We start from the raw sequence: 454,091 nt of genomic DNA, 5'->3' as shown, positions 1-454,091 counted from the left end.
CAGAGCTGGTTCTTCCAACTGTTTTCCTTCCATGCATAAAGATGTGGGAAGGCAATGCTATTGCCATAACACACGCGCTTGAGATAACGCTGCGAGCGATAGTCGCGCAGTTGCGGCGGCGCGGGAACGTCCGTCTCGGCCATATACTCGTAGACGATATGTTGGGCGCTGGCGTCCATGCTTTCGCAAAGCAACCAGGCCCCCACCTGGTCCGGGTTTTGTGTATTGAACCTGCGTGACTCTCGGGTTTTGCCGTAGATATGCAAGCTGCCATCCGACGAATGAACCAGCCAAAATCCGGCGAGATCGCTTGGGGCGGACCAATGCTCGATCAGCGCATGGTCGCCTTCCACCCTGGGCCAGTGGCGCACTATCTGGTATTGCGTGCCGAGGCTTTCACCCCGGTAGCTTGAGGCCTGCCTGGCAATGAGCGCGCCGTCCTCGGACCGCTCAGGCATCCACACATCGCCGCTGGGCCCCATGATCTGATCACTGCCGTCATACCGTGGCGTTCCCTGTGATGTGCGCAGCGAAATCTCATGCTGCGGTAACCCCCAGCCCATGCCGAATGTGCTGTTGCCGCTCTGGCTGGCGTAGGCCAGCCAGAGCTTCGGCGCGTAACCCCGGCCGGGGGAAATGGGTAAGGCAATGCTTTGGCTGGCCTCGCCACGGGTGCCCACAGGTGCCCAACCTTTTCCGATGCTCTGGATTGCACCGCCCATCTTGGGCAGGGCGGGAGGGTCGATGTGCAGGGGGGGTGGCGGGTTCATAAGCCTGCACTCGATCGCGCGGTGTAGCTGAGGTGGATGATGACGTCTTGCAGTGAGTCGATGATCGACTGCGCGGCTTGAGGGTTAGGGATCGTCAGGCTCCAGTGTGAAACCGCACCGGTGTATTCGAAAGGCAGGTAGCGTTCGTCCTGATAGTTGTATTGGAACTGGCCGTCATCGTTGAGCCCGTGGGACAACGCGATCTGCTGTTGCGCCCTTAGATTGACCTTGGTGTTGGCTCCCGATGTCGCGGACATTTCGACCTTGCTGGAAAGTTGGGTCAGCAAAACGCAGAGATCCTGATACGGCCCCAGCAGGGCAGGGAACGATACGCTGACGGTCTTGATCCGGCGCAGATAGTGCTGTTGGCCCGTGTAGTCAGCGTCAAACATCGCCTGCGTCAATTCGAACTCACAGCGCCCTGCCTGCAAAGCCTGCTTGATCTGTTCCCAGGTTTTATTCACGGTGGAGGCGCCATCCTTGGCCTTGAGGTCTCGCAATGACACGGTTTTGCGGATTTCCAGATCACGCCGGTGCTGCTGGACGTATTCGCGGTACATCTGTTGCAGGTTCATGTTAAGCGTTTCGCCGGCGCCCAAGCCACGGTAGCTGCTGTTCCATGCGCCCGGATGTACGAAAGTTTGGTTGAACTGGCCCATTTCATATTGCCAGCAGGCTTCGGCTGACTGACACAAGGATTGCGCGTTGTTAAACGCGGTGTAATAGAAGTTGGAAAACTTGCTGTTGAGCCATTCGTAGGTCTGCGATCGGCTGAACCGATTGTTGCTCAGCAGAAAATCGTGGGTCTGGCGGGCCGAATCCAGCGCGGCTTGTGCCTGGCGAACCTGAAGGCGGGTAGCCGTGTGCTGGGCTTGCAACGCGGCTATTTGCGCCGTGCACTGCTCTGCTTCACGTTTGGCCTGGTCACGTGCATGTGTCCACTCCTGGTAACGTCGCCGGTATTGCTCATGGGTGCTCAGGGTTTCGGCAGCCCCGTGCTGTACGGTTGCAGACGCTTGCAGAAGATACATGGGCGCCTGCACGGTCCCTTCCAGGCGTTGACCGCCGACGACCATGCCGTACATGTTCGGCGGTACTTTGAGCGTTTCGGCGTATAAGCCCAGCATGCTGGCGGCGGCCTCGGCCATGCGTGCGTTGAGATGCAAGGCACTTGCCTTTTTCTCCGCAGCAGTCACACCTTCATGGAGCAACCCTTCGTAATAGTCGATGCGGCCCTGGATGATGGCTTGGGTGGCCAGGAGCGCTTGCTCGTTGGCTTCGTCGGTGCTGACTGCCTGGGCTTGAATATCCAGCGCGATCTTCGCCAGGCCCCAAGCCTGCTGCTGCTGCAGTTCCAGATACTGAGCCTGCTCTTTGCGCTCAATCAGCGACAGCAGCGTCGAACCGAACTGAATCACGCTTTGCACCGCGTTTTGCGCCAAGGCAAACATGAAGCTGAAACGGTAATGAGGAATCTGCGGACTCAGCAAGCGACTCATTCCGTTGCCGGATAGCCCTTGAGCTTGCATGCTCAGCAAGGCACGCGGGTCTGCCGGTGCCGCAAACAACGGCAGGTTCAGTGGGTTACCGGCAATGTCCAGGTTATGTCGCAGGTTGTACAGGCGGTTTTCCGCCTGATTCCAGCGTCGGATGAGTTCGGGGTTGAAAGGCTTGCGCAGGTACGGGTTGTTAATGCTCGACAGTGACGAATCGCGCTTGGAGGGGCGCAGACACAGCAGCGGGGCAACCGGTGAGGAGGGCGGCGGGCCGAGGCGCTGGGGTGGGGAGCGTTCCAACTGCGCCTGGGTGGTAATCAGTCGCTGCTCGAACGCGCGCAGATGGGGATTATTCGTTGTGGTCAGCGTCTCCAGCGTGATGGGCGTCCAGTGATCGGCTTGCCGGACATCCGGGCGCGGGCCCAGCAAGTCGAGCACGTGGGTGTAACGCAACTTGGCCTCCGCCAGGCCGTCCGGGGTTAATTCCTGATACGCCGCATCGCCCTGGTTAAGTTCGATGTCGATGTAGAGCCCGTACAAGGCTTTGCGAAAGTGCACAGGAAAGGCCAGTGCAATTCGGTGTGGATCGTCTGGATACATAACCGCCTGGCTGGGGTCTGACGGCAACGGCCAGATGCTCTCTTCCAGAGGGACTGACTGCCAGTAACCGGGGTGGCCCGACGTGTTGCTTTGCCTGGAGGGGTCGAAGACAAACGCCAGCCAACGCTTGGCTTCGGCGTACTGCTGTTCTTGATTGAGACGGTGGGCCACCAGCCACGGCAAGTACAGAAAGAGCTCCAGGAAGTACAGGTAGTAGCCTCCTGTAAAGTCCATGGGCTCCAGTCCTTGATTGGGTTCAATGGCAGGCTCGGGCAAGTGCTGGGTGTCCCAACTGAGCAGCGCGTCCATACCGTTGTCTGCCAGTTCGATCAGGTGCCTCACGAACGTGGTGTTCATGCGGATCGGCGCCCGGAACGTGCCCGTTGGATGGCGAACGTCACTGAACTGGATGCTTGAACCCGTAAAGTCGATAAATTGCGCTTTGCCCAACGACCGGCTATTGCCCTGGGACGGGTCCAGCAAGCTGTTAATGCTGGGCGCAATTTGTAACTGCGTACCGAGTTCGGCGCCCCACGTGAACGTTGCGGTTTTTAATGCGCCGCCCACCAATGTTGGCTGGATGGGTAAGAGCGATGCGCGGGTCTCATAAATCAACACGCCATAAATAAGCGGGATTTCCAGCTCACTTTGTTCCGATGGCCATTGCACCGGCCATCCATCCGGTTGATAAGTCGACTGGTCGATGGAGAAGGCGTAGCGTGTCACCGAGTCCTTGCTCAGGCGGGACACAATATTGCTCAGATAGAGCGTGCTTATTTGCTCAAATTTCATCGCTGGGGTCGTCGCCTGGACGTCCAAAGGATGACCGATGAACATCCTGTAGCTGAAGGGACCCGAGGTGGTGCGATTAATGTTATTGCTGAACACAAGCTTTCCATTCGGCGAATGACGAACAAAGCCCGCTTGGGCCTTACCCAGCTCTGCGAGCAAATGCAACTTGACTCTTTTGCCTTCCAGCGAGGCGTATTCTCCCGCCGCTGTCGAAGGCACCGAAAATTTGGACGTTCCGGTATGTTCGAGAATCAGTTTCCCAGCCAAATAACTGCCCACGACGACCATTTCATATGTAGCGGCGGGCTGGACGAAAAAATCATTGCCTTTGGGCAGCAACATTGATCCCGGCAATAACGTACAGGCGCCTTTATGCAGACTGCCTAGATCGAAGATCAGTACCAGGGTCAACCGCTCGCGGGTTTTCGCATCGTCTTCATAAAATGAGAGCAGCTCCGTTCGGATGTTGTCGAACCCCTCGCCAAGCGTGAGTGTCAACTCGATGTTGGAACTGTCTCGGTCGTAAACGATATCGAGGTCTTTCTCAAGCGTTTTGATCCGCGATTGCCAGCCGTTGTAGTTCCACATATCCGACGGCGCTGCCGGCGCGCCGTCTACGACGGAGCCAAAAACAGGTACGCTGGACGGCAACCAGAACTGGCAGCGATGCTCATTTTTAAGGTCACTGGCAAACAGGTGACCGATCAGCAACACATGCGCCCGGCTGTCGTTGGAATCTTCCTGCTCTGTACCGGGGGCAATATCGGGAACCACGGCATTGACGGGGAACAGCGAGGTGACCTCGAAATTTTTGTCGATGCGCACGGTTCTTAGGAAGTCGTACTGGTCTTTATCGCCGGTCTCATCGTCGTCTTTTCGGTAGCCGCTGTAGACCATCAAAAACAGTGACTCGGGTGAGGTGGAGTGGTCGTATACAGCGACGGTATGGGTTTGCGCGGCGATCTCGTCCGGCGTCTTCGCCACCAGTGTCTCAGTCTTGCAGTAGTGCTCCACGTAAACTCTTGGGGTGCTCCAACTGCCGTTGTATTTCATATAGCTGGCGTAGAGACGGAATAGAGGATAGGCCTTCACACTGTCCTGTAGACGGGGCGCGCGTTCTTCGGCGGGCAAGGTATTGGTTTCGGAAAATTCCACCTGTGCCCAGACCACGAACAATCGGTTATTGAACCAGCACGGCCGAATGGTATGTTCCAGGATTTTGTCGGAAATGGGCACATTGGCTCTTTGCCAATCTGTCCACGCATGGGGTAACGGCTTGTCGTATTTAGGCGGCATCTTGCCGGGTTGCTCTGCCGGAGCAATCAGCGGCCGCTCACGCATGTCCAGTGTGCGCCAATAGACCGCATTTTCCGCAGGCGACCGTGCGACGAAATGATAGGTGCTGTTGGCGAAGTCCTCGCCGTCGATATAGGCATTGCAAATGCGCAGGTTGGCCACTTCTTCGAACCGGGCCAGGTAGCCCAGTACTGCTGCCTGAATGGTTTGTGGCTCGATGCGCGCCTGTGTGATGTCGTCTTCCAGCTGCGCGAAGTGTTCGGTCTTGGTTAAGCGCAACGTGGGGTCCAGATAGGTATCCGGAAAGTTGTGCAACTGTTGGAGTGCGGTCCAGGTCGAGTAGCGATTCAAGCCTGCCTGCCAGGTATGGAGTTGTTCCGGGCTCAGGCTGTCGTCACTGTAACCGGGCTCCATATTCAGCATGAGGCTGTTGACCAGTTGCTGCACGCTGGCGATGGCGCAGGCGACCGGGCTGGTGGGCACGTTTTGGCTAACCAGAACATCCAGCAACCAGTATTCGTAGAGGTCGGCAGGGGTCTGGATGCGGTCAACCATGTTTTGCTGAATAAGGTACGCATCGTTGGGCACGGCTTCGTGCAAATACAATGCAAGCATCGCGTCTCGCAGGGATTCATTGAGAGGTGCGTCGAAAAAGGTCGTCATCATTGCTCCTCGAAAGCAGGCAAGTGTCGGTTACGCCATGCCGTCGCCGACAACAGCTGCTTCGCCGACGGTCTTCCAATCGGTCAAGCTGCTGCTCGCGTTGAGCGCAGTGGCCTGGAGCAGATTCTGCGCCGACAGCCCGCTGGCCGCGCAGGTCTCCTGGCATCGGCGTATCCAGTCCACTTGCTCCATGGACGTGGCAATGCCATCCGGCAGTAAGGTGGCCAGGTTCTCGATCTCTATGGAGGTCCAGTTCAGCAGCGTTGCCAACTCTGCGTTGGCCGCCGTACTCACGCGTTTGCGCTGGGTTTTGTTTTTACGCTTCGCCGCCGGCGGGTTGGCAAGGCTGAAGTAACTGAGCAGGCTATCCTCGGGTTGGCTTTGCGCCTGCTGCCAGGCGCTGAAACGCTCCAACAGATAGAGGTCTGCGAGTGAGGGTTCGCTATTGGTAATGGGGTACGCCCCCAGCCATTGCGGGTTGAGCACAAACGTGCGCAATGCTCGGTTGCTTAGTCGCAGTTGCACGACGATTTCGGCATGCCGTGAGACCCGCTGGAACTGCTCGATCAGTTCCGGACCATCACCCTGAGCGTCTAGCAGGATGCTGAACACCGAAGTATTGGCCCAATGAGCCACCGCAACGGCGCGATCAACGGGCAGTTGTGTGGTTTCCTGGAGCAGCGTCGCCAACAGGTGGACTTGGTGATCGTGGGTGTCGAGCAGCAGGGCGATAAGTTTCGCCTTGCTGGCCTGCTTGACGCCGGGAGCGAGCTTTTGCGCCGCGAGCAAGTTGTCCAGCGAGCGGCCGAGCCAATTCATGGGCTCATCAGTGAAGGTCATTTGATCAAGCCCGATCAGCAAACCGGTGGCATTCAGCACGTTGAAGCTGGTCAGCAAGGTAAACCAGTCGAGCGGCTGATCGTCATCGTTTGTGGCGGGTAGGTTCAATGTTGAAATCTGGGATTGCGTCACCACTTTGCGCCCGACATCCACCTGAAGCGTGGTCAGCCTGGTACGCAGGTCGTCGCTTAACTGTTCGGCTTCAACCTGGGGGCGGCGTGCGCCGTCATGGGGCTGCATCAGTGGGATATTCGGTCCCAGGCGCCGCTGCAACTGCGCGACCGTTTGTTTGCTTTCGACAAGCCACTGGGCGGCCCAGCACAGTTGCATCAGCACATCGAGAATATCCGCGTTGTTATTTCCCGTCTGCGAACCCAGTTGGCCACTGGCCAACTGGGTTTTGAAATGTTGCCCGCCGAGCAGGTTGGCCAGGGTCAGTAGTTCGGCCACGGTATAGCCAAAAAAACGGGCGATGCGCGCCTGGCGAAATAATGATGAAACGGTATTCAAGTCAAGTTTGAGTGATCCCAGCCACCGTTGGGTTTGCGCGGCGATCAGCCCCAGGGAATCGCCCGTGGGTTGCAAGCCAAGACCTGCGCACAGTTGCATCACAGTCTTGCGGTGAGCGGGATCGGTCAGGTTGAACGCTGCCTGGGTAAGGACCAGTGGGCTGTCGAACACGAGCACCTCGTTGAACACCTTATCGAACAGAGCTTTATCGTCTTTGTTATTGGTGTAGGGCGTGAGGTGGTGCATCAGCGCGGCAAACTCTTCGGGGTCGATGCCATAGCGCTGATCGAGAAAGTGATACACGCCCAACGCGCGCAAGGTGTTGTCGTTGGGCTCGAGGCTCAAGTTGGTTTTGACTTCTGCGCGCATGGCGTTGATGACCAGGGTGTCGAGTTTTGCAAAGGGTATTTTCGTCCAGCGCTGCAAGCGAATCATGCGTTGCAGGCGATCAAGGCGATCAAGGGAGGTCAAGGTCAGGCGCCAGATCTTTTTATCTCCAAATTCGAAGGGCTGCAGGTCCATGGCATTGTCGAATTGTTCATACTGGTGTGGCACGGTGGTTGCCAAGGTGCTGGCAGTGTAGTTGTCACTGCCCACGCCATTGATGTAGCAGGCGCCGTAGTGGTTGGCGTGGGGAAAAGCCCGCCCCAGGTTACCGAGGAGGCCCGCACTTTGCGCGTTTGTGCTGGGGCAGTTGGGCGACAGGCGAACCTCGAATCCCCGGCGTGAGAACAGCATCTCCACTTCTTGGGCATGCAGGCCGGTGTGTTGCATGAAGGTATCCAGGTTCGCCAATAAACCGGTATCCGTCGTGGAGATATCAACCCCAAAGGTGCTTGTGAAGTAGTTTTTTTGCACGTCGCTGAGTTGATATTCCTCGTCCAGCGTGAGGGTCACGCGACGCCTGGCTTTACTCAGTGGATGCGCGACCGTGCCGCTGAGCAGGAGCATATCGAAGGTAGCGTTGTAGCCTGCTGGTGTCAGTGGTGGTAACGCTGAGTGCGTCCTGATGTGGACACACACGGTCGCCCGTGAGGCAGCGTGCAAGTGGTTGAACCGATAAGTAGTGTTATTGACGGCCGCGCCACTGGCAAAGAACATCGGCACAATTTGTTTATCGGAATGCCCGGCCCGTTCAAATGTAATAGGGACTGTATTGGTCCCGCTGGAAGTTGAGACTGGAGCGGTTACGGCTGGAGAGCCGACGCCCACCGCCGCCTGCCCGTCCGGCAGTACATATCCCGTCGGCATAGGCGCATGCGGGCTCAAATGACAGTTCCCCGGGCTTTTCCAGTTCACTGTCAAATCATTGCGATTGAGATAAAAATGACTGAACGGCGCTGCTGCTGTCAGCAAACGCTGCTGCTGCGGGCTCAGCCCTGTCATCAACTGTTGTGCCTGCGCCGCAGGTTGCTGCACCGCGCCGTAGGCGTTGCCGGCATCCTGGGTGATTGGTAACTTCAGGCTGATTCGGTAATTCAACAGCCCCAGGCCGGGTTTGGTGCCGGACAACCCCAGCAGGCATTGGTGGTGATAAAAGTTATAAGGCAACGCGAAAGGGTACTGACGTTCGCTTAGCACCGCAGGTAATGCCTTGCCTTTGTCCGCCGGCACTGTTTGCAGGTACGCGAGCAGATTGCGGGTGAGCACATCGTTGACGATTTCCAGCATGGGCTGCGGGGTAAAGGTGCTCTCGGGGGTAATCAGCAGGGACTTGAGGTCGGGACGACGCCTGTCGAGCAACAGGCGGGCAGGGTCTGTACTGGTACTTTCCAATTGGCCCACGAACACCTTCAAGGCACTCAGGTAAGCGGCAGGCGAATCATCGGCACCCACCGCACCGGGCCGGCAGAAGTTATCCCAATCTTCTGCGAACAGAGCGGAAAAAATTGGGCCTTGCGGGGCCATGGCGCGCACGCCGCTGCGCGCGTCGAGCGCCTGGGACGTCGTGGAGGATGTTTGGTGTTCGCGGTATAGCCGAGCAATCAGGGTGGTATAAGCCACGGCATTGTCGTAGGCCTGTGCGCCATTTGCATCACTGAACCTGGCCAGTTGTCGGACGAAATCAGCCTTGGACATCAGTGCAATGTCGAAGACCGACGACACACCGATTTTTTTCATCGCTGCTTCAAACGTGACACGATTTTTGCGGCGATTGCCGGTCGAGGAGACGAGGGCGTCGAGGAGGGTGTTTTGCTTGACGGTCATCCCGCATTCCCCAGAGTGAGCCATTCAGTGGCGGGCGTACGGCGTCAATCTAGTACGAAAGGGCCATTGCGTAACCTGTCAAAGTTGACAGGTGCGCAGGCTTCGGTCGCGCAAGTCAGAAGAAGATGCCGCTCAGTACTACGAGCTACAGGCAGCGATACGGGCAATTGACCGTTGGTCGTGACTGGTATTTTTCACAGGTGACGCAGAGCCAGGTGCTGAAATATATCTGGCACCGCCGATATTTTTCCTCTGCAGCAGGAACAACCGACGTGAAAAAGAAGAACTCTGGCTTGCATCCGGCGCGTCCTGCCAAAACTGTTCTAAAACGTACCGAGATCATGGCCGTTCATTGGCCTGCGCCTGATATTGAGCACCCGAACGGCAATGCAGCCCTTCCAAGAACGTTCGTATTTCAGGCCTACGCGTTGACGATAAGCTTTCCCATCCACGCGTGGAAAGTCCAAGTCCAGTACACCGATGCTGCGGGTGTGGCGCACATTGTCCAGGTCAAACACCGCTTCAACTCTTGGTGGAGTTTTCCTACGCACAAGTCGCGAATGACCTGTGACGTTACGTTTCCGCCGGGGATCTGGTGGCTCGATTGGGTTCGGGCCGAATATCACGCGGGTGCAACCAGCAAGTGGGGATATGCCTATAACTTGCAGAAAGCACGCATTGAAGCGCCAGTGGTCACTCAGCCGGGCCTGTCATGGACAGCATTCCCGACCTTTCGTGGAACGGGTCTGGAAGGCTCGAAGGTCCTTTTGACCTCCAACTCAACACTTGTGCTTGAAGAGGCAACGGTCAGCAATGGCCGGTGGCAAATCACCCCCGGCTCCCCTTTGCCTATGAGCGAAGAGATAAAAGCATGGGCGTTTCAGGTATACAACGGCGAAGTGTCGCCACCCTCCGTTGTCGTCGGTTTCGCGCTGTTAATACCCCCTCAGATAACCGACATAGCCGTATCGCCGTCGGGGCTTCCTACCATCCGCGGAGCAGGAGGACTCGCAGGGTTTCCCGTACAGGTGGCGCTGTCCGAAGGCGCAGGCGGTGTGATGTCCACCACTGTCGAGGAAAATGGCAGTTGGGCGGCCACCTCCCAACGGGCCTGGCTTGTGGGGACACATACCATCAGGGCGCGGCAACGTGGGAAAGCCCCGCACGAATACTCCGATTGGTCGCAGCCCAGAACCTTTACGGTAGGCCCCCTCAGGCCAGGCCTGGACAACCCTGGCTTCGTCAAGGTTGCTCGTCCGCCACTGAGTGGCAGTGGAGCAAACGGCGCCAGAATTGAAGTGCGGCAGACAGGGTCGAATGCAGTTGTACTGGTCACCACAGCGTCCAAAGACCGCTGGAGTGGTACGCCAACCCGGGACTTGGAATCCGGTGATCCTGTTACGCTCGTTGCGGTTCAAACGGTCAATAGCACCGAATCGCGGTCCGACTCGGTGAGTTTTACGCTGTTGCGGGCACCGCGCATTATCAGGGTCGACGTCAGTGCGGCTAGCGTTCTCACCATTTATGGCGAGGGTCACCCAGGCATCAGGATTGAAGTAGTTGGTCAGAGCAGTGGCACCCCTTCACTAGCCACGGTCGTAGATTGGGATGGCACTTGGGCGGCGATTGCACCCTACGGTTGGTCGATCGGAAAACACGTGATCATAGCCTGTCACCGAGGCCAGAACGTTTATCATCAATCCGATTTCTCCGATCCTTCAGCCTTCCAGATCCCGCCGCCGCCGCCGCTGATCGTGCAGCCGTCGATCCCGACGCCTCCCGCACAGGAGTTGAACATCGCCGGCGTGATCTCCGGCAACACCGCCGTTATTCTGTATGACGCAAACACTGATCAAATCATCCCCGGCACCTTCAGGGGGGGCGCCACGATTCGTTGGTTTTCTCCCGCCCAATACTGGGCTCTAGGCACCCATTCCGTGAAGGCTGTGCAGACGTACAACGGCGTGACATCGGCCGACAGTGCCCCATGCACATTTCACGTAACCCTCGGAAAACTGATAGTTCTGAGTCCGGCGGAAGGGGAAGTCATAGAGCAGGACGGTGTGTTTTCCGGACAACAAGGTTATGCAGGACCTGGCTCAAGCGTGGTGTTGTCGCGATTCCCCGTCGGTGACGTGGTGTCTTCTGCGCTGCCCGATACAAATGGCAATTGGGTCTCGACGCCATTGTCGCTCAAGCCCGGACAGCACACGCTGAGCGTGGCGACCAGCTTGGGAACATTGCTTTCCCCCCCAGTAAAGCGGTCGTTCAAAATCAAGCCCGCCAAACTGTCGATTACCCCTCCGTTGGCGTCCCCGGTTGAACCCCGGCAGGCGTTGACAGTTACCGGTGATTTTCACGAGGGCGCGATTCTGCGCATGAACAACGCAGAGGGCGAGGTGGCAGGGACATTTACTCATGATCGTCTCCACTACACCTTCACGCCCTTGCAGCCCTGGCAAGCAGGTGAGCAGCGGATTTGGGTCACGCAGAAAGTCGCCGGCCTGGAATCCGGCCCGAGCAATGCTTTGGCACTGATCGCCAGGCCTGTTGCGCCGGTAATCCATGAGCCCAGGGAACAGTCGCTGACCGCGGCTGATGCACCAATCAGCGGCGTGTGTCGGTCGGGAGCGGCCGTATCCCTCCTTGACCCTGACGGCAACGTCCTCGCTCAAGCCACGGTGACAGGAAAAAACTGGACAGCGAGCTACCTTTGGCCGACGCCAGGCACGAACAAACTCCAGGCGATCCAAGTGGTGAACCATGTTGATTCATCGCCCACGGCCATTCGTACCTTCACGATCAAGCCCAAAACCCTATCAGTTATCCCGCCTCAGGGTCCGATTACGGCACGACATGTATTGAGTATCACCGAGGTATATCCAGGCAGCGCCACGCTGGAACTGCTCGACGCAGACGGCAAGGTCATCCCGGGTACGTTCACTGGAACCGGTGTTCAGCGACTCTTTACGCCCAGCCAGGATTGGTCAACGGGCAATAACACCGTCTTTGCAGTGCAGACCGTCAGTGGCGCCAGGTCTGATCCGAGTGCCGCCTGTATGTTCAGCATTTTGCCGATGACCCTGAGCATCGTGCCGCTGTCGGGTTTGGCCGAGCCGGCCCAGATGCTGACCCTATTGGGGGTGGACCCGGCGGTGGATAAATTGTTCATATACCAGAGCGACGGCGTAAAAGTCCCTGGAAAATTCAGTGGCAGTGCGGGGATTTACCAGTTCACACCGAGCGACTATTGGCCGCCGGGCGTCGTTACAACCGTGTACGCAACCCAATTGGTGGCTGATGCAGAATCGTTGCCAAGCGCGCCCATCCAGCTCATGGCCAAACCTTATCCTCCCGAATTCGATTTACCCTTGTCCGGGGAGTACTGCGACGCCACTTTCACAATGAGCGGTGCCTGCGCCTTGGGAGCAACGGTGCAGGTGCTGAATTCTGACGGCACGCTGCTGGGTTCATGGCCAGCTGTGGGCACGCGATGGAGCGGTATCTATACGTGGTTGATGCCGGGGGTTAAACACAAACAACTTCGGCAAGTGGTCAATGACGTCGAATCGGACCCTGGCCCTGTACGAACTTTTACGATTATGGTGGAGGCACCGCGTGTCACGTTGCCTGCTCATCCCGCCGAGCCGTATGCGCCCCTTGAACTCACCGGTGTGCATAACGACGCAGACGAACTGACTGTTTTTAATCCCAACAGCAGCGTGCGTGGCACTTTCCATGGAACCGGCACGTTGCGTTATTTCACCCCCGCTGCCCCTTGGGGTCCCAGCAATCAGGTCCGAGCCGCGCAAACCGTAGATGGTTTTCAGTCGGACCCCGGCGCGCGCGTGAGTTTTGTGGCTAAACCGCCATGCCCGACCATCAGTTGCCCGGTCAATGGGGAGAACTACGATGCAACGTTTCAACTGTCGGGAACGGGGCGCTCGGGAGCCACAGTGCAGGTCTTGGACCTTGAAGGCGATCAGCTTGGCTCCTTCCTCGTCAGCGGCGGCTCCTGGAAGGGCCCTTGCAACGCCCTTGCGCCGGGGTTGCATTACATTCGCGCCAAGCAAACCCAGAACGGATTGGAGTCCGAGCTCAGTCCAACGTGCGAGTTCGGGGTCCGGCCCGGCCAATTGAACTTCATTGCTCCCCCGCAGCCGGCAGCGCCCTTTCAGGCGTTGACCCTACATGGTGTGCACTGGGGAACGGCGTCACTGACGCTGATCAGTAATGGTGCTCCGGTGCCGGGCACGTTTATTGGCGATGGTGCCATTCGTCAGTTTATTCCGGATCAAATGTGGTGGGCGGAGTCGCAAGTGTATGCGTCACAAACCGTAGATGGCGTGGAGTCGGCATTGAGCAAACGCTGTGATTTTTCTGTGAAGCTCACCCCGCTGATCATTGATTACCCGCAACCCGATCAAACCCTGACGCTTGGCGATGTGGCTTACGGACGTCTGCCGGTGGCGCTGCCCACTGCGGTCATGGCATTGCTGGACGCCAATACGTCCCAACTCGCTGCCTTCATCGATGTGAATGCCGACGGAACCTGGCGGTCAGGGCCGTTGCGGCTGCAACCTGGCTTTCACGACGTCATTGCAACGCTTTCGGTGGGAGGGCTGACGCCGGTTGAAAGCGACCGTCGATTATTCAAAATAAGGTCCCACGCCCCCGATATCCTGCCGCCTGTCACCCCGGTTGGTTCACGCCAGTCGCTGAAGATCGTTAATCTTCACTCGGCCACTGCCAACGTCAATGTGATTGATGGCGACGGAAATCCGGTCTCAGGCTCGATCACCGTCGGTGGCTATGAGGCGACGTTCCTTCCCGATAAAGGCTGGGCGGTCGGCGAGAATAGGATCAGGGCAACCCAAATCATTGCCGGCGTGGAGTCCGCACCAAGCCCCGAGCGGGTCTTTAACGTTGCAGCGGAGCTGCAGGTCCCGACATTTTTGCTGCCAGTCGCTGATAGCCAGACCCCATCGCGCCCGCCCATCAAGGTCATGGGGCTGCCCGACGCGTTGATGAGCCTGCGCAATGCTCAGGATGGGGCGCTCCTGCACGTGCAACTGGCTGATAGTCAGGGCGTCCTGGCGCTGACACTGGTGAAGGCCTTTGCTCCGGGGGCCATCGCGCTGCAAGTCAAGCAACAGTCAGCGGGTAGGGAATCGCCTTGGAGCACGTCTCACACCTTCACCGTGTCTGCTGCGCCGAAGGAGCCCGTAATAAACCGGCCAACGCAAAACAGTCGGGTGTCGCGCAAACCGCAGATATCGGGTTCTGCAACCACCGGTGGTGAGGTGTTGTTACGTCATGTGGACGACCTCAACAACCTACTTGGGACGGTTCACGGTGTGAACGCCTGGCGCTGGAGTGCGCAGCAAAACTGGTCCTTGGGCCTGCATGGGGTGCAAGCGCAAAAGACCGACGCTGGGGACAGTTCACCATGGTCGCCGGTGCGCACGTTTGAGGTCGTTGCTGCCAAATACGAGATCGCCGAGCTGGGCTCGGTGCTGGCGCAGCCGGTGGTGGCCGATCGTCAGTCGGTATTGTTACGCATGCAGGTAGTTGATCACGATACCGATAAAGGAAAAGAGGGACTGGAGGTACGTTGGACGGACCTTGACCGGATGGGGTTGTGGTCAGTATCGCTCACCGACAAAGACGGTTGGGCCTCTTACCCCTACACCCCATTGACCAGCGGCGTGAAAGAACTCGAAGCTGACGTTTCCGGTGAGAATGGTGGAGTGCTTACCCGCGCCAGCTTTAGCGTGACGGCGCTACCAGAGGATGCCTGGGCGAAGGACTTCGAACTCTTCTTGAATGGTCACCTGGTTGACTTGGCCAAGGACGATCTGCGGTTACGGCGTGGCAGGCTCTATACGTTGACAGTGCGCCTGCGCGAAGGCAGCCCGTTGAAAGACACAGCCGTCACGCTGGAAGATCTGGCGGATGCCCAATCCTTGGGGCTAGAGTTTTCTCCAATACTGGGGGAAGCAAGGACTCTCGAGGGAGGAAGCCTGTCTTGGTCCATCAGCAGCAGTTCAGGCAGCGCAGGGTTATTTGGGCTGAACCTGCTCAACTCAAAACTGCCGGACTGGCATCTACCCTGCCACCTGGAATCCGACGATCTGAGCGATGCCGTCGCCGTCAGGTTTGACAAATTTGAAGGCAAGGTCTTTGGTGAACCGCTGTATGCGTGCCTGGGAACGGAGCACACGTTGACGTTACGGCCTTTGTCTGAAGAAATCATTGGTCAAGATGTGATGCTGGGTTGGGTGCAGCACCTAGTTGAGCACGATGTGATCCTGACCCCGGGCGCGGGCACTGTGCGCAAAATGCCACTCAAAGGGCTCACCTGGACGCTGGACTGTAAAAACAGCACTGCCGCAGCATTGCTTGGGCTTGAACTAAAAATCGTAGCGTGGGACTTCACTTCCAGGGTCTTGCCCATTTCGCTGGCTGATAACAAGGGCATCGTTGCGAATACCTTCGGGCCTCAAGAAATGGGGGGGGCGGCCACCTACAATCGTTATGGCATTCAAGTTGCCTCTGCCTATACAGGCGCAATCCTGACTGGTTTTCCCGGAACAGTGATCATAAACCGCGAGCCGTTTGCTGTTTACACCGACGAGGCAGGCTGGATCTATGTCAACTATAACAAGGGCGAAAGTGCGACCATCGTCGTGGACAGTCCCTACGACCGACAATGAACAGGCGTGAAGGCCTCATCGCCTGAAGCAGTCAACGGCAAGCAAAAAAGCCACGCTATCGGTTACGAACGCGTGGCTTTTATTGGGTGATGCTTACTGCACTTCCACCGCCAGGCTTTCACTGATCTTTTTCTGCCAGATGGCAGGACCGGTGATATGCACGGACTCGCCCTTGCTGTCCACCGCAACGGTGACCGGCATGTCTTTGACGTCGAACTCGTAGATCGCTTCCATGCCCAGCTCGGCAAACGCAACAACGCTCGACTTCTTGATGGCTTGCGCCACCAGGTAAGCGGCGCCGCCGACGGCCATCAGGTACACGGCCTTGTGGTCCTTGATCGCTTCGATCGCAGTCGGGCCGCGTTCGGATTTACCGATCATGCCCAGCAAACCGGTTTGCTCAAGGATCTGACGGGTGAACTTGTCCATCCGTGTCGCGGTGGTCGGGCCGGCCGGGCCAACCACTTCTTCGCGCACCGGATCAACCGGGCCGACGTAGTAGATGAAACGCCCCTTGAGGTCCACCGGCAGGGTTTCGCCCTTGTTCAGCATCTCGACCATGCGCTTGTGCGCGGCGTCGCGACCGGTGAGCATCTTGCCGTTGAGCAACACGGTTTCGCCCGGCTTCCAGCTTTGCACGTCTTCCGGGGTCAGGGTGTCGAGGTTGACGCGACGGGCCGATGGGCCGGCTTCCCAAACGATTTGCGGATAGGCATCCAGCGGTGGTGCCTCCAACGACGCCGGGCCCGAACCGTCGAGCACGAAGTGCGCGTGACGGGTGGCGGCGCAGTTGGGGATCATGCACACCGGCAAGGACGCGGCGTGGGTCGGGTAGTCCATGATCTTCACATCGAGCACGGTGGTCAGGCCGCCCAGGCCCTGGGCGCCGATGCCCAGTTGGTTGACCTTCTCGAACAGCTCCAGGCGCATCTCTTCGATGCGGTTGGAAGGGCCGCGCTTGATCAGCTCGTGGATGTCGATGGATTCCATCAACACTTCCTTGGCCATCACCGCGGCTTTCTCGGCGGTGCCGCCGATGCCGATGCCCAGCATGCCGGGCGGGCACCAGCCGGCGCCCATGGTCGGAACGGTCTTGAGCACCCAGTCGACGATCGAGTCGGACGGGTTGAGCATGGCCATTTTCGACTTGTTTTCGGAACCGCCACCCTTGGCCGCCACGTCCACTTCCACGGTGTTACCCGGGACGATGGAGTAGTGGATGACCGCCGGGGTGTTGTCCTTGGTGTTCCTGCGCGCACCGGCCGGGTCGGCGAGGATGGAGGCACGCAGGACGTTTTCGGGCAGGTTGTAGGCGCGACGCACGCCTTCGTTGATCATGTCGTCCAGGCCCATGGTGGCGCCATCCCAACGTACGTCCATGCCCACGCGCACGAACACGGTGACGATACCGGTGTCCTGGCAGATCGGGCGATGGCCGGTGGCGCACATGCGCGAGTTGATCAGGATCTGAGCCATGGAATCACGGGCCGCCGGCGATTCTTCGCGCAGGTAGGCTTCGTGCATGGCCTGGATGAAATCAACGGGGTGGTAGTAGGAAATGAATTGCAGGGCGTCGGCAACGCTCTGAATCAGGTCGTCTTGCTTGATCACGGTCATGAGTCGCGCTCCTCTATAAGGGAACATTCAATAAAGGTGGGCCCAGTGTTGCATCGGTCGGCTGAGCCCACCTTTCCAAGGCACGCCAAGTGGTGCAGGCGCGACGCTAAAAAGGCGCGGCAGTATAACCCGGCACGGTGGCCGATACATCCGACCATGGTCAAACTGCGTTATCGTTACGGACCATCGCAATGACTGAGACTTTGTATGCCTGAACTGCACGTCGGCGAACGCCACTGGTCGGTAGCTGCCGGCAGCAACCTGCTGGACGTCTTGAACCAGGTGGGCGTGGCCGTGCCCTACAGTTGCCGTGCCGGCAGTTGCCATGCCTGTCTGGTGCGTTGCCAAGGTGATGTCGAGGACAAACAACCGGATGCCCTGAGCCCGGCGCAGCGTCAGGATGGCTGGCGCCTGGCGTGTCAGTGCCAAGTCGCCGGGGACTTGAAGGTTGAAACATTTGATCCGCTGCATGACGGTTTGCCCGCGCAGGTGGTCGGTGCCGACTGGCTGAGCCGCCATGTGCTGCGCTTGCGCCTGCAACCGGAACGCGGCTTGCGTTACCGCGCCGGGCAGCACTTGGTGCTGTGGGCAGGGCAGGTAGCAAGGCCGTATTCGCTGGCGAGCCTGCCTCAGGAAGACCCGTTCCTGGAGTGCCATCTCGATTGCCGCCAGCCGGGCCAATTCAGTAACCTCGCCCGGCAGTTGCAGGTCGGCGACCCTCTGCGCCTGGGCGAGCTGCGTGGCGGTGCGCTGCACTACGATCCCGATTGGCAATTGCGACCGCTGTGGCTGCTGGCGTCCGGCACCGGGTTGGGCCCGCTGTGGGGCGTGTTGCGCGAGGCGCTGCGCCAGGATCACCAAGGCGATATTCGCCTGATTCACCTGGCCCATGACGGCGACGCGCATTACCTGGCCGAGCCCTTGGCAGGGCTGGCCGCACAGCACCCAAACCTGTCGGTGGAGCTTTGGACCGCGGCTGGGTCGGCCCAGGCTTTGGCGCAACTGCGGCTTGTTTCGCGGCAAACGCTGGCTTTACTCTGCGGGCACCCTGCCAGTGTCGAAGCGTTTTCCAAGCGCCTGTTCCTGGCGGGACTGCCGCGCAATCAACTGCTGGCCGACGTGTTTTTGTCCCGTGGTTGAGTGCTGAACGCTACAGCCGCGAGACTCGCCATGACCGACGCCATTTTGCACCGACGCGACCGTGGGCTGCTGATCCTGCAGCTCAACCGCCCCGACAAGAAGAACGCGCTGACGCGTGCCATGTATACGCAACTGGCCGAGGCCCTGGAGCGGGCCGATGCGGATGTGGATATCCGCAGCGTGCTGATCCAGGGCAGCACTGACTGATTCACGGCGGGCAACGACATCGGCGATTTTCTCCAGCAGCCACCGAGCGATCTCGACAGCCCGCCCTTTCACTTCATGAACAGCCTGCTCAACTGCCGCAAGCCGGTGATCGCCGCTGTGGCGGGCGCAGCGGTGGGTATCGGCACGACCCTGCTGCTGCATTGCGACCTGGTGTACGTCAGCCGGGATGCGCGGTTGCGCATGCCGTTCGTCAACCTTGGGCTGTGCCCGGAGTTTGGTTCAAGTCTGATCCTGCCGAGGCTGCTGGGGCATGCGAAAGCGGCTGAGTTATTGCTGCTGGGCGAGGGGTTCAGCGGCGAGCAGGCGGCGGCCTGGGGGATCGCTACCGAGGCGCTGTGCAGTGGCGAGGCGGCGCTGGCCAGGGCGCGGGAAATGGCCGAGCGTTTTGAGAGCCTGGCGCCTGGGGCGGTGCAAGTGACCAAGCAGTTGATGAAGAGTGTTGATCGCGAACAGTTGCGGCAAGTGATCGAGGAGGAGGGGGCACTGTTTACCCAGCGGTTGAGATCGCCGGAGGCGATTGCGGCGATGTCGGCGTTTATCGCTCGGCGTTAATTTGCGTTGGCTGGTTGGGCCTCTTCGCGGGCAAGCCCGCTCCCACAGTTGACGCATTTCCACAGGTGAAATGCGGCCAACTGTGGGAGCCGGGCTTGCCCGCGATGGGGGCTTCACATTCAACACATCAACCCGCCACGAAATGCAAAAAGCCCCGCCATTCACAGGGCGGGGCTTTTGTTTTTCAGCGTGTCACTCAGACCATTGGATCGCCAACGTGCAGGATCTTCATGCCGTTGGTGCCGCCGATGGTGTGGTAGCTGTCGCCCTTGGTCAGGATGACCCAGTCGCCTTTCTCCACGACGCCGCGCTTGATCAACTCGTCGATGGCAGCCTGGCTGACTTCATGGGGCGGCAATGAAGCCGGGTCGAACGGTACGGTGTACACGCCACGGAACATCGCCGCACGCGCCTGGGTTTCGCGATGCGGAGAGAACGCGTAGATCGGCACCGAGGAGCGGATGCGCGACATGATCAACGGCGTGTAGCCGCTTTCGGTCAAGGCGATGATCGCCTTCACGCCCGGGAAGTGGTTCGCGGTGTACATGGCCGCCAGGGCGATACTCTGATCGCAGCTTTCGAACTCTTTGCCGATGCGGTGGCTGGAGGTCTTGCTGGTCGGGTGCTTCTCGGCGCCGATGCAGATACGCGCCATGGCTTGTACCGCTTCCAGTGGGTACGGGCCGGCCGCGCTTTCAGCCGAAAGCATCACGGCGTCGGTGTAGTCGAGCACGGCGTTGGCCACGTCGGACACTTCGGCGCGGGTCGGCATCGGGTTCTGGATCATCGACTCCATCATCTGGGTCGCCACGATCACCGCTTTGTTATGACGGCGTGCGTGCAGGATGATTTTTTTCTGGATACCGATCAGCTCGGCGTCACCGATTTCCACGCCCAGGTCGCCACGGGCAACCATCACCGCGTCGGAAGCCTTGATCAGGCCGTCTAGGGTTTCGTCGTTAGCCACGGCCTCGGCACGTTCGATCTTCGCCACCAGCCAGGCAGTACCACCGGCTTCGTCGCGAAGTTTACGGGCGTATTCCATGTCGGCGGCGTCGCGCGGGAAGGACACGGCGAGGTAGTCCACTTCCATTTCGGCGGCGAGCTTGATGTCGGCCTTGTCTTTTTCCGTCAGGGCCGGTGCCGTCAGGCCACCACCACGACGGTTGATGCCTTTGTGGTCTGACAGCGGGCCGCCGATGATCACGGTGCAATTGAGTTCGGTCGGGGTGGCGGTGTCGACACGCATGACCACGCGACCGTCGTCCAGCAGCAGTTCGTCACCGACGCCGCAGTCCTTGACCAGATCCGGGTAGTCGATACCCACGACGTCCTGGGTGCCTTCGGTCAATGGGTGGCTGGTGGAGAAGGTGAATTTGTCACCGATCTTCAGCTCGATCCGCTTGTTGGTGAATTTGGCGATACGGATTTTCGGGCCTTGCAGGTCACCCAGCAATGCCACGAAGCGGCCGTGCTTGGCAGCCAGGTCACGCACCAGCTTGGCCCGAGCCTTGTGCTCGTCCGGGGTGCCGTGGGAGAAGTTCAGACGGGCAACGTCCAAACCAGCCAGAATCAGCTGTTCGAGGACTTCCGGCGAGTTACTGGCCGGGCCAAGGGTGGCGACGATTTTGGTGCGACGGACGGACATGCACAGACTCCTGAGTTCAAGCGCTGAGGAAGGCTACTATGCTCTTTCGTTGTAGTCATTGTTCGTTTGCACTACTTATCGACGATTGACTTGTTTTCGCGGCGGCTGAATACGAACATCCTTGAAGATTTTCGACGAGGGGTCGATACACTGCACAAGACAGGAGAACCCTCATGCGAATTTTGCTCATTGCTGCCCTGGCCGTCAGTGTTGTCGGCTGCACCCGTTGGTCGATGGACCACCATTTGGACAATGCCTACCGCGCGTACAAGATCGGCGATTGTGAGCGCGTTACCCTTGAATTGTCCCAGGTCGACCGTAAGAGTCGCACCCGGCGTTACGTCCAGCCGGAAGTCTCGATGTTGCGCGGGCAGTGCCTGGAGCGGCAAAAGCTGTTCGTCGATGCGGCGCAGACCTATCAGTTCATCATCAATCAGTACCCGTCGAGTGAGTACGCCTACCGCGCTCGCGCGAGGCTGGACACTTTGCAACAGCTGGGGCATTACCCCGGTGCAAGGGTCGCCCAGCCACGTCCGGCTTCTTTGTGATGCTATTCGTCATCTCATGACTGGCCCCTTGCCAGTCTTGGGCTATTCTTTGAATGTCTGTTTGTACAAGTTTCTACGCAAATGGATGTAGGGCCCGGACTCGGCGTCTGTCTGGCGGCACAACATTGATTGTGCTCGCACCGAGGTCCAGGGAGAGCGAGTATTTTGGCTCGTTCCGAATCACTGGCACGGCCGCTGTCATGGCCATTGGATGGCGATTTCACCATGTTTACCGACCGACGGATCGAGCGGCATCAGCTACCTTGTTTTCTGCAAGTGTTTAACCGCCTGACTGATAAACCTATCGGGTTCCTGGGCAACGTCTCGGAAGACGGGCTGATGTTAATCAGCCAACTGCCCATGATGGTCGATGTGGATTTCGAGCTGCGTGTGAAGATTCCGGCGGCGGATGGCACCTGGAATCCGATTGATCTCACGGCAACCTGTCTATGGAGCCACGAGGACATCAACCCGCAGCATTACGACTCCGGCTTCAGGGTGCTCCAGGCCCCCGAGGAATATGGGCAACTGGTCAACGTCTTGTTGCATTACTTCAGTTTTGACCCTTTGCAGGCTTCGGCTTAGGCGCATGGCGACCCGGTTGCGGTGTGGTCCCCTTGCCGCAACCGTAGAGTCTTCCAGAGCGCTTTGTCAGATAACACCGGCCTTCTTCCAACCCAGATAGCGTGTCACCAGGGCCGGCCCCAGTTCGGACGGCAGGGTATCGAGTATCGACAGGCCATGGGCGCTCAGGCGGTCGTGCAGTTGGTTACGGGTGTTCAAGTAGTCGATGGTGCCGCTGTAGGCCAAGGCTTCGGGCAAGGTTTGCACGGGGGCCTGGCGCAGTTGATCGACTACTTCTTCGCGTAGGCTGGCCACCAGCACCCTGTGTTGGCGGCTGATGCGCTCGACGGCGGTCAGCAATGCCTCGTCGTCCTCGTCCCGCAGGTTCGTGACCACGACCACCAATGCACGCCGCTTCTGCCGCGCCAAGAGCTGGCTTGCCGCAGCCTGATAGTCGGCAGTCCGGCGAGTGGTGTCCAGGTCGTACACCGCGTTGAGCAACAGGTTCAACTGGCTGCTCCCCTTTACCGGTGCCACGTAGCGGGGCTGGTCACCGGCAAAGGTGCACAGCCCCACCGCATCGCCTTCCCGCAAGGCTACGTAGCTGAGCAGCAGGCAGGCGTTGAGGGCGTGGTCAAAGTGGGACAGCTCGTCATCCTGGCTGCGCATGCGGCGCCCGCAATCAAGCATGAACACGATCTGCTGGTCGCGCTCATCCTGGTATTCACGCGCAATGGGCGTGCGCTGCCGGGCGGTAGCCTTCCAATCGATCTGCCGAAGGCTGTCACCCTCGCGAAACTCGCGCAGTTGATGGAACTCCAGCCCCAATCCACGTCGTTGGCGCTGACGCACACCCAGTTGGCTCAGCCAGTTGTCCACGCCCAGCAACTGCGCGCCGTACAGCCGGGCGAAATCCGGGTAGACGCGGGTGGCGTCGTGCACCTCGATAAGGCGCCGCGCTGACCACAAGCCCATTGGGCTGGGCAGGTAGATTTCACACCGGCTGAAACTGAAATGCCCGCGCCGCAGGGGGCGGACGCGATAGCCCAGCTCACTGCGTTCACCGGGGCGCAGGTCGATGGGCTGGGGCATGTTCTCTACCGTCAGCCCATCGGGCACATGGTCGACTACCCGCACTGTCAGCGGCTGCAGGCAATCATGCTCCAAGGCCAGGCGTACTTCGCCCCAACGCCCCAGCGCCAGGCTTCCCGGCATCTGCCGCTGCACTCGGGGGGACGGACGGCGGCGCAGGCGCAGCGCATCCAGCATGGCCAGCAGCAACAGTGCCAGGAGCAGCCCCCAAGCAACTGAGTTCAGGGTGTCTGGCACCTTGAACTGCAACGCAGCGGCAGTGCCCAGCAGGATGTTCAACCCCAGCAATACGCCGAGCCAGTTCAACAGCAGGCGGGTCGGTTTCATGGGCGAGTCATTGCCGCGGTGCCGGAATCTGATCGAGCAGTTGCTTAAGCACCTGGTCGACCTCCAGCCCGTCGATATCCAACTCCGGTGCGATACGCACCCGGTGGCGCAATACCGCCAAGGCGCATCCCTTGATGTCGTCCGGGGTCACGAACTCACCCGCGCGCAGCAAGGCACGGGCCCGCGCGCCACGTACCAGGGCGATGGACGCGCGCGGGCCGGCGCCGATGGCCAGTCCCGGCCAGCTACGGGTGGCACGCGCCAGGCGCACGGCGTAGTCGAGCACTTGTTCGTCCAGTGCCAACTCACTGGCGATCTGCTGCAACTGCAGGACATCCGCCGCCTGTAACACGGTGCGCAAGGGGTGTACATCCAGCATGTCGGCCCGGGATGAGCGCGTTACCTCACGCACCATGTCCAGTTCCTGCTGCGCGTCGGGGTAATCCATGCGCACCTTGAGCATGAAACGATCCAGCTCCGCTTCCGGCAGAGGGTAAGTGCCTTCCTGTTCGATGGGATTCTGGGTCGCCAGCACCATGAACGGTTGGCCAATGGGCAGCGCCTCGCCTTCGAGGGTAACTTGCCGTTCCTGCATGGCTTCAAGCAAGGCCGCCTGGGTCTTGGCCGGAGCGCGGTTGATTTCGTCGGCCAGCAGCAAGTGGGTGAATACCGGACCTTTGCGCAGTTTGAACTGTTCGGTGTGCAGGTCGTATACGGCGTGGCCGGTGACATCGCTGGGCATCAGGTCCGGGGTGAACTGGATGCGCGCGAAATCGCCACCGAAGCAGCGTGCCAGCGCGCGCACCAGCAAGGTTTTGCCCAGCCCAGGCACACCTTCCAGCAGCACATGACCGCCGGCAATCAGTGCGGTCAGCACATCGTCGATGACCTGCTCCTGGCCGATCACCGCCTTGCGCAATTCAGCGCGCAGGGCCTGGGCTTGCCCGCTGGCGCGTTGCAGGGTTTCGCTGGTCAAGGCAGTGGCGCTGGGTAATTCGCTCATAGGGCATTCCTGAGGGTTTGCAGGCGTGCCACCTGCCGGCTGAAATCGGCGCTGGAAAGCCGTTTCGCCGGGAGTGGGCCAAGGGCCTGGCTGATGACGTGAGAAGGTTGGCGCGTCAGGTGCTCGAGCACCCGGCACTGTTCTGCGTTGTCGAGGTGCTCAAAACCGGGGTGACGGCGCCGGGCCGCTCGCTGGATATCGTGCTGCAAGGCTCGCAGCAATGTGCCCTGGCCGCTGCGGCGCAGCAGGAAATCGGCGCTGGCCTTGAGGTGTTCCTGCAATTGGCGGCGTGCTGGGGATGCCGCCGCCCGGATCGGGCCTTGGCGCAGGGCGGCCTGCCAGAGGGCCAAGGCTATCAGGGCAGCGAGTGCTACCAGGGCCTGCGGGAAATAGCGCATCAGCAGGGTGAACAGGCCATCAAAATCGTTGTTGAACAGCAAGGTCACGTCCGTGCCCTGGCTCAGGTACCACAGCAACCAGGCATTGTCATATTCACCGATGTCCGGGGTTTTCCACAGATCGCTGTCGGTGACCACCGTGACGCGGCCTTGCCCAAGGTTGAGTTGCATCAGGTGACTAGACTGTGCGCTGTTGGCGGAAAATTGCGCCAGGTGCTTGGGGTCGGTGAGGTTGAAGTCTGTGTCGAAACTGAAATAAGCCGGTGCGGTTTCATTATCGACATACAGCCTGGTGAGGTCCGGCGCCTTCTTCCCAAGGGGCTTTTTAGTGGAAGGGGCGGGCTCTTCGGGTTCATCACTCAGTGTCTGGTGGATAGGCAGGCGATCGAGCAGCAAGTCGCCGCTTTTGCCTGCCTCTTCATCCCATAGGGCCTCGGCCACCAGCAACAGATGACCGCCGGATCGGGTCCAGGCCAGCAGTTGCTCTACCTGGCGTGGTGAGAGGTGGCTGCGTTCGCCAAGCATCAGCAGGCTGTTACCCTTGGCGGGCAGCGTAGCCAGTCGCTCCACACTATTGGCATGGGCCACGGCCAGGCCTTGTTGGCGCAGAAAGTGCTCGGCCGCCAGGTAAGGATTGGCCAGCGCCTCCGGAGAAGGGCCGCGATCCACCACTTCATCGTAGGGAACCGCTTGGCTCCACGCGTAAAACCCTCCCGCCGCAAGCAGGCATGCCAGCAATAGCCCCACCCACACTAATGGCCGGTTCATTGGCTGCCCCCTGAACTGAACAGGTTGCGCCAATCACTGCACAGTTTTTGCTGGGCTGAGAGAGGCGGGAGGCGATGGCCATAGGCGAGGTTTTGCCAATGTCGGGTCAATTCATCGCTGAACGCCAGCAGTTGCGGTTGCTGCAACTGGTGAATCCGCTCCAAAACCTGGCCTTCGGTGTCAGCGCTTTTCAGCGGCAGATCGAAGTCATGCAGCAAGCGGCTGAGCAGGCCGCGGTACAGCAGGCCGAGGGCTTCCCTTGGTTGGGTGCTCCATAGGTGCTCAGCGGCGCCGGCAACATCGTCGGGCAAGGTCTCGGCGCCCAGTTCGAGGCCGAACAACTGTGTGGGCGAAGGTTTGACGACTTTGGGCTTGCTGGCCCCGCGCCGGCTGACGAAGGTACGTACCCAATCGCGATAACGCCACGCCAGCATGATCAAGGCTCCGATCAGCAGTCCCCACAACAGCACCTCCAAGCCCTGGGCGACAGGCTTGAAGATGTTGCTGTTGAGGTTGCCGAGCAACGCCTTGAGCCAGTCTGGGAGTTTACCGTCGCTGGCAGCTTTGTTTTTAGGCGCGGGCTTTTCTTCGCCAAAGCGATAGCGCGTGACGGTTTCCGGGTTTTTGAAAGGGGGATTGTCCAGCAGCGATTTGATGGATTGGCTCGCGCTCTGTGTGCCCAGCGGTTTGGGGGGGATGGCAGCATCGGCCATGACGGGCGCGCTGAATGGCGACAGTGTCAACGCGATCACCAATAACAACAGCGCAGCCACACTGCTGAGGCGTTGCCGAAGGCGACGGAATACCAGCTCCAGGTCCCAGGCCTCCAACACGGTGCGGCGGTTAAGGTAAAGGCTGAAGCCACAGGCGACATAGATCGGCTCCCAGAACACCAGGATCAAGGCATAGAATGCGTTGCCCAGGTGTTCAAGCCACAGTGCTTCCGAGCTTGCCGCCAATGCCAGGCTTTGCCAGTCCCAGTCCATCTCGACGTTCTGCGGAATAAACAGATAGAACAGCGCCATGCAACCCAACCACAGGCCGATTTCCAGGTGCACGCCGATGATCGTCAGCCAACGCGCCGCGCCGGCGTTACGTTGTTGCAGCACTCCCAGGCGTTTTTGTCGTGCCTGGCCGTCCAGCCCCTCCAGTTGGCTCACCGGCATTACAAAGCTGCGGCTCAGGCTGAGCCGCCGCCAGGTCAGGCTAGCCAGCAACTGGCCTTTGAGCAGGCTTGGCCAAGCGCGCACCGCTTGCTTGATGCCAGGTGTTTCGCCAAACAGGGCCTTGGACAGGATGTACAGCGGCAGGCGGTCAAAGGCCGGTTTGAGCCACCAGAACACAAACATGGCGGTGGAAGGGTACTTCCACAGCAGCGCGCTGAGTAAGGCGAAGACCGGCAGGGACACCAATGCCCAACTGCCCATCAGGAGCAGCCGGTACTTGCGGGCCATCAAGACCCCAAGGTCCATGGCTTCCCACGCAGTACGTGGGCGGATTACCACGCTGGCGTCACTGAGGCGCATGGCGAGTCCTCCCGGCAAGGCTCAGGTAAGCGCCCACCAGCAGCCACAGCACGGCACCCACCAGGTATTTGACCCAAGGCGCTATTGCAGTGGTGGATGACCAATAAGCCTCGATAAAGGCGGCGATCAGCAGGAAGGCCATCGCACCGCACACTATTTGCACGCTTTTGCGCGCCGCCAGCCGCAAAGATTCGCCACGGGTCAACGGCCCGGGAGCGATCAGCGCCCAGCCCAGCTGCAAGCCTGCAGCGCCGGCGAGGGCGATGGCCGTCAGTTCGAACGCACCGTGGCCGATGACGAATGACCAGAAGGTGTGCCCATAGCCGATTTCGGTAAGGTGCCCCGAGACTGCGCCAATGACCAGGCCGTTGAAAACCAGGAAGAACACACTGCCCAGGCCGAACAGCAAGCCTGCGGCAAAGGTCTGGAACGCGATGCCGATGTTGTGCATCACGTAGTAGCCAAACATCATCCAGTCTTCGCTCGATGCACGCTCTGCTGCACGGCCCAGGCGACTGGCATCAGGGTCATACATACCTTGCATCTCGGCCACCTGCTGCGGGCTGACGAGGGCGTAGATGAGGTCGGGAAACAGGTAGACCAGCAGGGCGATACCCACCAGGCTACCGAAGAACAGCAGGTTGGCGGCCAGGACGAAACGCCATTGTTCGCGTACCAGGCGGGGAAAACCGGCCAGTACAAAACTCAGCACATTTGCCGCCAACTGGCTGCGATGGCGGTAGAGCTGTTGATGGCCGCGCAGCGCCAACTGTTCCAGCGGGTCTATCAGGTAGCTGCTATAGCCGCGCTCCTGGGCCAGGGCCAGGTGCTGACACACGCGTCGGTACTGATGGGGGAAGTCGGCTATGTCACTGGCTTTTGCCTGGCCTTGCTCCAACTGGTTCAGGTGCTCGGCAAACAGTTGCCATTGCGGCTGGTGGCGGCTTTCGAAAAGGCTTTGCTTCATGTCGGCCCCAACAGGCCACGGGCCACGCCATTGAGTTGCCCCACGGCGCGGGCCGGGGATACCTGTAAGGGGGTGGCGAGGATCGACGCCAGCTCGTTCACGCGCTCGGTGGACAGTTCCGCCTGGCGTTCGGCGAAGCCAAGGATGGCCCGTTGTTCGTTCAGTTCCAGGGCAAACGGCAGGCGCAAGGCCGCCGCTTGAGGAATCTTGGGACGCACCAAAGGCTGCTCGCGATAGATCACCAGTGTGCCGGCGGCAAGATCGCCGAGACGCTTGAAGTGAGGGTGCTGAAGGCAACTGATCGCGCCTAGGAAGTAGCCGAATGGAAGCATGTCTGCAAACCGCAGCAGGTTACGGATCAAAGATGCGGACCAGCCAATCGGAGTGCCGTCATCCTGTACAACACGCAGTCCCATGACCTGTTTGCCGGGCGAGCAACCTTGATTGAGCACCTCGAACAGCACCATGTACCACCAACTGAACAGGAACAGCAGCAGCGAACCCAGACCGATACCAATGTCGCCAAGCAAGGCCAGTGGCACCAGCAGGACGCCCATGACCACCCCGCGCGCGCCCAGGTCGAAGGCAAATGCCAGCGCGCGTGGCACCAGGCCGGCCGGGCGCAGCGGCAGGTCGATGCCCTCCGGGGTTTCGATCTGGTAGCGGGTGTCCAACGGGGCTGAGGGCATCGCGATCCTTGGCAGTGCAGGTGGCTGGAGACACGGATGCTAGCAGTGTCGGCGATGGAAGCAACCACTCAAGGTTTTGCTGGATGTTTGTACAGATTATTTGGTGCTGGTCGCGGACGCCATTCAGCGCCTAGACTTTGTCGCTCTTCAGTACAGGAACAGCCCGTGACCTCCATTTTCTGGTACGACTATGAAACGACCGGCATCCACCCGCGCAGTGATCGTCCGCTCCAGGTAGCCGGCATTCGGACGGACCTCGAACTCAACGAAATCAGCGCGCCGGTCAATCTCTATTGCCAGCCAGGCGACGATATCCTGCCCCATCCGGTCGCCTGCGCGATTACTGGTATCACGCCCGCGATACTCGCGGAAAAAGGCCTCGCCGAGGCTGATTTCATGACCAGGGTCCACGCCGAACTGGCGGCCCCTGGCACCTGCGGCGCCGGTTATAACACCTTGCGGTTTGACGATGAAATCACACGCTACAGTCTGTATCGCAATTTCTTCGATCCTTACGCCCGAGAATGGCAGGGCGGTAACAGCCGCTGGGATCTGATCGATGTCGTCCGTACCGCCTACGCGCTACGTCCGGAGGGCATTGAATGGCCGCAACAGGACGGGCGCGTCACGCTCAAGCTCGAACGCCTGACCCAAGCCAACGGCATCGACCATGGCCAGGCTCACGATGCGTTGTCCGATGTCCGTGCCACGATTGCCTTGGCCCGATTGGTCCGTGAGAAACAACCCAAATTGTATGAATGGCTGTTCCGACTACGCAGCAAGCAAGGGGTGATGGACCAGGTGCGCTTACTGCAACCGATGGTGCATGTCTCCGGGCGTTTTTCCGCCGAGCGTCATTACCTGGGCGTTGTGCTGCCGCTGGCGTGGCACCCACGCAATCGTAACGCGCTGATCGTCTGCGACCTGGGGCTTGACCCCCAGGGTTTGCTCGACCTTGATGCCGATGCCTTGCGCCAGCGCCTCTATAGGCGGCGTGACGATCTTGCCGAGGGCGAGCTGCCGGTACCGCTCAAGCTGGTGCATATCAACCGCTGCCCGGTGGTTGCTCCCTTGAGTGTGCTGCGCGCAGAGGATCGCGAGCGTCTGCACTTGGACATGAGCATCTATCAGGAACGGGCGCTGCGGCTAACTGACGCACAGGAACTTTGGCGCGATAAGTTGGCGGCCATTTACGCCGAAGAAGATTTCGTGCCGAGTTCGGACCCTGAGCAACAGCTTTACGCTGGCTTTATCGGCGATCGTGATCGACGTTTATGTGAGCAAGTCCGGGTGGCGGAACCTGCGCAATTAGCCAGCCAGCAGTGGCCTTTTGATGATCACCGTTTGCCTGAATTATTGTTTCGCTACCGCGCGCGTAACTTCCCCGATACCTTGAACAGTGAAGAACTACAACGCTGGAAACTTTTCTGTCAGCAACGTTTGTCAAACCCTGAGTGGGGCGCACCGAATACCCTTGCCGCATTTAAGCAGGCGCGACAGGAGTTTGCCGTTACTGCTACACCGTTTCAGGCCGGGGTGCTTGAGCAATGGCAGCAATACGCAGACTCTCTGGCCGCCAGAGTGAACCTGTAATCGTGTTTCACACACTTTGCGGGCAATAAAAAACGCCAGCATGCTGGCGTTTTTAATGTGCTGCGTACCAGGCGTAAGCCTGGCGAGGTTTAGCCCAGCAGGGTAGCCCAGCCTTCAACCACGTCGCCGCCCCACTTGGCTTTCCACTCTTTGAGGGTCTTGTGGTTGCCACCTTTGGTTTCAATCACTTCGCCGTTATGCGGGTTTTTGTATTGCTTGACCTTGCGAGCACGCTTGGTGCCAGTCGTTTTTACAGCGCCGCGCGGTGCTTTAACTTTCGACTCTGGATCCAGCAGCGCGATGATGTCACGCAGGGATTTGGAGTATTCACCCATCAGGGTGCGCAATTTGCCTTCGAATTCCAGCTCGGTTTGCAGTTTGTCGTCTTGGGACAGGTTCTTCAAACGGGCTTGCAGCTCTTTGATAGCTTCTTCGGTGGCACGGTATTCGTTGATCAGAGACATGTGGACTACCTTAATGTAGAGCGCTGATTGACAGGGATAGTGGCCCAATAATAGTCATGCGGTTTGCCCAAGTAAACATTTAAGGTCGCATTTAGGTGAATTACTTTGAATGTTTGTAGCATTGCTGTCCATTCGAGTTAATTACCAGGGCGCAGACCTTAAGATAATTCCTTGGAAGGCACCGAACACCTGCAGGGTGTCGCAGTAAATTCATATACAGAAGGTAAAACCATAGGCTATTAAGGGACAAAGGCCGGGCCGGCGATCAGAATAAACGTTAACGAATACTGCAGTTTTGCTGCGCAATCGCTAGAATGGCGGCCTTTGCGAAGTTCTGGAGTTTCCCCCTAATGCGCACTTTTCGGCTGGTGATTGCTTGCCCGGACCGGGTCGGCATCGTTGCCAAAGTCAGTAACTTTCTGGCCTCCCATAACGGTTGGATCACCGAGGCGAGTCATCACTCGGACAATCTCAGCGGTTGGTTCTTCATGCGTCACGAGATCCGTGCCGATTCGCTGCCCTTCGGCCTCGAGGCGTTCCGCGAGGCCTTCGCGCCGATCGCCGAAGAGTTTTCGATGACCTGGCACATTACCGACACCGAGCAGAAAAAACGCGTGGTGTTGATGGCCAGCCGCGAATCCCATTGCCTGGCGGATTTGCTGCATCGCTGGCACAGCGACGAGCTGGACTGCGAGATTGCCTGCGTGATCTCCAACCATGACGACCTACGCAGCATGGTCGAATGGCACGGCATTCCGTATTACCACGTACCGGTCAACCCCCAGGACAAGCAGCCGGCCTTCGCCGAGGTGTCGCGCCTGGTCAAGCAGCATGACGCCGACGTGGTGGTGCTGGCGCGCTACATGCAAATCCTGCCGCCGGAACTGTGCCGCGAATACGCCGGTAAGGTGATCAACATTCACCACAGTTTCCTGCCGTCGTTCGTGGGCGCCAAGCCTTACCACCAGGCTTCCCTGCGCGGCGTTAAGTTGATCGGCGCGACCTGTCACTACGTCACCGAAGAGCTGGACGCCGGCCCGATCATCGAGCAGGACGTGGTGCGTGTCAGCCACAGCGACAGCATTGAAGACATGGTGCGTTTCGGCCGTGACGTCGAGAAGATGGTCCTGGCACGGGGCCTGCGTTACCACTTGGAAGACCGCGTGCTGGTGCACGGCAACAAGACGGTCGTGTTCTGATCGGCATGTTGTGATTGAAGAAAGAAGGGCCTGGGCGCTAAATCGTTGCAGGCCCTTTTTTATTGACTGCATTTTCAGGACATACCCATGACCGATCCGCTCGATAAAGCCACGTCCAGGGCGCCTGCTACCGTGGGCGAAGGCTGTCTGAGTCGCTATGACCCGGATGCGTTGGGTGCCGAGGATGGCACTGACTTTCCGGGGGCTGCCCGGTTGTGGGAGCAGTTGCACAGCCCTGAGGTGCCACCTGAGCCTTCTGGAAAAGACGCTTGAACAGCGGTTTGCCGACCATCAACAGAAATACCGGCCCCCCGCACAGCAGGTAGAAGTAATACGTCACTGCCCGCCAGATCAGAATGGCTGCCGCTGCGGTTGACTTGCCCACCATGGGGGCCAGCAGCGCTGCCGAGGTCAACTCCGCAGCCCCGGCCCCGCCTGGCAGCAGGCTGAATTGTCCCGCCGTCAACGACAGCATCTGGATCAGGAAGCTCCAGGCCCACGCCAGGTCCGCGCCCAACCCGCGCAACGCCAGGTACAGGACGCTGTAGCGCAATAACCAGTGCAGGCTCGTAAGCAGGAACACGCGGATCAATGTCAGCCACGGCAATTTCAGCGTGTCGCTGAAGGCCGCAAGAAAATGCAGGAGCCTGCGTGCCCATCGTCGGCGCAAACGGGTGCCAACCCGCAGCCCTTTGAGCAGCGCGCCGTTCAGGCGGATGACCTGGCGGTGAAAGCGTACCAGCAACACGCAACAGACGAGCCCGCTCACCATCGACACTGCACTGAGTTCCAGCAGCCATTCCAGCCTTGGGTTCAGGGAGTGGAACAGGGCGTACAGCGCAATGCCGACCAGCGCGCAGAGAAAAAACAGCAAGTCGCTCAACTGGTCCATGGCAAACACCGCGCTGCCCTGGGCCGGCCGTATGCCATGGCGCGCGAGCAAAGCCATCAACGTCAGCGGGCCGCCACTGCCACCAGGGGTGGCACATTGGGCAAACTCGGTGGACATCACCACGCCCAGGCATTTGAGCCGCGTCAATCGCCCGCTATGGTCGCCCAGCAACAGACGCAGGCGCAGGCTGTTGATGACCCAGCACAGCACAATCATTGCGAACATCGCGAGTAACAATTGCCGCGGGAACTGCGCCAGGCGTGTCAGGGTTTCGCCACCGCCCAGCCACACTGGAACGATCAGCGCAACCAGCAATGCCAGCAGCAGCCAAAGCAACCGACTCATGGTCGAGATGCCAGCCAGGCTACCTTGGTTTGCGGCGCGCGGCCGGCGTCCAGCAAACGGTGCAGTGTCTCTAACCAATAGCGGCGGGAAAAATCATGGCGCATGTCCACCGGGTGTAGCCCCAGTCGAATGACCGGGGCGCTGCGCCAGCGTTGTTCGCGGCGGTCGCTGAGCACTTTGGACAGACCTCGGCGCCAGGCACTGCGGGCGCTCCACACCAGGCCCGGAGCGTCGACCCGGGAGAAGTCGGGAAGCCGATACAGGTGCTGCGGGTCGCTGGTATAGCTGAGCGGCAAGTGACGCAAGGCGTCCCGGGTGCCCTGGCTCATCAACCAGGCGGGGGCAACGAAACCATGGAGAGGCCAGTCGTTGCGTCGGAAGACGTCGATGCCGGCGTGCAGACGCGTCAGTGCCTGGGTCTCTGACAATTGATAGAACTCACCCTCGTGGGTATAGACACGACGCATGAACCAGTCTTTTGGCGTACGCGGCGCCGGTTGGTCGTCGCTATGGAAGTAGCCATGCAAGGCCAACTCATCGCCCTTGGCGACGCGGCTGTCCAGCAGCCGCCGGAAAGTCCCTTCGATGGGCAGCGCATCATGATGGTGAAAATCCGGTACCACCAGCCAGGTGATCGGCACATTGCCCAGCTTGTCCACAGCTTCGACAAAGGGCCGATAGTCGGCCCAGTTGTGCGGCGCCACGTCGTGCAATACCAGCAATACCGAGCGCTCAACCATGGGCAAGCATCGGCTTGTGGCTGCCTACGACCGCGTGGTAATGGCCAAGCAGGCTGTCGACAACTGTGTCCCACGCGTAATGGCGCTCCACATGCCGCCGCGCTTGCGCGCCCATGCGTCGGCTGTCGGCGCTGAACAGCTCGCGCACCGCATTCGCCATTGCCTTGGGGTCGTTCGGCGCACACAGCAGGCCGCAGCGTTCATCGACGATCTCAGTGAAGGCCCCGGCGGCCACCGCGACCACCGGTATGCCGCAGGCCATGGCTTCCAGGATCACCAGGCCGAAGGTTTCCTGGTCGCCACCATGCAGCAGCGCATCGGCGCTGGCCATCAATCGCGCGACATGCTCGGCGGGACGGAACTCGTCTATCACGGTCACGTTGTCCGGTACGCTGGCGGGCATGCCGGAGCCCACCAGGAGCAGGTGGTAGCCATTTCCCAGGCGTTTCATGCAGTTGAGCAGCACCGGCAGGTTTTTCTCTTTTGAACCGCGTCCGGCGAAGATCAACAGGCGTGTCTCTTCATCTATACCCAGTTCCGCGCGCAGACCGGGGTCGCGCGCGTGCGGCGTGAAGGTTTGCAGATCGACCCCCAACGGCTGGGCGAAGACGTTTTTCACCCCAAGCCCGGTGAGCTTGTCGGCCATGACCTGGCTGGGCGCCAGTACCCGGTCAAAATTTTTGTAAAGTTTGCTGACATAGGCTTCAACGTTGGGGGTAAACCATGGCCCCATGCGGTTGCTTACCAGCAGCGGCAGGTCGGAGTGATAAAAGCCGATGACCGGCACGTCCCGCTGGCGCCTGGCATCCAGCGCCGCCCAGGCGGTGAGGTAAGGATCGCCCACCTCGATAAGGTCGGGCTGCAATTCGTGCAGGACATTTCGCCATGGCGCCAGGCGCAGCGGGAATCGATAGCCTTTGCCGAACGGCAGCGGCGGGGCTGGCACGGTGTACACCCCGTCCTGTTCGCTCAAGTGGGCGCCGGGTATCAGCAGGCTGTGGCGAATACCGGGCTTGAGCGCCAGCCGCCGGTGCTTGGCGTCCAGATAGGTCCGTACACCACCGCTGGCGGGGGCGTAGAACATGGTTATGTCAGCGATATGCACGATGAACATCCCTCCGATCCATTGCTCTCCTTACGTGGACCTTAGGCAAGGATAGATGTTCGGTTGGGTTGGTGGCGTACCGCGGTGTTCAAGGGCCACTGCAAACAGTGGGAGCAGGCATGCTCCCACACCGTGTTGAGTGTTGGTCAGATCCGGAAGCTACCGACCAACTGCTTCAGGCGCGCGGCCTGTTGCTCCAGATCGGCGCAGGCGCGCAGGGTCGATTGCAGGTTTTCCACGCCTTCCTGGTTGAGGGTGTTGATCTCGGTAATGTCCATGTTGATCGACTCCACCACTGAAGTTTGTTCCTCGGTGGCGGTGGCGACTGACTGGTTCATGCCATCGATCTCGCCGATGCGCTGGGTCACGCTGTTCAGGCGTTCGCCGGCCAGGTTGGCGATTTCCACGCTGTCATGGCTGTGGCGCTGGCTTTCGCTCATGGTGCTCACCGAGTCGCGGGCGCCGACTTGCAGTTCCTCGATCATCTTTTGCACTTGTTGCGCCGACTCCTGGGTGCGATGCGCCAGGTTGCGCACCTCATCCGCGACCACTGCAAACCCGCGTCCGGCTTCCCCGGCACGGGCCGCTTCAATCGCCGCGTTGAGCGCCAGCAGGTTGGTTTGTTGCGAGATGCTGGTGATGACCTCGAGAATCTGGCCGATATTCACGGTTTTGCTGTTAAGTGCTTCGATATTGCTGCTTGATGCACTGATCATCGAGGACAGCTGGGTCATTGCCTTGATATTGCGTTCGACCACCTGTTGACCGTCTTCGGCCAGGTGGCGCGCATCGCTGGCCTGGCTCGACGCCTGCGCCGCATTGCGCGCGATTTCCTGGGCGGCCGCGCCCAGCTCGTTGATCGCCGCAGCGACGCTGTTGGTGCGGTTGGCCTGCTCGTCGGAGTTGAGCATCGACGAATTGGAGGCGCTGACTACGCGCAGGGCCACTTCGTTGACCTGCTCAGTGGCGGATGACACTTCGCGGATAGACGTATGAATGCGCTCCACAAAGCTGTTGAACGCGTCACCCAAGGTGCCGAATTCGTCATGGTTCTGGATGGTCAGGCGGCGCGTGAGGTCGCCCTCGCCGTCGGCGATGTCCTGCATGGCGCGCGTCATCAGGTGCAGCGGTTGCAGGAGTACGCGGATCAGCATGCCGAGCAGCGCGATGATGATCGCCACGGCAATCACGGTGGCAATGACCGCTGAGGTGCGAAATTCACTGAGCATGGCGAAGGCATCGGCCTTATCCACGGAAACGCCGAGGTACCAGTTCACCGAGGGCAGGCCTTTGATCGGTGTGAAGGTGACGATGTTGGTCTTGCCGTTGGCCTCGACCTCGCTGAAGTCGGCGCTGATCTTCGGCGTATTGCCCGGATAAACGTCGGCGAGCGTCTTCATCACCAGGTTCTTGTCCGGGTGCACCAGCACCTTGCCGTCGGCGCTGACCAAAAACGCATAGCCCATGCCGCCGAAATTCAAGGCGCCGATTTTGTCGACCAGCGTCTGCAGGCTGAGGTCGCCGCCCACCACGCCGACAGCCTGGCCGCCCTTGGCGCTGGGGGTGGCGATGGAGATGATCAATTGCCCGGTGGCTGCGTCGACGTAGGGTTCGGTCAGGGTTGAGCCGTTGCTGCTCTGGGCGCCTTTGTACCAGGGCCGCACACGCGGGTCGAAGCCGTCCGGCATCTTGGTGTCGGGGCGAATGGTAAACGCGCCCTGGCTGTCGCCGACGTAGGTCGCCATGAAGGAGGACGTCAGGGTTTTCTGTTCCAGCAGGCTGGCCACCACCCCAGGTTCCGGGTTGATGGCAATGTTCTGCGCGGCGTTTTCCACCAGCACGATGCGCCCGTTCAGCCAGGTCTGAATGCTGCCGGCGGTGACATCGCCCATTTCATGCAGGTAGCTGTTGAGGTCATCGCGAATGGCGTTGCGTTGCAGGTAGTCGTTATAGAGGGTAAACAGCGCGAATGCGGCGATGACGATAAGGGAGGCTGCAAGCAGGATTTTGTGGCTGAAGCGCAGATTTTTATTCATGGCTTGTAGGGTCCGCTAAGGTCTTGATATCCGAAGCGCGTCCTGATGGGGAGGCGCAAAATGGCAACGTCAAAAAAGGTGTGATATTTCTGGTGGTGGCTCTGTGGGTCCCGGTAGGAACCGTCTGACCTGTTTTTCGGTTTTGTGGGTTTCACATAGGCTTGTATCGACCTGGCGACACTAAAGATTAACCATGGGTGACGAAATGCCTGACTCCACGCAACTGTTTATCGGCGCCGACCTTTCCGGACAGCCCATCGCCCAGGCGATGCGCCTGGCTAACCGTCACGGGCTGATCGCCGGCGCCACCGGCACGGGCAAGACCGTCACGTTGCAACGCCTGGCCGAAGCCTTCAGTGATGCCGGCGTGGCGGTGTTTGCCGCCGACATCAAGGGTGACCTGTGCGGCCTGGGCGCGGCGGCAAACCCCCAGGGCAAGGTGGCCGAGCGTATTGCCGGCATGCCTTTGCTCAATTACACGGCCAAGGCTTATCCGGTCACGCTGTGGGATATCCACGGGCAAAGCGGTCATCCGTTGCGCACCACCATCAGCGAAATGGGGCCGTTGCTGCTTGGCAGCTTGTTGGAACTCACCGATAGCCAGCAGTCGGCGCTTTACGCCGCCTTCAAGGTGGCGGATCGCGAAGGCTTGTTGCTGCTCGACCTCAAGGACCTTAAAGCGCTGCTTAACCATCTGCGCTATCACCCGCAGTTGCTGGGCGAAGATGCGGCGTTGATGACCACCGGTTCCAGCCAGGCACTGTTGCGACGCCTGGCAGTGCTGGAACAGCAGGGCGCCGAGGCGTTGTTTGGCGAGCCGGCCCTGCAGTTGGAAGATATCTTGCAGCCCAACGCTGACGGGCGCGGGCGCATCCACCTGTTGGACGCAAGCCGCCTGGTGCACGAGGCGCCGAAGGTGTACGCGACGTTCCTGCTATGGCTGTTGGCGGAATTGTTCGAGCAACTGCCCGAGCGCGGTGACGCCGACAAACCCCTGCTCGCGCTGTTTTTCGATGAGGCACATCTGCTGTTTGCCGATACACCCAAGGCGTTGCAGGAGCGTCTGGAGCAGGTGGTGCGGCTGATTCGTTCCAAGGGCGTTGGCGTGTATTTTGTCACCCAATCGCCAGGCGACCTGCCGGACAGCGTGCTGGCGCAGCTCGGCCTGCGCATCCAGCATGGCCTGCGGGCGTTCACCACCAAAGAACAGAAATCCCTGCGCGCCGTAGCGGACGGTTTTCGGCCCAACCCGGCGTTTGATGCCTTGTCGGTGTTGACAGAGCTGGGCACCGGTGAGGCGTTGGTGGGTACCTTGCAGGAAAAAGGCACACCGGAAGTGGTCCAGCGCGTCCTGGTCGCACCGCCACAATCGCGGATCGGCCCGCTCAGCGCCGCCGAACGCGCTGCCCTGATGGCCAGTTCACCCTTGCAGGGCCGTTACGACAAGCCGATCGACCGTGAATCTGCGTATGAAGTGCTGATGGCACGCAAGGAGCTGGGGCCGACCGAGGCAGGCAAGCCAACCGCCGACGAGCCGAGTTTCACCGATAGAGCCGGGGCGTTCCTCGGCACAACGGCAGGCAAGGCGCTCAAATCGGCAATGCAGCAAGCCGCCAATCAGATGGGGCGGCAATTGGTGCGGGGGTTGCTGGGGTCGTTATTGGGCGGCAGCAAGCGTAAGTAAACGATCAGGACTTGGGCCTGGCGTGGGCCGCCAGGCGTTCAAGCGCCGCGCGCAAGCCTGGATTGCTGATCCCGTCGGCCGTTGCCTGAATGGTTTCGGCCGCATTCATCGACAGATCATGCGTGTGCTCCACCACTCCAGGCAGGGTGGTCGGCGGTTGCACCTTGAACTGGATGCGCGTCAGCCCGGCGAACTCATCAAAGGCCGTCAATTGACGCTGCAAGCGTTTTTGCTGGTAGCGCAAACGCGTTGCCCAATGCCCGTCCGTGACAATCAGTAGCAGGTTGCCTTCACGCCAGGACGCCACGCGGCAATGTTCGCGCGCGGCAGGTTGCAGTTGGCTTTCGAGCAGACGTTGCAGATGGCCCAAGCGTTGCGCATGGCCAAAGATGGCTTTGAGCGGCTTGGCATCGCGAAGCAACACGCTGGGCGCGCGGGCTGTCAGGGGGCGAAATGCCATGATTGGACACCTTCAGTAACAGAGCGGCCATCTTAACAGAAAGCGCTCGGATGCCCCCAGTCACCGCCTTGGTGGAGTTTTCGTCGTGAAATCAATCGGTAACTTCTCGCCTTGATGGGTTGAAGTTCCGGCAAAAGCCCTTATTTTAAACAAGCCCTCTCACAGCGCCATGCCAGCATCGGGGAACAACGCCACTTTCCTCACCCACGATTCCGGGTAGAATGCGCGTTCGCATGCGGCCGTGAGGGCTGCTCGGGCCACTCACGGTGCGCCCTCCATCCCTATGTGTGGAAGAACCTGCCGATATGTTTGCGCCTTTGTTAAAGAAACTTTTTGGAAGCAAGAATGAGCGCGAAGTCAAACGCATGCTCAAGACGGTGCAGCTGGTCAATGCCTTCGAAGAGCAGATGGTTGCCCTTTCGGACGAGCAATTGCGCGCCAAGACCGAAGAGTTCAAGGCCCGCATAGCCAAAGGTGAAACCCTCGACAAGCTGCTTCCCGAAGCCTTCGCGGTTGCCCGTGAAGCCGGCAAGCGCGTCATGGGCATGCGCCACTTCGACGTCCAATTGATCGGCGGCATGACCTTGCACGAAGGCATGATTGCCGAAATGCGCACCGGTGAAGGCAAGACCCTGGTGGCTACCCTGGGCGTTTACCTCAACGCACTGTCCGGTAAGGGCGTGCACGTTGTGACGGTGAACGACTACCTGGCTCGCCGGGACGCCAACTGGATGCGCCCGCTGTATGAATTCCTCGGCCTGACCGTCGGCGTGGTAACGCCGTTCCAGCCGCCGGAAGAAAAACGCGCCGCCTACGCCGCCGACATCACCTACGGCACCAACAACGAATTCGGTTTCGACTACCTGCGCGACAACATGGCGTTCAGCATGGAAGAAAAATTCCAGCGCGAACTCAACTTTGCCGTGATCGACGAAGTCGACTCCATCCTCATCGACGAAGCCCGTACCCCGCTGATCATTTCCGGCCAGGCCGAAGACAGTTCGCGCCTGTACACCGAGATCAACAAGTTGATCCCGCGTCTGGAGCAGCACATCGAAGAAGTGGAAGGCGTGGTGACCAAAGAGGGTCACTTCACCATCGACGAGAAGACCCGCCAGGTCGAGCTCAACGAAGCCGGCCACCAGTTCGTCGAAGACATGCTGACCCAGATCGGCCTGCTGGCCGAGGGCGAAAGCCTGTACTCGGCGCACAACCTGGGCCTGCTGACCCACGTGTATGCCGGCCTGCGCGCTCACAAGCTGTTCCATCGCAACGTCGAATACATCGTGCAGGACGGCCAGGTCGTGCTGGTTGACGAACACACCGGCCGTACCATGCCGGGGCGTCGCTTGTCCGAAGGTCTGCACCAGGCCATCGAAGCCAAGGAAATGCTCAACATCCAGGCCGAAAGCCAGACGTTGGCCTCCACCACCTTCCAGAACTACTTCCGTCTGTACAACAAGCTGTCCGGCATGACCGGTACGGCCGACACCGAAGCGTTCGAATTCCACCAGATCTACGGTCTGTCGGTGGTGGTCATCCCGCCGAACAAACCGCTGGCGCGTAAGGACTACAACGACCTGGTGTTCCTGACCGCCGAAGAGAAGTACGCGGCGATCATCAACGACATCAAGGACGGCATGTCCAAGGGCCGTCCGATCCTGGTGGGTACCGCCACCATCGAGACGTCCGAGCACGTGTCCAACCTGCTCAACAAGGAAGGCATCGAGCACAAGGTGCTCAACGCCAAGTTCCACGAAAAAGAAGCCGAGATCATTGCCCAGGCCGGTCGCCCAGGCGCACTGACCATCGCCACCAACATGGCCGGCCGTGGTACCGACATCCTGTTGGGCGGCAACTGGGAAGTGGAAGTGGCTTCGCTGGACAACCCGACGCCAGAGCAGATCGCCCAGATCAAGGCCGACTGGCAGAAGCGTCACCAGGCCGTGCTGGAATCCGGCGGTTTGCAGGTGATCGCCTCCGAGCGTCACGAATCGCGCCGTATCGACAACCAGCTGCGTGGTCGTGCCGGCCGTCAGGGCGACGCCGGTTCGAGCCGTTTCTACCTGTCCCTGGAAGACAGCCTGATGCGTATCTTCGCCTCGGACCGCGTGAAGAACTTCATGAAGGCCCTGGGCATGCAGTCCGGCGAAGCGATCGAGCACCGCATGGTGACCAACGCCATCGAGAAGGCGCAGCGCAAGGTTGAAGGCCGCAACTTCGACATTCGCAAGCAACTGCTCGAGTTCGATGACGTCAACAACGAACAGCGTAAAGTGATCTATCACATGCGTAACACGTTGCTGGCCGCCGACAACATTGGCGAGACCATTGCTGACTTCCGCCAGGACGTGCTCAACGCCACCGTCAGCGCACACATCCCGCCACAGTCGCTGCCTGAGCAGTGGGACGTGGCCGGTCTGGAAGCGGCGTTGAAGAACGACTTCGGTGTCGAGTTGCCGGTTCAGCAGTGGCTCGACGAAGACGATCACCTGTACGAAGAAACGCTGCGCGAGAAGCTGATGACCGAGCTGCTGGCCGCGTACAACGAGAAAGAAGAGCAGGCGAGTGCCGAAGCACTGCGCACGTTCGAGAAGCAGATCGTTCTGCGCGTGCTGGACGACCTGTGGAAAGACCACCTGTCGACCATGGACCACCTGCGTCACGGCATCCACCTGCGTGGCTACGCCCAGAAGAACCCGAAGCAGGAGTACAAGCGCGAGTCGTTCACGCTGTTCTCCGAGTTGCTGGATTCGATCAAGCGCGATTCGATCCGTGTGCTGTCCCACGTTCAGGTGCGTCGTGAAGACCCGATCGAGGAGGAAGCTCGCCTGCGTCAGGAAGCCGAGGCACTGGCCGCGCGTATGCAATTCCAGCACGACGAAGCGCCGGGCCTGGATGCGCCTGAAGTGTTGGGCGAAGAGGTCGATGTGGCCCTGGCTCAAACCCCGGTGCGCAACGATCAGAAGCTGGGCCGCAACGAGCTGTGCTGGTGCGGCTCGGGCAAGAAGTTCAAACACTGCCACGGCCAGATCGAATAAGATTTCTGCCTGACGCTGTCACACCCTGCGCCGCGACCGGCCTCTGCCGTCGCGGCGTTTTGCCATTAATTCACCGTCGATCACGGCGGCACAGACATCACCCATTTTTAAGGAGCGCATTCATGGCTGTTGGTCTTGGTCCTTTGCCCACGTTGCACCCGGTTGCCGGTTTTGAGCTCGGTATCGCTTCGGCCGGCATCAAACGCCCGGGGCGCAAGGATGTGGTAGTGATGCGTTGCGCCGAAGGCTCGACCGTCGCGGGCGTGTTCACCCTCAATGCATTCTGCGCCGCGCCGGTGATTCTGGCCAAGCAGCGCGTGGCCGGCGCGATTCGTTACCTGCTGACCAACACCGGCAATGCCAACGCCGGCACCGGCGAGCCGGGCCTGGTGGCCGCCGCACGCACCTGCGCCAAGCTGGCCCAGTTGACCGGTGTCGATGCCAGCCAAGTGCTGCCGTACTCCACCGGCGTGATCGGTGAACCGCTGCCTGTGGAAAAAATCGAAGGCGCGCTGCAAGCCGCGCTGGATGACCTGTCTGTGGACAACTGGGCAGCTGCCGCCACCGGCATCATGACCACCGACACCCTGCCCAAAGGCGCGAGCCGCCAGTTCGTGCACGACGGTGTCACGGTGACCGTGACCGGCATCAGCAAGGGCGCGGGCATGATCCGTCCGAACATGGCGACCATGCTCGGCTACATTGCCACCGACGCCAACGTCTCCCGCGATGTGTTGCACAGCCTGATCCTGGACGGTGCCAACAAGTCGTTCAACCGCATCACCATCGATGGCGACACCTCGACCAACGACTGCTGCATGCTGATCGCCACAGGCCAGGCCAACCTGCCGCAAATCACCGAGGCCAGCGGACCGCTGTTTGCTGCATTGAAGCAGGCTGTGTTCGAGGTGTGCATGGACGTGGCCCAGGCCATCGTGCGCGACGGCGAAGGCGCGACCAAGTTCGTCACGGTTGAAGTCAATGGCGGCGCTAACCATCAGGAATGCCTGGATGTCGGCTACACCGTGGCTCACTCGCCGCTGATCAAGACCGCGCTGTTCGCCTCCGACCCGAACTGGGGCCGTATCCTGGCCGCCGTCGGCCGTGCCGGCGTGCCGGACCTGGACGTGAGCAAGATCGACGTGTTCCTTGGTGATGTGTGCATCGCCAGCCGTGGCGCCCGCGCCGAGTCTTACACCGAAGCCCGAGGCTCGGCGGTGATGCAGCGCGAAGAAATCACCATCCGCATCGAACTGGGTCGCGGCGAGTGCAGCGAAACCATCTGGACCACCGACCTGTCCCACGAGTACGTGAAGATCAACGCGGAATACCGTACCTGATAGCCAAGAGGAAAAGCGCGGTGAAACGAGTGCATGTAGCAGCAGCGGTGATCCGCGGTGTCGACGGCAGGGTCCTGCTGGCGCGCCGCGCCGATACGCAGCACCAGGGCGGCCTCTGGGAATTTCCCGGTGGCAAGGTGGAGGCTGACGAGTCGGTCGCCAGCGCGCTGTCGCGCGAATTGCAGGAAGAGCTGGGTATCCAGGTCACCACGGCGCGGCCGCTGATCAAGGTGCAGCATGACTACCCGGACAAGCAGGTGTTGCTGGATGTCTGGGAGGTGTCGGCCTTTACTGGCGAGCCTCACGGCGTCGAAGGGCAACCGCTGGAATGGGTTGCCCCACGGGACCTGCTCAGCTACGCGTTTCCGGCGGCCAATGCGCCGATCGTTGCCGCTGCGCGCTTGCCTGCCGACTACCTGATTACCCCTGGCGAGCTGGAAACCCCGGCATTGTTGCGCGGTCTTCAACAGGCGATTGCTGGCGGCATCAAGCTGGTCCAGTTGCGCGCGCCCAATGGCTACGACCCCAAATACCGCGACCTCGCGGTGGATGCGGTAGGCCTGTGCGCGGGCAAGGCTCAATTGATGCTCAAGGGGCCGTTCGAATGGTTGGGGGATTTTCCTGCCGCCGGCTGGCACATGACCTCGGCGCAACTGCGTAAACACGCGAGCCAGGGGCGGCCGTTGCCAAAGGAACGTTGGTTGGCTGCTTCTTGCCACAACGCAGAGGAATTGGCCCTTGCAGAGTTGATGGGCGTGGATTTCGTCACCCTGTCGCCGGTGCAACCGACTCAGACTCACCCCGACGCACAGCCGTTGGGCTGGGAGCAGGCGGCGCAGTTGATCAGCGGGTTCAGCAAGCCGGTGTTCCTGCTGGGCGGGGTTGGGCCGGCTGAGCGGGAGAAAGCCTGGGAGGCTGGGGCTCAGGGTGTGGCGGGGATTCGCGCGTTCTGGCCGCAGGTTTGATGTTGCTCTGAGGGCCTTATCGCAGCATAGGTATCTACACAACTCTCAACGACTGAAAAGTACCCCGTAGTGAGCGGGCTTGGCGAATCGTCGCACCGCCCGCGCTGGGTGGCGAAGCCGCCCCAATAAAGGCATCGCCGAGCTTCAGGTAGAGTCCGGTCGCCTGGTTTGGGGCTGCTTCGCAGCCCAGCGCGGGACAAGCCCGCTCACTACAAAGGTGTGTAGATACCTATGCTCCAAAATGTGGGAGCTGGCTTGCCTGCGATAGCGTCAGACCAAACACCAGCATAGTCAGTGTGGCTTCGCCGCCGCCTGCCACAACACCTCGGCAACCCCCTGGCGCCTGGCAATCACCCTGGCCGCCACAAACAACAAATCCGACAGCCGATTGATATACGCCAACCCTACGCCGTCCAGCGGTTCCAGCGCATTCAACTGCTGACAGCGCCGCTCCGCACTGCGCGCCAGGCTGCGGCACACATGGGCTTGGGCGATCAACGCCGAACCTCCTGGCAGGATGAAATTCTCCAGCGGCCCGACTTCCTCGTTCCAGCGGTCGATAGCCGCTTCCAGCCGGTCCACTTCGGCCGCGTTCAACGCCTTGTACTCTGGCATCGCCAGCTCGCCGCCCAGGTCAAACAACCGATGCTGGCAAGGTGTCAGCACCTCGATCACGTCGTGCAAACCCGGATGCTGACCGCCTAGTGCTTCAAGATAGGCCAACAGCAATCCGAGTTGACTGTTCAGCGTGTCCACTTCCCCTATCGCCTCCACGCGTGGATGGTCCTTGGGCACGCGGCGGCCGTCGCCCAGGCCGGTTTCGCCTGTGTCGCCGGTGCGGGTGTAGATTTTCGACAGGCGAAAGCCCATGGTCATTGCTCCAGTTGGTTCGATTCGTAAGGCGGCAGTTGGCTGCCGGCCAAGGGCAGGCGCAGGGTGAAGCACGTGCCTTGGCCGAGGATGGAGTGCACTTCCATCTGGCCCTTGTGGTTGTTGGTGATGATGAAATACGACACCGACAGCCCAAGCCCGGTGCCCTGGCCGATTTCCTTGGTGGTGAAGAACGGCTCGAACGTCCGCTTGCGCACGTTCTCGCTCATGCCGATGCCATTGTCCTCCACCTGGATCTCCGCCCACGGCGGGTTGAGGCGGGTGCGCAGGATGATGCGCCCCGGCTCGCTGCCGTCTTCGCGCAAGTGAATGGCCTGGGCGGCGTTTTTCAGCAGGTTGAGCAGCACCTGTTCCAGCTCGTTGGCGGTGCCGGGTACCGGGCCCAGTTGTGGGTCGAACTGGCGGATGATCGCCTGGCCCTTGAAGTCGAAGCCGATGGCCAGGTCGAAGTCGTTTCCGGCGATCTCCACCGCCTGGTCGATCAGTGCCGGTAAGTCGCAGGGCGCCATTTGCCGGTTGCTGCGACGACTGAAGCTGAGCATATGGGTGACGATCTTCGCCGCCCGCGCCCCGGCCTGCTGGATGCCATCGAGCAGTTGCGGTACCTCACGACTTTCGAGGTAACGGTTGACCGTGGCCAGTTCGATGCCCGCTTGTTCGGCGTGCTCCAGGTTCTTGGGCAGTTCAGGCGACAGGCGGCGGCGGATGTTCTGCACGTTGTGCAGGATCGCCCCCAACGGGTTGTTGATCTCATGGGCCATGCCGGCGGCCAGGCCGCCCACGGAGAGCATTTTCTCTGACTGCACCATCATTTCTTCCAGCGACAGACGCTGGGTGATGTCATCGATCCGGATCACCACGCCACGCCCGGCACCGCCCATCAGCGGGTAGAAGGTCAGGGCGTAATGCTTGGGTTCATCGTCCTTGAACCAGGTGACCCGCTCGATTCGCTCCACGGTGTGTTGCTCCACCGCTGCCCTGATCTGCGGCAGGTACGGTTTGAGCGGCTGGAACGCCAGGTAGATCGGCTGGTTCAAGGCTTCGTCCAGGCGCGTACCGGAGAGGGCGCTGGCCTCCTGGTTCCACTGGGTGACGTAGAGCTGTTCATCCAGGGCGATGAGCGCCGAGGGCATTGAGTCGATGATGCTGTTCAGGTAGTTCTGGAAGCCGGTGAGTTTTTTCTCGATCTTGCTGCGCACCTGCACTTCCAGTTCCAGCTTGCGGTTGGTGTGGCGCGTCTCTTCAGCCAAACCCTGTGCCTGATCATACGCGGCCTGGGAGTCGTCCCGCGCACGCTTGAGTTGCTGCTCGCGGGCTTCGATGCGCGACAGCATGGTGTTGAAGGCTTCGGCCAGGCTGCCGATTTCATCGCGGTTGCCACGCCCGGCGCGCAGGGCGTAGTTCTCTTCGCGGGTGACCTGACGCGACAATTCTTCAAGCTCATAGATCGGCCGGGTGATCAGCCGTTTGATCTGGCGGGCGATGATCAGCCACAACAACACGCTGAAAATCAGGATGCCCAGGCTGGCGGTCAGCGTGCCGGTATAAAACGCCACCGGCAATTCACTGCTGGCCACCAGCAGCAAATGCCCGGGCGGCTGGCCTGCGCGGGGCAGGGTGATGATCTGGTTGTTGCGAAACTCGGTGACGCGCCAGGCTTCGATATGCCGATAGTTGTCCGGCAGGTGCAGGCGGTCGCCGGATTGCATCTGCGCCAGGCGATCGCCCTGGCCGTCGTACAGGGCAGCGGCGCGCAGGGGTGAGTAGCTGGTCAGCTCATTGAGCAGGGCGTTGGCCTTGGCGGGCGATTCGAGGGCCTCGGCGGCCAGGCCAGGGTTGGACACCAGGCGACCGATGGCCTGCAGGGCCTGGGGGGCCATGCTTTCCTGGGAGATCCAATAGGCGGCGCTGATAAAGGTCAGGTTGGCCACCAGCAATACGGTGGTCAACAGCACCAGCAGGGCAGCTAGCAGTTTCTGCCCGACCGGTAGGTTTTCAAGACGCTGGCGCAGCGGCATCAGGGTTTTCCCAGGTAATAGACAGCGGGCAGGGTAGCGCGTGGTTCAGTCGCGGGGCAATCCGCGGGCAAGCAACTGTTCGACCAGGCGCACTTGCAGCTGTTGCAGGTGCGGCAGGTTCAACCGGTGGCGACCGGCCGCCTGGCAAGCATAGCCCAACAGGTAGCTGATCTCGGTGCGGCGCCCGGCGGCCACGTCCTGGTACATGGAGGAGTAATTGGCGGCCGTAGCCTGGATCACCCGTTCCACTTCGTGTTGCAGGTTTAGCGCAGCGGCGGGCTGGCCGCAGCACTCCAGCAGTTCAGCGAGTTCCGCGCAGAGGGTGGCGACTTCGCACTGATGGGCCTGCAGTTCGCCGTTGCGGCACTGATACAACACGGTCAACGGGTTGATGGCGCAATTGAGCGCCAGTTTGCGCCATAACCGCGTGAGGATATCGGTGCTCCAATCGTGGGGGATGCCAGCGGCGTGCAGGTCATCCAGCCACAGCGGCGGGGCAGGGTGGCTTGCATCTCCCAGCCAGGTGTAGCCATGACCGGCAAACACCACGCGCCAGTCCCCGTCGCGAAAGGCGCCTTCGGTGCTGGAGGCAAAGATGCAGCGAGCCCGGGGCAATTGCGCGGCGACAGCCTCCTGGCTGCCGAGGCCGTTCTGCAACAGGACCAGTTCGGCATGGGGTGCCAGCCGGTGCTGCAGCTGTGCGACGGCGCCCTGGGCGTCGTAGGCTTTGCACGCCACCAGCAGGCGATGAATCGGCTCGGGGTTGTCGGGTGTTTCGCCGATCACCGTGTAGGTGCTCGCGATGCCCTGTTCCACCAGCGTCAGCCCCTTGGCTGCCTGATAGCTGGCCAAGCGCGCTTTATCGCGCAGGATCAACCGCACGGGCACGCCGGCGCGCGCCAGGCGAGTGGCCCAGAGTGTGCCCAGGCTGCCGGCGCCGAGAATATGCCAGGTGGTCGACATCAGTTTGTGCTCCGTAGGGTCGCTCACAGTGAACGGGGCGAAAGAACCGCTATAATGCCCCGGCATTTTAGCTCGGGCGCGCTCCATCTCTACTGAGCCCGCCCCTTATATTGGAGAAATGACATGCCTTCGTTCGACGTGGTATCCGAACTGGACAAACACGAAGTCACCAACGCCGTCGAGAACGCCGTCAAGGAACTGGACCGCCGTTATGATTTGAAAGGCAAGGGCAGCTTCGAATTCAAGGAAAAGGAACTGACCGTCAACCTGACCGCTGAAGCCGATTTCCAGCTGGAAGCGATGATCGAGATCCTCAAGCTGGCGCTGGTCAAGCGCAAGATCGACGCGCAGTGCCTTGAAATCAAGGACGCCTACGCCTCCGGCAAGCTGATGAAGCAGGAAGCCGTGCTCAAGGAAGGCATCGACAAGGAGCTGGCGAAGAAAATCGTCGCTCACATCAAGGATGCCAAGCTCAAAGTCCAGGCCGCCATCCAGGGCGAGCAGGTGCGTATCACCGGCAAGAAGCGTGACGACCTGCAAGAGGCCATCGCGGCCCTGCGCGCCAAGACGTTCGACATGCCGCTGCAGTTCAATAACTTCCGCGACTGATGGCACGTTGCGGAACCTGGGGGCGTGTTTGACGTCCGACGCCCCAGGATCCGCGTCTGCACTTGAGCCCTACGGGGCTCATTTGCGTTTTCAGGCAGTCAATAAAGCTGCACATCCGCTACAGGAGAAGCTACATGGATTTGAACGCTGAAATGGATCACTTGATCAAGACCTCACAGTCGTGGATCCCGATGATCATGGAATACGGCAGCCGGGTATTGCTCGCTGTGGTCACCCTGGCCATTGGCTGGTGGCTGATCAACGTCTTCACCCATCGAGTGGGACGCTTGCTGGCCTTGCGTAACGCGGACCTGGCGCTGCAGCACTTCATCACCAGCCTGGCGAACATTGCGCTCAAAGTGATGCTGATCGTCAGCGTGGCCTCGATGATTGGCGTGGCAACCACCTCGTTCGTTGCCGCGATTGGCGCCGCGACCCTGGCCATCGGCCTGGCCTTGCAAGGCAGCCTGGCCAACTTCGCCGGCGGCGTGCTGATTCTGCTGTTCCGCCCGTTCCGCATTGGCGACTGGATCGAAGCCCAGGGCACTTCGGGTACCGTCGACAGCATCCAGATTTTCCACACCGTGCTGCGTACCGGCGACAACAAGACCGTGATCGTGCCTAACGGCATCCTGTCCAACGGCATCATCACCAACACCAACCGCCAGCCGACCCGCAAGGTGGTGTTTGATGTGGGTGTGGATTACGAGGCTGATTTGCAGAAAGCGCGCGAGGTGCTGCTGGAACTGGCGAAGGATCCGCGCGTGCTGGCTGACCCGGAAGCCGTGGCGGTGGTTTCGACCCTGGGTGACAGTTCGATCACGGTGTCCCTGCGTTGCTGGACCAAAACGTCGGATTATTGGGATGTGGTGTTCATGTTCAATGAACTGGCGCGCGATCGTTTAAAAGCGGCAGGGATCGATATTCCATTTCCGCAGCGGGTTATTCGAGTCATGCAGGAAACAGTGGCCAAGTAAGCGCAAATCTCGTTAGTTAGCTAGCTAGTTATCCGTGCTGAAACAATACAGCTATAAAAAAGCCGCTCCCTTGTTAAACAAAGGAGCGGCTTTTTGTTTAAGGCCGAAGCCTTAAGTCATCGTTGTAATCAAACCGTCAATTACAAGATGTTCAGCGGGTATTGTGCGATCAGACGCAGTTCGTCGATGGACGAAGAACCGTAGTAGACACCATCAGACGAACGATAAGTCGCTTGACGTACACGCAGGCTCAGGTCTTTGGCTGGCCCGCTCTGGATCACGTACTTGGCTTCGATGTCGCGTTCCCACTCTTTACCGTTGGAGGTAGTGGCGGTGTTGGCGCCGCTACCGGTCACGTAACGAGTCATGAAGCTCAGGCCAGGAATGCCAAAGGTCGCCATGTTGATGTCGTAACGAGCCTGGTAGGACTTCTCGCCTTCGGCGTTGAAGTCGGAACGGGCAACGGAGTTGGCCAGGAATACCGAGCCGCCGCCGTCTACGCCGTAGCCGTAGTCGCCGTCGCCGGTGACTTTCTGGGCTGCCAGGGTGAAGGTGTGAGCGCCGACAGTGTAGGCGCCCTGCAAGCTGAACGCGCGGTTGTCGAGCTTGGTGGTGCCGTCATTGTAAGCGCGTTGCCGGCCTTGGCCTTCGCTCTTGGTGTCATAGATGTTGAAGTCCAGCGCGAAGGATTGGTCGTCGCTCAGCGCGTGGGTCCAGTTCAGGTTGCTGTAGTACTTGCGGAAGAAGTCTTCGGTTTTCGCGTAGTACAAGCTGCCGGTGAACTCTGGAGTGAAGGAGTACACACCGCCGACAAAGTCGGTCTTGGTCAGGCCCAGGCTGTCATGGAACGTCTGGCTCTGCGAGACGCTGGAAGTGAAATGACCGCCTTCCAGCTTCAGGCCCTTGATCTCGTTACTGGTAATGGAGATACCTTGTGGCAGCTCTGGCAGCAAACGGCTGTCATCGGAAGCAAATACAGGGGCTGTGGTGTATTGGTCACCGATTTTCAGGACCGTATCGGAGATACGGAACTTAACGGCGCCGCCGCCTTTGGAGTACTCGTCTTGCGAACGACCGTCGGAGCCGGTCGGGAACAGGCCGGTGCCGGCGCGGCCCTTGCCACTGTCGAGCTTGACGCCCAGCAGACCGATCACGTCAACACCGACACCGATAGTGCCTTGGGTGAAGCCCGAGGAGTAGAGACCGTGGAAACCCAGGCCAGACTCTTCGACGCGGCTTTGGGAGCCAGGGCCCGACGGGTTATTACGAAAATCGCGGCTGAAATACAAAGCGCGAGTATTGATGCTGAACGTGCTGTCTTCAACAAAGCCTTTGGAATCGCTTTGGGAGGACGCCATTGCGAACTGCGAGGTGCCTGCTGCCGAAACAGCCAGGGCGATCATGCTCCACTTCATCACGCGCATCGTGATTTGCTCCTTTGGTTTTAGGAAGAGTACTGCCGTCCCACCTGTATTTTTGTCTGGGCGGCTCTTTCTTTTTTGTGTCGGCGCAAAGTTATATCACGCTGACAATTATGGCGATACTTGCCCAACTTTCCTTTCAGCTTCTTTACGAGCTTGTCGTAGATTGCTAGATCCCTGTCGCAAATTCACAGCCTCATGGTGGCGAGGCTGACAACTTCAATACTGTTTCTAACACGTAAAAAGAACGCAAAATACGTGACTTTTAAAGTTTGAAATCTTCCTTGGTGCGTATTGAACCGCTGCTGTTTTTCTCGCGAAACACCTGCTTCCCGCCGGTGCCGTTGCCGACGCTGGAGAGATGAATGCAGCAAGCGTGCCCAAAGCGCGAACTGAATGTCATTTTTTCGTGAAATTCGTCGTGGATTCGTGAAAATCGCATAAGCACGGGGTTTTTACGCCGATTGGTTTGGGTTTCATGAGCGCTTCCCTCATTCGTCTGGTGGTACCTGAATCCGTGAAGCCGGAAAAACGTTACCGGTCCACCCCGGCCAGTGGGTAGTAACGGATCCATAAGAGGCGCATATGGGTCATTTTGGTGCAGTGCCCTGGTTGCTCCAGGCTGGCGTAGATGGCCCAATGCCTCATTTCGTGAGGCCTCTGTATCGCGGGTTTCGTCCTGATGGTTTTGATCAGCCTGCGGCTCAGTGCCCTAGGTCTGCTGATTGAGCGTAGCCGAACTATTCGTTTGTCTCGAAATGGTGCGTTTTTTTGCCGCGCCTTGCCCAAGTGGCGATCGGCCTGCGTGAAGCCTCTGCCAATCGCAGGTATGCTGCAGGCTTGAACCTGACCTGCCGAACGGAGTGCCCGCGGTGTTCGCTTTAGATCAACGCCTTCAACAAGACACGCTGGCGATTGGGGACTTCCCCCTGTCCCGCCTGCTGCTGTCCAACGACTCGAACTACCCCTGGTTCATCCTGGTGCCGCGTATCAACGGTATCAGCGAAGTGTTTCAGCTGGATGTCACCGACCAGCAGCGCTTGTGGCAGGAAACCACTGCCTTGGCTCAGTTGCTCAATGAAGGCTGGGGCGCCGACAAGATGAACATTGGCGCCCTGGGCAATGTGGTCAGCCAGTTGCACGTGCATGTGATTGTGCGCAAGCGCGACGATGCCGCTTGGTCGGCGCCGGTATGGGGCAAGCATCCGGCGCAGCCTTATACGGATGAACAAGTGGCCGCTATTCGCGCCCGTCTGCGTGAGCTGTTGCCCGTCGATTTCATTTTTACCCAGGGTTGAATCATGGACCTGCAAGACCGCGTCACCGACCTGGAAAGCCGCCTGGCCTTCCAGGACGACACTATCGAGACCCTCAATGACATCCTCGTCACGCAGCAGCGTGCGGTAGAGCGCCTGCAATTGCAGATGACTGCGCTGCTCAAGCGCCAGGAAGAAATGGGCGGTCAATTCGAAACGGCTGAAGAAGAAGCCCCGCCGCCTCACTATTGACTATTTATAGCCGCGCATAAAAAACCGCGACCCAGCAGCGCTGGATCGCGGTTTTTTTATGCAGCGAGCGCGGGTATCAGCGACGCGGCAGTGCAGCGATCACGTCTTCGGCTTGCAGGCCTTTGTCGCGATTCATGACGGAGAATTCCACGCGCTGGCCTTCCACCAGGACACGATGGCCTTCGCCGCGGATGGCCCGGAAGTGGACGAAGATATCGTCGCCCGAATCGCGGGAAATAAAGCCGAAGCCCTTGGACGTGTTGAACCACTTGACGGTACCGGTATCCCGGTTGGTCATGTCGTAGCTTTGCGACGAAGCCGCAGGTGACGAACGGTAGAAGCTGATGGCCAGGTGAAGAACGATGGCGACCACAGCAATCACCAGGCTGAGCAGGATGGCCGGGTGGCCGCCGACTTCAGGCATGGGTGCCAGGAGGGTGAGGGTTTGAACAACGACAGTCAGCACCAGCAGCGCGCTGACCAGGTTTTGCAGTTGATGACGTGTGCCTTTGTTCCAGTAAGGGATCACCGGTGCCAGCGTCAGGTTAAGAAGGCCGAACAAGGCCAGGTACAGAGCGTCGTGTTGTTCCAGGTAGGGAGGGCTTCCCTGTTGCAGGCTCGGTATAAAGGACAGCAGCAACGCTGCAACGCCCGTTAGCAGGTGGACGATTTTCAACATTTTGATTAACTCACGTTAAGATGGATCACCAGGAAGAGCTGACTGGCACGGTTCGCTTCTGAACAATGGGAGGCGTTGGGCACGTGCGCGGGGTATCAGCCTATGCCGCTGCCGCAGAACGTAACGGCGACGACACGCCGCCTATTTAACAGCAAAGGCTGTGCCTACTCAAATCAAGCATTTCGGGGCGTTGCAAGGCCCGCGGCATTTCTGCGTAAAACGCTTGTCCTAGACAGGTGCAGGCTTTTCAAGCGGTGTGCAGTGTGATTGCCTGCTTGGCCAGAAGCGGCCGCGGCGGGACGATTTGCCGCGCCGGGCTGCGCATCGGCGGTACTCTTGCTAGAGTGGCCTGCGCTTGATCAATGCATACATGTCAATTGAAGGGGATAACCATGGCAATCGATATCGGTATCAGTGAAGAAGATCGTAAATCCATCGTCGACGGGCTTTCACGACTGCTCTCCGATACCTACGTACTGTATCTGAAGACCCACAACTTCCATTGGAACGTTACGGGCCCCATGTTCCGCACGCTGCACCTGATGTTCGAGGAGCAATACAACGAGCTGGCCCTGGCGGTGGACTCCATCGCCGAGCGTATCCGTGCCCTGGGTTTCCCTGCGCCCGGTGCCTATTCGATCTATGCTCGCCTTTCCTCGATCAAGGAAGAACCAGGCGTGCCGAGCGCTGAAGACATGATCAAGCAATTGGTCGAAGGCCAGGAAGCGGTCACTCGCACCGCGCGCGGCATCTTCCCGCTGCTTGACAAGGTCAGCGATGAGCCAACGGCCGATCTGCTGACCCAGCGTATGCAGGTCCACGAGAAAACCGCGTGGATGCTGCGTTCGCTGCTCGAAAACCAGTAAACGTGCGCACCGAGTGGCGCCGTCCTGGCGCCGCTCGCTTGTTTCCGCGCATTTCCTGGCGTTGTCCTACGCCTTTCAACTCCACGTCTTCTGGCTGCCTGCTTCCTGCTGCTGTCTCATAGGGCCATTGGTCCCTGGGATGACCCATGGGCGGTTGTTTGGCAATGGAGTGTCAGGTGTATGTCACGCGGAGTGGGTAATGGAGTGATGGAAACCGTTGGTTTTCATAAGGTGAAGGACGACCCCTTTGCAAAAGGGTTCGATATGGGGCTGGCCAAGCCATTGTCCCGGTCGGTGAGGCTCAACGGGTTTTCCACGTGCCTGCGCCTGGAACAGATCTATTGGAATATCCTCACGGAAATAGCCAGGATCAATGCCTGTTCAGTCAGTGCGTTGTTGTCGTACGTCGATCGGGAAGTGCACTTGCGTTATGGCGGCGTGAAGAACTTCAGTGGCCTGGTCAGGGTGGTCTGCGTGGTTCATGCCTTGAAAGGGCGTATCGAGCCTTCATGTTCACCGGGACTGTCACTGGGATAGTCAGCGCGCTTCGGGGCCGCCCACCAGGGTGGGTCGGGCTCCGGGCAGAAAGCCGGCTGCGCTGCCTCGATTTACCAGATATAATCCCGCGCTTTGCTACGCATGCTGCGCACCCGTCGGGCAGGCGTGGCGCACGCAGTTACGATCTGATCGCCGAGACATCGCCATGCCCATGTACGACTATCAATGCGCTTCCTGTGGTCATCAATTGGAAGCCATCCAGAAGATCAGCGCAGCGCCGCTGGTCGATTGCCCAGCCTGCCAGGCACCGCAGCTCAAGAAGATGCTGTCCATGCCGGGCTTCCGCCTGAGCGGCAGCGGCTGGTACGAGACCGACTTCAAGACCGGCTCGAAGAAGAACCTGGCGGGCGGCGACAAAGCAGACTGAGTTGAACTCTACGCGCAGGCTCCTGCATTATCCGTCCCCTGCTTTAATGTACGGTGACGCGGCAGGCCTGCCACCGAATTTCGAATTACGAGAAGTGAAACCACGACCATGATGCGCAGCCACTATTGCGGCCAACTGAACGAGACCCTGGAAGGTCAGGAAATCACCCTTTGCGGATGGGTTCACCGTCGCCGCGACCACGGCGGGGTGATCTTCCTCGATATCCGTGATCGTGATGGTCTGGCCCAGGTAGTGTTCGATCCGGACCGCGCCGAAAGCTTCGCCGCCGCCGACCGCGTGCGCAGCGAATACGTGGTGAAAATCACCGGCAAGGTACGCCTGCGTCCGGCCGGCGCCGTGAACAAGAACATGGCGTCCGGCGGCATCGAAGTACTGGGCTATGAGCTGGAAGTGCTGAACGAGTCGGAAACCCCGCCGTTCCCGCTCAACGAATACTCCGACGTGGGCGAAGAAACCCGCCTGCGCTATCGCTTCCTGGACCTGCGTCGTCCGGAAATGGCCGAGAAGCTGCGCCTGCGTTCGCGCATGACCACCAGCATCCGCCGCTTCCTCGACGAGAACGGCTTCCTCGACGTTGAAACCCCGATCCTGACCCGAGCCACTCCGGAAGGCGCGCGTGACTACCTCGTGCCTAGCCGTACCCACCCAGGCAGTTTCTTCGCCTTGCCGCAATCGCCGCAGCTGTTCAAGCAACTGCTGATGGTGGCCGGTTTCGACCGTTACTACCAGATCGCCAAGTGCTTCCGTGACGAAGACCTGCGCGCCGACCGCCAGCCGGAATTCACCCAGATCGACATCGAGACCAGCTTCCTCGATGAAAAAGAGATCATGGGCCTCACCGAGAAAATGATCCGCAACCTGTTCAAGGAAGTGCTGGACCTGGAGTTCGGCGACTTCCCGCACATGACCTTCGAAGAAGCCATGCGCCGCTACGGTTCCGACAAACCAGACCTGCGTAACCCGCTGGAACTGGTGGACGTGGCCGACCAGCTCAAGGACGTCGACTTCAAGGTGTTCAGTGGCCCGGCCAACGACCCGAAATGCCGCATCGCCGCCCTGCGCGTGCCTGGCGGCGCGAGCATGCCGCGCAAGCAGATCGACGACTACACCAAGTTCGTCGGCATCTACGGCGCCAAGGGCCTGGCGTACATCAAGGTCAACGAGCGCGCCAATGGCGTTGATGGCCTGCAATCGCCGATCGTGAAAAACATCCCCGAAGCCAACCTGAACACGATCCTCGATCGCGTCGGTGCGGTTGATGGCGACATCGTGTTCTTCGGCGCCGACAAAGCCAAGATTGTCAGCGAAGCCCTGGGCGCGCTGCGTATCAAGCTCGGTCACGACCTGAACCTGCTGACCTGCGAGTGGGCGCCGATGTGGGTCGTCGACTTCCCGATGTTCGAAGAGAACGACGACGGCAGCTTCAGCGCCTTGCACCACCCGTTCACGGCGCCGAAGTGCTCGCCGGCCGAGCTCGAAGCCAACCCGGCAGGCGCGCTGTCCCGTGCCTACGACATGGTGCTCAACGGCACCGAGCTGGGTGGCGGTTCGATCCGTATCCACCGCAAAGAGATGCAGCAAGCGGTGTTCCGCCTGTTAGGCATCAACGAAGCGGAACAGGAAGAGAAATTCGGCTTCCTGCTCGACGCCCTTAAATACGGCGCGCCGCCTCACGGTGGCCTGGCGTTCGGTCTGGACCGCCTGGTGATGCTGATGACCGGCGCCCAGTCGATCCGTGAAGTGATTGCCTTCCCGAAAACCCAGAGCGCTGCGGACGTCATGACCCAGGCGCCAGGTGTGGTGGATGCCAAGGCCTTGCGCGAACTGCACATCCGCCTGCGCGAAACGCCGAAGGCTGAGTAAGGCTGCGGCGTGAAAGCGCGATAAGGTTGTACGCAGTCAACAAGGCGCATCTTCGGATGCGCCTTTGCGTTTAAAAGAGGGAAATCCCGCTCGGCGGGATTGATACGGTTTCTACAGAATTCGGAGTTGTGTAATGGCTGGCCATTCCAAGTGGGCGAACATCAAGCACCGCAAAGAGCGTCAGGATGCCAAGAAAGGCAAGATCTTCACCAAGTGGATCCGCGAGCTGACCGTGGCAGCCCGCCAGGGCGGTGGTGACCCGGGTTCCAACCCGCGTCTGCGTCTGGCGCTGGACAAGGCCCTCGGGGCCAACATGAGCCGCGACATCATCGATCGCGCCGTGGCCCGTGGTGCCGGCGCGGCCGACACCGACGACATGGTCGAGCTGACCTACGAAGGCTACGGCCCGGGCGGCGTGGCGGTAATGGTCGAATGCATGACCGACAACCGCAACCGCACCGCAGCAGCCGTTCGCCATGCGTTCAGCAAGTGTGGCGGCAACCTCGGCACCGATGGTTCGGTGGCCTATCTGTTCGAGCGCAAGGGGCAGATCTCCTTCGCGCCGGGCACCGATGAAGACGCGCTGATGGAAGCGGCGATGGAGGCCGATGCCGACGACGTGGTGACCAACGAAGACGGCTCCATCGATGTGTTTACCTCGTTCGCCAGCTTCTATGCCGTGCGTAACGCACTGGAGGCTGCTGGTTTCAAGGGCACCGATGCGGAAATCGTGATGCTGCCGACCACCAGCGCCGAATTGGACCTGGACGGTGCGCAGAAGGTGCTGAAGCTGCTGGATATGCTTGAAGACCTGGATGATGTGCAAAACGTTTATTCGAACGCCGATATCCCGGAATCCGTAGCCGAACAACTCTCTTAAGCGCGATAGAGATCCAATGTGGGAGCTGGCTTGCCTGCGATAGCGGTGTATCAGAAATAGATGTTTTCACTGACACACCACTATCGCAGGCAAGCCAGCTCCCACAGGCTTTTATGTGTCCCCACCATCTTGCAGGCGTTATGACTTTAATCCTAGGTATCGACCCCGGCTCGCGCATCACCGGTTTTGGCGTGGTGCAACAGACCCCGCGCGGCTGCATCTATGTCGCCTCGGGTTGCATTCGCACCGGCGCGGGCGAATTGTCCGAGCGCCTGCAGATCGTTTATCGCGGCGTGCGTGAAGTGATCCAGACCTATGGGCCAATCACCATGGGCATCGAAAAAGTGTTCATGGCCAAGAATGCCGACTCCGCCTTGAAGCTGGGCCAGGCCCGTGGCGCCGCCATCGTTGCCGGCGCGGAGGAGGGCATGGAGATCGCCGAATATACCGCGACCCAGGTCAAGCAGGCCGTGGTCGGTACCGGGGCGGCGAATAAAGAGCAGGTGCAGATGATGGTCATGCACATGCTCAAGCTCACGTCAAAACCGCAGATCGACGCCTCCGACGCCCTGGCCATCGCCATTTGCCATGCGCACACCCGTTCCAGCCTGCTGCCCCATGGCCTCGGCACGGCACGCAGTCGTGGCGGGCGCCTGCGTCTCTGATAGCATCAGCGCAATCGTTATTTCCGGTCAGGCATGCTCTGGCCCCAAGCTTTAAGGATCTGAACCGTGATTGGACGCTTGCGCGGCACCCTGGCTGAAAAACAGCCGCCGCACCTGATTCTGGATGTAAATGGGTTGGGGTATGAGCTGGAAGTGCCCATGACGACGCTGTATCGGCTACCGTCGGTCGGCGAGCCGATCACGCTGCACACCCACTTGGTGGTGCGTGAAGACGCTCAGTTACTCTATGGCTTCATTGGCAAGCGCGACCGCGATTTCTTCCGCGAATTGATCCGCCTCAATGGCGTGGGGCCGAAACTGGCCCTGGCGTTGATGTCGAGCCTGGAAGTGGATGAGCTGGTGCGTGCCGTGTCGGCCCAGGACACCTCGGCGTTGACCAAGGTGCCGGGCGTGGGCAAGAAGACCGCCGAACGCCTGCTGGTGGAGCTCAAAGACCGCTTCAAGGCCTGGGAAGTGGTGCCGAGCATGTTTGCCCTGGTGCCGAACCAGCCGGATATGCCGGCGGGCCAGGTCGCCAGCGCCGAAAGCGATGCGGTCAGCGCGTTGATCTCCCTGGGCTACAAGCCGCAGGAAGCCAGCAAGGCCGTATCCGCCATCAAAGACAAGAACCTGAGCAGTGAAGACATGATCCGCCGCGCCCTGAAGGGAATGATTTAAGTGATTGAAGCAGATCGTCTGATCGCGGCCACCGGCCCGCGCGACCGTGAAGAAGTCCAGGACCGCGCCATCCGGCCCCTGAGCCTGGCCGACTACATCGGCCAGCCCACCGTGCGTGAGCAGATGGAGTTGTTCATCCAGGCCGCGCGCGGGCGCAGCGAGTCCCTGGATCACACGCTGATCTTCGGCCCGCCGGGCTTGGGCAAGACTACCCTGGCCAACATCATCGCCCAGGAAATGGGCGTGTCGATCAAGTCCACCTCCGGGCCGGTGCTGGAGCGCCCCGGCGACTTGGCGGCGTTGCTGACCAACCTTGAACCCCACGACGTGCTGTTCATCGATGAGATCCACCGGCTCTCGCCGATCGTCGAGGAAGTGCTGTACCCGGCGATGGAAGACTTCCAGCTCGACATCATGATCGGCGAAGGCCCGGCGGCCCGCTCGATCAAGCTCGACCTGCCGCCGTTCACGTTGGTGGGCGCCACGACCCGCGCGGGCATGTTGACCAACCCGCTGCGAGACCGTTTCGGCATTGTTCAACGTCTGGAGTTCTATAGCACGGCAGACCTTGCGACCATCGTCAGTCGTTCGGCGGGCATTCTCGGCTTGCCCCTGGACCCGGAAGGCGCGTTTGAAATTGCCCGTCGCGCCCGCGGTACGCCTCGGATCGCCAACCGCTTGCTGCGGCGCGTGCGCGACTTCGCCGAAGTGCGGGCCAAGGGGCATATCACCAAGGCCGTGGCCGACCTGGCCTTGAACCTGCTGGATGTGGACGAGCATGGCTTCGATCACCAGGATCGGCGCCTGCTCTTGACCATGATCGAGAAGTTCGACGGCGGCCCTGTGGGCGTCGACAGCCTGGCGGCGGCCATCAGCGAAGAACGCCATACCATCGAGGATGTGCTGGAGCCGTACCTGATCCAGCAGGGCTACATCATGCGTACCCCCAGGGGCCGGGTGGTCACGCGCCATGCCTACCTGCACTTCGGGTTAAATATCCCGTCACGATTGGGCGAGATGCCCGTGGTAGACGAATTCCTCGATGCAGTGGACGATTAATAGCTTCACGCAAGACGATTTATTCGATGTTTGTGCTGTCCTAGTGCCTGGTGTCGTCATTCAGTCACTGAATTTGTTTCAGACAATGAAAAAACAGTTGCCCAGCCGGATTGGCAACCTGAGGAGTAAGCACTAGAGTATGCGCGCGCAAAACGGGGATCAGTCGTTCGCACATCGCTGTCGCGTTTATTACGAGGACACCGATGCCGGCGGCATCGTGTATTACGTCAATTACCTCAAGTTCATGGAGCGGGCTCGAACCGAGCGGCTACGGGAACTGGGCTTTGCCCAATCCGAGCTTGCAGGGGAGGACCTGTTATTCGTCGTGCACTCCAGCGAGGCGCGGTATCACGCGCCGGCGCGGCTGGACGACGAACTGTTGGTCAGCGCTGAAGTAATCGAATTGAACCGTGTCAGCCTGCGTTTCAAGCAGCAGGTCAGGCGGGCAACGGATGCAACGCTGCTCTGTGAGGGGCAGTTCCTGGTGGCCTGTGTGCGCGCCAATAGTTTGAAGCCCCGGGCCATTCCCGAAGCTTTACGTGCGGCCTTTGCCGACGTAAGCGGCGCGGGTAAACAATCAAAGCAGGAGATTTAGCGTGGAACCTACCGTCGTCGACCATTCCTCCATGTGGAGCCTGGTCAGCAATGCCAGTATCGTGGTTCAACTGGTGATGCTGACCCTGGTAGCCGCATCGGTTACCTCTTGGGTCATGATTTTTCAGCGCAGCAACCTGCTGCGTGCCGGTCGACGTGCCCTGGAGAGCTTTGAAGAGCGCTTCTGGTCGGGTATCGACCTGTCTAAGCTGTATCGCCAGGCCGGCAGCAACCCCGACCCGGATTCGGGCGTCGAGCAGATCTTCCGTGCCGGCTTCAAGGAGTTCTCCCGTCTGCGTCAGCAGCCAGGCGTTGATCCGGAAGCGGTGATGGAAGGTGTGGCCCGTGCCATGCGCGTCGCCATTTCCCGCGAAGAAGAGAAGCTTGAGCAAAGCTTGCCGTTCCTCGCCACCGTTGGTTCCGTGAGCCCGTACATCGGCCTGTTCGGTACCGTGTGGGGGATCATGAACTCCTTCCGTGGCCTGGCCCAGGCCCAGCAAGCCACCCTGGCCACCGTGGCCCCGGGTATTGCCGAAGCCCTTATCGCCACCGCGATCGGCTTGTTCGCTGCTATCCCCGCAGTAATTGCCTACAACCGTTTTGCCGCAACCAGCGAAACGTTGATCAGCCGTTACTACACCTTCGCCGACGAATTCCAGGCGATCCTGCACCGTAAAGTGCACACCAGCGAAGAATAAGCAGGTAATTCCCAATGGCTTTAATCGCTCGAGCTCGCAAAAAGCGCAAGCCGGTCGCCGAGATGAACGTAGTGCCCTACATCGACGTGATGTTGGTGCTGCTTGTCATCTTCATGGTGACCGCGCCGATGCTCAATCAGGGCGTGAAAGTTGATCTGCCCAAGGTTTCCAGCGAAGCCTTGCCGCAGGACAACAACACCCAGGTCCTGACCATTTCGATCAAGGCTGACAAGACCTATTACTGGAACCTTGGCAGCGAAGTCGATACCCAGAAACAGCAGGACAAGGCCATGACCTTGCCGCAGATGACCGATGCGGTGACCAAGATCATCCGCTCCGGCAATGAAGGCGGCAAGCACACCCAGGTGTTCATTCGCGGCGACAAAGTGGTCGACTACGGTTCCGTCATGGGCGCCATGGGCGGACTGCAGAAGGCCGGCGTGGGTAACGTTGGCCTGATTACCGAGGCGCCCTGATGCAGCAACAGCGAGAGCCGTCCGCCTCGGAAAGCTTCTTCTGGCCTAGCGTCTGGGCAATTGCCCTGCACGTCCTGGTGTTTGGCATGCTGTTCGTCAGCTTTGCCATGACCCCGGACCTGCCGCCAGCCAAGCCGATCGTGCAGGCGACCCTGTATCAGCTGAAATCGAAAAGTCAGGCCACCACCCAGACCAATCAGAAGATTGCGGGTGAGGCCCAGAAGTCGGCTGCGCGCCAGACTGAAGTCGAACAGATGGAACAGAAGAAGGTCGAGCAGGAAGCGGTGAAGGCTGCTGCGGAACAAAAGAAAGAAGAGGCGGCTCAAAAGGCCGAGGAATCGAAAAAGGCAGACGAAGCCAAGAAGGCCGACGAGGCGAAAAAGGCTGATGAAGCCAAGAAGTCCGAGAAGGCTGCCGAAGCCAAAAAAGCCGAAGAGAAACAATTGGCGGATATAGCCAAGAAGAAATCTGAAGAAGAAGCCAAGAAAGCTGCCGAAGAAGAGGCCAAGAAAAAGGCCGCTGAAGACGCCAAGAAGAAAATAGTCGAAGACGCGAAGAAGAAAGCCGCCGAAGACGCCAAGAAAAAAGCTGAAGCAGACGAGGCGAAGAAGAAAATCGCCGACGACGCGAAGAAGAAAGCTGCCGCCGACGCCTCCAAGAAAAAGGCCCAGGAAGCAGCGCGCAAATCCGCCGAAGAGAAAAAGGCCCAGGCCTTGGCTGATTTGCTTTCCGACACGCCGCAGCGTCAGCAAGCCTTGGCCGATGAGCAGGGTGATGAAGTCGCGGGCAGTTTCGACGACCTTATTCGGGCGCGGGCAGCGGAAGGTTGGACACGTCCACCTTCGGCACGCAAAGGCATGACAGTAGTGCTGCAGATCGGCATGTTGCCGGACGGTACGGTGACTTCGGTCAGCGTGGCCAAGTCCAGTGGTGACGGTTCGTTCGACAGTTCGGCGGTTGCAGCGGTCAAGAACATTGGCCGGTTGACCGAGATGCAGGGAATGAAACCAAGCGACTTCGCTCCCTATCGTTCATTCAAGATGACATTCACACCTGAGGATCTAGCCTTGTGAGAAACCTTCTTCGAGGAATGCTTGTCGTTATTTGCTGTATGGCAGGGATAGCGGCGGCGGATGAAAAGAACATCCTGGTCACCAGCGGCAGCGATCGGGCCACCCCGATCGCGGTAGTGCCGTTCGGCTGGCAGGGCGGCAGCGTGCTGCCGGACGACATGGCGCAGATCGTCAGCGACGACCTGCGCAACTCCGGTTACTACGCACCGATTCCGAAAGGCAACATGATCAGCCAGCCGAACCAGGCCAGCGAAGTCGTGTTCCGTGACTGGAAAGCGGTGGGCGCGCAGTACCTGATGGTCGGCAACATCACGCCGGCCGGCGGTCGCCTGCAGATCACCTACACTTTGTTCAACGTGGCCACCGAACAGCAGGTCTTGACCGGCAGTGTCTCCGGCACCGCCGAACAACTGCGGGACATGGCTCACTATATTTCGGACCAGTCGTTTGAAAAGCTCACCGGTATCAAGGGTGCTTTCTCGACGCGTCTGCTGTATGTGACGGCTGAGCGTTTCTCGGTAGACAACACCCGCTACACGCTGCAGCGCTCGGATTACGACGGTGCGCGTGCGGTGACGTTGCTGCAATCGCGTGAGCCCATCCTGTCGCCGCGCTTTGCGCCGGACGGCAAGCGTATCGCCTACGTGTCGTTCGAGCAGCGTCGTCCGCGCATCTTCGTCCAGCACATCGATACGGGCCGTCGTGAGCAGATCACCAACTTCGAAGGCCTCAACGGCGCGCCTGCCTGGTCGCCGGATGGTTCGCGCCTGGCATTCGTGCTGTCCAAGGACGGCAACCCGGACATCTACGTGATGAACATGGCTTCGCGCCAGATCAGCCGCGTCACCAGCGGCCCGGGCATCAATACCGAACCGTTCTGGGGTAAAGACGGTTCGACCATCTACTTCACGTCCGACCGTGGCGGCAAGCCACAGGTCTATAAGGCGAACGTAGGCGGTGGTGGTGCAGAACGCGTGACGTTTATTGGCAACTACAACGCCAATCCGAAGCTTTCGGCTGATGAAAAGACGTTGGTGATGATTCACCGTCAGGATGGTTTCACTAATTTCCGGGTTGCGGCCCAGGATTTGCAGCGCGGAACCGTAAAAATCCTTACAGATACCAACCTTGATGAGTCAGCTACTGTTGCGCCCAACGGCACCATGGTAATCTACGCCACCCGCCAGCAGGGCCGGGGAGTCTTGATGCTCGTGTCCATCAATGGACGCGTAAGGCTCCCACTTCCTACCGCACAAGGCGAAGTCAGAGAACCATCCTGGTCCCCTTACCTGAACTGACGCGGCGCTACAAAAAGAAGTACTTAACACACTGGGGTTCATTAGGAGTTTCACGATGGAAATGCTGAAGTTTGGTAAGTTTGCTGCTCTGGCTCTGGCTCTGTCCGTAGCCGTTGGTTGCTCGTCTAAAGGCGGCGACAATGCCGGTGAAGGCGCAGCTGTTGATCCAAACGCTGGTTACGGCGCTAACACTGGTGCGGTTGACGGCTCCCTGAGCGAAGAAGCTGCTCTGCGCGCTATCACCACTTTCTACTTCGAATACGACAGTTCGGACCTGAAACCAGAAGCCATGCGCGCTCTGGACGTTCACGCGAAGGACCTGAAAGCTAACGGCGCTCGCGTTGTTCTGGAAGGTAACACCGACGAACGTGGTACTCGTGAGTACAACATGGCACTGGGCGAGCGTCGTGCGAAAGCCGTTCAGCGCTACCTGGTACTGCAAGGTGTTGCTCCAGGCCAACTGGAACTGGTTTCCTACGGTAAAGAGCGTCCAGTTGCTACTGGCCACGACGAGCAGTCCTGGGCTCAAAACCGTCGCGTCGAACTGCGTAAGTAATTCGTCATGCGAACGTGCCGTCGTGCTCTGACTGTATTGGCTCTCAGCCTCGCACCGCTTGCGGTGTGGGCTGCGGTTCCTGTAACGGATAGCAACTCGGGCTATAACAATAGCGGGAGCAGCTATCCGCCAGCAGGTTATGGCACGAACGGCGCCTATGCGGGGGGAGCGGCTACGTCCGCTCCCTCGGCACAGGGCGAACTGTTCAACCAGCTGCAACGCATGCAGGATCAATTGGCGCAGCAACAGGGCGCAATTGAAGTACTGCAGAACCAAGTGAACCAGCTGAAGCAAGAAGGCCTGGAGCGATACCAGGATCTTGATCGACGTATTGGAGCCGGCGTAACACCTGCCGCAACTCCTGATAATTCTTCTGCCGGTGGCGCGCCCAGCGCCGCTGCCGGTGCAGCAGCGGGGGCGGCTGCCAGCCAAGCCCCTGCCGCAAGCAGTGAACCGGGTGATCCGGCCAAGGAAAAGCTGTATTACGATGCAGCGTTCGACCTGATCAAGGCCAAGGATTTCGATAAGGCCAGCCAGGCCTTTACCGCTTTCCTGCGCAAGTACCCGAACAGCCAGTATGCGGGCAACGCCCAATACTGGTTGGGCGAAGTCAACCTGGCAAAGGGTGACCTGCAGGGGGCGGGCCAGGCGTTCGCCAAGGTCAGCCAGCTGTACCCCAAGCACGCCAAGGTGCCGGATTCGCTGTACAAACTCGCTGATGTAGAACGCCGCCTGGGTCATACCGACAAGGTCAAAGGCATTTTGCAGCAAGTGGTGGCCCAATATCCGGGTACTTCCGCTGCCCAGTTGGCGCAACGGGACCTGCAGCGCTTGTAAGCGATGCAATCCGTTTAGAAGAAACCCGCGCCTGGCGCGGGTTTTTTCGTTAGAATCCACGCCCTTTTATGAAACACGCTTTTTGGGGCCCGCGCGTTGGCGGGGTCTCTTGAAGTGCCTGACGGAGGCGGACAGCCTGTTTAGCTGTTACGCCCGTGGCGACTATGCAAGACACATTACGTATTACCGAAGTTTTTTACTCATTGCAGGGTGAAACGCGGACCGCTGGGCTGCCCACCGTTTTTGTGCGCCTGACCGGTTGCCCCCTGCGTTGCCAATACTGTGACAGCGCCTACGCCTTCAGTGGCGGCACCGTGCGCACCCTTGATGACATCCTGGAGCAGGTCGCCGGCTACAAGCCGCGCTACGTCTGTGTGACCGGCGGTGAGCCGCTGGCCCAGCCCAATGCCATCCCTTTGCTCACGCAGCTGTGCGACGCCGGCTACGAAGTATCGCTGGAGACCAGCGGCGCCCTGGATATCTCGGCGGTTGACCCACGTGTAAGCCGCGTGGTCGACCTCAAGACTCCGGGCTCCAAAGAGGCGCACCGCAACCGCTACGAGAACATCGAACTGCTGACGGCCAACGACCAGGTCAAGTTCGTCATCTGTTCCCGTGACGACTACGACTGGGCAAATTCCAAGCTGATCCAATACGGCCTGGACCGTCGCGCGGGGGAGGTGCTTTTTTCTCCGAGCCACCATGACTTGAACGCCCGTGACCTCGCCGATTGGGTGGTCGCGGACAATCTACCGGTGCGCCTGCAATTGCAGCTGCATAAATACCTTTGGAACGACGAGCCAGGGCGCTGATATGACTGAACACACGATGGACCAGAAACGTGCGGTAATCCTGCTGTCCGGTGGCCTCGACTCCGCCACGGTGGTCGCTATGGCGCAGGCTGAAGGCTACAGCTGCTACACCATGAGTTTCGACTATGGCCAACGGCATCGTGCCGAGTTGAACGCCGCCGCCCGTGTTGCCCGTGACATGGGTGTGGTCGAGCACAAGGTGATCGGCCTGAACCTCAATGGCATCGGCGGCTCCGCGCTGACCGACAGCAGCATCGATGTACCAGAAGCGCCCGGCGAAGGGATCCCGGTGACCTACGTGCCTGCACGCAACACCGTATTCCTGTCCCTGGCCCTGGGTTGGGCGGAAGTGCTCAACGCTCGCGACATTTTTATCGGTGTGAACGCGGTGGACTATTCCGGCTACCCGGACTGCCGTCCGGAGTTCGTCGAGTCGTTCGAGCGCATGGCCAACCTCGCGACAAAGGCCGGCGTAGAGGGGCAAGGCTTCCGCATCCTGGCGCCGCTGCAAAACCTGAGCAAAGCCGATATCGTCAAGGCTGGTGTAGGACTTGGCGTAGATTATTCGCTGACTGTTTCCTGCTACCAGGCAGACGATGACGGCCGTGCTTGTGGGAAATGCGACAGCTGCCGACTGCGTGCAGAAGGCTTCCAAGCGGCCGGAATCACCGACCCAACGCGTTATTTCTGATTTATTTCAAATAAGGTGTTGAATAATCCTTAGAAATCAGTATTATACGCGCCACCACACAGCGGGTCGTTAGCTCAGTTGGTAGAGCAGTTGGCTTTTAACCAATTGGTCGTAGGTTCGAATCCCACACGACCCACCATTTTTGGCGGTTTAGAAAATCCGGAAGGCCCACGCAAGTGAGGATTTCCGGGTTTTTTTTTGCCTGGGATTTGGAGGGGGCACGGCGTGATGCGCAACAACTCTGCGGCACATCCATTGCCTCAAGTCACGGTTCGCTGATCGTGTTCACGCTGGACAGATGGCCATTCCAGACCATTTCGTAGTGGGCCGTCTGGATGATCGAAGAGACCGGTCTTGGGGTCATCAGCGCCCAGCAATGATTGCCAGTCAAACGTACCGAGTTGTACCGAAGGCCGGGGCATCCGGCGTCCTTCACTGCTCGCCCCAGCGCACGGGCGTGAGCGTAATCGTCCGGGTCATACAGAGGATCGCTCAGCGACAGCGAGGTCACGTCTTTCATCAGGTGGTCAGCAAAAGTGCAGGACAGGCCTCGAAAAACGAAGCGCTCATAATTGAGCCCGCGGACCTTCGACCAGTACTTGTCTTGATGATGGTGTACCTCCGCAAGCGCGGTCTCCATCGTGGCGGCCAGGTACAGTACGCCGAAGCTGCCATCACTGAAGCGTGAACCCTCGGGGTTGATGTGGGTGAAGGGCGCCGTTGCATAAGAGCAGCCCGAAATTCCAAACGGAATCTCTTGGCGGGGTATCAGCTCGATGCGACCCACTTCATTTTCCAGCCTGGGGTTGGTCAGGGCCTGAATGCGGTAGAGGGTTTCGAATTCGTCCGCATCGGCAACGTCATCGAACAAGGCGATGGGCGGAAACTTGGAGTTGACCAGGCGATAGGCGTGCACCTGTTCGCCCGGCAGATCAGCCAAGCGCGTCAGCATTACCATTGCGCTCCACGCAAGACATCGATGCGGCGATACGTTTCGTACAGGGAAATCATGTCCCCCTGCGACATGACTTCAAGCGGCGTGCGGCCATTGAAGAAACTGTTGTCGTTGGCCATTGAGGCAAATCCGTAGACGTTCTCGGGATTATCAAATACCAGGCGCAGTGCCGCGTGGATGTTGAGTACGAAGCTGATGCGCTGCATCTGATCCGCGTCCAGGCTCACGGACCAGCGTGTATCGCCCTGTTTGGCTCGGGTGAAGGTGCTACGGGAAATGCGCAGGACACGGCAAGCCTGATCACTCGATGCCTGCCATTTTTCGAGGATGCCCACAGCTGCGCGAAGACCGGTCACGCATTGATCTTTGGTGAAAGCCTGCGCTTGGGAAACGGCTGTCATTGCTTGACTCCTCCGATATGCGTCTGTGGAATCAAATATAGATCAATTGCGTCTATGGATCAAATCCGACCGGCGCGGCCAGAAAGCCATTTTCCACATGGCTTTTTGCTACTTATGTGCTGTCAATTGATCGAAGTCTTGGTTAGATTAAGCCTTGTTCAGCTCAAGACAGGGATCGTCATGACCACGCTTTCGCCTATAGGCGCCACCCCGCCACTTATCTTCCGTGCGACTGAGGCGCCTGCCATCGCCCAGGCGCCCAATGCCGACGCCAGCATGACGCGGCCTTCTTCGGTTGTCAGCCTGGGCAACGATGTATCCGATACGCTCGCCAATACCTATTCCCGCCATGGGCAATTCCCAGGTCAGGAAGCTGTGCGTGCCTGGGAGAGCGACAGCCAGACTGCGCTGAGCAAGACCCTCGACGCCAATTTCAACTCATTGTCCACGGCCAAGCGTTTCAATGGCATCGGCACCGGCTTGATCGCGCAATTCGTCAAGGGTGGCGGGGCGGGGTTTTCGCAGTCGGTGATGTACGCGAGTGCCGACCGGGCGCAAAACGCCGGTGAGATCAAGGCCGATCAAAGCTTGCTGCACAGCAAGGCCGACAACCTGGTGAGCCTCAGCATCAAGACCGCCAGTGGCAAGACCGTCACGTTCAGCCTTTCCAGCCAAGCCGAGGGTCTGGGCGTACAGGCAACCGTGGAGGGCGGCACGTTGAGCGACGCCGAACTCGAAGCGTTCGGCAAACTGGGGAGCGCCTTCCAGGCGAGCGTGGATGGGTTGACTGCAGCGCCACCCAAGCTCGACCTGAGCCAGCTGACGCAGTTTGATTCCAGGCTTCTGGCCTCGGTGGACCTCAGCGTCAAGCTCAAGACACTGGATGGTCAAGGCTTGAGCCTGGCCTTCCACGCCGACAGTCAAAGCCGCAGCACGCGCCTGAGTGGCGCGCTTGGCCAGCTGGACCTGGCCGTCGATCTGAAAAACAGCGCGATCCTGGGTGACGCCAAGCAACAGGCCAATGCACTGAAAAGCTACCTGGCTCAATTCGAGCGGGCACAAGCGCGCGGCAACGCCAAGCCGGAGCTGATGGCGATGTTCAAAGACGCCTTCAGCGCCCTGAACGCCCACTATCCACAGGGCGCGTCTGCGCCGCAAGCGCTGACGCGCAACCCCACGGACCAGGGTTTGCTGACCGGCCTGGCGGACTTCAAGGCGTCGCTCAAGCAGGCCACTGAGTCGACCAACCCGATGCGACCGTCCGAAGTCGACGGCTTTGCTTATGAGGTGTCGCAAACGACGCGCGTCGGCGGCACCAGCACCTTGGACCGCAGCATCAGCCAAGAACAGCAGTCGAGCCTCTCCGCCAGTTTCCATAAAGGCCTCAGGGGGGAAAAGGCGCCGGCCCTGGATGGCAGCGCCGAGTCACAGAACTACCTCTATGTGCAGGTGCAGGACAAAGCCAGCAGTTTGGCCACGCTGGGGTACAAGGACGGCATGCTGGCCGACGCCTCCGTATCGCAAGAGGCCAGCCAGAACACCCGTACGCAAAAGTACGTGATGGGCAAGCGGGTGGACGAAACCTTCGTGCCAGAGCAGGCCTCGGTCAAGCGTGATTATCTGATCCTGCTCGAATACGCGGCCAAGGAAAGCGAGAAGTCCGAGGACGCGCTGGAGATGTCCAGTCTGAAAGACGCCCTGGCCAACCTGCACGCTTCGGTGATATTGCAGGAAGATCCTTCCGCGCTGTTGCGCTGACGCGGGATGTAAGAATGGGGAACCCCAGTCGTGGGGCTCCCCGTTTTTTCTGCGCGACAGGCGCACCGGCGATACCAGATTAGGCTTTTGAAACCATTGGATATTCTGTAGCCTTGCGCAGCTTCATCGCTAACCGTGCTTGATGAACACAACCCCTTCATCCGGCGGCGCCCGAAAGGCTCCAGAGCCGGTGGTACACTCGACTTTCGCGCTTACTGCGCCTGCAGGTCTTGCGAACATGACGCAAATTTCCGAACGCCTTCTGGTTCAAGCCCACCTCGACGCCAAACAGCCCAAGGTCCTCAGTGCCGACGAAGAGGCTGGCCTGCGCGCCGCCATCGCCGCCGAGCTCAAAGCTCAGGACGCGGTGCTGGTTGCCCACTTCTACTGTGACCCGGTGATTCAGGCCCTGGCCGAAGAGACCGGTGGCTGTGTCTCCGACTCCCTGGAAATGGCTCGTTTCGGCGCCGCCCACCCGGCCAAGACCGTGTTGGTCGCCGGCGTGCGTTTCATGGGCGAGACCGCCAAGATCCTCACGCCCGACAAACGCATCCTTATGCCCACCCTTGAAGCCACGTGCTCCCTGGACCTGGGTTGCCCGGTGGATGAGTTCTCGGCGTTCTGCGATCAGCATCCCGAGCGCACCGTGGTGGTCTATGCCAACACGTCGGCTGCGGTCAAGGCGCGGGCGGACTGGGTGGTGACCTCCAGCTGCGCCCTGGAAATCGTCGAAAGCCTGATGGACAACGGCGAGACGATCATCTGGGGGCCGGACAAGCACTTGGGGACTTACATCCAGCGCCAGACCGGCGCCGACATGCTGCTGTGGGACGGTGCCTGCATCGTCCACGAAGAGTTCAAGTCCAAGCAGCTCGAAGACATGAAGGCGTTGTACCCGGACGCAGCCATCCTGGTGCACCCGGAGTCGCCGACAGCGGTGATCGAACTGGCCGACGCCGTGGGGTCGACCAGCCAACTGATTGCGGCTGCCCAGCGCTTGCCGAACAAGACCTTCATCGTCGCCACCGACCGTGGCATTTTCTACAAGATGCAGCAGTTGTGCCCCGACAAAGTCTTTGTCGAGGCGCCTACCGCCGGCAACGGCGCGGCGTGTCGCAGTTGCGCGCATTGCCCGTGGATGGCAATGAATACACTGGAGCGTACGCTGCAGTGCCTGCGCGAGGGCAGCAACGAGATCTTCGTCGAGCCGTCGGTGATCCCCCACGCGGTGCGCCCGCTCAAGCGCATGCTCGACTTTACCCAGGCAGCGCGCCTCAAGCTGGCCGGCAACGCCTGACCCGAGCCAAACACTGATCAAAATGTGGGAGCTGGCTTGCCTGCTCCCACAAGGGTTCTCCAGTGTTCTGGGTTATTTCTTCTGCTTCGGAATCCGCACCAGCTGCGTATCCGAATAGATGTCATGCCAGCTGCGTTTGCGCTTATCAAACAGCGACCAGATAAACCCCAGCCCCACGCACAACCAGGAGGCAATCGACACCACAAAGCGCAACAGCGCCTGCCACAGGCTGATCCGCGAGCCGTCGGCGTTCTGTACGCGCACGCCCCACACCTGCATGCCCAGGGTCTGCCCGGAATGGGTCCAGAACTTGGCGAAGAAGCCAAACAGTACAAACAGCAGGATCGTTGACAGCAACGGATCGCCGTCCAGCGCGCCGGATTCGGTGAGGGTGCGCATCCTGGCTTCGCCCACGAACGCGATCCAGATCAGCTTGTAGATGAACGCGGTGACGATCAGCAGGGCGGTGCACAACAGGAAGTCATAGAACATCGCTGCCAGGCGACGGCCCAGGCCAACGGCGGGGAATTCGCCTTGGGGGCTCAACAGGGGGTTCGACATGGCAGGGCTCTCTTGTGAAAAAAGCCATTTTACGAGCAATCGCACATAAAAAAGCCCCTGATGTCACCATCAGGGGCTTTTTGTCGCAGTGGGATCAGCCTTCTGCTTGAACTTCGTCAGCCTGCATGCCTTTTTGTCCTTGCACTGCTTTGAAAGTGACCTTCTGGCCTTCTTTCAGGCTCTTGAAGCCATTGCCTTGAATAGCGCGGAAATGCACGAACAGATCCGGACCGCTTTCTGGCGTGATAAAACCAAACCCTTTTTCGTCGTTAAACCACTTGACGGTACCGCTCTGACGATCAGACATTTTCTTCTTTCCTTTGACGCTAAAAATTAATGACAGCCCCTTTCACATGAAAGAGTACTGGGCTGGGTTGCAGGAAAGTAAGAGACGTCGAACGGGTTGTAGCACTACTACTTCAGCTACTGCCCAGGTCCAGGTTCCAAGCGACCCATGCAAACACAGTGGGCAAACTCTACGCCAACTAATAGAGAAAAAACAAGCCCCGGAAAGGCACTGGTTTTACTGGGGAATATGGCAGTTTGGTGAACAACTGTAGGGTCGGCTTATTCGATAGAGTCGATCACTTGTTATAGGCAAGTTCTTAAACATAGACTATCGCGAGTGCACTCTTTTATGGCGGTTGCGTTACAGATTAGTGCACGTTAGCGCAACCGCGTTACTTATAGAAACAGCCAATCAGCCGCGGTAGTAACGTTGCGGTACAAATGGCATTTTACTTACACGTAGTGGCACCTTTTTCCCACGCACCAGCGCAGAAACTTCAGTGTCCAGCGCGATAAATGCACTGTCCAGGTAACCCATGGCCAGCGGGGCGCCCAGGGACGGACCGAAACCACCGCTGCAGACGCTGCCGATCACGGTGCCATCTGCGTCGACAATCTCCGCGCCCTCACGCACAGGCGTGCGTTCCTGTGGCAACAGGCCGACGCGTTTGCGGCTCACACCGGTTTGCTGCTGGGTGAAGATCTTGTCGGCGCCGGGGAAGCCACCGGCACGCGCACCGTCGGCACGGCGGGCCTTGGAGATCGCCCACAACAGGCTGGCTTCGATGGGCGTGGTGTCGGTGTTCATGTCATGGCCGTACAGGCACAGGCCGGCTTCCAGGCGCAGCGAGTCGCGGGCACCCAGGCCGATGGCCTGCACTTCGGTCTCGGCGAGCAGGCTGCGGGCCAGGCTTTCGGCGTTGGCGGCGGGCACGGAAATTTCAAAGCCGTCTTCACCGGTGTAGCCGGAACGGCTGACGTAGCAGTCCACGCCCAGCAAGCGCAGGGGGGTGAACTGCATGAACGTCATCCTGGTGACTTCCGGAGCCAGGCGTGCCAGCACCTTTACCGCCGCCGGGCCTTGCAACGCCAGCAGCGCACGTTCTTCGAACAGCGGCTCAATGCTGCACTGGTCGCCGATATGCTGGCGCAGGTGCGCCAGGTCCTGGTCCTTGCAGGCGGCGTTGACCACCAGGAACAGTTCGTCGTTACCCAGGTTGGCCACCATCAGGTCATCGAGGATACCGCCCTGGTCATTGGTGAACATCGCATAGCGCTGCATGCCCACCGGCAGGTCGATGATGTCGACCGGCACCAGGGTTTCCAGGGCCTTGGCGGCATTGGCGCCGGTGAGGCGGATCTGGCCCATGTGGGATACGTCGAACAAGCCGGCCTGATCACGGGTGTGTTGGTGTTCTTTCATCACGCCCAACGGGTATTGCACCGGCATGTCGTAGCCGGCGAACGGCACCATGCGCGCACCGAGCTCAAGGTGCAGGGCGTGCAGTGGGGTTTTCAACAGGGTTTCGGTGGACATATTCAGCTCCTGAAAAACGTGCTGGCGCGCCGTTGGGCCTCAGCACTCGATAATGTTGACCGCCAAACCGCCACGGGCGGTTTCCTTGTATTTGCTTTTCATGTCGGCGCCCGTCTGGCGCATGGTGCGGATGACCTTGTCGAGGGACACGAAGTGTTGCCCATCGCCACGCAAGGCCATGCGCACCGCGTTGATCGCCTTGACCGAGCCCATGGCATTGCGCTCGATGCAGGGCACCTGCACCAGCCCGCCAATCGGGTCGCAGGTCAGGCCGAGGTTGTGCTCCATGCCGATTTCGGCGGCGTTTTCCACCTGGGAAACCGTCCCGCCCAAGACTTCGCACAGCGCACCGGCGGCCATGGAACAGGCCACGCCGACTTCGCCCTGGCAGCCGACTTCGGCGCCGGAAATCGACGCGTTTTCCTTGTACAGAATGCCGATGGCGGCGGCGGTGAGCAGAAAGCGCACCACGCCGTCTTCGTTCGCGCCGGGGATAAAGCGCATGTAGTAATGCAGCACGGCCGGGATGATCCCGGCCGCGCCGTTGGTGGGCGCCGTGACCACGCGCCCGCCGTTGGCGTTTTCTTCGTTGACCGCCAGGGCGTAGAGGTTGACCCAGTCGAGCACCGACAACGGATCGCGCAGCGCCGACTCCGGGTGCTTGCACAGCTGGCGATGCAAGGCGGCTGCGCGCCGCTTGACCTTCAGGCCGCCAGGCAAAATCCCTTCATTACGGCAACCGGCATCCACACAATCCTGCATCACCTGCCAGATGTTCAGCAGCCCGGCACGGGTTTGCGCTTCCGGGCGCCAGGCGCTTTCATTGGTCAGCATCACTTGGCTGATGGACAGCCCGTAAGTGGTGCAATGGCCGAGCAAGTCCTTGGCATGCTTGAACGGGAAGGTCAGCGGCGTGGCGTCTTCGACGATTCGGTCGGCGCCGGCGGCGTCTTCATCCACCACAAACCCGCCGCCGACCGAATAGTACTCGCGGCTGCGGACCTGGATGTGGGCGGCGTCGAAGGCACGAAAGATCATGCCGTTGGGGTGATAGGCGAGGGGTTTGCGAATCATCGCCAGGTGTTCTTTCTCGTTGAACGCGATGCGGTGTTCGCCGAGCAGGTTCAAGCAAGCGTCCTTGCGCATCTGCGCCAGGCGCGAGGCCACGGTTTCGGTGTTGACGGTGTCCGGGTGTTCGCCTTCCAGGCCCAGCAGCACGGCTTTGTCGCTGCCGTGGCCTTTGCCGGTGGCGCCGAGCGAACCGTAGAGTTCTACCTTGATGCTACAGGTGGCGCCGAGCAGGTTGTCACGCTTGAGCCCTTCGACAAAACGGGCGGCGGCGCGCATCGGGCCGACGGTGTGGGAACTGGAGGGGCCGATGCCAATCTTGAACAGGTCGAACACGCTTAACGACATGAGTGGTTCTCCGGTTTCTTATTATGTTTCGGGTGTACTCGGTACACCTGAAAGAGGTTTATGTGGAAGCTGGCTTGCCTGCGATAGCATCACCTTGGTCTACCTGTCAGACCGAGGTGTTTGTATCGCAGGCAAGCCAGCTCCCACACAAGCCAGCTCCCACAGACCGAGTTTCGTCAGTCAGATCAGGCGTAACTCTCGATCGACGGGCACGCACACACCAGGTTGCGATCGCCAAACACGTTGTCGACCCGGCCAACCGGCGGCCAGTACTTGCCTTCGATCAACGAGGCCACCGGGTACACCGCCTGTTCGCGGCTGTACGGGTGCGTCCATTCGCCCACCAGCTCCGCCGCGGTGTGCGGCGCGTTCTTGAGCGGGTTGTCGTCCTTGTCCAGCGTGCCGTTTTCCACCGCGCGGATCTCTTCGCGGATGGCGATCATGGCGTCGCAGAAGCGGTCCAGTTCTTCCTTGGATTCGCTTTCGGTCGGCTCGATCATCAAGGTGCCGGCCACCGGGAACGACATGGTCGGCGCATGGAAGCCGAAGTCGATCAGGCGCTTGGCCACGTCATCCACGCTGATGCCGCTGCTGTCTTTGAGCGGGCGCAGATCCAGGATACATTCATGCGCCACCAGGCCATTGCTGCCGGTGTAGAGCACCGGGTAGTGCTCTTCCAGGCGACGGGAGATGTAGTTGGCGTTCAGGATCGCCAGTTGCGAGGCGCGCTTGAGACCCGCGCCGCCCATCATGCTGATATACATCCAGGTGATCGGCAGAATGCTCGCGCTGCCGAACGGTGCCGCGCACACCGCGCCTTCCTTGCGCGCCATGGCCGCGTGGCCCGGCAGGAACGGCGTGAGGTGCGATTTGACGCCGATCGGGCCAACGCCCGGGCCGCCACCGCCGTGAGGAATGCAGAAGGTTTTGTGCAGGTTCAGGTGGGACACGTCGCCGCCGAACTTGCCCGGTGCGCACAGGCCGACCATGGCGTTCATGTTGGCGCCGTCGATGTAGACCTGGCCGCCGTTGTCGTGGATGACCGCGCAGATGTCGCGGATGCCTTCTTCGAACACGCCGTGGGTGGACGGGTAGGTGATCATCAGCGCGGCGAGGTGATCGCGGTGCTCGATGGCCTTGACGCGCAGGTCTTCGATGTCGACGTTGCCGCGGGCATCGCAAGCGGTGACGACCACACGCATGCCCGCCATGTTGGCGGTGGCCGGGTTGGTGCCGTGGGCCGACGAGGGGATCAGGCAGATGTCGCGACGCTCATCGCCACGGCTCTGGTGGTACGCGCGGATCGCCAACAGGCCGGCGTATTCGCCCTGGGAGCCGGCGTTCGGCTGCAAGGAGATCGCGTCGTAACCGGTGGCCGCGCAGAGCATGGCTTCCAGGTCGGACGTCAGCTCCAGGTAGCCGGCGCTCTGCTCGGCCGGGGCGAACGGGTGCAGGGCGCCGAACTCGGCCCAGGTCACCGGGATCATTTCGCTGGCGGCATTGAGCTTCATGGTGCACGAGCCCAGCGGGATCATGGTGCGGTCCAGCGCCAGGTCCTTGTCGGCCAGCTTGCGCAGGTAGCGCATCAGCTCGGTTTCCGAGTGATAGCGGTTGAACACCGGGTGGCTGAGGATCGGCGACTGGCGCAGCAGCGCGGCCGGCAGGGTGCTTTCAGTCGCGGCGAAGGCGGGCAGCGCCTTGCCGTCGGCGAAGATCGCCCACAAGGCTTCGATGTCAGCCTGGGTAGTGGTTTCGTCGACCGACAGGCCAACGCGCTCAGCGTCCACCGCACGCAGGTTGATGCGCTGGGCGCGGGCCTTGTCGTGCAGGGCGGCGGTGCTGGCGCCGGTGTTGAGGGTCAGGGTGTCGAAGAAGTGGTGTTGCTCGACCTTCATGCCCAGGGCAACCAGGCCCTTGGCCAGGATCGCGGTCAACTGGTGCACGCGCTGGGCGATCTGGGTCAGGCCCTTGGGTCCATGGTACACGGCGTACATGCTGGCGATGTTGGCCAGCAGCACCTGCGCGGTGCAGATGTTACTGGTGGCTTTCTCGCGGCGGATATGTTGCTCGCGGGTCTGCATGGCCAGGCGCAGGGCCGGCTTGCCGAAACGGTCCACGGACACACCAACCAGGCGGCCCGGCATGTCGCGCTTGAACGCGTCCTTGGTGGAGAAGTACGCCGCGTGCGGGCCACCAAAGCCCAGCGGCACGCCGAAGCGTTGCGCGCTGCCGATGGCCACGTCGGCGCCGAACTCGCCCGGCGGCGTCAGCAGGGTCAGGGCGAGCAAGTCGGCGGCCACAGCGACCAGCGCATTGGCGGCGTGGAAACGTTCGGTCAGTTCGCGGTAATCAAATACGTCACCGTTGCTGGCCGGGTATTGCAGCAGGGCGCCGAAGAATGCGCTGACGTCGGTCAGTTCGCGCTCATCGCCCACGACTACTTCGATACCCAGGGGTTCGGCACGGGTGCGCAATACATCAAGGGTCTGCGGGTGGCTGTGGATCGAGGCGAAGAAGGCGTTGCTGCCCTTGTTCTTGCTCAGGCGCTTGCAGAAGGTCATGGCTTCGGCGGCGGCGGTGGCTTCGTCGAGCAGGGAGGCGTTGGCGATCGGCAAGCCGGTGAGGTCGCTGATCAGCGTCTGGAAATTCAGCAGCGCTTCCAGGCGGCCCTGGGAAATTTCCGGCTGGTACGGGGTGTAGGCGGTGTACCAGGCGGGGTTTTCCAGCAGGTTGCGCAGGATCGGCGACGGCGTATGGCAGTTGTAGTAGCCCTGGCCGATGTAAGTCTTGAACAGTTGGTTCCTGGCGGCGATGGCCTTGATCTTGGCCAGGGCCTGGGCTTCGCTCAGGCCGTCTTCCAGGCCGAGCACGCTGGTGCCCTTGATGCTTTCCGGGATCACGCTGGCGCTCAGCGCTTCCAGGGAGTCGAAACCCAGGCTGGCAAGCATGTGCTGCTCATCTGCCTGGCGCGGGCCGATGTGGCGGGCGATGAATTCGTTGGCAGTGCTCAAGTTAATCGTCATGGCGCGCTCCTCAGGCTTCGGCGTTGGCTTTGATCAGGCGGTCGTACGCGTCCTGATCCAACAGTTTAGCGACCGCTGCGGCATCGGCCGGTTTAAAGCGGAAGAACCAACCTTCGCCCATCGGGTCTTCGTTGACCAGTTCCGGGCTGCCATCGAGCTTGTCGTTCACTTCAAGGACTTCACCGTCCAGAGGCATGTACACGCCGCTGGCGGCCTTGACCGATTCCACGGTGGACGCTTCAGCGCCCTTGGCGTAGGCCTGCAGCTCGGGCAGTTGCACGAACACCACATCACCCAGCGCGTTCTGCGCAAACGCGGTGATACCCACGGTGACGCTGCCGTCAGCTTCGGCGCGCAGCCATTCGTGATCTTCAGTGAAACGCAACTCGCTCATGCAAACTCCTCAGGGCCAGACTGATCTGGTGGACGGGATTGGAATGGGAGTTGCTTAGCAATATCGCGGCCAATACGAATAAGTTGTTTTAAAACAATAGGTTATGAAAATCCGGCATAGACTTGCTGGATTTGGCTGTAGCGATTTCGCTACAGCTGGGCGCGCGAAAAAAAGCCTATGTGGATCAAAGCCTTGCATGGCGCGTAAAAAGCAGCGCTGTAGCGATATCGTTACGCTGTAGCGCTTTCAGTACACTGGATGTCGTTCCCAGACCAAAATTTGGAGTGCGCTCATGTGGGAGCTGGCTTGCCTGCGATAGCGGTGGATCAGTCAGCCCACTTGTGCCTGATAGACCGCTATCGCAGGCAAGCCAGCTCCCACATTTTTGCATTGCGTTCGGTCAGGGTTTGTTGGGGATACCGTATTTGCGCAGGCGGTGGGCGATGGCGGTGTGGGAGGTTTGCAAACGGCTCGCCAGTTGGCGCGTCGAGGGATAACTGGCGTAGAGTTTTTCCAGCAGGCTGCGCTCGAAATCTTCCATGGCCTGTTCGAGGCTGTCGACGTCGCCGTCGCCCTGGCGCGCCACCGACGTACCGGCGATGTCCAGGTCACCAATGTCCACCAGGCTGCTTTCACAAATGGCAGCGGCGCGGAAAATCACGTTTTGCAGCTGGCGTACGTTGCCCGGCCAACGGTTGCCCAGCAGCGCCGGATAGGTGCCCGGCGCCAGGCGGCAGACGGGGCGCTGGATCTGCGCGCAGGCCTGCTGCATGAAGTAGCGCGCCAGCAACAGGATGTCCTGGCCGCGTTCGCGCAGCGGCGGCACTTCGACGTTGAGCACGTTGAGGCGGTAGAACAGGTCTTCGCGAAAGGTGCCCTCGCTGACCATTTTTTCCAGGTCGCGGTGCGTGGCGCTGAGGATGCGCACGTTGACCTTCACTTCACGGTCGCCACCGACCCGACGGAAGCTGCCGTCATTGAGAAAACGCAGCAGCTTGGCCTGCAGGTACGGCGACATTTCACCGATCTCATCGAGAAACACCGTGCCCTGGTTGGCCAGTTCCATCAGCCCTGGCTTGCCCCCGCGTTGCGCACCGGTAAAGGCGCCCGGCGCATAACCGAACAACTCGCTCTCGGCGAGGTTTTCCGGCAGCGCCGCGCAGTTCAAGGCCAGGAACGGTGCGCTGTGGCGTGCGCTGATCGCGTGGCAGGCACGCGCCACCAACTCCTTGCCGGTGCCGGTCTCGCCCTGGATCAGCAGCGGCGCATCCAAGGCCGCCACGCGTTGCGCGCGCGCCTTGAGGGTGCGGATGGCCGGGGATTCGCCAAGCAGCGCATCAAAGCCTTCGGCATGGTCGTGGTGCAGCGCCGACAGCTGCTCGCCGATACGGTTGGGTGGGTAGAGGGTCAGCAGGGCGCCGGCGTCGGTGATTGGCGTGGCTCCCAGCAGCAAGGTCTGGCCGTTGACGTTGATCTCGCGCAACGGCAGGCGAAAGCCGTGTTCGAGCAAGGTGTCCAGCAGCGCCGGGTCGTTGAACAGTGCGCTGATGCTCTCTCCGGCCGGTTCGCGACCGTAGAGGGCGATCAATGCGGGGTTGGCCAACAGGATCGTGCCCGCGCTGTCCAGCGCCAGCACCGGGTCGGTCATGGCGGCCAGCAGGGCGTCGAGTTGCAGGTGGCGGCGTTGGCCGGGGAGGATGTCCACCACGGTCACCGCCTGCACGCCGTGCACGCTGAACAGCGCATCGCGCAGCTCTTCCAGCACCTCGGCGCTTAGCGTCGGGGCATCGATATAGACGTTGGGCGGCACCATCTCCACGGCATCCAGGTTGAGATTGCGCCCACCGAGCAAGGCCAGGACTTCCTGGGTAATGCCGACGCGGTCGATGAAGCTGACGTGGATACGCATGGAGACGATTCTGGAAAACGAGGCGGCAAGTATGCCTTGGAGACGATGCAGATCAAAATGTGGGAGCTGGCTTGCCTGCGATGGCGGTGGATCAGCCAGCTTATGTGTGGCTGCCACACCGCCATCGCAGGCAAGCCAGCTCCCACAGGGGTATGCGGTATGGCTACTCCAGGTGCTCGGGCTTGACCGGGTCGCCCGATTTCACATCCAGCTGATGCCGCACATCCTCGAACATCAGGTCGTACTGCTTGTGCATCGAGCCATTCAACACGGCCATCTTCGGCATGCCGTATTTCTGCGCGATGTTCATCGCATGCCGCGCAAAGTCGAACGCCTGGTCCTTGGGCAGGAAGAACTCTTCCTTGAGGTCCTTGCCCTGCACCGAACCGTGCAGTTTGAACAACATGCCCTTGCCTTCCTTGGGGTCCTGGCTGACTTCGTAGTCGATGTGCAGGTTGTAGCTGTAGTCATGCTCGTTGAGCGCGTGACGCTCGACGTGCAGGTGCCCCGGTTCAAACGTGGCCATAGGCGTATCTCCTCTACTTCACAGATAGGTGATGCCAGGTTTGGCCGTGCTGATGCGCGTACCGGCACTGCCCTGGACGATGGCTTCGATGTCCGAGAGTGAACCGATGACGGCAGTTTTACCAGTCTGGCGGGCGAACTCGCAGGCCGCTTGCACCTTGGGTCCCATGGAGCCGGCGGCGAAGCCGAGCTTTTCGATTTCGTCAGGATGGGCCTGGCCGATGGCTTTCTGGGTGGGCTTGCCGTAGTCGATGAAGGCGGCGTTGACGTCGGTGGCGATCACCAGCAAATCGGCGTCCAGTTGCGCGGCCAGCAAGGACGAGCACAGGTCTTTGTCGATCACCGCTTCGATGCCCTGCAGCTTGCCGTCTTCGCCATACATCGTTGGAATACCGCCGCCGCCGGCGCAGATCACAATGCTGCCTTTTTCCAGCAACCATTGGATCGGGCGAATTTCAAAGATGCGCTTGGGACGCGGGCTGGCGACCACGCGGCGGTATTTGTCGCCGTCCGGCGCAATGGCCCAGCCCTTTTCGGCGGCGAGTTTTTCGGCTTCGGCCTTGGCGTATACCGGGCCGATGGGCTTGGTGGGGTTCTGGAACGCCGGGTCCTTGGCGTCCACTTCAACCTGGGTCAGCAAGGTCGCGAAGGGCACCTCGAAGTCCAGCAGGTTGCCCAGTTCTTGTTCGATGATGTAGCCAATCATGCCCTCGGTTTCGGCGCCCAGCACGTCCAGCGGATAGGGCGAAACGCTGGTGTAGGCCGCCGCCTGCAACGACAGCAGGCCGACCTGCGGGCCATTGCCGTGGGCGATCACCAGTTCGTTGCCGGCATGGATCTTGGCGATCTGTTCGGTGGCGATGCGGATATTGGCGCGTTGGTTGTCCGCCGTCATGGGTTCACCACGACGGAGCAGGGCGTTGCCGCCCAGGGCTACGACGATGCGCATAAAGAAATCCTTCTGAAAAGCCTGATGAGGGAACGCGGTCAATGTGGGAGCTGGCTTGCCTGCGATGGCATCGCCTCGGTGTACCTGATAAACCGAGGCGCCTGCATCGCGGGCAAGCCCGACTCCCACAGTGATCGCATTGCCAAGGTGAACGCTTAGATATCCGCCAACGCCGACACCAGAATCGCCTTGATCGTATGCATGCGGTTTTCCGCCTGCTCGAAGGCGATGTTGGCCGGCGACTCGAACACCTCCTCGGTCACTTCCACGCCATTGGCCAGGTTCGGATAACGCGCGGCGATGTCCTTGCCTACCTTGGTTTCGCTGTTATGGAACGCCGGCAGGCAGTGCATGAACTTCACCCGTGGGTTGCCCGAGGCTTTCATCATCTTGGCGTTGACCTGGTACGGCAGCAGTTGCTCGATGCGCTCGTCCCACGCTTCCACCGGCTCACCCATCGACACCCAGATATCGGTGTGGATGAAGTCGACCCCCTTGACCGCCTCGGCCGGGTCCTCGGTGATGGTGATGCGCGCGCCGCTCTCTTGCGCGAAGGCCTGGCATTGCTGGATGAAGTCCTCGTGGGGCCACAGGGCTTTCGGTGCGCCGATGCGCACGTCCATGCCGAGTTTGGCGCCGATCATCAGCAACGAGTTGCCCATGTTGTAGCGTGCGTCGCCAAGGTAGGCGTAGCTGATGTCATGCAGCGGCTTGTCGCTGTGTTCGCGCATGGTCAGGGTGTCGGCGATCATTTGCGTCGGGTGGAATTCGGCGGTCAGGCCGTTGAACACCGGCACACCGGCAAACTTGGCCAGCTCTTCGACGATCTCCTGCTCGAAGCCACGGTACTCGATGGCATCGAACATACGCCCGAGTACGCGGGCGGTGTCTTTCATACTTTCCTTGTGGCCGATCTGCGACGACACCGGGTCGATGTAGGTGACGTGGGCGCCTTGGTCATGGGCGGCGACTTCGAAGGCGCAACGGGTGCGGGTCGAGGTTTTTTCGAAGATCAGCGCGATGTTTTTGCCCTGCAGGTGCGGACGCTCGGTGCCGGTGTACTTGGCGCGCTTGAGGTCGCGGGACAGGTCCAGCAGGTAGTGCAGCTCGCGGGTGGTGTGGTGCATCAGCGACAGCAGGCTGCGGTTGCGCATATTGAAAGCCATGGGGGAATCTCCTTAATAGTCGATAGGGTCGCGGATGATCGGGCAGGTCATGCAGTGGCCGCCGCCACGCCCACGGCCGAGTTCACCGGCGCTGATGGTGATGACTTCCACGCCGGCCTTGCGCAGCAAGGTGTTGGTGTAGGTGTTGCGGTCGTAACCGATCACCACGCCGGGCTCCACGGCCACCACGTTGTTGCCGTCATCCCATTGCTCGCGCTCGGCGGCGAAGCTGTTGCCGCCGGTTTCGACGACACGTAGCGCCTTGAGGTTGAGCGCGGCGGCGACGGTGTCGAGGAAGTGGGTGGTTTCGCGCTGGATATCGATACCGTGCGGCTTGCTCTCGTCAGGACGCAGGGTGAAGGGCACGATCTGGTTGACCACTTCGGGGAAGATCGTGACCAGATCGCGGTCGCAAAAGCTGAACACGGTGTCCAGGTGCATCGCCGCACGGGATTTGGGCAGGCCGGCCACGATCACGCGTTCCACCGCCTTGTTCTTGAACAGGTTGCGCGCCAGTTGGCCGATGGCCTGATGGGACGAGCGTTCGCCCATGCCGATCAACACCACGCCATTACCGATCGGCATCACGTCACCGCCTTCCAGCGTGGCGGCACCGTGTTCCTGGTCGGGGTCGCCATACCAGATCTGGAAGTCTGCGTTGGTGAACTCCGGGTGGAACTTATAGATGGCGCTGGCCAGCAGGGTTTCCTGGCGTCGCGCCGGCCAGTACATCGGGTTGAGCGTCACGCCGCCGTAGATCCAGCAGGTGGTGTCGCGGGTGAACTGGGTGTTGGGCAGCGGCGGCAGGATGAAGCTGGAATGGCCGAGAAACTCGCGGAACATTTCGATGGTGCGGCCACCGAAGCTGCTCGGCAGGTCATCGGCCGACACGCCACCGATCAGAAACTCGGTGATCTTGCGCGGCTCCAGACTGCGCAGCCACGAGCTGACTTCATCGGCGAGGCCCACGCCCACCGTATTGGCGGTGATCTTGCGCGCCAGGATCCAGTCCAGGGCTTCGGGGATGGCGACGATATCGGTCAGCAGGTTGTGCATTTCCAGCACATCAATGTCCCGCTCGCGCATCTTGGTCACAAAGTCGAAATGGTCGCGCTTGGCCTGGGCCACCCAGAGCACGTCATCGAACAGCAGTTCGTCGCAGTTGTTAGGGGTCAGCCGCTGATGGGCCAAGCCTGGGGAGCACACCATGACTTTGCGCAGTTTGCCGGCTTCGGAATGGACGCCGTACTTCACTTTTTCCGTGGTCATTACAGATTCTCCAGTCAGAATTACAGGGTCAGGAAGCCGTCGTAGAGCCCATAGGCCGCCACCAGGGCGCCTACGACCACTGCGGCGAAAATCAGCTTCTCGACGTTGGTGAAGATGGGTTTGCCCAGTTCACGCTTGGCCTTGGCGAACAGGATCGCGCCGGGGGCGTAGAGCAGGGCGGAGAGCAGCAGGTATTTGGTGCCGCCGGCATACAGCAGCCAGATCGCATAGATCAGTGCGACAGCGCCGATGAACAGGTCTTTCTTGCGCTCGGCCAGGGCGGCCTCGTAGGTTTCGCCGCGCACCGCCAGCAGCAGGGCGTAGGCCGCCGACCACAGGTAAGGCACCAGGATCATCGAGGTGGCAAGGTAGATTAGCGACAGGTAGGTGCTGGCGGAAAACAGGGTGATCACCAGGAACAGTTGCACCATCGCGTTGGTCAGCCACAGCGCGTTGACCGGCACGTGGTTGGCGTTTTCCTTGCGCAGGAACGCCGGCATGGTGTGGTCCTTGGCGGCGGCGAACATGATCTCCGCACACAGCAGCACCCATGACAGCAATGCACCGAGCAGTGAGATGATCAGGCCGACGCTGATCAGCACCGCGCCCCAGTGGCCCACCACATGTTCCAGCACGGCGGCCATCGACGGGTTCTGCAGCTTGGCCAATTCCGGTTGGGTCATGATCCCCAGGGACAGCACGTTCACCAGCATCAGAAACAGCAGCACCGTGATAAAACCGATCACCGTGGCCTTGCCGACGTCGGAGCGTTTTTCCGCACGGGATGAGAAGATGCTCGCGCCTTCGATGCCAATGAACACCCACACGGTGACCAGCATCATGTTGCGTACCTGGTTCATTACGCTGCCCAGGTCCGGGTTTTTCACACCCCAGATATCCGCGGTGAAGATCTCAAGCTTGAATGCGAACAGCGCGATCAACACGAACAGTACCAGCGGCACCACCTTGGCGACGGTGGTCACCAGGTTGATGAACGCCGCTTCCTTGATGCCGCGCAGCACCAGGAAATGCACGGCCCACAGCAGCACCGACGCGCCGATCACCGCCGCGGGCGTGTTGCCTTCGCCGAAGATCGGAAAGAAATAACCGAGGGTGCTGAACAGCAACACGAAGTAACCGACGTTGCCCAGCCAGGCACTGATCCAGTAACCCCAGGCGGATGAAAAGCCCATGTAGTCGCCGAAGCCGGCCTTGGCGTAGGCATAGACGCCGCCGTCGAGGTCGGGTTTGCGGTTGGCGAGGGTCTGGAACACAAACGCGAGGGTCAACATGCCGATGGCGGTAATCACCCAGCCGATCAATACCGCACCGACATCGGCGCTGGCGGCCATGTTTTGCGGCAGTGAGAAGATCCCGCCGCCAATCATCGAGCCCACGACAAGTGCAACCAGTGCGCCTAATCGAAGTTTTCCGGGAGAATCAGACATCGCATAACTCCAATGCAGGAGAACAGAGACCACAGAATAATTCCGTGCGCTAATCAAACAGCTGACTCAGATCACTTCATTGGCACATTCCATTGTGAATTAATGACTTGGAGTGGGAAGTACGGGCGATAAAATCCTCGGAAAAGGCGCTTTGCAGAGCCGTTTCGCTTATTGATTAATCATTTAGTCAGTGCCGTGGACGTTTGACGCTAGCCCCTTTTCCAAGATGCGCAAACTTTTTTGAAAGCCGTTTTTGGCAAAACGCCATAAAACCTTAAGGCACCTGCAGTATTTAAAATCTAAATAGGCCTAAACTTGTATAACGGTCATGTCATTGGGTTATGAGCCTATCTCTTTTATTGCCATCTCTAATAAACGCTACATTTACCAAGTTATTTAAAGTGAGTGCGCGAATGTTTGCTCACAGTATTATTTTTCAGGAGTGTCCATGTCCCAACCGGCCCAAAAACTTCGACTCAGTGCCCTGATCGCCCTGGTAGTGGGCTCGATGATCGGCGGCGGGATTTTTTCCTTGCCGCAAAATATGGCCGCCCGCGCCGAGGTGGGGGCGGTGTTGATCGGCTGGGGGATTACTGCCGTGGGCATGCTGACCCTGGCGTTTGTGTTCCAGACCCTGGCCAACCGCAAACCCGCGTTGGATTCTGGGGTGTACGCCTACGCCAAGGCGGGTTTCGGCGACTACATGGGGTTCTCGTCCGCCTGGGGTTATTGGATCAGTGCGTGGATGGGCAACGTCGGTTACTTCGTGTTGCTGTTCAGCACCCTCGGTTACTTTTTCCCGGTGTTTGGCCAGGGCAATACGCCGGTGGCCATCGGTTGCGCCTCGTTGTTGCTGTGGGCGGTGCATTTCCTGGTACTGCGCGGGATCAAGGAGGCGGCGTTCATCAACCAGGTCACCACCGTGGCCAAGATCGTGCCGCTGCTGATGTTTATCGCGATCGCGGCCGTGGCGTTCAAGGCGGATATTTTTACCCGGGATATCTGGGGCCTGGGCAACCCGCAGATCGGCAGCGTGGTGGATCAGGTGCGCAACATGATGCTGGTCACTGTGTTTGTGTTTATCGGGATCGAGGGCGCCAGCGTTTACTCGGCGCGGGCCGAGAAACGTGCGGACGTCGGCCGCGCCACGGTCATCGGTTTTCTCGGCGTGCTGGCGCTGTTGGTGCTGGTGAATGTGTTGTCGCTGGGAATCATGAGCCAGCCGGAACTTGCGCAATTGCAGAACCCGTCCCTGGCCGGTGTGCTGGAACATATTGTCGGGCCCTGGGGCGCGATGGCGATCAGCATTGGCCTGGCGGTCTCGTTGCTCGGCGCCTTGCTGTCCTGGGCGCTGCTCTGTGCGGAAATTCTCTACGCCACCGCCCAAGACAAGACCATGCCGGCGTTCCTGAAAAAGGAAAACGCCAACCAGGTGCCGGTCAACGCGCTCTGGCTGACCAATGTGATGATCCAGGTCTTCCTGGTGATCACGCTGTTTTCCCACAGCACCTACACCACGCTGATCTACCTGGCGTCCTCGATGATCCTGGTGCCCTACCTGTGGTCGGCGGCCTATGCCGTGTTGTTGAGCGGGCGCGGTGAAACCTACGAAAATGCTCACGGCCAGCGCATGAAAGACTTGCTGGTGGGCCTCATTGCCCTCGGTTACGCGGTGTGGCTGCTCTACGCCGGGGGCTTGAAGTACCTGCTGCTGTCGGCGTTGTTGTATGCGCCGGGCGTGATCCTGTTTGCCCTCGCCAAACGTGAACAGGGCCAACCGTTGTTTACCCACATGGAAAAGGGCATTTTCAGTTGCGTGATTGTCGGCGCAGGATTGGCGGCCTATGGGCTGTATAGCGGGGTGTTGTCGCTTTGATTGGGGTGGCTGTGACTGGCGTCATCACGGCATAGGTATCTTTACAACTCTCAACGACTGAAAAGTATCCCTGTAGTGAGCGGGCTTGTCCCGCGCTGGGTGGCGAAGCCGCCCCAATAAAGGCATCGCCGAGCTTCAGGTAGAATCCGGTCGCCTGGTTTGGGGCGGCTTCGCCACCCAGCGCGGGACAAGCCCGCTCACTACAAAGTAATTACCTGTGGTCACCACTGCGGCCGGTGTGAACCCAATTCCCCAGCCGGCAGATTCCACTGCAACGGCGTGCCGCTGATGGTCAGCGGCGCCAGCAGCCGATGCGCCTGGCCCCAGGCGGTCTGCTCCACCACCAGGCCTTGATCACCCGCGTCTTCGGCCCGCAACGCCGGCTGCTGCGGCACTTGCCCCGCATCCACCAATAACTTCGCCGTACGCGCCAGCGACAACCGCGCCGAACCACCCCGCCCGGACGTCAACCGTTCGCTCAACGCTTGAATCGCACTGGCCGCCATCAAATACCCGGTGGCGTGATCCAGCGCCTGCACCGGCAGCGGCACCGGCTGATCCGCCTGTTTCCAGGCCCTGCCCGCGTCGGCGATCCCGCTGCTCATCTGCACCAGGCTGTCGAAACCCCGGCGGTTGCGCCACGGGCCGCTCCATCCATAGGCATTGAGGCTCACGTCGATCAGGCCGGGGGCGAGTGTTTGCAGCTCGCTGGCGGTATAGCCCAGTTGTTCCAGGGCATCGGCGCGGTAGCCGTGGAACAGGATGTCGGCGTCCTTGAGCAGACGTTCGAAAACCTGACGGCTTTCAGGGCTTTTCAGGTCCAGGCGGGCGCAGCGTTTGCCCAGGGTCATTTCCGGTACCACGCCCGGTTCGTTCCAGGTGGGCGAGTCGATGCGCAACACGTCTGCGCCCAAGCCTGCGAGAAAGCGACTGGCCACGGGCCCGGCCAGGACGCGGGTCAAGTCCAGCACCTTGATGGCCGCCAGCGGTCGGGCGCTGGAGCCGAGCCAGGGTTTGTCAGCGATGGTTGCAAAGGTCTCACGCTGCACCAGCGCTTCAGCATTCACCGCCAGCCCTTGCGGATGAGTTCGCCAGGCTTGCCATGAACGCATCTGCGCTGCGCAACCACCCTCGTCGACAATCGCCTGCTCCAGTTCAGCGGCGTTCCATGGGGCGACCTTGGCTGCCATTTCAGCGCGGTCGGCGGCCTTGCCCAACACCCGTTCGGCGGCGGCACGGTGATGGGGCGCGTTGGTATGCAGACGAATCCAGCCATCGGCGCTGGCATAGTCACCGGCCACCGGGTCCCAAAGGGGCGGTACGTGCCAGCCGACCGGGCGAATCGAGGAAGAGAACCAGAAGGACGCCAGACGCCGGTCCACGCTGACGCTGGGCAGGCGCCCGGTCTGTTGCTGGATCAGCTCGGCCACCGCCTGGCCGGCCGCACCGATGCTGGCGCTGGCCAGGTCGGTGACGGCGAATGCCGAGGGCAGGGCGCCGGCTTGGTTAAAGGTCAGCGGCGTTTGCGGTAGCTCCAGTGCGGCTTGGATGGGAGTCAGCAGGTCGGTCATCGAAGGCCCTCCGTAAGAGAACGGCCACTATAAGAGATGATCAGGCCGGTGTGGCAACCCCAGGTTCCAGTGGCAGGTCGATGCTGGCGATAAACCCGCCCTGCGCATGGTTGGCCAGGATCAGGCTGCCGCCGTGGCGTTCGGCGGCGCGGCGCGCAATCGCCAGGCCCAGGCCATGGCCTTGGGCGCTCTGGCCGGGGGCGCGGTAGAACGGTTCGCCCAATTGGGCCAGGTGCTCGGCTTCTACGCCGGGGCCGTGGTCGCGCACACTGATCAGGATGCGTTCGCCCAGGCGCTGGGCCTTGAGTTCAATCGCCTGGCCCTGCGGGTTGAAGCGTTGAGCATTGCGCAGCAAGTTATCCACCGCCCGCTCGATCATGGTCGGCCAGCCTTTGAGGTATAGGCCAGGGTCGGCAACCAATTGCACTACTTGGTCCGGCGCGCCGAGCTGCGCGTCCTTTTGCAAGGTCTTGAGCAAGGGGGTGAGGTCGATTTCTTCGGCGCTGGCGTTGTCGGCATCGACGCGGGCCAGCACCAGGATTTCGCTGATCAGCGCTTCCAGGCGATCACATTCGCGGGTCAGGCGCGGCCAGAGTTTTTCCCGCTCTTCGGGGCTGGCGCGTTCGGCCAGGGCCAGTGCGATGCGCAGGCGCGCCAGGGGCGAGCGCAGCTCGTGGGACACATCGCGCAGCAACTGGCGCTGACTGGCGATCAGGCTTTGCAGGCGCGCACCCATGCGGTTGAAATCGGTGGCGAGTACGCCGAACTCATCGCGACGGTTGGCCAGGCGCGCCAGGCTGTTTTGCTGGTAAGTGGCCTGGCCGAGGTCATGCACGGCGCCACGCAGGCGGCTCAACGGGCGCGTGATCGACAAGGTGACGATCAGGCTGAACAGGGTCAGCACCACCAGCGCAATCGCCAGGGCGCTCAGCGGCCAGGTCAGGCTGCTGCGGTGCCATTCGTCGAGCTCAGGGTGCGGGATGCGGTAGATCAGCAGGTACGTGTCGCCGGTCTTCTCGCTGGTGTACTCGGCGGTCAGGCGGCGCCAGGGCAAGTGGCCGTCCTTGCTGTCGTTCTGCCTGGCTTCAAAGGCCGCGGCGCGGCGCGGGAAGGTGCCGCGCACCACCGGATCGCCGCTTTCGTTGAGCACTTGCACGTCGATGTGGTACTGGCGCTTGCGCTGTTGCAGCAAATCCTGGGCGGCGTCTTCACCCTGGGCTTCGTAGAGCTGGGTCCACTCCTGCGCCAGGTGGTTGAGGCCGGGGTGACGGCTGAGAATCCAGGCATCTTGATTGAGCATGTGCCCAAGCAGGATCGACAGCCCGGCAACCAAGGCGATGGCCAGCCAGAAGCTGGCCAGGATGCGCCAGAACAATGAACGCACAGGAAACCCTCAAACAGGAAAAGCCCAGCGGCGGGAGCCACTGGGCTGGGAGTGTCAACGCGAGGGCATTATTGCGCTTTTTGCGGCTGTTGCGCCTTCCAGGCCTGGAATTCCTTCCATTCGGCACGGCGTTGCTCTTGCTTCTTGACGATCTCGTCGAACTGCTTCTGTTGGTCAGGCTTGAGCACGGCGCGAATGTCGGCCTGGGTTTTCTTGCGGCTGGCGTCCCTTTCATCTTGCATGGCTTTCTGATCGGCGGCCGGCAGTTTGTCCAGGTACTTCTTGACCAGCTCTTTGCGCCCTTGCATCTGCTCGCGCATCAGGCGGTCGATCTGCAGATGCTGTTCGCGGGTCAGGTCCAGGTCACGGAACGGACCGCCTTTGCCACGCGGACCGTGTTCGCCGCCGTGGCCCGGGCCACCCGTCATGTGACCTTCCGGGCCGCCCATCGGGCCTGGGCCTTCAGGCATTGCCGCCATGGCAACGGTGGGCAGGGCGGCGGCGAACATCAAAGCGATAAGGGTCTTGCGCATGGTGAATCTCCTGTCTCTGTTCCGGTGAGTCCGGATGTGAGTAGATTACCCAGATCAAGGTCAGCGGCGGTCAGGGGAGCGTAAAGCTTGGGTAAAGAGGGTTTTAATTGAGGCTGACAAAACTGTTGGAGCCGACGAGATCAAGTGTGGGAGCTGGCTTGCCTGCGATGCAGACAACTCGGTACACCAGGCACACCCAGTTGCTGCCATCGCAGGCAAGCCAGCTCCCACACAAGCCAGCTTTCACGGGAAACAGTATGGCGTTCAGGGAGCGTAGTAATAACCACGGCTGCGCAACGCCACGATCCGTGGCCGGCCATCCGGGTGCGGGCCGATCTTTTTGCGCAGGTTGCTGACGTGCATGTCCAGGCTGCGGTCGTACAGGGTCAGCTTGCGGCCCAGGGCGATCTGCGCCAGTTCCTGTTTGTCCAGCGGCTCGCCGGGCTGGCGCAGCAACGCTTCGAGCAGGCGGCTTTCGGAGACGGTGAGGGCGAATTCCTGTTCGTTGATGCTGACCACGCCGCGCACCGGGCTGAAGCACAGGTCGCCTAGCTCCAGCTGGGTGGACACGGCGGCGGGGTGGCTGCGGCGCAGCACGGCGCGCAAGCGGGCGGTGAGCTCGCGTGGGTCGCAGGGCTTGGCCAGGTAATCGTCGGCGCCCAGTTCCAGGCCGAGGATGCGGTCCAGCGGTTCGCCGCGGGCCGAGAGCATCAGCACCGGCAGCTCCGGATGGTCGTTGCGCAACTGCTTGAGCAGCTCAAGGCCGCTGCCGTCGGGCAGCATCACGTCGAGCACCACCGCTGCCGGGGCGCTGTCGGCCAAGGCTTTGCGAGCGCTCAAGCCGTCATGGCAGGCACGTACCTGGAAGCCTTCCTGGCTCAACCAACTGGTCAGCAGCTCGCAGAGCTCCTGGTCATCATCTATCAGTAACAGCTCACTCATGACTCACTCAATTTAGCCATTGTCGACGGCGACGGTGCCCACCGCTGGCGAAGATTCCGCACAGCAGGGCGATCAGTGCGACGGCCCCGCCGGTGACGAACCATTGCTGTTGCTCGGTCAGCCATCGGGTCAGGACACCGCCTTGGGTATCTTTGAGTTGCTGGGCCAGGCGTTGGTTCTCTTGGCGAAGGCGACTCAACTGGGTGCTTTCGCGTGCAGCGTCCGCACTTTGCAGTTGTTGGCTCAACGCTTCACGCTGGCGTTCGCTTTCCTTCAAGCGTTGCTGCAACTCGGTGATCTGGGCGCCGACACTCAAGGACAGGGGCGTGGAACTGCCGGTGTTCGAGGTTTCTTCAGCGTGGGCCGTAGCCCCGATCATTACCACTGCCAACAGACACAACTGACGTAAGCGCATCGGAACTCCTGATTCCACACGAATATTCAGAACGTTGTCGGCAGGTTACCCAGAATAATGAGCAATTAGGAGCGCGCCGAACCGAAACGGTTCGGCGCGGCCCGAGTCACGGCAGGACTTGCTTGAACGGCTTGATCACGACGTCAGCGTAAACGCCGGCCGCCACGTAGGGGTCAGCCTTGGCCCAGGCCTGGGCATCGGCCAGGGAAGCGAACTCGGCCACGATCAGGCTACCGGTGAAACCCGCATCGCCCGGCTCGTTGCTGTCCACCGCAGGATGCGGGCCCGCCAGCACGATACGGCCTTCGGCTTGCAGCTGTTTCAGGCGCTCGACGTGAGCCGGGCGCACGGAGAGGCGTTTTTCCAGTGAGTCGGCGACGTCGGTGGCAATGATGGCGTAGAGCATGTCAGTCCTCGGTTTTAGGCGATGCGGGATCGGTGTCATGCAGGTGGCGCGACAGGTAGATACCCTGGGCAACCAGGAACAGCACGGTCATGCCCAGGCTGCCGAAGACTTTGAAGTCGACCCAGTAATCCTGGAAGGTGAACGCGACGAACAGGTTGGCGGCACCGCAGAACAGGAAAAACACGATCCAGGCCAGGTTCAAACGCACCCAGACCGGTTCCGGCAGGGTCAGCGCATGCCCCATGATCCGCTTGATCAGCAGGCGGTCGCCAATAAAGTGGCTGCCGATGAAGGCCAGGGCGAACAGCCAGTTCACCACCGGGGCTTTCCATTTAAGGAAGGTTTCGCTGTGGAAGGCCAGGGTGAGGCTGCCGAAGACCAGGCACGCGATGAGCGTCAACCATTGGCTTTTTTCCAGCTTGCGCTGGGAGATGAAGATCGCGCCGTAGACCACCAAGGAGCTGATGATAAGCACGGCGGTGGCGCTGTAGATGCCGCCGAACGTCAGCTCGTGGCCGGCCAGATCGATGGCCCTGGGGTCGAGTTTGTAAACGATGAAAAACAGCAACAGCGGGATGAAGTCGATGAATTGTTTCACAGTAAGAGCCAGAAGCTGGATGTGGCGGCATAATAACAAACATCCTTGGTAGCGAAAGCGCCAGCTGACTTGAGGTTACACACTTCCGTGAATGTTGATTTGCACTGCCACAGCACGGCCTCCGACGGTGCCCTGGCGCCCGCGGTACTGGTTGCGCGTGCGTTTGAAAAAGGCGTGCGAGTCCTGGCGTTGACCGACCACGACACCCTCGAAGGCCTCGATGAAGCCCGCGAAGCCGCGCAGGCGCTGGGCATGCAGCTGGTCAATGGGGTGGAATTGTCCTGCACCTGGGGCGGTGCCACCATTCATGTGCTCGGCTACGGTTTCGACCAGACCGCCCCGTCGCTGGTGCAGGCCATTGCCCAATTGCACGATGGCCGCTGGCTGCGGTCCGAAGAAATAAGCCGCAAACTCAGTCTCAAAGGCATGCCTGGCGCCCTCGACGGTGCCCGCGCCATCCAGCAGGAACTGGGCGACAGCGGCAATGCTCCGGCCCGGCCGCACTTTGCCGACTGGATGGTGCGTGAAGGTTTTGTCAAAGACCGTGCCGAAGCCTTCCGCAAATGGCTGGGCGCGGGCAAGTTGGGGGATGTGAAGCAGCACTGGCCGACCCTGGAAGACACCGTCGCAACCCTGCGCGCCGCCGGGGCCTGGGTCAGCCTGGCACACCCCTGGCATTACGATTTCACCCGCAGCAAGCGTCGCAAGCTGATCGGCGACTATATTGGAGCGGGTGGCCACGCGATTGAAGTGGTCAACGGGCATCAACCCGCCGAGCAGGTCGGCAGCCTGGCGATTCTTGCCCGCGAATTTGGTCTGCTGGTCAGTGCCGGCAGTGATTTTCATGGCCCGGGCGGCTGGTCCGAGATCGGCGAGTATCGCCCGGTCCCGGAAGATTTGCCGCTGTTGTGGGGGCGATTCAAGCATGACCCCATTATTGCCACCGTCTGAACAGGTAGAGCACGTGAGTCAATTCTTCCAGATTCATCCGGAAAACCCCCAGGCACGCCTGATCAAACAGGCGGTCGAGATCATTCGCGCCGGTGGCGTGGTGATCTACCCAACGGATTCGTCCTACGCCATCGGTTGCCAGATCGGCGACAAAAGCGCGGTCGAGCGGGTCAGACGCCTGCGTGAGCTGGACAAGAATCACAACTTCGCACTGATCTGCAGCGACTTGTCGCAGTTGGGGCTGTTCGCCAAGGTCGACACCGGCACCTTCCGCCTGCTCAAGGCCCATACGCCTGGGCCCTACACCTTCATTCTCAACGCCACCCGCGAAGTGCCGCGCCTGCTGCTGCACCCGAAGAAGCGCACCATCGGCCTGCGGGTGCCGGAGCATCCCATCGCCTTGGCGCTGCTGGCCGAGCTGGGTGAGCCGCTGATGAGTGTGTCGCTGATCATGCCGGGCGATACCGAGCCGCTGGAAGACCCGTACGAAATGCGCCAGTTGCTGGAAAAACAAGTCGACCTGATCATCGACGGCGGCTTCGGCGGCGGCAAAGCCTCTACCGTGATCAACCTGGCCGACGGCGAACCCGAAGTGATCCGCGTGGGTTGCGGTGACCCGGCGCCGTTCATGGTCGAGGCCTGAATGTCCGCCGTGGAAACCGTCGACAGCCAGGCAGGCGCCCAGCAGGAACTGCCGTTTGCCATGGTGTATGGCCAGGCCGTGCTGGAAATGCCCCTGGACCTGTACATTCCGCCGGACGCGCTGGAAGTCTTTCTTGAAGCCTTCGAAGGCCCGCTGGACTTGCTGCTGTACCTGATCCGCAAACAGAACATTAATATCCTCGACATCCCGGTGGCGGAAATCACCCGTCAGTACATGGGTTATGTCGAGCTGATGCAGTCAGTGCGCCTGGAGCTGGCCGCCGAGTACTTGGTGATGGCCGCCATGCTCGCCGAGATCAAGTCGCGCATGCTGTTGCCGCGCTCGGAAACGGTCGAGGCCGAGGAAGACGACCCGCGCGCCGAGCTGATCCGCCGCCTGCAAGAGTACGAGCGCTTCAAGGCTGCCGCCGAGGGCATCGACGGCTTGAGCCGGGTGGGTCGTGACGTGGTGGTGCCCAAGCTCGATGCGCCCGAAGCTCGCGCGCGCAAATTGCTGCCGGATGTGAGCCTGGAAGAATTGCTGATGTCCATGGCCGAGGTGCTGCGCCGTGGCGACATGTTTGAACACCATCAGGTCAGCCGCGAGGCGCTATCTACCCGCGAGCGCATGAGCGACGTGCTGGAGCGTCTCAAGGGCGGCGGGTTTGTGCCGTTTGTCGAGCTGTTCACCGCCGAAGAAGGGCGCCTGGGAGTGGTGGTTACGTTTATGGCGATCCTTGAGTTGGTGAAGGAGTCCTTGGTCGAGCTGGTGCAGAATGAGCCCTTTGCGGCTATCCACGTGCGGGCGCGAGCCGAATAACGAGCTGAATCGATGAATCTGACTGAACCCCGCGAACTGGCCCCCCTGCTGGAGGCCTTTCTCCTGGCCTCGGGCAAACCGCAATCCCTGGAGCGCCTGTTCGAACTCTTTGAAGAAGCCGAGCGCCCTGAGCCGCCGGTATTCAAGAAAGCGCTGGAGATCCTGCGCAAGTCCTGTGAGGGTCGAGCCTTCGAATTGCGCGAAGTGGCGTCAGGTTATCGCCTGCAGATCCGTGAGAAATTTTCCCCGTGGGTCGGCCGTTTGTGGGAAGAGCGCCCGCAGCGTTATTCGCGGGCAATGCTGGAGACCATGGCGCTGATCGCCTATCGCCAGCCGATCACCCGGGGCGAGATCGAGGATGTACGCGGCGTGGCGGTCAACAGCCATATCGTCAAGACCTTGCTGGAACGCGAGTGGATTCGCATCGTCGGCTACCGTGATGTGCCCGGCAAACCGGCTATGTTTGCCACCACCAAGGTGTTCCTCGACCACTTCAACCTGAAGAACCTCGACGACCTGCCGCCGCTGGCCGAACTGCGTGAAATGGAAGCCGAGCCGGTGCTGGATTTCGACGACGCGCCAGTCCCGGCGGGCTTGCAGGAATTGGCCGACGCCAGCGCCGAGCCGGAAGCGCCCAAGGACGAGACCAGTTTTCACACGCTGTTGCTGGAACTGGACGACATGGAGCAGGGCATCAAGACTGACTTTGATGATTTGCTGCGTGATGGCGCGGCTGAGCCGCAGGCCCAGGTGAACGTTGAGCCCGAGCCTGAAGTCGAAGAAGACATCCTCGGTGTCGCCGATGCCCGCGAGAAACTCCTGGCCGCCGTCGCCGCCCTCGAACAGCCGCCGCTGAACGACGTAGAAGACGAAGCCCGCGCCCTGGCTGAAGCGATCGAAAACGAACGCCGCCAGTTCGAAGACTGACTCTATTTACCAGCCACTGCAAAACCATGTGGGAGCTGGCTTGCCTGCGATTGCATCACCTCGGTATACCTGAAACATCGAGTTGCCTGCATCGCAGGCAAGCCAGCTCCCACATGTTCTGGCCGAAGCCGAACTGCGCTTGCTGGCCTTCGGCGCCACCGGTCGGCGGAAAAGCAACTGACTTGGGTGTTATCGACTAGTCTCTGATGCGCAACGCGCGCCATGCGCGTATGATTCGCGACCCTTTGCCGAGCTATTCGGCCAAAGCCCCGCTTTCAACACTCTTCAGGCCAGGCCTGAATCGACCCACCGGGAGGTGCTTAAGATGAACGACAAAGACCAGAACGACAGCCAGGAAATCGGCCCAGCAGGCGAAAAACTGCAAAAGGTGCTGGCGCGTATCGGCGTGGGCTCGCGCCGCGACGTCGAAGCCTGGATCACCCAGAAGCGCATCAAGGTCAACGGCGTCGAGGCCACCCTCGGCCAGCGCGTCGACCTGCACGATGCAATCACCATTGATGGCAAGGTCATCAAGCGTGAAGAGGCCGCCGAATCGGTGCGCCGCGTGATCATGTACAACAAGCCCGATGGCGAGATCTGCACCCGTGACGACCCGGAAGGCCGTCCGACCGTGTTCGACAAGATGCCCAAGCCCAAAGAAGGCCGCTGGATCAACATCGGTCGTCTCGACATCAACACCACGGGCTTGCTGATGTTCACCACCGACGGTGAGCTGGCCAACCGCCTGATGCACCCGTCCTACGAGATGGACCGCGAATACGCCGTGCGTGTGCGTGGCGAAGTCGATGACGAGATGATCGAGCGCTTGAAAGCCGGTGTCGTCCTTGAAGACGGCCCGGCCAAGTTCACCGACATCAAGCAGGCCCCGGGTGGCGAAGGTTTCAACCACTGGTACCACTGCGTGGTGATGGAAGGTCGCAACCGTGAAGTGCGTCGCCTGTGGGAGTCCCAGGGCCTGGTGGTCAGCCGCTTGAAGCGCGTGCGTTTCGGTCCGGTGTTCCTGAACTCCGATTTGCCGATGGGCCGCTGGCGCGAAATGAGCCAGTACGAAGTCGACATCCTCAGCGCCGAAGTTGGCTTGGCGCCGGTGGCGATGCCGCAGATGAACGCCAAGAGCAAAGACAAGCTTGAGCGTATGCAGCGTAAATCGTCGCGTCCGGTGCCGCGCACCGAACGTGTTGCCCGCACCGTGCGCCCGGCGCTGAATGCACCGGCAACCGGTGGTCGTATCTCCCGCGAGCCGCAGATCGAAGGCGAGCGCCGCCCTACCGCGCCATCGCGTCAGGAAGGCGAACGTGCTCCTCGCACCCCGCGTCCAGCCCCGACGGGTGGTCGCAGCAACCGTGGCGAAGCGGATCGCCCCGCCGACAGCGCCAGCACCAAGCGCCCAGCCAAGCCGGCGGCGAACAAGCGCCCTGGCCCGAAACTGGTCGCCGACGAGCCGTCGGGCAAGCGCCGTGGCGCGCCGGCCGGTTCCGGTCAGCGTCCGGGGTTTGGTCGCAAGAAGCCGCAGTGAGGCTTTAGGCACTGCACAAAAACGCCAACCTCAGGGTTGGCGTTTTTTTTGATCTGAAATACGGTAAAAAATGTGGGAGCGGGCTTGCTCGCGAAAGCGGTGGATCAGCTCATGCATCTGTGTCTGAAACACCGCTTTCGCGAGCAAGCCCGCTCCCACAGGGGATCTTCAATGGTTTAAACACAGTGGTCAAAACGCAAAAGTCCCATCAAACACCGGCTTGTCGTCCAGCGCCAACACCCCACTGGCAAAGATCAGGTCCAGGTGATGGCTGCCTTTCTGCCCGCCACCCAAACCCAGATGCAATCCGCAATGGCGCTCCTCAAACCCGGCATTGCGCGCATACAAATCCTTCACCCCTTCATTGGTGCCGATCCCCAATTCTTCCACGCGTCGGTTGGACGGGTTGGCATTCAAGTACTTGTTGAAATCATCCGCCAGCCCCGGCACATCGCTGGCCACGCTGCAGACGGTCGAGTTCTCGATCCACAGCTCCAGCGGTGATTGCAGCACGCCGTATTTGCGCGCGAACGGAATGGTGCTCAAAAAGGTGCCGACAAACCGCACCTGGCCATTGATGGCTTCGCTGTGGGTCGCGATTTCGCCGGGCGCCAGGTCATGGTTGCCGACGCCGTTGATATTGGTCCACTTCTTGATGCTGCTCATCGGCGCTTCCAGCCGCGACCCGTGCTTGTCGGTAAAGCTCAGCACATTGGCTTGGGACATGCGTCGTATCAGCGTGGCGTTGAGGTCGGCGATGCGCTGCGGTTCGACGCTGAAGGTGTCGTAGAAATAGTCGCCGTAATCCTTGAACAGCAGGGACTTTTTCCAGTGCTCGGCCATCACGCCTTGCAGGGCGCGGATAAAGTCCGGGCCTTCGGCGCGTGGGTTGGGCAAGGTCGAGGAGTCGTAGAGAAACAGGTACAGGTCGCAGGCTTCGATGGCGTGGGCCAGGGTGTCGCTGGCGGCCAGGTCCAGGCGCTGTACCTGGAAATTGAATCGGGCGACGCTGCTGTGGGTGATCGCCTGGGCGATGGCGTCATAGCGCTCGGTATGGCCCAGCAACACCGTGGGACGGTTCAGGCCGCTGAGGGCCGGGTGGTGCGCAAGGTAGTAGAGAAAGTGTTCGACGGCGCGGGCCTTGTCCATGACGTAATTCCTTGTGTGCCTTGGGTAAGGGGGCAGGTGCCGTGCACAGCACCTGCCGAATGCGTGCCGGTTTTTAGAATGGCCACATCGCGGTGCCGAACGGCACAACGGCGTCGGCTTGCATCATTTCAACGGCGGCCTCATGGGTCGGCGCTTCAAACCAATCGTCGAGTTGCAGTTCGGTTTCCAGGTCGTTTTCCAGTGCTTGCATGGTGTATCTCCTAGAGGACGTTGTTTGAGAACGGCTTGCCTACGGGCTTCGTAGGCAAGTGGGAAGAACCTAGAAGAGAGTGTTTCAAAATGCAAAAATTATATTGACACGGTCTCATTTGGATTTTTTGTTCTGTTTTTCAAGTTCTATTTTTTCTCGTTTAAAAACAGAGCACTGGTGCGGCGGGTGGATAAGGGAATCGACGACCGTCAATTTTTATCCAGATCACGGCTGTAACGTTAATTTTCCGTGTTGTAACGATTAGTTTACGCGTGGATGGCGACAATACGGCTCTATCGCGCCGCGTAAGGATTTGCTGACAGATCGTCGCAGGCGCCGTGCGGGCTCGGCCGCAAGCTGTCGAGCGGTGTACAATGCGCCGCGTTTTACTGTGACCGCCGTGCGTAACCACGCAAAAGGCCAAGACCTCAGGGTTTACCCACTCTGATCACTCCGCCTGGCCACAAGCCGGACGGGTTCGATTTCGTCACAGATAAAAACAAACAGGTGACGCATGACCGTTAAAAAGACGCTGTACTCCTGGTGCCTGCGCTGGGGTTTGAGCGGCGCTGCTTGAGTCGGTAAATCAAGGCAGCAACCTGCATTCAACCTCTTCAAACCTTGCGTGAGACCTTTTCATGAGTGGACCCCATTGCTCTTCAGGCGAGCTGAAACGCGGCCTGAAAAACCGACACATCCAGTTGATCGCCCTCGGTGGCGCCATCGGCACCGGCCTGTTCCTCGGCTCCGCCGGGGTGCTCAAATCGGCCGGCCCATCGATGATCCTGGGCTACGCCATCTGCGGCTTCATCGCCTTCATGATCATGCGCCAGCTCGGCGAAATGATCGTCGAAGAGCCGGTCGCCGGCTCCTTCAGCCACTTTGCCCACAAGTATTGGGGCGGTTTCGCCGGCTTCCTGTCGGGGTGGAACTGCTGGATCCTGTACATTCTCGTCGGCATGTCGGAGCTGACGGCCGTCGGCAAATACGTGCACTACTGGTGGCCGGAAATCCCGACCTGGGTCTCTGCCGCGGCGTTCTTCGTGCTGATCAACCTGATCAACCTGGCCAACGTCAAAGTCTTCGGTGAAGCCGAGTTCTGGTTTGCCATTATCAAGGTGGTGGCGATTGTCGGCATGATCGCCCTGGGCAGCTACATGCTGGTCAGCGGCAGCGGCGGGCCACAGGCTTCGGTGAGCAACCTGTGGGAACACGGCGGTTTCTTTCCCCACGGCGTCGGCGGTCTGGTGATGGCCATGGCGATCATCATGTTCTCTTTTGGCGGCTTGGAAATGCTCGGCTTCACAGCTGCCGAAGCCGACCAGCCTCGCACCGTGATCCCGAAGGCGATCAACCAGGTGATCTACCGCATCCTGATCTTCTACATCGGTGCGCTGGTGGTGCTGTTGTCGCTGACGCCCTGGGACAGTTTGCTGGCAACCCTCAACGCCTCCGGCGATGCCTACAGCGGCAGCCCGTTCGTGCAGGTGTTCTCGATGCTGGGCAGCAACACCGCCGCGCATATCCTCAACTTCGTGGTGCTCACGGCGGCACTGTCGGTGTACAACAGCGGCACCTACTGCAACAGCCGCATGCTGCTGGGCATGGCCGAACAGGGCGATGCGCCCGAAGCCCTGGCGAAGATCGACAAGCGCGGCGTGCCGGTGCGCGCCATCCTGGCCTCGGCGGCAGTCACCCTGGTGGCCGTGCTGATGAACTACCTGATCCCGCAACACGCGCTGGAATTGCTGATGTCCCTGGTAGTGGCCACGCTGGTGATCAACTGGGCGATGATCAGCTTTTCCCACTTCAAGTTCCGCCAACACATGAACAGCATCGGCCAGGTGCCGTTGTTCAAGGCACTCTGGTATCCGTATGGCAACTACGTGTGCCTGGCGTTTGTGGTGTTTATCCTGGTGATCATGCTGATGATTCCGGGGATTCAGGTGTCGGTGTATGCGATTCCGGTGTGGGTGGCGTTTATGGCGGTTTGTTACTGGATCAAGAACAAGCGCAAGGCGCTTAATCCGGTGACGGCTGCGACTTTAGCTGCAAAGTAAAAGCCCGCATCACGCGTTGATTTGTGGGAGCGGGCTTGCTCGCGATATAGGTGTGTCAGTCACCGAAGATGTCGACTGAACCACCGCTTTCGCGAGCAAGCCCGCTCCCACAATTGAAGCGCGTTCGACTTAAAGGCGCGTATCCTTCAACGCCCACTCTGCCAAGGCCCACGCTCTCCATGCTGGTGATTTCCAACAACGTGCACCTGCCCGACGCCGAGATCGAGCTGACCGCCATTCGCGCCCAGGGCGCCGGTGGGCAGAACGTCAACAAGGTGTCGAGCGCGGTGCACCTGCGTTTCGACATTCCTGCGTCATCGCTGCCGGACTTCTACAAGGAGCGGCTGCTGGCGCTGCGTGACAGCCGGATCACCAGCGAAGGCGTGCTGGTGCTCAAGGCCCAGCAATACCGGACCCAGGAACAGAACCGCGCCGATGCACTGGAGCGCCTGGTGGAGTTGATCCTCAGCGCGACCAAGGTGGAAAAGAAGCGCCGTCCGACCAAGCCGACCCTGGGCTCGAAAAAGCGTCGCCTCGAATCCAAGACCAAGCGTGGCAGCATCAAGGCCGGACGCGGCAAGGTCGACTTCTAGGCGTCGCGTGCTTCGCGGGCCTTGGGCGCCTGGCGGTACAGGTACACACTCAGCAGCAAACCGCACAGGGCGGCGAGGGCGGCGAACAGGAAGATCGAGGCAAAGCCGAAGCCTGCCGCCACGGCACCGGCGAGCGGGCCGGTGATGCCCAGCGACAGGTCGATAAACAGCGAGTAAGCCCCCACCGCAGAACCGCGGCTGGAGGCGGGCACCAAGTTCACCGCTTCCACCCCCAGCGCCGGAAACACCAGGGAAAATCCGAATCCGCTCAACGCCGCGCCGGCCAGGGCCAAGTTGGCATCCGGCGCCAGCCACAACAGCAGCAGCCCGAGGATTTCCACCGACAGGCAGGCAATCGCCACGCGAAACCCGCCGATACGGTTGATCAGGTTGCCAAACAGCAGGCGCGCGCCGATAAAGCTGGCACCGAACAGGCTCAGCGCCCACACCGCATTGTCCCAGTGCTGGGTGGTGTAATACAGGGTGATAAAGGTGGCGATGGTGCCAAAGCCGATGGAGCCCAAGGCCAGCGCGCAGCCGTGGGGCAACACCCGGCCCAGCACATTCATGAACGGCAGGCGCACGCCGGCCACGATCGGCGCGGCGACCTTGTTCCAGGCCAGCGACAGGCCCACGATTGCCAGCAGGATGATGCTGACGCCCATGCTCCACAGCCCGAAGTTTCTCACCATCAGCACGCCCAAGGGGGCGCCGATCGCCAAGGCCCCGTAGCTGGCGATGCCGTTCCAGGAGATGACCTTGGCCGTATTTTGCGCACCGACCCGGCCGATGCCCCAGCCGATGGCACCCGAACCCACCAGGCTTTCAGCGCTGCCCAGGACCAGGCGTCCGATCAGCAGGCTGGTCAGGCTCAAGGCCGGCAGGCTGGAAAACCAGGCCGCGAGCAGCATGAATACGCCACTCAGGCCGCAGCCCGCCAAACCGATGAGCACCGCGCGCTTGCTGCCCAGGGTATCGATGAGCTTGCCGGCATAGGGGCGGCTCAGCAGGGTGGCCAGGTATTGCACGCTGATCACCAGGCCTGCAATCACCGCGCCGAAGCCCAGCTCACTGTGGACATAGCCTGGCAATACGGCCAGGGGGATGCCGATATTCAGGTAGCCGATAAAGGTGAACAGCACGATGGAAACAACTTGCAGCGTGACCGCCACGGGGCGCTGGGTATCTGGCATGGGGAGAGGTCCACTGTCGCAGCAGGTAAAGATAGGCTGCTAATGATACCGCTGCTTTAGCCTGAGCAGGGCGGGTAAAACGCAAAACCTCAGGTGTCAGGACTTGGCAGGGGCCAGCAATTGGGTGGTGACCAGGGCGGCCAGAGCGTTTTCCTGGGTACCGAAGCGCTTGAGCAACACGGCTTGCTTGTCCGCGCTTAAGCGGTTCCAGACCTCGACCATCTGCAGGGCAGCGTCGAGTACGGCGGTATCCGGGGTGTCGGTCATTGCAGGGGTCTCGAATGATTCAGGCAGTGTGGAAAGCGCTCAAAGCTGCGCTTTCCACACGGTCTGGTACGGCGTCAGTCCTGGCTTTCGCTGTCGACTGGTTTTGCTTCTTTGGCCTCAGGCTGCATGTCGCTGGCCTGCTGCGGTGCTGGCTGCTCTGTAGGGTGCAGGCTTGGGAAGGGGAGATTAGGTATCTCGTGCATCGTGGTCGCTCCTCGCAAGGTCTGTTTTCAATCGCAGGTGAATGCGCGCTCTCAAAAAGCCTTGGCAGGATACAGCACTGTAAATGACAAATAGACTTTTATATCGACCAGGACTAGAACGGCACCTTGCCCAGAATCATGTCGCGGTACATCACAAAATCCCCCAGCAAGCTGTAGAACGGGTGCTTGAACGTCGCCGGGCGGTTCTTTTCGAAGAAGAAGTGGCCGATCCAGGCAAAGCTGTAGCCGGCGATCGGCACGGCAATCAGTAAAGCCACTGAACCCCTGCCGATGGCATACGCCAAGATGCCGATCACCAGCGTGGTGCCGATGAAGTGCAGGCGCCGGCAGGTGCTGTTGCCGTGCTCGCGCAGGTAATACGGGTAAAACTCGGCAAAGCTGTTGAATTGCTTGACGTTTTCCACGTTGGCAGGCCCTTTGATTATTATGCCGCTCGAACAGATGTCCAGCGAGGAGCTTATTTGAGTCTAGAGTGATCAGTGGTAACAGCCAGTGACAATAGATGCCACTTTAATATCCTTGGCCTCCTGGCTGCCGTTAAGCCTGCATTATTTAAGAAGACGCCATGAGCGAACGAACAACGTCTGCCAGCTGGGCGATGGGAATAGTCAAGGCATTGGAAATGGACGGCCTGGATTGCCGCGCCTTGTTCAAGCAACTGGGCCTGGACTACGCCGCCCTCAACGATCCCGACGCGCGGTTCCCGCAAGACGCCATGACCCGCCTGTGGCAGCGGGCGGTGGAGCTTTCGGGCAACCCGGCGATCGGCCTGAACATGGGCAAAGTGGTGCGCCCGGCATCGTTTCATGTGGCCGGCTATGCACTGATGTCCAGCAATACCCTCGCCGAGGGCTTTATGCGCCTGGTGCGCTACCAGCGCATCATCGCCGAAAGTGCCGACTTGAGTTTCAGACTGGTCCCCGAAGGTTATGCGTTGATCCTGACGGTACACGGTGACCACCTGCCGCCCACCAGGCAAAGCGCCGAAGCCTCGCTGGCCTGTGCCCTGGCGCTCTGCGGCTGGCTGACCGGCCGCACGCTGCAGCCGCGCAAGGTGGTGCTGCAAGGCGATCAACCGACGGACCTGTCGCCCTACAAACAAGCCTTCCACGCGCCCCTGGAGTTCAACGGGCCCTACGACGCGCTGATTTTCGAACGGGCCGACATGGACGCGCCGCTGCCCACGGCGAACGAGGCGATGGCGCTGCTGCATGACCGATTTGCCGGTGAGTACCTGGCTCGCTTCTCGGAAAGCCGTGTGACCCACAAGGCGCGACAAGTGCTCTGCCGTCTGTTGCCCCAGGGCGAGCCCAAGCGTGAAGTGGTGGCCCGCACGTTGCACCTGTCCCAGCGCACCCTGCAGCGGCGTCTGCAGGAAGAAGGCACCAGCTTCCAGGCCTTGCTCGACGACACCCGCCGCGAACTGGCCGAGCAGTACCTGGCGCAACCCAGCATGACCCTGCTGGAGATTGCCTACCTGTTGGGGTTTGCCGACCCGAGCAATTTCTTCCGCGCGTTTCGTCGCTGGTTCGATACCACGCCCGGCGAATACCGGGTGCGGTTGCTGCAAGCGTTGACGCTCAGTGGCGCCAAAACGCCGGAATGCACAGCACAAAGACCGTAATGATTTCCAACCGGCCCAGTAGCATGCCCAGCGACAGAATCCACTTGGCCGCATCCGGCAGGCTGGCGAAGTTGCCAGCAGGGCCAATGGTTTCACCCAGCCCCGGGCCCACGCCGGACACGGTACTGGCGGCGCCGGTCAACGCGGTCATCCAGTCCAGGCCCAGCAGCGACAGGGCCAGGGCGATGGCGCAGATGGTGATGGCAAAGAAGAACGAAAAGGTCAGGATCGAGCGCACGATCTCTTCGTCGAGGCGGTGGCCGTTGTACTTTTGCTTGATCACCGCGCGCGGGTGAATCAGCTGGTTCAAGTTGGCCTTGAGCAGGATGTAGGCGACCTGGAAGCGGAAGATCTTGATTCCGCCCGCCGTAGAGCCCGAACAGCCGCCGATAAAGCCCAGGTAAAAGAACAGCATCAGCGAGAAATTGCCCCACAGGCTGTAGTCCCCCAGAGCAAAGCCGGTGGTGGTGACCACCGAGGTGACGTTCAAGGCCACATGCCGCAGGGCGTCCAGCCAATGCAGGTTGGTGGTCCACCAGTACCAGGTGCCGAGGACCAGCCAGGTCACCAGCAACAAGCCGAGCAAGCCCTGCACCTGTTGGTCCTTGATCAAGGCCCTGCGGTTGCCGCGCAACGTGGCCACATACAAGGTAAACGGCAAGCTGCCAAGGATCATCACCACCACCGCGACCCAGTGCACCGCCGGCTGCTTCCAGTGCGCCAGGGATTCATCGGAGGTGGAAAAACCACCGGTGGAAATGGCCGACATCGCATGGTTGATCGCATCGAACAGGCCCATCCCGGCCCACCAGAACGCCAGGCTGCCGAGTATGGTGATGCCCACATAAGCCGCCACGATCAGCCGCGCCACCATGTGCGAGCGGGGCATGACCTTTTCCGAGCGGTCCGACGATTCGGTCTGGAACAGGCGCATGCCACCGATGCGCAGCAGCGGCAGGATCGCCACCGCCATGCCGATAAAGCCGATGCCACCCAGCCAGTGCAGCAGCGAACGCCACATCAGGATGCCGGGCGACATGGCATCCAGGCCGCTCAACACGGTGGAACCGGTGGCGGTGATGCCGGACATGCTTTCAAAAAACGAATCGGTGTAGCTGATGTGCTGGGTCAGCAGAAACGGCAGCGCGGCAAAGATGCACACCACTACCCAGCTTGTAACGGTGAGCAGGTACATGTCCCGCGGGCGCAAATGCACATGCTCGGGGCGACCGGGGATCACCAGGGCCAGGCCTGCGATAAAGGTGATCATGCTGGCCCACAGGAAAGAGGGCAGGTCACTGGTGCGTTCGAAGATCACCAGGGTCGCCATGGGCACGACCATGGCGATCGCGAGAGTGATCAGAAAGATGCCGATGATGAAACCGATGATGCGTAGGGTCGGCAACGCCATGAAGTGAGCTCGGGTGTGGGCAGAGGCGCCATTCTACCTGGGGTTCAGGGCTTGTAAACCGGGGCGTCCGAAGCGACGCAGTTCAAATGTGGGAGCTGGCTTGCCTGCGATAGCGGTGGGTCAGTAGATGAGGATGTGACTGACACACCGCTATCGCAGGCAAGCCAGCTCCCACAGGGTTAAGGGGTGGTAGATGGACCGCACAAAAAAGGCGACCCGAAGGCCGCCTTGTTCAGCACCGCTCGGATCAGAACTCGTGATCAGCGCTGTCCGGGTTCAGGTCGCTGATGCCCAGCTTGCCCGCAGCCGCTTCGATCGAGCCGGTCTGCTTGACCAGCGCAGCGATGGCGTCACGCACGATCTGGTTGCCGGCGTCGTTACCGGCAGCGATCAGTTGGTCGTAGTGCTCGCCCTTGTTGGCGTGGTCAACCATGACCTGGATCTTCGCTTCGGTCGCTGCCAGGTCCGCTTTCAACGCGGTATCGGCCGCCGGATCGGCCTTGGCCACCAGGGACGACAGGCTGGCGCCGGTCATTTTGGTGCCGTCGACACGGGTGTACTCGCCCAGGTAGACGTTGCGGATGCCCTTGGCGTCGTAGAAATGCGAGTAGTGAGTGTTGTCACTGAAGCAGTCCTGTTCGTCTTCCGGCGAGTTGGCCTCCAGGGAAACCTTCATGCGCTCACCGGCCAGTTCGCCCAGGGACAGGCTGCCCATGCCGAACAGCATTTTGCGCAGGCCGTCGGTGGCGGGTTCTGCCTCCAAAGTGGCGCGGTAGTTGTCTTCGACGTTGGGTTTCCAGTTGCCGACCATTTCTTCCAGGTCGCTGACCAGCAGTTGGGTCACGGCGCGCAGGTAGGTGCGGCGGCGTTCGTTGTGGCCGCCAGTGGCGCCGTCGCCGGTCAGGTAGTCCGCCGCCGGGCGGTTGCCGGCGCCCGGGCCGGTACCGTTGAGGTCCTGGCCCCAGAGCAGGAATTCGATGGCGTGGTAGCCGGTGGCGACGTTCGCCTCGGAACCGCCCAGCTCATTGAGGCTGGCGAGTTTTTCTGGGGTGATCTCCTTCACGTCGACCTTGTCTTCGCCGACCTGGATCTGGGTATTGGCGATGATATTGGCGGTGGCGCCTGGGTTACCCAAGGCGTGCTCGTAGGATTTGTCGGTGTAGTCGATCAGGCCTTCGTCCAGCGGCCAGGCGTTCACCTGGCCTTCCCAGTCGTCGATGATGGTGTTGCCGAAGCGGAACACTTCACTCTGCAGGTACGGCACGCGGGCGGCGATCCAGGCGGTACGCGCGGCTTTGAGCGTCTGGTCGTTCGGGTTCGCGAGGAAGGTGTCGATGGCGGTCTGCAGGGTTTTTGCGGTGGACTCCGCGTCGCTGTAGACCGCGAACACCATGTCTGCGTAATGCGCAACCACGGCCTTGGCGGCCGCTTCGTCGACCTGGCCGGCAGGGGCGGCAGCCGCTGGAGCAGTAGTGCTGGCAGCCGGGGTCGGCGCCTGGTTGGCTGCGGGCTTGTCTTTACCTTCGCCGCAGCCGGCGAGAGAAATGGCAATGGCCAGCAGACTGGCGGTGGCCAGGGGCATACGAATCATGGCGGACATCCTGCTTCGGTTGTTGATGGGCGCGCGGGGAGCGCAAAAAACTGCAACATAATGCGAAAGATTTGCATTTTGTGTAAAGGGTTATACGCGGGAAATATTCAGTATCGTCTTGCCGGGTCAGAGAATCGCAGCGTTATTGCGCTCCGACTGCTTCAGAAAAGCCGCCAACTCCCGCGCCTGCAAGGGTTTGCTGTAGTGGTAACCCTGACCTTCATGGCAGCCTTCGCAGATAATGTAGGCCTCCTGCTCTGCGGTTTCCACGCCTTCGGCGATCACCTGCATGCCCAGGCTTTTGCCCAGTTGGATGATGGCGCGCACGATGGTCGCATCGTCGTCGTCATCCTGCAGGTCCTGGACGAAGCTCTTGTCGATCTTGATCTTGTCCAGGGGTAGGCTTTTCAGGTAGCTGAGGGATGAATAGCCGGTGCCGAAGTCGTCAATCGCAATCAGCGCCCCGGAGCGGCGCAGGCTCAGCAGGTGCTGGGCGGCGGTGCTGATGTCTTCCATCAGGCCGGTCTCGGTGACTTCCAATTCCAGGCTGCGCGGCGGCAGGCGGTAGATCTGCATCAGGTTATTGACCACCCGTGGCAACTCGGTGTGGTGCAACTGCACGGTGGACAGGTTGACTGCCATGCGCAGGTCGGTAAAGCCCTGGTCGTGCCATTCACGCAATTGCCGGCAGGCCTGGTCGAGCACCCATTCGCCAATCGGGATAATAGTGCCGTTCTGCTCGGCCAACGGGATAAAAAGGTCCGGTGGCACCAAACCGTGCTCGGGGTGCTGCCAGCGAATCAGCGCTTCTACGCCGACCACGCTGTGGTCGCGGTAGCTGATCTGCGGTTGGTAGACCAAGTGGAACTGGTCGCGGCTCAGCGCCTCGCGCAGGTCTTTTTCCAGTTCGCGGCGGCGGCGCATTTCGCTGTCGACACTGGCGATGTAGAACTGATAGCGGTTGCGCGAACGGGTCTTGGCCAGGGTCATGGTCTGTTCGGCTTTTTGCAGCAGTTTTTCAGTGCTGTCGCCGTCTTCCGGGAACAAGGTGATACCGATGGTGGCGCGCAGGCGTATGCCTTCGTGGTCGAGGGCAAACTCCGCTTCCAGGTCGTCAAGGATGCTTTGTGCCAGCTCGGCAGCTTCGTAGGGCTGCTCGATATCGGCCTGCACCAGGGCGAACTGATCGCCGCCCAGTCGGGCCAGGGCGCCGAGGCGGCCACTGTGCGCACGCAGGCGGTCGGCCAGGGCCAGCAGCAGTTTGTCGCCCGCCTGGTAGGTGAACTGTTCGTTGACGCTCTTGAAGTCATCCAACCCCACGCACAACACCGCCACACGGCGTTGCCGGCGGCCGGCGTCGATGAGGATTTTATCCAGTTGTTCCTGCAGTTTCTGGCGGTTCGGTAGACCGGTGAGAAAATCGTACTGAGCCATGCGCAGCAGGCTGCTTTCGGCTTCGTGGCGCAGGTGGGTATTGCGCTCGATGGATTCGAGCAACTGGTTGGCGGTATTGATCCACAGGCCCAACTCATTGCGCTCATGGCCTTTGAGTTGCGGAATTTTGTGTTCGCTGGGCCGGTCCGGGTTGATCGACGTCAGGTGCTCGATGATCCGTGACAGCGGCTTGGTCAGCAGCCAGTGATAGACCAGGTACAACACCAGGGCCAGGGCCAGGGCGCGTAGCACGCCGGAGACAAAGATGATCACCGAATTGACGATAAAGCCCTGGCCATAGGTGGCCGTGTCGAGGGTGATGCTCAGGTCGCCGTAGTACTCGCTGTAGGGGCCTTTGCCGACCAGCGGGGTGGTAAAGGTGCGCTCCCGGCCAAGAATCAGGTCGGTCAGCCAGCGGCTGGGGGCGTGCTGCAAGGCGCGGCTTTTTTCGGCCAGCATGGTTTCGGCGGGATGGCCGATGGACGCCATGCGCACGGCGTCATCCTGGAACAACCCTTCGATGACTTGCATGCCCATCTCGCGGTCCAGGCTGTAGACGGCCTGGGTCGAAGGGTCGCGAAACATATCGAGGATGCGCTGGGCATCATCGGCCACCGCCTGGCGCGTCTTGTACGCATCGAAAACGATCTGCGCCACGCTCAGCGCTACGCCCACGATCAATGCCGAAAGCAGCACAACCCGTAGCAACTTCACCGACAAGCTGTGTTTGAGTTCCAGCTTCAAAGGGGCATTCCTTGTCTCATGCGGGTGGCCTTCAATATGCCATGAGTATTGGCAATCTGAAGGTGGCAGTCAAAGGAACATTGGGGTATCCACGGGTTTGACGAATTACTTGAGGGAGGACGCGGGGGGCAGGGCGCAGGTGAGTCCGCCTGCCTGAAACAATGCCATGAGCGCACGAGGTTCGTTCGCTCATGGCACTGCCGTTTTCACGAGACGCTGATGTTCACGTTTTTGCTTGCCGAGTTAGCGCTGGAAAAATCCACAGGCTTGTCGTGACAGTGGGTATTTTCCTGGGCGATCTTGTTCTGATCCGCGCCGCTTTGTTGCGTGGCGGCGAGCGAGTCGACTGCGTTACCCGCTAATTTGAACAGTTCGGTGGCCGCCTTAGCCACTTCGCCCACCACAGGAAGAGCGGTTTTGGCCAGTTCGCCCACCAAAGGGAGTGCTGCTAGTGCGCCAATGGACATTGTAATTTCTCCGACAGGTACGTGAGGCGAATTCCTCACGCTGACTGTGTGGCGACATTCCTCGATCCAGTTCCGATCATCGGATGGCGTATCCAGAGCCCAAAAAAACCCGGCATTCGCCGGGTTTTTTTACTGCAAGCAGTGCTTACGCAGTGAAGGTCTTGCCTTCGAACTGCTCAGCCACGAACTTCCAGTTGACCAGGTTCCAGAACGCTTCCACATACTTTGGACGCACGTTGCGGTAGTCGATGTAGTAGGCATGTTCCCACACGTCGCAGGTCAGCAGCGGGGTGTCGCCGCTGGTCAGCGGGTTGCCGGCGCCGATGGTGCTGGCCAGGGCCAGGGAACCGTCAGCCTTTTTCACCAGCCAGCCCCAGCCGGAACCGAAGGTGCCGACGGACGTCTTGGTGAACTCTTCCTTGAACTTGTCGAACGAACCGAACGCAGCGTTGATGGCCTCGGCCAGTGCGCCGGTAGGTTGGCCGCCAGCGTTTGGCGCCAGGCAGTTCCAGTAGAAGGTGTGGTTCCAGACCTGAGCGGCGTTGTTGAAGATGCCGCCCGAAGAGGATTTGACGATCTCTTCCAGGGTCTTGCCTTCGAACTCGGTGCCAGGCACCAGGTTGTTCAGGTTCACGACATAGGTGTTGTGGTGCTTGTCGTGGTGGTATTCCAAGGTTTCCTTGGAGATGTGCGGCTGCAGGGCATCGTGTGCGTAGGGCAGCGGCGGCAATTCGAAAGCCATGATGATTCTCCTAATCAGGTCAGTTGCGGTGAGCGCAAGGCCGATCACGGGCGGCCAAACAAGCGCCGGGGAGTTTGTACTCTTTGCGGCGCAGGGTCCGGATCATAGCACCGGGGGTGCGGCAAAACCACGCAACAACTGTGTGGGATAGAGGTTCCAGAGCGTTTTGGAATATCGCTCAGGTGCTGATCAATTGGTAGGCCACGCTGAACATCATCACTGCCACCAGCAGGTCCAGCAGGCGCCAGGTCGCCGGGCGTGCCAGCCACGGCGCCAGCCATGCAGCGCCCAGTGCCAGGGTCATGAACCAGAGGAACGAAGCACTGGCGGCCCCCGCCACATAGGCGCCGGGTTCGGTTTGCTGGGCGCCCAGCGAACCGATCAGCAGCACCGTGTCCAGGTACACATGAGGGTTGAGCAAGGTGACCGCCAAGGCGCTGAGCAGCACGGCGCGCAGCGAGCGCATCTTGACGTTGTCGCCCTGGCCCAGGCTCTGTTTCGAACAGGCTCGGCGCAAGGCCGACACGCCATACCACAGCAAAAATGCAGCACCGCCCCAGCGCGCTATCCCCAGCAGGATTGGGCTGTGAGCCAGCACCGTGGCCAGCCCGAACACACCAGCAGCCACCAGCATCGCATCGCAGATCACGCACAGTGCCGCCACGGGCAAGTGATGTTCACGGCGCAGGCTCTGCGCCAGCACGAACGCATTTTGCGTGCCGATGGCCATGATCAGGCCGAGGGCCACCAGCAGTCCGTTCATATAGCTTTGCCACATAATTGAAGATCCTCTCTACGATGCTGGTCATTCTCCGGGCCGACGCTGTATAAGAAAAACCAATATTGCTGATCGCCCATTAGAGAAACTGATGTTCGACTATAAATTGCTTTCTGCCCTGGCGGCGGTGGTGGAACAGGCAGGTTTCGAGCGCGCCGCCCAGGTGCTGGGGCTCTCGCAATCGGCGGTTTCACAGCGCATCAAGCTGCTGGAGGCGCGTATCGGCCAACCGGTGCTGGTGCGGGCCACGCCGCCGACGCCAACCGACATCGGCCGGCGCCTGCTCAACCATGTGCAACAGGTGCGCCTGCTGGAGCGCGACCTGCAAAGCCAGGTGCCGGCGCTGGACGAGGAAGGCATGCCCGAGCGCCTGCGCATCGCGCTGAACGCCGACAGCCTGGCCACCTGGTGGGCCGAGGCGGTCAGCGGCTTTTGCGCCGAGCAGCATCTGCTGCTGGATCTGGTGGTAGAGGACCAGACCGTAGGCCTCAAACGCATGCGCGCCGGCGAAGTGGCGGCGTGTATCTGCGCCAGCGAACGCCCGGTAGCCGGCGCGCGCAGCCTGTTGCTGGGCGCCATGCGCTATCGCGCACTGGCCAGCCCGGCGTTTATCGCACGGCACTTTCCACAGGGCGTGCGCGCCGACCAATTGGCGCGCACCCCGGCATTGGTCTTCGGCCCGGATGATTTCCTGCAACACCGTTACCTGGCATCCCTCGGCGTGGACGGCGGCTTCGAGCACCATTTATGCCCATCGTCTGAAGGCTTCATCCGCCTGGCGGAAGCGGGCCTGGGCTGGGGCCTGGTGCCGCAATTGCAGGTGCGCGAGCAGCTGGAAAAGGGCGTATTGGTGGAGTTATTGCCAGATAAGCCCATCGATGTGCCGTTGTACTGGCATCATTGGCGCAGTGGCGGGCAACTGCTGGGCCTGTTGACCGAGCATCTGGCGCAGGCATGTGGCCAATGGTTGGTGCCGTTGGAGTGATGGCGCGCGTCAAGGCAACAGCGATGAAAAAACGACAGTACACGGGGTAATACATGAAGATTCTGGTCACCGGCGCAAGCGGCTTCATTGGCGGGCGCTTTGCGCGTTTCGCCCTGGAGCAGGGCCTGGACGTGCGGGTCAACGGGCGACGTGCCGAAGGTGTGGAGCACCTGGTCAGGCGCGGTGCCGAGTTTATCCAGGGTGACCTGAATGACGCAGACCTGGTGCGCGACCTGTGCCGCGACGTCGAAGCCGTGGTGCATTGCGCTGGCGCCGTCGGGCTGTGGGGGCGCTACCAGGACTTCCACCAGGGCAACGTGCTGGTCACCGAAAATGTCGTCGAAGCCTGCCTCAAGCAGCGTGTCGGCCGATTGGTGCACCTGTCCTCGCCCTCAATCTACTTCGACGGCCGCGACCACCTGGGGCTGACCGAAGCGCAAGTGCCCAAGCGCTTCAAGCACCCCTATGCCGCCACCAAATACCTGGCCGAGCAAAAAGTGTTCGGTGCCCAGGAATTTGGTCTCGAAGTGCTGGCCCTGCGCCCACGCTTCGTTACGGGCGCCGGCGACATGAGCATTTTCCCGCGTCTGCTGAAGATGCAGCGCAAGAACCGCCTGGCGATCGTCGGCGACGGCCTCAACAAGGTGGATTTCACCAGTGTGCACAACCTCAACGAAGCGCTGCTGAGCAGCTTGCTCGCCACCGGTTCGGCACTGGGCAAAGCCTACAACATCAGCAACGGCGCACCGGTGCCCGTGTGGGATGTGGTGAACTACGTGATGCGCCAAATGCAACTGCCTCAGGTCATGCGGTACCGTTCCTACGGCTTGTCCTACAGCGTGGCGGCCCTCAACGAAGCCTTTTGCGCGATGTGGCCCGGTCGTCCGGAGCCGGCGTTGTCGCGCTTGGGCATGCAAGTGATGAGCAAAGATTTCACCCTCGATATCAGCCGGGCCAGGCATTATCTGGACTACGAGCCCAAGGTCAGCCTGTGGACCGCCCTCGACGAGTTCTGCAGTTGGTGGAAGGCCCAGGACCCTGGCTTCAAGTAAGCACACAACAGGCAACACTTCGGGAACCGATTTCGGCGTTCCGGGTCGATCAGTGCGCCGGGAACGCGGTTTATACTCCGGTCGCTCGCCACTTCACCGATTCAGGGTTGATTCATGCGCAACGATGCTAAAGACGAATTCGACAACGTTCCCAGCCTGCGGGCGGATGTCGGGGATGACGATGATTTCGAACTGAGCCCGGCCACCTCGGTGCGTTCGCGCGCGCCCAAGGTGGTCAAGGTCAAGAGTGCCAGTACCGGGCCATTGTGGGCCTTGGTCGGCGCACTGCTGATCGCCTTTGCAGGCCTGGCCTGGTGGAGCTTCCAGCAGATCTCCCTGATGGGCCAGCAACTGGTCGCCACTCAGGAGAGCTTTGCGCGCATCAGCGAAGAGGCGGCGGGGCGCCTGCAGGACATTTCGGGCAAGGTGGTGGCCAGCGAGGCCAACGTCAATAATGGCAGCGAAGCGCTGAAGCAACAGATCAAGCAACTGGAAGACCAGTTGCTGGAGCAGGGTAAACAGCAGGTCGGCGTGGCCGGCCAGGCCACCGAGCTGGACAAGCGCCTGGCCCAGATGACGGCCAGTACCACCGAGCTGTCCAGCGCCAACAGCAAGCTGCAAGGTCAGGTCCAGGCGCTGACCGACGCCGTGGCGACGCTTAAGGCGGCGCAAGGCGATGCGGGCAAGCGCGACGCCGAAATCAAGGAGCTGTCCGCTGACGTGGCCGCCTTGAAGAAACAAGGCAACCCGAGCGCGGCCATTGCACGCATCGAGCAGGACTTGGTGGTGCTCAAGAGCGCGCAGGACAACCAGCCGGCCAACAGCGATGCGCCGACCAACAAAGAGTTCGACGTGTTTCGCATCCAGACCACACGCAATATCACCACGTTGCAGAGCCAGGTGCAGTACCTGAACCAGCGGCTCAATGCGCCGGCGAATGGGCAGCAGTAATCGTTAGGGCGAGCGAGGTTCATCAGGTATAAACCGATTAAAACTGTGGGAGCTGGCTTGCCTGCGATAGCGGTGAGTCAGTTGACAGTGATGCAACCGAAAGACCGCTATCGCAGGCAAGCCAGCTCCCACAGTTTGATAGGGGTCAGGCGCTGGATTGTGTTGCCTGTGTGAATGTCACCACTTCGTGACATTTCCCTTCCCCTTCGTTACTTGCCCCCGGCGCACCCTTGTTTAGACTCCGGTCATCCCATAAAAAACAAAAAGGGCCACTCATGACTATGCACCCACTGCCTGCCAGCAGTTGGCTGAACGCGCCTGCCCATCACGCCTGGCTTGCCGCGGAAGGTCAGCGCCTGCTGGCCTTTGCCAAGGCATCTCGACTGCCGGACGGCTTTGGCAACCTGAACGACAAAGGTCAACTGCCTGCCGACGCCCAGGCCGAAACCATGAACACCGCCCGCATGACCCACAGCTTCGCCATGGCCCACGCCTTGGGCTTGCCGGGGTATGCCGAGCGGGTGGCGCACGGTGTCGCCGCCCTCAGTGGCCCACTGCGTGACAGTGAGCACGGTGGCTGGTTTGCCGCGCCCCAGGCCATCGATGGCAACCGTGGCAAGGCCGCCTACCTGCACGCTTTTGTCGCCCTGGCCGCCAGCTCGGCGGTCGTAGCCGGGGCGCCCGGTGCGCAAGACCTGCTGAACGACGCAATCCATATCATCGACCAGTTTTTCTGGAACGAGGAAGAGGGCGTGATGCTCGAGTCGTTCGCCCAGGATTGGAGCGGCGTCGAAGCCTATCGCGGTGCCAACAGCAACATGCACGCCACCGAAGCCTTTCTCGCCCTGGCCGATGTGACCGGCGACACACGCTGGCTGGACCGCGCGCTGCGTATCGTCGAGCGGGTGATCCACACGCACGCCGCCGGCAACCAGTTCATGGTGATCGAGCATTTCGACGCGCACTGGAAGCCCTTGCCCGGTTACAACGAAGACAACCCCGCCGACGGCTTTCGCCCTTACGGCATCACTCCCGGCCACGGTTTCGAATGGGCGCGGCTACTGCTGCACCTGGAAGCGGCGCGCCTGCAAGCCGGGCTGAGTACGCCCGACTGGTTGGTGATCGATGCCAAGGGCCTGTTTGCCAGCGCCTGCGAATACGCCTGGTCCGTGGACGGCGCCCCCGGCATCGTCTACACCCTGGACTGGAACCACCGCCCGGTGGTGCGCGAGCGCCTGCACTGGACCCACGCCGAAGCCAGCGCCGCGGCCCAGGCCTTGCTCAAACGCACTGGCGAACTGCACTACGAAACCTGGTACCGGCGCATCTGGGAGTTTTGCGAAACCCACTTCATCGACCGAGTCCACGGCAGTTGGCACCACGAACTCAGCCCGCAAAACAGGCCCAGCAGCAACATCTGGGGCGGCAAGCCCGACCTCTACCATGCCTGGCAAGCGGTATTGCTGCCTGCGCTGCCGTTGGCGCCAAGCCTGGCCAGTGCAATCGGAGCAGGGCGCTATGTCACCAGTTGGTGACATTTGAGCATCCCTTTGTTACCTGCGCCAAAAAAACCATGTTTAAACTCCGTGCAGCGCAAGCCTAAGACTTGCATGCATAACAACAAGAAAAGGTATTCAGATGAACGCGATTAATCGCCTCGCCGTAGCTATTTCCGTTGCCTCGTTGTTGCCTCTCAGTGCATTTGCCGCCGACTCCAAAGGTACGGTTGAAGTTGTGCATTGGTGGACCTCGGGCGGCGAAAAAGCGGCTGTAGATGTCCTGAAGGCCCAAGTTGAAAAAGACGGTTTCACCTGGAAAGACGGCGCCGTCGCAGGTGGCGGTGGCGCCACCGCCATGACCGTGCTCAAAAGCCGCGCGGTCGCCGGCAACCCCCCCGGCGTTGCCCAGATCAAAGGCCCCGACATCCAGGAATGGGCGTCCACCGGTCTGCTCGACACTGACGTGCTGAAGTCTGTCGCCAAAGACGAAAAATGGGACTCCCTGCTCGACAAGAAAGTCTCCGACACCGTGAAGTACGAAGGTGATTACGTCGCCGTACCGGTCAACATCCACCGCGTGAACTGGCTGTGGATCAACCCGGAGGTCTTCAAGAAAGCCGGTATCACCAAGAACCCGACCACCCTCGAAGAATTCTACGCAGCGGGCGACAAGCTCAAGGCCGCCGGTTTCATTGCGCTCGCCCACGGTGGCCAGCCTTGGCAGGACAGCACCGTCTTCGAAGCCGTTGTACTGTCGGTGATGGGTGCCGAGGGCTACAAGAAAGCCCTGGTCGACCTGGATAACGCTGCGCTGACCGGCCCTGAAATGGTCAAGTCCCTGACCGAACTGAAGAAAGTCGCGACCTACATGGACGTCGATGGCAAAGGCCAGGACTGGAACCTGGAAGCCGGTAAAGTCATCAATGGCAAGGCCGGCATGCAGATCATGGGTGACTGGGCCAAGTCCGAATGGACCGCCGCCAAGAAAGTCGCCGGCAAGGACTACGAGTGTGTAGCCTTCCCGGGCACCGACAAGGCCTTCACCTACAACATCGACTCCCTGGCGGTGTTCAAGCAGAAAGACAAAGGCACGGCGGCCGGTCAGCAGGACATCGCCAAAGTCGTGTTGGGTGAAAACTTCCAGAAGGTGTTCAGCATCAACAAGGGCTCGATCCCTGTTCGTACCGACATGCTCAATGAAATGGACAAGCTCGGTTTCGACTCCTGCGCCCAGACCGCCGCCAAGGACTTCCTGGCAGATGCCAAGACCGGTGGCCTGCAGCCAAGCATGGCGCACAACATGGCCACGACCCTGGCGGTGCAAGGTGCATTCTTTGATGTGGTGACCAACTTCATCAACGACCCGAAAGCCGACCCGGCCGACACCGCCAAGAAGCTTGGTGCTGCGATCAAGTCTGCCAAGTAACCGTTGGTTGGATTGTGCTTATGTGGGAGCCGGGCTTGCCCGCGATGCAGGCACCTCGGTGTAGCTGTTTCATCGAGGTGATGCCATCGCAGGCAAGCCAGCTCCCACACAAGCCTCGCTCGGCAAGAGACTTACCCTGTAGTCCTTTTTCCCTGTACTGGATTTTCCCATGAGTTCTGTTGCTGTGTTCAGCAAAGCCTCGCCGTTCGATGCACTGCAGCGCTGGCTACCCAAACTGGTGCTGGCGCCCAGCATGTTCATCGTGTTGGTGGGCTTCTACGGCTACATCCTGTGGACGTTTGTTCTGTCGTTCACCAATTCCACGTTCCTGCCCACTTACAAATGGGCGGGCCTTGCGCAATACGCGCGCTTGTTCGACAACGACCGCTGGTGGGTAGCGAGCAAGAACCTGGCTGTTTTCGGCGGGATGTTCATCGGCATCACCCTGGTCATCGGCGTGATACTGGCGATCTTCCTCGACCAGAAAATCCGTCGTGAAGGCTTTATCCGCACCATTTACCTGTACCCGATGGCGCTCTCGATGATCGTCACCGGTACCGCCTGGAAATGGCTGCTCAACCCGGGCATGGGCCTGGACAAACTCCTGCGTGACTGGGGCTGGGAGGGCTTCCGTCTCGACTGGCTGATCGACCCCGACCGCGTGGTCTACTGCCTGGTGATCGCTGCCGTATGGCAAGCTTCCGGCTTTATCATGGCCATGTTCCTCGCCGGCCTGCGTGGCGTTGACCAATCGATCATCCGCGCCGCGCAAATCGACGGCGCGAGTCTGCCGCGCATCTACTGGAGCGTGGTGCTGCCAAGCCTGCGTCCGGTGTTCTTCAGTGCGGTGATGATTTTGGCGCACATTGCGATCAAGAGCTTCGACCTGGTGGCGGCAATGACGGCCGGCGGCCCGGGCTATTCGTCCGACCTGCCTGCCATGTTCATGTACTCGTTCACCTTCAGCCGTGGCCAGATGGGCATGGGCTCGGCCAGTGCAATCCTGATGCTCGGTGCGATCCTCGCGATCATCGTGCCTTACCTCTACTCCGAGCTGAGGACCAAACGTAATGACTAGTCTCGCCTCCAAACCTGCCATCAGCCTGAGTCGCATCGCGATCTACGCGGTGCTGATCTTCGCGGTGCTGCTGTACCTGGTGCCACTGGTGGTGATGCTGCTCACCAGCTTCAAGACCCCGGAAGACATCAGCACCGGCAACCTGCTGAGCTGGCCGACCGTGGTCACCGGCATTGGCTGGGTCAAGGCGTGGGCCACCGTGGACGGCTACTTCTGGAACTCGATCAAGATCACCGTTCCGGCCGTGCTGATCTCCACCGCCATCGGGGCGTTGAACGGCTACGTGCTGTCGTTCTGGCGCTTCCGCGGTTCGCAGTTGTTTTTCGGCTTGTTGCTGTTCGGCTGCTTCCTGCCGTTCCAGACCGTGTTGCTGCCCGCGTCGTTCACCTTGGGCAAGATGGGCCTGGCCAGCACCACCACCGGCCTGGTATTTGTCCATGTGGTCTACGGCCTGGCGTTCACCACGCTGTTCTTCCGTAACTACTACGTGAGCATTCCGGATGCGCTGATCAAGGCGGCTCGCCTGGACGGTGCCGGTTTCTTCACCATCTTCCGTCAGATCATTCTGCCGATGTCGACGCCGATCATCATGGTCTGCCTGATCTGGCAGTTCACCCAGATCTGGAACGACTTCCTGTTCGGCGTGGTGTTCTCCAGCGGCGACTCCCAGCCCATCACGGTGGCGCTGAACAACCTGGTCAACACCAGCACCGGGGCCAAGGAATATAACGTGGATATGGCGGCGGCGATGATCGCCGGGCTGCCGACCCTGCTGGTCTATGTGATCGCAGGCAAGTATTTCGTGCGCGGCCTCACGGCCGGCGCGGTCAAGGGGTAATCATGGCTACGCTTGAACTTCGCAATGTAAACAAGACCTATGGCGCCGGCCTGCCCGACACCTTGAAGAACATCGAACTGTCGATCAAGGAAGGCGAATTCCTGATCCTGGTCGGCCCTTCGGGTTGCGGCAAATCCACGCTGATGAACTGCATCGCCGGCCTTGAGACCATCACCGGCGGCGCGATCATGATCGGTGACCAGGATGTGAGCGGCATGAGCCCCAAGGACCGCGACATCGCCATGGTGTTCCAGTCCTACGCGCTGTACCCGACCATGAGCGTGCGCGAGAACATCGAGTTCGGCCTCAAGATCCGCAAAATGCCCCAGGCCGACATCGATGCCGAAGTGGCGCGCGTCGCCAAGCTGCTGCAGATCGAGCACCTGCTCAACCGCAAGCCGGGCCAGCTCTCCGGCGGCCAGCAACAGCGTGTCGCGATGGGCCGTGCCCTGGCGCGTCGCCCCAAGATCTACCTGTTTGACGAACCGCTGTCCAACCTCGACGCCAAGCTGCGCGTCGAGATGCGCACCGAAATGAAACTGATGCACCAGCGTCTCAAGACCACCACGGTCTACGTGACCCACGACCAGATCGAAGCGATGACCCTGGGCGATAAAGTCGCGGTGATGAAGGACGGCATCATCCAGCAGTTCGGCACGCCGAAAGAGATCTACAACAACCCGGCCAACCAGTTCGTGGCGAGCTTTATCGGCTCGCCGCCAATGAACTTCGTGCCCCTGCGCCTGCAACGCAAGGACGGTCGCCTGGTGGCCCTGCTCGACAGCGGCCAGGCCCGTTGCGAGCTGGTGCTGAACATGAGCGACGCCGGGCTCGAAGACCGTGACGTGATCCTGGGCCTGCGTCCGGAGCAAATCATGCTGGCGACGGGCGAGGGCAACAGTGCCTCGGCCATTCGCGCCGAAGTCCAGGTCACCGAGCCGACCGGCCCGGACACCCTGGTGTTCGTGCAGCTCAATGACACCAAGGTATGCTGCCGTCTGGCCCCCGACGTGGCGCCGCAAGTGGGCGAGACGTTGACGTTGCAATTTGATCCTTCCAAGGTACTGCTGTTCGACGCCAACACAGGCGAGCGACTGGGCACTGCTTCCTCATTGCCCGCACAGGGGCATGCCGATAACGTGGCCCAATTCAAAGGCCGCTGAAGCAGATAAGTTGTTGTTTCAGATAAAAAATGTAAACCACGTTAGATAAAAACAGTTTAATAACAATAAAGACGAGGATGTAGGGATGAAAAAGCAACACAACAACACTCGGCTGATCTGCCAAATGACAGCTGCAGCAGCCCTGGTTCTGTCCGCCAATGCGATGGCGGCCGATGCATTCAGTGCTGATTCGAAGTGGATGACCGGCGATTGGGGCGGTGAGCGTACCAAGCTGATCGAGCAGGGTATCGACATCAAGGCCGATTACGTCGGGGAAATGGGCTACAACGCCCACGGCGGTTACAACGACGACAAGACCGGTCGCTACGCTGACCAGTTCGGTCTGGGCGTCGCGCTTGACCTGCAAAAACTCTGGGGCTGGGACAACACCCAGGCCAAGATCCAGTTCACCAACCGTAATGGCCAGAACATCTCCAACGACCGCATTGGCGACCCACGTGCCGGCACGCTGAGTTCGTCCATGGAAGTCTATGGCCGTGGCCACATGGTGCGTCTGACCCAGTTCTGGATCCAGCACCAGATGTTCGACAACAAGCTGGATGTGAAACTGGGTTACTTCGGTGAGGGCGAAGACTTCAACACCTTCCCGTGCGACTTCCAGAACCTGTCGTTCTGCGGCTCGCAGGTCGGTAACTACGTGAACACCTGGTACAACTGGCCGGTCAGCCAGGCAGCCATCCGCGTGAAGTACAACATCACGCCTGAGCTGTATGCGCAAATCGGTGCGTACAACCAGAACCCATCGCAGTTGGAGCACGGCAACGGCTTCAAACTCAGCGGCAGTGGCACCAAGGGCACCGTGATTCCGGTGGAATTGGTCTGGTCGCCGAAGGTGAATAACCTGCCGGGCGAATACCGCGTGGGTTACTACAAGAGCGCAGCCGATGCTTCCGATGTCCGTGAAGACATCAACGGCAACGATGCGGCCACCACTGGCGCGGCTTACCGCACCCGCAGCAGCAAGAAAGGCTACTGGTTCGTTGCGCAGCAGCAACTCACCACGCACAACGGCGACGCTACGCGTGGCCTGAACATCGCTGCCAACGCCACCTTCCACGACAAGGAAACCAACCTGGTCGACAACTATCAATCGATCATGCTGGTGTACAAAGGCCCATTCGATGCGCGTCCAAAAGATGACGTCGGCATTGGTGCCGCGCGCCTGCACGTCAACAAGGACGTGAAGGAAGACTCGGAACTGCGCAACGCCGCCAACGGTGTCAGCGACTACGACAACCCGCTGTACACGCCGATCCGCGAAACCGAGTACAACTTCGAAATCAACTACGGCTTCCACGTCACCAACTGGCTGACCGTGCGTCCCAACCTGCAATACGTCGTGCAACCTGGCGGCGTGGACAAAGTCGACAACGCGCTGGTGGCTGGCCTGAAAATCCAGTCTACGTTCTAACGCTGTTGCGATAAGCTCCTTCTCTCTGTGCGCATTTTGCGGATAGCCCTGGCTATCCGCTTTTTTTTGGGTCGAGGGCACCTCCCTGTAGGAGCGAGCTTGCTCGCGAAATCGTCAACGATGACGCGTGAATCCAGGAAGTACGCGGTGTCTTGGCGTTATTCGCGAGCAAGCTCGCTCCTACAGTGGGGCGCATTTGAGCGACATGACTTTCAGGACTGTGGCACATGCATGAGCAACCGCTGCAACGCTTTTTCAAATCCCTGCGCGAGCGTCCGGTGTACGCCTGGGAGCGCTTTCAGTTGCGTGATGTGTTGGTGATTGACCATCCGCTGTGCCAAGCGGTGTTCAGTCGCCAAGGCGCGCAGCTCTTGCACTTCCAGCCCCGTGGTCAGAAACCCTGGCTGTGGTGTGCAGCCAAATGGCCACAAGTCGGCGCCATCCGTGGCGGCGTGCCGGTGTGCTGGCCGTGGTATGGCCGCCACCCGAGCGAAAATGCATGGCCTTCCCATGGCTGGGCACGGCTGATCGATTGGAAACTGCTGGACAGCAGCACTGACGACGACGGTGTGCGCCTGCACTGGCAGTTGCAGTTGTGCGACTGGCAGGTGGACTTGCATGCGCATCTGGGTGAAGCCCTTGAACTGCGCCTGAGCACCGAGCATCAAGACGAGTTGCCATGCCAGCTGAGCCATGCTTTGCACGCGTATTGGCGTATTGGTCACGTCGATGAGGTAGCGCTGTCTGGGCTCGACGGTGCGCAGGGTTACGATCAGCTCAATCGCCAGGTTTGCCAGCAGGAAGGCGAATTGCGGGTAGATGGCGGCTGCCAGCGGGTGTTCCAGCATGACGGCGAATTGCAGCTCAAGGACCATGCCTGGCAGCGGGAACTGTGCATCGATACGGGCGAGACTGCCGACACGGTGGTATGGCACCCCGGCAGCCGGCCGTTGTTGGGGGTGAGCTTCAACGAGGCGTCGGGGTTTGTGTGCGTGGAGGCGGCGATGGCGGGGGCGAGCCTGGCGCCGGGGGAGCGGGCGCACCTGAGTCTGCAGGCTCGGGCTGGGGCTTAACGCTGTGGCACTTTGCTTGTAGTGAGCGGGCTTGCCCCGCGCTGGGGGGCGAAGCCGCCCTAAAACCTGCCACTGTGTTCTAACTGATACGGCGCGGCGGACTTATTGGGGCGGCTTCGCCCCCCAGCGCGGGCGGTGCGACGATTCGACAAGCCCGCTCACTACAAGGCGATCTCAGGTTTAGTTGAACTCATCTCCAACCGGATACCGGCTGTCATTCAAGCTCTCTTTGATCTTGCGCAGATGCGGCTGGAAATCCACCCCGCGGCGCAAGGTCATGCCGGTCGCCAGCACGTCCAGCACCGTCAACTGGATGATCCGCGAGGTCATCGGCATGTAGATGTCGGTGTCTTCCGGCAGCGGAATGTTCAGGCTCACGGTACTGGCCTTGGCCAGCGGCGAATTCTCGGCGGTGACGCCCAGTACCGACGCGCCATTTTCCCGTGCGATACGCGCCACTTCCACCAGCTCACGGGTACGCCCGGTGTAGGAAATGATCACGAACAGCTCGCCCGTATGCGCCACTGACGCGATCATGCGCTGCATCAGCACGTCGGCGTGGGCCGTCACCGCCAGGTTGAAACGGAAAAACTTGTGCAGCGCATCCATCGCCACCGGCGCCGAAGCGCCCAGGCCGAAGAAGTGGATCTGCCGCGCCTGGATCAACAAATCCACGGCCTTGCTGATCAGGGCCGGGTCCAGCGCCTGGCAGGCGCTGTCCAGTGAGGCGATGGCGCTGCCGAAGATCTTCTGGGTGTAGGCCTCGGGGTTATCGTCGGCCTCCACCGCGCGGCTGACATACGCCGCACCGCTGGCCAGGCTTTGCGCCAACTGCAATTTAAGTTCAGGGTAACCACTGACGCCGAACGAACGGCAGAAGCGGTTGACCGTCGGCTCACTGACCGACGCGGCCTGGGCGAGGGCGGCGATGGAGAAGCGGGTTGCCTGCTGCGGATTGAGCAGGATGACCTCGGCGACTTTCTTCTCGGCCTTGTTCAATTCTTCGAGGCGGTTCCGGATCTGTTCCAGAAGATTTCGCACGCGGTCCATTCAGTCTTTCCTTCGGGCGACGATGCAAATAAAAAGGTGGCAACCAATCGATGAATGGTCTTTTGCGGTGGCCTATCCTACTGAGGGTAGCTGAACACCACCACTCGGAATGCGTATTTCGGGAAAATGTTGTGGTTATTACTACATTTTTCCTTGAGTGATGCCTTGAAAAAAGGTATTTGTAGCTTAACTTGATAAAAGAACAAACATCATGCCTTCGATAACCGTCGAACCCTGCACCTTTGCCCTCTTTGGCGCCTTGGGTGATCTGGCGCTGCGCAAGTTATTTCCTGCCCTCTATCACCTCGATGGCGCCGCGCTCCTGCACGACGACACGCGCATCCTGGCCCTGGCCCGTGAAGCCGGTTCCGAGCAGCAGCACCTGGCCCACATTGAGCAAGCCCTGCGCACCTACGTAGGCAAGGAACTGGACGAAGCCATCGCCCAGCGGTTCCTGGCGCGCCTGACCTATGTTCACGTCGATTTCATGAAAACCGACGACTACGTGGCCCTGGCGGAAATCGCCGGCACCGAGCAATGCCTGATTGCCTATTTCGCCACGCCTGCGGCCGTCTATGGCGCTATCTGCGAGAACCTGTCCAAGGTCGGCCTGGCCGAAAACACCCGCGTGGTGCTGGAAAAACCCATCGGTTCGGACCTGGAGTCCTCGCGCAAGGTCAACGACGCCGTTGCGCAGTTTTTCCCGGAGAACCGCACCTACCGCATCGACCATTACCTGGGCAAGGAAACGGTGCAGAACCTGATTGCCTTGCGGTTCGCCAACAGCCTGTTCGAAACCCAGTGGAACCAGAATTACATCTCCCACGTGGAAATCACTGTGGCCGAGCAGGTCGGTATCGAAGGCCGTTGGGGCTACTTCGACAAGGCCGGCCAACTGCGGGACATGATCCAGAATCATCTGCTGCAGCTGCTTTGCCTGATCGCGATGGACCCGCCGGCCGACCTGTCCGCCGACAGCATCCGCGACGAGAAGGTCAAGGTGCTCAAGGCCCTGGCGCCGATCAGCCCGGATGGCCTGACCACCCAGGTCGTGCGCGGCCAGTACATCGCCGGCTACAGCGCCGGCAAGGCGGTGCCGGGTTACCTGGAAGAAGAGAATTCCAACACCCAGAGCGACACCGAAACCTTCGTCGCGCTGCGTGCCGATATCCGTAATTGGCGTTGGGCCGGGGTGCCGTTCTACCTGCGCACCGGCAAGCGCATGCCGCAAAAGCTGTCGCAGATCGTCATCCACTTCAAGGAACCGTCCCACTACATCTTCGCCCCCGAGCAGCGCCTGCAGATCAGCAACAAACTGATCATTCGCCTGCAGCCGGACGAAGGTATTTCCTTGCGGGTGATGACCAAGGAGCAAGGCCTGGACAAGGGCATGCAACTGCGCAGCGGGCCGCTGCAATTGAATTTTTCCGACACCTACCGCAGTGCGCGCATCCCGGATGCCTACGAGCGCTTGCTGCTGGAAGTGATGCACGGCAATCAGAACCTGTTTGTCCGTAAAGATGAAATCGAAGCCGCGTGGAAGTGGTGTGACCAGTTGATCGCCGGGTGGAAAAAATCCGGTGATGCGCCCAAGCCGTATGCGGCCGGGTCCTGGGGGCCGATGAGCTCGATTGCACTGATCACGCGGGATGGGAGGTCGTGGTATGGCGATATCTGAATTGAAACTGCCTCAGGGCGTGACGGCCCATGAGTACCCTACGCCCGCGCTGCTGGCGCAGGGGCTGGCCAATGATGTGGCTGAGCAATTGCGCGGGGCTATCAGCGCCCGTGGCGAGGCCACCCTGGTGGTGTCCGGTGGCCGCAGCCCCGTGGCGTTTTTCCAGCACCTGGCCAAGCAGGGCCTGGACTGGTCCAGGGTCACCATCACCCTGGCCGATGAGCGCTGGGTGCCGGTGGAGCACGCCGACAGCAATGCCGGCCTGTTGAAGCAACACTTGCTGCAAGGTCCGGCGGCCAAGGCGAAATTCTTGAGCCTGTACAGCGCCGCGGCCAACCTCGAAGACGCTGCCGAGCAGGCCGATCGCCTGCTGGCCGAATTGCCAGCCATTGATGTGCTGGTGCTGGGCATGGGCGATGACGGCCACACCGCATCGCTGTTTCCCGACAGCCCGAACCTGGCTGAAGCCTTGCAGGCCGACGGCACCCGCCGTTGCTGGCCGATGCTGGCGCCGACCGTGCCGCACCAGCGCCTGACCATGAGTCGCGCACTGCTGGCTACGGCCACCTACACCGTCCTGTCGATTTCCGGCAGTTCGAAACTGACCACCTTGAACGCCGCGCTGGCGAGTGACGATGTCGCCGCCATGCCGATTCGCGCGTTTTTGCAACCTACATTAGAGATTTACTGGTGCCCATGAGCCAAGGATCAGCCGCTATGAAAAGCCCTCACCCGACCGTGTCCATGGCGGATAAAGTTGCCCTGATCGACAGCCTCTGCGCCAAGGCGCGGATCCTGCCGGTGATCACCATCGCCCGCGAACAGGACATCCTGCCGCTCGCCGACGCCCTGGCAGCCGGTGGCTTGACCGCATTGGAAGTGACCCTGCGTTCCGAGTTCGGCCTCAAGGCCATTCAGGTGCTGCGCGAGCAGCGTCCTGAACTGTGCACCGGTGCCGGCACCGTGCTCGACCGTCACATGCTCGAAGCGGCGGAAGTCGCGGGCTCGCAATTCATCGTGACCCCGGGCATCACCCGCGACCTGCTGGAAGCCTCGGTGCACAGCCCGATTCCGCTGCTGCCGGGCATCAGCAATGCCTCCGGCATCATGGAAGGCTACGGCCTGGGCTATCGCCGCTTCAAGCTGTTCCCGGCTGAAGTCAGCGGCGGCGTCGCCGCCATCAAAGCCTTGGGCGGCCCGTTCGGCGAAGTGAAATTCTGCCCGACCGGCGGCGTTGGCCCGGCCAATATCAAGAGCTACATGGCGTTGAAAAACGTGATGTGCGTGGGCGGTAGCTGGATGCTCGACCCCGAATGGATCAAGAACGGCGACTGGGCACGTATCCAGGAAGTCACCGCCGAGGCGCTGGCGCTGCTGGACTGATCTGATTCACCGAATCGTTGTTGCTGTGCTTAACGGCATTTTTGCGGTGCACTTGGTCGGTGTACCGCTTTTTTTTGCCTGGTGAAAACCTTGAAATCAACACACATCCAACTGTGGGAGCTGGCTTGCCTGCGATAGCGGTGTGTCAGTTGATACATCTTTCACTGATACACCGCTATCGCAGGCAAGCCAGCTCCCACATGTTTAAGCGGTGTTTAACTGGGTAATGGCCGCGACCAGCACATCAATGTCTGCCGCCGAAGTCACCAGCCCCGGCGTGACCCGGATGCAGGTGCCGAATGCCGCCCCCGTGCGTGTCGTGGTAAACAAGCCATGCTCATTCAACAACCGATCCACCATCACCTGCTGATTGCGCCCTGTGAACTTGAACGCCGTAATCCCGCAATAAAGCCTTGGATCATCCGGCGTCAGCACCTCAATCCCCGGCAACGCGCGCACCTGGCTCACCCACCTGTCCCGCAGATAATTGACCCGCGCACCCTTGGCCGCCGCGCCACCCAGTTCCCGATGTTCTTCAAACACCCAGGGCAAGGTCATCAGCGCCGGAAAGTTCGGCGTGCTGTAGGAGGTGCGTGCGCGCACATCGGTGGCGGGGTAGTGGAACTCGCCCATGTCCGGGTCGATATCGCCCAGGCGCTCCGGGGCGATGTACAGAAAGCCCAGGGTCAGCGGTGCGCCGATCCATTTGTGCAGGTTGAAGCCGGCGAACTGAATGCCCAGCTCGGCCAGGTTGAACTCGATCTGGCCGAGCGCGTGGGCGCCGTCGAGGGTCACATCAATGCCCTGCGCGCGCGCGGCCTCGGCAATCGCCGCAATGGGCATCACCAGCCCCGTGCGGTGGGTCACGTGGGTGAGCGCCATCAGCTTTAAGCGTGGGTATTGCGCGAAGGCATCGCGATAGGTCTGCACCAGGCTGTCGAAACTGGCCGGGTGCGTGTGGGACAGTTCGATCACCTCCACGCCGCGATAGCCTGCCAGCCAACGCATCGCGCCTTTGACCGTGTCGTACTCCAGATCGCTGATCAGCACTTGGTCGCCCGGTTGCAGGCGGTTGTAGTTGCGAATCAGCGATTGCAGGGCTTCGGTCGCGTTGCGGGTGAAGGCCACGCACGCCGGGTCGACCGCGATCAACTCCGCCAACTGGCGACGAATCTCGAGGTTTTCACCTTGTTCGAAGCGTTGGCGCACATGCACGGCGTTACTGCGGTTGATAAACGCAACCTGCTCCAGGTACTGGGCCTGTACCGCACGGCTCATGCGCCCGAAGTAACCGTTTTCCAGGTTGATCGGGCCGGGTTCCAGGTCATAGCGCTGGGCGATGGCCTGCCAGTGGGCTTCGTTATCTGCATTCCTTGGCATAGAGCAGCTCTCAATGACGCGGGGCGGGTTTGCCGTGTTTGGCGCGTAGCGGTTCCAGCAATTCAGACAGGCCGTTGCTGTCGATTTCCTGCATCAAGGCCAGCAGACCGCCCAATTCACCGTGGGGGAAGCCTTCACGGGCGAACCAGTTCAGGTAGGGACCGGGCAGGTCAGCGATGATCCGTCCTTTGTATTTGCCGAAGGGCATTTGGCGGGTGATCAGCAATTCGAGCTTTTCGGGGTTCATGGCGTCGGGCAATGGAGGTGAGGTCTTGGAAAATACAGGCATTCTGCATGAAGGCCAAATGACAGATCATGCAAATAACGCACATACAGATGGTTCAATTATTCGTAACTCATTGAAATAAAAGCTTTTTATGATTCTGAAAAAGCTGGCACGAGCGATGCAATCATTAAGGCAACCTTCCTCAAAACCCATAAGGAATTGAAAAATGACTGACATCAACAAAGAATCGATCTCCGTACTGAACGACCTGATCGAGACCAGCATCGATGGCGAGAAAGGTTTCAAAGAGTGCGCTGAAGACATTAAGCACCCTGAACTCAAGGCGCTGTTCGCCAAGCGTTCCGCCGATTGCGCTACCGCTGCCGCCGAGCTGAAAACCGCCGTGCGTGCCTTGGGTGGCGATCCGGAAGATTCCGGCAGCATGGCCGGCGCGCTGCACCGTGGCTGGGTCGACGTGAAGTCGATGGTCACCGGCAAAGACGAAGAAGCGGTGCTCAACGAAGCCGAGCGCGGTGAAGACCACGCACTGAAGGCTTATCGTGAAGCGATCGAGAAGATCAACAAGCACAACCTGCTGGGCATTCGTGACCTGGTCGAGCGTCAGTACCATGGCGTGCAACGCAACCACGACCAAGTGAAAGCCCTGCGTAACCAGGCTCGCGCTCAGTCGTAAGCCCTGTGCTGTAAAAACTGTGGGAGGGGGCTTGCCCCCGATAGCGGTGAATCAGTCGACATCTCAATGACTGACACACTGCAATCGGGGGCGAGCCCCCTCCCACATTGGTATTGCATACTTTTGAAGGCCGGGCTCAGCCGATGCTGATCGGCGGCAATTGAGTCAACGTCACCACCTGCTGTTTACGCGGCGCAAGGATCTCCGCCTCGCCATCCACCACCAGCTCATCCCGCTGGTTGAACACGCGGGTGGCAATGCGCACGCGGAACTTCGGCAGCTTCTCAAGGATTTCCAGGCGCACGGTCAGGGTGTCGCCGATTTTCACCGGCTTCTGGAAACTCATCTGCTGGCCGATATAAATCGTGCCCGGCCCAGGCAACTCGCACGCTACCGCCGCGCTGATCAGCGCACCGCTGAACATGCCGTGAGCAATACGCTCCTTGAACATGGTCGCCTTGGCGTACTCGGCATCCAGGTGCACCGGGTTGTGGTCGCCGGACATTGCGGCGAACAGCTGGATGTCGCGCTCCTCGACGGTCTTGCTGTAGCTGGCGGTCTGGCCGACTTCGAGGGCTTCGTACGGGGTGTTGGTTACCTGGGTCATCTAAAGGTGCATCCTGTGGCTAATCGGTAATTTAAGTAGCTGATTTTAAAGGAATGTTATTCGCAATGGGCCGGCCTGCGCAGGGTCAGCGCCTGGTCGAGCCACATCAGCACGTCCGCGGTGACTTGATCGCGGTTGGTTTCATTGAACACTTCATGGCGCGCCTGCGGGTAGATATTCAGTTGCAGGTGCTGGCAGCCGGCTTCACGCAGTGCATGGGCCAGGCTGGTGAGACGCTTGCCCTCACTCACCGGATCACATTCGCCGCCCATCACCAGGATCGGCAGGCCCGGATCGATCTGGGCGAGATTGGACGCTTTGCTGATTTGCTGCAAGCCGCCGAGCAGGTCGACCCACAGTTGGTTGGTGCAACGGAAACCGCACAGCGGGTCGTCGATGTACCGGTCGACTTCCACCGGGTCGCGGCTGAGCCAGTCAAACGCGGTGCGATTGGGTTTGAACGCCTTGTTGAATGAGCCAAACGACAGGAGCTCGATCAGCGCACTGCGCCCGCGCAACCCCTGGCGCAGCCGTTCGGCCCGCGCAATCAGCCGCGCTGCGCGGTACAACGCCACCGGCTGGAAATTCGAACCGCTGAGAATCGCCCCATTCAGGCTGGCGCTGTGGTGCAGCAGGTAGGCCTGTGCGATATAACTGCCCATGCTGTGGCCCAGAAGAATAATCGGCAGCCCCGGCTGTTGCTGGCCGATATGCTGGTTGAGGCTGGCCAGGTCGCCGACCACTTTGTTCCAGCCATCCTTCTCGGCGTACAGGCCCAGGGTGCCTTCATCGGCAGTGCGGCCATGGCCGCGCTGGTCCGGCGCATACAGGCCGTAGCCGGCGGCGCATAAGGCTGCGGCAAGGCGCGCATAGCGCCCGCTGTGCTCGGCCATGCCATGGCACAGCATCACCACCGCCTTGGCCGGGCCGTCGGGCATCCATTGATTGACGTACAGGCGGCTGCGGTCGTTCGCGGTCAGCCAGAAGGCGCGGTGGTTCATGGCGGTTCCTTTGCTCAAGATCGGCTCGGCGTCGTTGCAGTGTATAGCTCATCCCACGGCAAGCGCCTGATCAGCGCAGGCCCTTGTAGCAAGATTCACGCAATCAATGACGCGCTTTCCTGTATTTGCCTGTTTGGCCATAGCTGCTAACGTCCCCAAAGCTCCGCTTTTTATAGCTGTAGAGGTTTACAGCTGCAGCGGCCGGACACACTCAGGTAAGAGGACAAGAATAATGCAACCTGGTTTCTGGAATGACAAACGCGCAGCGGGCGTTCCCAACGACATCGATCTGGCGGCCTACAAGTCGGTGATCGAAGTCTTCGAGCGCTCCTGCAAGGCCTTTGCCGACCGTCCGGCGTTCAGCAACATGGGAATCACCCTGACCTATGCCGAGCTTGAACGCCAGAGCGCGGCGTTCGCCGGGTACCTGCAGCAGCACACTGACCTCAAGCCGGGCGACCGCATCGCGGTACAGATGCCCAACGTCCTGCATTACCCGATTGCCGTGTTCGGTGCCCTGCGCGCCGGCCTGATCGTGGTCAACACCAACCCGCTCTATACCCCGCGCGAAATGCGTCATCAATTCAAGGACGCCGGCGTGCGCGCGCTGGTCTATCTAAACCTGTTCGGTTCGCGGGTACAGGAAGTCTGCACCGACACCGAGATCGACTACCTGATCGAAGCCAGGATGGGCGACTTCATGTCCGCCGCCAAGGGCTGGCTGGTCAACACCCTGGTCGACAAGGTGAAGAAGATGGTCCCGGCCTACAACCTGCCGCGCGCGGTGTCGTTCAAGCGCGCGCTGCGCATGGGCGCGGGCCTGGGCGTGACCCGCCATCCGGTGACCCTCGACGACATCGCCGTGCTGCAATACACCGGCGGCACCACAGGGTTGGCCAAGGGTGCGATGCTCACCCACGGCAATCTGGTGGCGAACATGCAACAGGTGCGCGCGTGCATGTCCCAGACCGATGAAGACGGCCATCCGCTGATCAAGGAAGGGCAGGAGGTGATGATCGCGCCGCTGCCGCTGTACCATATCTATGCGTTCACGGCGAACTGCATGTGCATGATGGTCTCCGGCAACCACAACGTGCTGATCACTAACCCGCGCGACATCGGCGGGTTCATCAAGGAGTTGAAAAAGTGGCGCTTTACCGGGCTGCTGGGGCTTAACACGCTGTTTGTGGCGTTGATGGACCACCCCGACTTCAAGACCTTGGATTTCTCCCACCTCAAGCTCACCAACTCCGGCGGCACCGCGCTGATCAAGGCCACGGCCGAGCGCTGGGAGCAGATGACCGGCTGCGCGATTGGCGAAGGCTACGGCCTGACGGAAACCTCGCCGGTGGCCAGCACCAACCCGTACGGGAACAAATCCCGGCTCGGCACCGTTGGCATCCCTGTACCGGCCACGGCGATGAAAGTGATTGATGATCAAGGCGTCGAGCTGGCCCTGGGTGAGCGCGGCGAACTGTGCATCAAGGGCCCGCAGGTGATGAAGGGTTACTGGCAGCAGCCCGCCGCCACCGCCGAGGCGCTGGATGCCGAAGGATGGCTGAAGACCGGTGACATCGCGGTGATCGATGACGACGGGTTTGTGCGCATCGTCGATCGCAAGAAAGACCTGATCATCGTCTCGGGTTTCAATGTATACCCCAACGAAATCGAGGACGTGGTGATGGCGCACCCGGCGGTGGCCAACTGCGCGGTGATCGGCGTGCCGGATGAACGTACGGGGGAGGCGGTGAAACTGTTTGTGGTGGCGCGTGCTCAGGGCGTCAGCCTTGAAGAGTTGAAGGCGTACTGCAAAGCCAACTTCACCGGGTACAAGGTGCCCAAGCATATTGTGTTGCGCGATTCGCTGCCGATGACGCCGGTGGGCAAAATCCTGCGGCGGGAGCTGCGCGACATCGCCTGACCCTGAATGGAAATGCAATCAAACTGTGGGAGCGGGCTTGCTCTGTAGTGAGCGGGCTTGCCCCGCGCTGGGTGGCGAAGCCGCCCCAAATCAGGCGACTCAGTTCTACCTGGAGATCGGCGTTGTTTTTATTGGGGCCGCTTCGCCACCCAGCGCGGGGCAAGCCCGCTCACTACATACCGCATTCGCAAGCAAGCCAGCTCCCACATTTGTTTCTATGTCGCCCTGAAAGACTTACTCCAGAGCCTTTTCTGGGGCATTTCGCCTTGATTTTAAAGCGTGACCAAATATTGTAGGACAGTCGTGTTTATGACTGTAGGGCCCTCGTTTGGCTCTAGGCGGCCCTTGGCAAAGCTGCTACTCTCGGCGCGCTTTGTGACGTCTCGGCCTGCTTGAAAGCGCCGGATTCACCTAAAAAAAACATACACCAATAATAATCGCATCAAATGCGATGATGAATTCGCGTCGCTGACGTCGCTGAGGAGTGGGCTTTCCATGAACGAAGACTTTTGGAAGGATAAGTACCCCGCCGGGATTGCTGCACAAATCAATCCAGACGAGTATCCGAATATTCAGGCGGTATTGAAGCAATCCTGCCAGCGCTTCGCCAACAAACCGGCTTTCAGCAACCTGGGCAAGACGCTCACCTACGGTGAGCTGTACGAATTGTCCGGCGCCTTCGCCGCGTACCTGCAACAGCACACCGACTTGCAGCCGGGCGATCGCATCGCGGTGCAACTGCCCAACGTCCTGCAATACCCGGTGGCCGTGTTCGGTGCCATTCGTGCCGGTCTTATCGTGGTCAATACCAACCCGCTGTACACCGCGCGGGAAATGGAACATCAATTCAACGACTCCGGCGCCAAGGCCCTGGTGTGCCTGGCCAACATGGCGCACCTGGCGGAAAAGGTCGTGCCCAAGACCGCCGTCAAGCATGTGATCGTCACCGAAGTCGCCGACCTGTTGCCGCCGCTCAAGCGCCTGCTGATCAACAGCGTCATCAAGTACGTGAAGAAAATGGTCCCGGCGTACCACTTGCCCAAGGCGATCAAGTTCAACGACGTACTCGCCAAGGGCCATGGCCAGGCGGTCAATGAGGTCAGCCCGGCCAGCAGCGATGTGGCCGTGCTGCAATACACCGGCGGCACCACCGGCGTAGCCAAGGGCGCGATGCTCACCCACCGCAACCTGGTCGCCAACATGCTGCAATGCAAGGCGCTGATGGGGTCCAACCTCAACGAAGGGTGCGAGATCCTCATCACGCCGTTGCCGCTGTACCACATCTACGCGTTCACCTTTCACTGCATGGCGATGATGCTGATCGGCAACCACAACATCCTGATCAGCAACCCGCGCGACCTGCCGGCGATGGTCAAGGAACTGTCGAAGTGGAAGTTCAGCGGCTTTGTCGGCTTGAACACCCTGTTCGTGGCGCTGTGCAATAACGAGGCGTTCCGCAAGCTGGACTTCTCCGCGCTCAAAGTCACGCTGTCGGGCGGCATGGCCCTGCAACTGGCGGCGGCCGAGCGCTGGAAAGCCGTGACCGGTTGCGGTATCTGCGAAGGCTACGGCATGACCGAAACCAGCCCGGTGGCCACCGTGAACCCGATCCAGCATATCCAGATCGGCACCATCGGCATTCCGGTGCCGTCCACCGTGTGTAAAGTCATCGCCGACGACGGCACCGAACTGGCGCTGGGAGAAACCGGCGAGCTGTGCGTGAAGGGCCCGCAGGTCATGAAAGGCTACTGGCAGCGCCAGGACGCCACCGACGAGATGCTCGACAGCGAAGGCTGGCTGAAGACCGGCGACATCGCGATCATCCAGCCCGACGGTTACATGCGCATTGTCGACCGCAAGAAAGACATGATCCTGGTCTCGGGCTTCAACGTGTACCCCAACGAACTGGAAGACGTACTGGCAGGCCTGCCTGGCGTGCTGCAGTGCGCCGCGATCGGCGTGCCGGATGAAAAGTCCGGGGAGCACATCAAGCTGTTCATCGTGGTCAAGCCGGGCGCCACCCTGACCAAAGAGCAGGTGATGGAGCATATGCGTGCCAACGTCACGGCCTACAAGGTGCCCAAGTCCGTGGAGTTCCGTGATGCGTTGCCGACCACCAACGTGGGCAAGATACTGCGGCGTGAGTTGCGCGATGAAGAACTGAAGAAGCTTGGTCTTAAAAAGTAATCCAAAAAAAACCCGCGAAACAGACTGTGTGAAAACCTGGCAATCTGCGTCGCGGTTTAAGAGAATGCCCCGTATCGAAAGATACGGGGCATTTTTGTTATGGCTTACATCCAGGGTCAAGCGCGCGATCAGACCAGCCTTTTTCCGGTTTCGCTGGAAGATTTAATCCCTGAGGATCACCTCGTTCGCGTGATTGATGCCTTCGTTGCCAAGCTCGATCTCATACGCTTGGGGTTCGACAAGGCGGTACCCAAAAGCACAGGCCGCCCCTCTTACGATCCGGCAGATCAGCTCAAGCTCTATCTGTACGGCTATTTCCAGCGTATCCGCTCCTCTCGTCGTCTCGAAGCCGAGTGCCAGCGCAACATCGAAGTCATGTGGTTACTCAACCGCCTCAAACCCGATTTCAAGACCATTGCCGACTTTCGCAAGGACAACAAACAAGCGTTCAGTGCAACGTGTCGGGTCTTCGTTCAGTTCTGCCGTACGGTCGGTTTGATTACTGGCGACCTGGTTGCCATTGATGGCAGTAAATTTCAGGCGGTAGCCTCTTCGCGGCGCCATCTGAACGTGAAACAGCTTAAGCGCCAGCAGGAAAAGCTGGATAAGCGCATCGTCCAATATCTGGCCGAACTGGATGAGGCCGATAAAGCCGAAGCGGGTGAAACCATTGACCGTAGCGCCATCAAGACAGCGCTGGAGCAACTTGAAGCCCGGCAACTGAACAACCTGACCTGCCAGGCGCTGATGAAGTCGATGGGGATCGAGCAGTTCAACACCGGCGAAAGCGATGCCCGAATGATGCGCACGCCCAAAGGCCCGCGGGTGGCTTATAACGTACAAACCGCCGTGGACGCTGAACACTGCTTGATCCTGCATCACGACGTGACACAAGACGGCAACGATACGCAGCAACTTGAGCCCATGGCCAAGGCTGCCAAAGAACAGTTGCAGCAGAGCGAACTGAGCGTGACCGCCGATGCGGGCTACTCCAATGGCAAGCAGTTCCAGGCGTGTGAAGAGGCGGGCATTACGGCGTATGTATCGCCCAACCGAGCAGTTAACCCCCGTAGCAAGGAGAAGGAACTCTTCGAGCGAGAAGATTTTACTTACGATGCGCAGCAGGATCAGTACCGATGCCCTGCTGGCAAACTGCTGACGCTCAAACAGCTGAATAAAGGTGAGCGCATTTACCATGCGGCTATCAGCGACTGCAGCAACTGTCCACTGAAAGGGCAATGCACCGACGCTCAGCGCCGATACGTCTCACGCCACGCCCATGAAGAAGCCTTCGAGCGAATGGAGCAGCGCATGCAGGCAAATCCCGAAATGATGGTGAGCCGAAGGTCAATCGTTGAGCACCCCTTCGGCAACCTTAAGCAATGGCTGTTTGGAAACGGCCGCTTCCTGCTGCGACAGTGCGAGGGGGCAAGAGCGGAAATGGCCTTGGCAGTGAGCGCCTACAACCTCAAAAGAGCGATCAATGTGCTGGGTGTACGTCGAATGATGGAGTTGATGGGCTGAAAAGCCTTTTTTCGCCTGTTACCTGCACAAAAGCAAACGCCCCGAACAAGTCGGGGCGTTTGCTTAGGCCGCCTTCAGCGTGTTTTCACACAGTCTGGAAAGCGGGTTTTTTTTTGGCACTGAAGATCGCCTGACTTGAAATGCAATCCACTGTGGGAGCGGGCTTGCCTGCGATAGCGGTGTGTCAGCCAAACCCACACTGACTGACCCACCGCCATCGCAGGCAAGCCAGCTCCCACATTTTGACCGAGTGGTTACTGGGCGAATTGGGCAAAGCTGATTCCCGCACCGGCCGGGCGCACATCCTTGAGGAACGAATCCTTATCGGCGCTCAGCTCCAGGGTGATCTCAGGCTTGCGCTTGCCGGCATTGCGCACCACCAGCCCTTCAACGTTCTCACGCAGGAACACGGTCGGCACCTTCAGGTGCAGTAACTGGTCGGTCTCGGCGTTGTGCATCAACAGATGGACCCACTCGAACTGACCCACGGCGATACGGCCCAGCGGCAGGTCGAACCACCAGATGTTGCGTTTGGGGTCCAGGTCGGTGAAGTGGCAGTTGTTGACGCCGAGTACGGCACCGCCCAGTTCGGTGTTTCTGCGGGCGATGGCCTGTGCTTTATTGAGTTTCATAACCTTCCTACGGGATCTGTTATTCAGCGTTTTAGCCTGAATGTGCCGGGCATTCTCGTGGGTTGGCCGCAAAACATAAAGCCCAAACTGCCGCTGACGATGAAATGCCCGCCTTAAAATAATTGAAACTCTGGCGCTTCGCTTCAGGTCCACCGCTACGTAGTGACCAAAACCATTTGATTGTTATCAGGAGTAATACCATGGGCAGCACTTCCGATAAGGTAAAAGGCATGGCTAACGAAGCCGCCGGCAACGTCAAGCAAGGTGTCGGCAAAGCCACGGATAACGACAAACTGCGTGCCGAAGGCGTGGTCCAGGAAAAGAAAGGCGAAGCGCAGCAAGCAGTAGGCAAGACCAAGGATGCAGTTAAAAAAGCGACCGAATAAGGCGCTTCGGCTGGCTCACCCCAGCAGCCCGACGGCCATCCACGGATGGCCGTTTTTGTCTGCGCTTGTGCAACTAAACTTTCGTAATTGTTTCAAAGTCGCCAAATGGGCTACTTTGATGTAGAAAACGGCCCCTGAGTCGCCCGAACTCAACCTTTTGCGGCGAAAGGAGACGCTATGATTTTCCCCGTACTCGATGGTCTCAAGCTGCACAAAGTACTGGTGCGCACCGTCACCGAATTTTTAGATGACGAAATGCCCACCTACGCCTCGGCGCTGGCCTACCAGATGCTGTTCTCGCTGTTTCCCTTCCTGCTGTTCCTGATTGCCCTGATCGGTTTCCTGCACTTGCCGGACTTCTTCACGTGGCTGCGCCTGCAGTCCGAGCTGGTGTTGCCGCCCCAGGCGCTGGAGCAGGTCAACCCGGTGATCGATCAGTTGCAGCAATCCAAGGGTGGCCTGCTGTCGGTGGGTATCGTAATTGCATTGTGGACGGCGTCTGCCGGCGTGCGCCTGATGATGAGCGCGATGAACGCGGCCTACGATGTGGTCGAGGGCCGGCCAATCTGGAAGCGCTTTCCGCTGTCGATTTTCTACACCGTTGGCATTGCCGGGATGCTGTTGGCCGCCGCTGCGCTGATGGTGCTTGGCCCGCAGGTGATGGAATGGATCGCCGCGCAGATCGGCATGCAGGAATTCATGGTTACCCTGTGGACGATCGTGCGCTGGCCGTTGATCGTGATTCTGCTGATGTTTGCCGTGGCCCTCATGTACTACGTGATGCCGGACGTCGAGCAGGAGTTTCGCTTTATCACCCCTGGCTCGGTGCTGGCGGTGGTGGTCTGGATCGTCGCGTCCCTGGGTTTTGGCTACTACGTCAAAACCTTTGCCGACTACAACGCCATGTATGGCAGTATCGGCGCGATCATTGTGTTGCTCCTGTACTTCTATATTTCGGCCGCCGTGCTATTGCTGGGCGCTGAAATGAATGCCGTCATCGAGCACATGTCGGCCGAGGGCAAGGACGCGGGTGACAAGCACATCGATGAACCTGAACCCATGGAAAAGCAGCACGTCTCCGGCCTGGCCCGAGACCATTCCCTCAAGACCAACCCCTCTGAGCCTGACCGATGATCCGTGAAATCCTGAAAATGGGCGACGAACGCCTGCTGCGTATCGCGCCACCGGTTCCGCCCGAAATGTTCGACAGCCCCGAGCTGTGGCAACTGATCGATGACATGTTCCAGACCATGGAACATGTGGGCGGCGTTGGCCTGGCCGCACCGCAGATCGGTGTTGACCTGCAATTGGTGATCTTCGGTTTCGAGGCCAGTGAACGCTACCCGGACGCGCCGCCGGTGCCGCAGACGATCCTGATCAACCCGCTGATCACGCCACTGAGCCCGGTGCTCGAAGAGGGCTATGAAGGTTGCCTGTCCGTGCCCGGCCTGCGGGGCGCCGTGGACCGTTACCAGCAGATTCGTTACGAAGGCTTCGATCCGAAGGGTGAACCTATCGTGCGTTTCGCCGACGGCTTCCACGCGCGGGTGGTGCAGCACGAGTGCGACCACCTGATCGGCCGGCTCTACCCGTCGCGGATTACCGATTTCAGCAAGTTCGGGTTTATCGACGTGATGTTTCCGGAGCTGGATCCAGCCCTGGACGAATAACCTCTGACAATACGCGGTCAATTGTGGGAGCTGGCTTGCCTGCGATAGCGGTGGTACAGGCAGCCTTGTTGTAGCTGATATACCGCTATCGCAGGCAAGCCAGCTCCCACATTGGTTTTGTGTTCAGCCTGGTCCAAAACCCATCGCAATCATCGGCTTATTACGCCTGTAACGCACCAACCGTTCGCTGAGGGATTGCGGCAACACGGTATCCTGGGAAAACCCCATGCGCTGATACAGGCTCTCCAGGTCAGGATGGCACAGCAACCAGACCGTGCCGTCCACATTGGCCACCGCCTCGCCGATCAACCGCGCCGCCAGCCCCTGGCCGCGATAGGCAGGATCTACAAACACGCCGGTCAGCCACTGCCCGCCCACCACCGGCGTCAGGCATAACCCGGCGACGATTCCGCCGTCGCGCGCCACCCACAAACGCCCGCCCTTGAGCGCCTTCATCGATGAATTATGGCTGCGGTAAAACTTGTTCAGCAGCGGCCACAGGGGCTCTGCGAGCGGTTCGATATTCAATTCAGGCATGGTGCTCAAGTAGGCGTTATCAAGGGCCGGGGATTATAAGCGCCTTGCGCCGGGCAATAGGTGTTATACCCAGTGCTTCATCCCCCGTTAGTGGAGTACGCATCATGGCCAAAGGTATGGATTCAAAGAAAGCCGCGAAGAAAAAACCGGCAAAGACCGCCGATGAAAAACGCGCGGACAAAAAAACCAAGAAATCCGAGGCAGGCCTGTTCGGGCACTAAGACCCTTAACCTTGCAGTTGCAGCCAACACCTTCTGAGTCTGGTAACCCGCTCAATGTGGGCGCTGGCTTGCCTGCGATGGCCAAAGGTATCTACACATCTTGGTAGTGAGCGGGCTTGTCCCGCGCTGGGTGGCGAAGCCGCCCCAATAAAGACGCCGCCGAGTTCCAGATAAATCCAGGTCGCCTGGTTTGGGGCCGCTTCAGCCCAGCGCGGGACAAGCCCGCTCACTACAGATGCTCGCATGCCCTCAAAAAAGATGTGTAGATACCTATGCTGCGATGGCATCACCTCGGTACATCCAACTACCGGGGCGTCTGCATCGCAGCCAAGCCAGCTTCCACACAAGCCAGTGTTCACCTCTGATCAACGCGCGGGCCTAGATCGCAGCCAGGGTTTCTTTCACCGCCTGCGCCTGCGGGTCGGTGGTTTTAGCCGCTACCTGCTGCTCCTGCTGCTGCTTCAACCGTTCAGCCACTTGCTTGGAAATCGCGTCCTGCTGTTGCTGCGACATGTTCTGCACGGCTGCCTCGGTCAAGCCCTGCTCCTTGAGTAACTGCTCACGAATCCGCTCTGCCGGCGTCTTGCTCATGTAGTCGGTAAATTCCGAGCGCGTTCCCGAGGCTGCATTGGTCGCCGGTGTATCAACGCTCGATGCCGTGGTCTGCAACTGTACGCGGGTCTTGGCGAAGGCCTCATCGATACGACCGGTGGCCTTGTCCAAGTCCTTTTGCGCGGTCGGCACGGTCACGCTTTGCTGCACCGCCTGCAGGGCACCGCTGTACAGGGTGCTGGCGGCGGCGTTGGCCGGGTCCATGTCGGGCCGCTTGATCTGTTGCACGGTCGACATGGCTTGGGTGTTGTTGTTAACCAGCATGATCGGTCACCTGGGGAAATGTACGGTGACAGAGCTTGAGCAAATAACATGCCGGTGCCCAAGTGCCAGGCTTTACGGGGGGTGGGCTGGCCGTTGCGGCAAGAACTGTCCCGCCGGCGGCCAACCCTTGCCGTCAATGGGCGATATTTTCCAGCGCCAGGTTACGCGTACGCGGCCCGAACCAACTGATGGTGATCATCACGATCAACATGCTGCTGGCAATGAACGCCAACACGCCCGGTGTGCCCAGGTGTTCGAGGATAAAGCCGATCAACAGGCTGCTGAACACCGTGGACAAGCGGCTGAATGAATAGCAGAAGCCTACCGCCCGTGCGCGGATATTGGTGGGGAACAGTTCACTTTGATACGAGTGATAACTGAAACTCAGCCAGGCGTTGCAGAAGGTGATCATCACCCCGCAGAACACCAGTCCTACCGCCGTGGTTTGCAGGGCAAACAGGCTGCCGAAGATCACCGCGCCCAGGGCCGAGCCGACGATCTGCCATTTGTTTTCAAAGCGATTGGCCACCTTCACAAACAGCAGCGGCCCCAGCGGGTAGGCCAGGGTGATGATGAAGGCGTAGAGCAAGCTGTGGGTCACGCTGACCCCTTGGCCCGACAAGAGCGCCGGCAGCCAGTTGCCGAAGCCGAAAAAGCCAATGGCCTGGAACACATGAAACACGATCAGCATCAGTGCGCGGCGGCGGTAGGGCGGTTGCCAGATATCGGCAAAGCGGCCGCTGCCCTGCACGTTGACAGCTTCGGGTTCGGGGGCATCCAAGGGCTTGCCGTGATCCTTCAGGCAGCGCGCCTCCAGGTTGTCCATGATTGCATCGGCTTGCTCGAAACGGCCCTTTTGCGCGAGCCAGCGCGGTGATTCCGGCAGGCGCGTGCGCAGTTGCCAGATAAAAAGCGCAAACACCGCACTGCTTAGCACCACCCAACGCCAACCAGAGACCCCGAACGGCGCCTGCGGTACCAGCCACCACGACATCAACGCCACCGTCGGCACCGACAGAAACTGGATAAAAAACGCAAAGGCAAACGCCGAGCTGCGCATGCGCTTGGGCACCAGTTCCGAGAGGTAGGCATCGATGGTCACCAGCTCGATGCCCAGCCCGATGCCCACCAGAAAGCGCATGCAGATGATGCCCAGGGCGGACGTCTGAATGCCCATCAACACCGTGGCCACGGTGTACCAGATCAGCGCGAAGGTGAAGATCGCCCGGCGCCCGAAGCGGTCGGCGATGGGGCTGAGCAGGCTTGCGCCGAGAAACAGGCCCAGGAAGGTCGCGGAGGCGAACGCCGCCTGGTCGGAGAAGCCAAATACGCCTTGGCTGCCCGTGTGAAAAATCCCGTCGCTGATCAGGCCAGGGCTGATGTAAGCGGTCTGGAACAGGTCATACAGTTCGAAAAAACCGCCAATCGACAAGAGCGCCACCAGGCGCCAGACCGTAGCGACGGCGGGCAGGCGGTCGATGCGTGCGCTGATATGGGCGGCACGGATCGGGTCGATGCCGTCCGTGGGAGAGGCGGTGAGTATCGACATGGTGGACCTTTGTCAGCGGTAAGTATCAGGTGTTCAGCGCCAAGCTAAACACATTTGCTTACAGCTTAACGCGTGCCGCTATTCTTTTCAGTTGTGACCGTCGAGGGCGAAGGTCTGGAAGCCTTTGTGCTGGCTCAAGCGCTGGTGATACGCCGCAACGGCCGGGTAGGACGGGCGCTGCATGGGAGTCATCTGCCAGCGGTGCACCGAGAGGCCGATCAGGATGTCGGCTAGGGTGAATTCATCGCCGGCCACATAGGCGCCAGTGCGCGCAAGTTGCTGTTCCAGAATGCCCATCTTGTCGTTCCAGACCTGCACGGCGGCGGCTATTTGCGCTGTGTCCAGGCCATCCGGATTGTTGCGCACCAAGGCCGGGAAGGCGTCGCCCCAGGCGCGGTTGAGTTCGGTGGCTTGCCAGTCCATCCATTGCTCGACCTGCGCGCGTGGCGCGGGTTCGGCGGGCAGCAAGTCGTGGCGTTGGTAGAGGCCGACAAGGTAGCGGCAGATGGTATTGGACTCCCACAGCACGCCATGATCGTCGATCAGCACCGGCACCTGGGCATTGGGGTTCAGCGCGAGGAATTCGGCAGACTGGGTGGGCTTGAAGCCGATGCCCCAGTCTTCGCGCACATAGTCGATGCCCAGTTCCTGGCAGGTCCAGAGGACTTTGCGCACGTTGATGGAAGAGGCGCGGCCCAAGATTTTCAGTGAGTGTCCCATGGTGCTTTCCTGGCATTTGAGAGCAGCCAATCTAGCAGGCGCCGTGGTGGTTAAGCGAGCAAAGTCAAAATGTGGGAGCTGGCTTGCCTGCGAAGGCGGTGTGTCAATCAACACATCATTGGCTGTCCCGCTGTCATCGCAGGCAAGCCAGCTCCCACATCTACTGGGGCGGGCGCTAAATGCGCGGTGTGTGTTGGTCCATGGCTTTGCCCACCAGCAAGATGGATAGCTCACTCAACTGATGAATGGCCAAGGCCACATCGCGGTGTTTGCCGGTGAGGTCTTCGGACAGGTCGAGCAACAAAGTACTGACGGAGCAGACGGTTTCGTAGCTGTTGATCAGCAGGGTTTCGGTAGAGGAGCCGGGGATGACAGTGAAGAGGGTATGCGTGGGGATGCTTTGCATTATTGAAGTACCTGATTTGGGCTGATACCTCATCGCTACTAAACGAGGGTGGCAGCTGTACGCAGGTTAGTAGACCGGTATCCCACACAAACCCGGCGCACCCGAAGGCGCCCTGCGCACAGCCACCATCAAGCATCGATAGGCTCATGCATCTTGTGTGGGAAGCCGGGCTACTAAACCCGATCACCGAGAAATTCAGCGACCGGCCAACCTTAGAGACCCACCCCCAGGTGCACAAGCCGGCGGATTCTGACGTAAGCGTAGGCAACCGGGCAAGGCGCTTACCGCAATGTCAGCCGCTTCCTACAGGCTTCCTACGTGCTCTCCCGCACCTGCAACTCAAACCCCATGTCCACCACCGGCTTGGCGATCTTGTTGCCTGCCATGATCATCAACAAGTGCTCCGCCGCACACCGTCCAATCGCCTCACGCGGGGTGCTGATGCTGCTCAGGCGCGGCACCATGAAGGACGAGGCTGGCAGGTCGTTGAAACCGAGCACCGCGACGCGCTCCGGCACTTTGATGCCATGGCGCAGGGCTTCGAGCAAGGCGCCCTGGGCCAGGTCGTCGTTGCCGAAGAAGATTGCATCCACGTCGGGATGGGCTGCCAGCAGTTGCAGGAAGAGTTCACCGCCCAGGCCGACTGAGGAAGGGCGGGGTGTCAGCAGTTCCAGCGCCGGGTCGTACAAGCCGGCGTGTTGCAGCGCTCGACGGAAACCTTCGCCGCGCAGCAACGTGCGTTGGTCCAGTTGCGCGCCGATATACGCCAGGCGTTTGTACCCACGGGACAACAGATGCGCCGCCGCCGTTTCGCCCGCGCTCAGTTGCGAGAAACCCACGCAGTTCACCCCGGCATTGGGGTCCAGGTCCATCATGTAGACGCACGGCACATTGCTCGCCTCGACCATCCGTCGGGCGCTTTCGGTGCGGTCAAACCCGGTCAGCAGCAACCCGCGTGGCTGGTAGGCCATGTAATTGCGCAGCAGGTTTTCTTCTTCATCGCGCGAATAGTGAAAGTTGCCGATCAGTACTTCAAAGCCCTTGGGCCGCAGCACTTGGTGGATCGCTTCGAGGGTTTCGATAAACAGCAGGTTGGACAACGACGGCACCAACACCACCACCGAATGGCTCTGGGCCGAGGCCAGCGCGCGGGCGGCGGGGTTGACCACGTAGTTGAGTTCGGCGGCGGCGAGCTGCACTTTTTCCACAAGCTCGGTGGCCACGGTGCTGATGCCGCGCAAGGCGCGGGAGGCAGTGATGGGACTGACGCCGGCCAGGCGTGCGACTTCATTGAGGGTGGGGCGACCGGTGGTGCGAGTATTTTTATCGTTCTTGGAGGTCATCAGGCGGCTTGCCAAACAAAAATCGAGGCACTAAGGTAGCGCTGTCTCCAAACGGCTGCAAATGCTTGAACGTCGGGTTGCCTGATCCCGTTCAAATGATTGGAGCGGATGCACGCGTCACTCCATAAAAAAAGACAAGACGGCGCGGGAAAAGCCTGTTTTTGCACTAGCCTTACAGTGTGCAAAGGTAGCGCTATCTGCGTCCTGAGGTGTTTATGAGTCAACCTGTTACTGCCCTGGTCATCATGGGTGTTGCCGGCTGTGGCAAAACCAGCGTCAGCGAGGCCTTGTGCCGTCTGAACGGCGCCACCGCCATCGAAGGCGACAGCTTTCACCCCGCCGCGAACATCGAAAAGATGAGCGCCGGCCACCCCCTCAACGACGACGACCGCGCCGGCTGGCTCGACATCCTCTGCGATGAACTGCGCCGTTCGCTCAAGGCGGGCGAGCACCCTGTGCTGACCTGCTCAGCCCTCAAGAAGAAATACCGCGACCACCTGCGCGAAGCCGCGCCAGGCCTGGGCTTTGTCTTTCTGGAGCTGACCCGCGAAGTCGCCGCCGACCGCGTGTCCCATCGCCCCGGTCATTTCATGCCGGCCAGCCTGATCGACAGCCAGTTCGCCACCCTCGAATCGCCCAAAGGCGAACCGCTGACCCTGGCCCTCAACGCCAGCGAAGACAGCGTCGATGAGTTGGCCGAGCAAACCAACGCCTGGTGGCTGCAGCACGGTTTTGAACCAACCCGATAATTTTTTGCCGGAAAGATAGCGCTGTCCCCGGCAGGAAATTCAACACCCGCTTTAATAACAACAACAAACAGGAGAGACCCCCATGTTTGGCATGTCCCACGAGTCCTACCTGCTGCTAGATGCAGTGGTTACCATCATTGGGCTGATCGTTCTGATCACCAAGTTCAAGGTGCACCCGTTCATTGCATTGATCATTGCGGCCGGTTTCCTCGGCCTGACTTCGGGCATGCCCGTGGAAAAAATCATTAAGGCGTTCCAGGACGGCTTCGGCGGGGTGCTCGGCTTTGTCGGCATCATCCTCGCGCTGGGCACCATGCTCGGCAAGATGATGGCCGAATCCGGCGGCGCCGATCAGATTGCCCAGACCCTGATCCGCGCCTTCGGCAAGGAAAAAGTCCAGTGGGCGATGATGTTCGCCGCCTTCCTGGTGGGCATTCCGCTGTTCTTCGAAATCGGCTTCGTGCTGCTGATCCCGCTGGTATTCATCGTCGCGCGCCGCACCGGCGTGTCGCTGATCAAGATCGGCATCCCGTTGCTGGCCGGCCTCTCGGCGGTGCACGGCCTGGTGCCGCCGCACCCGGGCCCGCTGCTGGCCATCGGCGTGTTTGGCGCGGACATCGGCAAGACCATCCTGTACGGCCTGATCGTCGCCCTGCCGACCGCCATCATTGCCGGTCCGATCTTCGGTACCTTCATTGCCAAGTACATCCCGGGCAACCCATCCCAGGAACTGGTCGACCAACTGGCCCGCGAGACTGATAACAAGTCGCTGCCAAGCTTTGGCATCACCCTCGTCACCGTGCTGCTGCCGGTGTTCCTGATGCTGCTCAAGACCTTCGCCGACATCGCGTTTGCCGAAGGCCACGTGGTGCGCAACTGGATGGACATGATCGGTCACCCGATCAGCGCCTTGCTGCTGGCGTTGCTGCTGTCGCTGTACACCTTTGGCCATCGCCAGGGTATCCACTCCAAACAGATCCTGAAGCTGCTCGACGCCAGCCTGGCGCCGACCGCGGCGATCATCTTGATCATCGGTGCCGGTGGTGGCTTCAAGCAGATGCTGGTGACCAGCGGCGTGGGCGACGTGATCGGTCATATGGCGGTGAACGCGCAGATCGATCCGATCCTGCTGGCGTGGCTGGTGGCGGCGGTGATTCGCATTGCAACCGGTTCGGCCACCGTGGCAACCATCACCGGCGCAGGCATCGTCGTGCCGGTGGTGGGCATGATTCCTGGGGTCAACCGTGAATTGCTGGTGCTGGCGACGGGGGCGGGTTCGTTGATTTTGTCCCACGTCAACGATGCCGGGTTCTGGCTGGTGAAGCAGTACTTCAACATGACCGTGGCCGAGACGTTCAAGACGTGGACGGCGATGGAGACGATTCTGTCGATCGTGGCGCTGATCTTCATCATGTTGCTGTCGCTGGTGGTTTAACAGACACACCATGAACCTTGGGTGAAAACCCAATCCAAATGTGGGAGCTGGCTTGCCTGCGATAGCATCACCTCGGTCTAACTGACATACCGAGGTGTTTGCATCGCAGGCAAGCCAGCTCCCACATTGATTGGGTTTCTGCAGGTGGATAGGATCAGGCTTTAGTAACCAACCCATCCGCCCTGAACATCCCGCGAATCCCGCGCACCGCCTGGCGAATCCGGTCCTGGTTTTCGATCAGCGCAAAGCGCACATGGTCATCGCCATACTCCCCAAAGCCGATCCCCGGCGACACACACACCTTGGCTTCCAGCAGCAGTTTCTTGGCGAATTCCAGCGAGCCCATGGCGGCGTACTGCTCGGGGATTTTCGCCCAGACGTACATCGACGCCTTCGGATTCTCGACCATCCAGCCCAGCTCATGCAGACCCTTGACCAGCACATTACGGCGCTGGCGGTATTGCTCGGCAATGTCTTTCACACACTGCTGGTCGCCTTCGAGCGCGGCAATCGCCGCCACCTGCAACGGGGTGAAGGTGCCGTAGTCGTGGTAGCTCTTGATGCGTGCCAGGGCGTTGACCAGTTCCGGGTTGCCCACCATGAAACCGATGCGCCAACCGGCCATGTTGTAGCTCTTGGACAGGGTGAAAAACTCCACCGCGATGTCCTTGGCGCCCGGCACTTGCATGATGGACGGGGCTTTCCAGCCGTCGTAGACGATGTCCGCGTAGGCCAGGTCGTGGATCACCAGCACATCGTATTGCTTGGCCAGCGCGATCACGCGTTCGAAGAAATCCAGTTCCACGCACTGCGCAGTGGGGTTGGACGGGAAACCGAGGATCATCATCTTCGGCTTGGGGATGGAGCCGCGAATCGCGCGTTCCAGTTCGGCGAAGAAATCCACGCCCGGCACCAGCGGCACCGAACGCACCTGGGCGCCGGCAATCACCGCACCGTAGATATGAATCGGGTAGCTCGGGTTGGGCACCAGCACGGTGTCGCCCTGATCCAGGGTGGCCAGCATCAAGTGCGCCAGGCCTTCCTTGGAACCGATGGTCACGATGGCCTCGGTTTCCGGGTCGATATCCACTTCGTAGCGGTCTTTGTACCAGCGCGAAATCGCCCGGCGCAGCCGCGGAATGCCTTTGGAGGTGGAATAGCCGTGGGTGTCCTCACGCTGGGCGACTTGTACGAGCTTTTCCACGATGTGCGGTGGCGTGGGGCCGTCAGGGTTGCCCATGCTCAAGTCGATAATGTCTTCGCCGCGCCGACGCGCAGCCATCTTCAGCTCGGCAGTAATATTGAACACGTAAGGGGGGAGTCGATCGATGCGCGCAAAGCGGCGCGGCGAACCTTGTTCGGCCATTGTTGCCTCGAAGTACGTAAGCGCCCGGAACCGTCCGAGCGACGTCGGCCACTGCGGTGGCCTGCGCGGCAGACAATACGGTCGATGATGGCCAGTTGTCCAGATGCGTAGGAAAATTTTCTGCATGGAGTGCAGTGCGGATATGCCCCTATACTCGATGCGGGTTTGTTCCCTCATAAGAAGGAGACTGTTCGTATGGATCAGCAGACAAAACAAGCGCTGGAGCCACGCATGGAAGCCGGCAAGGCCATGGTGATCGCCGGCGTACAGGGGCGTTATTCAAAGGCTACCGTGGGCGATATCCCTAAACTGTGGGAGTTGTTCGACACGTGCATCAAGGACATCAAGAAGCGCGTTGGCGGTGTGACGTATGGCGTTTGCCATAACCCCAGGCAGGGCGAATTCGACTACATCGCCGGGGTAGAGGTACCCACCAGGGGCGACGTGCCAAGCAACTTCGAGTCTATCGAAATTCCGCCGCTCAACTACGCCGTGTTCCCCCATTACGGGCCGGTGCAGCAGCTTGCGCAGACGTACGAACGCATCATGTTCGAGTGGTTGCCGCATTCGGGCTACAAGGTGATGGGCGCGGATTTCGAGCGCTACAGCGCGGATTTCGATGGGCGCAAGGGCACGGGGACGGTGGAGATCTGGGTGCCGGTTGGGCAAAGAGCCTAAATGCCGGGAACAGGGGGCGATTCAGCCCCCGAAGCTAGTTTGATAACCCTGGGCGGACTGACGTATGGCGTTCGCCACCTCAGGCGCCAACCGGCAATAATCGTCTTCGCGCTTGAGTACCTCTTCGAGGGTTTGCAGCAGTGCCTGGATACGTGTTTCAGGCTGTTCGACTTCGCAGGTCCTGGCAAATTCAAGGATGCCCAGGCGCGAGGCGAATAACGACTTGTTTCCGCTCAGGTCCAATGCCAGTGAGTCCTCGGGGATGTAAGCGGTGGTGTTCACGATGTCGTAGGCGGGCGCCAACCGGGTATCCGATTTCAGCGGATCACTGTAGAGCACGCCGTAGTTTTTCAGATGCGCGTCGCCATTACCCACGATGCAACTCAGCGCTACGCTATCGAACAATTGATCCAGCGAACTGCGCTGGTGTGCCGGGGCGCAGAACAAGCGTACGGCCTTGGCCATGGCGGCGTAACTCTTGGTGTATTTTTGCTCGGTGGACAGGCCCATCAGCGTGGTCATGTCTTCGAAGCCCAGTGGGTTGAGGTGTTCGTCCCGATCAAAACGCCGCATGATGAACAGCTTATGGTTCTGTGAAAGATAAAACGGTGGTACGGGCAGGCCCGCATCCCGGGCAATGGACATGCACAGGTATTCATTGATGGCCAACCCTGGAAACTCATCGCGCCCGCTTTTGATAATCAGGTCGTCGGTTTTCGAGGTGAATTTCTGTTCGGGTGTTTGTGGTTTTTCCGGCACCAGCACTTTGGGTTGCACCCCGGAAATACCCGCTCGCAGGATGTAGCGATCCACCAGTTCGACGAACAGATCTTCCGCGCCGTCCCAGGCAAGAATTTCGTCGAGGTTTTCCCCGGTCGTGTGAGGGCTGTTGCGGTGGATCAGCTCGTTCACTTGTTGCGAAGACACGAAAACTCGACCGATTGGCGCGCTGCTTCCCGAGAGTGCCAGCAGCAACATCGGGTCGACCTTGACCGTTTTGGCGAGGCGATTGCGCAGTTGCTCCAGCACGTAGCCTTCCGGCAAATTCATCTGAAAGATGGGATGCAGGTCCCTGCGCCGGTATTCTTCCGCGCGGACGGGCATCGACAGGCTAATTGCGCTGTCGGCCTTTGCGTTATCGCTATACCGGAACAGATAGTCTTCAGCACCGACCAAGACGCTGCCACTGTCCCCTTGAGGCGTATGAACGCGTAGCGTGGGGCTATTCATTAAACAAGTCCTCCAGCTCCTCCAGGGTCGGCAACGTCACAGGCACCAGTTTGAATTCGCTGCCCAAAGCGGCAGCCACCCGAGCATAGGCATTCATCGAGACCGAGAGGCTGCCTTTTTCGATTTCGATCAGTTTTTGCCGGGTAATCCCGGCCAGCTTTGCCAGATCTGCCTGTTTATAGCCACGATTCAGGCGCATGGTTCGCAGTTGGACAGCGAGTCGTTGGGTAATTACAGAAATGTCCATGTCACGTATTCATTACTTGGTAGTCGTTAAGTTATGTATACGTTACATTTCTATGCTGTCAAGGTCGTGCTGACCAAACAGCCATTTCAATCTGCGCTCATACCCAATCCGTCCCCTGTAAGCCTCGCCGCTATCCACCCATCCAGCTCGCAGATACAAGCCCATCGCCGCCACATTATCCGCATCCACCGACAATTCCAGCGCCTTTATCTGCGGCCACGCTTGCAATGCCGCCGCGGGCAAAGCCTGCAGGCAGGCCTTGCCGAAACCGCGGCCTTGCTGATGCCGGTCCACCTGCAAGGCGTGCAAGGTGGCGCTGTGTTCGTCCGCCCAATGGGGCAGGCACGGCGGGCGTTTGAGCAGCAGGAAGGCCACGGGAAGGTCGTCGGCGAGCAAGGCGAAACCCTTGATAGCGGCGGGATTGGGATTGACCAGCAGGCTGTTCAGCGCGCAATAGATATCACCGGAGTACGGCAGTTGCTCGGGATGCACGTGCAGGGCGTCGAGTTGCTGTTTCTGTACGAGGCTGAGCGTCTCATAGGGAACGAGGCGGGTTTCCATCGGGGGCGTGTCCGAAATCCTACAAAGAGGCCTGGATTCTAGCGGGTTTGCCTGGCGCGAAATTATTTTTCAGCGGCGTGTCGATTTGCCGAAGTGTCATTCGACTAAGGGTGTCTTCCGTGTTTTTCCTATCCGCCAGGAGTATCGCCATGAGCACTGCCATCAACACCCTGATCGAGCAATGGAAACAGGCCGTCACTGCCAAGGATGTCGAGAAAATCGTCAGCTTCTATGCTGATGACATCGTCGCGTTCGATGCGGTCAACGCGCTGCAATTCAAAGGCAAGGCAGCGTACCAGGCGCACTGGAAAGCCTGCATGGCGTTCTGCCCAGGCCCCGGCGTGTTTGATTTTCACCAATTGCACATAGTCGCCGCCGACGGGATTGCCTTCGCCCATTGGCTGGCCCACTGCGGTGGCACCGGGCCGGACGGCGTGCTTAAAACCTGCTGGATGCGCGTCAGCGCCGGCTATCAGCGCATCGATGACCAGTGGAAAGTGGTGCATGAGCATTGGTCCGCACCGTTCGACATGGAAACCGGCGCCGGTCTGTTCGACCTGGAACCTTGAGCGCCGCCAACTATAGTCAGTAGCCCGAAACCGGAGAACGCCATGAAATACCTGTGCCTGGTCTACAGCGCTGAAGCCTTGTTGCACAGCCTGCCCGACAGCCCCAAGGACCCGGAGTGCCACGCCTACGCGCAGACCATCCACGACAGCGGCCGCATGCTTGCCGCCGAAGCGCTGGAGTCGGTGAGCACCGCCACCACCGTGCGCATGCGCAACGGCAAGGTGTCGATCACCGACGGGCCGTTTGCCGAAACCAAGGAACAACTCGCCGGTTTCTACCTGATCGAGGCCCGTGACTTGAATGAAGCAATCCAGGTGGCCGCCGGCATTCCGGCGGCTCGGGTCGGCAGTGTGGAAGTGCGCCCGGTGCGCGTGCTTGGGCAAGAGGGGCGCGCCGATTGACCCTGTCGGTCGAGGCCCTCTACCGCAGCGAATCACGCCGGGTGCTCGCGACGCTGATTCGCGTGCTCGGCGATTTCGACCTGGCTGAAGAAGCCCTGCATGAGGCGTTTTGCGTCGCGCTGCTGCGTTGGCCGCTGGACGGTGTTCCGGACAATCCGTGCGCCTGGCTGGTGTCCACCGGGCGCTTCAAGGCCATCGACCGTTTGCGCCGCCAGGCGCGTTTCACTCCGCTGCTGCAGGAGCAGGCCGACGCGCTGGAAGCGGCTGACTGGAGTGATGAAGACGTGGAAGACGACCGCCTGCGCCTGATATTTACCTGCTGCCATCCGGCGTTGGCGGCCGACGCCCAGGCGGCGCTGACGTTGCGTGAGATCTGCGACCTTACCACCGAGGAAATCGCCCGGGCGTTTCTGGTCACACCGGCCACTATCGCCCAGCGCATCGTGCGGGCCAAGGGCAAGATCCGCGAGGCAAAAATCCCGTATCTAGTGCCGTCCCGTGAAGAACTGCCCGAGCGTCTGGACACCGTGCTGCGGGTGATTTACCTGGTGTTCAACGAAGGCTATTCAGCCTCCATGGGCGCCGACCTGACCCGCGAAGCGTTGACGCGTGAAGCCATTCGCCTGGGGCGTTTGCTGTTGCAACTGTTGCCCGAGCCCGAAGTCATGGGCCTGCTGGCGTTGATGTTGCTGCACCACTCCCGCCGCCCGGCGCGCACTTCGGCCGAAGGAGAACTGGTGCTGCTGAATGAGCAGGACCGTTCGCTGTGGGATGCGTCCTTGATCGCCGAAGGCTGCGCGTTGGTGGAGCAGGCGCTGCGCACACGGCGTTTTGGCCCCTATAGCCTGCAAGCGGCCATTGCTGCGGTGCATGCCGAAGCCACGCGTGCAGACAAGACAGACTGGCCGCAGATAGTCGGGCTCTACGACGCGTTGCTCAGCACAATGCCGTCAGCGGTGATCGAATTGAACCGGGCCGTAGCGGTGGCCATGCGCGATGGACCGCTGGCGGGATTACAGGCAATAGAGGGGATTCTGGCGCGCGGCGAGTTGCTGGATTACCACTTGGCGCATTCGGCACGGGGGGAGTTTTGCCGACAACTGGGGCGCACTGCAGAGGCGCGCGCCGCCTACGAAAAAGCCTTGTCGCTGACCCGGCTAACCCCGGAAAAACGCTTCCTCGAACGCCGCCTCGCCGAACTCGAATCTTCCAAACGATAGAGATCAAACCTGTGGGAGCGGGCTGCTCGCGAGAGCGGTGGATCAGTCATAAGCATGCTGACTGACACCTTGCATTCGCGAGCAAGCCCGCTCCCACAATTTGATCTTCATTGGCCCGAAGAGGCTCACTCCAGCATCGCGCTCAACAACCAGCTCCCCGCCGGCCCGGGTGGATGCTGGCGTGACCACAACGCATCCACCGCCACCGCGCGTGGCCAGCCGCGGGCCTTGAGTTCCACCAGGCGGTCGCCGCCAAACCGTTCGACCAGCCAGCGCGGGATCGGCGCCCAACCGAAGCCCAATTGCGCCATCTCCAGCAGCATCAAATAACTGGGCGCCGACCATACGCGGCCGCTGGCGCGGGTTTCATTCGGGTTGACGATGCTGGCCAGGCGCAGTTCGCGGTGCTGCTGCAAGGCCTGCGCGCTGATGTTGCGCAAACCTGCCAGCGGATGGCCTGGGGCCACGAACAGGGCGATTTCGGTGCGCTCCTCGACGGGCGAGGCGGTCAGGTCCGGCGGGTAAACGGCCTGCTGGTCGATAAATGCGATCTGCGCCCGGCCGCTTTGCACCAGGGCGATCAAGTCTTCGCATTCGGCGATCAGGCATTCGAGTTCAAGGTCCGGGTAGCGCTGTTCAAAGGCGCTGAGGGCGTTTTCGAAACGGTCGGACTGATAAGTATCCGACATGGCGATACTCAGCTTCGGCTCCAACCCGTGGGACAACTGGCTCGCCGCCAACTCAAGGCGGCTGTTGGCCTCCAGCACCTGCTCGGCGCGTTGTAGCAACACATGGCCGGCCGGTGTCAGTGTCGGCTTGCGGCTGCTGCGGTCAAACAACAGCACATCCAGGTCGATCTCCAGGCTTGCCACCGCCGCGCTGACGGTGGATTGGCTCTTGCCCAGCTTGCGCGCCGCCGCGGAAAACGAGCCTTGGGTGGCCGCCTGGACAAACGCGTGCAGCACTTCATGGGAGGCCATGACTATCGCCTTGATCGATGGTTATTGGTTATGAAGTATCGGCGTGCGAAGTAATGATGGCAACCATCATCACTCATGGAGTCCCATCATGACCCCGCTTAAATCAACGACGGAACGCGTGTGCCAAGCCATCGGATTCGAGGCGCTCGCCTTGTTGATCTGCACCCCCATGCTGGCGTGGATCATGGACAAACCCGCGATGGAGATGGGCCTGGTCACCCTGGCGATCAGCCTGCTGGCGCTGACCTGGAACGTGATCTTCAACGGCCTGTTCGACCGTCTCAAGGCGCGCCTGCACCTGGCCACCAACGGCTGGACGCGCACATTGCATGCGCTGCTGTTCGAAGGTGGCCTGATCCTGGTGTGCGTGCCGTTGATTGCGGCGTGGCTGAACATCAGCCTGGTGCAGGCGTTCATCCTCGACATCGGCGTGTTGCTCTTCTTCCTGCCGTACACCTATGTCTACCACTGGGGTTATGACGTGCTGCGTGAACGGCTTTTACAAAAACATGCCGCCCGACGCCTCGATCCGCTGCCCGGTGATCCAATGGCTGCCGTCGGCCAACACGCTGGCGATGGCGCCGCCGATATCGTCCGGTAAGCCGGCGCGGCCCAGGGCGGTGTTGTTGGCGACCAGGCTGTTGAGGGCGGCATTGTCACGTACGGCGCCGCCGCCGAAATCGGTTTCGATGGCGCCGGGTGCAAGGATGTTGACGCTGATCCTGCGCGCGCCCAACTCCTTGGCCTGGTAGCGGGTCAGCACTTCCATCGCGCCTTTCATCGCCGCGTAAGCCGAATAACCGGGCAGGCTGAAGCGCGCCAGGCCGCTGGAAATGTTGAGGATGCGCCCCGCGTCGCGGATCAACGGCAGCAGTGTCTGGGTAAGGAAAAACGGCCCCTTGAAGTGAACCGCCACCAAGTGGTCGAACTGGGCCTCGGTGGTCTCGGCGAAGCTGGCGTGAATACCGATGCCGGCATTGTTGATCAGGAAGTCGAAGTGCTCCTGTGCGAACACGTCCTTGAGCACGCCAGCCACCTCGTGGGCGAAGTCACCGAAAGTCGCGCTCTGGCCCACGTCCAGCTTCAACATCGCGGCGCGGCCACCGAGTTGCTCGATCTGCGCGACGACGGCCTGCGCTTCATCCGCCTTGCTGTGGTAAGTGCCGATGATGTCGACGCCTTGGGCCGCCAGGTGCAGCGCGGCGCTCTTGCCCAGGCCGCGGCTGGCGCCGGTGATCAGTGCGATTTTACGGGTCATGGTGGGTTCCTCAGGTCAGTGGTAGTGAAACGAGTGTATTTGTCCGACACAGACGTGATAAACAGCGCTATACCGGAATCACTGGCCGGATAAGGCGAACAATCCCATGAACAAGCTTGAGCTGTTGCGCACCTTTGTGCGCGTCACCGAACTGTCGAGTTTCACCGCCGCCAGCGACAGCCTGGGCCTGCCGCGCTCCACGGTCTCCGAACATGTGCAGGCGCTGGAAGAACTGCTCGGCGCGCGCCTGTTGCAGCGCACCACGCGCAAGGTGCAGGCGACCCAGGACGGCCGCGTGTTGTATGAGCGCAGCAAGGATTTGCTGGCGCACATGGAAGAACTCGAAGGTCTGTTTCGCCAGGATGAAGCGCAACTGAGCGGACGCATTCGCGTGGATATGCCCAATGTGATGGCGCGCGAACTGATCCTGCCGCGCCTGCCGTCGTTCATGGATACGCACCCGTTGATCGCCCTGGAGATCAGCAGCTCTGACCGCCAGGTGGACCTGATCGCCGAAGGGTTTGACTGCGTCTTGCGGGTCGGCGCGCAGCCTGACCAAACGGTGGTTGCACGCCGGGTATGCAGCATGCCAATGGTTAACTGCGTCAGCGCCGGGTATATCGAGCGCTACGGTCGACCCGAGACGCTGGCCGAGCTGGCGCAGCATCAACTGGTGCACTACGTAAGGCCGTTGGGCGCGCGTTCGGCGGGGTTCGAATACCAGCACGGCAATAAGGTGCAGCGGGTGGCGATGGCGGGGCGTGTCACCGTGAACAGCACCGATGCCTACCAGGCCGCGTGCCTGGGCGGTTTCGGTATTACCCAGGTGCCGTTGCTGGGCATTCGCGCGTTGCTGGCCAGCGGTGAATTGGTCGCCGTACTGCCGGATTACCCGGCACCGCCGTTGGATGTGTCGTTGCTTTACGCCGGTCAACGGCATTTGCCGCTGCGGGTCCGGGTGTTCATGGATTGGCTCGCCGCGACGTTGCAATCCCAGCTCTAGCGCCGCGCCGACAACTGCTGCGGTGTGAGGAAGGCGTCGTGGAAATAATCGCGCACCGCCTGCATCGCCGGGGTGAACGCACGCTCACGGTGCCAGGCCAGCCCTACGCTCATCGGCGTGACCGGGTCGGTGACGGTCAGGGTTTCGATGCGCTTGCCTTCCAGGGACCAGGGGCGGTGCACCAGGTCCGACAGGATCGCCACGCCACTGCCATTGGCGACCATGCTGCGCACGGCTTCCACCGAACTGGTGCGCAACCGCACCTTGGGTGTTTGCCTGGCCTGTTCCCAATAGCGCATGGCGCTGTGTTCGGCTTCGTCGACGGTGAGCAGGATATAGGGTTCCTGGGCCACATCGGCCAGGCTCACCGCGCCGCGCTCGCACAAGGGGTGATGGCTGGGCAGCCACAGGCGGCGTTCGGAATTGAACAGGATTTCCGAGACGATCGCCGGGTGGGTGAGGTTGGCCGTGAGCACGACCGCCATGTCGAGCCGGCCATCGAGCAGACCTTGTTCGATGGCCTGGCGCTCTTGCTCGAACACTTCAATGGTCACATCCGGGTGCCAGTGTTCCAGGCGCTGCAAGTGGTGGGGCAGGAAGTAGCCGAGCACCGTGTAGCTGGCGGCCAGGCGCAATACGCCGCGGGCGCGGTAGTCGGGCAGCGGGCTGTTGAGCGCGTCATCGACGCTGCGCAGGATCACATAGGCACGGTTGAGAAAGTGCCGGCCGGCGTCGGTCAGGTTCATGCCCTGGGCCGAGCGCACAAACAGTTGCACGCCAAGCATGGCTTCCAGCTCCTTGATCGCCGTGGTCACCGCCGACTGGGAGATGTTCAGGTGGATGGCCGCCTGGGAAATCTGGCCGATCTCGGCGGTGGCGACGAAATAACGGATTTGGCGCAAGGTCAGGGACATCTGCCGCTCCGGGCTATCTGATTTTCAGAAGATGGGCCATCTGATAATAGATCTTCCCAAGGGGTCAAGCCGCAGCCTACTTTTCCTGCATCACCCAGGCGGAGCGACTTCAATGCAGGCAGTGGATTTCAACTCGGACATGGGCGAAGGCTTCGGCCCCTGGACCATCGGTGATGGCGTCGACGCAGAGCTGATGGCCTATATCAGCTCGGCCAATATCGCCACCGGCTTCCACGCCGGCGACCCCGGTACCATGCGCCGCACGGTCGAGCGCGCCAAGCAACTGGGCGTGGCCATCGGTGCGCATCCGGGGTTCCGGGATCTGGTCGGCTTTGGCCGTCGCCACCTCAACGCACCTGCCCAGGAACTGGTGGACGACATGCTCTACCAGCTCGGCGCCCTGCGTGAAATCGCCCGTGCCCAAGGCGTGCCCTTGCAACACATCAAGCCCCATGGCGCGCTGTATATGCACTTGGCCCGCGATGAAGAAGCGGCGCGGCTGTTGGTGCAAAACCTGCAGATCATCGAGCCGACGCTGTTGCTGTACTGCATGCCCAACTCGGTGATCTGGCATGTCGCCAAGGAGCTCGGGCAGCCGGTGGTGCGCGAGTTCTATGCCGACCGCGAGTACGACCTGACCGGTTCCATCGTGTTTACCCGCAACGTGCGCGCGCTGGACCCTGCGACGGTGGCGGCGCGCGTCTTGCGCGCGTGTCAGGCCGGGCTTGTGCGTACCGTGGAAGGCGAAGACCTGTTTATCGAATTCGATTCCATCTGCTTGCACAGCGACACGCCCGGTGCTTTGGAATTGGTGGAAGCAACTCGCGAAGCCCTGGACCAGGCGGGAATCGTGGTCAGGACACCCCAATAAGATCGAACCCTCACTTTTTGCCTGCCTTTCTACAATGATTCCAAGAGGAACAGACATGGCTGAAACGTCCCCCATCCGCTACAGCTTCGGCGGTGATGAACACCTGTTTGCCGAGGTCAGCGAGAGCATGTCCCTGGAGGCCTTTTTCAAAGGCATGGCGGTGACTCGCGCCGTGGAGCGCCTGGCGCTGGAGGGCGTGCTGGATGTGTGCCTGGCCAACGCGTCGTTCCAGATCCGCTTCGACCCCGACCGCATCGCGCCCCATGTTCTGCTGGACGCGGTGCAGACCGCCGAAGCCCAGGCCGTGGCCGAACGCACCTTGCACACGCGCATTATCGAAATCCCGGTGCTCTACAACGACCCGTGGACGCACGAAACCCTCATGCGTTTTCGCGACCGTCATCAGGACCCCAGCGGCACCGATCTGGAGTATGCCGCCCGCATCAATGGCCTGGCCGATGTCGACGCGTTTATCGCCGCCCACAGCGGCGCGCCGTGGTTTGTGTCGATGGTCGGCTTTGTCGCGGGCCTGCCGTTCATGTTCCAGATGGTTGAACGCGAGCGCCAATTGCAGGTGCCCAAATACCTTCGCCCGCGCACCGACACACCGAAACTCACCCTTGGCCACGGCGGCTGTTTTGGTTGCATTTATTCGGTGCGCGGTGCCGGCGGTTACCAGATGTTCGGCGTGACCCCGGCGCCGATCTACGACCCGGCGCAGCAACTGGCGTACCTCAAGGAGCACATGGTGTTCTTTCGCCCCGGCGATATCGTGCAGTTCAAACCGATCCAGCGCGACGCCTACGACCTGGCCGTCGCTGAAGTGGACGCAGGACGTTTCGACCTGCGCATCCGCCCGGTGGAATTTTCACTCGATGCCTTTCTCGCCGACCCCGTGGGTTATCCGAAATCCCTGCAGGAGGCGCTGGCATGATCAAGGTCCTCAAACCCGGCCTGGCCACCTCCGTGCAAGACCTTGGCCGCGAAGGCTATTACCACTTGGGCATACCGCCGTCGGGCGCGTTGGACCAGTACGCCTTGAGCGCGGCCAACCACCTGGTGGGCAATCCGCTGGGCGCGGCGGGGCTGGAATGCACATTGATTGGCCCCGAATTGGAGTTTCAACGGGATGCCTTGGTGGCGCTCAGCGGCGCGCTGATGTCGCCGCGCCTGGACGGCGACGTGGTGCATCAGGACACCGCCTTCCAGGTGCGGGCCGGGCAGGTGTTGCGCTTTGAATTTCCCAAGGCCGGCGCGCGGACTTATCTGGCGGTGGCCGGTGGCATCGACGTGCCGCTGGTGCTCGGCAGCCGCTCGACCTACACCCTCGGCGCACTCGGCGGGTTTCACGGTCGGCGCCTGCAGGAGGGCGATCTATTGCCCATCGGTGAGGCCAGCGACACGGGCCGTGCGGGCAACAGTCTGCCGATGGCGTTGCGCCGCTCGGTCGGCGGCGACGTGACCCTGCGCGTGGTGCCGGGGCTGTATTACGAGCGGCTGACGGAGGCGGCCAAGCGCAGCTTTTTTGCCGAGCCCTGGACGGTAGGCTCCGAGGCCGACCGCATTGGCTATCGTTTCAAGGGCGGCAGTGCGCTGAGCTTCCAGCCACGTGAGCAGCCGTTTGGCGCGGGGTCGGATCCATCGAACATCGTCGACAGTTGCTACCCGATTGGTTCGATCCAAGTACCGGCAGGTCTGGAACCGATTGTGCTGCATCGGGACGCGGTCTCGGGTGGCGGCTACGCGATGATCGGCACGGTGATCAGTGCCGACCTGGACCTGATCGGGCAGATGCAGCCGAACCAGCGGGCAGGGTTTGTCGCGGTGACACTGGAAGAGGCGTTGGAGGCGCGGCGGGTGTACAAGAAGCGCCTCAAGGCAATGGCTGGGCTCTTCATCCACTGAATGGATGCAAAACCCATGTGGGAGCTGGCTTGCCTGCGATAGCTATTTGTCAGTCCCCCTTGCAGGGCCTGATACACCGCTATCGCAGCATAGCTATCTACACAACGTTCAAAGGCTGAAAAAACTCCGTGTAGTGAGCGGGCTTGCCCCGCGCTGGGTGGCGAAGCCGCCCCAAACCAGGCGACCTGGTTCTATCTGGACTCTGCGGTGACTTTATTGGGGCCGCTTCAGCCCAGCGCGGGGCTAGCCCGCTCACTACAAAATGTGTAGATACCTATGGCTATCGCACGCAAGCCCGCTCCCACAGTTTGTTCTATGTTGGGTCAGAAGAGTTGGGTGAACAGCCAGTACAGGCTTCCTGATAACAGGATCGCCGCTGGCAATGTCAGCACCCACGCCATCAGCAAATTGCGGATGGTCCGCATCTGCAGCCCTCCGCCATTGGCCACCATCGTCCCTGCCACCCCTGACGACAACACATGCGTGGTCGACACCGGCAACCCATACATATCCGCCGCGCCAATGGTCAGCATCGCGACCATTTCGGCCGAGGCGCCCTGGGCGTAGGTCAGGTGCGTCTTGCCGATTTTTTCACCCACGGTCACCACGATGCGCTTCCAGCCCACCATGGTACCCAGGCCCAGGGCGATCGCCACGGCGATTTTCACCCACAGCGGAATAAAGCGTGTGGCGTCGTCGATCTGCTGCTTGAACAGTTGCAGCTTGCCCTGGGTGTCAGCATCGAAGTTACCCACCTTGCCCTTGTCCATCAGACGGATGGTTTCGCTGGTCAGGTACATGTCGTTACGCACGTTGCCGACGGCTTCGGCGGGCACTTTGGCCAGGGAGCCGTAGCCTTTGACTTCGTCGCCGATATGCCCTGCGAGGGCGGCGAGGGCAGGCACCAGTTCTGCTGTGGGCTCCTTGGTGCGCACGTAGGTCGACAGGATCGGTCGCGGGTCGCCCGCCAGCGGCTGCGGTGCGCTTTTCACCAGGGCCACTTGGGTGACTTCGGCCACAGCGGCAAACTGCAACGACTGCTCGGCCGGCATGGTGCGGTTCAGCGCGTAAGCCATCGGCAGGGTCCCGACCAGGATCAGCATGATCAGGCCCATGCCTTTCTGCCCATCGTTGGAACCGTGGGCGAAAGACACACCGGTGCAGGTGGCGATCAGCATGCCGCGGATCCACCACGGTGGCGGGGCGTCGCCTTTGGGTGCCTTATACAACGCGCGGTTCTTGACGAAGGCCCGCAGCGCCAGCAACAGCATCGCCGCAAAGGCAAAACCGATCAGCGGCGACAGCAGCAACGCGTAGCCAATCTTGATCGCCTGGCTCCAGTCCACGCCGCTGGTACCGTCACGCCCGTGCATCAAGGCATTCGCGACACCTACACCGATGATCGAGCCGATCAGGGTGTGGGACGAGGAGGCCGGCAAACCCAGCCACCAAGTGCCGAGGTTCCACAGGATGGCGGCGATCAGCAGCGCAAAGATCATCGCAAAACCCGCCGATGAACCCACCTGCAGAATCAGTTCGACCGGCAACAAGGCAATGATGCCGAACGCCACCGCACCGCTGGAAAGCAGCACCCCGAGAAAGTTGAAAAAGCCCGACCACACCACCGCAAAATGCGGCGGCAGCGAGTTGGTGTAAATCACCGTCGCCACGGCGTTGGCGGTGTCGTGGAAACCGTTGACGAACTCGAAGCCCAAGGCAATCAACAGCGCCACGCCCAGCAACAGGAACGGCGTCCAAGTGGTGACTTGGGCGCCCATTTCGCGCATGTCATGCATCAGGCTGTAGGCGGTGAACAACAGGCCCATGGCGAGCACCGCGAAGAAGATGATCACCGTCACCAGGCCGGGTTTCTTGTCCAGCCTGGGTTGGGGGCCTGCGGATGAGGTGTGGGGGGAGGCAATCAGGGAGGGGGTGGCCATGCCGGGGCATCCAGTGTGGGGAGGATGTCGTTCATAGTCATTGCAGAATGTTACAGAGATGCTGCGGCAGGTCAGTGTTTGGATAATTGAGGATGCCGCCGGTCCATAAAAGCACCACAAAACGACTGTGGGAGCTGGCTTGCCTGCGATAGCGATTTGTCAGTCCCCCTTGCAGGGCCTGATACACCGCTATCGCAGGCAAGCCAGCTCCCACCGTTGATCATCATTTCAAGTCGAGAACTTGCGGAACGCCCAACGCCCGGCAATCAAGGTAAACGTCGCCACCAACGCCACCAATATCCAGAACCCTTCCGGATCCTGGGAAAGCGGCACGCCGCCCACGTTCATGCCGAAAAAACCGGCGATGATGTTGATCGGCAACGCCAGCACGGTCACCACCGTGAGGGTAAACAGCGTGCGGCTGCTTTGCTCGTTGAGGTTGGCGGCGATCTCTTCCTGCAACAGCTTGATGCGTTCGCCCAGCGCTGTCAGGTCGTTGATCACCAGCGCAAACTCTTCGGTGGACTTGCGCAATTCCTTCACGTCTTCCTTCTGCAGCCACTGCGGCGGGCGGTTAAGCAGGCGCAGCAGCGAGCCTGGCTCCAATGCGAGCAAGCGTTGCAGGCGCACCAGCACCCGGCGTGCCGCGCCCAGTTCGGCGCGGTTGGTGGACAAGCGCGAGGACAGCAGTTGGTCTTCGATATGGTCAACGCTGATGCTGGTCTTGCGCACGATCTGGGTCAGTACTTCACCCTGGTCGCGCAGCAAGTGCACCAGCAAGGCCAGTGGCGAGCGGAAGCTTTCGCCGGCCTTGACCGACGAACGCAGCTTGTCCACCGAATGCAACGGTTGCAGGCGCGCGCTGATCAACAGGCGGCTGCGGGCGCACACCCACAGTGTGGAAATGTCCGACGACACCATGCTGCTGAAGTTGAACACCACATCGTTGACCACCGCCAGCAAGGCCGAGTCGACGTGTTCGATGCGGGTGGAGCGCGACCCTTCATGCAAGGCTTCGAAGAATTCTTCCGGCAGGTCCAGGTGCGCCTGCATCCAGCGTTCGCACGCAGCGTGGGCCAGGTTCAGGTGCAGCCACAAGAACTCTTCCGGATCGCCCGGCTGTTGCAGGGCCTGGAGCGCCGTGGCCGAGTCTATCTGTTCGCCTTTTTCACCTGGGCGAAAACGAAAACCGTAAAGCAAGCCAAACAGGTCGGAGTCCTGATGGCTGTGGTCGATGCTGTGGTTCATGGCGGCTCGCAAAGAAAAGGCCTGTAGGACGTTTCACAGGTCGCGTGGCGAATCTTCGCAGGTGAATTTGACATTTTTATGACGATTTAAAATTTATTTCGGTTAGGTGACAGTTTATTGACCGTTCGTCTGCATGGGATCAAGAAGGCTCTATTCCGGCCGATTCAGAGCATTAACAACCGCTGCGGACAGGCGGTGCCTTTGTCGACAGGGAGTCATGGCGTGCAGACGCCACTTACCTGTATTGAGACTTTTCCGATGAATGTTTTGCGAACCTCTTTGAGAGCACAAATCCTCTCGCTGCTCGGCGGCAGCTTGCTGGCGATACTGTTGATTGCTCTGGCGTGTTTCAACTTCCTCTCCGATGGCGTGCACAGCTATCGCAGCCTGCTTGAAGGGCCCCTTCGCACGTCCCAGCTGATTGACGAAGCCAACCTGCAATTCAAGGTGCAGGTGCAGGAATGGAAAAACGTTCTGTTGCGTGGCAAGCAACCTCAGGATCTGGAGAAATACTGGAGCCAGTTCCAGGATCGGCAACGCGATGTCCAAAGCATCCTCGCGCGTTTGGTGACCCACACCGGCGATGATCCGGCGTTGAGTCGGCGCATCGACACCTTGCGCCAGGAACACCAGCAACTCGGCGCCGCCTACCAGAAGGGCCGCGACGCGTATGTGGCGGCGGGAGGCGATGCGGCGGCCGGCGACGCCGCGGTCAAGGGCGTGGACCGTGCCGCCAGCGAGCAGATGAGCGCGCTGGTCAATGACCTGCGCGCCCAAGGCAATCAACAATCGTTGAGCATCAGCGCCTATGCCGAGCGCACGGTGATGCTGGGCCTGGCAATCATGCTGCTGTCCGGCGTGGTGATCGCCCTGTTCAGCCTGTGGTTGATCAACCGCAACCTGATCCTGCCGATCCGCGGCTTGATCGACTACGTCACACAACTGAGTCACGGCCGCTTCGCTGAACGCGTGGCCAGCCGCCGTCAGGATGAGCTGGGCCATCTGGCCGCTGCCGCCAATACCTTGCGCGACTTCCTGGCCGAGACCTTCAACCGCTTGCAGCGCAGCGCCACCGACCTGGTCAGCGCCAGCGGCGAACTCAACTCGATCGCCGGGCAGATGGCCACCGGTACCCAGGAACAATTCAACCGCACCGACCAGGTGGCCACGGCCATGACCGAAATGTCGGCCACCGCCCAGGAAGTCGCGCGCCATGCCGCCAGTGCCTCGCGCGCTGCCGATGAGGCGGATCATTCAGCCCGCGAAGGCGGTGAAGTGATGCAAGTGACCATCGCCACCATCGGCCAGATGCGCAACGAAATCCTCAACACCGGTACTATCATCCGCCGTTTGGAAACCGACAGCGTGCGCATCGGCAAAGTGCTGGAAGTGATCCGCGGGATCGCCGAACAGACCAACCTGCTGGCGCTCAACGCCGCCATCGAAGCGGCCCGCGCAGGCGAAGCCGGCCGGGGTTTTGCAGTGGTGGCTGATGAAGTGCGCAGCCTGGCGCAACGCACGGCGGCGTCGATCATCGAGATCAACAGTATTATCGAGGCGGTGCAAACCGGTGCGGTGAATGCGGCCGAAGCCATCGTGAGCGGGCAGTCGTGCAGTGACGACAGTGTGCAGAAGGTGACGCAGGCCGGCGCCATGCTGACGCATATCACCCAGGCGGTGGAGGCGATCCGCGACATGAATCGCCAGATCGCCACGGCAGCCGAGGAACAGACGTCGGTGGCCGAGGATATCTCGCGCAACATCACCCAAATCACGACCGTGGCCACGGCCAACCTCGATAACGTCAAGCGCACCGAATCGGCGAGCCAGAATCTGCGCGGGTTGTCGGCCGAGTTGAATGAAGTGACGGCGCGATTGGGCGCCTGACCGTCGTACTTGGGTAAAAAAAAACGCCAACTAAGTTGGCGTTTTTTTTTAGTTCGAATCAAGTGTCCAGTTTGTCTTCCAGCACGGCGCCGGTCTTGGCATCGAGCTTCACTTCATAGTTCTTGCCGGCGGTGTCGGTCAGGTCAACTTCGTAGACCAGCACGCCGCTGTTGTTGTGGTCCAGCTCGGTGTCGTTGATGGTGGCGCCAGCATGTTTGGCCACGGCGGCAGCGTTGAGTTTCTCGAAAGGCATCACGGCGCCGGACTTGATCAAACCTTCAACTTGGTCGGGACGAACATCCGCCTGGGCCAGACCGGCGGTCAGGGTCAGGGCGGTGGCAGCGAACAAAGCGGTCAGGGTTTTCATGGTGTGTGTCCTTCTGGTTGAGCTGTTTAAGTGGCGCCAGATTAACCGGCGCAACTTAACTCATCCTTAATGGCGCACTGACACCAACGCCGACTCACTCAGTATTTATAGTCGTTCAGCAGATCCTGCACGCTGGACGACGGCCAGCGCTTGTAGAACTTCAGCAGTTCGGCGGCGCGGTTGGTGAAGATACCGTCGACGCCAGCCTTCATCACCTTGTCGAAATCGACCGGCTCATCCACGGTGTAGACGTGCACCAGCAGGCCTTTGTCGTGGGTCAGCTTGTTCATTTCAGGCTTCACCAGGTCGGTGTAGCTCTGGTCGCCGTGATCGGTCAGCTCGGCGGATGGGCCGGTGCCGATGGCGCCGAGGCTCTTGGCCTGGTCGACCCATTTTTCGAACTCGGCGGCATCCTTCGGCTCTTGCTTGGCGTAGTAGGCGGCCTTGGTCGGTTCGCCGGATTCGGCGAACGTCACCTTGGACTTGGGTTCGATGCTGCCTTCGCCCACCCATAACAGCAGGATTTTCGGGGTGTTGGGCATTTCTTTCTGCAGCTCTTTAAGGCTGGCCACTTCGAAGGTTTGCAGCACCACGCGGCCCTTGCCCTGGCCCACGCCGGTGTTGCTCTTGCCCAGCTTGGAGCCGGCGGAGCTCAGCCAGCCTTTGTCCAGCAGCTTGTTCTTCAGGTCGGCTTCGATGCCCGGGAATTGCTTGGGCTCTTTGGTTTCGATGTACAGGCCGGGTTTGTGCTGCGGGTTGCCTTCGGCGATCTTGATGATGTCGTCCAGGCTGAGGATTTTCAGGCCGACAAAGCCTGGGCGCGCGCGGTCCGGGTAGGCGGCGTTGAACCAGCTGCCGGCGTCAAGGGTTTGCAGTTCTTTCCAGGTGAACTCGTTGGCCGGGGCGTCCTTGCGATCAGGAAACTTGGTGGCCACGTCGGTGGTGCGCTGCAGGTTGTTGTCGTGCAGGGCGAACAATACGCCGTCCTTGCTGCGCTGCAGGTCCAGTTCCAGGTAGTCGGCGCCCAGGTCGCGCGCGATTTTGTAGGCCGCGGCGGTGGACTCGGGGGCATCGTATGAAGCGCCACGGTGGGCAATCACGGCAGGGTAGGGGATGCCTTCGTTGGTCGCCAATTCGGCCGGGCTGATCGGATCGGCGGCCTGTGCCTGGCCAAGGCCGAGCATCAGGGCCAGCAGCAGGGCGCTCTTGGTAAACGTGGCAGGCATATGCGAAGTCCTTTCATGAAGGTAGCTTTGAGAAGGCCTCCTTTTTAACAATTGATTGCGTAAGGCGCTATCACCAAACCGACATTTAACATGCGCAAAGGCAAAAAAATCGGGTTTCCAGGGGACGCATTGCAGTACTCTTGCGCCTAGCTGCCCCGTCAGAGGGCGGTACTTCGCCACGCGTGTAAACCATCTTTCCAGTCCATGTAGGACTTTTCAGTGAGGTTTACCATGCGCATCACCTCTGAGCTTATCTGCCAGGCCGCCGACCAACTCCACGGTTTTGTCGGCCTCAACCGCAAGACCGGCCAGTATATTGTGCGTTTCAGCGAAGACGCGTTCGGCATGGACGTGGCCGATGACGGCATTATTCCCACTGCGGAATTCGTTTGGTTGCCGGGCCCGGAGCAGAGCATGACCCTGTCCCGCGAGCGCATCCAGCTGTTGCTCGATCAGAACATCGACGACCGCATCAACATCACCGAGCCGCTGCGGGTTTATATGCGGCGGGTGGAGATTGCGCAGATCAGCGCGTTGCGCAGTCTGGTGAGCTAAATGTGGGAGCTGGCTTGCCTGCGATAGCGGTGGTTCAGTCACTGATGGGTTAACTGACAGACCGCCATCGCAGGCAAGCCAGCTCCCACAGAGTTTTGCAGTGTTTTACAGGCAGCTTTTCAGGTTTGGAATGTGTAGGCCCGTTCGACTTTACACACTCGAGTGTGAAAGGCCGAATACCAAGTGGCGCGCCCCTGCTCACGCACCTGCCGATGCTCGACCTGCTGCTTCCAGGCCAATATCGCCGCTTCACTTTCCCAGTACGATACGGTGATCCCCAGGCCGTCTTCCCGTGCCGATTCCACGCCGAGAAACCCCGGTTGTTCGCGCGCCAGTTCCAGCATGCGGTTGGCAGCCTGGCCGTAACCTTGATCGCCCTCGGTGCGCAGTGAGCTGAAAATCACCGCGTAGTAGGGCGGGGCGGGCGTGCGCGCGATCATGCCGACACCGCTTGGCAGGCTTTGAGCAGGGCCAGCGCCAGGGGTGGCGTCACGCCCTGCAACGCGGCGCGTTCGGGCTGGAACAGCGTGGCCACGAAGAACGGATGATTAAGCAGCTCCACCGCACGCAGGTCGCCTGCCGAATCGTGGCCGCTGGGAATCAGGTCGCCTTCCAGCAGGGCATCGAGGAACTCAGGGTTCACGCCGTAGCGGCATCGATAGCCTTCTTGCGCGTCAAGGCGGCCGTAGGCTTCGGCGATGCGGGTGTAGGGCACCAGGCGTAGGGTGTCGATGGCTTCCACCCGCGCGCAACTGAGCGGCGCGATCACTGCGCGCTTGGACGCTGGGGCGAGTTCACCATGTTCGGCATCGACCCAGCCCAGCACGTTGCGGGCATATTCCAGCACCGCGTGTTGAAACCCGCCGCAGGTGCCGAGGAACGGCCTTTGGTGCTCGCGGGCAAAACGTATCGCCCGCAAGGCGCCGTCGATGTCGCGGTAGGGGCTGGCGGGGACGCACCAGAAACCGTCGAAGCCGTGGAGTGCCGCCGGCATGGCATCCGTGTCGAGCCATTGCACGTGAACGGTCAGGCCCAAGGTGTCGGCCGCTTGTTGCAGCGCCACGGGAATTGCCTGGTGGGCGGTCACATCCGGGTTGTAATCGCCGATCAGGGCGAGGTGCAGAGGCGTGGCGTTCATCGTGTACATCCCTTCGCTTGTGGTGTCCTGGGGCGCATTATAGATTGGCGTCTACGCAATCAATATTGGCGTTTGCCCACATGCTCAATGCAGCCACGCACTATTCAATTGACTACCCTGACCTGTCGCTGGTCCTTGCCTTGGTGCGCGGCGGCACCCTGGCGCGGGCTGCGGCATTATTGCGGGTGGATGTGTCCACGGTGTTTCGCGCGGTGCGGCGGCTGGAGGCGGCGCTGGGCCAGACGCTGTTTGAAAAAAGCCGCGCCGGCTACTTGCCCACCAGCCTGGCCAGCAACCTGGCACAACAGGCGGAACGCGCCGAACAGGCCCTGGAAGCGGCGCGTATGGGGGTGGAGCAGGGCGCAGAAGTGATCAGCGGCACGGTGCGCCTGACCTGCACCGATTCGGTACTGCAAGGCGTGTTGCTGCCAGCCCTGGCGCAGTTCATGCCGCACTACCCGGCGCTGACCCTCGAGCTGAGCACGTCGAATGATTTCGCCAACCTCAGCCGTCGCGATGCCGATATCGCCCTGCGCCTGACCCGCACGCCGCCGGAGCATCTGGTTGGCCGTTGCCTCGGGCGTGTGGCCTATCAGGTCTGCGCCAGCCCGGATTTCGCCCGTCAGCACCAGGGACGCGCGTTGGCAGACCTGCCCTGGATCGGCCCGGATGATTTCCTGCCCGACCACCCCACGGTCGTCTGGCGCCGCGAGCACCTGCCCGGCGTGCGCCTCAGTTATCGCTGCAACAGCCTGTTGTCGGTGACTGAACTAGTGCGCGCGGGGCTGGGTGTGGCGGCGTTGCCGGACTTTCTCTTGGAGGCTGGCCTGCAACCGCTGGGCCCCACGTTGGCGGGGCACGACACGGCATTGTGGTTGCTCACGCGCCCCGATTGCCGGGCGTTGCGTTCAGTGGTGACGCTGTTCGATGAATTGGGCCGGCATGTGCACATGAATGTGGGAGCTGGCTTGCCTGCGATAGCGTTGTGTCAGCCACAGAAATAATTGGCTGGTCCAGCGCTATCGCAGGCAAGCCAGCTCCCACAGGTCATCGTGGTGCATTTTCAGTCTGTGCAAGACCGGGTCAGCTGCCGCCCCGCTCGTTGGCAAACGCACTGACCGCCTGCACGGCCTCGCTGGTGCCTTCGCGAATCTGCAGGATCGCTGCGCCCGCACGGTTGGCCAGGTCGACACCCAGCGCCGCACGGTCGCGGGTGCCGTCCATGCTGTGGATGGCCTGACGGGTTTCATCCTGGATCATCGCGATCATGCTGGAAATTTCCGCCGTCGAACCGCTGGTGCGCGCCGCCAGTTGCCGTACTTCGTCCGCCACCACAGCGAACCCGCGGCCTTGTTCGCCGGCACGCGCGGCCTCGATGGCGGCATTGAGTGCCAGCAGGTTGGTCTGGTCGGCAATGCCGCGGATGGTGTTGACGATGGTGGTGATCTGCTGCGAACGCTCGCCCAGCTTGGCGATCAGTTGCGAGGAACCGTCGATGTCGGCGGCAATATCGCGCATGCCGCTGGCCGTTTGCTGGATCACCTCGGCGCCTTTTTCGGCGATGTCCCGGGTGTTCAGAGAAATGTGATACGCCTGGGCGGCACTGGCGGCGTCGGCGCTATGTTGTTGCACCATGGCGGTGACGTCAGAAGCGAACTTGACCACTTTGCACAGGCGCCCGCTGGCGTCGTAGACCGGGTTGTAGTTGGCTTCGAGCCACACGGTCTGGCCGTGTTTATCCACGCGTTCGAACTGGCCGCTGAACAATTCACCCTGGTTCAGGCGCTGCCAGAAATCGCTGTAGGCCGAGCTGTTGGCCACCTCGGCGGTGCAGAACAGGCGGTGATGCTGGCCCTGGATCTGTGCAAGGCTGTAACCCATGCGCTGCAGAAAGTTTGCGTTGGCGGTGATGATGGTGCCGTCGAGGTTGAACTCGATCACCGCCATGGCACGGCCTATGGCTTCCAGTTTGGCATTGGCTTCGCTTTCGGCCTGCAGGCGTGGGGTGACGTCCATCGCGTACTTCACCACCTTGATTACTTGGCCCGTGTCATCACGCACCGGGTTGTAGCTGGCTTCCAGCCACACCGACTGGCCATCGCCGGCCACTCGTTCAAAGGTGCCGGACTGGAACTGGCCATTGCGCAGGTTCGACCACAGTTGACTATACTGCGCGCTGCGGGCGAACGCTGGGGTGCAGAACATCCGATGGGGCTGGCCTTCGACCTGCTCGGCGCGGTAGCCCATGGTCTGGAGGAAGTTGGCGTTGGCCCGCAGCACGGTGCCGGACAAGTCGAATTCGATCACCGCCATGGAGCGCTCGATGGCGTCCAGCAGGCTGGCCTGTTGCGCGACAGTGTGTTGCAGGGTGTTGACGGTTTTTTTATGGGCGGTGAATAGCATATTCGATGCTCGGGCAAGCTGCCTTCTGGGGTTTCCGTGGGTATGCGCCTGCCCCCGTAAGGTATCCGCCATACGGTTGACGTGCTCATTGTCAGCTTCCTTGGACTGACAGAGGGGGGTGGAACAACGGGTTCAGAGTGATCAGCCTGACAAGAAGTTCGCCCAAGAGGCAGGTCCTTTTTTGGATAGGCGACCAGTGGTGGCACTTTGATTTTAATTTGCTGCAGAGTTGGCAATTTTGCCAGGTCGATGGGCGATCGGTGCGGCCGAGGGCGCTGAGCGCGCCTGGGCATTAATGAGCGCGGGCAGGGGTGATTTCGTAGCCGGCCAGGAACAGGTCGATGGCTGACTCGATCACGCTGGCCTGGCTGGCGGCGTCGAGCACCGGCTGGCCCAGGGTAATCTGTGGCCAGAAGGCAAAGGCCTTGAGCAGGCTTTGTATCTGGTGCGCGGCAAAGGCCGGGTCGGCGCAGCTGAGCCGACCGTCTTCCTGCGCGGCGCGGACCCATAGGGTAAAGCCTTCTTCGCGCTGGCTCAGGCGGCTGACCATGTCTTGTGCGCGTTCGGGCGAATGAATGGTGGCGGCGATGGCGACCCGGGCCAGGTCAAGAAAGTTGGCATCCGCCATCATCTGCATCTTCGCTACCAGCAAACCGCGCAGTTGTTCGCGCAGTGGCCGGTCGCTGGCGTAGGTGACGTCGAGTTGCGCTACGCTGCTGGCCCAGAGTTGATGGAGGATTTCGGCGAACAGCTCTTCCTTGCTGGCGAAGTGGTTGTACACCGTGCGCTTGGAAACGCCGGCAGTGGCGGCGATCTTGTCCATGCTGGTGACCTCGAAACCGTTTTCGCGAAACTCGGCGATGGCCGCTGCCACGATGGCTTCGCGTTTGCGGTCGGTGAGGCGTTGAGGGGCAATCATGGATGGCGCTCGGCTCTTCAAGGAAATTACACTCGGTAGTTTACTTGCTGCGGATTTTGTTGCAATCTTGAAACTACACTGTGCAGTGTAATTTATGAGCGATCCGTAGGAGTTACCCGGTAATGGCCACGATCTCGTCCCGTGTTGATGCTTCGCCAGCGGCGCCCAAGCAGGCCCAGGGGCACTTCAACAACGATGCACCCGTGCCGCAGGGTGGCTTCGGCAAGACCTTGCGTATTTTCTGGAACATGCTGTTCAACAAGCCGCGCAGCACGCGACCGGTGGGGCAGATTCCGGTGCAGGCGCTGACCCGCGAGCAGTTACTGGCGGCACCGGATCACAGCGTGTTTCGCCTCGGGCATTCCACCGTCTTGCTGAAAATGCGCGGCAAGTTCTGGCTGACCGACCCGGTGTTCGCCGAGCGTGCGTCACCGTTCAGTTGGGCCGGCCCCAAGCGTTTCCATCAGCCGCCGATCAGTCTTGAGGCGTTGCCACCGTTGGAAGCGGTGATCCTTTCCCACAACCACTACGACCATCTTGACCGTACGGCGGTGGTCCAATTGGCCGAAAAAACCTGCTATTTCCTTGCGCCGCTGGGTGTCGGCGATCTCCTGGTGAAGTGGGGCGTGGCGGCCGACAAAGTGCGCCAGCTGGACTGGTGGCAGGGTACCGAGGTGGAGGGCATTCGCTTTGTCGCCACACCCGCGCAACATTTTTCCGGGCGTGGCCTGTTTGATGCGAACCAGACCCTCTGGTGTTCCTGGGTGATGATCGATGGCGCCCGGCGGATTTTCTTCAGCGGCGATACCGGCTACTTCGACGGCTTCAAGCGCATCGGCGAACAGTACGGTCCGTTTGATCTGACCCTGCTGGAAACAGGTGCTTACAACGTCGATTGGCCCCACGTGCACATGCAACCGGAGCAAACCCTGCAAGCCCATATCGACCTCAAGGGGCGCTGGTTGCTGCCGATTCACAACGGCACCTTCGACCTCGCGTTCCATGCCTGGCATGAGCCGTTCGATCGCATCATGGCCCTGGCCTGGGAGCGCAACGTGTCGATCACCACACCGCCGATGGGGCAGGCGTTCAGTCTGACCCAACCTGAACGCGGGCATGCGTGGTGGCTGGAGGTGGAAACCCAAGGCGCACAGGAACACCTCGCCAACTGACGGAAGCGGCGTCGGAAAAACGGCGTCGGAAAAAGGAGTTTTCAAGCTGTTTCAGAGCTGCGACAGGCGCCAGGCAAGGGTGCGATGATCCCCCGGAAAATCATTTGGCGGGGGCGGGTTTGTATGGAGAGTAAATGCAGTAAATATTGGCAGGCAGGACTGCCTTGTCCCACGGGCGGACCTGCGTCTGTACTTGCCGAACTGTCAGATGCGGCAACCGCGTCCAGCAACCCTGCGAGCGCCATGGCTATCGCGTTTGGCGTTGATCCGCCTGGCAAGCCGGGGGCGAGCGTCCCGATCCCTGGATACGATGCGCCGGGGCTTGCCCTGAAACCCCTGCGCGACCCGTCGCTGTCACTGATTGCCTTGAGTGGTGTCGATCCGTCAGGCCCGGTGATGGTGGAAGTCCCCCTGGTTCAAAACAACACGACCTTTACCGCGACTCACGCGATGCGCGGCAGGCGCGTGGGTTTTGCCGAGCGTTTTGTGGATGCCGAGGAACAGGGGCTGATCGAACATGACCCGTCCTTCCTGAGCGCGCTGGATATCCTGCGCCGAGCCGGGGCCGAGCTGGTACCGGTGCATGCACATCGGTCCAATCACAACTGGCATGCCCGCAATGAAATCGATGAGCTGGTGCGTGCATATCGATTGGACGCCTTGGTGTCCGACAGCCGCAGCGATGCCTTCCATGGGCCTGCGGGCGTGACTATCCGGGAATAGGCGAGCCACTTGAGGAGGGCGCGACGCTGTGGTTCTACGGCGCGCGATGGGCGAAAGATTGGCTGGCAAGCCTGGTGCAGGCCTATCGAAGCGTTCACCGGTTTACCGACCTACAGCAGGAGCCACCCGCTGCGTTGAACTATCCCACACCGTGAATCGCCCGTGTCGCGCAGCCTGACGGGAGAGGAGTTTTTAGACTGGCCCACGGATCGACGTCGGTCCTTCGTCATTTCTGACTCTTCAAGAGGTCTTATGTTAGGTATCGCATACGGAATGGGCTCCCTGGTCCGGCAAGTTGTACAGTCCTTCACTGAAGACTACTCCCCCATTACTTCAAAGCCCGTCCCCGCAGGTACCGAGTACCTCAGTGTCAAAGCGCTGGGTGCGCAAATGTCCAGGCCGGGCGGGCTCACCTCGGCGGACCTGGTCACTTGCCTGCAGGAGCGAATCAGCAGCGTGGACCCGAGACTGGGCTCCGTTATTGAACTGAACCCTGAGGCACTTGAAACGGCCCGTGAGTTGGATCGCGAGCGAGCCAGCGGCAACGTGCGCGGGCCATTGCATGGCATTCCCATCCTGCTCAAGGACACCATTGAAACTACCGGCATGCAGACCAGCGCAGGCGCGTTCGGGCTGATAGGCGCACCTGCCGGCAAGAACGCCCCGTTGGTTGACTACCTGATCCGGCAGGGCGCGGTGATCCTGGGCAAAACCAATATGACCGAACTCGCAGGGTTTCGCGGTGGTCCCGCTGGCTGGAGCAGCCGGGGCGGGCAAACCCTTAACCCGCATCAACCACAGGCCGATGTCGGAGGTTCCAGTTCCGGTTCTGCCGCAGCAGTGGCTGCAGGGCTGGCGCCCCTGGCGGTGGGGGCGGAGACCAGTGGTTCGATCATCGTGCCCGCAGCGCGCAACGGCGTTGTTGGTCTCAAACCCAGCGTCGGCCTGCTGGACCGCAACGGGATGATTCCGGCGAGCCAACGGCAGGACACTCCAGGGCCGATGGCGCGCTCGGTATTCGATGTGGCGCTGATGCTCAATGCCATGTCGGGCAGCGACCCTCAGGATCCGGCGAGCGTGGGGGCGCCCCAAGGCATCGATTACACCGCGTTACTGGTTCCCGGCGCCTTGAAAGGCAAGCGTATTGGCTATCCTGCGACGTTTTCGAAAAACGGCGAATCTCTGTCGGTGGAGAATAGTCCGCAGTTCAGCCGGACACTTGAGGTACTGCGTGAGCAGGGTGCGATTTTGGTGCCGGTCAACTTGCGCATGGCCGATGATTCACGCTACGGCGAGTTGCTGTTCTCGGATGTGAAAGAGGAATTGAATGGTTACCTGGGCAAGCGACCAGGGTTGCCGGTCAAGTCACTGACCGAACTGATCGAGTTCAACGAAGAGCGTGATGGCAACGCGGAGGATCATCAACCGCTACTCAAGGAGATCAGCGCCTCTACACTGACGCCGGAGCAGCGCAAGCCACTTTGGGACACGCTCATCGAGGATTTCCGCAGCTCCATCGATGACCCGATCCAGTCGGAAAACCTTGACGCCATGGTGTCCGATTTCGAGACCAACAGTTACTTTGCCGTCGCAGCGGCGGGTTACCCGGGGATTTCAGTACCTTCCGGGAGGGATGAGGATGGCGTACCGACCAGTGCCTACTTCTTCGGGAGCCGTTGGTCCGAACCCACCTTGCTGGCGGTGGCCCATGGGTATGAAGAGGCAGCCCAGGTAGCGATCAAGCCTGCGCTTTGACGTACGGTTTACACTTAAGCCATGACTTACAGAATCCACATCCTCGGTGCCGCGGGCGCGGGTACGACAACCTTGGGCAAAGCGCTGGCCGAGCGCCTGGACGTCGCCTGTTTCGATTCGGACGACTTCTATTGGCAGCACACTGCAACGCCTTTTACCGTGCCACGCGCCAAGGATGAACGGATTCACTTGCTGCAGGAAAAGACCTCCGGCCGCGAAGGCTGGGTGCTGTCCGGTTCACTGTGTGGTTGGGGTGACCCCATGATCCCGCTTTTCACCCATGCAGTGTTCCTGCGCCTGGACCTTGAAGTACGCCTGCACCGCCTGCGTCTGCGGGAAATTCAGCGTTACGGCGATGAAGTCCTCCCAGGCGGCAACCGGTATGAAAACAGCATTGCCTTTCTGGCCTGGGCTGCGCGCTACGACGGCGGCAACCACAGCCTACGCAGCCTTCGCAGGCACGAAACCTGGTTGAAAACGCTGACCTGCCCGGTGATACGGCTGGACTCTACGCACCATTCGGTTGAGGGGTTGGTGAGTCAGTTGTGGGGGAAAATCAGTGATTAATGCGGGGGAGTTGGTCAAGCAAACAGCACTTCAATACGTCCTTGAACACGACAAGCGGGAGCTGCACTTATAACGATTTGCACATCACGACCTAATAGCGACAAGCACTCAAGCATCTTGGCCTCACTGATGCCTCTGAACTTTCCTCGAAGCATCTCGGAAACCTTGGGTTGCGATAAGCCAAGGATCATCGAAGCCTGAGACTGGGTGAGATTGCGTGTTTTGAGAATTTCACCGATCTTTGCTGCGAGCTGTGCCTTGACCTGCATTTCGCTGGCGTCAGGCTGGCCAATATCCTCATAGACATTGCCGCTGCTTGCTTCGATTTCAATCGCCTTGCGATGCTTTTGCATGATCCTGCGCCGCCTTGAGTCGCTGTTTGATCAGTTGTATATCGTGCTGCGTTGTTGCAATGCCTTTTGTCGACTTCTTCTGAAAGCAGTGAAGGACGTAGACAGCGGAGCCAAACCGAACGGTGTACACCCCTCGATAAGTGCTGCCATCGAAATCCTCCACGATCTCCAAAACCGCATTACCACCAAACCCTTTCAGCGCCTTGGCCTGGGGGTGCCTGCTACCCTCCTGAGCAAGGTGCAGCGCGAAGCCAAATACGTCTTGAACGGAACAGGGCATTAATTGCAGATCTTTTTGCTTGCGCCCACCCACAGGAGTGGCTTCCATGGACTCATCGGAGAATATACCTAAATAGGGATAAGTGTGAACGCAGTTTGAAAATTTACTCTACCGTCTGATACGCCAATTGCGTGGATGACTCGGGCAATGCTCCTTTCACACTCATCCCCCACCCCGGCGCAAACCCCGGGAAAAACACCAGCCCTTCGGCCTCCAACCGAAAGGCCAATGCCAAGCGGGTTTCATCGCCCACGTCGCGTTGGCTTTCAAACTGTTGAACCGCCTCCACCGCCACGCCTGCCTGGATGGCCAGGTCTTCCCGGCTCCAGCCCAGCATCGCGCGGGCTTGCACGCTGTGCTTGGCGGTGAATTGATGCAGGACGATCTGCTGTTCTACGAAAGAGCTCATTGCCAGAGAGGACATGGTTTTCTCCAGGATTCGACGGGAAGGGCTAACTATACTGTGTTTTTGTACAGTTGTTTTGACCGCTCATCAACTGGTTTTTTAAGGGTGGGGCGTTGGCCCGTTTCCCAACGAAGGAGCCGAGAATTCCAAGCCTCCTGCCGCTGACTGACACTATTGCACCCCCGGCACCTCTCGAATGATCAGGTGGTCCAGATTCTCGATATTCGCACTGAATACCCCAAACGTCTGGTCGGGGTTTTTCTTGCTGGGCACCTGTTTCAGCTCCGGCGTCACCCCGTAAAAGAAGCAATACAGCGCCCGCTCACTGTCCACTGCGGCCTTGATCTGCTCCAGGAACGCCTTGCGCTTGCGGTAGTTCTCGATGAGTTTCTTGCTCAGGTAGACGTTGACCGAGTAGGGCTTTTTGTCGAGCCACACCTTTTTTTCGAAATCGATGCGAAAGCTGCTGGTGTAGTCCTTGATCTCTTTGATCTTGCCCCAGTAGATCAGGCCTTTGTTGTCTTGCAGGTATTCGATCTTTTTGAAAAACGTCCAGTAGGTCGCGGTGTGTTCGCCGATCTTCAACGGCATGCGCTTGAGCTTGTCCTTGTCGTCGATGTTGGACACAAAACATTCCACCGGGTGGGCGAAGACGCTGGTTTTGTCTGGCGTGCTGTCGTTGCTGTTGTGGGATGTGGCGGTACGGTTTGAAGGTGCTTTCGCTGGGGCCTGCGGGACGCTTGCGTCGGCGCCGGTCAGTGACGGTTTGCGCGGGTACTGCCGGCGGGTCAATACCCATTCCGATGGGAAATTTTCCTCGCGATCGTCGTCATTTTCACCGGTCGCGGTCTTATGGGTGCTGGCGTAGCGGCAACCGTCGATATGCCGGGTCGTGGTCTTGTTCTTGAAGTGCGGCGTGCGCAGGTAATTGACGTTTTTTGCATTGAACGTGCCCAGCGCGTTGCCTGTATCGAACGCGGCGCGGCATGCATCGTTGGGGCAGAGAAAGCTGTCCTGATCGGAATCGAAATCGACGGTTTCGTCGAAATTCAGCTCGCGTACATCGTAGATCGACAGCTTGTCATCGAGACTCAGGCTGTAGGCCGTGTCGAATTTCATGGGCTCGGGTCCGTGAGATATATAGCTGGATAGTACGCAAATATCAGCAGTTACGAAGCTCCCACATTAGAGCAGTGGTGCTGGTGGGGTTGGGTTCGCAGCCACACGCCGCCCACTCACGAAACACAGGCTACCGCCGATTGCAGTCAACGCCCCCAGTGCATAGAACATGCTGGCCGGTGCCGCATTGATCAGCAAATAACCACAAATCACCGGGCTCAGCGCCCCGCCGAACGCCGCCAGGTTCTGCGCGCCGTAGTAACTGCCGCGCAGCGCGTCCGGGGCGATGGTGTCGATGAACAGGAATTCGCAGGGGTAGATGATCATCTCGCCCAAGGTGAACACGAACATCGCCACGCACCAACCGAGCAGGCTGTCGGCCAGGCTGAAACCGACCAGCCCGGCGATGAACAATAAGGTGCCCAGCACGATCCAGTAGCGCAGTTGCTCACGCTTGAGAAAACGGCCGACCTGGTACTGCATCACAATCACGGTGATGGCGTTGCAGGCCAGCACCGCAGACAGAATCTTCAATGCCTCGGCGGGCTTGTAGGCCACCAGCAGGAACTGTGACAGATAAAGCGTATAGCGCCCATGGACAATGGTGCTCAACAGGCTGCCGCTGGTAAACAGGATCAGCGTGCGGTCGCTGCGCAAGGTGTGCAGGGTCGTGAGGAAACTCAAGGGCTTGTGGCTGTCATCGCGCTGGGTGGGCGGGATGCCGATCATCAGGAACACGCTGGTGAAGGCAATCGCGCTGGCGATCAGAAACGGCGCCAACTGCATATGCCCGGCAATCACCACACCCACCATCGGACCGGTGGCGTAACCGACGTTGGTCAAGGTGTAGCGCAGGGAAAAGACCTTGGCGCGCTCACCCACCGGCAGGTTTTCGCTGATGATGGCCTTGGAACCGATCAGGAACAGCGCCGACGCGGCTTCGGTGATCACCAGGGTCAGGGTGGTGAGGTAAAGGTCGCTGGCAAAGGTCAGCAACAGAAAACCGATGGCGCTGGAGAGCATGGCCAGGATCAGCAGCTTGCGTTTTTCCAGGCGATCAATGATGTAGCCGCCGTACAGGCCGAGTAAGGTCGCGATAAACACCGCGATGCCCATCAGCAGGCCGATGTCCTGCTGGTTGAGGCCCAGGCGAGTGCTCAGCAGCAAGGCCAGCAACGGGCTGGTCATGGCGCGGCTGACCACGATGGTCACCGAGCAAATCATCAGGCGGCGGATTACCAGGGAGTAGGTGGCCACGGTGGGGCGAGCGTCCTTGTCATTTGTCCAGGGCCACACAGATCACATGTGGGCACAGATTAAATGTGAACACAGATCCAATGTGGGAGGGGGCTTGCCCCCGATGAGGGCATGCCAGCAAAAGCATGTGTATCTGACCCACCGCAATCGGAGGCAAGCCCCCTCCCACATTCAGATTGTATTACTGGCCGGCATTGATGCTGATTTTTTCGACGGCACCTTGCTCCAGATCCCATTTCTTCAGGATCTTGCCATAGGTCCCATCCTCAATCATGCCCTGCAACGCCTCACTGATTGCCGTGACCAATTCAGTATTGCTCTTCTCGATCCCAAGCCCGGTGAACTGCTTGGAAATCGCCAACCCCACCGGCCTGTACTTGCCCTTGTCCAGCGACATCAAATAAGGAATCGTCTCGCTGCCCTGCATCGCCGCATCCAGCCGGTTCTGCTGCAACTGCGCCCGCGCATCCGCCGAGCCTTCGGTGCCGATCACCACGATCGCCGGCTTACCCGCCGCTTCGCAGTGTTCTTTACTCCATGCGGTAATTTCCGACGGCCAGGTCGTACGACGGCTGGTGCCGACTTTTTTACCGCACAGGTCAGTCAGTTCCTTGATCTCTTCGCGCTTGGCCAAGGTGTACAACTGCGGGCCGCTGGTGAAGTAGTCGATAAAGGTCACCGACTTCTGGCGCTCGGCGGTGTCGGTCATGCCCGACAGCACAATGTCCACACGCTTGGTGGTCAGGCCGCTGAGCATCTGCTCGAAGCCGGTTTCCTGCCACTTGATCTTCACGCCCAGGCGCTCGGCCAAGGCGTTGCCCAGGTCATAGTCAAAACCGGTGAGCGTGTTGGTGGCCGGGTCCTTGAAATCCATCGGCGGGTAGTTCGGCACGATGGCCGCGCTGATCTCGCCCTTGTCCTTGATGGCTTGCGGCAAGGCGGCGAACACGCAACTGGACGCCATCAGGCCGGCGAGCAAGGTGGGGATAAACAGTGTTTTCATGGGGGCGTTCTCGTTAGTTTTTTAGTTAAGTGCGAACGGCAGAAATAAAGCTTTGGGTACGCGGGTTTTGTGGGCTTATTAGAATGTCTTCGGGGCTGCCGGCTTCCACAATCTGGCCGGCATCCATAAACACCATGCGGTTGGAGACTTCGCGGGCAAAGCCCAACTCATGGGTGACCACGATCATGGTCATGCCGGTGCTGGCCAAATCGCGCATCACCGACAGCACTTCGCCTACCAGCTCCGGGTCGAGGGCTGACGTGGGTTCGTCGAATAACATCAGCTTGGGGCGCATCGCCAACGCGCGGGCAATCGCCACACGCTGCTGCTGGCCGCCAGACAACTCCACCGGGTAGGCATTGCGCTTGTCCGCCAGGCCCACGCGGGCCAGCAGCTCCAGCGCATCTTCGATGGCCTCTTTGGGCGAGCGCTTGAGCACCTGGCACGGGCCTTCGATGATGTTTTGCAGCACGGTCATGTGCGGGAACAAATTGAAACGCTGGAACACCATGCCGGTGGCCAGGCGCTGGCGGGCGATCTGCACTTCATTCATCTCGTGCAGCTTGTTGCCGACCACCCGGTAACCCACCAGTTCGCCGTCGACCCACAGGCCGCCCTTGTCGATTTTTTCCAGCTGGTTGACGCACCGCAGCAGGGTGCTTTTGCCCGAGCCGGACGGGCCGATGATGCACATCACTTCGCCTTGCTCGACCTCGATATTGATGTCGCGCAGCGCGTGATACTGGTCGTAATACTTGTTCAGGTTGACGGCCTTGACGATGCTTCTCATGGGGCAAATCTCCTCAACCCAGACTTACGAACGCTTGCCGGCGCCGCGGGCAAAACGACGCTCGAGGCGGCTTTGACCAAATGAAAGAACCGTCACCACCGCCAGGTACCAGATGCCCGCCACCATCAGCAGCTCCATGACCCGCGCGTTGGCGTAGTAAATGTTTTGCGCGTTGTGCAGCAGCTCCGAGTACTGGATCACGCTGGCCAGGCTGGTCATTTTCACCATGCTGATGAACTCGTTGCCTACCGGCGGAATGATCACGCGCATGGCCTGCGGCAGAATGATCCTACGCAGCGCCTGCAGGCTCGGCATACCGATCGACTTGGCGGCTTCGTACTGGCCGGTGTCCACCGACAACAGCCCGGCGCGCACCACCTCGGCGGTGTACGCGCCCTGGTTGATACTCAGCCCGAGCAGGGCGGCCACGAACGGCGTCATCAGGTCGACGGTGTCGATGCTGAACACGCCCGGAATCGCGATCACCGGGAAGATCAACGCCAGGTTGAACCACAGCAGCAACTGCAAAATCAGCGGCGTGCCGCGAAACAGCCAGGTGTAGGTGATGGCCACATAGCGCAGAATCGGGTTGGCCGACATGCGCATGATCGCCGTGATCACCCCGATCACCACGCCCAGCGCCATCGCCAGGATCGACATGATGATGGTATTGGCCAGACCCCACAGGATCGCCTCGGACGTGAGGAACTGGCCGATGTAGGACCATTCGATCTGGCCATTGGCAAACGCACGCAACAGCGCCGCCAACGCAATCACAATCAACGTGGCAAAGAACATCCGCCCGTAATACCGCCGCGGCACATGCTCGTACTGGGTGATATCGAACTGGTTCTCGGACAGCTTGCGCTCTATCTCCAAGCGCTCGGCCGGGGTTTGGTTCATGGTGATTCTCCGAAACTATTAACGCTCTAACGGGTGTACGCGGTGCAAATGTGGGAGCTGGCTTGCCTGCGAAGAGGCCGGCCCAGACACCACAAAGTCCACAGACTCAAATCCGAAACCCCTGATAGCTGTCAGCCCACTTGCGCTGCTCAGCCAACGCCACCTTCAACCGTCCAATCTGCTCCTTCACCCGCTCCGGCGCCGTCCCACCCCAGCCACTGCGCGCCGCAATCGCCGCCTCCAGGGTCAAGCAATCGCGCACCTGCGGCAGCAACCGCGCATCCACCTCAGCCAACATCGCTGGCGAGGCTTCCCACAACTCAATCTCATGCTTCTCACAGGCCTGCACCAAAGCGCCGGTGATCTCATGGGCTTCCTTGAACGGCACACCTCGGGTTGCCAACCAATCCGCCACCTCGGTCGCCAAGGTAAAGCCCATCGGCGCCTGCCGGCGCAGCTCGTCGACCTGCACCTTCATGGTCGCCACCATCCCGGCCATCGCCGGCAACACCAGCAGCAAGGTGTCCACGCTGTCCAACACGCTGTGCTTGTCTTCACTCAAGTCGCGGTTGTACGACAGCGGCAACGACTTGAGCGTCGACATCAACCCGGTCAAATTACCGATCAAACGCCCAGCCTTGCCCCGCGCCAATTCGGCAATGTCCGGGTTCTTTTTCTGCGGCATGATCGAGCTGCCGGTGGCGTAGGCATCGTCCAGCACCACCCAGCGAAACTGGCGCGACGACCACAGGCAAAATTCCTCCGACAGCCGCGAAATATTCACCCCGAGCATGCCCGCCACAAACAGGAACTCCGCCACATGGTCACGGCTGGCGACCGCGTCGATGGAGTTTTCGCACGGCCCGGTGTAGCCCATTTCCTTGGCCGAATACTCCGGCTGGCGCGCAATCGCCGAACCCGCCATCGCCGCCGCGCCCAAGGGCGACAACGCCGTGCGCGCATCCCAATCCACCAGGCGCTGCACATCGCGCAGCATCGACTGCGCATGGGCCAGCAAGTGGTGGGCGAACACAATCGGCTGCGCTTGCTGCAAATGGGTAAAGCCTGGGCAGATGCTCTCCACGTGCTGTTCAGCCTGCTCGACCAGCGCCTGCTGCAAACCCAACACCTGCGTGGTGATGGTGCGCGCATGGTCACGCAGGAACAGGCGCAGGTCGTTGGCCGTCTGGTCATTGCGTGAACGCCCGGCGCGCAACTTGCCGCCCAGGGCGCCCAGGCGCTCGGTCAATACGCGTTCGATAAAGGTGTGTACGTCTTCGTCATCCAGGGTCGGATGCAGGCGGCCGGCGGCGAAGTCATCACCGATACGGTCCAGCGCTTCCAGCGTGCGCAGGGTCTCCGACTCATCCAGCAAGCCGGCACGCTGCAATTCACGGGCGTGGGCACGCGAGCCGGCGAGATCGTAGGGCGTGAGGCGAAAATACTGCTCAGGGCAGCGGGATAGAGCGGCCAATGCCGCAGACGGACCGGTCTTGAAACGAGCGCCCCAAAGGCGGTCGGTAGGCTGGGACATGGGTGTTCCTCACGCTTGTTTTTAGAAAAGAGTCGGAGGCAGTAACACTAAAAATCATCGAGGTAGAACCAGCGTCTGACGCGCCGTATTCAAGGTTGCCAAGGGCGGATGTTTATGTTCATTATCGCCGCCTGGCTATATTCAAGGATTGGGTTCAAGCCTGTTGAATATGGCACTTGAGGTCAACGCGTATTATGGAAACCCCACTTTCCACTTCTGGAAACCTGCCACCCAAACCCGGCACAAGACCGCCGCTGCAACTGAGCGGGCTGGACTTCAAGTTGCTGCGGGTATTCATGGCCGTGGTCGAGGCCGGCGGTTTCAGTGCCGCGCAAAACGAGCTGAATGTGGGCCTGGCGGCCATCAGCAAACAGATTTCCGACCTCGAGATTCGCATCGGCATGCGCCTGTGCACGCGGGGCCGGGAAGGGTTCGGGCTGACCGAAGAAGGCAAGTTGGTGTATCAAGCGTCCATCGAGTTATTTACCTCGGTGGACAGTTTTCGCGACAAGCTTAGTTCGGCGCAAAATGAACTGATTGGCGACCTTAGTGTGGGCGTTATTGATAACACCGTCTCGGACGTTAATTCCCCGCTAATTGCCGCGCTTGGAAAACTGCACAGTGAATCGCCAAAAATTAGATTGCGCTTGCATGCCTCGCAACTGGACGAAATTGAACGCGGCGTCGTCGAAGGCCGGTTGATCGTCGGCATCGTCCCGGTGTACCAACGCCGCGAGGAATTCGACTATTTCCCCCTGTACGAAGAAAAGGCCCACGCCTACTGCGCCGTAGGACATCCCCTGTTCACCGCGAGCGACATCACCCCGCACGTGCTGCGCCAATACGAAGTGGTCAACCATCGCTACGCCATCCACCGCGACAAGCCCAACTTCGTCCACCACGACAGCCAGTCCGCCTCGGCTTCCCAGGTCGAAGCCGTCGCCATCCTGATCCTCACCGGCCGCTTTCTGGGCTTTCTGCCGCAACACTACGCCGCGCCGTTGATAAGGGAAGGGCGCCTGCGCGCACTGTGCCCTGAGCAGGTTCACCTGAACACCGCGTTCAACCTGATCCTTCGCCACAACGCGCCAAGAAGCCCGATGGTGAAAGCCTTCGCCACGGCGTTGGGCGTAGACCTGAAAGCCCCAATCTAAGCCCCACCCCAATTCAAATATGGGAGCTCTCGAGCCCCAGCGAGGCTGCGAAGGCATCGCCTTGGTTTCCTGTTGAACCCATAAACCCGCATCGAATCTGTAAGCGTCGTTAGCGTTTTCACCGAAAAAAGTGGATTCGTTAACAAATATAAGTGCGCATTAGCGTTTTCGTGAACACCAAATTAACGTTTTCGCCTACTATCCCCCAATCGTTATCGTTTTTTAGCGCTCGTTAGGGGATTCGACAATGCAAGTAGGTTTCAAGGTACTCGCGGACCGCTACCGTATCGCGCTTGCGCAGCCCCTACGCGTCGAATCGGTGATTGGCACTACCCGCATGAGCCACGAGAGCAATGGACGGGTTGAACGCAAGTATCCCGTCAGCTACCAACCGTCAGACGACTTTGCAGGGCATTTCGAGTTTGGCCTCAAGTACGAAGAAATCCACCTCGAATTCCTCGCGCGCCTGTTTGCCGCCGCTGGCCCTGAGCCAGTCGAAGTCTGGTGTCGGAAAACACCCTTTGGTCAATACGCCCGCCGTACCGGATTCCTGTACGAGTGGCTGACCGGAAGGCATCTTGATGTGCCCGATGTCGCCAATGGCGGCTATGTCGATGCTGTTTCGGCCCAGCATTACCTGACCCGCGTTGAGCCACTGCGGATACGGCGCTGGCGCATTAACGATAACCTTCCCGGTGTGCCAGCGTTCTGCCCTCTGGTCCGTCGTACTGAAGCCGTGCAAGAAGCGCTGCAGTTTGATCTCGGCGCGGCACTGCGCGAGCTGAACCAAACCTTTGGCCCCGATATCCTGATGCGTACGGCCAGTTGGCTGACGTTCAAAGAGTCGCGTGCCAGCTTTCTGATCGAGAGAGAAGCAGACAAAGCCGACAGGATCCAGCGGTTTGCCCACGTGATCGCCAAGTACTGTGGCCATATCGAGGATCCGTTGAGCAACGAAACCCTGCACAGGCTGCAAGCCGGCATCCTGGGTGAGGACGCGCTCGGGTTGGGCTTGCGCCGCTCGCCGGTCTTCGTGGGGCAGGCGACGATGCGCGAAGACATCGTGCACTACATTGCGCCGCCATTCGAGGGGCTGACGCAACTGCTCGACGGTTTGAAAGCATTCGAGTTGGCCACGCGGGGAGCCGAGCCGTTGGCGCGGGCAGCGGCAATCGCTTTCGCTTTTGTGTATATCCACCCCATGCGGGACGGCAATGGTCGGATCCATCGCTTTCTGATCAACGATACGTTGATCCGTGATAAGGCGGTGCCGGATGGCGTGATCCTGCCGGTATCCGCCACGATCACCAGTTCGCTTGATTTCCGGGCGCGTTATGATCGGACACTCGAAGTGTTTTCGCGGCCATTCATACAACGCTACGCCGCGTCCTATCGGTTTGGCGAACTTGCCGTCTACGAGGATGGCACCCGCAGCAACCTGGTCTTCGACGATTACGAGGACGCGCAATTCGCGTGGCGCTATCCCGACTTGACCGAGCACGTCCTGTATACGGCACAGGTTGTGGCGCATACGGTTCGTACAGAAATGGCCGATGAAGCGCGTGCGTTGATCATTTTTCAGCGCGCCCAGGAGCGGCTCAAGGAAGTGCTGGAAATGCCGGACCAGGACGCAAACCGCGTCATTCGCTCTCTCAAGGAAAATGGCTGGCAGGTATCGGTGAAATTGAAGAAAGCCTATCCGCAGCTGGACGCCGCTCCCTTGGCCGAACGGGTTGTGGAAGCAGTGCGATCTGCGTTTGAAGAACGAGAGTCGGATAGCGGCGACGAATGATCGGGCCCAGGCCCATTTGACGATTCAACCCAGCCTCACACCGATCAAATGTGGGAGCTGTCGAGCCCCAGCGAGGCTGCGAAGGGATCGACTCGGTGTTTCTCTGAACCTGCCATCCGCATCGATACATTTTCCACCTAGGCAGCAGGCTAACTGACTTGTATCGTCTACAGCCAACTCATAGGAGGGATGCCATGACTCAAACAAAAAACAGCACCCCAGCAGAAAACCCTTGGGACAGCTACTTCCTCAATGGCGAATCAGTTTCTGACGATTTATGTCTGAGGATGACCGATTGGATGATCTGGAATTAAGGCAGGTGATCCAGCAGCGGCTGAAGGCTATAGAAACGCTCGTAAGTCTCGAATTCGATATCGACTGGTACCGTTCGCAGAAGAGCCCAATTTTTTAAGAGTGGGCTTTATCAAAAGGCATTGAGGTAGCCTGGTTTAATCGCTCAACCCCAAGCACCCCATGCTAGTGCGCGACACTCAAGCCTGAATCGCTCAACGGTGGGAGCTCTCGAGCCCCAGCGAGGCAGCGATGGGATCGCCTCGGTGCTCCAGCCGATCCCTATGCCCCACATCACCGCTGCAACCGAGCCCGCCTTTTCTTCTTCGCATGAAAATGCCGAAAATGCGCATCCTGCGCCGCCGCCAGCAACTCCCGATCCCCGCGCGTATCGCCCCAGGCCCGGAGCCGATACTCCCCCAGGTCCCCATACACCGCCTCGAGCCGCAGCACCTTGTTCTCACAGCGGCAATTATTCCCCGTGAGCTTACCGGTCAACACCCCGTCCACCACTTCAAGCTCAGTTCCGATCAAGCGGATCCCGAGCCGATCGGCAAACGGCTGCAACACCAACGCCGGCGACGCCGAACACAGCGTCACCACCGCCCCCGAACCCAACTCCTGCTCCACCGACAACACGCCCGCCGGGCGCATCAACCGCGCCCAATTGCGCTGGCAATATTCCTCGGCCTTCTGCTGCACCCACGCCTTCTCCACCCCGGTCATAAAGGTGCGGATCAACTGCGCCTTCAACTCATCCCGGCTGATCTGCCGCACCAAAAAACGCAGCCCCGGCACCGCCAGCTTCACCATCCGGCCGTAAAACGCGCCAGTGCCAAAGGCAAACTTGAGGAAGGGCACGAAACTGTCGTGGTGGGTGAGGGTGCCGTCGAAGTCAAAGACGGAAAGTACTTTGGCGTCAACGGGGCCGGCTTCGAGCATGTCTGGGTTCACGGGTTGGCCTCGGTCCTATCTAGTATTTTTTGAATATGCATCAGGTGTGACAGCGGGAGTCTACTCCCGTGCCAATCTTCCGATCTTGGCGTAAAGCCCTTCGGTGAAAGCCACCCGATCACTCGACCGGTGACAACGCTGATGGCAATTGGGGCACAAGGCTACAGCATTGGTGATGCGATCCGAACCCTTCTGGGCCAGGTGCTTGACGTGATGTACTTCAAGAAATGGCAAACCGTCGACCTCGAACGGCGCGTTTGAACCGCAGCCTTCGCAGATGCCGTTGGCTTCTTTTAATACCCAGGCGCGTACTTTTGGATCGCGAACGAAAGCTGTGCTGAGAGTGGATACTCTCTGCGGTTGGGCAATGCCGTCCGGTAGTTTTGAGAAGGTTTGCTGCTGCAGTTTGGACGCGCGGCGGATAAGCGTTTGCTCATCGGCGGTTTGGGCGGCGTCTTCGGATTCGAATACGCCTTGTGCGGCGAGGGCGTGGCGGATGCGTTGTTCTACGCCGGGGCCTACGTTCTTGGCGGGCTTATAACCCTCGATGCGGTCCCAGCCCATACGGACCAGCACGGTGGAAATATTTTGCATGCGAAATTCAATGGAGCCCTTCGCACGGCCTGCCACCGGGCCTTCACGCAGAAGTCGGTTTTCGAGGGCTTTGTTGAAAGGTTGGCCGCTCTTTTCCCAGGCCCGCATCTTTAGGTAAGCCTCAACCGCCGCTGCCAGCTCCGCGTCGCTCCAGTCCGTTTTGTCTTTCGTAATGTCCATGCAGCCGCCGAGGATAGAAAACCCTCGGACGATACTGAGTGGTCGTTATTGCGTCTACGAAATTTCCTACGAGTCGGTCGGAGTCGGCGGTCTTCTTCGTCAGCAAATTCGCTGCTTGATTCGGAAAGGTTGCATGAGCTTACGCCACCACGGCGTTTTTGAGAGCCGTAGCCGATGGGTCCGGTTCACCAACAGGTAAGGCATATCCCGCAGCCTAATCCAGCCTTCGTCCTGCCAATGCAGCAAGTTCAAAGACATCTCCGGCCAATCCAGCATGCTCAACAACGGTCTCTCTACCGTTCGTGGCTGGCGCTCATCTCGCAATGTTGGAACCACTTCGTGAGTGAGCCAGCTGCGTAACAGGCGATTCTCCGGTGTGTAGTGATAGACCAGCAGCGCGTACGCGCCGGATTCGCTGATCATCAGCATTTCTTCCGGTTGACCGTGGAACAGCAGGGTTATCGTTCTTCGCTGGTCTTCATCGAGCTTTCGAGTTGTTCGTTCATCTAGATACCAGCCCATCAAGCGCCCAAGATCGCGGGCGCAGAACCAGGGTTGGTTTTCCAGAAGAAGAGTATGTAAATGGAGACTGTGACGAGTGAAGACGACGGCGATAAAAGGTTCAGATGCCGCTGCTTCTTGGGTCGACGGCGAGTTGAATAAATGGTGATTGGACATTCCCTATGACCTCTACGTGATTTTTGAAGGGCCAGACCCAACGTAGAGAGTACGGTTTTAAGAAACTCCAACCGACTAAAGCCTTATTGCAGCATTAATTCCGCATGACTGATGTCGAGCGGGATTTTTGCTGTGTGATTAAGGCTTGCTTCTACGTTGGGCGTTTCTTAGGCACCGGCGGATGAGCCTAAATAACATCGAAACTCGCATCAATCGTTCCATGGATGATCGTCTTGTGGGAAGGGTCCTATTCAATTCAGCGTGCATAAAAAAACCCTGAACAAGTCAGGGCTTTTTAGTGTTACTTGCCGTAGGAATTAATCCCAGCTCAACGCCCCACCCGTCTGATACTCAATCACCCGAGTCTCAAAGAAATTCTTCTCTTTCTTCAAATCCATGATCTCACTCATCCACGGGAACGGGTTAGTCGTCCCTGGATACTCTTCTTTAAGACCAATCTGCGACAACCGACGATTCGCGATGAACTTGAGGTAGTCCTCCATCATCGCCGCATTCATCCCCAGCACCCCACGCGGCATGGTATCGCGAGCATATTCAATCTCCAGCTGCGTCCCCTGCAGAATCATCTGGGTCGCTTCTTCCTTCATCTCGGCATCCCACAAATGCGGGTTTTCGATCTTGATCTGGTTGATCACATCAATCCCGAAGTTCAGGTGCATCGACTCATCGCGCAGGATGTACTGGAACTGCTCGGCCACGCCGGTCATTTTGTTGCGGCGGCCCATGGACAGGATCTGGGTGAAGCCGCAGTAGAAGAAGATGCCTTCCAGCACGCAGTAGTAGGCGACCAGGTTGCGCAGCAGTTCTTTGTCGGTGTCGACGGTGCCGGTTTCGAACTTCGGATCGGAGATCGAGCGGGTGTACTTCAGGCCCCAGGCGGCTTTTTTAGCGACCGACGGAATCTCGTGGTACATGTTGAAGATCTCGCCTTCATCCATGGCCAGGGATTCGATGCAGTACTGATAAGCGTGGGTGTGGATCGCTTCTTCGAAGGCCTGGCGCAGGATGTACTGGCGGCACTCCGGGTTGGTGATAAGGCGATACACGGCCAGCACCAGGTTGTTGGCGACCAGCGAGTCGGCGGTGGAGAAGAAGCCGAGGTTGCGCATGACGATGCGGCGTTCGTCGTCGGTCAGGCCTTCGGGGTCTTTCCACAGGGCGATGTCGGCGGTCATGTTGACCTCCTGCGGCATCCAGTGGTTGGCGCAGCCGTCGAGGTATTTCTGCCAGGCCCAGTCGTATTTGAAGGGTACGAGTTGGTTGAGGTCGGCGCGGCAGTTGATCATGCGCTTTTCGTCAACGGCAACGCGGGCGGAGGCGCCTTCGAGTTCGGCGAGGCCTTCGGCGACGTCGAGTTTGTCCAGCTCGGCCTTGGCGCGCGCGATGGCGGCGGAGTCACTGGCGGTGACGGCGCGCGCTTCGATGGCGGCAGCGGCGCCGGCTCCGTCGAGGCGGTCCATGTTGGCTTCGGTGGCGTGGCCGGCGTTGGCGCCTTTGGTGGCTACTTCGCCTTCTTCTTCTTTGTCGAATTCGTCCCAGCTCAGCATGACGTGTCGTCTCCTGCGTGAGGGCTCAAAGGTGCCCGTGTGAAACCGGATGGTTGGGTGTTCACACGGCCCCAGGGCCGCGGTGGATCTTAAGGAATCGTTTGTTGCAGCAGCTCGCGCAGGCAAATAAACGTAATGGGGTAACGGGTACTGCATGAGGCTTGAGGGGCGGAGCGGGTGGTGCAGGCTCCGGCGGGCCTCAGGTCTGGCTCTTCGTCCCTGTGTAAAGGGATATTGCAGGCCCGATTTACCCGCGCATTATAGGGAAAAATTCGGCTTTGTGTTGTGGCGGATGGTCACGGACCGGAGACAAAAAGGTGCTTTTTGAGCCGGAGTGAGAGTTTACGGGGTGTTGCTGCCGCAGGTTTTTTTAGCAACTGGCACACATGTCCAATCGTCGGCAAATTGCCATATGCCTTGCATAGGTTTCGACGTATCCCTACATTGCATATGTCAGGCATAGGTAGGAGTTGAATCATGCGCACAGTCTCAATTTTTAAAAACGGAAAGAATCAGGCTATTCGATTTCCAAACGACATGGCCTACGAGGGAGTCGGCGAGCTCGAAATCATCCGCAATGGAGATACGATCACATTGCGACCTGTCCGGCCTAGCTGGGGCTCGCTGAGTGAGTTGCCCAAGGCGGACGAAGATTTTCTTCAGGAGCGTCAGGACGTTGTTGGCGATGAAGGCAGGTTCAATCTGTGACGACATACATGCTGGATACCTGCATTTGCTCGTTCATCATGCGTGAGCGGCCCGAGTGTGTGCTTGAGCGACTGGCATCGGAGGTTGCGAGGAGCAATCGAATCGTGATTTCGGCTATTACTTATGCCGAGATGCGATATGGACAGAATGGGAAAAAGGCATCGCCTAAACACAAGACCTTAGTCGATGAGTTTGTGAAGCGACTCGATGAAGTGTTGCCGTGGGGCGTGGCGGCGGTGGACGCGACGGTTGAAGTAAAACGAAGCCTAACCGAGCAAGGGTCGATCATCGGCCAAAATGATACTGCGATTGCAGGGCATGCAATTGCTTCGGGGTGTACGTTGGTGACCAACAACATTCGGGAGTTCAGTCGCGTATCGGGGTTGTCTTACGAGGATTGGGTTCACTAACAGGAGCGAACGGTATGGCTGAAATCGCCTTCGCAGGCAAGCCAGCTCCCACATTTGAATGGCGGGGTGTCAGAAAGTGGTCGACAGGCCAGCTACCCAGTTTGATCCGCGTGGCGGTCGAGTGGGTTCTTGGCCGCAGGAACGATTTCCTGCGGCGACCAAGATCCGGGTTCAAGCTAAATAGCGAAGTTCTTACCCGTTAGAGCAACCATTGCCCATCACATGATAATTAAGAATATGACGCTGACCTTGCGAATCTTCATATTCCATCTTCACTGGTACAACTTCGCACACTTGCGGAATGTCACTCATGGACAGTACTTTGGCGACGTCTAGGTGGGTGCTGTAGGTGTAGTCCTCGACAATCGGCGCGTTGCGGTCGGCCAGTTCGGTCGGGGCCTCGTCGGCCAGGGCGGCGGTGGCGCACAGGCTGCTGAGGGCCAAAACGACTAAAACTTTCATTTCTCTATTTACCTTCTTTTAGGCGAAAGGGGTCACGGGGCCCTTGTGAGGCCACGTGTGTAACTTGAGTTGGGAAGTTCGGATTAACGTTGCCTTCGTGGGGGCTGTTACGGTGTTAATCACAGTGCCTTGGTGGCGGAGTTGATTTTAGGCGCCTGGGTTATATTCATATACCCGTGGTTTTGATAAACACTTTTGGCGGTTTTTGTAACAATCGGCCGATGAAGGTTTTTTCACCCGCCGGCAAAGCGCCACAGGCCGCGGGCCAGAGCGGTGTTCTGGCATGGCAGGGCAATTTGTAGGGTCTTGTTACTACCATCGTCGAATGGTTCTATAGGCCCACCCCGGCTACAACAGGGGCCATACAACAACAACTATTGTCACCGAGGTAAGAAAGATGAGTGCGGCTTCCCTGTACCCCGTCCGCCCCGAAGTAGCAGCCAACACGCTGACCGACGAGGCGACCTACAAGGCGATGTACCAGCAGTCGGTGGTCAACCCCGATGGTTTCTGGCGCGAGCAAGCCAAGCGTCTCGACTGGATCAAGCCTTTCACCACGGTGAAGCAGACCTCGTTCGACGATCACCATGTCGACATCAAGTGGTTCGCCGATGGCACCTTGAACGTTTCCTACAACTGCCTGGACCGTCACCTCGCCGAGCGTGGCGACCAGATAGCGATTATCTGGGAGGGCGATGACCCTGCCGAGAGCCGCAACATCACCTACCGCGAGCTGCATGAACAGGTCTGCAAGTTCGCCAACGCCCTGCGTGGCCAGGATGTGCACCGCGGCGACGTGGTGACTATCTATATGCCGATGATCCCCGAAGCCGTGGTCGCCATGCTGGCCTGTACCCGCATCGGTGCGATTCATTCGGTGGTGTTCGGTGGTTTCTCGCCGGAAGCCCTGGCCGGTCGCATCATCGACTGTAAGTCGAAGGTAGTGATCACTGCCGACGAAGGCATCCGCGCCGGTAAGAAGATTCCGCTCAAGGCCAACGTCGACGACGCGCTGACCAACCCGGAAACCAGCAGCATCCAGAAGGTCATCGTGTGCAAGCGCACCAATGGCCAGATCAAGTGGAACCAGCACCGCGACATCTGGTACGAAGACCTGATGAAAGTGGCGGGCACCGTGTGCGCGCCCAAAGAGATGGGCGCCGAAGAAGCGCTGTTCATCCTCTATACCTCCGGTTCCACCGGCAAGCCTAAAGGCGTGCAGCACACCACTGGCGGCTACCTGCTGTATGCCGCGCTGACCCATGAGCGTGTGTTCGACTACCGCCCGGGCGAGATCTACTGGTGCACCGCCGACGTCGGCTGGGTCACCGGCCACACTTATATCGTCTATGGCCCGCTGGCGAATGGCGCGACCACCCTGCTGTTCGAAGGCGTGCCGAACTACCCGGATATCACCCGGGTGGCGAAGATCGTCGACAAGCACAAGGTCAACGTCCTCTACACCGCGCCGACCGCGATCCGCGCGATGATGGCGTCGGGCACCGCCGCCTGCGAAGGCGCTGACGGCAGCAGCCTGCGCCTGCTGGGTTCGGTGGGCGAGCCGATCAACCCGGAAGCCTGGGATTGGTACTACAAGAACGTCGGCCAATCCCGTTGCCCGATTGTCGACACCTGGTGGCAGACCGAAACCGGCGGCAACATGATGAGCCCGCTGCCGGGCGCCCATGCGCTCAAGCCGGGTTCGGCGGCGCGGCCGTTCTTTGGCGTGGTGCCGGCGCTGGTGGACAACCTGGGCAACCTGATCGAAGGCGCGGCCGAAGGCAACCTGGTGATCCTCGATTCGTGGCCGGGCCAGGCGCGTACGCTGTTTGGCGACCATGACCGTTTTGTGGATACCTACTTTAAGACCTTCCGTGGCATGTACTTCACCGGTGACGGTGCACGGCGTGACGAAGACGGTTACTACTGGATCACCGGGCGCGTGGATGACGTGCTCAACGTGTCCGGCCACCGCATGGGCACCGCCGAGATCGAAAGCGCCATGGTCGCCCACCCGAAAGTCGCCGAGGCGGCGGTGGTGGGTGTACCGCACGACATCAAGGGGCAGGGCATTTATGTCTACGTCACTTTGATCGGCGGCGAAGAGCCCAGCGAACAACTGCGCCTGGAGTTGAAAAACTGGGTGCGTAAGGAGATCGGGCCGATTGCTTCGCCGGACGTGATCCAGTGGGCGCCGGGCTTGCCGAAGACGCGCTCGGGGAAAATCATGCGGCGCATTTTGCGCAAGATCGCCACGGCTGAGTACGACGGGCTGGGGGATATCTCCACCCTGGCCGATCCGGGTGTGGTGGCGCATCTGATTGAGACGCACAAGACCATGAACGTCGCGTAAGGCGGGGTAGGTGGGAAAAAGCCCTATTCGGCGTGAGCCGGGTGGGGCTTTTTTGCGGGATGTCGAAACCGGTGCAGATCAAAATGTGGGAGCTGGCTTGCCTGCGATGGCCAGAGATTTCTACACAATTTTCAGAGGCTGACAAATCTCCTTGTAGTGAGCGGGCTTGTCCCGCGCTGGGTGGCGAAGCCGCCCCAATAAAGACACCGCGCAGTTTCAGATAAACGCAATTCGCCTGGTTTGGGGCCGCTTCATCGCAGCCCGGCGCGGGACAAGCCCGCTCACTACAGAAATGTGTAGATACCTATGCTGCGATGGCGGTGTATCAGTCACAGACCGGCTGACTGACCCGCCGCTATCGCAGGCAAGCCAGCTCCCACAGATTTGGTTGCATTTCATGGCGAGCATCGGTGGAACAACCACCAGCCGAATAAATATCGGTTTCTCTCGCTGGAAGTTTCTGAACGTTACCGCCTTGGCCAAATGTGTAACCCCGCGCCCAAACATGAGGCAATGTGCTACGCCAACGCCGCTAAAAGCTACGTTTCAGACACTCCCGGAAATAAGATTAAACACCCCACTTGCCGTCCCAGAAGGCTTTGCGAATAATAGGCCCGCAATTTGCAGCATCTACAGGTTGAATGTCTTTTGTCTCTGCATAAAATCCAGAGGCTGTCAATGAGCTGGAACGGCTTTCTCGGTGCATCTGTAAATTGTTGTCGCATTGAGGAAATATCGGCTTCCGGCCTGTCGTTAGAATGCCGATCACTCGCTCGTCGTCTCCAGGCTTGATCTGGTGTGGGACGCAGCACTGCTATTCGGTTTCACCTTCGCCGCATCGTGGGCCATGGCTCATACTGCTGTTTTGCCCTATACCGATGGAGTCCCAAGATGAAGAAACTTGTGCTGTTGGGCGCCCTGGCGCTGTCCGTGCTGTCCATGCAGGCTTTTGCCGAAGGCAAGCCGCTGAAAATTGGTATCGAAGCAGCCTACCCTCCGTTTGCCTCGAAGGCGCCGGACGGCAGCATCGTCGGTTTTGACTACGATATCGGCAATGCGCTGTGCGAAGAGATGAAGGTCAAGTGCACCTGGGTCGAGCAGGAATTCGACGGCCTGATCCCGGCGCTCAAAGTGCGCAAGATCGATGCGATCCTGTCGTCCATGTCCATTACCGACGACCGCAAGAAGTCCGTGGACTTCACCAACCGCTACTACCTGACCCCGGCGCGCCTGGTGATGAAGGAAGGCACGACGGTCAGCGACAACCTGGATGAGTTGAAAGGCAAGAAAATCGGCGTGCAGCGCGGTTCGATCCATGACCGTTTCGCCAAGGAAGTCCTGGCCCCCAAAGGCGCCACCGTCGTGCCTTACAGCTCGCAGAACGAAATCTACCTGGACGTGGAAGCAGGTCGCCTCGACGGCACCGTGGCTGACGCCACCCTGCTGCAGGAAGGTTTCCTCGACACCCCGGCCGGCAAAGGCTACGCGTTCACCGGCCCGGCCTTCACCGACGCCAAGTACTTCGGCGACGGCATAGGCATCGCGGTACGCAAGGGCGACAAGGAAAACCTGGAGCGCATCAACGCGGCCATCGCGGCGATCCGTGCCAACGGCAAGTACAAAACGATCCAGGACAAGTACTTCAACTTCGACATTTACGGCGCTGACGCCAAGTAAACCGTCGCAGCTGTCTGTCCGAAATGGCGCAAGCAACAGAACACTCTGAAGTTTGCGCCATTTTTTCATCCCCCTTTTCGAGGACCTGAATCATGTTGAAAGGCTACGGGGCCGTCATCCTCGATGGCGCATGGTTGACGCTTCAGCTCGCCTTGTCGTCCATGGCCTTGGCCATTGTTCTGGGTCTGATCGGGGTCGCGTTGCGCCTGTCGCCGGTGCGCTGGCTGGCCTGGCTGGGTGACTTGTACTCCACGGTGATCCGCGGGATCCCCGACCTGGTGCTGATCCTGCTGATTTTCTACGGCGGTCAGGACCTGCTCAACCGCGTCGCGCCGATGCTTGGCTACGACGACTATATCGACTTGAACCCCTTGGCCGCCGGTATCGGCACCCTGGGTTTCATCTTTGGCGCCTACCTGTCGGAAACCTTCCGCGGCGCCTTCATGGCCATTCCCAAGGGCCAGGCCGAAGCCGGGCTGGCGTATGGCATGAGCGGGTTCCAGGTGTTTTTCCGGGTGATGGTGCCGCAGATGATTCGGCTGGCGATCCCCGGGTTCACCAATAACTGGTTGGTCCTCACCAAGGCCACCGCGCTGATTTCGGTGGTGGGCCTGCAAGACATGATGTTCAAGGCCAAGCAGGCGGCCGACGCCACCCGCGAGCCTTTTACCTTCTTCCTCGCAGTGGCGGCGATGTACCTGGTGATCACCAGCGTGTCGTTGCTGGCGCTGCGCTATCTTGAGAAGCGCTACTCGGTAGGCGTAAGGGCGGCTGATCTATGATCTTCGACTACAACGTCATCTGGGAGGCCATGCCGCTGTACCTCGGCGGTTTGCTGACCACTCTGAAACTGCTCGCCATCTCGTTGTTCTTCGGCCTGCTCGCCGCCTTGCCCCTGGGCTTGATGCGCGTGTCCAAGCAGCCGATCGTCAACGGCGTGGCCTGGCTTTACACCTACGTGATCCGCGGCACACCGATGCTGGTGCAGTTGTTCCTGATCTACTACGGCCTGGCGCAGTTCGAAACCGTCCGCGAAAGCGTCATGTGGCCGCTGCTGTCCAGCGCCACGTTTTGCGCGTGCCTGGCGTTTGCGATCAACACCAGCGCCTACACCGCCGAGATCATCGCCGGCAGCCTCAAGGCCACGCCCAATGGCGAGATCGAAGCGGCCAAGGCCATGGGCATGTCACGCTACAAACTGTACCGCCGCATTCTGCTGCCGTCGGCCCTGCGTCGCGCGCTGCCGCAGTACAGCAACGAAGTGATCATGATGCTGCAGACCACCAGCCTGGCCTCCATCGTCACCTTGATCGACATCACCGGTGCCGCGCGCACGGTGAATGCGCAGTTCTACCTGCCGTTTGAAGCCTATATCACCGCCGGCGCGTTCTACCTGTGCCTGACCTTCATCCTGGTACGCCTGTTCAAGTTGGCCGAGCGCCGCTGGCTGAGCTACCTGGCGCCAAGGAAGCACTGATATGCAACGTATCGATCACCTGCTGCCCTGGGGCCACCTGGGCTGCGAGCGCCAACTGAGCGTGTTCCGTTTCGGCAAGGGCGAGCGCAAGGCGTATATCCAGGCCAGCCTGCACGCCGATGAGTTACCCGGCATGCGCGCGGCGTGGGAGCTGAAAAAGCGCCTCGCCGTACTTGAAGCGCAAGGCGCCCTCAATGGCGTGATCGAGCTGGTGCCGGTGGCCAACCCGATGGGCCTGGGCCAGTTGCTGCAAGGCAGCCACCAGGGACGTTTCGAGGTGGGCAGCGGCAAGAACTTCAACCGCGATTTCGTTGAGCTGAGCGAGCCGGTCGCCGAGTTGCTCACAGGCAAGCTGGGCGATGATCCTCACGCCAACGTGCGCATGATTCGCCAGGCGATGAGCGATGTGCTCAGCGCATTGCCCGCGCCGAGCAGCCAGTTGCAAGGCATGCAGCGCATCTTGCTGAGCCACGCCTGCACGGCCGATATCGTGCTGGACCTGCACTGCGACGCCGAAGCCGCGCTGCACATGTACGCGTTGCCCCAGCACTGGCCGCAGTGGCGTTCGCTGTCGGCGCATTTGAATGTGAAAGTCGGCCTGCTGGCGGAAGACTCCGGCGGCAGCTCGTTCGATGAAGCCTGCTCCTTGCCGTGGCTGCGCCTGTCCCGGGCCTTCCCTGAGGCGCAGGTTCCGCTGGCCTGCCTGGCGACGACGCTGGAGTTGGGTGGCCAGGCCGACACCGGCCGTGACGAGGCCGTCTTCCACGCCGAAGGCATCCTGGCGTTCCTGGCCGAGCAAGGCCTGATCAAGGGTGAATGGCCTGCGCCCCAGCACGAGCCGTGTGAAGGTGTACCGTTTGAAGCCACCGAATTGCTGTTCGCGCCCCACGCCGGGGTGATCAGTTACCTGCGTAAGGCCGGTGACCGGGTCGAGAAGGGCGAGCCGATTTTTGAAGTGATTGACCCCCTGGAAGACCGCGTAAGCACCATCTGCGCGGGCACCTCGGGGGTGCTGTTTGCCGTTGAACGGCTACGTTATGCCCAAGCGGGTTTCTGGCTGGCCAAGGTGGCGGGGCGCGAAGCGCTGCGTCACGGGCGCTTGCTCAACGACTGACCACCTGTTTTTGTGAGAACCGACCGCATGTACAAGCTTGAAGTCCAAGACCTGCATAAACGCTATGGCAGTCATGAAGTGCTCAAAGGCGTATCCCTGGCCGCCGCGGCCGGGGATGTGATCAGCATCATCGGTTCCAGCGGTTCGGGCAAAAGCACCTTTTTGCGCTGCATCAACCTGCTGGAGCAGCCCCACGCCGGCAAGATCCTGCTCAACAACGAAGAGCTCAAGCTAGTGACCAACAAGGACGGTGCCATGAAGGCCGCCGACCCCAAGCAGTTGCAGCGCATGCGTTCGCGCCTGTCCATGGTGTTCCAGCATTTCAACCTGTGGTCGCACATGACCGCGTTGGAAAACGTGATGGAAGCCCCGGTGCACGTGCTGGGCATGCCGAAAAGAGAAGCCCGTGAAAAGGCTGAGCATTACCTGGCCAAGGTCGGCGTGGGCCATCGTAAGGATGCGTTCCCCGGCCACATGTCCGGTGGTGAGCAGCAGCGCGTGGCTATCGCCCGTGCCTTGGCGATGGAACCTGAGGTGATGCTGTTCGACGAGCCGACCTCGGCACTCGACCCGGAACTGGTCGGCGAAGTGCTCAAGGTGATGCAGGACCTGGCCCAGGAAGGCCGCACCATGGTGGTGGTGACCCACGAAATGGGCTTTGCCCGTGAAGTGTCGAACCAGTTGGTGTTTTTGCACAAAGGCATCGTCGAAGAGCGCGGCAACCCGCGTGAAGTGTTGGTGAACCCGCAGTCCGAGCGTTTGCAGCAGTTCTTGTCAGGCAGCCTGAAATAATCAGGACTGCTTTTGTGCACTGATATAGGGCATGCTTCACACGCTTAATGGCTAGCCACAATCCCCTGTGGGAGCTGGCTTGCCTGCGATAGCGCTGCATCAGCAGCAGATGTATTTACTGACCCACCGCTATCGCAGGCAAGCCAGCTCCCACAGTTGATCTCCATCTGTTTTGAGATTTGTGTGGGTTTACCGGCTAGCATTGGCCTTTGTCTTCATTACCGTTCCTCGCTTCGGATAGCACTCCATGACCGCCCACAAAATTGGTTTCCTGATTTGGCCCAGCACAAAAGCACTCACGCTTGCGCTGGCTGAGGAGGCCTTGCGCGTTGCCCAGCGGGTGCATCCGGATGTGGTCTACGAGTTGTCGTTCCTGCAAGCCGAGCCTGTGATTGAAGGTGCCTGGCAACTGCCCGGTGAACCGTGGGCGGGCAAACTCGAAGGTTTCCAGAAGCTGTTCCTGTTGGCGGACGAACCGCCGACCGTCATCGCTTCCCAATTGAGCGCCGCCCTCAAGCAGCTTGTGCGCGCAGGCTGTGTGATCGGCGGCTTGTCGGCCGGTGTGTATCCATTGGCCCAGCTCGGCCTGCTCGACGGCTACCGCGCCGCCGTGCACTGGCGCTGGCAGGACGATTTCGCCGAGCGTTTCCCCAAAGTCATCGCCACCAGCCACCTGTTCGACTGGGACCGTGACCGCCTCACCGCGTGTGGCGGCATGTCGGTGCTCGACCTGCTGCTGGCGGTGCTGGCCCGTGATCACGGCGCAGAGCTGGCCGGGGCAGTCTCCGAAGAGCTGGTGGTCGAACGCATCCGCGAAGGCGGTGAGCGCCAGCGTATCCCGCTGCAGAACCGCCTGGGTTCCAGCCATCCGAAGCTGACCCAGGCCGTGTTGCTGATGGAAGCCAATATCGAAGAGCCGCTGACCACCGACGAGATCGCCCAGCATGTGTGCGTGTCACGACGACAACTCGAACGCATTTTCAAGCAATACCTCAACCGCGTTCCCAGCCAGTACTACCTGGAGCTGCGCCTGAACAAGGCGCGCCAGATGCTTATGCAAACCAGCAAGTCGATCATCCAGATCGGCCTCTCGTGCGGCTTCTCCTCGGGGCCGCACTTCTCCAGTGCCTACCGCAACTTCTTTGGCGCCACGCCCCGTGAAGACCGCAACCAGCGCCGCAGCAGCAGCCCGTTCGAACTGTCTTCGGTGCCGTCCGAGCGCGGTTGAGCCTCTGGCCAGCCAGACCTGTTGCCGGGTTGGCGCGAAATTCCCGCGACACTGCCGCAAATCGCCGTCATCCGTTTAAACTGCGCCATTGCGACGCTATTTGTCGCATTGGCGTAAACCCGCGTAAAACGGGGGTTGGCGCTATAAGAAGTTGTCGCTTGGCGGCAAGGCCGCGCTGAAAACTGTCCTTACAATCCCTGCATCGTCCGCCAGTTCCAGGCGGGCGTTCCTCTTCAGGAGACTCCGATGTCCGTTGAGCAAGCCCCGGTGCAACGTGCCGATTTCGACCAAGTCATGGTGCCTAACTACGCACCTGCCGCGTTCATCCCTGTGCGTGGCGCAGGTTCCCGCGTATGGGACCAGGCCGGTCGCGAGCTGATCGACTTTGCCGGCGGCATCGCGGTTAACGTATTGGGTCACGCCCATCCGGCGCTGGTCGGTGCATTGACCGAGCAGGCCAACAAGCTGTGGCATGTCTCCAACGTTTTCACCAATGAGCCGGCCCTGCGCCTGGCGCATAAGTTGATCGACGCCACGTTTGCCGAGCGCGTGTTCTTCTGCAACTCCGGCGCCGAAGCCAACGAGGCCGCGTTCAAGCTGGCCCGTCGCGTCGCGTTCGACCGTTTCGGCACGGAGAAATACGAGATCATCGCCGCGCTGAACAGCTTCCATGGCCGTACCCTGTTCACCGTCAACGTCGGTGGCCAGTCCAAGTACTCCGATGGTTTCGGCCCGAAAATCACCGGCATCACCCACGTGCCTTATAACGACCTGGCCGCGCTGAAAGCTGCCGTGTCGGACAAGACCTGCGCCGTGGTGCTCGAACCGATCCAGGGCGAGGGCGGCGTGCTGCCGGCCGAGCTGGCTTACCTGCAAGGCGCCCGCGAACTGTGCGACGCGAACAACGCGCTGCTGGTGTTCGACGAAGTGCAGACCGGCATGGGCCGCAGCGGCCATCTGTTTGCCTATCAGCACTACGGCGTGACGCCCGACATCCTCACCAGCGCCAAGAGCCTGGGCGGCGGTTTCCCGATCGCGGCGATGCTCACCCGTGAAGACCTGGCCAAGCACCTGGTGGTCGGCACTCATGGCACCACTTACGGCGGCAACCCGCTGGCGTGCGCGGTGGCCGAGGCGGTCATCGACGTGATCAACACACCTGAAGTCCTGGCCGGCGTGAACGCCAAGCACGACCTGTTCAAGGCGCGCCTGGAACAAATCGGCAAGCAATACGGCATCTTCACCGAAGTGCGTGGCCTGGGCCTGTTGATGGGTTGCGTGCTGAGCGATGCATTCAAAGGCAAGGCCAAGGACGTGTTCAACGCGGCCGAGAAAGAAAACCTGATGATCCTGCAAGCCGGCCCGGACGTGGTGCGTTTCGCCCCAAGCCTGGTGGTGGAAGAGGCGGACATCAACGAAGGCCTGGATCGTTTTGAACGGGCTGTGAAGACGTTGACGCAAGCCTGATAGCGACACATTTATCTGCCGCACTGCAGATCAGAATGTGGGAGCTGGCTTGCCTGCGATTGCATTGGTTCAGTCACCCCGATGTCGACTGAGCGATCGCTATCGCGGGCAAGCCCGCTCCCACACTGGTCTTCGGGTGAACCCGATGTGGTGCATGACATTTTCTCTATGAAGTTTCGAGTTAAGGAGTGACACCATGCTGGTGATGCGCCCCGCGCAAATGGCTGATCTGGGCGAGGTACAGCGTCTGGCTGCGGACAGCCCGATTGGTGTCACCTCCTTGCCGGACGATGTGGAGCGCCTGAGCGACAAGATCGCCGCCAGCGAAGCGTCCTTCGCGGCCGAGGTGAGTTTCAACGGCGAAGAAAGCTATTTCTTCGTGCTCGAAGAAACGGACACCGGCAAACTCGCTGGCTGCTCGGCCATCGTCGCTTCGGCCGGTTATTCGGAGCCGTTCTACAGCTTCCGTAACGAAACCTTCGTGCACGCCTCCCGTGAGCTGAAGATCCACAACAAGATCCACGTGCTTTCCCAGTGCCACGACCTGACCGGCAACAGCTTGCTCACCAGTTTCTACGTGGTGCCCGAGCTGGTCGGTTCGCCGTGGTCGGAACTCAATTCCCGTGGCCGCCTGCTGTTCGTCGCCAGCCATCCCGAGCGCTTTGCCGACTCGGTGGTGACCGAGATTGTCGGCTACAGCGACGAGAACGGTGATTCGCCGTTCTGGGACGCCATCGGCCGCAACTTCTTCGACCTCAACTACGCCGCCGCCGAGCGCCTGTGCGGGCTGAAAAGCCGTACCTTCCTCGCCGAGCTGATGCCGCATTACCCGATCTACGTGCCGCTGCTGCCGGACGCCGCCCAAGAGGCGATGGGCCAGGTGCACCCGCGTGCGCAGATCACGTTCGACATCCTGATGCGCGAAGGCTTCGAGACCGACCATTACATCGATATCTTCGACGGCGGCCCGACGCTGCACGCGCGGGTCTCGGGCATTCGCTCGATCGCCCAGAGCCGCGTGGTGCCGGTGAAGATCGGCGAGATGGTCAAGGGTGTCGGCCGCCAGTACCTGGTGAGCAACGCGCAGTTGCAGGATTACCGTGCGGTGATGCTGGAGTTGGACTACGCGCCCGGCAAACCGGTGACCCTGGACCTCGACGCGGCCGAAGCGCTGGGCGTCGGCGAAGGTGCCAGCGTGCGCCTGGTTGCGGTTTAAGCAGAGTTTTGCGGGTGGCCTGGAGCAGGCGGCCCGTTTGAGGAGATAGCATGATTGTTCGTCCCGTACGCAGCAGCGATTTACCGGCCCTGATCGACCTGGCGCGCAGCACCGGCACCGGCCTCACTACCTTGCCGGCCAACGAGGAACGCCTGACCCACCGCGTGGGCTGGGCCGAAAAAACCTTTCGTGGCGACGCCGGGCGCGGCGATGCCGACTACTTGTTCGTGCTGGAAAACGACGAAGGCCGGGTGGTGGGTATTTCCGCGATTGCGGGCGCGGTCGGCCTGCGCGAGCCGTGGTACAACTTCCGGGTCGGCCTGACCGTCAGCGCCTCCCAGGAGCTGAATATCTACCGCGAGATCCCGACGCTGTTCCTGGCCAACGACCTCACCGGCAACTCCGAACTGTGCTCGTTGTTCCTGCACGCCGATTACCGCACCGGCCTCAACGGCCGCATGCTGGCCAAGGCGCGGATGTTGTTCATCGCCGAATTCCCGCAGTTGTTCGGCAACAAGATCATCGCCGAGATGCGCGGTGTGTCCAACGACGCCGGGCGTTCGCCGTTCTGGGAAAGCCTGGGCCGCCACTTCTTCAAGATGGAATTCAGCCAGGCCGATTACCTCACCGGTGTGGGCAACAAGGCATTTATCGCTGAGCTGATGCCGAAGTTTCCGCTGTACAGCTGCTTCCTCTCCGAAGACGCGCGCAACGTGATCGGCAAGGTGCATCCGGACACCGAACCGGCGCTGAGCATGCTCAAGAGCGAAGGCTTCAGCTACCAGGGTTATGTCGATATTTTCGATGCGGGCCCGGCGGTGGAATGTGAAACCAGCAAGATCCGTGCGGTGCGCGACAGCCAGTCGCTGGTGCTCGCCATCGGCACGCCGGGGGACGACGCCACGCCGTTCCTGATCCATAACCGCAAGCGCGAAGACTGCCGCATCACTGCCGCACCGGCCCGCCTGGCCGCGGGTACCTTGGTGGTCGATCCTCAGACTGCCAAGCGTCTCCAGTTGGTGGTCGGTGATCAAGTGCGCGCCGTACCGTTGTCCGCAGCTCGGGAGTCGAAATAATGAATGCGTTGTACATCGCAGGGAGCTGGCTGGCTGGCCAGGGTGAGTTGTTCGAATCGCGCAACCCGGTGACCCAGCAGGTGTTGTGGGCCGGCAATGGCGCCACCACCGAGCAGGTTGAATCCGCCGTGCAGGCCGCGCGCCAGGCGTTCCCGGCGTGGGCCCGGCGCCCGTTGGAAGAGCGCATCAGCGTGCTGGAAGCCTTCGCCGCCACCCTGAAAAAACGCGCCGATGAAATCGCCCGTTGCATCGGTGAGGAAACCGGCAAGCCGCTGTGGGAGTCGGCCACCGAAGTCACCAGCATGGCCAACAAGATCGCCATCTCGGTGCAAAGCTACCGTGAGCGTACCGGCGAGAAGAGCGGGCCACTGGGCGATGCCACCGCTGTGCTGCGCCACAAGCCACATGGCGTGGTGGCGGTGTTCGGCCCCTACAACTTCCCGGGTCATCTGCCGAACGGGCATATCGTTCCGGCGCTGCTCGCGGGTAACACCGTGCTGTTCAAGCCGAGCGAGCTGACCCCTAAAGTCGCCGAGCTGACCGTGCAGTGCTGGGTCGAAGCCGGTTTGCCGGCCGGCGTGTTGAACCTGCTGCAAGGCGCGCGGGAAACCGGCATCGCCCTGGCTGCCAACCCAGGCATCGACGGTTTGTTCTTCACCGGTTCCAGCCGTACCGGCAACCATCTGCACCAGCAATTTTCCGGGCGGCCGGACAAGATCCTGGCCTTGGAAATGGGCGGCAACAACCCGCTGGTGGTCGACGAAGTCGCCGACGTGGATGCGGCGGTGTACACCATCATCCAGTCGGCGTTTATCTCCGCCGGCCAGCGCTGCACCTGCGCACGCCGCCTGCTGGTGCCGGAAGGCGCCTGGGGCGATGCCTTGCTGGCGCGCCTGGTGGCGGTGAGCGCGACAATTGAAGTCGGCGCGTTCGACCAGCAACCGGCGCCATTCATGGGCTCGGTGATCTCCCTCGGCGCCGCCAAGGCCTTGATGGAGGCCCAGGAACTGATGTTGGCCAATGGCGCCGTCGCGCTGCTGGAAATGACTCAGCCTAGGCACCAGGCCGCGTTGCTGACCCCTGGCATCATCGACGTCACCGCCGTGACCGAGCGCGAAGACGAAGAGCTGTTCGGCCCGCTGCTGCAGGTGATCCGCTACGCGGATTTTGCCGCGGCGATCGCCGAGGCCAACAACACTCAATACGGCTTGGCCGCGGGGCTGCTGTCGGATTCCGAAGCGCGCTACCAGCAGTTCTGGCTGGAAAGCCGCGCCGGTATCGTCAACTGGAACAAACAGCTGACCGGCGCCGCCAGCACCGCGCCGTTTGGTGGGGTAGGGGCCTCGGGCAACCACCGCGCCAGTGCGTATTACGCGGCGGATTATTGTGCGTATCCGGTGGCGTCGCTGGAGACCCCGAGTTTGGTTGTGCCTGCCACGCTTACCCCCGGCATAACACTGGTCTAAGGCGGGAAGGGATCTAATGTGGGAGCGGGCTTGCTCGCGAAAGCGATGGTTCAGTCACCGGATGTATTGACTGACACACCGCTTTCGCGAGCAAGCCCGCTCCCACACAAGCCAGCTCCCACATTGACCCGTGGTGCAGTCAAGTCATTTGAAGCCTATAAAAACAGATGTTCGTGGAGCCTCGCCGATGAAATCCTATGAAGTCAATTTTGACGGTCTAGTGGGGCCGACCCATAACTACGGCGGGTTGTCCTTTGGCAACGTCGCCTCCCAGAGCAACAGCCAGCAGCATTCCAGCCCCAAGGAAGCGGCGTTGCAGGGCCTGCAGAAAATGAAGGCCCTGATGGACATGGGCTTTGTGCAAGGGATTCTCGCGCCCCAGGAACGTCCTGATGTGGCCGCCTTGCGAAGCCTGGGTTTCAGCGGCAGCGACGCCCAGGTGATCGAGCAAGCGGCCAAGCATGCCATGCCGTTGCTGGTTGCCAGCTGCTCCGCCTCGAGCATGTGGGTCGCCAATGCCGCCACCGTCAGCCCCAGCGCCGACACGGCGGACGGCCGCGTGCATTTCACCGCCGCCAACCTCAATTGCAAATACCACCGCAGCATCGAACACCCGACCACCAGCCGCGTGCTGGGGGCGATGTTTGCCGATGGTCAACATTTCGCCCACCACGCCGCGTTACCGGCGGTGGCGCAGTTCGGCGACGAAGGCGCGGCCAACCACACGCGTTTCTGCCGTGAATACGGCGAAGCTGGCGTTGAGTTTTTCGTGTTTGGCCGTAGCGCATTCGACCCCCGTTACCCAGCCCCGCAGAAGTACCCGGCGCGCCAGACCCTTGAGGCGTCCCAGGCCGTTGCGCGCCTGCATGGCTTGAAGGACGACGGCGTGGTCTACGCCCAGCAGAACCCGGCGGTGATCGATGCCGGTGTGTTCCACAACGACGTGATCGCGGTGGGCAACGGCGAGGTGCTGTTCTATCACGAGGATGCGTTCCTCCATACCGAGCAGATGCTCGCCGAACTGCAGGGCAAACTGGGCAAGCTGGGTGGTAACTTCCAGTCCGTCTGTGTGCCGCGCGCCCAGGTCAGCGTTGAGGACGCGGTGCGTTCCTACCTGTTCAACAGCCAGTTGCTGACGCGGCCGGATGGCTCGATGCTGCTGATCGTGCCGGAAGAATGCCGTGCCAACGAACGGGTGTGGCACTACCTGCAAAGCTTGACCACTGCCGGTGGCCTGATTCGCGAAGTGAAAGTCTTCGACCTCAAGCAAAGCATGCAGAACGGCGGCGGGCCGGCGTGCCTGCGCTTGCGCGTGGCGCTGAATGAAACGGAACTGGCGGCGGTAAACCCAGGCGTTATCATGACCGCGCCGCTGTACGACACCCTGACCCAGTGGGTCCACAAGCACTACCGCGACAGCCTGCGCGAAACCGACCTGGCTGACCCGCAATTGCTGCTTGAGTGCCGGACGGCACTGGATGAACTGACGCAAATCCTTAAACTGGGCTCGGTTTATCCTTTCCAGATCAATTAACGCCGCATGGCTGAGATATTTTATTTATGACCGACACCCTGAAGCTGATCCTTGAAGACACCGACGGCACCCAGCTGGAAACCTCCTGCACCCGCGTCGCCGTGGTCTGGCAGGGCAAGGAGATCTGGATCCAGCACGACGGCCGCGGCCAACTGCTGATCGGTGTGGATGTAGAGGAAGGCGACGCCGAGTACGCCAACCTGCTGATGCGCCCGCTGGCCACCAACCTGATGAGCCTGCAACTGGAAATGGAACCGGCCGAGGTTGAAGGTGATGACGACGATCACGTCCACGGCCCAGGCTGCAACCACTAAGGAAGCCTCGTATGCTCGCCCTCGGCAAACTGCTTGAACTGACCCTCGCCGGTCGTGAACCGGCGCAAAAAATTCAACTGACTGTCGACGGCGTGCAGATGCGCTGGCTCAGCGAGGGCGCACTTGAAGTGCGTCCGCCGCAGGCCCGGGACAATGGCAGCGACCTGCTGCTGTCGTCCGGCATCCACGGCAACGAAACGGCGCCAATCGAGCTGCTCGACCGCCTGTTGCATGGCATCGCCCGTGGGGAAATAAAACCCCGCACCCGTATTCTGTTCCTGTTCGGCAACCCCGAGGCCATGCGTCGCGGCGAGCGTTACCTGGAACTGGACGTCAATCGGCTGTTCAATGGCCGTCACGAACAAAACATCGGCCCCGAAGCCATGCGCGCCGCCGAACTTGAGCAGTTGGCGCGCAGCTTCTTCAGCCAGTCTGATCGCTCGCGCCTGCATTACGACCTGCACACGGCCATTCGCGGCTCCAAGATCGAGCAGTTTGCGCTGTACCCCTGGAAGGAGGGGCGCCAGCACTCACGCCGTGAACTGGCGCGCCTGCATGCCGCTGGCATGCAAGCGGTGCTGTTGCAGAACAAGGCGTCCATCACCTTTTCTGCATTTACCTACGAGCAGCTCGACGCTGAAGCCTTCACTCTGGAACTGGGCAAGGCGCGGCCGTTCGGGCACAACGAGGGCGTGGATGTTTCACGCCTGGAGCAGCGCCTCACGCAAATCATCGAAGGCACCGAGCCCGAGACAGACAGCCTCGACGGTATGCAGCTGTTCGCCGTGGCGCGCGAAGTGATCAAGCACAGTGACGCCTTCCTGCTGCACTTGCCTGCAGACGTGGAAAACTTTTCGGAATTGAAAAAAGGCTACCTGCTGGCCGAAGACGTGGCCAAGACGCGCTGGGTGATCGAGGAAGAGGGTGCACGCATCATCTTCCCCAACCCGAAGGTTAAGAACGGTTTGCGCGCGGGGATATTGATCGTGCCAACCACGGAGGCGGGCTTGGCGTAAATCTCAAGTCCTACGGGATTCGAATGTGGGAGCTGGCTTGCCTGCGATGCAGGCACCTCGGTCTATCAGTTACACCGAGGTGATGCTATCGCAGGCAAGCCAGCTCCCACACAAAGCCTGTTCCCATAGTTGGGTGTGCAGTGTTGCTTAGACCGCTACAGCCCGCGGCTCGCTGCGACGGATCGCGCGGACCTTGTGCAGCGTATCGGCGCAGGTGCGTGCCGCTTCCTGGCCCTTGTGCACGAAGTGTTCATAGAAAAAGGTGTGATGCTCGGTGCCGGCATGGAAGTGATGCGGTGTCAGCGATACCGAGAACACTGGCACTTCAGTTTCCAGCTGCACTTGCATCAGGCCGCTGACCACCGACTGGGCGACGAACTCGTGACGGTAGATCCCACCGTCCACCACCAGTGCGGCGGCGACAATACCGGCGTAACGGCCGGTCTTGGCCAGCAGCTTGGCGTGCAGGGGCATTTCAAAGGCGCCGCCGACTTCGAAGAAATCGATGTCCGATTCCTGGTAGCCCTGGGCGATCATTTCGGCGAGGAAGCCTTTACGCGATTGGTCGACAATATCCTTGTGCCAGCAGGCCTGGATAAACGCGACGCGCTCGCCGTGGTGGTTTTTACTCTTGCTGTCGATAGCGGTGGGTTGCATGTTCTGACTCCTGTTTAAGAAAAAAACAGGGCGTTATGAATCGAATGGGATTTAAGGGTACGCAAGCACGCATGGTGCGCGGCCCTTAGGTGCCAATCCCGTTCTCTCTTCATCCGGACTATGACCGTCGGCCCCGGGATCACACCGGGTCTGCTGACCTTGCCGCCGTCCTGCGTGAGCAGTTCGAGGCGCCAAGCGCTCGCGGGCTATACACATTGCGTGTAATTACCGCCGGTGGGGAATTGCACCCCGCCCTGAGAACGTTGCCGCCAGAACCCTGGCGGCGAAGCGTTTTTAACACGGTTTTTCGAAAACTGCACGGCCGCTCTATCGATAAGCTATATCGGTTTGTTTGGTTGGTATTCGATTGAATGCAGCCGGGGCTTGATATTCCGTGGTTTTGCCCGCAGTAATCATCTCTATGAGGCACTTACCCAAATCGTCAGAGGCTTGATTCATGTCCGTGATTGACCTGCGCAGCGACACCGTGACCCAACCCACGCCCGGCATGCGCGAAGCAATGGCCACGGCCGCCAGCGGTGATGACGTGTATGGCGAAGACCCCAGCGTCAATCGCCTGGAAGCCGAACTGGCCAAGCGCCTGGGCTTTGCCGCCGCGCTGTTCGTGCCCACCGGTACCATGAGCAACCTGCTGGCATTGATGGCCCACTGTGAGCGCGGCGAGGAATACATCGTCGGCCAGCAGGCCCATACCTACAAATACGAAGGCGGTGGCGCGGCGGTCCTGGGTTCGATCCAGCCGCAGCCGCTGGAGGTGCAGGCGGACGGTTCCCTGGACCTGGACCAGGTACTGGCGGCGATCAAGCCGGACGATTTTCATTTTGCCCGCAGCCGTTTGCTGGCGCTGGAAAATACCATGCAAGGCAAGGTATTGCCGTTGGATTACCTGGCGCAGGCGCGGGCGTTCACCCGTGAACATGGCCTGGCCCTGCATCTGGATGGCGCACGGCTCTACAACGCAGCGGTCAAGCTGGGCGTGGATGCACGTGAGATTGCCCTGCACTTTGATTCGGTGTCGGTGTGCCTGTCCAAAGGCCTCGGTGCACCGATTGGCTCGGTGTTGTGCGGATCCACGGCGCTGATCGCCAAGGCCCGGCGCCTGCGCAAGATGGTCGGTGGTGGCATGCGCCAGGCCGGCTCCCTCGCGGCGGCGGGGCTGTACGCCCTGGATCACCAGGTCCAGCGCCTGGCCGACGACCACGCCAATGCGCAATGGCTGGGCGATGAGCTGCGCAAGGCCGGCTATGAAGTGGAGCCGGTGCAGACCAACATGGTCTATGTGCAGATCGGTGATCAAGCCGAGGCCTTGAAGGCCTTCGCCGCCGAGCGCGCGATCAAGCTGAGCGTTGCGCCACGCCTGCGCATGGTCACGCACATGGATGTCAGCCGGGCGCAGATCGAGCAAGTGGTGCAGGCATTCGTCGAGTTTTCGCGTAAATGACCGTGCAGACCGTCCAATTGAACGTTTCTATCGTATAAACACGCTGTACCACCGGCAAAGGGCCGATATAATGCGGCCCTTTGCCGTCGCTCCGTCTGATGATGTTGCGCACTGGCCTTTGGCCGCAGCCTCCGTGGAAGAACCTAATGAAAAGCGCAGAAATCCGTGAAGCCTTCCTTCGCTTCTTCGAAGAGCAAGGTCACACCCGTGTCGCCTCCAGCTCCTTGATCCCAGGCAATGACCCCACCCTGCTGTTCACTAACGCGGGGATGAACCAGTTCAAGGACTGCTTCCTGGGCCAGGAAAAGCGCGCCTACACCCGCGCCGTCAGCAGCCAGAAATGCGTACGCGCCGGCGGCAAGCACAACGACTTGGAAAACGTCGGCTACACCGCCCGTCACCACACCTTTTTCGAAATGCTCGGCAACTTCAGTTTTGGCGACTATTTCAAGCAGGACGCGATCAACTTCGCCTGGACCTTCCTGACCGGCGTGCTGAAGCTGCCGAAGGAAAAACTCTGGGTCACCGTCTATGCCAGCGATGACGAGGCCTACGACATCTGGACCCGGCAGGTCGGCGTACCGCCTGAGCGCATGGTGCGCATCGGCGACAACAAAGGCGCGCCGTACGCCTCCGATAACTTCTGGACCATGGGCGATACCGGCCCGTGCGGCCCCTGCACCGAGATCTTCTACGACCACGGCGCCGACATCTGGGGCGGCCCACCGGGCTCGCCGGAAGAAGACGGCGACCGTTACATCGAGATATGGAACAACGTTTTCATGCAGTTCAACCGCACCGCCGACGGCGTGTTGCATCCGTTGCCGGCACCGTCGGTGGATACCGGCATGGGCCTGGAGCGGATCAGCGCGGTGATGCAGCACGTGCATTCCAACTACGAAATCGACCTGTTCCAGAGCCTGCTCGCCGCGGCGGCCAAGGCCATTGGTTGCGCCAATGAAGACCAGGCCTCGCTGAAAGTCGTGGCCGACCACATCCGTTCCTGCGGCTTCCTGATTGCCGACGGCGTGCTGCCGTCCAACGAAGGCCGTGGCTACGTGCTGCGTCGCATCATTCGCCGCGCTTGCCGCCATGGCAACAAGCTGGGCGCCAATGGCAGCTTCTTTTACCAGATCGTCGCGGCGCTGGTCGCCGAGATGGGCGACGCGTTCCCGGAACTCAAGCAGAACCAGGCGCACATCGAGCGCGTGCTCAAAGCCGAAGAAGAGCAGTTCGCCAAGACCCTGGAGCAGGGCCTGAAAATTCTCGAGCAAGACCTCGCCAACCTTTCCGGCACCGTGGTGCCGGGTGATGTGGTGTTCAAACTCTACGACACCTACGGTTTCCCGATGGACCTGACCGGCGACATCGCCCGTGAGCGCAACCTGACCCTCGACGAGGCAGGTTTCGAGCGCGAGATGGAAGCCCAGCGCGTGCGCGCTCGGTCCGCCAGCTCCTTCGGCATGGACTACAACAGCCTGGTCAAGGTTGACGTGGCCACCGAATTCACCGGCTACAAGGCCACCGGCGGTGCGGCCAAAGTGGTTGCCCTCTATAAGGAAGGCCAGTCGGTCGACGTCTTGAATGAAGGCGATGACGGCGTGGTGGTCCTGGACCAGACCCCGTTCTACGCCGAATCCGGCGGCCAGATCGGCGACTGCGGGTTCCTCAAGGCGGCGTCCGGTCGTTTTGATGTGCGTGACACCACCAAGACCGGCGGCGCGTTCCTGCACCACGGCGTCCTGGCGTCGGGCAGCCTGACTGTCGGTACGCCGGTGGACACCCAGGTAGACGCCGACGTGCGCCACGCCACCGCGCTGAACCACTCGGCCACCCACTTGCTGCACGCTGCACTGCGCCAGGTACTGGGCGAGCACGTCCAGCAGAAGGGGTCGTTGGTGGACAGCCAGCGCCTGCGCTTCGACTTCAGCCACTTTGAAGCGATCAAGCCCGAGCAGATCAAGGCGTTGGAAGACATCGTCAACGCAGAGATTCGCAAAAACACCCCGGTGGAAACCGAAGAAACCGATATCGAGACCGCCAAGGCCAAGGGCGCCATGGCGCTGTTCGGCGAGAAGTATGGCGACAACGTGCGCGTACTGAGCATGGGCGGCAGTTTCTCGGTAGAACTGTGTGGCGGTATCCACGCCAACCGTACCGGCGACATCGCCCTGCTCAAAATCATCAGCGAAGGCGGCGTGGCGTCCGGTGTGCGGCGTATCGAGGCGGTGACCGGCGCTGCGGCCCTGGCCTACCTCAATGCGGCCGAAGAACAACTCAAGGAGGCGGCCAGCCTGGTCAAGGGCAGCCGCGACAATCTGATCGACAAGCTGTCCGCCGTGCTGGAGCGCAATCGCGCCCTGGAGAAACAGCTGGAGCAGTTGCAAGCCAAGGCGGCCAGTGCCGCGGGCGACGATCTGTCGTCTGCCGCGGTGGACGTCAAGGACGTGAAGGTCTTGGCCGCGCGCCTGGACGGTCAGGACGGCAAGGCGCTGTTGGCCTTGGTCGATCAGTTGAAGAACAAGCTCGGCCGCGCAGTGATCCTGCTCGGCAGTGTCCATGAGGATAAGGTCGTTCTGGTTGCCGGCGTAACCAAGGACCTGACTGGCCAACTCAAGGCTGGTGATTTGATGAAGCAAGCCGCCGCGGCAGTGGGCGGGAAGGGCGGTGGTCGTCCGGACATGGCGCAAGGCGGTGGTGTAGACGCCGGCAGCCTGGACGCAGCCCTGGCCCTGACCGTGCCGTTTGTCGAGGCAGGTATTTAAGGCACTGTTAATCGGCCCGTGGTCCAGTCGCGGGCAGGTTCGGTGCTGGTTGATTGGTTATCAGGCGCCCCTTTACGGGCTGAGGCGGCTTAGAAATGGCTTTGATCGTACAGAAATTTGGAGGTACCTCGGTCGGCTCTGTTGAAAGAATCGAGCAGGTGGCCGACAAGGTTAAGAAATTCCGCGATGCCGGTGACGACCTGGTGGTGGTGCTGTCGGCCATGAGCGGCGAGACCAATCGTCTGATCGATCTGGCCAAGGCAATCAGTGGCGATCAACAGCCGCTGCCGCGTGAGCTGGATGTGATCGTGTCCACCGGCGAGCAGGTGACCATCGCCTTGCTGGCCATGGCGCTGAACAAGCGCGGTGTGCCGGCGGTGTCCTACACTGGCAGCCAGGTGCGCATCCTCACCGATAGCGCGCATACCAAGGCGCGGATCCTGCAGATCGATGACCAGAAAATTCGTACGGACCTGAAGGCCGGACGCGTGGTAGTTGTAGCGGGCTTCCAGGGCGTGGACGAGCAGGGCAACATCACCACCCTCGGGCGCGGCGGTTCGGACACTACCGGTGTGGCGCTGGCAGCGGCGCTCAAGGCAGATGAATGCCAGATATACACGGATGTGGATGGCGTCTACACCACCGATCCGCGCGTGGTGTCCGTGGCCCAGCGCCTGGATAAAATCACCTTTGAAGAGATGCTGGAAATGGCCAGCCTCGGCTCCAAGGTGTTGCAGATTCGCGCGGTGGAGTTCGCCGGCAAGTACAACGTTCCGCTGCGCGTATTGCACAGCTTCAAAGAGGGTCCGGGCACCCTTATTACTATTGATGAAGAGGAATCCATGGAACAGCCGATCATTTCCGGTATCGCTTTCAACCGTGATGAAGCCAAGCTGACTATCCGTGGCGTGCCAGACACCCCGGGCGTGGCGTTCAAGATCCTGGGCCCTATCAGCGGCGCGAACATCGAAGTCGACATGATCGTGCAGAACGTGTCGCACGATAACACCACCGATTTTACCTTCACTGTGCACCGCAACGAATACGATGCAGCGGAGCGGATCCTGCAGAACACGGCCAGGGAAATCGGTGCCCGTGAAGTGGTGGGCGATACCAAGATTGCCAAGGTGTCGATCGTGGGCGTGGGCATGCGCTCCCATGCCGGCGTTGCCAGCCGCATGTTCGAGGCCCTGGCCAAGGAAAGCATCAATATCCAGATGATCTCTACGTCGGAAATCAAAGTCTCTGTGGTCATCGAAGAGAAATACCTGGAGCTGGCAGTACGCGCGTTGCATACCGCTTTTGAGCTGGACGCTCCGGCCCGACAGGGCGAGTGAGGCAGTGCCAGGAAGGCGCGGTTTACCGCGCCTTTCCTTTTTTTGTAGGGCGCATGTTCTTTTGCGTGCGCTCGACAATACTTAGGCGGGTAGGGCTATAGCCTTTTGGTTGTAGGTCCAAAGCCGTTTTTTTGCAGACTGTTGTTCCTGAACTGAAATGCGTGAGGAGAAAGGTATGCTGATTCTGACTCGTCGGTGCGCAGAAAGCCTGATTATCGGTGATGGCGAAATCACCGTGACCGTGCTCGGCGTCAAAGGCAATCAAGTACGTATCGGGGTTAACGCTCCGAAAGAGGTAGCGGTGCACCGCGAGGAAATTTACCTGCGGATCAAGAAAGAGAAGGACGAAGAACCAAGCCTTTAATTTTTATCGTTTTTTATGTTTGCAAACGGGGATGAACGTGGTTAATATACGCCCCGTGTTGCGGAGAGCTGGCCGAGTGGCCGAAGGCGCTCCCCTGCTAAGGGAGTACACCTCAAAAGGGTGTCGGGGGTTCGAATCCCCCGTTCTCCGCCATTATTTGCTTAGTACGTTGCGATCTGGTTTTTTCGGTAAGTAGTTGAAATTACTCGAAAAAATAGCTTTACATAGAGATTGAACGGCCTATAATGCGCGGCAACAAATGCACTCGTAGCTCAGCTGGATAGAGTACTCGGCTACGAACCGAGCGGTCACAGGTTCGAATCCTGTCGAGTGCACCATTTAAGAGTCAGTTGCAGTGATGCAGGTGATTCGGTTGCAACCAGTTGTGATCTGGTCTAAAAACACAATCTGCACTCGTAGCTCAGCTGGATAGAGTACTCGGCTACGAACCGAGCGGTCACAGGTTCGAATCCTGTCGAGTGCACCATACAAACAAAAAGCCCGCCAAGTGCGGGCTTTTTGCCGTCTGGGGGTTGTGTAGGATTTTCTCTTTTTCATTCGCTCCGGTGTGTTTTCCGTCCCCGCTGCGCCGTCGCAGTTCATAGATGCAGCCATTACTCAGCATTGGCTCGCAAGCGCTTGTTCTTTCCAGTTTTTTGACGTTTAAAGTGGCCGGGCGGTGTATCATTGCGCCCGTCAGCCCCGCCGGGGCTTGTGGAATACCTCCATGGACTTACCCAGTAGTAACTCAGTACCGCGTTTTACCAATCATGAATTGACTGATTGATCCTTCCGGCGTGCCCCGCTGCTGGGAGTGGAGTTCGCCTATGACCGAAGTAGAAGTAAAGAAAACACAGGAAAGCCTGCAGGATCGCCTGGCTCAAGTCATCGAGCTGCTGCAGCGCCAGCGCGTGGTCGAAGACCTGACGCACCGCCAGGAAGGCCCGAATAACAACCTGGTCGAAAACCTGGTTCACCGGCAGAACCTCGTTGAGCTGCAACGCAAGCTCGATGACCTGCACTCCGCCGACGTCGCCTATATTCTCGAAGCCTTGCCGCTGGATGATCGACTGACCCTCTGGCAGTTGGTCAAGGCCGACCGCGACGGCGATATCCTGCTCGAAGTCTCCGACTCGGTCCGTGAAACCCTGATCGCTGACATGGACGATCACGAGCTTCTGGCCGCCGCCAAGGAGATGGACGCCGACGAACTGGCGGACCTGGCGCCTGAGCTGCCCCGTGATGTCGTCCATGAGCTGATGGAAGCGCTGGACACTCAGCAGCGTGAGCGCGTGCGCTCGGCGCTGTCGTATGACGACGATCAGGTCGGCGCCCTGATGGACTTCGAGATGGTCACCATCCGCGAAGATGTCAGCCTGGAAGTGGTCCTGCGTTACCTGCGCCGTCTCAAGGAGCTGCCTGGCCATACCGATAAGCTGTTCGTGGTCGATTACGAAGGCATCCTCAAAGGCGTCCTGCCGATCAAGCGCCTGCTGGTCAATGACCCGGACAAGAAAGTTGCGGACTTGATGGCCAGCGACACCGTGAGCTTCCACCCGGATGAAGACGCCTACGATGCCGCGCAGGCATTCGAGCGGTATGACTTGATCTCGGCGCCGGTGGTGGACAAGAACGGCAAGTTGATTGGCCGTTTGACCATCGATGAGATCGTCGACCTGATTCGTGAAGAAAGTGAGACCGAAGTCCTCAACATGGCGGGTCTGCGTGAAGAGGAAGATATCTTCGCATCCGTCTGGCGTTCGCTGCGTAACCGCTGGGCCTGGCTGGCCGTCAACCTGATTACCGCGTTTATCGCTTCGCGCGTGATCGGCTTGTTTGAAGGCTCGATCGAGAAACTGGTCGCCCTGGCGGCGTTGATGCCGATCGTCGCCGGTATTGGCGGTAACTCCGGCAACCAGACCATTACCATGATTGTGCGCGCCATGGCACTGGATCAGGTGAGTACGGCCAACTCCTCGCGGCTGCTGCGCAAAGAGCTGGCCGTGGGCCTTATCAATGGCCTGGTGTGGGGTGGGGTGATCGGCGTGGTGGCGTACTTGCTGTATGGCAGCTGGTCACTCGGCGTGGTCATGACGGCCGCCATGACCCTCAACCTGCTGCTGGCGGCGCTGATGGGGGTGTTGATCCCGATGACCCTGGCCCGCATTGGTCGCGACCCTGCCATGGGTGCCAGCGTGATGATCACCGCCATGACCGACAGTGGTGGCTTTTTCATCTTCCTGGGCCTGGCAACGATCTTCCTGCTTTGATCCCTCTGGGGGCGAGCTTGCTCGCTCCCACGCAAGCCCACTTCGGGTGACCCCTCAAATTCCACGCAAAAAAAAGCCAGCATTTAGCTGGCTTCGGCTTTCAGTCGCGAATCAATTGGCTTCTGCGGCCGCCTCAACGTCGTGCGCGATAAGCGAGACGAGAGCATTTTGCTGGCGGTGGGAGAGCTGACGAAAACGCTGCAGCAGTTCGCGTTCGTGCAGCGACAGCTCGGGGCTGTCCAGGCGCATGCTCAACTCGTCGCCCAAGGCACCTTCCTGAATGAGGCTTTGTTCCAGGCGCGCGATGATTTCGGAGTTCATGCTGCGGTGATGATTGCGAGCCACCTCGGCAATGCGTTCCCGCATTCCGTCTGGCAGACGTACGACGAACTTGTCAGCCGTACGGCTGGAATAAATTGCCTGTTTCAATGGGCGCATATATTTAACCGGTTAGTTCAGGGGAGCGGTTTTTGGAATTGGCCGCAAGATGAGTGTTAAGACAAGACTCACGACCAAAGTTCAACCCGAATTGCAAAGAGGCCGCATCATGCCTCACATTTGCCAGTTCCTTGGCGTCAATTCTGTGACAAATATTGAACTGACTAAAGGCTTTATGCCAGCACTCATTTGCATTTTTGCGGACTGGTTGGAAAAACCGGGTCATGCGCGGTTTCCCAAGGGAACTTCTCGCAAGTCCAGGCGCCACAGGGTTTCAGGCCGCACATCCTAGCGCAAAGTGGCATTTTGCCCTTGTCTTTAAGACTAGTGGCAATTTGCCGATTAGCGAGGGTGAGGCGACATAAGGTAACGCAGGGGGGTCAGCGCAGGACGGGATCGAACTTGAAGCGACGACCCACGATCAGGGTCAGCAGGAACAGGCTGGCGAATACGCCGCTGGCGATAAAAGCGGTGGTTTGGCCGTCTTGCGATTCAGCACTCAAACCCAGCAGGCCGGTGAATGCGGTCAGGCACATAAACAGCCAGGCAAATTTGCTCATCGCCAACTTCCTCAGAAAACCCAGCGTTCGGATGCAGGTGCAGGTTCAACCTGAGTACCTTGGGCCACGCGCATAGGTGACTGGGCGTTTGGCGTCATCACCGCCAATTGCGGGCGCTGCTGCAAGTGGTGGGGCACCGCCTGGCTGAGCTGCGCAGGGTCGTTATTGCCAGACGATTGAAAGTGAAACGTTACCAATGCAGCCAGGGCTATGGTGTTGAGGGCTAACAGAAAGGCACTGTTCATGGTCATGTTCTCCGCTTAACGCCGTGGCTGATGGGTCTGTAGGAGAAGTATTGCAGTTGTCGTGCCAACCTGTTTTTCTAGTAAATTCAATGGCTTGAGACTGGTTAGAATGGCCGGGAGGTTGCAATTTGCAATGAAGGGATCGTGCAGGAGTGCAAATTGCACGATGACCGCCTGCGCCCGTATCTGCGGGGCTAGACCGTGATCACCCCGCCCAGGGAGCGGCCTACACTCAAAAAGCATAAGGACGACATGACAAAACCCACCTCGGCCGTTAACATGCACGCCGTCCGTCGCCGCGCACTTGGCGCCGCGGCTGTCACATGTCCCAGTAGCTCAATTGGATAGAGCATCCCCCTCCTAAGGGGAAGGTTGGCCGTTCGAACCGGCCCTGGGACACCAGATCCAAAGCCCTGCCCAGACCTTCTGGCAGGGCTTTTTTGTGCGCGCTGTTCGCACTCGGGTCGAACCTTGCCGGTGTTCAGGGTTCACAGCACGTGCGCGGTGTATTTATCGCAATCGATGTACCTTGCAAGTGGCCTGGCAGCGTCTGAGCTGTCAGGCGAAATAATCCCCCGAAACAGCGCAGACCGCCTGTCCGGACTTTTCTACCCCGGACTATCATGCAGATAGCCCTTATTCTCACCGCAAGGAGCCGCTCGGAACGCCGATGCGCCAGATCTGGAAATCTTTTCGAGCCCTTTATTTCGCGTCTTTGATGATGCTGATCGGCTCCGGCCTGCTCAGCACTTACCTGGCTTTGCGCCTGGCAGCCGACAATGTCGACAGCCTGTGGGTGGGTGCGCTGATGGCGGCCAACTATTTTGGCCTGGTGCTGGGTGGCAAGATCGGGCACCGCCTGATTGCCCGGGTCGGGCATATCCGGGCCTACGCCACCTGTGCCGGCATCGTCGGTGCCGCGGTGCTGGGCCACGGCCTGGTCGACTGGCTGCCGGCCTGGATCGTATTGCGGGTGATCGTGGGCCTGGGGATGATGTGCCAGTACATGGTCATCGAGAGCTGGCTCAATGAGCAGGCGGACGCCAAGCAGCGTGGCGTGGTGTTCAGCCTGTATATGATCGCGTCCTACCTGGGGCTGGTGTTGGGGCAATTGATCCTGGTGCTGCATCCCCAGCTTGGCCTCGAACTGTTGATGCTCGTGGCGCTGTGCTTCGCCCTGTGCCTTGTGCCGGTGGCAATGACTCGGCGCATTCACCCGGCCGCACTGCATCCTGCGCCGATGGAACCGCGCTTCTTTATCAAGCGCGTGCCACAGTCGCTGAGTACGGTGCTGGGGGCCGGATTGATCGTTGGCTCGTTCTACGGTCTGGCGCCGCTGTATGCGTCCCAGCAAGGGCTGACGACCGAGCAGGTCGGTTTGTTCATGGGTAGCTGCATTTTTGCCGGTTTGCTGGTGCAGTGGCCGCTGGGCTGGTTATCGGACCGTTATGACCGGGCGCTGTTGATCCGCTGCTTCGCCTTGTGCCTGGCCGTGGCGGCACTGCCCCTGGCGATCATGACCCAGGTGCCGCTGGAAGTGCTGTTTGTGGCGGGCTTCCTGTGTTCGCTGGTGCAATTCTGCCTGTACCCGCTGGCCGTGGCGTTCTCCAACGACCATGTGGAAGGTGATCGCCGGGTTTCGCTGACGGCCATGCTGTTGGTGACCTATGGCATCGGCGCCAGCATCGGGCCGCTGTTGGCGGGGGTGATCATGAAGCTCTTCGGCAACCAGATGCTGTATGCGTTTTTCAGCCTGTGCGCGCTGATTCTGGTGTGGCGAATCCGCCCGAAAGCCGTGACCAACCTGCACCAGGTGGAAGACGCGCCGCTGCATCACGTGGCGATGCCCGACAGCATGTCCAGTTCCCCGCTGGTGGCTGCGCTCGATCCGCGGGTGGATGAGCAGGTTGTGCAGGAGCAGATGCAGGTCAGTGTGCCCGACCCGGAACCGCAAGACGATGCGCAGCCATCGACCGACGAGCCGCCCTTCGAAGGGCCGCCGGAGCCGCTGGGTCCCGAAGAGCATCCGCATGACTTGAGCAGGGCGCGCCCCTGAACGCAAAAACGGGCGGTTCCCTTCAGGAATCGCCCGTTTTTTTATCGCGATTTCAGGTTTAAAAATCGTCGTCTTTGTCGAAGCGCCGCGCTTCGCGTTGCAGCTGGTAGACAAAACGTTCGACTTGGCGCTGCACCAGGCCGCTCATGTTGTGAAAGCGCACGCCGGCGAAGGTAATGTTGATCCTTTCTTCGAAGTGCAGGTACCGCAGTTCGACCGAGGTAGTCATGCTGCCAAAGGGCAGGGCGGCCATGAAGCGGTCGTAGACCTGGCCCAGCTGCAGGCGCTCGGAGATGTCCCCTTCAAAGCGCAGTTTGCAACCGGTGGCGGAAATATCCAGGAGTTTGCCGCGCACAGGTGCCTGGAGCTTCTCGCCATCCAGTTCGATGTTGACCAGTTGCGCCAGCTTCAAGGCGGCGCGGAAGGCATTGCGACGCTGATGGTAGACCACCTCGTCGGGCATGCTGCCGGTGTAGACACGGTGGCCGTCTTTTTCGCTGACGGTAAGAGTGCCATTGCTGTCCCACGCAATACGCACGCCGTCGTGGAAACCTTCGATGCGAAAGGGTTCGCCGTTTTCGAGGTGGCGTTCACCGTCGCGGGGAACCATTTCATCCAGGATCATCGCGCGGCCGTCACGGTCCACGTCCACCAGGTAACTCTGGAAGCGCTGGCTGCGTTCGTGGAAGGTGATGATCAGCGGGTCGTGGCTTTCTTGCAGCATCCGCAAGGTGCCGGCGATTTCCAGAGGCGTGGTGAGGACCTTGGGGGGCTGCGGGGCATCTTCCGCATTAAGGGCGTTGAACACGGTTCTTCCATCTCCAGACAAAATACGACTACACGCGAGAGCAGGCATTCTGCCAGTATGTGGCGCGCCTTGGATAGGCCGAGCTGTAAAACCAGCGTCAGGCTTGGCTGCGGGTGCTTGGCTTGACCAGGCGCGAGGTGGAACCCTGAGCGTTATAGAGCGCTGGAGGCTCGCCGCCGTGAAGTATGCGCAACTGGTTGGCGGTCGTGGCTTGCTGAAGCTGGATCGACTGACCGTTGAGCAGGTTGGCTTCCTGGCACTGGGTGAGCAATTGGTTGAGTTCTTTACTCTGGGCGAGCAGTTGATCGCCGACCGAAGAGTGGCTGGCCAATTGCGCCAGGCCGTCGTGGTCGGCGGGAAGGCCCAGGCTGATAAGGATCTGGCTGCGTTTTTTGCCGTGCTGTTCCAGCAGGACAATCAGCGACTGCTTGCGCGCCAGAATTTCTTCCAGCAGCGGCATGTCCCGGCCGTAGAGGGCCAGGGATTCTTCCTTGAGCAGCTTGAGCAACTGTTGCGTCGGCGCGAGATCATCAAGGATCAGTTGAAGCAGATTTTCGTCGTGATGCATGGCTGGCCTTGGGGTTTAAGCGTCCAAAAGCCCGGCGCAGGCCTTTGCCTAGCGCTCGGCTTCGAAATTGAGCAGCTTGCTGGCTACACGGTTGCTGTCGACTTTATAGCTGCCATCGGCGATTGCCTGTTTCAATTCGGCCACACGGGCTTTATTGACCACCGGTTGATCGCGTAGCGAGTCAGTGACCTTCTGCAACTGTTGAGCCTCATTGCTCAGGTGTACGGACTCCCCGCTCTGGCTGGCGCTCGCCTGTTCCGCCTTGGCGGGCAGTGGCGGGGCCTTGGCTTCTACGTTTTCCTTGCTGGTAGTACGCGTAGTGCCTGACGTCGTCGGGGTGTTATTTAAACGGCTGAAATCGATGACCATGATCAAAAAACCTCTGGGTATTTGGACGCTTGCCATGTTTTCGGCCATACCCAAACAAACTTTAGGCGCGAATGACAATAAATCTCCACACGGGACTTCTCGTGCACAGTGTAGGAAATGCGGGCGTCCCGTACCAGTGGTCTATAAAGCGACCTCCACTTGCCCTGGGGCTGTGACCCGCGCCTTGATCACGCGGTTTGAGTTGAGGTTCTTGACCCGGATCTGCTCGCTCATGCCACCGTTGGCCAGCGCTTCCCCCGGCATTTTTACGTTCAACCCGCCACTGCTGGCGGAAATCACCACCTGGTCACCCTTGCGAATCACCTCGGCCTGCTCAAGATGCACCAGGGTAATCACCTGATCGGTGACCACTGGTCGGGTCAGTTTCTGCCCGACGGCCTGATCGACGGAGGTCAGGTAGCCCTGGCTGATCATGCTGATGTCCCGTTCGCGCAGCACGACGTCCTCAAAACCGATGATGCCGGTGCGCTTGAGCGGGCGGGCAACCACCACCACATCGCGGAACAACTTGACCTGGGCCGGCACGAACACGGTCCAGGGCGAGGCGCCTTCGCAGCGCACCTTGACCGTCACGCGGCCGATGGGCTGGGCCGGACTTTCCAGGGTGGCTGTCAATTCCTTGTCGCACATTGGCATGCGCAGGCGGGGGTCCAACTGGTTGACCTGGATTTCATAACGTCCCGGCGTCTGTGTGGTCGCCAGATAATCTTCTACAGTGAACTCAAGAAAGCCCTGAGTGACGCCGATAAGTACATCAGGCAGTGTGACGTTATCAGCGCGGGCCGTGGCGCCCAGGCCCAAGGCGAGCAGCGCCAGCGGTACGCAGAGGCATCTGCAGAACCGTGTCAGGGTGGGGCGTCGGGAAACCGTCGTTTTAATATCCATGATCAGTAAATAGCAAAGCTCGTGCCGTTTCGTGTTGGGTGCGCGTCGCACCCCCAAAGGTTTTAGCGTAGGAGTCTGGGCATGGCAGGAGTAATGGATTCAGTAAACCAGCGCACACAGCTGGTAGGGCAGAATCGCCTGGAGTTGTTGCTTTTTCGCCTCGATGGCAAGCAGCTATATGGCATCAACGTATTCAAGGTGCGGGAAGTGCTGCAATGCCCCAAGCTGACGATCATGCCCAAGTCCAGTCCGGTGGTGTGTGGCGTTGCCAGTATCCGTGGTGCGACGATCCCGATTCTCGACTTGGCCCTGGCCACCGGTTCGGCGGGTTTGCAGGACCGCGAGAACCCGTTCGTGATCATCACTGAGTACAACACCAAGACCCAGGGTTTCCTGGTGCGCTCGGTGGAGCGCATCGTCAACATGAACTGGGAAGAGATCCATCCGCCGCCCAAGGGCACTGGCCGCGATCACTACCTCACGGCAGTAACGCGGGTGGATAACCAGTTGGTGGAAATCATCGACGTGGAGAAGATTCTCGCCGAAGTGGCACCGACGTCGGAAACGATCTCGGTCGGTGTGGTCGATGCCGACACGGCGCACAAGGCAATTTCCCTGCGCGTACTGACGGTGGACGACTCTTCGGTGGCGCGTAAGCAGGTGACGCGTTGCCTGCAGACGGTCGGCGTAGACGTGGTGGCCCTCAATGATGGTCGCCAGGCGCTGGATTACCTGCGCAAATTGGTCGACGAAGGCAAGAAGCCCGAAGAAGAATTCTTGATGATGATCTCCGACATCGAGATGCCTGAAATGGACGGCTACACCCTCACGGCTGAGATACGCAGCGACCCGCGCATGCAAAAATTGCATATCATCCTGCATACTTCGTTGTCGGGTGTCTTCAACCAGGCGATGGTCAAGAAGGTCGGTGCCGATGACTTTCTGGCCAAATTCCGTCCTGATGACCTGGCATCCCGGGTCGTTGAGCGGATCAAGGCAGCAGATCACAGCTAGGGTTTTTTTCCCTCGCGGTCACACGTTTTTTTAGAGGCGGTATCAGTGTCTACAGGTAATTTGGATTTTGAACAGTTCCGGGTCTTCCTGGAAAAAGCCTGTGGCATATTGCTCGGTGAAAACAAGCAATACCTGGTTTCCAGCCGTCTCAATAAACTGATGGAGCAGCAGGGCATCAAGTCCCTCAGCGAATTGGTTCAGCGGATCCAGGGCCAGCCACGCAGCGGTCTCAAGGAGATGGTGGTCGATGCCATGACCACCAACGAAACCTTATGGTTTCGCGACACCTACCCTTTCGAAGTGCTCAAGAGCAAAGTGCTGCCGGAAGCCATCAAGGCCAGCCCGGGCCAGCGCCTGCGCATCTGGTCGGCGGCCTGCTCCTCGGGGCAGGAACCGTACTCGATTTCCATGTCCATCGATGAGTTCGAGCGGACCAACATGGGCCAGTTGAAGGCCGGCGCGCAAATCGTCGCCACCGACCTGTCCGGCACCATGCTCACCAATTGCAAGACCGGTGAGTACGACAGCCTGGCCCTGGGCCGCGGCTTGTCCCAAGAGCGCCTGCAGCGTTACTTCGACCCGAAAGGGGCGGGGCGCTGGGCGGTCAAGGCACCGATCAAGAGCCGTGTGGAGTTTCGCTCCTTCAACCTGCTCGACAGCTACGCCAGCCTGGGCAAGTTCGACATGGTGTTCTGCCGCAACGTGCTGATCTACTTCTCGGCCGAGGTGAAGAAAGACATCCTGCTGCGCATCCACGGCACGCTCAAGCGCGGCGGTTACCTGTTCCTCGGTGCTTCCGAAGCGCTGAACGGTTTGCCGGACCATTACCAGATGGTGCAGTGCAGCCCTGGGATCATCTACCAGGCCAAGTAATTCGTAGGTCAAGTAATTCGCAGGTCAAAAATGTGGGAGCGGGCTTGTGTGGGAGCTCGCTTGCCTGCGATGCAGACACCTCGGTTTTTCAGTTACACCGAGGTGACACTATCGCAGGCAAGCCAGCTCCCACATAGCTCCGCTCCCACATTTGTTTGCGGCAATCCTTCCTGAAGCGGCAACTCTCAATTGCCGCTTTACTGGCGCCACGCGGAAAGCCCTTGCCGCTTTTCTGGCATCGCCGCCGGCAACCTCCCCGCAAAGCCCCGGAATACGGGCCTCCCGAGAATTGGCATGCGCCTTGCTATACCCCTTGTAACGAATAGCAGGTCAGCCTAAAGGTTTCCGCCATGAGCATCAGCTTCGATAAAGCGCTCGGTATCCACGAACAAGCCCTGGGCTTCCGCGCCCAGCGTGCCGAAGTCCTGGCCAACAACATTGCCAACGCCGACACCCCGAACTACAAGGCTCGGGATCTGGACTTCTCCGCCGTGCTTGCCGCACAGCAGGACAAGACCAAGAACGGCACCTTCGCCTTGAACATGACCAACAACCGTCATATCGAAGCGCAAGGCCTGAGCAATGGTGACGAGTCGCTGCTGTATCGCACGCCGATGCAGCCGTCGATCGACCAGAACACCGTCGACGCCCAGCTGGAGCAATCGGCCTACGCCGAGAACTCGGTGAACTTTCAGGCCAGCTTTACCCTGCTCAACAGCAAATTCAAAGGGCTGATGTCAGCCCTGCGTGGAGAATAAACCATGTCCCTGTCCAGTGTTTTCAATATTGCCGGCAGTGGCATGAGCGCGCAGACCACGCGCTTGAACACCGTCGCCAGTAACATCGCCAACGCCGAGACCGTGTCTTCGAGCATTGACCAGACCTACCGCGCCCGGCACCCGGTGTTCGCCACCATGTTCCAGGGCGGCCAGAACGGCGGCGGCGATTCGCTGTTCCAGGACCAGGGCGCCGCAGGCTCCGGCGTGCAAGTGCTCGGTGTGGTTGAAGACCAGAGCAACCTCGAAGCCCGCTACGAGCCCAACCATCCCGCCGCGAACGAAAAGGGGTACGTCTACTACCCCAACGTCAACGTGGTCGAGGAAATGGCCGACATGATTTCCGCCAGCCGCTCGTTCCAGACCAACGCGGAAATGATGAACACCGCCAAAACCATGATGCAGAAGGTCCTGACCCTGGGTCAGTGATAAGGGGCGCCAAATAATGGCCATCGTTGATACCTCAAACAACACGGCAGTTCAGGACCTCTTTAACAATAAGGTCAAGACTGCAACGGACAACAGCAGTGTCGGCGACGCAGCCAAGACGGCGACGGGCAGCCAGTCGCTGGGCAAGGACGCGTTCCTGCAACTGCTCGTGACCCAACTGAAAAACCAGAACCCGCTCTCGCCGCAAGACAACGGCGCGTTCGTGGCCCAGCTGGCGCAGTTCAGCAGCCTGGAAGGCATCAACACCCTGAACGACTCGGTGAATAACATCTCGAGCAACTTCAGTTCTTCGCAAGCGCTGCAGGCGTCGTCGTTGGTAGGACGTTCGATCATCACCCAGACCGACAAGGCGCTGGTCGATACCAGCAAGAGCATGACCGGCTCGGTAGCCGTCACGGCGGCGACGGGCAACGTGTCCATCAAGATCACCGACAAAGATGGCAACGTGGTGCGCACCATCGATACGGGCGCCCAGAGCGCGGGCACTTCCGACTTTATCTGGGACGGTAAGAACGAAAAGGGCGAGGTCGCTCCCGCGGGCACCTACACCTTCACGGCCACTACCAAGAACGACAAGGGCGACGCCGTTGCCCTGGCCACTTCGCTGCCGGCGACGGTAACGAGCGTGACCCTGAGCAAGACCGGCGGCGAAATGCTGCTGAACCTTGCAGGCGGCATGGGCAGCGTCAAGCTGTCGCAAATTCAGACTATCGGTACATAGAGCCGGCTAACGACGGCAGAGGGAGAGAAACATGTCTTTTAACATCGGCCTTAGCGGCCTCTATGCGGCCAACAAACAACTGGACGTGACCGGCAACAACATTGCCAACGTCGCGACCACTGGCTTCAAGTCGTCCCGCGCGGAATTCGCCGACATCTACGCCGCCTCCAAATTGGGCACCGGCCAGAACAGCATCGGCAACGGTGTGAACCTGGCGGCCGTGTCCCAGCAGTTCACCCAAGGTGACGTGAACGGCAGTGGCGGCGTGTTGGACATGGCGATCCAGGGCGGCGGCTTCTTCGTGCAGAAGGGCAGTGACGGTTCGCTGGAATACACCCGCAGTGGTGCTTTCCGTGCCGACAAGGACGGCTACATCACCAACAACACCGGGACCTCGCGCTTGCAAGGTTATGCGGCGGATGAGAACGGCAAGGTCACCAAGGGCGGCCTCGTCGACCTGCAACTGAATCTGTCGAATCTGCCGCCGAAGGCGTCCAGCAAAGTGGATTCCACCAGCAACCTGAACTCTTCGGAACCGGCGATCAACCAGACCACCAAGCCGTTCGACCCGTCCGACACCAGCACCTTTACCACGCAATACAGCACCACGTTGTACGATACCCAGGGCAACGCGCACTCGATGGTCCAGTACATGGTGAAGACCGATTCCAACAAGTGGATGTCCTACACCACGATCGACGGGCGCAACCCGGATGGATCGACGCTGGCCGCCACGCCGCCTGTAGGAAAGCTGCTGACATTTGATACCGCAGGCACGCTTTCGACGATCACAACGCCGCCGGCTACCGTCTCCAACACCACGCTGACCATCGCTGACTGGAAGCCGGGTGCCATGGTCAACGGGGTTTGGACAGACAACGGCGCTGCTGCCAACCCAGGTGGTATTGCCGTCAACATGTCCAATATCACCCAGTACAATTCGGCCAGCTACCGCAACCCACCGGTCACCGATGGCTACGCCACCGGCCAGATCACCGGCCTGAAAATTGACGGCAGCGGTGTACTGTTCGCAACGTTCAGCAACCAGCAGAGCAAGGCCATCGGCCAGATCTCCCTGGCCAGCTTCAACAACGAGCAAGGCCTGCAGCCATCGGGCGGCACCGCCTGGAGAGAGACCTTCGCCTCGGGCCAGCCGGGTTACGACACCCCGCAAGCCGGGACCCTGGGCTCGATCGTGGCCAACTCCCTGGAGAACTCCAACGTCAACCTGACCAACGAGTTGGTGGACCTGATCAAGGCCCAGAGCAACTACCAGGCGAACGCCAAGACCATCTCCACCCAGAGCACCATCATGCAGACCATCATCCAGATGACGTGATGCATCGGCGCTCCACAAGAAACCCCTCGTAAGAGGGGTTTTTTGTGCGCGTAAGAAAACAACCGGCGACCCATAAGGTTATGCGCTGAATTGCCTGCCAAGGAACGCCCAGCCTCTGTCTTGCCACTGATCGGACCAGAACCTGAGAGGTTCGCCAATCAAGGGGCCAGATATGTCGAGTGTTGGGATGTTCGGATCAGGTGGCGCACGCGCAACGCCTGTGTCAGGTGCGGGACAATGGGCGTCGACACCGGTCACGCCCGTTGCCAAAGCGACCGCGGTCAAAAAGTTGCTCAACGAACTGTTTGATGCGCAGCAAGCAGGCAAGACCCAAACGGTTCAAGACACGCGCGATAAATTGCACGCGCTGCGCGAGCAATTGGGCGACGCAAAATTCAAGGAAATCCTTAACAAGCTGATCGATGAGGCGAATGAAGGGCTTCTTGAGTTCCTCAGGCGCCTGCTGAAGGCATTGTTTCCTGAAGAAGACGAGACGCCACCCGGACCGCCCTCAGTCCCGCCAGGTGGTGGTGGTGGTGGTGGTGGCCCGAGCATGCCGCGCAGTGATTTTGGCCCTCGGGAATCCATGAGCAACAAGCCCATTACGGAGGGGGCCAGGTACTTCAACTACAAACCTGACAACAGCAATCCGGGGAAAAAACCCGACAATATCTGGAGCGGCTTCAGTCAGGGGCCGGATGGCAACTGCGTCACGGTGTCTTCGATAAAGGCCGCGATGATGCATTTTGGCCAGAAACCAACCGACGTCTTCAAGGAAGTCAAGGAGCGCGGGGATGGCTATGACGTGACCATGCGCGATGGCTTCAAGCTGTATCTGTCCAAGGGCGAATTGCAGCTCGCCGCCCGGGAAGCGCGCTTCAAGGGGGATGATCCGCAGATGATGACGGACGCCAACTTCATGTACGCCGCGAGTGCCAAGCGGGCTCAGATAGAGGGTAACTCCGGTGGTCCTCGCGAAAACGATAGCAATGCCCAGAGAAGTTTCATGGATGCATTGAAGAGCTTGAACGACGGGGAGCACACGCGTGAGGGGTTGCATCGATTGGGCTTGAAAAACCACTACCGGCAAGGCAGCCATAGCGACCTGGCGGCGGGGAAGGTGGGCACCGTGGAGTACAGCGGCCATTCCATGGCGGTGATTGGCAATCAGGTGGAGTTGTGGGGTGAGCGCGGTGGCGCTCCAAGGCCGGGTATCGTGACGGTATTTGTTTAAATCGCCGGCAAAAAGAAAACCCCGATAAACCCAACTGTATCCAGGGTCTATCGGGGTTTTCAGCTCCGGGTAATCAAACCCGCAACCGGCTCAGCTTATTGGCAAGCTTCGCAATCCGGCTCATCGATGGCGCAGGCCTTTGGCACGGGGGCCGGGCCGGCTGGAGCAGCGAGTACCGAATCATCACCGTGGTTGCCGCCGCTGGACACCGCATTCAGCTTGCCGGTGTTGATGGTCGACTTCTCGGTGCTGGTCGCGGCCAGGGCACGGAGGTAGTAGGTGGTTTTCAGGCCACGGTACCAGGCCATGCGGTAGGTCACGTCGAGCTTCTTGCCCGAAGCGCCGGCGATGTAGAGGTTCAGCGACTGCGCCTGGTCGATCCACTTCTGACGACGGCTGGCGGCGTCAACGATCCATTTGGTGTCCACTTCGAAGGCGGTCGCGTAGAGCTCCTTGAGCTCTTGCGGGATGCGCTCGATCTGCTGCACCGAACCGTCGTAGTACTTCAGGTCGTTGATCATGACCGAGTCCCACAGGCCGCGGGCCTTGAGGTCGCGAACCAGGTACGGGTTGATCACGGTGAATTCGCCCGACAGGTTCGATTTCACATACAGGTTCTGGTAGGTCGGTTCGATCGACTGCGATACGCCGGTGATGTTGGCGATGGTCGCGGTCGGTGCGATGGCCATGATGTTGGAGTTACGAATACCTTTTTGCACACGGGCACGTACCGGCGCCCAGTCCAGGGACTCGTTCAGGTCAACGTCGATGTACTTCTGGCCACGCTGTTCGATCAGGATCTGTTGCGAGTCCAGCGGCAGGATGCCCTTGGACCACAGCGAGCCCTGGAACGTCTCGTAGGCGCCGCGCTCGTCGGCCAGGTCGCAGGAAGCCTGGATCGCGTAGTAGCTGACCGCTTCCATGGACTTGTCGGCGAACTCGACCGCCGCATCCGAACCGTAAGGAATGTGCTGGAGGTACAACGCGTCCTGGAAGCCCATGATGCCCAGGCCGACCGGGCGGTGCTTGAAGTTGGAGTTCTGCGCCTGTGGCACCGAGTAGTAGTTGATGTCGATGACGTTATCGAGCATGCGCACGGCGGTGTTGACGGTGCGCGCAAGCTTCACGGTGTCCAGCTTGCCGTCGACGATGTGGTTCGGCAGGTTGATCGAGCCCAGGTTGCAGACGGCGATCTCGTCCTTGTTGGTGTTCAAGGTGATCTCGGTGCACAGGTTCGAGCTGTGGACCACGCCCACGTGCTGCTGCGGGCTGCGCAGGTTGCACGGGTCCTTGAAGGTCAGCCATGGGTGGCCGGTTTCGAACAGCATCGACAGCATCTTGCGCCACAGGTCTTTGGCCTGGATGGTCTTGAACAGCTTGATCTTGCCAGGGTACTGGGCCAGGGCTTCGTAGTACTCGTAGCGTTCTTCGAAGGCCTTGCCGGTCAGGTCGTGCAGGTCCGGTACTTCGGACGGCGAGAACAGGGTCCACTGGCCGTCATCGAAGACGCGCTTCATGAACAGGTCAGGGATCCAGTTGGCGGTGTTCATGTCGTGGGTACGACGACGGTCATCACCGGTGTTCTTGCGCAGCTCGATGAACTCTTCAATGTCCATGTGCCAGGTTTCCAGGTAGGCACACACAGCGCCTTTGCGCTTGCCACCCTGGTTCACGGCAACGGCGGTGTCGTTCACCACTTTCAGGAACGGCACAACGCCCTGGGATTTACCATTGGTGCCCTTGATGTACGAACCCAGTGCACGCACCGGGGTCCAGTCGTTGCCCAGGCCGCCGGCGAATTTGGACAACATGGCGTTGTCGTGGATCGCGTGGTAGATGCCCGACAGGTCATCCGGCACGGTGGTCAGGTAGCAGCTCGACAGCTGTGGACGCAGGGTGCCGGCGTTGAACAGGGTGGGGGTCGACGACATGTAGTCGAAGGACGACAACAGGTTGTAGAACTCGATCGCGCGGTCTTCCTTGTGCTTCTCTTCAATCGCCAGGCCCATGGCCACGCGCATGAAGAACACTTGCGGCAGTTCGAAGCGGATACCGTCCTTGTGGATGAAGTAACGGTCGTACAGGGTCTGCAGGCCCAGGTAGGTGAACTGCTGGTCGCGCTCGTGGTTGATCGCCTTGCCGAGTTTTTCCAGGTCGAAGGTGGCCAGGATCGGGTTCAGCAATTCGAATTCGATACCCTTGGCGATGTAGGCCGGCAGGGCCTTGGCGTACAGGTCGGCCATCTCGTGGTGGGTGGCGCTGTCGGCCACGCCCAGGAAGCCCAGGCCTTCGGCACGCAGGGTGTCCATCAGCAGGCGCGCGGTCACGAACGAGTAGTTCGGCTCGCGTTCAACCAGGGTACGGGCGGTCATCACCAGGGCGGTGTTGACGTCGGTCAGGGCCACGCCGTCGTACAGGTTCTTCAGGGTTTCGCGCTGGATCAGGTCGCCGTCGACTTCTTCCAGGCCTTCGCAGGCCTCGGTGATGATGGTGTTCAGACGGCCCAGGTCCAGCGGCGCGAAGCTGCCGTCGGCCAGGGTGATGCGGATCGACGGGTGCGCCTGTACGGCAGCCTCTTCGGCTGGAGTGCGTACGGCACGCTCCTTGGCGCGCGAATCACGGTAGATCACGTAGTCGCGGGCGACTTTCTGTTCGCCGGCACGCATCAGGGCCAGTTCGACCTGGTCCTGGATTTCTTCGATGTGGATGGTGCCGCCCGAAGGCATGCGACGTTTGAAGGTCGCGGTGACCTGTTCGGTCAGGCGCGCGACGGTGTCGTGGATGCGCGACGAAGCGGCAGCGGTGCCGCCTTCAACTGCAAGAAACGCTTTGGTGATAGCGACGGTAATTTTGTCATCGGTGTAAGGAACGACAGTGCCGTTACGCTTGATCACGCGCAGTTGGCCAGGTGCGGTGGCGGCCAGATCCTGGTTCGAATCAGCGGCCTGCGGCACGGAGCCTTGCGGGTTCTCGCGAGTTGTGTCGGTTTGCATGGGGGGTTGTCTCCACGTTCTATATTTGATTGCGAGTGCCAGGCTTTCCTGCAACACCCGTACCGTTTTCCATGTCTTGGATGAAAAACAGCTGCCATCCGCGTGAGCGGTTGGGTCTACTGAAAATCGTTTGGTTCAACGCTGCGCTAGCAATAAAACGCTTGAATTTCGAGCTGCTTGTGTGGTTGGGCGCTTGCATCAAAAACCCTACATGTAGGGTCTCTTGAAGAGCCGAGGTACAAGATAATGCGTTTTCGAGGGGTTAGCAACGCAGTAACCTGTGGATAACGCTGTGGGTAAAATGTGTAAGAAAGGTCGAATGGGCGTGTAGGCCGCATTGCTGCTGGATTGCACCGTTTGTCATTAAATGTTTCGGGCTCAAAACAACCTGGTCATTTTCGAAGGGCGCGAACCCTATCACAAAAAAACGCGTTCACCGAATGCATTTCCCGGCTTGTGTTTGAGGCTTGGAGCATGGCTACAATCAGCCACTGTTATGCCCTCAAAACATGACAATCAGGGTATGGCCGGTGGAGATCTAATGTGGGAGCGGGCTTGCTCGCGAAAGCGGTGTGTCAGTTATAGGTGTGCTAACTGATCCACCGCTTTCGCGAGCAAGCCCGCTCCCACATTTGAAACTGCGCCGGCCTGACCATTTTCCAATAACAATGAGGTAGCGCATGGAGCAAGAAGCCTGGCAAATCCTGATCGTCGAAGATGACGAGCGACTGGCCGAACTGACCCGCGAATACCTGCAAAGCCACGGTCTGCGGGTCTCGGTGGAAGGCGACGGCGCGTTGGCGGCGGCGCGCATCATCGCCGAGCAGCCGGACCTGGTGATCCTCGACCTGATGCTGCCCGGCGAAGACGGCCTGAGCATTTGCCGCAAAGTGCGCAAGCGCTATGACGGTGTGATCCTGATGCTCACCGCGCGCACCGACGACATGGACCAGGTGCTGGGCCTGGACATGGGCGCCGACGACTACGTGTGCAAACCCGTGCGCCCGCGTTTGCTGCTGGCGCGCATCCAGGCCTTGCTGCGACGCAGCGAACCGGTGGAACCGGTAGTCGTGGAAAATCAGCGCCGCCTGCAGTTCGGCCCCTTGGTGGTGGACAACGCCCTGCGCGAAGCCTGGCTGAACGCTGCCGGTATCGAACTGACCAGCGCCGAATTCGACCTGCTGTGGCTGCTGGTGGCGAATGCCGGGCGCATCCTTTCCCGCGAAGAAATCTTCATCGCCCTGCGCGGCATCGGCTACGACGGCCAGGACCGCTCCATCGACGTGCGCATCTCCCGGATTCGCCCGAAAATCGGCGACGATCCTATCCACCCGCGCCTGATCAAGACCATTCGCAGCAAAGGCTACCTGTTCGTGCCCGAAGCCTGCGCCGACATGCCACTGTGAACTCGATTTTCCTGCGCATCTACGGCGGCATGTGCGCCGCGTTGATCCTCGTGGCGCTGCTCGGCGTGCTGGCGTTGCACCTGCTCAACGAAGTGCGCAGCGGCCAATACCGCGAACGCCTGGCCCACGGCACCTTTGCCCTCATGGGCGACAACTTGCAACCCATGAGCGCCATCGAACGCCAACGCGCCCTGGCGGTGTGGGAGCGGTTGCTGGGAATTCCGCTGGCATTGCGCGCCCTCGCCGATACGCCGCTGGACCTGAGCCAGCGCAATCGCCTGCAACGCGGCCAGGTGCTGGTGGAGCAGACCGGCCCTCACGCTGCGCGGGTATTGCGCTGGGTCGGTGGCCAGGAGCAGCTTGTGCTCGAAGGCGAAGTGCAGCAGATCAGCGAGCAACTGGCGCGCGCGACGATCTATTTGCTCGCCGATGAACTGGTGCGCTTCCCGGTGGCCGAGCAGCCACAGCGCCTGGCGGATATAAAAGAAGCCAAGGGGTTTGGCTTCGACATGCACCTGATGACCCTCGACCAGGCCGATATGGACGAAGACCAGCGCCGTCGTGTATCGGAAGGCGATACGGTAATGGCCCTTGGCAAGGGCGGCGATTCGATCCGGGTGTTTGCCGGGATGGTCGGTACGCCGTGGGTGCTGGAAATCGGTCCGCTGTATCAGATGAACCCTTACCCGGCGCACTGGCTGATCCTGATCGCCTTGATCGGGTTGACCCTGATCGGTTTGATCGTCTATCTGTTGGTGCGTCAGCTGGAGCGCCGTTTGAAGGGCCTGGAAGCCGCCGCCACCCGCATCGCCCAGGGCAACCTGGAAGTTCGCGTAGCGGCTCGCGGCGCCGACTCGGTAGGGCGCCTGGCCGCAGCGTTCAATGGCATGGCCGAGCACTTGCAGCAGCTGCTGGCGATCCAGCGCGAACTGGTGCGCGCGGTGTCCCACGAACTGCGCACTCCGGTGGCGCGCCTGCGTTTCGGCCTGGAGATGGTCGGCGATGCCACCACCGCCGAGGCGCGGCGTAAATACCTGGAAGGCATGGACAGCGATATCCAGGACCTCGATGGCCTGGTCGACGAAATGCTCACTTACGCGCGCCTGGAACAAGGCTCGCCGGCGCTGAATTTCCAGCGGGTCGACCTCAATGCCTTGCTTGATCAAGTGATCGGCGAATTATCGCCACTGCGTGCGCAGATCAAGGTGGCCCGTGGTATCTGCCTGTCTTCGGCGCATTGGGATGACGCCTGGGTCGACGCCGAGCCGCGTTACCTGCACCGTGCCCTGCAGAACCTGGTGAGCAATGCCATGCGCCACGCCCAGGGGCAGGTCTTGATCAGTTATCAGGTGGGCCAGGTGCGTTGCCGCATCGATGTGGAAGACGACGGCCCGGGCGTGCCGGAAAGCGCCTGGGAGCGCATCTTCACGCCGTTCCTGCGCCTGGACGACAGCCGCACGCGCGCCTCGGGTGGGCATGGCCTGGGGTTGTCGATCGTGCGGCGGATCATCTACTGGCACGGCGGGCGGGCGCTGATCGGCAAGAGCAATAATCTGGGTGGGGCGTGCTTCAGCCTGAGCTGGCCCAGGGATCAGGGCAAACCCTGATACCGCTTTCGCGAGCAAGCCCGCTCCCACATTTGAAATGCATTCCAATGTGGGAGCTGGCTTGCCTGCGATAGCGATCTATCAGGCGCCGACAGCCACCAGGCTCAACAACTGACCCTCATCCACCGCAAACTGCCCAGCCAGTTCCTTGCCATGGCACCACTCATCCGACAGGTCTGTCAGTAACCGCAGCCTTATATGCCCGGCCTCTGACCACTCCAACACCTCGGCATGCTCAAAGTAAAAGCGCTTGCCCACGATCGGATACAGCGCCTTGAACAGGCTTTCCTTGGCCGAAAACGTCAGCGTCACCAACAAAGCGATCTGCTCGCGGTCCAGCGTGCCCATGCGCTGCAATTCCACGGCCGTCAGAATTTCCCCGGCCAGGCGCTCGGCCCGCTCCAGTGACAGCACATTTTCCAGGTCCATCCCCAGCCCGCGCCATTGCGCCTTGTGCCCGACAATCGCCGCGGCATGCCCGGTGCTGTGGGTGATCGAGCCACTGATAGGCGCAGGCCACACCGGCGCACGGTCTTCGCCGATGGCGGGGATGCAGTCGAGATGATCGAGCTGTTGCAGCGCAGCGCGCGCGCAGAGTCGGCCGGCCAGGAACTCGGCCTGGCGCTTGGCCACCGAACGTTGGATGCTGGCCGGCGGCGGCACCGCACTGCGCTGAAAATCATCCGCCGCTAATAAGGCAGGATCAAAACGCGTGCTGAAAAACACCGTGCCCGGCAAGGGTTCGGGCAGCGGCCATTGGGCGTCAAGCGGGGTGCAGCAAGCGGGTAGGGGATTCATGGGGGTATTTTGCCGAGTTGAGGCGCCTGCGGATAGCCCGCAGCGGTTCGGCGCTTGTTCAGGGGCAGTTCAGGGCTGTTTGCGTAGGCTGATTGCAACAGCCAAAACGCGTATGAGGTAACACACCATGACTGCGATCAAAAAGCTGATACTGGCCTTGACCCTGCTCAGTGCCACCGCCGGAGCTCAGGCTGCGGAGGGTGGGTTCGCCGAGTTCGGCAGGGAGAAAACCAGGAGAACCAGTAGCCTGATCCAGCGTGTGAGCTTTGAGGACGTTGGCAGCCAAGCGACGCCCTGGGGCCAGTCCCTGGGCCTGGCAACCCCGCAGCCGGGTTACCGCGCCGGCTATGAGCGCCTGAGCGGCCGGTTCAATGGCATTAAACTGCGCCCGCAAGCGCTGCAGGGCCGCTATGATATCCCTCTGTCGGACAGTTGATTTGCTTTGGAGAGCCTTATGAAATTGCTGGTGGTGGAAGATGAGGCGCTGCTGCGCCATCACCTGTTTACCCGCCTGACCGACAGCGGGCATGTGGTCGAAGCCGTGGCCAATGCCGAAGAGGCGCTGTACCAGACCGGCCAGTTCAACCACGACCTGGCGATCATCGACCTGGGCCTGCCCGGCATGGGCGGCCTTGACCTGATCCGCCAGCTGCGCACCCAGGCCAAGACTTTCCCGATCCTGATCCTCACGGCGCGGGGCAACTGGCAGGACAAGGTCGAGGGCCTGGCCGCCGGCGCCGACGATTACGTGGTCAAGCCGTTCCAGTTCGAAGAGCTGGAGGCGCGGATGAACGCCTTGCTGCGCCGCTCCAGTGGTTTTACTCAATCAACCATTGTCGCCGGGCCCTTGTTGCTGGACCTCAACCGCAAGCAGGCTTCTCTGGACGAACAGCCGCTGGCGTTGACGGCCTATGAATACCGCATCCTCGAATACCTGATGCGCCATCACCAGCAGGTGGTCCCCAAGGACCGCTTGATGGAACAGCTCTACCCCGATGACGACGAGCGCGATCCGAATGTCATCGAAGTCCTGGTCGGCCGCCTGCGCCGCAAGCTGGAAGGCCCGGCCGGGTTCAAGCCGATCGACACCGTGCGTGGCCTGGGCTACCTGTTCAATGAGCGCTGCCGTTGATTCGCTCGCTACGCGTGCGCTTGATGCTGGCGGCCGCCACCCTGGCCGTGCTGTTCATGCTGGGTTTGTTACCGGCCATGCAGGGAGCGTTCAGCCTGGCGTTGCAGGACTCCATCGAGCAGCGCCTGGCGTCGGACGTCACCACCCTGATTTCCGCCGCACGGGTGGAGAACAACCACCTGCAGATGCCTGCGCAGTTGCCGGACGAACGTTTCAACCTCACCGACAGCCGTCTGCTCGGTTACATCTACGACCGGGAAGGCCACCTGGTATGGCGCTCGCGGGCGACCAAGGAAGAGAACATCAATTACAAGCCGCGCTATGACGGGCGCGGCAATGAGTTTGCGCGGATCCGCGAGGCCGATGGCCAGGAATTCTTCGTGTATGACGTCGAGGTCAGGCTGCTGGGCGGCAAGAGCGCGGCGTTCAGTATCGTGGCCCTGCAACCGGTGCGCGAATACCAGCTGACCCTCGAAGGCCTGCGCGAAAACCTCTACCTGGGCTTCGGCGCAGCGTTGCTGGTATTGCTGACTTTGCTCTGGCTGGGCCTGACCTGGGGCTTGCAAGCCCTGCGCCGGCTGAGCCAGGAACTCGACCAGATCGAAGGCGGCACCCGCGAGAGCCTCTCCGAACAACACCCCCGCGAACTGCTGCGCCTCACCGGCTCCCTCAACCGCCTGCTGCACAGCGAGCGTGAACAGCGCGCGCGTTACCGCGACTCCCTCGACGACCTGGCCCACAGCCTGAAAACCCCGCTGGCGGTATTGCAAGGCGTGAGCGAAGACATGGCCCAGCGCCCGGAAGACCGCGACCAGGCTTGGGTGCTGCAGTCACAGATCGAGCGCATGAGCCAGCAGATCAGCTACCAGTTGCAACGCGCCAGCTTGCGCAAAAGCGGCCTGGTGCGCCACCAGGTGCGTCTGGCCCCGGTGCTGAAAAGCCTGTGCGACACGCTGGACAAGGTCTACCGCGACAAGCGCGTTACGGTGTCCTACGAGCTGCCGGAAGACTGCGACGTGCCCATCGAGAAGGGCGCCTTGCTCGAATTGCTCGGCAACCTGCTGGAGAACGCCTATCGCTTGTGCTTGAGCGAGGTGCGCATCAGCCTGGTGGAGAGCGAGGAGGGCAGCGAGTTGTGTATAGAAGATGATGGTCCGGGTGTGCCGCCGGACCAGCGTGCGCGGATCCTGCAACGCGGCGAACGGCTGGACCGCCAGCATCCGGGGCAGGGGATCGGGTTGGCGGTGGTCAAGGACATCATTGAAAGCTACGGCGCGCGGCTGACCTTGGTGGATTCGCCCTTGGGCGGGGCGGCGTTCAAGATTCATTTTCCGGCCTTGTGATCTCCATTGGCGGTGCAGGCCTCTTCGCGAGCAAGCCCGCTCCCACATTTGACCGGGTTCCCACACTTAAATTGTGAATACATTCCAAATGTGGGAGCGGGCTTGCTCGCGAAAGCGTCAGTAGAAGCGGCACACCTCCCCGATAGGCTCACAAGGCGGATATCCGCCAAATTGTAGGACGGGATCGGACAGTCCGGCGGAAAACCGCCACTTGAATCGGCGCTGGAGAGAGGGCATGAACGGTCCAAGCCCTAATGTCTAAAGGCCTCCAACCTTTTTCAGCAAAGTGGCACGGCGTTTGCGATAAGTACTACAGCGCAGGCCTGGTGCTACAGGTTTCGCAAACAACAAATCCCTCCAGTGCAGGAGGGTTCGCAATTCAAGTGTCGTGGGCAATGGCGGATATTTGCCACACGGGACGATTGAGGAACTTTGCAATGACGACTCGTCAGCCATTCTACAAATCCCTGTACTTCCAGGTGATCGTTGCAATCGTTATCGGTATTTTGCTCGGTCACTTCTACCCGCAGACCGGCGTGGCCCTCAAGCCATTGGGTGACGGGTTCATCAAACTGATCAAAATGGTCATCGCCCCGATCATCTTCTGCACCGTCGTCAGCGGCATCGCTGGCATGCAAAGCATGAAGTCGGTCGGCAAGACCGGCGGCTACGCGCTGCTGTACTTCGAGATCGTTTCCACCATTGCGCTGCTGATCGGCCTGATCGTGGTCAACGTCGTGCAACCGGGCGCCGGCATGCACATCGACGTAGCGACCCTGGACGCTTCCAAAGTGGCGGCCTACGTCACGGCCGGTAAAGACCAGAGCATCGTCGGCTTTATCCTCAACGTCATCCCGAACACCATCGTCGGCGCCTTCGCCAACGGCGACATCCTGCAAGTGCTGATGTTTTCGGTGATCTTCGGTTTCGCCCTGCATCGCCTGGGTGCCTACGGCAAGCCGGTGCTGGACTTCATCGATCGCTTCGCCCACGTGATGTTCAACATCATCAACATGATCATGAAGCTCGCGCCAATCGGTGCCCTGGGTGCCATGGCGTTCACCATCGGTGCCTACGGCGTAGGCTCGCTGGTGCAACTGGGCCAGTTGATGATCTGCTTCTACATCACTTGCCTGCTGTTCGTGCTGGTGGTGCTGGGCGGTATCTGCCGCGCCCACGGCTTCAGCGTGATCAAGCTGATCCGCTACATCCGTGAAGAGCTGCTGATCGTGCTGGGTACTTCGTCTTCCGAGTCGGCACTGCCACGCATGCTGATCAAGATGGAGCGTCTGGGCGCGAAGAAATCCGTGGTTGGCCTGGTGATCCCGACTGGCTACTCGTTCAACCTTGACGGTACGTCGATCTACCTGACCATGGCTGCCGTGTTCATCGCCCAGGCGACCGACACCCACATGGACATCACCCACCAGATTACCCTGCTGCTGGTGCTGCTGCTGTCCTCCAAAGGCGCTGCGGGTGTGACCGGCAGTGGTTTCATCGTACTGGCTGCGACCCTGTCGGCCGTCGGCCACTTGCCGGTTGCCGGCCTGGCGCTGATCCTGGGTATCGACCGCTTCATGTCCGAAGCCCGCGCACTGACCAACCTGGTAGGCAACGCCGTTGCCACTATCGTTGTGGCCAAGTGGGTCAAGGAACTGGACACCGACAAGCTGCAAAGCGAACTGGCGTCCGGCGGTACCGGTATTTCGGAAACCCGCGAAATCGATGACCTGGGCGTGGCCGAAGGCCCGGCACCTGCCGTCAAATAAGCGGCAGACGGCGTGAACTAACGCCGGCAGCAACGCACAAACGCCCCGACTGGTTCGGGGCGTTTGCGTTTCTGGCGCGTCACATCAGTGGCTTTTGTTTTACAGTGAGTGAATCGGTTCAAACGCTTGCGGGAGGTTGTGTGGACAGTGTGGATCTGAATGTCCTGCGTAGCGTGCTTGAATGGCGCCGCGCCGGACATCGCGTGGTGTTGTACAGCGTGGTGCAGACCTGGGGCAGCGCGCCGCGCCCACCGGGGGCAATGCTGGCGTTGCGGGGCGACGGGGTGGTGATTGGCTCGGTGTCGGGTGGTTGCATCGAAGATGACTTGATCGCGCGGCTGCAGGATGGCCGCTTGCCCGAAGACGGGCCGCCGGTGCAGTTGGTGACCTACGGCGTCACCCGTGATGAAGCTGCGCGTTTTGGCCTGCCGTGTGGCGGTACGCTGCGCCTGACCGAAGAGCGCGTGGATGAATGGGCGTGGGTCACGGAGTTGCTGGCGCGTTGTGAAGATCATCAGATCGTCGCGCGTGAGCTGGACCTGGCCAGCGGCCAAGTCACCTTGAGCAGCGCGAGCAAGACCGATGCGGTGACCTTTGATGGCGCGCGGTTGCGCGCGATCTACGGCCCACGCTGGCGCCTGCTGCTGATCGGCGCCGGGCAGTTGTCGCGCTACGTGGCCGAAATGGCGCGCTTGCTGGATTTCGAAGTGCTGATCTGCGACCCACGCGAAGAGTTTGTGTACGGCTGGGAGGAACAGCACGGCCGTTTTGTGCCGGGCATGCCCGATGAAGCCGTGCTGAACATCCAGACCGATGAGCGCACGGCCATTGTCTGCCTCACCCATGATCCGCGCCTGGACGATATGGCACTGCTGACGGCGCTGAATTCCAGCGCTTTCTACATCGGCGCCCTCGGTTCCAGGGTCAACAGCCAGAAACGCCGGGAAAACCTGGCGGAACTGGGGCTGTCGGCGCAGGCGATTGCGCGTCTGCACGGGCCGATCGGTTTGCATATCGGCAGCCACACCCCGTCGGAAATCGCACTGTCGCTGATGGCGGAAATTGTCGCGATCAAGAACGGCGTGGCGCCGATGCAGAAGAAACCGTTGCCGGTGGTGGCCGAGTGACGGTGACGGCGATTGTGCTGGCGGCGGGGCAGGGCAGTCGTTTCCGCGCCGCAGCGGGGGCAGATCGGGATAAATTGTTGGCTGATTGTGCCGGCCTGGATGGCATGATTCGGCCGGTGATCGAGCAGGTGCTGGTGAACCTGCCGGTGCGCATCGCAAGGCGTTGGGTGGTGACATCACCGGAGCGAACGGAAGTCATTCGATTGGCCAAGGCGTATGGCTGCGAAGTGCTGCTGCTGCGCTCGGCCGGTTTGGGCGAGAGTATTGCGGCAGCGGTGGCCGCCAGCGGCTCTGCGGACGGTTGGCTGGTCGTGCTGGGGGATATGCCGTTTATTCAGCCATCGAGCATTGAGCGGGTGATCGATGGGCTGGAGGACGGTGGCATCAGCGTACCGGTGCAGGAGGGTCGGTATGGTCATCCTGTGGCGTTTGGTCGTGCGTTTGGGTCGGGCTTGATGGGGTTGACCGGGGATCGTGGGGCCAGGCCTCTGTTTGCCAAGGCTGCGGTGACGCAGGTGCAGGTGAACGACCCCGGCGTGCTTTGGGATGTCGATTTGCCCCGTTCCTTGAATTTCGCCCCTGTCTAAGTGTGGGAGCTGGCTTGCCTGCGATAGCGGTATGCCAGCCATAACAGTTGGGGCTGATCCACCGCCATCGCAGGCAAGCCAGCTCCCACAGTTGAATGCATTTCAGGCTGGAAGGTCAGTGTGTCTGGCCTAATAAAAAGCCCCGCCTGATCACTCAGGCGGGGCTTTTTTACAGCGGTTGGAGTCAGACGAGCGGTTTGGTCTCGTGCTCTGCTTCCCGTGCCGCCGCTGCAGCAGCAGCTGCCTCAGCTTCCTTGCGACGACGACGCACTTCACGTGGGTCGTTCGGCGCACGGCCGTTTTCGGTCAGGGCGCTGGCCGGTGCGGCCTCAACCACTGGCGCAACCACTTCGGCTTCCACCGGCGCTTCGACAACGGGCGCAGGTTCTACGAACGGAGCGGGCTCAACCACCGGGGCAGGCTCGACAACTTCGACCTCGGCAACCGGTGCCGGCGCTTCCTCTACCACGGGGGCAGGGGCGGGCGCTTCAACCGCAGCGGCAGGTTCGGCAGTCCATTGGAAGGCGGTCTGTTCTTCGCGCTTCTCTTCAAAAGCGTGACGCACTTCTGGAACGGCTTCGACTACCGGTGCTTCAACCACTGGCTCAGGCTCAGCCACGGTGGCGGGCTCTGCAGCGGCCACTTCAACTTCCGGCTGGGCGTGCGGCGTCTGTACAACTTCCACTTCCGGAACGACGGGCGCTTCGATCGGGGTCGTTGCTTCGACAACCGGTGCTTCTACCACTGGCGCTTCAGCGACAGGCGCTTCAACAGCCGGCGTTTCAGCCACTGGGGTGTCGGCAGCAGGTGTTTGCACAACAGCGGTTTCTTCAACAGCGGCGGTAGCGCGTTCAGCCTGCTCGTGAGCCTGGGCTTCAGCCGGTGCGCTGATGACCGTGCTGGCAACGGCAGGCGTAACGGCCAGGCCGGCAGCCAGTTCGGCGCCAGTCGGTTCGTTGTTGGCCGCTTCTGCGTGTTCGCCGGCTTCTTCTGAGCCTTCGATCACGTTGCCATTGGCATCACGCTGGCGCTCACGACGGTTGCTGCGACGACGCTGGCCACGGGAGCGGCGGCGTGGACGATCGCCTTCGGCGTTGTCCTGACCGTCTTCCTGCAGTTGCTCTTCGCCAGTCAACAGCTCTTCTTCTTCGCTGGCCGCGGTGGTTTGTTCGGCACGTGGTTGACGCTCTTCACGCGGAGCGCGAGGTTGACGTTCTTCACGTGGCGCACGTTCTTCACGCGGCTGGCGAGCAGGGCGTTCTTCGGCAGCGACGGCGGCACCGGCAACGGCTGGGGCGGCGTCCAGCGGCTCGCGCAGTTCACGCACGCGCTCTTCACGCTCGCCACGTGGCTTGCGGTCTTCACGCGGAGCACGCGGGGTACGGGGTGCGCGCTCTTCGCGCGGTGCACGTTCTTCACGGGCTACGGCTGGCGTTTCTTCACGGGCTTCGCGAGGTGCACGTTCTTCACGTGGGGCGCGCTCTTCACGCGGCGCACGTTCTTCGCGCGGCTTGCGCTCTTCGTCACGACGGCCGTTGCGGTTGCGGCTCTGCTGGCGACCGTTGCGACGTTCTTCGTTGCGTGCCGGGCGCTCGGAGGCAGGCTTTTCAACCACGACCGGAGCAGCAGGCTCTTCCTTGGTGGCGAACAGGCTGACCAGGGACTTCACCAGGCCTTTGAACAGGCTTGGCTCAGGCATCGCGGCCGGAGCGGCGACCGGAACGGCGGCTTCAACCGGCATCGGCGCGTTGGCACGCGCCGGCGCGGTCTTCACGGCAGCTTCCTGGCGGACCAGGGTGCGGGTCGCGGCGGCTGGCTGCACTTCTTCCACTTCGGCGGCGGCCGCGGCGATTTCGTAGCTGGACTGGCCGCTGTGGGCTTCAGGGCTGTCATCGCGCAGGCGCTGCACTTCGAAGTGCGGCGTTTCGAGGTGATCGTTCGGCAGGATGACGATACGGGCACGGGTGCGCAGTTCGATCTTGGTGATCGAGTTGCGTTTTTCGTTGAGCAGGAACGCGGCAACCGGGATCGGCACTTGCGCGCGGACTTCGGCGGTACGGTCTTTCAGGGCTTCTTCTTCGATCAGACGCAGGATCGCGAGCGACAGCGATTCAACGTCACGGATGATGCCGGTGCCATTGCAACGCGGGCAGACGATGCCGCTGCTCTCGCCCAGGGAAGGACGCAGGCGCTGGCGGGACATTTCCAGCAGGCCGAAGCGCGAGATACGGCCGACTTGCACGCGGGCACGGTCGGCTTCCAGGCATTCGCGGACTTTCTCTTCCACGGCGCGCTGGTTCTTGGCGGGAGTCATGTCGATGAAGTCGATCACGATCAGGCCGCCGATGTCACGCAGGCGCAGCTGGCGGGCGATTTCTTCAGCCGCTTCCAGGTTGGTCTGCAGGGCGGTTTCTTCGATGTCGCTGCCTTTGGTCGCACGCGCCGAGTTGATGTCGATGGACACCAGGGCTTCGGTCGGGTCGATCACAATGGAGCCACCGGAAGGCAGTTCGACCACGCGCTGGAAAGCGGTCTCGATCTGGCTTTCGATCTGGAAACGGTTGAACAGCGGAACGCTGTCTTCGTAGAGCTTGATCTTGCTGGCGTACTGCGGCATCACCTGGCGGATGAAGGTCAGGGCTTCGTCCTGGGCCTCAACGCTGTCGATCAGCACTTCGCCGATGTCCTGGCGCAGGTAATCGCGGATGGCGCGGATGATGACGTTGCTTTCCTGGTAGATCAGGAACGGCGCGGAACGATCCAGGGACGCTTCCTTGATGGCGGTCCACAGTTGCAGCAGGTAGTCGAGGTCCCATTGCATCTCTTCGCTGCTGCGGCCAAGGCCGGCAGTGCGAACGATCAGGCCCATGTCGGCAGGGGCGACCAGGCCGTTCAGCGCTTCACGCAGTTCGTTGCGCTCTTCGCCTTCGATGCGACGGGAAATACCGCCGGCACGTGGGTTGTTCGGCATCAGGACCAGGTAGCGGCCGGCGAGGCTGATGAAGGTGGTCAGGGCCGCGCCCTTGTTGCCACGTTCTTCTTTTTCGACCTGGACGATGACTTCCTGGCCTTCGCTCAGGACGTCCTTGATGTTCACGCGGCCTTCAGGGGCTTTCTTGAAGTACTCGCGGGAGATTTCCTTGAGGGGCAGGAAGCCGTGGCGCTCGGAGCCGAAATCGACAAAGGCAGCCTCAAGGCTTGGTTCGATGCGAGTAATCCGGCCTTTATAGATGTTGGCCTTCTTTTGCTCGCGTGCACCTGATTCGATGTCCAGGTCGTAGAGGCGTTGGCCATCTACCAGTGCAACACGCAACTCTTCGGGTTGGGTTGCGTTAATCAGCATTCTTTTCATGTTGTACCGTCGGTTTCCGGGCTGCCGGAAACGGCGTTCGGCACACACGACTTCTCACGGTCGGTGTCAGGTGCGTCAAGAGTGGTTGGCCACTCCAGTGTCCAGCAATAACAGGCCAATTGGGCCGGTATCGCGACGGACGCGTCCTGCTTGTTAGCGGTGGTGACAAAGGCACCACTTCAACAAAAGCTAAGGTCAGGAGGAGGAATCAACCGGCGACTGTGGACGAGATGAAGCGTCTAAATATAAGCCTAGTGCTACACGGTCCGACGGTTGTGCATCTCCACCCTACACGTATCCCTGATAATTCGGGTGCTGCCGCGCGCAGAATCCGCAGCGGGTTGGCATTTACCGTGTTCTCCAATGGGGAGTCCACGCTCATGGCTAAACAAGACTAGGTGTGGGCGATTGCGCTCTCACTCAGCTCTTAACAGGCGTTGTTTCCGAAGCATTCGCCATGGTCTGGTCCAGGACTGACTGCACTTTGTGAACTGGCCGTAAATATCGGCGCAACACGCGAGTATTCACCCTGCGTGTCGCACTCGCTTCAGGCCTCATGTCACCTGCGCTCGTTACAATCCTGAGCCTTCCAAGGTGGCTAACACCCCGTAGGACGGCCTCGCGTCCTGATGAATTGCGATGGTCAGGGCCGGCAGTTTGCCGCAAGTCCTCTGTCCAGGCCGCTTTTGGCGGCGTTCGCGACTATAGCAGCAATGATTAAGTGCTTCAATTCCATAAAAAATTGTTATCATCGCCGCCATGACCACTACCGCCCCCCAGACCCCCAGCGTCCAGCTGCTCGAGGTCTCGCCGGAATATGCCGGCCAACGCATCGACAATTTTCTCCTGGCCAGGCTCAAAGGCGTGCCCAAGACCTTGATCTACCGCATCTTGCGTAAAGGTGAAGTGCGGGTGAACAAGGGCCGGATCAAGCCTGAGTACAAGCTGCAGGCGGGCGATATCGTCCGTGTGCCGCCGGTTCGCGTGCCTGAGCGCGACGAGCCCGTGCCCTTGGCCCAGGGCCTGCTGCAGCGCCTGGAAGCGTCGATCGTGTTCGAAGATAACAAACTCATCGTGATCAACAAGCCCTGCGGCATTGCCGTCCACGGCGGCAGCGGCCTGACGTTCGGCGTGATCGAAGCGTTTCGGCAGTTGCGCCCCGATGCCAAGGAGCTGGAGCTGGTCCATCGCCTGGATCGCGACACGTCCGGCCTGCTGATGATCGCCAAGAAACGCAGCATGCTGCGCCACCTGCACACCGCCCTGCGCGGCGATGGTGTGGACAAGCGCTACATGGCGCTGGTGCGCGGCAACTGGGCCAGCTCGATCAAAAGCGTCCGCGCGCCGTTGCAGAAGAGCAACCTGCGTTCCGGCGAGCGCATGGTCGAAGTGGACGAGGAGGGCAAGGAAGCGCTGACCTTGTTCAAGGTGCTGCGTCGTTTCGGTGACTTCGCCACGATGGTGGAGGCCAAGCCGGTCACCGGGCGTACCCACCAGATTCGCGTGCATACCCTGCATGCGGGCCACAGCATTGCGGGCGATACCAAATACGGCGACGAGGATTTCTCCAAAGAGATCCGCGACCTGGGCGGCAAGCGCCTGTTCCTGCACGCCTACATGCTCACCGTGCCGCTGCCTGATGGCGGCGAACTGAAGCTGCAGGCACCGGTCGATGATATGTGGGCCAAGACCGTGGAGCGCTTGAGTGTCGCACCTTGATTACAAGCTGCTGATTTTCGACTGGGACGGCACCCTGGCCAATTCCATTGGGCGCATTGTCGAATCGATGCACGTGGCCTCGACCCGCTCGGGTTTCGACCTGTGCAGCGACTTTGCGGTCAAGGGCATCATCGGCCTTGGCCTGCCTGAGGCGATTCGTAGCTTGTATCCCGAGATCAGCGACGCCGAGCTTGTCGCGTTCCGTGAGCACTACGCCGCTCACTACATTGCCCTGGAAGCCGAGCCCTCGCCGCTGTTCGAGGGCGTGGTGCAGTCCCTGGATGCGTTCCGTGCCGAGGGCTATCACCTGGCGATCGCCACCGGCAAGGCCCGCCGCGGGCTGGATCGGGTGCTCAAGGCTCACGGCTGGGACGATTATTTCGACATCACCCGTGCCGCCGATGAAACTGCCAGCAAGCCTCACCCTCTGATGCTGGAGCAGATCGTGGCGCATTGCGGTGTATCGCCGCGTCAGGCCTTGATGGTGGGGGATGCCTCCTTCGACCTGATGATGGCGCGCAACGCGGGCATGGACAGCGTGGCCGTCAGCTATGGCGCCCAGTCTGCCGAGGCCTTGCAGCGCTATGAACCGAGGCTGACGATTGATCATTTTTCCGAATTGCAGGCCTGGCTCAGCCGGGCCCAATAAGTCTTTGCTGGGGTTGATGGCATGAGTGACGAGTGGAAAGCGCCCGAAAAGGCTGAAAGCGGCGATGACAAGAGCTGGAAGCTGCTGGAGAAAACCCTCCTGGCCAGTGTCCAGGAGCAGCGTCGTGCGCGGCGCTGGGGGATCTTCTTCAAGCTGCTGACGTTTACCTGGCTCATCACCCTGCTGGTGCTGTTCAGCCCGCTGATGGACATGGAAAAAAGCGCGACCCGCGGCGCCGGTTACACTGCGCTGATCGAAGTGCGCGGCGTGATCGCCGACAAAGAACCCGCCAGCGCTGACAATATCGTCGGCAGCCTGCGTGCCGCGTTCGAAGACCCCAAGGTCAAAGGCGTGATCCTGCGTATCAACAGTCCGGGCGGCAGTCCGGTGCAGTCGGGCTATGTGTATGACGAAATTCGCCGCCTGCGCGGCCTGCACCCGGATATCAAGCTGTACGCGGTGATTTCCGATCTGGGCGCCTCGGGTGCCTATTACATCGCCAGCGCCGCCGACCAGATCTACGCCGATAAGGCCAGCCTGGTCGGTTCCATCGGCGTGACGGCGGCCGGTTACGGTTTTGTCGGCACCCTGGAGAAACTGGGCGTGGAGCGGCGCATCTACACCTCGGGCGAGCACAAGGCGTTCCTTGACCCGTTCCAGCCGCAGAAAGCCGATGAAACCCAGTTCTGGCAAGGCGTGCTCGACACCACCCATCGTCAGTTCATTGCCAGCGTGAAACAGGGGCGCGGTGATCGGTTGAAGGATAAAGACCATCCGGAACTGTTTTCCGGGCTGGTCTGGACCGGCGAGCAGGCGTTGCCGCTGGGCTTGATCGACGGCCTGGGCAGTGCCAGTTCGGTGGCGCGGGATGTGGTGGGCGAGAAGGAGTTGGTGGACTTTACGGTTGAGGAATCGCCGTTTGATCGCTTCTCCAAGAAGCTCGGCGCCAGCGTGGCCGAGAAGCTGGCGTTGTACATGGGCTTCCAGGGCCCGACCTTGCGCTGATCTAAGAAACGCATCGTTCCAACAGTGGGAGCGGGCTTGCCCGCGATAGCGGTGGATCAGTCGACATGGAGAGTGACTGGTCTACCGCTATCGCAGGCAAGCCAGCTCCCACATTAGTTTTGTTGTGGGCTTAAGGGATGTGTACGCCTTCAGCCAGCAGCATATCCACCAGTCGAATCAGGGGCAGCCCAATCAGGCTGGTCGCATCCGGCCCTTCAGTACCCTGGAACAGGCTCACGCCCAACCCTTCGGCCTTGAAACTGCCCGCGCAGTCATACGGCTGCTCGATCCGCAGGTAACGTTCGATGCGTTCCACATCCAGTTCGCGCATGTGCACGATAAAAGGAACGCAGTCGACCTGGCAGTGCCCCGTCTCGCTGTTCAGCAGCGCCAACCCGGTGAGGAAGCTCACGCGCTTGCCACTCGCGGCCAGCAGTTGTTCACGGGCGTTCTCGAAGGTGTGGGGCTTGCCGATAATGCGGCCTTCCAGCGCGGCGACCTGATCCGAACCGATGATCAGGTGCCCAGGATGACTGGCAGCCAATGCCCGCGCCTTCTGTTCGGCCAGGCGCTTGACCAGCTCCACGGCGGATTCATGTTCGCGATGGCTTTCGTCGATATCCGGCGAGCTGCAGATGAACGGCAAGTGCAGGCGGCTGAGCAATTCCCGGCGATAAACCGAGCTGGATGCGAGTAATAAAGGCAGCATGGGCGTCTCCTCTGGGCGGCCACGGATTCTAGCGGGGCGACCGGCTGACGCACAGGGCTGAATTTCCTTTGACATGGCCGGGTGCATCCCTATAATGCTGCGCCTATGTTGAATGACCCGATTCCACCTCACGTTGACCCGCGCAAATTGGCTGACCGTGGCACTTCCCTTCAAGGTGAATTGCCGCTGGCCGATTTGGAGAGACTCTGCGACTCGCTTTCCGACACTGTCGGTGCGGTCCAGGCCAAATTCGTTTTTGAACGAGATGAACGTAAATCTGTGGTGATCCACAGCCTTATCGACACCGAAGTCAAAATGGTTTGCCAGCGTTGTCTTGAGCTGGTCACCCTGCCGATCCACAGCGAGTGCAGTTATGCCGTGGTGAAGGAGGGTGCGAATACCCAGTCGTTGCCGAAAGGTTATGACGTGCTGGAACTGGGCGAAGATCCTTTGGATCTGCATGCACTGATCGAGGAGGAGCTTCTGCTCGCCTTGCCCATTGTGCCTGCTCATCATCCGGAAGAATGCCAGCAGCCGGCGGGCCTCGATGACGAGCCCGAACCGAGCGAGGACGAGGTAACGCGGTCCAACCCGTTCAGTGTATTGGCGCAGTTAAAGCGTGACCCAAACGTTTAGGAGTTAATCAATTATGGCTGTTCAGCAGAACAAAAAATCCCGCTCCGCCCGTGACATGCGCCGTTCGCACGACGCTCTCGAGGCTAGCACCCTGTCCGTGGAAAAGACCACCGGTGAAGTTCACCTGCGTCACCACGTATCGCCAGAAGGCGTATACCGTGGCCGTAAAGTGATCGACAAGGGCGCTGACGAGTAATCACTTGTCTGCTCTAGTCATCGCGATAGACGCAATGGGCGGGGACTTCGGTCCCCGCAGCATTGTTCAGGCCTGCATTGCCAGCCTGGCTGCAACACCCTCGCTGCACCTGACCCTTGTCGGTCAACCCTCCTTACTTGAAGCATTGATTGCCAGCCATCCGGCGGTGGATCGCGCGCGCCTGACGATTACGCCGGCCAGCGAAACCATCACCATGGATGAAAAGCCGGCGACCGCCCTGCGTGGCAAGCCTGATTCTTCGATGCGGGTGGCCCTGGAGCTGTTGCGCGACGGCAAGGCGCAGGCCTGTGTCAGCGCCGGCAATACCGGGGCCTTGATGGCATTGTCGCGGTTTGTGCTCAAGACCTTGCCCGGCATTGACCGGCCGGCGATGGTGGCGGCGATTCCGACGCAGAGCGGCTATTGCCAGTTGCTGGACCTCGGGGCGAACGTCGATTGCAGTGCCGAGCACCTGTATCAGTTCGCCGTGATGGGCTCGGTGGCCGCCGAAGCACTGGGCGTGGCCCGCCCCAGGGTGGCCTTGCTGAACATCGGCACCGAAGACATCAAGGGTAATCAGCAGGTCAAGCTTGCCGCTGCGTTGTTACAGGGCGCGCGGGGCTTGAACTACATCGGTTTTGTCGAAGGTGACGGTTTGTACCGGGGCGAAGCCGATGTGGTGGTGTGCGATGGGTTTGTCGGCAATATCCTGCTCAAGTCCAGCGAAGGCCTGGCGACCATGATTGCCACGCGTATCGAAGCCTTGTTCAAGCAGAACCTGGCGTCGCGCCTGGTCGGCGCCCTGGCGCTGCCGTTGATGCGCCGCCTGCAGGCCGACCTGGCGCCGGCGCGGCACAATGGCGCGAGTTTCCTGGGGTTGCAGGGCATCGTCGTAAAAAGCCATGGCTCGGCAGGCGTCGAGGGCTTTCAAAGCGCGATTGCACGGGCCGTGATCGAGATCCAGGAAAACCTGCCGCAACGCTTGCGCGGCCGTCTCGAGGACCTGTTGCCTTAGGCGAATCGGCCCGGGAGTGCTTAAATGTGACCGGCCAGTTCAATTGACCATCCAATCTGTCAGTTTCGTGCGCGCCCACCGTAGGCGTGCGCATTTTTGACGACCAGATCATTAGGGGCTTGTTACATGTCTACATCCCTCGCATTCGTCTTTCCAGGGCAGGGTTCGCAGTCCCTCGGCATGTTGGCCGAGCTGGGCGCGCAATATCCGCTGATCCTGGATACCTTCAAGGAAGCTTCCGACGCTTTGGGTTACGACCTGTGGGCGCTGACCCAGAACGGGCCGGAAGAGCAGCTCAATCAAACCGATAAAACCCAGCCGGCCATCCTGACCGCCTCGATCGCCCTGTGGCGCTTGTGGCTGGCCGAAGGCGGCGCGCGCCCGGCATTCGTGGCCGGTCACAGCCTGGGCGAGTACAGCGCCCTGGTGGCGGCGGGCAGCCTGACCCTCGGCGAGGCGGTCAAGCTGGTCGAGCGTCGTGGCCAATTGATGCAGGAAGCCGTTCCGGCCGGGCAGGGCGGCATGGCCGCGATCCTGGGCCTGGACGACGCGGTGGTCATCCAAGCCTGTGCCGAGGCCGCGCAGGGCGAAGTGGTCAGCGCGGTGAATTTCAATTCCCCTGGCCAAGTGGTCATCGCGGGTGCCAAGGCGGCGGTCGAGCGCGCCATCGAAGGTTGCAAGGCGCGTGGCGCCAAGCGTGCGCTGCCGTTGCCGGTAAGCGTGCCATCGCACTGCGAGCTGATGCGCCCGGCGGCCGAGCGTTTTGCCGAGTCCATCGCCGCCATCAACTGGCAGTCGCCGCAGATCCCGCTGGTGCAGAACGTCAGCGCCGCCGTGGCTGCCGACCTCGACACCCTCAAGCGCGACCTGCTGGAGCAGCTCTACAAGCCGGTACGCTGGGTTGAATCGGTGCAGACCCTGGCCGCCAATGGCGCCACCGATCTGGTCGAGTGCGGCCCAGGCAAAGTCCTGGCCGGCCTGAACAAGCGCTGCGCCGACGGCGTGTCGACGGCCAACCTCAATACACCTGACGCCTTTGCTGCCGCTCGTGCAGCCTTGGCCTGAGCCTTTATTTCCGAACTTAGGAGAAGCCTGCATGAGTCTGCAAGGTAAAGTTGCACTGGTTACCGGCGCCAGCCGTGGCATTGGCCAGGCGATCGCCCTGGAGCTGGGCCGTCAGGGCGCTGTGGTGATCGGCACCGCCACCTCCGCCTCGGGCGCCGAGCGTATCGCCGCGACCCTGAAGGAAAACGGCGTACAAGGCACCGGCCTTGAGCTGAACGTGACCAGCGATGAATCCGTGGCTGCCGTACTGGCCGCGATCACCGCGCAGTTCGGCGCACCGGCGATTCTGGTCAATAATGCCGGTATCACCCGCGATAACCTGATGATGCGCATGAAAGACGACGAGTGGTACGACGTGGTCGATACCAACCTGAACAGTCTGTTTCGCCTGTCCAAGGGCGTTTTGCGTGGCATGACCAAGGCGCGTTGGGGTCGAATTATCAATATTGGCTCCGTAGTGGGTGCCATGGGCAACGCAGGCCAAGTAAACTACGCTTCCGCCAAGGCCGGTCTGGAGGGTTTCAGCCGTGCATTGGCGCGTGAAGTCGGTTCGCGGGCGATTACGGTCAATTCGGTGGCCCCTGGGTTCATCGACACCGATATGACCCGTGAACTGCCGACAGCACAGCGTGAAGCCTTGCTGACGCAGATTCCGCTGGGCCGCCTGGGCCAGGCTCAAGAGATTGCGAATGTGGTCACTTTCCTGGCATCCGACGGTGCGGCATACGTGACTGGGGCTACAATCCCGGTGAACGGCGGGATGTACATGAGTTAAATTGTGACGGATCGCTTCAAAAAAATGTCATACGAGCTGTCTAAAATCCGTTATAAAGCTGCAACTTAATTTATAGGCAGGTGGCCGACCGGGTACAGGGTGAAGCTTTCAGTTGAAAAGCTGAAATGGCTTTCTATACACTTACCCACTGGCCAGCTGCCTGAATTTGTCCATTAGGAGTTAAACAAGGTATGAGCACCATCGAAGAGCGCGTCAAGAAAATCGTCGCCGAGCAATTGGGCGTTAAGGAAGAAGAAGTGGTCAACACGGCTTCCTTCGTAGAAGACCTGGGTGCCGATTCCCTTGACACCGTTGAGCTGGTGATGGCTCTGGAAGAGGAATTCGAGACCGAAATCCCGGACGAAGAAGCTGAAAAAATCACTACTGTTCAAGCTGCTATCGACTACGTTACTAGCCACCAGGCGTAATAGTTTGTAGTCGTCGCTTGCTGTCAGGGAAAAACCGCACTGCTGTAACGGCGTGCGGTTTTTTCTTTAAGCACTGATGAAAAGTCGGTTCTGATGCACAGTGTCGTCATCAAGAAAAAGGAGAGTGCTGTGTCGCGTAGACGCGTCGTAGTCACCGGTATGGGTATGTTGTCGCCACTGGGCACGGATGTGCCGAGCAGTTGGCAGGGCATTCTGGCTGGCCGCAGTGGTATTGGTCTGATCGAACACACGGACCTTTCTGCCTATTCCACCCGTTTTGGCGGCTCGGTAAAGGGCTTCAATGTCGAGGAATATCTCTCGATCAAAGAGTCCCGCAAACTCGACCTGTTCATTCAATACGGCCTGGCAGCCGGTTTTCAGGCGGTGCGTAACGCCGGCCTGGAAGTGACCGAAGCCAACCGTGAGCGCATCGGCGTGGCCATGGGGTCGGGTATTGGCGGTTTGACCAATATCGAAGAAACCAGCCGCACGCTGCACGATTCCGGCCCCCGTCGAATTTCACCGTTCTTCGTGCCGGGCTCGATCATCAACATGATTTCCGGTTTCCTGTCCATCCACTTGGGCGCACAGGGGCCCAACTACGCGATTGCCACGGCCTGCACCACCGGCACGCACTGCATCGGCATGGCGGCGCGTAACATCGCCTATGACGAAGCCGACGTGATGATCGCCGGCGGGGCCGAAATGGCGGCTTGCGGGCTCGGCATGGGCGGCTTCGGCGCTTCCCGTGCACTGTCGACCCGCAATGACGAACCGACCCGTGCCAGCCGTCCCTGGGACAAGGGCCGTGACGGCTTCGTACTGTCCGACGGCGCCGGTGCCCTGGTGCTGGAAGAGTTGGAACACGCCAAGGCGCGTGGTGCCACCATCTACGCCGAGCTGATCGGCTTTGGCATGAGCGGCGACGCTTACCACATGACCTCGCCACCGTCCGACGGTGCCGGTGCCGCGCGTTGCATCACCAATGCCTTGCGTGACGCGAAGGTCAATGCGGACCAGGTGCAGTACATCAACGCCCATGGCACATCGACCCCAACGGGCGATCTGGCGGAAGCCGAAGCCATCAAGTCGGTGTTCGGCGAGCATGCGTACAACCTGGCGGTCAGCTCCACCAAGTCCATGACCGGCCACTTGCTGGGTGCCGCAGGCGCGGTCGAGGCGATCTTCAGTGTCATGGCCATCAAGGATCAGGTCGCTCCGCCGACCATCAACCTCGATGAGCCGGACGAAGGCTGCGACCTGAACTTCGTGCCCCACGAAGCGCAGCCGATGCCGATCGACGTGGTGATCTCCAATTCGTTCGGTTTTGGCGGTACCAACGGTTCCCTGGTGTTCCGCCGGTTCGCCGAGTGATGGAGAGCTGGGTCAACGGTCAGCCAGCGGACAGCGTGCCCCTGAAAGACCGTGGCCTGGCGTACGGCGATGGACTGTTCGAGACCTTCGCCGTCAAGGCCGGGCAGCCGCTGCTGCTCGACCGTCACCTGCAGCGCCTCGAAGAGGGTTGCGGGCGGCTCGCCCTGGTGGTGGATCAAGTAGTGGTCCGCAGCGAGGTGCTGGCCTATGCCGCCGCCCTTGGCGACGGTGTTCTCAAGTTGATCCTCACCCGCGGCGACAGCCTGCGCGGGTATGGCGTCAACCCCGGCGCGCCGGTGCGCCGTATCTTGCAGGGCAGTCCGCCCGCTACTTATCCCAACGCCCATGGAACCGACGGCATCCGCCTGTTTCCATGCGCTACCCGTTTGGCCGAGCAGCCGCTGCTGGCCGGTCTCAAGCACCTCAATCGCCTGGAGCAGGTGATCGCCCGCGCTGAGTGGCAGGACACCGAGCATGCTGAAGGCTTGATGCTGGATCTGTCCGGACGCGTCATCGAAGGCGTATTCAGCAATCTGTTCCTGGTAAGCAATGGCTTGTTACTAACCGCTGATCTGACCCGTTGCGGCGTTGCCGGGGTGATGCGTGCCGAGATTCTGGGCCAGGCCGAAACGCTGGGCCTCCCGGTGGCCGTGGCCGACATCAGTCTTGAGCAACTGCGGCAGGCCGACGAAGTCTTCGTCTGCAACAGTGTGTATGGCATTTGGCCGGTGCGCGGGTACGCTGCGATGAGCTGGCCGGTTGGCCCGCTCACCCGTAAACTGCAGGGTATTGTTCGCGCGCTATTGGATATTTGAGTTGATACGAAAACTGGTTGTACTGCTGCTGATCGGTCTGTTCTCGGCGGCGTTGCTGTTGGGCTATGGCGCCTGGAAGTTCGATTCTGCCTTGAAGCAGCCTTTGAACCTGGCCCAGGAGCAGTTGCTCGATGTACCGGCCGGGGCGACCCCGACTGGCACCTTCAATCGCCTGGAAGCAGACGGCGTGCTGGAAGGCGCCTTCTGGTTGCGCCTGTACTGGCGCTTCAACCTCGACGGCCAGCCCTTGCACAGCGGTGAATACCGCATGACCCCCGGCATGACCGCGCAGGGTCTGATCGGCCTGTGGCAGCGTGGCGAAGTGGTGCAGTACAGCCTGACCTTGGTCGAAGGCTGGAACTTTCGACAGGTGCGCTCAGCACTGGCCAAACATGAAAAGATCGTGCAGACCCTCTCGGGCCTGAGCGACAGCGAAGTGATGGACAAGCTCGGTCACACCGGCGTGTTTCCCGAGGGTCGGTTCTTTCCCGATACCTACCGCTTTGTACGTGGCATGACCGATGTCGAATTCCTGAAAAAAGCCTACAGTCGTCTGGACGATGTACTTGCCCAGGAGTGGAGCAAGCGCGCCGCCGATGTGCCATACACCGACCCCTATCAAGCATTGATCATGGCCTCCCTGGTGGAGAAAGAGACGGGCGTGCCCGAAGAGCGCGGGCAGATCGCCGGGGTATTCGTGCGTCGCTTGAAGCTTGGCATGCTGTTGCAGACCGACCCGACCGTCATCTACGGCCTGGGCGAGCGCTACAACGGCAAGTTGACCCGTGCCCACCTCAAGGAAGCCAACCCCTACAACACCTACATGGTTGCAGGGCTGCCGCCGACACCCATCGCCATGGTCGGCCGCGAGGCCATCCACGCCGCGTTGAACCCGGTCGCGGGCAGCAGCCTGTATTTTGTTGCCCGGGGCGACGGCAGCCATATTTTCTCCGACGACCTGGATGCGCATAATGCCGCCGTGCGCGAGTTCCAGCTCAAGCGCCGTGCCGATTACCGCTCCAGCCCGGCACCGGTGGTGAAACCCTTGGAAGAATCCACGGCACCGGCCGATGCGCCTGCTGATACCCAGGCCGAACCGGTGCCGGACACCGCCGCGCCGCAAAGCCCGCAATAATTGACTAAGGACTGCCTGTGACTGGCTTGTTTATCACCCTGGAAGGCCCCGAAGGCGCCGGCAAAAGCACCAACCGCGATTACCTGGCCGAGCGCTTGCGCACCCAAGGCATCGAAGTGGTGTTGACCCGCGAGCCCGGTGGCACGCCGCTGGCCGAGCGTATTCGCGAAGTGCTGCTGGCGCCGGGGGAAGAGCAGATGAACCCGGACACCGAATTGCTGTTGGTGTTCGCCGCCCGTGCCCAGCACCTGGCCGAGGTGATTCGCCCGGCACTGGCGCGCGGTGCCGTGGTGATCTGCGACCGGTTTACCGACTCTACCTATGCCTATCAGGGCGGTGGTCGGGGCCTGTCCCTGGCGCGCATCGCTACCCTGGAAACCTTCGTCCAGGGCGACCTGCGTCCTGACCTGACATTGGTATTCGACCTGCCGGTGGAAGTGGGCCTCGCCCGTGCCAGTGCCCGTGGTCGTCTCGACCGTTTCGAACTGGAAGGCCAAGCCTTCTTCGACGCCGTACGCACGGCGTTCCTCAAGCGTGCCGCAGCCGAGCCTGCGCGTTATTACCTGCTGGACGCCGCCCAACCGCTGGCCCAGGTGCAGCGCGCCATCGATGCGCTGTTGCCGGACCTGCTGGAGCGCGCCCGTGGCTGAAGCCTATCCATGGCAAGACAGCCTGTGGCAACAACTGGCCGGGCGTGCCCAACACGCCCACGCCTATTTGTTGCATGGCCCGATCGGCATCGGCAAGCGCGCGCTCGCCGAGCGCTTGATGGCCAGCCTGTTGTGCCGGCACCCTGTCAATCTGGAGGCCTGCGGCGAATGCAAATCCTGCCTGTTGCTCAAGGCCGGCAGCCACCCGGATAACTACCTGCTCGAACCCGAGGAAGCCGACAAGGCGATCAAGGTCGACCAAGTGCGTGACCTTGTCAGCTTCGTGGTGCAGACCGCGCAGATGGGCGGGCGCAAGGTGGTGCTGATCGAGCCGGTGGAGGCGATGAACATCAACGCCGCCAACGCCTTGCTTAAAAGCCTGGAGGAACCTTCCGGAGATACGGTGTTGTTGCTGGTCAGCCACCAGTCCAGCCGTCTGTTGCCGACCATCCGCAGCCGTTGCGTGCAGCAGGCGTGCCCGTTGCCGAGTGAGGCCATGAGCCTTGATTGGTTGGCGCAGGCGTTGCCCGACTGCGGCCAGGAAGAACGGGTCGAGTTGCTGACACTGGCAGCGGGCTCGCCGTTGGCGGCGGTCAAGCTGCACGCTCAGGGCGTGCGCGAGCAGCGGGCCCTGGTGGTGGAAGGCGTAAAGAAATTGATCAAGCAGGAAGTCTCCGCCACCCAGTTGGCTGAAAGCGCCTGGAAGGACATTCCGCTGTTGCTGCTGTTCGATTGGTTCTGTGACTGGTCGAGCCTGATCCTGCGTTATCAGCTGACCCAGGACGAAAACGGCCTGGGCCTGCCGGACATGCGCAAAGTGGTGCAGTATCTCGCGCAAAAAAGCGCCCAGGACAAGGTGCTGACTCTCCAGGACTGGATCCTCGCCCAACGCCAGAAGGTGCTCGGTAAAGCCAACCTTAACCGCGTGCTGTTGCTCGAAGCGCTGCTGGTGCAGTGGGTCGGCTTGCTCGGCCGGCGTTAAATTCCGTGGCCGACGGGTGTATCGTTGGCCAGACACTTTGTGACTGAAATTGTAGATCCCCTATGCTCGTAGATTCCCATTGCCACCTTGATCGCCTCGACCTTGCCCAGCACGGCGGCTCCCTGGACGCTGCCCTCGACGCGGCGCGTCAACGCGGGGTAGGGCACTTCCTGTGCATCGGCGTCAGCGCTGAAAACGCGGCCGACGTCAAAGCCCTGGCTGATCGCTATGCCGATGTGGATTGTTCGGTGGGCATCCACCCGCTGGACCTCAAGCCCGGCGAAGCCCCGGCCCTCGACTGGCTGTTGGGCGAACTCAATCACCCACGCGTGGTGGCTATCGGCGAAACCGGCCTGGATTACCACTACGAACCCGAAGCCGCCGAGCTGCAGCAGGCTTCCTTCCGCCTGCACCTGCAAGCCGCCCGGCAGACCGGCAAACCGGTGATCGTCCACACCCGTGGCGCCCGTGCCGACACGTTGACCCTGCTGCGCGAAGCCGCATTGCCCCAGGCCGGCGTGTTGCACTGTTTCACCGAGGATTGGGACATGGCCAAGGCAGCCCTGGACCTCGGGTTCTACATTTCCTTGTCGGGCATCGTCACCTTCCGTAATGCCGACGCCCTGCGCGACGTCGCGCGCCAAGTGCCGGCCGACCGCCTGCTGGTGGAAACCGATTCGCCGTACCTGGCGCCCATTCCTCATCGCGGCAAGCCGAACCTGCCGGAGTATGTGCGCGATGTGGCGGATTACCTGGCGATGCTGCGCGGCGAATCCTACGAACGCTTTGCCGAGCAGACCACGCAGAACTTCAAGCGCCTGTTCCCGCTGGCGCATGTAGCCTGCTGACATAACGTTCAAACGCTCAAAGATCTTTGTAGTGAGCGGGCTTGCCCCGCGCTGGGGGGCGAAGCCGCCCCAAACCAGGCGACCCGGTTATGCCCAAAATACTGCGGTGTCTTTCATTGGGGCGGCTTCGCCCCCCAGCGCGGGGCAAGCCCGCTCACTACAAGTGTGCAGGCATCTATGCTGTTGACGCAGCCAAATCGCAGGCAAAAAAAACCCGGGTTCTGGGGGGTGAATCCGGGTTAAGACCATTAGGAGTAAAACAAGGGTACTCGGTCCGTTGGTACCCAAGTCGGCGCTTCACTTGGGGGAGATGTCACGCCGACAGTTCAAGTATTGATCAGGATCCGATTCAGTCCAGTCGCGATTGGTCGTTTTTTAAACAGATTTGGAATACCGGTACTTCGCTTGAGTTCTCATCAGGCAGGTACACAGGTGCGGTTGTTGCGTGTTATTTCTGACTGACATCGACGAAAACGTTGGCGTGTTGAAAGTAAAGTGCGTTGCGGGTTCACATAGACATTGCCCAACGACCGTTCAGTCGGGATAATCCCTCACACCGGGTAAATCGTATCGCCACGTATCCGTGGCCTGCGCAACCCTCCCTATTTCGACCTCTGCAGACTTCTTCCTCATGCACAAAGAACCCCGTAAGGTCCGTGAGTTTCGCCGCCGTGAGCAGGAAATCCTCGACACCGCGCTCAAGCTGTTTCTCGAACAAGGTGAAGACAGCGTCACCGTCGAGATGATCGCGGATGCCGTGGGTATCGGCAAAGGCACGATCTACAAGCACTTCAAGTCCAAGGCCGAGATCTACCTGCGCCTGATGCTCGACTACGAGCGCGACTTGAACGAACTGCTGCATTCGGCCGATGTGGACAAGGACAAGGAAGCCCTGTCCCGCGCCTACTTCGAGTTCCGCATGCGTGACCCGCAGCGCTACCGCCTGTTCGACCGCCTGGAAGAAAAGGTGGTCAAGGGCCATCAAGTGCCGGAAATGGTCGAGGAGCTGCACAAGATCCGTGCCTCGAACTTCGAACGCCTGACCTTGTTGATCAAGGGCCGCATCAGCGAAGGCAAGCTGGAAGACGTGCCGCCGTATTTTCACTATTGCGCGGCCTGGGCCTTGGTACACGGCGCCGTGGCGCTATACCACTCGCCGTTCTGGAGCAATGTGCTGGAAGATCAGGAAGGTTTCTTCCAGTTCCTGATGGATATTGGCGTGCGCATGGGCAACAAGCGCAAGCACAGCTCCGAGCCGCCGGCCGTCGAATCGCCCTCCACGTAATGATTTGCTGCCACGTGTAGGAGCGAGCTTGCTCGCGAAGAACTCACAGGCACCGCGTTTATCCAAGATGCATGCGTTACCGTTGACGTTTTTCGCGAGTAAACTCGCTCCTACAGTATCGGACTCAGTCAGCTTTTAGCGCGTCCCGATTTATCCTCTGCCGGAGTGATCCATGATCGTTGATCGTCAAGGCAGGCGTTTTCGCAATTTGCGGATCAGCCTGACCTCAGCCTGCAACTACGCCTGTACCTACTGCGTGCCTAATGGCAAGCGGCTGGTGGCTGCCCAGGACGAACTCTCGGCCGAGGCCATGGCGCGTGGCGTGGCGTACCTGATTGAGGCCGCAGGCATAGACCGCCTGCGCATCACCGGCGGTGAGCCGCTGGTCAGCCCCAAGCTGGAAGCCTTCATGGGCGCCGTGGGGCAGATGGGCCTCAGTGACATCAGCCTGACCACCAACGGCCAACTGCTGGTGCGCAAACTGCCGCTGCTGGTGGATGCCGGCATCAAGCGCATCAACGTCTCCCTCGACACCCTGGACGCCGACGCCTTCCGCAGCATCGCCCGTGGCGGCGACTTGGCGACGGTGCTCAATGGCATGGACCAGGCCCGCGCCGCCGGGATCAAGATCAAGGTCAACATGGTGCCGCTGCGCGGCCAGAATCTCGATCAGGTGATGCCGCTGCTCGATTACTGCCTGGAACGTGGCTACGAGTTGCGCTTTATCGAGCTGATGCGCATGGGCCACCTGGCCAAGGACTCCAATGCGTTCCTGCAGCAATTCGTCAGCCTGCAGCAACTGCTGGGCCTGATCGGCGAGCAGCATGAATACCTGCAAGCCAATGCCCCCGTGGACGCCACCGCCGTACGCTACGAAGTGCCGGGCAAGGGCTTCTTCGGCGTGATCGCCAACGAGAGCGTACCTTTCTGCCGCACCTGCTCGCGGTTGCGCTTGTCGTCCACCGGCTGGTTACATGGCTGCCTGTCGTCGAGCAACCGCCACTATGTCGGCGACCTGCTGGACAAACCGCGCCACCAGGCACTGCCGGCGCTGCAAGGCCTGTTGATGAAAGCCTTGGGCGACAAGCAGGAAGTGGCGTTCTCGGGTGGCGCCACCATCATGAAGATCATTGGCGGCTGACACCACTCCCCCGACCCAACACAATCCCCCTGTGGGAGCGGGCTTGCTCGCGAAAGCGGTGTATCAGTGCAAGATGTGTTGCCTGACACTCCGCTTTCGCGAGCAAGCCCGCTCCCACATTTGATTGGCGGCGTCGCTGAATGGCGCGGATTCTGCATCTCACGCCCATTCGCCGGTTTTCCGTCACCGGCCTCTGGAGGATTAGGATGCGTAGTCTGGTTTTGTTGCTGGCGTCGTTGGCGCTGGGTGGTTGCATGACCGTCAGCGATATGGCCGAAGGCACCCGCTATCAGATGAGCGATGCCGGGCTGCTGGACCACAGCGATACCCGTCGTACCGCCTCGATTCGCGTACAGCCGGACTCCTTTATCTTCATTTCTCAGGGCGCCTTTGTGCCACCGGGCAGCGCCTATCCGCGCCCGAACGTGGTGGCTGAAGAGGCCTTCAACGGCTTCGTCGAATATTTCCCCATGGTACGCCGCGCCCGTCAGCCGCAAAGCCTGGAACAGGCGATGTCCGAGGCGCGCGCAGCCGGTGCCCACTACTTGCTGTACTGCCGCTTCGCAAAGGCCGATGACCGTATCGGCAACGCCGATGAATGGGCCGACCAGGAGGCGCTGGACCGCCTTGGTCTGGACAACGGTGTTATTCAGATCATGTTGATCGAGACCAGCACCCAGTATTTAATTGATACGGCACGTATTCGCAGTCGTGGCGGTTTACTGACGTTCCACGACAACAAGCCAGAAGACCTGATTGCTCGTCCCCTCGCCCAGTACGCCCGAGGCTTGCTGGGCATGAGCAATCAGTAAAAACGGAGAAGCCCATGACCGATTCCGCCAAGGCTAACGACCTGCTGGCCCAACTGCCCAAAGGCAAGGGACCGGCGCCGGTGCACCTGTGGAATCCGGATTTCTGCGGCGACATCGACATGCGCATCGCCCGCGACGGCACTTGGTTCTATCAAGGCACGCCTATCGGGCGCAAGCCGATGGTCAAGCTGTTCTCCAACATCATCCGCCGCGATGGCGATGATTATTTCCTGGTCACGCCGGTGGAAAAGGTCGGCATTCGCGTCGATGACGCGCCGTTCGTGGCGATCACCCTGGAGGTCCAAGGGCAGGGCGAAAGCCAGGTGCTGCGCTTTACCACCAACGTCGACGAACAGATCGACGCCGACATCGAACACCCGCTACGGGTGGTGATCGATCCCGTCACTCAGGAACCGTCGCCTTATCTGCGGGTGCGCACCAACCTTGAAGCCCTGGTCCATCGCAACGTGTTCTACCAGTTGGTGGAGCTGGCGGTGAGCCGTCCGATCAACGGTCAGAACTGGCTGGGCGTCTGGAGCGCCGGAGAGTTTTTCCGTATCGGCCTGGAACCCTGAGGTCGGTTTTTCCATTCGATTGAAATAATTCGCTTGCCGTGATCGAGCCCTTTCGGTTATCAATTTGTACATGATTAGACATGTCCGATTTGATAAGAAAAAACGCGTCGTCGACGAACTCATCCGGCGTATCGAGGGTGGGGTGATGGCCGACGGCTTCCTGCTGCCGGGCGAGCACCAGTTGGCCGAAGAGTTCGCGGTCAGCCGCGGCACCCTGCGTGAGGCCCTGGCTGAACTCAAGCGACGCCACTACATCGCGACCCAGAGCGGCGTCGGTTCCATCGTTACCTTTGACGGCATGATCCTCGACCAGCGCAGCGGCTGGGCCCAGGCCCTGGCCGACACGGGCGCACGGGTGCACACCGATATCCTGCGCCTGGAGGCGGTCACTCGCCCGGACCTGTTCAGCCGTTTCGGCAGCGACCAATTCATCGCTCTCGACCGCCGTCGCAGCACTACCGATGGCACCGCCGTGTCCCTTGAACGCTCGCTGATGCCGGCCTCCGGCGGGCTGGACAGCTTGCCGAAAGTGGGCCTGATCGATAACTCCCTGACCATCACCCTGGCGGCCTACGGTTACGTCGGCGCCGAAGGCGACCAATGGATCGGCGCGGAGCCCCTCAGCGATGAAGACGCCGAGTTGCTGGGGCGCCCGGCGGGCACGGTGTTTCTCAAAGCATCGCGCACCACCTACGACCGTCGCGAGCGTTTCATGGAATACGTCGAAAGCTTGCTCGACCCGCTGCATTTTCGCCTGCACCTTCAGTTTGGACATTCGAAATGACCTCTCACGATCGCGCCCTCGGCGCCTTCTACGGCCTGGCCCTGGGCGATGCCCTGGGCATGCCCACCCAATCCTTGAGCCGCGAGCAGGTACGGGCACGTTTCGGTGCCATCACCGGCCTGGAAGCTGCCGATGCCGACCAGCCCATTGCGCCGAACATGCCCGCCGGTTCCATCACCGATGACACCGAGCAGGCGATCCTGGTGGGCGAATTGCTGGTCGAAGGCCGGGGCAAGATCGAACCCGCGGTGCTGGCCCAGCGCCTGATCGACTGGGAAGCGGTGATGCGCGCCAAGGGCTCGCAGGATTTGCTCGGCCCATCCACCAAGCGTGCGATCGACATGATCCTCGCCGGCCACACGCCGGAAGAGTCCGGCCGCTATGGCACCACCAATGGCGCGGCGATGCGCATCACGCCGGTAGGGATAGCGGCCGATGTCAGCGACCTGGTGCCCTTTATCCAGGCGGTGATCCAGGCCTGCCAGGTCACTCACAACACCACATTGGGCATCGCCAGCGCAGCGGCGGTGGCGGCGGTGGTGTCGGCGGGCATTAACGGCGTGGATCTGGGCGAAGCGCTGAACATTGGCACCCAGGTGGCCCAGCAGGCAGAACACCACGGCCACTGGATTGCAGGTGGACGTATTTCCACACGCATCAGTTGGGCGCGCACCTTGAGCGTCGGCAGCGGCGACAAAGCCCTGTTCGCTGACCTGCTGTATGAATTGATCGGCACCTCCGTGGCTTCCCAGGAGTCGGTGGTGGCGTCGTTTGCCCTGGCCCAGCAAGTGGCGGTGGGCGAAATGGATGCCTTTGAGGCGCTCTGCGTGGCCGCCAGTCTGGGTGGCGACACCGACACCATCGCCGCCATTCTCGGCGCGATGCTGGGTGCGTGCCTGGGCACGCAGTGCTGGCCGCAGGGGATGATCGAACAGGTCAAGCACGTCAATGGCCTGGACCTTGAGCCGTTGGTTCAGGGCCTGCTCACACTTCGATAAGCGTCACAGCTCTAAATGTGGGAGCTGGCTTGCCTGCCCCACACGAAGTATTTGCCACAACCATAACAATACAGGCACCAGGAGCACCCCTCATGAGCAGCACTTCTTCCGGCCAAAGCGCCGGGCAATTGGAAACACGCGGCATCGAACCGGTTCCGGAAGGCGAGTGCAACGGGCATCCGCTGCAACTGTTCTGGGTGTGGTTCGCCGCCAATATCAGCATCCTCGGCTTGCCGCTCGGGGCGACATTGGTCGCGTTTCGCGGACTGGCGATCTGGCAGGCGGTAATCGTGGCGATCCTTGGCGCGGCCGGTTCCTTTGCGGTGGTGGGCATCATCTCCATTGCCGGCCGTCGCGGCCGCGCGCCGAGCCTGACGTTGTCGCGCGCTATCTTCGGCGTACGCGGCAATATCGGGCCCACGCTGGTGTCGTTGATGTCGCGCCTGGGTTGGGAAACCGTCAACACCACCACGGCGGCCTTTGTGCTGCTGTCGCTGTGTTCGATCCTGTTCGGTACGGCGGTAGAGGCCAAAAGCGCACCGGGGCTCACGCTGCTGTTCATCGCCATCTTTGTGCTGCTGACCCTGGCCGTCTCGGGCCTGGGCCATGCCACCTTGCTGGTGATCCAGAAGTGGGCCACCTACGTGTTCGGCGCGTTGAATATCCTGGTCGGCGGCTTTCTCTGCGCCACCATCGACTGGAGCGCCGTGTTCAACGCCACGCCGGCACCGCTCAGTGCAATGATTATCGGCGTCGGCACCATGGCCGCCGGCACCGGTATCGGCTGGGCCAACGCCGGCGCCGACATGTCGCGCTACCAGCACCGCAGCGTCAAGGCGGCGCGCCTGGTGGCGTCCGCTGCGTTTGGCGCGGGCATTCCGCTGGTGCTGCTGATCACCCTCGGCGGCCTGCTGTCGGTGGGCAATGACGACCTGGCCTCGGCCACCGACCCGATCATCGCGATCCGCGACATGCTGCCGACCTGGATGGCCGTGCCGTACCTGATCACCGCCTTTGGTGGGTTGCTGTTGTCCAACAACCTGTCGGTGTATTCGGCCGGCCTCACCACCTTGACCCTCGGCTTGAAGGTCAAGCGCGTGCATGCGGTGATCGTCGACATCGTGGCGATCTTCGCCGGCTCGATTTATTTCATGCTGATCGCCGACAGTTTCTACGGTCCGTTCATCACCTTCATCTCCTTGCTGGCGGTGCCGATTACGGCGTGGGTCGGCATCTTTGTGGTCGACCTGATGCACCGTCACTACTACAGCCCCAAGGACTTGCTGGACGTAAGCCCGAGCAGCGCCTATTGGTATCGCGGTGGCGTGGAGTGGCGTGCATTCGGCGCCTGGGCGCTGGCGATCGTGCTGGGGTTCAGCTTCACCACCATCGGCACCACCGCCGAGAACATCTGGTTCGCCGGGCCATTGTCCGACTCCTGGCTGGGCCACAATGGCCTGGGCTGGATTGTCACGTTCCTGGTGGCCGGCGGGATTTATGCAGTGCTGGGCGGCGCTTCGGACCGTCGCCCGGCCTTGGTTGAGCGCGCTAATGTCTAGATTGCTGCACACCGGCCAGGTCATCGTCGACCTGGTCATGGCCCTCGATACCTTGCCCGCGACGGGCGGCGACGTGCTGGCGCGATCGGCCAGCTTCGAAACCGGCGGGGGCTTCAATGTGATGGCGGCCGCGCGACGCAACGGCCTGCCGGCGGTCTACCTGGGCCGTCACGGCAACGGCCGCTTCGGCGATCTGGCGCGTACCGCGATGCAGGCCGAGGGCATCGAAATGGCACTGGCGGCGAGCGATGGCAAGGACACCGGGTTGTGTGTGTCGCTGACCGAAGCCAGCACCGAGCGCACCTTCATTTCCCACATCGGTGCCGAAGGCGAGTTGAGTGCCGAGGACTTGGCCATCGTGTCGCCCCAAGTTGACGACTACGTGTATGTCAGCGGCTACAGCTTGCTGCTGGAGGGCAAGGCGCAGCCGCTGATCGACTGGTTGCTCGCGCTGCCGCGGGAGATCGCGGTGGTGTTCGACCCGGGCCCGCTGGTGAAGGCACCGGACTCGGCCTTGATGCGCGCGTTATTGCCGCGCATCGACATCTGGACCAGCAATGGCCCCGAAGCCCTGGCATTTACTGGCGCTGTGGATATCGCCAGCGCGCTGCCCGAACTGGGCCGACATCTGGCCGCCGAGGCCTTGCGGGTGGTTCGCGACGGGCCCAATGGTTGCTGGGTAGGGCGTGCGAGTGCGGTTGAGCATGTGCCCGGCTTCAAGGTAAAGGCGGTGGACAGCAATGGCGCGGGGGATGCGCATGCGGGGGTGTTCTTGGCGGGCTTGGCCAATGGCCTGAGCCCGGTTGCCGCAGCACGCCGAGCGAATGCGGCGGCAGCCTTGGCGGTGACGCGTTGGGGGCCTGCAACTTCACCTGGCACTGTAGAAGTCGACGCCCTTGTGGGTGATTAAACCCAATCAAAATGTGGGAGCGGGCTTGCCCGCGATAGCGGTGGGTCACTACCGGGTAAGGTGGCTGATACTCCGCCATCGCGGGCAAGCCCGCTCCCACAGGGTTATCTGATTATCCGGCTTTTTTCAGCGCTTCGATGAGCTCGTCTTTGCGCATCGTCGAGCGCCCCGGAATATCCTTGGCCCGCGCTTCCTTAAGTAGACTCTCCTTGGTTTGAGTCTCCAAGGAAGCACGGCTGCTGCGTGGTTTCCCCTCGCGACTGACGGCGGCGCGCCTGGCCGACTCATGCCGGTCCGTGGCTTTGCTGGCAGGCGCCTTGCGCTGGCCCGACCCCCCGGCCTTTTCGCCACCGCCGGACTGTTTGTTGACGGTGGCCCAGGCGCGGGCTTCGGCTTCATCCTTGGGTAGGCCTTTATGCTCGTAACTTTCTTCGATATGAGCAGCCTTGTGCTTCTGTTCTTCGGTGTATTTGGCTTTGCTTCCACGAGGCATCACGATACTCCTTCCGGCCCCATGCAACGGGGCCAGAGCAGACACATGGATTAATGAGCGCTTTGGCCCTCGAGCTTGCGCGCCTCATCCACGCCAGACGCCGTCAGCTTGATCGGCAGGTTCAACGCGTATTCACCGGCATCATCAGTGGCCACATTCCCGTCCCTGATCAGCCCGCGGTCCTGCAGGAACGCCAAGACACTGGCGACCTCTTTTTCGCCGCGGTAGTTGTCCAGCACCTCCTTGCCCAAGCCCTGTGGGTGGGCGTGCAGCAGGCGACTGAGGACTTCTTTTTCAAGGTTTCTATCGACGTTCATGCGTACCTCTTCATTGGTAAATGATCGGGTGTGCGTCTTGCGTCCGATGGTTCAAGGCGCAGGCTGTTTTGGCGCACCCGGGATGTTGGAGTCGTCACCTTTGTTGACGCCGGGCTGGTTGACGCCTGGGCCCATCTTGCCGTTGCCGACAGCGGAGGGCGCCTGGCGCTGGGTGTCTTGGCCACGGGTGCGTGGGTCGGCGCCGTTATCGATGATGGCGCCACCATTGGTGTCCAGGCCGGTGCCCATCGAATCCTGGGATTCCTGGGTGGCCGGGCTTGGCGGACTGCCGACCGGATCGGTCTTGCCGGTGGAAGAGTCGGCGGCAAAGGCGCTCAGCGACGCGGCGGACAACAGACCCGTGAGGGCGAGGGCGGCAAACTTGGAATTTTTCATGAGGGTGTCTCCATATGATTAATGTCCTTACCCTCTATTGGTCAGCCTCGATTTGCCGTTTGTGCCTGGGTGGCGACGAACGGTCCTATGGCAGCTGTAAGATTTTATGTGGCGACGCCCGTCGCCAGATCAGCCGTGCAAGGGTGATCAACCAGTTGAACAATGCCACCGCCACCAGGCTCAGCAGCAGTGACGGCAGGCCATAGGTCACGATGATGTGCCCCGCCAGCAGCGGGAAGCCGAACACGCCGACGAAATACGCCAAGCTGAACAGCAACAACGCCTGGGACGTAGTGCCGGCCGGCGCTTCATTGGCCACCAGCCCGTTGATCACCGAGTACGTCAGGCCGTAGCCCACGCCCAGGGTGATCGCCGCGAGCAGATAACTGAAGGTTCCCGACACCGTGAAGGCAAACATCAGCACCGAGACCAGCATCAGGCCCGACAACACACAGGCGGTCACATAGGCATCACGCTTGACCACAAACCCGGCAATCAATAAACGACTGGTAATCGCCGCGCTCAGGAAGCCCAGGAAGAACAAGGAATAGTCCAAGGACTGCGCCGCCGCATAGCTGGTCTGGAACGATGACAATCCGCCGAATACACAGCCACCCAGGCCCACCATCAGGATCGCGAACGCGGCTTTGGAAGACAGTACCCGGCGGGCAGCCACCCACGAGATCTTCGCCACCGGCGCAGTGCCTTGCTGCTTGAGACGGGTGCCCAGGCGCCAAAACATCAGCACGCCGACCAGGCTCGCACAGGCGGCAATGTGGAAGGCGGTCGTCAGCGGCAAGCCCAGCGCGCTCGCCGCCCGCCCCAGCAGTGGTCCGGCACCGATGCCACTCATCATGCTGCCAGACAGCAGCGCAAAGTACCTGGCGCGGTGCTGCGGTGCCACCAACAGGGTCACGATGATGGGCCCCAAGGTGTAGAACACGCCCCAACCCAGGCCCAGGGCCAGGCCGAACACCCTCAAGCCCTGGCCAAACCCGGGGGTCAGCGCAAAGCCCAGGCACGCCACCACCAATAACAGGCCCATTCCGGCAACCGCTCGCGCCGCGCCCAGCGCATCGGATAAGTGGCCGGAGATCACCACGGCCACAAAGGTGCTCAGCATCGCCGTGGAAATCACACTGCCCGCGTCGTGCTCATTGCCACCGCGCGTATGAATCAGCAGCGACAATAGAAAGGTCGAGCCATAAGACAGCGACAGCAGAAAACTGGCAAGGCAAAACAGGCCGAACAGGCGACTGCTCACCGGGGATTTGGATTGCATGAAGCATCCTGGAAGTCATTGATGGCATGCCTGGCTTTTTAGCATGCGTGCCGCTGCCGATTGTTGCGTGGTTGGTGGTGCCAGCGTTACTCGCTGACGGAGTAATGCGCCAGGCCTGGGCATAATGAAATTGCGCTGCAATCAGTCACAAAAGCGCCTTAATATGTGGGCTTTGAAATTGCCCAAGGTTCGCCCATGACCATCGAGATTCGCCCCGCCGTGCCCAGCGATGCTGCGCAGATCCTGACGTTCATCACCGAATTGGCCGAGTACGAAAAGGCGCGGCATGAAGTGATCGCCAGCGTGGTGGACATCGAGCGCAGCCTGTTCGGCGAAGGCGCTACCGCCCATGGCCTGATCTGTTCGCGAGACGGTGTACCGATTGGGTTCGCGGTGTTCTTTTTCAGTTATTCCACCTGGCTGGGCAGCAACTGCCTGTACCTGGAAGACCTCTACATCAACCCGGAGCAGCGCGGCGGCGGGGCCGGCAAGAAGCTGCTGCGCCACTTGGCGAAGATCGCCTTCGACAACGGTTGCGGGCGCTTTGAATGGAGCGTGCTCGACTGGAACGAGCCGGCGATTGCCTTCTACAAATCCATCGGCGCCCAGCCGCAGGAGGAGTGGGTGCGTTATCGCATGGAAGGCGATGCGCTGCGGGATTTTGCCCTCGGCTGAAGCACATTCCGCCCTTGGCACCTATACGTTGTAGTGAGCGGGCTTGTCGAATCGTCGCACCGCCCGCGCTGGGCGGCGAAGCCGCCCCAAACCAAGCGACTGGGTTGTATCTGGAACTGCGCAGTGTTCGTATCGGGGCGGCTTCGCCGCCCAGCGCGGGGCAAGCCCGCTCACTACAAGGATCGCTATCGCAGGCAAGCTTCCAAACAAAGCCTGATCCGCATTACTTTTTGAAATGATCACAATATGGGATGCAAATTTATATATTGAGATATTTCAAATGATGGGTTTATAGTCGGCTGCATCAGCACTCACTGCCAAAAATAAAACAGGTGAAGCGATGCAGGCACAACCGTTGTCACTCCCCGCCGTGCCCGAGCCCACTTACGGTGAACGGCTCAAAGGCAAGGTCGTGATCATCACCGGCGCCGCCCAGGGCATTGGCGAGGCCATCGTCGCGTGTTTCCAGGCCCAGCAGGCGCGGTTGGTCATTGCCGATATCCAGGCCGAGAAGGTCGAGCGCGTCGCCGCCCATTGGCGCGAACGCGGTGCCGAGATCCACGCGCAGTCCGTTGACATCACGTCCAAAGAGCAATGGCAGGCGTTGGTCAATCTGGCCATCGAGCGCTTCGGCCGCGTGGATGTGCTGGTCAACTGCGCCGGCGTCAACGTGTTCCGCGACCCGCTGCAAATGAGCGACGAAGACTGGCGCCGCTGCTTCGCCATCGACCTCGACGGCGCCTGGTTCGGCTGCCGCACGGTGCTGCCGCACATGATCGCGCAGGGCATCGGCAACATCATCAACATCGCCTCCACCCATTCCAGCCACATCATTCCCGGCTGTTTTCCTTACCCCGTCGCCAAGCACGGCCTGCTCGGCCTCACCCGTGCGCTGGGCGTCGAGTATGCCTCCAAGGGCGTGCGCGTAAATGCCATTGCGCCGGGCTATATCGAAACCCAGCTCAACGTCGACTACTGGAACGGTTTCCCTGACCCCCACGCCGAACGCCAACGCGCGTTTGACCTGCACCCGCCCAAGCGCATCGGCCAGCCGATCGAAGTGGCGATGACCGCGCTGTTCCTGGCGACCGACGAGGCGCCCTTTATCAATGCCACCTGCCTGATGATCGATGGCGGGCGGTCTGTGATGTACCACGATTAGGACTTGCCGCTCGCCACTCACCACCACCAATAACAACAAGAGGTGCCGTTCATGAAAAAAGCTCTACGCGTTCTCGCTGCCGCTGTTGCACTCAGCAGCCTCAGTGCCGTCGCATCCGCCGAAGAAGTGAAGATCGGTTTTCTGGTCAAACAGGCTGAAGAACCCTGGTTCCAGACCGAATGGGCCTTCGCCGAAAAAGCCGGCAAGGAACACGGCTTCACCGTGATCAAGATCGCCGTGCCGGATGGCGAGAAGACCCTCTCGGCCATCGACAGCCTCGCCGCCAACGGCGCCAAGGGCTTCGTGATCTGCCCGCCGGATGTGTCCCTGGGCCCGGCGATCGTTGCCAAGGCCAAGGTCAACGGCTTGAAAGTCATGGCGGTGGATGATCGCTTTGTCGATGCCAAGGGCAACTTCATGGAAGACGTGCCGTACCTGGGCATGGCCGCGTTTGAAGTGGGCCAGAAGCAGGGCGCCGCGATGGCCGCCGAAGCGAAGAAACGCGGCTGGGACTGGAAAGACACCTACGCGGTGATCAATACCTATAATGAACTTGATACCGGCAAAAAGCGCACCGACGGTTCGATCAAATCCCTGGAAGAAGCCGGTATTCCCAAGGACCACATCCTTACCGCCGCGCTCAAGACCCTTGATGTTCCTGGCAGCATGGACGCCACCAACTCGGCCCTGGTCAAGCTGCCCAGCGGCGCGAAAAACCTGATCATCGGCGGCATGAACGACAACACCGTGCTCGGCGGCGTACGTGCCACTGAAAGCGCCGGCTTCAAGGCCGCCAACGTGATTGGTATCGGCATCAATGGCACCGACGCCATTGGCGAACTGAAAAAAGCCGACAGTGGGTTCTTTGGCTCGATGCTGCCCAGCCCGCACATCGAGGGCTACAACACGGCGCTGGCGATGTACGAGTGGGTCACCACCGGTAAGGAACCGGCCAAATACACCGCCATGGATGAAGTGACCCTGATCACCCGTGCCAACTTTCAGGAAGAACTGACCAAAATCGGGCTCTGGAAATGACCGGCGCGGCCTTGCGTTTCAACGGCATCGGCAAGGAGTTTCCCGGTGTGAAAGCCCTGGCGCAGATCAGCTTTGAAGCGCGGCCGCGCGAGGTGCACGCGCTGATGGGCGAGAACGGCGCGGGCAAGTCGACCCTGCTGAAGATCCTCGGCGGGGCCTACACCCCGAGCAGTGGCTCGCTGCAGATCGGCGAGCAGACCATGGCGTTCAAGTGCGCTGCTGACAGCATCGCCAGCGGCGTCGCGGTGATCCACCAGGAACTTCACCTGGTGCCGGAAATGACCGTGGCCGAGAACCTGTTCCTCGGGCATTTGCCGACGCGGTTCGGTGTGGTCAATCGCAGCCAGTTGCGCAAGCAGGCGCTGGCTTGCCTCAAGGGCCTGGCCGATGAAATCGATCCCGACGAAAAGCTCGGTCGGCTTTCCCTCGGCCAGCGCCAGTTGGTGGAAATTGCCAAAGCGCTGTCCCGTGGCGCCCGTGTGATCGCCTTCGACGAACCCACCAGCAGCCTCTCGGCGCGCGAGATCGACCGCTTGATGGCGATCATCACGCGCCTGCGTGACGAGGGCAAAGTGGTGCTCTATGTGTCGCACCGCATGGAAGAAGTGTTCCGCATCTGCAACGCCGTCACGGTGTTCAAGGACGGGCGCTACGTGCGCACGTTCGAGGACATAAGCGCGCTGACCCATGACCAACTGGTGACGTGCATGGTCGGCCGCGATATTCAGGACATCTACGACTATCGCCCGCGTGAGCATGGCGAGGTGGCGCTCAAGGTCGAGGGCTTGCTTGGCCCGGGCTTGCGTGAGCCGGTCAGTTTTGACGTGCGCAAAGGCGAGATTCTCGGCCTCTTCGGGTTGGTGGGCGCGGGGCGAACCGAACTGTTTCGGCTGCTGAGCGGATTGACGCGCACCACGGCGGGACAGCTGGAACTGTGCGGTGAAAGCCTGCAGCTGCGCTCACCGCGCGATGCCATCGCCGCCGGTGTGCTGCTGTGCCCTGAAGACCGCAAGAAGGAGGGCATCATCCCGTTGTCCAGCGTGGCCGAGAACATCAACATCAGCGCACGCGGCGCGCATTCCACGTTTGGCTGGTTGCTGCGCGACGGCTGGGAAAAGCGCAACGCCGACCAGCAAATCAACGCGATGAAAGTCAAAACGCCGAATGCCGAACAGAAAATCATGTACCTCTCAGGCGGCAATCAGCAGAAGGCCATTCTGGGTCGCTGGCTCTCAATGCCGATGAAAGTGCTGCTGCTGGACGAGCCGACTCGTGGCATCGATATCGGCGCCAAGTCGGAGATCTACCAGATCATCCATAACCTGGCGGCCAGTGGCATCGCGGTGATCGTGGTGTCCAGCGACCTGATGGAAGTCATGGGCATTTCCGACCGTATCCTGGTAATGAGCGAGGGCGCCCTGACCGGCGAAGTGACGCGCGACCAGGCGGATGAAGCACGGCTGTTGCAACTGGCTCTCCCGCGTTCGCGGGCTTGAAGAATTCGAGGTGAATGATGTCTGAGGTAAAAACTGCAAAGGGCTTCTGGCCGGCGTTCAACCAGCGCAAGTTCCTCGATGATTGGGTGATGCTGTTGGCTGCCCTGGGGATTTTTGCGCTCAGTGCGCTGTTTATCGACAACTTCCTCTCGCCGTTGAACATGCGCGGGCTGGGTCTGGCGATTTCCACGGTGGGCATTGCCGCGTGCACCATGCTGTTCTGCCTGGCTTCGGGGCACTTCGACCTGTCGGTAGGTTCGGTGATTGCTTGTGCCGGCGTGGTGGCGGGCATCGTGATTCGCGACACCGACAGCGTAGTCCTCGGCGTTTCGGCCGCGTTGGCCATGGGCCTGGTGGTGGGGCTGATCAACGGCATCGTGATCGCCAAGCTGCGCATCAACGCGCTGATTGCAACCTTGGCGACCATGCAAATCGTGCGCGGCCTGGCCTACATCTTCTCCAACGGCAAGGCGGTGGGGGTGATGAACGAGGACTTCTTCGTCTTCGGCAACGGCCAACTGTTGGGCGTGCCGGTGCCGATCATCATCACCGTGCTGTGCTTTGTGTTTTTCGGCTGGTTGCTCAACTACACCACGTACGGGCGCAACACCATGGCCATCGGCGGCAACCAGGAAGCGGCGTTGCTGGCCGGGGTGAACGTTGATCGCACCAAGATCATCATCTTTGCCGTGCACGGGTTGATCGGCGCCCTGGCCGGGGTGATCCTCGCCTCGCGCATGACTTCGGGCCAGCCGATGATCGGCCAGGGCTTCGAGCTGACGGTGATCTCGGCCTGCGTGCTGGGCGGGGTGTCGTTGAGTGGCGGCATCGGCATGATTCGCCATGTGATTGCCGGGGTGTTGATTCTGGCAATCATCGAGAATGCGATGAACCTGAAGAACATCGATACCTTTTACCAGTATGTGATCCGGGGTTCGATCCTGTTGCTGGCGGTGATCATTGACCGCATGAAGCAACGCTGAATCCTGCCATGTGAAGGTGTGTGCTGGCTTTTTTGTGGGAGCTGGCTTGCCTGCGATAGCCATAGGTATCTACACAACCCTCAAGGGCTGACAAATCTCTCTGTAGTGAGCGGGCTTGTCCCGCGCTGGGTGGCGAAGCCGCCCCAATAAAGGCATCGCCGAGCTTCAGGGAGAATCCGATCGCCTGGTTTGGGGCTGCTTCGCAGCCCAGCGCGGGACAAGCCCGCTCACTACAAAGATGTGTAGATACCTATGCTGCGATAGCATCACCTCGGTCTGACTGAGAGACCGAGGCGTCTGTATCGCAGGCAAGCCAGCTCCCATAGAAAGCCTGTCCCGCAGTTTGGATCTCCTCAGTATTCAGGTTGACCTTTTGCCATAATGGCGCCGTTTTCGTACTTCCCAATAGGCCCGATATGCAGGAAACCCCCCACATCCCCGTCAAAGAAGCCGCCCCCACCGGCACCCAGACCTTGCTGCGTGGCCTGGGCGTGGTGCAGGCGGTGGCGGCCGGTGCGCGGGATCTCAAAGAGATCGCCAAGCGCATCGGCACCACCCGCAGCACCACCCATCGCCTGGCCAGCTGCCTGGTGGACGAGCGTTACCTGCGCGTGGTGCCGCAGGTTGGTTACCTGTTGGGGCCCAAGTTGATCGAGCTGGGTTTCCAGGCGCGCGAAGAGCTGCCGTTGGTGACCCTGGCCATCCCGTATCTGGATGAATTGTCGGCGCTGACCGGCGACACCATCCACCTGGCCATTCGCGAATACGACGACGTGCTTTACCTGCACAAGAACCCTGGCCGCTACGGCCCGGAAATGCGTTCGCGGGTCGGTCATCGCATGCCCCTGGCACGCACCGGGGTGGGCAAAGCGATGTTGCTGGATGATTCGGCCGAAGAATGGCGGCGCCTCTACGAAACCAGCTTGCCGGAGGGTGGCAAAAACCTGCAGTGGCCGCAGCACCCGGAGCAATCCTGGGCACAGTTCGAGCAGCGCATGCGTGAATACGTGGGGGGCGGCTATGCGTTCGACCTGGAAGACAACGAACCGTCGATCCGCTGCGTGGCGGCACCGGTGCGCGATGCCAGCCGGCGTATCGTCGCCGGCATCAGCATCGCCAGTACCGTGCCCTACATGCCGCTGGAGAAAATGGCCGAGCTGATCCCCGTGATCAAACGGGTCGCAGCACGGCTCTCGGCAGAGTTGGGCGCGAAGGCCTGATCAGGCCTTGAGGGTCGCCATGTCGATGACAAAACGGTACTTCACATCACCGGCGATCATGCGGGCGTAGGCCTCGTTGATCTGGCGGATGTCGAGCATTTCGATATCGCAGGTGATGCCGTGCTCGGCGCAGAAATCCAGGACTTCCTGGGTTTCGGCAATGCCGCCGATCAGCGAGCCGGCCAGGACTTTACGGCCCAGCACCAGCTTGGCCGCGTTGACGGGCGGGTCCACCGGCTCGATCAGGCCGACCAGGATGTGCACGCCGTCAAAGCGCAATACGTCGAGGTAGGGGTTCAGGTCGTGCTGCACCGGAATGGTGTCCAGCAGGAAGTCGAAGTGCCCGGCAGCGGCTTTCATCTGTTCGGCGTCGGTGGACACGATCACATGGTCGGCGCCCTGGCGACGGCCTTCCTCGGCTTTGCTCGCCGAGCGCGTGAACAGGGTCACTTCGGCGCCCATGGCCTTGGCGAACTTGATGCCCATGTGGCCCAGGCCGCCCATGCCCAGCACCCCGACCTTATCGCCGGCCTTCACGCCGTAATGCTTGAGCGGCGAGTAGGTGGTGATGCCGGCGCACAGGATCGGCGCGGCGCTGGCCAGGTCGAGCGTGGCCGGGATCTTCACCACGAAGTGTTCGCTGACCACGATGCTGTCGGAATAACCGCCCATGGTGTTGCTGCCGTCTACCCGGTCCGGGGTGGCGTAGGTCATGGTCGGCCCTTCGAGGCAGTATTGCTCCAGGTCCGATTTGCACGCGTCGCAATGACGGCACGAATCGACCATGCAGCCGACGCCCACCAGATCGCCGACCTTGTGGGCGGTGACGTTGGCGCCGACGGCGGTGACCTTGCCGACAATCTCGTGGCCCGGCATCAGTGGGTACACGGCAATGCCCCATTCGTTGCGCGCCTGGTGGATATCGGAGTGGCACACGCCGCAGTAGAGGATCTCGATTGCCACGTCGTCGACGCGCGGGCTGCGGCGCTGGAACGACAGGGGGGCGAGGGGAGTGGTGGCCGACTGGGCGGCGTAACCGATGGCGGTATACATGGAGAAACCTCGCAAAAGCAGTGAACAGTGAGGTGGGCCATTTTCCGTGCCGCCTCTGGGTGCGGCCATAGTGATTGCTCCGAGTCTCATGCCTATTCGTCCGGGAGTGCCCCGTGTTTGGATTTTTGTGTCCCGGACCTGCGATGATGCTCTCATCCCTTTTCAGCGAAGTTTTTTGCCATGATGTTGACCCGCCATCTCGACGCCAACGCCACGCTGGTTGCCTTGATAGAAGGGCTTACGCCCCGCGACGGCTTTTCGCCCACCCACCTTCCCGGCGTGCAGGTGCTGCGCGCCAGTTGCGACGTGGCGCGCGGCCCGCAGATCTACGAACCCAGCCTGATGTTCGTGGCCCAGGGCAGCAAAGTTGCCTACCTGGGCCCGCGTACGCTGGAGTATGGCGCCGGGCATTACCTGATCCAGGCGATGCCGGTGCCGTTCGAGTGCGAGACCTTTGCCATGGCCCCCGATGCACCCCTGCTGGGCGTGACGGTGGGGATTGATCGCGTGATGCTGGGCGAGTTGGTGATGGCCATGGGCATTCAGGCCGGGCCACCGCCGACGGCGCAGACCCTGGCGTCGATGAGTTCGGTGGTGCTCGATGATGCCATGCGCGGTTGTGTCGAGCGGCTGTTGCAGTGCCTGCACGATCCGCTGGAAAGCCGGATCCTGGGCCCGGCGCGCGTGCGCGAATTACTCTTCACCGCGTTGCGCGGGCCGCAGGCCGATGTGCTGCGCGCATTGGTGGAGCAGCAGGGGCAGTTTTCGCGGATTGCCACCTCGTTGAATCACCTGCATGCCCATTACGCCGAGCCGCTGAATATCGAGACGTTGGCGGGTTATGCGCATATGAGTGCATCGACGTTTCACGAGCACTTCAAGCGTTGCACGCTGTTGTCGCCGGTGCAGTACCTCAAGCGTCTGCGCCTGCTCAAGGCCCAGCAGTTGCTGCTGGTGGAAGGCATGGGCGTGGCGCAGGCGGCGCACAGTGTGGGGTACCAAAGTACTTCGCAGTTCAGCCGTGAATACAAGCGTTACTTCGAGCGCAACCCCGGCGAAGAGCGGGTGGCATAAATCTTATTGTTTTAACCCGTTCAATGTGGGAGCTGGCTTGCCTGCGATGGCGGTCTATCAGCTGCCTTATGCATGGCTGACCCACCGCTATCGCAGGCAAGCCAGCTCCCACATTTGATTTGTGTTGACCATAAAAAAGGCTCCCGGTCTGGGAGCCTTTTCGTTCAAGCAACCGCCTTACATATTCGGGTAAGTCGGCCCACCCGCGCCTTCCGGCGTCACCCAAGTAATGTTCTGCGAAGGGTCCTTAATGTCACAGGTCTTGCAGTGCACGCAGTTCTGGGCGTTGATCTGGAAGCGCTTCTCGCCGTCTTCCTGGGTGATGACTTCGTACACGCCGGCCGGGCAGTAGCGTTGCGCCGGTTCATCGTAGAGCGGCAGGTTGGTGCCGATCGGGATGCTCGGGTCCTTGAGTTTCAAGTGGCACGGCTGCTCTTCTTCATGGTTGGTACCGGAGATGAACACCGAGCTCAGCTTGTCGAAACTCAGCTTGCCGTCGGGTTTGGGGTAGTCGATCTTCTGGCTGTCCTTGGCCAGCTTCAGGCAAGCGTAGTCCGGCTTGGTGTCGTGCAGGGTGAACGGCATCTTGCCGCCCAGGATGTTCTGGTCGAACCAGTTGAAGCCGGCGCCGAGGATCGGACCGAACTTGTGCATCGCCGCGCCGAAGTTACGGCTGGCGAACAGCTCTTCGTAGAGCCAGCTGGCTTTGAAACCTTCAACGTAGTTGGTCAACTCGTCGCCGCCTTCAGACTCGGCAAACAGGCGCTCGGCCACGGCATCGGCCGCGAGCATGCCTGACTTCATGGCGGTGTGGCTGCCTTTAATCTTGGCCACGTTCATCGTGCCCAGGTCGCAGCCGATCAACGCGCCGCCCTTGAACACCATCTTCGGCAGCGAATTGATGCCGCCCTTGGCCAAGGCGCGGGCGCCGTAGCTGATGCGCTTGCCGCCTTCCAGGTATTGGGCCAGCACCGGGTGATGCTTGAGGCGCTGGAACTCGTCGAACGGCGACAGGAAGGTGTTGCTGTAGGACAGGTCGACGATCAGGCCCACGACCACCTGGTTGTTTTCCAGGTGGTAAAGGAACGAACCGCCGGTGTTCTCGTTGCCCATGATGTCCAGCGGCCAGCCGGCGGTGTGCACCACCAGGCCTGGCTGATGCTTGGCGGGGTCGATTTCCCAGATTTCCTTGAGGCCGATACCGTAATGCTGGGTGTCGGCGTCGCTGTCCAGGTTGAAGCGCTTGATCAGCTGCTTGCCGATATGGCCACGGCAACCTTCGGCAAACAGCGTGTATTTGCCGCGCAGTTCCATGCCAGGGGTGTAGACGCCTTCTTTGGGCTTGCCTTCACGGTCGACGCCGAGGTCGCCGGTGATGATCCCGCGCACTACGCCGTTCTCGTCGAACAGCGCTTCCTGGGCGGCGAAGCCTGGGTAGACTTCCACACCCAGGTTCTCGGCCTGCTGGGCCAGCCAGCGGCACAGGTTACCCAGGGAGATGATGTAGTTGCCTTCGTTGTGCATGGTCTTGGGCACAAAGAAGTCAGGCACCTTGGTGGACGCTTCTGAGCTGCGCAGTACATAGATGTCATCGCGCACCACGGGCGTGTTGAGCGGGGCGCCGAGGGCTTTCCAGTCCGGGAACAGTTCGTTCAGGGCGCGTGGTTCGAACACGGCACCGGACAGGATATGCGCGCCGACTTCGGAGCCTTTCTCGACCACGCAGACGCTGATTTCCTTACCGGCTTCGGCGGCCTTCTGCTTCAGTCGGCAGGCGGCGGACAGGCCCGCCGGGCCGGCGCCGACGATGACCACGTCGAATTCCATGTATTCGCGTTCCACAGGCTATCTCCTACTCAAGGCTCAACAGGCTTTTTCTAATGGATGGAGGTTCGGTGTCGTGTCCATCATCACTGTGCCAAATAGCAGGGGATGACTCACCTTTCTCTCTAGGTGGCGCATTATATCTACACCACTGTCAGCGTCCAATACAAACGTTTGTTTGAATTGCCCGCAGGCTAGGTAAATCAAAGTGGTGCGGCTTATGACGGGCTATTTTGCTGTATTGACCAGAATAGGCGTTCCGGTCAATATACGGTCGGTTTTGCGCTTACCGTAGGCAGACTGCTGGTTTCAAGAGCACGTCCAAAAGCAATGCAGGTGACGCGCGCCTCACGATGGCGCGCAGTTTACACGCTGCGATAAAGAATGACTTCTCGGTCACCCCTGACGAACGGTCATTACTTGCTCATCGCTGCGTCACTCGCCGACGTTTTTGGAGGTGCCCTTGTGTGCCGATGAGCATCAACCGCCAGGTTCGCCTAGGCGACTTTCTTTTCACCGGAGAGTAACGAGGAATCCATGAAGGTTCTTGTAGCTGTCAAACGCGTTGTCGATTACAACGTGAAAGTTCGCGTCAAGGCGGACAATTCCGGCGTCGACCTTGCTAACGTCAAGATGTCGATGAACCCTTTCTGCGAGATCGCCGTGGAAGAAGCCGTACGCCTGAAAGAGAAAGGCGTGGCGACCGAAATCGTCGTGGTGTCCATTGGTCCGACCACTGCTCAAGAGCAGTTGCGTACCGCCCTGGCATTGGGCGCCGACCGCGCCATCCTGGTTGAATCCGCTGAAGACCTGACCTCCCTGGCCGTGGCCAAGTTGCTCAAGGCTGTCGTCGACAAGGAACAGCCGCAGCTGGTGATCCTTGGCAAACAGGCCATCGACAGCGACAACAACCAGACCGGCCAGATGCTGGCTGCGTTGACCGGTTACGGCCAGGGCACCTTCGCTTCGAAAGTCGAAGTGAGCGGCGACACCGTTGCGGTCACCCGCGAAATCGACGGCGGCGCGCAAACCGTTTCGTTGAAACTGCCGGCCATCGTCACTACCGACCTGCGTTTGAACGAGCCGCGCTATGCGTCGCTGCCCAACATCATGAAAGCCAAGAAGAAGCCGCTTGAGTCGCTGACTCCAGAAGCTTTGGGCGTTTCCACCGCCTCCACCAACAAGACCGTCAAGGTTGAAGCGCCGGCTGCTCGCAGCGCAGGCATCAAGGTCAAGTCGGTGGCTGAACTGGTCGAGAAACTTAAAAACGAAGCGAAGGTGCTTTGAATTGGAGAGCCGGATCATGACTATCCTCGTAATCGCAGAGCACGACAACAAGGTGCTGGCCCCGGCCACCCTGAATACCGTGGCCGCTGCCGCTAAAATCGGTGGCGACATCCACGTGCTGGTTGCAGGCCTTGGCGCTGGCCCGGTGGCTGAAGCCGCCGCGAAAATCGCCGGTGTCAGCAAAGTCCTGAACGCTGACCATGCCGCCTACGCGCATCAGTTGCCGGAAAACGTTGCACCGCTGGTAGCCGAGCTGGGCAAGGGCTACAGCCACATCCTGGCCGCCGCCACCTCCAACGGCAAAAACATCCTGCCACGCGTTGCCGCGCAGCTGGACGTTGACCAGATCTCCGAGATCATCTCGGTTGAAAGCGCCGACACCTTCAAGCGCCCGATCTACGCCGGTAACGCCATCGCGACCGTACAGTCCAATGCTGCGGTCAAAGTCATCACCGTACGCGCCACCGGTTTCGACCCGGTTGCCGCCGAAGGGGGCTCGGCTACCGTTGAAGCCGTCGCTGCTGCCCATGACGCTGGCACCTCCAGCTTTGTTGGCGAAGAGCTGGCCAAGTCGGATCGCCCAGAGCTGACCGCTGCCAAGATCGTCGTTTCCGGCGGCCGTGGCATGCAGAACGGTGACAACTTCAAGCACCTGTACGCCCTGGCCGACAAGCTGGGTGCCGCGGTCGGCGCTTCCCGCGCGGCGGTCGACGCAGGTTTTGTGCCCAACGACATGCAGGTCGGTCAGACCGGCAAGATCGTCGCGCCTCAGCTGTATATCGCGGTCGGTATCTCCGGCGCGATCCAGCATTTGGCCGGCATGAAAGACTCCAAAGTGATCGTTGCGATCAACAAGGACGAAGAAGCACCGATCTTCCAGGTGGCCGATTACGGCCTGGTGGCGGACTTGTTCGAAGCCGTACCCGAGTTGGAGAAGGTGGTCTAATCCAGTCGCTTCACTTATAAAGAGCCCGGTCCTTGTGACCGGGCTTTTTTTTGACTTTGTTGGAGCATCTTGCCATGGAACTGCGCCGCTTGACCCTGCTGCTGGGCCTTACGCTACTGCCGACGCTGTCGCTGGCCGCCGGCAAATGCGATCGCCTGGTGATCACCGGCAGCCCGGACGCACCGCCGTTACTCTGGCGTGACCCGCAAGACCCCACGCATTTGATCGGCGCCACCGCCGATGTGTTACAGCAGGTGGCCAAGGATCTGGGGTTGAAAATCGACCTGCTCTACGGCGGCAGGCGTTCCCTGGCCCTGGAAGAAGTGCGCACTGGGCGCATGGATATCCTCGCCGATGCACCGCTGGCCATCGGCGAGCTGGAAACCCTCGACTACATCCACCCGGCGCTGGTGCAAACCGATTATCTGGTCTGGACACGCAAGGATTCGACGCTGGTCTACGCCACGGCTGCCGATCTGCATGGCCTCAAGGGTGCCCTGTCGGAGCGCGCCCGCCTGACCCGCGAATTTGAAATCTTCGCCGGCCAGCAACTGACGCTGCAGCGCTTTCCCAGCTTGACTCCGGCGTTTCAGAAACTGTTGCTGGGGGAGGTGGACTACGTGTTGGCCGGGCGGTATTCCGGCATGGCCATGGCGCAGACCTTGGGCATGAGCAATGACCTGATCGCCCGCGACGTGCCGATCGATCAGCCGGGCCTGTACCTGGCGATTTCCCACAACTCGGCTTGCAATGATCCGTGGTTGCGCGGACAGCTTGCCAAAAAGATGACAGAATTGCAGACGTCCGGTGTGGCGCAAACCGCGCTGCAGCGCAATCTGGAGCGCTGGAAAGCACAATTGCAGCAGCCCGTCGGCACCCAAACAAAGTAGGAATTTTCAGTGACTCTTCGACCTCTTTTCGCGGCCCTCGCCGTTGTCGCTCTGGCGGGATGTGCAGCCGACCCTGCGCCGAATGAACAAATGCGTCTCACCCAGCAAGCCTTGGAGCAAGCCAGCGCGGTGGGCGCCAGCAAGGACGATTCACCCGAACTGAAACTGGCCGAGGACAAATTCGCCCAGGCCAAGGCCGACATGGCTGACCAGTCCTACAAGGACGCGCGCATGCAGGCCGAACAAGCCGAGCTGGACGCGCGCCTGGCCGAAGCCCGGGTGCTGACCCGCAAGAGCCAGGAACAACTCAACGTGCTCAATACCCGCATCACACGCCTGCGCAAGCAATTGCAATTGGGAGAAGCACAATGAGCCCGATGATCCGTGGTTTGGGTTGTGCCGTGCTGCTGGGCAGTGCCGTGCTGGGTGGTTGCGCCAGCCATCCCAGTGGCGAGCAGGCCTTGCAGCAGGCGGGCAGCGACTTTCAGAAGGTCAAGGAAGACGCCAATGTGTTGCGCATTGCACCCAAGGATGTCATCCGCGCGGGTGAATCCCTGGCTCGCGCCGACCGCTTGTCCAGCTACTGGGGCAGCGGCGCGGACGTGGTGCATTACGCCTACCTGAGCCAGCGCTACAGCGCCATCGCCCGTGAGCACACCGAGCAGGCGCTTAACGAAGAGCGCGGCGCCAAGCTCGAACTGGAACGTCAGCGCCTGCAACTGGCCCTGCGTGAAAGCAAGCTGATCAGTGTGCAGCAGCAGGGCAAGTGGCTCGAAGAACAGATCGCCAGCCTGACCACCACCCAGACCGATCGCGGCTTGGTGACGACCCTGGGCGACGTGCTGTTCGATACGGGCGAAGCGGAGCTGAAAAACTCGGCCAACCGCACCGTGCTGAAAATCGTCCAGTTCCTGCAGCTCAACCCCAAGCGCGTGGTGCGCATCGAGGGCTATGCCGACAACACCGGCGGTGAGCGCGAAAACCTCAAGCTGTCCCGCGACCGCGCGCAGTCGGTGGCGGATGTGCTGGAGGACCTGGGGATCGACGAAAAACGCATTCAGGTCGAAGGTTATGGCGACCAGTACCCGGTGGAGGCCAATGCGTCCGAACGGGGCAGGGCACAGAACCGCCGCGTGGAAATCGTGTTCTCTGACGAAAAAGGCCAACTGGGCGCCGCCCGCTGACAGACTGGCCCAAATCTAACTTGTGGGAGCTGGCTTGCCTGCGAAAGCGGCGTGTCAGTCACCGGATTATTCACTGGCCCACCGCCATCGCGGGCAAGCCCGCTCCCACAGTTTTCAGTGCCAGACACAAGAAGGTTGAACACCTGCCATCCCTGTGGGAGCTGGCTTGCCTGCGAAAGCGGCGTGTCAGTCACCGGATTATTCACTGACCCACCGCCATCGCGGGCAAGCCCGCTCCCACAGTTTTCAGCGCCAGACACAAGAAGGTTGAACACCTGCCATCCCTGTGGGAGCTGGCTTGCCTGCGAAAGCGGCGTGTCAGTCACCGGATTATTCACTGACCTACCGCCATCGCGGGCAAGCCCGCTCCCACAGTTTTCAGCGCCAGACACAAGAAGGTTGAACACCTGCCATCCCTGTGGGAGCTGGCTTGCCTGCGAAAGCGGCGTGTCAGTCACCGGATTATTCACTGACCCACCGCCTTCGCGAGCAAGCCCGCTCCCACAGTTTTCAGCGCCAGACACAAGAAGGTTGAACACCTGCCATCCCTGTGGGAGCTGGCTTGCCTGCGAAAGCGGCGTGCCAGTCACCGGATTATTCACTGGCCCACCGCCTTCGCGAGCAAGCCCGCTCCCACAGTTTTCAGTGCCAGACACAAGAAGGTTGAACACCTGCCATCCCTGTGGGAGCTGGCTTGCCTGCGAAAGCGGCGTGCCAGTCACCGGATTATTCACTGACCCACCGCCATCGCGGGCAAGCCCGCTCCCACAGTTTTCAGCGCCAGACACAAGAAGGTTGAACACCTGCCATCCCTGTGGGAGCTGGCTTGCCTGCGAAAGCGGCGTGTCAGTCACCGGATTATTCACTGACCCGCCGCCTTCGCGAGCAAGCCCGCTCCCACAGTTTTCAGTGCCAGACACAAGAAGGTTGAACACCTGCCATCCCTGTGGGAGCTGGCTTGCCTGCGAAAGCGGCGTGTCAGTCACCGGATTATTCACTGACCCACCGCCATCGCGGGCAAGCCCGCTCCCACATTTGCTCTGCGCCAGTCTTACAGTTTTTGCTGTCACTCCCGCCTGCGCTCGACTATTGTGGCAACTGTCCCCGTACACTTCTAAACTGTGCCGGTATGTTTCACACAAAAATAAAATACCCGTGAAATCGAGTGCTGCGTCATGACCAATCTGTTGCTTTACCAACGTATCGCCCAGCAACTGGCTGAGGATATCCGGCGCGGTGTCTATCAACCAGGCGAGCGCGTGCCTTCGGTGCGCAAGATGAGCTCCCAGTTGAACGTGAGCCATGCCACGGTGCTGCAGGCGTACGCCAACCTCGAAGACCAGGGGCTGATCCGGGCACGGCCGCAGTCCGGCTACTACGTGCACCAGACGCCCGCGCTCACCGCGCCGACGCCGGACATAGCACGGGTCGAGCGCCCTGGGTTGGTCACCCGCAGCAGCATTATCCAGCAGGTGTTGGGCGAGTCGCGCCGCGAAGGTGTATTCCCGTTGGGCGCCGCCGTGCCCAGCGTGGACTACCTGCCGGTGCGTGCGCTGCACCAGCAGTTGGCCAAGGTCACACGGTTCCAGAGCCCACGGGCGTTCAGCTACATGTTCAGTCCCGGTTTCGAACCGCTGCGCCGCCAAGTGGCGATCCGCATGCGTGACGCCGGCGTGGTGGTGGACCCTTCCGAAGTAGTGATCACCCACGGTTGCGTCGACGCGCTGCAGATGTCGCTGCGGGTGTTGACGCGGCCCGGCGACCTGATTGCCGCAGAGTCGCCCACCTATTACGGCTTGCTGCAGTTGGCCGACCTGCTGGGCCTCAAGGTCATCGAGATCCCCAGCGACCCGTCGACCGGCATGAGCCTGGAAGCCCTGCAACTGGCGGCCAACCAATGGTCGATCAAGGCGCTGGTGCTGACCACGCGCCTGAGCAACCCCCTGGGCGGCACCATGCCCGAGGAGCGGCAGAAACAGTTGCTGCGCCTGGCCTCGGATTTCGATATCCAGATTGTCGAGGACGATATCTACGGCGAGCTGATGTTCGAACTCGGCCGCACCAAGGCGCTGAAAGCCTATGACCGCCTGGACCGGGTCATCTATTGCTCGAGCTTTTCCAAGACACTGTCGCCGGGCGTGCGCATCGGCTGGATGATTGCCGGCAAGTACCAGCAGGAAATCCAGCGCCTGCAGATGTTCAGCACCCATTCCGCGTGCAGCGTGACCCAGATGGGCGTTGCGGCTTACCTGGAAAACGGCGGCTACGACCGCCACTTGCGCTACATCCGCCAGGAATACCGCAAGAACCTCAGCGCTTTCCAGCTGGCGGTGCAGCAATATTTCCCGGAAGGCACGCAGATGACCCGTCCGACCGGCGGCTTTATCCTGTGGGTCAGTTTGCCCGGACGGGTCAATACCCAGGAACTGCACGTACGTGCACTGCAACAGGGCATCAGCATTGCGCCGGGGTTGATCTTCAGCAACACCGAGCAGTTCAACCACTGCATTCGCCTCAATTGCGGCACGCCCTGGAACCGCGAGGCAGAGCGCGCGCTGATGACCCTGGGGATGCTTGCCAGCCAACTCTGCCAGGAAACGGCGGCGGCTGCGCTTGAGGCGTAAGTAGGGCGTCAAAGGGAAAAATCCTATAGCACGCTGATCACTGCGCTTGTCATGGCGTGCACAACAAGCGAGCATATGGGCATCTGCCGTAAATGCTGTAGGCAATATGACCTCTATTTTTCGCGCTGTTTTGGTGATTGGCTTGTTAGGCCTGTGCAACGTCAGCTCAGCGCTGGCGGCAGCACCTGTGAGCGATTCCAAGCCCGCCGCTGAACAGACCGCCGCGAAAAAGACGGCCCCTGCCATCAAAGCGCCTGCCGTGAAGAAGCAAACCGCCAAAGCCAAGAAACGTGCGGCCCGTAAGTCCAAGTCGTCCCGTGAAGTGGCGCAGACACAATTGCCACCGGCACAGTTGGATCTGTCACTGCCGTCGGACATGGTCAGGCATCTGGAACCTGTTGGCACCCTGCCTAAGCCCAAGAGCGTGCCTCTGCTGCCGCCCATGTTTGGCGAGAAGCCCACTGACAACAGCGCGTTCCAGATCAACGGCCGTCTGCTCAGTAATGAGATGAAGCTGCAGTTGCGCAACGAAGAGCGGCGTGATGTGGAAGGTGCGGCGTTGGAATTCGAGTTCAAACAGTAACCGTTTCAAACAATGGCGGCGCGGGGCCGACGACCATGTGTCGGAGACTGGCCGGTCACTTTTGATTTCGGCGAAAAACCCCTGTTAGACCATTTTAAAACGGCTGTTTAAGGGCGTACTCTAGCCCGGCCATCCCATTGAGTCGTCGAGAACCTGTTGATCATGAATTGCCGTGAAGGCTGTGGTGCCTGCTGCATCGCCCCCTCCATCAGCTCGCCTTTGCCGGGAATGCCACAGGGCAAACCGGCTGGCGTGCGCTGCCTGCACCTGTCGGTCGAACAGCTGTGCCTGCTGTTCGGGCAGCCCGAGCGACCGACGGTGTGCGGCGAGTTCAAGGCGGATATCGATGTCTGCGGGACCGACCAGGCCGATGCGATCCGGTTGATCGGCTGGTGGGAGCAGATAACGGCGGCTTGATGGGCTTACTACCCGACCTTCAACAATAAGGAATACACCCATGGGTTCGCTGAAACAAATGGCTGTGCTGTGCGGTTTTACGCTGGTGTTTGCGGCTGCTGCCCAGGCAGAAGATTGGCAAGTGGCCAAGGACGAAGACGGCATCAAGGTGTCCCTGAGCGAAGTGGCCGGTTCCAAGTACAAGGCGTATCGCGGTGTGGCCCTGATCAAGGCGCCTGTGGCCAGGATCATTGCCTTGCAGGAAGACGTGGCGGGTGCCTGCGCCTGGATTCACGAGTGCAAATCCCAGAAGCTGGTCGACAGGAAAGGCGACGAGGCCTGGACCTACACGCAGTTCAAGGCGCCGTTCCCGGTGACCGATCGTGACTCGTATATCCATGTCACAACCACCAGGAACGCCGACGGCAGCGTCACCCGCACCTTGCAGGGCGTACCGACCTACAAGCCTGAAGAAAAAGGCTATGTGCGTGTCGCTCAGGTGGAGGGGTTCTGGAAGCTGGTCCCCAAGGGCGCCGACCAGACTGAAGTGACCTATCAGGTGCACACCGAGCCAGGCGGCAGCGTGCCGTCATGGCTGGCCAACAAGTTCGTGGTGGAGGCGCCGTTCAACACCTTGAAGGCCTTGAAAGATCACGCTGAAAAATAACCGGCGTTTGATCCGGTGCCTTCGGCCTTGAGTGGAACGTTTGTCGAGCCCTCAAGGTCCAGATAGAGGTGAGCCCACACATGGGTTTTATCGAGGAGGCACCGATGCCGAAGTGGAATATTTCTTTCATCAATGACCGTGGTGAGCCGGTAGTCGAGCAATTCGACTGCGCGCATGAGCCGACGCTGGAAGAAGCCGCACAATTGGTGCGCGTGCGTGTGTCACCGGTGTTGGAAAAGCTGGACCTCAACGATCTTGCCGATCGTGTGCCCGATCCCACGGTCAAAAGCCTGCATGATCAAAATGGTATCAAAGACCTCAAGGTCGAACCCGCCGCCTGAACATTTGCTGTACACCCTTCAAGCGCCTCTGGTGGAGGTGATAGCTTCGCGCTACTCTGCAAGTGAGATCAGCGAATGAATCGCTAAAGGTCTGGTCTTGTCAGCTACATGCTTGTTTTCCAGCGGTGCTTGTATCGCCGTAGCACCCGCGCCAGTAAGGCGCGGGCCAGGAGAGCACGGAAAGTCTATCCATCATTTAGGAGCACTTTTCATGAGCACAGCCTATCAAGAAGACATCAGCACCAACGTTCTGCGCCGCATGAAAGAAGGCGGCTTCGACTTTTCGCGTTTTCACCCCATTGAGTTTTACGCCATTTTCCCGGATGAGGAACGGGCGCGCAGGGCTGCGGGTGAGTTTCGTGGGGAATCGCTGAATGCCCAGGTCAGTGCGCGCGACGATGGTGCCTGGTACCTGGAGCTGAGCAAAATCATGTCTGCAACCTACGACGGCATAGGAGACTTCGAGCAAGACTTTGAGGCGGTGGTCGAGCCGCTGGGCGGGATCATCGAAGGGTGGGGCGTGAAGCAGGAGGTGCGTGGGTTACCCATGTAGCAGTCAGTAGTATGAGAAACACAGCGTATCGGCTGACCTTTGGGTCGGCCGATTTTGTTTGTGGCGCCAGAAAGTTTACGGAACTAGCGTCGCCCTTTTCTGCACCAAAAAAAAAGGCCACCCGAGCAGGGTGGCCGAAAGGGAAGACCGGGAGGTCGGTCGGTACACGAAGCACGACGTTACCGATGGCACAAAGGGTTTAGCTGTAGGACGCGTCCTGTTCAGCAGAGTGTGGTGATTATCCGCGGGCTTCGCCGGGCAGTGAAATCAACTCTGGCTATGCGGTTGATAGCCAAAGCCCGCATGGTGATGAAGCGCGAGGCATTACACCGGGCATTCTGCGCACCAGGACGGTGCGAGCAGATTCCGGTTGTTATTCAACTCACTGATTTTTTAAGTGTTTATGCCGCTGGCACGGGCCTTGCGATGGTTCTTGAGTCCGGGTGACAAGGAGTACGGCATGATCCGCACTTATTACGATGAAATGTACGACGGGGCAGGGCAGGTCAGGCCTCATTACCGCGCGTTCGCCCGTTGGTTGGCCGACACCCCCGCCGAGCTGCTGGCCCAGCGCCGGCGCGAGGCCGATTTGCTGTTTCACCGCGCCGGCATCACCTTCACCCTCTACGGCGACGAGCAGGGCACCGAGCGCCTGATTCCCTTCGACACCATCCCGCGCAGCATCCCGGCCAGCGAATGGCGAGTGGTCGAGCGCGGCTGCATCCAACGGGTCAAGGCGCTGAACATGTTTCTCGCCGACCTCTATCACGGACAACGCATCATCAAGGCGGGGATAATTCCTGCAGAACAAGTGCTGGCCAACGACCAATACCAACTGGCGATGCAGGGCTTAAAGCTGCACCGCGATCTGTATTCCCAAGTTTCCGGAGTAGACCTCGTACGCGATGGCGACGGCACGTACTACGTGCTCGAAGACAACCTGCGTACACCCAGCGGCGTCAGCTACATGCTCGAAGACCGCAAGATGATGATGCGCCTGTTCCCCGAACTGTTCGCCGCCCAGCGCATTGCGCCCATCGACCACTACCCCAACCTGCTGCTCGACACCCTGAAAAGCTCCAGCCCGCTGGATAACCCCAGCGTGGTCGTATTGACCCCGGGTCGCTTCAACAGCGCGTTTTTCGAACATGCGTTTCTCGCCCGGGAAATGGGCGTGGAACTGGTGGAAGGCGCTGACCTGTTCGTGCGCGATGACCGCGTGTTCATGCGCACCACCGACGGCCCGCAGGCCGTGGACGTGATCTACCGGCGCCTCGACGATGCGTTCCTCGACCCGCTGGCCTTCAACCCGGACTCCATGCTCGGCGTGCCCGGCCTGCTCGCCGCCTATCGCTGCGGCAATGTGGTGCTGGCCAACGCCATCGGCACCGGGGTGGCGGATGACAAGTCGGTGTATCCGTTCGTCACCGAGATGATCCGCTTTTACCTGGATGAAGAGCCTATCTTGAAGAACGTTCCGACCTTTCAATGCCGCAAGCCTGACGAACTTTCCCACGTCCTGGCCAACCTGCCGGACCTGGTGGTGAAAGAAACCCAAGGCTCCGGCGGCTACGGCATGCTCGTAGGGCCGGCGTCCACGGCGGCGCAAATCGAAGCGTTCCGCGCACGGATCAAGGCCAAGCCCCACGCCTATATCGCCCAGCCGACCCTGTGTTTATCCACTTGCCCGACCTTTGTCGAGAACGGCATTGCGCCGCGCCATATCGACCTGCGCCCGTTTGTGCTGTCCGGCAAGGACACCCGTGTGGTCCCGGGCGGCCTGACCCGCGTGGCGTTGCGCGAGGGTTCACTGGTGGTTAACTCATCCCAGGGCGGCGGCACCAAAGACACCTGGGTGGTCGAGGACTGATGCCATGTTGAGTAGAACTGCCTCGGATCTGTACTGGATGTCGCGCTACCTGGAACGCGCGGAAAACCTCGCACGCATGCTCGATGTCAGTTATTCGCTGTCGCTGATGCCCCAGGATGGGCGGGGCGATGGCCTGCATGAACTGGCCATGCCGCTGTTGATCACCGGCACCCTGGAGGATTACCACGAGCGCCACGGCGAGTTGCACGCCGAACGCCTGTTGCATTTCTTCGCCCTGGATGCCGCCAACCCCGCCAGCATTTACAGCTGTCTGGGCGCCGCGCGGTCCAGCGCCCATGCGGTGCGTGGGCGGATTACCGCCGACATGTGGGAAAACATCAACGCGACCTGGCTGGATATTCGTGACATCGCCCAGCAGGGGCTTAGCCGCTACGGCATGAGCCGGTTTTGTGAATGGGTCAAGGAGCGTTCCCATCTGTTTCGTGGCGCGACCTACGGCACCATCATGCGCAACGACGCGTTCCGGTTTATTCGCCTGGGCACCTTTATCGAACGCGCCGACAACACCTTGCGCCTGCTGGATGCGCGTTACGAAATGGCCGGCGATCGTGCCGAAGCCGTCACCGATGGCACCGCCCACGCCTACTACCAATGGAGCGCCTTGCTGCGCGCATTGTCGTCGTTCGAGGCCTACACCGAGATCTACCGCGATGCCCCCGGCGCCCGGCAGGTGGCGGAGTTGCTGCTGTTGCGCGCCGACGTACCGCGCTCATTGCGCGCCTGCAGTGAAGAGATCGACCAGATTCTCGCCAGCCTGCCTGGCCTTAACGGCCGACCAGCCCAGCGCCTGGCCGCCGAAATGGACGCGCGCCTGCGCTTTACCGCCATCGATGAAATCCTCGAGGAAGGCCTGCACGCCTGGCTGACCGACTTTATCCCCTTGGTCCGCCAGTTGGGCGACGCCATTTACGCATCCTACCTGGAGGCCGCATGAGACTCTCCATCAGCCACGAAACCACCTACCACTATGAAGACCAGGTGCGCGCCAGCATCCAGTACCTGCGCCTGACGCCCCACGACAGCGAGCGCCAGCATGTACTCAGCTGGCAGCTTGATTTGCCACGCCCGGTGCGCGCCCAAGTGGATCCGTTCGGGAATATCCTGCATGTACTGACCCTGGACGAGCCCCACGACGCCATCGTCATCGGCGCCCGTGGCCAGGTGGACATCGATGAATTGCGCGAGGCCGAACACGAGAGCCAATCGGCGTTTCCGTTCCTGCGTTGCACCCGCTTGACCGAGCCCGACGACGCCCTGCGCGGTTTTGCCGCCCAGAATTGTCATCAGCGTCGCGACCGCAGCGCATTGATCGACTTGATGCATGCGCTCAACCAGGTAATGGTCTACACGCCCGGCGCAACCGAAGTCGACACCTGCGCCGCCCAGGCCTTCGCCGGCCGTGCGGGCGTGTGCCAGGACCACACCCATGCGTTCCTGGCTTGCGCGCGCAGCCTGGGCATTCCGGCGCGGTATGTGTCGGGTTATCTGTACACCGAGGACAGCACGCACCTGGCCAGTCACGCCTGGGCCGAAGCCTGGCTGGATGACGCCTGGTACAGCTTTGACGTGACCAACCAGCTTGCGCGGCCGGAGCGGCATCTGAAACTGGCGGTGGGGTTGGATTACCTCGATGCCTGCCCGGTACGCGGCATGCGCCGTGGTGGTGGGCATGAGCAAATGCATGCCAAGGTGTCTGTGGCGCCGACGCCGGTGGTTTCAGTGCAACAGCAATAGACAACACCTGTACCAATGTGGGAGCTGGCTTGCCTGCGATTGCGGTGGGGCAGCTACCGGTACGTCGACTGACAGTCCGCTATCGCAGGCAAGCCAGCTCCCACAGGGGATTTGTGGTGGGTTCAGGGTTGTTGTTTACGCCCGGCCATGTGCTTCAGATATCCCACCAGCAACTCCAGTTCGTCGTCCGGCAACACACTGGCGGCGAACGCGGGCATCTTGGCCTGTGGCCAATGCCGCATACTTTGTGGGTCACGGATATAACGCTTGAGGAAGTCACCGCCGAAATACTCGGTGGGGCTGTAGGGAATATTCAAATCCGGACCTACCTGCGCATCACCGGCGCCATTGAGGCGATGACAGGCCAGGCAGTTTTTTTGAAACAGCGCGAACCCCCGGTTGATCGGGTCATCGGCCGGCAGTTTCGGGTCGGGCAACAACGCTGGAAAGCGTTCCGCCACTGTCTTCAATTGTTTGATACGGGCGATCTGGAATGGCCACTGCTCAGGGCTGATATGTCCCGCTTGCGGGTCGGTCCACACCAGGTAGAACGGCCCGGCACTCGGTTTGCCGGCCGCCAGAGCAGGCCATGGCTGAGCGGGATCTTCCACCGCCAGCCAGGCGCGTGCGCCGTGCTGTTCGAGCAGCGGCGCCGCCGTGAGTTCGGCGGCGAAACCATCAAGGGCAACGGCTTGCAGGTGGCTCTCAGCGTTTAGTCCCGGTAATAACACGGCCAGCGGCACCGCCCGATAGGTCATGGTGCGCTTGTAGGAAACGTCATCAACGATTTGCACCGTTTGCGCTTGTGGATGTTTGAGCAGGTCCTCGGTTTGCCAGGTCTTGCTGGCGTGGTCGAGTTCGAGGGTTAACTGCGCCGCCGATACGGGCAGGGCGATCAGCAAGCCGAGAAGAACGAGAAAGCATTTCAAGAGGGAGGCCCGGTGTCAGTGGCGATGGCGCTCACGATAGCCGAAATCGGCGCATAAAAAGACAGCCCCTGCAGGACCGCTATGCGCAATGTCCGGGCAGGTGCTGCCAAAAGCTGCAAACCTGGTGCTGTTCAGGCACGGAATGTAGGAGGTGAGACGTCACCCAATGACCTTGGGCAAATTGGGCAAGATCAGAATCAGTGTGGTGGCGAACAGAATAAGTCCCGCCTGACGTACTTTCGAATGTTTGAACATGGCTGACTGCCTTTTGTTGTTATTCCTGAGCGTCAAATACGTGCCGGTGTTATTTCAGTATGGCGAGATGACGTGTCGCTTTTCTTACCGTTGCTCCAGCAAAACCCGGCAGCAACTTCCTACTGATTGAACCTTAGAGCCCTCGTTCTTTGTGGCTTAGACTCATTTCATATCAGCTAAGCTGAATTTCAGCTTAAAAAGGCATGAGGCATATCGCCATATTGGCGCCAATGCCTTGGCTAGACAGCTAAAACGATTAACCCGGGAATTAGCTTAGGTGGCTACCGTTCGTCCGAGCGTGGGGGGCAAACGCAATGAGCGCATCCGTGATTGAAACCGTGTCAATCGGGCTTAAGGAGCGCGGGGCTTGCCTTGGAGGGGTATTTCAAGGCAGGCTCTTTGGTGTGCAATATTCCCATCACCGTGTCAGGTATTTTTTATGTCGTTACGCGTCTGTATCCTGGAAACCGATATCCTGCGTCCAGGCTTGATCGATCAATACCAAGGGTACGGGCAGATGTTCAAGCGCCTGTTCGCCAAGCAGCCGATTGCCGCCGAGTTTGTCGTCTACAACGTGGTGCAGGGTGAATATCCACCGGACGATGAGGTGTTTGACGCCTACCTGGTCACGGGCAGCAAGGCCGACTCCTTTGGTACCGATCCCTGGATCCAGACCCTCAAGACCTATCTGCTCGAGCGTTATGAGCGCGGCGACAAGTTGTTGGGCATTTGCTTCGGCCATCAGTTGTTGGCGTTGCTGCTCGGCGGCAAGGCCGAACGCGCGAGCAAGGGCTGGGGCATGGGCATCCACGATTACAAGCTTGATGCCAAGGCGCCGTGGATGAGCCCTGAAGTGCCGCAGCTGACGCTACTGATCAGCCATCAGGACCAGGTGACCACGCTGCCGGCAAACGCCACGGTTGTTGCGTCCAGCGAATTTTGCCCGTTCGCCGCGTACCACATCGGCGATCAGGTGCTGTGCTTTCAGGGCCACCCGGAATTTGTCCACGACTATTCCCGCGAACTGCTGGAGATTCTTCAGACAACCCTGGGCGAAAAGGTCTACACAAACGGCGTGGCCAGCCTTGAGCGCGACCACCACGGCGCAACCGTGGCGGAATGGATGATGCGTTTTGTGGCCCATAAACCCGAGGCCCGGGTTTAAAGCCAACCCGAACGCTTGAAACTGCCCCATAGGGCGGTGCAGCCGGTCGCGATAAACCCGAGCACCGCAAAATAGCCGTAATGCCATTGCAGCTCGGGCATGTTCTGGAAGTTCATCCCATAAATTCCCGCCACGGCGGTGGGGAATGCAAGGATCGCCGCCCACGCGGCGAACTTGCGCTGCACCACGCTCTGGCGCGAAGCCTCCAGTAACACACCGATCTCGATGGTCTGGCTGGCGATATCGCGCAGGGTGGTGAGGTCTTCCATCTGTCGCGTTACGTGGATCTGCACGTCACGGAAGTACGGGCGCATGTTCTTGTCGATAAACGGGAAGCTCAGCTTCTGCAGCTCCTGGCTGATCTCCACCATCGGCGCCACATAACGCTTGAGTCGCAGTACGTCGCGACGCAGGCCGTGGATCTTCTGGATGTCGCGTTCGCTCAGCGAACTGCACAGCACGTTACGCTCCAGCTCATCGATCTCGGCATGGATCGCTTCGCTCACCGGCTGGTAGTTCTCGGTGACGAAATCCAGCAGCGCATAGAGTACGAAATCTTCCCCATGCTCCAGCAACAGCGGCCGCGCCTCACAGCGCTGGCGCACAAAACCGTAGGACGCTGAGTGACCGTTGCGCGCGGTGATGATGTAGCCGTTACCGGCAAAGATATGGGTTTCGATAAATTCCAGCTTGCCGTTCTCGCGCACCGGTGAGTAGGTGACGATAAACAGCGCATCGCCGAAGGTTTCGAGCTTCGGGCGGCTGTGCTTTTCCATTGCGTCTTCAATGGCCAGTTCGTGCAGGTTGAACTGGCGTTGCAGGTTGGTCAGCTCCTGGGCGTCGGGCTCTTCCAGGCCGATCCACACAAAGTGGCCGGGTTTGGCGGCCCAGGCCGCGCCCTCGTCGAGGGTGATATCCGTGACTTTCTTACCGGCGCTGTAGACGGCGGCCGCAACAACTCTACCCATGGTGCTGATCGCTTCTGAGGGGGAGGACAGGTGTTGGGCAGCTTAGCGTGATTGGCGTTCCGTTGTAGCTGAAGAACATTGCCGACTGTAGGAGCGAGCTTGCTCGCGAAGGTCGTTAACGATAACGCAGCGCTCCAGGTGGTCAGCGTCACCTTGCGTTTTTCGCGAGCAAGCTCGCTCCTACAAGTTCGTAGTCCATCTCGACGATGCACGCTTTCATCTGCGCCTCGCAAGTCTGCATTAGCTGAGGAATGTCATCCGTCGTCAGGCCGGTAGTAGGAATCGGCGGCAACGAGCGTATGAGCACATCACCGCTGTTCCAGCGATTGAGCTGCATGTGGGTCACGTAATTGCTCACACATACCTGTACGATCGGCACACCCGCCGCAATCGCCATATGGAACGCGCCTTTCTTGAACGGCAGCAAACCCTTGCCGAGGTTGCGCGTGCCCTCGGGGAACACCCAGATCGACGTGTCCTTGTTTTGCAACGTGTGGGTGGTGGTGAGCATCGCACGGCGTGCCTTATGCGCATTGCCTCGGTCGATCAGCACATTACCCGCCAGCCAGAACAGTTGGCCGAACAGCGGTACCCATTTCAGGCTTTTCTTGGCGATGCACACGGTGCGATGGGGCACCACGTTGCCGAGCACAAACAGATCGTAGTTGGACTGATGATTCGCGATGACCACGCAGGTACTTGGTTTGTTGCGTAGCGAGTCCACTTCGGCCTTCACATTAAGCCCCAACAGCCGCATCGCCGGCAGCGCGTAGAGGCGGGCACACAGACGGCTATTATCCGGGTTGAACGGTCGGCAGAGGCCGATCAGCACGCCCAGTACACCGGTGATCATAAAGTGCAGGCCCATCAACGACATACGCAACAGAAAAAGCATCGACACGGCCTATCCGGACAAAAGGTGGCGCAGTGTACGGACGTGCACTGAATTCGGCAATTGCCCCTGAAGAGGTAGGAGATAGGCGATGTTTAAGCACATGTTTCAACAAGTCTCCACACGAGCGGGCTAGAGCGGCTAAAGATATTTCTGGTTTTATTGTAAGAAAAAGCCCGACTCAAGGTCGGGCTCTGGCGCAGCATGGGTAGGCAACTCAGATCAGGCTATGGCTCTGGTCCTGGATGATCGCTTCGTCCAAGGCTTCCAGCAACGCCTTACGCACCTTCAACTTGGTGTGCTTGTGAGCGTTCATATTCAGCTTCTTCAACTGACGCGCTGCTTCGAGCGCCGCCGCGTGCAATTCCTCGGGCGCCACCACCTTGTCGAGGAAGCCGGCTTGCAGCGCACCTTGCGGGTCAAACATTTCGGCGTTGATCACCGAGCGATGAAACGCCGACTTGCGCAAGCGATCCCGCGCCAGTTCAATACCGGCGTGGTGCATGGTCATGCCAATCGCCACCTCATTGAGCCCAATGCTGAACGGGCCTTCCACGCCAATCCGATAATCGGCCGACAACAGCAGGAACGCGCCCTTGGCTACCGCATGCCCAGGGCACGCCACAATCACCGGGAATGGGTGCGATAACAGTCGACGCGCCAACGTCGAACCCGACGTCACCAGGCCGATGGCTTCCTTGGGCCCGGCGGTCATCACCTTCAAGTCATAACCACCCGACAGAATCCCCGGCGTGCCGGTGATCACCACCACCGCCCGGTCCTTCTCCGCCTGATCCAGCGCTTCATTAAACGCGCTGACCACCGCCGGAGAAATGGCGTTCACCTTGCCGTTGCTCAAGGTCAGGGTCGCAATACCGTCTTCGAGGTGGTAGGCAATCAGCTCACTCATGACGCGGTTCCTTGTAGGATTTGTTATAGAAGGCTTTTTATAAATAGAGGTGCATGCAGCAGACGTTACCCACCGCGCCCGTTCTGGTAAAGCGCTGTGACTGACTGGCCAGTCAGGCTTTTGCCCCGTGCAGCCTGTGCAAATGCCTGGGACAGGGCGCAACCGCTGGCCCAGACGCGCATAGTCGATGCCTGAGAATGGCGCAATCACCGCCCCTCCCCGGGCGCCGAACGGTTTAATCGGCTAACCGCATGAATATTCTGAAAAAAACCTTTGCCATCAGAAAGGCTTTCGACTACATTAGCGCGCCTCGACAGACTGAACTGGTTTGACGAGATACGGTGAAGTGTCCGAGTGGCTTAAGGAGCACGCCTGGAAAGTGTGTATACAAGAAATTGTATCGAGAGTTCGAATCTCTCCTTCACCGCCAAATTATGAAAACGCAAACCCCTGATTTTCCTAGAGAAAGTCGGGGGTTTGTGGTTTTTGGCGTCCAAAAAATAGCCCCATGGGACCACCATGGGACTGGTGCCCTGTCTTGGTGCGAAAAACGTTGTTGCCTAGCAGCCCGCCGAGACGTGGAATGCGGTGCCGACTGAGCTTCCGCAAGGAAGCTGGCGCTTACCAGTTTTGGAAGAAGTTCAAGGCGTCGGAATGGCGGTGTCGGTTAGGCGAAACAGACGAGCATGAACGGGGCAGCGAAGCCTGTGGCGCTGATGTCGGTTGCTGAGCAGCTATTCGACATCTTGGGTGGAGAGTTAGGGGTGGCGGTGGCGTGAGCCAATAAATCGCTTGTTTGAATTTTGTGCTCTTTTTTTTTGAAAAACTGTAGAGATCTCGCGGTCAATCTTTCTCTATAAACGCATTCAGGGAGGAAACGGTATGTGCCGTAAATTAGCATGTCGTATATGTTTGGCATGCAACCTCCCTTACCTTGCTAACGCGAACGAAACCGAGTTCATGGAGCGGGTGACCGACGACATGCTTTGTCGGGCGTGCAGGCGTGGTCCTCCAAACGTTGGGTTGAACGAAGCACTTCAAAGAAACGTACAGAAATTATGCTGGTTAGTGGAGGGAAGAAAGAAGAGAACGCTTACAACCAATTGCACTAAACATATCCTGATATCGCCGCTTAGGTTCGAATCCCGCAATACGCGTGGCGAACAATGAATCGTCTCAGGCCATCCTGGTGCGAATGAAACGTAAACCCGGAGTAGGGCAATTACAATGCAGTTTGATCCTGAAATGAGCTATGAGCTTTATTACGACGTCGACCTGCTGGGTGTCGTCCGTAAAGGTGTGTATTACGAGGGGCCCGACGCCTGGGAAGCAGGAGAGATTCGCGACGGGGCGTTTTATTACAACGGCCGAGCGGCAGGCACTGTTGAGGGGCTGATCGTGACCAGAACCGACCCTAAACCTGTTACCGCGCTGAAGCTCGTTCCGCTCGCTGGGTGAACCAGCATTACCAATAGGTACTGCTTATAGTGCTGGCGTTATAATGTCATTTAAGCGCTTTTTTAAACTCACCCAGTTAATTTCTTGAAAACTTGCGGATTTGGTGAAATGTTCTATCCCTGAATTCAAAGGATGGAACGGAAATGACGTTTGAGCAAACCAACTGCATTTGTGAAAAGTGCAAAAAACCGTTTGAGCCCACTGAGGAGCCCGTTGAAGCGCGTTCCACCACATCTGGAACGTTATGCCCTACATGTAAAGAGAAATACTCAGTTCAAATCATGCTCCAGGCGCTTCAGGGGAACGTTGAAAAAATGGTTACCTTAGCGAGTAATCGGAAAAGATAATGGATGCTGACGCCCATACGGCATTGCTCGTATGGGCTTATTCCGTCGAGTAATTTCCGGGTGGTGGCGGGGCGTAGGGCCTCGGGGCGAATGGCACGCTGCCGGAGGGGCGCCACCGCACGTTTTCCAGACCATAACGCTCGGCGAGCGGTTTGCTTATTCGCCTGATTTTGTCGTTGCGCGACTTCGGGATGACGCCTATACCCGCATCGCAGCACGCCCAATGCCAAGCCTCCGCGTTGCTCATAAACTCGCATCTAATGATAAAAGACTTGGGCGACTGATGAAGTTCGTACTCAATGATATACAAAAGTTTTGTCATTTTAGCTCCCTCTTGTTTTTTTGTTATTTGGCTAGAAGGAAGGTTCAAAAAGTTTTCTTGTACACGATATGCCGATTCGTATAAGTTTTTGATGAGTTGTTTCTTTTACCGTTCTTCGAGTGGAAGGCTCAACGGTTCTTCCAATAACGCCGCTTATGTTCAATGGCCCCCATATCAAGGCCCGCTTCGGCGGGCTTTTTTGCGCCCGGTGGTAACCAGACTTCGGCAGGCTGGTCTACCATTACCGCTGCGCTTGGTTTGAGCGTGCTTGCGAAGGAATAGAGACGTGTCGCTACCCATCACCGCGCGGCAGATGAATGCGCTAAAGGCGCTTCAGCGGGAGGACCCGGACCTGGGCGAACTGGCCATCGCCATCGCACAGGTCTTCGACGCCACGAGGGTCGAAAACCCGGAGTTGGCCGCGTTGATCCTGGACAAGACCTGCCGGCGCATGGTCGCCCGTGAACCCGGCAGTCAGGAAGCAATGATCCAGCACCTCGCGACCTTCGGTAAGTTGAATTGCCTGACGCCCACGCAGGTCAGAGACTTTACCAATCGGGTCAGGAGGCACGGTTAATCATAAACAACGGAATTCACGAAGAAGCACTGCGCGCCCTGGCGGAGGGCGGCGCGGTACGCGATACGCTGGTCAGCCGGCAAGATGAGAAGTGGACGCCGGCTATCCGCCTAGGCGGCTCTGGCAGTCGCTGGTTGGCGGTACGCTCGCGCCGCGAGGCGCTGCGCACTTGGACCAGCCTGACGGCCGTAGGGCGCTTTGCCGATGGGATTGGGTTACGCGGCTTTAATGTTGAGCTGTGAGGGGCGAAAGCTTCAAGGCCAGTTGTAGCATCCCTACCACGTCCGGCCCGTCCTCGTTGATCCATGTCCCATAGTGCTGACGGATCATGTTTCCGTTGGTGTGTCCCATTTGTTCGGCGATCCAATCGATTGAGGCAATGCCCGTGGTCAGCAATTGACTGGCATATGTGTGCCGGCACTGGCCAGGACCACGATAGCGAACCCCAGCTGCAAGCAAATGCGCTTTAAAGAACCGGTCGCGCACCACAAAATCGTTGGCGTGCGGCAGTCCACTCTTTGTGTTTAAAAACACGAAGTGCAGGGTGTGCTTACGTACCGTTTTATTGTCCCGCTCAACGATCTCCACGGTTTCCGCTTTTCGCGTTCGCGTCAGCGCATCGAGCTTACGTAGTGCGTCCCAAGCTGGAGCCAGCAGGCGAACCTTGCGCATTGAGCGTCGGGTTTTGGTGACGCGGTAGGCGCCGCGCACCTTCGATCGGCGAAAGGTCGCAGTGCCTTGCACCAGGTCGACATCCTCCCAGGCCAAGGCGATGGTTTCAGAAACCCGGGGCCCGGCCCACAGCATGAATTGCACCATCAACAGTTCATAGGTGCGCGTGGTCGGCGTGTCCAGGATCTGTTTGATTTCCGCCCGGGTGAACGGGTCCGGTGCTTCTGGATCGGGGAGGCGCACCATCAAGCCTTCGGTGGGGTCGTGAGCGACTTTCATCCGGGTGCGGTAGAGCCGGAACACCTGGCGCACGTTGCTGATGATGTCGCGGATGGTCTTGTTTTTTAGGGTTTTGGATAGGGTGCCCTGAATCCACTCCTGCAGGTCCAGATGATCGATCGCGTTGATCTGTACCTTGCCCCAGCGTGGCCGCACGTGCACCTCGGCCTTGTTGGCGTAGCCGCGATAACTCGACGCCGCCACACTGTTGGCCTTGATCCGCAACCACAGGTCCAAGTAGTGGCCAAAGGTGTTTTCCACCAATCTAGCGGAGTTGGGAAAGTGGCGTGCGTAATCAAAGGTACCGGAATCGATCTCGTATTCAATGATGGCGAGCAGGCGCTTTGCCTGGGCCACCGTGGCCGGTTTGTTACCTCCTGGTATCGATTCGCGGCATTTTTCGCCGTTGTATTGAAAATAGATTCTCACGGAATTACCGCGAGCTTCGACCCCACTCATGTAAACCCCTAACGCTGTGCTCGTGTAACGACAGTCTGACGATCGGAAACAAAAAGGCCCGTTTCCGGGCCAAGTATCTGGTAGTGCATCTTCTGGTGGACGCGGCTTACCGTTTAGGCTTTTGGTTGCGTAGATGAGCGTTCTGCAGCTGGCGTTGCCGGCTGCATTTCACGTGGCTGCCCTGAGCGCGCCATTTGCCGCATTGATCGCAAACGCTGGTGTAATCGATGTTCCAGGGAAAGCGCCGCGCGGGTGTTGCTGCAGGACGCTTAGACATTGCGTGATAGGTCCCGTGGCTTGGCGAGCAGTTGGGCGACCACAGCCGCATCCGTTTCGCTCAGTTCGCCCAGGGTATCGGCCATTTGGCTGAGGCTTTCTAGACGGGTTCTTGATTCGGGAGTTTTGTGTACCAGGTAGCCGATGACGGCCGCGCCGATAATCGCGGTGGCCACCAGGTGCCGTGCCGGTGTGGTAGCCTGCGTGCCGCTGCTGCTTTGGGTCTGTGCTTGCATGGTTTAGTCCTCGGTGGTGGTTGGGTGTCGGGGAGCTGCAACTCCTCGACACTGCTTTTTTAAATGGTCAGTCCTTGCGGGCCAGGTGGATTACCAGGCCGTCAAAACGTGGCTCATGCTCAAGACATGATTGCCACTCCAATACCCTTAAAATCTGCTGCCTACTGCAATCGTCCACCAGGATTTCGCGCTGGCCACCGGCTGCTCGAACTTCCAGGATCTGCAGCAAACCATCCTCGCCATACGCACCTGCCTGGATGATCGGCGCGCTTTCACCCACGAAGTCCAGGCGGTCCTGCACGGCCTGTAGCTTGCCGGTTGCGCCGTCGCCGGCGTTGCCCATAAAAATTTGTATCTGCATCGGTCTTGCTCTCCTTTACGCCTTGAATGTCCAGCATTTCACTGTGGTCGGCCGGGGTTGTGAACACGGGTTGCGGCTGTTAAATGCGGCGCGTACGGCGCTGTGAACGGCCTTGTTGCTGTCCAAAAACTTATGTGAACGAGATTCCTTAAGCAGGTCGCGCAACGTGGCCACGTCGGCCAACTTCTGTTTGTGTTCGGCGGCACGCTCGCAAAACTCGTTGAGGTTTATGGCGATCACTGCGGGATCAGTGCTGTGGTCGACCACCGGGTCCTCGCTCAAGGATTCGAGGTAGTCGTAAACCTCCCAAAACTCGGCGACGACCGCATGGTCGGAGCTGATCGAGGCCTGGCGCTCGATGGCCATCCTCACGATCTGGCGCTGGGTCGCGGCGACTTGAGGGTCACTCAATTTCAAGACCAGGCGAATACCGTCGAGCAGCGACAGCATTTGCGCGTGGTTTTTGCTGATGCGCTCCACGCGGATGTAGCCGCGTAGGTCATAGCCGCAACTGGGACAATTGCCCTGGTCACTGGTATAGGCCTTACTGCAGGCGAAGCAATGGGTGTGCAAGCGACGCAGTTTCGATTCGTGTTCGGGCATACGCTGGGCGAACAGCTCAAGCACTGCGGATTCTTTACTCACAGCCCGCAACAGGAAGTGGCTGAGGATGCCGCCGTCCAGGGCATTGAGTTGATCCGCTGCAGCGCGGCTTTCCGGTGTGACAGTTGGGCGTACAAAATGCAGCTTCACAATGCGCGTCATGATCGCTTCGTGGGCGACCACGGCCGCGTTCTGGCTGATAGCGATCGTGCCCCGGAACGGCGGCTCGTACGTTTCGTTACCCGCCGTCTTGACGCCTTTGGTGGCCAAGGTGCCGCCGCCGTAGAAGTCTTTCAGCTCGTCCCATTCAAAGGTCTTGGCATGGGCCCGATCATCCCCGTGGCGATCGGCTTCCAGGAACACCACCGGCATGCCGGAAACCTGGCCCATGAGGCGAGAGCGCCCAGCTTTGGTGGATTTCATTGGGTCGAAGCCTTCGTAGCCTTCGCGGCCGAGTAGTTTCCAAAGCAGGTTTAGCAGGGTGGTCTTGCCCGCGCCGGCCTCACCGGTGGCTTCTAGGAACGGGAACGACTGATAGCGAGCGCGGATCTGTTCGCAGAACAATGAACCGAAAAAGAACACCAGTGCGACGAAGCCCTGGGCGCCGAAGCAGGTCCACAACAGTTGCACCCATTTTTCGTCAAAGCCCTTTGCTTCGCGCTGCAGCTTGATAGGGACGCCTTTTTGCAGCGTTTTCAGGCGCAGCTTGCCGAACTCGAAATAGTCTTCGCTGTTGACCTTGTAGGTGGTGCCGTCCTTGATTGCGATATCGCCGTAGACGTAGCAGGCGTATTCCTTGCTGTAGCCCACGTAGTCGATCGTCGAAACGGTTTTGATGCCGAACAGCTGATCTTTCATGAGCTTGTCGAGCTGCTGGCCGCTGCCCGTAAACATGGCACCGGCCGCCATACCGAGCAGGCGTTTTTTGAATTCGCTTGCGGCTGACAGTTGGCCACTGGTGAAGGTGTTCTTCACACTTTCGGAGTCGTGGGGGAAGTCCACGCGCATGTAATACCAGGACTCGTCTGTTACCTCGTTGCGCTGGAAATACAACGCCTGGGGGTAGCAGTTGGCAATCTCCACGACGCTGCCAGATTGCTGCAGCGCTTTTTCGCGTTGCTGCGCCTGGTTAAGCAGTTGGTCGTCGTGGTTCTCGCTGTCCTCGATGTCGGACATGGCTCGATTGAATTTCTCCATGTCCAATTTGAACCAATACAGGCGGTTCCCAAATCCCAGGTGAAATTCCCCGCGCTTGTTCCAGTCGTACATGAGCAACGCCTTTTCCGCTGCACTCTCGGCTAGCAGTAGGGCACCCTGGTGACGCGCTTGCTTGAGGTCCGTGGCGATCTGGTCGGCACGTTTGGCTTCGTCCTGAATGAAATTCCAGCGCTGATGTAGATCGTTCCAGTCAGATTTGCGACCGTCGCGTTGCGGGATCTGTGCTGACTCGCAGACGAAGCCCAGGGCGCGTGCTTCACGCACCCAGCGCCGGGTGTAGGCGTTAGCGCTCGGCTCGTTGTCCAACGCCCAAACCAATTTGGGCAGCTTCCCGCCTTCCCGGGTTTTAACGAGTGCCTTGAGCGAGTCACCGGGAAACGCGTTCGACGACATTGCCGATACGGCCGCGATGTCGTTGTGCACCAGAGCGATGGCGTCAAAGATCCCTTCGACAATCCAAATTTCCTTGGCTTCAAGCAGGTCGACGCAGGGCGGGCACCACCACACACCGCGGTAGCTGTCCTTTGACTTGAAGCGGGCTTTCATTTTGCCGAAGCGGTGCGGCTGATCGATCAAGCGTTCCCACCAACCGCCTTTTTCCAGGGCGAAGCGAACAGTTGCGCTGCCGGCGTTGTGTTCAACGGAATAGAACGTTTCCTGGGTGAACCATCCCTGGATCAGCTCGAACCGAAAGCCTCGGGCGAACTCCAGGTAAGCGCGTGCGGTGGCGTTGGGATGTTGGTCTGTCGCCGGCGCACGTTTGCTCCAATCTTCAAACAGATCGTCGTATAGCTCTTTGACGTGCAGGGTATGGCCACATTTTTCGGGTCGGCCACAAATCACCATCCATGGCGTATCAAACCGGGAGTACAGCTCTTTCTTTCTGCACTTGGGACAGGTACCGCCGCGCATGTAGTCAGTGCCCGCGCGGTGCTTGAGCCCGAAGTCGGACTGGAGGCGCTGCAGCACGTCGTGACGAAGATCTTCTTTCATGGGGTTACTTCACTGCTTTGAGGCTATGGGACAGAGCTGCCATGAGGCGTTTTTGTGCAGCCATGATCGGAACGTGGGCGAGAATGGCACCGTGGCGCAGTTCGTCCGCCACAAGGCGGAACTGGTCGGCGTACCAGTGTTCATTGAGGCTCAAGCGATACTGTTCACGCAGGTTGGCCAGCAACGCTTCGGCCTCGGCCGGTGGCAGTTGGGTGGTGACAATTACGGCGCTTGCCATCGTTAAACCTCGTTTTCGGGCGCAGCTCACCCAAACCCACGGAAGTGGGGCCGGCGATAGGTTGGATTGGGTGTTACGAGTTAGCGGAGCGCAAACGCACGTTGTCTGGGGCGTTTAAGATGCGTTCATAGATCAGGCTGACAGGAACGGACCAGTAAAATCCCTTAATGGGATCCTTGATGACCACAACAGTGTCGCTGCTGTAGTCCAGATCGAGGCGCTGGCGGAAGGCGATCTCCACCAACTCGATGTGGGCGAGGGACGCCAGTTTGACCGCAACTGATTCCGTTACGTCGAGGCAGGCCACCAGGTGGTTGATGGTTCGGTTGAGAAGCGTCGACAGATCGCCCAGGTGTTCGGCTTGATGACGTTCAAGAAACACCAGCGCGGCGTTTTGCATGTATTCCTGATAATCCAAGGTGTTGGTCTGAGCTTTCATTTGGCTTTCCCCGATTTAGCGCGGTAGAGATCAATCGCGGCGTAGACTTCAGCAGTCCGGGCAGCCATGTGCAGTACATGGGCACTCTGGATCAACTCTGCCTCGATGTCGGTGATCACCCCGTCCTCGAGTGCCTGGGCAATTGCTTGATCGACTGTTCCGTGCTTGGCCGAACTTTGGATAGCCCGCGCATACATCTCTACGTTGTCCAGGTTCTCTGGATGGACCACCGGAACGAACATACCGCCGTACATTGCCGCGACGTAGTTCGGTAGATGTTGGGTGCCTGTGACTTGCTCCAGCTGGAAAATCTGCGCATCGGTCAAGGGGCGGCAATTGTTGTTTTCATAGGCGTGGTTATCAAATTTCTTGAGTGGCAGACCTATACGAGCAGCGGCGCATTCGCGGCCACCGTCGAAGGTGCAAATAATTGCGCTGACAACTTCCCGGCGTGTTTTTAGAACTTGGCTTTCCATCTTCTGCTGTTCCCTCAGTGCGCTGGCCATTACTGTCCAATCACGCCGTCTTTGATACCGAGTAACACGGCGGCGCGATGTGCCTCCCCCCGGCGACCTTTGATCCGACCGTTCAATAGGTCGCTGACTAAATTTTTATTCAAGCCGTGCTTGCGGCTGAACTCCGCGATGCTCACTCCCTTGTGATCAAGAGCGGCCCGGGCTTGCTCGGGTGTAATGGTGGCGGGCATCATGTCTACTCTGTTTGTTTGTGGTTGTTTCTGTTTGTCTGTGGCAATTCTTGGTCAAAAAATTGATCAGGTCAAGCGTGGTGAATAAAAAAATGCTCATAGCTGACGGAGTAGGTGATCGCCTAAGGGAAGAGCGCGAGCGCTTAGGTTTGAATCAAACTGATTTTGGAATGTTGTTGGGAGTAAGCCGTGGGACCCAAAAAAACTATGAGCTAGGTGCTAATTCGCTGGACCTGCGCTATGTGTCAGCCTTGACGGAACACAAGGTGGATGCGGCTTATGTACTTTCGGGGCATAGGTCTCCATCACCTGGGCAGGGACTTGCTCCTGAAGAAGCGGAACTGGTCGAGCAGTTCAGGAGATTGCCCCCGGATGATCAAAAAACTGTGCGGCGAATTGTCAGGTCTATGGCAGCTGAGGCCGATGGGAAGTCCGATTGACTCGTAATAATTTGTGTACCTCCGATGAAATAGCTGCGCCGGTGGGCCATTCACGGCCCAATACCGTCAAGTCAGCAAATGCAATAACGGAGCAGTACGCATGTTGGATCGCAAGAATTTGGAAAGCAGGAACCGTGATTCTATTGGTTGTGAATGCTTGGAGCTTACGGATCTAGAAGTCCGTCTTATCAAGCTGTACCGGCAGATATCGGATAAAGACCGCCAGCAGGTACGACGCATAGCTGGCTATCTGGCTGAACCTTTCGACATCGAATAATCGACTTGATTAACACTTAAAGCATGCGCCGGTCCTTAATGCCGGCGCTCTTCAGCCGCATCAAGCTGCGCCAAGTTGATCGAATAGCTCCCGCTGTTTTGCCTTGGGCATCTCCCTTAAGCGGTCGAACAGCATCCGTTCGTATGACTGGGCGGAGGGGCTGAGCGTGTGCGAAAACGTCAAATTCGCCACCCATGTGTGTCCGCATGTTGCGTCGAGGCACTGGCAGTAGAGCTTGGCAAAATCCCGCGATAGCTCCTCCCTTGAAGCAATTCGGCCCTTATTTCCGCACTTGCATACAACTCTCATGTGTCCCTCCCCAGGGCAGCCAGTAGCCACTATTTTGCCACAATTTGTAGTGGCAATTGCTGCTTTACGACGTTTGCCCAGTGTTATCGACTGGTGTTTTGGTTTCTTGCCAGGATATTTTCCTGTCACACCTGAGCGTGTCGTTCAGCTGGCTGAACAGCTGGCAAATCGGCTTGATCTCATTGCTGGTGTACACACGATCGATCTTCTCGATATCCCCAAACCCCCCGCTATTTTCCGGAATGATCCCGGCCAGGGCAGGGTTCATGCGCCAGGCGGCGATCACGTCGTTGCGGGTGATGTTCTTCACCTTCTCCAGCTCGTCCTTGGCCTGAAAGTCCCCCACTGGGATGATCTGGATCGCGTTTTCCTTGCCGTTGGGGATGTTGACGAACATCGAGCGGAAGTTGCCCACGCCCTTGCTCGCGCTGATCTGCGCGCGCAGATTCTCCTCGTCGTCCTCGGTCAAGTCTGGGTCGTTGGTGTAGAAGATGTATCCCGCGTGCGCGCCGTTGCTGTAGTAGCGCCGGCGGAACAGGGTCGCGGCCTCGTTGAGCAACAGCGCCTGCAAACCGCCCAGGTAGTCAGGCACGCCGTAGATGTTCTGTTCCACGTCGTAGTCCAGGACGTGTTCAATTTCGTCCTGGTCAAAGTCCATGAATTTGCTATCGGGCAGCAGCATCCGGAACCCGCCGTCGACCTTCACCCGCATGTTGATGGCCGGCAGGTGCTGCATCTCCAGCACTTCGCCGAAGGCGTTGGTATCGCGGTAGAAATACGCCTCCCCGAAGACCATGTAATCCAGGCTCGCCCGGCCCATGGTTTGCGTGCTGCAGCCCTCGGACGGGATGAATTCACGCAGCAGCAAGTTGCGCTTGAACTTGGGAATGGCGCCGTGGTGCGCGTTGGCGCGCAGAAGCTTGGCCAGACCCGCCCGCGACACTGGCGGTTTGTAGATCTCGCCGTCGTCGCTGAGAAACACCCCCAGGTACTCGCCGATGTTGCCGGACAGCACCTGTTCGGGTTCCCCGAAGGTGAACGCCCGCATGGGCTGCGGCTGTCGCGCCTGTTGGCTGGTTTGGGGCTTTTTGTGTCGTGGCTTGGGCATTGGTTCCGCTCGTGACGTAGCGGCTACGGCGCCGCTTGTTGGTGTTGAGGGGTTCATTGAACAGGGCGTGCATGATCGACCAGGCGATATCAGCATGGCCGGTGGCGTCGGTGCGCGAAGCGCTGTAGGTCACTTGGCCGCTGGTAGTGGTGCCGCGCTTGATGGTCAGGAACGCCTGGGCGATGTCGGTCCAGCCGGCGTCCCATTCGATGCGACTGCCCTGGATCGTGTCTTGGGCCTTGAGTACCAGCAGGTTCTTGGTCTCGAGGCTGTAATGGATCGGCGTGGCTTTCGGGTAGAAGTCGCGCACCAGGTCGAACACGCCATAACCGACACCGGTGATGTCGATACCGATGTGTTGGACGTTGAAACGCTCGGTCAGCTTTTTGACCTGGGCTGCCTGGTAGTTGAACGAATGGCCCCGCCAGCTGTGCTTTTCCAGGATGCGGAATTTCGCCCCGGGTTCCAGCGGCGGGGCCACCACCACGCACGTGGCGTCGTCGCGGGTGCGGCTCGGATCGTAGCCAAGCCACACCGGACTGTTGCCGAAAGGTCGATCCAGCTCCGGGTCGTAGTCCTCCCATAACGACAGGTCGGAGTAGCACCGCTCCAGATCCTTGAGACCGAACGCGCTTTGGCTGCTGTCGATGAACTTGCAGTAAAACAGCTGCTGGAATTTGTCTTCGTCGTACTCCAGCTGCAGCTGCTCCAGGTCGAACAGATCGCAGCCGCCATCTATCGCATCCTGGATGGTAATGGTCTTGCGCCATTGGCCGTCAGGGCACAGCGCGCCCTGGGTGTAGGACGCCTCGGTGGGCCAGGTGCCGCCGGCTTTCTTGCCGCGTTTGCTGTTGCGGAACTCCTCCCCGGACCAGAACGGATATGCCTGGTGTGACACTGCGCTGGGCGTCGAGAAGTAGGTTTTGCGCCACTTCTTGTGGGTACCCATGGCGCTGGCTACGGTGCTGAGCTTTTCGAAGTCGCGGATCCAGAAGTACTCGTCCACGTACACATGGCCGTGGTAGCCCTGGGCGGTGCTGCTGTTGGTCGACAGGAAGCGCAGCTCGGCGCCGTTGCTGAGCGTGATCGGGTTGCCGGTCAGCTCGATATCGAACCACTGTTTGGCAAACTGGATGATGTAGCTGCGGAAGATCTCCGATTGCGAGCGGCTGGCTGACAGGAACACCTGGTTGTCGCCCGTTAGTACCGCGTCCATGAACGCTTCGCCGGCGAAGTAGTAGGTCAGACCGACCTGGCGGCTTTTGAGAATGTTGCGGATCCGGCTCGTCAGTGGGTTTTGCTTGGCCGCGAACAATTCCTGCTGATAGCGGTACATCTTGCTGATGAACTTATCCAGGAAGTCGACTTCGGTCAGACCGCTGATGTCGTTCTTGGCCTTCTTTTCCTTTTTCCTATCACCGCCCTCGCCACGGCTGGAGCGTTCGCCACGCGACCGCCTGCGCGGTTCCTGGGGCTCGCCCATGTTGTCGCCGTTCGATGCCGCCAGAGGTGCGGGCTTGGCCGCTTGTTTCAGCAGGCGTTCGCGAACGATGGTCAGTCGGTCCAGTTCGTTGAGGTCGTCTTTGGACAGGCTGCCAACCTTGTCCAGGAGGAGGGTGATCCGCCGGCCGACGGCAGTCAGCGGCTCTTCGTCCGACAGCATGTCCTCCCAACCGCCCTGGCGGATCCAGTAGTAGACGATCCGGATGTTGGGCAGGTTGAGCTGCGCCTGAATTTCCTTGGCCTTACAGCGGCGCAGAAACAGGCGTTTGGCGGCTTCTTTAACTTCGGTCGAGTAGTACATGGGCCGCAGTCTATGCGGCGAAAACGCCGGAAACGCGGGGTTAAATTCCGAGATCCGCCTATATCGTGAATATAGGAGAAACGCGCATTTGAACCGTTTGTTTGAGGGCTGACGGCTCCCTATCTTGGCGGCTCATTCAACCGATTGAGCGCAGTCAACGCCCATGCCCCGTTCCCTTGTTTCGTTCTGGAAACGTGTCGCCACCAGCGGCATCACCGCCGATGGTCGCGAGATCCTTCCCCAGGAACTGCGCGATATCGCTGAAACCTACAAGCCGTCGAAATACACGGCTGTTATCTGGTGTGAGCACCAACGTTCGGAAGGTTCTTTCGGCACCGTATACGCGGTCCGTCTGGTTGAGGAGGGCGACGACCTGGAGGAGGGGCAAATTGCCCTGGAGGCCCAGCTCAAGCCCAACGACCGGCTGCTGTACCTGAATGACCAAGGGCAGAAGCTGTTCACCAGCATTGAGATTTGGCCGAATTTTGCGGGTAGCGGCAAATCCTACCTGACCGGCCTTGCTGTCACCGACACCCCTTCGAGCCTGGGCACCCAGGAACTCTATTTCTCCCGCCGAACCAACAAAGCCACGTATTACGCCGCTTCCGTTGAACTGGGCACCTTTGAGGAGGAGCCCCAAGGCGAAGTGGGCAAGCTAATCGGTTTGCTCACTGGCTTTTTCAAGCGCTTCGCGGCGGACGCTGAGCCCGCCGAACCCACCACCCCAACCGAGACCGAACCCCCTATGGATGAAGCTACCGCAACGGCCTTAAAAGCTCTGCTGGCTCAGTTGCTGATTGTTGCTGCAGGCATTCAGGCAGTAATCGAGCCTGTCGCCGAAGATGCTCCCGAGCCAGAGCCTGAGCCGATCGATGACGTGCAAACCGCTGTCGATGGCATCGTCACCGTCGCCGAAGAAGAGCGCGAATTTAGCCGCAAAGGCGGTGCCACGAATAAGGCATTGCTGGCGAGCATGGCTGCGCTGCAGAAGCAGTTCACCGCGCTCAAGGACACCTCGGCCGGTCGCCAGTTGCCACGCAACCCAGGCCCGGTAATTACCACACGACGCAAGGTGCTTTGATATGGCCCAGCCATTAAGCGCCCGTGGCGCCAAACAATATGCCGAGCTGCAGGAAACGCTCGCCGAAACATACGGTGTCGAAAGTTCGGCCCGGATGTTCAGTGTCGACCCGACGATTGCCCAGGAACTGAACGACGCGATCACCGCAAAAGCCGACTTCCTGGAGCGCATCAACGTCACCCCGGTTAGCGAGATCAAGGGTGAGAAGGTGTTCATCGGCGTTAACGGTCCGGTCACCGGCCGTACTAACACCAAGACCACCGACCGCGAAGCCAAGGACGCCTCGGCGCTGGACAACACCACCTACGAACTGGCTGATACCCAGTCGGACGTGGGCCTGCCATACGCCAAGATCGATGCCTGGGCGAAGTTTCCCGACTTCAAAGAGCGCTATTCCGCTGCAGTGCAAAAGCGCATTGCCCAGGACCGAATCGTTATCGGCTTCCATGGCACCCGCGCCGCGCCTCAGACCGACCTGGCGGCGAATCCCAAGCTGCAGGACGTGAACAAAGGCTGGCTGCAGCAACTGCGCGAACAGGCCCCACAGCAGGTGCTGAAAGAGGGCGCCGCCGCTGGCAAGGTTACGTTGGGCGCCGGTGGCGACTACGCCAACCTTGATGCTCTGGTGCACGACACCAAGCAAATGGTGGACGAGATCCTGCGCGAGGACGGCGACCTGGTCGCGATCATCGGCACCGACTTGCTCGCCTCTGACAAGGCCAAGCTGTACACCAAACAAGGCGATACGCCGACCGAAAAAGAGCGCATCGAAAACGCCCAGGTTATTGCGACCTACGGTGGCCTGCCGGCGTTCAGCGTGCCGAACTTCCCGGTCAACGCGGTGCTGGTCACCAGTTGGGACAACCTGTCGATCTACTACCAGGACACCAGCTGGCGCAAACAGACGATCGAGAACCCGAAACGCTCCCGCGTCGAGGACTACAACAGCCGCAACGAAGGTTATGTGATCGAGCAGTTGGAAAAGATCGCCCTGACCGAAAACGTGGAGCTGTTGGCGTGAGTCTGGCCCTGGCGCACAAGCGCCGCACCCTGGCTATGGGCAGCACTGCAGTGGCGGCGCTCGCCGCTTCTGCAGGCTTGGCCTACACCCCTGGCGATGCCCTGAGCAGTCCCGCCAATGCGCGCAAACACTTGCTGCTGCAGGAGGCGGCGTTGGACCAGGACCTGGCGCGCATCAGTGCGATCAATGGCCTGGCCGGACGCCAGGCACTCAAGCGCGAAGAGCTGCTGCCCAAGTACCAGGAATACGTGCAGCGCTACTGCGAGTCGGGGCTGAACTTCCCGAATCGCGTTGCAGTGCAGGTATTGGTCTGGCTGTTCGATACCGCCCAGTTCGATGACGCCTTGGAACTGGCTGACTTCCTGATCGAGCAGGGCCAGCAGATGCCGGAGCGCTTCAAGCGCCGCGACATCCAGACCTTTGTCGCTGACGCCGTGTGTGAGTGGGCCTACGCCGAATACAAAGCCAACCGCAGCCCTGAGCCATACCTCTCCGACCTGCTGCCCCTGGTCGACGGTGAATGGCAACTGACGGAGCAGATCCCGAGCAAGTACCACAAGTTGATTGGTATGCGCGCGATGGAGGCCGGGAATTTTGAGGTCGCACTCAAGCACCTGGAGCGCTCAACGGAGCTGTACGCCCAAGCCGGCAATGACACCCGTATCGAAAAGGTCCGCAGGGCCCTGGCAAAACAAGCGGCCGCTAACCCGGCCACCGAATAACCGACTACCCCCCCCCAGCGGGGACCTGTGGAAGTGAGCCGCCCATTTATGGACCGTCCCACTGAAAACAGGCTCCCCGCCCTATTTGAGCGGCCAGCAATGAGCTTTTCCGGGAAAACAACCACCTTTGTGGAGCAGACGATCGAGAACGACGGCTTTTGGCCTGACCTCTCTGTGTCGGAATTCCAGAAGGAACAACGCCTGCCGGCGGAGTACCTGGTAGAGCTGCTGGTCGACGCGTTGAACACTGCAATGGTCGAGGTCAACGCTGACCTGGCCAAGTGCAAAGCACGCTGGCAAGCCAATGGCGTTACGCGTGTCGAGTCCGCGGATTCCACGCTGCTGCCAGAACGTAGCTTTCAGGTGAAGCTTTACAAGCGCGCCGTGTACTGCCGCGCCAAAGGCAACGCGTTGCCGCAGTTTCCGACAGTCACCCGTCGCGAAAGCGCCGAGAACACCGGTAAGGAAGCGCCCGAGCGTGCGGAAACCTTCTTGGCCTTCAGCCAGCAGGCCGTGCGCGCCCTGCAGGGCCGTGGCCGCATCACGGCGGCACTGCTGTGATCCAGCTGCAGGCGCTTACCGCCTTCCTGATGGCGCGCAACCTGGTGGCGCCGGAGCAGTTCGATAGCTGGACGGAACAGGTCAGTCTTGAACTGATTTGGAAGCCCGACCGCGACGGCCTGCACATGTCCGATATGCGCTACCGCGCTGTGTTCTCCCTGGAGCGATTCGCCGGCAACCCGGCCAGGCTGATGGCTTTGGTGGGCAGTTGGCTGGAAAACCATGATCCCGATCGGGACCGCCACGAACTGCCTGCGCCGCTGTTCGCAGTTGAACCGCTCGACCAGGACAGCTTCGACGTGGACCTGTCCCTGGAATTCGTCGAGCCGCAGTACCTGGCCGAAGACCCTGATGGCGAGATCGAGGCGTTCGGCAAGACCTGGGCGTTCGTCCCGTTCGATCTGTGGGTTGCCGAGCATGGCGAGGTGGGCAGCAATGGCCGCTAACCCGCTCGACCTCGATGTCAGGGGCTTGCTCGATGTCGATGCCCAGTTGGCGTTGCTTGAGCTACCGCCCCAACTGCGCCGGCGGTTGCTGAACAGAGTGACCACACGTGTGCGGACGATGAGCCGCAAGCGCGTACGTGAGCAGCGGAACACCGACGGCACCCCATTTGCTGAGCGCAAGGGCACTGCCAAGGGCAAAAAGAAGATGGAAGCCGGCCTGGCCAAGCTGCTGCAGGTCACCCGCGTCAGCTCCGACGAAGCCGAGCTGGGCTGGAAAAACGCCTTGACCCGTTGGGTCGCGGCGCAGCAGCACAACGGCGTCAGCGAGCGACGTACCGCCGCGCAGATGCGCCGCTGGAACAAAGTCCCCCCAGGCATCGCCTGCACCGACAAACAGGCCAAGCGCCTGCGCCGGCTGGGCTTTCGTGTTCGCCAGAAGGGCAAAAAGGCGCTGGCCAGGCCGTCAGTGGCATGGATTCAAGAGCATGTGAACTACGCCAAGGCCGGCTTGCTGATCCGCATTTTGAACGACGAACGAACCGAGTCCACCGGCGCGCAAAGCTGGGATATCACCCTGCCCAAACGCCAGTTCCTCGGTGTGGAGAGCGGAAGCGAAACCCGCGACCTGGTTAACCAGGTGTTCCAACAAATCCTTAATTCACCCCGCTAACGAGGCACAGCATGGCACTTGGCAAAGTCAGCGTTAACAATCTCAATCTGGGCCAAGGCGCCGTGACTGAGATCGAGCGCTATTTTCTGTTCATCGGCCCCGGTCCGAAAAACACCGGCAAATTGATCGCCCTCAACACCGATAGCGATCTGGACACCCAACTGGGCCTACCGGCCAGTGACCTGAAAACCCAGGTCACTGCCGCACGCCTGAACGGTGGCGATCGCTGGGCGTGCCTGGCAGCGCCGATCGCGCCGGACGGCGACTGGACCAAAGCCCTGGAGATGTCCCAGCAGCAGGGCTTTTCCGTCGAGGCGGTGGTGATCACCAAGCCGGTGGCCACCGGCGCCGAGCTGTCGGCCATGCACGACGCGGCCGTGTCGATGAATGATACCTACGGCCGTCGCGCCTTTGTGATGGCGGCCACGGCCGGCCTGTCGCTGAGCCCGTATCAAAGCTGGGCCGAGTACCTGGTGGCCCAAAAAGCGATCACCGCCGGCGTATCAGCACCGCGTGTCCTGGTAGTGCCGCAGTTGCACGGTAACGACCTGGGCGTGTTGGCCGGCAGGCTGGCCAACGCGGCCGTCAGCATTGCTGACAGCCCGATGCGCGTGGCCACCGGCGCAGTGCTGGGGCTTGGCGCCGTACCTGTCGACTCCGAAGGCGTGCCATTGCCGTCCTCGATCCGCGCGGAACTCGACAAGGCGCGTTTCTCCGTCTCCCAGACCTATTCCGATTACCCGGGCGTGTACTGGGGCGACGGCAACATGCTCGATTCGCCAGGTAGCGACTACCAGGTCGTGGAGTACCTGCGCCTTGCGGACAAGGCCGCGCGCCAAGTCCGGCCGCTGTTGATTCGCCGCGTAGCCGATCGCCGCTTGAACAACACCCCCAACAGCATGGCCGTGAACGTCACCGCCCTGATGGCGCCGCTGCGCCGCATGGCCAAGTCGGTCAAGTTCGCCGGCGAGGTGTTCCCGGGTGAGATCGAGTCGCCGAAAGACGGCGACATCGTGCTGACCTGGAAGAGCAAAACCGCCGTTGAGGTGTACATCAAGCTCAAGCCTCACAACTGCCCGAAAGACCTCACGGCGAACATCGCCCTGGACCTTTCCAACGACGATTCGGAGTAACCCCTCATGTCACGTATTGGCGGCAAGAACTTCGACGTGAACCTGGGCGATCTGCTGGTACACGTCGAAAGCTGCACCCTGGATATCACCGACAACAGCAAGACCGCACAAACCCGTGGCGTGCCTGACGGCTACGTCGACGGCGATGTGGCGGCGTCCGGCGAACTGGAGCTGGATTCCACCAACTTCAACCTGCTGATCGAAGCGGCACGCACTGCCGGCAGTTTTCGCAAGCTCGATGCCTTCGACACGGTGTTCTTTGCCAAGGCCGGCGACGACGAGCTGCGCGTTGAGGCCTTCGGCTGCAAGTTGAAGGTGTCCAGCCTGCTGAGCATCGATCCCAAGGGCGGCGAGAAGACCAAGCACAAGGTGCCTTTTGAGGTCACCAGCCCCGACTTTATCCGTATCAACGGCGTGCCGTACCTGGATGCCACCGAGATCGAGGGTATTAGCTGATGGTCTGCCCGTTCGATCGCGCCCAAGCCCTGGAACAACGTCAGCGGGACCAGGCTATCAACGCCCAGTTGGCCCAGGCCCGGCGTGAGTCAGCGGGCCCAAGCCTTACTCACTGCCTGGACTGTGATAACGAGATTCCTGCAGCGCGCCAGGCGCTCGGCGGCAAGACCCGCTGCGTCCCGTGCCAGTCCTTTTTCGAAAAAGGAGTGCAGCGATGAGCACGAATCAGGCGGCCCAGGACACCGCCATCGCACTGGCGAAGGCGTCACCTGCGATCGGTGTAGCCGCCACCGGGGCGACAGGGGCCATCGATTGGTCGGCTGTCGCCTACATGCTGACTGCCGTTTACATGGTGCTGCAGATCCTGCTGTTGGTTCCCAAGTATCGCCAGATGCTGCGCGACTGGAAGGTGAAGCCATGAGCCTGCGCGGCAAGATCGCCGCCGGCGCTATCGCGCTCTGCAGCTCCACGCTGGTGCTGTTTTTGGGCACATGGGAAGGCAACGGCCAGAACACCGTCTACGCCGACAAGCTGGCCCGTGGCCTACCAACCGTGTGCAAGGGCATCACCCGCCACACCAGCCCTTACCCGGTGGTTGTGGGGGATTACTGGTCGGACGCTCGCTGCAACGAGGTGGAGCAGCTGGTGATCAGCAAAGGCCAACTGGAGCTGGCCGACTGCATCACCAATCAGGACGTGGGTCAGAACACTTTCGACGCCCTGAGCAGCCATGGCCACAACTTCGGCACGGCCAGCACGTGCGCCAGTCGCGCAGTCGGCCTGATCAATGCCGGCCGCATCAAAGAAGGCTGCCAGGCGCTGGCCTGGGCGTCTGACGGTAGGACGCCGGTGTGGGCCTTTGTCACCACCGTCCAGGGCAAGAAAGTGTTTATCCCGGGCCTGCATGCGCGCCGACTGGCGGAAGCTGCTTTGTGTCAGGCGGGCTTGTGATGCGCGAAGGCTTTTTCATCCTGGTGGTGTGCCTGGTGGCCTGGTTCGGCTTCGACCTGCTGGAAGGCCAGCGCGACACGGCCCGTAGTGAGCGTGACGCCGCGCTGTTCGAAGCCAGCGGCCTGCGCGAAGCGACGCGGATCAGCGGCGAGATGCTGGCCGAGCGTGACGCCATAGACCTTCAACGTACCCAGGAACTCAACGATGAACGCATTGAAAACGACGGCTTGCGCCGCGCTGTTGACGCTGGCGATAAGCGGTTGCTCCTCAACGCCACCTGCAGCGCCCCAGCCACCCCAGCGGCCGGCGCCGGCGGCTTGGCTAATGCAGGCACCGCCGAACTCACAGCAAACGCTCGACAGGATTATTTCACCCTCAGAGATCAGCTTGCCCTCAGTCGGCAAATGATTCTGGGCCTGCAGGACCATGTGCGCCGGGTTTGCCTGCGCTGATTCAACACTTTCTAAATCTGAACGGAGCAACACCATGACCGATACACGCGATATCACCCTGGAAGTCGGCGACAAGGAATTTACCTTCGCCCTGACCCCGCAAGACGTGACCAAGTACTTCAACGCCGTGACCCAGACCAACAAGGTTTCGCCGGCCAACAACCTGCTGGTGACCACCGTTAAGCAGGAACAGCGCGCCACCCTCAAGGCCCAGCTGGGCAACCCGGTACTGGTCATGCAGCTGGCCGGCGCGCTCCTCGAGGAGTACGGCCCAGACGTTGAAATTACCGTAAAAAAGCCCTCGACCACGCCGAACGACTGACCGAGAACGGCCTTGGCCAACTGGTGGCCCTGGCCGGCCGCTGGCTACCTGGTGCCGAACCCACCGCCGAGGTGATGGGGACGGCCAAGTGGCTGGAGGATGAGCACTGGCGCCGGATGGAGATCGCCATTGCCAACGGCATTGCCCACGCACTCAACGGATAAACACTGATGGCTGACAAAAGCGCCCGCCTGGCCTTCATTTTGAGCCTGACCGATAAGGTCACCGCCCCGCTGGGGAAGGTCAAGATGGGCTTTTCTGATTTGGCTGAACAGAGCGAAAAGCACATCAAGACGATGGGGTTTGGTCTGGCGGGCATTACGGGCGCGTATGTCGGTATTACCCAATCCATGGAACCAGCCCTTGAGATGAATCGCGCCCTAGGCGAAGTTCGATCGTTGAACGTGGCCGAGGATGCGTTGAATGCGCTGAATCGCAAGTCTTTGGAGTTTTCCGTGGCGTATGGCGAAAACGCCAGGGATTTTGTCGCCTCGGCGTATCACATTGAAGGCGCCATCAAGGGACTAGTGGGCAACCAGTTGGCGACTTTTACCAACGCCAGCGACGTGTTGGCCAAGGCTACCAAGGCCGACGCCGACACCATGGGCACGTACGTCGGCACGATGTACAACCTGTTCAAAGGCCAAGCTGACGCAATGGGGAAAGGGCAGTGGGTTGAAACCCTGGCTGGCCAAACCGCCACGGCGGTGCAGCTGTTTCGCACCAGCGGCGAGCAGATCGGCGAAGCCTTCAAAGCCGCCGGCGGCCTGGCCAGCACTGCAGGCGTGAGCCTGGCCGAGCAAATGGCGGTGCTGGGCACGTTGGGCAGCACCATGGATGGCGGGGAGGCCGGTGGTCTCTACAAGTCTTTCTTTGAGAACGTCAGCGGCGCATCGGAAAAGCTCGGCATGTCCTTTGTTGACCAGCAGGGCAAGTTGTTGCCGATGATGGACATCCTGGACAAGCTCAAGGGCAAGTTCGGGGATCTGTCGATTGAGGCCAACGGCAAGCAGCTGCGCGACGCCTTTGGTGGTGAAGCGGCACGTCTGATTACCACACTGATGGGCGACACCGGCCGCTTGAAAAACGGCATGGAGCAACTGGGCAATGTGCGTGGCCTGGAGAATGCCGAGCGTATGGCCAAAAACATGGTGGACCCGTGGCAGCAGTTCGGCGCCGCCGTGCAAGCGCTACGCATCGCTTTTGGCCAGTCATTGATTCCGATCCTGACACCGTTGATGGATCGCCTGGTGGGCATTGCAAGCACGCTGACTCGTTGGACCCAGTTGTTCCCCAACATTACCCGGCTGATTGGGATAGTCACGCTGTCGTTCCTGGCGATCACCGCCGCCATGTCGCTGCTGACCCTGACCGTGGGGCTGTCGAAAATGGCTTGGCTGGGAGCGACTGTGGTGTGGAACGCTCTCACCTGGTCGGGCTACCGCAGCATCGCAATGTTCCTGTACCACACCGTGATGGTGATCGGTTTTGTGGCTGGCTTGGTGCTGATGGTCGCCTGGATGGGCTTGGTCAAGGGCGCGATGCTGCTGTGGCAGGGCGCGATCTGGCTGGTCAATACCGCGTTGTTGGCCAACCCGGTGACCTGGATCGTGATCGGCATTGTTGCCCTGGTCGCGGCTGTTGCGGCGGCGATCGTCTATTGGGACGAGTGGACCAGTGCGCTGCTTAACAGCGAGGCGTTCCAGTGGGTCAGCGGCCAACTGACCGCGCTGTCTGAGTGGTTCGATTCGATGGGCGGCTGGTCAGCCATGGCCAGCGCGGCCTGGGACGGCATCGTCAACATTTTTAAAAGCGCGATCAACGGCCTGATCGAGATGTTGAACAAGATCCCCGGCGTGAACATCGAGGCGGCGTTTGGCGACATGCCAGCCGCGCCGGACTTGCCGACCATCAGCGCGCCCCAGGTCGAGGCACCGTTGCTGCCGCAATTGGTGAGCGCTCCCCAGCAACCCATCCAGGCGCCGCCCCTGGTGATGGCTGCCACGTCAAAAGCACCGGCACCGGCCCTGCCAGCCCTCAACGCTCTGCAGCCGCGGACCCAAGCGCCGGCCCTGGTGCTGGCACCTGTGCCGAAAACCCCGGCGCCGATCGCGCAGCCACTGACCGCTCCCGAAGCCCCGCGTACGGCGCCGGCCCTGGTGGCAGCGCCGGCATTAAAAACGCCGGCGCCGATCGGGCCGCAACTACACGTTACGCAGCCAACGCAACCGCCGGCTCTGGTCACGGCGTCCAAGCCGACCGAGAAGGCCGAGCAGAGCCAGCAGCGGATCAACAACGCCGTGACCAGCCTGTCACCGAAACGGCCCGACGCCGTGCCCCGGGGCGGCTTGCTGGCCAGCATCCAGAACAACAACCAAACCCAAAACAAGGGCACCCACGTGGAGAACGTCAACATTCACACCGGCAAACCGATGAACCCGCTGGAGCTGGAAGGCATGTTGGCCATGGCGGTGGGCGGATGAGCGAATACATCGACCTGCTGATCGCAGACAACGACCTGGTCCTGGACCCATCGCGTCAGCCGCTGCTGATCGAGGACCGGGCCAGCATCGCCCAGGACATCGCGCACATGATTCGCGAGAGCGGCTTGCTGGTCACCTTGGTGGCCGAGCGCAGCCGCCTGCGTCAGCGCGATTGCATCCAGCAGTTGGAATTGCTGGTGGAGGCCGACGAGCGCCTGGTACCGGGCACAGCCCTGATTAAACAAGTGGAGTCTGGCCAGTACCTGGTCACGGCGAAAACGCTGAAATTTGGCGACATCGAGGTGACCCTGTGAGCGACGTAGATTTTAAGCAGGCTCTGGCAGACGGCGGCATCCCAGTCACCGAGGAAGGCTTGCGCCAGGCGTGGGAAAAGGAAGTCGCGGCCCAGGGCAGCAAGATGAGCAATACCAGCGCCTATTCGCCGTTCTGGCGGGTAATCACCGCGCTGGTGACTAAGCCGGTGCTGTGGCTGATCAACTTCGTCAGCGGCACGATCCTGCCGAACTTCTTTGTCAAAACCGCACGCGATAAATGGCTGGATATGCTGGCCTGGGCGGTAAACGTCGAGCGCAAAGGCGCGACCAAGGCCAAAGGCGTGCTGCTGTTCACCCGCGATGTGCCGGGTGGTGCGTTGGAATTGCCCGCCGGCGTGAGAGTGCAGTCCGCAGCGATCAACGGGCATATCTATCAATTGATCACTAGCCAGGCCGTCACCTTCGCGGACGGCGTGCTGCAGCTGGAAGTCCCGGTAGAGGCCCAGGAAGTGGGCAGCGGCTACAACCTGGCCCCGGGTTACTACGCCATCCTGCCGGTGCCCATTGCCGGCATCGTCCAAGTGGTGAACGCGGACGGCTGGCTGATCGCACCAGGTGCGGATCCAGAGCCGGACGATCAACTGCGTTTGCGCGTGCGCAACCAATTCTCGGCGGTCAACCAATGGCACACCGACTCTGTGTATCGCGCCATGATCTCAGCCTTCCCGGGCGTGCGACCGGACGGCGTGTATTTCTTGCACGGTGCACCGCGTGGGCCAGGCAGTGCCAATGCCTACGTGCTGTTTGATGCAGACGTGCCGGCGGCGACTTACCTGGAGCAAATCAACGCGCATATCCGCGATCAAGGAAACCATGGCCACGGTGATGACCTGCTGGTGATGGTCATGCCAGAAACCCAGCACGCGCTGAGCCTGACCCTGTGGGCACGGCCGCTGCTGACCGTCGAGCAGCGCACCAAGCTGCGCGCCGAGGTGGAACAGTTCATTCGTGCGGCGTTCCGCGAGAGCGGTACCGGTGACTATCAGCCGACGCTGACCTATCCCCAGTCGCGGTTTTCATTCAGCCGCCTGGGCGAAGAACTTCACCAGCAGTTCCCTGGCATTGAGTCGCTGCATTTTGACAATGCCGACATCGTGTCAGAGCTGAGCATTCCCAGGATCAAAAGCCTGCAGGTGGTGCCGGCATGATCAAGCTGAATTTGCCGTTTTGGCTCGATGGTCCGCAGCTGGCCAAGCTGAAAGCAGCCGCCCAGTCCTGGTGGGAGAAGGTCGAAAGCTGGCTGCAATGGCCTCTGCTGCAGATGGATGCCGAAACTTGCCACTTGACCGTGCTGGACCTGCTGGCCTGGCAACGGGATATCAGCCGCTTCAAGGATGAGCCCGAAAGCCTGTATCGCCTGCGGATCAAGTTCGCCTTTATCAACGCGGTAGACGCCGGCAGCACGGCTGGGCTCAAACGCATCCTGCAGCGGTTGGGCGTGGGTTACGTCGAGATTGACGAACGCATGCCCGATCGGGACTGGGACGTGGTGATGCTGCGTCTTTCCGACTCCCAACTGTCGCAGAACCCGGAGCTGCTGCGCGTGCTGATTCAGCAGTACGGCCGCACCTGCCGGCGCTACGACTTCGTGACCCTCACCCCCGTATCGCTGCGCATCGTCGCGGCTGACTTTAACGACGATCAGCAAACGCTGATTGCCAGCCTGTAGGAGCCTCCTGTGGGAGCCAGTATTACCCTTGCAGGCGAAAGCCTGATTGCTCAAAAACTCGGCGCGCAGCAGCGCCTAGAAGTCGTTCGCTTTGTCTATGCCAACGTACCTGGGCTGAACCCAAACAGCCCGGTCGACCGCGCCGCGCCGAAGCCGCCGGCGGCGCAGATCGTCCACACCTACACGATCCCGCCGCAAAATATCGGCTTCGTAAACCCCAATCAGGTGGTCTACAGCTCGATGTTGGGCAGCGATATCGGGGACTTTGATTGGAACTGGATCGGCCTGGAAACCGCCGAGAACGTGTTGCTGGCCGTGGCTTACGTGCCGGTGCAGCAGAAGCGCAAGAACATCCCGCCGCAACAGCTGGGCAACAACGTCACCCGCAATATCCTGGTGGTGTTTGATGGGGCCCAGGCGCTGACCGGCATCACGATTGATGCCAGCACCTGGCAGCATGACTTCACCGTGCGCCTCAAAGGGATTGATGAGCGCGAGCGGCAGAGTAACCGCGACGTGTTTGGCCGAGCGTGCTTCTACCGCAACGGTCTGCAGGTGGAAAAGGTCGCGGCCGGGTACCGGCTGAAGCCTGGCCTGGCTTATATCGAAGGTATCCGCGTCGAGCTGGCCAGCGCCTTGCCGATCGCGCCGCCTGCATTGCCGGCACCGGTGTGGCTGCGCGTGTCCCTGCGCCGAGAGCTGAACGACGTGGTGGCCAGTTGGAAGGTGGTGTTTGACCCCGACCAGGCCGACTACCTGGACACTGACGGCAGTTGGCATTACTGCATCCCGCTGGCGCACCTGGTGAGCGCCAACCAGATCAACGATCTGCGCGTGGTCGCGCCCATCGATGGCCCGCTGGTCGATCACTTCGCCGCCAAGGTGGGTCACTACCCTGACTTGCGTTCGGGCTCCGCCACGCGGTTGGCCAACCCGCGCGCGATCAATGGCGTGGCCTTTGACGGGACCCAGGACATCACGGTGCAGGACGCCACCAAGCTGCCGTTGACCGGCGGCACGATGGTCGGTGATGTGGTCTATGCGGCTGGCAACTATTTTGGCAGCGCCTGGGCGCGTGGGATGACGTTCACGTCCGGCGATAGCGTCGTTGGCAGCATCGGCGGGTATGGCTCCGCCACCGGCTTCAAAACTTTATTCATGGGGTTGGGGGCTGATGGATACCTGACCGGCAACGGTGTGCGGGTGTCTGTCGACGGTGTGGCGATCACCGGGCTGCTGACCGGTAACGGCGGGGGGTTGGTCAATCTCAACGCCAGCGCCCTAGCTGCCGGCACCGTGCCCCGGACCAGACTGTACGGGGCTTACGATATTCAGGTGACGGGCAACGCCGGTACCGCTACCCGTCTGGAGACGGCACGGCTGATCAACGGCGTAGCATTCGACGGTACCCAAAATGTCGCGATCGTTGATGATTCCAAACTGCCGCTTGCCGGCGGAACATTGACCGGCAGCGTGCGATTCAATGCGCCGACGATTGGTGGCTCGTTCGTCAGTTGGCAGGAGCGCCAAGCCGCAATTCAGATCGACTGCCCGGCCAATACTGCCTCCTATTCTGTATGGAAAGGCACCAACTGGAGCGAGCGCCACCTGGCCGCCATGGAGGTCTACGCCGGTGGAACGGCCGTCTCGTTGCCCTCGGTGGTCATGCACGTGGGCGGAACCATTGCGGCGTTCATCCTAGACGGTGCCGGGCACTTGACCATCAAGGGTTCGTATTTTGGCGATGGTGGGCAGTTGACCGGCTTGAACGCCAACGCGCTGACCCTTGGCACGCTGCCCAAGGCCCGATTGAGCGGCACCTACGATATTGCTGTATCAGGTAATGCCGCTACCGCGACCAAGCTGGCCACGCCTCGACTAATCAACGGTGTAGCGTTCGACGGCACCGCCAATATCGCGATCGGGGACAACTCGAAACTGCCTCTTAGCGGCGGAAATCTGACTGGAACGGCGCGGTTTGACTTCCGCGCCATGGCAGGCGCGTTTGTTGACTGGCGATCGCGATTCCCTGCGGTTCAGGTCGACTGCCCTGACAACGGCAATGCTTACTTGATGTGGAAGGCAACCAACTGGGCAGAACGTCATCTGGCGTCCATGGAGGTTTACGCCGGCGGCGGCTCCACCACTCCGCCAAGCGTCGTCATGCATGTAGGCGGTACCAACAACGCTCTCACGCTCACCGAAGGCGGCAACCTGCGCGTCACCGGCGTTTATAGCGGCGATGCAAGCGGGCTGACCAATCTGCCCCAGGCGACTCCCGATGTGCCCGGTGCCGTGTTGAAGAACACTGCATCCTTGAGCCCCAACGGGTGGTGGAAGTGCGCGCAAACCGGCCTCATTCGGCAGTGGGGGTTCACGCTGGGCGCATCTGACAACGTGACCCACCGTAGTTTTCCAATCGCCTTCCCGAACCGGTGCGTGTCTCTGGTCGCAAGCCGGACCAGCCTTTTCTATTCCGACGTCGCCACCGGTACCAACACGCTGATCGTCAGCAATGCGCAGTTTTCGGTCATTTCTGGCCCGTTCAATTCGCCTGATGAAATCTACTGGGAGGCCACTGGGTACTAACCATGAGCATTTATTTTCACGAAAAAACCGCAGGCTTTTACGATACCCGCGCTCACGGTGAGCGCACCATTCTGGTGGCTGACCCGAAGTGGAAGCACCCGATGATCAGCATCCCGGATCCCAGCTGGATGGCGGTGGAGGGCCCAATGCTCAAACCCCCGATGATCAGGGTCAAAGACCCCAAGGCCGCGCCGCCGTCGATTGAAGTATCCAACCCTGCCTGCAGCCTGCCACCAGCCAGCGAGATGCTGGAAATATCCCTGGGCGAATACCAGGCGCTATTTGCCGCGCAGGCCCTGGGCAAAGTCATTCAGGCGGTAAAGGGCCGCCCCGTGGCGATCGATCCGCCGCCGTTGACCTGGGAGCAACGCAAAGCCGAGTACATGGCCGGCGTACAAGCGTTCCTCGATAAGACCGCAAAGGCCGCCGGGTACAACGACCTCAAGGACGTGATCACCTACGCGGATGAGCCCTCGGTACCAAAATTTCAAGCTGATGGTGTGGCCTTCCGTACTTGGCGGTCGCTGTGCTGGGCGTACTGCTACGACCAGTTGGCGGTGATCGAGCAGGGCAAGCGCAAGACACCTACCAGCGCCGAGCTGGTGGCCGAGCTGCCTGTCCTGGTGCTGCCAAATGCCTGACATGACCTGGTCGCCGGTGACAATGCGCTGGCCTGCCCAAGCTACCGAATGGATGGGTCAGCTGTCAGCCGCCCAGGGCTTGGCTGGCGGCGAGCTGGCCAGCACGGCCAAGCGCCTGGCGGACCTCAATGGTAAAACCAGCACCAGCCCAGGCCCGGTGGGTGGTGCGGCAGGGGGCGCAATCGCTGCAGGCCGTGCGGCGCTCGCTGACCAAATGGGCGAGGCACCGGCGTGCCTGGTGGTGACGCCGTTTCAAAGCGGCATTGGCCAGGGCCGCGGCTACCAGCGTTTCCTGTCAGCCCCGAACTTGCTGCAGCAGATGGCCGGCAAACTCGTGGATGTAAGCGACACCGGCCGGCCCGATGGCCCCCAGTTCGCCTTGTGCCTGATGTTCCTGGCCACACGCTTTGATCAGTTGGCCAACAGCCTGGCGCGCTTCAATGCCCTGTTGCCCATGCCCGACCTGGTGCGAACCGAGCGCCGCGCACGGCACCTGTCGAAGCTGGAGACGGAAAAGTGGGAGATCCCCGCCGCCGGCACCTTGCCGCGTTGGCAGGCGCTACCCCTGGAGCGCTGCACTGTGGTCAAGGCCGCACAGCAATCCATGGCTGGCCAGCTCGCCGTCCTGGAGAGCTACGCCGCGGACAGCTCGCCCATGGCTGACCTTGCCGCGCTGGCCGGGCGCAAGGCCGCGCAACAGCAGGGCCGGGATCAGCAGTTGGCCGATCTGAAAGCTTTGCTGGCCGATGGCAACCCGGACAGCAGCATGCGCGCTCGCTTGATCGGCCCAGGTAACGCCACCGAGCTGCGCCAGGCGCTGTTAGCCGGTGATGCGCCGGGCCATGAGTGGGTGCTGTGTGCCGGCGCGCTGCTGGTGGGATCTGAGAAGGGCTTGAGTTTCGTGCGTGAGTTGGTGGGCCTATGACGCTGCTACTCGACGGGCAAGAGGTACGTGGGAAGAACCTCAAGGTCACCGGCAATCTGCGCATCGAGAGCGACGATCTGTCGGGCCAGACCAGCAACACCGACAAGGGGCATAAAGGCTTTAAGCCTAAGACCCTGACGGTCAGCCTGATGATTCCTTTCGTTGACCAGGTGCAACTGCGCGACCTGATGCGCCTGGTGGAAGCGACCGAAGGCGGTGGTCAGCTCAAGACTTACCGGATCGTCAACGACACCGCCGCCGCGTTTGGTATGCGCCAAGTGACGTTCACCGAAGGCGTGAGCGCCCGGGAAGACGACAACCTGCGCGGCTGGCTGATCCAGTTCACCCTGACTGAAAAGCTGTCGAACCCGGAGAAAGTTGAAGGGCGGCGATCGGGCAACGCGGTCACCGCGCAGTCCGGCTCGGGCGGGGCAGTGGGCGGCACTGGCGGCACCGGTGGCGACTCCAGCAGCGGACCGGAAGAACTGACCGGCTTTGAAGCCACGCTGAAAAAGGTCGACGGCTGGTTGGGCGGCGCTAACACATGAAACTGCACAAGGAATTGGCCATCAATGGCGTGCCCTATGTCCTCGTCAAAAACGAAGTCCGACTGGACGCGAAAAGCCCCGGCCGGGCGACGTTTACCATTCAAGCTAAAGCGCCGGTCAAGGGGCTGGTAACGCTCGATATCGGCTACAACGGGAACACGCTGCAGCGACACTTCATTGGCTACGTCGAGCGCTCTACCACGGCCAGCAGCACCCAGCAGGTGCTGTTCTGCCGCGAGCTTGCCGCGATCCTGGCCAACCCACTGCCGCTAAACCTGCGCCACGTCGACCTGCGCGCCGTCCTGGTCGAGATCAGCCAGCACACCGGTTTGCGCTTTCGCGTCCCGAACCGGCCATACGCCGGCGTCAAAGCGCCGTTCTTCTACAGCCTGGCCGCTGGCTACCAAGCCATGGACAGCCTGGCCCGGGTTTTCAATATCCCCGACTTCATCTGGCAGCAGCAGGGTGACGGGGAAGTGTTCGTGGGCAGTTGGGCCGACAGCTTCTTTGGCGTTCGCTCGCCGCTGCAGCTGCCGGTGGAACTGTTCGATGACTACCAGGGCAATCAAAGCGCGATGATTGCAGCCCTTCCCGGGTTGCGACCAGGTGCAACAATCAACCACGGCGAGCGCATCACCAGTGTGGCGCTCATCGACAACCAGATGGCCATCCGATGGACGACGCAATTCGCCGCAGCGTAGAACGACAATTTCCTGAACTTACCGGCGGTTACCACCTGCCACGCTTTGCCCGGGTTGTCGCAGTGGCCGACGCCCCGGCTGGCGCCGGGATCTGCGACGACTTCCGGCCCCGCTATGCGGTCGACATCGAGGTCATGGGGCCGGACGGCGAGCCAGATACCAAGCTGCCGATCCTGGCGGGCGTGCCCTTGCCGCTGCCCACCGGTGGCGAAGAGATGGGCATCTATGCCTTCCCGGAAGAGGGCACCCAGGTTGTGGTGTGCTTTGCCTATGGATTGCCGCATAAGCCCTATATCCAAACCATCCTGCCCCACGGCCTGAGCATGCCCAGCGTGCCGAAGGGTGACCAGGTGTGGCAGCACAGCGAAGCCTGTCAGCAGCGTGTCGATGCCGACGGCAATTGGCTGCGCCAAACGGACGGCAAGATCCGGGACAAGGCGATCGAGCGGGAAGTGGAGGCTATGGGCAACAAGGAAATGTTCCAGAACCACACCAGGACGGTGGACGACCACTCAACTGAGTCTGTAGGAGGGATCAAGACGATCGAGGCGCTGGGCGCGCTCAAGCTGCTGTCGGGCGGATCCGCGAGCCTGGCGGCGGTGGATGATTTGCATCAGGCAACCGGACGGGATCTGAACCTGGTAGTGGGGCAGAAGCACAACGCTGCGGTGGGAGGCGATATGGAGGAAAAGATTGAGGGGCTGCGGAAGAGCGTGGCGGGAGTCAGTCAGCGGCTGGTGGCACCTAAGACGTGGCTGGGCTCTGAAGGGGTAAACGTGCTCCAAGTGCTTTGTGATTTGCTCGACTTGGTAGAGCAGCTGAATAAGCAATTGGCTACTCATACGCATCTACCTGGGCCTGTGCCTAACCCTGGTGACGCGGCTGCTTTCGTTTCATTAGGCTCGAATGCCGCCTTGCTCGCAATCGGACTCAAAAAAATAACTACCTGACTTCATGAAGCTCCAGGTTTCTGGACAGAACTGTGCAAACTCGTTTGCAGACATCCAAGGGTATCTGAAAGATATCCAAAAGATATACTGATAGTCTAAAGGCGATCAACTTAGGCCAAGTGTCGTTTATATAATACAGTTCGACTTCCGTTCGTCGGATTTATTCTTTAGCAATGTCATTACATGTAATGACTTCGCTTAGCCGAGTACGGCTATCAAATTTGGTCAATGCTCCAGTGAAACCCTTATGTTTCAGGAGGCGGTGCGCGCTGACGTGTTTTGGCACCGCACCGGATACGAGAAAGCCCGGCTAAGGCCGGGCTTCTCAGGCTGAATTTCGTGGTTGCTCTGATTCAAAAAAAACCTGATGATTCGTTCAACCACCGGCTTCAGCCATTCCGCTTTGTACTCGCACCACAAAGATTATGGGCTGCAGAAGCCTCAGTCAACCTGGTTTGGCTTGTGTTAGTCGGTTAAGCATTTAAGAAATTTTTGCTTATACGCTTCTAAGTTCTCGTCAGGCCTAACGAAAGTTGATAGAGGTCAAATGGTGGGAGGTAAGTTTCGTTTAACGGAACTTGTTCACTAATCCCTACGGAGAATGCAAACGGTGAGACATACATTCCGTTTTATTCCTGAAGAGTTGATCCGGGCGCTGCAGGCAGCGTATTGGTCGATTCGCCTCATTCGCATCCTGCTGTAACCACCCAATAGAAAACAGGAGCTTCGGCTCCTGTTTTTTTAAATTGATTTACGGCCTTTCTATCCAAGCCGGCACCACCAGGACTGAGCGTAAGCGCATCCGTCGATGTATTCGATCCCACTCAATACAAACCCTGTGGGAGCCATCCCTGAAAGCGTCGCGTCTAGCAGGTTAGGTAAGGGATTGGGCTCAAGCGGCATCCCCTTGTGCAATATTGCCACATTGGAGCTGCGCCCAAGTTCAGTGCAAACCTGTGCGTTGACACGGACGTCCCCCGTGATAGGGGCATAGCGCCGTCTTTCTTGCGGGCTTAAAGGCACGCCCTTACACCGCATAGGAGTTACCAGCATATGCATGATGACTCGCCCCTAAAGGTTCCCTGACTCGTCCAACCGGGTTTCAACTGCATAAGCCAAAGCACCGTCGGCCAGCTCAAGTAGATCGCATAGGTCGTCTCGCTCAATCACCTGCGCTCTGTACAGCTCATGCGCCTGCAGCAAGAGGGTTTTATGGTGGGCACCTGGATGCTGGAGCAGTGCTGACTGATCCCGCAGGAATGACATCCATGTCTCGACAGTCCACGCTTTGGAGAGGTTGCCAATGGTCATAAATACATCCGAAACAATACTGTATATGCAGACAGTATATGGTTTCGTTTGATCATCAGCCTGTGGATCCGACGAAGGGCAGGGATGAAGTGCGGAAGTTACGCGGCGAAGAAAAAAACGGATGAAAAAAGCACTTATCCCCCTCCCGCCGACGGGGTTTGTGTCATTTTTTTGTGCAAACCCAGATGTAGTGCAAACGCGCCGGCAGCCCAGGCGGGCTGGGGCACTCTAGGGGCGAGCGGCAGTTTCACAGATTGCAAAATTTTGAAGAGAAGTGCAGCGCGGTTGCAGGGCGGTGCAGCAGAGGGCCACGGACGGGGCAGGGCTGGAGGCCCCGGTTTCATTGATGGGCAGAGGGAAAAATATAGGAATACGGGTCTTTTCCAAAACGAGACAGATCTTTTTTCTCGTCGTCCGTCACCGCCTTTGATGAGCTCGAAAGCTGCCGTAAGCCACGAAACGTGTGGGTTTCGTCGATATTCGGGTATTTCACAATTCGTCTCGACTCCTTAACCGGCTTCTGACTTTCTCAGGCGGGCCAAACCTTGCTTGATATGCCCCGCGTTCTCACCGATCGCTTCTAAGGCGCCACGCACGTTTTCACCGACTTCTACTGAGCCTTGTTGTTCCAGGCGCAGCGTGAGTTCCATCACAGCTGCTTCCAGTGCCAACTGATTTTCATACATCTTTTCGAGCAAGTTTGAGAGCGAATATTCATGCGCCATATGAAGGTTCCTATCGTGAACGTTCAGACTAGCCCAAGCTGCAGGACTCGCCACACAGATGGCTATTTTGGAACCAGGGCTGGGAAAAAGGTAATTTTGGTTAGAGACGGTATGAAACCCTCTACAGGCCGCGTGTTTCGTGGGTTTGACGCATTACCCTAAGGGGTAATATTTGGTAATGGCAAAGGTAATATTTGCCCAAGTGCCCGGTTTTACTGGGGATTGAGCCCGTCAGGAATTACCCGATGAAAAGGTAATGACCTAACCCATAAATTACCAAATTATTACCTTTCTGAATATCTATCAAGCTGTTGAAATTAAAGGGTTTTATTCCGTTTCAGCGAGCGTATTACCAATATTACCTTTTTCCCATGCCTCAACATAAATCGGGCGGGATGCCGTTTTTCACCCCCTTCCAACCGTCGCGCACTAACTTGGTGCAAAACCCATGGGACCGCCATGGGACTGAGAATGGCGATTTTTTGGAGACCCAGCATCGCTGCAGGCCGCGTAATCCGGACACTTGCATAATGAAAGTCACTTTGCGGGTAGTTTCGAATCTCTCCTTCACCGCCAAATTTGAAACGACAAAACCCCTGAAAACGTTGAAGTTTTCGGGGGTTTTGTGTTTTTAAGATATCAAAAAGGTCGGAATGGTCAGCCGGCGAACGCACTTAACCCCACATACAAAAACACCGGTCAATGCCCGGTGTTTTTTTAATGCATGCCGCTTTTTTACTGCGCAGTTTTCAACTTAACCACGTCACCTGAAATCTTTGTGGTGTAACCGCTCAGCACCCAGGCCCAGAACCATTTTTCCTGGATCTGGGTGTTGATCAGTGCGTCGCCGCCTTTGGCCTTGATGGCCTCGTTCTGGGCGCGGACGAAACGGCTGTTCTGGCCGATCGGGATAACGCCGAAAAGCATGATGCCGGTGGCGCTGGCTTCGCTGTGACCCAGCACGGTGTATTGGCTGCTGTCGTATTGTGGGGATTTGATGGCGGTGCCGGTACAGCCTGCAAGGGTGAAACCGAGAACTGCTGCCGCGACTGTTTTACTGACGTACTTCACTGAATTACTCCATGGAATAAAGCCCGAGATTCAATTCTTGGGGGCTGCACTTTAATCGCTCTTGTAACAGATTGAAAATAATCGGCGCGGTACGGTTCAGTCCAGGTTGTCGCTAGAGCGGGGTGATGGCAAAGCGCATATAAATGCTGGCGATGAATTCCAGGGCTTGTTAAGGTCGCCGCCTTTCCAATACGCCATTCAGAGGGATCTAAATGCATCCGGTGCTTCGCAAGACGTTCGGCGGGCTTTCTGCCCAGTACTACATTCGCAATTTTCTGTTCGGGCTGATTTTTCCCGTATTGATCTATACGGCGTTGACCCAGTCGAAGACCGGCGGGTTCGCGCTGGGCACCCTTTTCTTTTGTGTGGTCAGCAGTTTGCTTTACCCCTACGCGCGCTTCGTTTATGAAAGCATCATGGGGTACATTTTTGGCAATAACGTGTTCTTTGTGAACGCGATCATGATGCTGACCGTCAAGCTGTTCACCATGGCATTGTGTTGGAGCATGGCGATTTTCATTGCGCCGGTCGGGTTGGCTTATTTGTACTTTCATCATAGCCGGGCGGCGAATCAGGCCTGAGTCAGCTGAAGTCTTTTTGTAGTGAGCGGGCTTGTCCCGCGCTGGGCTGAAGCGGCCCCAAACCAGGCGAATTACGTTATCTGAAACTGCGCGGTGTCTTTATTGGGGCGGCTTCGCAGCCCAGCGCGGGGCAAGCCCGCTCACTACAGGTTGCCCGGGTCAGATGTGCAGCCAGGCCAGGCTGCCCAGTAGCACCGCAGCGCCCGCTGCCGTATAGGACAGGCGCTTGAGCCACTCCCTTCTGGTCAACAGCGTAATCGCTGCCAACGATATCGCGATTTGAATTGCGGTCATCGCCTGGGCCCAGCGATGGTGCTGATGCAAGGCCTGCTCCGACTGTTCATCCCATTGCTTTGATGTGGCTTCAAGCTTCTCGGCCTGCTTGCGCACGTCTTCCTTTTGGCTCTTGTAGCGCTCAATCTCATCCTTGTAGTGCGCGGCGTCCACGCCAGGGATGTGTGTGGCCAGTTCCGCGAGGTTTTGCCGGCTGGATTTGGCCTGGTAATAGTTCCATTGGTTGGCGGCTTCGGTCTTGAAGATGGCGGCGTTGTTCTTGTCCATCGCCGCTTCGCTTTCGCTGGAGCCGGCCTGGTAGCTGAGCATGGCGCCGAGGGTGGCCATGAGGGCGGTCATCACGGCGATGCGGCTGGCGAAATTGTCGCCGCGGCCGTGGGCATGTTCGTTGGTGTGTTCGAGGTGTTTTTCGTGGGGGCTGGGGACTTCGAAGGCTTCGGACATGGGGGCGTCTATGAAGGGACTGAGGGCGTCTGATTCTTCACCAGCAAAGCTGTCTCAAGCCTGTACGTAACGTCGGATCAGCCCGTCTTACAACTCCAATTGCCTGACGTCGATACCAAACGCCTTGGCGATCCTTGCCCGGGTCGCTCGGCGGGGCTTCTTCACCGACTCTTGCTGGGCAAATGCCGACTGCGAAATGCCCAGTCGTTCGGCTGCCGCTCGCTGCGTCAGGTTCAGGTATTCGCGCCAGGCTCGAATGGGCGTCAGACCCTCGATAATCAAGTCGACTACCCCGCCCGGAATAAGGTGGCCTTTGCTTTGCTGTGAGAGGTATTGCCGATAAGGAATCACCACGAACACAGGCTTGCCTGCGGCGTCGTTGATGACCTGTATACGGGGGGATGCATCGACCATGTTTTTTCCTATATAGGCTTATTGCAGACTTATATTTTTATTAGGCTTTTAAAAGGATTTTCCGGCTTTTCAGGAATACCTTAACCGGGGGGCTGTGGCCCAATTCTAGCGGGCCGCTTCGGCCCCATCTGGTGGAGGTGTTGCCACGTGTAAGCGTCAATGCTTGCGCGCAGGTTGCTTGCACCTGACCTGGCCCGTTATTGTGCTGAATCCTTTTAGTCCTTCTCCCAGGGTTTTGTAGTGATGAATGCACCATCGCGTACTGCAGTCGGTCCGATCAAGGCCGTGATTTTCGATATGGACGGGTTGCTGCTGGATACGGAAGGCATCTACACCGAAGTCACGCAAATCATCGCCGAACGTTACGGCCGTACCTACGACTGGAGCATCAAGCAGCACATCATCGGGCGTGGTGCCCAGGATCTGGCCGACTACGTGGTCAAGGCGCTGGACCTGCCGATCACCCCGGCCGAGTTTCTCGAGATCCGCGAACCGCTGATGAGCGAACGCTTCCCCAAGGCCCTGGGCATGCCCGGTGCCGAAGCGTTGGTGCGGCACTTGAAGGCGCACCATATTCCGATTGCCGTGGGCACCAGTTCGTCGCGTAACTCTTTTGCTCACAAGACCACTTTGCACCGCGAATGGTTTGGCCTGTTCGATACCATCGTCACCGCTGACGACCCGGAAGTCGGCGCCGCCAAACCTGCGCCGGACATCTTCCTCACCGCCGCGCGCCGCCTGGGCGTTGCTCCCGAGGATTGCCTGGTGCTCGAAGACTCGCCCTTCGGCGTCACCGCCGCCAAAGCGGCGCACATGACCGCCATCGCCGTACCCGATGAAGCCATGGCCGACAGCAAATACCACCACGCAGACCAGATCATCCGCAAACTCGCCGACCTGGACCTGTCCGCCTACGGCCTACCCCCGGTTCCCTGACTGAACACGGTCAAATGTGGGAGCTGGCTTGCCTGCGAATGCGGTGTATCAGTCGCCATATCCAATGACTGACACTCCGCCATCACAGACCTGCTCCCACCGTGGCTCCCGCAGTGCCCCAGAAACCTCAGGCGCTAAACCCACCATCAATAGTCAAACTCGCCCCAGTGATATACCCAGCCTCCGGCCCCGCCAGGTAAGCCACAAAACTCGCAATTTCCTCCACGTGCCCATACCGTCCCACCGCCATCAACCCCATCAGACTCTCGGCAAAATCACTGTTCGCCGGGTTCATATCGGTATCCACCGGCCCCGGCTGCACATTATTGATAGTGATGCCCCGAGGTCCCAGGTCCCGCGCCAAGCCTTTGGTCAACCCCACCAGCGCCGCCTTGCTCATCGCATACGGCCCGCCGCCCCCAAACGGCATGCGCTCGGCATTGGTGCTGCCGATGTTGATCACCCGGCCACCGTCACCCATATGCTTGGCCGCTTCTTGGGTCGCGATAAACACGCTGCGCACGTTGATCGCCAGGGTCTGGTCGAAATCCTCCAGCTTGAAATCCTCCAGTGGCGCGATCGCCAGCACGCCGGCGTTGTTCACCAGGATATCCAGGCGCCCGAAAGCTTCGACGGTGACATTGACCGCGTGGCGGATTGCGTCGGCATTGGCGCTGTCGGCTTGAATCGCCAGGGCTTTGCCGCCTTCGCTGATCACGCTGTCCTGCAATGCTTCAGCCTTGGTGGCCGAGCTCACGTAGGTAAAGGCAACCGCTGCACCCTGTGCTGCGAGGCGCTTGACGATGGCGGCGCCGATGCCGCGGGAGCCACCTTGAATCAAGGCAACTTTGCCGCTGAGGTTTTGTGTGGTCATGTCGATCTCCAAGTGGTTCAAGGCAGGTTGCCTTGTTGTTGGAACCGAGTATCAACCTCACAAGCCGCGCCAGGTAGGCCGTGATTGCTATAGTCTGTGTAAACCAAAAGTTTAGAGTGGGATGGCATGGAAAGCTTTGGCAGTATCGAATGCTTTGTTCGCAGCGCCGAAGGGGGCAGCTTTGCCGAGGCGGCGCGGCACTTGAGCCTCACTCCGGCAGCGGTAGGAAAAAGCGTCGCCAAGCTGGAAGCGCGCCTGGGTGTACGCCTGTTCCAGCGCAGCACTCGGCGACTCACCCTGACCGAAGCCGGCAAACTGTTTCTTGAAGAGGTCAGCGCCAGCCTCACCACCATCCAGAACGCCGTCGCCAACCTGGCCAGCGCCGAAGGGCGGCCGGTGGGCACGCTCAGGGTCAGCATGGGCACGGTGTTTGGCAATCGGTACGTGGTGCCGCTGCTGGGGGAATTCATGCGGCGTTTCCCGGATATCAGCCCGGACTGGCATTTCGATAACCGCCAGGTCGACCTGATCGGGCAAGGCTTCGATGCGGCCATCGGCGGTGGCTTTGAGCTGCCTCAGGGCGTCGTGGCCCGTAAGCTCACGCCGGCGCACCGAGTGTTGGTGGCCTCGCCGGATTATCTGGCGCAGAGCCCGCCGGTATTGGTTCCCGAGGATCTGGCGCGCTGCCTGGGTATCCTGATCCGCTCGCCACAAACCGGGCGCATACGCTCCTGGCAATTGACCAGTGCCGCGCGTGAACACAGACCCTTGGTGCTCAAACCGCGCATGACCATGAGCGACTCCGAAGCCGCCTGCTGCGCCAGTGCCCAGGGCCTGGGCATTGCCCTGGTAAGCATGCCCATGGCCGTGCCGTTCCTCGACAGCGGCGCGGTGGTGCGGGTGCTGCCCGACTGGTACGTCGACGACGGCAACATTTCCATTTACTACGCCGAACACAAACTGCTGCCCGGCAAGACCCGGGCGTTTGTGGATTTCATCATCGAGCAGTTTGCCGAGCATCAGTTGAGCCAGCGCTTCAGTGCAATCTAAAATGTGGGAGGGGGCTTGCTCCCGAAGGCGTCGTGTCAGTCAGCCTATTTATTACTGCGCCGCCACCTTCGGGAGCAAGCCCCCTCCCACATTTGTTCTCAGTGGCCGAACTTACTCGGCCAGCCAATCACCTTTTTCGGCCTTGGCGTCGCATAAGTCCTGATCTTCGAGGTCGACAACCCCAGCCGCACCAGCGCTTCAGCAATCGTCACCGCCGCCGTCACCCCGTCCACCACCGGTACCCCGGTGCGCCGACGAATCTGCTCATCCAGCCCGGCCATGCCGCCACAACCCAGGCAGATCACCTCGGCCTTGTCCTCGCTGATGGCCAGTTCCGCCTGGCGCACGATGGCCTCCATCGCGGCCAGCGGATTGTGTTCCAACTCAAGCACCGTCATCCCACTGGCGCGCACCGACGCGCAGCGCTGGTACAGGCCGGCGAGTTTCAGGCGGTCTTCAATCAACGGCACCGTGCGGTCCAGGGTGGTCACCACCGAATAGGCGTGCCCCAGGAACATCGCGGTGCTGGCGGCCGCCTCGGTGATGTCCACCACCGGCACGTTCAATAATTCCTGCAGGCCCTCACGGCCGTGCTCGCCGTAGCCGGCCTGGATCACCGCATCAAACGGCTGGTCGTAAGCCATCACCCGGTCCATCACCGCGATGGCCGCCAGATAGCTTTCAAAATTGCCTTCCACCGACTCCGCGCCGAAGTAAGGCGTGAGCCCGACGATCTCGGTGCCCGGCGCGGCCACGGCCCGTGCCTGCTGGGCGATGGTTTCTGTGATGGATTCGGTGGTGTTGACGTTGACCACGAGGATACGCATGGAGTGTCCCTTGATTAATGACTGACGTTATCGACTGCAATGCTTTCGCCGCTGACATCGGCGTAGAACGGCTGGCGCTTGGCAATCAGCCCGTACAGCAGTCCTGCAATACCGGCGCCAAACAACCAGGAAAACGGCGAGACGCTGGCGAACCCAGGCAACAGGGCCAGCAGGATGGCGATCAGCGCCGCAGGAATGAAGGCCGCCACCGCACGCAGATTGACCCCACGGCTGTAGTAATAAATGCCGTTCGGGTCTTCGCTGTATAACTGCGGCACATCGATCTGGCTTTTACGAATCAACCAGTAATCGACCATGATCACCCCGTACAGCGGCCCCAGCAGCGCGCCCAGGCCGGACAGGAAATACACGATCACCAGCGGGCTGTTATAGAGGTTCCACGGCAGGATCAGCACGGCCACGGCGGCGCTGATCAAACCGGCGCGGCGGAAGTTCAGGTACTTGGGCGCCAGGTTGCTCAGCACAAAGGCCGGTGCGACGAAGTTGGCCATGATGTTCACCGCTACGGTGACAATCAGGAACGCCAGGCAGCCCAGTACCAGGAAGAACGTGTTGGGGATGGCGGCAATGATCTCGGTCGGGCTTTCGATCACCCGGCCATTGAGTTGGAATTGCCCACCGCACAGCAGCACGGTGATCGCGGCGAACACCAGGATATTCACCGGCAGGCCCCAGAAGTTACCGACCTGAATGGTCTTGCGGCACGGCGACGACCGTGCGAAGTCGCAGAAATTGAGGATCAGCGTGCCGTAGATCGACAACCACAGCGCGCCGCCGGCAAAGATATTGCGCCACATCTCGCCACCGCTGAGGGGGGCGCGGATCGACCAGGCGATGTTGCCGCCGGCCTGGAAGTACATCCAACCGGCCAACGACGCCACGGTGAGCAGGATAACCGGGCCGGCGAAGCCTTCGTAGCGCCGCACCATCTCCATGCCGTAGGCCAGGATCACCAGTTGCACCAGCCAGATCACCACAAAACAGACCCAGCCGAGGGACGACAGGCCGAGGATCGAGTTGTGGTCATAGTCGGCAAAGCCTGGATGAATCGCCGTCAGTAACACGCGGAAAACCACCGAGGCCAGGTAGGTCTGGATACCGAACCAGGCAATCGCGATGACCGCACGGATCAGCGCCGGAATCTGTGCGCCATGGATGCCGAAACTGATGCGGCTGATCACCGGGAACGGCACACCGGTCTTTTGCCCCATATAGCCCGACAGGTTCATGAAGAAGTACACCAGCGCCGCGCCGATCCCGAGGGACAACAGGATCTGCCAGCCGCCCAGGCCCAATGCATACAGGCCGATTGCAAACGAGTAGTTGGCGATGTTGTGCACGTCATTGGTCCACAACGCAAAGATGCTGTAGCGCCCCCAGCGTCGGCCTTCGACCTTGGTGGGCGCCAGGTCCTTGTTGTGCAGGCGCGGACTTAGCACCAACGGGCCGTGACTGACGGCCTGGGGGCTCAGGACGGAGGAGGGCAGATCCAGTGCGACGTCATTCGAGAGGGTTGTACGCATTCCGGCAGGCTCCAGCACATCTGCAGACAGGCCGCGGATGGCAAAGTGTATGTAGGTTTTGTATTTATTGTATACAAAGCGTATTCCACCTTAAGCCACATGCGTGCCAGCTTTAGATCTATGAAAACCCTGGCTAATTTCGTTTTTACTGGTGATTCAAATAACTGACTGAATTAAAAGCGATATAAATTGACCGTTCGAACAGCTATTTATTTTTCGCAGGAAAAGGGGAGATTCAGAAGAGCAAAAAATGCAAGGAGGGAAGTGTTACGTTTTGGTGCGTTTCAAACAGAATTGCACACATAAATGGCACCGATGGTTACATCTGTGTGTACATTTTAAAGGTGAACACAAAACAAATGTGGGAGCGGGCTTGCCCGCGATGGCGGAGTGTCAGTCACGAAAACGTCGACTGACCCGCCGCCATCGCGGGCAAGCCCGGCTCCCATATTGTTTTCACATTTTTTACCGCATCAACCCTCAAGCCTTACTGATGATATTCCCCGCATGCAACCCGCACTCCTTCTGCGTAGCCTCTTCCCACCACCACCGCCCCTCACGCTCATGCTGGTTCGGCAACACCGGTCGCGTGCACGGTTCGCAACCAATGCTGATAAACCCACGCTCATGCAGGCTGTTATACGGCAGCTCCAGCATGCGGATGTAACCCCAGACTTCCTCGCTGGTCATCTGCGCCAACGGGTTGAACTTGTACAAGGTGCGTTCCGGCGTAGAGAAAGCCGTGTCGATTTCCAGCACGGCAACCTGGCTGCGGGTACCGGGGCTCTGGTCGCGGCGCTGGCCGGTAGCCCAGGCTGTCACGCCGGAGAGTTTGCGGCGCAACGGCTCGATCTTGCGGATGCCGCAGCATTCGCCGTGGCCGTCGCGGTAGAAACTGAACAGGCCTTTCTCCTTGACGAAAGGTTCCAGCTTGCTCTGGTCCGGCGAGATCAGTTCGATGTCGATCTTGTAGAAGTCGCGCACCTGCTCGATGAACCGGTAAGTCTCCGGGTGCAGGCGGCCGGTGTCGAGGCTGAATACCTTGACGTTCTTGTTCAGCTTCCAGGCCATGTCCACCAGCACCACGTCCTCGGCACCGCTGAAGGAAATCCACAGGTCATCACCGAACTGGCTGAACGCCAGCTTGAGAATATCCTGGGCGGATTTGTTGGCGTAAGTCGTGGCGAGTTCAACGACGTCGAAGGCTTGGTTCATCAGGACGGTTCCTACAGGTCAGTGGCGCTGAGCGCTCTCTAGGGGGGTGATGGTATCAAAAACCGCCCTGCGTTGCGGCGCCGAGCTTGAATCGCTAGAGTTCGGCAGTCCTTTTGCTCGCTCAACCAAACAACATCTAAATGGGAGTGTCTCGTGGAAATTGCCTGTCTCGACCTGGAAGGGGTGCTGGTTCCGGAAATCTGGATCGCCTTCGCCGAAAAAACCGGTATTGAATCCCTGCGCGCCACCACCCGGGATATTCCCGACTACGACGTGTTGATGCAGCAGCGCCTGCGCATCCTCGACGAGCATGGACTCAAGCTCGCCGACATCCAGGCAGTGATCGCCACCCTCAAGCCGCTGGACGGCGCCATCGAGTTCGTCAACTGGCTGCGCGAGCGCTTCCAGGTGGTGATCCTGTCAGACACCTTTTATGAATTCTCCCAGCCGCTGATGCGCCAATTGGGTTTCCCCACCTTGCTGTGTCACCGTTTGATCACCGACGAAAGCGACCGCGTGGTGAGTTACCAACTGCGCCAGAAAGACCCCAAACGCCAATCGGTGCTGGCCTTCAAGAGCCTGTATTACCGCGTGATCGCCGCCGGCGATTCCTACAACGACACCACCATGCTGGGCGAGGCCGACCGTGGAATCCTGTTTCACGCGCCCGAGAATGTGATGCGTGAGTTCCCGCAGTTTCCGGCGGTGCATACCTTCGAGGATTTGAAGAAAGAGTTCATCAAGGCGTCGAACCGGCAGTTGAGCCTGTAGGTCATTCCGCGCGGCTGATGGCCTCTTCGCAGGCAAGCCAGCTCCCACATTTAACGGTGTTCACCCATCAAAATGTGGGAGCGGGCTTGCTCGAGAAGGGGCACGCACAGACACTGCACAGCTTCCCGCTACACCCCTGCCAGCAAGCTCTCGTAAGGAATGCGCAAGCCTTCATGCAGACGCTTGATCATCGATAGACTCAACTTGCGCTTATGGTTCAGCACTTCTGACACCCTCCCACTGGTGCCTATGAAAGGCTCCAGATCACGGGCGGTCATGCCCAGTTGTTCCATCCGAAATTTAATCGCCTCCACGGGATCAGAAGGTGGCATTGGATAATGCTCGGCCTCGTACTTCTCGATGAGAATGACGAGGATCTCCAGCTCGTCCCCCTCGGGTGAGCCGATTTGGGCCCCCCATAGCTGTTCCACACGCGCAAGCGCCGCGGCTAGATCCTCATGGGAGTGTATAGGTTTGATGTTCATCACACGGTCTCCGCGTTGATCTGGTCATACTGCGCATGAGTTCCCACAAAACGTATGAACCCAAGCTGTCGCTGATAATCGATCGCCATGATTACTCGATATTTATTGCCGCCCACGTTGAACACAACCCGGCCTCCTTTGAGAACGCTCGCCGTTCTCAGCTCTGCCTTGAGCAATTGTGGTGTCTGGTAATCAGCCTTTTCCATGTGGCGATACAGCTCGACCAGCGGCGCTTTGGCGTCGAAACAATCCGGATGGCTTTCCCAGAATATTCGTAAGGTAGACAGGGCGATTATTCGCATCGTCGCGACCTCCCAATTTGGGAGATGATAGGTGTGCTTGGAGTGAGATGCAATCTCGGAAATAATTTCTGACAAGTAAGCAGACGCTTCATGTGATCCCTCACAAACGGCTGGTGGGCGGTCGGAGTTGGACGCTATCGCCCGGGTCGTGCTCCGTCCACAGTCGTACTGATTCAGATCTTGTCCTGCTGCGTCGTACTACGTCCAAGCCCAAGGCTGGCTGAACGCTACAGACTTTCCAAAGTTTGTAACAACACCCGCACCTTCGTCAGCGACTCCTGATACTCCGCCTCCCACTGTGAATCCGCGACAATCCCGCCGCCGCCCCAGCAGCACACCTGCCCATCCTTCACCAGTAAGCTGCGAATGGCGATGGAACTGTCCATCTCTCCGCGCACATCCAGGTACAGCAGCGAACCGCAGTACAAGCCACGCCGGGTCGGCTCCAGCTCGTCGATGATCTGCATCGCGCGGATCTTCGGCGCGCCGGTGATGGAGCCGCCGGGGAAGCTGCCGGCGATCAGGTCGAGGGCGTCTTTGCCGTCGGCCAATTCGCCGATGACGCTGCTCACCAGGTGGTGCACGTTGGGGTAGCTTTCCAGGCTGAACAGTTCCGGCACGCTCACCGAGCCGATGCGGCAGGTGCGGCCGAGGTCGTTGCGCAGCAGGTCGACGATCATCAGGTTTTCGGCGCGGTCCTTGGGGCTGGCCAGCAGTTCGGCGGCGTTGGCCGCATCTTCTGCGGGCGTCAAGCCACGGGGGCGCGTGCCTTTGATGGGGCGGGTTTCGACGCGGCGTTCGCTGACGTGGACGAAACGCTCGGGCGACAGGCTCAGCACCGCGCTGTCGTCGGGCAGGCTCTGGAAGCCGGAAAAGGGCGTCGGGCACGCTTCGCGCAACGCGCAATAAGCCGCCCATGGATCACCGCTGCACGACGCGCGAAAGCGCTGAGCAAAGTTGACTTGGTAGCAGTCGCCGGCCTGGATGTAGGCCTGGATGCGCACGATGGCTTGGCGGTAGGCCTCGGCGGTGAGGTCCGGGGCCATGGGGCCGTGGAGTGTGAAGGACGCGGCTGTTTTGAGGGGAGCAGCGCTGAACACGGCGATCAAGCGTTGCCGCTCGCTGTCGGCCAGCGCTGGGTGGAACACCAGTTGGCTGGTCTGCGCCTGGTGGTCGCTGATCAACGCCCAGGCATACAGTCCAAAGCGCGCATCCGGCAGGTGCAGGTCGTCTGCGGCCAACTGCGGCATCTGTTCCAGATGACGGCCAAAGTCATAGCTCAAATAGCCGATCAGGCCCCCGGCAAAGGGTAATTCATACCCGGCGGGCAAACGAGCTTCACCCAACTGAGTGAGGTTTTGCCGTAAACGTTGCAGGAAATCATGACCGCTTTCGCCAGGCGAAACCGTCAACGTCGCCTGCGGCCAGGCGCTGAGCAGGTCATACCGCCCGCGTTCGGCCACCGGCCACCCGCTGTCCAGCAACACCGCGCCGGGTGCATGGCGAATCGCCGCAAAATACTCGGCGGGGTTGGCCCGGTAGGGCAGCGGGTGTACGGAGCAGGTCGACATGCGGGGTGGATCAGCTGTTGGCTCGGGGGAGGGGATTGTAGTCCGCCGTAGCATTTGGTCCTAGGGGGATGTCGGGTATAAGCAGATAGAGGGTCTGGCTTGATCACTGTGTTGTCTGTCACACAGCTATCGCAGGCAAGCCAGCTCCCACAGGTTGACCGCATTCCAATGTGGGAGCTGGCTTGCCTGCGATGCGGTCAACGCAGTGTTCAGCCTTCCACCGGCGGAATATGCCCAAACATTTCCTGCACGAACTCCACCCGCTCTTCCGGCGTTTCCGTCACACCGGCTGCCTTCAGCGCTTCCAGCCGCGCCTCAACCGCATGGGTACGCAGTGTCAAACCGCAGTCGTTGGCAATCTGGATATTCAGCCCCGGCCGCGCATTCAGCTCCAGGATCAGCGGGCCTTTCTCCTGGTCCAGCACCATGTCCACGCCGATATAGCCCAACCCGCACAGCTCATAGCAACCGGCCGCGAGTTTCATGAAACCGTCCCAGTTGGGCAACTGCACACCGTCAACCGCATTGGTGGTGTCGGGGTGTTTGGTGATGATGTTGTTCAGCCAGGTGCCACGCAGGGTCAGGCCGGTGGCGAGGTCGACGCCTACGCCGATAGCGCCCTGGTGCAGGTTGGCCTTGCCGCCGGACTGACGGGTGGGCAACCGCAGCATTGCCATCACCGGGTAGCCCATCAACACGATGATGCGGATATCCGGTACGCCTTCGTAGCTGATGCTCTTGAAGATCTGGTCGGGCACCACGCGGTACTCGATCAGCGCGCGGTCGCGGTGGCCGCCCAGGGAATACAGGCCGGTGAGGATGCTGGAGATCTGATGCTCGATCTCTTCATGGCTGATGATCTTGCCGGACACCGTGCGATAGCGCCCCTCGAAACGATCCGCCACCACCAGGATGCCGTCGCCGCCGGCGCCCTGGGCCGGCTTGATCACGAAGTCGCTGCGCCCGCCGATGATCGCGTCGAGCTTGTCGATTTCCTTCTCGGTGGAGATCACCCCGTACAGCTCCGGCACGTGGATGCCGGCGGCAATCGCCCGTTCCTTGGTGATGATCTTGTCATCCACGATCGGGTACAGGCTGCGCTTGTTGTACTTGAGCACGTAGTCGGCATTACGCCGGTTGATGCCCATGATCCCGCGCGCTTCCAGGGCTTTCCAGGTCTTCCAGAGGCCGAACATTACTGGTCAGCCTTCAAGAAGGCCTTGAAACGCACCAGCTCGGTCAGGCGGTAACCGCGATAGCGACCCATGGCCAGCATGAAGCCCACCAGGATCAACAGGATCGCCGGGAAGGTAAACACGAAGTAGACCAGCTCCGGCACGCTCATGATCAGGTGCGCCAGGGACGCGGCAAACAGCGTACCCACCGCCACCTTCAGCGCATGGTTGGCGCCGCGTTCTTCCCAGGTGATCGACAAGCGTTCGATGGTCATGGTCAGGATCACCATCGGGAACAGCGCCACCGACAAGCCGCGCTCCAGGCCCAGCTTGTGGCTGAACAGGCTGATCGCCGCGATCAGCACCACCACGAACGTCAGCACCACCGACAGCCTTGGCAGCATCTGCAGTTTCAGATGCTCCAGGTAGGAGCGCAACGACAGCCCCAGCGCCGTAATAATGGTGAACAACGCGATGCCGAAGCCCAATTGGGTCTCGCGGAACGCCAGGGCCACCAGCACCGGCGTGAACGTGCCCAACGTTTGCAGACCGATCAGGTTGCGCAGGATCAGGATCACCAGCACGCCGATCGGGATCATCACCATGATCATGAACGTTTGCTGGGTTTGCAGCGGCAGGTTGTACAGCGAGTAGCCGAGGAAGTTGGAGTCGGTGCTCTCGTCCGTCAGCTTGGCCAGGCGCAGGGCATTCATCCGGCTGTTGTCGAGGCTGAAGGTGACAGTGGCTTTCTTGCCGCCATCGACGGTGATCAGGTTTTCATCGCCGATCCACCACAGCAGGCGGTCGGCGGGCAGGCCTTGCTCTCCGGTTTCCGGGTTGAAATACAGCCAGTCATTGCCATTGAAGCTGCGCAGCCAGAGTTCCGGGGTTTGCGGCTGGTTCGCCTCCAGGCGCAGAGTGTGCACGCGTTCCACCGGGACATGGCCGATGGACAGCACCAGCTCGATGATCTTGGCCTTGTGCGCGGTGGACGTGTCGCCGGCCAGCAGCAGCTTGACGTTGTCGTCGTTGAGGTTGTTGGTGCGCTTGATGGCTTCGCTGACAAAGGTCTCGACATCGGCCGAGTGCTGGCGAATCGGCGCGAGCAAGGCTTCGGCGGCGATTTTCTCCGGGCCTTCCACGGCGATGCTGTCGCGGAAGATCGGGCCCTTGACCTTGCTCTTCTCGCCCTCGCGCTTGGTCAGCACCAGGCGGTAATACAGGGTTTGCGTGCCCTTGGCGCGGCGTGCCGACCAAGTGACCTTGCGATTGCCGTCGAGGCGGTTGACGCTTACCCCGTAGTTGTTGGAAATGAAACTTTCATTGAGGCTGACGTAGTCGCGGTTCAACGGCGGCACGAACATCTGCACCTTGACCGGGTCCTTGGCGTTGGCGACGAACTCGACTTTGGCGTCGATGTTCCACAGGTCTTCCATCGCGTCTTCGGTGACCGGGATGCCCAGCGCGAGAATCTGATAGGCCGTGATCGAAATGCCCAGTGCCACCAGAACGGCGATCAGGATTTTCAGGTGCATAGTGAGAGAGCGCATGGGAGTTACTCGGCGGTATGAGCGTCGGCGACACAGGCAGGTTTGCCTGCTGCGTATTTAAGACTGGGGTCGACCAGCGCATCAAAGCGTTTCAACGCTTCGGAGCCGATCAGCAGCGGGTATTGGAAGGCGCTGCGGTCAGTCAAGTTCACTTCGATGCTGCGTAAAGCAGTGCCCATGCAGATATCCAGGGCAATCACCGGACGGGCGGTGTAGTTCTTGTCCTCATCGGGGTCGTAGTCGCCGGCGCGGCGCTTGATCTTGCTCACGCGCGCCAGGGGGCGTTCGATGGGGTGGGAATGGGCGGTGTCAATGGCCAGGTAGAAGCGCACCCAGGACTCGCCGTTGCGCTTGAAGCGCTTGATATCGCGGGCGCTGAGGGACGCGGTCTTGGCGCCGGTGTCCAGCTTGGCGGCGACTTCCAGGTCAATGCCGGCCAACTGGGCATATTCGTTGAGGCCATACACGGTCTTCTCGGCGGCAGCGCCGAGGCCAGGCAGTAATAGTAGGCAAAACAGGGGGAGGGGCTTGAGTGTCATAAATCCTGATGCGGTGCAGTGCGATGTTTGATTCAAGGCGACCGGCATTACTGCGCAAGCTCCTTCGTGCGCCGTTTCATCTACTGATGTCAGGCAAATGCGGCGGGCATTCTAACATGATGCTTTTTTGGCGCCAGCGCTGGCAGGCGGCCATGCCGTTGAAGCCTGCAGGCGCGGTTATTAGACGATTGTCGACAATATGGATTTATTCTTTGACTAATAGGGGTTGATTGGCTAGTTTTTGCCACATTGATTTTAAAGGTGTCGACAATATGCTGGATCAGCTGGAATCTCCAGTGGTGGCGCAAGACGATTCCCAGACCATGTCCGAGAACGTCTTCAGGCGTATCCAGGCCGCGATCGTCAAGGGCGAGATCGCCCCCGGCAGCAAGATTTCCGAACCGGAGCTGGCGCGCACCTATGGCATCAGTCGCGGCCCGCTGCGCGAAGCGATCCACCGCCTGGAGGGCCAGCGCCTGTTGGTCCGCGTGCCTCACGTCGGTGCGCGGGTGGTTTCGTTGAGCCACGCCGAGCTGGTCGAACTCTACGAAATCCGCGAATCCCTCGAAGGCATGGCCTGCCGCCTGGCCGCCGAACGCATGACCGAGGCGGAAATCGAAGAACTGCGCCAGGTACTGCACACCCACGAGCGCGACGAAGCGTTCCAGGCCGGCCTCGGTTATTACCAGCAGGAAGGCGACTTCGACTTTCATTACCGGATCATCCAGGGCGCCGGCAACCGCACCCTGACCCAGATGCTCTGCGGCGAGCTGTATCAACTGGTGCGCATGTACCGCATCCAGTTTTCCGCCACGCCCAATCGTCCACGCCAGGCCTTTGCCGAGCATCACCGCATTCTCGACGCGATTGCCGATCGCGACGGTGAACTGGCCGAACTGTTGATGCGCCGGCATATCGGCGCTTCCAAACGCAACATTGCCCGTCACTTCCCAGGCGGCGCTCCTTCATCACGAGGTGAGTCATGAGTCATCACAACAACAGCACCCCAGGCCAGCGTTTCCGTGACGCGGTCGCCAGCGAGCAGCCCCTGCAGGTCGTCGGCGCGATCAACGCCAACCACGCCTTGCTGGCCAAGCGCGCCGGCTTCAAGGCGATCTACCTGTCCGGTGGCGGGGTGGCCGCCGGCTCCCTGGGCGTGCCGGACCTGGGCATCACCGGCCTGGATGACGTATTGACTGACGTACGCCGCATCACCGACGTGTGCGACCTGCCGCTGCTGGTGGACGTCGACACCGGCTTCGGTTCCTCGGCGTTCAACGTGGCGCGTACCGTCAAGTCGATGATCAAGTTCGGCGCGGCGGCCATCCACATTGAAGACCAGGTCGGCGCCAAGCGCTGCGGTCATCGCCCGAACAAGGAAATCGTGTCGCAGCAGGAAATGGTCGACCGCATCAAGGCCGCCGTGGACGCGCGCACCGATGACAGCTTCGTGATCATGGCACGCACCGATGCTCTGGCCGTCGAAGGCCTGGAATCGGCACTGGAACGGGCCGCCGCGTGCATCGAGGCCGGCGCCGACATGGTGTTCCCGGAGGCGATTACTGAACTGGAGATGTACAAGCTGTTCGCCTCACGCGTGAAAGCGCCGATCCTGGCCAACATTACTGAATTCGGCGCCACGCCGCTGTTCACCACCGAACAGTTGAAATCTGCCGATGTTTCCATCGTGCTGTACCCGCTCTCGGCCTTCCGCGCCATGAACAAGGCGGCCGAAAACGTCTACACCGCGATCCGTCGCGACGGCACCCAGCAAAACGTGATCGACACCATGCAAACGCGTATGGAGCTTTACGATCGCATCGACTACCACACCTTCGAGCAGAAGCTCGACGCATTGTTCGCTGCGAAGAAGTAAACCCCCTGTGGGAGCGGGCTTGCCCGCGATAGCGGTGTGTCAGTCGATAGCGAAGTTGGCTGGCAGTCAGTCATCGCGGGCAAGCCCGCTCCCACAAGTGGCCTCCTGAATAAATATAAGTTTGGAGAACGAACATGGCTGAAGCAAAAGTATTGAGTGGCGCCGGCCTGCGTGGCCAGGTCGCCGGGCAGACCGCACTCTCCACCGTGGGCCAGGCCGGTGCCGGCCTGACCTATCGCGGCTACGACGTGCGCGAACTGGCCGCCGATGCGCAATTCGAAGAAGTCGCCTACCTGCTGCTGTACGGCGAGTTGCCGACTCAGGCGGAGCTTGCGGACTACAGCAAGAAGCTGGGCAAGCTGCGCGACCTGCCACAGGCGCTCAAAGAAGTGCTGGAACGCATCCCCGCCGACGCCCACCCGATGGACGTGATGCGCACCGGTTGCTCGTTCCTGGGCAATATCGAACCCGAGAAAGACTTCAGCGTGCAGCGCGATGTCACCGACCGGCTGCTCGCCGCGTTCCCGGCGATCATGTGCTACTGGTACCGCTTCAGCCACGACGGCCAGCGTATCGATTGCGTGACCGACGAACCTTCCATCGGCGCTCACTTCCTGCACCTGCTGCACGGCAAAAAGCCGAGCGAGCTGCATGAGAAGGTCATGAACGTGTCGCTGATCCTCTACGCCGAGCACGAATTCAACGCCTCCACCTTCACGGCGCGGGTGTGTGCGTCGACCCTGTCGGACCTGTATTCCTGCGTCACCGCCGCCATCGGCTCCCTGCGCGGCCCGCTGCACGGCGGCGCCAACGAAGCGGCGATGGAAATGATCGAGCGTTTCGGTTCGGCTGAAGAAGCCGTCGAAGGCACCCTCGGCATGCTCGCGCGCAAGGACAAGATCATGGGCTTCGGCCACGCGATCTACAAAGACAGCGACCCGCGCAATGAGGTGATCAAGGGCTGGTCGAAAAAACTCGCCGATGAAGTGGGCGATAAGGTGTTGTTCGCGGTTTCCGAAGCCATCGACAAGACCATGTGGGAGCAGAAGAAGCTGTTCCCCAACGCCGATTTCTACCATGCCTCGGCGTACCACTTCATGGGCATCCCGACCAAGCTGTTCACCCCGATCTTCGTGTGCTCGCGCCTCACTGGCTGGGCCGCGCACGTGTTCGAACAGCGCGCCAACAACCGCATCATCCGCCCAAGCGCCGAGTACACCGGCGTCGAACAGCGCAAGTTCGTGCCAATCGAACGTCGCTGAATGGGATGAACCTGAGGCACCGGATTTCATGGTTGGAGCCGGATCTCTGTGGGAGCCGGGCTTGCCCGCGATGACTGACTGACATTCAACACATCTGTCGGCAGTTACATCGCTATCGCGGGCAAGCCCGGCTCCCACAGGGACTGCGCTCATCCAGCCGAGTGCCACAGGTTCGTGCCGTCTAACCACCGTGACCGAGTCCCGACGATGAACACTGAATTTCGCAAACCGCTCCCCGGCAGCCGCCTGGATTACTTCGACGCCCGCGCGGCGGTCGAAGCCATCACCCCAGGCGCCTACGCCACCTTGCCCTACACCTCCCGCGTACTCGCCGAAAACCTGGTGCGTCGCTGCGACCCGGCCACCCTCAACGCTTCCTTGAGCCAACTGATCGAACGCAAGCGCGACCTCGATTTTCCCTGGTTCCCGGCGCGCGTGGTTTGTCACGACATCCTCGGCCAGACCGCCCTGGTCGACCTCGCCGGCCTGCGCGATGCCATCGCCTTGCAAGGCGGCGACCCGGCGCAGGTCAACCCGGTGGTGCCCACCCAACTGATCGTCGACCACTCCCTGGCCGTCGAAGCCGGTGGTTTCGACCCGGACGCGTTCGAAAAAAACCGCGCCATTGAAGATCGTCGCAACGAAGACCGTTTCCACTTTATCGAGTGGACCAAGAAGGCGTTCAAGAACGTCGATGTGATCCCGCCAGGCAACGGCATCATGCACCAGATCAACCTGGAGAAAATGTCCCCGGTGATTCAGGTGCGCGACGGCGTAGCATTCCCGGATACCTGCGTCGGCACCGATAGCCATACCCCGCACGTGGATGCCCTGGGCGTAATCGCCATCGGCGTCGGCGGCCTGGAAGCCGAGAGCGTCATGCTCGGCCGCGCCTCGTGGATGCGCCTGCCGGAAAGCGTCGGCGTCGAGCTCACCGGCAAGCTGCAGCCGGGCATCACCGCCACGGATATGGTGCTGGCGCTGACCGAGTTCTTGCGCCAGCAGAAAGTGGTCGGCGCGTGGCTGGAGTTCTTTGGCGAGGGCGCCTCGAACCTGACCCTCGGCGACCGCGCGACCATCTCCAACATGGCCCCGGAATACGGCGCTACGGCGGCGATGTTCTACATCGATCAGCAAACCATCGCCTACCTCAAGCTCACCGGCCGTGAAGACGAACAAGTCGCCCTGGTCGAACAATTCGCACGCCACACCGGGCTGTGGGCCGATGACCTCAAGGGCGCGCAATACGAGCGCGGCCTTACCTTCGACCTGTCCAGCGTCGTGCGCAACATGGCAGGCCCGAGCAACCCGCACGCCCGCGTCGCCACCCGTGACCTGGCGTCCAAAGGCATCAGCGGCCAGTGGGATGACGTGCCGGGGCAAATGCCCGACGGCGCGGTGATCATCGCGGCCATCACCAGCTGCACCAACACCAGCAACCCACGCAACGTGATTGCCGCAGGGCTGCTGGCGCGCAACGCGAACAAACTGGGGCTGACGCGCAAGCCGTGGGTCAAATCGTCGCTGGCGCCCGGCTCGAAAACCGTGGCGATGTACCTGGAAGAAGCCGGCCTGGGCCATGAGCTGGAAAAACTCGGCTTTGGCGTAGTCGCGTTTGCCTGCACCACCTGCAACGGCATGTCCGGCGCGCTGGACCCGGTGATCCAGCAGGAAATCATCGACCGCGACCTGTACGCTACCGCCGTGCTCTCGGGCAACCGCAACTTCGACGGGCGGATTCACCCGTACGCCAAGCAAGCGTTCCTCGCGTCGCCGCCGTTGGTGGTGGCCTACGCGATTGCCGGCACCATCCGTTTCGACATCGAAAAGGACGTGCTGGGCCTCGACGCCGACGGCAAGGAGATCCGCCTGCAGGACATCTGGCCAAGCGACGAAGAGATCGACGCCGTGGTCAAAACCTCGGTCAAGCCGGAGCAGTTCCGCGCGGTGTACATCCCGATGTTCGCGATCCACGAAGACACCGGCCCCAAAGTCGCGCCGCTGTACGACTGGCGCCCGCAAAGCACCTACATCCGTCGCCCGCCGTACTGGGAGGGCGCACTGGCCGGTGCGCGCCCGCTCAAGGGCATGCGCCCGCTGGCGGTGCTGCCGGACAACATCACCACTGACCACCTGTCCCCGTCCAACGCGATCATGCTCGACAGCGCCGCCGGCGAATACCTGGCGAAAATGGGCTTGCCGGAGGTGGATTTCAATTCCTATGCGACTCATAGGGGCGATCACTTGACCGCGCAACGCGCGACCTTTGCCAACCCGAAACTGTTCAACGAAATGGTGGTGGAAAACGGCAAGGTCAAGCAGGGCTCCCTGGCGCGCATCGAGCCGGAAGGCCAGGTCACGCGTATGTGGGAGGCCATCGAAACCTATATGGAGCGCAAGCAGCCGCTGATCATCATCGCCGGCGCCGACTACGGCCAGGGCTCGTCCCGCGACTGGGCCGCCAAGGGCGTGCGCCTGGCCGGTGTCGAAGCGATTGCCGCCGAAGGCTTCGAGCGTATCCATCGCACCAACCTGGTAGGCATGGGCGTGTTACCGCTGGAGTTCCTGCCGGGCACTGATCGCAAGACGTTGCAGATCGACGGCAGCGAGACCTATGACGTGATCGGCGAGCGCACCCCGCGTGCCACCCTGACATTGGTGATCAACCGCAAGAATGGCGAACGTGTCGAAGTGCCGGTGACCTGCCGCCTGGACACCGCTGAAGAAGTGTCGATCTACGAGGCGGGCGGCGTGTTGCAGCGTTTTGCCCAGGACTTCCTGGAATCGGCGGCGACCGCCTGAGAGGTAACCATGGCACACGTAGCGCAAATCAAGATCCCCGCCACCTATATGCGTGGCGGCACCAGCAAGGGCGTATTTTTCAGCCTCAAGGACCTGCCCGAATCGGCGCAGGTACCGGGCGCCGCGCGCGACGCCCTGTTGCTGCGGGTGATCGGCAGCCCCGATCCTTACGACAAGCAGATCGACGGCATGGGCGGCGCCACGTCGAGCACCAGCAAAACCGTGATTCTCGCCAAGAGCACCCGCGCCGGCCACGACGTGGATTACCTGTTTGGCCAGGTCTCCATCGACAAGCCCTTCGTGGACTGGAGCGGCAACTGCGGCAACCTGTCGGCGGCGGTCGGCGCGTTCGCGATCAGCGCGGGGCTGGTCGACGCCGCGCGCGTGCCCCATGACGGCGTGGCCGTGGTGCGGGTGTGGCAGGCCAACATCGGCAAGACCATCATCGCCCATGTGCCGATCACCGACGGCGCGGTGCAGGAAACCGGCGATTTCGAGCTGGACGGCGTGACCTTCCCGGCCGCCGAAGTGCAGCTTGAATTCATGGACCCGGCGGCGGAAGAAGAGGGCGGCGGTGGCTCGATGTTTCCCACCGGCAACCTGATCGATGAACTGGAGGTACCGGGTGTCGGCACCTTCAAGGCGACGCTGATCAATGCCGGTATCCCGACGATCTTCATCAATGCCCAGGACCTCGGCTACACCGGTACCGAGCTGCAAGGCGCGATCAACAGCGACCCCAAGGCCCTGGCGATGTTCGAAACCGTGCGGGCCCATGGCGCGTTGCGCATGGGCCTGATCAAGCACCTCGACGAAGCGGCCCAGCGCCAGCACACGCCGAAAGTGGCGTTTGTGGCCAAGCCTGCCGATTACGTAGCGTCCAGCGGCAAGCCGATCAAGGCCGCCGATGTGGACCTGTTGGTGCGCGCGCTGTCCATGGGCAAGCTGCACCACGCCATGATGGGCACGGCAGCAGTGGCAATTGGCACGGCGGCAGCCATTTCCGGGACCTTGGTCAACCTGGCGGCCGGTGGTGTGGAGCGTAACGCCGTACGTTTCGGGCATCCGTCCGGCACGTTGCGCGTCGGCGCCGAAGCCAGCCAGGTGAACGGCGAGTGGGTGGTGAAAAAAGCCATCATGAGCCGCAGTGCACGGGTATTGATGGAAGGTTTCGTACGCATCCCCGGCGACGCCTTCTAACGGACTTGCAACAAACCCCTGTGGGAGCGGGCTTGCCCGCGATGGCGGCGTGTCAGTCGACAGATGTATCAACTGACAAATTGCTATCGCGGGCAAGCCCGCTCCCACAGGGGGACCTCATTCCAAGGCCGGCAACCAGACCAGCCATAACTTGATCAACCGTGAGCCCGAGGACTGACCCCAACCCCTTTTTTGGAGTACCGCCATGAGCGCCAACGTCGACCTCAACAACCGTCCCGACTACGACCAGGTCCTGCAGGACATCGCCGACTACGTCCTCAATTTCCGGATTGATTCCCCGACCGCATTGGACACCGCCCGCAACTGCCTGATGGATACCCTGGGCTGCGGCCTGCTTGCCCTGCGCTTCCCCGAGTGCACCAAGCACCTCGGTCCGATTGTCGAAGGCACGGTGGTGCCGTTCGGTGCGCGGGTGCCGGGTACCTCCTTTCGCTTGGACCCGGTCAAGGCGGCGTGGGACATCGGCTGCATCGTGCGTTGGCTCGACTACAACGACACCTGGCTCGCCGCCGAATGGGGCCATCCTTCGGATAACCTCGGCGGCATCCTCGCGGTGGCGGACCACTTGTCGCAAAAGCGCATCGCCCAAGGCGAAGCGCCGCTGACGGTACGCGCGGTGCTGGACGCGATGATCATGGCCCACGAAATCCAGGGTGTGCTTGCCCTGGAAAATTCGTTCAACCGCGTCGGCCTCGACCATGTGTTGCTGGTCAAAGTCGCCTCCACGGCCGTTACCGCCAAGCTGATGGGCGCCAACCGTGAACAGCTGCTCGCGGCCTTGTCCCATGCGTTTGTCGATGGGCAGGCGTTGCGCACTTATCGGCATGCGCCGAACGCCGGCTCGCGCAAATCCTGGGCGGCGGGGGATGCGTCGAGCCGGGGCGTGCGCCTGGCGGATATCGCGTTGCGCGGCGAAATGGGGATCCCCGGCGTACTGAGCGCGCCGCAGTGGGGCTTCTATGACGTGCTGTTCAGCCACACCAACAAAGATCTGGCCCTCAAGCCCGAGGACAAGCGCGCGTTCAGCCTGTCCCAGCCCTACGGCACTTATGTGATGGAAAACGTGCTGTTCAAGATCAGCTTCCCCGCCGAGTTCCACGCGCAGACCGCCTGCGAAGCGGCGGTGACCTTGCACCCGCTGGTGAAAGATCGCCTGCATGAAATCGAGCGCATCGTCATCACCACCCATGAATCGGCGATTCGCATCATTTCCAAGGTCGGCCCACTGGCCAATGCCGCCGACCGCGATCACTGCCTGCAATACATGACCGCCGTGCCGCTGGCATTTGGCAACCTGGTTGCCGAGCAGTACGAAGATGAATTCCACGCCGCACACCCGATCATCGATCAGTTGCGCGACAAAATGGTTATCGTCGAAGACCCACGCTACAGCCGCGAATACCTGGAAGCCGACAAGCGTTCCATCGCCAACGCGGTGCAGGTGTTCTTCGCGGACGGCACCCGTACCGAGCAGGTAGCGGTGGAATACCCGATTGGCCATCGCCGCCGCCGAGTGGAAGGCATTGCGCTGCTCGAAGATAAGTTCAAGGCCAACCTGGCAACGCGGTTTACTGCGCAGCGCAGTGAGCAGGTTTTTGCGTTGTGTAAGGACCAGGCACGGCTTGAGGCCACGCCCGTGAACCGGTTCATGGACCTGTTCGTGATCTGAGCGCGTGTGCCGAAGGTGATCTCGACACACTTTGAGAATCATGCTTCCTACATAGGGGGAACCGTTTTCAGATAGTGACCAATCAGATAGTCAGACGGCCTGCTAACCGGGCCGTCGTGAATACAACACCTGACCTGAGAGGCGCTCCATGACCAGCGTAAACCATCAGCAGTACGCTCCCTATCACGCCAACTATGAGATGCCCCCCAAGCCGGCGTCCAATCCGAGCGAAGGCAGTGCAGAGGCATGCCCTCATGCCAAGGGCCAGAATGACTCAAGGCCACCCCGCACGCCGATGACCTCACAGCAGCGTGGCCAGCTGTCAGCCCATAACAGGTTGATGAATGACTCTCTGCAGGCGTTGACTGCTCCTCAGCCATCCCTCTTGGAGCAAATGCGCCCGGCCTTTGAGGGGGCGCAGGTCCTGGGTGTGCAGAAGCGGATCGAGGATGAAGTCAGCAAGTGGGCAACACCTCAGCCATCCTGTCAGCCAATGTCCACGCAGCAGCGCGGGCAGTTTTCAACCCATCGCGACCTGGCCAACGCGCCAGCGTCCACCGCGCAAACAGACACCGGTCGTTTGGCACAGCTTTCCAAGGAAAACGGTCAACTGCGTGACCAGCTCACCCAAATGGCTGACCATTTCAACTCAGTAATCGGGCAACTTCGTCAGAAAGTGGCGGACCTTACGCAAAAGATCAGTCAGCCAGCGGAGCCTGCAAAAGAGGGCTTGCCGTCGACTCCAGACGTTAGCAATGATGCTGAGCGCAGCTCAGCGCATGACGCGAACGCGTCGAACAAAAACGCACCAGTGTCAGCGCAGAAGGAGCCGCAGACCCTTGAGGAACTGACGACCGTCAATAAGCAGCTTCGCGAAACAATTGATCAGATACAAATCCACTTCAATGAGCTCTTCAAACAGCTTCAAGAACAAATACAAACGTTGAATAAAAAGCTGGACGAGCGGGGTGCACCCCCAACTCAGCCGGCTCCCCAGGACTCTGGCACTGGCGCCAATCCCCCCGCTGGCTCTCCATCGGTTGCACCGACGCCCGACACCCGTGAAGCCATTTCGCCCCCTCAGGCCAGCGAGACCACTTCACCACAAACCCGCACAGTTGATGATCTGCTACTTGATAACGGCAAGCTGCGGGACCGTATAAAAGAAATGGTCGAACAGTGCACAAAGGTCATCTTGGAACTGAAGCTGCAAATTGAGCAGATAAGTGCCCGGCTTGAAGCCAAAGCCGCGCAGGGTTAAAGGTGACATCCAGGTCAATATGGACAAGGCACCCCTGTTCCATATTGGCCGCTACCTGCTTGCCGTCTCATTCAAACCGCAAAATCACCCGGCGGTTATGCTTGCTCTTCTTCTCGATTTTCTCGCAGAACACCCGGCCGATTTCCTCCGTATTGATCACATGGGTGCCGCCACACGGCTGGATATCAATGCCGGCGATTTCAATCACCCGCACCGAGCCTTGAACCACCGGCGGCGCCACCGCCTGGGTGCGGGTGATCTGCAGCAAGGTGGCGTACTCCGACGCTGGCATCGACAAGGTTTTCACCGCGTGCGCCTGTTCGATCAGCGCGTTGAGGTCGCGGGTAATACTGTCTTTATCCAGGGTCATTTCCGGCAGGTCGAAATCCAGGCGGCCTTTGTCGGCGCTGATGCTGCATCCCGTGACCGGCGCGTCGATGATCGAGCACAGCAGGTGCAGGCAGGTGTGCATTTTCATGTGTTGATAGCGCCGGTCCCAGTCGAGGCCGGCGTCCACTTGCACGCCCGCTGTCAACTGCTCGGGGCAGTGTTCCACCTGGTGCCAGATGATCGAGCGCAGCACCGGGTCGCGCACCGTGCCGGTCACGTCGACCCGCGTACCGTCGGCCAGTGTGAGGTGCCCGGTATCGCCCGGTTGCCCGCCGCCGGTGGGATAGAACAGCGTGTGCTCCAGGGCAACGCCGTGTTCGCTCACGGCAATCACCCGCGCGTTGAAGGCATTCTGGTAGGGCGCGCTGTCGAACAGCGCCAGGGTTTCCATGGTATGCACAGACATGTTCAACCTCCGACGATCAGTGGGCTGGCTTGCAGCAGGGACCGCACCATTGCGCTCAAGCCAGGGGGGGAGAGCAGGGTGATTTCAAATTCCGGGCCGCAGACCTTCAGGTTCAGCGGCAGGCGCGGCAAGTGGTGACCCGACTCGACACGGTGCAGGCGAAATTGCAGGTGGTGACGCTCTTTCGCCGTCGGCTCCAGCATCAGCCCTTGCAGAGGGTGGAAGTCGGCGTCCAGCACTGTGACTTTGTGGCTTGCATTGATCTCGCCGACCACGTGCAGCCGCTCGTCCAGGGCGAAGGCACCGAGGTAATTGCTGCTGTCCGACTCGTCATTTTTTTGCAGCTGGATCTGGTTCACCACCTTCACCTTGGTGCCGGCGGGGACGTCCTGGGTAATCACGCACGAGGGGCTGATAAACACGTTGTCGCCAATCAGCACATAGCCCAGCACGCGGGCACCGGAGCCGACCTCGACGTTGTTGCCCAGGCGCGGGTGGCGCTTGCCATCGGGGTTGTTGGCGATGCCGCGGGCGCCCAGGGTGACGCCGCAGAGGATGTAGCAGTCGTTGCCGATCTCGCAGGTTTCGCCGATCACCGTGCCGTAGCCGTGATCGAGCACGAAGCGTCGACCGATACGCGCCGCCGGGTGGATCTCGGCGCCGGACAGCACCTTGCCCTGGTTGCTGAGCTTGAGGGCGATGCGGGAAAACACGCCGTTGGTCTGGTCCGGAAAATGCCATACCTGATGCGCCAGGCGGTAATACAGCACCGCCTTGAACGAGGCGTAGGACTCCAGGATCAGTTCGCCGCGCCCGCGGGAGGCTGGATCGCGGTAGGCATAGGCGATCAGGTCCTCGGCCACTGCCTGGGCGGCATTCTGGATCAGCGATGCCAGGTGCGGTTCCAGCTGTTTCATTTGTTCGGGCGTGAGGGTCTTGATGAGGTGGGTCAGCAACTCATCGTGCAGCTGTTGCATGTCGATAAAGCCGCCCATGGAGGCCCCCCTGCGTTCTGGATGGTTGGAAAACCGGTTATTCGAAACTGGGCAGGTAGCTGTCGGCATTGTCGTAAACCAGGGTCAGTACCACCGTTTCGGGCGGCAGTTCGGGGGCAAGTTGGGCGATGGCCGCCATGTTGGCGGCGGAAGACAGACCCAGGCTGATGGCGTCGGTGCGCATGATACGTTTCATCATGTCGATGCAGTCCTGGCGTGAGACCTTGAGCATGCCGTCGATCACCGCCAGATTGAGGATGCTCGGGATCAGGCCGATCGACAGGCCCTGGATATGATGCGGCGCGTGCTGGTCTTTGAGCAGGTCGCATTCTTCCGGCTCCACGCCCAGCACGCGCAGTTGCGGCCAGGCGGCCTTGAGGGTTTCGCCGATGCCGGTGATATGCCCGCCGGTGCCGATGCCGCTGACGAAGTAGTCAGCACGCAAATCACCGAAATCGCGCAGGATTTCCGGCGCGGTGGTGTCGCGATGGGTCTGTGGGTTGGCGCCGTTGCGCTGTTGGTTGAGCATCACGTAGCTGGGGTTTTCCAACTGCAGTTCCATGCACTTTTCGCCGTGGGAATTATTGCCCAGGCGGCTGTCCGACAGCACCACCTTGGCGCCGTACAGGCGCAGCAACTTCTGTTTTTCCGGGCTGTAGTTGTCGGGGATTACCAGCACGACCTTGTAGCCCAGCACATTGCCAGCCATCACCAGGCCAATGCCGGTGTTGCCGCCGCTGGGCTCGATGATGGTTTGCCCGGAATCGCGGATCAGCACGCCGCGGCGCTCGGCATCGAGGATCATGCCCAAGGCGATGCGCGCCTTGTGGCTGCCGCCGGGGTTGAGTGATTCCAGCTTGGCGTAGACCTCGATGCCGAGGTCTTCGGAAAACTGTGCCAGGCGCACGATGGGGGTGTGGCCGATCACGTCGAGAATGGAGTTATGCAACATCACTTAAATCCTCTGCTCAATACAACGGCATGTCGGGTTCGACGTCGCGAACCCAATGTTTCATGCCGCCCTGCAGGACTTTGGTGTTGGCGAAGCCGGCGGCCAGCAAGGTGCTGGCGGCTTGCTCGGCGCGGGTCCCGGCGTAGCAGATCAGGTAGTGAGTATTGTCCCGGCTGAGGCGGTCGAGTTGCCCGTCCAATTCAGCCAGGGGGATATGCACCACGCCCGGCAACTGGCACACCTCCAGTTCGCTGGCGTCGCGCACGTCCAGCAGCACATCGGCACTGCTTGGGTGTTCGAGCAGTTGCTTGAGGACCCGAGGCTTGATGTAGCGTTCTGCGGCCAGGGACGGTTGGGCCGGTACGGCATCCGCGCAGACGGCGGGCGCCTGGGGTTGGGTGTGGCGTGACGGCGAACAGCATGGGCAATCGGCGCGACGCTTGAAGCGGATCTCGCTGAACTTCATGGCCAGCGCATCAAAACGCATCAAGCGGCCGGACAACGGTTCGCCGATGCCGATCAATAGCTTGATGGCCTCGGTCGCCTGGATCATCCCGACCACACCGGGCAACACGCCGATCACGCCTCCGGCGCTGCAGTTGGGTGCCAGTTCGGCGGGCGGCGCGCTGGGAAACAGGCAGCGGTAGCACGGCCCACCTTTATGGTTGAGCACGCTGATCTGCCCGTCGAAGCGGTAGATGGCGCCGTACACCAAGGGCTTGCCCAGCTGCACACAGGCATCGTTGACGAGGTAGCGGGTGTCGAAATTGTCGGTACCGTCGATCACCAGGTCGTAGGCGCCCACCAGCTCCAGGGCGTTGTCGGCCGTCAGGGCGGTGTCGTGGGCGTTGATCCGGATATGGCGGTTGAGGTCCTGCAGGCGCTGCTTGGCGGATTCGACCTTGGGCATGCCCAACGTACTGTTGCCATGCACGATCTGGCGTTGCAGGTTGCTGCTTTCCACCACGTCGAAGTCCACCAGGCCCAGGGTGCCGATGCCGGCTGCGGCCAGGTACAGGCTGATGGGCGAACCCAGGCCGCCGGTGCCGATGATCAGTACCTTGGCTTTCTTCAGGTTCAGTTGGCCTGCGCGACCGACGCCCGGCAGGGTGATGTGGCGCACATAACGTTGTACTTCTTCATTGCTCAGGCTATCGACATCCATGCCGCCGGACGTGGCCAGCAGCACTTCGATCCGGGCGTTTTCCGGCAATGGTTCATCGGCATTGACCAGCTCTTCGCCAGCGGTAAACAGGAAGTGTTCCTTGAGCTGGTTGTTGTTTTCGTGGAACAGATGCGGGCGCAGTTGCGGGTGGCCGGTGCAGAGGTTTTCAATGACTTCGCGCAATGTCGATCCGGTGCCCTCGAGGGTCGATTCCGGCAGCTTGGCCACACGAACCAGAATGTCGGGGAAAGAAACAGCGTTCATGGACAACTCCGTGTGCAGGTCGTTGAAAGGTTTAAGGGCGAAATGCTTGCCATCCCAGGCAAACAGCTTGGCGCCGAGGGCCTGGCCCTGGCGGACGTCGACGACCAGGTAGCTGACGGGGTAGATCGGTTCGCCCATGAACAGCGCCTTGTCCTGGTCTTCGTCGCTGAAGTAGGCACCGACATCCGGATGGGAGTGGTAGATCACCACCACCGGGTTGTCGCTGCGAAACGCCTTGTTCAGCAGCAGGGTATCGGCCACCGAGAAGGTGTAGCCGTTGGCCGCGCTGCGCGGGTACATCTGCGGGTTCTTGCGGTGCAGCTCATTCTGGATGTTGCTGCCCAGGTACACACTGCCGTCGGCGAAGACGAAACCACAGCATTCCTCGGGATAGCTGCGGCTGGCGTGGGCGTAGATCTGTTCCAGGGCGGTAGGGCGGAGCACGTCCATGTTTCTCTCGCGTTGCTGTTGGATAGTCGGAAGGGTCAATTTTTCTTGGCCAGGAGTTTTTCAACCGGCAACTTGGTGATGGCAAAACCGGCCAGCAGGATGGCCGAGTACAGCATCAGGTCGCGGGAAATTGATAGGCCTTCGTACCAGGCGCCGATGATCACCGCGAACACCGGGAAGATGATGAACACGAACGACAGGATGATCGGGCTCAAGCGCTTGAGCAGCATGAAATACACGATGAACCCGCCCACCGAGGCCACCAGCCCCAGGTAGAACAGCGCGCTCCAGGAACGCAGGGTGATGTCTGCGAAGGCGGGCGCTTCGAACCACAGGCCGGCGACGAACAGCATCAGGCCGGCAATGCCGATGGGCAGGGTGTTGTAGGTAATCACGCTGATGGCGCTGCCTTTCTGCTTGGTGATCACGTAGCACAAGGCATGCATGATCGCGGCCGTCAGGATCGCCAGTACGCCGAAGAACTCGGCATGGTCCAGGTGCAGGCCCTGGCTCTTGATGATCATGTAGAGACTGCCGAAACCGATGCCGATACCGACCACTTGGGAAAGGTAGATGCGCTCGCGCAGGAACAGCGCGGAAAAAATCAGGATGAATACCGGCATGCAGCTGAACAGCAGGGCGGTGAGGCCGGACGAGACATGCATCTCGCCATAGTTGAGCAGGTAATAGGGAACGCTGAAATAGGACAGGGTCACGAACACGAAGAACCAGCGACTTTCACGCGGGAACAGGATCGGCTCGCGACGCACCATCGCAAAACACAGGAACAGCGGGAAGGCGATCAGGAAGCGCAGACCGGCGGAGGTCAGGGGTGGAACGCTCTCCACTGCGATCTTGATGCCGAGCCAGGTGGTGCCCCAGCTCAGGCACACGATCAGGAACATCAGGCTGGTGACCAGCCCGGCCAACCACTGTTTTTGGGACTTTGTCTTGGCTGGATTTTCGATAACGGCGGACATTGGCATCGTTTATTGCTTCCCTGGGCCGAAATTGAACTCTATATTGAGCTTGTAATGAGTTGTAAAATTCGGCGATTGAACCCGTAAAAGCACACTATTAGGGCGAAAGATGACTGTCAAAACAAATATTGACATGGTGTCAATTATGCGTGAGGGGTTGTCCAGCGGGCAGGGCGTGAAGTACAAGCGCCTGTCCGATGTCATGGAACGGGGCATCCTTGAAGGCTTGATTGAACCGGGACGAAAACTGCCGCCCCATCGGGTGCTTTCCGACAATCTTGGCGTCACCATCGGCACTATCAGTCGGGCCTACGGAGAGCTGGAACGCTTGGGGCTGGTTGTGGCTCGGGTGGGTGACGGCACGTTCGTGCGCAAGCGTGGGATGGAGCGTCAGCGCGATGAAGGCTTTCGCAACTTCAGCGAGGAGCCGCGTCAGTACTTCGACATGAGCCGCAACATGCACATTCCGGGGCAGGAGACGGCGTTTCTGGCCCAGAGCTTCCAAACCCTGTCGAGCAACGCCAAGTTCCTGCAGGACATCAGCGCCTACACCCCGGACGCCGGCCTGCCGCGCTACCGTGAAGCCGGCGCGCAATGGCTGGTGCAGCGTGATTTTCATCCGATCCCCGAGCAAGTCATCTGCGTCAATGGCGGACAGCACGGTTTGCTGTGCTCGATGATGGCGCTGTTGCGGGCTGGCGATACCGTAGTCACCGAACAGCTGACGTATCCCGGTTTGATTACCGCGGCGCGCATGCTGGGCATCCGGCTGATCGGCCTGGAAATGGACGAGGAAGGTGTGCTGCCGGGTGCGTTGGACGAAGTCTGTCGCAATCACCGCATTTCAGCGCTGTATTGCACGCCGACCATCCAGAACCCGACGACGGCGGTGCTTTCGGTGGCGCGTCGCGAAGCGTTGGCCAAAGTGTGCCGCGAACATAACCTGCTGATTCTCGAAGACGAAGCCCACGGTGTGCTGGTCGAAGACCGACCGCCGCCCCTCAGCCATTTCGCTCCCGAGCGTACGATTTTGATCAGCAGCCTGAGCAAGGCCGTGTCGGCCGGGCTGCGTGTGGGCTATGTGCATGCGCCACCGGCGCTGGTCAGCCGCATATCGGCGGCCTTGCGTTCGACCTGCTGGATGGCCACGCCGGTCACCCTTGAACTGGCCACCCAATGGATCGAAAACGGCACGGCGCAATACCTGCTGCGCCAGCAGATCAACGAGATCAGCCGGCGCAAAGACCTGGTGCGCGACCTGCTGGCCGGCCTGGCATACCGCACCCATCCCAACAGCCCGCATTTCTGGATTGAAGTGCCGGAACCGTGGCGCGCGTCGGAAATCGAGGCGGAACTCAAACAGAATAACTACCTGATCGCCACCGCCGAGGCGTTTGCCGTGGGGCAGACGGCGGTGCCGCAGTTTATTCGGGCAAGTATCTGCAATACATCCGGGGATGATCAGCTATTGCGGGCGGGTTTTGATGCATTGGCGACGGCGCTGGGGCAGGGCGGGGGGCGGTTTCAACTGTGAGACCGCGTTATCGTTCATCGCAGGCAAGCCAGCTCCCACATTTGATTTGTGAACACCCTCAAGTGTGGGAGCTGGCTTGCCTGCGATGGGGCCCGTTCAAGCAACACACTACTTGAATCTACGCTCCACGCCTTTCTCCACCAAAATCTTCGCCGAAATCTCTTCCACCGAAAAATGCGTGGAATTGATGTGCGCAATATTCTCGCGACGGAATAGGTTTTCCACTTCGCGCACTTCGAACTCACACTGCGCGTAGCTGGAATAGCGGCTGTTGGGCTTGCGTTCGTTGCGGATCGCGGTCAGCCGGTCCGGGTCGATGGTCAGGCCGAACAGCTTGTTGGAGTGCGCGCGCAGGGCGGCGGGCAGCGTCAGGTGCTCCATGTCGTCTTCGGTCAGCGGGTAGTTGGCCGCACGGATGCCGAATTGCATGGCCATGTACAGGCACGTCGGGGTCTTGCCGCAGCGGGACACGCCCACCAGGATCAGGTCGGCCTTGTCGTAGTAATGGGTGCGGGCGCCGTCGTCATTGTCGAGGGCGAAGTTCACCGCCTCGATACGCTCCATATAGTTGGAGTTGTGGCCGATGGAATGGGACTTTCCGACCGAATACGAGGAGTGCTCGCTCAACTCTTGCTCCAGCGGTGCCAGGAAGGTCGAGAAGATATCAATCATGAAACCATTCGACGTTGCGAGAATCTCACGAATGTCCTGGTTGACGATGGTGTCGAAAATGATCGGCCGAAAGCCGTCTTTTTCGGCCGCCAGATTGATTTGTTGTACCATGGCCCGCGCTTTATCCACGCTGTCGATATAGGGCCGCGTGAATTTGGCGAAGGTAATGTTTTCGAACTGCGCGAGCAGGCTTTGACCCAGTGTTTCGGCCGTGATGCCGGTGCCGTCGGAGATAAAGAAAGCAGATCGTTTCATTTGAGCCCTGGGCCTTAAGCTGATGGCGAATCTTGGATATGATAGGCGCGATTTTGCCGTCCCGCAGTGGGCCGCATTCTCACTTATTTTCCAGGTCCAGGCCACAAGCGCTGGCGTAAGCTCCTACTGAGCAGCCGGCGTCCTGAGCTTTTCCAACACAGAAAGTGGAGAGATCACCTTGGTAGAGTACGTAGTTTCCCTCGATAAGCTCGGCGTCCATGATGTAGAGCACGTAGGGGGCAAGAACGCATCCCTCGGCGAGATGATCAGTAATCTTGCAGGCGCTGGTGTGTCGGTGCCCGGTGGTTTCGCCACCACGGCCCAGGCTTACCGTGACTTCCTCGAGCTGAGCGGCCTCAACAACCAGATCCACGCTGCGCTGGATGCCCTGGACGTCGATGACGTCAATGCCCTGGCCAAGACCGGCGCCCAGATCCGTCAATGGATCATGGAAGCCGAGTTCCCCGAAAAGCTCAACGAAGAAATCCGTACCGCCTTCGCTACCCTGTCGGCGGGCAACCCGGACATGGCGGTCGCCGTACGCTCCTCGGCCACCGCCGAAGACCTGCCCGACGCCTCCTTCGCCGGCCAGCAGGAAACCTTCCTGAACATCCGCGGCGTGGAAAACGTGATCCGCGCGGCCAAGGAAGTGTTCGCCTCGCTGTTCAACGACCGCGCCATTTCCTACCGCGTACACCAAGGTTTCGACCACAAGCTGGTGGCCCTGTCTGCCGGCGTGCAGCGCATGGTGCGTTCGGAAACCGGCACCGCCGGCGTGATGTTCACCCTCGACACCGAATCGGGCTTCCGTGACGTGGTGTTCATCACCGGCGCCTACGGCCTGGGCGAAACCGTCGTACAAGGCGCGGTCAACCCGGACGAATTCTACGTCCACAAGCACACCCTCGAAGCCGGGCGCCCGGCCATCCTGCGCCGCAACCTGGGCAGCAAGGCGATCAAGATGATCTACGGCGACGAGGCCAAGGCCGGTCGTTCGGTCAAGACCGTTGAAGTCGACAAAGCCGAGCGCGCGCGTTTCTGCCTGAGCGACGCGGAAGTCAGCGAACTGGCCAAGCAAGCGATGATCATCGAAAAGCACTACCAGTGCCCGATGGACATCGAATGGGCCAAGGACGGCGACGACGGCAAGCTGTACATCGTGCAGGCCCGTCCCGAGACGGTTAAGAGCCGCACCTCGGCCAACGTCATGGAACGCTACCTGCTCAAGGAAACCGGTACCGTGCTGGTGGAAGGCCGTGCCATCGGCCAGCGCATCGGCGCCGGCAAGGTGCGGATCATCAAGGACGTGTCGGAAATGGACAAAGTCCAGCCAGGCGACGTCCTGGTGTCCGACATGACCGACCCGGACTGGGAGCCGGTGATGAAACGCGCCAGCGCCATCGTCACCAACCGTGGCGGGCGTACCTGCCACGCGGCGATCATCGCCCGTGAACTGGGGATTCCCGCGGTAGTGGGCTGCGGCAACGCCACCCAGTTGCTCAAGGATGGCCAGGGCGTGACGGTGTCCTGCGCCGAAGGCGACACCGGTTTCATCTTTGAGGGTGAGCTGGGCTTCGATATCAAGCAAAACTCCATCGACGCCATGCCCGACCTGCCGTTCAAGATCATGATGAACGTCGGCAACCCGGACCGCGCCTTTGACTTCGCACAGTTGCCGAACGCCGGCGTGGGCCTGGCCCGCCTGGAGTTCATCATCAACCGCATGATCGGCGTGCACCCCAAAGCCCTGTTGAACTACGACGGCCTGCCGCCGGACATCAAGGAAAGCGTCGACAAGCGCATCGCCGGCTACAACGACCCGGTGGGCTTCTATGTCGAGAAGCTGGTGGAAGGCATCAGCACCCTGGCGGCGGCGTTCTACCCGAAAAAGGTCATCGTGCGCCTGTCGGACTTCAAGTCCAACGAATACGCCAACCTGATCGGCGGCAAGCTCTACGAGCCGGAAGAAGAAAACCCGATGCTGGGCTTCCGTGGCGCCTCGCGCTACATCAGCGAAGCGTTCCGTGACTGCTTCGAGCTCGAGTGCCGCGCCCTCAAGCGCGTGCGCAACGAGATGGGCCTGACCAACGTCGAGATCATGGTGCCGTTCGTGCGCACCCTGGGCGAAGCGAGCCAGGTCGTCGACCTGCTGGCGGAAAACGGCCTGTCCCGTGGCGAAAACGGCCTGCGCGTCATCATGATGTGCGAATTGCCGTCCAACGCGATCCTGGCCGAAGAATTCCTGGAGTTCTTCGACGGTTTCTCCATCGGCTCCAACGACCTGACCCAGCTGACCCTGGGCCTGGACCGTGATTCGGGGATCATCGCGCACCTGTTCGATGAGCGAAATCCTGCGGTCAAGAAGCTCCTGGCCAACGCGATCCAGGCCTGTAACAAGGCCGGCAAGTACATCGGTATCTGCGGCCAAGGCCCTTCCGATCACCCGGACCTGGCCAAATGGCTGATGGAACAGGGCATCGAAAGCGTCTCGCTGAACCCCGATTCCGTGCTGGAAACCTGGTTCTTCCTGGCGGAAGGCCAAGCGTCCGCCTAACGCCGCTACGTCAAAAGTGCCGGCCACCTATTGAGGGTGGCCGGCATTCTTATCTGTACAGGGCGGGAATCCTTGCGGACGCCGCCCTTTTTTGTGCAAGAGCATTATGCAAAGCAGCAGCAACCTGTTCCCCGTCGCCCTGATCAGCGCTGAACGTCGTGGCGACCTGAGTGAAGATGTGTACCGCCTCAAACCCGGTAACAGCCCCGACGGCACCGTCGAGCTGGCGGTTACCCGTCTGGGCTTGGCCGACGTTCCGGAAAACCGGGGCATCCCGGTTATTCTGTTGCACGGCAGTTTTTCCAATCGGCGCTTCTGGTACTCACCCAAGGGCATTGGCCTGGGGGCCTTCCTGGCGCGCTTGGGGTTTGATGTATGGATCCCGGAAATGCGCGGTCATGGCCTGTCCAAGCGCAATCATGACTACGTTCGCAACCGTGTCGCCGACTACGCCCGTTACGATTTGCCGGCCATTGGCGCGTTTGTGCGCGAACAAAGTGCGCAGGTTCCCCACTGGATCGGCCATTCCCTGGGCGGCATAAGCTTGGCCGCAGCCTTGGGTGGGCGCCATCTTGGCGCGCCGGCGGTGGCTTCCGTGGCGCTGTTTGGCTGCCAGGTCAGCCGCACCCATTGGCCGTTGAAACTGCCACCGGTGGAATGGACGGGGCGCTTGCTGTTGAAACGTTTCGGCGAGCTGTCCGGCTCGCGTTTCAAGCGCGGGCCCGAAGACGAACCGGCGGGCGTGTTGATCGAAGCGATGCGCTGGAATGGCCTGTTTGGCCGCTTTGGCGAAGGTAAGCACGATTGGTGGAAGGGCTTGGCCGAAGTCGAGGTACCGCTGCTGGCCGTCAGTGCCGCCGGCGATCATCAAGACCCGGACTGGGCGTGCCGCAAGTTGTTCGAACAGGTGGGTTCCGAGCATCGCCAATACCTGTGCCTGGGCCGTCAACAGGGTTTCACCGGGGATTTCGGGCACGTGGAAATGCTGGTCAGCAAAGCCGCCCAGGCCGAGGTGTGGCCATTGGTGGCGAATTGGCTGAACGATCCGCTCACACCGCTGTTCGGCACGCGAGAAGAGGTGTTGGCCACGGTTTGAGGCAGCGCTCTACCAAGGGCGTTTCGCTCCGGTGTGGTTGCGGCTAAGCTATGACGCGTTAAACGCTTCTGGTCATATTCAGTCGCTTCGTCGCTCTTGCGTTGCGGCGCAGCGGATGGGATGTTTCGCACCTGCCCTGGCGGGCGCTTCTTTCGAAAGACACCTCTTTGACAGAAAGGAATTTTTCAATGAACCATTACGTGACCCCCGACCTGTGCGACGCCTACCCGGATCTTGTGCAGGTGCTGGAGCCGATGTTCAGCAATTTCGGCGGCCGAGATTCCTTCGGTGGCGAAATAGTCACCATTAAATGCTTCGAAGATAATTCCCTGGTCAAGGAACAGGCCGACCAGCCTGGCGCCGGCAAAGTGCTGGTGGTGGACGGCGGTGGCTCCCTGCGCCGCGCGTTGCTCGGTGACATGATCGCCGAGAAAGCCGCGAAAAACGGTTGGGAAGGGCTGGTGATCTACGGTTGCGTGCGTGACGTCGACGTGATCGCCCAGACCGATCTGGGGGTGCAGGCCTTGGCCAGTCACCCGATGAAGACCGACAAACGGGGTATTGGCGACCTGAACGTAGTGGTCACTTTTGCCGGCGTGACGTTCCGACCGGGTGAGTACATCTACGCCGACAACAATGGTGTGATCGTCTCGCCAAGCCCGCTGAAAATGCCTGAATAAACCGCAATAGCCGACAGGGGTGAGGATGTTCGAGGAAGAAAACGCGCAATGGGGGCTGGTGCATGCCCTCGTGCTGGACGGTAAAGGCGGTGCGCGTTCGATTGCCCGGACTGAACTTGACGAACTGCAACTGCAGCCCCAGGAAAGCCTGTGGCTGCATTGGGATCGCAGCCACCCGCAAACCCAGACCTGGCTGCGCAAATCCAGCGGGCTGAGCGAGTTTGCCTGCGACCTGTTGCTGGAGGAGAACACCCGGCCGCGTCTGTTGCCGTTGCCGGAGTCGCAATTGCTGCTGTTTCTGCGCGGGATCAACCTCAACCCGGGGGCTGAACCGGAAGATATGGTTTCCGTGCGCATCTTCGCCGCAGCCAGCCGTGTGATCTCCCTGCGGCTGCGCCCGTTGCGCGCCACCGATGAGTTGCTGGTGCAACTGGCGGACGGCAAGGGGCCCAGAACCGCGTCTGAACTCATCCTTTATATGGCGCAATACCTGACCAATAAAGTGCAGGATCTGGTCTCCGACCTGTCCGAAATCGTCGATACCGAAGAAGAAAAACTCGATACCGACGAACGGTATACCCCGGAACACGGCAGCATTCTACAGATCCGTCGACGAGCGGCCGGGCTGAAGCGATTCCTCGCCCCGCAGCGCGATATTTTTGCCCAGCTGACGCGCATCAAGTTGCCGTGGTTCTGTGACGACGATGCCGATTACTGGAACGAATTGAACAACAGCCTGACCCGCTACCTGGAAGAGCTCGAATTGACCCGAGAGCGCGTGGGGCTTGTGCTGGAGGCCGAAGACCGGCGCTTGAGCGTGCGCATGAACCGCACCATGTACCGCTTCGGGATCATCACCGGGATCTTTCTGCCGATGAGCTTTCTCACCGGCCTGTTGGGTATAAATGTGGGCGGTATTCCGTTCTCCGACAGCCCCTATGGATTCATGGTTGCGTGCCTGTTGATGGCCTCGGTGGCGCTCGGACAATGGTGGCTGTTTCGACGTTTGCGCTGGGTTTGAGCTGAATATGAGCTGAACGTAGGAAGGGTCTTATGTGACCCCAAGAATTTTACCCTCGTCTTTTAAATCACTTGCGAGAGGTCTTTATGCACGATCCGTTCGAACAGTCTTTGCGTGACATGCTCAATGCCTCGCCGTCCAACCGCGACGACGATGCCTGCCTGGGCCGCGTATTGAAAACCGCCAACCGTCAGGTGGGGGCGGGAGATCTGTTCGGTCTGCTCGGCCGCTGGTTGCCGGCGTTGATGATGGCCTTGAACAACGGTTCAGCCCACGTATCGCCTGTTTCCCGCCGTAAACCTCTTGCTCGCACTGCTGATAAGGCTGATTGAATATGGAACTTGATCTCTGGACCCAGAGCCTGGTCACCGCGATGACCGCATTGTGGACCAAGGTGGCGAATTTCATTCCCAACCTGTTTGGTGCCCTGGTACTGGTGCTGTTGGGCTTTGTCGTGGCCAAGCTGCTCGACACCCTGTTGTCCAAATTGCTGGCCAAACTGGGCCTTGACCGCTTGATGGCAGGCACTGGCCTGACCAAGCTGCTCGGTCGCGCCGGGCTGCAAGTGCCGATCTCCACATTGATCGGCAAGATCGTTTATTGGTTTGTTTTGCTGATTTTCCTGGTTTCCGCGGCTCAGTCCCTTGGACTTGAGCGAGTTTCAGCTACGCTCGACATGCTGGCGCTGTATTTGCCGAAGGTTTTCGGCGGCGCGCTGGTACTGCTGGTAGGCGTTTTGCTGGCGCAACTGGCCAATGGGCTGGTGCGCGGCGCGGCCGAAGGCGTTGGGTTGGACTACGCAGCGGGCTTGGGACGCATTGCCCAGGGGCTGGTCATTATCATCAGTATTTCGGTCGCGATCAGCCAGTTGGAGGTCAAGACTGACCTGCTCAACCATGTGATCGTGATCGTTTTGATTACCGTTGGTCTGGCAGTTGCGCTGGCCATGGGCTTGGGGAGCCGGCAAATTGCCGGTCAGATCCTTGCGGGAATCTATGTGCGTGAGTTGTACCAAGTGGGCCAGCAGGTGCGTGTGGGCGAGGTCGAAGGGCAAATCGAGGAGATCGGCACAGTCAAGACGACGGTGCTGACCGATGATGGCGAACTGGTGTCGCTGTCCAATCGGGTTCTCCTTGAACAGCAGGTCAGTAGCCGCTGACCCGGCACCCTGCTAATGTACGCCGCCGCGAGCCCGGCTGACCGGGCTGTGGCGGACATTGACCTGACTGTCGGCACGACTTGTTTTGAATAAAGCCCAAACGCTGTCCACGCGCTATGACCCCCGTGAGCTCTCTGATGAGGAGTTGGTCGCGCGCGCGCACACTGAGCTGTTTCACATCACTCGCGCGTACGAAGAATTGATGCGCAGGTATCAACGCACTCTGTTCAACGTTTGTTCAAGGTATTTAGGGAACGATAGAGATGCGGACGATGTCTGTCAGGAAGTGATGCTCAAGGTGTTGTACGGCCTGAAGAACTTCGAGGGCAAATCGAAGTTCAAGACCTGGCTCTACAGCATCACGTACAACGAGTGCATCACGCAGTATCGCAAGGAACGGCGAAAGCGTCGCTTGATGGACGCCTTGAGTCTGGACCCCCTTGAGGAGGCGTCTGAAGAAAAGGCGCCGGCACCCGAGGACAAGGGCGGACTTGATCGCTGGCTGGTGTATGTGAACCCGATTGACCGCGAGATTCTGGTGCTACGTTTTGTCGCAGAGCTGGAATTTCAGGAAATCGCTGACATCATGCACATGGGTTTGAGTGCTACAAAAATGCGCTACAAGCGTGCTCTAGATAAATTACGTGAGAAATTTGCGTGCGAGACTGAAACTTAGTGCGTGGCAAATATCTCTTACGTGTAGGCAAGTTCTGTTAGACTTGTCGCCGAGTTGTCCCCCGGTTTGTGGGACTGCTTTACAATCACCAGATGGGGATTTAACGGATGAAACTGAAAAACACCTTGGGCTTGGCCATTGGTTCTCTTATTGCCGCTACTTCTTTCGGCGTTCTGGCACAAGGCCAAGGCGCAGTTGAAGGCGAGCTGTTCTACAAGAAGCAGTACAACGATAGCGTCAAGCACATCGAAGACGGCTTCAATCCTGGCGCTCGCATCGGTTACTTCCTGACCGACGACCTGTCCTTGAACCTGTCCTACGACAAAACCAACCACACCCGTTCGAACGACGGTACTGGTAACCAGAAGATCAAAGGCGATACCGGCAGCCTCGTTGCCCAGTATCACTTCGGTCAAGCTGGCGTAGACAGCCTGCGTCCATACGTAGAAGGCGGTTTCGGTCACCAGAGCCGTACCAACGTGCTGGCTGACGGCCACAGCGGTCGCGACCACACTACCTTCGCTACCGTCGGTACTGGCGTGAAGTACTACTTCACCAACAACCTGTACGCTCGTGCCGGTGTTGAAGCTGACTACGGTCTGGACAACGGCAAGTGGGACTACTCCGCACTGGTCGGCCTGGGCGTGAACTTCGGCGGTAACGCTGGCGCAGCTGCTCCAGCTCCTACCCCAGCACCAGCTCCAGAGCCAACTCCAGAGCCAGAAGCTCCAGTTGCTCAGGTTGTACGTGTTGAGCTGGACGTTAAGTTCGACTTCGACAAGGCCGTTGTTAAGCCTAACAGCTACGGCGACGTGAAAAACCTGGCCGACTTCATGGCTCAGTACCCAGCTACCAACGTAGAAGTTGCTGGTCACACTGACTCCGTAGGTCCAGACGCTTACAACCAGAAGCTGTCCCAGCGTCGTGCTGACGCTGTTAAGCAAGTCCTGGTTAAAGACGGCGTCGCTCCTAGCCGTGTAACTGCTGTAGGTTACGGCGAATCCCGCCCAGTTGCTGACAACGCAACTGAAGCTGGCCGTGCTGTTAACCGTCGCGTAGAAGCGTCGGTTGAAGCTCAAGCTCAGTAATTACTGAGTAGTAGAAAAAAGCCCGGCTCAGGCCGGGCTTTTTTTCGTCTGCAATTTGCCTCAGGTGCATGCATTGATCGGTGTGGCATTGCGCCGATCGGCTTATCTGCCGGCGCTGGCTTGCCTGCGATGCAGGAGCATTTGTAGTGAGCGGGCTTGTCGAATCGTCGCACCGCCCGCGCTGGGTGGCGAAGCCGCCCCAAACCAGGCGACTCGGTTTTATCTGGAACTCGGCGGTGTCTTTACTGGGGCGGCTTCGCCACCCAGCGCGGGGCAAGCCCGCTCACTACAGAGTTGTGTAGATATTTGTGCCTCAGGCGCTGGCGGCTTGCGCCAGGCAGGCGACTTGTCCAGGCGCGGCGACGCGGCCGATCACCAGGATGGCCGGGCTTTTCAAGGCAAACGCCTGCGCATCTTCGTACAGGCGCGACAGTTCGCTACGGCATTCCCTCTGCTGGGGCAACGACGCATTTTCGATCATGGCTACCGGCATGTCCGCCGCCATCCCGCCGTCCAGCAATTGCTGGCGAATTTCCTCCAGTTTCGCCACGCCCATGTACACCACCAGGGTCGTCCCGCCCTCTGCCAAGGCGCGCCAATTCAGGCTGCTATCGTCCTGGGTATGCGCCGTGACCAGCGTCACGCCACGACTTACCCCGCGCAGGGTCAGTGGCACAGCGCAATTAGTAGCCCCCGCCAGCCCTGCGGTAATCCCGTTGACCAACTCCACCTCGACGCCGCGTTCACGCAACCACAGGGCTTCTTCGCCACCGCGTCCGAAAATGCACGGGTCCCCGCCTTTGAGGCGCACCACGCACTTGCCCTGGCGCGCATACCGCAGCATCAAGCGGTGGATAAAATCCTGCGGGGTCGAGCGACAGCCGCCGCGTTTTCCCACGGTGATCACCCGCGCTTCAACGCAGTGTTCCAGCACAGCCGGGTTGACCAGGTCGTCGATCAGCACCACGTCGGCTTCGCGCAGGGCGCGTACAGCCTTGAGGGTCAGCAGCTCCGGGTCGCCAGGACCTGCACCTACCAGCCAGACTTTTGCGTTCATGGGTTTTTCCTTGTCCAGGGATGACGTCAGCTGTGAAAAAGTGAATACAACAGCACCAGGTTGATCAGCATCGAGATCAACCCCAGCGCGCGCCAGACCTTCAGGGGTTCACGCTCCAGCAGCGGCCTGGGGCGCACGCTCAGCTCCTGCCGGTCAGCCTGTTCAAGCACAAGCAGCCATTCTTCGGCGGTCTCATAGCGATGCCCAGGCTGCGCGGCCACGGCGCGCTCCAGGCTGAGGGGCAGCCAGTCTGGCAGATCGGGGCGGTAACGGCTGGCGCTGACGGGCTGGGTGAACCTTGGCCGTTGGAAGGCTTCGATTTCACCGTAGGGGTAATGGCCGGTCAGCAGGTAATACAGGGTGACGCCGACGCTATATAAATCCTGTTGGGCCGTAGGTCGGTCGCCATTGAATGCCTCAGGTGCGATAAAGCTTGGCGTGCCCGGCAGCTCATGATCGTGGTCCTGCGACAGGCCTGGGCAGTACGCCAGGCCGAAATCCAGCACCCGCAATTCGCCATCGTCGCCCAGCAACAGGTTTTCCGGCTTGATATCGCGGTGCAGGATCTGCCGCCGGTGCAGCATGCCCACCGCCCTTAGCAAGCGTTCGGCCACCGACTGCCATTGCGCCAGGGACAACGGGCCTTCGCGCTCGAACAGTTCGGCCAGGGTCTGGCCGGCATACTCACGCATCACGTAGTACAAATGCTGGCGACCGCTGCCGACATGCACTTCAGGAAACGCCCGCCCGGCAACCCGGCGTAGAAACCATTCCTCCGACAGCAATGCCTGGCCGGCTTCGCGGTCGTCGTCGTGGCTCAACGGCAGGGTTTTCAGCAGCCAAGGCTGCTGCTGGGCATCCCGCACCCGGTACAGCAACGACTGCCGGCTTTGCGCCAGAACGCTTTCCACCTGCCAGCCTTCAAAGTGTTGCCCGGCTTTGAGCAGCGGTGGCAACGGCCATTGTTGCAGCTGCACCAAGGCATCGCCGAGCGTGGCGGCGCCAAGCATGTCGACGCGTATGAGCAGGGCGCTGGCATTGTCCTGGCTGCCGGCCAGGTGTGCGGCGCTTACCAGCGTGTTGACCGCCAGCGCCAAGTCCGTTTGTTCGCGCAAAATCCCACGGATGCTGTGGTCGCCAAGGGTCGCCCACACACCGTCACTGAGCAGCAGGAAACATTCGCCTTCGCGTAATTGGCCATCAAGAAAATCCACCACCAAGTGCTGATCCAGGCCGAGGGCGCGCTTGAGCACATGCTGCATGCCCGGTTGCTCCCACACGTGGTCTTCACTGATGCGCTGCAATTGGTCGTCGAACCAGCGATAGGCACGGCAATCGCCGACATGCGCCAGGGTAAAACGCTGGCCACGAAACACCAGCGCGCTAAGGGTAGTGAGCAACGGTTGGCCACCGCCATTGGCCTGCAGCCAGCGATTTTGTGCCAGCAGCAAACGTTCCAGGGCCTGGGCCACGCCCCAGGTTTGCGGCGTGGCGTAGTAATCCAGGGCCAGGGCCTGCAAGGTCGAGCGCGCAGCCAGGCCACCGTCGGCGCACTGGCTCACGCCGTCCGCCATGGCGCACAGATAACCTTTGCTCGCCGCCAGTTCGGCCACGGGTGTGACGACCCGCAGCGCGTCCTGGTTTTCCGTGCGCGGCCCGATGGCGCTGGCCTGGGCGGCGCTCAGTTGCAGGCTCATCAGACCCGCGCAGCCGTCACGGCAGCCGAGCCCCAGGTGGTTCTCCAGCGGCGCTTCACGCCATGCAGGCCGAACCAGGCCAGCACACAAAGGCTGGCAAACAGCCAGAGCGCCATTTGATAGCTGCCGGTGCTTTGCTTGATCGCACCCATGCCCGCCGCCAGGGCGAAGCCGCCAATACCGCCGGCCATGCCGATCAGGCCGGTCATCACGCCGATTTCGCGACGGAAACGCTGGGGCACCAGTTGGAATACCGCGCCATTCCCGGCCCCCAGGCCTAGCATGGTGCAGACGAACAAGGCCAGCGCGGCGTATGAACTCGGCAAGTTGAAACCCACCGCCGCGATGCAGATCGCTGCCACGCTGTACATGCCCAGCAAGGTACGGATTCCACCAAAGCGGTCCGCCAGCGCGCCGCCCAAGGGACGCATCAGGCTGCCGCCGAACACACAGGCGGCGGTGTAATAACCGGCGGTCACCGGGCTCAGGCCGTACTGGTCGTTGAAGTAACCGGGCAGGGCGCTCGCCAGGCCGATGAAGCCGCCGAAGGTCACGCTGTAGAAGAGCATGAACCACCAGCTGTCACGGTCGCCCAAGGCTTTGAAATAGTCGGCCATGGATTTGGCTTTTGGCCGTTCAGGGGCATTGCGCGCCAGCCAGGCAAACACGATCAGGGTCAGCACCAGTGGGATCAGCGCAAAGCCGAACACGTTGCTCCAACCGAATGCGGCCGCCAATACAGGCGCCAGCAACGCGGCGAACACGGTGCCGGAGTTCCCCGCGCCGGCGATGCCCATCGCCTTGCCCTGGTGTTCGGCCGGGTACCACTGGGATGCCAGCGGCAGCGCGACGGCGAACGATGCGCCGGCCATGCCGAGGAACAGGCCCAGCAGCAAGGCTTGCTCGTAAGTGTGAATCCCCAGTTTCCAGGCGCCGAACAGCGCACAAATCACGATCACCTGGCCGATCAGCCCAGCGGTCTTGGGCGACAGCTTGTCGGCCAGCATGCCCATCAGGAAGCGCAATATCGCACCGGCGAGGATGGGCGTCGCGACCATCAACCCGCGCTGCTGGGTGGTCAAGTGCAGATCGGCGGCGATTTGAATCGCCAGCGGCCCCAGCAGGTACCAGACCATGAAGCTCAGGTCGAAATACAGGAACGCGGCAAACAGGGTCGGGGTGTGCCCGGATTTCCAGAAGCTTGATTTCATCACGCACCTCAACGGTTGGGGTCTTGTAAGAAAGCCTTGGGGCCCCACTGACTGGGGCCAAAACGAAAAAACGCCGCCACCGGGTTCGCGAGGGCAAACCGGGTGTGCGACGTCTTTGTCGTGGAGGGCAACCGCCGTTGGCTACCTGTGAGGTTTACTTAGCAAAAGCTACGCCACATCAGCCAAGCAGTTCGCTCATGGCGATAATCTGCTCCGCCACCTGAATCAGTTTCTGCTGGCGGCTCATGGCCTGGCGGCGCATCAGGGTGTAGGCCTCTTCTTCATTGCAGGCTTTCATTTTCATCAGCATGCCCTTGGCCAACTCGATGCGCTTGCGCTCGGCCAATTGCTGGTCTCGCGCCTGAAGCTGGGCGCGCAGGGCCTGGTCGCTTTCGAAGCGGGCCATGGCCACATCCAGGATCGGTTGCAGGCGCTGGGCCTGGATGCCTTCGACGATGTAGGCGCTGACTCCGGATTTGATCGCTTGGCGCATCACGTCCGGGTCATGCTCATCGGTGAACATTACGATGGGCCGGGGTCGGTCACGGCTGACCAGGACCACTTGCTCCATCACATCGCGCCCCGGTGACTCGGTATCGATCAGGATCACGTCCGGGCGCACCGTTTCGACGCGTGCCGGCAGGTCGATGATCAAGCCGGACTCATCGATCACGTCAAAGCCCGCTTCGACCAGCGCCGTGCGCAGGCGCCCGACCTTGCGCGGGGTATCATTGATCAGCAGGATTCGCAGCATGGAAGTCCTCCTGTCAGCGCGAAGCTTGGCGGTGGGTAGTTGCGGCCAGGGCGTGCAGGCGGAAGCTGCGGGCATAACCGGCAGGGTCGGAACCGTCCCAGGTCTTGCCGTCGATCAACTGGCTGCTGCGCATATCCTGATCTGTGGCTGGGATACCCAGCGCATCGGCTGCCTGGCGATACAGCGCCAATTGCTGCACCTGGCGCGCAACGGCAAGATAGTCCGGGTCTTCGCGCAAAAGCCCCCAGCGCCGGAATTGGGTCATGAACCACATGCCGTCAGACAAGTAGGGCAGGTTCACCTTGCCATCGGCGAAAAAACGCAGGGCGTGAGGGTCCTGCCACTGATTGCCCAGCCCATCGTCGTAGGCGCCCAGCAGGCGCGGCTCGATGCAGTCGAGCGGCGCGTCGAGGTACTCACGGCCACTGAGCAACTGCGCGGTGGAGCGGCGGTTTTCGGTGCTTTGCTCGATAAACCGACTGGCTTCCAGAATGGCCATCACCAGTATCCGCGCGGTGTTGGGGTACTGGTCCACGAACGCCTGGGTGCAGCCGAGTACCTTCTCTGGATGGTTCGGCCAGATCGCCTGGGTCGTCGCCAAGGTAAACCCCTGGTTTTGCTGCACTGCGCTGGCGCTCCAGGGTTCGCCGACGCAAAACCCGTCGATGCGTCCGGCTTGCAGGTGCGCAACCATTTGCGGCGGCGGGACCACCACGCTGTCCACATCCTGCAACGGGTGGATACCTTGGCTTGCCAGCCAGTAATACAGCCACATGGCGTGGGTACCTGTGGGAAAGGTCTGGGCGAAGGTCAGTTTTGTTCGGCTTTGGTGCACGTGGCGGTCCAGTGCCTCAGGAGTGACCACCCCTTGTTGTTGCAAACCGTGGGACAGGTTGATGCTCTGGCCATTCTGGTTGAGCCCCATCAGGACGGCCATGTCGATGGGCGCGACGCCGCCGATGCCCAGGTGCACGGCATAGATCAGCCCATACAGGCTGTGGGCGGCGTCCAGTTCACCACTGACCAGTTTATCGCGCAGGTTGGCCCAGGACGATTGGCGCTTGAGGTTCAAGGTCAGTCCGTAGGGCTGCGCGAAGCCCTGGGTGGCGGCCACCACCATCGAGGCGCAATCGCTCAAGGCCATGAAGCCAAGGTCCAGGCCGCTCTTTTCCGGGGCATCACTGCCGTTGACCCAAGCCAGCGGGTCGTTCATCGGGCTGCTGCCAACCGAATCGTTCATCAACACCTACCTTTTCTTTCCAAAAAAAAGCGTCGTTTCCTCAGATGGCGCTATAGGCCAATGCGGGTAACGACGCCTTTGTCCGTAGCTCGCGCCGCCGTTGGCACGTGCTCTGATACAGAGTCCATAGCAAGGCACATGCCACGCACGGGTAGGCCGCGTTGCCGTCAACTTTCCATCAAGATTGAAACCGAACGGCCTTTCAGTATGGCCGCACTCTCAACGCCCAACCGCCCAGGAAACTCCACGGTGTATGCCGACTTGCTTGCAACGATGCGCTGCCTCAGGCTTTTCTTTGCCGCACTGTTTGCCGCGTTGGTGTCGCAAAGTGCGCTTGGCGAGGGCAACCTCTACCAGGCACGGGAGGAAAGCCTGCACACCGTGTTTACCGCCCTCTCGCAACCCTTGGGCTTGGCCATCGTTGTCAGTCGCGAAGTGGCACGCAAGCGACTCACCGCAGCGCTCGACTTCGATACGCCGCAACTGGCCCTCGAGACGCTCGCTCTGCAACAAGGGTTGATCTGGTACAGCGACGGTCAAGCGCTTTATGTGTATGACGCGAGCGAGGCGAAAAGCTCGGCGGTGACCTTGCGGCATATATCTGTCGACAGGCTGCGCGCCCTCATGCGCCGCTCGGGCCTCGATGAGTCACGCTATCCGCTGCGTGAAAGTGCAGGGCGAACATTCTACGTGTCCGGCCCGCCGAACTATGTCGACCAGGTGCTGCGCCTGGCCCAGTTGATGGACCGGCAGAGGGCCGACTTGCGGCTGGGGGCGCAGGCATTCGGTGTCGTCCAGGTGCTCAACACCGACGTGGCGGACCGTCAGTACGGCACACGCGACAGCCCGGTGACCGTCCCCGGGATGGCCTCGATGATCGAAACTCTGCTGGCCAGTGAGCACAAGGGGTTGCTGACCGACAAAAACCTTGGCGTGATCGCCTACCCGGATAGCAACAGCCTGCTGATCAAGGGCAGGCCGGCCCAGGTGAGTTTCATCCAGAAACTGGTGGCGGAACTCGACATACCCAAACGCGCAATCGAGGTTTCGTTGTGGTTGGTGGATGTAGAGCGCGACGAACTGAAAAAACTCGGCCTGGACGGGGATACGCAGGTGTCGACTACGCGAGTCCTTGCCCCGCTGGATGACAGCCACCTGATGGCCAGAATCGGCGCTTTGGAACGCCGTCGACGCGCACGAGTGACGACCTTGCCGGTGATTCTCACCCAAGAAAATGTGCCGGCGGTTTTTCAGGATAACCACACGTTCTATCTTCCACCGCCCGGAGGCGACCAGACCGACTGGAAACCGCTGCGTTATGGCACCCAGGTCAGCGTACTGCCGCGTTTTGTCGAGGCTAACCAGGTCGAGATGCGCCTTGAGGTTGAAGAAGGTCGCCAACTGACTGAGGCGAGGCGCCGCGAAAAAAATGCGGCGGTGGGACGAGTCGGCGTCAACAGCGTGGTACGTGTACCTCAGGGTAGACGCCTATGGCTGGGCGCGTTTCCACGGGGGCCTGACGTGCGGGGGGCTGGACCTGCGCCTCAGGTGCGTCTGTTTGTGATTCAGGCCAGAGCCGTGGGCAGCGAGTTGAAGGGGCAGGGCACAGAGCCGCCTCCCTTGACGGCTACGCAATATGAACAAGTGCAACGTGCGTTTGTACGCCCGAAACGCGATCTCCCACCGTAAATAAGGCGTTACCCATGCATCTGGAAATTCTTCTACAGGAACAACTGATCAGCCGCAGGCGCCTGGCAGCCTTCGCGCCCGGAAAGGTGTTGCCGTTGACGCCGCAGGTCATTCATTGCGTGGAAGTTCGGGTGAACGGGAAATTATTGGCCTTGGGCGAACTGGTGCAGTTGGAGGACCGGTTGGGGGTTGAGCTGCATGAGGTGTATCAGGCGTGGCTGCCGGGGGGAGGCGAATAGCGAAATACCTGACGGCGCTGAGTCGGAAGTCGCTGGATGTATCAGATTTTTCCTAGCGTGAGGCATGAGGCAGCTTTCTTATAGTGGTGCGCATGAACCACGCGATGCGAATGAGGATTTTAATGTCAGTAGGCGGGTACCGAGGTAATGATGGCCGTCATGGATGATGGAGGGACGACGACTTCCCTCTTTTTTGGGCATTGGATCCTGCACGACGATGGCCGCCTGATCGGCGAGGATTCGGATGTTCAGTTACCGCCTAAGGAACGGCAGGTGCTGCGGCAGCTGCTGCTTTGCGGTGGAACGTTGATGACCAAGGATCGCTTGCTGGAGTTGGCGTGGCCGCAAGGAGAGGTCGCCGAAGAGTCGTTGACGCGCTGTATTTACTCGCTGCGCAAGTACCTTGGCGTCGACAAGGGGTTTATCAAGACGATTTACGGCCAAGGGTACCGCTTCACCTGTGCGGTCAGGGCAGGGGGCCATGCCTCGGCATTCAGGGGCAACGTGTGTTCGGCCTGCGGTCAAGTCAGTCCGGGAGCCGTAAATCGTGGCTAGTTTCTGGAGTAAGGGCCTGGCGTTAAGCCTGCTGATGGCCAGTAACCAGGCGCTGGCCTATTGCTGGGAGGACGCTGCGAGCCGCTTCAACATCGAGCCGGAGTTGCTGCAAGCAATTGCCGTCGTTGAGTCCGGTCATCGTGCGCCAGCGATGAATCACGCCAACCGCAACGGCAGCCGTGATATCGGCCTGATGCAGATCAACAGCATTCACCTGCCGCGGCTGCTCAAACAGGGTATTACCGAAGATCGGTTGCTCAATGAGCCATGCCTGTCGGTTGAGGTGGGGGCTTCGATCCTCGCCGAGTTCATCAAGCGTTTTGGCTATAACTGGACGGCGGTAGGTTCCTACAACGTAGGGATGGGCTCCGGGCCCGAACGTGAGGCGTTGCGGCTGCAGTATGCGCAAAAAATCTGGGCGGTTTATGAGCAATTGGTTGCGCATCGCAACTGACGATTGAGGTTCACGCCTCGCGCGCTCCCTGTCACCCCGGCTATAATCGCCGCCACCTTTCGCCGCCATCCGAGTCTAGCCCGCCCATGTATACCCTGGCCCGCCAGCTGTTGTTCAAACTCTCCCCGGAAACCTCACACGACCTGTCCCTGGACCTGATCGGCGCGGGTGGCCGCTTGGGGCTCAATGGCCTGGTATGCAAGGCGCCGGCGAAAATGCCGGTATCCGTCATGGGGCTCGACTTCCCCAACCCGGTCGGGCTGGCGGCCGGCCTGGACAAGAACGGTGCAGCCATTGATGGTTTTGCACAGCTGGGGTTCGGTTTTGTCGAAATCGGCACCGTGACCCCGCGTCCACAACCGGGCAACCCCAAGCCGCGCATCTTCCGTCTGCCCGAAGCCTGGGCGATCATCAACCGCATGGGCTTTAATAACCTGGGTGTTGACCATCTGTTATCGCGGGTACAGGCAGCGAAGTACAAGGGCATCCTGGGCATCAATATCGGCAAGAACTTCGACACGCCGGTCGAGCGTGCGGTGGATGACTACCTGATCTGCCTGGACAAGGTCTACGCCCACGCCAGTTACGTGACGGTCAACGTCAGCTCGCCCAACACGCCGGGCCTGCGCAGCCTGCAGTTCGGCGACTCCCTCAAGCAACTGCTCGAAGCCTTGCGCCAGCGTCAGGAAGACTTGGCGGTGCGCCATGGCAAACGCGTGCCCTTGGCGATCAAGATTGCCCCGGACATGAGCGACGAAGAAACCGTGCTGGTCGCCCAGGCCCTGCTGGATTCGGGAATGGATGCGGTGATCGCCACCAACACCACGCTCAGTCGCGTGGGTGTCGAAGGCCTGGCCAATGGTGACGAGGCGGGCGGTCTGTCGGGTGCGCCGGTGCGTGAGCAGAGCACCCATATCGTCAAGGTGCTGGCCGCCGAGCTGGCCGGGCGTTTGCCAATCATCGCCGCAGGCGGCATCACCGAAGGCAAGCATGCGGCGGAAAAAATCGCCGCCGGCGCCAGCCTGGTGCAGTTGTACTCCGGCTTTATCTACAAGGGGCCGGCGCTGATTCGCCAGTCGGTGGATGCGATCGCTGCCTTGCGCTGATGCTCCTACAAAGGGCCCTTTTGCTCCGCCCAATAAAAAGGGCTCCTTAAAGGAGCCCCTGGGCCGAAGCCCGCCGCCCGGATGGGGCGTGCATGGTGAGTCGTTACATATTCAAAGGTAGTGATGTCGGAATTGTTTGCCCTTGATTAGCCGACGGCGCGAAGTTCGTTGAGTCTGTGGATTCCCGCAGTGCCAGTCATACCGTCCCAGTTGTCGCCGCGTCCTTCTCGCCAGCCGTTGATCCAGGCTTGGCGCACCGACGGTAGAGTAAATGGGCAAAGCTCACGGGATTTGCCATGAACGCCATATTGATATCCGCGTAAAAACGCTCTTTCCAACGGATCACGCTTAAGTCTTCTCATAGGGTGTTGCCCTCACTTGTTGACTGTCTTGATATCCTTCGGCCCCGTGTGGGGCCGGGCAGAGTTTTTCTGCCGTTGGTGGGCTCGCTGCCGGCGTGGCGAGCCTATGTGTCGGAACCGTAACGGCGCCGACCTGTGTTGATTTCTAACCAATAGGTCACATGGATTCAATGATCGTTTTGTCATAAGCACGTAACGATAACGATGCTATAGCCATAAGCTGGGATGGCTTTTCGTCCCTTTTATCGGGCAAAGCCAGCTATGATGCAGCCTTCACAGCGAATGGCTTTGATCCTTTAGTGAGAATTCCCGCCTGTTGCAGTCGGTTATTATTCGACGAAGGGTCGGAATATTTCTTTTTGTTGCGAGTTTTGTTGTTAAAAGTTCTTTCTGCCCCGTCAATAAAGGCCCGGTGCCTGGCAGACGGGGTGGGACGGCACATTCGTGCCACGCGAGCACTCTTCAAGAAAAGTGCTTGATTGAAAACCGAACCGGCGATGCGTCGCCCGTTCATTTATTGCTGAAAAGCCTGGAATGCCCCATGTCGGACCGTTTTGAACTCTTCCTCACTTGCCCCAAGGGCCTCGAAGGCCTGCTGATCGAGGAAGCCGTCGGGCTTGGCCTTGAGGACGCCCGCGAGCACACCTCGGCCGTGCGCGGCATGGCCGACATGGAAACCGCCTACCGCCTGTGCCTCTGGTCGCGCCTGGCCAACCGCGTGCTGCTGGTGCTCAAGCGCTTCCCGATGAAGGACGCCGAAGACCTCTACCACGGTGTACTGGATATCGAATGGGCCGACCACATGGTCAGCGACGGCAGCCTGGCGGTTGAGTTCAGCGGCCACGGCTCGGGCATCGACAACACCCACTTCGGCGCGCTGAAGGTCAAGGATGCGATTGTCGACAAGCTGCGCACGCCGACCGGCGAACGTCCGTCCATCGACAAGATCAACCCGGACCTGCGCATCCACCTGCGCCTGGACCGTGGCGAAGCCATCCTGTCCCTCGACCTCTCCGGTCACAGCCTGCACCAGCGCGGATACCGCCTGCAGCAGGGCGCGGCACCGTTGAAGGAAAACCTCGCCGCCGCGATCCTGATCCGCGCCGGCTGGCCGCGCATCGCTGCCGAAGGCGGCGCGCTGAGTGACCCGATGTGCGGCGTGGGCACCTTCCTGGTGGAAGGCGCGATGATCGCCGCCGACATGGCGCCCAACCTGAACCGCGAACTGTGGGGTTTCACCACTTGGCTCGGTCACGTCCCGGCCCTGTGGAAGAAACTGCACGCCGAAGCCACCGAACGTGCCGCCATTGGCATGAACAAGCCGCCGCTGTGGATTCGCGGCTACGAAGCCGACCCCCGTCTTATCCAGCCCGCGCGCAACAACATCGAGCGCGCCGGCCTGAGCCACTGGATCAAGGTGTACCAGGGCGAAGTCGGCACCTTCGAGCCGCGCCCGGACCAGAACCAGAAAGGCCTGGTCATCTGCAACCCGCCGTACGGCGAGCGCCTGGGTGACGAAGCCAGCCTGTTGTACCTGTACCAGAACCTCGGCGAGCGTCTGCGCCAGGCGTGCATGGGCTGGGAAGCGGCGGTGTTCACCGGCGCGCCGGACCTGGGCAAGCGCATGGGCATTCGCAGCCACAAGCAGTATTCGTTCTGGAACGGCGCGTTGCCGTGCAAACTGCTGCTGATCAAGGTCAACCCGGATCAGTTCGTCACCGGCGAGCGCCGCACCCCGGAGCAACGCCAGGCCGAACGCGAGCAAGCCGCTTACGATCAGGCGCCGGCCGAGCCGCAGGAACGCCAGTACAACAAGAACGGCAACCCGATCAAACCCGCCCCAGCCCCGGTGATCGAGCAGGCGCGCCTGAGTGAAGGCGGGCAGATGTTCGCCAACCGCCTGCAAAAGAACCTCAAGCTGCTGGGCAAATGGGCCAAGCGCGAAGGCGTGGATTGCTACCGCGTGTACGACGCCGACATGCCGGAATACTCCATGGCCATCGACCTGTACCACGATTGGGTCCACGTGCAGGAATACGTCGCGCCCAAGTCCATCGACCCGGAAAAAGCTTCCGCGCGCATGTTCGATGCCCTGGCCGCGATTCCCCAAGCGTTGAACATCGACAAGAGCCGCGTGGTGGTCAAGCGTCGCGAGCGTCAGAGCGGCACCAAGCAGTACGAGCGCCAGAGCGCCCAGGGCAAGTTCACCGAAGTCAGCGAAGGCGGCGTCAAGCTGCTGGTCAACCTCACCGACTACCTGGACACCGGCCTGTTCCTCGACCATCGGCCGATGCGCATGCGCATCCAGAAAGAAGCGGCCGGCAAGCGCTTCCTCAATCTCTATTGCTACACCGCCACCGCCAGTGTGCATGCGGCCAAGGGCGGCGCGCGCAGCACCACCAGTGTCGACCTGTCCAAGACTTACCTGGACTGGGCGCGTCGCAACTTTTCCCTCAACGGTTTCTCCGACAAGAACCGCCTGGAGCAGGGTGACGTGATGGCCTGGCTGGAGGCCAGCCGCGATGAGTTCGACATGATTTTCATCGACCCGCCGACCTTCTCCAACTCCAAGCGCATGGAAGGCATCTTCGACGTACAACGCGACCACGTGCAGTTGCTCGACCTGGCCATGGCGCGCCTGGCACCGGGCGGCGTGCTGTACTTCTCGAACAACTTCCGCAAGTTCGCGCTGGAGGACAACCTCAGCGAACGCTACGCAGTCGAGGAAATCAGCGACAAGACCATCGACCCGGATTTCGCGCGTAACGCGAAGATCCATCGGGCGTGGAAAATCACGGCTCGCTGATTACCGCACCTTGTAGGAGCGAGCTTGCTCGCGAAAACCCCGAGAGCGCCGCGTTTATCCCGAAGAAACGTGGCGCTCCTTAGTTTTCGCGAGCAAGCTCGCTCCTACAGTAGTTTTGCGCTGGTCAAACCTTGGGTCGATGGCTATAACTTAAGGCCTGGCCAACGTGACACCCCCGCAGGCTGGCGTCTTGAGTGTTGCCTATGCCGTTACAAGCTGTTCGCCCCAAGATCCTAGGCTTTATCAGTGAGCAGGCGTCGGCTTGGCTGGTGGCATTGGTGGTGTTGCTGGCAGGTTGCGCACTGACGGCGATCGTCGCGTGGGCGGCCGCCGACCTCTATCAGCAACAGGTGCGCCAGCGCTTCCAACTGCTGGTCAATGAGCGCTACACCCGTCTGCAGGAACGTTTCGAAGACCAGGAGCAGCGGCTGAACAGCCTGCGGCGTTTCTTCGTCAATTCCGATGACGTGTCCCGCGAAGAGTTCGACGGCTTCGCCGAGCCCTTGTTGTTGCGCGCCCGCGCCTACTCCTGGGCGCCTCGGGTGTCTCGCGGGCAGCGCAGCCAGTTTGAACAGCACGAGTCCGACCAGCGCGGCACGCCCTTTGTTATCCGTGAGCTGAATTCGGCAGGCCAGTTGGTCCCTGCGGCCGAGCGCGATGAATATATCCCGGTGCTGTACAGCCAGACCCAAAGCCTGCTGGGCACGCCGCTCGGCTTTGACCTGCTGGCCCAGCCGCTGCGACGTTCGGCCCTTGAGCGTGCGCGCTTGACCGGCAAGCCGGCGGTGTCTCAGCCGATGCAATTGGTCGGTTTGGAACCGGCTTATGCCACCGGGGTTTTACTGGTCGCGCCGGTGAGCCACGCGCCCACTGCCGGACAGCCCCAGAGCGAGCCCTACGGCTACGTGATGGCGGTGATCAGCATGCGCCAGTTGGTGGCCGAAGGGCTGCCCAAGCCGGACCGGGACAACCTGGTGATGCAGCTGGTCGATACGTCCGACGTGCAAAAACGTGTGCTCTTCGAGTCCGGTACGGTCGCGTCCGACCGTGACCTTGTCGGTGCGCGCCGCCTGTCCCTGGGCGACCATGTGTACGCCCTTGACCTGCGCCCGAGCCAGGTGTTCGACCAGGCCAACCATTCCTCGCTGAGCACCATCCTGACCATGGGCGGCCTGCTCAGCCTGCTGCTCAGCGCCTTGCTCTATGTGCTCGTGAGCCAACGCCAGCGCGCGTTGAAGCTGGTGGAGCAACGTACCGTGCAACTGCGTATGCGCGAACAGGAGTTGCGCGGCGCCCATGGTCAATTGCGCAGCGTGCTCAACGCAGCCACCCAGGTCGCCATCATTGCCACCGACCTGCGCGGTGTCATCAACACCTTCAACGCCGGCGCCGAACGAATGCTGGGCTTCAAGGCCGAGCAAGTGGTGGGCGCCCACACCCTGGAAAGCCTGCACTTGGCGTCGGAACTGGAAGCGCGCTCCACCAGCCTGAGTGTCGCCTTGGGCAAGCGGATCCCCGCGAGCCAGGCGATGCTGGTGGAAAGCCCGGACAACCTGCACGAAGCCCGCGAATGGAGCCTGATCCGCCAGGACGGCAGCCAACTGACCGTGAACATGCTGGCCACGGTATTGCTCGACGACCATGGTTTGTGGATCGGCCACCTGGCGATCTACCTGGACATCACCGAGCAAAAGCGTGCTTATGAGGCCTTGGCTGCCAGGGACCGCCTGCTCAAGAAACTCAGCGCCCATGTGCCCGGCGGCATCTTCCAGTTCACCCTGGAACCCAGGGACAACTGGAAATTCATCTATGCCAGCGATGGCATGCGTGACATTTATGAAATCGATCCCGGCCTATTGCAGCAGGATGCGAAGAAGGTTTTCGAGCGTATTCATCCGCTGGATGCGGAACGGGTGCGTGCGTCTATTCGCTTGTCGGCGCTGCAGTTGAGCCATTGGCGTGAAGAGTACCGGGTGCTGTTGCCGCAACGGGGCCTGCGCTGGATTCGCGGCGAAGCGACCCCGGAAGAATTACCCGCAGGCGGTACGTTGTGGCATGGCTATGTGTCGGATATTTCCGATCTCAAACGGGTGGAAGAAGAGCTGCGCGCGCTCTCCATTACCGACTCCCTGACCGGGATTCACAACCGCCGCTATTTCCAGGATCGGCTCAAGATCGAGATGGTGCGGCTCAACCGCACGTCGGGGGCCTTGTCGGTGATCATGCTGGATATCGATCACTTCAAGCGCATCAACGACAGGCATGGGCATGCCGTCGGCGACGGGGTCTTGCAGGAGCTGTGCAAGCGCATCAGCCAGCGCCTGCGCCGCACCGATGTGTTCTGCCGCCTGGGCGGCGAGGAATTCATGGTGCTGTGCCCGCAAACCGATGGCGCGCAGGCTTACATCTTGGCAATGGAGTTGTGGTCATCGCTGCGCAACGCACCGATGGAGACGGTCGGCATTGTTACCGCCAGCTTTGGCGTGGCCAGCCGGCGAGTGGACGAAGGTGTCGATGGGCTGTTGCTGCGCGCCGACTCAGCGGTGTACGTGGCCAAGCAGGCGGGTAGGGACCGAGTTGAAACCTGCGGGAGCGGGCTTGCCCGCGATGGCGGTATATCAACCAATTGACCTGCGATGCATTAAATGTGTGTATCGAGCCCCGGCGAGGCTGCGAAGGCGGCGGCACTGCTGGCATTTTCATCGCCTGACCCACCGCTATCGCAGCCTCGCTAAAGCTCGGGAGCTCCCACAGGGGATCGGCTGTGTCGGCTGAATCTCGGTTGTGCCTGCGGACGTAATCTGTGCAGCAGCGCAGCTCAACTGTGGGAGCTGTCGAGCCCCGGCGAGGCTGCGAAGGCGGCGGCACTGCTGGCATTTTCATCGCCTGACCCGCCGCTATCGCAGCCTCGCTAAAGCTCGGGAGCTCCCACAGGGGATCGGCTGTGTCGGCTGAATCTCGGTTGTGCCTGCCAACACGATCCTTGCAGCAGCGCAGCTCAACTGTGGGAGCTGTCGAGCCCCAGCGAGGCTTCGAAGGCGGCGGCACTGCAGGCATTTTTATCGCCTGACCCGCCGCTATCGCGGCCTCGCTAAAGCTCGGGAGCACCCACAGGGGATCGGCTGTGTCGGCTGAATCTCGGTTGTGCCTGCGGACGTAATCTGTGCAGCAGCGCAGCTCAACTGTGGGAGCTGTCGAGCCCCGGCGAGGCTGCGAAGGCGGCGGCACTGCTGGCATTTTCATCGCCTGACCCGCCGCAGCCTCGCTGAAGCTCGGCAGCTCCCACAGGTAGACTTGTCAGCTTCTGAAAACCGTGTAGCTATCTATGGCCATCGCAGGCAAGCCAGCTCCCACACAAAGCAGATCGGTGAGCGCACTCGATCTGCTCATCAAGGACATGGGGCCTTAAAGCACCGGGGCAACCGCCGCCAATTTCGGCTGCCGATACAGGTCCAGCAGCACTTGATCCAGCACCGACGAAGCGCCCCATGGCTTCGGATCGTTGAGGATCGCCACCACCGCCCAAGTGTTGCCGTTGTTATCGCGGCTGAACCCGGCGATGGCGCGCACGGTGTTCAAGGTACCAGTCTTGACGTGGGCTTCGCCGCGCATGGCGGTGGTTTTCAAGCGTTTGCGCATGGTGCCGTCGGTGCCTGCGATCGGCATGGAACTGATGTACTCGGCCGCGTAGGGGCTTTTCCAGGCGGCTTGCAGCATGGCCGCCATCTCGCGGGCGCTGACGCGTTCGGCGCGGGACAGGCCGGAGCCGTTTTCCATCACCAGGTGCGGCGCGGTAATGCCTTTCTTAGCCAGCCACTGGCGCACCACGCGTTGCGCCGCCTTGGCATCGTCGCCGTCGGCATCGTTGCGAAACTGCGCGCCCAGGCTCAGGAACAGCTGCTGGGCCATGGTGTTGTTACTGTATTTATTGATGTCGCGGATGATCTCCGCCAGGTCCGGCGAGAACGCCCGGGCGAGCACCTTCGCATCTTTTGGCACCGCAGCCTGCAGGTTTCGGCCCTGGATGGTACCGCCCAGCTCCTGCCAGATCGCCCGGACGGCGCCGGCGGTGTAGGTGGCGTGGTCGAGCAACGACAGGTAAGTCTGCGAGCTGCAGCCTTCGGCCAATTGGCCGCTGACGGTTACCGTCACGCTGCCATCAGCGGCAGTGACGGGGTTATAGCGCACGTCACCGGTGCACTGCTTGGCGTTGGAGACCTTGACCTGGTTGTCGATGCGGATACTGGCAATCGGCGGCTCAACTGATACCAGCACCCGGCCCGAATCATTGCGCGTCACGAAACGCAGCGCCTTGAGGTTGACCAGCAGCGCGTCCGGCTTGACCAGGAACGGCTTGTTCTCGTCGTTGCCATCGTCATTGAATTCGGGCAGTTGCGGTTGCAGGAAGAAGCCGCGGTCGAGCACCAGGTCGCCGGTCACTTGCTGCACGCCGTTGGCGCGCAGGTCGCGCATCAGCAGCCAGAGTTTTTCCATGTTCAGCTTGGGGTCGCCGCCACCCTTGAGGTACAGGTTGCCGTGCAACACGCCACCGCTGAGGGTGCCGTCGGTGTAGAACTCGGTCTTCCACTGGTGGTTGGGACCGAGCATTTCCAGGGCCGCGTACGTGGTGACCAGCTTCATGGTGGACGCCGGGTTCACCGAGACGTCGGCATTGAATACGGTAGGCGTGCCCGGGCCGTTCAGCGGGATCATCACCAGGGACAGCGCCGTGTTCTGCAGTTTGGCTTTTGAGAGTGCCTGCTGCACGTTCGGTGGCAGGGTGGTGTTGACGGGGGCAGCGGTGGCGGAAAAGGCCAGTGGCCAAATAAGACCGGCGAAAAATACTGAACGCAAAGATTTGATCATAAGAAGTAAAACCCTACTGCTGAGGAGGGTGAAAAAGGCGAGGGGTAAATAAGAAAAATCCCTCAATGGTCATGAAAGTGTCGGCATTATGCCCCAAGGTGAGCCCACTTGTAGCTGAACCATCGCTGCTAATCGGCGTTTTTTTTGCAGGCAATATGCCGCCTGTCCCAGAGAGTCGGGCAATCGCCGCCTTAAACTGCTAAAGTGCCGCCCGTTATTACTTATGAGGATTGTTCCAATGGCGACTAACCGTTCCCAGCGTCTGCGCAAAAAACTGTGCGTTGATGAATTTCAAGAGCTGGGTTTCGAACTGAACCTGGACTTCAAAGAAGGCCTGAGTGAAGAAGCGACCGACGCTTTCCTCGAAGCATTCATTAAAGAAGCCATGGAAGCCAACGGTCTGGGCTATGTCGGCGGCGATGACTACGGTCTGGTTTGCCTGCAGAAGCGTGGCTCGGTTTCCGAAGAGCAGCGCGCTGCTGTCGAAGCCTGGCTGAAAACCCGTTCCGAGCTGACCAAGGCTGAAGTCAGCCCGTTGCTGGACGTGTGGTATCCGGAAAAGCCGATCAACGCGGCCAAGTGATACTGAAAAAAACGGCGACCTGAACAGGGTCGCCGTTTTTTTATGCCTTGCGTCCATTCAGAATCAACAGTGTCAACACCCCCGCCACAATCCCCCAGAACGCCGACCCAATGGAAAACAGCGTCAAGCCAGACGCAGTGACCATAAAGGTGATCAGCGCCGCTTCCCGTTCCTTTGGTTCATTCATGGCGATACTCAAGCCATTGATGATCGAGCCAAACAACGCCAGGGCTGCAATCGACAGCACCAGTTCCTTGGGCAAGGCTGCGAACAAGGCCGCCAATGTCGCGCCGAATACCCCGGCAATTCCGTAGAACACCCCGCACCATACCGCGGCGGTATAACGCTTGTTCCGATCCTCATGGGCGTGGGGCCCGGTGCAGATCGCTGCGCTGATCGCGGCCAGGTTGATGCCGTGGGAGCCAAACGGCGACAGCACCAGCGAGGCCAGGCCGGTGGCGGTGATCAGGGGCGAGGCGGGCACGCTGTAGCCGTCGGCCCGCAGCACCGCGATGCCGGGCATGTTCTGCGAGGTCATCGCCACCACGAACAACGGGATACCGATGCTGATGGTCGCCGCCAATGAGAAATGCGGCGTGGTCCAGACCGGCGTCGCCAGTTCCAGGTGAAAACCGCTGAAGTCCAGCAGCCCCATCAACCCGGACAGCGCGGTGCCGATCACCAATGCGGCCAGCACCGCATAACGCGGCGACAACCGTTTAATGATCAGGTAGGTGAAGAACATGCCCAGCACCAGGGCGGTACGGTGTTGCGCGGCGACGAAGATCTCGCTGCCGATCTTGAACAGAATCCCCGCGAGCAAGGCGGCCGCCAGTGATGCCGGGATGCGCTTGACGAGTTTTTCAAAGCTGCCGGTCAACCCGCAAATCGTCACCAGCACCGCACAGGTGATGTAGGCTCCGATGGCCTCGCCATAGCTCACACCGCCAAGGCTGGTGATCAGCAGCGCGGCGCCCGGCGTCGACCAGGCAATGGTTATCGGCGTGCGATAGCGCAATGACAGGCCGATGCTGCACACCGCCATGCCGATGGACAATGCCCAGATCCACGACGAAATCTGCGCCGTGGTCAACCCCGCCGCCTGGCCTGCCTGGAACATCAGCACCAGGGAGCTGGTGTAGCCGGTCATCATGGCGATAAAACCGGCGACAACCGCCGAGAACGAAGTGTCGGCCAACGGACGCAACGGCGTTTGGGTGGCGTGGGTCATGCAAAGGTGTTCCTTTTACCTGAGGCGTTTACCGATGAAGGCGCGGATTCAAGCCTAAACTCAAACCGGATGACCCGTTGCAATACAGCCGTCGGCGCAAACAGCCGTACAGTGTGTTGGCGCATCCGGTTGTGTACAATGTGCCGTGTTTTCAGGTGATACTTGCCAGCGACCCGCTGTTGCCGTATTACCGTAAAGTCACTGTATTACCGTTAATTCGCCGCCGTTCTCCAAACCCGAGTGCCCATGAACGAACAGTTGCAACCTCTCAAGAAACAACCGCGAGCCGGCAAGGCCGCTCGCAGCGGAACCCAGGACGATATCGTCTACGCGCATATCTTCGAGGCGATCCTCGAACAACGCCTGGCACCCGGTACCAAATTGAGTGAAGAGGCCCTGGGCGAAATTTTCGGCGTCAGCCGCACCATCATCCGCCGCGCGCTGTCGCGCCTGGCCCATGAAGGTGTGGTGCTGCTGCGGCCCAATCGCGGCGCGGTAGTGGCCAGCCCGAGTGTCGAAGAAGCACGCCAGGTGTTCCTCGCACGGCGTCTGGTGGAGCGGGCGATTACCGAGCTGGCGGTGCAACACGCCACGGCCGAGCAACTGGCCGAGCTGCGCCAGATGGTCAACGACGAACGCGACAGTTTTTCCCGTGGCGATCGCGGTGCCGGCATCCGCCTCTCCGGCGAATTCCACCTCAAGCTGGCCGAAGCGGCGAAGAATGCGCCGCTGATCAGCTTCCAGCGCAGCCTGGTGTCCCAGACCTCCTTGATCATCGCCCAGTACGAAAGCGGCAACCGCTCGCACTGTTCCTACGATGAGCACACCCAGCTGATCGATGCGATCGAAGCACGGGACGTGGCGTTGGCGGTGAATTTGATGATGCATCACATGGATCACATCGACAGCAAGCTCAACCTCGATGAAGAGAGCGCATCGGATGATTTGCATGCGGTGTTCTCGCATTTGCTGCAGACCAAGAAGCCGGGGCGCTCCTCCGTCAAACTGTAATTTCCCTGGCACACCTGGGATTAAAAATGTGGGGCTTGTGTGGGAGCTGGCTTGCCTGCGATGCGGGCACTGAGGTGTATCAGTTACACCGCAGTGATGCTATCGCAGGCAAGCCAGCTCCCACATAAACCCAGCTTTCACATTTGCTTTTTTGGTGTATCTGGAATCAGCGCTGGTGCACCAGATTACCCGCCGCATACGTCTGCAACACCGTCCGATCATCCCCCAGCGTCATCAACACAAATAACGTCTCGGCAATATCCTTGGCCTGCTTCAAGCGATAGCTCAGCAGCGGCGTGGCGTTGTAATCCAGCACCAAAAAGTCCGCATCCGTGCCCGGCTGCAACGTACCGATCTTGTCCTCCAGCCGCAGCGCCCGTGCGCCGCCCAGTGTTGCCAGGTACAGCGACTTGAACGGGCTCAACCGCGCGCCCTGCAACTGCATGACCTTGTAGGCTTCGTTCAGGGTTTGCAGCAGCGAGAAACTGGTGCCGCCGCCCACGTCGGTGCCCAGGCCCACATTCAATTTGTGCTTCTCGGCCATCGGCAGGTTGAACAATCCACTGCCCAGGAACAGGTTCGACGTGGGACAGAACGCGACCGCCGAACCGGTTTGCGCCAGCCGCGCGCACTCTTCCTCACACAGATGCACGCCGTGGGCAAACACCGAGCGCTCGCCGAGCAATTGGTAGTGGTCGTATACATCCAGGTAACCGTTGCGCTCCGGGAACAGCGCTTTTACCCACTCGATTTCCTGCTTGTTCTCGCTGATGTGGGTCTGCAGGTACAAATCTGGATACTCGCCCAGCAGTTGCCCGGCCAGTGCCAATTGCTCCGGCGTGCTGGTCGGTGCAAAACGCGGCGTGACCGCATAGTGCAGGCGGCCCTTGCCGTGCCAGCGCTCGATCAGCGCCTTGCTCTCCTGGTAGCCGGATTCGGCGGTGTCGGTCAGGTAGTCCGGCGCGTTGCGGTCCATCATCACTTTGCCGGCGATCATGCGCAGGTCGCGCTTCTCGGCCGCTTCAAAAAACGCGTTCACCGATTGCGGGTGCACACTGCCGAACACCAGTGCGGTGGTGGTGCCGTTGCGCAGCAGTTCCTTGATGAAAATATCCGCGACTTCCTCGGCATGGGCTTTGTCGGCGAACTGGCTCTCGCAGGGGAAGGTGTAGGTGTTGAGCCAGTCCAGCAACTGCTCGCCATAGGCGCCGACCATGCCGGTCTGCGGCAGGTGAATGTGGGTGTCGATCAGGCCGGGCGTGATCAGCGCGTCCTGATAATGGGTGATGTCGATATCGGCGGGCAGGGTCGGCAGCAAATCCCCGGCATGGCCGACAGCGCTGATCTGGCCGTTCTCGATCACCAGCAAACCATCTGCGAAATACGCATAGGACGCTTCGATACCCACTTCAGCGGGGTCGGCGATGCTGTGCAGAATGGCGGCACGGTAGGCTTTGCGAGTCAAAGGCATGGTTTTCTCAATTCAGATGGCTTGGCTGCGACGCGAAGCCGGCAGCAGTTTGGCAATAGGTTCGGCGCCCGCAGCGTGCTGGCCGAAATGGGCGTTATAGGTGGCGATGATTTCGCCGGCGATGGAGATGGCGATCTCCACCGGCAATTTGCCCTTCACCTCAGTGAGGCCCATCGGGCAGCGCATGCGTTGCAACTGCGCGGCATCAAAGCCGCGATCCCGCAGGCGATGTTCGAACTTGACCCGTTTGGTTTTCGAGCCGATCAGGCCGAAGTAGGCGAAGTCATTGCGTTTGAGCAAGGCCGCGCTGAGTTCCAGGTCCAGCGCGTGATTGTGGGTCATCACGATGCAGTAACTGCCCGCCGGCAGGTCGGCAATTTCGTCGACCGGCTCTTCGCTGACGATTTTACGCACGCCCTGTGGGATATGTTCCGGAAACTCCTGTTCGCGCGAATCGATCCAGCGCACCCGGCACGGCAGGCTCGCCAGCAACGGCACCAGCGCTCGGCCGACATGGCCGGCGCCAAACACCGCGATCTGCGCCTGCACCTGGCCCATGGGTTCGAACAGCAATACGGTGACGCCACCGCAGCACTGGCCCAGGCTGGCGCCGAGGCTGAAGCGTTCCAGATGGGTGGTCTGCTGGCCACAGGCGAGCATGTCGCGGGCGATCTGCATCGCCTTGTATTCCAGGTGGCCGCCGCCGATGGTATCGAAGGTTTGCGCGGCGCTGATCACCATCTTGGAGCCGGCGTTGCGCGGCGTAGAGCCGAGCTCTTCGATGATGGTGACGAGTACGCAGGGTTCGCCGCTGTCTTGCAGGTGGGCGAGGGCACTGATCCAGTTGTTCATGTCTACCTCAACATCTCTGTTGTCAGTTTGACCGCTATCGCAGGCAAGCCAGCTCCCACACTTGAATGTGTTCACAAATCCAATGTGGGAGCTGGCTTGCCTGCGATGGCAGCGCCTCGGTCTAGAGCGAAGCCATCTCGGTTTCAGCCGCTTTCACCGTCTGCAACTGGCGCATCTGCTCACACCCCCACAACACCCGCTCCGGCGTCGCCGGCGCGTCGATCCTGGGCTGATGCCGATAGTCACCCAAACTCGCCACCGCATCCTTGATCGCGCACCACGACGCAATCCCGAGCATGAACGGCGGCTCGCCCACGGCCTTGGAATGGAACACCGTGTCTTCCGGGTTCTTGCGGTTCTCCACCAGCTTCACCCGCAGGTCCAGCGGCATGTCGGCCACGGCCGGGATCTTGTAACTGGCCGGGCCATTGGTCATCAGCTTGCCTTTGTTATTCCACACCAATTCTTCCATGGTCAGCCAGCCCATGCCCTGGATAAACCCGCCTTCCACCTGGCCAATGTCGATGGCCGGGTTCAACGAGGCACCCACGTCGTGGAGGATATCGGTGCGCAGCATCTTGTATTCGCCGGTCAAGGTGTCGACGATCACTTCGCAGCAGGCCGCGCCGAACGCGAAGTAGTAGAACGGCCGGCCACGCGACTGGCTGCGGTCGTAGAAGATCTTCGGGGTTTTGTAGAACCCGGTGCTCGACAGCGAAACCTGAGCGAAATACGCCTGCTGGATCAACGCCTCAAAGGTCAGGATCTGCTCACGCACGCGCACATGGCCGTTGCGGAACTGCACATCCGCTTCACTCACTTCGTACTTGCGCGCGGCGAATTCCACCAGGCGCTGCTTGATGGTTTCGGCGGCGTTCTGCGCGGCCTTGCCATTAAGGTCGGCGCCGCTGGAGGCGGCGGTCGGTGAGGTGTTCGGGACTTTGTCGGTGTTGGTCGCCGTGATCTGTACGCGGTCGATCTCCACCTGGAACACTTCGGCCACCACTTGCGCCACCTTGGTGTTCAAACCCTGGCCCATCTCGGTGCCGCCGTGGTTGAGGTGGATGCTGCCGTCGGTGTAGATGTGGATCAGCGCCCCGGCCTGGTTGAGAAAGCTGGCGGTAAACGAAATGCCGAATTTAACCGGCGTCAGCGCCAGGCCTTTTTTCAGGATCGGGCTGTGGGCGTTGTACCGGCGAATGGCTTCGCGGCGCTCGGCGTATTGGCTGCTGGCCTCAAGCTCGGCGGTCATCTCTTCGAGCAGGTTGTGCTCGACGGTCTGGTAGTAATGAGTGACGTTGCGCTCGGTCTTGCCATAGTAATTGGCCTTGCGCACGGCCAGCGGGTCCAGCGCCAGGTGGCGGGCGATGGCGTCCATCACTTCCTCGATGGCGACCATGCCTTGCGGGCCGCCGAAGCCGCGGTAGGCCGTGTTGGACGCGGTGTTGGTCTTGCAGCGATGGCCGTTCACCGTGGCATCGCCCAGGTAATACGAATTGTCGGCGTGGAACATCGCACGGTCGACAATCGAGTTGGACAGGTCCGGCGAACAGCCGCAGTTACCCGCCAGTTCCAGATTGATCCCGTGCAGGCGCCCGCTGTCGTCGAAACCCACGTCGTATTCGATATAGAAGGGGTGGCGCTTGCCGGTCATCAGCATGTCTTCCACACGCGGCAGGCGCATCTTGGTCGGCTGGCCAGTGAGGCGCGCGACTACGGCGCACAGGCACGCCGGGCTGGCGGCCTGGGTTTCCTTGCCGCCGAAACCGCCGCCCATGCGGCGCATGTCCACGACAATCTTGTTCATCGATACGTCGAGCACTTCGGCCACCAGTTTCTGGATTTCGGTGGGGTTCTGCGTGGAGCAGTAGACGATCATGCCGCCGTCTTCGGTGGGCATCACCGAGGAGATCTGGGTCTCCAGGTAGAAGTGTTCCTGGCCGCCAATGTGCAGGGTGCCCTGGATGCGATGTTTCGCCGTGGCCAACGCGCCGGCCGAATCACCGCGCTGGTGGGTGTGGCTGTCGAGCACGAAATGCTTGTTGCGGTAGGCCTCGACCACGTCGAGCACCGGTTCCAGGTCTTCGTATTCGATGATCGCCGCCATCGCCGCCTTGCGCGCGATTTCCAGGTCGCACGCAGCCACCGCCAGCACCACTTGGCCGACGAACTGCACGGTATCGATGGCCAGCAACGGATCGCCGGGCAGCAGCGGTCCGATGTCTTTCAGACCCGGCACGTCTTCGTGGGTAATCACGATGCGCACGCCGTCGAAGGCGTAGCAGGGCGCGGTATCGATGCTGAGGATTTTTGCGTGGGCGCGGTCGGACAGGCGCGCATACAGGTGCAGTTGGTTGGGAAATTCGAGGCGGTCGTCGATGTACTGCGCCTCACCGCTGACGTGCTTGGCGGCACTGTCATGCTTGACGCTGCGGCCGACCCCGGAGGTCAGGTCCTGGGCGAACAGCTCGGCCAGTTCGGCCTGGGTTTTTACCACGGCGTGATGGTTAGACATAAGCGGTCACCCGAGTCTCGATGTGCGGCGTTTGCAGTTCGATGAAGTATTTGCGCAGCAGGTTCTGCGCGCTGAGCAGGCGGTATTCCTTGCTCGCGCGAAAGTCCGAGAGCGGGGTGAAGTCCTCGGCCAGCGCGGCGCAGGCTTGCTCGACGGTAGCGGCATTCCAGGTGGCGCCGATCAATACCGTTTCGCAGTGTTTGGCGCGTTTTGGCGTGGCGGCCATGCCGCCGAAGGCGACGCGCGCGTCACGGATCACACCGTTGTCGAGTTTCAGGTTAAAGGCGGCGCAAACGGCGGAAATATCGTCGTCCAGGCGCTTGGAAACCTTGTAGGCGCGAAACAGCGCGTGGCCCTTCGGCACGATGATTTTCTCGATGAATTCGCTGCCCTGGCGCGCGGTGACGCGGTAGTCGATGAAGTAGTCTTCCAGGGCCAGGGTACGGCGGGTTTCGCCCTTGCACAGCACAATCTGCGCACCGAGGGCGATCAGCAGCGGCGGCGAATCGCCGATCGGCGAGGCGTTGCCGATATTGCCGCCGAGTGTGCCCTGGTTGCGGATCTGCAGGGAGGCAAAACGCTGCAGCAGCTCGCCGAAGTCCGGGTAAGCCTGGTGCAGCGCGGTATAGCAGTCGGAGAGGGCGGTGGCGGCGCCGATTTCCAGGCGATCGTCAAAATCGTCGATGCGCTTCATGTCTGCAATGTTGCCGACATAAATCATCACCGGCAGCGTGCGGTGGAACTGGGTAACTTCCAGCGCCAGGTCGGTGCCGCCTGCCAGCAGCCGGGCCTGCGGGTAAGCATCATAGAGGTCGGCCAGGTCGGCGACGGTCAAGGGCACCAGGCAGCGTTTGTCGCCGCTGTTGAGTTCACCGGTTTGCGTCGGCGCGATGGCTTTGAGGCGGGCGATGGTGTCGGCCTGGCGGCTGTCGAACTGGTCCTGCGGCTTGTTGCAGCAGGCCTGTTCGGCAGCGGCGAGGATCGGACGATAACCGGTGCAACGGCACAGGTTGCCGGCCAGGGCTTCATGGGCTTTCTGGCTGTCGGGGGCGTCGCTGTTCTTTTGCAGGGCGAACAGCGACATCACAAAGCCTGGGGTACAAAAGCCGCATTGCGAGCCGTGGCACTCGACCATGGCCTGTTGCACGCTGTGCAGTTGGCCCTGGTGCTTGAGGTCTTCGACGCTGATCAGTTGTTTGCCGTGCAACGAGGAGACGAAGGTCAGGCACGAATTGAGGCTGCGATAGCGGATCTGCTCGGCGCCCTGGTCATTGGTGTGCAGCTCGCCGACCACCACGGTGCACGCGCCGCAGTCGCCGCTGGCGCAGCCTTCTTTGGTACCGGGCTTGCCCAGGTGCTCGCGCAGATAGTTGAGCACGGTCAGGTTGGGGTCCAGGGCGTGCTCGCTACGGAGTTCCTGGTTGAGTAAAAACTGGATCACGGAAGGCCTCGCAGACTCATTATTGTTGTTAACCGCTTTGCGCCGAATCTAGTCATGTCTGACTTTTCGGTCAACGATTTTCTGACCAGAAGGTCAAGAAAACCCAGTTACAACACTTTCAATTATGGTCCAGTCTTCTGAAACCGGTGTTTTTGCAGGCTGATACACGGCAGGCGCTGCTTATTCCGTGCCAAATTCGCCACCGTGGGCGTAGCGCCATCAGCGGGCCAATGCGCTACACTGCCGCGCTTGTACCGATAGAAGATTTTGAAGGGAAAACATGACGTTCAAGGCGCCGGACAGTCTCGCCGAGCAAATCGCTCACCACCTCGCCGAACGCATCATTCGCGGCGATCTCAAGCCTGGGGAGCGGATCCAGGAGCAGAAGGTCACGCTGGCACTCAATGTCAGCCGTGGTTCCGTGCGCGAAGCCTTGCTGATCCTCGAACGTCGTCACCTGATCGCGATCCTGCCGCGCCGGGGCGCCCACGTTACCGAGCTGACGGCGCACAAAGTGCAAAGCCTGTGTACGCTGATGGGCGAAATGTACATCCTGCTCGGCAATGCGGTCGCCGAAGGCTGGCAGAGCCAGGCCGACATGGCGCCGTTCCTGCAGATCCAGCAGCGCCTGCAGGTCAGCTATGAGCGCGAGGACATTCGCGCCTTCGTTGAAGAAAGCTTCAACGTGATGCGCGCCGCGTACCCCTTCGCCAACAACCCGTATCTGCAGGAGACCGTCGAGAACCTGCAGCCGGCGATGAACCGCGCCTATTACCTGGCCCTGGATCAACGCAAGGCGTCGATGAGCGAATACCTGGCGCTGTTCGAACAACTGCTCGCCGCCGTATTGGCCCGTGACCTGGTACAGATTCGCAACGTGCTGTCGGCCTACTGCCAGCGCAGCAGCTCGCTGGTCATCGCCGCGTTGGCGGACGCCTAAACGTGCGGCTCAAGTGCATCAAACTGGCGGGGTTCAAATCCTTCGTCGACCCGACCACGGTGAACTTCCCCAGTAACATGGCGGCCGTGGTCGGGCCCAATGGTTGCGGCAAGTCGAATATCATCGACGCCGTCCGTTGGGTGATGGGCGAGAGCTCGGCAAAAAACCTGCGCGGCGAGTCGATGACCGACGTCATCTTCAACGGCTCCACCAGCCGCAAGCCGGTGAGCCAGGCCAGCATCGAATTGGTGTTCGACAACTCTGACGGCACCCTGGTCGGCGAATACGCCGCCTACGCGGAAATCTCCATTCGCCGCAAAGTCACGCGCGACAGCCAGAACAGTTACTTCCTCAACGGCACCAAGTGCCGGCGTCGCGACATCACCGACATTTTCCTCGGCACAGGCCTGGGCCCGCGCAGCTATTCGATCATCGAGCAGGGCATGATCTCCAAGCTGATCGAAGCCAAGCCCGAAGACCTGCGCAACTTTATCGAAGAAGCCGCCGGCATCTCCAAATACAAGGAGCGCCGTCGCGAGACCGAAAACCGCATCCGCCGCACCCACGAGAACCTCGCCCGCCTGACCGACCTGCGCGAAGAGCTGGAGCGCCAGTTGGAGCGCCTGCACCGCCAGGCCCAGGCCGCCGAGAAGTACCAGGAATACAAGGGCGAAGAACGTCAGCTCAAGGCGCAATTGTCGGCCCTGCGCTGGCAGGCGCTCAATGATCAGGTCGGCCAGCGCGAAGCGATCATCGGCACCCAGGAAATCAGCTTTGAAGCGCTGGTGGCCGAACAGCGCAACGCCGACGCCAGCATCGAGCGCTTGCGTGACGGGCACCACGATTTGTCAGAGCGCTTCAATCTGGTGCAGGGCCGGTTCTATTCGGTGGGCGGCGATATTGCCCGCGTGGAACAGAGCATCCAGCACGGCCAGCAGCGTCTGCGCCAGTTGCAGGATGACTTGAAGGAAGCCGAACGCGCGCGCCTGGAAACCGAATCGCACCTGGGCCATGATCGCACCTTGCTGCTGACCCTCGGCGAAGAGCTGGACATGCTCACCCCCGAGCAGGAAGTCACCAGCGCCGCCGCCGAAGAGGCCGCCGCCGCCCTGGAAGAAGCCGAAACTACCATGCACGCGTGGCAGGAACAGTGGGACACCTTCAACCTGCAATCCGCCGAGCCACGTCGCCAGGCGGAGGTACAGCAGTCGCGTATTCAGCAGTTGGAAACCAGCATGGAGCGCCTGGCCGAGCGCCAGCGCCGTCTGCAGGAAGAGCGCGTATTGCTCGCCGCCGACCCGGAAGACGCGGCGATCATGGCATTGAGCGAGCAACTGGCTGAAAGCGAAATGACGCTTGAAGAGCTGGAAGCCAGCGAAGACCAGCAAGTGGAGCGCCTGGAGCAACTGCGTCAGCACCTGCAACAGGCGACCCAGGCGCAGCAGCAGGCGCAGGGCGATTTGCAGCGGCTCAACGGTCGCCTGGCCTCCCTTGAAGCCTTGCAGCAAGCCGCGCTCGACCCCGGCACTGGCACGGCCGCATGGCTGCGCGATCAGCACCTGGCCGAGCGCCCGCGCCTGGCCGAAGGCTTGAAGGTGGAGGCAGGCTGGGAACTGGCGGTCGAAACCGTACTGGGCGCCGACCTGCAAGCGGTGCTGGTGGATGATTTCGGCGGCTTCGACCTGGCCGGTTTTGCCCAGGGCGACTTGCGTTTGCTCAGCCCCGCCGCCGATGGCGCGCGTGTGCCGGGCAGCCTGCTGGACAAGGTCGAGGCGGCGATTGACCTGGCGCCGTGGCTGGGCCAGGTCAAGCCGGTCGAGTCACTTGAGCAGGCCCTGGCCCTGCGCGGTCAACTGGGCGCCGGTGAGAGCCTGATCAGCCGCGACGGCTTCTGGGTCGGCCGCCACTTCCTGCGCGTTCGCCGTGCCAGTGAAGCCGAAAGCGGCGTATTGGCCCGTGGCCAGGAAATCGTCAACCTCAGCGCCGAACGTGAAGAGCGCGAGGCGACCCTCGACAGCCTGGAAACCGAACTGCAAACCCTGCGCGCCACCCAGCGCCAGCAAGAGACCGGCCGCGAACACCTGCGCCGCCTGTTGCAGGACGAAGCGCGCCAGCAAGGCGAATTGAAGGCTCAGCTCTCGGCGAGCAAAGCCAAGGCCGAACAACTGACCCTGCGCCGCACCCGTCTCGACGAAGAAGTCGCCGAAATGGGCGAGCAGCGTGCGCTGGAACACGAACAGATCGGCGAAGCGCGCCTGCAACTGCAGGAAGCCCTCGACAGCATGGCCCTCGACACCGAGCAACGCGAACTGCTGCTGGCCCAGCGCGACAGCCTGCGTGAACGCCTCGACCGCGTGCGCCAGGAGGCCCGCCAGCACAAGGATCATGCACACCAGCTCGCGGTGCGCCTCGGCTCCCTGCGCGCCCAACACAATTCCACGGCCCAGGCCCTTGAACGCCTGGAGATGCAATCCGAACGCCTCACCGAAAAACGCGAGCAACTGAGCCTCAACCTGGAAGAGGGCGAAGCGCCACTGGAAGAGTTGCGCCTCAAGCTCGAAGAGTTGCTCGACAAACGCATGACCGTCGACGAAGAACTCAAGACCGCGCAGATCGCCCTGGAAGACGCCGACCGTGAATTGCGTGACGCCGAAAAACGTCGGACCCAGGCCGAGCAGCAGTCCCAATTGATTCGCGGCCAGCTCGAGCAACAACGCATGGAATGGCAAGCCCTGACCGTGCGCCGCAAGACCCTGCAAGACCAGTTGCTGGAAGATGGCTACGACCTGCACGGCGTGCTCAATACCTTGACCGCCGAGGCCAACGAGAAAGACGCCGAAGAAGAACTCGAACGCATTGCCGCGCGTATCCAGCGACTTGGCGCGATCAACTTGGCGGCCATCGACGAATACCAGCAGCAGTCCGAACGCAAACGTTACCTGGATGCCCAGAACGCCGACCTGGTGGAGGCCCTGGACACCCTGGAAAACGTGATCCGCAAGATCGACAAGGAAACCCGCAACCGCTTCAAGGATACCTTTGATCAGATTAATGGCGGTTTACAGGCCTTATTCCCAAAAGTTTTCGGCGGTGGCAGCGCTTACTTGGAACTGACGGGCGAAGATCTACTCGATACAGGGGTGACGATCATGGCGCGGCCTCCGGGCAAGAAGAACAGCACCATCCATTTGTTGTCCGGCGGCGAAAAAGCCCTGACCGCATTGGCCCTGGTATTTGCCATCTTCAAGTTGAACCCGGCGCCGTTCTGCATGCTCGATGAAGTTGACGCACCGCTGGATGACGCTAACGTTGGGCGCTATGCGCGCCTGGTCAAGGAGATGTCCCAGACTGTGCAGTTCATCTATATCACCCACAACAAGATCGCCATGGAAATGGCTGATCAGTTGATGGGGGTCACGATGCATGAACCGGGCTGTTCGCGTTTGGTGGCGGTGGATGTGGAAGAAGCGATGGCGATGGTGGAGTCTTGAACCCTGCCCGCAGCGAATTTTCATAGCGCGCGGTAAGAGGCTTTACCGCTCTGGTGAAAGTGGCAAATGGACATATTTGTTCAAGGCATTTTGACAGACGGTGTAAAGTTATCTTTGGTCGTGCTAGTTTAATGTCAAATTTTCGTATGCGTGGGCAAAACGTCAGTCAGAACATAGAGTTGGCGCCACGTTTTAAAGCGGTTTGCACGGTGCTAAGCCCCTTATTTTTCAGCATTTTTTATTAGAGGCACGGGATTACATGGAAATCGGTCTGCGCGAGTGGCTGATCGTCATCGGCATTATTGTCATTGCCGGTATTCTTTTTGATGGCTGGCGCCGCATGCGCGGTGGCAAGGGCAAGCTCAAATTCCGTCTGGACCGCAACCTGTCCAACTTGCCCGACGACGACGGCAGCGCCGAGCTGCTGGGGCCGCCCCGTGTGCTGGATACCCATAAAGAACCGCAGTTGGACGAGCACGACCTGCCGTCGATGAGCGCGCCGCTGCGTGAAGCCCGCGAGCCGTCGTCCAAGCGTGGCAAGCGCGGCAGCGCCGCTGGCGCCGAGCCGCATCAGGGCGACTTGAACCTCGACGTCGACGAAGGCCCGAGCTTCAGCAGCCGCGACGATGATTTCCCGGATGAAAACGCCGGCAAGAACGCGCCGCGCCAGTCGGTCAACGATCAGCCTGCCGCCGAAGAAGTACTGGTGATCAGCGTGATCTGTCGCGACGCCGCCGGGTTCAAGGGCCCGGCGCTGTTGCAGAACATTCTGGAAAGCGGCCTGCGCTTTGGCGAGATGGACATCTTCCACCGCCACGAAAGCATGGCCGGTAATGGCGAAGTGCTGTTCTCGATGGCCAATGCGGTCAAGCCGGGCACCTTCGACCTGGACGATATCGACCTGTTCAGCACGCCGGCCGTGAGTTTCTTCCTGGGTCTGCCAGGCCCGCGTCATCCCAAGCAAGCATTCGACGTGATGGTGGCCGCAGCGCGCAAGCTGTCCCAGGAACTCAACGGCGAGCTCAAGGACGATCAGCGCAGCGTCCTGACCGCGCAAACCATCGAACACTACCGTCAGCGCATCGTCGAGTTCGAGCGTCGCGCCCTGACACAAAAACGCTGAGGATTGCGCCTCGGCGTTGTCGGATAGAATAAGCGCACTACCATTTGAGCAGCTTCGGCTGCTCTTTTGCTTTTGAGAGAACACCATGACCGCTGCCCACACCCGCATCCTCGAACTGCGCGCTGAACTGGATCAGCACAACTACCGTTACCACGTCCTCGACGAGCCGAGCATTCCGGACGCCGAGTACGACCGGCTGTTCCACGAGCTCAAGGCCCTGGAGGCCGAGCACCCGCAACTGGTCACACGGGATTCGCCGACGCAGCGGGTCGGCAGCGCGGCGTTGTCGGCGTTTACGCAAGTCAGGCACGAAATCCCCATGCTCAGCCTGGGCAACGCCTTTGATGAAACCACCATGCTCGAGTTTGATCGCCGGGTCACCGAAGGCCTCGATCTGCCGGTGGGCGATCTGTTTGGCACGGGCGCGGCGGTGGAATACAGCTGCGAACCGAAGCTGGACGGTCTGGCGGTCAGCCTGCTATATCAGGACGGCGAACTGGTGCGTGGCGCCACCCGCGGCGACGGTACCACCGGCGAAGACATCAGCGTCAACGTGCGCACCGTGCGCAACATCCCACTGAAGCTGCACGGCAGCGGCTGGCCGGCGACGCTCGAAGTGCGCGGCGAAGTGTTCATGTCCAAGGCCGGTTTCGAACGGCTCAACGCCTCGCAACTGGAAGTCGGCGGCAAGACCTTCGCCAACCCGCGCAACGCCGCCGCTGGCAGCCTGCGGCAGTTGGACTCGAAGATCACCGCCAGCCGCCCGCTGGAATTTTGCTGCTATGGCATCGGCCAAGTGACGGCGGATATCAGCGACACCCACATCGGCAACCTGAAGCAGTTGCAGCAGTGGGGCATGCCCATCAGTCATGAATTGAAGCTGGCCAAGGGCATTCAGGAGTGCCTGGACTACTACCGCGATATCGGCGAGCGGCGTAACAGCCTGGGCTATGAAATCGACGGCGTGGTGTTCAAGGTCAACAGCATTGCCTCGCAGCGCGAACTGGGCTTTCGTGCCCGCGAACCGCGCTGGGCTATTGCGCATAAATTCCCGGCCATGGAGGAGCTGACCGAGCTGCTCGACGTCGAATTCCAGGTCGGCCGCACCGGTGCCGTCACCCCGGTGGCGCGCCTCAAGCCGGTCAAGGTCGCGGGTGTGACGGTGTCCAACGCCACCTTGCACAACATGGACGAAGTCGCGCGCCTGGGCCTGATGATCGGCGACACGGTGATCATTCGTCGCGCCGGTGATGTGATCCCGCAAGTGGTCTCGGTGGTGCCCGAGCGCCGCCCGGAGAACGCCCGTGCGGTGCAGGTTCCCGAGTGTTGCCCGGTGTGCGGTTCCCATGTGGAACGCACGCAGCTGGTCAAGCGCAGCAAGGGCAAGGAAACGGTCAGCGAAGGCGCGGTGTACCGGTGCGTCGGCCGCCTGGCCTGTGGCGCCCAGCTCAAGCAGGCGATCATCCACTTTGTCTCGCGCCGCGCCATGGACATCGACGGCCTGGGCGACAAGACCATCGAGCAACTGGTGGATGAAAAACTGATCGGTTCGCCGGCCGATCTCTACAAACTCAAGTATGAGCAGATCATTGATCTGGAAGGCTTTGCCGATATCTCCAGCAAGAAGCTGATTACCGCCATCGAAAACAGCAAGACGCCGACCCTGGCGCGCTTTATCTATGCGCTGGGCATCCCCGATGTGGGCGAGGAGACCGCCAAGGTGCTGGCGCGCTCCCTGGCTTCCCTGGAGCGGGTGCAGAAGGCTTTGCCGGAAGTGCTGACCTACTTGCCGGACGTGGGCCTGGAAGTGGCGCACGAGATCCATAGTTTCTTTGAAGACAGCCATAACCAGGACGTGATCGGTGCGCTGCTGGCACCGGATGAATGCGGTCTGCAGTTGCAGGATCAGGGCGACCTGAGCGCCGAGTTTGCCGCCAGCACCACCTTGGGCGGTCTGCTCGATAAATTGCATGTGCCGAGCATCGGCCCGGGCGCTGCGCAGAAACTGGCGGACAAATTCGTCACCCTTGAAGGCGTGATAGCGGCCGACTGGCTGGACATGCGCCAGGCGCTGCCCGAGAAGCAAGCCAAGGCCGTACGCGAGTTCTTCGATAACGAAGGCAATGCCAATCGTGCACGGGCCATCGAGCAGCAACTCAAGGCCTTCGGCATGCACTGGCAGAGCGAGAAGAAGGTCGTCGAAGGCTTGCCCGAGGCGGGGCACACCTGGGTACTCACCGGCTCCCTGGAGCTGATGAGCCGCGACGTGGCCAAGGACAAGCTCGAAAGCCTGGGGGCCAAGGTGGCCGGGTCCGTCTCGGCGAAAACCCACTGTGTCGTTGCCGGGCCGGGTGCGGGTTCGAAACTGGCCAAGGCCAGCGAGTTGGGCGTGAAGGTGCTGGGCGAAGAGGCCTTCGTGGCGTTCCTGGCCAAGCACAATATCCCCATCTGATTATCCACATGTAGTGAGCGGGCTTGCCCCGCGCTGGGTGGCGAAGCCGCCCCAGAACCAGGCCGCCTGGTTTTACCTGACACACTGCGGCGTTCCGGTTGGGGCGGCTTCGCCACCCAGCGCGGGGCAAGCCCGCTCACTACAAGTGCTCGGTCCCTATGTGCGAAGCGTGGGAACGATCCTGTCAGGCAAATGATCTAGTCTCAGTCACCCAGGGAGAGATCGCCATGTTCCGCTACTTCGAGCAACTCAGTTCGCGCATCGCTGCACCTTTCGTAGCCGGCACGTCGCGCGACAGCAAGGTGTGGCAGTGCCGTTGCGGGCAGTCCCTGTTCTTTCGCAACAGCCAGTGCCTGGCCTGCCAGGCGTTGCTGGGTTACCTGCCGCAACAAAGCCGCCTGTCCTCCCTGCAGCCCGGCCCGGTCGAAGGCACTTGGCTGCAGGACGACAACCTCGACGCCGGCGCCTTCCGCCGCTGCGCCAACCTTGACACCCCGGCTGCCTGCAACTGGCTGATACCGGCCCACAGCACGGCACCGCTGTGCGCCGCCTGCAGCCTGAACCGCACCATTCCCGATCTGTCGATCGCGGAAAACCACGAACGCTGGCGTAAGGTCGAAACCGCCAAGCGCCGCCTGGTCGCGCAACTGATCAGCCTGGGCCTGCACGTGGTGCCCAAGAGCGTCGACGAGCATAACGGGCTGGCCTTTGACTTCGTCGGCATCGACCTGCAAGGCAACGCGCCCATGACTGGCCACGCCAATGGCCTGATCACCCTCGACATCAAGGAAGCCGACGACGCCCACCGCGAGAAGGTCCGCGCACAGATGCGCGAACCCTATCGCACCCTGCTCGGCCATTTCCGCCATGAAGTCGGCCACTACTACTGGGACCGCCTCATTGCCAATACCCACTGGCTCGAACCGTTTCGCAGCCTGTTCGGCGACGAACGCGCCAGCTACGCCGAGGCCCTCGACCAGTACTACCAGAACGGCCCACGCCCCGACTGGCAGCAAACCTGCGTCAGCGCCTACGCCACCATGCACCCCTGGGAGGACTGGGCCGAAACCTGGGCCCATTACCTGCACATGATGGACGCCGTCGACACCGCCCTGGGCTTCGGCATGAGCGCCCGCGCGATGGACCTGGACTACCCGCCATTCCCGCTGAGCACGCTCTATGACCCGGAGCACCCCGGCGGCGTCGCATTCCTTTCGTTCGTCAACGCCTGGATCGAACTGGCCGGCATGCTCAACGAACTGTCGCGCAGCATGGGCCAGCCGGACTTCTACCCCTTCGTGCTGCCACCGGCGGTCGTCGCCAAGCTGCACTTCATTCACCTGGTGATTCAGGAGGAGGGCGGCCGCGCGGATGAAGTGATACAAGCGCAGTGACCCGTACCCGGCGATCGACTGTAGTGAGCGGGCTTGCCCCGCGCTGGGTGGCGAAGCCGCCCCAGAACCAGGCGCCTGGTTTTATCTGACACACTGCGGCGTTCCGGTTGGGGCGGCTTCGCCACCCAGCGCGGGGCAAGCCCGCTCACTACAGAGCCTCAACAAGTGCTTGAGCCCCTTCATATTTTTTATCCGGCGCCAACGGTTGTAACTTCCGATGAGATCGGTACAATGGCCCCGCTTGCCGAGAGGCAGGCGTCGTTATGGTGACCCCATCGGTCCCCCCGCAACGATTACCCGTGAACCTGGTCAGAGCCGGAAGGCAGCAGCCACAGCGGGAACATTGTGTGCCGGGGTGTGGCTGGTGGGGTTGCCTCCATAACGCTCTTCCTTGCAACACCTCCTTCAAATTCAATTCAAAAAATGCTTTCACGCCATCTGCCATCGGGCGGTTCATGGCGGCATACTCCAGTGCCCGGCATTCGGAGACAGTACCCGTGGAAAAAGTGGACGACCTCACCCGCGAAAAGCTGCGCGAGTGGCAGATGCGGCGCCTGCAGATCAAGGACCGTATTCAATCGCACCCCGAGCAGACCCTGGAGTTGTCGAAGGTGCTGGACCTCATGGACGACGAGCATGCTGAGATCCTCAGCCAGGCTGAGATGATCCGTGCAGCTGACGTGAACGATGACCCCGTGCCAGGCGCAGAGCAGGCGGCGCCACCGCTTACGGGCGCCTGCACGCTGCAATTGAACGTGGCGGCGCAGAGTGTCGAAGACTTGCGCAGGCTGCTCGACATGGCCGTCTTCGAACTCCAGCAACAGATCAACGCAATGGTGCCTTTGGCCCAAGCGAGTCGCGGCGGTATGTCGGGCTCGCTGGGCGAATATCGATTCGAGCTGAACGGCCACGACAATGCCTGACTTTTGCGACGTACGTCGGCCCCTGGCTGCGAGGAACTATGCAACCGGAACACTTTGATTTAACCAGCCCCGTCTTCCTGCCCGTCACGGATGAAACCTGCACGGCCCTGCTCGGCGCGGACGGCGCCAAGGCCCTTGTCGGCCTGACAGACCCGGAACTGGCTGCAGTACTGGTCATCCAGAACCTGGCCCAGACCGCAGAAAAAGACCTGACTTGCGCGGGCGCCGAGCGCGTCCTGACCAAGCTGATCGATTGGGCGGTGGACGCTTCGCCATCAGGCGCTGCGACGTTGCTGTCCGAAGCCCGGCGGCTGTTTGATCCGCGCAAGTTGTACTTCGGTTTTAATGCACTCAAAAATGTGAACCTGCGCCTGCTGTCGGCTGAAGAAGTCGCGGCGCGGGATTACCTGCTGCCTACAGGCAAATGGGATATCGGCTACAAGGTCCGCCACCTGCGCAGCAATGACCCGTTCAGCCAGCAGATGGTTACGCCCCGGCACCGTGAACGCTGGCTAAGCCCGGCCCAGGACAAGCTGGTGCGCACCTTTCGCGCCAACCTCATCGAAGACCTGCATGTGCAAGGCTATGCCGGCATCGGCAAAAGCCACTTGCTCGGCGCCTTGATGGAGTGCCTGCGGCCTGAAAAGACCCTGGTACTGGCACGCACCGGGGCCAAACTGGCGACTCTTCGCGAGCGCATGGGCCTGCCCAAGGCCGGCTCGACGTTTGCCGCCTTCGCCAAGGCCCTGTTGCAGGGGCCGCGCCCCGTCACGCAGGGCGTCCCGCCCCGATTGCCCGGCAAACATGTAGTGGCGCAGACCCTGGATATCCACGGTTGGCGCGGTCACGATGGCCAGGCAACATTCGATGTCTGCCTCAAGGTGCTCGAACGCTATTGCCACTCCGGCCATCACGCGCTGTCGGCCCGGCACTTGCCGCATTTCAAACAGCCGTTATCCAGCGTGGATGCCCAGGCGCTGCTGGAGTATTCCAGCCGCGTGTGGACGTACCTCGACGCGAACCCGCATTGGGCCGCCCAGACCGGTTTCGCGGCATTGTGGCTGATCAAGCGCGCCAGCCTCGAAGGGTGCGTGGTGCCGCCCCGGTATACGCATGTATTGATCGATGAAAGCCAGGACATCCCGCCGTCGTTGTTGCAGATCATCGAGCGCGGCCGCCAGGTGCTGATTACCCTCGGCGATGAGTACCAACTGGCCAGTGGGACGATGGTCAGGCGAAAGCGCGAAGTCCGGCATACCGACATCAGTTATTCCGTGCGCTCGGGACGCAACGTCGAGCGCCTGGTCAACCCACTGATCAGCGTGCACTCGCAAAAGTGCAAGACCCCCTTCGAAGGCGCCCGGGATGCCGACGTCGGCATCGAACATTACCCCCAGGGTTTTGTGCCGCCGGAAGGCTGCGTGGTGCTGACCGCCTCGCATTGGGACACGATGAAATGGGCCATCCAGTTGCAGCGGGCCAACTGCCCGTTCGGTTTCGTCGACAACCCGGCGCAGCAGGATCTCGAACGCTTCATGACCAGCGTCATTGCGTTGTTCAAACCCGACTTCTACAGCAACGAGTACTTTGATACCGGCGCGCATGCCTATTTCAGCGACATGGACGACTGGCACCAGGTGCGCGAGGCCAGCCAGTTCGATGAGTCGTTCCTGTGGGTCGAGAGTGAGCTGGAGAAAGGCTTCAACGTTGCCGATATCACACGCTTGAACCGGCTGAGCGGTGCCCCCGGCAAGCGCTGTCTGCTGATGCAGGCGCAAGAGGCGGGCGGCATGGAATTCGATCGGGTGCTGCTCACGCCTGAGCTGCTGACCAACGTCAAGTTCAAGGACGCCTACGCGTTCGACCAGCGACTTTGCGCGGTGTACATCGCCATTTCCCGGGCCCGGGTGCAGCTTTACCTGCCGTACGATGTGGTCGAGTGGATTGATTTTCACAAGTATCAGAAAACCCGTGAATCCCACGGTTACTGATTTTTATTGATGTGGCTGTTTCACAACTTTCACCGGTCGTTCTGGACAACCTAAATCCACCTTGTTAGTTTCCGCCAGCCGCTTGTTTCAGAGTATGACAAGGGCGTCAGGTTGATATCGAAGTGCTATCACTTTATTAACTAACAAGGATGTCTGTGATGAAAAGCCTGCAAGGGTTGCCCCGTCTTATCAGTGCTTCGGTAGGCGCACCTGGGAAAGCCCGCAACTTGCCCGCCGATGTGCAGTGCATCCAGTATCTGTTCAATCTGATCATCCCCAAGCTGGGGTTTCCGCTGGCCGAAAACGGTAAATGCGATGGCCAGTTGGTGCAGTGCATCAGCCAGTACCAGTTCCGTCATCTTAAATATGCCCACCCCGATGGAGTGATTGACCCCACCGGCCGCACGTTCAACAGCCTGATTGAAGAGGCCGTGAAGGTGCCGGTAAAGGCTTTCCCAAACACGCGTATCCCAAGCTTTCTGAATACGTTCGGCAACAACTCGGGGGACGCCGTGCAGGCCACTGTCAATGTGTACCTGGACCGCATGCGCGCAATGATCGAGGCCGAGCGCCGCAATCGCCAATTGATGCTCCAGGCCACGTGCGATGGGGGCATGACCCTCAGCGAGACGGACTTTCAAAACGCTGCCACGCAGCTGGGTGGGGGAATTGCGGTGAATATCATCAAGGCCTTCGCCACCGTGGAATCCGGCGGCCGTTCGGGCTTCGGCCCGGCCAGGCTGCCGGTGATTGCGTTTGAAGGGCACGTGTTTCGCAAGTACACCAAGAACATCTACGACCAGGCGCACCCGCTGCTGTCTTACCCCTACAAGAAAAAGGCCGGGCCGCAGTGGCAAGTCAACAACAAGGACCAGATCAAGGCCTGGGAAACCATGGCTACTGCCTTTGCCTTGGACCAGGAAGCTGCGCTGATGTCGGCATCCTGGGGCATGTTCCAGGTCATGGGGTTCAACTACGGGTCATGCGGTTACAAGACGGTGTTCGAGTTGGTCGCGGCCTTGAAAGTGAATGCCGGCAGTCAACTAAAGGCATTCCTAGGCTTTTGCAGCAAGAGCCCGGCGCTGATGAAGGCCATGAAAGCCAAGGACTTCACTTCCATGGCGTTCAATTATAACGGCGAGGACTACGGCAACTATGACGTCCTTATGCAAAAAGCCTACGAGAAACTTGAAGGGAAAAAATGAAATGATGCGTTTTCTAGCGATGGGCGTGTTGTCGTTGTGCGCCGTAGCGCCTGCCTTTGCCGGTTCGCCCGCGCTGCATTCAGGCAAGTACGAAGGGCTGATGCTGGCGGTGACACCGCAGCGCCAGGTCGAAGGCTACTACTCGCAAACCATGGGCGAGGGCGTGACGCGCGGTTGCACGTTCTACCTGCAAGGCAAGCCCGCCGCGTTGACCACGTGGCAGGACGAAACCTACCCCGGCAGCGTGGCACCTTCGTCGGACGGCGTGACCCTGACGGTGGAGCAGGGTCGTCAACACCCCGGTTGCCTCAATGTGCTGATGCCGGAGATCGCCACGGGCCTGGACCTGACCCAGACGGCCAGCAAGCAGTGGATCGGCTTGGTGAAAGTCTCCGCCGATAAGGCTTACCTGCTGAAGAACCCAAGTGCCAAGGCTGGCAAGCGTCCATATATCGTCAAGAATGACGTTGTCGGTGTGCTGGCTTTCAAGGACGGCTGGGCGCAGGTTGAGTTTATCAATGCTGAGGACCGTTCGTTTACCGGCTGGATCAGCCAGGATCAGTACGGCCGTTTGGTGGTGCCCGGAAGCTGATCTTAATAGCGGTTGCTGCTGTGGCGGCCTTTGGGCCGGCCGGGTTGTTGTTGTTGTTGTTGTTGACGGTGTACATATCCGTTATTTGGGTAACGGCGGCTGGCGGTTCCGCTCTTACAGCGGGTCACTTTTTGAAGGACCAAAAAGTAACCAAAAAGTCCTCGCCCCACCACTCGGCACCTCGCTTAGGCTCGGTGTGCCCGTAATTCGACACTGATTTGGGGGGCCGCCGCCCACGCGCCATCCTTGGCGCGGGGGCGGCTAAACCGGCATCCTTGCCGGTTTACCCCCCAAATCACTGTCGAATTCCGGCCAGCGTGGTTGACGGGGCGATTGCAGATCAAAAGCCAGAGCGCGGCGGCCTTAGAGCCGACCGATAATGTGAGTCGATCCCGGTTCAATGTGGGAGCTGGCTTGCCTGCGATAGCATCAACTGGGTGTACCTGATGTACCGAGTTGTCTGCATCGCAGGCAAGCCAGCTCCCACAGAAAAGCAGATCGGTGGAGTGCCACCTAGCCTGCTCTGGCTCTGGCTCTGGCTGTGCTTTAGCTTTGATCTGGCTTTTGATTTTGATCTCAGGCGCCCCGTCAACCACGCTGGCCGAACGCAGGCTTGAATCCGTGGGTAACCCGGCAGGACGCCGGGTTAGCCGTCCTGGGCCAAGGATGGCCCATGACGGCGGCCCACGGATTCAAGCCGGAGTGAGGGCGGAACCAATAGCCGCCGCTACCCAAATAACGGATATGTACCCGCTCAACTCCAACAGCCTGGTCGACCCAAAGGCCGCCACGGCAACAAGCTCTCTAGCCACAACCCTCTATTGGTATGCCCGCCAAGATATGTTCACTGACCGATAACTATCGCAGGCAGCCCCACATTTTCCTGGACAGACATCAGCCGAAGGTCTCGCGCAACAACCCGGCAAACGCATCCCGCGCCAGATGCCGTCGGGTGTCTGAATGCCAGAACAGCAGGTTGTCCACCGCCTTCAGTTCGTCAAACCGGTAAGACACCAGCTGATTGGTCTGCTCATAGCGGGCCAGGATGCCTTCAGGCGCCAACGCCACGCCGATGCCTGCGCTGACGCAACCGATGATGGTGCCCCAGCTGGCATAGCTGGCAACGGCCGGCTGGAAAGTATGCGGCTTGAGCCAGTTCTCCAGCGCCGCACGGTAAGGGCAGCCAGGCGGCCATACCAGCAGCGTGCGGCCCGCAAGGTCTGCGGCGCTGTGGATCGGTTCGCTGCAGGCGCTGGCGATCAGCACCAGGCGTTCGCTGTAGACCACGCTGTGTTCGAGCTTCGCGCGTTTGTTGCCGGCGGCCACCAACGCCACATCCAGGCGGTGGTGTTGCAGATCGTCGAGCAGCTCGCTCCAGGCGCCGGTCACCAGTTCCAGGCTGACATCCGGGTAACGCCGGTGATATTCCGCCAACAGTGGCGGCAGACGGCCGCTGGCGCTGGACTCCACCGCGCCGATACGCAGGGTACCCCGGGGAATGGCCGTAGCGTCGACGGCGCGTTTGGACTCCTCCACCAGCGCCAGGATGCGTTCGCAATACTCCAGGAAAATCTCGCCCGCCGCACTGATCGCCAGCCCACGCCCGGCGCGGATGAACAGCGGTGTGCCCAACTCGGCTTCCAGTTGCTTGATCCGCATGGTGATGTTGGACGGCACACAGTGCAACCGCAGGGCGGCCTGGGCCACGCTGCCGGTTTGCGCCACGGCTCGCACCATGTTCAGTTGGGCCAGTTCCATTGCTCAGTTCCAATGATTTCAGAAGTCAGAAACGCTTAATTGTCCTACGCGTTGGGCGGGCCAAGACTGACGGCATTCCTTCTCAGTTTCCGGATGCCTTCGATGAATACCCCGTCACGCCTGAAGCTTACGCTAGTCATCGCCGGCGTCATCCTCTGTTGGGCCTATTCGCCGATTGGTGTGCACCTGGGGTTGCGCAGCTACAGCCCTGGCCACGTCGCGCTGCTGCGGTTCCTGATTGCCTCGCTGTTCATGACCGGTGTGGCGCTGGCGATGGGCATTGGTCGGCCGCGTCTTGGGGATGTGCCGTGGTTGCTGGTGTTGAGTTTTTTCGGGGTGTTCCTGCATCACAGCAGCCTTAACTACGGGCAGCAGTTCGTGACGGCGGCGGCGTCCAGCGTACTGGCACAATCGGCGCCGTTGTTCAGTGTGTTGATCGCGTTTTTCTGCTTGAAGGAGCGGGTCAGCTTCTGGCGCTGGAGCTGCGTGCTGCTCGGTTTGCTTGGCGTGATGGTGGTGATCTGGGGCGACCAGGGCGTGGGCGATATCGACCCGCGTGGCTTGCTGATCCTGCTGGCGGCGGTGTCGTGGAGCCTCTACTTCGCCATCCAGAAACACTATGCCCATCGTTACAGCCCGCTGACGATGGCCTGCTACATGGTGTGGGCGGGCACCTTGATGCTCTGCGTGAACCTGCCAGGCTTGCCCGCTGCCGTGGCGCAGGCGCCGTGGGCGGACAACCTGGCGATGCTGGTGCTCGGCATTTTCCCCAGTGCCTTGGCGTACCTGGCCTGGGGCTATGTGTTAAAGCATGTCGAAGTCAGCCGCGCGTCGGTGGCGATGTACCTGATCCCGCCCGTGGCCATGGCCCTGGCGGCGACGCTGCTGGGTGAGCACATCGCTCTGCAGGTGGTGCTGGGCGGTGGGATCGTGCTGGCCAGCGTGGCCGCGATCAGCCTGGAGAGGCGCTATACAGGCTGTTAATCCGGGCAATCTGCCCGTCTTTTCAGGACAAACCAGAAGCGCTTGATCAGATTAGGCGAGCGTGCCGGATGCAATTTCCCCCTTGCTCCGCTAGCATTACCGGCTTCCGCTTCCCAGTTGCGACGGTTTTCGATGAGTTATCAGGTTCTTGCACGTAAATGGCGCCCGCGCTCGTTCCGCGAAATGGTCGGCCAGACCCATGTGCTCAAGGCTCTGATCAATGCCTTGGACAGCCAGCGGCTGCACCACGCCTACCTGTTTACCGGTACGCGGGGCGTGGGCAAGACCACCATTGCGCGCATCATCGCCAAATGCCTGAACTGTGAAACCGGCATCACGTCGACGCCGTGCGGCACCTGTTCGGTGTGCAAGGAAATCGACGAAGGGCGTTTCGTCGACTTGATCGAGATCGACGCCGCGAGCCGCACCAAGGTCGAAGACACCCGCGAGTTGCTCGACAACGTGCAGTACGCGCCCAGCCGCGGCCGCTTCAAGGTCTACCTGATCGACGAAGTGCACATGCTGTCCAGCCATTCCTTCAACGCGCTGTTGAAAACCCTGGAAGAGCCGCCGCCCTACGTCAAATTCATCCTGGCCACCACCGACCCGCAGAAACTTCCTGCAACGATTCTGTCGCGGTGCCTGCAGTTCTCCCTGAAAAACATGACGCCTGAGCGGGTGGTCGAGCATTTGACCCACGTGCTGGGCGTCGAGAACGTACCGTTCGAAGACGACGCGCTCTGGCTGCTCGGCCGCGCCGCCGATGGTTCGATGCGTGACGCCATGAGCCTCACCGACCAGGCCATCGCCTTTGGTGAAGGCAAGGTCATGGCCGCCGATGTGCGCGCCATGCTCGGCACCCTGGACCACGGCCAGGTGTTCGACGTACTGCATGCGCTGATCGAAGGTGACGCCAAGGCGTTGCTTGAAGCGGTGCGGCACCTGTCGGAGCAGGGCCCGGACTGGAACGGCGTGCTCTCGGAAATCCTCAATGTGCTGCACCGCGTCGCCATCGCCCAGGCCCTGCCTGAAGGGGTCGATAATGGCCATGGCGACCGTGACCGCGTGTTGGCACTGGCCCAGGCGTTGCCGGCCGAAGATGTGCAGTTCTACTACCAGATGGGCCTGATCGGCCGCCGCGACTTGCCGCTGGCGCCGGACCCGCGCGGCGGCTTTGAAATGGTGCTGCTGCGGATGCTGGCCTTCCGGCCCGCCGATTCAACGGACGCGCCGAGACAACCGCTAAAGCCAGTGGGGATCAGCCAGGCCACAGTTGATTCCGCCAAACCAGTGGCTGGCGCGGCGGTGACTGCACCAGTGGTGGCTGCACCTGCGCCAGTGGTGACTGCGCAGGTGCAGCCGGTGCCGGAGCCTGTGGCCGCTGCGCCCGTGGTCGAGCCCGAGCCGGTCAATGAGCCTGAGCCGGTCGTTGACCTGCCATGGAACGATCCGGCAGACGCGCAAGCCGAAGTCGAGCAGGCGCCTGCCGTCGAGCCGATGCTGGAAACCAGCGGCGAGCAGCCCGAGCTGACGCCGATGCCCACGCCGACCCCGGACAGCGTGGTGCCCGACGCCCCGGAATGGGCCTCTGCGCCTGTCCCGGAGCCCACCGTGGCCCAGGTGGAGGCCGCCACCCCAGGCATCGACCTCGACGACGAGCCGCCGCTGGACGAAGACTACATCGAGCCGGACATGGATTCGGCCTACAGCTATCTGGATGATCTGGCCAGCGAACACACCGCCGAGCCGGCCCCCGAGCCCGAGGTGGAACCCGCGGCGGCCCCGGCCACCGGCCTGGCTCTGCAATGGCTGGAATTGTTCCCGAAACTGCCGATTTCCGGCATGACCGGCAGCATCGCCGCCAACTGCACCTTGATTTCCATCGAAGGCGACCATTGGCTGCTGCACCTGGACCCGGCCCATAGCGCCCTGTTCAACGCCACCCAGCAACGCCGCCTGAACGATGCGCTGAACCAGTACCATGGGCGCACGCTGACCATCACCATCGAGCTGATCAAGCCCGAGCAGGAAACCCCGGCCCAGGCCGCGACGCGCCGGCGTATCAACCGCCAGCGCGAGGCCGAGGACTCGATCCAGGGTGATCCGCTCATCCAGCAAATGATGCAACAGTTCGGTGCGGTCGTCCGTCACGATACTATTGAACCTGTCGACGTCCCGGTGCCCAAGCGTCATGAACCGGGCTACTAACTAATTGATCCACGTACTTTTGAGGTGATTCCCATGATGAAAGGTGGCATGGCCGGCCTGATGAAGCAGGCGCAGCAGATGCAGGAAAAGATGGCCAAGATGCAGGAAGAACTGGCCAACGCCGAAGTCACCGGTAAAGCCGGTGGCGATATGGTCAGTGTGGTGATGACCGGTCGTCACGACATCAAGCGTGTGAGCATCGATCCAAGCCTGCTTGAGGGCGTCAGCGATGACGACCGTGAAGTGCTGGAAGACTTGTTCGCCGCCGCGGTCAACGACGCGGTGCGCAAGATCGAAGCCAGCAGCCAGGAAAAAATGGGTGGCGTGACCGCCGGCATGCAACTGCCACCGGGCATGAAGCTGCCGTTCTGATCGTTGGACGCACCTAGACTCAAATGCCAGGCTTGATGCCTGGCATTTTTTTTGGGCGTAACGGAGCAACTGTGGGAGCTGGTTTGCCTGCGATGCGGACAACTCGGTGTTGACCGTTCCCACGCTATCGATCTGAACCCCAACCGCCCGCTGATGGTCTGCACCCTATACCGATGCATTCGTTAAAGGAGCCCTTCATGCCTCAAGAACCGACACTGAACCAGCGCATCGTCCTGGTCTCACGCCCCCAAGGCGCACCGACGCCGGAAAACTTCCGCCTGGAACGTGTGAATCTGCCGGAATTGGCCGACGGCCAGGTCCTGCTCAAGACGCTCTACCTGTCCCTCGACCCCTACATGCGCGGACGCATGAGCGACGCACCGTCCTACGCCGCGCCGGTGGAAATCGACGATGTGATGACCGGTGGCGCTGTCAGCCGTATTGAACAGTCGCGTAATCCGAAATTTGAAGTGGGCGACCTGGTGGTCGGCTCGACCGGCTGGCAGAGCCACAGCATTTCAGATGGGCGCAACTTGATGCCAGTGCCCAAGGGTTTGGCCAGTCCGTCGATGGCGTTGGGTGTGCTGGGCATGCCGGGCATGACCGCCTATATGGGCTTGATGGACATCGGCCAGCCCAAGACCGGCGAAACCCTGGTGGTCGCGGCCGCGTCCGGTGCAGTGGGCTCGGTGGTGGGGCAAGTGGCCAAGCTCAAAGGCCTGCGGGTGATCGGTATTGCGGGTGGCGCCGACAAGTGCCGCTACGTGGTGGACGAATTGGGCTTTGATGCCTGTATCGACCACAAGAGCGCCGAGTTTGCCGATGAGTTGGCCCAGGCGTGCTCCGAGGGCATAGACATCTATTTCGAAAACGTCGGCGGCAAAGTGTTCGACGCCGTGGTGCCCTTGCTCAACCCCAAGGCGCGCATCCCGCTGTGCGGGCTGATCGCCGGCTACAACGCCCATGAAGCGCCCACGGGGCCTGACCGCCTGCCGGCGCTGCAGCGGACCTTGCTGACCAAGCGCGTGCGCATCCAGGGCTTTATCGTGTTCGATGACTATGGTGACCGCCAGCCTGAGTTCCTCAGTGCCATGGCGCCGTGGGTGCGCGACGGCAAGATCAAGTTCCGCGAGGATGTGGTCGATGGCCTGGAGCAGGCGCCCGAAGCCTTTATCGGTTTGCTGGAAGGACGCAACTTCGGCAAGTTGGTGGTGCGGGTCGCACAGGATTGAGCATTTGACGCTAATCCGAGGCGCGGGTATAAACCGCGTCTCGTTGTTTTGTCGGACCCTTCGCCCATGAGCTTTAGCCCCCTGATTCGCCAACTGATCGACGCCCTGCGCACGTTGCCGGGCGTGGGTCAGAAAACCGCCCAGCGCATGGCGCTGCAGCTGCTCGAGCGTGATCGCAGCGGCGGCACCCGTTTGGCCCAGGCTTTGAGCCAGGCCATGAGCGGGGTAGGCCACTGTCGCCAGTGCCGCACCCTTACCGAGGAAGAACTCTGCCCGCAATGCGCCGACCCGCGCCGCGACGACACGCTGCTGTGCGTCGTGGAAGGGCCGATGGATGTGTACGCGGTGGAGCAGACCGGCTATCGCGGCCGCTACTTCGTGCTCAAGGGCCACCTGTCGCCGCTGGACGGCCTGGGCCCGGAAGCGATCGGTATCCCGCAACTGGTGGCGCGCATCGAAGCGCAGGGCACCTTTACTGAAGTGATCCTGGCCACCAACCCGACGGTGGAAGGTGAGGCGACCGCGCACTACATTGCGCAGTTGCTGATCAACAAAGGCCTGATCACCTCGCGTATCGCCCATGGCGTGCCGTTGGGCGGCGAGTTGGAGTTGGTCGACGGCGGGACGCTGGCGCATTCGTTCGCCGGTCGCAAGCCGATCGCGCTCTAGAGACCTGCGCAACAATACATGTGGGAGCTGGCTTGCCTGCGATGCAGACACTGAGGTGTATCAGTCACACCATGGTGATGCTATCGCAGGCAAGCCAGCTCCCACATTTGGAATGCACTCCCTGTGGGAGCCGGGCTTGCCCGCGATGACGTCGCTTCGGTTAGCCGTTAACGTTCGGTCAACGCAAACTGCGTCAGGCAAAACGTGGGAATCCCCATATCTTGCAACCGCTGCGACCCACCCAGCTCCGGCAAATCAATGATCGCCGCCGCTTCGAAAATCTTCGCACCCATGCGCCTTACCAGGTTAGCCGCCGCAATCAACGTACCTCCCGTGGCGATCAAGTCATCGAACATCAACACCGAGTCGCCCTCGCAGAGGCTGTCCGCGTGCACTTCCAGCAAGGCCTCGCCGTACTCGGTCTGGTAACCCTCGGCCAGCACGTCCGCTGGCAGCTTGCCTTGCTTGCGGAACAGGACCAGCGGCTTGTTCAGTTGATAGGCAATGATTGAACCGATCAGGAAGCCGCGCGCATCCATCGCGCCGATATGGGTGAAATCGGCTTCGACATAACGATGGGCGAAGCTGTCCGCCACCAGGCGCAGGGCGCGGGGCGATTGGAACAGGGGGGTAATGTCGCGAAAGATCACCCCAGGCTTGGGGAAGTCGATGACGGGGCGGATCAGGGATTTGATGTCGAACGAATCAAAGGTCATCGTCGAGGAGTCCTGGGCTGGAAACGGACGCCAAGTATACCTGCGGCCTCGCCGATTGGCGCGGCCGCGCGTGTCTGCGTCAGCCCTCCAGCGAGCCACCCGCCAGCGCGCACAGTTGGATCGGGTCGAGGATATGCACTTCCTTGCCTTCGGCGGCAATCAGCTCGTTTTGCTGGAAACGGGTGAATACACGGGACACGGTTTCCACCGCCAGGCCCAAGTAGTTGCCGATTTCATTGCGCGACATGCTCAGGCGGAACTGGTTGGCCGAGAAGCCGCGGGCACGGAAGCGAGCCGACAGGTTGACCAAGAAGGTGGCAATGCGCTCGTCGGCGGTTTTCTTCGACAGCAGCAGCATCATTTGCTGGTCGTCACGAATCTCGCGGCTCATCACGCGCATCAATTGACGGCGCAGTTGCGGCAATTGTACGGCCAGTTCATCCAGGCGTTCGAAGGGGATTTCGCACACCGACGTCGTCTCCAGGGCCTGGGCCGACACGGGGTGCATCTCGGTGTCCATGCCCGACAACCCCACCAGTTCACTGGGCAGGTGGAAACCGGTGATCTGCTCTTCGCCGCCGTCGCTCAGGCTGAAGGTTTTCAGTGCGCCCGAACGTACTGCATAAACGGAATCGAACTTGTCGCCCTGGCGAAACAGAAACTCGCCTTTTTTCAGCGGGCGACCGCGTTTAACGATGTCGTCCAGCGCATCCATGTCTTCCAAATTCAACGAAAGTGGCAAGCAGAGGGGAGCCAGGCTGCAATCCTTGCAATGGGCCTGGCTGTGAGCGCGCAGTTTGACTGGCTCGGACATTTCTTAAATCCTTGTGGGAAAACACACATAAGACGTAAGGGTAACTTACTGGGGGGCAGTGAGGCCAGCGTGTACAAAAAAACCACTTCGGTATAAAGATTTTTGTATCGGGGCCGATACAGCAGGCACATCTATTAGTCGGAGCTGGATCATGTCTGTTATAGCGGCCTACAACCCCTCCATCCGTATTCCGACTGTGCCGAACGCAAACCCGATTGCCAAGGTCAAGGAAGAGGCACCCGCCGAGGAAACGAGCGCGGCGCCCAAGGTGGTTGAAGGGGTATCGGTGACTATTTCCGCTGAAGCCTTCAAGTCCGCAGGTGCGGCCAAGAGTTCCAATGCGGATATTGATGACAGCGGGCTGGATGACAACGTCAAGCAGGTGCTGAAAATGATCCGCCAGTTGAAACAGCAGATCGCCGAAAAACAGGCTGAACTGGCGGCGATTGCGGCGGCCAATAACCTGTCACCCGAAGAGGCACGTGCCAGGACCAGCGCCTTGCAGAGCGAGATCAGCTCCCTGCAGGCGGGCCTGATGTCGGCCCAGACTTCACTGGCCAAGTCGATGAAAGGCATGAGTGCCGAGGACTCGATGAAGGCCGCCTCACTGTCGATGTAATCAGATCACCCGTGAAAATCGTTGCCTGTTCTGGTGTTCCAGATAGGCATCGAACACCATGCACACCGAACGCACCAGCAGGCGCCCGGCAGGCAATACACGAATGCCCTGGGCGTCGAGTTCGATCAGGCCGTCCGCGGCCATGGCCTCAAGCTGCGGCCAGATGTCGTCGAAGTAGCTGCGAAAATCCAGATTGAAGGCCTGTTCGATCCCCTCGAACGCCAGGCTGAAATTACAGATCAACTGCTGGATCACCTCCCGCCGCAACCGATCATCCGTGGTGCACACCAGTCCACGGCTGGTGGCCAGTTGCGCGCCGGCCAAGGTGTTTTGGTAGCCGTTGAGATCGCTGCTGTTCTGGCAGTACAGGTCGCCGATCTGGCTGATCGCCGACACCCCGAGCCCGATCAAGTCGCAATGGCCGTGGGTGGTGTAGCCCTGGAAGTTGCGTTGCAGGGTGCCTTCTTCCTGGGCGATGGCCAGTTCATCGTCGGGCAGGGCGAAGTGGTCCATACCGATGTAGCGGTAGCCGGCCTGTGTCAGTTGCTCGATGGTGGTTTGCAGCATCAGCAGTTTTGACGCCGGGGAGGGCAGGTCGGCGGTGTCGATGCGCCGCTGCGGCATGAAACGTTCCGGCAGGTGGGCGTAGTTGAACACCGACAGGCGGTCGGGTTGCAGCTTGATCACTTCCTCCACGGTGCGCGCGAAGTTGATCGGCGTTTGCTTGGGCAAACCGTAGATCAGGTCGATATTGATCGAGCGAAATTGCAGGGTGCGCGCTGCCTCGATCACTGCGCGGGTTTCTTCCAGGCTTTGCAGGCGGTTGACTGCGCGTTGCACCTCGGGGTCGAGGTCCTGCAGGCCGATGCTGACGCGGTTGAAACCCAGTTCACGCAGCAGGCCCATGGTGGCCCAGTCGGCTTCGCGAGGGTCGATCTCGATGCCGTAATCGCCGGAGTCATCGTCCAGCAGGTTGAAATGCTGGCGCAGGCAGGTCATGACCTGGCGCAGTTCATCGTGGCTGAGAAAGGTCGGAGTGCCACCGCCGAAATGCAGTTGCTCCACCGGTTGTTTCGGGTCGAGGTGGCAGGCCACCAGTTGAATTTCCTGCTTCAGGCGTTGCAGGTAGGCCTGGGCGCGGCCACGGTCCTTGGTGATGACTTTGTTGCAGGCGCAGTAGTAGCAGATGTTCGCGCAGAACGGCACATGCACGTACAGCGACAACGGACGCGCGGCCTTGCGGCTCTCGCGCAGGGCGTGGAGCAGGTCGAATGTGCCGACCTGGCTGTCGAATTGTACGGCGGTGGGGTAGGACGTGTAGCGCGGTCCCGCCAGGTCGTAGCGGTGAATCAGATTGGCGTCCCAACGAATGGCGTCGAGCATGCGGGCGGTCCCCCGGATTGGCTGGTGGGCCGAGTCTAGGGGCTGGCGGACGCGGCCACCTTGATTTGCATCAACAGGGAGCGGCGCTATGCCACATCGCCAGTCAGTGCCCCATCAGCCAGTGCTGGTGGGGCCCCGGCAATGTCCATAGGCCAAACAGGATCACCAGCACGCCACCCGCCATACGCACGCTGCGTTTGCGCAGCAGCGCGGTGACCCGCTCGGCCGCAAGCCCGGTGGCCAACAGCACCGGCCAGGTACCCAGGCCGAACGCCAGCATCAGCAAGCCGCTGTCCAGCGCATTACCCTGGCTGGCGGCCCACAGCAGGGTGCTGTAGACCAACCCGCACGGCAACCAACCCCACAGCGCGCCCAGCAGCAACGCGCGCGGCAGGCTCGACACCGGCAGCAGGCGGTTGGCGACGGGCTGGATAAAGCGCCACAGGCCGCGACCGAGGCTTTCAATGCGGGTGAGGCCGCTCCACCAGCCGGCCAGGTACAGGCCCATGCTGATCAACAGCAGCCCGGCAAGCACACGCATGAACATCGCCGCCGGGCTGTTCGCCACGGCCCAGCCGGCGAGGCCGATTAATACCCCGGCGACGGCATAGCTGAGCACCCTGCCCAGGTTGTATGCCAGCAGCAGTCGAAACCTGCGGCCGCGCTGCTCCCTGGGAATCGCCAGGGTCAGCGCGCCCATCAGCCCGCCGCACATGCCCAGGCAATGGCCGCCGCCCAGCAGGCCGAGAATCAGCGCGGAGACCAGCAGCGGCGCCAATTCAAGCATGGGGCGGCTCTTTGGGCGCGCGCGGTTGCTCGGGGCCGTTGGCTTCGTCGATGGCGGCGAGGTGGTTCGGGTCCTGATCGTCGAACAAGACGCTGTGGGCCGGGCCGTCGAGGTCGTCGTACTGGCCGCTGTCCACCGCCCAGAAAAAGATGTAGATGGCCACGCCCACTAACAGCAGCGCCGCCGGAATCATCACGTATAAAGCTGGCATCTGCACTCCATGCCCGCGCGGCTCAAGCCGGCAGCGGACGGGTTACTGAGGGGGCTCGTGCCACCGGCGCGCTCGGCAGGCGAGTCAGGCGCAGGGCATTGAGCACCACGGTCAACGAACTGAGGGACATGCCGACCGCGGCCCAGATGGGCGTGATCCAACCCAGGGCGGCAAACGGCAGCATCAGGCCATTGTATAGGCCTGCCCACAGCAGGTTTTCAACAATCACCCGACGGGTGCGCCGTGCCAGGGTAAAGGCGTGTACCAGGGCGTCCAGGCGGTTGGAGAGCAACACGGCATCGGCGCTGGTCTTGGCCAGGTCCGTTGCGGTGCCCATGGCCACGCTGATATCCGCGGCGGCGAGCACCGGCACATCATTGACGCCATCGCCGAGCATCAGCACCTTGCGGCCTTCCTTGTGCAGCCGTTGCAGCACGTGCAGCTTGTCATCGGGGCGCAGGCCGCCGTGGGCCTCGTCGATACCCAACTCAAGCGCGACGCTGGCGACCATCGGCGAACTGTCCCCCGACAACAGCAGCGTGCGCCAGCCACGTGCCTGGCAGGCCGCCAACAGCGCAGGCGCATCACTGCGCAGGCGGTCGTCGAGCACGAACCAGGCCAGCGCGCCTTCGCGGTCACCCAGCAGCAGCCATTGGCCGCCATCCTGCGGCGCGGCCGGAACCTGGCAACCGCTGAGTTCACAGACAAAGCCCGGTTGGCCGATGCGCAGCTGGCGCGCGCCCACGCGGCCTTCAAGGCCAAGCCCGGGCGAACTGACGACCTCGTCGGCGGCCAGCGTCGCGCGCCCGAAGGCACGGGCGATCGGGTGTTCGGAGCGGTTTTCCAGGGCGGCGGCGAGGCTCAGGCACAGGTCCGTGCTCAAGGTGCTCAGTGGCCGGATGGCACTCAATACCAGGCGTCCTTCGGTCAGGGTGCCGGTCTTGTCGAAAATCACCGTATCGATCTGGTTCAACCCTTCCAGCACATGGCCGCGTGTCAGCAGCAGGCCGAGTGTGTGCAAGGTGCCGGTGGCAGCGGTGAGGGCGGTGGGCGTGGCCAGGGACAGCGCGCAGGGGCAGGTCGCCACCAGCATGGCCAGCACAATCCAGAACGCTCGCGATGAATCCAGTTGCCACCATAACAACCCGATCAGGGCGGCGGCGATCAGCGAACACAGCAGGAACCACTGCGCGGCGCGGTCGGCGATCCGGGCCAGGCGCGGTTTCTCGGCCTGGGCTCTTTCCAGCAGGCGCACGATGGCGGACAGGCGTGTGTCATGGCCCAACGCGCGTACTTCGACGATCAATGCCCCCTCGACATTCAGGGTGCCCGCCGTGACCGCATCCCCGGCTTGTCGGGGTTGCGGCAGGTATTCACCGGTGAGCAGGGATTCATCGATACTGGATTGGCCGTCGAGGATCAGGCCATCCGCCGGCAGCACGGCGCCGGGATGCACCAGCACGCGATCGCCCAGCGCCAGCTCGGGGAGCAGGATGCGTTCGCTCTGGCCGTCCGCCTTGAGCCGCAGGCACGAAGCGGGCAGCAGGTTGACCAACTGCGCGGTCGCAGCAGCCGTACGCTCGCGGGCACGGCGCTCGAGGTAACGTCCGGCCAGCAGGAACAGCGCAAACATGCCCACTGCGTCGAAGTACAACTCACCGGTGCCGGTGATCGCGGTCCAGATGCCCGCCAGGTACGCACCGCCGATGGCCAATGAAACCGATACATCCATGGTCAGGTGGCGCGTGCGCAGGTCACGCAGGGCCCCCTTGAAAAACGGTGCGCAGCTGTAGAACACGATAGGTGTTGTAAGAAACATCGCCACCCAACGCAGGATTACGTGCAGCTCCGGGCTCAGGTCGACATTGAATTCCGGCCAGGTCGCCATGGTTGCCATCATTGCCTGGAACCACAGCAGGCCGGCCACGCCCAATTGGCGCAGGGCCAGGCGATTTTCGCTGGCCAGTTGTTCGGCGGCGCGGTCGGCCTGGTAAGGGTGGGCGGCGTAACCGATATGCCGCAGTTCGCTCAGCACTTGGCTCAACGGCAGTTGCCCGTCAGCCCAGCGCACCTGCAAACGATGGTTGGACAGGTTCAGTCGCGCCTCGGCCACCGCGGGCAGGCTGCGCAGGTGTTTCTCGATCAGCCAGCCACAGGCGGCGCAACTGATGCCTTCCATCAGCAAGGTGGCTTCGGCGAGTTCGCCATCGTGGCGCACAAAGGGTTTTTGCACGTCGGCGCGGTCATACAGCGCCAGCTCGTCCACCAGTTGCACCGGCAACGCTTCAGGGTTGGCCGAGGCTTCGCTGCGGTGCTGGTAGTAGCTTTCCAGGCCGCCGGCCACAATCGCTTCGGCCACCGCCTGGCAGCCTGGGCAGCAGAGTTCACGGCGTTCGCCGAGGATCACCGCCGTGAAGCGGCTGCCCGGCGGGACGGGTAGGGCGCAGTGGTAGCAGGGGACGGGAGCGGTCATGGCTGGGAATCTTTGGTGGCTGGGAGGACCTCATCGCGGGCAAGTCGAATCGTCGCACCGCCGCTCCCACAGGGGAATGCAATCCAAATGTGGGGTGGGGTTGCCCGCGATGCGCGAAGCGCAATGTTTTACTTCTTCAGGTCTTCGGCGCCCTGCAACGGCTCATCACCCAGGAGCAGGTCCTTGTCGTGGCTCACCTCTTCCTCCTCGAACAGGCGCCAGGTCTTGTCGCCTTCCACGCCCAATAGCTCCACGAAACGGCGGCCTTCGACCTTGTCGGTGACCTGGCCGATGTAGCGGCCAGGCTCACTGTCGCTGCGCGCCAGGCTGATCTTGCGGTCCTTCTCCGGCTGGGTCGGGGAGATCAGGTTCAACTCCAGGGTATTCGGGTTGCTGTAGCCGGTCAGGTTCAGCTCGACTTCGCCGGTCAACTCATCCAGGTGCAGCCTGGCGCGCAGTTGCAGGGTCTGGGCCAGCCGCTCGCGGTCCAGGGCGCGGTTGATGCCTTTGCCGGCCTCGTAGTAGTTGTCATTGACCAGGTTGTCCGGGTTATTCACCGCGATGGTCACCATGGACAAGGTCAAGGTCACCGAGCAGGCCAGGATCGCGATGATGATCCAGGGCCAGAGGTGCTTGTACCAAGGGCTTGCGGCGGTGGGTGCGGACATTGTCGGGTTCCTGTTCAACGAACGTGTGGGCCGATGAATCGGCTCTTGGCTTCAATCTGGACGCTGGTGTCGTCGGCATCCTTGAGGATGAACGTCACCTCGTTGGTGCTCGACGGCAATTGCTCCGGCGCACTCGAGAGTTCCACCGGCAGGCTGACGATGTCGCCGGCGGCCACTTTGATTTCGCGTCGGCCCTGCAGCTTGAGGTCCGGCAGGCCCGCAGCATCAAGCACATAGGTATGGTCGCGCTGGTCCTTGTTCATGATCTTCAGGCTGTAGACGTTTTCGATACGGCCTTCGGCGTTTTCGCGGTACAGCACACGGTCCTTGCTGACGTCGAAACCCACCAGTGAGCGCATGAAAAATGCCGCCACCAACAGGCTGATCATCGCCAGCAACACCAAGGCATAGCCGATCAGGCGCGGGCGCAGTTTATGGGTTTTCTGCCCGGAGAGGTTATGTTCGGTGGTGTAGCTGATCAGGCCGCGCGGGTAGTCCATCTTGTCCATGATGGTGTCGCAGGCATCGATACAGGCGGCGCAGCCGATGCACTCGATTTGCAGGCCGTCGCGGATGTCGATACCGGTCGGGCACACCTGCACGCACATCGTGCAATCGATGCAATCGCCCAGGCCCTGGGCCTTGTAGTCGACGCCTTTTTTACGTGGGCCGCGCACTTCGCCACGGCGTGGATCGTAGGAGACGATCAGGGTGTCTTTGTCGAACATCACGCTCTGGAACCGCGCGTACGGGCACATGTAGATGCACACCTGCTCGCGCAGCCAGCCGGCGTTACCATAGGTGGCGAGGGTAAAGAATCCGACCCAGAAATACGACCAGCCATCGGCCTGCCCGGTGAAGAACTCGAACACCAGCTCGCGGATCGGCGAGAAGTACCCGACAAAGGTCAGCCCGGTGACAAAACCGATCAATAGCCACAGCGTGTGCTTGCTGAATTTGCGCAGGAATTTGTTGGCGCTCATCGGCGCCTTGTCGAGCTTGATGCGCTGGTTGCGGTCACCCTCGGTGACTTTTTCGCACCACATGAAGATCCACGTCCACACGCTTTGCGGGCAGGTATAGCCGCACCACACGCGCCCGGCGTACACAGTGATAAAGAACAGGCCAAAGGCCGCAACGATAAGAATGCCCGAAAGCAGGATGAAGTCCTGGGGCCAGAAGGTCGCGCCGAAAATGAAGAACTTACGCTCCGGCAGGTTCCACCACACGGCCTGGTGGCCACCCCAGTTCAGCCACACGGTGCCGAAGTAGAGCAGGAACAATCCGGCGCCACCGAGCATGCGCAAATTGCGGAACAGGCCGGTGAAGGCGCGGGTATAGATCTTCTCTCGCGAAGCGTAGAGGTCTACGGTTTTGGCAGGCGAGGTAACGTCATGTACCGGTATCTGGTCGCTCATCATTGCATCCCACGGCGGTGGAGATTTGCCTCGGCCAGTACGTGCCAACCGGGGTCAAATTAAGGGTGTTGCAGTGGCCCAATGATACGCCCCCGACGGTGCGCAAGGGGTGCGACCTTTGGTCGCGTTGGGTGATGTCAATTGATGGTGTAAGTGATCTGGATCAATTGACTTGGCAAGTATGGACGGTTTTCACCGGCAAACCGGTCATTCGTCCCATGGATTAATCAGTGGAACACCGCTGGATCTGAAATCGCTGACATTGCGCGTAACAACGGTGAGCCCATGAACCAGAGCAGTCGCAGCGATCAGCGAATCACTTTCATTGACTCGATCCGGTACATGCAGGTGTGCGCATCGTAATGCGACTGCAGCATCCACGGGCAGGATTCTGGCATCAAAGGCGGGTAGCACATGGCGCTTGAGCCAGGTCCGCAATACGTTCCCCTGGGCCGGGTCACGACGCTCAATGCGCAACACTCCGGTTTCCAGTTCCTTGAGCGTAATCGCTGAGATGAACATGCGCGGCGCCATGACACTTTTGGCCCAAGCGACCACATTTGCATCGGCCTGGGGTTTACGAAGTTCAGAGATAACGTTGGTGTCGAGTAGATACATCAAGAGAGGTCCACGGGTCGATGAGTGATCACGGCGCGTTCGGTTTGGAAGTCGATCTCGGCCGCTTCTGGCATCACCAGCAGGTCAACGATGTCAGCATTGAGACCTGTCAATTTCTGGTAATCCTCAATGCTTAGCAGTACATGGGCAGGCTTGCCGCGATCAGTGATGAAAACCGGGCCGTGGCGCGCGGCTTTTTTGGCACCACTTGTGTCTTGGTTGAATTCGCGGCTGGAAATGGTAGTGATGGTCATGGGGTGATTCCCCCTTCGTAGAATATATGTAGACACGTTACTACTTGGTGCCTGTGCGCGACAAGTCCAAGGTTACAAGCGGTAGCGCATCGAAGCGCCCGAAACCGGAAACAATAAAGCCCCGTCAGTTCATGCTGCGCGGGGCTTTATTGTTTTGACGACCTTGCTATTGCGCAGCCTTCTTCTCCCCATGGGACAAGCTGTACACATACGCCGCGAGCAAATGCACCTTGTCATTGCCCTGCAGCTGTTCCTGCGCCGGCATCTGGCCCTGGCGGCCCCAGCGAATGGTCTGTTGCAGTTGGGCGAAGCTCGAACCGTAGATGAAGGCAGCCGGGTGGGTCAGATCGGGCGCGCCCATGGCCGGGGTGCCTTTGCCGGCGGGGCCGTGGCAGGCCACGCAGTTGGCGGCGAAGAGTTTTTCGCCGTTGGCGACATCAGCCTTGACGCCTTCCGGCAGTTTGCGACCGTCGAGGTTGGTCAGCACGAAGGCGGCTACGTCGCTGACGCCCTGTTCCTTCAGGATATCCAGCCAGCCCGGCATCACCGCGTGGCGGCCCTTCATGATGGTTTCCTTGATGGTGGCCGGCTCGCCACCCCAGCGCCAGTCGGCGTCGGTCAGGTTGGGGAAACCATAGGCGCCCTTGGCGTCGGAACCATGGCACACCGAGCAGTTGGAAGCGAACAGCCGGCCACCCATCTTCAAGGCTTGCGGGTCCTTGGCGACTTCTTCAATCGGCATCGAGGCGAACTTGGCGAAGATCGGCCCGAACTTGGCCTCCGACCTGGCCATTTCCTTTTCCCATTCATGCACGCCGGTCCAGCCGGTCTGGCCGTTGGCGAAAGGGGTTTGCTTGTCGTTGTCGAGGTAGTTGTAGCCCGGCAGCAGGCCCTTCCAATTGCCCAGGCCCGGGTACAGCACCAGGTAGCCGAGGGCGAAAATGATGGTGCCGACGAACAGCATGAACCACCACTTGGGCAGCGGGTTGTCGTACTCCTCGATGCCGTCGAACGAGTGGCCGACAGTCTCGTCGGTCTGCTCGGCGCGCTGGCCCTTGCGGGTCGACAGCAGCAGCCAGGTCAGGGCGAAGATGGTACCCAGGCTCAGGACTGTGACGTACAGACTCCAGAACGTAGTCATTCTTTATTACTCCTAGAAGCTTGCTCGACGTGCTTGATGGCTTCGGGATCATCCGCAAAGGGCAGCAAGGTCGCGTCTTCAAACTCCGACTTGCGCTTGGGGCTGAACACCCACAGCGCCAGGCCGATAAAGGCCACCATCACCACAACGGTGCCCAGCCCACGAATCATCCCGATATCCATGAAGAATCACCGTTTGCTTTTGATGATGGTGCCCAGGCCCTGCAGGTAGGCCACCAATGCGTCCATTTCGGTCTTGCCCTTCACGGCGGCGGCCGCACCGGCGATGTCTTCGTCGGTGTAGGGCACGCCCAGGGTGCGCAGCACTTCCATCTTCTTGGCGGTGTCCTTGCCGTCGAGCTTGTTTTCCACGAGGAACGGGTACGCCGGCATTTTCGATTCAGGCACGACGTTGCGTGGGTTGTACAAGTGCGCGCGTTGCCAGTCGTCGGAGTAACGACCGCCGACACGGGCCAGGTCCGGGCCGGTGCGTTTGGAACCCCACAGGAATGGGTGGTCCCACACGCTTTCACCGGCGACCGAGTAATGGCCGTAGCGTTCGGTTTCGGCACGGAACGGGCGGATCATCTGCGAATGGCAGCCGACGCAACCGTTGGCGATGTAGACGTCGCGCCCTTCCAGTTCAAGGGCGGTGCGGGGCTTCATGCCTTCGACCGGTTTATTGGTCACGTCCTGGAAAAACAGCGGCACGATCTGGGTCAAGCCACCGATACTCACGGCAATAACCATGAAGAAGGCCAGCAGACCGATATTCTTCTCGACGACTTCATGCTTCATCAGTGGGCTCCCACAACGGCAATCTTGGCGGCGGCTTCAGCCTGCGCAGGGTCGGAAGCACGCACCGTGCGCCAGACGTTGTAGGCCATGAACAGCATGCCGGTGGCAAAGAACGCACCGCCCAGGGCGCGGACGATAAAGCCCGGGTGGCTGGCTTGCAGTGCTTCGACGAAGGAGTAGGTGAGGGTGCCGTCATCGTTGATCGCACGCCACATCAGGCCCTGGGTGATGCCGTTGACCCACATCGAGGCTATGTAGAGCACGGTGCCGATGGTGGCCAGCCAGAAGTGCGTGTTGATCAGCGCGACGCTGTGCATCTGCGCACGGCCGAACAGTTTGGGGATCATGTGGTACAGCGCGCCGATTGAGATCATGGCGACCCAGCCGAGCGCGCCGGCGTGTACGTGGCCGATGGTCCAGTCGGTGTAGTGGGACAGCGAGTTGACGGTCTTGATGGCCATCATCGGCCCTTCGAAGGTCGACATGCCATAGAACGCCAGCGAGACCACGAGGAAGCGCAGGATCGGGTCGGTGCGCAGCTTATGCCAGGCGCCCGACAGGGTCATCATGCCGTTGATCATGCCGCCCCAGCTTGGCGCCAGCAGGATGATCGACATCGCCATGCCCAGGGACTGCGCCCAATCCGGCAGCGCGGTGTAGTGCAGGTGATGCGGGCCTGCCCAGATATACAGAGTGATCAGCGCCCAGAAATGCACGATGGACAGGCGATACGAGTAAATAGGACGTTCGGCCTGCTTGGGCACGAAGTAGTACATCATCCCGAGGAAACCGGTGGTCAGGAAAAAACCTACAGCGTTATGCCCGTACCACCACTGGATCATCGCATCCGTCGCACCGGAATAAGCCGAGTAGGACTTGAACAGGCTGACCGGCAACGAGGCGTGGTTGACGATGTGCAGCATCGCCGTGACCAAAATAAAAGCGCCGTAGAACCAGTTGCCCACATAGATGTGCTTGGTCTTGCGCTTGACAATGGTGCCGAAGAACACCACCGCGTAGGTCACCCAGACAATGGCGAGCAAAATGGCGATGGGCCATTCGAGCTCGGCGTATTCCTTGGTGGTGGTGTAACCCAGCGGCAGGGTGACGATGGCGCCGAGGATGACGGCTTGCCAGCCCCAGAAGGTGAAGGCCGCAAGGCTGTCGGAGATCAGTCGCGTCTGGCAGGTTCGCTGCACGACATAGTAGGAGGTGGCAAACAATGCACATCCGCCGAAGGCGAAGATCACCAGGTTGGTGTGCAGCGGGCGCAGGCGACCGAAGGTCGTCCATGGCAAGCCGAAATTCAATTCCGGCCAGACCAGTTGCGAGGCGATGAACACCCCGAGCCCCATGCCAAGGATCCCCCAGACCACCGTCATGATGGCGAACTGGCGGACTACCTTATAGTTATAAGCAGTCGGACTGATTGCTGTGCTCATTCTAAGGTTCCACGGTTTAGTTTTTTTATAGGTAAAAATCGGCCGCAAGTATGTAGAAAGCGAGGGGCCAATGCAACGCAACGCTGACGTGCGTCAAGGCGTTCCACGCCAGATTCTGCGCCCTTTCCATGTTTGATGTAAGGACAAATCACAAAATCGAAAGCTGATCGAGTGGACAGGAATTTTTTCGGGTCGCAACGGCGCTTGTCGCGCACGCCGGAACCGCTCCGCTTGCAGGGAAGCGTAGACCCGAATGGCGCAGGGGGAAAGGTGTGCTTTGGAAGGGTGCGACACTGGGTCGCGCAGTATCAACCCACTGTAGGAGCGAGCTTGCTCGCGAAGAGCTCAAGAGCGCCGCGTTCATTCTGGATGAACGCGGCATCCTCAGGTTCTTCGCGAGCAAGCTCGCTCCTACAGAAAGGCCGGTTGCCTCCCCTGATCAGGCGAGGCAATCGGAGGTTATTGGGCTTGGCTTTCCGGCGTTGCGCCATCTGCGTTGTGGGACAGGCTGTAAACATAGGCCGCCAGCAGGTGCACCTTGTCATTGCCTTGCAGCACTTCCTGCGCGGGCATCTGGCCTTGGCGGCCGTGACGGATGGTCTGCTGCAGCTGCGCCAGGCTGGTGCCGTAGATATAACCGCCCGGTTTGGTCAGGTCGGGTGCACCCATGGCTTGCATGCCGTGGCCTTCAGCGCCATGGCAGGCGACGCAGGTGGTGGTGAATGCCGCTTGGCCTGCCGCCAGGTCGGCGCGGCTGTCGGCCGGCAATGGCAGCTTGGCCAGGTCATGACGCACATAGGCGGCGACGTTTTTCACACCCTCGTCGCCGAGCATGTCACCCCAGGCCGGCATTGCCGCGTGACGGCCGTTGAGGATGGTGGTCTTGATCGCTTCGGCCGAACCGCCCCAGCGCCAGATGTTGTCCGCCAGGTTCGGGAAACCAAACGCGCCCTTGGCGTCCGAGCCGTGGCACACCGCGCAGTTGGAGGCAAACAGGCGGCCGCCCATTTTCAAGGCTTGCGGGTCTTTGGCAACCTCTTCCACCGGCATGGCCGAGAACTTGGCAAAGATCGGTCCGAACCTGGTGTCGGCCTTGGCCATCTCCTTGTCCCACTCCTTGGCCGAGGTCCAGCCGTCTTCATAGCCTGGCAACACGCCCTTCCAGTTGCCCAGGCCCGGGTAGAGGATCAGGTAGCCGACCGCAAACACCAGGGTGCCGGCGAACAGCATGAACCACCACTGGGGCAGCGGGTTGTCGTATTCCTCGATCCCGTCGAAGGCGTGGCCCATGGTCTGGTCGACGCTGCCCTTGGTCTCGCCCTTGCGGGTGCCGATCAAGAGCCAGGTCAGGCCGATCAGGCTGCCGAGGGTCAGTACGCAGATCCATGTACTCCAAAAAGTGGTCATGGCCGATTGCTCCTTGTTGCAGGCTCTTGGTGGGCGTCGGATGGCGCAGGTTCGTCGGCGAAGGGCAGCAGGCGCGCTTCCTCGAATTCCGCATTGCGCCGGTTGTTGAATACCCACAGCGACAGGCCGATAAAGGCGATGGCGACCACCAGCGTGCCGAGGCCGCGGATAGTGCCCGCATCGAATTCAAATCCCATGGCTCACCTCTTGCTTTTGATGGCGGTGCCGAGCACTTGCAGGTACGCGACCAGCGCGTCCATCTCGGTCTTGCCCTTGAGGCTGGCGACGGCGCCCGTGATGTCGTCGTCGGTGTAGGGCACGCCAAGGGTGCGCATCACTTTCAACTTGGTCTCGGTGTGGCTGTTGTCGACGGCGGCGGTGACCAGCCAGGGGTAGGCCGGCATTTTCGACTCGGGCACCACGTTGCGCGGGTTGTACAAGTGCGCGCGGTGCCAGTCGTCCGAGTAACGCGCGCCGACGCGCGCCAGGTCCGGCCCGGTACGCTTGGAGCCCCACAGAAAGGGGTGGTCCCACACGCTTTCACCGGCGACCGAGTAATGGCCATAGCGCTCGGTTTCGGCGCGGAACGGACGGATCATCTGCGAGTGGCACTGCACGCAGCCTTCGCGGATGTAGATATCACGGCCTTCCAGTTGCAGCGCGGTGTAGGGCTTCATGCCTTCCACCGGCTTGTTGGTCACGTCCTGGAAGAACAGCGGGACGATCTGGGTCAGGCCGCCGATGCTCACGGCAAGCACCATGAGCAGCATCAGCAGGCCGACGTTCTTTTCAATCGTTTCGTGTTTCATCACAGACTCCTCAGGCCAGCTGCGCGACAGGGACGGCTTCGACGGGCTGTGCCGAACGCACGGTGCGCCACGTGTTGTAAGCCATCAGGAACATGCCGCTGAGGAAGATCGCACCGCCCACCAGCCGCACGATGAAGCCAGGGTGACTGGCCACCAGGGTTTCGACGAAGGAGTAGGTCAAGGTGCCGTCTTCGTTGATCGCACGCCACATCAGGCCCTGGGCGATGCCGTTGACCCACATCGAGGCGATGTAGAGCACGGTGCCGATGGTCGCCAGCCAGAAGTGCGCGTTGATCAGGCCGAGGCTGTGCATCTGCTCGCGGCCGAAAACTTTGGGGATCATGTGGTACAGCGCGCCGATGGAGATCATCGCCACCCAACCGAGGGCGCCGGCGTGTACGTGGCCGATGGTCCAGTCGGTGTAGTGGGACAGCGAGTTGACGGTCTTGATCGCCATCATCGGGCCTTCGAAGGTCGACATGCCGTAGAACGCCAGCGAGACCACGAGGAAGCGCAGGATCGGGTCGCTGCGCAATTTATGCCAGGCGCCCGACAGCGTCATCATGCCGTTGATCATGCCGCCCCAGCTCGGTGCCAGCAGGACCAGTGACATCACCATGCCCAGGGACTGCGCCCAGTCCGGCAGCGCGGTGTAATGCAGGTGATGCGGGCCTGCCCAGATGTACAGGGTGATCAATGCCCAGAAATGCACGATGGACAAGCGATAGGAATACACCGGACGCTCGGCCTGCTTCGGCACGAAGTAATACATCATGCCGAGGAAACCGGCGGTGAGGAAAAAGCCTACCGCGTTGTGCCCATACCACCACTGCACCATGGCATCCGTCGCACCGCCGTAGAGGGAGTAGGACTTGGTCAGGCTGACCGGGATTTCCAGGTTGTTGACGATATGCAGGATCGCCACGGTGAGGATGAACCCGCCGAAGAACCAGTTGCCGACATAGATGTGCTTGGTATTGCGCTTGGCCACAGTGCCGAAGAACACGATGGCGTAGGCCACCCAGACAATGGTGATCAGAATGTCGATCGGCCATTCCAGCTCTGCGTACTCCTTGGAACTGGTGTAGCCCAGCGGCAGGCTGATCGCGGCCAGCAGGATCACCAGCTGCCAGCCCCAGAAGCAGAACGCCGCCAGTTTGGGCGCGAACAGCTGGGTCTGGCAGGTGCGTTGCACCGAGTAGAAGGAGCTGGCAAACAGTGCGCAGCCGCCGAAGGCGAAGATCACCGCGTTGGTGTGCAGCGGCCGCAGGCGCCCGAAGCTGGTCCAGGGCAAATCGAAATTGAGTGCAGGCCAGACCAATTGGGCGGCGAGAAAAACCCCGAGCCCCATGCCGACGATGCCCCACACCACCGTCATAATGGCGAATTGGCGGACCACCTTGTAGTTATAGGCGGTACTTAAAGTAGTGTTCATGGTTCCCCATCCACGGTTCAACCCAAGCAGATGCGGCACTTGGGCTGGAGTTATAGGCAGACTAAAAAGCGAGGCAAGCATGGGCAAAGAGCACAAGGCCAGTATTGACGGGGATCAATGGGCGCAGCGTGCGCGGGAACACGGGTGGCTGTGGGATGTCGCGTCGGGCAAGCGAGCGGGCGAAGCCGTCACGCTGATCCTGGCCCACGGCGCCGGTGCACCGATGGATTCAGTCTTCATGAATGACATGGCTGCACGCCTTGCCGGGCATGGCGTGAACGTGTTGCGCTTCGAGTTTCCGTACATGGCCCAACGCCGCGCAGACGGCGGCAAGCGCCCGCCCAACCCGGCGCCGAAACTGCTGCAAGCGTGGCGCGAGGTGTATGCCGAAGTGCGACGTCATGTCGCGGGCAAGCTGGCCGTTGGTGGCAAGTCGATGGGCGGGCGCATGGCCAGTTTGCTCGCCGACGAGCTACATGCCGATGGGCTGGTGTGCCTGGGGTATCCGTTCTATGCCGTGGGCAAGCCGGAAAAACAACGGGTCGAACATCTCGCCGGGTTGCAGACGCCGACGTTGATTGTGCAAGGCGAGCGTGATGCGCTGGGCAATCGCGCGGCGGTGCAGGCGTATGCGCTGTCGCCGAGCATCGAAGTGATGTGGCTGGTGGCGGGGGATCATGACTTGAAGCCGTTGCAGGCTTCAGGGTTCAGTCATGAGCAGCATCTTGAGGCGGCGGCGGTGAAAGTGGCTGGGTTTATTGCAAGCCTTTAGGGCCCCATCGCAGCATAGGTATCTACACAATTTTCAGAGGCTGACAAATCTCCGTGTAGTGAGCGGGCTTGTCCCGCGCTGGGTGGCGAAGCGGCCCCAAACCAGGCGGATTGAGTTTGTCTGAAACTGCGCGGTGTCTTTATTGGGGCGGCTTCGCCACCCAGCGCGGGACAAGCCCGCTCACTACAAAAATGTGTAGATACCTATGCCCATCGCAGGCAAGCCAGCTCCCACATTCGAGTGGGTTCACACGTCAAAATGTGGGGGCGGCGGTGCGACGATTCGACTTGCTCGCGAAAGCGGTCTACCGGTTAAACCGCTCCACCAGCGAATACTGGGTATTGGCGGTATGCGTCAGCTCTTCACTCAACTGCGCCGAGCTCATTGCCTGTTCCGACGTCTGGTCCGCCAACAGCGCAATGGTGCTGATGTTACGGCTGATTTCTTCGGCCACCGAGCTTTGCTCTTCGGTTGCCGCCGCGATCTGGGTGGTCATGTCGGTGATGTGCGCCACCGCTTCGCTGATGCCCACCAGCGCCTGGTCCGCCTCCATCACCCGTGCCACGCCTTCTTCGGCCTGGCGATGCCCGGCGTCCATGGTTTGTACGGCAGCGGCAGCCGTCTGCTGCAGCTTGGCGATCAGGGCATGGATCTGCCCGGTCGATTCGGCAGTGCGTTGCGCCAGTTGACGCACTTCGTCAGCGACCACGGCAAAGCCGCGGCCCATCTCGCCGGCACGCGCCGCCTCAATCGCGGCGTTGAGCGCCAGCAGGTTGGTCTGGTCGGCGATGCCTTTGATCACGTCGACCACGCCGCCGATTTCATCGCTGTCCTTGGCCAGTTGGGTCACGGTCACGCCGGTTTCACCCACCGCAACGGACAAACGCTGGATCGCCTCGCGGGTTTCCCCGGCGATATCGCGGCCGCGACCCGTCAGGCGGTTGGCCTCCTGGGTCGCATCGGCGGTGCGCTGCACGTGGCTGGCGACTTCCTGGGTGGTGGCCGCCATCTGGTTGACCGCGGTGGCCACCTGCTCGGTTTCCACGCGCTGGCGTTCCAGGCCGCTGGAGCTGTTATGCGCCAGGGTGTTGGACTGCGCGGCCTGGGCGTTGAGGTGTTCGGCGGTGTCCTGCAAGCGCGTGAGGCAGGTCTTCAGGCGGGCTTCCTGGCTGAGGATCGACATCTCCAGCCGCGCCTGGGCACCACGGCTGTCGGTGTACATCTGCGCGATCAGCGGGTCGGAGGTGGTCTGCTCGGCCAGGCGCAACAGGCGCTTGAGGCCGCGCTGCTGCCAGCTCAGGCCCAGCAGGCCGAGCGGTACCGACAGCCCCGCCGCCAGGGCAAAGCCCCATTGCGAGGTCAGCGTGGCGCCGATCATGAAGCTCAACTGGCTGATCAGGATAAACGGCAGCCAGTCCTGCAACACCGGCAACCATTTGTCCCGCTGGGGAATCGCCGACTTGCCCTGGTTGATGCGTCGGTAGAGCGCTTCGGCACGACGGATCTGCTCGGCGGAGGGCTTGATGCGCACCGATTCGTAGCCGACCACCTGGTTGCCTTCGAAGACCGGGGTCACATAGGCGTTAACCCAGTAGTGATCACCGGTCTTGCAGCGATTCTTGACAATGCCCATCCATGGCAAGCCTTGTTTGAGCGTGGACCACATGTGCGCGAACACCGCCGCCGGAACATCCGGGTGCCGCACCAGGTTGTGCGGGGCACGGACCAGTTCGTCGCGGGTGTACCCACTGATCTCGACAAACGCGTCGTTACAGTAGGTGATCACGCCCTTGGCATCTGTGGTGGAGATCAACCGTTGCTGAGCGGGGAAGGTACGTTCGCGCTGGGTAACGGGCTGGTTATTACGCATGATTGTTCAATCCGCAAGGCTTTCAGGGGTTGTCGGCCGGAATACGCTTTTATTTAACTTATTTTTGCAACAATCGGCCGGTCAATGAGCACTCACAGCCATCATGGACAGACCTTGGAAAAAATCCGCGCGGCATTATAGCGACCAGCCCTGCAGGGCCCACATGAAAACGCGTCCACGCACAGCGCGTGGGTTAAGTGTTTGCAAAACGTACCAACGGCTGGTTATAGTCCAGACCTCTTCATCCTTCACACAAGATCAGCCCATGCCAGCTTTCCAGCGCATAGCGGTAGTCGATTCAGCGTCCAACGCTGTGGTCGTGCCGTGCGGGAACCGGCAGCCTGCGCAGATCAGTCACTACCCCCCACCTGTCAGTAGCACGCCGGTGTACGCAGTCGTATCACCGCCGGGTGTTGGCTTTTCGGGCTGATCAGCTGATTGCTGTGCCCGTCTGCCCGCCTGAAAAAAACCTACTGAGTTTCAGCAACTGCTGAATCGGCTTTTTTTGCCTGATTACAGGTGGTATCCATGTCTGTTTTTTCGAAACACTCCGTGGCCGCGGCGGCCTCGACGAGCCTGTTTGTCTTGCTGTGGAGCAGCGGGGCGATTTTCTCCAAGTTGGGCCTGGCCCATGCTTCGCCCTTTGCCTTTTTGTTGATTCGTTTTGCCATCGCCCTCGCGGGCCTGGTGGTGCTCGCACCGATCCTCAAGCTGAAACCGCCGCGTCCCGGCAAGCCCATGTTGTATGCAGCGGCGACCGGCTTGGTATTGTTGGGGGCGTATCAGATTTTCTATCTGCTCGCCCTGGACCTCAAAGTCACCCCTGGCATGATGGCAACTATCATGGGCGTCCAGCCGATCCTCACCGTGGTGCTGATGGAGCGTCAGCGCTCGTTCAGCCGTTTGTTCGGCCTGGGCCTTGGGTTGGCGGGGTTGATCATGGTGGTCTATCAGGGCATCGGTTTGTCCGGCATGTCCCTGGCGGGGATGGTATTCGGGCTACTGGCCCTGGCAAGCATGACCTTCGGCTCGATCATGCAGAAGCGCATCACCGACAACCCCTTGGGCACGCTGCCGGTGCAGTACCTGGCCGGGCTGTTGCTGTGTTCGGTGTTTGTGCCGTTCCAGCCGTTCCATTTTGAGCACAGCAGCGGTTTTTACCTGCCGGTGCTGTGGATGGGGCTGGTGGTGTCGGTGCTGGCAACGCTGTTGCTGTACCGCCTGATCGCCCGGGGCAACCTGGTGAATGTCACCAGTCTGTTTTACCTGGTGCCGGCGGTGACGGCGGTGATGGACTACCTGATCTTTGGCAACAAGCTCGCCGTGCTGAGCCTGTTGGGGATGGGGTTAATCATCATCGGATTGGCGTTTGTGTTTGCTGTGAGCGGGCGTGCACCGAGCCGGGCTGCATAGCAGCCTATAAAAAAAACTGCATTTTTTCGGCATGAGGCGGCGCCACACGGTGGCGCCGCCTTGCAAGGGCTCCATACCCTCTGCTTACCCTGAGCCATCCCGAACCCAATGAAGCGTTTTCTGCAGGCCTGGCCCCGGCCCGCCGACGGCTTCTGGCTCGCCAGCATCGTGGCGGATTGGCTGGCGGGAACCCTACTTCACCCCTTAATGAACGGCTCTTCAGTGCTTAAGTCACAAACTTCTTTTCTTGGCTGATGGTTAACGGTTGAGGGGGTTATGGGGAGTACGTGTCAGGTGATAATGCTAACATCCTTGAGATCATAAGTGCCCGCCATAAAGAAGCGTTGAGTTGTATCGTGCTGGTTAACCATCTCGCAATCCTTGAAATCGCCGTGAATGCGCTCCTGTCCGAGTGTGCGATTAGATGTGAGGTTTAAGGTGCCACTTTCTGCATGCCAAGACCTAATGATGTTATTGATGACCAAGGCCCAAGTGACTGTTACATCTCCAAAGTTGCTAACTTGGAGTGGGCCATCGAGGCATTTGTCCTTGAATGTGATCACGATAGCTTGGTAGTTGTAAGTTTGCGAATCTACTCCGACCCTTCGAGCGATCCAGGTTGTCTCAAAAAAATCGTTGCCCATGTGTTTTTCGAAATCATGACGCTTAGGGTCTGGCAGTTGAAGTTGGCCAGTATTTTTGGTGATATCGATCGTGCCGGTGGCAAGCGTGGTTTGTTTGTTACTGCGATGGATGAGTTCATTTAGATCTTTGTTAGACATGTTATTCTCCCGGTGTGAGTGCTGTCTTTACTATTGCTGCCCCTTTATTATTCATCACTGGGAAATGCCGTCTACTGTCATTGTTGACAGGTATTAGAATCATGTTTTAATACTTTCATTTATAAAAATTGTTCTGGAAAGTTGGGCTCGCTACGGTTTTTTCGGCCGCAACACCAGCCACAGCGCCCCAGCAATAAACGCCCCGCCATACACGTGCGCCATGGACAACGGCTCGTCCAGCAGCAACGCGCCCCAGAGTACGCCGAACGGCGGGATCATGAAGGTCACGGTCATCGACCTTACCGGTCCGATGGACGTCAGCAGGCGGAAGTACAGGATGTAGGCAAACGCCGTGCATATCAGTCCCAGCCCCAGCAGCGACAACCACACCTGCCACCCACCCCAACTGGCAGGCGGCTGGCTGATCGCGCTGTAGGCAAAGAACGGCAGCAGGAATAACGTAGCGCCCAGCATACTGCCCAGCGCTGACAGACGGCTGTCCAAGCCTCCGCGCTGATCCAGCCAGCGCCGCGCAAGGAACCCGGCAAAGCCATAGCAGGTGGTCGCCAGCAAACAGGCCAGCGCACCCATCAGCAATGCCAGGTCAAACGCCACCGGCCCCGCGCGGGTCAGCACACCCACACCGAACAGGCCAAGGCACACACCGGCGATTTTTGACGGCGTGAGTCGCTCGCTGAAAAACAGCCCGCCGATCAACACGCCCATCAATGGCGTGGTGGCGTTGAAGATCGCCGAGTAACCTGCCGGCAGCACTTGGGCCGCCACCGAATACATAGTCGCGGGAATCCCGGAGTTAATCACCCCCAGCAGCAATACCGTCTTGAACTTGCCCTGGAAATCCCAGCTCACCCGCATCGCCGCCAGGATCACCAGCAACCCGGCGGCCGCGATCGACACACGGAAAAACGCCGTCGGCAGCGTGCCGATCTCCGGCGCGATAACGCGCATGAACAGGAAGCTCGCGCCCCAGATGGCGGCGAGCCCCAGCAGGTACAGGGTGTCGACAGGTCTCACGGAACACTCCCAGGTCAATAAGGCGGCGAGTGTACAGGGCCGCACAAAAAATGCCCCTTCTCCTTCTCCCCCTATACTGGCTAAGCTCAGGGCTTCCCGATGCCCGTTCGAGGTTTCCCGCATGCCGCAGTCCGCCCTCGCCATTGCCCGGATGATCCTCGAAGGTTTTGATGATTACCGTGAGCACTTCCGCCAGATCACCGATGGCGCCCGCGAGCGTTTTGAAAAAGCTCAGTGGCAACAGGGCCAGGCGGCGTCGGCGGCGCGGATCAACCTCTATGAAGAAAAGGTCGGTGAAGTGACCACGCGCCTGCGTGCGCATTTCGATGCCGCCGCATTGCTTGATATTGATCGCTGGCCGTTGGTGAAAAGCGCCTACATCCGCCTGATCGATCTGCGCTTGGACGATGAATTGTCCGAGACCTGGTACAACTCGATCTTCTGCGGCCTGTTCAGTCATGACCTGATCAGCGATGGCTGCATGTTCATCCACACCACCCGGCCCAGCCTGCGCCGGGCGCGGGCGGCGCAAACCCGCACATATGCCCCGGTCGGCAACATTGCGGACATGCTTGCGCAGGTCTTTGCAGACTTCAGGTTCAGCGAACCCTACGCCGATTTGCCCGCCGACCTGCACCGCCTCGAAGCGCAACTGCGCGAAAACCTGCCGGATTGGGTCCGTAAAGACCCGGATCTTAAAGTCGAGCTGTTCTCCTCGGTGCTTTACCGCAACAAGGGCGCCTACCTGGTGGGGCGCATTTATACCCTCGACGAACAATGGCCGCTGGTCATCCCACTGCTGCACCGCGAAGGGCAGGGCATCCAGATCGACGCGCTGATCACCGATGAAGCCGACGTGTCGATCATCTTCTCGTTCACCCGTTCCTACTTCATGGTGGATGTACCGGTGCCGGCGGAATTTATCGGCTTTCTCAAGCGCATCCTGCCCAGTAAACATATCGCCGAGTTGTACACCTCGATTGGCTTCTACAAGCATGGCAAGTCAGAGTTCTATCGCGCGCTGATCAACCACCTGGCCAGCACCGACGATCAATTCATCATGGCGCCCGGCGTGCGCGGCATGGTCATGAGCGTATTTACCCTGCCGGGCTTCAACACCGTGTTCAAGATCATCAAGGACCGCTTTTCACCCTCCAAGAATGTCAACCGCGCCACGGTGATCGAGAAGTATCGCCTGGTCAAAAGCGTCGACCGGGTCGGGCGCATGGCCGATACCCAGGAGTTCGCCGACTTCCGCTTCCCCCTGAGTAAATTCGAGCCCGAATGCCTGGCCGAACTGCTGGAAGTGGCTGCCGGCACTGTCGAGGTGGAAGGCGATACGGTGCTGATCCGCCATTGCTGGACCGAGCGGCGCATGACGCCGCTCAACCTCTACCTCGAGAACGCCAACCCGGCCCAGGTGCGTGAAGCCCTGGAAGACTACGGCCTGGCGATCAAGCAGTTGGCGGCGGCGAATATATTCCCCGGTGACATGCTGCTGAAAAACTTCGGCGTTACCCGCCATGGCCGTGTGGTGTTCTACGACTACGACGAAATCTGCTACCTCACCGAAGCCAACTTCCGTCATATCCCCGCGCCGCGCACCCCTGAGGATGAAATGGCCTGCGAACCCTGGTACTCCATAGGCCCGCTGGACGTGTTTCCGGAAGAGTTCCCGCCTTTTCTTTTCGCCGACGCCAGCCAGCGCAAGCTGTTTGATGAGCTGCATGGTGAGTTGTACAACGCGGACTACTGGAAAGGCCTGCAAGAGGCGATTCGCGCCGGCAAGGTAATCGATGTGTTCCCCTACCGCAGAAAAGATCCCCTGTAATTGCTCCCACGGTTTGGCCTGCCGGACAGGCTGCTTTTCTGCCACACTTACCGGCCGTGCATAAATAGATGACCGCCAAAGTACCTGATGACTGACCAAGCGCCCACTATCGACCAACTGCTCAACACCCTCGATCACGCCATGCTTGCCGACCGCCAGCGCTTGCGCCGGCAGTTGCTTGAACTGCGCAAGAAACCCGACGAGGGCAAGCTGGCGCAGTGGGTGGCGCGCATGCAGGCATCGTGCGCGCAGGTCACGGCGCGGCGCGCGAGCCTGCCGGTGATTCGTTACGACGACAGCCTGCCGATTGCGGCCAAGCGCGATGAGATCAAAGCGGCGCTGAACAAGCATCAGGTGCTGATCATCGCTGGCGAAACCGGCTCGGGTAAAACCACCCAGTTGCCGAAGATTTGCCTGGAGATCGGCCGCGGCCAGTTCGGCCTGATCGGCCACACCCAGCCGCGCCGGATCGCCGCGCGCAGCGTCGCCAGTCGGGTCGCTGAAGAGTTGGCCACGCCGCTCGGCGCGCTGGTCGGCTATCAAGTGCGCTTCGAAGACCAGAGCGATTCCAACACGCTGATCAAGCTGATGACCGACGGCATCCTGCTGGCGGAAACCCAAAATGATCGCTATCTGGAACGCTACGACACGATCATCGTCGACGAAGCCCACGAACGCAGCCTGAACATCGACTTCCTGCTGGGCTACCTGAAAACCCTGCTGCCGCGTCGTCCGGACCTCAAAGTCATCATCACCTCCGCGACCATCGACCTGGAGCGCTTTTCCAAGCACTTCGACGATGCGCCGATCGTGGAAGTGTCGGGCCGCACCTTCCCGGTCGACACCTGGTACCGCCCGCTGACCCTGGAGCAGGACGAGGAGGGCAACCGCGTCGAGGACGACTTGACGGTGGACCAGGCGATCCTGGCCACCCTGGACGAAATCGCCGCCTATGAGCGCAGCGAGCGGCGTAGCCCTGGCGATGTGCTGGTGTTTTTGCCGGGCGAGCGCGAGATTCGCGACGCGGCCGAGATGCTGCGCAAGGCCCAGCTCAAGCACACCGAAATCCTGCCGTTGTACGCGCGTCTGTCGCCGGCCGAACAGCAGCGTATCTTCCAGTCCCACCCGGGACGGCGTGTGGTGCTGGCGACCAACGTTGCGGAAACCTCGCTGACGGTGCCGGGCATTCGCTATGTGATCGACAGCGGCACCGCGCGCATCAGCCGCTACAGCTACCGCGCCAAGGTGCAGCGCCTGCCGATCGAGGCGATCTCCCAGGCCAGCGCCAACCAGCGTAAAGGCCGTTGCGGCCGGGTCGAGCCGGGCATTTGCATTCGCTTGTACAGCGAAGAAGACTTCATTGGCCGGCCGGAATTTACCGACCCGGAGATCCTGCGCACCAACCTCGCCGCCGTGATCCTGCAGATGCTGCACCTGCGCCTCGGCGAAATCACCGATTTCCCGTTTATCGAACCGCCGGATGGCAAGGCCATCAGCGACGGATTCAACCTGCTGCAAGAACTCTCGGCGGTGGACCGCAACAGCCAGCTCACGCCGCTGGGCCGCCAACTGGCGCGCCTGCCGGTCGACCCGCGCATGGGCCGCATGCTGCTGGAAGCCGCCAAGCTCGGCAGCTTGCAGGAAGTGCTGATCGTCGCCAGCGCCATGTCGATCCAGGACCCGCGCGAACGTCCGCCGGAGCGCCAGCAGGCCGCCGACCAGGCCCACGCCCAGTGGAAAGACGCGGACTCGGACTTCGCCGGGCTGGTCAACCTATGGCGTGGCTTTGAAGAACAGCGCCAGGCGCTTACCGCCAGCCCGCTGCGCAACTGGTGCCGCAAGAACTTCCTCAATTACCTGCGCCTGCGCGAGTGGCGCGATTCCCATCGCCAGTTGAGCCTGATCTGCCGCGACATGCAGTTGACGATCAACAAGGAACCGGCGGATTTCCCGAAATTGCACAAGGCGGTATTGTCCGGCTTGCTCAGCCAGATCGGCCAGAAGACCGAGGACGGCGATTACCTGGGCGCGCGCCAGCGCCGCTTCTGGATTCACCCCTCGTCGGGCATTGGCAAGAAACGCCCGCAATGGCTGATGACCGCCGAACTGGTGGAAACCACCAAGCTGTATGCGCGCATGGTGGCCAAGATCGACGCCGACTGGATCGAGCCGTTGGCCGGGCACCTGATCAAGAAAAACCACTTCGAGCCGCATTGGGAGAAGAAGCGTGGCCAAGTCGTGGCCTTTGAGCAGATCACCCTGTTCGGGCTGATCGTGGTCGGGCGCCGGCCGGTGCATTACGGGCCGATCGACCCGGTGGTGTCGCGCGAGCTGTTTATCCGCGAAGGCCTGGTGCGGGGCGAGATCCAGTCGCGCGCCAAGTGCCTCACGGCCAACCAGCAGTTGCTGGAGCAGCTCGACGAACTCGAAGCCAAGGCGCGCCGCCGCGACATCCTGGCGGACGAGGAGACCCTGTACGCCTTCTACGATGCGCGCCTGCCGGCGGAGATTCACCAGACCGCCACCTTCGACAGCTGGTACAAGGTCAACAGCCAGAAAGACCCGCAACTGCTGATCATGCGCGAAGAAGACGTGCTGGCCCGCGACGCC

At 60.5% G+C, this 454,091-nt stretch carries 426 protein-coding genes, 6 tRNA genes, 1 other RNA gene, 2 pseudogenes and 1 riboswitch (2 of these 436 cut by a window edge); of the genes and pseudogenes, 249 read left to right on the top strand and 186 right to left on the bottom strand.

The genetic code is table 11. The features are described 5' to 3' along the window. The 3 genes in view from KVG91_RS07245 to KVG91_RS07235 are tightly spaced (at most 30 nt apart) and all read right to left on the bottom strand, a layout consistent with a single transcriptional unit that may run on beyond the window. Positions 1-770 carry the beginning of a SpvB/TcaC N-terminal domain-containing protein gene (locus tag KVG91_RS07245; protein WP_169377400.1) on the bottom strand. It extends 3,799 nt beyond the left edge of the window, so only the first 770 of its 4,569 coding nucleotides appear in the window; its start codon is at positions 768-770; its stop codon lies beyond the left edge, outside the window. After that, complete coding sequence (locus KVG91_RS07240) at positions 767-5,617, bottom strand: Tc toxin subunit A-related protein (RefSeq protein WP_169377401.1); 4,851 nt, start codon at positions 5,615-5,617, stop codon at positions 767-769. The genes KVG91_RS07245 and KVG91_RS07240 overlap by 4 nt, the downstream gene beginning before the upstream one ends. Before the next feature lie 30 nt (positions 5,618-5,647). Beyond that, the gene (locus KVG91_RS07235) at positions 5,648-9,175 is read right to left on the bottom strand and encodes a Tc toxin subunit A (RefSeq protein ID WP_169377402.1); all 3,528 of its coding nucleotides are present in this window, start codon (positions 9,173-9,175) and stop codon (positions 5,648-5,650) included. A 167-nt stretch (positions 9,176-9,342) separates the two neighbouring features. Between KVG91_RS07235 and KVG91_RS07230 the strand changes: the two genes are divergently transcribed. Continuing rightward, a complete protein-coding gene (locus KVG91_RS07230; protein ID WP_169377403.1) occupies positions 9,343-15,891 on the top strand; it encodes a hypothetical protein in 6,549 nt (2,182 codons plus the stop codon). 93 nt (positions 15,892-15,984) lie between these two features. Here KVG91_RS07230 and KVG91_RS07225 read toward each other — a convergent pair whose 3' ends face one another. After that, positions 15,985-17,508 carry a fumarate hydratase gene (locus KVG91_RS07225; RefSeq protein ID WP_169377404.1) on the bottom strand — a complete coding sequence of 508 codons (1,524 nt, stop codon included), beginning with the start codon at positions 17,506-17,508 and terminating at the stop codon, positions 15,985-15,987. Positions 17,509-17,715: 207 nt separating this feature from the next. On the opposite strand from KVG91_RS07225, the gene KVG91_RS07220 reads away from it, so the two are divergent. Beyond that, complete coding sequence (locus tag KVG91_RS07220; RefSeq protein WP_169377405.1) at positions 17,716-18,648, top strand: iron-sulfur-binding ferredoxin reductase; 933 nt, start codon at positions 17,716-17,718, stop codon at positions 18,646-18,648. 30 nt (positions 18,649-18,678) lie between these two features. Beyond that, positions 18,679-19,428: pseudogene (locus KVG91_RS07215) on the top strand (enoyl-CoA hydratase-related protein). A 196-nt stretch (positions 19,429-19,624) separates the two neighbouring features. Here KVG91_RS07215 and pyk read toward each other — a convergent pair. Further along, positions 19,625-21,076, bottom strand: a complete 1,452-nt coding sequence (gene pyk, locus KVG91_RS07210; protein WP_169377406.1) for a pyruvate kinase — start codon at positions 21,074-21,076, stop codon at positions 19,625-19,627. 173 nt (positions 21,077-21,249) lie between these two features. Between pyk and KVG91_RS07205 the strand changes: the two genes are divergently transcribed. Next, on the top strand, positions 21,250-21,624 hold the full coding sequence (locus KVG91_RS07205) for a tol-pal system YbgF family protein (protein ID WP_169377407.1): 375 nt from the start codon (positions 21,250-21,252) through the stop codon (positions 21,622-21,624). 225 nt (positions 21,625-21,849) lie between these two features. Then, positions 21,850-22,209 (top strand): PilZ domain-containing protein, encoded by a 360-nt coding sequence (locus KVG91_RS07200; RefSeq protein WP_169377424.1) that lies wholly within the window; start codon positions 21,850-21,852, stop codon positions 22,207-22,209. A 66-nt stretch (positions 22,210-22,275) separates the two neighbouring features. Here the strand turns inward: KVG91_RS07200 and KVG91_RS07195 are convergent, their stop codons facing one another. Genes KVG91_RS07195 through KVG91_RS07170 form a run of 6 tightly spaced genes read right to left on the bottom strand, consistent with a single transcriptional unit; the run spans position 22,276 to position 28,958 of the window. Further along, the gene (locus KVG91_RS07195) at positions 22,276-23,607 is read right to left on the bottom strand and encodes a DUF58 domain-containing protein (protein ID WP_169377408.1); all 1,332 of its coding nucleotides are present in this window, start codon (positions 23,605-23,607) and stop codon (positions 22,276-22,278) included. A 7-nt stretch (positions 23,608-23,614) separates the two neighbouring features. After that, complete coding sequence (locus KVG91_RS07190) at positions 23,615-24,610, bottom strand: AAA family ATPase (protein WP_169377409.1); 996 nt, start codon at positions 24,608-24,610, stop codon at positions 23,615-23,617. After that, positions 24,607-25,776: a DUF4350 domain-containing protein gene (locus tag KVG91_RS07185; RefSeq protein ID WP_169377410.1), complete on the bottom strand. Its 1,170-nt coding sequence runs from the start codon at positions 25,774-25,776 to the stop codon at positions 24,607-24,609. The genes KVG91_RS07190 and KVG91_RS07185 overlap by 4 nt, the downstream gene beginning before the upstream one ends. Further along, positions 25,773-27,302, bottom strand: coding sequence for a DUF4129 domain-containing protein (locus KVG91_RS07180; protein WP_169377411.1), 1,530 nt, complete (start codon positions 27,300-27,302; stop codon positions 25,773-25,775). Before KVG91_RS07180 ends, KVG91_RS07185 begins: the two co-directional genes overlap by 4 nt. Beyond that, complete coding sequence (locus KVG91_RS07175) at positions 27,289-28,269, bottom strand: stage II sporulation protein M (protein ID WP_169377412.1); 981 nt, start codon at positions 28,267-28,269, stop codon at positions 27,289-27,291. The genes KVG91_RS07180 and KVG91_RS07175 overlap by 14 nt, the downstream gene beginning before the upstream one ends. Beyond that, positions 28,266-28,958 (bottom strand): RDD family protein, encoded by a 693-nt coding sequence (locus tag KVG91_RS07170; protein WP_169377413.1) that lies wholly within the window; start codon positions 28,956-28,958, stop codon positions 28,266-28,268. Before KVG91_RS07170 ends, KVG91_RS07175 begins: the two co-directional genes overlap by 4 nt. 165 nt (positions 28,959-29,123) lie before the next feature. On the opposite strand from KVG91_RS07170, the gene sbcB reads away from it, so the two are divergent. Next, on the top strand, positions 29,124-30,551 hold the full coding sequence (sbcB, locus tag KVG91_RS07165) for an exodeoxyribonuclease I (RefSeq protein ID WP_169377414.1): 1,428 nt from the start codon (positions 29,124-29,126) through the stop codon (positions 30,549-30,551). Between the two features lie 89 nt (positions 30,552-30,640). Here sbcB and mvaT read toward each other — a convergent pair whose 3' ends face one another. Then, positions 30,641-31,015, bottom strand: coding sequence for a histone-like nucleoid-structuring protein MvaT (gene mvaT, locus KVG91_RS07160; RefSeq protein WP_005790963.1), 375 nt, complete (start codon positions 31,013-31,015; stop codon positions 30,641-30,643). 350 nt (positions 31,016-31,365) lie between these two features. Here mvaT and purU point away from each other — a divergent pair, with 350 nt between their 5' ends. Continuing rightward, positions 31,366-32,214: a formyltetrahydrofolate deformylase gene (gene purU / locus KVG91_RS07155; RefSeq protein WP_169377415.1), complete on the top strand. Its 849-nt coding sequence runs from the start codon at positions 31,366-31,368 to the stop codon at positions 32,212-32,214. Positions 32,215-32,341: 127 nt separating this feature from the next. Here purU and KVG91_RS07150 read toward each other — a convergent pair whose 3' ends face one another. The 5 genes and pseudogenes from KVG91_RS07150 to KVG91_RS27950 form a co-directional block, all read right to left on the bottom strand. Beyond that, the gene (locus tag KVG91_RS07150) at positions 32,342-33,451 is read right to left on the bottom strand and encodes a lysylphosphatidylglycerol synthase transmembrane domain-containing protein (protein WP_169377416.1); all 1,110 of its coding nucleotides are present in this window, start codon (positions 33,449-33,451) and stop codon (positions 32,342-32,344) included. Further along, entirely contained in the window at positions 33,448-34,191 is a 744-nt protein-coding gene (locus tag KVG91_RS07145; RefSeq protein ID WP_169377417.1) for a DUF2334 domain-containing protein, read from the bottom strand. Before KVG91_RS07145 ends, KVG91_RS07150 begins: the two co-directional genes overlap by 4 nt. Further along, positions 34,184-35,305, bottom strand: coding sequence for a glycosyltransferase family 4 protein (locus KVG91_RS07140; protein ID WP_169377418.1), 1,122 nt, complete (start codon positions 35,303-35,305; stop codon positions 34,184-34,186). The genes KVG91_RS07145 and KVG91_RS07140 overlap by 8 nt, the downstream gene beginning before the upstream one ends. Before the next feature lie 137 nt (positions 35,306-35,442). Continuing rightward, positions 35,443-36,207 carry a methyl-accepting chemotaxis protein gene (locus KVG91_RS27955; RefSeq protein ID WP_404822404.1) on the bottom strand — a complete coding sequence of 255 codons (765 nt, stop codon included), beginning with the start codon at positions 36,205-36,207 and terminating at the stop codon, positions 35,443-35,445. A 93-nt stretch (positions 36,208-36,300) separates the two neighbouring features. Next, positions 36,301-37,332 (bottom strand): annotated as a pseudogene (locus KVG91_RS27950) (cache domain-containing protein); the annotation flags it as partial. A gap of 205 nt (positions 37,333-37,537) precedes the next feature. On the opposite strand from KVG91_RS27950, the gene KVG91_RS07130 reads away from it, so the two are divergent. Continuing rightward, complete coding sequence (locus tag KVG91_RS07130; RefSeq protein WP_169377425.1) at positions 37,538-39,016, top strand: helicase HerA-like domain-containing protein; 1,479 nt, start codon at positions 37,538-37,540, stop codon at positions 39,014-39,016. A 4-nt stretch (positions 39,017-39,020) separates the two neighbouring features. On the opposite strand, the gene KVG91_RS07125 is transcribed toward KVG91_RS07130, so the two are convergent. After that, positions 39,021-39,476 carry a DUF721 domain-containing protein gene (locus tag KVG91_RS07125; RefSeq protein WP_169377420.1) on the bottom strand — a complete coding sequence of 152 codons (456 nt, stop codon included), beginning with the start codon at positions 39,474-39,476 and terminating at the stop codon, positions 39,021-39,023. Between the two features lie 305 nt (positions 39,477-39,781). Here KVG91_RS07125 and secA point away from each other — a divergent pair, with 305 nt between their 5' ends. From secA to KVG91_RS07110, 3 genes are all read left to right on the top strand, one after another. After that, entirely contained in the window at positions 39,782-42,517 is a 2,736-nt protein-coding gene (secA, locus tag KVG91_RS07120) for a preprotein translocase subunit SecA (RefSeq protein WP_169377421.1), read from the top strand. Between the two features lie 122 nt (positions 42,518-42,639). Then, positions 42,640-43,857 carry a bifunctional glutamate N-acetyltransferase/amino-acid acetyltransferase ArgJ gene (gene argJ / locus KVG91_RS07115; RefSeq protein ID WP_169377422.1) on the top strand — a complete coding sequence of 406 codons (1,218 nt, stop codon included), beginning with the start codon at positions 42,640-42,642 and terminating at the stop codon, positions 43,855-43,857. 20 nt (positions 43,858-43,877) lie between these two features. After that, positions 43,878-44,822: a Nudix family hydrolase gene (locus tag KVG91_RS07110; RefSeq protein WP_169377423.1), complete on the top strand. Its 945-nt coding sequence runs from the start codon at positions 43,878-43,880 to the stop codon at positions 44,820-44,822. A 291-nt stretch (positions 44,823-45,113) separates the two neighbouring features. On the opposite strand, the gene KVG91_RS07105 is transcribed toward KVG91_RS07110, so the two are convergent. From KVG91_RS07105 to KVG91_RS07095, 3 genes are read right to left on the bottom strand one after another with little or no spacing between them, the layout of a single operon-like run. Next, entirely contained in the window at positions 45,114-45,692 is a 579-nt protein-coding gene (locus KVG91_RS07105) for a cob(I)yrinic acid a,c-diamide adenosyltransferase (protein WP_169377940.1), read from the bottom strand. Between the two features lie 2 nt (positions 45,693-45,694). Beyond that, positions 45,695-47,731, bottom strand: a complete 2,037-nt coding sequence (locus KVG91_RS07100) for a sensor histidine kinase (RefSeq protein WP_169377939.1) — start codon at positions 47,729-47,731, stop codon at positions 45,695-45,697. A 45-nt stretch (positions 47,732-47,776) separates the two neighbouring features. Then, positions 47,777-48,694: a putative 2-dehydropantoate 2-reductase gene (locus KVG91_RS07095; protein WP_169377938.1), complete on the bottom strand. Its 918-nt coding sequence runs from the start codon at positions 48,692-48,694 to the stop codon at positions 47,777-47,779. A gap of 123 nt (positions 48,695-48,817) precedes the next feature. On the opposite strand from KVG91_RS07095, the gene KVG91_RS07090 reads away from it, so the two are divergent. Both KVG91_RS07090 and KVG91_RS07085 read left to right on the top strand, forming a co-directional pair. Next, on the top strand, positions 48,818-49,303 hold the full coding sequence (locus KVG91_RS07090) for a YajQ family cyclic di-GMP-binding protein (protein WP_169377937.1): 486 nt from the start codon (positions 48,818-48,820) through the stop codon (positions 49,301-49,303). A 134-nt stretch (positions 49,304-49,437) separates the two neighbouring features. Then, complete coding sequence (locus KVG91_RS07085) at positions 49,438-50,280, top strand: mechanosensitive ion channel family protein (RefSeq protein ID WP_169377936.1); 843 nt, start codon at positions 49,438-49,440, stop codon at positions 50,278-50,280. Positions 50,281-50,420: 140 nt separating this feature from the next. Here the strand turns inward: KVG91_RS07085 and KVG91_RS07080 are convergent, their stop codons facing one another. Next, positions 50,421-51,704 carry an OprD family porin gene (locus KVG91_RS07080; RefSeq protein WP_169377935.1) on the bottom strand — a complete coding sequence of 428 codons (1,284 nt, stop codon included), beginning with the start codon at positions 51,702-51,704 and terminating at the stop codon, positions 50,421-50,423. An 869-nt stretch (positions 51,705-52,573) separates the two neighbouring features. Here KVG91_RS07080 and KVG91_RS07075 point away from each other — a divergent pair. Further along, a complete protein-coding gene (locus KVG91_RS07075; RefSeq protein WP_169377934.1) occupies positions 52,574-52,999 on the top strand; it encodes an HIT domain-containing protein in 426 nt (141 codons plus the stop codon). A gap of 3 nt (positions 53,000-53,002) precedes the next feature. After that, a complete protein-coding gene (locus tag KVG91_RS07070; RefSeq protein ID WP_076949754.1) occupies positions 53,003-53,209 on the top strand; it encodes a SlyX family protein in 207 nt (68 codons plus the stop codon). A 76-nt stretch (positions 53,210-53,285) separates the two neighbouring features. Here KVG91_RS07070 and KVG91_RS27880 read toward each other — a convergent pair whose 3' ends face one another. Continuing rightward, a complete protein-coding gene (locus KVG91_RS27880; protein WP_169377933.1) occupies positions 53,286-53,888 on the bottom strand; it encodes a cold-shock protein in 603 nt (200 codons plus the stop codon). Positions 53,889-54,280: 392 nt separating this feature from the next. On the opposite strand from KVG91_RS27880, the gene KVG91_RS07060 reads away from it, so the two are divergent. From KVG91_RS07060 to KVG91_RS06975, 18 genes are all read left to right on the top strand, one after another. Beyond that, the gene (locus KVG91_RS07060; protein WP_076949752.1) at positions 54,281-54,754 is read left to right on the top strand and encodes a Dps family protein; all 474 of its coding nucleotides are present in this window, start codon (positions 54,281-54,283) and stop codon (positions 54,752-54,754) included. Positions 54,755-54,934: 180 nt separating this feature from the next. Then, positions 54,935-55,291 carry a ribbon-helix-helix domain-containing protein gene (locus tag KVG91_RS07055; RefSeq protein WP_169377932.1) on the top strand — a complete coding sequence of 119 codons (357 nt, stop codon included), beginning with the start codon at positions 54,935-54,937 and terminating at the stop codon, positions 55,289-55,291. 166 nt (positions 55,292-55,457) lie between these two features. Further along, positions 55,458-55,679, top strand: a complete 222-nt coding sequence (locus tag KVG91_RS07050; protein ID WP_016975453.1) for an FmdB family zinc ribbon protein — start codon at positions 55,458-55,460, stop codon at positions 55,677-55,679. Between the two features lie 108 nt (positions 55,680-55,787). Continuing rightward, positions 55,788-57,563 carry an aspartate--tRNA ligase gene (gene aspS, locus KVG91_RS07045; RefSeq protein WP_076949750.1) on the top strand — a complete coding sequence of 592 codons (1,776 nt, stop codon included), beginning with the start codon at positions 55,788-55,790 and terminating at the stop codon, positions 57,561-57,563. A 133-nt stretch (positions 57,564-57,696) separates the two neighbouring features. Beyond that, positions 57,697-58,443, top strand: coding sequence for a YebC/PmpR family DNA-binding transcriptional regulator (locus KVG91_RS07040; RefSeq protein ID WP_169377931.1), 747 nt, complete (start codon positions 57,697-57,699; stop codon positions 58,441-58,443). Positions 58,444-58,583: 140 nt separating this feature from the next. Next, positions 58,584-59,108, top strand: coding sequence for a crossover junction endodeoxyribonuclease RuvC (ruvC, locus tag KVG91_RS07035; RefSeq protein WP_169377930.1), 525 nt, complete (start codon positions 58,584-58,586; stop codon positions 59,106-59,108). A gap of 66 nt (positions 59,109-59,174) precedes the next feature. Continuing rightward, a complete protein-coding gene (gene ruvA / locus KVG91_RS07030; protein WP_003175802.1) occupies positions 59,175-59,786 on the top strand; it encodes a Holliday junction branch migration protein RuvA in 612 nt (203 codons plus the stop codon). Then, entirely contained in the window at positions 59,787-60,845 is a 1,059-nt protein-coding gene (gene ruvB / locus KVG91_RS07025; RefSeq protein WP_015885611.1) for a Holliday junction branch migration DNA helicase RuvB, read from the top strand. It begins immediately after the preceding gene. 139 nt (positions 60,846-60,984) lie between these two features. Further along, entirely contained in the window at positions 60,985-61,440 is a 456-nt protein-coding gene (gene ybgC / locus KVG91_RS07020; RefSeq protein WP_076949747.1) for a tol-pal system-associated acyl-CoA thioesterase, read from the top strand. A 1-nt stretch (position 61,441) separates the two neighbouring features. Further along, a complete protein-coding gene (gene tolQ / locus KVG91_RS07015) occupies positions 61,442-62,137 on the top strand; it encodes a protein TolQ (RefSeq protein WP_076949746.1) in 696 nt (231 codons plus the stop codon). 23 nt (positions 62,138-62,160) lie between these two features. Beyond that, positions 62,161-62,613 (top strand): protein TolR, encoded by a 453-nt coding sequence (gene tolR / locus KVG91_RS07010; RefSeq protein WP_161630238.1) that lies wholly within the window; start codon positions 62,161-62,163, stop codon positions 62,611-62,613. Further along, a complete protein-coding gene (tolA, locus tag KVG91_RS07005) occupies positions 62,613-63,686 on the top strand; it encodes a cell envelope integrity protein TolA (RefSeq protein WP_169377929.1) in 1,074 nt (357 codons plus the stop codon). The genes tolR and tolA overlap by 1 nt, the downstream gene beginning before the upstream one ends. 17 nt (positions 63,687-63,703) lie before the next feature. Continuing rightward, the gene (gene tolB, locus KVG91_RS07000) at positions 63,704-64,984 is read left to right on the top strand and encodes a Tol-Pal system beta propeller repeat protein TolB (protein WP_178115237.1); all 1,281 of its coding nucleotides are present in this window, start codon (positions 63,704-63,706) and stop codon (positions 64,982-64,984) included. A gap of 55 nt (positions 64,985-65,039) precedes the next feature. After that, the gene (gene pal / locus KVG91_RS06995; RefSeq protein ID WP_003209827.1) at positions 65,040-65,540 is read left to right on the top strand and encodes a peptidoglycan-associated lipoprotein Pal; all 501 of its coding nucleotides are present in this window, start codon (positions 65,040-65,042) and stop codon (positions 65,538-65,540) included. 6 nt (positions 65,541-65,546) lie between these two features. Then, positions 65,547-66,377, top strand: a complete 831-nt coding sequence (gene ybgF, locus KVG91_RS06990) for a tol-pal system protein YbgF (protein WP_169377928.1) — start codon at positions 65,547-65,549, stop codon at positions 66,375-66,377. A 164-nt stretch (positions 66,378-66,541) separates the two neighbouring features. Further along, positions 66,542-67,189 (top strand): 7-carboxy-7-deazaguanine synthase QueE, encoded by a 648-nt coding sequence (gene queE / locus KVG91_RS06985; RefSeq protein WP_169377927.1) that lies wholly within the window; start codon positions 66,542-66,544, stop codon positions 67,187-67,189. Positions 67,190-67,205: 16 nt separating this feature from the next. Further along, a complete protein-coding gene (queC, locus tag KVG91_RS06980; RefSeq protein WP_169377941.1) occupies positions 67,206-67,880 on the top strand; it encodes a 7-cyano-7-deazaguanine synthase QueC in 675 nt (224 codons plus the stop codon). A 63-nt stretch (positions 67,881-67,943) separates the two neighbouring features. Then, a tRNA-Lys gene (locus tag KVG91_RS06975) sits at positions 67,944-68,019 on the top strand. A gap of 126 nt (positions 68,020-68,145) precedes the next feature. Here KVG91_RS06975 and KVG91_RS06970 read toward each other — a convergent pair. After that, a complete protein-coding gene (locus KVG91_RS06970; RefSeq protein WP_169375978.1) occupies positions 68,146-68,838 on the bottom strand; it encodes an RES family NAD+ phosphorylase in 693 nt (230 codons plus the stop codon). Next, positions 68,832-69,236 carry an antitoxin Xre-like helix-turn-helix domain-containing protein gene (locus KVG91_RS06965; RefSeq protein WP_169375979.1) on the bottom strand — a complete coding sequence of 135 codons (405 nt, stop codon included), beginning with the start codon at positions 69,234-69,236 and terminating at the stop codon, positions 68,832-68,834. The genes KVG91_RS06970 and KVG91_RS06965 overlap by 7 nt, the downstream gene beginning before the upstream one ends. Positions 69,237-69,416: 180 nt before the next feature. On the opposite strand from KVG91_RS06965, the gene KVG91_RS06960 reads away from it, so the two are divergent. Both KVG91_RS06960 and nadA read left to right on the top strand, forming a co-directional pair. Further along, on the top strand, positions 69,417-70,994 hold the full coding sequence (locus KVG91_RS06960) for a lactate dehydrogenase (RefSeq protein ID WP_225926955.1): 1,578 nt from the start codon (positions 69,417-69,419) through the stop codon (positions 70,992-70,994). A gap of 238 nt (positions 70,995-71,232) precedes the next feature. Then, positions 71,233-72,291, top strand: a complete 1,059-nt coding sequence (nadA, locus tag KVG91_RS06955) for a quinolinate synthase NadA (RefSeq protein ID WP_169375980.1) — start codon at positions 71,233-71,235, stop codon at positions 72,289-72,291. A gap of 72 nt (positions 72,292-72,363) precedes the next feature. Here the strand turns inward: nadA and KVG91_RS06950 are convergent, their stop codons facing one another. The 12 genes from KVG91_RS06950 to arcD (KVG91_RS06895) form a co-directional block, all read right to left on the bottom strand. Continuing rightward, positions 72,364-72,852, bottom strand: a complete 489-nt coding sequence (locus KVG91_RS06950; RefSeq protein ID WP_169375981.1) for an RDD family protein — start codon at positions 72,850-72,852, stop codon at positions 72,364-72,366. A gap of 94 nt (positions 72,853-72,946) precedes the next feature. Beyond that, a complete protein-coding gene (locus KVG91_RS06945; RefSeq protein WP_034109143.1) occupies positions 72,947-73,159 on the bottom strand; it encodes a cold-shock protein in 213 nt (70 codons plus the stop codon). Between the two features lie 393 nt (positions 73,160-73,552). Further along, the gene (gene gcvT, locus KVG91_RS06940; protein ID WP_169375982.1) at positions 73,553-74,677 is read right to left on the bottom strand and encodes a glycine cleavage system aminomethyltransferase GcvT; all 1,125 of its coding nucleotides are present in this window, start codon (positions 74,675-74,677) and stop codon (positions 73,553-73,555) included. Between the two features lie 39 nt (positions 74,678-74,716). Then, positions 74,717-76,093 (bottom strand): L-serine ammonia-lyase, encoded by a 1,377-nt coding sequence (locus KVG91_RS06935; RefSeq protein WP_169375983.1) that lies wholly within the window; start codon positions 76,091-76,093, stop codon positions 74,717-74,719. A 185-nt stretch (positions 76,094-76,278) separates the two neighbouring features. Further along, positions 76,279-79,116, bottom strand: a complete 2,838-nt coding sequence (gene gcvP, locus KVG91_RS06930) for an aminomethyl-transferring glycine dehydrogenase (protein ID WP_169375984.1) — start codon at positions 79,114-79,116, stop codon at positions 76,279-76,281. Positions 79,117-79,126: 10 nt separating this feature from the next. Continuing rightward, on the bottom strand, positions 79,127-79,510 hold the full coding sequence (gcvH, locus tag KVG91_RS06925; RefSeq protein ID WP_124371683.1) for a glycine cleavage system protein GcvH: 384 nt from the start codon (positions 79,508-79,510) through the stop codon (positions 79,127-79,129). Between the two features lie 400 nt (positions 79,511-79,910). Beyond that, positions 79,911-81,419: a sigma-54-dependent transcriptional regulator gene (locus KVG91_RS06920; RefSeq protein ID WP_169375985.1), complete on the bottom strand. Its 1,509-nt coding sequence runs from the start codon at positions 81,417-81,419 to the stop codon at positions 79,911-79,913. Positions 81,420-81,582: 163 nt separating this feature from the next. Next, the gene (locus KVG91_RS06915) at positions 81,583-81,945 is read right to left on the bottom strand and encodes a DUF5064 family protein (RefSeq protein ID WP_065887622.1); all 363 of its coding nucleotides are present in this window, start codon (positions 81,943-81,945) and stop codon (positions 81,583-81,585) included. Positions 81,946-81,963: 18 nt separating this feature from the next. Beyond that, positions 81,964-82,893, bottom strand: coding sequence for a carbamate kinase (gene arcC / locus KVG91_RS06910; protein ID WP_169375986.1), 930 nt, complete (start codon positions 82,891-82,893; stop codon positions 81,964-81,966). A gap of 155 nt (positions 82,894-83,048) precedes the next feature. Further along, positions 83,049-84,059, bottom strand: a complete 1,011-nt coding sequence (locus KVG91_RS06905) for an ornithine carbamoyltransferase (RefSeq protein WP_169375987.1) — start codon at positions 84,057-84,059, stop codon at positions 83,049-83,051. Between the two features lie 12 nt (positions 84,060-84,071). Further along, positions 84,072-85,328, bottom strand: coding sequence for an arginine deiminase (gene arcA, locus KVG91_RS06900; RefSeq protein ID WP_169375988.1), 1,257 nt, complete (start codon positions 85,326-85,328; stop codon positions 84,072-84,074). 20 nt (positions 85,329-85,348) lie between these two features. Further along, positions 85,349-86,776, bottom strand: a complete 1,428-nt coding sequence (gene arcD, locus KVG91_RS06895; protein WP_169375989.1) for an arginine-ornithine antiporter — start codon at positions 86,774-86,776, stop codon at positions 85,349-85,351. Positions 86,777-87,224: 448 nt separating this feature from the next. Between arcD (KVG91_RS06895) and arcD (KVG91_RS06890) the strand changes: the two genes are divergently transcribed. Next, positions 87,225-88,652 carry an arginine-ornithine antiporter gene (arcD, locus tag KVG91_RS06890; protein WP_169375990.1) on the top strand — a complete coding sequence of 476 codons (1,428 nt, stop codon included), beginning with the start codon at positions 87,225-87,227 and terminating at the stop codon, positions 88,650-88,652. A gap of 221 nt (positions 88,653-88,873) precedes the next feature. Here arcD (KVG91_RS06890) and KVG91_RS06885 read toward each other — a convergent pair whose 3' ends face one another. The 7 genes from KVG91_RS06885 to KVG91_RS06855 form a co-directional block, all read right to left on the bottom strand. Further along, on the bottom strand, positions 88,874-90,223 hold the full coding sequence (locus KVG91_RS06885; protein ID WP_169376265.1) for a CoA transferase: 1,350 nt from the start codon (positions 90,221-90,223) through the stop codon (positions 88,874-88,876). 40 nt (positions 90,224-90,263) lie between these two features. Beyond that, positions 90,264-91,607 carry a sensor histidine kinase gene (locus tag KVG91_RS06880; protein WP_169376266.1) on the bottom strand — a complete coding sequence of 448 codons (1,344 nt, stop codon included), beginning with the start codon at positions 91,605-91,607 and terminating at the stop codon, positions 90,264-90,266. A 68-nt stretch (positions 91,608-91,675) separates the two neighbouring features. Beyond that, on the bottom strand, positions 91,676-92,140 hold the full coding sequence (locus tag KVG91_RS06875; protein ID WP_169376267.1) for an LTXXQ domain protein: 465 nt from the start codon (positions 92,138-92,140) through the stop codon (positions 91,676-91,678). 264 nt (positions 92,141-92,404) lie between these two features. Then, positions 92,405-93,082, bottom strand: a complete 678-nt coding sequence (locus KVG91_RS06870; protein ID WP_169376268.1) for a response regulator transcription factor — start codon at positions 93,080-93,082, stop codon at positions 92,405-92,407. 7 nt (positions 93,083-93,089) lie between these two features. Then, positions 93,090-93,497: a translation initiation factor 2 gene (locus KVG91_RS06865; protein ID WP_169376269.1), complete on the bottom strand. Its 408-nt coding sequence runs from the start codon at positions 93,495-93,497 to the stop codon at positions 93,090-93,092. A gap of 106 nt (positions 93,498-93,603) precedes the next feature. Continuing rightward, positions 93,604-93,903 carry a YciI family protein gene (locus tag KVG91_RS06860; RefSeq protein ID WP_169376270.1) on the bottom strand — a complete coding sequence of 100 codons (300 nt, stop codon included), beginning with the start codon at positions 93,901-93,903 and terminating at the stop codon, positions 93,604-93,606. A gap of 1 nt (position 93,904) precedes the next feature. Next, the gene (locus tag KVG91_RS06855) at positions 93,905-94,501 is read right to left on the bottom strand and encodes a septation protein A (RefSeq protein WP_169376271.1); all 597 of its coding nucleotides are present in this window, start codon (positions 94,499-94,501) and stop codon (positions 93,905-93,907) included. A gap of 87 nt (positions 94,502-94,588) precedes the next feature. Between KVG91_RS06855 and KVG91_RS06850 the strand changes: the two genes are divergently transcribed. The 5 genes from KVG91_RS06850 to rluB all read left to right on the top strand — a co-directional run bounded on the left by KVG91_RS06850 (position 94,589) and on the right by rluB (position 99,378). Then, positions 94,589-95,452 (top strand): PHP domain-containing protein, encoded by an 864-nt coding sequence (locus tag KVG91_RS06850; protein ID WP_169376272.1) that lies wholly within the window; start codon positions 94,589-94,591, stop codon positions 95,450-95,452. Between the two features lie 13 nt (positions 95,453-95,465). Beyond that, a complete protein-coding gene (locus KVG91_RS06845; protein WP_090220074.1) occupies positions 95,466-96,095 on the top strand; it encodes an L-threonylcarbamoyladenylate synthase in 630 nt (209 codons plus the stop codon). A 120-nt stretch (positions 96,096-96,215) separates the two neighbouring features. Beyond that, positions 96,216-96,914, top strand: coding sequence for a segregation and condensation protein A (locus KVG91_RS06840; RefSeq protein WP_178115112.1), 699 nt, complete (start codon positions 96,216-96,218; stop codon positions 96,912-96,914). Between the two features lie 12 nt (positions 96,915-96,926). After that, positions 96,927-97,841, top strand: coding sequence for an SMC-Scp complex subunit ScpB (scpB, locus tag KVG91_RS06835; RefSeq protein WP_169376274.1), 915 nt, complete (start codon positions 96,927-96,929; stop codon positions 97,839-97,841). Between the two features lie 325 nt (positions 97,842-98,166). Continuing rightward, positions 98,167-99,378, top strand: a complete 1,212-nt coding sequence (gene rluB, locus KVG91_RS06830) for a 23S rRNA pseudouridine(2605) synthase RluB (protein ID WP_169376275.1) — start codon at positions 98,167-98,169, stop codon at positions 99,376-99,378. Positions 99,379-99,567: 189 nt separating this feature from the next. Here the strand turns inward: rluB and KVG91_RS06825 are convergent, their stop codons facing one another. Beyond that, a complete protein-coding gene (locus KVG91_RS06825) occupies positions 99,568-100,527 on the bottom strand; it encodes a M29 family metallopeptidase (protein WP_169376276.1) in 960 nt (319 codons plus the stop codon). A 73-nt stretch (positions 100,528-100,600) separates the two neighbouring features. Next, on the bottom strand, positions 100,601-100,738 hold the full coding sequence (locus tag KVG91_RS06820; protein ID WP_003175756.1) for a hypothetical protein: 138 nt from the start codon (positions 100,736-100,738) through the stop codon (positions 100,601-100,603). Between the two features lie 638 nt (positions 100,739-101,376). On the opposite strand from KVG91_RS06820, the gene KVG91_RS06815 reads away from it, so the two are divergent. Further along, positions 101,377-102,798, top strand: coding sequence for an amino acid permease (locus KVG91_RS06815; protein ID WP_169376277.1), 1,422 nt, complete (start codon positions 101,377-101,379; stop codon positions 102,796-102,798). 179 nt (positions 102,799-102,977) lie between these two features. Then, positions 102,978-103,391, top strand: coding sequence for an alternative ribosome rescue aminoacyl-tRNA hydrolase ArfB (gene arfB / locus KVG91_RS06810; protein ID WP_034109044.1), 414 nt, complete (start codon positions 102,978-102,980; stop codon positions 103,389-103,391). On the opposite strand, the gene KVG91_RS06805 is transcribed toward arfB, so the two are convergent. The 3 genes from KVG91_RS06805 to KVG91_RS06795 form a co-directional block, all read right to left on the bottom strand. After that, positions 103,388-104,584 carry an MFS transporter gene (locus tag KVG91_RS06805; protein WP_169376278.1) on the bottom strand — a complete coding sequence of 399 codons (1,197 nt, stop codon included), beginning with the start codon at positions 104,582-104,584 and terminating at the stop codon, positions 103,388-103,390. The two genes, arfB and KVG91_RS06805, sit on opposite strands and share 4 nt — an antisense overlap. A gap of 96 nt (positions 104,585-104,680) precedes the next feature. Further along, a complete protein-coding gene (locus KVG91_RS06800) occupies positions 104,681-104,851 on the bottom strand; it encodes a hypothetical protein (RefSeq protein ID WP_169376279.1) in 171 nt (56 codons plus the stop codon). A gap of 316 nt (positions 104,852-105,167) precedes the next feature. Further along, entirely contained in the window at positions 105,168-105,479 is a 312-nt protein-coding gene (locus KVG91_RS06795; protein ID WP_169376280.1) for an Mpo1-like protein, read from the bottom strand. A 161-nt stretch (positions 105,480-105,640) separates the two neighbouring features. Here KVG91_RS06795 and KVG91_RS06790 point away from each other — a divergent pair, with 161 nt between their 5' ends. Further along, a complete protein-coding gene (locus tag KVG91_RS06790) occupies positions 105,641-106,699 on the top strand; it encodes an AraC family transcriptional regulator (RefSeq protein WP_169376281.1) in 1,059 nt (352 codons plus the stop codon). Here the strand turns inward: KVG91_RS06790 and KVG91_RS06785 are convergent. The 6 genes from KVG91_RS06785 to KVG91_RS06760 form a co-directional block, all read right to left on the bottom strand. Then, positions 106,656-108,110 (bottom strand): TrkH family potassium uptake protein, encoded by a 1,455-nt coding sequence (locus KVG91_RS06785; protein WP_169376282.1) that lies wholly within the window; start codon positions 108,108-108,110, stop codon positions 106,656-106,658. The genes KVG91_RS06790 and KVG91_RS06785 overlap by 44 nt on opposite strands. Positions 108,111-108,357: 247 nt before the next feature. Further along, positions 108,358-109,701, bottom strand: coding sequence for an imelysin family protein (locus KVG91_RS06780; RefSeq protein ID WP_169376283.1), 1,344 nt, complete (start codon positions 109,699-109,701; stop codon positions 108,358-108,360). A gap of 126 nt (positions 109,702-109,827) precedes the next feature. Continuing rightward, complete coding sequence (locus KVG91_RS06775; protein WP_169376284.1) at positions 109,828-111,879, bottom strand: putative bifunctional diguanylate cyclase/phosphodiesterase; 2,052 nt, start codon at positions 111,877-111,879, stop codon at positions 109,828-109,830. Positions 111,880-112,085: 206 nt separating this feature from the next. Then, positions 112,086-112,346, bottom strand: coding sequence for a hypothetical protein (locus KVG91_RS06770; RefSeq protein WP_225926954.1), 261 nt, complete (start codon positions 112,344-112,346; stop codon positions 112,086-112,088). A 145-nt stretch (positions 112,347-112,491) separates the two neighbouring features. Beyond that, positions 112,492-113,088, bottom strand: a complete 597-nt coding sequence (locus tag KVG91_RS06765) for a superoxide dismutase (protein ID WP_003212997.1) — start codon at positions 113,086-113,088, stop codon at positions 112,492-112,494. 178 nt (positions 113,089-113,266) lie between these two features. Next, positions 113,267-113,866, bottom strand: a complete 600-nt coding sequence (locus tag KVG91_RS06760) for a LysE/ArgO family amino acid transporter (RefSeq protein WP_169376285.1) — start codon at positions 113,864-113,866, stop codon at positions 113,267-113,269. A 91-nt stretch (positions 113,867-113,957) separates the two neighbouring features. On the opposite strand from KVG91_RS06760, the gene KVG91_RS06755 reads away from it, so the two are divergent. From KVG91_RS06755 to KVG91_RS06710, 10 genes are all read left to right on the top strand, one after another. After that, a complete protein-coding gene (locus KVG91_RS06755; protein WP_169376286.1) occupies positions 113,958-114,851 on the top strand; it encodes a LysR family transcriptional regulator ArgP in 894 nt (297 codons plus the stop codon). A 53-nt stretch (positions 114,852-114,904) separates the two neighbouring features. Further along, positions 114,905-115,903: an NAD-dependent epimerase/dehydratase family protein gene (locus tag KVG91_RS06750; protein ID WP_169376287.1), complete on the top strand. Its 999-nt coding sequence runs from the start codon at positions 114,905-114,907 to the stop codon at positions 115,901-115,903. Between the two features lie 114 nt (positions 115,904-116,017). Further along, positions 116,018-116,854, top strand: a complete 837-nt coding sequence (locus KVG91_RS06745; RefSeq protein ID WP_169376288.1) for an ATPase — start codon at positions 116,018-116,020, stop codon at positions 116,852-116,854. Positions 116,855-117,129: 275 nt separating this feature from the next. Beyond that, positions 117,130-118,389 carry a D-mannose isomerase gene (locus KVG91_RS06740; protein WP_169376289.1) on the top strand — a complete coding sequence of 420 codons (1,260 nt, stop codon included), beginning with the start codon at positions 117,130-117,132 and terminating at the stop codon, positions 118,387-118,389. 103 nt (positions 118,390-118,492) lie between these two features. After that, on the top strand, positions 118,493-119,779 hold the full coding sequence (locus tag KVG91_RS06735) for an ABC transporter substrate-binding protein (protein ID WP_169376290.1): 1,287 nt from the start codon (positions 118,493-118,495) through the stop codon (positions 119,777-119,779). A gap of 169 nt (positions 119,780-119,948) precedes the next feature. Then, entirely contained in the window at positions 119,949-120,857 is a 909-nt protein-coding gene (locus tag KVG91_RS06730) for a carbohydrate ABC transporter permease (RefSeq protein WP_169376291.1), read from the top strand. Continuing rightward, on the top strand, positions 120,850-121,695 hold the full coding sequence (locus tag KVG91_RS06725; protein WP_076949696.1) for a carbohydrate ABC transporter permease: 846 nt from the start codon (positions 120,850-120,852) through the stop codon (positions 121,693-121,695). Before KVG91_RS06730 ends, KVG91_RS06725 begins: the two co-directional genes overlap by 8 nt. Before the next feature lie 2 nt (positions 121,696-121,697). Then, positions 121,698-122,858, top strand: a complete 1,161-nt coding sequence (locus tag KVG91_RS06720) for an ABC transporter ATP-binding protein (RefSeq protein ID WP_169376292.1) — start codon at positions 121,698-121,700, stop codon at positions 122,856-122,858. Between the two features lie 85 nt (positions 122,859-122,943). Then, the gene (locus tag KVG91_RS06715; protein WP_169376293.1) at positions 122,944-124,290 is read left to right on the top strand and encodes a carbohydrate porin; all 1,347 of its coding nucleotides are present in this window, start codon (positions 122,944-122,946) and stop codon (positions 124,288-124,290) included. A 227-nt stretch (positions 124,291-124,517) separates the two neighbouring features. Continuing rightward, a complete protein-coding gene (locus KVG91_RS06710; RefSeq protein ID WP_169376294.1) occupies positions 124,518-125,363 on the top strand; it encodes a D-hexose-6-phosphate mutarotase in 846 nt (281 codons plus the stop codon). Between the two features lie 180 nt (positions 125,364-125,543). On the opposite strand, the gene KVG91_RS06705 is transcribed toward KVG91_RS06710, so the two are convergent. Further along, entirely contained in the window at positions 125,544-126,404 is an 861-nt protein-coding gene (locus tag KVG91_RS06705) for a MurR/RpiR family transcriptional regulator (RefSeq protein ID WP_170039859.1), read from the bottom strand. Between the two features lie 220 nt (positions 126,405-126,624). On the opposite strand from KVG91_RS06705, the gene zwf reads away from it, so the two are divergent. The 3 genes from zwf to KVG91_RS06690 are packed head-to-tail and all read left to right on the top strand — an operon-like array spanning position 126,625 to position 129,474. Beyond that, on the top strand, positions 126,625-128,091 hold the full coding sequence (gene zwf / locus KVG91_RS06700) for a glucose-6-phosphate dehydrogenase (protein ID WP_169376295.1): 1,467 nt from the start codon (positions 126,625-126,627) through the stop codon (positions 128,089-128,091). Next, positions 128,078-128,791 carry a 6-phosphogluconolactonase gene (pgl, locus tag KVG91_RS06695; RefSeq protein WP_169376296.1) on the top strand — a complete coding sequence of 238 codons (714 nt, stop codon included), beginning with the start codon at positions 128,078-128,080 and terminating at the stop codon, positions 128,789-128,791. Before zwf ends, pgl begins: the two co-directional genes overlap by 14 nt. Positions 128,792-128,808: 17 nt before the next feature. Beyond that, complete coding sequence (locus KVG91_RS06690) at positions 128,809-129,474, top strand: bifunctional 4-hydroxy-2-oxoglutarate aldolase/2-dehydro-3-deoxy-phosphogluconate aldolase (protein ID WP_169376297.1); 666 nt, start codon at positions 128,809-128,811, stop codon at positions 129,472-129,474. 204 nt (positions 129,475-129,678) lie between these two features. On the opposite strand, the gene KVG91_RS06685 is transcribed toward KVG91_RS06690, so the two are convergent. Both KVG91_RS06685 and KVG91_RS06680 read right to left on the bottom strand, forming a co-directional pair. Then, positions 129,679-130,854, bottom strand: coding sequence for an aminotransferase class V-fold PLP-dependent enzyme (locus KVG91_RS06685; RefSeq protein ID WP_169376298.1), 1,176 nt, complete (start codon positions 130,852-130,854; stop codon positions 129,679-129,681). Between the two features lie 10 nt (positions 130,855-130,864). Continuing rightward, positions 130,865-131,101 carry a DUF3820 family protein gene (locus KVG91_RS06680; protein ID WP_076949988.1) on the bottom strand — a complete coding sequence of 79 codons (237 nt, stop codon included), beginning with the start codon at positions 131,099-131,101 and terminating at the stop codon, positions 130,865-130,867. A gap of 205 nt (positions 131,102-131,306) precedes the next feature. Between KVG91_RS06680 and KVG91_RS06675 the strand changes: the two genes are divergently transcribed. Continuing rightward, the gene (locus tag KVG91_RS06675) at positions 131,307-131,774 is read left to right on the top strand and encodes a ferritin-like domain-containing protein (protein ID WP_169376299.1); all 468 of its coding nucleotides are present in this window, start codon (positions 131,307-131,309) and stop codon (positions 131,772-131,774) included. A gap of 136 nt (positions 131,775-131,910) precedes the next feature. On the opposite strand, the gene KVG91_RS06670 is transcribed toward KVG91_RS06675, so the two are convergent. Further along, the gene (locus KVG91_RS06670) at positions 131,911-132,381 is read right to left on the bottom strand and encodes a MaoC family dehydratase (RefSeq protein WP_169376300.1); all 471 of its coding nucleotides are present in this window, start codon (positions 132,379-132,381) and stop codon (positions 131,911-131,913) included. A 56-nt stretch (positions 132,382-132,437) separates the two neighbouring features. Next, positions 132,438-133,382, bottom strand: coding sequence for an alpha/beta hydrolase (locus KVG91_RS06665; RefSeq protein WP_169376301.1), 945 nt, complete (start codon positions 133,380-133,382; stop codon positions 132,438-132,440). Between the two features lie 232 nt (positions 133,383-133,614). On the opposite strand from KVG91_RS06665, the gene fadD2 reads away from it, so the two are divergent. The 3 genes from fadD2 to KVG91_RS06650 all read left to right on the top strand — a co-directional run bounded on the left by fadD2 (position 133,615) and on the right by KVG91_RS06650 (position 139,014). Continuing rightward, positions 133,615-135,303: a long-chain-fatty-acid--CoA ligase FadD2 gene (gene fadD2 / locus KVG91_RS06660; RefSeq protein WP_169376302.1), complete on the top strand. Its 1,689-nt coding sequence runs from the start codon at positions 133,615-133,617 to the stop codon at positions 135,301-135,303. Between the two features lie 495 nt (positions 135,304-135,798). Then, positions 135,799-137,490 (top strand): long-chain-fatty-acid--CoA ligase FadD1, encoded by a 1,692-nt coding sequence (fadD1, locus tag KVG91_RS06655; protein ID WP_169376303.1) that lies wholly within the window; start codon positions 135,799-135,801, stop codon positions 137,488-137,490. Between the two features lie 99 nt (positions 137,491-137,589). Next, on the top strand, positions 137,590-139,014 hold the full coding sequence (locus tag KVG91_RS06650; protein ID WP_217894880.1) for an IS1182 family transposase: 1,425 nt from the start codon (positions 137,590-137,592) through the stop codon (positions 139,012-139,014). 254 nt (positions 139,015-139,268) lie between these two features. On the opposite strand, the gene KVG91_RS06645 is transcribed toward KVG91_RS06650, so the two are convergent. After that, positions 139,269-139,646, bottom strand: coding sequence for a hypothetical protein (locus tag KVG91_RS06645; RefSeq protein WP_169377868.1), 378 nt, complete (start codon positions 139,644-139,646; stop codon positions 139,269-139,271). A gap of 200 nt (positions 139,647-139,846) precedes the next feature. Between KVG91_RS06645 and KVG91_RS06640 the strand changes: the two genes are divergently transcribed. From KVG91_RS06640 to def, 3 genes are all read left to right on the top strand, one after another. After that, the gene (locus KVG91_RS06640; protein WP_057023849.1) at positions 139,847-140,032 is read left to right on the top strand and encodes a CsbD family protein; all 186 of its coding nucleotides are present in this window, start codon (positions 139,847-139,849) and stop codon (positions 140,030-140,032) included. A 177-nt stretch (positions 140,033-140,209) separates the two neighbouring features. After that, the gene (locus KVG91_RS06635; protein WP_169377869.1) at positions 140,210-141,166 is read left to right on the top strand and encodes a YihY/virulence factor BrkB family protein; all 957 of its coding nucleotides are present in this window, start codon (positions 140,210-140,212) and stop codon (positions 141,164-141,166) included. Next, entirely contained in the window at positions 141,163-141,702 is a 540-nt protein-coding gene (gene def, locus KVG91_RS06630; protein WP_169377870.1) for a peptide deformylase, read from the top strand. The genes KVG91_RS06635 and def overlap by 4 nt, the downstream gene beginning before the upstream one ends. Before the next feature lie 123 nt (positions 141,703-141,825). Here the strand turns inward: def and KVG91_RS06625 are convergent, their stop codons facing one another. The 6 genes from KVG91_RS06625 to KVG91_RS06600 all read right to left on the bottom strand — a co-directional run bounded on the left by KVG91_RS06625 (position 141,826) and on the right by KVG91_RS06600 (position 147,357). After that, entirely contained in the window at positions 141,826-142,239 is a 414-nt protein-coding gene (locus tag KVG91_RS06625) for a GNAT family N-acetyltransferase (RefSeq protein ID WP_169377871.1), read from the bottom strand. Positions 142,240-142,838: 599 nt separating this feature from the next. Then, positions 142,839-143,336 carry a hypothetical protein gene (locus KVG91_RS06620; protein ID WP_169378814.1) on the bottom strand — a complete coding sequence of 166 codons (498 nt, stop codon included), beginning with the start codon at positions 143,334-143,336 and terminating at the stop codon, positions 142,839-142,841. A gap of 133 nt (positions 143,337-143,469) precedes the next feature. Further along, positions 143,470-144,885 (bottom strand): MFS transporter, encoded by a 1,416-nt coding sequence (locus tag KVG91_RS06615; RefSeq protein ID WP_169378815.1) that lies wholly within the window; start codon positions 144,883-144,885, stop codon positions 143,470-143,472. A gap of 87 nt (positions 144,886-144,972) precedes the next feature. After that, complete coding sequence (locus KVG91_RS06610; protein WP_169378816.1) at positions 144,973-145,605, bottom strand: glutathione S-transferase family protein; 633 nt, start codon at positions 145,603-145,605, stop codon at positions 144,973-144,975. A gap of 175 nt (positions 145,606-145,780) precedes the next feature. Continuing rightward, entirely contained in the window at positions 145,781-146,011 is a 231-nt protein-coding gene (locus tag KVG91_RS06605) for a DUF6124 family protein (protein ID WP_169378817.1), read from the bottom strand. A gap of 314 nt (positions 146,012-146,325) precedes the next feature. After that, positions 146,326-147,357 carry an HTH-type transcriptional regulator GntR gene (locus tag KVG91_RS06600; protein WP_169378836.1) on the bottom strand — a complete coding sequence of 344 codons (1,032 nt, stop codon included), beginning with the start codon at positions 147,355-147,357 and terminating at the stop codon, positions 146,326-146,328. A gap of 212 nt (positions 147,358-147,569) precedes the next feature. Between KVG91_RS06600 and KVG91_RS06595 the strand changes: the two genes are divergently transcribed. Together KVG91_RS06595 and KVG91_RS06590 are read left to right on the top strand one after the other, a co-directional pair. Then, complete coding sequence (locus KVG91_RS06595; protein WP_169378818.1) at positions 147,570-148,103, top strand: gluconokinase; 534 nt, start codon at positions 147,570-147,572, stop codon at positions 148,101-148,103. Between the two features lie 82 nt (positions 148,104-148,185). Beyond that, positions 148,186-149,538 carry a GntP family permease gene (locus KVG91_RS06590; protein WP_169378819.1) on the top strand — a complete coding sequence of 451 codons (1,353 nt, stop codon included), beginning with the start codon at positions 148,186-148,188 and terminating at the stop codon, positions 149,536-149,538. A gap of 154 nt (positions 149,539-149,692) precedes the next feature. On the opposite strand, the gene alaC is transcribed toward KVG91_RS06590, so the two are convergent. Continuing rightward, positions 149,693-150,904: an alanine transaminase gene (gene alaC, locus KVG91_RS06585; protein WP_169378820.1), complete on the bottom strand. Its 1,212-nt coding sequence runs from the start codon at positions 150,902-150,904 to the stop codon at positions 149,693-149,695. A gap of 195 nt (positions 150,905-151,099) precedes the next feature. Between alaC and KVG91_RS06580 the strand changes: the two genes are divergently transcribed. After that, on the top strand, positions 151,100-151,582 hold the full coding sequence (locus KVG91_RS06580; RefSeq protein WP_169378821.1) for a GyrI-like domain-containing protein: 483 nt from the start codon (positions 151,100-151,102) through the stop codon (positions 151,580-151,582). A gap of 21 nt (positions 151,583-151,603) precedes the next feature. Here KVG91_RS06580 and KVG91_RS06575 read toward each other — a convergent pair whose 3' ends face one another. The 3 genes from KVG91_RS06575 to KVG91_RS06565 are packed head-to-tail and all read right to left on the bottom strand — an operon-like array spanning position 151,604 to position 153,620. Further along, complete coding sequence (locus KVG91_RS06575; RefSeq protein WP_169378822.1) at positions 151,604-152,812, bottom strand: type II toxin-antitoxin system HipA family toxin; 1,209 nt, start codon at positions 152,810-152,812, stop codon at positions 151,604-151,606. After that, positions 152,805-153,059 carry a helix-turn-helix domain-containing protein gene (locus KVG91_RS06570; protein ID WP_169378823.1) on the bottom strand — a complete coding sequence of 85 codons (255 nt, stop codon included), beginning with the start codon at positions 153,057-153,059 and terminating at the stop codon, positions 152,805-152,807. The genes KVG91_RS06575 and KVG91_RS06570 overlap by 8 nt, the downstream gene beginning before the upstream one ends. A gap of 42 nt (positions 153,060-153,101) precedes the next feature. Next, positions 153,102-153,620, bottom strand: coding sequence for a GNAT family N-acetyltransferase (locus KVG91_RS06565; RefSeq protein WP_169378824.1), 519 nt, complete (start codon positions 153,618-153,620; stop codon positions 153,102-153,104). Positions 153,621-153,769: 149 nt separating this feature from the next. Between KVG91_RS06565 and KVG91_RS06560 the strand changes: the two genes are divergently transcribed. From KVG91_RS06560 to KVG91_RS06550, 3 genes are read left to right on the top strand one after another with little or no spacing between them, the layout of a single operon-like run. Next, on the top strand, positions 153,770-154,189 hold the full coding sequence (locus tag KVG91_RS06560; protein ID WP_169378825.1) for a YybH family protein: 420 nt from the start codon (positions 153,770-153,772) through the stop codon (positions 154,187-154,189). A 42-nt stretch (positions 154,190-154,231) separates the two neighbouring features. Beyond that, positions 154,232-154,591, top strand: a complete 360-nt coding sequence (locus KVG91_RS06555; RefSeq protein WP_169378826.1) for a YciI family protein — start codon at positions 154,232-154,234, stop codon at positions 154,589-154,591. Continuing rightward, on the top strand, positions 154,588-155,811 hold the full coding sequence (locus tag KVG91_RS06550) for an RNA polymerase sigma factor (protein ID WP_169378827.1): 1,224 nt from the start codon (positions 154,588-154,590) through the stop codon (positions 155,809-155,811). Before KVG91_RS06555 ends, KVG91_RS06550 begins: the two co-directional genes overlap by 4 nt. Positions 155,812-155,936: 125 nt before the next feature. Here KVG91_RS06550 and KVG91_RS06545 read toward each other — a convergent pair whose 3' ends face one another. After that, positions 155,937-156,791 carry a LysR family transcriptional regulator gene (locus KVG91_RS06545; RefSeq protein WP_169378828.1) on the bottom strand — a complete coding sequence of 285 codons (855 nt, stop codon included), beginning with the start codon at positions 156,789-156,791 and terminating at the stop codon, positions 155,937-155,939. 88 nt (positions 156,792-156,879) lie between these two features. Between KVG91_RS06545 and KVG91_RS06540 the strand changes: the two genes are divergently transcribed. Then, positions 156,880-157,392: a multidrug/biocide efflux PACE transporter gene (locus KVG91_RS06540; protein ID WP_169378829.1), complete on the top strand. Its 513-nt coding sequence runs from the start codon at positions 156,880-156,882 to the stop codon at positions 157,390-157,392. Here the strand turns inward: KVG91_RS06540 and KVG91_RS06535 are convergent. Further along, positions 157,291-158,049: an SDR family NAD(P)-dependent oxidoreductase gene (locus KVG91_RS06535; protein WP_169378830.1), complete on the bottom strand. Its 759-nt coding sequence runs from the start codon at positions 158,047-158,049 to the stop codon at positions 157,291-157,293. The genes KVG91_RS06540 and KVG91_RS06535 overlap by 102 nt on opposite strands. Positions 158,050-158,155: 106 nt before the next feature. Between KVG91_RS06535 and KVG91_RS06530 the strand changes: the two genes are divergently transcribed. Then, positions 158,156-159,052: a LysR family transcriptional regulator gene (locus KVG91_RS06530; protein ID WP_169378831.1), complete on the top strand. Its 897-nt coding sequence runs from the start codon at positions 158,156-158,158 to the stop codon at positions 159,050-159,052. On the opposite strand, the gene KVG91_RS06525 is transcribed toward KVG91_RS06530, so the two are convergent. Next, entirely contained in the window at positions 159,049-159,966 is a 918-nt protein-coding gene (locus KVG91_RS06525) for a LysR family transcriptional regulator (RefSeq protein WP_169378832.1), read from the bottom strand. The two genes, KVG91_RS06530 and KVG91_RS06525, sit on opposite strands and share 4 nt — an antisense overlap. A 112-nt stretch (positions 159,967-160,078) precedes the next feature. On the opposite strand from KVG91_RS06525, the gene KVG91_RS06520 reads away from it, so the two are divergent. From KVG91_RS06520 to KVG91_RS06510, 3 genes are read left to right on the top strand one after another with little or no spacing between them, the layout of a single operon-like run. Further along, on the top strand, positions 160,079-160,837 hold the full coding sequence (locus KVG91_RS06520; RefSeq protein WP_169378833.1) for a 5-oxoprolinase subunit PxpA: 759 nt from the start codon (positions 160,079-160,081) through the stop codon (positions 160,835-160,837). 55 nt (positions 160,838-160,892) lie between these two features. After that, positions 160,893-161,771: a 5-oxoprolinase subunit B family protein gene (locus KVG91_RS06515; protein WP_169378834.1), complete on the top strand. Its 879-nt coding sequence runs from the start codon at positions 160,893-160,895 to the stop codon at positions 161,769-161,771. Then, on the top strand, positions 161,768-162,742 hold the full coding sequence (locus tag KVG91_RS06510) for a 5-oxoprolinase subunit C family protein (RefSeq protein WP_169378835.1): 975 nt from the start codon (positions 161,768-161,770) through the stop codon (positions 162,740-162,742). The genes KVG91_RS06515 and KVG91_RS06510 overlap by 4 nt, the downstream gene beginning before the upstream one ends. A 323-nt stretch (positions 162,743-163,065) precedes the next feature. Here KVG91_RS06510 and KVG91_RS06505 read toward each other — a convergent pair whose 3' ends face one another. Together KVG91_RS06505 and KVG91_RS06500 are read right to left on the bottom strand one after the other, a co-directional pair. Next, positions 163,066-164,682: an inorganic phosphate transporter gene (locus tag KVG91_RS06505; protein ID WP_169377867.1), complete on the bottom strand. Its 1,617-nt coding sequence runs from the start codon at positions 164,680-164,682 to the stop codon at positions 163,066-163,068. A 228-nt stretch (positions 164,683-164,910) separates the two neighbouring features. After that, on the bottom strand, positions 164,911-165,930 hold the full coding sequence (locus tag KVG91_RS06500) for a transporter (RefSeq protein WP_076949657.1): 1,020 nt from the start codon (positions 165,928-165,930) through the stop codon (positions 164,911-164,913). 258 nt (positions 165,931-166,188) lie between these two features. On the opposite strand from KVG91_RS06500, the gene KVG91_RS06495 reads away from it, so the two are divergent. Continuing rightward, entirely contained in the window at positions 166,189-167,817 is a 1,629-nt protein-coding gene (locus tag KVG91_RS06495; RefSeq protein WP_169377866.1) for a methyl-accepting chemotaxis protein, read from the top strand. 58 nt (positions 167,818-167,875) lie between these two features. Here the strand turns inward: KVG91_RS06495 and KVG91_RS06490 are convergent, their stop codons facing one another. Then, a complete protein-coding gene (locus KVG91_RS06490) occupies positions 167,876-168,184 on the bottom strand; it encodes a PepSY domain-containing protein (protein ID WP_169377865.1) in 309 nt (102 codons plus the stop codon). A gap of 98 nt (positions 168,185-168,282) precedes the next feature. Beyond that, positions 168,283-169,410: a glycerophosphodiester phosphodiesterase family protein gene (locus KVG91_RS06485; protein WP_169377864.1), complete on the bottom strand. Its 1,128-nt coding sequence runs from the start codon at positions 169,408-169,410 to the stop codon at positions 168,283-168,285. A gap of 231 nt (positions 169,411-169,641) precedes the next feature. On the opposite strand from KVG91_RS06485, the gene KVG91_RS06480 reads away from it, so the two are divergent. Beyond that, positions 169,642-169,965, top strand: a complete 324-nt coding sequence (locus KVG91_RS06480) for a DUF2025 family protein (protein WP_169377863.1) — start codon at positions 169,642-169,644, stop codon at positions 169,963-169,965. Positions 169,966-170,084: 119 nt separating this feature from the next. Here KVG91_RS06480 and KVG91_RS06475 read toward each other — a convergent pair whose 3' ends face one another. Both KVG91_RS06475 and KVG91_RS06470 read right to left on the bottom strand, forming a co-directional pair. Next, the gene (locus KVG91_RS06475) at positions 170,085-170,405 is read right to left on the bottom strand and encodes an antibiotic biosynthesis monooxygenase family protein (protein WP_169377862.1); all 321 of its coding nucleotides are present in this window, start codon (positions 170,403-170,405) and stop codon (positions 170,085-170,087) included. Beyond that, entirely contained in the window at positions 170,402-171,103 is a 702-nt protein-coding gene (locus tag KVG91_RS06470; protein WP_169377861.1) for a CTP synthase C-terminal region-related (seleno)protein, read from the bottom strand. Before KVG91_RS06470 ends, KVG91_RS06475 begins: the two co-directional genes overlap by 4 nt. An 80-nt stretch (positions 171,104-171,183) precedes the next feature. Here KVG91_RS06470 and KVG91_RS06465 point away from each other — a divergent pair, with 80 nt between their 5' ends. Continuing rightward, positions 171,184-172,107, top strand: coding sequence for a LysR family transcriptional regulator (locus KVG91_RS06465; RefSeq protein ID WP_169377860.1), 924 nt, complete (start codon positions 171,184-171,186; stop codon positions 172,105-172,107). 79 nt (positions 172,108-172,186) lie between these two features. Here KVG91_RS06465 and KVG91_RS06460 read toward each other — a convergent pair whose 3' ends face one another. Both KVG91_RS06460 and KVG91_RS06455 read right to left on the bottom strand, forming a co-directional pair. Continuing rightward, positions 172,187-173,506: a methyl-accepting chemotaxis protein gene (locus tag KVG91_RS06460; protein ID WP_169377859.1), complete on the bottom strand. Its 1,320-nt coding sequence runs from the start codon at positions 173,504-173,506 to the stop codon at positions 172,187-172,189. Between the two features lie 292 nt (positions 173,507-173,798). Continuing rightward, positions 173,799-174,425 (bottom strand): TetR/AcrR family transcriptional regulator, encoded by a 627-nt coding sequence (locus KVG91_RS06455; RefSeq protein ID WP_169377858.1) that lies wholly within the window; start codon positions 174,423-174,425, stop codon positions 173,799-173,801. A 122-nt stretch (positions 174,426-174,547) separates the two neighbouring features. On the opposite strand from KVG91_RS06455, the gene KVG91_RS06450 reads away from it, so the two are divergent. From KVG91_RS06450 to KVG91_RS06435, 4 genes are all read left to right on the top strand, one after another. Beyond that, positions 174,548-175,597 carry an MBL fold metallo-hydrolase gene (locus KVG91_RS06450; protein ID WP_169377857.1) on the top strand — a complete coding sequence of 350 codons (1,050 nt, stop codon included), beginning with the start codon at positions 174,548-174,550 and terminating at the stop codon, positions 175,595-175,597. 243 nt (positions 175,598-175,840) lie between these two features. Beyond that, complete coding sequence (locus KVG91_RS06445; RefSeq protein WP_225926953.1) at positions 175,841-176,320, top strand: hypothetical protein; 480 nt, start codon at positions 175,841-175,843, stop codon at positions 176,318-176,320. 252 nt (positions 176,321-176,572) lie between these two features. Continuing rightward, positions 176,573-178,075, top strand: coding sequence for an amidase family protein (locus KVG91_RS06440; RefSeq protein WP_169377856.1), 1,503 nt, complete (start codon positions 176,573-176,575; stop codon positions 178,073-178,075). 21 nt (positions 178,076-178,096) lie between these two features. Continuing rightward, complete coding sequence (locus KVG91_RS06435; protein WP_169377855.1) at positions 178,097-178,642, top strand: AAA family ATPase; 546 nt, start codon at positions 178,097-178,099, stop codon at positions 178,640-178,642. Between the two features lie 14 nt (positions 178,643-178,656). Here the strand turns inward: KVG91_RS06435 and KVG91_RS06430 are convergent, their stop codons facing one another. The 9 genes from KVG91_RS06430 to argH all read right to left on the bottom strand — a co-directional run bounded on the left by KVG91_RS06430 (position 178,657) and on the right by argH (position 186,287). Continuing rightward, positions 178,657-178,995, bottom strand: a complete 339-nt coding sequence (locus KVG91_RS06430) for a helix-turn-helix domain-containing protein (RefSeq protein WP_169377854.1) — start codon at positions 178,993-178,995, stop codon at positions 178,657-178,659. Further along, the gene (locus KVG91_RS06425; protein ID WP_169377853.1) at positions 178,970-179,323 is read right to left on the bottom strand and encodes a type II toxin-antitoxin system RelE/ParE family toxin; all 354 of its coding nucleotides are present in this window, start codon (positions 179,321-179,323) and stop codon (positions 178,970-178,972) included. Before KVG91_RS06425 ends, KVG91_RS06430 begins: the two co-directional genes overlap by 26 nt. A 55-nt stretch (positions 179,324-179,378) precedes the next feature. Then, positions 179,379-179,699, bottom strand: coding sequence for a helix-turn-helix domain-containing protein (locus KVG91_RS06420; protein ID WP_169377852.1), 321 nt, complete (start codon positions 179,697-179,699; stop codon positions 179,379-179,381). Positions 179,700-179,852: 153 nt separating this feature from the next. Further along, entirely contained in the window at positions 179,853-180,800 is a 948-nt protein-coding gene (locus KVG91_RS06415; RefSeq protein WP_169377851.1) for a hypothetical protein, read from the bottom strand. Between the two features lie 66 nt (positions 180,801-180,866). Continuing rightward, complete coding sequence (locus KVG91_RS06410) at positions 180,867-182,057, bottom strand: MFS transporter (protein WP_169377850.1); 1,191 nt, start codon at positions 182,055-182,057, stop codon at positions 180,867-180,869. Between the two features lie 181 nt (positions 182,058-182,238). Beyond that, positions 182,239-183,060 (bottom strand): ABC transporter substrate-binding protein, encoded by an 822-nt coding sequence (locus tag KVG91_RS06405; RefSeq protein ID WP_169377849.1) that lies wholly within the window; start codon positions 183,058-183,060, stop codon positions 182,239-182,241. 25 nt (positions 183,061-183,085) lie between these two features. Continuing rightward, positions 183,086-183,850, bottom strand: coding sequence for an amino acid ABC transporter ATP-binding protein (locus tag KVG91_RS06400; protein ID WP_169377848.1), 765 nt, complete (start codon positions 183,848-183,850; stop codon positions 183,086-183,088). A gap of 24 nt (positions 183,851-183,874) precedes the next feature. Further along, the gene (locus tag KVG91_RS06395; RefSeq protein WP_169377847.1) at positions 183,875-184,753 is read right to left on the bottom strand and encodes an amino acid ABC transporter permease; all 879 of its coding nucleotides are present in this window, start codon (positions 184,751-184,753) and stop codon (positions 183,875-183,877) included. Between the two features lie 106 nt (positions 184,754-184,859). Beyond that, positions 184,860-186,287 carry an argininosuccinate lyase gene (gene argH / locus KVG91_RS06390; RefSeq protein ID WP_169377846.1) on the bottom strand — a complete coding sequence of 476 codons (1,428 nt, stop codon included), beginning with the start codon at positions 186,285-186,287 and terminating at the stop codon, positions 184,860-184,862. Positions 186,288-186,481: 194 nt separating this feature from the next. On the opposite strand from argH, the gene KVG91_RS06385 reads away from it, so the two are divergent. Beyond that, positions 186,482-187,441 (top strand): LysR family transcriptional regulator, encoded by a 960-nt coding sequence (locus KVG91_RS06385; protein WP_169377845.1) that lies wholly within the window; start codon positions 186,482-186,484, stop codon positions 187,439-187,441. A 247-nt stretch (positions 187,442-187,688) separates the two neighbouring features. Next, positions 187,689-189,233 carry a Fic family protein gene (locus tag KVG91_RS06380; protein WP_169377844.1) on the top strand — a complete coding sequence of 515 codons (1,545 nt, stop codon included), beginning with the start codon at positions 187,689-187,691 and terminating at the stop codon, positions 189,231-189,233. Between the two features lie 585 nt (positions 189,234-189,818). Here KVG91_RS06380 and KVG91_RS06375 read toward each other — a convergent pair. The 4 genes from KVG91_RS06375 to KVG91_RS06360 form a co-directional block, all read right to left on the bottom strand. Beyond that, positions 189,819-190,466, bottom strand: a complete 648-nt coding sequence (locus KVG91_RS06375; RefSeq protein WP_124360550.1) for an HAD-IB family hydrolase — start codon at positions 190,464-190,466, stop codon at positions 189,819-189,821. Positions 190,467-190,538: 72 nt separating this feature from the next. Beyond that, entirely contained in the window at positions 190,539-191,252 is a 714-nt protein-coding gene (locus tag KVG91_RS06370) for an HNH endonuclease (protein WP_169377843.1), read from the bottom strand. 99 nt (positions 191,253-191,351) lie between these two features. Beyond that, positions 191,352-191,930, bottom strand: a complete 579-nt coding sequence (locus KVG91_RS06365) for a BRO-N domain-containing protein (protein WP_169377842.1) — start codon at positions 191,928-191,930, stop codon at positions 191,352-191,354. 317 nt (positions 191,931-192,247) lie between these two features. Next, positions 192,248-193,498, bottom strand: coding sequence for a ribonucleotide-diphosphate reductase subunit beta (locus tag KVG91_RS06360; protein ID WP_217894879.1), 1,251 nt, complete (start codon positions 193,496-193,498; stop codon positions 192,248-192,250). Between the two features lie 477 nt (positions 193,499-193,975). Between KVG91_RS06360 and vapB the strand changes: the two genes are divergently transcribed. Then, positions 193,976-194,206: a type II toxin-antitoxin system VapB family antitoxin gene (gene vapB, locus KVG91_RS06355; RefSeq protein ID WP_169375317.1), complete on the top strand. Its 231-nt coding sequence runs from the start codon at positions 193,976-193,978 to the stop codon at positions 194,204-194,206. Next, complete coding sequence (locus KVG91_RS06350; protein WP_169375318.1) at positions 194,203-194,616, top strand: type II toxin-antitoxin system VapC family toxin; 414 nt, start codon at positions 194,203-194,205, stop codon at positions 194,614-194,616. Before vapB ends, KVG91_RS06350 begins: the two co-directional genes overlap by 4 nt. Positions 194,617-194,808: 192 nt before the next feature. Here KVG91_RS06350 and KVG91_RS06345 read toward each other — a convergent pair whose 3' ends face one another. Further along, positions 194,809-195,078 carry a DUF2790 domain-containing protein gene (locus KVG91_RS06345; protein WP_169375319.1) on the bottom strand — a complete coding sequence of 90 codons (270 nt, stop codon included), beginning with the start codon at positions 195,076-195,078 and terminating at the stop codon, positions 194,809-194,811. A gap of 397 nt (positions 195,079-195,475) precedes the next feature. Here KVG91_RS06345 and acs point away from each other — a divergent pair, with 397 nt between their 5' ends. From acs to astE, 14 genes are all read left to right on the top strand, one after another. After that, positions 195,476-197,431 (top strand): acetate--CoA ligase, encoded by a 1,956-nt coding sequence (gene acs, locus KVG91_RS06340; RefSeq protein ID WP_169375320.1) that lies wholly within the window; start codon positions 195,476-195,478, stop codon positions 197,429-197,431. An 891-nt stretch (positions 197,432-198,322) separates the two neighbouring features. Continuing rightward, positions 198,323-199,108 carry an ABC transporter substrate-binding protein gene (locus KVG91_RS06335; RefSeq protein WP_169377319.1) on the top strand — a complete coding sequence of 262 codons (786 nt, stop codon included), beginning with the start codon at positions 198,323-198,325 and terminating at the stop codon, positions 199,106-199,108. Between the two features lie 92 nt (positions 199,109-199,200). Beyond that, a complete protein-coding gene (locus KVG91_RS06330) occupies positions 199,201-199,890 on the top strand; it encodes an ABC transporter permease (protein WP_057723729.1) in 690 nt (229 codons plus the stop codon). Then, positions 199,887-200,585: an ABC transporter permease gene (locus tag KVG91_RS06325; protein ID WP_169377318.1), complete on the top strand. Its 699-nt coding sequence runs from the start codon at positions 199,887-199,889 to the stop codon at positions 200,583-200,585. Before KVG91_RS06330 ends, KVG91_RS06325 begins: the two co-directional genes overlap by 4 nt. 1 nt (position 200,586) lies before the next feature. Then, the gene (locus KVG91_RS06320; protein ID WP_169377317.1) at positions 200,587-201,699 is read left to right on the top strand and encodes a succinylglutamate desuccinylase/aspartoacylase family protein; all 1,113 of its coding nucleotides are present in this window, start codon (positions 200,587-200,589) and stop codon (positions 201,697-201,699) included. 27 nt (positions 201,700-201,726) lie between these two features. Then, a complete protein-coding gene (locus tag KVG91_RS06315; protein ID WP_169377316.1) occupies positions 201,727-202,491 on the top strand; it encodes an ABC transporter ATP-binding protein in 765 nt (254 codons plus the stop codon). 247 nt (positions 202,492-202,738) lie between these two features. Beyond that, on the top strand, positions 202,739-203,719 hold the full coding sequence (locus tag KVG91_RS06310) for a GlxA family transcriptional regulator (protein ID WP_169377315.1): 981 nt from the start codon (positions 202,739-202,741) through the stop codon (positions 203,717-203,719). A gap of 246 nt (positions 203,720-203,965) precedes the next feature. Beyond that, a complete protein-coding gene (locus KVG91_RS06305; RefSeq protein ID WP_169377314.1) occupies positions 203,966-205,186 on the top strand; it encodes an aspartate aminotransferase family protein in 1,221 nt (406 codons plus the stop codon). 196 nt (positions 205,187-205,382) lie between these two features. Continuing rightward, the gene (aruF, locus tag KVG91_RS06300; protein ID WP_169377313.1) at positions 205,383-206,402 is read left to right on the top strand and encodes an arginine/ornithine succinyltransferase subunit alpha; all 1,020 of its coding nucleotides are present in this window, start codon (positions 205,383-205,385) and stop codon (positions 206,400-206,402) included. A 50-nt stretch (positions 206,403-206,452) separates the two neighbouring features. After that, a complete protein-coding gene (gene astA, locus KVG91_RS06295) occupies positions 206,453-207,478 on the top strand; it encodes an arginine N-succinyltransferase (protein ID WP_076949620.1) in 1,026 nt (341 codons plus the stop codon). Further along, positions 207,475-208,944 carry a succinylglutamate-semialdehyde dehydrogenase gene (astD, locus tag KVG91_RS06290; RefSeq protein ID WP_169377320.1) on the top strand — a complete coding sequence of 490 codons (1,470 nt, stop codon included), beginning with the start codon at positions 207,475-207,477 and terminating at the stop codon, positions 208,942-208,944. The genes astA and astD overlap by 4 nt, the downstream gene beginning before the upstream one ends. Before the next feature lie 187 nt (positions 208,945-209,131). After that, on the top strand, positions 209,132-210,478 hold the full coding sequence (gene astB, locus KVG91_RS06285) for an N-succinylarginine dihydrolase (protein ID WP_169377312.1): 1,347 nt from the start codon (positions 209,132-209,134) through the stop codon (positions 210,476-210,478). Positions 210,479-210,504: 26 nt separating this feature from the next. Next, a complete protein-coding gene (locus KVG91_RS06280) occupies positions 210,505-210,792 on the top strand; it encodes a topoisomerase II (protein WP_076949617.1) in 288 nt (95 codons plus the stop codon). A gap of 11 nt (positions 210,793-210,803) precedes the next feature. Continuing rightward, on the top strand, positions 210,804-211,808 hold the full coding sequence (astE, locus tag KVG91_RS06275) for a succinylglutamate desuccinylase (RefSeq protein WP_169377311.1): 1,005 nt from the start codon (positions 210,804-210,806) through the stop codon (positions 211,806-211,808). A 147-nt stretch (positions 211,809-211,955) separates the two neighbouring features. Here astE and KVG91_RS06270 read toward each other — a convergent pair whose 3' ends face one another. Continuing rightward, positions 211,956-212,465 carry a 6,7-dimethyl-8-ribityllumazine synthase gene (locus KVG91_RS06270; RefSeq protein ID WP_065874001.1) on the bottom strand — a complete coding sequence of 170 codons (510 nt, stop codon included), beginning with the start codon at positions 212,463-212,465 and terminating at the stop codon, positions 211,956-211,958. 96 nt (positions 212,466-212,561) lie between these two features. Continuing rightward, positions 212,562-212,731: riboswitch (FMN riboswitch) on the bottom strand. 191 nt (positions 212,732-212,922) lie between these two features. On the opposite strand from KVG91_RS06270, the gene ltaE reads away from it, so the two are divergent. The 8 genes from ltaE to mgtE all read left to right on the top strand — a co-directional run bounded on the left by ltaE (position 212,923) and on the right by mgtE (position 220,663). After that, a complete protein-coding gene (ltaE, locus tag KVG91_RS06265; RefSeq protein ID WP_169377310.1) occupies positions 212,923-213,927 on the top strand; it encodes a low-specificity L-threonine aldolase in 1,005 nt (334 codons plus the stop codon). A gap of 146 nt (positions 213,928-214,073) precedes the next feature. Then, on the top strand, positions 214,074-216,692 hold the full coding sequence (gene alaS / locus KVG91_RS06260; RefSeq protein ID WP_169377309.1) for an alanine--tRNA ligase: 2,619 nt from the start codon (positions 214,074-214,076) through the stop codon (positions 216,690-216,692). A 95-nt stretch (positions 216,693-216,787) separates the two neighbouring features. Further along, positions 216,788-218,029: an aspartate kinase gene (locus tag KVG91_RS06255; RefSeq protein ID WP_169377308.1), complete on the top strand. Its 1,242-nt coding sequence runs from the start codon at positions 216,788-216,790 to the stop codon at positions 218,027-218,029. 175 nt (positions 218,030-218,204) lie between these two features. Continuing rightward, on the top strand, positions 218,205-218,393 hold the full coding sequence (gene csrA, locus KVG91_RS06250; RefSeq protein WP_003175645.1) for a carbon storage regulator CsrA: 189 nt from the start codon (positions 218,205-218,207) through the stop codon (positions 218,391-218,393). A gap of 62 nt (positions 218,394-218,455) precedes the next feature. Continuing rightward, positions 218,456-218,546 (top strand) — tRNA-Ser (locus KVG91_RS06245). Positions 218,547-218,654: 108 nt separating this feature from the next. Continuing rightward, positions 218,655-218,731 (top strand) — tRNA-Arg (locus KVG91_RS06240). Between the two features lie 72 nt (positions 218,732-218,803). After that, positions 218,804-218,880: transfer RNA gene (locus KVG91_RS06235), tRNA-Arg, on the top strand. 340 nt (positions 218,881-219,220) lie between these two features. After that, positions 219,221-220,663, top strand: a complete 1,443-nt coding sequence (gene mgtE, locus KVG91_RS06230; protein WP_169378104.1) for a magnesium transporter — start codon at positions 219,221-219,223, stop codon at positions 220,661-220,663. A gap of 111 nt (positions 220,664-220,774) precedes the next feature. Here mgtE and KVG91_RS06225 read toward each other — a convergent pair whose 3' ends face one another. The 3 genes from KVG91_RS06225 to KVG91_RS06215 all read right to left on the bottom strand — a co-directional run bounded on the left by KVG91_RS06225 (position 220,775) and on the right by KVG91_RS06215 (position 221,906). Beyond that, complete coding sequence (locus KVG91_RS06225) at positions 220,775-221,101, bottom strand: Arc family DNA-binding protein (RefSeq protein ID WP_003175643.1); 327 nt, start codon at positions 221,099-221,101, stop codon at positions 220,775-220,777. A 380-nt stretch (positions 221,102-221,481) separates the two neighbouring features. After that, entirely contained in the window at positions 221,482-221,661 is a 180-nt protein-coding gene (locus KVG91_RS06220; RefSeq protein ID WP_169378103.1) for a PA3371 family protein, read from the bottom strand. 11 nt (positions 221,662-221,672) lie between these two features. After that, positions 221,673-221,906 carry a hypothetical protein gene (locus KVG91_RS06215; RefSeq protein WP_169378102.1) on the bottom strand — a complete coding sequence of 78 codons (234 nt, stop codon included), beginning with the start codon at positions 221,904-221,906 and terminating at the stop codon, positions 221,673-221,675. Positions 221,907-222,231: 325 nt separating this feature from the next. Here KVG91_RS06215 and KVG91_RS06210 point away from each other — a divergent pair. After that, a tRNA-Arg gene (locus KVG91_RS06210) sits at positions 222,232-222,308 on the top strand. Between the two features lie 268 nt (positions 222,309-222,576). Beyond that, positions 222,577-223,962: an MFS transporter gene (locus tag KVG91_RS06205; protein ID WP_169378101.1), complete on the top strand. Its 1,386-nt coding sequence runs from the start codon at positions 222,577-222,579 to the stop codon at positions 223,960-223,962. 58 nt (positions 223,963-224,020) lie between these two features. Here KVG91_RS06205 and KVG91_RS06200 read toward each other — a convergent pair whose 3' ends face one another. The 4 genes from KVG91_RS06200 to flgA all read right to left on the bottom strand — a co-directional run bounded on the left by KVG91_RS06200 (position 224,021) and on the right by flgA (position 226,613). After that, complete coding sequence (locus KVG91_RS06200; protein WP_169378100.1) at positions 224,021-224,770, bottom strand: flagellar brake protein; 750 nt, start codon at positions 224,768-224,770, stop codon at positions 224,021-224,023. A gap of 97 nt (positions 224,771-224,867) precedes the next feature. Then, positions 224,868-225,338, bottom strand: a complete 471-nt coding sequence (locus KVG91_RS06195; protein ID WP_169378099.1) for a flagella synthesis protein FlgN — start codon at positions 225,336-225,338, stop codon at positions 224,868-224,870. Positions 225,339-225,386: 48 nt separating this feature from the next. Continuing rightward, a complete protein-coding gene (gene flgM / locus KVG91_RS06190) occupies positions 225,387-225,707 on the bottom strand; it encodes a flagellar biosynthesis anti-sigma factor FlgM (protein ID WP_169378098.1) in 321 nt (106 codons plus the stop codon). Positions 225,708-225,848: 141 nt separating this feature from the next. Continuing rightward, the gene (gene flgA, locus KVG91_RS06185) at positions 225,849-226,613 is read right to left on the bottom strand and encodes a flagellar basal body P-ring formation chaperone FlgA (protein WP_169378097.1); all 765 of its coding nucleotides are present in this window, start codon (positions 226,611-226,613) and stop codon (positions 225,849-225,851) included. Between the two features lie 81 nt (positions 226,614-226,694). On the opposite strand from flgA, the gene KVG91_RS06180 reads away from it, so the two are divergent. From KVG91_RS06180 to KVG91_RS06150, 7 genes are all read left to right on the top strand, one after another. Further along, positions 226,695-227,627 carry a chemotaxis protein CheV gene (locus KVG91_RS06180; RefSeq protein WP_169378096.1) on the top strand — a complete coding sequence of 311 codons (933 nt, stop codon included), beginning with the start codon at positions 226,695-226,697 and terminating at the stop codon, positions 227,625-227,627. A 45-nt stretch (positions 227,628-227,672) separates the two neighbouring features. Further along, positions 227,673-228,500 (top strand): protein-glutamate O-methyltransferase CheR, encoded by an 828-nt coding sequence (cheR, locus tag KVG91_RS06175; RefSeq protein WP_169378095.1) that lies wholly within the window; start codon positions 227,673-227,675, stop codon positions 228,498-228,500. Between the two features lie 350 nt (positions 228,501-228,850). Continuing rightward, positions 228,851-229,258, top strand: coding sequence for a flagellar basal body rod protein FlgB (flgB, locus tag KVG91_RS06170; protein WP_049711905.1), 408 nt, complete (start codon positions 228,851-228,853; stop codon positions 229,256-229,258). 3 nt (positions 229,259-229,261) lie between these two features. Then, positions 229,262-229,705 carry a flagellar basal body rod protein FlgC gene (gene flgC / locus KVG91_RS06165; protein ID WP_169378093.1) on the top strand — a complete coding sequence of 148 codons (444 nt, stop codon included), beginning with the start codon at positions 229,262-229,264 and terminating at the stop codon, positions 229,703-229,705. Positions 229,706-229,721: 16 nt separating this feature from the next. Further along, a complete protein-coding gene (gene flgD, locus KVG91_RS06160) occupies positions 229,722-230,447 on the top strand; it encodes a flagellar hook assembly protein FlgD (protein WP_169378092.1) in 726 nt (241 codons plus the stop codon). A 31-nt stretch (positions 230,448-230,478) separates the two neighbouring features. Then, on the top strand, positions 230,479-231,786 hold the full coding sequence (gene flgE / locus KVG91_RS06155) for a flagellar hook protein FlgE (RefSeq protein WP_169378091.1): 1,308 nt from the start codon (positions 230,479-230,481) through the stop codon (positions 231,784-231,786). Positions 231,787-231,958: 172 nt separating this feature from the next. Continuing rightward, positions 231,959-233,020 carry a hypothetical protein gene (locus KVG91_RS06150; RefSeq protein WP_225926952.1) on the top strand — a complete coding sequence of 354 codons (1,062 nt, stop codon included), beginning with the start codon at positions 231,959-231,961 and terminating at the stop codon, positions 233,018-233,020. Between the two features lie 95 nt (positions 233,021-233,115). Here KVG91_RS06150 and KVG91_RS06145 read toward each other — a convergent pair whose 3' ends face one another. Further along, positions 233,116-236,013 carry a ribonucleoside-diphosphate reductase subunit alpha gene (locus KVG91_RS06145; RefSeq protein WP_169378089.1) on the bottom strand — a complete coding sequence of 966 codons (2,898 nt, stop codon included), beginning with the start codon at positions 236,011-236,013 and terminating at the stop codon, positions 233,116-233,118. Between the two features lie 680 nt (positions 236,014-236,693). Here KVG91_RS06145 and KVG91_RS06140 point away from each other — a divergent pair. Next, positions 236,694-237,419, top strand: coding sequence for a response regulator (locus tag KVG91_RS06140; protein ID WP_169374737.1), 726 nt, complete (start codon positions 236,694-236,696; stop codon positions 237,417-237,419). Then, a complete protein-coding gene (locus KVG91_RS06135) occupies positions 237,416-239,026 on the top strand; it encodes an ATP-binding protein (RefSeq protein ID WP_169374736.1) in 1,611 nt (536 codons plus the stop codon). Before KVG91_RS06140 ends, KVG91_RS06135 begins: the two co-directional genes overlap by 4 nt. Positions 239,027-239,107: 81 nt before the next feature. On the opposite strand, the gene KVG91_RS06130 is transcribed toward KVG91_RS06135, so the two are convergent. Further along, on the bottom strand, positions 239,108-239,824 hold the full coding sequence (locus KVG91_RS06130) for a 4'-phosphopantetheinyl transferase family protein (RefSeq protein ID WP_169374735.1): 717 nt from the start codon (positions 239,822-239,824) through the stop codon (positions 239,108-239,110). A 127-nt stretch (positions 239,825-239,951) separates the two neighbouring features. Between KVG91_RS06130 and KVG91_RS06125 the strand changes: the two genes are divergently transcribed. The 6 genes from KVG91_RS06125 (at position 239,952) to KVG91_RS06100 (ending at position 245,782) form a co-directional block, all read left to right on the top strand. Continuing rightward, positions 239,952-240,260, top strand: a complete 309-nt coding sequence (locus KVG91_RS06125; protein WP_169374734.1) for a hypothetical protein — start codon at positions 239,952-239,954, stop codon at positions 240,258-240,260. Between the two features lie 18 nt (positions 240,261-240,278). After that, positions 240,279-240,956, top strand: coding sequence for a response regulator (locus KVG91_RS06120; RefSeq protein ID WP_169374733.1), 678 nt, complete (start codon positions 240,279-240,281; stop codon positions 240,954-240,956). Beyond that, a complete protein-coding gene (locus KVG91_RS06115; RefSeq protein WP_169374732.1) occupies positions 240,953-242,299 on the top strand; it encodes an ATP-binding protein in 1,347 nt (448 codons plus the stop codon). Before KVG91_RS06120 ends, KVG91_RS06115 begins: the two co-directional genes overlap by 4 nt. Positions 242,300-242,736: 437 nt before the next feature. Beyond that, complete coding sequence (locus KVG91_RS06110; RefSeq protein WP_169374731.1) at positions 242,737-244,068, top strand: dicarboxylate/amino acid:cation symporter; 1,332 nt, start codon at positions 242,737-242,739, stop codon at positions 244,066-244,068. A 140-nt stretch (positions 244,069-244,208) separates the two neighbouring features. Continuing rightward, the gene (locus KVG91_RS06105; protein ID WP_169374730.1) at positions 244,209-245,195 is read left to right on the top strand and encodes an XdhC family protein; all 987 of its coding nucleotides are present in this window, start codon (positions 244,209-244,211) and stop codon (positions 245,193-245,195) included. Further along, the gene (locus tag KVG91_RS06100; RefSeq protein ID WP_169374729.1) at positions 245,192-245,782 is read left to right on the top strand and encodes a nucleotidyltransferase family protein; all 591 of its coding nucleotides are present in this window, start codon (positions 245,192-245,194) and stop codon (positions 245,780-245,782) included. The genes KVG91_RS06105 and KVG91_RS06100 overlap by 4 nt, the downstream gene beginning before the upstream one ends. A 184-nt stretch (positions 245,783-245,966) precedes the next feature. Here KVG91_RS06100 and rne read toward each other — a convergent pair whose 3' ends face one another. Beyond that, complete coding sequence (gene rne, locus KVG91_RS06095) at positions 245,967-249,125, bottom strand: ribonuclease E (RefSeq protein ID WP_178114987.1); 3,159 nt, start codon at positions 249,123-249,125, stop codon at positions 245,967-245,969. Between the two features lie 768 nt (positions 249,126-249,893). On the opposite strand from rne, the gene rluC reads away from it, so the two are divergent. From rluC to KVG91_RS06080, 3 genes are read left to right on the top strand one after another with little or no spacing between them, the layout of a single operon-like run. Continuing rightward, positions 249,894-250,853 (top strand): 23S rRNA pseudouridine(955/2504/2580) synthase RluC, encoded by a 960-nt coding sequence (gene rluC / locus KVG91_RS06090; RefSeq protein WP_169374727.1) that lies wholly within the window; start codon positions 249,894-249,896, stop codon positions 250,851-250,853. Further along, entirely contained in the window at positions 250,840-251,502 is a 663-nt protein-coding gene (locus tag KVG91_RS06085) for an HAD-IA family hydrolase (RefSeq protein ID WP_169374726.1), read from the top strand. The genes rluC and KVG91_RS06085 overlap by 14 nt, the downstream gene beginning before the upstream one ends. A 21-nt stretch (positions 251,503-251,523) precedes the next feature. Then, complete coding sequence (locus tag KVG91_RS06080) at positions 251,524-252,507, top strand: S49 family peptidase (RefSeq protein WP_169374725.1); 984 nt, start codon at positions 251,524-251,526, stop codon at positions 252,505-252,507. Positions 252,508-252,637: 130 nt separating this feature from the next. Here KVG91_RS06080 and KVG91_RS06075 read toward each other — a convergent pair whose 3' ends face one another. Continuing rightward, positions 252,638-253,216 (bottom strand): Maf family protein, encoded by a 579-nt coding sequence (locus KVG91_RS06075; protein ID WP_169374724.1) that lies wholly within the window; start codon positions 253,214-253,216, stop codon positions 252,638-252,640. 105 nt (positions 253,217-253,321) lie between these two features. Between KVG91_RS06075 and KVG91_RS06070 the strand changes: the two genes are divergently transcribed. The 20 genes from KVG91_RS06070 (at position 253,322) to KVG91_RS05975 (ending at position 271,199) form a co-directional block, all read left to right on the top strand. After that, the gene (locus KVG91_RS06070; RefSeq protein WP_057721115.1) at positions 253,322-253,852 is read left to right on the top strand and encodes a YceD family protein; all 531 of its coding nucleotides are present in this window, start codon (positions 253,322-253,324) and stop codon (positions 253,850-253,852) included. 13 nt (positions 253,853-253,865) lie between these two features. Then, on the top strand, positions 253,866-254,048 hold the full coding sequence (rpmF, locus tag KVG91_RS06065; RefSeq protein ID WP_003179396.1) for a 50S ribosomal protein L32: 183 nt from the start codon (positions 253,866-253,868) through the stop codon (positions 254,046-254,048). A gap of 4 nt (positions 254,049-254,052) precedes the next feature. Next, a complete protein-coding gene (plsX, locus tag KVG91_RS06060) occupies positions 254,053-255,063 on the top strand; it encodes a phosphate acyltransferase PlsX (protein WP_169374723.1) in 1,011 nt (336 codons plus the stop codon). 126 nt (positions 255,064-255,189) lie between these two features. Continuing rightward, positions 255,190-256,128 carry an ACP S-malonyltransferase gene (fabD, locus tag KVG91_RS06055; protein WP_169374722.1) on the top strand — a complete coding sequence of 313 codons (939 nt, stop codon included), beginning with the start codon at positions 255,190-255,192 and terminating at the stop codon, positions 256,126-256,128. A 31-nt stretch (positions 256,129-256,159) separates the two neighbouring features. Continuing rightward, the gene (gene fabG, locus KVG91_RS06050; protein WP_169374721.1) at positions 256,160-256,903 is read left to right on the top strand and encodes a 3-oxoacyl-ACP reductase FabG; all 744 of its coding nucleotides are present in this window, start codon (positions 256,160-256,162) and stop codon (positions 256,901-256,903) included. Between the two features lie 191 nt (positions 256,904-257,094). Then, positions 257,095-257,331, top strand: coding sequence for an acyl carrier protein (gene acpP / locus KVG91_RS06045; protein ID WP_003175607.1), 237 nt, complete (start codon positions 257,095-257,097; stop codon positions 257,329-257,331). 129 nt (positions 257,332-257,460) lie between these two features. Then, on the top strand, positions 257,461-258,705 hold the full coding sequence (gene fabF / locus KVG91_RS06040; protein WP_169374720.1) for a beta-ketoacyl-ACP synthase II: 1,245 nt from the start codon (positions 257,461-257,463) through the stop codon (positions 258,703-258,705). Continuing rightward, positions 258,705-259,520 carry an aminodeoxychorismate lyase gene (gene pabC, locus KVG91_RS06035; RefSeq protein ID WP_169374738.1) on the top strand — a complete coding sequence of 272 codons (816 nt, stop codon included), beginning with the start codon at positions 258,705-258,707 and terminating at the stop codon, positions 259,518-259,520. Before fabF ends, pabC begins: the two co-directional genes overlap by 1 nt. Before the next feature lies 1 nt (position 259,521). After that, positions 259,522-260,655 (top strand): endolytic transglycosylase MltG, encoded by a 1,134-nt coding sequence (mltG, locus tag KVG91_RS06030; protein WP_169374719.1) that lies wholly within the window; start codon positions 259,522-259,524, stop codon positions 260,653-260,655. Between the two features lie 17 nt (positions 260,656-260,672). Continuing rightward, positions 260,673-261,305 carry a dTMP kinase gene (tmk, locus tag KVG91_RS06025; protein WP_169374718.1) on the top strand — a complete coding sequence of 211 codons (633 nt, stop codon included), beginning with the start codon at positions 260,673-260,675 and terminating at the stop codon, positions 261,303-261,305. Continuing rightward, positions 261,298-262,287, top strand: coding sequence for a DNA polymerase III subunit delta' (locus KVG91_RS06020; RefSeq protein ID WP_169374717.1), 990 nt, complete (start codon positions 261,298-261,300; stop codon positions 262,285-262,287). Before tmk ends, KVG91_RS06020 begins: the two co-directional genes overlap by 8 nt. 62 nt (positions 262,288-262,349) lie before the next feature. Then, on the top strand, positions 262,350-263,135 hold the full coding sequence (locus KVG91_RS06015) for a TatD family hydrolase (RefSeq protein ID WP_169374716.1): 786 nt from the start codon (positions 262,350-262,352) through the stop codon (positions 263,133-263,135). Positions 263,136-263,766: 631 nt separating this feature from the next. Continuing rightward, a complete protein-coding gene (locus KVG91_RS06010; RefSeq protein ID WP_076949575.1) occupies positions 263,767-264,420 on the top strand; it encodes a TetR/AcrR family transcriptional regulator in 654 nt (217 codons plus the stop codon). A gap of 172 nt (positions 264,421-264,592) precedes the next feature. Then, positions 264,593-265,561 (top strand): GTP 3',8-cyclase MoaA, encoded by a 969-nt coding sequence (locus KVG91_RS06005; protein WP_169374715.1) that lies wholly within the window; start codon positions 264,593-264,595, stop codon positions 265,559-265,561. A gap of 206 nt (positions 265,562-265,767) precedes the next feature. Next, positions 265,768-266,373 (top strand): DUF4823 domain-containing protein, encoded by a 606-nt coding sequence (locus tag KVG91_RS06000; protein WP_169374714.1) that lies wholly within the window; start codon positions 265,768-265,770, stop codon positions 266,371-266,373. 14 nt (positions 266,374-266,387) lie between these two features. Beyond that, positions 266,388-266,948, top strand: coding sequence for a DUF1285 domain-containing protein (locus KVG91_RS05995; RefSeq protein ID WP_169374713.1), 561 nt, complete (start codon positions 266,388-266,390; stop codon positions 266,946-266,948). Between the two features lie 70 nt (positions 266,949-267,018). Further along, positions 267,019-267,732 carry a GntR family transcriptional regulator gene (locus tag KVG91_RS05990; protein WP_169374712.1) on the top strand — a complete coding sequence of 238 codons (714 nt, stop codon included), beginning with the start codon at positions 267,019-267,021 and terminating at the stop codon, positions 267,730-267,732. Continuing rightward, on the top strand, positions 267,729-268,730 hold the full coding sequence (locus KVG91_RS05985; RefSeq protein WP_169374711.1) for an ADP-ribosylglycohydrolase family protein: 1,002 nt from the start codon (positions 267,729-267,731) through the stop codon (positions 268,728-268,730). Before KVG91_RS05990 ends, KVG91_RS05985 begins: the two co-directional genes overlap by 4 nt. A gap of 92 nt (positions 268,731-268,822) precedes the next feature. Further along, complete coding sequence (locus KVG91_RS05980; RefSeq protein ID WP_169374710.1) at positions 268,823-270,289, top strand: purine-cytosine permease family protein; 1,467 nt, start codon at positions 268,823-268,825, stop codon at positions 270,287-270,289. Then, on the top strand, positions 270,282-271,199 hold the full coding sequence (locus KVG91_RS05975; RefSeq protein ID WP_169374709.1) for a PfkB family carbohydrate kinase: 918 nt from the start codon (positions 270,282-270,284) through the stop codon (positions 271,197-271,199). The genes KVG91_RS05980 and KVG91_RS05975 overlap by 8 nt, the downstream gene beginning before the upstream one ends. Positions 271,200-271,311: 112 nt before the next feature. On the opposite strand, the gene KVG91_RS05970 is transcribed toward KVG91_RS05975, so the two are convergent. From KVG91_RS05970 to KVG91_RS05955, 4 genes are all read right to left on the bottom strand, one after another. Continuing rightward, on the bottom strand, positions 271,312-271,692 hold the full coding sequence (locus KVG91_RS05970) for a Rho termination factor N-terminal domain-containing protein (RefSeq protein ID WP_169374708.1): 381 nt from the start codon (positions 271,690-271,692) through the stop codon (positions 271,312-271,314). A 50-nt stretch (positions 271,693-271,742) separates the two neighbouring features. After that, positions 271,743-272,009 (bottom strand): hypothetical protein, encoded by a 267-nt coding sequence (locus KVG91_RS05965; RefSeq protein WP_169374707.1) that lies wholly within the window; start codon positions 272,007-272,009, stop codon positions 271,743-271,745. 51 nt (positions 272,010-272,060) lie between these two features. Continuing rightward, on the bottom strand, positions 272,061-272,405 hold the full coding sequence (locus tag KVG91_RS05960) for a hypothetical protein (protein ID WP_169374706.1): 345 nt from the start codon (positions 272,403-272,405) through the stop codon (positions 272,061-272,063). An 85-nt stretch (positions 272,406-272,490) separates the two neighbouring features. Next, entirely contained in the window at positions 272,491-273,687 is a 1,197-nt protein-coding gene (locus tag KVG91_RS05955; RefSeq protein WP_169374705.1) for an MFS transporter, read from the bottom strand. 195 nt (positions 273,688-273,882) lie between these two features. Between KVG91_RS05955 and KVG91_RS05950 the strand changes: the two genes are divergently transcribed. From KVG91_RS05950 to KVG91_RS05925, 6 genes are all read left to right on the top strand, one after another. Next, complete coding sequence (locus KVG91_RS05950; protein WP_076949985.1) at positions 273,883-274,362, top strand: GNAT family N-acetyltransferase; 480 nt, start codon at positions 273,883-273,885, stop codon at positions 274,360-274,362. Between the two features lie 340 nt (positions 274,363-274,702). Then, the gene (locus KVG91_RS05945) at positions 274,703-275,524 is read left to right on the top strand and encodes an SDR family oxidoreductase (protein WP_169374704.1); all 822 of its coding nucleotides are present in this window, start codon (positions 274,703-274,705) and stop codon (positions 275,522-275,524) included. Between the two features lie 51 nt (positions 275,525-275,575). Continuing rightward, positions 275,576-276,562 (top strand): substrate-binding domain-containing protein, encoded by a 987-nt coding sequence (locus KVG91_RS05940; RefSeq protein WP_217894878.1) that lies wholly within the window; start codon positions 275,576-275,578, stop codon positions 276,560-276,562. Next, complete coding sequence (araG, locus tag KVG91_RS05935; RefSeq protein ID WP_217894877.1) at positions 276,559-278,058, top strand: L-arabinose ABC transporter ATP-binding protein AraG; 1,500 nt, start codon at positions 276,559-276,561, stop codon at positions 278,056-278,058. Before KVG91_RS05940 ends, araG begins: the two co-directional genes overlap by 4 nt. 17 nt (positions 278,059-278,075) lie before the next feature. Next, positions 278,076-279,041 (top strand): L-arabinose ABC transporter permease AraH, encoded by a 966-nt coding sequence (araH, locus tag KVG91_RS05930; protein ID WP_076949984.1) that lies wholly within the window; start codon positions 278,076-278,078, stop codon positions 279,039-279,041. Between the two features lie 416 nt (positions 279,042-279,457). Then, complete coding sequence (locus KVG91_RS05925) at positions 279,458-280,261, top strand: IclR family transcriptional regulator (RefSeq protein WP_169374628.1); 804 nt, start codon at positions 279,458-279,460, stop codon at positions 280,259-280,261. Here the strand turns inward: KVG91_RS05925 and KVG91_RS05920 are convergent, their stop codons facing one another. Further along, positions 280,262-281,314, bottom strand: coding sequence for an NAD(P)-dependent alcohol dehydrogenase (locus tag KVG91_RS05920; protein WP_169374629.1), 1,053 nt, complete (start codon positions 281,312-281,314; stop codon positions 280,262-280,264). Positions 281,315-281,494: 180 nt separating this feature from the next. On the opposite strand from KVG91_RS05920, the gene KVG91_RS05915 reads away from it, so the two are divergent. Beyond that, on the top strand, positions 281,495-282,388 hold the full coding sequence (locus KVG91_RS05915; RefSeq protein WP_169374630.1) for an AraC family transcriptional regulator: 894 nt from the start codon (positions 281,495-281,497) through the stop codon (positions 282,386-282,388). A 177-nt stretch (positions 282,389-282,565) separates the two neighbouring features. On the opposite strand, the gene KVG91_RS05910 is transcribed toward KVG91_RS05915, so the two are convergent. Beyond that, entirely contained in the window at positions 282,566-284,230 is a 1,665-nt protein-coding gene (locus KVG91_RS05910) for an electron transfer flavoprotein-ubiquinone oxidoreductase (protein ID WP_169374631.1), read from the bottom strand. 519 nt (positions 284,231-284,749) lie between these two features. Here KVG91_RS05910 and KVG91_RS05905 point away from each other — a divergent pair. The 14 genes from KVG91_RS05905 to KVG91_RS05840 all read left to right on the top strand — a co-directional run bounded on the left by KVG91_RS05905 (position 284,750) and on the right by KVG91_RS05840 (position 297,308). Further along, positions 284,750-285,499, top strand: a complete 750-nt coding sequence (locus tag KVG91_RS05905; RefSeq protein ID WP_169374632.1) for an electron transfer flavoprotein subunit beta/FixA family protein — start codon at positions 284,750-284,752, stop codon at positions 285,497-285,499. Between the two features lie 16 nt (positions 285,500-285,515). Continuing rightward, positions 285,516-286,445, top strand: coding sequence for an electron transfer flavoprotein subunit alpha/FixB family protein (locus tag KVG91_RS05900; protein WP_169374633.1), 930 nt, complete (start codon positions 285,516-285,518; stop codon positions 286,443-286,445). 74 nt (positions 286,446-286,519) lie between these two features. Then, entirely contained in the window at positions 286,520-287,335 is an 816-nt protein-coding gene (locus KVG91_RS05895; RefSeq protein ID WP_169374634.1) for a substrate-binding periplasmic protein, read from the top strand. Between the two features lie 9 nt (positions 287,336-287,344). Further along, the gene (locus KVG91_RS05890) at positions 287,345-287,707 is read left to right on the top strand and encodes a DUF4398 domain-containing protein (protein ID WP_169374635.1); all 363 of its coding nucleotides are present in this window, start codon (positions 287,345-287,347) and stop codon (positions 287,705-287,707) included. Further along, entirely contained in the window at positions 287,704-288,519 is an 816-nt protein-coding gene (locus KVG91_RS05885) for an OmpA family protein (protein ID WP_169374636.1), read from the top strand. The genes KVG91_RS05890 and KVG91_RS05885 overlap by 4 nt, the downstream gene beginning before the upstream one ends. Before the next feature lie 1,175 nt (positions 288,520-289,694). Then, complete coding sequence (locus KVG91_RS05880) at positions 289,695-291,143, top strand: aminotransferase-like domain-containing protein (RefSeq protein ID WP_169374812.1); 1,449 nt, start codon at positions 289,695-289,697, stop codon at positions 291,141-291,143. A gap of 106 nt (positions 291,144-291,249) precedes the next feature. Continuing rightward, entirely contained in the window at positions 291,250-291,726 is a 477-nt protein-coding gene (locus tag KVG91_RS05875) for a translation initiation factor 2 (protein ID WP_169374883.1), read from the top strand. 162 nt (positions 291,727-291,888) lie between these two features. Further along, positions 291,889-292,143: a YkgJ family cysteine cluster protein gene (locus tag KVG91_RS05870; RefSeq protein WP_169374813.1), complete on the top strand. Its 255-nt coding sequence runs from the start codon at positions 291,889-291,891 to the stop codon at positions 292,141-292,143. A gap of 40 nt (positions 292,144-292,183) precedes the next feature. Then, positions 292,184-292,789 carry an START domain-containing protein gene (locus KVG91_RS05865; protein ID WP_169374814.1) on the top strand — a complete coding sequence of 202 codons (606 nt, stop codon included), beginning with the start codon at positions 292,184-292,186 and terminating at the stop codon, positions 292,787-292,789. 80 nt (positions 292,790-292,869) lie between these two features. Continuing rightward, positions 292,870-293,130: a hypothetical protein gene (locus KVG91_RS05860; RefSeq protein WP_169374815.1), complete on the top strand. Its 261-nt coding sequence runs from the start codon at positions 292,870-292,872 to the stop codon at positions 293,128-293,130. Positions 293,131-293,341: 211 nt separating this feature from the next. Continuing rightward, on the top strand, positions 293,342-293,683 hold the full coding sequence (locus KVG91_RS05855) for a ribonuclease E inhibitor RraB (RefSeq protein WP_065873940.1): 342 nt from the start codon (positions 293,342-293,344) through the stop codon (positions 293,681-293,683). A gap of 460 nt (positions 293,684-294,143) precedes the next feature. Further along, on the top strand, positions 294,144-295,553 hold the full coding sequence (locus KVG91_RS05850) for a circularly permuted type 2 ATP-grasp protein (protein ID WP_169374816.1): 1,410 nt from the start codon (positions 294,144-294,146) through the stop codon (positions 295,551-295,553). Positions 295,554-295,557: 4 nt separating this feature from the next. Further along, complete coding sequence (locus KVG91_RS05845; RefSeq protein ID WP_076949543.1) at positions 295,558-296,508, top strand: alpha-E domain-containing protein; 951 nt, start codon at positions 295,558-295,560, stop codon at positions 296,506-296,508. After that, entirely contained in the window at positions 296,505-297,308 is an 804-nt protein-coding gene (locus tag KVG91_RS05840; protein WP_169374817.1) for a transglutaminase family protein, read from the top strand. Before KVG91_RS05845 ends, KVG91_RS05840 begins: the two co-directional genes overlap by 4 nt. Before the next feature lie 122 nt (positions 297,309-297,430). On the opposite strand, the gene KVG91_RS05835 is transcribed toward KVG91_RS05840, so the two are convergent. Next, on the bottom strand, positions 297,431-298,237 hold the full coding sequence (locus tag KVG91_RS05835; RefSeq protein WP_169374818.1) for a c-type cytochrome: 807 nt from the start codon (positions 298,235-298,237) through the stop codon (positions 297,431-297,433). Between the two features lie 694 nt (positions 298,238-298,931). Between KVG91_RS05835 and KVG91_RS05830 the strand changes: the two genes are divergently transcribed. Next, positions 298,932-299,657, top strand: coding sequence for an amidotransferase (locus KVG91_RS05830; protein ID WP_169374819.1), 726 nt, complete (start codon positions 298,932-298,934; stop codon positions 299,655-299,657). On the opposite strand, the gene KVG91_RS05825 is transcribed toward KVG91_RS05830, so the two are convergent. The 3 genes from KVG91_RS05825 to KVG91_RS05815 form a co-directional block, all read right to left on the bottom strand. Continuing rightward, on the bottom strand, positions 299,654-300,625 hold the full coding sequence (locus tag KVG91_RS05825) for a magnesium and cobalt transport protein CorA (protein ID WP_169374820.1): 972 nt from the start codon (positions 300,623-300,625) through the stop codon (positions 299,654-299,656). The two genes, KVG91_RS05830 and KVG91_RS05825, sit on opposite strands and share 4 nt — an antisense overlap. Positions 300,626-300,773: 148 nt before the next feature. Further along, positions 300,774-301,520 carry a 1-acylglycerol-3-phosphate O-acyltransferase gene (locus KVG91_RS05820; RefSeq protein WP_169374884.1) on the bottom strand — a complete coding sequence of 249 codons (747 nt, stop codon included), beginning with the start codon at positions 301,518-301,520 and terminating at the stop codon, positions 300,774-300,776. 214 nt (positions 301,521-301,734) lie between these two features. Next, entirely contained in the window at positions 301,735-302,427 is a 693-nt protein-coding gene (locus KVG91_RS05815; protein ID WP_169374821.1) for a crotonase/enoyl-CoA hydratase family protein, read from the bottom strand. Positions 302,428-302,767: 340 nt separating this feature from the next. Here KVG91_RS05815 and KVG91_RS05810 point away from each other — a divergent pair. Further along, a tRNA-Ser gene (locus tag KVG91_RS05810) sits at positions 302,768-302,857 on the top strand. 797 nt (positions 302,858-303,654) lie between these two features. Next, positions 303,655-303,885, top strand: coding sequence for a hypothetical protein (locus tag KVG91_RS05805; RefSeq protein ID WP_169374822.1), 231 nt, complete (start codon positions 303,655-303,657; stop codon positions 303,883-303,885). Positions 303,886-304,269: 384 nt separating this feature from the next. Here KVG91_RS05805 and KVG91_RS27515 read toward each other — a convergent pair whose 3' ends face one another. Beyond that, a complete protein-coding gene (locus tag KVG91_RS27515) occupies positions 304,270-304,554 on the bottom strand; it encodes a DUF6555 family protein (RefSeq protein ID WP_225926951.1) in 285 nt (94 codons plus the stop codon). Positions 304,555-304,840: 286 nt separating this feature from the next. Here KVG91_RS27515 and KVG91_RS05800 point away from each other — a divergent pair, with 286 nt between their 5' ends. Both KVG91_RS05800 and KVG91_RS27875 read left to right on the top strand, forming a co-directional pair. Continuing rightward, on the top strand, positions 304,841-305,131 hold the full coding sequence (locus KVG91_RS05800; protein WP_169374823.1) for a hypothetical protein: 291 nt from the start codon (positions 304,841-304,843) through the stop codon (positions 305,129-305,131). Continuing rightward, positions 305,131-305,373, top strand: coding sequence for a hypothetical protein (locus KVG91_RS27875; protein ID WP_318840886.1), 243 nt, complete (start codon positions 305,131-305,133; stop codon positions 305,371-305,373). Before KVG91_RS05800 ends, KVG91_RS27875 begins: the two co-directional genes overlap by 1 nt. Here the strand turns inward: KVG91_RS27875 and KVG91_RS05795 are convergent. From KVG91_RS05795 to KVG91_RS05760, 8 genes are all read right to left on the bottom strand, one after another. Next, positions 305,357-306,541 (bottom strand): Arm DNA-binding domain-containing protein, encoded by a 1,185-nt coding sequence (locus KVG91_RS05795; protein ID WP_169374824.1) that lies wholly within the window; start codon positions 306,539-306,541, stop codon positions 305,357-305,359. The genes KVG91_RS27875 and KVG91_RS05795 overlap by 17 nt on opposite strands. A gap of 269 nt (positions 306,542-306,810) precedes the next feature. Next, positions 306,811-307,053: a hypothetical protein gene (locus tag KVG91_RS05790; protein WP_169374825.1), complete on the bottom strand. Its 243-nt coding sequence runs from the start codon at positions 307,051-307,053 to the stop codon at positions 306,811-306,813. A 67-nt stretch (positions 307,054-307,120) separates the two neighbouring features. Beyond that, a complete protein-coding gene (locus KVG91_RS05785) occupies positions 307,121-307,414 on the bottom strand; it encodes a hypothetical protein (protein ID WP_169374826.1) in 294 nt (97 codons plus the stop codon). Between the two features lie 15 nt (positions 307,415-307,429). Then, positions 307,430-310,228 (bottom strand): toprim domain-containing protein, encoded by a 2,799-nt coding sequence (locus KVG91_RS05780; protein ID WP_169374827.1) that lies wholly within the window; start codon positions 310,226-310,228, stop codon positions 307,430-307,432. A 4-nt stretch (positions 310,229-310,232) separates the two neighbouring features. After that, positions 310,233-310,466, bottom strand: a complete 234-nt coding sequence (locus tag KVG91_RS05775; protein WP_169374828.1) for a hypothetical protein — start codon at positions 310,464-310,466, stop codon at positions 310,233-310,235. Between the two features lie 73 nt (positions 310,467-310,539). Next, positions 310,540-310,905, bottom strand: a complete 366-nt coding sequence (locus KVG91_RS05770; RefSeq protein WP_169374829.1) for a hypothetical protein — start codon at positions 310,903-310,905, stop codon at positions 310,540-310,542. Continuing rightward, entirely contained in the window at positions 310,902-311,381 is a 480-nt protein-coding gene (locus tag KVG91_RS05765; protein WP_279309139.1) for a YmfL family putative regulatory protein, read from the bottom strand. The genes KVG91_RS05770 and KVG91_RS05765 overlap by 4 nt, the downstream gene beginning before the upstream one ends. A gap of 29 nt (positions 311,382-311,410) precedes the next feature. Further along, on the bottom strand, positions 311,411-311,611 hold the full coding sequence (locus KVG91_RS05760; RefSeq protein ID WP_032897812.1) for a DNA-binding protein: 201 nt from the start codon (positions 311,609-311,611) through the stop codon (positions 311,411-311,413). Positions 311,612-311,703: 92 nt separating this feature from the next. On the opposite strand from KVG91_RS05760, the gene KVG91_RS05755 reads away from it, so the two are divergent. Further along, complete coding sequence (locus tag KVG91_RS05755) at positions 311,704-312,051, top strand: helix-turn-helix domain-containing protein (RefSeq protein WP_169374885.1); 348 nt, start codon at positions 311,704-311,706, stop codon at positions 312,049-312,051. A gap of 100 nt (positions 312,052-312,151) precedes the next feature. After that, entirely contained in the window at positions 312,152-312,328 is a 177-nt protein-coding gene (locus KVG91_RS05750) for a hypothetical protein (protein ID WP_169374830.1), read from the top strand. Positions 312,329-312,388: 60 nt separating this feature from the next. Here KVG91_RS05750 and KVG91_RS05745 read toward each other — a convergent pair whose 3' ends face one another. From KVG91_RS05745 to KVG91_RS05735, 3 genes are all read right to left on the bottom strand, one after another. Further along, positions 312,389-312,637: an ogr/Delta-like zinc finger family protein gene (locus KVG91_RS05745; RefSeq protein WP_084571020.1), complete on the bottom strand. Its 249-nt coding sequence runs from the start codon at positions 312,635-312,637 to the stop codon at positions 312,389-312,391. 64 nt (positions 312,638-312,701) lie between these two features. Beyond that, positions 312,702-313,580 carry a phage portal protein gene (locus KVG91_RS05740; protein WP_169374886.1) on the bottom strand — a complete coding sequence of 293 codons (879 nt, stop codon included), beginning with the start codon at positions 313,578-313,580 and terminating at the stop codon, positions 312,702-312,704. Beyond that, the gene (locus tag KVG91_RS05735) at positions 313,492-315,549 is read right to left on the bottom strand and encodes a terminase large subunit domain-containing protein (RefSeq protein ID WP_169374831.1); all 2,058 of its coding nucleotides are present in this window, start codon (positions 315,547-315,549) and stop codon (positions 313,492-313,494) included. The genes KVG91_RS05740 and KVG91_RS05735 overlap by 89 nt, the downstream gene beginning before the upstream one ends. 163 nt (positions 315,550-315,712) lie before the next feature. Between KVG91_RS05735 and KVG91_RS05730 the strand changes: the two genes are divergently transcribed. From KVG91_RS05730 to KVG91_RS05620, 24 genes are all read left to right on the top strand, one after another. Further along, positions 315,713-316,630, top strand: a complete 918-nt coding sequence (locus KVG91_RS05730; RefSeq protein WP_122561402.1) for a GPO family capsid scaffolding protein — start codon at positions 315,713-315,715, stop codon at positions 316,628-316,630. Position 316,631: 1 nt separating this feature from the next. Then, the gene (locus KVG91_RS05725) at positions 316,632-317,651 is read left to right on the top strand and encodes a phage major capsid protein, P2 family (RefSeq protein ID WP_169374832.1); all 1,020 of its coding nucleotides are present in this window, start codon (positions 316,632-316,634) and stop codon (positions 317,649-317,651) included. Continuing rightward, a complete protein-coding gene (gene gpM / locus KVG91_RS05720; RefSeq protein WP_169374833.1) occupies positions 317,648-318,373 on the top strand; it encodes a phage terminase small subunit in 726 nt (241 codons plus the stop codon). Before KVG91_RS05725 ends, gpM begins: the two co-directional genes overlap by 4 nt. Positions 318,374-318,472: 99 nt before the next feature. Continuing rightward, positions 318,473-318,934 carry a head completion/stabilization protein gene (locus tag KVG91_RS05715; protein ID WP_169374834.1) on the top strand — a complete coding sequence of 154 codons (462 nt, stop codon included), beginning with the start codon at positions 318,473-318,475 and terminating at the stop codon, positions 318,932-318,934. After that, positions 318,931-319,380: a phage tail protein gene (locus KVG91_RS05710; RefSeq protein WP_169374835.1), complete on the top strand. Its 450-nt coding sequence runs from the start codon at positions 318,931-318,933 to the stop codon at positions 319,378-319,380. Before KVG91_RS05715 ends, KVG91_RS05710 begins: the two co-directional genes overlap by 4 nt. Beyond that, entirely contained in the window at positions 319,370-320,050 is a 681-nt protein-coding gene (locus KVG91_RS05705; RefSeq protein WP_169374836.1) for a phage virion morphogenesis protein, read from the top strand. Before KVG91_RS05710 ends, KVG91_RS05705 begins: the two co-directional genes overlap by 11 nt. 11 nt (positions 320,051-320,061) lie before the next feature. Continuing rightward, positions 320,062-321,183: a DUF2586 domain-containing protein gene (locus KVG91_RS05700; RefSeq protein ID WP_169374837.1), complete on the top strand. Its 1,122-nt coding sequence runs from the start codon at positions 320,062-320,064 to the stop codon at positions 321,181-321,183. Positions 321,184-321,189: 6 nt separating this feature from the next. Next, positions 321,190-321,639: a phage protein gene (locus KVG91_RS05695; protein WP_169374838.1), complete on the top strand. Its 450-nt coding sequence runs from the start codon at positions 321,190-321,192 to the stop codon at positions 321,637-321,639. Next, on the top strand, positions 321,639-321,857 hold the full coding sequence (locus KVG91_RS05690; protein WP_169374839.1) for a TraR/DksA C4-type zinc finger protein: 219 nt from the start codon (positions 321,639-321,641) through the stop codon (positions 321,855-321,857). Before KVG91_RS05695 ends, KVG91_RS05690 begins: the two co-directional genes overlap by 1 nt. After that, the gene (locus tag KVG91_RS05685; RefSeq protein WP_053253846.1) at positions 321,854-322,060 is read left to right on the top strand and encodes a hypothetical protein; all 207 of its coding nucleotides are present in this window, start codon (positions 321,854-321,856) and stop codon (positions 322,058-322,060) included. The genes KVG91_RS05690 and KVG91_RS05685 overlap by 4 nt, the downstream gene beginning before the upstream one ends. Further along, positions 322,057-322,590 carry a lysozyme gene (locus KVG91_RS05680; protein WP_169374840.1) on the top strand — a complete coding sequence of 178 codons (534 nt, stop codon included), beginning with the start codon at positions 322,057-322,059 and terminating at the stop codon, positions 322,588-322,590. Before KVG91_RS05685 ends, KVG91_RS05680 begins: the two co-directional genes overlap by 4 nt. Beyond that, positions 322,590-323,042: a lysis system i-spanin subunit Rz gene (locus KVG91_RS05675; protein WP_169374841.1), complete on the top strand. Its 453-nt coding sequence runs from the start codon at positions 322,590-322,592 to the stop codon at positions 323,040-323,042. Before KVG91_RS05680 ends, KVG91_RS05675 begins: the two co-directional genes overlap by 1 nt. A gap of 34 nt (positions 323,043-323,076) precedes the next feature. Further along, positions 323,077-323,364, top strand: coding sequence for a putative phage tail assembly chaperone (locus tag KVG91_RS05670; RefSeq protein WP_032895740.1), 288 nt, complete (start codon positions 323,077-323,079; stop codon positions 323,362-323,364). Between the two features lie 20 nt (positions 323,365-323,384). Further along, positions 323,385-323,528: a DUF6890 family protein gene (locus tag KVG91_RS27945; protein ID WP_371132008.1), complete on the top strand. Its 144-nt coding sequence runs from the start codon at positions 323,385-323,387 to the stop codon at positions 323,526-323,528. 6 nt (positions 323,529-323,534) lie between these two features. After that, the gene (locus KVG91_RS05665) at positions 323,535-325,847 is read left to right on the top strand and encodes a phage tail tape measure protein (protein WP_169374842.1); all 2,313 of its coding nucleotides are present in this window, start codon (positions 323,535-323,537) and stop codon (positions 325,845-325,847) included. Further along, positions 325,844-326,161, top strand: a complete 318-nt coding sequence (locus tag KVG91_RS05660) for a DUF2590 family protein (protein ID WP_065951881.1) — start codon at positions 325,844-325,846, stop codon at positions 326,159-326,161. Before KVG91_RS05665 ends, KVG91_RS05660 begins: the two co-directional genes overlap by 4 nt. Then, positions 326,158-327,330 carry a baseplate J/gp47 family protein gene (locus KVG91_RS05655; protein WP_169374843.1) on the top strand — a complete coding sequence of 391 codons (1,173 nt, stop codon included), beginning with the start codon at positions 326,158-326,160 and terminating at the stop codon, positions 327,328-327,330. The genes KVG91_RS05660 and KVG91_RS05655 overlap by 4 nt, the downstream gene beginning before the upstream one ends. After that, a complete protein-coding gene (locus KVG91_RS05650) occupies positions 327,327-327,851 on the top strand; it encodes a phage tail protein (RefSeq protein ID WP_169374844.1) in 525 nt (174 codons plus the stop codon). Before KVG91_RS05655 ends, KVG91_RS05650 begins: the two co-directional genes overlap by 4 nt. A 9-nt stretch (positions 327,852-327,860) precedes the next feature. After that, positions 327,861-330,440 carry a phage tail-collar fiber domain-containing protein gene (locus KVG91_RS28205; protein WP_318840829.1) on the top strand — a complete coding sequence of 860 codons (2,580 nt, stop codon included), beginning with the start codon at positions 327,861-327,863 and terminating at the stop codon, positions 330,438-330,440. 2 nt (positions 330,441-330,442) lie between these two features. Continuing rightward, positions 330,443-331,081: a hypothetical protein gene (locus tag KVG91_RS05640; RefSeq protein ID WP_169374845.1), complete on the top strand. Its 639-nt coding sequence runs from the start codon at positions 330,443-330,445 to the stop codon at positions 331,079-331,081. Between the two features lies 1 nt (position 331,082). After that, on the top strand, positions 331,083-332,006 hold the full coding sequence (locus KVG91_RS05635) for a hypothetical protein (protein WP_169374887.1): 924 nt from the start codon (positions 331,083-331,085) through the stop codon (positions 332,004-332,006). After that, positions 332,003-332,554 carry a baseplate complex protein gene (locus tag KVG91_RS05630; protein ID WP_169374846.1) on the top strand — a complete coding sequence of 184 codons (552 nt, stop codon included), beginning with the start codon at positions 332,003-332,005 and terminating at the stop codon, positions 332,552-332,554. Before KVG91_RS05635 ends, KVG91_RS05630 begins: the two co-directional genes overlap by 4 nt. Continuing rightward, positions 332,551-333,255, top strand: a complete 705-nt coding sequence (locus KVG91_RS05625) for a hypothetical protein (protein WP_169374847.1) — start codon at positions 332,551-332,553, stop codon at positions 333,253-333,255. Before KVG91_RS05630 ends, KVG91_RS05625 begins: the two co-directional genes overlap by 4 nt. Next, complete coding sequence (locus tag KVG91_RS05620) at positions 333,228-334,205, top strand: hypothetical protein (protein ID WP_169374848.1); 978 nt, start codon at positions 333,228-333,230, stop codon at positions 334,203-334,205. Before KVG91_RS05625 ends, KVG91_RS05620 begins: the two co-directional genes overlap by 28 nt. 762 nt (positions 334,206-334,967) lie before the next feature. On the opposite strand, the gene KVG91_RS27505 is transcribed toward KVG91_RS05620, so the two are convergent. The 4 genes from KVG91_RS27505 to KVG91_RS05605 form a co-directional block, all read right to left on the bottom strand. Beyond that, entirely contained in the window at positions 334,968-335,264 is a 297-nt protein-coding gene (locus tag KVG91_RS27505; RefSeq protein ID WP_225926950.1) for a hypothetical protein, read from the bottom strand. 12 nt (positions 335,265-335,276) lie between these two features. Beyond that, the gene (locus tag KVG91_RS05615) at positions 335,277-335,516 is read right to left on the bottom strand and encodes a hypothetical protein (protein WP_225926949.1); all 240 of its coding nucleotides are present in this window, start codon (positions 335,514-335,516) and stop codon (positions 335,277-335,279) included. 509 nt (positions 335,517-336,025) lie between these two features. Then, the gene (locus tag KVG91_RS05610; protein ID WP_169374849.1) at positions 336,026-336,241 is read right to left on the bottom strand and encodes a hypothetical protein; all 216 of its coding nucleotides are present in this window, start codon (positions 336,239-336,241) and stop codon (positions 336,026-336,028) included. 735 nt (positions 336,242-336,976) lie between these two features. Then, a complete protein-coding gene (locus KVG91_RS05605) occupies positions 336,977-337,312 on the bottom strand; it encodes a hypothetical protein (RefSeq protein WP_076949535.1) in 336 nt (111 codons plus the stop codon). Between the two features lie 212 nt (positions 337,313-337,524). On the opposite strand from KVG91_RS05605, the gene KVG91_RS05600 reads away from it, so the two are divergent. Next, positions 337,525-337,893, top strand: coding sequence for a hypothetical protein (locus KVG91_RS05600; protein ID WP_169374850.1), 369 nt, complete (start codon positions 337,525-337,527; stop codon positions 337,891-337,893). A 159-nt stretch (positions 337,894-338,052) separates the two neighbouring features. On the opposite strand, the gene KVG91_RS05595 is transcribed toward KVG91_RS05600, so the two are convergent. Both KVG91_RS05595 and KVG91_RS05590 read right to left on the bottom strand, forming a co-directional pair. Next, positions 338,053-338,631 carry a DUF4337 domain-containing protein gene (locus KVG91_RS05595; protein ID WP_169374851.1) on the bottom strand — a complete coding sequence of 193 codons (579 nt, stop codon included), beginning with the start codon at positions 338,629-338,631 and terminating at the stop codon, positions 338,053-338,055. An 87-nt stretch (positions 338,632-338,718) separates the two neighbouring features. Further along, complete coding sequence (locus KVG91_RS05590; protein WP_169374852.1) at positions 338,719-339,045, bottom strand: helix-turn-helix domain-containing protein; 327 nt, start codon at positions 339,043-339,045, stop codon at positions 338,719-338,721. A gap of 243 nt (positions 339,046-339,288) precedes the next feature. On the opposite strand from KVG91_RS05590, the gene KVG91_RS05585 reads away from it, so the two are divergent. Beyond that, positions 339,289-339,981 carry an HAD-IA family hydrolase gene (locus KVG91_RS05585; RefSeq protein WP_169374853.1) on the top strand — a complete coding sequence of 231 codons (693 nt, stop codon included), beginning with the start codon at positions 339,289-339,291 and terminating at the stop codon, positions 339,979-339,981. 127 nt (positions 339,982-340,108) lie between these two features. Here KVG91_RS05585 and KVG91_RS05580 read toward each other — a convergent pair whose 3' ends face one another. Beyond that, the gene (locus KVG91_RS05580) at positions 340,109-340,855 is read right to left on the bottom strand and encodes a 3-oxoacyl-ACP reductase family protein (RefSeq protein ID WP_169374854.1); all 747 of its coding nucleotides are present in this window, start codon (positions 340,853-340,855) and stop codon (positions 340,109-340,111) included. Positions 340,856-340,981: 126 nt separating this feature from the next. On the opposite strand from KVG91_RS05580, the gene KVG91_RS05575 reads away from it, so the two are divergent. Further along, positions 340,982-341,905: a LysR family transcriptional regulator gene (locus tag KVG91_RS05575; protein WP_169374855.1), complete on the top strand. Its 924-nt coding sequence runs from the start codon at positions 340,982-340,984 to the stop codon at positions 341,903-341,905. Positions 341,906-342,003: 98 nt separating this feature from the next. On the opposite strand, the gene KVG91_RS05570 is transcribed toward KVG91_RS05575, so the two are convergent. The 3 genes from KVG91_RS05570 to KVG91_RS05560 form a co-directional block, all read right to left on the bottom strand. Beyond that, on the bottom strand, positions 342,004-342,732 hold the full coding sequence (locus KVG91_RS05570; RefSeq protein ID WP_169374856.1) for an aspartate/glutamate racemase family protein: 729 nt from the start codon (positions 342,730-342,732) through the stop codon (positions 342,004-342,006). A gap of 14 nt (positions 342,733-342,746) precedes the next feature. Continuing rightward, the gene (locus tag KVG91_RS05565) at positions 342,747-344,276 is read right to left on the bottom strand and encodes an NCS1 family nucleobase:cation symporter-1 (protein ID WP_169374857.1); all 1,530 of its coding nucleotides are present in this window, start codon (positions 344,274-344,276) and stop codon (positions 342,747-342,749) included. Positions 344,277-344,756: 480 nt separating this feature from the next. Further along, positions 344,757-345,491: a phosphoadenylyl-sulfate reductase gene (locus KVG91_RS05560; RefSeq protein WP_169374858.1), complete on the bottom strand. Its 735-nt coding sequence runs from the start codon at positions 345,489-345,491 to the stop codon at positions 344,757-344,759. A 153-nt stretch (positions 345,492-345,644) separates the two neighbouring features. Here KVG91_RS05560 and thrH point away from each other — a divergent pair, with 153 nt between their 5' ends. Continuing rightward, the gene (gene thrH / locus KVG91_RS05555) at positions 345,645-346,262 is read left to right on the top strand and encodes a bifunctional phosphoserine phosphatase/homoserine phosphotransferase ThrH (protein ID WP_169374859.1); all 618 of its coding nucleotides are present in this window, start codon (positions 345,645-345,647) and stop codon (positions 346,260-346,262) included. Positions 346,263-346,390: 128 nt separating this feature from the next. Here thrH and KVG91_RS05550 read toward each other — a convergent pair whose 3' ends face one another. From KVG91_RS05550 to rloA, 6 genes are all read right to left on the bottom strand, one after another. Next, a complete protein-coding gene (locus KVG91_RS05550; protein WP_169374860.1) occupies positions 346,391-346,747 on the bottom strand; it encodes a helix-turn-helix domain-containing protein in 357 nt (118 codons plus the stop codon). Beyond that, positions 346,747-347,049 (bottom strand): type II toxin-antitoxin system HigB family toxin, encoded by a 303-nt coding sequence (locus tag KVG91_RS05545; protein WP_169374861.1) that lies wholly within the window; start codon positions 347,047-347,049, stop codon positions 346,747-346,749. Before KVG91_RS05545 ends, KVG91_RS05550 begins: the two co-directional genes overlap by 1 nt. A gap of 227 nt (positions 347,050-347,276) precedes the next feature. After that, a complete protein-coding gene (gene pabB / locus KVG91_RS05540) occupies positions 347,277-348,620 on the bottom strand; it encodes an aminodeoxychorismate synthase component I (RefSeq protein ID WP_169374862.1) in 1,344 nt (447 codons plus the stop codon). A gap of 209 nt (positions 348,621-348,829) precedes the next feature. Next, entirely contained in the window at positions 348,830-349,816 is a 987-nt protein-coding gene (locus KVG91_RS05535) for an alpha-L-glutamate ligase-like protein (RefSeq protein WP_169374863.1), read from the bottom strand. Beyond that, on the bottom strand, positions 349,816-351,345 hold the full coding sequence (rloB, locus tag KVG91_RS05530) for an osmotic stress tolerance membrane protein RloB (RefSeq protein ID WP_169374864.1): 1,530 nt from the start codon (positions 351,343-351,345) through the stop codon (positions 349,816-349,818). Before rloB ends, KVG91_RS05535 begins: the two co-directional genes overlap by 1 nt. A gap of 5 nt (positions 351,346-351,350) precedes the next feature. Continuing rightward, the gene (rloA, locus tag KVG91_RS05525; RefSeq protein ID WP_169374865.1) at positions 351,351-351,884 is read right to left on the bottom strand and encodes a retropepsin-like aspartic peptidase RloA; all 534 of its coding nucleotides are present in this window, start codon (positions 351,882-351,884) and stop codon (positions 351,351-351,353) included. A 272-nt stretch (positions 351,885-352,156) separates the two neighbouring features. Here rloA and KVG91_RS05520 point away from each other — a divergent pair, with 272 nt between their 5' ends. From KVG91_RS05520 to KVG91_RS05490, 7 genes are all read left to right on the top strand, one after another. Further along, complete coding sequence (locus tag KVG91_RS05520; RefSeq protein WP_169374866.1) at positions 352,157-352,870, top strand: GntR family transcriptional regulator; 714 nt, start codon at positions 352,157-352,159, stop codon at positions 352,868-352,870. Continuing rightward, positions 352,867-353,760, top strand: coding sequence for a methylisocitrate lyase (gene prpB / locus KVG91_RS05515; protein ID WP_169374867.1), 894 nt, complete (start codon positions 352,867-352,869; stop codon positions 353,758-353,760). Before KVG91_RS05520 ends, prpB begins: the two co-directional genes overlap by 4 nt. Positions 353,761-353,894: 134 nt before the next feature. Continuing rightward, entirely contained in the window at positions 353,895-355,022 is a 1,128-nt protein-coding gene (gene prpC / locus KVG91_RS05510) for a bifunctional 2-methylcitrate synthase/citrate synthase (RefSeq protein WP_076949517.1), read from the top strand. 207 nt (positions 355,023-355,229) lie between these two features. After that, a complete protein-coding gene (gene acnD, locus KVG91_RS05505) occupies positions 355,230-357,824 on the top strand; it encodes a Fe/S-dependent 2-methylisocitrate dehydratase AcnD (RefSeq protein ID WP_169374868.1) in 2,595 nt (864 codons plus the stop codon). A 9-nt stretch (positions 357,825-357,833) separates the two neighbouring features. After that, on the top strand, positions 357,834-359,024 hold the full coding sequence (prpF, locus tag KVG91_RS05500) for a 2-methylaconitate cis-trans isomerase PrpF (RefSeq protein WP_169374869.1): 1,191 nt from the start codon (positions 357,834-357,836) through the stop codon (positions 359,022-359,024). A 205-nt stretch (positions 359,025-359,229) separates the two neighbouring features. Beyond that, the gene (gene prpD, locus KVG91_RS05495; protein WP_169374870.1) at positions 359,230-360,714 is read left to right on the top strand and encodes a 2-methylcitrate dehydratase; all 1,485 of its coding nucleotides are present in this window, start codon (positions 359,230-359,232) and stop codon (positions 360,712-360,714) included. A gap of 148 nt (positions 360,715-360,862) precedes the next feature. After that, the gene (locus KVG91_RS05490; protein WP_169374871.1) at positions 360,863-361,975 is read left to right on the top strand and encodes a hypothetical protein; all 1,113 of its coding nucleotides are present in this window, start codon (positions 360,863-360,865) and stop codon (positions 361,973-361,975) included. 67 nt (positions 361,976-362,042) lie between these two features. Here the strand turns inward: KVG91_RS05490 and KVG91_RS05485 are convergent, their stop codons facing one another. From KVG91_RS05485 to KVG91_RS05465, 5 genes are read right to left on the bottom strand one after another with little or no spacing between them, the layout of a single operon-like run. After that, the gene (locus tag KVG91_RS05485) at positions 362,043-362,771 is read right to left on the bottom strand and encodes an alanyl-tRNA editing protein (protein ID WP_169374872.1); all 729 of its coding nucleotides are present in this window, start codon (positions 362,769-362,771) and stop codon (positions 362,043-362,045) included. 2 nt (positions 362,772-362,773) lie between these two features. Next, entirely contained in the window at positions 362,774-363,766 is a 993-nt protein-coding gene (locus KVG91_RS05480) for a serine O-acetyltransferase (RefSeq protein ID WP_076949512.1), read from the bottom strand. A 37-nt stretch (positions 363,767-363,803) separates the two neighbouring features. Next, complete coding sequence (locus KVG91_RS05475) at positions 363,804-364,718, bottom strand: PLP-dependent cysteine synthase family protein (RefSeq protein WP_169374873.1); 915 nt, start codon at positions 364,716-364,718, stop codon at positions 363,804-363,806. Positions 364,719-364,734: 16 nt separating this feature from the next. Then, positions 364,735-366,597, bottom strand: coding sequence for a molybdopterin-synthase adenylyltransferase MoeB (gene moeB, locus KVG91_RS05470; protein WP_169374874.1), 1,863 nt, complete (start codon positions 366,595-366,597; stop codon positions 364,735-364,737). Positions 366,598-366,632: 35 nt separating this feature from the next. Continuing rightward, positions 366,633-367,526, bottom strand: a complete 894-nt coding sequence (locus tag KVG91_RS05465) for a DMT family transporter (protein WP_169374889.1) — start codon at positions 367,524-367,526, stop codon at positions 366,633-366,635. A 160-nt stretch (positions 367,527-367,686) separates the two neighbouring features. Here KVG91_RS05465 and KVG91_RS05460 point away from each other — a divergent pair, with 160 nt between their 5' ends. Then, on the top strand, positions 367,687-369,111 hold the full coding sequence (locus KVG91_RS05460; RefSeq protein WP_169374875.1) for an aminotransferase-like domain-containing protein: 1,425 nt from the start codon (positions 367,687-367,689) through the stop codon (positions 369,109-369,111). Between the two features lie 108 nt (positions 369,112-369,219). On the opposite strand, the gene ppsR is transcribed toward KVG91_RS05460, so the two are convergent. Further along, on the bottom strand, positions 369,220-370,038 hold the full coding sequence (gene ppsR, locus KVG91_RS05455; RefSeq protein WP_076949507.1) for a posphoenolpyruvate synthetase regulatory kinase/phosphorylase PpsR: 819 nt from the start codon (positions 370,036-370,038) through the stop codon (positions 369,220-369,222). Positions 370,039-370,216: 178 nt separating this feature from the next. Between ppsR and ppsA the strand changes: the two genes are divergently transcribed. The 8 genes from ppsA to KVG91_RS05415 all read left to right on the top strand — a co-directional run bounded on the left by ppsA (position 370,217) and on the right by KVG91_RS05415 (position 378,312). Further along, positions 370,217-372,592 carry a phosphoenolpyruvate synthase gene (ppsA, locus tag KVG91_RS05450; RefSeq protein ID WP_169374876.1) on the top strand — a complete coding sequence of 792 codons (2,376 nt, stop codon included), beginning with the start codon at positions 370,217-370,219 and terminating at the stop codon, positions 372,590-372,592. A gap of 106 nt (positions 372,593-372,698) precedes the next feature. Then, positions 372,699-373,688, top strand: coding sequence for an alpha/beta fold hydrolase (locus KVG91_RS05445; RefSeq protein ID WP_169374877.1), 990 nt, complete (start codon positions 372,699-372,701; stop codon positions 373,686-373,688). Positions 373,689-373,876: 188 nt separating this feature from the next. Further along, complete coding sequence (rraA, locus tag KVG91_RS05440; RefSeq protein ID WP_169374878.1) at positions 373,877-374,368, top strand: ribonuclease E activity regulator RraA; 492 nt, start codon at positions 373,877-373,879, stop codon at positions 374,366-374,368. Positions 374,369-374,393: 25 nt separating this feature from the next. Next, the gene (locus KVG91_RS05435; protein WP_169374879.1) at positions 374,394-375,389 is read left to right on the top strand and encodes a zinc transporter ZntB; all 996 of its coding nucleotides are present in this window, start codon (positions 374,394-374,396) and stop codon (positions 375,387-375,389) included. 86 nt (positions 375,390-375,475) lie between these two features. Next, the gene (locus KVG91_RS05430; protein WP_005790375.1) at positions 375,476-375,721 is read left to right on the top strand and encodes a hypothetical protein; all 246 of its coding nucleotides are present in this window, start codon (positions 375,476-375,478) and stop codon (positions 375,719-375,721) included. 2 nt (positions 375,722-375,723) lie between these two features. Further along, positions 375,724-376,548 (top strand): mechanosensitive ion channel family protein, encoded by an 825-nt coding sequence (locus KVG91_RS05425; RefSeq protein ID WP_169374880.1) that lies wholly within the window; start codon positions 375,724-375,726, stop codon positions 376,546-376,548. Between the two features lie 85 nt (positions 376,549-376,633). After that, positions 376,634-377,224 carry an RNA polymerase sigma factor SigX gene (sigX, locus tag KVG91_RS05420; RefSeq protein WP_169374881.1) on the top strand — a complete coding sequence of 197 codons (591 nt, stop codon included), beginning with the start codon at positions 376,634-376,636 and terminating at the stop codon, positions 377,222-377,224. Between the two features lie 107 nt (positions 377,225-377,331). Continuing rightward, on the top strand, positions 377,332-378,312 hold the full coding sequence (locus tag KVG91_RS05415; RefSeq protein WP_169374882.1) for an OmpA family protein: 981 nt from the start codon (positions 377,332-377,334) through the stop codon (positions 378,310-378,312). Positions 378,313-378,625: 313 nt separating this feature from the next. On the opposite strand, the gene cobA is transcribed toward KVG91_RS05415, so the two are convergent. The 5 genes from cobA to KVG91_RS05390 all read right to left on the bottom strand — a co-directional run bounded on the left by cobA (position 378,626) and on the right by KVG91_RS05390 (position 384,271). Further along, complete coding sequence (cobA, locus tag KVG91_RS05410) at positions 378,626-379,369, bottom strand: uroporphyrinogen-III C-methyltransferase (protein WP_169378036.1); 744 nt, start codon at positions 379,367-379,369, stop codon at positions 378,626-378,628. A 26-nt stretch (positions 379,370-379,395) separates the two neighbouring features. After that, positions 379,396-381,066, bottom strand: a complete 1,671-nt coding sequence (locus KVG91_RS05405) for a bifunctional protein-serine/threonine kinase/phosphatase (protein WP_169378035.1) — start codon at positions 381,064-381,066, stop codon at positions 379,396-379,398. Then, on the bottom strand, positions 381,066-382,277 hold the full coding sequence (locus KVG91_RS05400; RefSeq protein WP_076949498.1) for a nitrate/nitrite transporter: 1,212 nt from the start codon (positions 382,275-382,277) through the stop codon (positions 381,066-381,068). Before KVG91_RS05400 ends, KVG91_RS05405 begins: the two co-directional genes overlap by 1 nt. Positions 382,278-382,455: 178 nt before the next feature. Beyond that, the gene (locus KVG91_RS05395; protein ID WP_169378034.1) at positions 382,456-383,031 is read right to left on the bottom strand and encodes an ANTAR domain-containing response regulator; all 576 of its coding nucleotides are present in this window, start codon (positions 383,029-383,031) and stop codon (positions 382,456-382,458) included. Between the two features lie 13 nt (positions 383,032-383,044). Then, positions 383,045-384,271 carry a CmpA/NrtA family ABC transporter substrate-binding protein gene (locus KVG91_RS05390; RefSeq protein WP_169378033.1) on the bottom strand — a complete coding sequence of 409 codons (1,227 nt, stop codon included), beginning with the start codon at positions 384,269-384,271 and terminating at the stop codon, positions 383,045-383,047. A gap of 273 nt (positions 384,272-384,544) precedes the next feature. Between KVG91_RS05390 and sctC the strand changes: the two genes are divergently transcribed. The 5 genes from sctC to KVG91_RS05365 all read left to right on the top strand — a co-directional run bounded on the left by sctC (position 384,545) and on the right by KVG91_RS05365 (position 388,314). After that, on the top strand, positions 384,545-385,960 hold the full coding sequence (sctC, locus tag KVG91_RS05385; RefSeq protein WP_169378038.1) for a type III secretion system outer membrane ring subunit SctC: 1,416 nt from the start codon (positions 384,545-384,547) through the stop codon (positions 385,958-385,960). Positions 385,961-385,974: 14 nt separating this feature from the next. After that, positions 385,975-386,199 (top strand): FliM/FliN family flagellar motor switch protein, encoded by a 225-nt coding sequence (locus KVG91_RS05380; protein ID WP_169378032.1) that lies wholly within the window; start codon positions 385,975-385,977, stop codon positions 386,197-386,199. A 150-nt stretch (positions 386,200-386,349) separates the two neighbouring features. After that, entirely contained in the window at positions 386,350-386,754 is a 405-nt protein-coding gene (locus KVG91_RS05375) for a winged helix-turn-helix domain-containing protein (protein ID WP_178115247.1), read from the top strand. Between the two features lie 34 nt (positions 386,755-386,788). Next, positions 386,789-387,208 (top strand): transglycosylase SLT domain-containing protein, encoded by a 420-nt coding sequence (locus KVG91_RS05370; RefSeq protein ID WP_169378037.1) that lies wholly within the window; start codon positions 386,789-386,791, stop codon positions 387,206-387,208. Between the two features lie 86 nt (positions 387,209-387,294). After that, positions 387,295-388,314: a quinone-dependent dihydroorotate dehydrogenase gene (locus KVG91_RS05365; RefSeq protein ID WP_169378030.1), complete on the top strand. Its 1,020-nt coding sequence runs from the start codon at positions 387,295-387,297 to the stop codon at positions 388,312-388,314. A 146-nt stretch (positions 388,315-388,460) separates the two neighbouring features. Here KVG91_RS05365 and rmf read toward each other — a convergent pair whose 3' ends face one another. Next, a complete protein-coding gene (rmf, locus tag KVG91_RS05360) occupies positions 388,461-388,676 on the bottom strand; it encodes a ribosome modulation factor (protein WP_074702867.1) in 216 nt (71 codons plus the stop codon). A 541-nt stretch (positions 388,677-389,217) separates the two neighbouring features. Here rmf and rlmKL point away from each other — a divergent pair. Next, entirely contained in the window at positions 389,218-391,482 is a 2,265-nt protein-coding gene (gene rlmKL, locus KVG91_RS05355) for a bifunctional 23S rRNA (guanine(2069)-N(7))-methyltransferase RlmK/23S rRNA (guanine(2445)-N(2))-methyltransferase RlmL (RefSeq protein WP_169378029.1), read from the top strand. A gap of 203 nt (positions 391,483-391,685) precedes the next feature. Continuing rightward, positions 391,686-394,112: a sensor domain-containing diguanylate cyclase gene (locus tag KVG91_RS05350; RefSeq protein WP_169378028.1), complete on the top strand. Its 2,427-nt coding sequence runs from the start codon at positions 391,686-391,688 to the stop codon at positions 394,110-394,112. 775 nt (positions 394,113-394,887) lie between these two features. Here KVG91_RS05350 and dacB read toward each other — a convergent pair. Beyond that, on the bottom strand, positions 394,888-396,348 hold the full coding sequence (dacB, locus tag KVG91_RS05345; RefSeq protein ID WP_169377477.1) for a D-alanyl-D-alanine carboxypeptidase/D-alanyl-D-alanine endopeptidase: 1,461 nt from the start codon (positions 396,346-396,348) through the stop codon (positions 394,888-394,890). Between the two features lie 238 nt (positions 396,349-396,586). Between dacB and KVG91_RS05340 the strand changes: the two genes are divergently transcribed. Further along, a complete protein-coding gene (locus tag KVG91_RS05340; protein ID WP_169377478.1) occupies positions 396,587-396,931 on the top strand; it encodes a YggL family protein in 345 nt (114 codons plus the stop codon). Between the two features lie 40 nt (positions 396,932-396,971). Here the strand turns inward: KVG91_RS05340 and KVG91_RS05335 are convergent, their stop codons facing one another. Further along, on the bottom strand, positions 396,972-398,162 hold the full coding sequence (locus tag KVG91_RS05335) for a benzoate/H(+) symporter BenE family transporter (RefSeq protein ID WP_169377479.1): 1,191 nt from the start codon (positions 398,160-398,162) through the stop codon (positions 396,972-396,974). A 246-nt stretch (positions 398,163-398,408) separates the two neighbouring features. On the opposite strand from KVG91_RS05335, the gene KVG91_RS05330 reads away from it, so the two are divergent. After that, positions 398,409-399,173 carry a GntR family transcriptional regulator gene (locus KVG91_RS05330; RefSeq protein ID WP_169377480.1) on the top strand — a complete coding sequence of 255 codons (765 nt, stop codon included), beginning with the start codon at positions 398,409-398,411 and terminating at the stop codon, positions 399,171-399,173. A gap of 166 nt (positions 399,174-399,339) precedes the next feature. Here KVG91_RS05330 and guaD read toward each other — a convergent pair whose 3' ends face one another. From guaD to xdhA, 4 genes are all read right to left on the bottom strand, one after another. Then, positions 399,340-400,644, bottom strand: coding sequence for a guanine deaminase (guaD, locus tag KVG91_RS05325; RefSeq protein ID WP_169377481.1), 1,305 nt, complete (start codon positions 400,642-400,644; stop codon positions 399,340-399,342). Between the two features lie 12 nt (positions 400,645-400,656). Continuing rightward, positions 400,657-401,496 (bottom strand): xanthine dehydrogenase accessory protein XdhC, encoded by an 840-nt coding sequence (gene xdhC, locus KVG91_RS05320; RefSeq protein WP_169377482.1) that lies wholly within the window; start codon positions 401,494-401,496, stop codon positions 400,657-400,659. 121 nt (positions 401,497-401,617) lie between these two features. Further along, complete coding sequence (gene xdhB / locus KVG91_RS05315) at positions 401,618-404,011, bottom strand: xanthine dehydrogenase molybdopterin binding subunit (protein WP_169377483.1); 2,394 nt, start codon at positions 404,009-404,011, stop codon at positions 401,618-401,620. Continuing rightward, the gene (gene xdhA, locus KVG91_RS05310) at positions 404,004-405,452 is read right to left on the bottom strand and encodes a xanthine dehydrogenase small subunit (RefSeq protein WP_169377484.1); all 1,449 of its coding nucleotides are present in this window, start codon (positions 405,450-405,452) and stop codon (positions 404,004-404,006) included. Before xdhA ends, xdhB begins: the two co-directional genes overlap by 8 nt. 280 nt (positions 405,453-405,732) lie before the next feature. Here xdhA and KVG91_RS05305 point away from each other — a divergent pair, with 280 nt between their 5' ends. The 10 genes from KVG91_RS05305 (at position 405,733) to KVG91_RS05260 (ending at position 419,563) form a co-directional block, all read left to right on the top strand. Continuing rightward, positions 405,733-406,392 (top strand): GntR family transcriptional regulator, encoded by a 660-nt coding sequence (locus tag KVG91_RS05305; protein WP_169377485.1) that lies wholly within the window; start codon positions 405,733-405,735, stop codon positions 406,390-406,392. A 2-nt stretch (positions 406,393-406,394) separates the two neighbouring features. Beyond that, a complete protein-coding gene (gene smc, locus KVG91_RS05300; RefSeq protein ID WP_169377486.1) occupies positions 406,395-409,883 on the top strand; it encodes a chromosome segregation protein SMC in 3,489 nt (1,162 codons plus the stop codon). Positions 409,884-410,142: 259 nt separating this feature from the next. Next, entirely contained in the window at positions 410,143-411,006 is an 864-nt protein-coding gene (zipA, locus tag KVG91_RS05295; protein WP_169377487.1) for a cell division protein ZipA, read from the top strand. Positions 411,007-411,091: 85 nt separating this feature from the next. Further along, positions 411,092-413,458, top strand: a complete 2,367-nt coding sequence (ligA, locus tag KVG91_RS05290; protein WP_169377488.1) for an NAD-dependent DNA ligase LigA — start codon at positions 411,092-411,094, stop codon at positions 413,456-413,458. 227 nt (positions 413,459-413,685) lie between these two features. Continuing rightward, positions 413,686-414,852 (top strand): zinc-binding metallopeptidase family protein, encoded by a 1,167-nt coding sequence (locus KVG91_RS05285; protein WP_169377529.1) that lies wholly within the window; start codon positions 413,686-413,688, stop codon positions 414,850-414,852. Between the two features lie 273 nt (positions 414,853-415,125). After that, positions 415,126-415,222: signal recognition particle sRNA small type (ffs, locus tag KVG91_RS05280), an RNA gene on the top strand. 127 nt (positions 415,223-415,349) lie between these two features. Continuing rightward, positions 415,350-415,775, top strand: a complete 426-nt coding sequence (locus KVG91_RS05275; RefSeq protein ID WP_169377243.1) for a hypothetical protein — start codon at positions 415,350-415,352, stop codon at positions 415,773-415,775. A gap of 38 nt (positions 415,776-415,813) precedes the next feature. Continuing rightward, the gene (locus tag KVG91_RS05270) at positions 415,814-417,766 is read left to right on the top strand and encodes an AAA family ATPase (RefSeq protein WP_169377242.1); all 1,953 of its coding nucleotides are present in this window, start codon (positions 415,814-415,816) and stop codon (positions 417,764-417,766) included. Between the two features lie 158 nt (positions 417,767-417,924). After that, a complete protein-coding gene (locus KVG91_RS05265; protein ID WP_169377241.1) occupies positions 417,925-418,971 on the top strand; it encodes an N-acetylmuramidase family protein in 1,047 nt (348 codons plus the stop codon). A gap of 1 nt (position 418,972) precedes the next feature. Beyond that, on the top strand, positions 418,973-419,563 hold the full coding sequence (locus KVG91_RS05260; RefSeq protein ID WP_169377240.1) for a hypothetical protein: 591 nt from the start codon (positions 418,973-418,975) through the stop codon (positions 419,561-419,563). Positions 419,564-420,457: 894 nt separating this feature from the next. On the opposite strand, the gene KVG91_RS05255 is transcribed toward KVG91_RS05260, so the two are convergent. Continuing rightward, the gene (locus tag KVG91_RS05255; RefSeq protein ID WP_169377426.1) at positions 420,458-421,321 is read right to left on the bottom strand and encodes a LysR family transcriptional regulator; all 864 of its coding nucleotides are present in this window, start codon (positions 421,319-421,321) and stop codon (positions 420,458-420,460) included. A 102-nt stretch (positions 421,322-421,423) separates the two neighbouring features. On the opposite strand from KVG91_RS05255, the gene KVG91_RS05250 reads away from it, so the two are divergent. The 5 genes from KVG91_RS05250 to recR all read left to right on the top strand — a co-directional run bounded on the left by KVG91_RS05250 (position 421,424) and on the right by recR (position 426,786). Continuing rightward, a complete protein-coding gene (locus KVG91_RS05250; RefSeq protein ID WP_169377427.1) occupies positions 421,424-422,305 on the top strand; it encodes a DMT family transporter in 882 nt (293 codons plus the stop codon). A 132-nt stretch (positions 422,306-422,437) separates the two neighbouring features. Continuing rightward, positions 422,438-424,513: a DNA polymerase III subunit gamma/tau gene (gene dnaX, locus KVG91_RS05245; protein WP_169377428.1), complete on the top strand. Its 2,076-nt coding sequence runs from the start codon at positions 422,438-422,440 to the stop codon at positions 424,511-424,513. A 33-nt stretch (positions 424,514-424,546) separates the two neighbouring features. Further along, the gene (locus KVG91_RS05240; protein ID WP_076949470.1) at positions 424,547-424,885 is read left to right on the top strand and encodes a YbaB/EbfC family nucleoid-associated protein; all 339 of its coding nucleotides are present in this window, start codon (positions 424,547-424,549) and stop codon (positions 424,883-424,885) included. 197 nt (positions 424,886-425,082) lie between these two features. Continuing rightward, positions 425,083-426,117, top strand: a complete 1,035-nt coding sequence (locus tag KVG91_RS05235; RefSeq protein ID WP_169377429.1) for an NADP-dependent oxidoreductase — start codon at positions 425,083-425,085, stop codon at positions 426,115-426,117. Between the two features lie 66 nt (positions 426,118-426,183). Beyond that, complete coding sequence (recR, locus tag KVG91_RS05230) at positions 426,184-426,786, top strand: recombination mediator RecR (protein ID WP_169377430.1); 603 nt, start codon at positions 426,184-426,186, stop codon at positions 426,784-426,786. Between the two features lie 167 nt (positions 426,787-426,953). On the opposite strand, the gene KVG91_RS05225 is transcribed toward recR, so the two are convergent. Both KVG91_RS05225 and fnr read right to left on the bottom strand, forming a co-directional pair. Continuing rightward, positions 426,954-427,502, bottom strand: a complete 549-nt coding sequence (locus KVG91_RS05225; protein WP_169377431.1) for an adenine phosphoribosyltransferase — start codon at positions 427,500-427,502, stop codon at positions 426,954-426,956. A gap of 79 nt (positions 427,503-427,581) precedes the next feature. Then, positions 427,582-428,316, bottom strand: a complete 735-nt coding sequence (gene fnr, locus KVG91_RS05220; RefSeq protein WP_169377432.1) for a fumarate/nitrate reduction transcriptional regulator Fnr — start codon at positions 428,314-428,316, stop codon at positions 427,582-427,584. Between the two features lie 151 nt (positions 428,317-428,467). On the opposite strand from fnr, the gene KVG91_RS05215 reads away from it, so the two are divergent. Further along, complete coding sequence (locus KVG91_RS05215) at positions 428,468-428,935, top strand: hypothetical protein (protein WP_169377433.1); 468 nt, start codon at positions 428,468-428,470, stop codon at positions 428,933-428,935. Here the strand turns inward: KVG91_RS05215 and hemN are convergent, their stop codons facing one another. From hemN to ccoN (KVG91_RS05135), 16 genes are all read right to left on the bottom strand, one after another. After that, a complete protein-coding gene (gene hemN / locus KVG91_RS05210) occupies positions 428,936-430,318 on the bottom strand; it encodes an oxygen-independent coproporphyrinogen III oxidase (RefSeq protein ID WP_169377434.1) in 1,383 nt (460 codons plus the stop codon). It lies immediately after the preceding gene. A gap of 103 nt (positions 430,319-430,421) precedes the next feature. Then, positions 430,422-431,105, bottom strand: a complete 684-nt coding sequence (locus KVG91_RS05205) for a sulfite exporter TauE/SafE family protein (RefSeq protein ID WP_169377435.1) — start codon at positions 431,103-431,105, stop codon at positions 430,422-430,424. Further along, positions 431,098-431,316, bottom strand: a complete 219-nt coding sequence (gene ccoS, locus KVG91_RS05200; protein WP_169377436.1) for a cbb3-type cytochrome oxidase assembly protein CcoS — start codon at positions 431,314-431,316, stop codon at positions 431,098-431,100. Before ccoS ends, KVG91_RS05205 begins: the two co-directional genes overlap by 8 nt. Before the next feature lie 22 nt (positions 431,317-431,338). Then, positions 431,339-433,789, bottom strand: coding sequence for a heavy metal translocating P-type ATPase (locus KVG91_RS05195; RefSeq protein ID WP_217894876.1), 2,451 nt, complete (start codon positions 433,787-433,789; stop codon positions 431,339-431,341). Positions 433,790-433,917: 128 nt separating this feature from the next. Beyond that, the gene (locus KVG91_RS05190; RefSeq protein WP_169378883.1) at positions 433,918-434,457 is read right to left on the bottom strand and encodes a FixH family protein; all 540 of its coding nucleotides are present in this window, start codon (positions 434,455-434,457) and stop codon (positions 433,918-433,920) included. A 14-nt stretch (positions 434,458-434,471) separates the two neighbouring features. Continuing rightward, positions 434,472-435,875 (bottom strand): cytochrome c oxidase accessory protein CcoG, encoded by a 1,404-nt coding sequence (gene ccoG, locus KVG91_RS05185; protein ID WP_169378884.1) that lies wholly within the window; start codon positions 435,873-435,875, stop codon positions 434,472-434,474. 207 nt (positions 435,876-436,082) lie between these two features. After that, on the bottom strand, positions 436,083-436,493 hold the full coding sequence (locus tag KVG91_RS05180) for a type II toxin-antitoxin system VapC family toxin (RefSeq protein WP_169378885.1): 411 nt from the start codon (positions 436,491-436,493) through the stop codon (positions 436,083-436,085). Then, positions 436,493-436,747 carry a type II toxin-antitoxin system Phd/YefM family antitoxin gene (locus KVG91_RS05175; protein ID WP_169378886.1) on the bottom strand — a complete coding sequence of 85 codons (255 nt, stop codon included), beginning with the start codon at positions 436,745-436,747 and terminating at the stop codon, positions 436,493-436,495. Before KVG91_RS05175 ends, KVG91_RS05180 begins: the two co-directional genes overlap by 1 nt. A 166-nt stretch (positions 436,748-436,913) precedes the next feature. Then, positions 436,914-437,888 (bottom strand): cytochrome-c oxidase, cbb3-type subunit III, encoded by a 975-nt coding sequence (ccoP, locus tag KVG91_RS05170; protein WP_169378887.1) that lies wholly within the window; start codon positions 437,886-437,888, stop codon positions 436,914-436,916. Beyond that, positions 437,885-438,070, bottom strand: coding sequence for a CcoQ/FixQ family Cbb3-type cytochrome c oxidase assembly chaperone (locus tag KVG91_RS05165; protein WP_003175465.1), 186 nt, complete (start codon positions 438,068-438,070; stop codon positions 437,885-437,887). The genes ccoP (KVG91_RS05170) and KVG91_RS05165 overlap by 4 nt, the downstream gene beginning before the upstream one ends. A 6-nt stretch (positions 438,071-438,076) precedes the next feature. Next, positions 438,077-438,685 carry a cytochrome-c oxidase, cbb3-type subunit II gene (gene ccoO / locus KVG91_RS05160; protein ID WP_003193167.1) on the bottom strand — a complete coding sequence of 203 codons (609 nt, stop codon included), beginning with the start codon at positions 438,683-438,685 and terminating at the stop codon, positions 438,077-438,079. After that, positions 438,685-440,127: a cytochrome-c oxidase, cbb3-type subunit I gene (gene ccoN, locus KVG91_RS05155; protein WP_217894875.1), complete on the bottom strand. Its 1,443-nt coding sequence runs from the start codon at positions 440,125-440,127 to the stop codon at positions 438,685-438,687. The genes ccoO (KVG91_RS05160) and ccoN (KVG91_RS05155) overlap by 1 nt, the downstream gene beginning before the upstream one ends. 459 nt (positions 440,128-440,586) lie before the next feature. Further along, on the bottom strand, positions 440,587-441,534 hold the full coding sequence (gene ccoP, locus KVG91_RS05150; RefSeq protein ID WP_169375194.1) for a cytochrome-c oxidase, cbb3-type subunit III: 948 nt from the start codon (positions 441,532-441,534) through the stop codon (positions 440,587-440,589). Further along, entirely contained in the window at positions 441,531-441,731 is a 201-nt protein-coding gene (locus KVG91_RS05145; RefSeq protein ID WP_076949454.1) for a cbb3-type cytochrome oxidase subunit 3, read from the bottom strand. Before KVG91_RS05145 ends, ccoP (KVG91_RS05150) begins: the two co-directional genes overlap by 4 nt. Positions 441,732-441,734: 3 nt before the next feature. Beyond that, positions 441,735-442,343, bottom strand: a complete 609-nt coding sequence (gene ccoO, locus KVG91_RS05140; RefSeq protein WP_169375193.1) for a cytochrome-c oxidase, cbb3-type subunit II — start codon at positions 442,341-442,343, stop codon at positions 441,735-441,737. A 10-nt stretch (positions 442,344-442,353) separates the two neighbouring features. Further along, on the bottom strand, positions 442,354-443,778 hold the full coding sequence (ccoN, locus tag KVG91_RS05135; protein WP_217894874.1) for a cytochrome-c oxidase, cbb3-type subunit I: 1,425 nt from the start codon (positions 443,776-443,778) through the stop codon (positions 442,354-442,356). A gap of 79 nt (positions 443,779-443,857) precedes the next feature. On the opposite strand from ccoN (KVG91_RS05135), the gene KVG91_RS05130 reads away from it, so the two are divergent. After that, on the top strand, positions 443,858-444,550 hold the full coding sequence (locus KVG91_RS05130; RefSeq protein ID WP_169376872.1) for an alpha/beta family hydrolase: 693 nt from the start codon (positions 443,858-443,860) through the stop codon (positions 444,548-444,550). A gap of 304 nt (positions 444,551-444,854) precedes the next feature. Here KVG91_RS05130 and KVG91_RS05125 read toward each other — a convergent pair whose 3' ends face one another. Further along, a complete protein-coding gene (locus KVG91_RS05125) occupies positions 444,855-446,420 on the bottom strand; it encodes a methyl-accepting chemotaxis protein (RefSeq protein ID WP_169374422.1) in 1,566 nt (521 codons plus the stop codon). Between the two features lie 528 nt (positions 446,421-446,948). Between KVG91_RS05125 and KVG91_RS05120 the strand changes: the two genes are divergently transcribed. Next, the gene (locus KVG91_RS05120) at positions 446,949-447,833 is read left to right on the top strand and encodes a DMT family transporter (RefSeq protein ID WP_169374423.1); all 885 of its coding nucleotides are present in this window, start codon (positions 446,949-446,951) and stop codon (positions 447,831-447,833) included. A gap of 290 nt (positions 447,834-448,123) precedes the next feature. On the opposite strand, the gene KVG91_RS05115 is transcribed toward KVG91_RS05120, so the two are convergent. Further along, a complete protein-coding gene (locus KVG91_RS05115) occupies positions 448,124-448,615 on the bottom strand; it encodes a hypothetical protein (protein WP_169374424.1) in 492 nt (163 codons plus the stop codon). A 150-nt stretch (positions 448,616-448,765) separates the two neighbouring features. Then, the gene (locus KVG91_RS05110; RefSeq protein ID WP_217894873.1) at positions 448,766-449,650 is read right to left on the bottom strand and encodes a DMT family transporter; all 885 of its coding nucleotides are present in this window, start codon (positions 449,648-449,650) and stop codon (positions 448,766-448,768) included. Between the two features lie 121 nt (positions 449,651-449,771). Between KVG91_RS05110 and aceK the strand changes: the two genes are divergently transcribed. Together aceK and hrpA are read left to right on the top strand one after the other, a co-directional pair. After that, positions 449,772-451,481, top strand: a complete 1,710-nt coding sequence (aceK, locus tag KVG91_RS05105; protein WP_169377388.1) for a bifunctional isocitrate dehydrogenase kinase/phosphatase — start codon at positions 449,772-449,774, stop codon at positions 451,479-451,481. Between the two features lie 87 nt (positions 451,482-451,568). Continuing rightward, positions 451,569-454,091 carry the 5' portion of an ATP-dependent RNA helicase HrpA gene (gene hrpA / locus KVG91_RS05100; protein WP_169377387.1) on the top strand. It continues 1,389 nt past the right edge of the window, so only the first 2,523 of its 3,912 coding nucleotides appear in the window; its start codon is at positions 451,569-451,571; its stop codon lies beyond the right edge, outside the window.

The organism is Pseudomonas azadiae (genome assembly GCF_019145355.1).
Taxonomy (GTDB): Bacteria; Pseudomonadota; Gammaproteobacteria; order Pseudomonadales; family Pseudomonadaceae; genus Aquipseudomonas; species Aquipseudomonas azadiae.
The sequence above is the reverse complement of the archived record's forward strand: the minus strand, read 5'-3'. Positions and strand labels throughout refer to the sequence as shown.

Bases quoted from the DNA above. Each gene is read 5' to 3' on its own strand.
- KVG91_RS07240 (WP_169377401.1), bottom strand. From the start codon at position 5,617: ATGACGACCTTTTTCGACGCACCTCTCAATGAATCCCTGCGAGACGCG.
- KVG91_RS07235 (WP_169377402.1), bottom strand. From the start codon at position 9,175: ATGACCGTCAAGCAAAACACCCTCCTCGACGCCCTCGTCTCCTCGACC.
- KVG91_RS07225 (WP_169377404.1), bottom strand. From the start codon at position 17,508: ATGACCGTGATCAAGCAAGACGACCTGATTCAGAGCGTTGCCGACGCC.
- KVG91_RS07220 (WP_169377405.1), top strand. From the start codon at position 17,716: ATGCCTGAACTGCACGTCGGCGAACGCCACTGGTCGGTAGCTGCCGGC.
- pyk (WP_169377406.1), bottom strand. From the start codon at position 21,076: ATGTCCGTCCGTCGCACCAAAATCGTCGCCACCCTTGGCCCGGCCAGT.
- KVG91_RS07205 (WP_169377407.1), top strand. From the start codon at position 21,250: ATGCGAATTTTGCTCATTGCTGCCCTGGCCGTCAGTGTTGTCGGCTGC.
- KVG91_RS07200 (WP_169377424.1), top strand. From the start codon at position 21,850: ATGTTTACCGACCGACGGATCGAGCGGCATCAGCTACCTTGTTTTCTG.
- KVG91_RS07195 (WP_169377408.1), bottom strand. From the start codon at position 23,607: ATGAAACCGACCCGCCTGCTGTTGAACTGGCTCGGCGTATTGCTGGGG.
- KVG91_RS07190 (WP_169377409.1), bottom strand. From the start codon at position 24,610: ATGAGCGAATTACCCAGCGCCACTGCCTTGACCAGCGAAACCCTGCAA.
- KVG91_RS07185 (WP_169377410.1), bottom strand. From the start codon at position 25,776: ATGAACCGGCCATTAGTGTGGGTGGGGCTATTGCTGGCATGCCTGCTT.
- KVG91_RS07180 (WP_169377411.1), bottom strand. From the start codon at position 27,302: ATGCGCCTCAGTGACGCCAGCGTGGTAATCCGCCCACGTACTGCGTGG.
- KVG91_RS07175 (WP_169377412.1), bottom strand. From the start codon at position 28,269: ATGAAGCAAAGCCTTTTCGAAAGCCGCCACCAGCCGCAATGGCAACTG.
- KVG91_RS07170 (WP_169377413.1), bottom strand. From the start codon at position 28,958: ATGCCCTCAGCCCCGTTGGACACCCGCTACCAGATCGAAACCCCGGAG.
- mvaT (WP_005790963.1), bottom strand. From the start codon at position 31,015: ATGTCTCTGATCAACGAATACCGTGCCACCGAAGAAGCTATCAAAGAG.
- purU (WP_169377415.1), top strand. From the start codon at position 31,366: ATGCGCACTTTTCGGCTGGTGATTGCTTGCCCGGACCGGGTCGGCATC.
- KVG91_RS07150 (WP_169377416.1), bottom strand. From the start codon at position 33,451: ATGAGTCGGTTGCTTTGGCTGCTGCTGGCATTGCTGGTTGCGCTGATC.
- KVG91_RS07145 (WP_169377417.1), bottom strand. From the start codon at position 34,191: ATGGTTGAGCGCTCGGTATTGCTGGTATTGCACGACGTGGCGCCGCAC.
- KVG91_RS07140 (WP_169377418.1), bottom strand. From the start codon at position 35,305: ATGTTCATCGTGCATATCGCTGACATAACCATGTTCTACGCCCCCGCC.
- KVG91_RS27955 (WP_404822404.1), bottom strand. From the start codon at position 36,207: ATGCTCAACTCCGACGAGCAGGCCAACCGCACCAACAGCGTCGCTGCG.
- KVG91_RS07130 (WP_169377425.1), top strand. From the start codon at position 37,538: ATGCCTGACTCCACGCAACTGTTTATCGGCGCCGACCTTTCCGGACAG.
- KVG91_RS07125 (WP_169377420.1), bottom strand. From the start codon at position 39,476: ATGGCATTTCGCCCCCTGACAGCCCGCGCGCCCAGCGTGTTGCTTCGC.
- secA (WP_169377421.1), top strand. From the start codon at position 39,782: ATGTTTGCGCCTTTGTTAAAGAAACTTTTTGGAAGCAAGAATGAGCGC.
- argJ (WP_169377422.1), top strand. From the start codon at position 42,640: ATGGCTGTTGGTCTTGGTCCTTTGCCCACGTTGCACCCGGTTGCCGGT.
- KVG91_RS07105 (WP_169377940.1), bottom strand. From the start codon at position 45,692: ATGGGCTTTCGCCTGTCGAAAATCTACACCCGCACCGGCGACACAGGC.
- KVG91_RS07100 (WP_169377939.1), bottom strand. From the start codon at position 47,731: ATGCCGCTGCGCCAGCGTCTTGAAAACCTACCGGTCGGGCAGAAACTG.
- KVG91_RS07095 (WP_169377938.1), bottom strand. From the start codon at position 48,694: ATGTCGACCACCTGGCATATTCTCGGCGCCGGCAGCCTGGGCACACTC.
- KVG91_RS07090 (WP_169377937.1), top strand. From the start codon at position 48,818: ATGCCTTCGTTCGACGTGGTATCCGAACTGGACAAACACGAAGTCACC.
- KVG91_RS07085 (WP_169377936.1), top strand. From the start codon at position 49,438: ATGGATTTGAACGCTGAAATGGATCACTTGATCAAGACCTCACAGTCG.
- KVG91_RS07080 (WP_169377935.1), bottom strand. From the start codon at position 51,704: ATGCGCGTGATGAAGTGGAGCATGATCGCCCTGGCTGTTTCGGCAGCA.
- KVG91_RS07070 (WP_076949754.1), top strand. From the start codon at position 53,003: ATGGACCTGCAAGACCGCGTCACCGACCTGGAAAGCCGCCTGGCCTTC.
- KVG91_RS27880 (WP_169377933.1), bottom strand. From the start codon at position 53,888: ATGTTGAAAATCGTCCACCTGCTAACGGGCGTTGCAGCGTTGCTGCTG.
- KVG91_RS07060 (WP_076949752.1), top strand. From the start codon at position 54,281: ATGGCAATCGATATCGGTATCAGTGAAGAAGATCGTAAATCCATCGTC.
- KVG91_RS07055 (WP_169377932.1), top strand. From the start codon at position 54,935: ATGTCACGCGGAGTGGGTAATGGAGTGATGGAAACCGTTGGTTTTCAT.
- KVG91_RS07050 (WP_016975453.1), top strand. From the start codon at position 55,458: ATGCCCATGTACGACTATCAATGCGCTTCCTGTGGTCATCAATTGGAA.
- aspS (WP_076949750.1), top strand. From the start codon at position 55,788: ATGATGCGCAGCCACTATTGCGGCCAACTGAACGAGACCCTGGAAGGT.
- KVG91_RS07040 (WP_169377931.1), top strand. From the start codon at position 57,697: ATGGCTGGCCATTCCAAGTGGGCGAACATCAAGCACCGCAAAGAGCGT.
- ruvC (WP_169377930.1), top strand. From the start codon at position 58,584: ATGACTTTAATCCTAGGTATCGACCCCGGCTCGCGCATCACCGGTTTT.
- ybgC (WP_076949747.1), top strand. From the start codon at position 60,985: ATGCGCGCGCAAAACGGGGATCAGTCGTTCGCACATCGCTGTCGCGTT.
- tolA (WP_169377929.1), top strand. From the start codon at position 62,613: ATGCAGCAACAGCGAGAGCCGTCCGCCTCGGAAAGCTTCTTCTGGCCT.
- tolB (WP_178115237.1), top strand. From the start codon at position 63,704: ATGCTTGTCGTTATTTGCTGTATGGCAGGGATAGCGGCGGCGGATGAA.
- pal (WP_003209827.1), top strand. From the start codon at position 65,040: ATGGAAATGCTGAAGTTTGGTAAGTTTGCTGCTCTGGCTCTGGCTCTG.
- ybgF (WP_169377928.1), top strand. From the start codon at position 65,547: ATGCGAACGTGCCGTCGTGCTCTGACTGTATTGGCTCTCAGCCTCGCA.
- queE (WP_169377927.1), top strand. From the start codon at position 66,542: ATGCAAGACACATTACGTATTACCGAAGTTTTTTACTCATTGCAGGGT.
- queC (WP_169377941.1), top strand. From the start codon at position 67,206: ATGGACCAGAAACGTGCGGTAATCCTGCTGTCCGGTGGCCTCGACTCC.
- KVG91_RS06970 (WP_169375978.1), bottom strand. From the start codon at position 68,838: ATGGTAATGCTGACGCGCTTGGCTGATCTGCCGGGCGAACAGGTGCAC.
- KVG91_RS06965 (WP_169375979.1), bottom strand. From the start codon at position 69,236: ATGACAGCCGTTTCCCAAGCGCAGGCTTTCACCAAAGATCAATGCGTG.
- KVG91_RS06960 (WP_225926955.1), top strand. From the start codon at position 69,417: ATGACCACGCTTTCGCCTATAGGCGCCACCCCGCCACTTATCTTCCGT.
- nadA (WP_169375980.1), top strand. From the start codon at position 71,233: ATGACGCAAATTTCCGAACGCCTTCTGGTTCAAGCCCACCTCGACGCC.
- KVG91_RS06950 (WP_169375981.1), bottom strand. From the start codon at position 72,852: ATGTCGAACCCCCTGTTGAGCCCCCAAGGCGAATTCCCCGCCGTTGGC.
- KVG91_RS06945 (WP_034109143.1), bottom strand. From the start codon at position 73,159: ATGTCTGATCGTCAGAGCGGTACCGTCAAGTGGTTTAACGACGAAAAA.
- gcvT (WP_169375982.1), bottom strand. From the start codon at position 74,677: ATGTCCACCGAAACCCTGTTGAAAACCCCACTGCACGCCCTGCACCTT.
- KVG91_RS06935 (WP_169375983.1), bottom strand. From the start codon at position 76,093: ATGTCGTTAAGCGTGTTCGACCTGTTCAAGATTGGCATCGGCCCCTCC.
- gcvP (WP_169375984.1), bottom strand. From the start codon at position 79,116: ATGACGATTAACTTGAGCACTGCCAACGAATTCATCGCCCGCCACATC.
- gcvH (WP_124371683.1), bottom strand. From the start codon at position 79,510: ATGAGCGAGTTGCGTTTCACTGAAGATCACGAATGGCTGCGCGCCGAA.
- KVG91_RS06920 (WP_169375985.1), bottom strand. From the start codon at position 81,419: ATGCGTATCCACGTCAGCTTCATCGACCGCGTCGGCATTACCCAGGAA.
- KVG91_RS06915 (WP_065887622.1), bottom strand. From the start codon at position 81,945: ATGGCCACGTTTGAACCGGGGCACCTGCACGTCGAGCGTCACGCGCTC.
- arcC (WP_169375986.1), bottom strand. From the start codon at position 82,893: ATGCGCATCGTCGTAGCCCTGGGCGGCAACGCCCTGCTCCGTCGTGGT.
- KVG91_RS06905 (WP_169375987.1), bottom strand. From the start codon at position 84,059: ATGGCTTTCAATATGCGCAACCGCAGCCTGCTGTCGCTGATGCACCAC.
- arcA (WP_169375988.1), bottom strand. From the start codon at position 85,328: ATGACCACGGAAAAAGTGAAGTACGGCGTCCATTCCGAAGCCGGCAAA.
- arcD (WP_169375989.1), bottom strand. From the start codon at position 86,776: ATGTCTGATTCTCCCGGAAAACTTCGATTAGGCGCACTGGTTGCACTT.
- arcD (WP_169375990.1), top strand. From the start codon at position 87,225: ATGTCCCAACCGGCCCAAAAACTTCGACTCAGTGCCCTGATCGCCCTG.
- KVG91_RS06885 (WP_169376265.1), bottom strand. From the start codon at position 90,223: ATGACCGACCTGCTGACTCCCATCCAAGCCGCACTGGAGCTACCGCAA.
- KVG91_RS06875 (WP_169376267.1), bottom strand. From the start codon at position 92,140: ATGCGCAAGACCCTTATCGCTTTGATGTTCGCCGCCGCCCTGCCCACC.
- KVG91_RS06870 (WP_169376268.1), bottom strand. From the start codon at position 93,082: ATGAGTGAGCTGTTACTGATAGATGATGACCAGGAGCTCTGCGAGCTG.
- KVG91_RS06865 (WP_169376269.1), bottom strand. From the start codon at position 93,497: ATGCGCTTACGTCAGTTGTGTCTGTTGGCAGTGGTAATGATCGGGGCT.
- KVG91_RS06860 (WP_169376270.1), bottom strand. From the start codon at position 93,903: ATGCTCTACGCCATCATTGCCACCGACGTCGCCGACTCACTGGAAAAA.
- scpB (WP_169376274.1), top strand. From the start codon at position 96,927: ATGAATCTGACTGAACCCCGCGAACTGGCCCCCCTGCTGGAGGCCTTT.
- rluB (WP_169376275.1), top strand. From the start codon at position 98,167: ATGAACGACAAAGACCAGAACGACAGCCAGGAAATCGGCCCAGCAGGC.
- KVG91_RS06825 (WP_169376276.1), bottom strand. From the start codon at position 100,527: ATGGACAAGGCCCGCGCCGTCGAACACTTTCTCTACTACCTTGCGCAC.
- KVG91_RS06820 (WP_003175756.1), bottom strand. From the start codon at position 100,738: ATGCAAGCACTGGAAAACGACCTGGAAACCGAACTGCAACTCGACGAT.
- KVG91_RS06815 (WP_169376277.1), top strand. From the start codon at position 101,377: ATGAGTGGACCCCATTGCTCTTCAGGCGAGCTGAAACGCGGCCTGAAA.
- arfB (WP_034109044.1), top strand. From the start codon at position 102,978: ATGCTGGTGATTTCCAACAACGTGCACCTGCCCGACGCCGAGATCGAG.
- KVG91_RS06805 (WP_169376278.1), bottom strand. From the start codon at position 104,584: ATGCCAGATACCCAGCGCCCCGTGGCGGTCACGCTGCAAGTTGTTTCC.
- KVG91_RS06800 (WP_169376279.1), bottom strand. From the start codon at position 104,851: ATGACCGACACCCCGGATACCGCCGTACTCGACGCTGCCCTGCAGATG.
- KVG91_RS06790 (WP_169376281.1), top strand. From the start codon at position 105,641: ATGAGCGAACGAACAACGTCTGCCAGCTGGGCGATGGGAATAGTCAAG.
- KVG91_RS06785 (WP_169376282.1), bottom strand. From the start codon at position 108,110: ATGGCGTTGCCGACCCTACGCATCATCGGTTTCATCATCGGCATCTTT.
- KVG91_RS06780 (WP_169376283.1), bottom strand. From the start codon at position 109,701: ATGATTCGTATGCCCCTGGCCACCGCCAGTCTGCTGGCCATTGCCATT.
- KVG91_RS06770 (WP_225926954.1), bottom strand. From the start codon at position 112,346: ATGTCCATTGGCGCACTAGCAGCACTCCCTTTGGTGGGCGAACTGGCC.
- KVG91_RS06765 (WP_003212997.1), bottom strand. From the start codon at position 113,088: ATGGCTTTCGAATTGCCGCCGCTGCCCTACGCACACGATGCCCTGCAG.
- KVG91_RS06760 (WP_169376285.1), bottom strand. From the start codon at position 113,866: ATGTGGCAAAGCTATATGAACGGACTGCTGGTGGCCCTCGGCCTGATC.
- KVG91_RS06755 (WP_169376286.1), top strand. From the start codon at position 113,958: ATGTTCGACTATAAATTGCTTTCTGCCCTGGCGGCGGTGGTGGAACAG.
- KVG91_RS06750 (WP_169376287.1), top strand. From the start codon at position 114,905: ATGAAGATTCTGGTCACCGGCGCAAGCGGCTTCATTGGCGGGCGCTTT.
- KVG91_RS06745 (WP_169376288.1), top strand. From the start codon at position 116,018: ATGCGCAACGATGCTAAAGACGAATTCGACAACGTTCCCAGCCTGCGG.
- KVG91_RS06740 (WP_169376289.1), top strand. From the start codon at position 117,130: ATGACTATGCACCCACTGCCTGCCAGCAGTTGGCTGAACGCGCCTGCC.
- KVG91_RS06735 (WP_169376290.1), top strand. From the start codon at position 118,493: ATGAACGCGATTAATCGCCTCGCCGTAGCTATTTCCGTTGCCTCGTTG.
- KVG91_RS06730 (WP_169376291.1), top strand. From the start codon at position 119,949: ATGAGTTCTGTTGCTGTGTTCAGCAAAGCCTCGCCGTTCGATGCACTG.
- KVG91_RS06725 (WP_076949696.1), top strand. From the start codon at position 120,850: ATGACTAGTCTCGCCTCCAAACCTGCCATCAGCCTGAGTCGCATCGCG.
- KVG91_RS06720 (WP_169376292.1), top strand. From the start codon at position 121,698: ATGGCTACGCTTGAACTTCGCAATGTAAACAAGACCTATGGCGCCGGC.
- KVG91_RS06715 (WP_169376293.1), top strand. From the start codon at position 122,944: ATGAAAAAGCAACACAACAACACTCGGCTGATCTGCCAAATGACAGCT.
- KVG91_RS06710 (WP_169376294.1), top strand. From the start codon at position 124,518: ATGCATGAGCAACCGCTGCAACGCTTTTTCAAATCCCTGCGCGAGCGT.
- zwf (WP_169376295.1), top strand. From the start codon at position 126,625: ATGCCTTCGATAACCGTCGAACCCTGCACCTTTGCCCTCTTTGGCGCC.
- pgl (WP_169376296.1), top strand. From the start codon at position 128,078: ATGGCGATATCTGAATTGAAACTGCCTCAGGGCGTGACGGCCCATGAG.
- KVG91_RS06690 (WP_169376297.1), top strand. From the start codon at position 128,809: ATGAAAAGCCCTCACCCGACCGTGTCCATGGCGGATAAAGTTGCCCTG.
- KVG91_RS06685 (WP_169376298.1), bottom strand. From the start codon at position 130,854: ATGCCAAGGAATGCAGATAACGAAGCCCACTGGCAGGCCATCGCCCAG.
- KVG91_RS06680 (WP_076949988.1), bottom strand. From the start codon at position 131,101: ATGAACCCCGAAAAGCTCGAATTGCTGATCACCCGCCAAATGCCCTTC.
- KVG91_RS06675 (WP_169376299.1), top strand. From the start codon at position 131,307: ATGACTGACATCAACAAAGAATCGATCTCCGTACTGAACGACCTGATC.
- KVG91_RS06670 (WP_169376300.1), bottom strand. From the start codon at position 132,381: ATGACCCAGGTAACCAACACCCCGTACGAAGCCCTCGAAGTCGGCCAG.
- KVG91_RS06665 (WP_169376301.1), bottom strand. From the start codon at position 133,382: ATGAACCACCGCGCCTTCTGGCTGACCGCGAACGACCGCAGCCGCCTG.
- fadD2 (WP_169376302.1), top strand. From the start codon at position 133,615: ATGCAACCTGGTTTCTGGAATGACAAACGCGCAGCGGGCGTTCCCAAC.
- fadD1 (WP_169376303.1), top strand. From the start codon at position 135,799: ATGAACGAAGACTTTTGGAAGGATAAGTACCCCGCCGGGATTGCTGCA.
- KVG91_RS06650 (WP_217894880.1), top strand. From the start codon at position 137,590: ATGGCTTACATCCAGGGTCAAGCGCGCGATCAGACCAGCCTTTTTCCG.
- KVG91_RS06645 (WP_169377868.1), bottom strand. From the start codon at position 139,646: ATGAAACTCAATAAAGCACAGGCCATCGCCCGCAGAAACACCGAACTG.
- KVG91_RS06640 (WP_057023849.1), top strand. From the start codon at position 139,847: ATGGGCAGCACTTCCGATAAGGTAAAAGGCATGGCTAACGAAGCCGCC.
- KVG91_RS06635 (WP_169377869.1), top strand. From the start codon at position 140,210: ATGATTTTCCCCGTACTCGATGGTCTCAAGCTGCACAAAGTACTGGTG.
- def (WP_169377870.1), top strand. From the start codon at position 141,163: ATGATCCGTGAAATCCTGAAAATGGGCGACGAACGCCTGCTGCGTATC.
- KVG91_RS06625 (WP_169377871.1), bottom strand. From the start codon at position 142,239: ATGCCTGAATTGAATATCGAACCGCTCGCAGAGCCCCTGTGGCCGCTG.
- KVG91_RS06620 (WP_169378814.1), bottom strand. From the start codon at position 143,336: ATGCTGGTTAACAACAACACCCAAGCCATGTCGACCGTGCAACAGATC.
- KVG91_RS06615 (WP_169378815.1), bottom strand. From the start codon at position 144,885: ATGTCGATACTCACCGCCTCTCCCACGGACGGCATCGACCCGATCCGT.
- KVG91_RS06610 (WP_169378816.1), bottom strand. From the start codon at position 145,605: ATGGGACACTCACTGAAAATCTTGGGCCGCGCCTCTTCCATCAACGTG.
- KVG91_RS06605 (WP_169378817.1), bottom strand. From the start codon at position 146,011: ATGCAAAGCATCCCCACGCATACCCTCTTCACTGTCATCCCCGGCTCC.
- KVG91_RS06595 (WP_169378818.1), top strand. From the start codon at position 147,570: ATGAGTCAACCTGTTACTGCCCTGGTCATCATGGGTGTTGCCGGCTGT.
- KVG91_RS06590 (WP_169378819.1), top strand. From the start codon at position 148,186: ATGTTTGGCATGTCCCACGAGTCCTACCTGCTGCTAGATGCAGTGGTT.
- alaC (WP_169378820.1), bottom strand. From the start codon at position 150,904: ATGGCCGAACAAGGTTCGCCGCGCCGCTTTGCGCGCATCGATCGACTC.
- KVG91_RS06580 (WP_169378821.1), top strand. From the start codon at position 151,100: ATGGATCAGCAGACAAAACAAGCGCTGGAGCCACGCATGGAAGCCGGC.
- KVG91_RS06575 (WP_169378822.1), bottom strand. From the start codon at position 152,812: ATGAATAGCCCCACGCTACGCGTTCATACGCCTCAAGGGGACAGTGGC.
- KVG91_RS06570 (WP_169378823.1), bottom strand. From the start codon at position 153,059: ATGGACATTTCTGTAATTACCCAACGACTCGCTGTCCAACTGCGAACC.
- KVG91_RS06565 (WP_169378824.1), bottom strand. From the start codon at position 153,620: ATGGAAACCCGCCTCGTTCCCTATGAGACGCTCAGCCTCGTACAGAAA.
- KVG91_RS06560 (WP_169378825.1), top strand. From the start codon at position 153,770: ATGAGCACTGCCATCAACACCCTGATCGAGCAATGGAAACAGGCCGTC.
- KVG91_RS06555 (WP_169378826.1), top strand. From the start codon at position 154,232: ATGAAATACCTGTGCCTGGTCTACAGCGCTGAAGCCTTGTTGCACAGC.
- KVG91_RS06545 (WP_169378828.1), bottom strand. From the start codon at position 156,791: ATGGCCTCCCATGAAGTGCTGCACGCGTTTGTCCAGGCGGCCACCCAA.
- KVG91_RS06540 (WP_169378829.1), top strand. From the start codon at position 156,880: ATGACCCCGCTTAAATCAACGACGGAACGCGTGTGCCAAGCCATCGGA.
- KVG91_RS06535 (WP_169378830.1), bottom strand. From the start codon at position 158,049: ATGACCCGTAAAATCGCACTGATCACCGGCGCCAGCCGCGGCCTGGGC.
- KVG91_RS06530 (WP_169378831.1), top strand. From the start codon at position 158,156: ATGAACAAGCTTGAGCTGTTGCGCACCTTTGTGCGCGTCACCGAACTG.
- KVG91_RS06525 (WP_169378832.1), bottom strand. From the start codon at position 159,966: ATGTCCCTGACCTTGCGCCAAATCCGTTATTTCGTCGCCACCGCCGAG.
- KVG91_RS06520 (WP_169378833.1), top strand. From the start codon at position 160,079: ATGCAGGCAGTGGATTTCAACTCGGACATGGGCGAAGGCTTCGGCCCC.
- KVG91_RS06515 (WP_169378834.1), top strand. From the start codon at position 160,893: ATGGCTGAAACGTCCCCCATCCGCTACAGCTTCGGCGGTGATGAACAC.
- KVG91_RS06510 (WP_169378835.1), top strand. From the start codon at position 161,768: ATGATCAAGGTCCTCAAACCCGGCCTGGCCACCTCCGTGCAAGACCTT.
- KVG91_RS06505 (WP_169377867.1), bottom strand. From the start codon at position 164,682: ATGGCCACCCCCTCCCTGATTGCCTCCCCCCACACCTCATCCGCAGGC.
- KVG91_RS06500 (WP_076949657.1), bottom strand. From the start codon at position 165,930: ATGAACCACAGCATCGACCACAGCCATCAGGACTCCGACCTGTTTGGC.
- KVG91_RS06495 (WP_169377866.1), top strand. From the start codon at position 166,189: ATGAATGTTTTGCGAACCTCTTTGAGAGCACAAATCCTCTCGCTGCTC.
- KVG91_RS06490 (WP_169377865.1), bottom strand. From the start codon at position 168,184: ATGAAAACCCTGACCGCTTTGTTCGCTGCCACCGCCCTGACCCTGACC.
- KVG91_RS06485 (WP_169377864.1), bottom strand. From the start codon at position 169,410: ATGCCTGCCACGTTTACCAAGAGCGCCCTGCTGCTGGCCCTGATGCTC.
- KVG91_RS06480 (WP_169377863.1), top strand. From the start codon at position 169,642: ATGCGCATCACCTCTGAGCTTATCTGCCAGGCCGCCGACCAACTCCAC.
- KVG91_RS06475 (WP_169377862.1), bottom strand. From the start codon at position 170,405: ATGATCGCGCGCACGCCCGCCCCGCCCTACTACGCGGTGATTTTCAGC.
- KVG91_RS06470 (WP_169377861.1), bottom strand. From the start codon at position 171,103: ATGAACGCCACGCCTCTGCACCTCGCCCTGATCGGCGATTACAACCCG.
- KVG91_RS06465 (WP_169377860.1), top strand. From the start codon at position 171,184: ATGCTCAATGCAGCCACGCACTATTCAATTGACTACCCTGACCTGTCG.
- KVG91_RS06460 (WP_169377859.1), bottom strand. From the start codon at position 173,506: ATGCTATTCACCGCCCATAAAAAAACCGTCAACACCCTGCAACACACT.
- KVG91_RS06455 (WP_169377858.1), bottom strand. From the start codon at position 174,425: ATGATTGCCCCTCAACGCCTCACCGACCGCAAACGCGAAGCCATCGTG.
- KVG91_RS06450 (WP_169377857.1), top strand. From the start codon at position 174,548: ATGGCCACGATCTCGTCCCGTGTTGATGCTTCGCCAGCGGCGCCCAAG.
- KVG91_RS06445 (WP_225926953.1), top strand. From the start codon at position 175,841: ATGGCTATCGCGTTTGGCGTTGATCCGCCTGGCAAGCCGGGGGCGAGC.
- KVG91_RS06440 (WP_169377856.1), top strand. From the start codon at position 176,573: ATGTTAGGTATCGCATACGGAATGGGCTCCCTGGTCCGGCAAGTTGTA.
- KVG91_RS06435 (WP_169377855.1), top strand. From the start codon at position 178,097: ATGACTTACAGAATCCACATCCTCGGTGCCGCGGGCGCGGGTACGACA.
- KVG91_RS06430 (WP_169377854.1), bottom strand. From the start codon at position 178,995: ATGCAAAAGCATCGCAAGGCGATTGAAATCGAAGCAAGCAGCGGCAAT.
- KVG91_RS06425 (WP_169377853.1), bottom strand. From the start codon at position 179,323: ATGGAAGCCACTCCTGTGGGTGGGCGCAAGCAAAAAGATCTGCAATTA.
- KVG91_RS06420 (WP_169377852.1), bottom strand. From the start codon at position 179,699: ATGTCCTCTCTGGCAATGAGCTCTTTCGTAGAACAGCAGATCGTCCTG.
- KVG91_RS06415 (WP_169377851.1), bottom strand. From the start codon at position 180,800: ATGAAATTCGACACGGCCTACAGCCTGAGTCTCGATGACAAGCTGTCG.
- KVG91_RS06405 (WP_169377849.1), bottom strand. From the start codon at position 183,060: ATGAAAACACTGTTTATCCCCACCTTGCTCGCCGGCCTGATGGCGTCC.
- KVG91_RS06400 (WP_169377848.1), bottom strand. From the start codon at position 183,850: ATGAGAAGCATCGTCAAGGCCGTCAACCTGAACAAGTATTACGACCAG.
- KVG91_RS06395 (WP_169377847.1), bottom strand. From the start codon at position 184,753: ATGAACCAAACCCCGGCCGAGCGCTTGGAGATAGAGCGCAAGCTGTCC.
- argH (WP_169377846.1), bottom strand. From the start codon at position 186,287: ATGTCCCAGCCTACCGACCGCCTTTGGGGCGCTCGTTTCAAGACCGGT.
- KVG91_RS06385 (WP_169377845.1), top strand. From the start codon at position 186,482: ATGGAAACCCCACTTTCCACTTCTGGAAACCTGCCACCCAAACCCGGC.
- KVG91_RS06380 (WP_169377844.1), top strand. From the start codon at position 187,689: ATGCAAGTAGGTTTCAAGGTACTCGCGGACCGCTACCGTATCGCGCTT.
- KVG91_RS06375 (WP_124360550.1), bottom strand. From the start codon at position 190,466: ATGCTCGAAGCCGGCCCCGTTGACGCCAAAGTACTTTCCGTCTTTGAC.
- KVG91_RS06370 (WP_169377843.1), bottom strand. From the start codon at position 191,252: ATGGACATTACGAAAGACAAAACGGACTGGAGCGACGCGGAGCTGGCA.
- KVG91_RS06365 (WP_169377842.1), bottom strand. From the start codon at position 191,930: ATGTCCAATCACCATTTATTCAACTCGCCGTCGACCCAAGAAGCAGCG.
- KVG91_RS06360 (WP_217894879.1), bottom strand. From the start codon at position 193,498: ATGCTGAGCTGGGACGAATTCGACAAAGAAGAAGAAGGCGAAGTAGCC.
- vapB (WP_169375317.1), top strand. From the start codon at position 193,976: ATGCGCACAGTCTCAATTTTTAAAAACGGAAAGAATCAGGCTATTCGA.
- KVG91_RS06345 (WP_169375319.1), bottom strand. From the start codon at position 195,078: ATGAAAGTTTTAGTCGTTTTGGCCCTCAGCAGCCTGTGCGCCACCGCC.
- acs (WP_169375320.1), top strand. From the start codon at position 195,476: ATGAGTGCGGCTTCCCTGTACCCCGTCCGCCCCGAAGTAGCAGCCAAC.
- KVG91_RS06335 (WP_169377319.1), top strand. From the start codon at position 198,323: ATGAAGAAACTTGTGCTGTTGGGCGCCCTGGCGCTGTCCGTGCTGTCC.
- KVG91_RS06330 (WP_057723729.1), top strand. From the start codon at position 199,201: ATGTTGAAAGGCTACGGGGCCGTCATCCTCGATGGCGCATGGTTGACG.
- KVG91_RS06325 (WP_169377318.1), top strand. From the start codon at position 199,887: ATGATCTTCGACTACAACGTCATCTGGGAGGCCATGCCGCTGTACCTC.
- KVG91_RS06320 (WP_169377317.1), top strand. From the start codon at position 200,587: ATGCAACGTATCGATCACCTGCTGCCCTGGGGCCACCTGGGCTGCGAG.
- KVG91_RS06315 (WP_169377316.1), top strand. From the start codon at position 201,727: ATGTACAAGCTTGAAGTCCAAGACCTGCATAAACGCTATGGCAGTCAT.
- KVG91_RS06310 (WP_169377315.1), top strand. From the start codon at position 202,739: ATGACCGCCCACAAAATTGGTTTCCTGATTTGGCCCAGCACAAAAGCA.
- KVG91_RS06305 (WP_169377314.1), top strand. From the start codon at position 203,966: ATGTCCGTTGAGCAAGCCCCGGTGCAACGTGCCGATTTCGACCAAGTC.
- aruF (WP_169377313.1), top strand. From the start codon at position 205,383: ATGCTGGTGATGCGCCCCGCGCAAATGGCTGATCTGGGCGAGGTACAG.
- astA (WP_076949620.1), top strand. From the start codon at position 206,453: ATGATTGTTCGTCCCGTACGCAGCAGCGATTTACCGGCCCTGATCGAC.
- astB (WP_169377312.1), top strand. From the start codon at position 209,132: ATGAAATCCTATGAAGTCAATTTTGACGGTCTAGTGGGGCCGACCCAT.
- KVG91_RS06280 (WP_076949617.1), top strand. From the start codon at position 210,505: ATGACCGACACCCTGAAGCTGATCCTTGAAGACACCGACGGCACCCAG.
- astE (WP_169377311.1), top strand. From the start codon at position 210,804: ATGCTCGCCCTCGGCAAACTGCTTGAACTGACCCTCGCCGGTCGTGAA.
- KVG91_RS06270 (WP_065874001.1), bottom strand. From the start codon at position 212,465: ATGCAACCCACCGCTATCGACAGCAAGAGTAAAAACCACCACGGCGAG.
- ltaE (WP_169377310.1), top strand. From the start codon at position 212,923: ATGTCCGTGATTGACCTGCGCAGCGACACCGTGACCCAACCCACGCCC.
- alaS (WP_169377309.1), top strand. From the start codon at position 214,074: ATGAAAAGCGCAGAAATCCGTGAAGCCTTCCTTCGCTTCTTCGAAGAG.
- KVG91_RS06255 (WP_169377308.1), top strand. From the start codon at position 216,788: ATGGCTTTGATCGTACAGAAATTTGGAGGTACCTCGGTCGGCTCTGTT.
- csrA (WP_003175645.1), top strand. From the start codon at position 218,205: ATGCTGATTCTGACTCGTCGGTGCGCAGAAAGCCTGATTATCGGTGAT.
- mgtE (WP_169378104.1), top strand. From the start codon at position 219,221: ATGACCGAAGTAGAAGTAAAGAAAACACAGGAAAGCCTGCAGGATCGC.
- KVG91_RS06225 (WP_003175643.1), bottom strand. From the start codon at position 221,101: ATGCGCCCATTGAAACAGGCAATTTATTCCAGCCGTACGGCTGACAAG.
- KVG91_RS06220 (WP_169378103.1), bottom strand. From the start codon at position 221,661: ATGAGCAAATTTGCCTGGCTGTTTATGTGCCTGACCGCATTCACCGGC.
- KVG91_RS06215 (WP_169378102.1), bottom strand. From the start codon at position 221,906: ATGAACAGTGCCTTTCTGTTAGCCCTCAACACCATAGCCCTGGCTGCA.
- KVG91_RS06205 (WP_169378101.1), top strand. From the start codon at position 222,577: ATGCGCCAGATCTGGAAATCTTTTCGAGCCCTTTATTTCGCGTCTTTG.
- KVG91_RS06195 (WP_169378099.1), bottom strand. From the start codon at position 225,338: ATGCATCACGACGAAAATCTGCTTCAACTGATCCTTGATGATCTCGCG.
- flgM (WP_169378098.1), bottom strand. From the start codon at position 225,707: ATGGTCATCGATTTCAGCCGTTTAAATAACACCCCGACGACGTCAGGC.
- flgA (WP_169378097.1), bottom strand. From the start codon at position 226,613: ATGGATATTAAAACGACGGTTTCCCGACGCCCCACCCTGACACGGTTC.
- KVG91_RS06180 (WP_169378096.1), top strand. From the start codon at position 226,695: ATGGCAGGAGTAATGGATTCAGTAAACCAGCGCACACAGCTGGTAGGG.
- flgB (WP_049711905.1), top strand. From the start codon at position 228,851: ATGAGCATCAGCTTCGATAAAGCGCTCGGTATCCACGAACAAGCCCTG.
- flgC (WP_169378093.1), top strand. From the start codon at position 229,262: ATGTCCCTGTCCAGTGTTTTCAATATTGCCGGCAGTGGCATGAGCGCG.
- flgD (WP_169378092.1), top strand. From the start codon at position 229,722: ATGGCCATCGTTGATACCTCAAACAACACGGCAGTTCAGGACCTCTTT.
- flgE (WP_169378091.1), top strand. From the start codon at position 230,479: ATGTCTTTTAACATCGGCCTTAGCGGCCTCTATGCGGCCAACAAACAA.
- KVG91_RS06150 (WP_225926952.1), top strand. From the start codon at position 231,959: ATGTCGAGTGTTGGGATGTTCGGATCAGGTGGCGCACGCGCAACGCCT.
- KVG91_RS06145 (WP_169378089.1), bottom strand. From the start codon at position 236,013: ATGCAAACCGACACAACTCGCGAGAACCCGCAAGGCTCCGTGCCGCAG.
- KVG91_RS06140 (WP_169374737.1), top strand. From the start codon at position 236,694: ATGGAGCAAGAAGCCTGGCAAATCCTGATCGTCGAAGATGACGAGCGA.
- KVG91_RS06130 (WP_169374735.1), bottom strand. From the start codon at position 239,824: ATGAATCCCCTACCCGCTTGCTGCACCCCGCTTGACGCCCAATGGCCG.
- KVG91_RS06125 (WP_169374734.1), top strand. From the start codon at position 239,952: ATGACTGCGATCAAAAAGCTGATACTGGCCTTGACCCTGCTCAGTGCC.
- KVG91_RS06120 (WP_169374733.1), top strand. From the start codon at position 240,279: ATGAAATTGCTGGTGGTGGAAGATGAGGCGCTGCTGCGCCATCACCTG.
- KVG91_RS06110 (WP_169374731.1), top strand. From the start codon at position 242,737: ATGACGACTCGTCAGCCATTCTACAAATCCCTGTACTTCCAGGTGATC.
- rne (WP_178114987.1), bottom strand. From the start codon at position 249,125: ATGCTGATTAACGCAACCCAACCCGAAGAGTTGCGTGTTGCACTGGTA.
- rluC (WP_169374727.1), top strand. From the start codon at position 249,894: ATGACCACTACCGCCCCCCAGACCCCCAGCGTCCAGCTGCTCGAGGTC.
- KVG91_RS06080 (WP_169374725.1), top strand. From the start codon at position 251,524: ATGAGTGACGAGTGGAAAGCGCCCGAAAAGGCTGAAAGCGGCGATGAC.
- KVG91_RS06075 (WP_169374724.1), bottom strand. From the start codon at position 253,216: ATGCTGCCTTTATTACTCGCATCCAGCTCGGTTTATCGCCGGGAATTG.
- KVG91_RS06070 (WP_057721115.1), top strand. From the start codon at position 253,322: ATGTTGAATGACCCGATTCCACCTCACGTTGACCCGCGCAAATTGGCT.
- rpmF (WP_003179396.1), top strand. From the start codon at position 253,866: ATGGCTGTTCAGCAGAACAAAAAATCCCGCTCCGCCCGTGACATGCGC.
- fabD (WP_169374722.1), top strand. From the start codon at position 255,190: ATGTCTACATCCCTCGCATTCGTCTTTCCAGGGCAGGGTTCGCAGTCC.
- fabG (WP_169374721.1), top strand. From the start codon at position 256,160: ATGAGTCTGCAAGGTAAAGTTGCACTGGTTACCGGCGCCAGCCGTGGC.
- acpP (WP_003175607.1), top strand. From the start codon at position 257,095: ATGAGCACCATCGAAGAGCGCGTCAAGAAAATCGTCGCCGAGCAATTG.
- pabC (WP_169374738.1), top strand. From the start codon at position 258,705: ATGGAGAGCTGGGTCAACGGTCAGCCAGCGGACAGCGTGCCCCTGAAA.
- KVG91_RS06015 (WP_169374716.1), top strand. From the start codon at position 262,350: ATGCTCGTAGATTCCCATTGCCACCTTGATCGCCTCGACCTTGCCCAG.
- KVG91_RS06010 (WP_076949575.1), top strand. From the start codon at position 263,767: ATGCACAAAGAACCCCGTAAGGTCCGTGAGTTTCGCCGCCGTGAGCAG.
- KVG91_RS06005 (WP_169374715.1), top strand. From the start codon at position 264,593: ATGATCGTTGATCGTCAAGGCAGGCGTTTTCGCAATTTGCGGATCAGC.
- KVG91_RS06000 (WP_169374714.1), top strand. From the start codon at position 265,768: ATGCGTAGTCTGGTTTTGTTGCTGGCGTCGTTGGCGCTGGGTGGTTGC.
- KVG91_RS05995 (WP_169374713.1), top strand. From the start codon at position 266,388: ATGACCGATTCCGCCAAGGCTAACGACCTGCTGGCCCAACTGCCCAAA.
- KVG91_RS05990 (WP_169374712.1), top strand. From the start codon at position 267,019: ATGATTAGACATGTCCGATTTGATAAGAAAAAACGCGTCGTCGACGAA.
- KVG91_RS05985 (WP_169374711.1), top strand. From the start codon at position 267,729: ATGACCTCTCACGATCGCGCCCTCGGCGCCTTCTACGGCCTGGCCCTG.
- KVG91_RS05980 (WP_169374710.1), top strand. From the start codon at position 268,823: ATGAGCAGCACTTCTTCCGGCCAAAGCGCCGGGCAATTGGAAACACGC.
- KVG91_RS05975 (WP_169374709.1), top strand. From the start codon at position 270,282: ATGTCTAGATTGCTGCACACCGGCCAGGTCATCGTCGACCTGGTCATG.
- KVG91_RS05970 (WP_169374708.1), bottom strand. From the start codon at position 271,692: ATGCCTCGTGGAAGCAAAGCCAAATACACCGAAGAACAGAAGCACAAG.
- KVG91_RS05965 (WP_169374707.1), bottom strand. From the start codon at position 272,009: ATGAACGTCGATAGAAACCTTGAAAAAGAAGTCCTCAGTCGCCTGCTG.
- KVG91_RS05960 (WP_169374706.1), bottom strand. From the start codon at position 272,405: ATGAAAAATTCCAAGTTTGCCGCCCTCGCCCTCACGGGTCTGTTGTCC.
- KVG91_RS05955 (WP_169374705.1), bottom strand. From the start codon at position 273,687: ATGCAATCCAAATCCCCGGTGAGCAGTCGCCTGTTCGGCCTGTTTTGC.
- KVG91_RS05950 (WP_076949985.1), top strand. From the start codon at position 273,883: ATGACCATCGAGATTCGCCCCGCCGTGCCCAGCGATGCTGCGCAGATC.
- KVG91_RS05945 (WP_169374704.1), top strand. From the start codon at position 274,703: ATGCAGGCACAACCGTTGTCACTCCCCGCCGTGCCCGAGCCCACTTAC.
- KVG91_RS05940 (WP_217894878.1), top strand. From the start codon at position 275,576: ATGAAAAAAGCTCTACGCGTTCTCGCTGCCGCTGTTGCACTCAGCAGC.
- araG (WP_217894877.1), top strand. From the start codon at position 276,559: ATGACCGGCGCGGCCTTGCGTTTCAACGGCATCGGCAAGGAGTTTCCC.
- araH (WP_076949984.1), top strand. From the start codon at position 278,076: ATGTCTGAGGTAAAAACTGCAAAGGGCTTCTGGCCGGCGTTCAACCAG.
- KVG91_RS05925 (WP_169374628.1), top strand. From the start codon at position 279,458: ATGCAGGAAACCCCCCACATCCCCGTCAAAGAAGCCGCCCCCACCGGC.
- KVG91_RS05920 (WP_169374629.1), bottom strand. From the start codon at position 281,314: ATGTATACCGCCATCGGTTACGCCGCCCAGTCGGCCACCACTCCCCTC.
- KVG91_RS05915 (WP_169374630.1), top strand. From the start codon at position 281,495: ATGATGTTGACCCGCCATCTCGACGCCAACGCCACGCTGGTTGCCTTG.
- KVG91_RS05905 (WP_169374632.1), top strand. From the start codon at position 284,750: ATGAAGGTTCTTGTAGCTGTCAAACGCGTTGTCGATTACAACGTGAAA.
- KVG91_RS05900 (WP_169374633.1), top strand. From the start codon at position 285,516: ATGACTATCCTCGTAATCGCAGAGCACGACAACAAGGTGCTGGCCCCG.
- KVG91_RS05895 (WP_169374634.1), top strand. From the start codon at position 286,520: ATGGAACTGCGCCGCTTGACCCTGCTGCTGGGCCTTACGCTACTGCCG.
- KVG91_RS05885 (WP_169374636.1), top strand. From the start codon at position 287,704: ATGAGCCCGATGATCCGTGGTTTGGGTTGTGCCGTGCTGCTGGGCAGT.
- KVG91_RS05880 (WP_169374812.1), top strand. From the start codon at position 289,695: ATGACCAATCTGTTGCTTTACCAACGTATCGCCCAGCAACTGGCTGAG.
- KVG91_RS05875 (WP_169374883.1), top strand. From the start codon at position 291,250: ATGACCTCTATTTTTCGCGCTGTTTTGGTGATTGGCTTGTTAGGCCTG.
- KVG91_RS05870 (WP_169374813.1), top strand. From the start codon at position 291,889: ATGAATTGCCGTGAAGGCTGTGGTGCCTGCTGCATCGCCCCCTCCATC.
- KVG91_RS05865 (WP_169374814.1), top strand. From the start codon at position 292,184: ATGGGTTCGCTGAAACAAATGGCTGTGCTGTGCGGTTTTACGCTGGTG.
- KVG91_RS05860 (WP_169374815.1), top strand. From the start codon at position 292,870: ATGGGTTTTATCGAGGAGGCACCGATGCCGAAGTGGAATATTTCTTTC.
- KVG91_RS05855 (WP_065873940.1), top strand. From the start codon at position 293,342: ATGAGCACAGCCTATCAAGAAGACATCAGCACCAACGTTCTGCGCCGC.
- KVG91_RS05850 (WP_169374816.1), top strand. From the start codon at position 294,144: ATGATCCGCACTTATTACGATGAAATGTACGACGGGGCAGGGCAGGTC.
- KVG91_RS05845 (WP_076949543.1), top strand. From the start codon at position 295,558: ATGTTGAGTAGAACTGCCTCGGATCTGTACTGGATGTCGCGCTACCTG.
- KVG91_RS05840 (WP_169374817.1), top strand. From the start codon at position 296,505: ATGAGACTCTCCATCAGCCACGAAACCACCTACCACTATGAAGACCAG.
- KVG91_RS05830 (WP_169374819.1), top strand. From the start codon at position 298,932: ATGTCGTTACGCGTCTGTATCCTGGAAACCGATATCCTGCGTCCAGGC.
- KVG91_RS05825 (WP_169374820.1), bottom strand. From the start codon at position 300,625: ATGGGTAGAGTTGTTGCGGCCGCCGTCTACAGCGCCGGTAAGAAAGTC.
- KVG91_RS05820 (WP_169374884.1), bottom strand. From the start codon at position 301,520: ATGCTTTTTCTGTTGCGTATGTCGTTGATGGGCCTGCACTTTATGATC.
- KVG91_RS05815 (WP_169374821.1), bottom strand. From the start codon at position 302,427: ATGAGTGAGCTGATTGCCTACCACCTCGAAGACGGTATTGCGACCCTG.
- KVG91_RS05805 (WP_169374822.1), top strand. From the start codon at position 303,655: ATGCAGTTTGATCCTGAAATGAGCTATGAGCTTTATTACGACGTCGAC.
- KVG91_RS27515 (WP_225926951.1), bottom strand. From the start codon at position 304,554: ATGACAAAACTTTTGTATATCATTGAGTACGAACTTCATCAGTCGCCC.
- KVG91_RS05795 (WP_169374824.1), bottom strand. From the start codon at position 306,541: ATGAGTGGGGTCGAAGCTCGCGGTAATTCCGTGAGAATCTATTTTCAA.
- KVG91_RS05790 (WP_169374825.1), bottom strand. From the start codon at position 307,053: ATGCAAGCACAGACCCAAAGCAGCAGCGGCACGCAGGCTACCACACCG.
- KVG91_RS05785 (WP_169374826.1), bottom strand. From the start codon at position 307,414: ATGCAGATACAAATTTTTATGGGCAACGCCGGCGACGGCGCAACCGGC.
- KVG91_RS05780 (WP_169374827.1), bottom strand. From the start codon at position 310,228: ATGAAAGAAGATCTTCGTCACGACGTGCTGCAGCGCCTCCAGTCCGAC.
- KVG91_RS05775 (WP_169374828.1), bottom strand. From the start codon at position 310,466: ATGGCAAGCGCCGTAATTGTCACCACCCAACTGCCACCGGCCGAGGCC.
- KVG91_RS05770 (WP_169374829.1), bottom strand. From the start codon at position 310,905: ATGAAAGCTCAGACCAACACCTTGGATTATCAGGAATACATGCAAAAC.
- KVG91_RS05765 (WP_279309139.1), bottom strand. From the start codon at position 311,381: ATGGAAAGCCAAGTTCTAAAAACACGCCGGGAAGTTGTCAGCGCAATT.
- KVG91_RS05760 (WP_032897812.1), bottom strand. From the start codon at position 311,611: ATGCCCGCCACCATTACACCCGAGCAAGCCCGGGCCGCTCTTGATCAC.
- KVG91_RS05755 (WP_169374885.1), top strand. From the start codon at position 311,704: ATGCTCATAGCTGACGGAGTAGGTGATCGCCTAAGGGAAGAGCGCGAG.
- KVG91_RS05750 (WP_169374830.1), top strand. From the start codon at position 312,152: ATGTTGGATCGCAAGAATTTGGAAAGCAGGAACCGTGATTCTATTGGT.
- KVG91_RS05745 (WP_084571020.1), bottom strand. From the start codon at position 312,637: ATGAGAGTTGTATGCAAGTGCGGAAATAAGGGCCGAATTGCTTCAAGG.
- KVG91_RS05735 (WP_169374831.1), bottom strand. From the start codon at position 315,549: ATGTACTACTCGACCGAAGTTAAAGAAGCCGCCAAACGCCTGTTTCTG.
- KVG91_RS05730 (WP_122561402.1), top strand. From the start codon at position 315,713: ATGCCCCGTTCCCTTGTTTCGTTCTGGAAACGTGTCGCCACCAGCGGC.
- KVG91_RS05725 (WP_169374832.1), top strand. From the start codon at position 316,632: ATGGCCCAGCCATTAAGCGCCCGTGGCGCCAAACAATATGCCGAGCTG.
- KVG91_RS05715 (WP_169374834.1), top strand. From the start codon at position 318,473: ATGAGCTTTTCCGGGAAAACAACCACCTTTGTGGAGCAGACGATCGAG.
- KVG91_RS05705 (WP_169374836.1), top strand. From the start codon at position 319,370: ATGGCCGCTAACCCGCTCGACCTCGATGTCAGGGGCTTGCTCGATGTC.
- KVG91_RS05700 (WP_169374837.1), top strand. From the start codon at position 320,062: ATGGCACTTGGCAAAGTCAGCGTTAACAATCTCAATCTGGGCCAAGGC.
- KVG91_RS05695 (WP_169374838.1), top strand. From the start codon at position 321,190: ATGTCACGTATTGGCGGCAAGAACTTCGACGTGAACCTGGGCGATCTG.
- KVG91_RS05690 (WP_169374839.1), top strand. From the start codon at position 321,639: ATGGTCTGCCCGTTCGATCGCGCCCAAGCCCTGGAACAACGTCAGCGG.
- KVG91_RS05685 (WP_053253846.1), top strand. From the start codon at position 321,854: ATGAGCACGAATCAGGCGGCCCAGGACACCGCCATCGCACTGGCGAAG.
- KVG91_RS05680 (WP_169374840.1), top strand. From the start codon at position 322,057: ATGAGCCTGCGCGGCAAGATCGCCGCCGGCGCTATCGCGCTCTGCAGC.
- KVG91_RS05675 (WP_169374841.1), top strand. From the start codon at position 322,590: ATGCGCGAAGGCTTTTTCATCCTGGTGGTGTGCCTGGTGGCCTGGTTC.
- KVG91_RS05670 (WP_032895740.1), top strand. From the start codon at position 323,077: ATGACCGATACACGCGATATCACCCTGGAAGTCGGCGACAAGGAATTT.
- KVG91_RS05665 (WP_169374842.1), top strand. From the start codon at position 323,535: ATGGCTGACAAAAGCGCCCGCCTGGCCTTCATTTTGAGCCTGACCGAT.
- KVG91_RS05660 (WP_065951881.1), top strand. From the start codon at position 325,844: ATGAGCGAATACATCGACCTGCTGATCGCAGACAACGACCTGGTCCTG.
- KVG91_RS05650 (WP_169374844.1), top strand. From the start codon at position 327,327: ATGATCAAGCTGAATTTGCCGTTTTGGCTCGATGGTCCGCAGCTGGCC.
- KVG91_RS05640 (WP_169374845.1), top strand. From the start codon at position 330,443: ATGAGCATTTATTTTCACGAAAAAACCGCAGGCTTTTACGATACCCGC.
- KVG91_RS05635 (WP_169374887.1), top strand. From the start codon at position 331,083: ATGACCTGGTCGCCGGTGACAATGCGCTGGCCTGCCCAAGCTACCGAA.
- KVG91_RS05630 (WP_169374846.1), top strand. From the start codon at position 332,003: ATGACGCTGCTACTCGACGGGCAAGAGGTACGTGGGAAGAACCTCAAG.
- KVG91_RS05625 (WP_169374847.1), top strand. From the start codon at position 332,551: ATGAAACTGCACAAGGAATTGGCCATCAATGGCGTGCCCTATGTCCTC.
- KVG91_RS05620 (WP_169374848.1), top strand. From the start codon at position 333,228: ATGGACGACGCAATTCGCCGCAGCGTAGAACGACAATTTCCTGAACTT.
- KVG91_RS27505 (WP_225926950.1), bottom strand. From the start codon at position 335,264: ATGCATATGCTGGTAACTCCTATGCGGTGTAAGGGCGTGCCTTTAAGC.
- KVG91_RS05615 (WP_225926949.1), bottom strand. From the start codon at position 335,516: ATGACCATTGGCAACCTCTCCAAAGCGTGGACTGTCGAGACATGGATG.
- KVG91_RS05610 (WP_169374849.1), bottom strand. From the start codon at position 336,241: ATGGCGCATGAATATTCGCTCTCAAACTTGCTCGAAAAGATGTATGAA.
- KVG91_RS05600 (WP_169374850.1), top strand. From the start codon at position 337,525: ATGCATCCGGTGCTTCGCAAGACGTTCGGCGGGCTTTCTGCCCAGTAC.
- KVG91_RS05595 (WP_169374851.1), bottom strand. From the start codon at position 338,631: ATGTCCGAAGCCTTCGAAGTCCCCAGCCCCCACGAAAAACACCTCGAA.
- KVG91_RS05590 (WP_169374852.1), bottom strand. From the start codon at position 339,045: ATGGTCGATGCATCCCCCCGTATACAGGTCATCAACGACGCCGCAGGC.
- KVG91_RS05585 (WP_169374853.1), top strand. From the start codon at position 339,289: ATGAATGCACCATCGCGTACTGCAGTCGGTCCGATCAAGGCCGTGATT.
- KVG91_RS05580 (WP_169374854.1), bottom strand. From the start codon at position 340,855: ATGACCACACAAAACCTCAGCGGCAAAGTTGCCTTGATTCAAGGTGGC.
- KVG91_RS05575 (WP_169374855.1), top strand. From the start codon at position 340,982: ATGGAAAGCTTTGGCAGTATCGAATGCTTTGTTCGCAGCGCCGAAGGG.
- KVG91_RS05570 (WP_169374856.1), bottom strand. From the start codon at position 342,732: ATGCGTATCCTCGTGGTCAACGTCAACACCACCGAATCCATCACAGAA.
- KVG91_RS05565 (WP_169374857.1), bottom strand. From the start codon at position 344,276: ATGCGTACAACCCTCTCGAATGACGTCGCACTGGATCTGCCCTCCTCC.
- KVG91_RS05560 (WP_169374858.1), bottom strand. From the start codon at position 345,491: ATGAACCAAGCCTTCGACGTCGTTGAACTCGCCACGACTTACGCCAAC.
- KVG91_RS05550 (WP_169374860.1), bottom strand. From the start codon at position 346,747: ATGAACATCAAACCTATACACTCCCATGAGGATCTAGCCGCGGCGCTT.
- KVG91_RS05545 (WP_169374861.1), bottom strand. From the start codon at position 347,049: ATGCGAATAATCGCCCTGTCTACCTTACGAATATTCTGGGAAAGCCAT.
- pabB (WP_169374862.1), bottom strand. From the start codon at position 348,620: ATGTCGACCTGCTCCGTACACCCGCTGCCCTACCGGGCCAACCCCGCC.
- KVG91_RS05535 (WP_169374863.1), bottom strand. From the start codon at position 349,816: ATGTTCGGCCTCTGGAAGACCTGGAAAGCCCTGGAAGCGCGCGGGATC.
- rloB (WP_169374864.1), bottom strand. From the start codon at position 351,345: ATGCGCTCTCTCACTATGCACCTGAAAATCCTGATCGCCGTTCTGGTG.
- rloA (WP_169374865.1), bottom strand. From the start codon at position 351,884: ATGACACTCAAGCCCCTCCCCCTGTTTTGCCTACTATTACTGCCTGGC.
- KVG91_RS05520 (WP_169374866.1), top strand. From the start codon at position 352,157: ATGCTGGATCAGCTGGAATCTCCAGTGGTGGCGCAAGACGATTCCCAG.
- prpB (WP_169374867.1), top strand. From the start codon at position 352,867: ATGAGTCATCACAACAACAGCACCCCAGGCCAGCGTTTCCGTGACGCG.
- prpC (WP_076949517.1), top strand. From the start codon at position 353,895: ATGGCTGAAGCAAAAGTATTGAGTGGCGCCGGCCTGCGTGGCCAGGTC.
- acnD (WP_169374868.1), top strand. From the start codon at position 355,230: ATGAACACTGAATTTCGCAAACCGCTCCCCGGCAGCCGCCTGGATTAC.
- prpF (WP_169374869.1), top strand. From the start codon at position 357,834: ATGGCACACGTAGCGCAAATCAAGATCCCCGCCACCTATATGCGTGGC.
- prpD (WP_169374870.1), top strand. From the start codon at position 359,230: ATGAGCGCCAACGTCGACCTCAACAACCGTCCCGACTACGACCAGGTC.
- KVG91_RS05490 (WP_169374871.1), top strand. From the start codon at position 360,863: ATGACCAGCGTAAACCATCAGCAGTACGCTCCCTATCACGCCAACTAT.
- KVG91_RS05485 (WP_169374872.1), bottom strand. From the start codon at position 362,771: ATGTCTGTGCATACCATGGAAACCCTGGCGCTGTTCGACAGCGCGCCC.
- KVG91_RS05480 (WP_076949512.1), bottom strand. From the start codon at position 363,766: ATGGGCGGCTTTATCGACATGCAACAGCTGCACGATGAGTTGCTGACC.
- KVG91_RS05475 (WP_169374873.1), bottom strand. From the start codon at position 364,718: ATGTTGCATAACTCCATTCTCGACGTGATCGGCCACACCCCCATCGTG.
- moeB (WP_169374874.1), bottom strand. From the start codon at position 366,597: ATGGACGTGCTCCGCCCTACCGCCCTGGAACAGATCTACGCCCACGCC.
- KVG91_RS05460 (WP_169374875.1), top strand. From the start codon at position 367,687: ATGACTGTCAAAACAAATATTGACATGGTGTCAATTATGCGTGAGGGG.
- ppsR (WP_076949507.1), bottom strand. From the start codon at position 370,038: ATGAAACGATCTGCTTTCTTTATCTCCGACGGCACCGGCATCACGGCC.
- KVG91_RS05445 (WP_169374877.1), top strand. From the start codon at position 372,699: ATGCAAAGCAGCAGCAACCTGTTCCCCGTCGCCCTGATCAGCGCTGAA.
- rraA (WP_169374878.1), top strand. From the start codon at position 373,877: ATGAACCATTACGTGACCCCCGACCTGTGCGACGCCTACCCGGATCTT.
- KVG91_RS05435 (WP_169374879.1), top strand. From the start codon at position 374,394: ATGTTCGAGGAAGAAAACGCGCAATGGGGGCTGGTGCATGCCCTCGTG.
- KVG91_RS05430 (WP_005790375.1), top strand. From the start codon at position 375,476: ATGCACGATCCGTTCGAACAGTCTTTGCGTGACATGCTCAATGCCTCG.
- KVG91_RS05425 (WP_169374880.1), top strand. From the start codon at position 375,724: ATGGAACTTGATCTCTGGACCCAGAGCCTGGTCACCGCGATGACCGCA.
- KVG91_RS05415 (WP_169374882.1), top strand. From the start codon at position 377,332: ATGAAACTGAAAAACACCTTGGGCTTGGCCATTGGTTCTCTTATTGCC.
- cobA (WP_169378036.1), bottom strand. From the start codon at position 379,369: ATGAACGCAAAAGTCTGGCTGGTAGGTGCAGGTCCTGGCGACCCGGAG.
- KVG91_RS05405 (WP_169378035.1), bottom strand. From the start codon at position 381,066: ATGAGCCTGCAACTGAGCGCCGCCCAGGCCAGCGCCATCGGGCCGCGC.
- KVG91_RS05400 (WP_076949498.1), bottom strand. From the start codon at position 382,277: ATGAAATCAAGCTTCTGGAAATCCGGGCACACCCCGACCCTGTTTGCC.
- KVG91_RS05395 (WP_169378034.1), bottom strand. From the start codon at position 383,031: ATGCTGCGAATCCTGCTGATCAATGATACCCCGCGCAAGGTCGGGCGC.
- KVG91_RS05390 (WP_169378033.1), bottom strand. From the start codon at position 384,271: ATGAACGATTCGGTTGGCAGCAGCCCGATGAACGACCCGCTGGCTTGG.
- sctC (WP_169378038.1), top strand. From the start codon at position 384,545: ATGCGCTGCCTCAGGCTTTTCTTTGCCGCACTGTTTGCCGCGTTGGTG.
- KVG91_RS05380 (WP_169378032.1), top strand. From the start codon at position 385,975: ATGCATCTGGAAATTCTTCTACAGGAACAACTGATCAGCCGCAGGCGC.
- KVG91_RS05375 (WP_178115247.1), top strand. From the start codon at position 386,350: ATGGCCGTCATGGATGATGGAGGGACGACGACTTCCCTCTTTTTTGGG.
- KVG91_RS05370 (WP_169378037.1), top strand. From the start codon at position 386,789: ATGGCCAGTAACCAGGCGCTGGCCTATTGCTGGGAGGACGCTGCGAGC.
- KVG91_RS05365 (WP_169378030.1), top strand. From the start codon at position 387,295: ATGTATACCCTGGCCCGCCAGCTGTTGTTCAAACTCTCCCCGGAAACC.
- rmf (WP_074702867.1), bottom strand. From the start codon at position 388,676: ATGAGAAGACTTAAGCGTGATCCGTTGGAAAGAGCGTTTTTACGCGGA.
- rlmKL (WP_169378029.1), top strand. From the start codon at position 389,218: ATGTCGGACCGTTTTGAACTCTTCCTCACTTGCCCCAAGGGCCTCGAA.
- KVG91_RS05350 (WP_169378028.1), top strand. From the start codon at position 391,686: ATGCCGTTACAAGCTGTTCGCCCCAAGATCCTAGGCTTTATCAGTGAG.
- dacB (WP_169377477.1), bottom strand. From the start codon at position 396,348: ATGATCAAATCTTTGCGTTCAGTATTTTTCGCCGGTCTTATTTGGCCA.
- KVG91_RS05340 (WP_169377478.1), top strand. From the start codon at position 396,587: ATGGCGACTAACCGTTCCCAGCGTCTGCGCAAAAAACTGTGCGTTGAT.
- KVG91_RS05335 (WP_169377479.1), bottom strand. From the start codon at position 398,162: ATGACCCACGCCACCCAAACGCCGTTGCGTCCGTTGGCCGACACTTCG.
- KVG91_RS05330 (WP_169377480.1), top strand. From the start codon at position 398,409: ATGAACGAACAGTTGCAACCTCTCAAGAAACAACCGCGAGCCGGCAAG.
- guaD (WP_169377481.1), bottom strand. From the start codon at position 400,644: ATGCCTTTGACTCGCAAAGCCTACCGTGCCGCCATTCTGCACAGCATC.
- xdhC (WP_169377482.1), bottom strand. From the start codon at position 401,496: ATGAACAACTGGATCAGTGCCCTCGCCCACCTGCAAGACAGCGGCGAA.
- xdhB (WP_169377483.1), bottom strand. From the start codon at position 404,011: ATGTCTAACCATCACGCCGTGGTAAAAACCCAGGCCGAACTGGCCGAG.
- KVG91_RS05305 (WP_169377485.1), top strand. From the start codon at position 405,733: ATGACGTTCAAGGCGCCGGACAGTCTCGCCGAGCAAATCGCTCACCAC.
- zipA (WP_169377487.1), top strand. From the start codon at position 410,143: ATGGAAATCGGTCTGCGCGAGTGGCTGATCGTCATCGGCATTATTGTC.
- ligA (WP_169377488.1), top strand. From the start codon at position 411,092: ATGACCGCTGCCCACACCCGCATCCTCGAACTGCGCGCTGAACTGGAT.
- KVG91_RS05285 (WP_169377529.1), top strand. From the start codon at position 413,686: ATGTTCCGCTACTTCGAGCAACTCAGTTCGCGCATCGCTGCACCTTTC.
- KVG91_RS05270 (WP_169377242.1), top strand. From the start codon at position 415,814: ATGCAACCGGAACACTTTGATTTAACCAGCCCCGTCTTCCTGCCCGTC.
- KVG91_RS05265 (WP_169377241.1), top strand. From the start codon at position 417,925: ATGAAAAGCCTGCAAGGGTTGCCCCGTCTTATCAGTGCTTCGGTAGGC.
- KVG91_RS05260 (WP_169377240.1), top strand. From the start codon at position 418,973: ATGATGCGTTTTCTAGCGATGGGCGTGTTGTCGTTGTGCGCCGTAGCG.
- KVG91_RS05255 (WP_169377426.1), bottom strand. From the start codon at position 421,321: ATGGAACTGGCCCAACTGAACATGGTGCGAGCCGTGGCGCAAACCGGC.
- KVG91_RS05250 (WP_169377427.1), top strand. From the start codon at position 421,424: ATGAATACCCCGTCACGCCTGAAGCTTACGCTAGTCATCGCCGGCGTC.
- dnaX (WP_169377428.1), top strand. From the start codon at position 422,438: ATGAGTTATCAGGTTCTTGCACGTAAATGGCGCCCGCGCTCGTTCCGC.
- KVG91_RS05240 (WP_076949470.1), top strand. From the start codon at position 424,547: ATGATGAAAGGTGGCATGGCCGGCCTGATGAAGCAGGCGCAGCAGATG.
- KVG91_RS05235 (WP_169377429.1), top strand. From the start codon at position 425,083: ATGCCTCAAGAACCGACACTGAACCAGCGCATCGTCCTGGTCTCACGC.
- recR (WP_169377430.1), top strand. From the start codon at position 426,184: ATGAGCTTTAGCCCCCTGATTCGCCAACTGATCGACGCCCTGCGCACG.
- KVG91_RS05225 (WP_169377431.1), bottom strand. From the start codon at position 427,502: ATGACCTTTGATTCGTTCGACATCAAATCCCTGATCCGCCCCGTCATC.
- fnr (WP_169377432.1), bottom strand. From the start codon at position 428,316: ATGTCCGAGCCAGTCAAACTGCGCGCTCACAGCCAGGCCCATTGCAAG.
- KVG91_RS05215 (WP_169377433.1), top strand. From the start codon at position 428,468: ATGTCTGTTATAGCGGCCTACAACCCCTCCATCCGTATTCCGACTGTG.
- hemN (WP_169377434.1), bottom strand. From the start codon at position 430,318: ATGCTCGACGCCATTCGTTGGGACGCCAATCTGATTCACCGCTACGAC.
- KVG91_RS05205 (WP_169377435.1), bottom strand. From the start codon at position 431,105: ATGCTTGAATTGGCGCCGCTGCTGGTCTCCGCGCTGATTCTCGGCCTG.
- ccoS (WP_169377436.1), bottom strand. From the start codon at position 431,316: ATGCCAGCTTTATACGTGATGATTCCGGCGGCGCTGCTGTTAGTGGGC.
- KVG91_RS05195 (WP_217894876.1), bottom strand. From the start codon at position 433,789: ATGACCGCTCCCGTCCCCTGCTACCACTGCGCCCTACCCGTCCCGCCG.
- KVG91_RS05190 (WP_169378883.1), bottom strand. From the start codon at position 434,457: ATGTCCGCACCCACCGCCGCAAGCCCTTGGTACAAGCACCTCTGGCCC.
- ccoG (WP_169378884.1), bottom strand. From the start codon at position 435,875: ATGAGCGACCAGATACCGGTACATGACGTTACCTCGCCTGCCAAAACC.
- KVG91_RS05180 (WP_169378885.1), bottom strand. From the start codon at position 436,493: ATGTATCTACTCGACACCAACGTTATCTCTGAACTTCGTAAACCCCAG.
- KVG91_RS05175 (WP_169378886.1), bottom strand. From the start codon at position 436,747: ATGACCATCACTACCATTTCCAGCCGCGAATTCAACCAAGACACAAGT.
- ccoP (WP_169378887.1), bottom strand. From the start codon at position 437,888: ATGACTACGTTCTGGAGTCTGTACGTCACAGTCCTGAGCCTGGGTACC.
- KVG91_RS05165 (WP_003175465.1), bottom strand. From the start codon at position 438,070: ATGGATATCGGGATGATTCGTGGGCTGGGCACCGTTGTGGTGATGGTG.
- ccoO (WP_003193167.1), bottom strand. From the start codon at position 438,685: ATGAAGCATGAAGTCGTCGAGAAGAATATCGGTCTGCTGGCCTTCTTC.
- ccoN (WP_217894875.1), bottom strand. From the start codon at position 440,127: ATGAGCACAGCAATCAGTCCGACTGCTTATAACTATAAGGTAGTCCGC.
- ccoP (WP_169375194.1), bottom strand. From the start codon at position 441,534: ATGACCACTTTTTGGAGTACATGGATCTGCGTACTGACCCTCGGCAGC.
- KVG91_RS05145 (WP_076949454.1), bottom strand. From the start codon at position 441,731: ATGGGATTTGAATTCGATGCGGGCACTATCCGCGGCCTCGGCACGCTG.
- ccoO (WP_169375193.1), bottom strand. From the start codon at position 442,343: ATGAAACACGAAACGATTGAAAAGAACGTCGGCCTGCTGATGCTGCTC.
- ccoN (WP_217894874.1), bottom strand. From the start codon at position 443,778: ATGAACACTACTTTAAGTACCGCCTATAACTACAAGGTGGTCCGCCAA.
- KVG91_RS05130 (WP_169376872.1), top strand. From the start codon at position 443,858: ATGGGCAAAGAGCACAAGGCCAGTATTGACGGGGATCAATGGGCGCAG.
- KVG91_RS05125 (WP_169374422.1), bottom strand. From the start codon at position 446,420: ATGCGTAATAACCAGCCCGTTACCCAGCGCGAACGTACCTTCCCCGCT.
- KVG91_RS05120 (WP_169374423.1), top strand. From the start codon at position 446,949: ATGTCTGTTTTTTCGAAACACTCCGTGGCCGCGGCGGCCTCGACGAGC.
- KVG91_RS05115 (WP_169374424.1), bottom strand. From the start codon at position 448,615: ATGTCTAACAAAGATCTAAATGAACTCATCCATCGCAGTAACAAACAA.
- aceK (WP_169377388.1), top strand. From the start codon at position 449,772: ATGCCGCAGTCCGCCCTCGCCATTGCCCGGATGATCCTCGAAGGTTTT.